This is a genomic window from Sporocytophaga myxococcoides (genome assembly GCF_000775915.1).
GTDB classification, from domain to species: domain Bacteria; phylum Bacteroidota; class Bacteroidia; order Cytophagales; family Cytophagaceae; genus Sporocytophaga; species Sporocytophaga myxococcoides_A.
On sequence record NZ_BBLT01000005.1, the window covers coordinates 1 to 461373 of the forward strand.

Genomic DNA, 461373 nt, shown 5'->3' on the forward strand with positions numbered 1-461373 from the left:
ATATAGGCCTGTTGAAATCGAACGTTTGAGGGGCCATGCTGGCGTCTCCCTCAGCAATAACAGCACATTATTTCAAATGAAGCTGCATTAATTGAAATGGAAAAATGTATTTACAAAATTGGGATTAGGATAGACCTGTTGAAATCAAATGTTTGAGATACCATGCTGGCGTCTCCCTCAGCAATAACAGTACATTATTTCAATTGAAGCTACATTAATCGAAAGGGGAAAACGTACTTACAAAATTGGGATTCTGATCGTTCTGTTGAAATCGAACGTTTGAGAGGCTGGCGTCTCCCTCAGCAATAACAGTACATTATTTCAATTGAACCTACATTAATAGAAAGTGAAAAACGTATTTACAAAATTGGAATTTGGATAGGCCTGGTGAAATCGAATGTTAGAGACGCCATGCATGGCGTCTCTACGGGTATTTCCTGTTCTTTCCTTCAGTTAAAATTGTTATATCCAATCCACTTTAAAAACCAGTATAAAACATAATCAACCTAGCTTTTATTTTTTCTGAAATTGAAATAGATTCTGCTAAATATTTTTAAGTCAGTCCGAATCTGTTTTGAAGAAGGAAATATTCCTTCTGGTATATTTGAGGGTAGAAAGTCGTATTTTTAAAGGGATAACTTAATTCCCTGATTTCATTAATGATAAGTGAAGTGCATTAAAATTTAAATTCTAATCATTATGCGAAAATTAATCCGTCCGACATATCCGAAAGAATTTAGTATTGGTCTTCTGTTACTAATATTTATTTTCTCCACCTTTTTGTCACATCAGATATTCGATGTGCCGTTTCTTGAATTAAGCAATAGTAATGTGTATCCGGGAATGATTCTGGTGGGCATTGCGGTGATTATTATGGTATTGATTATCTGGGAGGAGTTTTTGTTTCCGATAAAAATCAAGGAAGTAAATAGCAAGATCGTTTTCAGGAACAGAAGGAATAAGTTAAAAACACAGCTATTTATCTATTTATTTATTCCTGCTATTTTTGGGTTTATTTATTATAAGTATGAAATAAACCAAATTAGATTCTTTCTATGGGCTGCAGTATGTATTATAGCTCCTGTTGTAGAAAAAATTGCTTCCGGTATCAACAACTATAATGACTTCTTAAAGCTTACCAATGATTCAATTGAATTCAGAAACAACAAGAAGGCAGGATCTGTGAAACTGAAAGAGGTACTTCATTTATCATTGGTTAAAGATGAACAAGGAGTCATTAAAAAGATTCAATTGCTAATGTTAAACAATGAAGAGGTAATCATAGATCTGGATGAAATGGAGCTTGAAGTCTATTACGATTCTATCAGTAATTATATTACAAAGCATTATGAACATATGCTGAATAAAACGGATGTTAATAGTTAATCATAAGATTCGATAAAATATATTTAAACCAAACAAAGAAAGCATACTGCTGGGTATGCTTTCTTTGTTTATCTAATTTAAGTAATTTTATTGTTCCTTCTTTTTTAACCTATCAGGATAAAGTACAGCCTTAATCAGATTATTAATATATTTAAATTTACCATAAGCCACATATTTTATTAAAATGTTAAGATGAAAATTTATTGAGATTTTATTTTTATACGTTCATTAATGTATTGTATCTTACTTGTTTTTCTCAATTGTTGATTTGTAAAATCCCTCAGAAAAATTAGTGAATAATGTTTCACTATTGTTTTATTTTGCCTCCGCAACTTTAAATTCCGAGGTATTTATTTTTAGTCATAAAAGTTCTGGTTTAAGTTCTAACACCCATGTTCAGCTTTTCCTTATTTAAACAATTGTAAAATAGAATTTCCCAGGACTGATCATTTTTTTAGCATTTTAAATTGTTGTTAATCAATATTATGTAATTGTTGGAAAATACAGTGTAACAAAGGTTACAAAGTTTGGTCGGCAAGAAACCTAATTTTAGGCTATGACTTTCGTGTGGTAATTTTTTAAAAACTTAAAACAAAATGCTATGAAAAGAAAAAACTAGGGGATGGTTCCTGCTTTATTCTTTTTGGTTATATCTGTAAGCTCCTGTAGTGTCCAGCTCAGGGCGCTTATGGAAATTCCCGAAAGGTACCTAAAGCAACATTGCGAGCCTACAGGAAAGATCCTCTCTGGATTTCCATGATGAGAGATTCTTCGGCAAACTATTATGATGTTTTGCTGGCTTAGACCAATTCCGGAAAAAAATTTCTCTGCAGGGGTTTATGCAGTTACAGTTAAATATAAGGAGGGAAGTTCTGAATCTGTAATAGTTATTAAGAAATAAATCCTTTAGTAAAATTAATCATAGGCACTTCAAAAGTTAATGTTTGAAGTGCATTTACTTAGTACTAATCAATAGGTTCACTTAATATATATATGCCTATAAAGATATGGGCAATATTTGAATACTCATTTTTCATTCTTTTTATTCTAATAATCTCTTAAAAATTCAACAATGATCTTTTTAAAAAGAAATATCAATAAAGGGTTAGGTTTTGCTGTATTTTTTTTCATGATTAATTCAGGAATAAATGCTCAGAAAGTAACTATTACAGATCAGATCAGTCAGACACCACTTGAAGGCGTTTTTATAAGTGATCTTCAAAAGCAGTTTTATACAACCTCTAATTCTAAAGGTCAGGCAGATATTTCCCAGTTTGAACTTTCTGATAGTATCCGGTTTCAACTGGTAGGATATAAACCATATATTACCACTTTAAAGAAATTGGATGAGTCAGGCTTTAAGGTGTTTTTATCTGAAGAATCCGGCCTTATGGACGGAATTGTTGTTTCAGGTAGTAAGTTTGAAGAGAGGAGAAAAGATATTCCAAGGCAGATTCAGATTATAAACTCTGGTGAAATGCAGTTTGCAAGTCAGGAAACCACTGCAGATGTTCTCCAGAATACGGGAAACGTATTTGTACAAAGGAGCCAGATGGGAGGAGGAAGCCCTGTTATGAGAGGATTTGAAGCAAATAAGGTGTTAATGGTTGTGGATGGTATAAGAATGAATAACGCTGTATATAGAGGAGGTCATTTACAAAATGTAATCACACTTGATAACAGCGTTCTGGAAAGAACAGAGCTGTTGTTCGGACCTGGATCTGTCATTTACGGTAGTGATGCCTTAGGAGGCGTTATGAGTTTCTATACCAAAAGACCTGTTCTGTCAGGAGGCAAAGGCAAAACATTTGTCAGTGCTAATGCCTATTCCAGATATTCATCTGCTAATTCAGAGAAAACAGGACATCTAGATTTAAATATAGGGTTTAATAAAATTGCTTCATTTACAAGTTTTACATATTCTGATTTTGATGATTTAAGGCAAGGTGCAAACAGAAGAGCAGCATACAATGATTTTGGTAAAAGGAACTTTTATGTAGAAAGGATAGGAGGGAAGGATTCAGTTTTATATAATAGTAATTCAAATATTCAAAAGCAGTCAGGTTACAAGCAATATGATTTTTTACAAAAGATATTGTTCTCTCCTTCATCAAGAGTCAAACATACTTTAAATTTTCAATATTCCACTAGCTCGGATATTCCACGTTATGACAGGTTAGCTCAGTTTAGTGGCAAGCCTGCTTATGCAGAATGGTTTTACGGCCCACAAAAAAGATTACTGGCATCTTATCATCTTGATTTAAATGAGAAAACAGTTTTTTATGATAAAGCCAGAATCGTAAATGCTTATCAGGATATAGAAGAAAGCCGTTATGACAGGAGATTTAACAGAGAAGTTAGAAACAGCAGGATAGAAAAACTGAGCATCTATTCTTTAAATATAGATTTGGAAAAGGTTTTAAAGAAGAATGAATTGCGATATGGTTTGGATGTGAATTATAATAAAGTTGGATCTTCTGCATATGGTCAGAATGTAGTCACAGGTATAAGAACTCCACTTGATACAAGATACCCGAGTGGCGGTTCCTTTATGAGAACTATTGCAGGATATCTTACTCACAGCATTGAACTCAATAAAAAACTTATACTTTCTGAAGGTATCAGATACAGTAATGTAGAGTTGAAAGCTAACTTCGGAGAGAAAACTTTTTTCCCTTTCCCTTATTCAGATATCAAACAAACCAATGGAGCTTTAAATGGAAATATCGGACTTGTATTTCTTCCTGAGAAATCATGGAGATTCTCAGTGTTTGGTTCAACAGGATTCCGCTCTCCCAATGTAGATGATCTAAGTAAAGTATTTGAATCTGTTCCCGGTAATGTCATAGTCCCAAATCCACATTTGAAACCTGAGTATACTTACAACGGAGAATTAAGTATAGCAAAATCATTTTTCGATCGAATTCATCTTGAAGGTACAGCTTATTATACCTGGTATACCAATGCTATTACAACTAAATTTGGCAAGTATAACGGTCAGGATTCTATTCTGTATGATGGTAAATTAAGCAGGGTACAAACAAGCGCTAATGCAGGAAAAGCTTATATATATGGTGGAAATATAACATTACATGCAGAGGTTACTAAAAATATAGGGTTAGCCAATACATTTAATTATACCTATGGAAGAATTAAAACGGATTCATTAGATTATCCTCTTGATCATATTCCTCCAGTGTTTGGTAGGAGTTCGGTAAGTGTTAAAGTGAAAAGATTCAGAGGGGAGTTTTTTGTATTGTATAATGGATGGAAAAGATTAAAAAATTATAACTTAGCAGGAGAAGACAATATTGCTCAGGCCACTGCAGACGGAATGCCCTCATGGTATACTCTGAATCTCAGAACAGCCGTTGATGTAAGCAGGTACATTCAGTTACAGGTATCTGTGGAAAACTTACTTGACAGGAATTATAGAATATTTGCTTCCGGAATAAGTGCTCCGGGTAGAAATTTTTTAGTAACACTCAGGGTTAAAGTTTAATGTAAAAAACAAAGATAAAAGAGAATTCCCGTTGAGTCAGCTGAGGGATTTTAAAAGCTGATAAGTGCTTGTATTATAAACCTATCATATTGTCAAGTGAACAATCGACTAATGGTAAGGCCAAGTTATGACGCTTTTAGCGAGCGTAGGGACTTTGGAAAAGTTGATTATAACGTCTAAAAGAAAGGAGGCAATTATATCCTCCTTTTTTGTTTACAGTGGAAGTAATGAATTAATGCTTGAAGCTTTTAATTTTTAGCTTACAACATGATATCATTGAAATTTCTGATCTCTCTCTTAAAATTACTTAGGGAGGACATTATCTCATGTTGGGAAAACCCGTCATATTGTTCCAATGCTTCAAAATCAATATTAGTATCCATCATCACTTCTCTGATACTGATTTGATAGGTTTTGTAAGGGCCATAAATAAACTCCATATCAGATAGCTCATTTTCCTGGCTTATCTTATAAGCAGTGGCAGAAGGCGTACCGTCTTCTTTGAGGAATGCTATTACTTTCCAATAAGCCCCTGGTATTCTTGCATTCTTATAGGCGATATCGTTGTTGGTAAAAAAAGGACCAGTAAATACGGAAACTTTCATCTGATACACTCTGGCATTTTGAAGAATATAATTTTCCAGACCCAGCCATGTGTGTTGGTTAAATACGTCAATCTGTGGGCATGCATTGGTATAATGAAAAGTGTCCAGGTTTGCGGTCGCTGCGTCATCTCCCCATACAGGATCTTCTCTTCTGACCATATGTCCTCTGTCAAACCTGTTGTTTTGGTAAAGCTCGTTTCCAAATTGCTGATTTGTTTCAATTCTGCTATCAAGATACCATTTGTCAGAACGTCCGATTTTCTGCGATTGATTACCATCGATATTAACACCGGTGATCATTGACATTTTACGAGAGCGGGACATAATGATCGAGAAGTGAGTATATTTCAACTCTACATCATCAATATCTTTTAATTTTAACATGTCATTTGCCTTGATTCCTGTTGCTTTGGGAAGATCTATTGTCCAATCTTCAAGGAAGTCAGGATCATATCCTTTTCTCCCTATTAGTTTTTCTGGTTTTGTGTATAGTAACTCTTCAGTTTTAGCTTCAGTACCATTTATAATATCACCAAGTCTTTTCATTTCATTGAAAGAGACTTTGTGTGTAGTTTTTACTTTGAACATAGTTTTAGTTGGTAAGGTGAATTATTATTGGAATGTTAATCTGAATTTTCTTACACTTTATTAACAGGGTGTTGAATATCCTTTCGGTTACTCTGTTGTCGGAATAAAATACTACCTTCAATTATGATAAGTGTTACAAGGACAGTAACTTAAAGGGATGAAGAATGTGTTGCCTCATTTATTTTAGGACGTCATTTATGAAAAGAGAGTATTCCTGCGGAAATAATGCATATTGCTCTCTTTAGTTATAAAACTATTCTCGTCTGCCTGACTTTTCAAAATAATGGTGCAAAGGATCGTTGCCGAATACCTCTAGTTCTGTCGTACCTTCATAACGATTAGGTCCATATTCGTAAACTCTTGTTTTCTTTACAATGCCCTTCAGTTCAGATTGGTCTATGATTTTATCAAAGGATTCTCCTCCGTATATATTTAAAAGGATGCCTTTGCCAGCTTTGCCCTCTATTATAAATTCATCTTCCCCCCTTAGACCATACAGAGTTATTTTATTGGTAAGGTGATTGTCAAATACTCTATTATATAATAGTTTTTTTTCATCATTATCATATACCGAAACTGTTGTAGTGTTTTTTTGCCTTACTATTTTAAAGTTATCTTGTTTATCCGTTCCTGCGATAATGGGTTCTTTCTGAATCAATTTATAAAATTCGATTCCTGTTTTTGAAAGATGATCTCTCCTGTATTTGAGTTTATCAATCGTTGATGGACCTATTTGATTGAATACAGGTTGTGGCCAGTCTTTTAGAGCGTTTTCTATTACAGAGTCAGTAATATGTGTCTGTAGATCCCTGATAAGTAGATTCCATTCTTCTTCTGTAAGTTCGGGGAGTACTAGCCTGTCTAAATACCTGCTGTTTTTTCCCATGCCTTTTATACTTTGAATGTCATAGTCATATGATTGCAGTTTCGAATTGATTGCGACAGCCAGTTTTACAATTAAACCATCATTAAACTGAAAAAAAGCCATGTCTCTGTCTCTTGGAATGGGTTTAAAAGTCATTCCTGAACTATCTTCGAAGAGAGCCCATTTCCATTGATCTGAATGTCTGTCCCAGTCTCCGACCAGCAGATCAAAGAGGCGGCATCTTGCATAAGCTTTTGCATCAATTTTAACACTTTGTTGTTTGAATCTTTTTCTCAGCATATCTTCTGTGGAAATGATATCAGATGCAAATCCGAATTGCTCAGTATTGGCCCATTCTTTATCCGGAAATTCTTCAAGCGTGGCAAGTTTTCCCTTTAGACCATCCAGAAAAGCTTCTGTATCTTTTTCATCCGGAACATATACCAAAATTGGATTTGTATGAAAGATACCTGCGGCATTGGCAAGGCTGGGAATGGCAAGTGGCGCGTAAGGGTTCAAGGCAGATATCTGGTCCTGTACCAATCCTTTTATCGGATGAATCCTCATTAGCTTAGGTAAGATTTTGACGGGGTCTTTATCTATACCTCTCAGAACAAATCTTTTGCCCTCCGCACTTTTTAATCGGATACTAATAGTCTGCATATTTCCACCTGCTTTGGAAAATACAAGTCCCCCGTGAGTATTTTCAAGATCAATGATAGGAACTTCAACCGGCATAGCCCAGATCTTTCTGTAATGTTCTCCAAAGAAAAACTTATAGACATTACCTTTGGAATAGCCTATTCCAGGTGTTGTAATAACTGTCGTATCAAGAGACAAAGGAGCTTTTCCCGATAGCTTTCTGCCAGGATATACCGGATTTTTACTTTCATCGCATCCAACCAGGTACCCGGAGGTTGTTATCAAGGAAAAAATAATCAGTAAAAATATTGTGATTTTTCGCCTCTTCATCTTTGGTTTTATCTAAACAACCTCAAAACCCTTGTCTTTGTTGAAGTTTTAAAGGTGATGATAACAACCTTTGAAATGGCTATGTTATATTTTTGGGTAACTTGATAAATGATATGGGAGTGAAAATTAAATATATAATCTGCTTTTTGTTGGTTGGCTTGACAAGCTTAAGTATGGGAAATGACATAGAAACCAAAGCAGAATTGACAGTAAAAGAGAATACAGGAGGAAATAAAATACCGGAAATCAATTATGTAAGACTTGATGGGAAAAAATATACTAATAAAGATATTCCTCAAAACAAGAAAATAATGATTGTCTATTTTAATCCTTTGTGTGATTTATGCCAGGAGGAAACAACTGAGATTTTGAACAACATTAATTATTTTCAGAATGTTGAAATTTTAATGATAAGTCCCAATAGCCTTGAACAGGTGAAACAATTTCATAATCTGTACAAGCTTGCTCAGTTTCCTCAGATAACTGTACTTCATGATGCAAAGGATGATTTTTATCGTCAATTTGATGCTATCGGGTATCCATCTTTATATCTGTTTGATGAAAAATTAGAGATGATTACCAAATTTGAAGCACAGGTTGGATTTGAAGAGATAAAAAATGCTTTTGAGCAGAATGCTTCAGCAACGAAATAAGTTAAAAGTAGAAAGTTTAAAGTTTTAAACTGAAAATAAAAGTCTCTTTAATATTTAAAGAGACTTTTATTTTTTATACTTTGAGCTTTATACTTTTTACTTTCAACTTTAAAACGTTTCAAGAATTGTATATTCTTTATCTCTGAAAACAAATTTATCTCCTTTCTTTTTACCAGCCATAGCGTGGTAAAGCGGAGTCATAGTGGAAATGGCAATGAAACTGTTTTTTTCTGCTAGTTTGGTTTCTCCCAGGCTGACACTTATAAAATAGTTTTGAAGTTCTGTGTAAACAACAGATCCAAGCCCTATGCTTTCCTGTGGATTAAGGAAAATTCTTTTTAGCAGAGAAAGGCTGTTAATACCTTCCTGCAGCTGTCTGGCATACATATCTCTTGTGATTTGCATAGTCTCCCTGAAACCTTCAAATCTTTCTTCTCCGGAAGCCCCTTCTTCTTCATTGGCACTCTCCTGTGCATCATCCATAGCTTTTTTGGCTGTCTGCACGATGTTGCTTTGCATTTCAATGCACTTGTTAAGCAACTCTTTTTTAAGTTCTATTTTTTTATCAGAGTTCAAATCTATATCTGGAATTGCCCTATTGGAAGTATCAAAATTGTCTTCCAAATGAGGAATGTAGATGTCTGGTTTTCTTGGAATCAAAGGCTCTTTTTTAATTTCCGGCTTAGGAGCTGTTTTTGCAGGCTCCGCTGGAACAGGCGCTTTGACCTCAGTTTTTTTAGTAGTTGATTTAATTGCTGTCTCAACTTTTTTTGCAGGAACTGCAGTTTTGCTTACTACTTTTTTCTCTGCAGACTTTGTAACTTTAACTTCTTTATTAGTATTAGGTTTTGGCGCTTTGCTTTTTGAAACTGCGGTAGCTTTGTTTGCAGGTTTTGTAGTTTTTTTAACTTCCACTTTTTTGTCAGCTGTTTTTTTTGCTGCTGCCTTTGGTGGTACAGTCTTATTAACAACTGCTTTTTTTGCTGTTACGGTTTTTTTAGCCACTGCTTTTAAAACGGTTTTTTTAGCCGCCGTTTTTTTACCAACAGCTTTCACAACAGACTTTTTGGCTACAGCTTTATTCACAGAAGCTTTTTTCGCTACGTTTTTTTTCGCCACAGCTTTCTTTGAAACTACTTTTTTTACTGCTGACTTTTTAGCCGCCTTTTGAGTTGTTTCTTTAGATTTTTTAGCTGCAGGTTTACTGCTTTTTTTTGTTTCTTTTGATTTGGTTTTGGCCATACCTACCTAAAAATTTAAGTTTTACTATAAAAAAGCTGTCCTTTTTTTTCTGTTAATAGATTAAATGGTTCATTATCAATTATAAAAAAACCATCAAGATCATTATAATCTGTCAGGCTGCAAAGGTTCATGGCTGATGAAATACCCAAACTTGTTTCTATCATACAGCCAATCATGGTTTTTAAACCATGTTTTTTTGCATCTTTCAAAAGTCTAATGCCATTAAGATAACCGCCAGATTTCATCAACTTCATGTTTATTCCATGAAACTGTTCAGATAAATTGCTGAAATCGGCTTTGTCAGTTATAGATTCGTCCGCATAAATGTCTAAAGTACTATTTTGCTTAAGATATTTATACTCCTCCTCAAAGTTATACGGAAGAGGTTGTTCCACAAAGACAATATTATCTTTTTTTATTTTTTCAAGAAATTTTATAAGTTCTTCAACATTCTGCCAGCTCTCATTTGCATCAATCATGATTGATTGAGCAGAAAGCTTACGTACCTCTTTTAAAAGGTCGAATCCGTTTTCTGAGTTTATCTTCAACTTAAGATATTTAAATCTCTCTAATTGGTGATGTTTATAAAATGATTGAATTTCACCAATTTGCATTATCGGAAGCGTGTATGCTGTAAAAATGTTCTTGGGTTCGTCTAACCCGAGAAATGAATATACAGGTAAATTTTGTATTTTACTGAGAAAGTGGATGTAAGCTGATTCAATCCCAAATCTCAAAGAATTACAAATTTGTGTGAAATTTAATAAATTTTGTAAATCATCCAAACTTTTAATCGCGGATGCTCCATTTTTTAAGAAAAAATCAAATTGATCTTTAACCAGTTGGGGCGTTTCTCCATATCTTATATTAGGAGCGACTTCTCCTGATCCAGAATGAGGACCATCCGAAATATGTACAAAAAAATTATTCTTGGTAACTGATTCACTTCTGGAAATTTTCCAATTATATTTGAGAATCAGGTGTTTTTCTTCAATTGTCCAGGTAATCACTTGGCCTTCATTTAAAATAAATCAAACTTAATTCTTTTTTGTCATGAAATTTATTTAATCTGCATGGGAATGAATAAATTTATTCACAACTATTCTTAAACCTTACACCACATTTTTCTCTTTATATACATAATTAACTAATGAGGTGTTTCAGAATTTATAATTATTGCTTCGGTATTTTATAGAAAGTCAAAATAATGAAAATTGAAAAAAACAAAGTAGTAGCAGTAGCCTACGATCTTCAGGCAAAAGACCGGGAAGGTAAAGTGGAAGTTTCTGAAAAAGTAAACGCTCAGGAGCCAATGGTTTTCCTTTTCGGTAGCAGTGGATTACCTGAAAAGTTTGAAGAAGAGCTGGATGGTCTTTCAAGTGGATCAGAGTTTAAGTTCGTGATCTCTTCAGACGAAGCTTACGGAGATTTTGAAGAGGAGGCAGTTGTTAACCTTTCCAAAGAAATATTTAAAATCGATGGGGATTTTGATGAATCTAAATTCCAGGTCGGTACTTTTGTGCCTATGTCGGATGCAGATGGTAATTTTCTGAGAGGTAAAGTTTTAGCCGTAAATCAAAACGAGCTAACTATAGATTTTAATCATCCTCTTGCCGGATTGAATCTTGAATTTCAGGGAAAAGTTGTGGAAGTTAGAGATGCTACATCTGAAGAACTTGATCACGGACATGTGCATGGTCCGGGTGGGCATCATCATTAATTTATTCCAAATCATAAAAAAAGCTTTTAAATATAGAATTCTAATATCAGTTACTGCTCAGGTTTCGTTAATTTTTATACTTTTGCAGTACTTCTATGTTTAAAAGCTTTTACTTTTTTATAATACTTGGGAGTTTGTTCATTGCAAATTCCTCATTTGCTCAGGATCCTCAGTTTTCCCAGTATTATAATGCTCCTTTATATTTAAATCCTGCTTTTGCTGGCACTGCTGAAAATACCAGGGCTATTCTAAATTATAGAAATCAATGGCCGGGTACCGGAGCTTCTTTTATTACTTATGCAGCTTCTCTTGATCACAACATTGAATCTTACAGAAGTGGTGTGGGCCTGATGGTGAAAAGAGACAAGCAGGGGAATAATGGTGCGCTAGTTTCTACTGATATTAACCTATTTTATTCCTATGAAGTATGGCTCAGTAGCCGCTGGACTTTCAGGCCTGGAATTCAATTGGGATACACAAACAGGACAATTGACTATGCAAGCTATGTATTCGGTGATCAGCTGGATAACAGTGGTATGACAGGCGGAGCCTCAGCAGATGCCTTTACAGGGTCGAGGCTGAACTTTCTGGATGTCTCCGCAGGTGGCTTATTTTATGATGACCATTTCTGGCTTGGGCTTGCAGGATTTCATCTTAACAGACCCAATCAGTCTGTAACTGGATTACCGGATGTTAAGCTTCCTGTAAAATTTTCTATACATTCCGGATATAAGTTTTTTCTGAAAAAGTGGAATGGAACCAGATACATACCAGAGAGAAGTTTTACCCCAACTTTCAACTATAAATCCCAGGGGGCATTCGATCAGCTTGATCTTGGTGCATATCTGACTTATGATCCTGTAATGTTCGGTCTTTGGTACAGAGGAATTCCTGTTAAAAATTATGCTTCCGGATTACTCAATAACGAGTCTTTTATTCTAATGGCAGGAATTCATTTTAATGGAATAAGCTTCGCTTACAGCTTTGATCTTCCTGTTTCAAAACTTTCCCTGGGTAATAGCTATGGTGCTCATGAGATTTCTCTGATCTATGAATGGGAGATTCCTTATGATAAAAGGAAAATTAAGAAAAGAGGAAGGACAATTCCTTGCCCTAAATTCAGCAAAAGATATCAGAATTATTAGGAACTTATAGAGAATTTAATTGTCTTAAGTTATTAGTCTATTTGTAATCACTTTATTTATCAGAATAAATTAATGTCAGAAAAAGATTCCAGAGAAGAGCTAGAAGAGCTACTGGATATATTGAAGGTGGAGCAGGATGAGGATAGGAAACTATATGATTCAAAGATGCTGAATGCTTCCATCCCTGAGAGACGAGCACAAGGATTAACCTGGTACCCGATAGTAGTAAAGGAATCTTATTATGGTGTAGGTGACAGACTTATTCTTGAGATTGAAAGGCCCTCTTTTAAAGAAATTTCCCATCAGTTTCAATCAGGTCGGGTGGCCGCTGTATTTACCAATAATCAGGATGAAGAACCCGAAAGCAAACTTGCAGGAGTGGTTACTTCTGTCCGACCCGATAATATCAAACTTACTCTTTTTGTAGATGAGCTTCCTGACTGGTTTGATCGCGGAAAGCTAGGATTAGACTTATTGTTTGACGAAACCAGTTACAAAGAAATGGAAAGTACCCTGCAAAGGGTAATCAAAGCCAAGCATAACAGGCTTGCTCAACTGAGAGAGGTGTTATTAGGGAAGGAAAAGGCTGACTTCAGGGAGAGAAAAACACTTAGTCTTAATCCTTCATTAAATGATTCGCAAAAGAAGGCTATAGAAAATGTTTTTTTTGCAAAGGATGTTGCCATCATACACGGACCTCCGGGAACGGGGAAAACAACTACACTTGTAGAGGCCATCAAACAGGTGCTATCAGAAGAAGAACAGGTGCTTGTTTGTGCCCCCAGTAATACTGCTGTAGATTTACTTACTGAAAAGCTGGATGAAAAGGGTGTTAAGGTTGTCAGACTCGGACATCCTTCCAGAGTGAGTGAGTCTCTTTTGGCACATACGTTGGATGTGCAGATTTCCAATCATAAAGACTTTAAGCAAATAAAGGAATTGAAAAAACGTGCCATTGAGTTCAGAAATATGGCCTTGAAGTATAAACGGAATTTTGGAAAGGAAGAAAGAAATCAGAGAAGAATTATCCTGGACGAGTCAAGAAAACTGCAACAAGAAGCAGAGGCTATAGAGAATTATATTACTCAGGATATTTTAAGCAGGGCTCGTGTATTTACCTGCACACTTGTAGGTGCCGCTTCTTATTTGTTAAAAGACAGAGCATTTGAAACTGTATTCATTGACGAGGCCGCACAGGCACTGGAACCGGCTACCTGGATTCCTATTACCAAAGCTGACAGGGTAGTTTTTGCAGGTGACCATTGCCAGTTGCCTCCTACAGTCAAATCTATAGAAGCCGCAAAAAAAGGTCTTTCAGTAACTCTGTTTGAAAAGTGTATTCAGCGCCAAAAGGCTGATGTAATGTTGGATACTCAGTACAGAATGAATGAGAAAATAATGAAGTTCTCTTCTGTACAATTTTACTATGATAAACTAATAGCTCATCCTTCAGTAAAAGACAGACTTTTGAATGGTGATCCTGATTTTACAATTCCTGTGGAATTTGTAGATACTGCTGGTTGTGGTTTTGAGGAAAAATTAGAAACAGAAACTTCCAGTACTTTAAATCCGGAAGAAGCTCAGTTGTTATTAAAACATTTTGCTGCTCTGGTTGAAAAAATAGGTCAGCAGGTTATGATGGATGAAAAGCTGAAAATAGCTTTGATATCACCTTATAAAGCTCAGGTAAATTTCCTGAAGGAGTTAATCGCAGCTGCAGAATTGGAAGATAGTTTTAAAAAGCAGATTTCGATCAATACGGTAGATGGTTTTCAGGGTCAGGAAAGAGATATTGTGTATATAAGCCTGGTTAGATCAAACTCCAGAGGGGAAATAGGTTTCTTAAATGATATACGGAGGATGAATGTAGCTATGACAAGAGCAAAAAAGAAGCTGGTAGTGGTAGGGGAAAGTGGTACGCTTTCAGGACACTCTTTTTACAGGGGATTTCTTGACTATGCAGAGTCAATAGGAGCTTATAAAACCGCCTGGGAGTATATGTATTAAAATCAGAACTAAGTAATCTCCGACTTATGTTTTACTAAAAAAAGTCAGGGTATGAAAGGATTTGGAAGCAACGGAGATAAGGGACCTATTGATCTTGATCAAATCAAGACGGAATGGATAAAAAAACTTATTTCTTTTGGAACTTCTTTTACTAAAGGCGCACATGCAGATGCTTTAAAAGAAGTAGTGGATAAATTTTATGATCCGGAAGCCAAAAGGTTTAAGTTTGAGGTAATTAGTCGTGAAGCTAGTCTCGCAAAGAGAATGTTAAAAGCTGTTTTAAAAGGAGAATATAGAAATGTTTCCCCTTTTCTCCTCATACAGGTAGGATTGGTTTTCTCTTATTTCTATTTTGACATTGATTTTATTTCAGATAAAATTCCTTTGTTAGGCGCCGTAGATGATATTGCTGTCATACTTTGGTTGATGGATGGATTTAAAGATGAGCTTGATAAGTTTGAAGTCTGGGAAAGTGAGAGAAGTATAAGACTAGCTTAATGTTGAAAGCTTAAAGCTTAAAGTTAAAAGGGAAAGAGTTGATTGTTTTCAACTTTTTCCCTTTTGTTTTTATCAGAATAACGGATAATTCCAGTTAGAAAAAGAACAAGAGGAGTTTCTTTCAGTTTCAATTTAACCTTACACTTTAAGTATAAGCAAAAAGTTCATATTTTAGATTTTCGAAAGTAAAAACTAAAATAACTTTTAACTTTAAGCTTTCAGCTTTTAACTTTAAAAATTAATGGTTCTAAACTACATCTGGATAGCATTTTTTCTGATCTCATTTGTGATTGCGATAGTAAGGTTAGGCCTGTATTATTTTGGCTATCCTCAATACGGAGGTCTGGAAATTTTTCCGGAAATTATGAAAGCAGCTTTTGATATGGCTAAAAGTTCGGTTGTGGACATATCATTTGCATTAATAGGAGTTCTTACTCTTTGGATGGGGTTGATGAAAATTGCGGAAAAGTCTGGTATGATTAATATTCTCGCAAAATTGATTGGCCCATTTTTTCACAAGTTGTTTCCGGATCTTCCCAAAGATCATCCTTCAGTAGGTCTTATTATGATGAACTTCAGCGCCAACATGCTGGGTCTTGACAATGCCGCTACTCCAATAGGTTTAAAAGCTATGGAGTCTATGCAGGAACTGAACCCTAATAAAGATACAGCATTTAATCCTCAGATAATGTTTCTTGTACTCAATACTTCCGGACTTACGCTGATACCTGTTTCTATCATGGCCTTTCGTTATCAGGCAGGGGCAGCTGATCCTTCCGATGTATTTATACCGATACTGATTGCCACCTTTTGCAGTACTCTTGCAGGTCTGATTACAGTAGCCATTTATCAGAAAATCAATTTGTTTGATAAAGTTGTAATGGCATATTTAGGAGGATTGTTCGCAATAATTGCTGGCATAATCTGGTATTTTACCTCTTTGCCTCAGGACAGGATAGGACCTGTATCTTCCCTGGTCAGCAATTTCATTCTGTTTCTGATCATCGCTACATTTATATTTCATGGATTTAAAAGGAAGATCAATGTATTCGAAGCTTTCATTGAAGGTGCCAAAGAAGGCTTCGATGTTGTGGTCAGAATTATTCCGTATCTGGTAGGTATACTTGTTGGAATAGCTGTATTCAGAGCGAGTGGTGCTATGGGGTATCTGGAAAGTGGATTAACTTATATAGTAGGATTGACTGGTCTTGATACCAGTTGGGTGCCTGCATTGCCAACAGCTTTGATGAAACCACTAAGTGGAAGTGGTGCCAGAGCTATGATGCTTGACGCTATGGCAAATGGGAAAGCGGATTCTTTTGCTGGAAGATTAGCCTGTATCTTTCAGGGAGCTGCAGATACTACCTTCTTCATTGTTGCAGTTTATTTCGGATCGGTTGGAATAAAGAAAACCCGATATGCAATTCCTGCAGGATTGATTGCCGATCTCTTTGGGGTTATTGCAGCTATTGCTGTCGCCTATCTATTTTTCCCGGTTAAATAATGAAGTTGACCAAAGCTTTTTATACAAGGGAAGATGTAATTACAATCAGCAAGGAACTGCTTGGTAAGTACCTGGTAACCTTTATAGACGGAAGACTTACTTCAGGTATGATTGTGGAAACTGAAGCATATCTTGGCGCTGAAGATAAGGCTTCTCATGCATATGGCAACAGGAAAACCAAAAGAACAGAGCCGTTTTACAAAGAGGGAGGTATTGCATATGTTTATATGTGCTACGGAATTCATTATTTGTTCAATATTATTACAAATAAGACTGATATCCCTCATGCTGTGCTTATAAGGGCACTGGAGCCTTCGGAAGGTCTTGATGCAATGCTTGAACGTCGTAAAAAAACTAAATTGCAACCTGAGCTCACTGCTGGTCCGGGGGCATTGTCGGTAGCTTTAGGGATTTCTGCCAATCATAACGAAACTGATTTGTCTGGTAATGAAATCTGGGTAGAAGACAGAGGTGTGATTGTTAAAAACAATGAGATAATTGCCAGCCCGAGAGTGGGAGTGGCTTATGCTAAAGAATATGCTCTTAAACCCTGGCGCTTTAGGATAAAGGATAATCCTTATACAAGTAAAGCGCGGTAAATAAATATTATATGAATATGCTGAATAAAATAGTACTTCTCCTTTTTGCTTCTATAGCTTTAAATTCGGCTATGGCCCAAAAGGGGAGCAATTGTCCAGAAGATCTTATTCCCAGGAAAAGTGAAAACAAACAATATGGTTATGTTACTCTTTTTGGTGAATGGAGAATAACGCCTATCTATACTAAGGTTTCACCATTCCGGGATAATAAGGCTATTGTCATGAAAGGCCTTGTTTACGGAGTAATTGATTGTGATGGTAATGTATTGATTCCTCCGCAATATGAAATGATGTCCAATTTCAGAAACGGTAAAGCATGGGCTAAAAAAGGTAGTTTGTGGGGACTTGTAGATGAAAGAGGAAAAGTATTAATTGATTTCCAATATGCTGAAATTAATCCTATTGCAGATACAGAATTGAGCTGGGTGAAAAAGGATAACTTATGGGGATTGGTCAATGAAGAAAGAGGTAATACTATCTGCAAACCTCAGTTTAAGGTTGCTCAGATACTATCGGAAAATGCTTCATTGGTTCAGCAATCAGAGTTGTTTGGAGTTATTAACCATGTGAATTGCGGTTATCTTATTCCTGCACAAATTTCCAAAGTTAAAAAGATAGCACAACACACCATTCTTTATAAACAAAACAATCACTGGGGATTATTCAGTGAGTTAGGAAAAATTCTTCTTCAGGCTGAATATGATACCATTTATTCATTGGATGAGGACTTGCTTGTAGTGAAAAAAGGAGGAATGTATGGACTTACTTCAATTACAGGAAAAGAAGTATTACCGCTCAGCTATGAAAAGATAGGAGAATTGGGAGAAGGATATATCCCAGTGAAGGCTGGGGGGAAATGGGGCTATTCTAACAGATTGGGAAAGGTTTATATTGTTCCTGCTTTTGAAGAAGCATATCCTTTTAGGAACAGGAAGGCAGTAGTGAAGTCAGGTGGTTTATATGGAGTAATAGACTTTGCCGGCAAGTTTATTCAAAAACCACAATACGCAAAGGTTCAAAGAAATTTATCCTACGACTACTTTGCAATTGCCCAGAAAGATAAATTCTACTTGTATAATTCTCAATTAGTAAAGATGCTTGAGACTGGTTTTGATTCAATAAATGTCTCTGATACTGTTTCTTTTACCAGAGTCTATAAAGATGGCAAAGTCTCTTTTTTTAATATCCCATCTAAAACTCAATCATTCCCGGGTGAATTTGATGAAGCAAGCGAACTGTATCGTGGATTTTTTAAAGTAAAACAGAATGGTAAATGGGGTATTGTTGATACTAAAGGAAAGAGCATAGTTCCTGCAAAATTTGAAAGTGTTGAATTTGACTATTGTTCTGTCAGGCTTATTTTTAAAGTAACTCAGAATGGCTTAACTGGTGTTTATGACCATTCAGGAAAAGAAGTGCTCGCACCGGTTTACGATTTTGTAATTTATGCAGCTCCTGTATTCAAAGTGAAAAAGAACGAAAAATATGGATTATATAAAACAAGTGGTGAGGCAATAACAGAGCCTGTGTTTGACTACCTGAGTAATAAAAAAGAAAATCCTCTATTGGCTGAATGGCCCGCGATATTCGGACAAAAACAAAAGTTTGGTCTTATCAATGAAAAGGGCGAAGAATTACTACCTGCCAAAGCAATTAAAATATTACCACTTGGAGGAACATTGTTCGCGGTAAACTCAGGCAAAGCATTTGGTCTGTTCAATGCTTCATTGAAAAATGAACCTGAGTATAAGTATGACGAATTAATTTCTGCCACAAACAACATGGTAGTTGCCAGAAAGGGCAGCAAATGGGGAGTGTTGGATAATACAGGCAAAGTCCTTGTGAAGCCTGAATACGAGGAATTCAAAGAGGAAAACGGGCAATCTAAGTTTCTGAAAGATGGTAAGTGGTATTTGCTGGGAAGAGGGGGAGTATTGAAATAAATAAATAAATAATTAATTAAATGATTTATTGGCGTGATTTAGCAAGGTGTCTGAATTTAGTTAGTCTTATAAATAAATATATTTTTAAAGAAAATATGGTCTCATACCAATTTTCTTATAGAATTATTTTGCATATGAGCTGCATATAATTCTTGTTATTCTGTCTATCTTAGAAAGGTGTGTCATGCAATAAGTAATCTCCTTGATATGATTTTCAAAAAATAACTTTTAAACTTTATGAGTAAAGAAATTAGTATTTTAAAATTCATTTTAATCTTTATTTTTTTTATCTGTTTTAGGTTTAATGGTAGTTGTAATATAGTGGTTTTATTTCCCCAAAAAATTAATGCTGCACCTACCAATATTACACTAAGCTCAACAAGTGTTACAGAACTTAATTTTCCTGGTATTTTTATCGGAAAACTAACAGCAACAGACTCCGATCCAAATGATAAACATACTTTTGCCTTAGCAGCGGGAGGAACGGATAACAATAGCTTTACGATACGCAATGATTCTCTTTTTGGTCGTGAAGTTTTTACATATAAAAGAAAGTCATCTTATAGTATCATCATTGAGGCAAATGACGGGATTAATATCTATAAGAAAACTTTTTCTATTTCTGTAGCTGCCATTCCTGCAAGAGCCGGATATAGTGGCTATAATGATTCAACCAACCTGAGATTGAAGGTGATTAATTATGGAACCAGCAATCTAATTTATATGGGAGTGTATTACCCTGAAAAATATTATACCAATCCCGAGTTAAAATGGCCAGTTATAGTTCAGTTTGGAGGCCTTGGTGAAATGGCAGGAGAAACAGGAACCTCAGCAAAGATTTGGTCATTTGGTCCCATGAAGGATGTTTATAATAAAAAGGAATTTAATTATATAATTGTCTGTCCTATTGCAAAGAATAGCTGGGACCCGATTACAAGGAGCGAAACATTTAAATGGCTGAATGAAAATATTTATAATGATTCGCGAATAGATAGGAATAGAATATTTACTACAGGTATCTCCAATGGCGCTCCGGATGTCCTCATGAGGGTTGAAGTGGATGGCAAGATTCCGGTTGCCGGTATCATCGCATTGGCTCCAAGAGTAAATGCAAGTGTATGTCCAAGCTGGGGAGAACTTAATAAAACAGCTCTCTGGGCTATGACCCGGTATGATGATGCAAGAGGAAACGCCACATCTAATTATACTTCAGCTGTTACTCAGCCTGGCAGAGAGGCTGATACCAGAGTGACAATTTTTTCAGGTTCAAGTCATAATATCTGGAACTACATTTATAATGGTGGAACTCAACAAGGGCTGCAGCCAGATTTCCCCAATAATTCCCTTTATCCGGATCCTGTATCATTTCCTCCTTTAGGAAATATATACAATTATATGGATCAGATAAGACGGACAGACATAGCTCAACCTCCTGCAGAACCTATTAATTTCAAAGTGATGCTTGACGGTATCTATGTCAATCTGAGCTGGGATGATTTTGCCACCAATGAAAAAACTGTAAGAATTCGGAGAAAGAGAGAGGGGGGAGAATTTACTGATATTTATTCCGGAGCTCCGATTACTTCTTTTATTGACAAGAAAGCTATTCCTGGAAATAAATATTATTATCAGGTTAGATATGAAAGTAATTCTGAGGCCTCCAGCTGGACTCCTTTAAAAAGTATCTTTATTCCTGAAAACAATATTCCTCGTACTGCCAATAATATCCTTCTAACCGGAAACAAAGTTTTTGAAGAAAATACAACCGGGATTGTAGGGAAGCTTGAAGATAATGCTTTTCCTAAGGCTACTTATTCAGTTTTGAACAATCCGAATTTTATTATTCAGAATGATAGCATACTGGTTTTGGTGATCCCTTATGATTATGAAATTAATAAAGAAATAAAGGTCATTGTTCGTGCATCAAATTCTGTGGGATACTATGATGAAACATTTACCGTCACATTTACAGATGTTCCTGAGACATTCTATGATGATAAGATTGTACAGATACATTTGGTCCATACGGCAACTGGTTTAATGCAAACTTATTCAACCAATGGTAATTTGTTTAACCTGCTAAGGTTTGCAAATTCCAGCGCTACAAAGTTTACAAATTCCAAACCATTAATTTGTAAAGATGGTAAAACAATATCGACAGTAAACATAACTGTTTTTAAGTCCGCTACGGAAGGTTTTACCTATAGCTCAGGAACTACAGAAGGAAGAATTGCAGGAGATAATTCAGGTGTTGTGCCAGACGTTGTATTAAAGAACTTCCTAAGTTCAAGAATAACAGAGGCTGGAGTAATTCAGCTATCAGGCCTTAATGCATCTAAAAAATACACGGTTAAAACACTATCAAACGGAAAGTATACTGCCAATTGTACGTCTTGTCTGGTTGATGTTGCTGTTCAGAATAATCTCAAAAGACAGTTTTACTCTGCTGATAAAGCTTCATTCCTGATTTGGAATAGTGTGTCTCCTGATGCTTCCGGAATAATTAATATTAAAGTAAATGCTGGAGATTCTTTGTCTGTTGGTGTTCTCAATGCTATTACTGTTCAGGAAGAGACATATTTTATTTCTCTCAGCAATTATAGTATCGAAGGATACGCTGTTGGATTGCTGGGCACATTGTCATCCAATTTACTGAAAGCTGATTTTAGTCTGGCAGATAACAATCTAAATTTAATAATCATAGGGGATCAGCTGTTTGTTGTAAATCCATACGATCACAATATTACTAAGTCTGATGTGATAAGAGTTCAGGCGACTAATGGCAATGAAAGTATAGAGGCCTCATTTACTATTTCAATTACTGATCCATTGGTGTTAGGGAATGCAAATCAAGGTTCAAACCAAGACCTGCTATTATTTCCCAACCCGACAGCTTCTTATATAATGATTGAATCAGAAATGTTAAAGTCAGAGTCTCCGTATTTTAAACTAAGAAATGTTTTAGGACGCAACATTGACATATTACTTACAAAATACAATGAAGGCAAATTTTTATTAGATGTATCATCTTTGGATGCAGGAGTCTATTTGCTTGAGACAATAGTTCAGGGTAGACTTTATCATAATTCATTTGTGGTCACTAAGTAAGATTTTCTATTTAAAGGAAAGCTGGTATTGCTTCTGGATTGACTTCAAAAATAATAATGTGGAATGGAGGCTTTCAGTCAATAATTAACTTAGCTGGAGTGATTGCCCATCCGAGCCTGATTTTACTGGTTAGGTCATTATAGTAAAGAAGATTTTCTGCATATCCTTCATATATCTGAAGATATAAATATTGATTGGAAAAATTAAATAACCTGTAAAACAGACCTATTTGAATACTTCCTTTTAAATCCATTGATGCTCCTTTTCTGGCTGTGATATTAAGTTTTAACCTTTGTTGTCTTAAATCCCAGAAAAAATTCAGTTCTCCATAACCAATATAATCGAGAAGACTTGCATTGTCTTCGTATCCAAAGGGATACCATGCTCTTATTAAGAATCTTTTGTTTTTAAAGAACATCATATAACTTAAGGAAATGAAGTTCCAGCTCCTGGAATAAATACTGTCTTTGCCATTTGATTCATGCTCTGCAGTCAGGGATACCAGAGCATACTGAATGTTATTCTTAAAAAGAAACTTTCCTAAGCCGAATCCCGGGTTATAGTTTGAGTCTCTAAAGGGACTCGATTTCCTGTATACCTCCCAGAAGGTTTTTTGAGTATAGATAAGATAAAGATAGGTATTCAATGGAAGGACAGTTTTAGTAAGTCTTTGCTTAAAGCTTATTTGAAACTTGATATCAGAGTTGTATCTGGATGGTTTTTCATTATAGGGTACTCCGGTAATAAAATAATTTTCTCTGAAAATTGTGAAAGATGGTGCCTGATCTATAAGTTTAATGAGAGAATCCTGGGATAGCTGTTGTCCGGATAAGTTTCCAGGAGATAAAAAAAGCTCCCAGACCATTACCAACAATCCTATCAGAAGATGTTTCACACATTTTGAGTTAGATAATTTTAAACCTGACGACAGTTTTTTTGTTGCTTAAAAGAATTAATAATATTTACTGAATCGGATTATAGTGTTAGAAAAATTTCAACTATATAAAATATGAAGACATATTCAAATTCAACTATTTCAATAGGAGGAAACCTTAAGGTTAACAGAATGGGCTTCGGAGCCATGAGGATTACAGGAGAGGGAATATGGGGCCCTCCGGCTGATAAGGATGAAGCAATACGTGTCCTAAAGAAAACAGTTGAATTGGGTATTAATTTTATTGATACTGCAGACAGTTATGGACCAAACGTATCTGAAGAGTTAATTGCGGAAGCACTGTTTCCTTATCCAAAGGATTTAATTATTGCAACTAAAGGTGGTCTGACAAGAACAGGGCCTAATCAATGGCCTGTTAATTCACATCCCGATCACTTGAAGAAAGCGTTGGAAGGGAGTTTAAAGCGCTTAAAACTTGATAAAATCGATCTGTATCAACTTCACAGAATTGATCCAGCTGTACCTTTTGAGGATAGTTTGGCTTTTTTAAAGAAGGCACAGGAGGATGGTTTAATCAGACATATTGGTTTATCTGAAGTCAGTAAGCAGGATATTAAAAAAGCTCAGCAGTTTGTAAAGATTGTCTCCGTTCAGAACAAGTATAGCATTGACAATCGCAAATGGGAAGAAGAATTAAAATATTGTGAACAAAATGACATTGCGTTTATTCCCTGGTATCCACTAAACGCTGGCAATATCAATACCATAGAGTTATTAAATAAAATAGGTGCTAGCTATAATGCTAGCGCCCATCAGGTAGCTTTAGCATGGTTACTTCACCATTCTCCGAATATATTGCTGATACCGGGGACTTCAAAAGTAAAGCATCTGGAAGAAAATTATAAAGCGGTAAATTTAAAGATATCAGAAGAGGATATGAATTTCCTCAATAGATTGGCATAGAGAATTTTCATATTAAAAAAGGAGCGAGTGATAATTTGATATGCTCCTTATCTTTTACTTTTTTTCTGATTTTTTTTAAATTTTCGTTACCTGCCCAAGCTCGGTATGTATTTAATGAGTAGTAAAACACATTCATTTGATTTATAATGGAATGTGCAAAATGCCCTAGATTTAAATACTTCCCGATATTCTATGAAAAGGATTTTGCCAGGTAATTCTTTATTGTTTTTGACTTTGACTTTAGCTATAAATGTCATTGTTCAGTTTCCTGTATATGCACAATTCCCATTCATTCAAAGAAAAACCTGGGATGGACCGTATGATATAAAAATGATAGGGGCTCCAAACCTTGAAGCTGTATACCTTGATCCTGCTCAGGCAGCTCTAAGTAAGATAAAAGCTGACAGTCTTATAAAGCATTCTACAATGCTGATGAGTGGTAAAATGTTAAATATAAATAACGTATATAAAGAAGGAAATCCTTTCGTTAAGTTGTCAGGTCTTACCAGTCAGGCCGCTCATTGTCCTGATGTAAACAGTCCTTGCACCATTGGCATCACAACCCAAAATCCTAATAGTTCCTGCCCAGTTCGATATGGAAGTCCTGTTAAATTAGCCGATGTATTTGTCAGCATGACCTATGCGGATTACGACAATGATCTAACGACTTTTAGTTCATCCATGGCAGAACTGGAGATGTCTCCCTGTTCAGAGATTGAAGCAGCATACCTATACTGGACAGGAAGTTTGAAAGGATCTAATAATAATATTACACTATATACTCCCACTAAAAGTTATAATGGATCGGGTGATGTCTTCAACACAAATTCATCAACGTATCCAATAGTTAAATTTAAAATTCCCGGAGGTAATTATGTGAATGTTACTGCCCCTGCAGCAAATGTGAGAATTGATGCAAAAAGGTACTTATGTGTTGCAGATGTAACAAACCTTGTTCAGGGCGTTGGAAGCGGACAGTTTTGGGTGGGAAACATTCAGTCTTATCCAAATGAAAGTTCAGGAGGTTCATGCAGCGGATGGGTACTGACAGTTGTTTTCAGATCGCCTTTAAGTCCACCAAGATTAATATCACTTTGGGATGGTTTAGAAAGCGTTGATAAAGGAAATTCTCAAAAATTTGTTTTATCCGGTTTACAGGCTCCTGCAACAAATAATTTTAAATCTTATGTGGGATTTGCTGTTCTGGATGGCGAAAATCTTGCAGCTCAGATAGGAAAGGTGGCCCCGGAGGGTTTGGGCTTTCAGACAGATAATGGAGGTACTCCTTTTGATATCAACCCATATAAAACCGATCAGCCTTTGTATAAATTGTGGACCTCAAATGGATATCCTGCTAACAGTAATGGGGCTGACAACAAAGATGGGTGCAATACGCCGTTGTTTGACGCTAACTGGGCTTCTGTGTATGATGGCATATCAAGTTCTCATATCAGCAGCTACAGTGAAAAAAATGGTAAGAATGGAAATGAAATTATAAGATTACCCTCCAACCCCAATACTCTGGGTTTAGATGCTCATCATATAAAGCTTCCGGATGGAGCGGTTGCTCCTGGTGCAACTCAGGCAACTTTAACCGTGAATGCAGGGCCACAAGGTTCCACCAATCCTTTCCTTGCCTATATTGCAATAGAGCGATTGCAACCCAAGCTCATAATGACAAAATCAGCAGACAAAAATTCTACAGGTTTAAATTCTGATGTCACTTATTTGTTAAGAATTAAAAATGAAGGCAATGATAAATCTTTAGGTGGTGATATTATTTATGATACGCTTGATATAGCCACTGACTTTGTCGCAGGATCTCTCATGTCAAGTTCTTATGTGAATGGAATACCAACAAGCCCTGCAGGAATAACCTTGTTATCTTCAGCAGATAATAGATTAAGACTTTCGGTAACGCAAATTATTAATCCAGGTGATTCAATAGATATAAGCTTTAAAGTAAGAATTAAAGATTATGCATCAGGTATAGACCTATGGGATGTAAAATGTAAGAGGTCTATAACTAACACTGCTTATATTGATTATAAAACAATAAGTTCTGGTGTATTGCAAAGCAAAAGCAATGCAAATGATTGTGGAATAGGTTCAGAAACCAAGGTGCTTATATTTGATGCGCAGTTGGGTAACTCACAAATAAAGAAACTTGGTCCTTTTGATGCATCAGCATATATGACTGAAGAGGTGATCAAACATTTAAGGCTGGCCTTAATCAGTGATGGAGTAAATCCTGCTGATATAATGGATTATGATTTAAGGGATGAATTTTATAACAGATTAAAATCAGGAGAGGCTTTTGATCCCTCAGCCTCAGGAATAAAATTCTTTGCTGTTCGTGACTATGTTGATTCTGGTAATTGTCAGGAAATTTATGAGATCAGCTACTCTTTCAGTATACTGCCAGTTATCTTTTTGTCATTTCACGGGCAACATGAAAATGGCGGAAATACCTTATTCTGGTCTACTTTAAGTGAAATAAACAACGATCGTTTTATAATAGAAAGAAGCAGTAATGGCAAAGACTTTGAACCAGTCGGAGTAGTGAAAGGAATTGGCAATACTTCTTCTATCAATGAATATTATTTTTCAGATAGTGAAGTAAATGCTGAAGGTTATTATTACAGGATCAGGCAGGTTGATGTGAATGGTATGTTCATGTACAGTTCTGTTATTCAAATTAAGAGTAATGTCCTTCATTGGGAGATATATCCCAATCCTAATAATGGAAAGTTCTTTGTGAAATTTTTATCAGAATCTTTTGATCATTTGGAAATATCGGATGCAACAGGAAAGGTAATTATGGTCTTTGATTCTATAACACCTTCAGAGATTTCAATAGGAGGTGTTGAAAGTGGCATTTACTTCGTAAGATTTTATACCACCAATACCGTATATGTGAAGAAAATCCTAGTCTATTAATTTTTATATAATCTAAGTTTAATCAAGGAAGGGGCAGAAGATTAGTCCTAACATCAAGCCCTGCATTTTCCCACTTATTTTATACTAAAATAAAGTGGCACTCAGGTTTGCTTATCGTATTCTCCTTTTTTCCATTTATCACAGATCTGAATCACTACCCCTTTTAATCAAGAATATCTATTAAAATAAAAAGAGGCTAACCGATAAGTTAGCCTCTCTTTGGAAAGTGCTTAATTTTTAAATAATACTAATAAACTATAAGTTTCTTAGTTACTGTTTGACCATCCAGGTTTATTCTGACTAGGTAAAATCCTGGTGTTAAGTTCGAAATTTCGATTCTTTCAGGGATTTCATTTCCTGCAGCATTGTAAACGGATTTTCCCTGAATATCTGTAATCTCAAGGTTGTATTCTTCAGCTGGGGTTAAAATTTTAATTGTACAAGCCCCATTGTTTGGATTAGGATAAACAGCAACTTCAGGAGTGAAGTGATTTAAACTTACAACCTTGCTGAAGCTGTATGCTCCATTATAATCGACTTGTTTCAGACGATAATAATTAGTACCTGAAAGCGGTGCTTGATCAAAGAAAGAGTATGAAACAACATTATTTATGGTTCCATTACCTTCTACACGTCCGATCTGGCTAAATGTTTTCCCGTCATCACTTCTTTCAATAATGAAATAAGCATTATTTTTTTCCCATGAAGTGGTCCACATAAGCTTATTTCTGTCGCCATCACTTGCAGCTGCAAAACTTAAAAGCTCAATTGGAAGTGGACAGAGTTCATAGGCTTCGATTGCTGGAGAAACAGAATAATTTTTACATGGATCATTGATATTGGCATAGTTCCCCACTCCCTGGAAGTTGTTTTTATCATTAAAGATAAGTTGCGTAGCTGCAATTACTCTGAAATATACTTTGTCACCATCAGGTAAACCAGTGAAAGCCGCGTGAGCCAAGGCATTTGCAATTGTATGTGACTCTGGAGTACCAGGTGCCCCAAGGTTTTTCCATGAAGTTACATCATTAGGTGTTCTGGTCCATTGATATAAGAAATAAGGATTATTATTGTAATAGGCTTTAAGTAAAGCAGTAGTCTTAGTAAATAGGTCTAATTTATCTGTGCCGCAAATAGTTTTGGACTTTGATAAAGTTGCAAGATCGAAGAATAAATCAATAGCAGGAGGTGCACAAGCCATGATTTTTATATCATCAAGAACAAGATCATTACCATTTTCAGATACGTTCTGGTTGTTGATGATTTCCATTTTTAAAGAATTACCGGATAGGTTGATTTGAGCACCAATTCTTACCCATACACCTCCACCGTCAGCCTGACGAGTTGCAGTTGCAGAAGTTTCCACAACGTTTGCAGCGTTTCCTCCATCTGTTAATCTTACCTTTACATCAACAGGATTATATGCTCCTGCAGCGCTGTTCGTAAATACAGCAATCCAACATTCAAAGAAGAGCTGCTTTCCGAAGCAAAGGTTAGATATAGTTCTTTCATATAAAGTTTTTCCTCCTGTATTTATTGGGCAATTGAGAAATAAAGCAGCCCCTTCAACAGTTCCCGAATGGTCATAACTTAGGTCAGGAGGAGTGGTAGGGCCTGTAACTCTATTGGCCCATTCTAATTTTGCACCATCATAACCATTGTGTGCATTATAACCTGTTAAATAGCCTGCTACTGCGTATTCTCCATCTAACGGTGTACCGGTACCTTTAAAGGTAGCATTTAAAGGAGCAGGAGCAATCGGCCATCTAAATGGCGTTGTAGTAGTTTTCGTTACTTCAACAGGATTTAAGGGATCTGTATAGTCCCACACTTTGTAAGTTTTACCGGTTTTATCCGAAAGGTCTATTCTTCCGAAGTCATCATAGTAGATTGTTTGTCTTGAGGCGGCAACTCCATTCTCCTGACAACAAGTAATTGCATTTACTGTTATTTCATTAGAAGTGATAGGGGGGCCACCACCTGATGGAGTTAGAATTAATCTGAATTTATATTCTTTAACATTAGTTACTTCATACAATTGAGATTTATTTGTACCTCCCGGTATGTCAGTCCATCCTGATCCTGAATTAACTTGCCATTTATAGCTTGCATTATAATCGGTTTTGGCTTGAAGAGAAATCTGTTCTCCTGCACATACTTCATTTCCTTGAGAGGAGATAATTGTTGGCTGAATAAAGCCTTTAACTTCAATTTTGGAAATTCCTGTAGCCTGGCATGATCCATTTCTAGTTGCATTTAATCTAAATATCATATCCCCGCTATTCGTAGCTGTTCCAGTATATGTAACACTAGAGCAAGCACCCATCATAAGTTGTGGAGAGTCCGTTCCATTCAACTGGTTATTTTGATCAAGATTTATTCCCCCTTTAAACTCATCTCTGTCACTAGCACATGGTGCGTATGTCGAACTGGTAACACTACAATAGTTAACAGTTACTGACACTGCAGAGCTTGGAACCAGGCCTTTAACTGAATATTCTAGAACGTTGACATTACCACCTGCAGGTTTCGGAGAATACACAAACATGTAATCAGCAGGAGTGTTCTTTTTATATCTAATAGTGTCAAGCTTGAAGGGGCTATCTGTAATAGCATAGTAATAAGTAGCATTAAAAATATTTGTATTCACATTGGGGGCTAATGGCGGAGTGCTCGTTAAGCTTCCTGTCTGAATACCATATTGTACTATATCATCTAAACCAATATAAGTTCTTCCTGCATTTCCCGAGGAAGGATTAAAGTCTGTACCGGCAACCACAATTTGTCCGTAAGTATTATTTGTATAGATACTTAGTAAAAGCAGTATTAAAAACATTAAACATTTTCTAGAGCTTGACCAATGTCTTGTTGTATTTAAAAACCGTTCTTTTGTATTGATTTTTAGTATCATAATGTATTAAAGTTCTAATATCCTAAATAAACACATTCATTCATTACCCTCTATATGCCCAAAAGACAATTAAGGTAACTTTTTTTTCTGATATTTTTAGTGCTAAAGTAAAAATAATTGTTTGAATTGTATAATTCCAGCCTATTTTACATACGAATCTCATGTTTAAAATTTTAGATGTATACAATGATTTTATGGAAAAAATCAATTTTTAAATTACATAATAGTGAAAATGTTTGATAGTTAATTGATTCTCTTTATTTTCGCCGTTACAACCAGCGAAAATTATGAAAACCAGCTTTTTGCCATTTTTAATGTGCATACTGATGCCTTTTTATACAGTGGCATCTTTAAATCCCGGAGATATTGTCATTATTGAATACAATGCATCAAATCCTGACCAGTTCTCCTTTCTCTCTTTATCAGATGTGCCCGAAAATGAAGTAATTTATTTTACGGACTGTGGATGGTCCAAAGATGGATTGCTCCGGCGTAGTGAAGGTTTAATAAAATATGTAGTACCGCAAGGAGGTCTTTCCATAGGGACTGTTATTACCTACACAGCTGATCAGAAGAATAATAATGGATTTACAACAACTGGAATAGATGGCTTTTTTGGCCTTGCTCAAGGTGGAGATCAATTGTTGGTATTTCAAGGAAACTTTGATTCACCTGTTTTTCTTTTCGGTTTAAACAATCTGGACGGTATTTGGCAAGACGATGCCACGACAACCAATTCTTCTGCATTACCTCCGGGACTTGAAATTGGAAAGACAGCGGTTAATCTCAGTGGAGGAGCAAATGCTTCATTTGATTGCACAAAAATTGTTAAGGATAAAAACCAGATGCTGGAAAATATATCCAATCCATTAAATTGGAATTACTCTTCTTCTCAGATCTTACAAGCATCATTATGTAGTTTTTCGATTCTGCCTATAGTTTTGTTAAAGTTCGAAGCAAATGTTTTTGAAAACGAGGTAATTTTAAATTGTCAACTGGGTTCTTGTACCAATAATTCACGGGTTATAATTGAAAGGTCTGAAGACGGGACTGAATTTGAGATAATATTCAATGAAGTAATTCAAGGGGCGAGTCCTCTCGTCGAATTTTTAACAAATGATAAGAGATTTAATCATTCAAAATATTACAGATTGTATTTAAATCAGCAATTAATAAAAACGATCCTTGTTGAAGGAAAAATGGAGGCAGATAATTGGCCTCTCCAGCCCGAAGAAATTGGAATAATCAGTTTATTTTCGGCAGATGGTCGTAAAATAGCAGAAACAACTTGTTACGGAAATGAACTGAAAATAAAAGCAGATGGTTTTAATCAAAACCTCGAAACTGGCATTTATTTTTACACTGTAGTAAATAATAATGGAAAAAAAGTCGTCAGAAAGTTTTATAAATATTAGTTTTACGATTGATTAGTAAAATTTCATTGAAATAAATAAAGTTTCTTAATGAAGAAGCTGGATAAATTGATACTTACGGCTTTTTTAGGCCCCTTTTTTTTAACATTTGTAGTTGTAGTTTTTATATTACTGACTCAATATCTTCTTAAGTACCTGGAGGATTTTGTTGGTAAAGATCTTGGATTTAGTGTTTTTGCCGAATTGATTTTTTATTTCAGTTTGAATATGGTGCCGGTAGCGCTACCTTTAGCCGTATTACTGTCTTCCTTAATGACCTTCGGAAACCTTGGTGAACACTTTGAGCTTACCGCTATTAAAAGTGCGGGAATTTCTCTTACAAGGGCACTTTTGCCAATAGGATTTATTGTAATTCTTTTGTCAGTAATTGCATTCTTTTTTAATAATAATATAGTTCCTAAGGCAAATTTGAAAGCATATAGTCTCCTGTATGATATTCGACAAAAAAAACCTGCATTGGATTTTAAAGAAGGTGCTTTCTATAATGGATTGCCTGGATATAGCATAAAAGTAGGTAAAAAGTTTCCGGATGGCCGAACACTAAAAAACCTTATGATTTATGATCATAGTCAAGGAAAAGGTAATACGGATCTGATTGTTGCAGATTCGGGAAAAATGTACATGGCTTATAATGACAAGTATCTGATTCTTGAATTATTTAACGGAAAAAACTTTTCGGAAACACAGGATAATGAACGACCGCAGGGGTATACTTTTTTAAGGAATGAATTCAAGAAAAGTAAAATGGTTTTTAGTCTTGAATCCTTTGAGCTCAATAGAACAAAAGAGGAGTTATTCGCAACGAATAAATTAATGTTAAATGTGGCTGAATTACAAAAGACTTCAGATTCATTGCGTAATGAAAAAAAGAATATTGAAAAAAGTCTGGAGGGGAATGTTAAGCCTTATTATAGTTTTCATACCAGACAAGATAGTGTTGCAAGAAAAGTTTCAAAAGCACAGGCAATTAATGTAAATGATTCTTTAGTGAAGGCCAATAAGCAACAGATCCTAAATAGGGCTGTTAATCAGGCTAGAAGTATTAAAGCATTTACTTCAACCCACGTAGAAAGATTATATCACCTAACTAAAGATTCTAATATATTTGAAATTGAAAAGTATAGAAAGTATACACAATCACTTGCCTGCATTATCATGTTTCTTATTGGAGCGCCATTAGGAGCTATCATTAAAAAAGGCGGGTTCGGAATTCCGGTGCTTATTTCAATTATTTTTTTCATACTTTTTTATGTACTATCTATCATGGGAGAAAAGTGGGCAAAAGAAAGTCTGATAGAAGTACCGATAGGTATGTGGTGGGCCAATTGTATGCTCTTTCCTGTAGGTTTGTTCTTTTGGTACAAAGCAAGAAAAGATTCCAGATTACTTGAAACGGATATCTATACACCCTTAATTTCAGCGGTTAAAAAGATTTTTAAGAAGAAATAGGTTGAATTTAATATTCTGTTAATATTTGTATATTAAAATGTAGTTTAATATCTTTGCGGTTTATTAAATCGGAATATAAGTAGACAAATAAAAGGCATGTATTTAAGCACAGAAAAAAAACAGGAGATCTTTAAAAAAAACAGCAGAGAAAAATCTGCTAAGGATACTGGTTCATCTGAATCTCAAATTGCTCTTTTCACCCATAGAATCAATTATTTGACAGAGCATTTGAAAACTCATCCCAAAGACTTCTCTACAAGATTAGGACTTTTGAAACTTGTTGGTAAAAGAAGAAGAATCTTGGATTATCTTCAAAATGTAGATATTGATCGTTACAGAGCAATAATCGCTGAACACAATTTGAGAAAATAAAAAAATTGAGGGGATTCGGTCGAATTCCCTCTTTTTATTATTTGCTTCGCTATTTTTGATGTCCGCAAATCTGATTTTTAATTCACAAGAGTTTTATAAAATTAAAGATGTCGTTAAACATAATTAGGAAAAATATTCCTTTAGAAGACGGAAGAGTTATTTCCATAGAAACAGGGAAATTGGCCAAACAGGCGGATGGTTCTGTGGTAGTGAGATTGGGAAATACAATGCTTCTTGCTACTGTAGTTTCTGCCATAGAAGTAAAAGAAGGTGTAGATTTTATGCCTTTATCAGTTGATTATCAGGAGAAATTTGCTTCTGCAGGGAAAATTCCTGGAGGCTTTTTAAAGAGGGAAGGAAAATTAAGTGATATGGAAGTTTTGGTCTCCAGACTAGTGGATAGAGCTATGAGACCTTTGTTTCCAGATGATTATCATGCTGATACTCAGGTAAACATAAGCCTGATTTCTGCTGATAAAGATGCTCTGCCGGATTGTCTTGCAGCTCTTGCAGCTTCAGCAGCGATGGCAGTTTCAGATATTCCATTTAATGGACCGATATCTGAAGTTAGAGTTATAAGAAAAGACGGAAGATTTTTAATCAATCCCACTCCACTTCAAATGGTGGGAGCAGATTTAGATCTTATTGTGGGTGCTTCTTATGACAATATTGTGATGGTGGAAGGTGAAATGAACGAGGTACCGGAATCAGTGATGTTGGAAGCGTTAAAAGTTGCTCATGATACAATCAAAGTACATTGCACCATCCTTAAAGAGCTTGAAGCTGAGGCAGGTAAAACACAAAAGAGAGAATATTGTCATGAAGTAAATAGTGCAGAACTTAAAGAAAGAATGCATAAAGAGCTTTATGATAAAGTATATGCTGTTGCAAAACAGGGAAATGCCAATAAAGCTGTAAGAGGGGAATCTTTTAAGGCAATAAAGAAGGCATTTATAGAGTCTTTACCTGAAGATCATACTGAAGATTTAAAATTGATCAGTAAATATTACCATGAAATCGAGAAAGAAGCTGTAAGAAACATGGTTTTAGATGAGAGAGTAAGGTTAGATAACAGAAAGCTTGATGAAATAAGACCAATATGGTGTGAAGTAGATTATCTGCCTTCAGCCCATGGTTCTGCAATATTTACAAGAGGAGAGACTCAATCTCTTACTACTGCAACCTTGGGAACCAAACTGGACGAGCAAATGATCGACAGTGCAATGGTTGCGGGTACAAACAAGTTTATGCTTCATTATAATTTTCCTGGATTTTCTACAGGTGAAGTTAAACCAAACAGAGGACCAGGAAGAAGAGAAGTTGGGCACGGAAACCTGGCTCTTAGAGCTTTGAAAAAGGTATTACCTCCTGAATCTGAAAATCCATACACTATTCGTATCGTTTCTGATATTTTAGAATCTAATGGATCTTCCTCAATGGCAACAGTTTGTGCCGGAACTTTAGCCCTAATGGATGCAGGAGTTCAAATTAAGGCACCTGTATCTGGTATTGCGATGGGATTGATCTCTGACTACAAAACAAATAGATGGGCAGTTCTTTCTGATATTCTTGGTGATGAAGATCATCTTGGTGATATGGACTTTAAAATAACAGGAACTGAGCAGGGAATTACTGCATGTCAGATGGATATGAAAGTCGAAGGGTTGTCTTATGAAATACTTGAGAAAGCGCTTGAGCAAGCTAAAAACGGAAGACTTCACATTCTTAATGAAATTAAGAAAACTCTAGATGCACCGAAAGCTGATCTAAAACCTCATACTCCTCGATCTTTTGCGATAAGAATTCCTAAAGATATGATCGGTGCTGTAATCGGTCCTGGAGGAAAAGTAGTCCAGGAAATACAAAAAGTTACTGGAGCCACGTTGATTATTGAAGAAGTTGAGGATGGTGGTTTGGTAAATGTTTTTGCCAAGGATAAAGAAGTAATGGACAAGGCTGTGAAATGGGTAAAAGGAATTGTGGCTATTCCTGAAGTGGGAGAGGTTTACCAAGGTAAAGTTAAGTCTATAATGCCATTTGGAGCTTTTGTCGAGTTTATGCCTGGCAAAGACGGTTTACTTCACATTTCTGAAATTAAGTGGGAAAGATTGGAGAATATGGAGGGTGTTTTGGAAGTTGGAGAAGAAGTTAAGGTTAAACTAGTGGAAGTTGACAAAAAAACTGGTAAATTCAGATTATCACGCAAAGTATTGATACCGAAGCCGGAAAAAAAAGAATCGGAACAAAGCAAATAAACTTCATCTAATAAGAGCAGAATTTTATAACTAAAGCAAAAAAAAAATCGTTTCACTAATTAAATTTTGCACTTGATTTTCGCTTAATTTTGTCATCTATACAAGCATAAATACCCAATTTAATGAGACAGCTTAAGATAAGCAAACAGATTACCAACAGGGAAAGCCAGTCACTTGACAAATATCTTCAGGAGATTGGAAAGGTGGATCTACTTACCCCTGATGAAGAAGTGGAACTGGCGAAGAGAATCAGAGAAGGTGATCAGTTAGCTTTGGAAAAGCTTACAAAAGCAAACCTTAGATTCGTTGTTTCTGTTGCAAAACAATATCAAAATCAAGGACTTTCGCTGGGAGATTTGATTAATGAAGGGAATCTTGGCCTTATTAAAGCTGCTCAGAGATTTGACGAAACAAGAGGTTTTAAGTTTATTTCTTATGCCGTATGGTGGATTCGTCAATCAATCCTTCAGGCATTAGCCGAGCAGTCAAGAATTGTAAGACTACCCTTAAACAGAGTTGGTTCTTTAAATAAAATATCCAAAACCTTTTCTGATCTTGAGCAAAAATACGAGAGAGAGCCTTCCCCGGATGAACTTGCTGAAGTATTAGAGGTAAGTACTTCTGAAGTTGTTGATACTCTCAAAATTTCAGGTCGTCATGTTTCAATGGACGCCCCCTTTGTTCAGGGAGAAGAAAATAGCCTTCTGGATGTTTTGGAAAATGATAGTGAGGTTACCCCTGATTCAGAACTGATGAATGACTCCTTGAGAAAAGAAGTTCAAAGAGCACTTTCAACATTAACGCAACGTGAAGCAGATGTAATTACTCTTTATTTCGGTCTTAATGGAGAGCATTCCATGACATTGGAAGAGATCGGAGAGAAATTCAACCTTACAAGAGAGAGGGTTCGTCAGATTAAAGAAAAAGCGATCAGAAGATTAAGACATACTTCAAGGAGTAAAGCACTTAAACCTTATTTAGGTTAATCTAATTAAAAAAAGCCCATTTAGGGCTTTTTTTAATTTCTTTTAACTATCTTTTGTTTATTCACATCTATTACTTTTCTCACTTTTCCCTTTTCAATCAGTTGTATGTAGGTGAGCCGTCCTTTATCATCATACCTGTGTACTTCTTCTCCCTTTTTCGTTTTAGTGAATTTATATACAAGTTTCCCCCTTTCATTATACCTTTTTATTAATACTTTTTTATCAGGTTTTTCTTCCTTAATTGGCCATATTTTAGAGTAATTCCTTGATTTTTCATAGGATCTCCTTTTGCCATTTTCATAATATTCTTTGTATTTCATGCGGTTACCAATTATATCATTATTAGCAGTTGGCCTTCTGATAGTTGTTTCTCGCTTCACAATTTTTGTTTTACCATTATCATGTTTTTCTTTTGTGTTAACGACAGTTCTTTTTTTGCATGAGTATGAAATAAAAGATACAAAAAGTAACATTAATAGAATTGAAATATTTCTGCTCGATTTCATTTTATAAAATTTTGGCATTCAACACTTATCTAGACTTCATATCAGAACAACCTGGGAATTTATAAACTTGTTAAATTTTGTCGCAAAGGACTGAACAACAATGATAATAGATTGTAGTTGTTCTCTAATTTTATTGGATGAACGGAACTTTATGCCGGAACATATGGTTTTGGATTAATAGGGATTTTTCACGAAATTCACAGCCTTAAAAATTTCACGTTTGTTATGGCAGAAGAAAAAGTTGGGTGTCTTATCATTGGCTCCGGTCCTGCAGGATATACTGCGGCAATATATTCAGCAAGAGCTGGTTTAAAACCTGTATTATACCAAGGAGCTCAGCCCGGCGGGCAGTTAATGATTACAAATGAAGTGGAAAATTATCCTGGATATCCTGAAGGGGTACTTGGTCCGAAAATGATGGAAGATTTTCAGAAACAAGCAGCGAGATTTGGCACTGATATCAGATTTGGTATGGCTACTTCTGTAGATTTTACCGGTCCTGTACATAAAGTAATTATTGACGAATCACATTTGATTCATGCGGACGTTGTTATAGTTTCTACCGGTGCATCAGCAAAATGGCTTGGTTTAGAATCTGAAGCAAGACTAAACGGGAGAGGAGTTTCTGCTTGTGCTGTGTGTGATGGATTCTTTTTCAGAGGTAAAGATGTTGCGGTTGTAGGTGCTGGTGATACTGCTTGTGAAGAGGCTGTTTATCTTTCTAAGCTTTGCAGAAAGGTATATCTTCTTGTTAGAAGAGATACCATGCGAGCCTCACAAATCATGCAAAAAAGAGTATTAAACACTCCTAATATAGAAGTATTATGGAACTCTGAAACCGATGAAATATTAGGAGAAGAGGAAGTGGAAGGAATGAGAGTAAGGAATGTTCAAACTGGAGAATTAACAAATATTTCTGTTCAGGGATTTTTCGTTGCCATAGGTCATAAGCCTAATACAGACATATTCAAAGGTTGGTTAGATCTTGACAACAACGGATATATTAATACATTACCGGGAAGCAGTAAAACAAATATTGAAGGTGTCTTTGCTTGTGGTGATGCGCAGGATCATATATACAGACAAGCAGTAACAGCGGCCGGTTCTGGTTGCATGGCTGCACTTGATGCTGAACGATATCTTGCCGCTAAAGAAGCTGAAGAGGAAACAGTTAAATAATGCAGAATAAAAAGTGCTATTCACTTTTGATAATCCTATTCTTTTTTTCCCTGAAAGCTTTTTCTCAGGAAAAAAAGAATAAGGATTTCTTAAATGTTAAAACCCCATCCATTGAGTATTCAGTACCGGAAGCAGGCAAAATACTTTTTGATGAAGAATTTGTCGATACCTCAGATACTGAAAATGCCATCTACTTTGACCCTCAGAGAGAACCGGAGCTAGTCAGCGAAGACACCACTGATATTGATGAAGGTGAAACAAGTATTGTAGAAGTAGCCGAGCAATTAAAGATGGATTCTATTTGGGTCACTATTGCCGAATATTATTCTATTTGGGATTCAAGAACTGTAAACCCATACAAGCGCGATGGTTCCAAGTTTTCAGACACATTGAATATTCACCTGTATGATTCTCTTGGTGGCTTTAACTGGTCAATGCCTCTTACAGGTTGCCATAAAACATCTGAATTTGGTATGCGTCACACCAGATGGCACTATGGAACAGACTTAAAGCTTGAAATCGGAGATCCTGTTGTAGCATGTTTTGACGGTATTGTCAGAATAAATCAATATAATGCAGGCGGGTATGGGAATTATGTAATGATCAGACATTACAATGGTCTTGAAACACTTTATGGCCATCTTTCCAAATCTCATGTTTCTGTGGGGCAATTGGTAAAAGCCGGAGAATTAATAGGTGATGGGGGAAATACAGGTAGAAGTACTGGACCTCACTTACATTTTGAAGTACGATATGAGGGGAATGCAATTAATCCTGAAGAACTTTATGATTTTCCTATGAATACATTAAAATCGAAGGTATTTGAGCTTAATCCTTCTCATTTTGAGTATTTGAGAGAAGCCCGAAAAGTATTCTATCACAGAGTAAGATCAGGGGAATCATTGGGAACAATTAGTAAGAAATACAGAGTGCCTGTTAGTACAATCTGTAAACTGAATGGTATTTCAACCAGAACCACTCTTAAGGTCGGGAGAAAACTTAGAATTAGATAAAAAGATATAACTGCTTTTAATACCTATGAAATTAGATATGCTGGTGCTTTCTGCACATCCTGATGATGCGGAATTAGCCTGTTCAGGGACTATAATCAGCCATATTGAAATGGGAAAGAAAGTGGGGCTGGTAGATCTCACCCGTGGCCAGTTGGGTACAAGAGGTACACCTGAAATCAGGGAGATGGAAGCAGAAGCAGCTGCTAGTATTCTGGGGCTTGCAGCTAGGGAAAATCTTGGATTTGAAGATGGATTTTTTGTTGAAGATAAAGACCATATAATTGCTATTGTAAAAGCAATCAGAAAGTACCAGCCAGAGATTATAATCACCAATGCATTGCATGACAGGCATCCTGATCATGGAAGGGCTTCAGATCTTGTATCAAGAGCCAGTTTTCTTTCAGGGCTTATAAAAATTGAAACGGGACAGAAGGCTTGGAGGCCAAGGAATGTATATCATTATATACAAGATAGATATATAAAACCAGATCTGATAGTAGATGTAACTCCTTATTGGGATCAAAAAATAAAAACAATTAAAGCATTTCGTAGTCAGTTTTTCAATCCAGATAGCGAAGAACCTGGCACTTATATTTCTTCACCGGAATTTTTATTATTCATTGAAGCCAGAGCATTAGAATTAGGGCATTCTATAGGGGTTAAGTATGGAGAAGGATTTACATCTGAAAGAAACATAGGCATTAAAAACATGTTTGAATTGTTGTAAAACCTTCCTGATCAAGGAGCAAGTCGGCCTTTAATCCATCCGTTATTTTCTCTTTGATAAAATATTCTGTCATGAAGTCTTCCTGATCTTCCTTGCCAAAATTCAAAATATTCAGGTATGATCCTGTATCCACCCCAGTGCTCCGGTCTTTTTACTTCTTTGTTTTCATGGTCAGCCAGCGATTTTTCAAACATTGAATCCAAGTCACTTCTGGAAGAAATAATTTTACTTTGAGGAGAAACAATAGCGCCTATCTGCGAAGCTTTTGGCCTGGAATAAAAATATTTATCAGATTCTTCATGACTTACTTTTACAACCTTGCCTTCAACTCTTACCTGACGCTCTAACTCAGGCCAGAAAAACAATACAGCAGCAAAAGGATTCTCAGCTATTAACTTACCTTTTTTACTCTCATAGTTTGTGAAAAACACCAAACCTTCATCTAATCCTTTTAAGAGAACTATTCTTGAAGAAGGTCTGCAACGACTATCACACGTAGATAAGGTCATGGCAGTAGGTTCGTACAAATTACTTTTTACAGCCAGATCCAACCATTCTTGAAACTGGTCCAATGGATTTTCTTTTACATCAGACTCAGATAGTATTTTAAGTTTGTATTCATTTCTAATGTCTGATAAATTTTGCTCCTTGTTGTTCATGCGCAATAGGTTGTAAAAACAAATGCCGGTAAGGTATGTTTTTTAATTCAGAATTGAAGTTAGGTATTAAATATGAATTTATTAATAATATCTTTTAACTAAATATGAAAAACTTGCAATGTACCCTTAGTACTTGTATAATTGTTATAGTATGATATATTGATAGATATTTATTAAATAGCTGATATCAAACATTTTCAGATAAAAAGAATTTTGATTTACGAATGTTGAAGATAGGTAATGTAATAATATCGGAGCCATACCTGGGTGATGATAACTTTGAACGGACTGTGATTATTATGTGTGAGTATGGAGAATCGGGAGCTCTGGGGCTTGTGCTCAACAGACCTACGATTATTACGCTTAATTCTGTTTTGGAAAGTGTAAATTCGGAAGAGCTTTTGTATATTGGAGGACCTGTTGCACAAGATTCGCTACATTTCATTTTCAGAAATAATTATAATATTGAAGGGGCAGTAAAGTTAGGAGATAATTTATACTGGGGAGGAAATTTCGAACAAGTACTAGACTTGTTTAATAATAACCTGGCCAATGCTGAAGATTTCAGATTTTTTCTGGGGTATTCAGGTTGGGAAGGTGGGCAGCTGGAAAACGAATTTAAAGCAAATTCATGGATTGTAAGCCATGTTGAAACTGAGGATATATTTGATATAGAGCCTGCTAATCTTTGGCGGGAAATGTTGAAGAGTATGGGGGGGAAGTATAAAATGCTATCGAATTATCCTATTGATCCAAGATTGAATTAAAAATTTTTAAAAGGTAATACCATGAGCAAGGAAAAAGAACTTTTGGGAAATGACAAGATAAAGGAAGGCGGAAAGGGCGAGGAGGTGGCTACTCCTATAAAATCTATGATAGATGAAATGGATGTTCATGATGAAGAACATGCCCATGAACATATTAGTGATCTATCACAACTTTCAAAAGAAGATTTGCTAAAGTTGCTTGAAGGCATGAAGCTAGATGAAAATCTCAGCAAAGCATCTGCAATGCTAAAGCAGATTAAATATCATTATGATCATTTGCTGGAAGTTGAAAAGAATGAAGCATTGAATAAATTCCTTGCCAATGGGGGTGAAGAAACCGATTTTGATTATCGAAGAGATAATGTGAGTTTAAAGTTTGATAAACAATATGATCAGCTACGCCACAAGTTATCAGAACACTTTCTTAACCTGGAAAAGGATAAGGAAAAAAATCTGACGAAGAAAAACGAGTTGCTAGATAAGCTCAGAGCATTGATCTCTGCTGAGGAAACTCAGACAAGCATTACTTCACTGAAAGAGATTCAGGAAGAGTGGAGGAAAATTGGCTCAGTACCTGCTGCTCATACTCAGGAAATATGGGCTAATTATAATGCTTTGGTAGAGCGATTTTACAATAACAGAAGTATATATTTTGAACTGAAGGAGCTGGATAGAAAGAAAAATCTAGAAGCTAAAATCGAAATATGTGAAAAAGCAGAAGGCCTTGCTGAATCGAACCAGACAGTAAATGCTCTGATTAGAGAACTTAAAGTTCTGCATGAAGAATTCAGAAATATTGGACCTGTTCCGAAGGAGGATCAGGAAGTTCTTTGGAATAGATTTAAAGTAGCTTCCGATAAAATCTATGAGAAACGAGGTGAATATTATAAGGAATTAAGAGAACGTCAGGAACAAAATCTTGAAGTCAAAATAAAACTAGCTGATGCTATTGCCGGATTCGCTCAATTCCAGACAACTAGAATTGAAGAGTGGAAACAGAAGACAGCAGAGCTGCTGGAATTACAAGAGAAGTGGAAGCAGGCTGGAGGTGTTCCTCAGGATAAAGGAAAAGAAATATCAAAAAGATTCTGGAGTGCATGTAAATCCTTTTTCCATAACAAAGAGGTATTTTTCAAACACCTTGAGGTGGAAAAAGAAGAAAACCTTAAGAAGAAAATTGCTTTGTGTGAAAGAGCTGAAGTTTTAAAAGATCAGACTGATTTTAGCGGAACAGCAACAGAATTAAAAAATCTTCAAAAAGAATGGGAAGCAATCGGCCCTGTGCCAATAAAAGAAAAAGAGCCGATTTTTAAACGTTTTAAAACTGCTTGTGACCATTTCTTTAACAAGAAAAGGGAAATGCAGGCAGAACATGAAAAGGAGTTTAAAGATAATCTGGAAAAGAAAAATGCTCTTATTCAAAAATTGGAAAAACTTAATTCTGAAAAGGATTCCAATCCGGATGATTTAAAAGTTATACAGGATGAATGGAAAAAAATAGGTTTTGTGCCTAAAGCAGAAATGAAAGATATCAATGCAAGATATCAGAGAGCTGTTGATAATTTCCTTGGGCATCTTGAAGGAGATAAGTCTGAAGTAGACAAATTAAAGTTAAGCCTTCAGATTAATGCATTAAAAACAAATCCTGAAGGTGGAAAAAAACTTTATCAAAAAGAGAAAGAAATTCACCGCAAAATTTCAGTGCTAAAGCAAGAAATTGATCGTTTGAATACCAACCTGGAATTTTTTGCAAAATCTGCAGCAGCAGACAAGCTGAAAAAAGAATTTTATTCAAAAATAGAAATGGCTCAAAATGAAATAGATGAGCTAAAAGATCAATTGAAAATGATAAAAGATGCAGAAAATGAAAAATAATTTTTTTGAATTGTTTTGGATATTTCGAAAAGTCCTATACTTTTGCACTCGCTTTTAAGGCAAACGAAAAAGCAAAAACAAAATAAAGCCTCCATAGCTCAGCTGGTAGAGCAACTGACTTGTAATCAGTAGGTCGTTGGTTCGATTCCGACTGGGGGCTCTTTAAAGGCACCTACATAAACCTGTAGGTGCCTTTTTTGTTTAAAACATTAACAATATTAACCTGTTATATATTGTTTATGAAACTTAGATTATCTGGTAAAATTATAGCAAGTTTTTCTCTGATCATCATTTTTTCATTTATTAGTTTTGGAGTCAATCTTAAACTTTCTTCGGATGTAAACAGGAACACAGAGTACCTTACCAAGTCTGAGGCTATTATTCGCAACTCTGCTAAAATTCATAAGATTATCCTCGAAATGCAGTCTAATTTCAGAGGTTATTTGCTTACAGAGAATAAATCATTTTTAGACCCTTATTACTCGAGTATAAAAGACCTGGGAGGTATTGTGGATGAACAACGTAAGCTCATTTCCGATTCTCCTGCTCAGATAACCAGATTCAATGAGATACAAAAGTTGCACAACCAATGGCTGGTATATGCCAATGACCTAATCCAGGCTAAATTCAAACAAATTAATCCTAAAGTAATTTCAAGCGAATATGAAGTTCTTTTTGAAGAGAAATTAAGAAAAGAATTCGGGAAAAAAATGACCGATGAGATTTCTAAAAAGTTCAAAGAGTTTGATAAAACCGAATACAGGGTTAGAAAAGCCAGGAGGGAAAAACTGAATGAGTCTATTGCCATAGCTAAGCGTGTCACAATGTTATTGGCAATTATTACAATTTCAGTTGGGGTAATAAGTGCGTTTTATATCACTCATATTATCATAAATAGAATTAAGTCTATGGTTAGCCTTGCGGATAATATCTCTAAAGGCCAATTTGAGGCTATTAAGGATACTGAAAAAGATGAGTTGTCACAATTGTCGGATTCTTTAAATATTATGTCAGAGAAGTTAAAAAAGAGTTTTTCTGAATTGGATAATTATGCTTATGTAGTTTCTCATGATTTAAAGGTACCTCTGAGAGGTATATACAATCTGGTTCATTGGATGGAGGAAGACTATGGTAGTGAATTTTCCCCTGAGGTGCATAAGTATCTTGATAAGTTAAAAGGAAGGGTTGAGCGTATGGAAAGTCTCATAAATGGTTTGCTGGAATATTCAAAAATAGGAAGAACCAGTCAGCCTCTTGAAGAGGTAAATGTGAACGAACTGCTTGCAGATATTGTGGATTCTATTGTTCCTGGTGATTTTGAAGTAAGGGTATCCAATAAGATGCCTGTGATTTTTACTGAGAAACTGAGAATTCAACAAGTGTTTTCCAATCTGATAAGCAATGCAGTAAAGTATAAAGGTAACAAACCGGGGATTATTACGATTATTTCAAAGGAGATTCCTGATGGGGTTGAATTTACTGTGGAAGATAATGGAGTAGGTATCTCTCCAGAATATCATAATAAAATTTTTGGATTATTTCAGACTTTGCGTGAAAAGCATGAAGTTGAAAGCACAGGTATTGGATTATCCATTGTGAAAAAAATTATAGAAGATAAGAAAGGGAATATAAGAGTAGTTTCAAATGAAGGAGAAGGAGCTGCCTTTATATTTACCTGGCCTGCCATTAAAGTTGGCTTTCCAATATAAATAACCAGTAATTCTTATGAAAGAAATTTCAATTTTATTAATAGAAGATGATGAATTGGATGTCATTAGTTTTGAGCGTGCTTTAAAAAAAATAAATCTGCCGATTCTTTTGCATACAGCCTTTAATGGAATAGAAGCACTTGATCTCTTGAAAGGTAAAAATAGAATTCCTATTCCGGATATAATCGTTTTGGATCTTAATATGCCTAAAATGAATGGCGGTGAATTTCTGACAGAATTGAGGAAAGATAATACATTTAATAATGTTAAAATCTTTATTATGACAACTTCCAATGAAGATAGGGACAGAAGCAGAGGCGAAGAGTTCGGGGTGACAGGTTATATTATCAAACCTCTTAATTTTAATGAAAATACAAAACGTAATGTATCAATGGATAATTTTATGCATTTTCAGATTATGAAAATGGTGGGAGATCAATTGAATTGATTTTTGCTATTTTTATGAGTTTAACTCTGTATTTTTTCTTTATTGGCATTCCAGTCTATTGTCATTATTCTATAGTCTGAAGCATACTTCATTGTATGTCATAAAATAAGGAACAACGGGAGTTGGATAAATATTTCTTATTTTTTAAAAATCTTTCTTTTGTCGATTATCACCTTAATAATTTTAGGATTTGGACTTGTGTGCCTTATAGTATCCTCGATTGACGGAGATCTATATGATTTCTAGTCGAAATAATCGACATCGGGTTAGTAGTCAGTTTGTTATTTTTGTACCTTTAGGTATAATACCAATGAGTATAATATATAAGGTTCTATGATCATATCTCCCTTTGCATATGGTAATACTGTATCTTCTACAGCATTTACCAACCGTGAAAACGAAGTAAAGCGCTTAAAAGATAATCTTTTGAATGGCATAAATACCACCATAATTTCTCCCCGCAGGTGGGGGAAATCATCGCTTGTTGAAAAAGTAGTATCTGAAATCAGTAAAGAATATCCGAAAGAATATAAAACTGTAGTAATTGATCTCTTTACTCTTGGAAGCCAGGAGGAGTTCCTTGAAACTTATGCCAGGGAGGTTATAAAAGCATCCTCTGGCAAGTGGCAGGAATGGATTGGATATGGTAAGGAATTATTTAAAAAGCTTATACCCAGAATAAATCTGGGGCTTGACCCTGAAAATGATTTCAGTCTTAGTTTTGACTGGAAGGATCTCCGTAAACATAGCGAGGAGATTTTAAACCTTCCGGAAACCATCGGACAAAAAAAGGGCATTAAATGGATCATTTGCCTTGATGAGTTTCAGAATATCTCTGGTTATAATGATTATGAAAATTTTGAGAAAAAACTTCGGGCTGTATGGCAAAGACAGAAAAACGTAGCTTATTGTCTCTTCGGAAGCAAGAGACATATGATGGCTGATATTTTTAATAATCCATCAAAACCTTTTTACAGATTTGGTGATATTATGCTTTTACCAAAGATAGAGGAGAATCGTTGGGTTGACTTTATAACTTCTAAGTTTGCCGAAACCAATAAAATAATTAGTAAAGAAGATGCAAGACTTATAGCTGTGCTTATGAAAAATCATTCCTGGTATGTGCAACAACTGGCGCACTATACCTGGAATAGCGCATTGCCATTAGCAACAAGAGTTAATATTGAGAATGCTCTCCTGGAGCTTATTCAGGCCAACACTCCTTTTTACCAGAAAGAGGTTGAATCTGTAAGTGTGACTCAGCTGAATCTGTTAAAAGCAATAGTTAAAGGCGAAACCCAGCTTACATCGGCACAGGTGATGAACATTTATCAGCTGGGAACCCCAAGAAATGTCAGTAAAAATAAAGTTATACTTTTAAATGCTGATATTGTACATGAAATAAATAATACCTATGAATTCCTAGATCCGGCTTTTGAATTGTGGTTCAGAAAGCAATATTTCAATCAGCCATATTTTAAGAAGACTGAAAGTGTTGAGTAGTTACCTGTATGATTAAGTCAGGCATGAAGTGACTTAATCAAGTTTATTAAATAAGCAGGATTTGTGGGACAAAGACAGGTGTTGGACCTGACAATGGACAGAGTAACCTTACTTCACAAAACAAATCATTACCTTCGAAATAAGCTATCCCATTAATAATCTTTTTGACAATAACTTGTCCATGTTCCGGAGCAAGTGCAGTGCTGCCATCTATAATATTTTCTTCCAGTCTCAGATGCCCCTTGATTCTGCTATCAGGTTTAAAGGTATAGCACAAATATTCATAGTGTATTGGGTAAATCTGATCTTCAATTAAAACGCTGGATCTATCGGATTGAATTACTCCTATATGATTGGAATCTTGTCTATATTCGTCCATAGTTTAGTGAAAAAAGTTTAACTGAATTGAGTAGCCTAAAAACTGTATTTCATGCGTATTTCGGAACTATAGGAAGTTGTTGGTCATAATGTTTATAGTGGAAATGCCATTCCAGATATATCCGAAATTCTATAATTATGATATTGTAATTTGTAAAGGAAAGTTAATTAATTTATTTTAAAATATTTTACCTTGGGGGAATTTTTAAAATAAAAAAAACTATGTTTAAACAAGTAAGGTTGAGGGGTATTGCAAATTTGAAATTATTATCTTAGCTAGTGACAATGTAAATTAGCATAAGACCTGCAGTACCAATAAAGCAATAGCCAATACTGCAAAGAATAATAAACAGGCCAATTGAAAAACCAAATTCACTCTTTATTTTTTTTGCTTTGAGGATTAAAATATATCCTGATAATATTCCTAGTGTTCCGCAGGGAAACATTGTAATTAGAAATAATACCCAGAAGATCATTTCTGTTTGATTGAAGAAAATCTGGTCTAGTATGAAGATTAGTAATAAAAAAATAGGAATAGCTAAAATTACGCTTGTTAGCAGGAAAATTTTTAATAAACTAATGTTCTCCAATCGGAAAAGTGAATAGATGTTCAAAATCTTATTTATTTTAGTATCTTATTTTAAATGTATTGAAAAAAAGACATTCTTAAGTAGGATTCTGCCGAAACCTTTTGCTGCATGATCATTTTTTTATATTTGCATAGTCTAATCAGTTAATTATATAAACACTTTATGAATAAATCAGAAATAAATCCGATGCCGGATTTCTTTGACAGGTACATAGATCTGGTAGAAGAGCAGGATCTTGTAAAAGCAATGAGTTTATCCATTCAAAACCTTAACATGCTTGATCTTTCATTATATAAAGAAATAGGTGACCATGTGTATAAACCGGGAAAATGGACTATAAAACAAATAATTCAACACATAATTGATAATGAAAGAATACAGTCTTACAGGGCTTTAAGGTTTTCCAGGAAAGATGAGACGGTATTGCCAGGATATGACGAGACATTACTAGCAAGTAATGCAGACACAACAAACAGAACTATAAAAGATTTGATAGATGAATTAATTGTAGTGAGACAATCTTCTTTACTGCTTTTTAAATCATTTTCAAAAGATATGTCTCTTAGTAAAGGCATTTGTTTTAACAGAGAAATATCTGTCTTGGGACTGGGCTTTGTAATTATTGGTCATGAAACGCACCATTTCAATATAATAAAAGAAAGATATTATCCTCTGTTAAATAAGTAGGGTAATGTAAGGATTAAGCTGGACGGGGTTGCTCCTTAGCTGTATTGCTATTATAAAATATCTTGCCCCAATCTTTTGAATTCAATTTACCTGTTCCCGAACTATTAATTGAATCTATAATCTTCTTCTTAAATGCCCAACAAGTCTTTTGTCTTAATTTAAGTTTTTCGGATAACTCATGTGATGAAATATTCTTATTGGCTAATACAAGATACGACAGATAAAATGTTTGTGTAATAGGAAGTTTTGAATTGTGAAAGATGGTATATGTAGTTACAGATTCATCATAACCGCATTTGGTGCATCTTTTAGAGTATGGGGTTTTGCCTGCGGATGAATTTTTATTGCTACATTTTTTACAAATATATCCCTTGGTCCATTTAATTTCTGACAAATATTTAAAGCAGCTCTCTTCATCAGGATATATCTTTTGAAACTCTTCAAGTGTAACATCTTTGAGCATCAAACGAGCCTTGGTAATATCTTTGATGTTTTGGTTTAAGGCTTTGTTGTCAATTTCCAGAAGCTTATTCAGTTCCTCTATCTGTTTGCTTTTTTCTTCAAGGTTGGAAAGGGCAATAGCCAGTTCCCTGTTCTTTCTGTTGACTTCTTCTGTTCTTTCTCTAACTTTAAGCTCCAGTTCTTGATTTATTGAATCTTTAAGTTTTTCATTTTCCTGCAACTGCATAATGAGCATTTTGTCAATGCGCGTTTTCTCCTCCTTTTCAATTTTTAATCTTTGTCCTAGAGCTGAAGAGAACAACACTACTTCAAGAAGGAAACCAAAATTAAGACTATAGACCGTATAGATATTGGTTGCAACAAATCCGTTTATTCTTAATATAAAAATTGAAAACGATATCAGGAATAATGAGAAAGCAAGAATAAAATATTTAGCAGACTTATTTCCCTTTCTGGTGGCAGTAATTGCAGCTATGAATATCAGTATAAAAGGAAGGAGATAAAAGTACCTTATCCATGAAATCTGCAGAAAGAAATTGTTTATGCAAAACATAATACAGTAAATGATAAGGCTAATGTCAATCCCTTTTCTTAGCTTAGGTGCATATTGTTTAAGGGAAAGGAAGGTTTTTGAATAAAATACAAACGCTGTAATGAGCAATATCGGAGCATATTGTATCAACTCATTGAATCCTGGAAAATCAGGCCACACATATTGAAAACCAAGACCGTCTTCTGAAAAGGAATTTAAAGAATAGCATACTACGTAAGCTACATAATATAAATAGACATTTTCTCTTGTTGAAAAATAGATGAATATATTGTAGACGGACATGATGAGTAGGATACCATAGAAAATACCGAGGTAATAATATTCACTTAAGGCGTAATCCAGGAATTTCTGAGGAGTTCGGATGCATATGTCCGGTCGAGTGAAATAGTTATTTTTTATTGAAAAAAGGATTGTAGCCTTATCATCCTTATAAAACTTAATAGGAAATATAAAGTTTTTATGTTTCGAAATTCTTGATGAAAACTCGTCCAGATAGCCAGTTTTTGAAAAATGAGTGGTGTCATTTCCATAAATGACAAAAACATTTATGGCTTGTATATGAGGATCAAGTATTTCAAAGAACCATTCCTTTTGATCCTCTGATTTATTAGAAACTTCAATCCTGAACCAGTAGGTAGAGTTTTTGTCAAATTCACTTGATTGATAGTGGTTGTAGGTTTGAAAGTTTTTCTGCCTCAGTTGATTAACAAATAGTTGATTTGAAGCGTCTTTATAAAACTTAAAATAAGTGAAAATACTGTCCTCTCTTGTATCAGTTGTATTCTCATTCAAAATAAAAACACTGCTGGAAAAGCCTTGTCCAGTGAGAGAAAATAGCAAAAAGAAGGATAGTAGTTTGAAATACTTCATTAGACTCTCATAGCTCATTATCAACTTATGAAGATAGTAATTTTCCGACACTTTATTGAAATAATTTAAGGTAAATTTTATAACACGTTTTGCATTAATATTAGAAATTAATCGGGTTGCCATAAATTCTATAAACATTAAGGGGGGAAAATGTATTAGTATTCAATCGGGAATAAAAAGTTCTAACTTTTATTTGAAGCAATGCATCGATAGAGGTCAAAAGTCAGATCGATTATAAATAAAAAATAAAATTCCCTCAGTTTTTCTGATGTATATAGGTAAGGCAGGTACAATATTTACAGAAATTGTTTTTTTTCATCTGATTCTTCCCTTAAAGAGAAGTTTAAGAATCAGTAAGTTAAATTATTTTGTATGCATTGTCTCTTTTTCGCTTACTATAAACTTAACATCTGGTCAAACTACTATGGACCTTTCTCAATGTATAGACTATGCATTGGTACATCATACAGATGTTCTTTCAGCTCATATTGATGAAGAGATTGCTTTACAAAATATACGAAAGACAGCCGCTTCTGGCTACCCTCAGATAAATGTATATGGCACATTTGATGATAATATCAAAATACCTTTGGTTGCATTGCCTGCAATATTTTTTGACAGAAGTGCTCCAGCAGGTGCCATTGTGCCTGTTCGTTTCGGAGTACAGTACACAAGTGCTGCTTATGCTCAGTTAGATCAGATTATATATATGGGATCCTATTGGGTAGGGCTGAAAGCATCAAAGGTAAGCAGGGTTTATTATTGCCAGTCTTCTCAACAGGTTATTGAAAATACTATTTACAATGTAAGCAAATCATACTTTCAATATCTTGTTTCTGTTCAACGAGTGGAAGTTCAAAAATCTAATCTCGAGAAAAGCCAGAACCTTTTTCAAATTGTCGATCTTCAGTTTAAAAACGATGTGGCTACTAAAGCAGATAGGGATCGGGTATATGTTGATTATAGCAATCAGCTTACTGAATTAAAGACACTTCAAAGAGCTGTCAAGGCTTCTTTAAATCAATTAAAGTTTCAGATAGGAATGCCGGTAGGCGAACAAGTAGAAATTGCAACTGTAAATACAGATACTACTGCATTATTTCAGTTAGAAGAGTTGCCCGATAAGCCGAATTACTGGAAAAGAGCTGATTATAAACTGATGCAGACCAAAAGAGAATTGGGAGCTCTTCAAGTGAAACAATATACTTCTGAGTATCAACCACAACTCACGGCTTTTGGTAAATATCAGTATCAGTCATTTTCGGAAGAGTTCAATCTTTGGAAGAAGGAATGGTTTAATAGTCAGGTCGTAGGATTAAGGCTCACAGTGCCCGTTTTCAGTGGCTTCAAGAGAAGTTCTCAGGTACAGCAGTATAAGCTTGAGTTAAAAAAAATGGAAATCAGTCTATCAAGATTGGAGCAGCAGATCAATATAGAGTTGTCCAATGCTTTTGATGATTTTAATACCTCTGTGGATAATATAAGGCTTGCAGGAGAAAATATAAAGCTTGCACAGCTTGTTTATGATAGTGAAATATTGTCTTATAAGGAGGGTGTTGGAGCTTATTCTGATTTTCTTAATGCGACGAACTCTTTGAAAGTTGCTCAGGTAAATTACATAACATCTCTGTTTAACGCATACCTGGCCAGATTGGAGCTTGCAAAGTCTCAAGGTAAAATCAGTGAAGTTATTAAGTGGATTGGGAAATAGTTAATATCAAGAACGATGACAAAGAAGAGAAGCTACGTATTAATTATTGTATTAGCAATAATCTTTGTGGTGGTTGTGTTGAGGCTTTGCAGCAATAAGAGAGAAATTGATAAATCTAAACAGACAACAACGACTTCTCCAAAAGTAAGTGTAAATGTCTACAAAGTAATCAGGCAAAATATTTCTGAAGAGTTGCAATTGTTAGGGACTATTATCCCAAATAAAACTACTGTTGTTATAACAGAAGTTCAGGGTAAGATTATAGATCTTCCAATTGAGAAAGGTGATGTAAAAGAGAAAGGAGCTCTTTTAGCTAAAGTGGAAAGTAAAGAGCAGACAGCGGCAGTTAATAAATCAGAACTTGCGTTGGAAAAGGCGAAAAAGGATGTTGAAAGATATACAAAGCTATACAAAGGAAATGCTGTGACGAAGCAGCAGCTTGAAGAAGCCAAAATTGCACTTAAAACAGCAGATTTCAACCTTCAGCAGGATAAAAAGAAATTATCCAATGCTTCGATCAGAGCCCCTTTTAAGGGGATGATTACAGAAAGGTTTGTAGAGCCTGGATCTGCTGTGTTAGCCGGTAATCAGATTGCAAGAATTGTAGATGTGTCTTCCTTAAAGATTGACTTAGCCGTTGCAGAAAAAGATGCCTATAAGCTTAAGCTTAATGATAAAGTTAAAATTAGAACCAATATTTACCCCGATACTGTTTTTCAGGGAATCATTACTTTCATAAGTCCTACAGGAGATGATGCTCATAATTATAATGTTGAGATCAGGTTTCAGAATCCAAAGGATAACCCTCTGAAAGCCGGAACATTTGTTAATGTTGCTTTTGGTATTCTGACACAAGGAAACCCTTTAGTGATACCAAGAGAGTCTCTTGTCGGAAGTGTTGATGATCCTCAGGTTTATATTATTGAAAAAGATACTGCGAGGCTACGATCAATAGAAATAGGACAGTCCTTTCCTGAAAAAGTTGAAGTAACCAAAGGTTTGAAAGATGGAGATCAGATAGTAAAAACAGGATTAATAAATTTAAAAGACAAAACACCTGTTCAGATAATAGGTCAATAATATGTCGATTACAGAAATAGCTATAAAGAGGCCGACTTTGATCGTTGTAATATTTACAGTGCTTTCGATTGTAGGTATTATATGTTATCAAAGGCTGAATTATAACCTGTTCCCCAAGTTTGAAATGCCTGTTATTTCTGTGGTTACACTTTACCCGGGAGCTTCTCCAGGAGTAATGGAAACTTCTGTTACCAAACCTTTGGAGGATGCTGTGGCTACGCTTGAAAATCTGGATAAGATTGCTTCAATATCTCAGGAAGGAGTATCCTTTATTACCATTCAGCTTACCAATGATGCCAATGTAGATATTGCCCTTCAGGATGCACAGAGAAAGATAAACTCTGTGTTGTCGACACTTCCTGACGATGCAGAAACTCCTTCTTTAAATAAATTTTCCTTTGATGACCTTCCAATTTTACAGTTCAGTGCATCTTCAAAATTATCACCAATGGAGTTTTATCAGCTCATGGATGATCGTATTCGTCCAGAGCTGTCAAAGATTCCTGGTATGGGGCAAATAACACTTGTAGGTGGTAAAAAGAGGAAGATAATGGTTAATGTGAAAAGGCAAAGGTTGGAAGCTTATGGTATTTCTCTTTCTCAGATTGTAAACGTTATTAAGGCTGGTAATCAGGAAGTGCCTGCAGGTGAAGTAAAAGCAAAGAAGGATCAGTTTGATTTAAGAGTAGAGGGAGAGGTAAAGTCTCTGGATCAGTTGGCTAATCTCGTTGTATTATCAGGAAAAAACGGAGGACTTGTCAGATTATCCGATGTTGCAGAGGTTACAGATGCAACGGAAGAGGTTGAAACTTTAAGTCGTATCAATTACAAAAGTTCCATTGGAGTTTTAATTCAAAAGCAGACGGATGCCAATACAGTACAGGTTTCGGAAGAAGTAAAAAAAATGCTTCAGGGCCTTCAGGAAGAGTATAAAGATATAGATCTTAATTTTATTGTTTCATCAGATACATCCACGTTTACTCTTGCCGCCGCACATTCTGTACTTGAAGATCTTATGTTTGCAGTTATTCTGGTGGCCCTTGTAATGCTGGTGTTTCTTCACAGTATAAGAAATGCGGCAATAGTAATGGTGGCAATTCCACTGTCCATTGTTTCCACTTTTATTGCAATGTATATTTTTAATTTTTCACTTAACCTGATGACATTAATGGCTTTATCACTGGTTATAGGTATTCTTGTCGATGACTCTATTGTGGTGCTGGAAAATATCTATAGACATCTTGAAATGGGTAGTGATCAAAGAACTGCTGCACTTGAAGGTAGGAATGAAATTGGATTCACAGCATTATCTATTACACTTGTTGATGTTGTTGTATTCGGGCCGCTTTCACTCGTTGGAGGATTAATAGGGAACATTCTTAGAGAGTTTTCTATAGTAGTCATGGTGTCCACACTTATGAGCTTATTCGTTAGTTTTACGGTGACTCCTATGTTGGCATCGAGATTTTCCAGAGTACTTAAGTTTTCCAATGAGACTTTATTTGGAAGGTTTAATAACTGGTTTGAAAATAAATTTGAAGATTTAAAAGAAAATTATACAAAGCTTCTTAAGTGGTCTTTGCAACACAGGCTTATTGTGACTTCCATCATTGCATTGATGCTTATAGCCTCATTTTCTCTGATACCGCTGGGTTTGATCGGAAGCACTTTTATTGCAGAAGGTGACAGGGGAGAGTTTGTTGTTACTCTTGAGCTTGATCAGACCAGTACATTGTATAATACAAATCAGATTACAAGTCAGGTAGAAAAAATAATCCTGAAAAAGCCTGTTGTCGTAAAGGTGTTTTCTACTGTGGGCCAGTCTTCTACCTTGGGCTCTAATCAACCAGCCAATAATATTTCACAGCTTACTGTCATTATGACTGATAAAAAAGAAAGGACTATTACAGTGGATGAATTTGCGAATGAAATTAAAAATGAGATTTCTCAAATTCCCGGTATTAAAGTTACATCTACTCCCACTGGTCTTACCGGTGCTGCAGACGATCTCCCCATTCAGATTGTAGTAAGAGGTGTTGATCTTAAAAGTGTAATGTCATATGCAAACGAAATATTAACCACAATAAAGAAAATTCCGGGAATAAGTGATCCTGATTTGTCAGTGAACGAGGGTAACCCGGAACTGGAGGTGAGACTTGATAGAGATAAACTCGCTAAATTAGGGTTGACAGTTGCAGATGTGGGGGGAACGCTAATGACAGCATTTACTGGAAATACCGATATTAAATATCGGGAAGCTGATGAAGAATATGATATCAAGATAGTATTAGATCAGTTTGACCGAAGAAATGTTGATGATGTAAAACGACTTACTATTAGTAATTCAAGAGGAGAACTCATAACTATGACTCAGTTTGCGGTAATTCAGCAAAGCAGAGGGCCATCCAAACTCGAGAGGAACAATCGTATTCCATCTGTTACAGTAAAGTCAAATGTAGTTGGCCGACCTGTAGGTACAGTAGGCGATGAAATTCAGGAAAAGGTAAAAGGACTTAAAAAACCTGCAGGTATAAGCTTATCCTATGAGGGGCAGCTTGAGCAACAGGCAGAGGCTTTTACTAGTCTTTTATTAGCCTTTATGATTGGTATTGTATTCGTTTATCTGATCATGGTTGCACTTTATAATTCATATGTATATCCCTTTGTGGTTTTGTTTTCAATTCCACTTGCCATTATAGGGGCCTTGCTTGCATTGGCTCTTACTAAGGAAACCCTGAATATATTTTCAATTCTGGGTATGATTATGATGATGGGATTGGTAGCTAAAAATGCCATTCTCCTGGTTGATTTTACCAATAATATGAAAGAAAAGGGGGTCAATACCTTCGATGCGCTGATTGAAGCCGGAAGAGAAAGGATAAGGCCTATTTTCATGACAACTTTAACAATGATTCTCGGAATGATGCCTATTGCGCTTGCATCCGGGGCTGCATCAGAGGCTAAAAATGGCCTGGCATGGGTACTTATCGGAGGATTAACCAGTTCAATGTTTTTAACATTGATATTTGTGCCGATTGTCTATGAAACTATTGATAATATTATTTTAAAAATCAGGAAAAGATTCCATAAAGAAGCAGATGCTTAAAATTGATTCCCTGTATACCTAAGCATATATTTTCTGCTGTAACTCAGTGATTTCGAAATTAACAAACGTTTCTTTTTCAATATCTTTCATAAAATACATAAAATCATTCTGAAAGGTGCTGTAATTTTCCATCAGGTCAAATATACTTTCTTCTGAATTGACTCCGACTCTGGAGGCATGGGTGAGTTTTCTGATAATGGTATGAACACCTTCAATGGTTTTATAATTGTCTAACCATGACTTCGAAAGAATCTCCGGGAATTTTGAAATAGTACTGTTGGGTAGAACCGTGAGATTTTTAATTAATACATTATGAATTCTGGCAGCAAAAATATCATATGGCTCATTAGAAAAACTTTCCCAATTTTTTGCTAAAAAATGATCAAAGAATACTTCTATAATAGGGAAATTATTTTTTTTGTTCTTCAATCTTAATCTATTCATGCTGGTGTGCATGCGTGGATGTTCTATGGCTAACGTCTTAATTCTCTTATTCAGAAATATACCTTCGATAATATCATTGTTAAATTTCTTATAATTAGAAATCTTCGACAACTCAGATAGTAGAACACCTAATATCTTGTCTCTGGATTCTTCAGCTTTAAATGCATTAATTATAAAATTCATAGGGTCTTTGTTCCGATTACAATACTAATTTGGATATTTAATTTCATAAAAACAATGTTTTATGGATGTAAATAATTGATAATCAAAATATTACATTGTTGTTTGAGGCGCAACTTTACCAATTGTTTATTTTATTAAAAAGTTGAAAATTCGAAAGAATTTAGCGTTTTTTATATGATCTTGAAATAGAAGTTAGGCACAAACATCGCATTATTTATTTCTTAACTTTTTCAAAAAAAATCTACGAATAATAAATTATAAGTATAAAATTGGACAAAAATTGGCTATGGAAATTCCATTTTCTATATTGAACTTATTTAATTGTTTTTAGTATATAACTTTATGACTATCAGGCAGAAAATAACAAAATGGCTTTATCCTTTAATTATGAAATTATCTAAAAAGGATAAGGCTAAAGCAAAAGTGCTTAGTAATGAAGAGGATATAAGTGCGCCGGTTTCATTTTATTCACTAAAGGCTATCGACAACAAAGGGCAGGAGATTTTACTGAATCAATTTCAAGGAAAAAAGACTGTTGTGGTTAATGTAGCCTCAAATTGCGGTTATACCTCTCAATATGATGCTCTTGAAAGGGTTTATGAGAAAAATAAAAATAACCTGGTAATTCTTGGATTTCCTGCAAATGATTTTGGAGGTCAGGAGCCCGGATCTGATCAGGAAATAGATAGTTTTTGCAGAATCAATTTTGGGGTTTCTTTTCCTCTTTTTAAGAAAAGCTCTGTACTTGAGCAAGATAAAAATGAGGTTTTCTCCTGGCTGATGGATCCCTCCAAAAATGGGTGGAATAGTCAAGCTCCGGTTTGGAATTTTTGCAAATATGTGATTGATGAAAAGGGAAATTTATCTGGATTTTATGGTTCTGCTATAGATCCTGAAAGCGATCTATTTACTAAGGTCATTAAATAAAATGTTTTCTAATGGTACTTAGATTTAAAAGGAAATGCTGGCTGAAAATTAATTAAAATTTAGATAAATTCGTCTGAGATTTTTACCAATCATGAGACGAATATATTTTTCAATAGCTATAATTCTTAGCTTATTCATTTTTAGTCAGTGTAAAAAAGAAGTCGATGCATATCCGGATCGCCCTTTACCTGCTCCGGAAACAAAAATTTTGGCTCATAAAGGTGGTGGAGGGGGAGGACCGTTTCAGGAAAATACAATAGAAGCTGCTATTTATGGTTTTGAACAGACTGAAGGGATTGAAATTGATTTGCAGTTAAGTCGAAACAATACTATCTGGCTTTTTCATGATGAGTTTTTCTATGAATGCAATGGTAAAGACAAATCCAGAATTCCTGGTCAAACTGACAATGAAATCAGAACATTCATAGCTTGTCAGACTCAGCCATATAAGTTATCTACTCTTGAAGAAGTCTTTCAATATCATAGAAATCATCATCTTAATAAAAAGATTTCTCTTGATGTAAAATCCTGGTTACCTACAGCATATTCTAATACAACTTCCTATATGGTCCGGTTAGCAGATCAAATAAGCGATCTTGTGAAGGCCTATAGTATGCAAAATTATATTCTTGTAGAGTGTGAAAATGCTGTATTTTTGAATAGAATCAAGAAAAACAGGACTGGTGTAGAGACTTACCTGACCACTTTTGGTGATTTCTATGAGGGAATGCGCAAGGCATTAAAGGCCGGATATACAGGCTTGTCCTATAAGTACGGTGGACCAAATACTTTGACAGTTGAAAATATGGAATTACTTCGCAGAAAAGGTCTTAAAATCGAAATCTGGACGTTGGAAAGCAAAGATGAAATTCTGAAGATTGCGGAAGAATTAAAGCCTGATTATATTCAGACAGATAATGTGTTACTTCAATAAAAATAAATAAAATTAATGTCAGAATACAGACTCCTGAGTCTTGAAGAGCTGCAGGAAATGGAAAAAGAGTTTGTTAATTACCTGGTCGTAAATGGTATTGCTGCCGAAGACTGGGAACGAATGAAAAATGAAGAACCAACTAAAGCTGAAAGGCTTATAGAGCTTTTTAGCGATATGGTTTTTGAAACGATCATGAGAAATGTACAGTATCTTGAGTATAGAGAGAAAAAAGAAATCATCACATTTCAATGTCTGGAAGATAAATTGGTGTTGGTAGGAATGAAAGCAGATGGAGATTCGGACGCAGATTTTACTTCTCAGGAGTATATTAAAAAAGCCATGGTGAGTCCTCCGGATGGACTAAAAGTGTACACTTCAGAGAAAAAATATCAGAAAAAAAGAGAAATTGAAATTTTTGAAATGACACAAAGAGGTTGTATTATTAGTGAAGGTAATATGTTTAAAACGCTTTGTCTTGCTCTGGAATAAAATCATATAAACCATGTCTGCTTCAGAAAAAAAACTGAGAACCTGCAGGGAGGGGCATCAATATTATAAGACAAGTGATTGTCCTGTTTGCCCTGTATGTGAAGAAATGCGCAAGCCCGATAGTGGTTTTCTTTCTTTAGTTTCTGCTCCGGCAAGGCGTGCTTTGGAAGGAAAAGGAATTAATACACTTCAACTATTATCACAATATAGTGAGAAAGAAATTTTGAAGCTTCACGGAATTGGTCCTACAGCTATACCTAAACTTCGTGAGGCCATGAAATGTGAAGGCTTAAGTTTCAAAGATTAAATAGAACTTCAAATTAAATCCCGGGACTTTTAAGTTTATCTAATCCCGGGATTTTTTATTTACTGTTTGATTGCAATTATTCTTATTCTCACATAGTCTGCAAACCATTTCCCATCCCGGAATAATCTGCTCATTAAAGAGTTTTGGGTTAAGTCAAGAACACCTTCAATCTCTTGCTCAGAAAGGCCTTTAAAGAACTTTTCGCCAAACATTCTGAACCAGTCTTTTACACCATTTACATTATCTGTCAACTCAGTTGGTCTGTCAAAATGAACAGCATAAATAACTCTGAAACCTGAGTTCTCAAGAAGAGATGTAAATTCACCTATGGAGGGAAAATACCAGAATTTTATATTTGAATTTTCGGTGTGTTTTCTGGCAATAAATGAATTATTCAATGCATTTAATATCTGCTGTACATTTCCTTTTCCACCAAATTCAGCAACAAAACGTCCTCCATGTTTCAGTGCATTGTATACATTGCATACGACTTTTTGTGGATTCGCAATCCAGTGAAATACGGCATTTGAAAATACAGCATCATACTTCATATAATCATCCATTGCTTCTGCATCTTCAACACGGAACGGGATGTGAGGGTAGGTCATTATAGCAGTCCTGATCATATCTTCAGAATGATCACTTCCTTCTACAAGAGCTCCTGAAGCTGCTATAGCTGCTGCCAGCTGACCTGTTCCACACCCAAGGTCAAGGATATGTTCTCCCTTTTTCGGATTCAGAAGTGTTACAAGGTCTTCTCCAAATTCGGATACAAACTGATGTTTAGTATCATATAAGGAGCTATTCCATTTAATCTTATTTTCATTCATAATAAATCAATTAATTTAACATTGGTATGTTGCGCATAACATCCGGATGTGAAAACAAAGATAACGTTGGAGTCTACTCCATGGTCAAGGAAAATTTTTAGATTTGGGAAAAAAAGACAGAATGCTTATTGGTGAAATTTCAGTATTAACAGGCCTTTCCAGAGATACCATCAGATATTATGAAAGGATAGGATTGATAAAAATCAATAAAAGACAAAGGCGAGATAATAACTACAAAGAGTATTCTAATGAAATTATAGAGAGACTTGAAATCATAAAGCGGGCAAAGTATCTGGGCTTTTCCTTACAGGAAATTAAAGAATTAATAGATGCCTGGGCCAATAAAACGCTAACAAATGAAGAAAGAATAGAATTGTTTGAAAGCCGGATAGCTCTGCTTGATGAAAAAATATTGAGATTGAATGAGGTTAAATCTTTAATCCGAAAAAGAATAAAACAAATTAAAGAAGATGGAAAGTAAAGCTATTTAACTAGCATAAAATCGCGTACATCCTCAAATTTGGGTGGGATAACGACTTCTCCGTTTTTATTAATAAATCCATATTTTTTACCTTCCTTAAACCATGCCAGATTATTATGGAAGGCTCCTGCAGATTCAAATTTACATGGTATGATTTCTTTTCCTTTAAGGTCAATAAAGCCCATTCTGCCATTAATAAAAATAGCCGTAAGGCCTTCATTTATCTTGTTCACTACTTTATAGGTTGGTCTGACTACCCATTTGCCGGAGGGGTTAATTAAACCGTATAATATTTCGCCATTTACCCTTCCTGGAAACCATGCAACATCATTTTTGAATTTGAGCAGATTGGAATATGCTTCATTATAATTATCAATTTCAACAATGAGGGTGGTATCTTTAAGAGGTAATATGGTAAGCTCTTTCATATTGATAATCATCCAGGTGCCTCCATTGATTCTTCCGTTTTCATATACTCCCCCCTGATTGGCAAAAGCTTTTTCTTCACTGAAGTTTGTTATCCAACTGTATTGATAGGGTACGAGCGTATTTCCTGTTTTATCGATGACTCCATAAAGGAATTTACCATCCATCGTTTTTTTTCCTGTAATAGCAAAATTTTCCTGGAAATTGAATGCTGTGTCCCAACGGGGAGAGATCAAAAGTTTTTTTTCTCTGTTGATATAGCCTGCCTTTCCGCTTTTGAAAACAACCATAGCTTTTCCATTTTCAAAGTTACTGCAAAAGCGAAACTGAGCAGGTATCACTTTTTTTCCTACTGAATCCATAAATCCATAAAGTCCGTTTTCAAGAAATGCCAGTCGTCCTTCTGAAAAGTGCGAAAAGTTAAACTCGGGTAATTGGATTACCCAATTGTTATTCTTATCAATAAATCCATTTTTGATGTCGTCATTGGTATATTGAACAACTTCAGCAACATTGTCATGGAAATTATTGGCTTCACCATATTGAGGAGCTATAACCCAGTTTCCTGAGGGGTTAATAAACCCCCATAATCCACCTGATTTTGCTGGGGCAAGCAATAGGCCCTGCTGGTCGTCCTGGCCTTTTAAGGTTGATATCAGACAAAATACAAATAGCAATAAAAGTTTATATGCTTTAGTATTCACTTCCGGAAATGATGAGTTTATCAAATTAAATTACCTCGTAATCTTCAGAAAATAAAGGATTTTAACAAGTTTTTGTTTGGGTTATTCAAACCAGGATATGGAGAAATTGTTATTGTTCTGTAATTTATGATGTTCGGGTAAAGATAAAATTAACTAAAAAATCAATTAAATGCATGGCTCTAAGTTGTAGGTTTAGAATGAAGAGGCTTCTGATTATAATTCAGAGCTTTTATTCTTTATTTAAAACTTCTTCATTTAAAGCCGCTGGTAGATTTAAAGTCCACCAGTGGTTTACAGGATAATTTTTATTAATTATTACTTTTTCTCCGATCATTGGTGTGGTGACCTTCACTTCTGTCTTTTGTGCATATTTCAAAACCCTTTCTACTGGCTCATTCCAGGCGTGTAATGCTAGTGTGAATTTTCCCCAATGGACGGGAAACAAAACTTTGCTTTTCAAATCGATATTCGCCTGTACTGTTTGTTCCGGAAGCATGTGAATGTATGGCCACATTTCATTGTATTGTCCTGATTCCAAAATTGCGATATCAAAGGGACCATATTTATTACCTATTTCTTTGAAATGCTTGTCATATCCGGAATCTCCTCCAAGAAATAATCTGTGAGTTGGAGTAATAAGGGCGAAAGATGCCCATAATGTTTGATTTCTGTTTAGTATTCCTCTTCCTGAGAAATGCCTTGCAGGTGTAATGGCCAATTTTATCTTGTCTGTTATATTAGTCTCTTCCCACCAATCAAATTCAGATATCTTATTTTGTGGTACACCCCAGAACTCCAAATGTTCACCGACTCCCAACGGAGTAATTATTCTTCCTGTCTTTGAAATCAGTTTACTTACAGTTTCAAAATCCAGATGATCATAATGGTCGTGACTAATGAGAAGGATATCAATCAGAGGAAAGTCTTCCACAGAATAGACCGATGTGCCAGGGTAGTTTTTTGAACCTACATATTTTACTGGTGAGGTGCGTTCACTAAAAACCGGATCTACTAAAATATTTAATCCATCTATTTGAATAAAATAAGAGGAATGGCCAAACCAGACAATTGATGGTTCTTGAGATGGTTGAACTTTTAAATCTGTTTTAACAGAAGGTATGATAGCTGAAGGTTCAGTATTCTGCTTCTTTGAAAAATATTCCTTAATTAGCTTCCAATAGGAGCCTTCATCAGACATCATTGGGGTCTCTGAAAGATTTTGAAAACTGCCATTTTTATAGTTAGGTGATAGTTTAATCTTTTCGAGGCGTGCACCGGAGGGATTTTTACCAAAAGATTTTTGCTGAAATATGATTACTACGGCAAGTGTTAATAACAGGAAGATCGATAATAATAAAATCATTGCTTTTTTAAATATACTCATCAGAAAAACTATATGCGTGTAAATCTATTGACGGATGAAGGTCTATAATATTTTTGAAGAGTACATGAAAAATTAAAATTTAATTCAAGAAATTGATTTAAGTATGTCTGAAAGGGAGGAAGCATATAAAATAAGGGTCTTTTCCTAAAGATTAATGGAAAAGACCCGCCGTTTCAAGTTTTATAAAGTTATTTTTTCCGCTTAAGAAGGGGGGTATTCTTAAGGATCAGTTCATTTCGGATAAACTGGCCAGATGGAGTAAGGTCTGTTTCAGACCAGTGAGAAATTTCGGAAACCGGAAGTAATATAGATGCAGTTTCCTTTTTATTAGCGACAGACCAGTTGCACCAGCTTATCTTATATTTGTCAAGAAAAGCAAACCATTCATTAGTCTCTTCTGCTCCGAATTTACCATTTCCGGAATAGTCGCAAGTACCAAATTCTGTGACAAATAATGCGACACCCTTTTTCATTGCCTTTTCTGCTTCGTCCCTTAAATATTGTCCGTGAGAAACAGCATAAAAGTGTAGGGTATAAGCAATATTCTTATCCTGTATAGGATCTTCAGCAGCTTCACTTACCAACTGAGACCATTGTCTGGTTCCTACAACTATAATATTATCAGGATCATGTTCTCGTATGGCTTTTATAACCTGTTCTGCATAAGGTTTGATTGATGATTTCCAATAAGTATCCTGTAATGGCTCATTATAAATTTCATAAATGACATTAGGGTACTTCCCATATTTTCTTGCCATGGTTGAAAAGAACTTTTTTGCGAGTTCTGGATTTTTATGCGCATGGTGACTGTGATAATCGATGATAACATACATACCAAGCTTTATAGCTGCATCAACCATATCAATAATCTTAAATAACTCATTGGGGTTTTCTTTATAACCTCCGTCTTCATCTACTCCCATTGCCAGCCTCACAATTGTACATTTCCAATCATCACGTAGCCAGGTAAGTGTTTGTTCTGTATAATATTGTCCCATCCATTGACTCCAGAACATAGACATACCTCTTAGCTGAACTGTATCTCCAAATTGGCTTACTATGTAATTCCCATTGACTGAAAGCTGACCGTATTTTCTTACAATAGATTGCTGAGCAGAGGACTGGAACGAAAAGCCAAGCATGATTAATAAAATTACTGATAAAAGTTTTGCATGTGTTTTCATATGATTTGATATTGATTTAGTGCAAAACTATCTGGTAATTATTAAATTGGATTTGTAAAAAAAGATATACTTTTTGCTTTTTATTAATACGTGGATTATCAGGTGTTTTAAGATTAGTTTGCAGAAATTGTCAGTTTCTTTGTAAAAGTATTAAGTTGTTGTATTTGAGTTTATTGAAGCTTAGGGTAGGGCTGCAATCTGAGACTTTGCAAAAAATAAGATTTTTTTGTGGGTTTTTGTAATTTATTGGAATTTAGAGTGTTGTACCATTTATAGCTGGACTTTATTTTTCTTACGATAATCATTTGGAGAGAGTCCTAAAGATTCTTTAAATACTCTGTTGAAGTGTGAAATATTACCATAGCCAACTTTATAAGCAATATCAGAGACCGGCAAAGTTAAATCCATTAATAGTCTTTTTGCTTCATTCAGGCGTAGGTTATTGAGATATTGTTTAAAAGAAAGACTAAATGAATCTTTAATCAATGAAGATATTTTATTTTCAGAAAGGCCTGTTGCCAATTGTATTTTTTTTAGCGAAAGCTCAGAATCCTGATAGTTGCTAGAAATAAAATTTATTACTTTTTGCAGATCCTGACCGGACTGACTGGTTATTTGAACAGGAGTATATTGAATCTCAACTTTCTGAACCTGTTCTTTTGGTTTTTTTCTGATATAAACAATGAAGCTTATTGTAAGATAATAACAGATTAAAACAATTGCAGTAATTTGATAAAACAAAAAGGCATTTTTGGTAAACTTTAATTCACTTATGTTAATAGTGTCCGGAATATTTTTTCCCAGCAATTGACAATTTTGAATATTTATAATTTTTACCTTATCTAATTCCAGTGATTTAAAATCCTTTTCGGAAACGTTGTTTTCCGCATACCACCATGTTGGAGTAATAAATTTATCCAAAGGAATAGTATATCTGCTCTGATCTTTTTTCAGATCTATATCTTTTACAATATACCTGTAAGTAAGAGTCTTTTCCGGATTGGTAAAACCCGTTACATAAACTCCGAGAATTATCTGTGGTCTTTTGCCTGAAGTTGCCTCAATGTTCATTTCCAAATTATCATAGGAAGTGAGATCAAAGAATGAATTGTCTTTGGCAAATAAAGTTACTCCGGCATATGGAAACAGGTACCCCTCTCCAAGTTTATAACTATATGAAATGATAGTATCATTTACTTTAATATCGTATACCATTGATGCTTTCTCTGAAGATTTCAGAGAATCAGAGTAAGAATATATTAAAAAGTTCGCAGTGTCAGCTGTGTAGGGAATTATGGAAATGGTCTGGTGAGGTCTTCTCCAAACATAAAAAAGGGAAATTAGAATTACCGGCAGGATGATCCATATGATTAACCGATTGAAAAAACCTTGTACCATGTATTGAAATAATTCGACTTAAAATTAAATAAAGTATCGGTTTAAAAAAAGATATCAATTAAGGATATCATATTCTGTGCCTTTTGTTACATAAAACGGTTATTCATTACATTTGAAATCAAATAGGTAAAATTATTATTTCGGGTTAAACCTTAATTAAGGTATATCTGCATAATAAAATGAATCAACAATATAATAGCTCTGAAAGCTATTCGGATCTTGTAAGGAAACTTATTTCTTATTGGTAAAATCATATTACTTAGAGGTTTTCTCAGGTATCCTCTTATGCACACTTGAAGTGGGAGAAAATATTTTACAAGGTAAAGTCATCTTTTCATGGAAATATCAGGGAATTACTTATATCGGAATAGCTGGGAATATGAAGGGTGATCCTACTAGATTACTATTATATAGATTTTCAATGAAACTTTAATTTGTGGAGTTTTGCTTAATAGAAAAAAATGATTTAATTTAGTTTACACTAAAGAAATAACATGAATAATTTAATGCAATCCTATTATACTTATGCTTACTATTATCTGATAGTCAGAGCCGGGGATTGCTATATAATTAAATGAGCATAAAGAATCATTAATATACTCAAAAGCCCCCGACCTGTCGGGGGCTTTTTTGTTTTTATCCTGACCAAAATAATCTATATATTATGAATCCTATATTAAAAGAAAATGTAGAGATCATTTTTCCTGAAAACGGATTGGATGATAAATTAAAGCAAGCTGAAATACAAAACAGAAAGCTAGTTGTTAAACTCGGATTTGACCCTACTGCTCCGGACCTTCATTTAGGGCACGCGGTGGTATTAAAAAAGCTCAGACAGTTTCAGGATCTGGGACATCTTATTGTTATTATCATTGGTGATTTTACAGCGCGTATTGGTGATCCTACAGGGAAAAATAAATCCCGTCTACCATTAAATGAAGAGCAGATCAAAGAAAATGCACAGACTTACGTTATTCAGCTTTCAAAGATCCTGGATATAAATAAATGCTCCATAAGATACAATTCAGAATGGCTTGACAAAATGAATCTATCAAATTCTATTCAACTGTTATCCCAGGCTACAGTTGCTCAGATGTTGCATAGAAATGATTTTAGCAGCAGGTTTGAAAAAGGGATTCCTATTGCTTTACATGAACTTATATACCCTTTACTACAAGGTTATGATTCAGTTGAAATTATGGCAGATATAGAAATGGGTGGAACAGATCAGCTGTTTAACTGTTCAGTCGGACGTCAGCTTCAGGAAGGTGCTGGAAAAACCGAGCAAGCTGTTTTATGTATGCCTTTGCTGAAAGGAACTGATGGATCAGAGAAGATGAGCAAATCGCAGAATAATATTATCGGACTTACGGATCATCCGAATGATATGTTTGGAAAGATCATGTCTATTCCGGATGCTCTTATTTTGGAATATCTGAAGCTGGTTACTGATTTTACAGATGAAGAGAAAAATGATAATATACAACAATTGAATAATGGCTTGAATCCTATGGTCCTTAAAAAGAGAATAGGATTTAATGTAGTGAAGCAGTACCATGGATTGGAAGAGGCTCGTTCGGCTCTGGAATTTTTTGAAAATCAGTTTCAAAAAAAGAGTTTTGAAGAAAAGACGTTTTCCAAAATTTCTATTTCAACAATCGCTGTCCTGCATTCTAAACAAGAGATTCAATTGATTGATCTCTGTAAAATAATTAAACAGTCAGAGAGTAATTCAAATCTGAAAAGGCTTATTGAGGCAGGAAGTGTAACTATAAACGGTAGTAAGATTATGGATATGTATAGCATCGTTAGTTTGAATATTCTTCCTGTAAAGATTAAAATTGGTAAAAGGAATTATTTTCAGTTAATACAATAGTATTGATAATGGCATAATATTGCCAAAAGGCAGTTTTTCCAGTAGTGTTCATGTCTTTCGACTTGACATTTTATGAACTTGCCAGAAATATATAAATTCATACTCTGTTGAATGATGTTTCGGATCGAAAGGTCCGAAACCACAGCTTATTAAAGTAAAGAAATTAATGGACTCAAGAGAATTATATAACGCAGCAAATTATCTAGTCTCTTTGATTAAATGGGACAAGGAGTGGATTCATTTTGGTACAGATAGTCAAATTAAATTTAACTTAGTTCATGAAATGATTGAAAGTTATTTGACAGACAAAGATGTATTGCTAATTCACAGACGTACAACTTCCAGGAAGATTAAAAAGGAGGAAATGGGAGAGGTAATAAAAAATATTCTCGGTAAAGATGACTTTCAACTCTGGTCAATATCAATGGATAAAGTGGTTTTGTTCAATAAAATAGGGGTTCTTAACAAAGGACGTAGATAATTAACTCTTTCTTGCTTAGTTCTGACTGTAATAAAACTTATGATATTTATGTATATATTTTTTCGATATAAGATGGATTAAAGTTCATTTATCAATTTGAACATATTAGAAAAGGGAAAATATATGTATCTTGTGATACCTAATAGTTGTGTGACATATGACTAAAATAAAAAAAATGAATTCTAAAACTGCAATTAAAATTATGCTTTGGTTATTGGTTTTCGTAATGCTTTTTCATCTAAGCATAATAGTAAAATTGATTCCATATGAAATCACTTGGGGAGGAAGGTTGAAAAGTGATATTGAAATGTATGTTTTTGAAACTATATCTATCTTGATTAACCTCTTGCTATTTTCAATTCTGTTAATAAAGGGAAGATATGTAAAAGAATATTTGTCGATGAAAGTAGTTGACATCATTTTATGGATTTTTATAATACTATTTGGTCTGAACACTATTGGGAATATTTTAGCAGAAACAATTTTTGAGAAATTTTTCACACTGTTAACCCTTGCTTTTGCAATGCTACTTTGGATCATTCTGAATAAAGATAAAAATCGAGCACATAATTAAGTATAAAAGGTAATTAGAACGATTATGAACCGTTGGTTTGCATCAGATAAATGAAAAATGTATGCATTTAAGGAGGGATAAATACTTAGGGGACATTGTAACGACACAATTTTTTAAAATGAAAAAACTAATTATAATTTTAGGTTTAACGATTTTCAACTTGACATCGTGCATTGAAACCAAAGAAGAAGCTAAAGAAGAGCAAACCGTTATGACAGTTCAGCCAGCTGAGCAACCGACCACGCCCCAAAGTGATTTTAATGCAAACGAACAAATAGTTATTCAAAAGTCAGACTTATATTATTTTCGAGATTTAGAATCAAACATAGGACTAAAAGTTGGATTCATATCACTTTCCGACATATATCCATTAAGCGAACATGCAGACTCACTTGCTATTCCAAATTTTGAAGATGTAAATAAAAATAACCTTCAATATTTTAAATTAAGTTCAGAATACAGAAACAGATTTCTTTCTAAAACAAAAATTTCAAAAGACGACAGCGTATTTATTTATGACTATTCAAATGATGTGCTATTTTCTTTTCCAGTAAAGAAATTAAATGTAGTTGCTTATCTTAGTGTATATGTGGATAAAAGTGATTGTCCTTGTAGTCAGTACGATTACATGATTGGTTTTGAGATAAACAAGGATTCCCTGACAGGCTTTGATAAGTATCTCAACTATTCTTTAGCATATGTCGGAAAGGAAAATCCTTTTATCCTCGGACAGATGAGGCCAATTAGTTGGGAAAGAATAGATATTAAAGAGTTCCCAGTACAGAAAAGCAATATTGCGAATAATGTGTTTAGACAGCTCGACCTGAAAAAGGGTAATGCATACCTATACAATTCTGAACTATATCGCTATTATATTCAAGAGTATATGGAAATAAGTACTGGTTCTTATTTAGCTCATAGGCTTTTAATAGTACTAGACAGAAAAGGCGAAAATCTAATTATGGAGAGAGCGTTTAGTGAAAGTGAAGGAACAAGTATGGTACCATTAAATTTTGGAATAGAGCATTCAAATAATGATGATTTGAAAGAACAATGGACAGGGTATCTCTTTAAAGATAAACCTCAAGTTGTTTTTGGCTTTGAATCGCATTCTTTTGGATGTCCGAATATAATTTTCCTGGATTCAAAAGAACGTGATTTATATATAAATTGTGACAACAGACATTAATGTGACGTAAGGTTGATAGACCTGAAGCTTTTATTACGCTGTTTAGATTATGATATAGTTTCATAGAGACTAACTTTGATGGCTGATGTGGAAGGTCATTCCAATAAAATATAAACCATATATATTTCGATAAAGAATCTAATTTTAAAATTGATTGAAAACCATTTGATCCAAAAAGGAGGTAATGCTGGTATAGATTGTAATTCTATTATTATTCAAAACTATTATAATTATAAATGCTTGAGAATTTTATTCTTGCAAGTGATCTGATTACAGAATCGGAATTTAATAGGATAATTGATTTTATCCTTGAAAAAGGGGATAGAAAATTTTATTGCAACAGGTTTAATAATAATCCTCATTATCAATTTTCAGAATTTGATGTTTACCTGAACCCCTCAAACGACAGAAATATTGTTTGCGATACTACCATTTCGGATTTTAATGAAATCGTTTTTTATAATTCATCTGCACTGCACCGGTATTATTATTTGAGAATTCGAAGGGGCAGGAAAGAAGATAGCAAAACTATTTCGGGTACCAGCAATCAAGTTGAAGTGAATATAAAAGATGAAGTAATTCGGAATTATCTGAAAGAGGTTCTAAGAAGAATGCCTTGAGTATTGGCATCAAGTAAATTCGGTTGCACCTCGGTTTGTCAAGCAAAGATAATATCAGACTTTTATGTAGTCGTTTGTTTATAGTAAATTGAATTTTAAATCTAAATACCCGTGTCGACAGCAATAAATATCTTTATCACTTTAATTCTGATTCCCTGGCCCGCAGCGCTTATGATGTCTCCTATGATGATTGCAGCTGCAGATTTTCGGAATAGCAGATCATCATTGTTATCTGCAACGCTTATATTGAGCTATCCGGTTATTGTTTTTGCAGTACTTAAGTTCATAGATTTTCCTTTCTGGGGAATGGATGTAAAGGTATGGCTTTTTGGAGTCTCAGTTGTTTCCGGCATCATTGTCTTATTATATGGTATTCCAGGAATGCTTATTAATCTGGGTAGGGGCATAAAGAATGATGGATATTTTAAGAATGATTTTTATGTTTTTTATGATGGGAATAAAATATCTGTAACTGATCCTGCATCATTTTCTGTCATTACAGATGATAAGTTTTATGCCAAAGACATTAAACATGTTTTTTACATGGGGAAGATAGTGAAAGAGGCTGATCCCATGACTTTTGAACCCATTAAAGGAATTGGAGAGGATTTATTGGAAAAGCATGCAACAATATATTGGAAAGACAAAGCGAATGTGTATTACAATGCAAAGAAAATTGAAGGATGTGATGTAGGGACATTTCAGCAAATAAAGAGTATCTATGGAAAGGACAGAGACCACGTTTATTATGGCAATACAATTTTACCAAAAGCAAATCCTGAAAAGTTCAGGTTTTTAGAAGAAGGAATCGCAATCGATGAAGCTTCGATATTTATTTTTAATAAACGGGTTAATATTCCAGTTGATCTGCCGAGCTTTGAAGTTGTAAAGAATGGAGACTACTTATTCTGCAAAGATAAAAATTATGTGTATCTCCTTTTATATGAGAATCCGGAACCTCTTGTAAAGGTAGATGACGCAGATGTTGCTACGTTTACACTTCTTGAAAGATATTATGCCAAGGATAAAAATCAAGTGTATTTTTATGGATATAGCAAACTCAATTCAAGAGCCTTATATCACCTGACTGGAGCTGATCCTGATAGGTTCTCAGTTGAGTATGATGCTTCTACAAACTCAGAAGCCACTGATGGATTGAATTATTATATGTCGGGTAAACCTGTGAAAGTGTAGTGAATGAAAAAAGAATTTAGCTACTTGTTTTCAGGGAAGGAGTAACTTTAATAATAGCATCTTTAGGTTACCAAGTTATAAGTCAACACATAAAAGGTCCCTTAATAAGAGACCTTTTATGTTCTATCGTTTTTGCAAAATGCCATTGCTTTGCCTAAAGCTATTCCTGCACTTCTCAAACCTTAACCCTATGTACAGATGGAGTGATATTTTGATTCACTCTGAATAAATTTTCAGGATCGTATTTATTTTTTACTTCGACAAGTTTGTTATAATTATCACCATAAGTAGCTTTTACGCGGGCATCACCTTCATCCATCATAAAATTTACATAAGCAGCACCTGCAGAATATGGGTGTAATGCATCCCAGTATTCTTTTGTCCACTTCGTTATTTTTTCCTTGTTTGCAGGGTCGGGATCTACACCTACAATTACCATAGACCAGTTGGCATCTCTGAATGTCCATGCTGTATCTTTTTTACCCACATGAGAAGCAGCACCATTGACAGGATATAAATGCATAGTGGAATGCAAAGTAGGTAGTTTTGCAGCAAATTTTTTATGAATTTCAATTGCCTCATCCGGAATTTCTTTAATGAAATCTGCTCTCCAATACCATTGATACCCTGTAGGATATAGATCATCAAACATAGTTTGTAAGGCTGTATATGGCATAGGGCCTGTTAGGTCCAGAGCTGGTTTTTTAAAGTTTCTTACAGGTTTGAATATTTCTTCAGCTTTTCCCAATGGCCCTGTATAGTTCCATACTATTCCACACATTTTTTTCATGTGGAGACTTTCCGGAAACGGAGCGACAGGAGGAACTGTAATAAAATTGAAAAAGCCATTTAATTCATTCGGGGCTTTTAGGATAAATTCTCGGTACCATTTCAGTACTTCTTCAGCCTCACTCAGATCCCATAAAATTGGGCCTCCGAAGACGACATTAACAGGACTTAACTTAAATTTAAATGCTGTAACAACTCCAAAATTACCGCCACCGCCTCTGACAGCCCAGAACAGATCCTGGTTTTGTTTTTCATCTGCAGTGATAAAACTTCCATCTGCTTTTACAAGATCAATTGATAACAAATTATCAATAGTAAGTCCATAATGACGGGTAAGGTGACCAATACCTCCTCCCAGGGTAAGTCCACCTACACCTGTTGTAGAAATGATTCCTGAAGGACAGGCAAGTCCGAAAATTTGCGTAGCATGATCAACATCTCCCCATGTGCATCCTGCTCCTACGATTACCGTTTTGGCTTCCGGATCAACTTTTGTATATTTAATATGAGACAAATCGATAACCAACCCGCCATCGCATATTCCTAATCCTCCTGCATTATGCCCACCACTTCTGACTGAAAGAAGTATGTCGTTTTTCCTTGCAAAATTTACACAATGGATAATATCAGCAACATCTGCGCAGATTACTATCATTGCTGGCTTTTTACTGATCATTCCATTGTACACTTTACGTGCATTCTCATATTCAACATCATCCGGTAAAATCAGTTTACCTCTTAACCCGGATTGAAATTCTATTACCAAAGATTGATCTATTTTCATTTTATAGATATTTAAATTCAAATGAGATGAATAATGTAGATTGTAATTTGTTTAATAAGTAACTTATAGTCATTGCGTTACTTTCTGTGTGTAAAGAACATTGCTTAGGAGAATTTGTTCTCAAGATATATGACATTTTAACGCTATTTATCTGTCGTTATAATATTCGGGATTTACTTAAAACAATTTTGAAGGGAGATACTGGCAAATATTATCCTTAAAGAAATTCTGGTTAATTTTATATTTACTTAAGACGGGGAGTCCTATCGCAAGTAATAAAAGAAAAAATATGTTGTAAATTAACTAATGTTATGAGTGACAAACATTTTTTTATCTTTGTATAAAGTATGATCTGATAGAAGGTAATAATTCTTATATTAAGAATTATATAATATTTGGATTTATGATGAAAAAGAAGTGGCTAGGTTTAGTATTGAATATTTTAGTGCCTGGATTAGGTAATTTTTATAGTAGAAAGGTCAGTAAAGGGGCATTGCTGTATGTATTAGCTTTACTTGTATCTTTTACTGGACGGAATATAGCTTATAATTTCTTTCTATTTCTTTTTTCTTTGACTTTAGTCGTCAGCTATTATTTGTATTTAATTGTATCGGGTTATACAGATGTTCAAAGAGATAAAGTTTATGAGAAGATGAATTATGATAAATGGTACATTTATGTTTTCATAGTTATTTTACATGGAACTTTGATAAATTCTTTTATTCTGGAAAAACTTGATAGATTACCAATAAATCTAATGGTTATACCAACACCACAAATGGAACCAGCTTTGATGGTTGGTGATAAAGTGGCTGTAAGTAACACTAAGTTAATCGAAAGGAAAGATGTGACAGTTTTCTTGTATCCAGAAGATTTAAAGACGTATTACATTCAGAGATGTATAGGTTTACCTGGTGATAGTTTGGAGATAAAGAACAGTAACGTCTTTATCAATGGTGAAAAATTGGAAGATGTGCCAATAAAATTAAGATACTATGCTACTATGGATGGTTCTGAAATTAATTCAGAGCTTCTAAAAAAATGCGGAATTGGTATGAGCGAAAATTACAGGTTATCTTCAGACACCTATATATTCTTTTTGGATGAAATGCAAGCCGAAGTCTTTAGGGATTCAGAGTTTATCAAGAAGTTTCATCCAGCGTTCAGTGTTGAAGGAGAAGCTGAGAAAAGAATATATCCCAAATCTGAAAAATATAAATGGAATGTTGATTTTTATGGCCCAATATATATTCCGAAAAAAGGAGATAAGATATCTTTAACTGATAAAACCATTGATTTATACTTGAGATGTATTGAGCTTGAAAATGATTCAGTGAAAAGGACAGGTTCAGGACTATTGGTAAATGGGGGCCCGATTGTTTCATATGAGTTTAAAGAAAATTACTTTTTCATGATGGGAGACAACAGACACAACTCGTTAGATTCTAGATATTGGGGACTCTTACCAGAAAAGCTTGTGAAAGGAAAAGCTATGTACCTATACTGGAGCAAGGCATTAGATCGAATCGGTCAAAGGGTAAATTAAAAATGAAGATTGTTTTTTTAGAATAGCTTGGTCTCGAAGGATAGTAAGTGTTCGTGAACCCACAATTCAATAATTGGGGGGCAGTATCAAAATATCTTATTCTCTCACTGATCGCAAAAAAAAATACCTGAAGAATTTTCTTCAGGTATTTTTTTATTAGTAAAAGGAAGTTCTATTTGGTAAATACCTTCTTCAGTATATCAGTCACACGTGCAACAGGATCTGTTCTGATTGCTTTTTCCTCATCTGCCACTTTGATGAATAAACCAGTCAGTGCCTTGCCTGTAACATAGTCGCTTAAATTAGGATTTACAATAGTAAATCTTGGTCCAAACGGAACTTTGTTAAAGGTTTCAGCTGTTGTGTTGTATTTTTCAACAATTTGTCCATAGGTAGAGGCAGCTGAAACGTTTCCTACAAGAGGTTTACTTAAAGAATTATCTATTTTAGGAGCAAAAAGACCTTTTAAATTTGAATAAGTATTTGTTCTTAAGTAAGATGTTGCGGCCGAATCGCTGCCATTCAGGATACTTAATCCATCTGTAATGGACATGTTGGTAATCGCATTAACAAAGATAGGTTTTGCCTCAGAAGCAGCATCTTCTGCGGATCTGTTAATCTTTAATACTAATTGATCGATCAGAGGCTGAACAACAGCAGAAATACCCAGGGAATTCAGATTGTTTTGTATCATTTGAACTTCCGGAGGAAGTAATATTTTAACTGCTTCATCTTTATAATAACCGTCTGTTTTGTTAAGCATGGTTACAGAGGTGTCTGTTCCTACTCTTAAGGCCTCTTTTAAACCCTGAACGACTTCGTCCTGAGATAGAGAAGGATCGATACCCAGCTCTTCACAGGAAGTCATAAAAATGCTCCCTGCAATTAAAAAAAGTAAGCTTAATTTTTTTATCATAAAATGTTAAATATTGGTTTTCTTTCAGATCAGAAACACTTTTTAATCTGATATATTGCTATACGGACTTTTAATAAAGTTGATTAGTGCAAATATAAGTTATTTTATGAAATTCAAGTAATTTATGAATGGTGTGGTTTTAGGTTTAACGTATTGGTAATTAGCGGTTTGTTTGTTTCGGTATTAGTAGTTCAGGTTCGTTATTTTGATTGAATTCTATAGATTTAGTAAAAAATAATAATTTGTCATCATAGCTTTTTGCTATGATAAGGTAACGAGATAAATATTATTCTGATTTAAATAATTACCATTTCTTGAAGATATCAAAGAAGTTAACCATGGTTTCTATGTAAAAGAAATTTGAACCCAAGGTAGAATTATTATATGCAACCTCTTGTCGATTTTTAACGAAGGTTCCGTTAAAGTAATGTGAGTATCCTATTGCAGTCTTGATAAATTTTAAAACTTCAAACCTTATACGCCCATCCGGACCGTGGCCCAAGTACACGCCACTTTGCCCTGTTTTATCCCTGTTTGGAGCATCTGGGTTAGTGGGAACGTTGAATAAGTTATTGAATCTGTCTGTCCTGCTGGCAAGCCAATAGAAGCTGTAAGAGAAATCTACTTTTAGTTTTTTTCCTGGTTCAAACTCTACTCTTGCTTTGGGAGCTATAATATTTTCCATAACGATATAATCATCAGCAGACCATGGGCGGGCGAATCCATAGAAACGTTCAAACCTGTTGTTTACATCGTCATTTGGGTTTCTGTCTCCACTTGCATAGCCATAAAATAAACTGAATCGGGGTTTCCAGCCATATTGAAATTTATAACCGATTTCTGCAGTGATGGCATAAGCTCTTTGCTTTTTATTGTTGTCCGTTCCTAATTGCTGATTGTATGTTACATCGTAATTTATTTCCTTGGTCAGCCAGCCATAAACCCTTGTTCCAATGTTATAAATGCGACGATCCCGTATGGTATCCTGAGAGTTAGGTTTTTGTCTTAAATACAAAAGATAAGGTTCAATAGTAATGATCCTGGACCATTTTCTCCAGTGAAAAATTGCTGCTCCAAATTGAGTTTGATGATCTGCGGTATCAAGTTCTGTCATAAGTCTGACTAAAGGTTTTAATGCAAGCAAATCAATCTGCCAATCATTTTTATCCTGTCCTAAGGCAGCTCTGAAACCGGTAAAGGTATTGGTCGTATTCCGCCATTGGTTTGAACCAATCAATCGTCTATCCAGAAATTCAAAATTCTGTCTCCCGAATCGCACAAAGGCAGGTCTGTTGTTTCCATATGGATCTTTGCCTAAAGCTTTTTTAAAATGTAGTTCAGCATAAAGGGAAATGGGTTCTACCCGGTTAAAGTCTCTGTTGTCCCTGGGAAATTTGCTATGTACTCTGAATGCATCGCTCATTTCCACTGCAAATCGAAATGGATCTAATACCTCCTTTATGCCGACATAGGCTCTTGTTCTGAATAGTATGGGATAATCTGTTGTAAGAAATGGTCTTCTTATATCATATTGACGATATTCAAAACGTACTCTGTTATCCAGACCTACATCAAGCCAGCTTATTTTTTCAACTCCCGTTATTCCTGTTTTATTAAATTGCCTGGCGTATTCCGGAGGGGTTGGGTCTCTTTTGGTGCCATAAGAACCTGCTTCTACATAGTAAGATTTCTGTTCTTCAGTTTTCTTAGCTGTTGTATCCTTTTGTACTAATGTTGAGTCTTGTGCCTTTGAAACGAAAGTTGATAGCAGAATCAATATAAAAATAAATCCTTTGGGTGCTAATGCAATTAGTCTTATAACATTCTTAAAAGTTGACATAATTTTTTAAATCTCAAATCTTCCCTTCATAGATAATTTTCAAAATTATATAAATTCCATTGAATCAGAAGTTAAGTTTCATCAAATTTTTACTGATTCTAAAGAAACATGATTCAGAAGGCAAAACAAAACATGTTTGGTAATGTTTTGCAATGAGAATGAAACCTTTATTAATTTCAGAAAAATAAATCAAAACAGTTGAAAAGATACCAGTAGGTGGATTACTGGTTTCCTGAAATAACAAGAAATGTAGGTACTTAATGTCTGATTTCAAAATATCCTGTAGATACATATTCTGCAGGATTTTTTGAAATGAAAGGATAAGATTTTTATTCTTTGATAACTCGTATAGTAAAGTCATTTATTTTTAATACATACAAACCATTGATAAATCCGGAAAGATCAAGAGAAGTATCATTCCCTTTTTTCAATTCATGTCCGTAAGCATCAAAAAGTTGCCAGTCTTGTCGAGAATCCCATTTAATGAGTCCTGTTGTAGGATTTGGATAGACCTTAAGTCTATTGTCTGCTAGATCAGGTGCAACTCCTGCCACGACATCTTCCTGTATTCTAATGTTAAAGACAAGTGTAACTTGTGCAGATTCAGTAGCGCTTTTGGTATATTTTAAAGCCTGTTTGATGGTATATTGGTCTCCATCCTTTGATCTGGAAGGATATTGGCCTATGTTGATAGTAAGAGTATTTATATTTAATTCTGAATAAATGTATGCGTCATTTCCCCATGCTATTGTCTGGCCTGCATTGTTAAACCAGTGTCCTGGAGCATTGGCGGTTGAGGTGGTATTCACACTTCCATTCGGATTGATGGCGAAATAAGTGATGTTTATTCCTAAGTTTTTGGCTATATCTTCTACTGGACAGGCAAAGGCTTCACTGATGCTGCTTGAATTCAAAACAATCTGGATGGGTGTATAATCACTAGCCGGCTTCATAACAACATTATATGTAAGAGTAATGTCTTTGATAGGAGTATTAAAAATTCCCTGAAGATCGGTGTTATGAAATTTAACTTTATATGGCCATTGTTCATCATTGCTGTTATTGTCATCCCAGGCGTGTCTCCAGTGCTGTTGAGGGGCTCCTGATACAACCATCCATAATTTTTCGCACTTGTCGGGGCAATTAAACGACATGGTTGTTTCAGGATTAATATTGTTTTGAACATTTGCTGTCCCGGTATTACTGTATACTCTGGTTCCGTCTTCAAGTAATGCCACAAAACCAAATCTCCAACCACCTTTATCTACATTGAGTGCTCTGTAACCAGCCTCGCCTGCAAGTCCTTTAAAGTCAACAGTCACAATTGTTGCCGATGCAGGCGGATTTAATTTAATGCAATTATATCCGTAGTTTTCTATAGTAACGGAAGAGTCTGGTTGCCAGTAGTTATCAGGTTTGAGTGTCATTTTTACCTGTGCTCTTCTGTTTATGTAATTTGCTCCATATGATTTAATTGCTGGGATGTCCCAGGTGGTTAGTCTTGCAGCATGTTCATATATCTCATCATTAAATTGATGTTGGGTTAGTGAATTAAGGCGTTTGTATGTTTCCACAGGATCTTCGGGAGAACGGGATTCTCTCCATAAACGTCCCATAAAATTTTGACCTCTTTTGAAAGTCCAGTAATCCTGGATGAAATAATTTGCATAACGAGGTGTCTCATGTATAATGTGCAAATGATTGTACTTTAAATAATTATTAAAATCGCTTTCTGTAAACTGTTTCTGAGGATAAACTTTAAAAGCCATCCATTGTGCGCACTGCTCCCAGAATCCGTTTCCTCCAGAGGCATTAGGTCCGAATCCGTATCTGTAACCTCCTTGGGTATCGCATCCTGTGATATATTCAAAGCAATGCCCGATTTCATGCGCGAGTACATTGTCGATTCTTGCCGCATCAGGATTTACATGTAAAGTTCCAACCTGGTTGTCCTGACCGGAACCATATGCTGCCCATTCAGTAGTATATGTTAGAAAGATCATAAGCTTATACTTATCAGTAACTGATGATCCTTTAATGGCAAATTTAAGCGAGTCGAGGTAGAATGAATAGGTCTTTTCTGCTACACTTAAGAGCGTATTCAGGTTTACATTATATGGGCTTGCCGCATTGGTGGGGTCATTCCCAAATCCAGCCTCCCAGAATACTATTATGTTGTCAGTTTGTCTGCTTCTGCAATAACACCATTGGTTATTTGGGTTATTCAAATCCATATTCTCATTCGAAATAAAACGAGGAATGTAGACCTGTTTTTGTGCATATAGATCATTGGAAAGTAATGTCAGCAATAAGAGCAGTTTTATGTATTTCATAACATTAACAAACTTTGTTTTTTTTTGATAATAGTTTATTGATTATTGAAATAAGTAATACTATCAAAACGAGAGATGTTTTGATTTTGCGGCAGACTACAATGTATCACTTTTTTTTAAGTACTCAAAAAAGTGGTTTTAGGTAAATGTTTGATAATTAGTCTGGGAATTAAAAAATGCCAGTCCACATGAACTGGCATTAAGTATTCAATCTTGATGATATTATTATGGAATATGATAATATGATTTTACTTCCTGATAATTCTTTAAATCTATCTGACCAACCCTTTGATTGATTTTAACACCTCCTGGTATCAGTACATATCGGAAGTATACATGCTCTGGTTTGAATACATTAGTAAAGAAATAATTTTTGTCAGTAAGTTTAGACAGGTTTTGTGTGATGATGAAAGAAATGCTAAGAAGATTTTTTCTATAGGTATAATCCAGCTCATAGTATACTGCACCTGGATCCGGGACATTTTGATATCCTTCTTTGCCCCACGTAGGCAAGGGTTTTATGCCAGATACCGAAGTTTCACTTTCAGCCTTATTGCCGAAAAAGACTAAAACAGTACCACCGTTATTTATAAATTCATCAGTAATTTTGGAGACTGACAGATCCATACTTATAAATGAGAAATTAGGAGTGATGGAATTAGGATCAAATAGAAACCAATCGGAATACATGATATTAGATGTGCCGGGCTCTCCCTGTTCTCCTTTAGGACCTGTATTCCCAGGAGCTCCAGCAGGTCCCGGATCGCCTTTTTTACTACAAGATGTAATAGTTGTTAAAATGAATAAAAGCAAGGAAAGTAATCTTATATTTTTCATATTAAGTAAGGTTAAAAATTACAAAAATGGGATTATTAAAATATTAACTTCAAGATACGAAAATAAATCAAATCAACATTTGGGAATAAGTTAGCGAATGAATCAAGGTGCCCGTTTATCTTTTCTGTGGATAAATTTTGTGTTTGGGGTTTATTTATCACGTTTTCAGTGAGTTGTTTATTTATTTTATTTTAAGACTCAATTTATTCGATGAATAGTCATAAATTTAAATTCAATTCCAATATTATTCATCTATCTGCATATGATTAAAAGTTATAATAAATTACTTGAAGGAAATAGAAAATGGGCTGCTGAACAATTAGAAAAAGACGCAAACTATTTTGAAAAATTAAGTCAGGTTCAGACACCCGAATATTTATGGATAGGCTGTTCTGATAGCAGGGTTCCATGTGAGGTGATAACCGGAGCTACCCCAGGTGAAATATTTGTGCACAGAAACATTGCCAATATGGTTATTCACACAGATCTTAATCTGTTAAGTGTTCTTGAATATGCTGTTAAATTTCTAAAGGTAAAGCACATTATTTTATGTGGTCATTATGGCTGTGGTGGTATTAAGTCATCTATGGATAATATAGCATACGGATATGTTGACAACTGGCTCAGAAATATCAAGGAAATTTATGTTAAAAATATAGATGAGCTTGAAGCGTTACCTACAAAAGAAGAAAGGGTTAATCGTCTGGTTGAAATTAATGTTGTGGAGCAGGTAAAGAATTTATGCAAAACTAAAGTGGTGCAAATTGCATTAGAGCAAAAGACTCTTAAAGTACATGGCTGGGTTTATGGCATGAAAGAAGGGTTGATTCATGAGATGATTCATGCTGAAAAAACAATAGATACAGTTCATCCGATCTTTAAATATGAGATTGAATAAAATTTAACTGCATTTATGCAGTTAAATTTTATTAACTTAACAAAGATGTGATAAAAGCCTAAACGACCTTCGGCTCTGGTTTACCTTTATCTGTTTCTATAAGTTCCTTCAAACTGTCATGAATATAGCTGCTCCATGCTCCTGTACAGGCTTCGTGACATTCATAATCCGGAACCAAACCATCATGTGTAAAACGAACAAGTGTTTGTCCGTTTGATTCAGAAAGTTCGAAAATAATCTTTGTGTTCGTCCATTCCTTCTGATCTTTCACAAAATTCAGCTTACTATCTGTGACAAGCCAGACCACTTTAGTGTCTGGAATAACCTCAGTTATTTTCTGTTTTGAGTAATGCACATCGCCAAATCTGACTTCAAACTCATCATTTAATTGATGGAAATTGCCTTCGGTGTTTTCAGTCCACCAGCCTCTTACATTATTGACCGCTTCGAATGCTTTATGCAGAGGTTTGTTTACAAGGATTGCTGTTGTATAGCTTTGGTCTTTCATAATGATCTTGGTATAGATAATTTTACGGGAACTGGATTATGAATGAAGTTTCCACTTTTTTACTATTTCTCCATTGAAGCCTCCTTCTTTAGGATTAGGTTCTCCTTTTCCTGTCTCTATGAGCTTTCGAAGACTATTGTGAATATAATTGCCCCAGGCTTCCTTGCATATTTCGTAACATTCATAGTGAGGCCCTAAGCCAATATGAGTAAAGCGAAGTTCAGTCTGTGGGCCTTTTTTAGTGATCTCGAAACTGATTTTAGTATCTTTCCATTCGCTTTTATCTTTGGTAAAATTGAAATGGTTTTCTAATACAAGCCATACCACTTTCTGGTCGGGAATTAATTCAATCAGTTTCATTTTGCTGATATGTACATCCTTATAATGATACATAAATACATCATTGAGCTTGTATGTGCTTCCTTCAATTTCTTCTGACCACCAGCCGCGAATATTATTAATGGCATTGTATACCTCTGATGGGGACTGATTAATTAGTAGACTTGTTGTATAATCGCTAGTATTCATGTATCTCTGTCTTTTAATGTGAATTATATCAGACAAATCTAATACAAGAGTATTTGTTTGATGAAGGTCAAAATGGACTTCAAGCATGGTTAATTTGGACTATTTTCCATATATTGGATATAAGAAATATGAAAAATATAACGATAGTTGTTCCGGATTGCGGAGTAAATCTGAACAGTATTGGAGGGGCTTTCGAAATACTTCGGAGAGCAAATGACTTTTGGATAAAGACTGGCAACGAATCCAGGCTTGAAATTCATATTGCTGGCTTTATGAGAGAGTTGAAGGCTCATGAAAGTTATCTGGCTATTCATCCCATTGATATCAGGACTATCCAAAGGACAAATCTGGTAATTATTCCATCTTTGATAGACGATTTTTCAAAGGTTGTTAATACTAATAGAGCGCTTATTGATTGGATATACAAGCAATATCAGAATGGCGCTGAAGTTGCCAGTATTTGTTCCGGGGCTTTTTTGCTGGCTGCTACTGGGCTTCTGAATGGTAAAAGCTGTTCTATACATTGGAATAAAGCTGTTGAGTTCAAAAGGATGTTTCCTGAAATAAAAGTTGCGGAAGATAAAATCATTACTGATGAAAATGGGATCTATACCAATGGCGGTGCTTATTCTTTTTTAAATCTCATTCTTTATCTTGTGGAGAAGATCTTTGACAGATCAGTAGCGGTATATTGTTCAAAGGTATTTCAGATAGATATGGAGCGAACCGCTCAATCTCATTTTACTATTTTTAACATACAAAAAGGTCATGGAGATGAACTGATCGGCAAAGCTCAGACTTATATAGAAGAAAATATAGATGCAAAAATTTCGTTTGAAAATCTGGCCTCAGAGTTGGCGATAAGCAGAAGAAGCTTTGACAGAAGGTTTATCAAAGCAACAGGCAATACGCCAATGGAGTACCTTCAAAGGGTAAAAGTAGAAGCAGCTAAAAAAGAACTTGAAAAAGGCCGCAAGTCAATTTTTGAAATTATGACGGATGTCGGATATGCAGATGATAAAGCATTCAGAGAAGTCTTTAGGAAGATTACAGGCTTGTCTCCGGCAGAATACAGGAATAAATATAATAGGAGTGTAGCTTGAGCTATTTAAGTAAAATATTGTTTTTTTTCATTCTGTGAAAATAATGAATCGCAAAAAAATACTCAGACAAATATTAAATCTGGATCCTATCAGGGATCATCTGAAGATTGTCCATCTTAATTCTTTTTATGATTTTCCTTGGGATAACACCAGAGCACTGGAATTTGCATTATTCAGAACATTTGCTATACCAGCTATAGGCAATTTACTCTATCATACAGGAGAGTTTGAATACAGAACCCAGAAACGTTATGATGATACAGATCTTTTATTAAGTGAAATCATTGAACATGGGTATGACAGTGAAAGAGGCAAAGCTGCCCTGGCAAGAGTTAATGGAATGCATGGCAGGTTTAAAATTTCAAATGAAGACATGCGCTATGTACTTTCAACTTTTGTGATGGAACCATATAGATGGAATCAGAGATTCGGATACAGAAAAGCTACAAACCAAGAAAACATTGCAGGACATAAAATCTGGTATGAAATAGGAGTGAGGATGGGGATAAAGGATATACCTGAAACCTTTGGCGCAATGCTGGAAATGAATATCGCTTATGAAAGGGCTAACTTCGGATATACAGAAGGAGGAAGGAAGGTAGCTGATGCGACTGTTAATCTTATGCTTGGTTGGTTCTTTCCGAAGTTTATGTGGGGGATGTGCAGACCATTTATGTATGCTTTGATGGATGAACCATTATTAAATGCATTGAGGTTAAAGAAGCCATCACCGGTTATTGTTGGTTTAGTTAATGCAGGTATGAATTTAAGAAAATTTGTTCTTAAGTTTATGCCCGCAAGAAGGAAGCCTGTGTTAAGGACCCGCAGAACAGTAGATTCATATCCTAAAGGATATACAATTGATGAATTAGGAGTCCATTATAAAAATCAGACCAAGGCAGATAAGGTTATCAATCAATAAATATAGAAAAGGCTTTTGCTATCCTTATATTTCCACTTGTCCGGTCTTTTATCAAGTGGAATAACAGAATCATTGTATATCATTTCAAGGTTATCAACTCCTGATTTTCTTTGAAAATCTTTTTAGTTTCCCAGAGAAAACCTATTCTTTCCTTGCTTGAAACTATGATTACTTCTCCAGGATTTAAAACTAATGTGTATCATCTCTATAATCGAATATGGCTGGCTGGTATTCATGAATTTTTAATTTAACAGGATGGTCCGATTTATTGCAGACTAGATATTCCAATGAAAGCATTGTGTCGCAGGAATACATGAAGATAGGTAGTGCAGTTAATAATAAAGGTTTGTATAACTTAATTCTCTTTTTTTTATCGGCCTCAAAAGTAATTTGTGGCGTAATTCCTGCCTATTATAGAAACTAAAATTTGAATTGCGAAAAGTTAAATAACCCAAAAAAACTTAGAAATTATTTGCGCAATCGAATAGTTGCACATATATTTGCTACCGATTAGTTGCAAAAAGAAAGAATAGAAAATGAGAAGAGATGTTTTTCAGGCAATTGCTGATCCGACCAGAAGGGCAATTTTATGCCTGATTGCCGTCCAGGCTTTAACGCCAAATGCTGTTGCTGAACATTTTGACAGCAGCAGACAGGCTGTATCCAAGCATATTAAGATTCTTGTTGAATGTGAATTGTTAAAACAGGAACAACAAGGGCGAGAAATTTATTATCACATTAACCCTGATAAAATGCTGGAAATTGATAAATGGCTTCAGCAGTTCAGGGGATTGCTGGAGAAGCGTTTTAACCAGCTTGACAATGTATTAGCCAAACTTAAATCCGATAAAAAATGAAGAACACTTTATTAATGAATTTCAATGTTGATAAGGCCAATAATAAAATCAAAGTTGAAAGAGAGTTTGATGCTCCTCTAGCTATGGTCTGGTCCGCATGGACCGAAAGTGAACTACTTGATCAGTGGTGGGCTCCACATCCATACATAGCCGAAACCAAATCCATGGACTTCAGAGAAGGCGGCATGTGGCTTTATTGCATGATTGGACCTAAAGGGGAAAGGCATTGGTCCAGAGCTGATTATAAAACGATAAAACCTGAGAAGCAGTTTGTTCTTCTGGATGCATTTTGCGATGAGAATGGAGTCATAAATAAAGATTTTCCAAGATCTACATGGTCTAATATATTTAAGCAAACCGAGGAAACGACAACAGTAAACATAGAGATTAGTTATGATAAGCTGGAAGATCTGGAAGCTACAATAAAAATGGGCTTTCAAGAAGGCTTCACAGCAGGGCTTGAGAATCTTGATCATTATCTTAGTACACAATTCCGTCTTCGCAAAGAAAATAAAACAAGTAATAAAGCCAGAGTTACCACTTATCTGAATTTTCCAGGAAAGACAGAAGAAGCTTTTAACTTTTATCAAAAAGTATTTAATGGAAGATTGACAGGAGATGGTCTGCGAAGATTCGGAGATATTGAACTGCCTGCAGGGGCTCCACCTATGAGTGAAGCAGATAAGAAGCTTATCATTCATGCGGAGTTGACAATTTTGGGTGGACATGTTTTGATGGCTACAGATGCTCCTGAAAGCATGGGATTCAAGCTTGTGGAAGGAAATAACATGCACATCAATGTGGAGCCAGAATCAAGAGAGGAAACAGAGCGAATATTTAAGGAACTATCTGAAGGAGGGCAAGTGACCATGCCTTTGGCAGATATGTTCTGGGGAGCTTATTATGGTAGCTTCAAAGATAAATTCGGTATCAACTGGATGTTTAATTATCAAAAGACAGAATAAAAAAATCCCCTCCAGGAATGAATCTAGGAGGGGATTTTTTTATTTATATAGTTGAATGATTATTTCAATAAAGTATAATTTTTAAACTCACCTATATTCCAGCCTGTAGTTCTGTATATAAAATTAAGTATTCTTAATCTCGGACTTAGCTTGATGCCTTTGGTCGGATCAAAGGAGAATGTCCAGTTTACTCTGTTAATTCTTTCTTTCATAACCTCTGGATGTGTATCGTTAAAATGAGAAAGTGAATCTATCTGAGAATAGTCAAACTCTGTTTTATTATCAAACATTTTGCTTACGGTTTCATCTCCATGCCATAGCTTCTCGAAATTTCTTCTCTTCTCGAGCTGTGCGTCCGGAGGCTTTACCCAACCATAGTGATACATGATGGCATCACCCGCTTTTTTTACCTTTAATTTTTCTCCATTATCTTTTCTGAAGCTCACAGCATCTTTGTATGATCTGATGGACCTATCTGGTCTTATTATTCTGATATCATTTTTTGACCACTTCCTTGAATCAGCGATATAGCTGTATGACCCGTAAAAATTGATATATCCAAATATTAATCCTTCAACTTTTGTGTCGTCTTTATATCTCTCCATTGCTGCTTTAACTTCAGGAAGGTACTTTTCATGCAGTACCTCGTCACCCTGGATATAAAAAGCCCAGTCAGAGTCAGGAGAAACGGCATGAAATGCTTTTTCGGTTTCCACTGCAAGCACTTTTCCGCCCTCTCTTAAAGACTCGTCCCATACAGTTTCTACAATTTTTATTTTAGGAGAATTGATAGATTGGATAAGTTCTAAAGTAGCATCTTCTGATTTTCCAACTGCCACAACAAATTCATCACAGATTGGCAGTATAGAGGTTATTGCCTCTATAATAGGAAAATCATACTTAATAGCATTTCTTATGATTGTAAAACCTGAAACTTTCATTTTAATGTTAATAGTTTTGAATACTTGATGATATGATCTTTTTTTCGGAAGCTCTTAACTTTCAGGAAAATCAGATCAGACAAAGCCAGATGGATACTATTTTAAATTAATATTTATCATTGGATGTGTCAAAAATAAAGAAATTGTTTACTAAATTCTGTCTGAAGCAGTTAATTTATTTATGTACTGCTCTCTAATTCAAAAATTGTTTTAATGAACGGGAATTATATATGAAGTCTCCTGCAAGATATACAGACAATAAAGGAACTATTGAAGCTTTAATTCAAAATACGGGGGAGGAATTGATACTTGAAGTGGATGGTACAATTTTCATAAGCCGCTTTATGGATGATTTCACAATAGAAAATGAAAGCTTGCCGTCTGAACGATATACCCTTAATGACTTTAATGAACTTACTGACTGTCGGCTGGATTTCAAATTGCCATTAATTTTAATAACAGGAGAAAAGGAGATTTTGACGGAGTTAGAAATTCAGATAAATCTTGATAATCCTAATCTTAGTGATAAATATAATACCTATAAGACCTCCGCTGTTTTAAGTATATCATTAAATGATAAAGATCTCCAGACTACTGATATTCAGGATTTCGAGAGTGGATTGGTTAAGATAAAGGAAAAGCTTACTCCCGAATATAAGCTGAAATGTTGTTTTGGTTGTGCTTATGGTGATTACAGTGTGGCTGGCCAGCAATTTTTTGGTTCCATGTTATGCTTTAGAAATATTAAGCAGGAATATTTAAACGTACAGGACAAGGTTCAGTACATGGACGTTATGGAAAAAAATGATAGGTTTGTTCAGGAAACATATTTATGTCCAGATTTCATGATTAGAGAGAAGGGAACCGGATATAGAGGTTGATGAAATATAGCAATGGACTTAGATTGACAGGATATTTATTTTTTACTGTGCCCCTCTGTAAGTCTCTGTGTAAATTAAATTTCAGCAATGAAAGACGAAGCAATATATAATCGATATGTTTGAATTCTTTAAATCCCGCAAAAAGCCATTTAAAGACAAGAATCCTGAAGAATGAGAACCTTATTTGAATGATGTCCAAAAAAGGTTAAGCGAACAGTATCACAATATTCATTTCAAATTTATTCTACTACCTTCAATTTCAAAAAATGCTAATATGGTAGTTAAAATAACGCATTGGAAGAAAAAGATAGGCGATCACATTAGAGAAAATGAAAAGCTGGTATCTTGTGAAACCAATAAAGTTCAGATAGAGCTTAACGCAGACACAGATGGTATATTAGTTTTCAGAGCAGAAAAGAACAGAGAACTCATACAGGGAGATATCTTTGCAATAGTAGCTGACAAATATGTGGATCTGGAAGAATTTACTTTTTGATATTTAGCGATGAAATGAAAATACAAGTTGCAAGTGATTTGCATCAGGAGTTTGGGCGTAGCGAAATTGAATTTGATAAAGCCGATCTGCTAATTTTAGCAGGCGATGTAAGTCTGGGTATAAAAGGCATTCAGTGGATTCTTTCTGAGATAAAGATTCCCGTCATATATGTTTTAGGTAATCATGAATATTACAAAGGCAGTTACCCCAAAACGTTAAATAAAATTAAAGACGTTGCAAAGAATACTCATGTACATGTATTGGAAAATAATTCAATAGAATTGGATGGAATTACATTTCATGGAGCGACACTCTGGACAGATTTTGAATTGTTTGGGAATCCCCGCTATACGGGAGGTTTGGTTCAGAGCAAAATGAATGATTATAAGCTGATTCGCAGAGACCCATCATACTCAAAACTGAGGACTATAGATACTTACAAAATTCATAAAGCTTCCTTAAAATGGCTGGAAGAAAGCCTGGGAACCTCCTCATCAAAGAAAAATATAGTTATAAGCCATCATGCACCTTCAATAAAATCACTACCGGAAAGGTTAAAAGAAAATATTGTTTCCTCCGCGTATGCCTCTAATCTCGATGACCTGATTTTTAAATATCAACCTGAATACTGGATACATGGTAATATACATGCACCTTCCTTTTATAAAATTGGTGATACACAAATCATTTGTAATCCTCATGGGTATATCAATGATGCGTATAATGGATTCAATCCCGGTCTGTTCATTAAGGTTTGACTCAGAAGATTATTGAACTTAAATTGCTGGTTTATAGTGGTAGGTATAGCATTATAATTTTGATAAAAGACCTTACTTTAACAAACAATCTATATAGAAATATCTTAATGCAGGAATCAGTTGAAGCAATTACTCATTAGGCCTTGGGAAATCCTGTTCATCATAATAATCCATAACCTTGTTATAAAATTCTAAACATTGATAAGTACAGATTACTTTAAAAATGCTTAATCCCGATTAAATTTTGTACTTTTAATCGATTGTATAACCTAACATATTCTAAAGTATTTAATATGATTCATAAGGTAATTTACGCGTCATTTCTCTGCGCAACAGCTGTGAGCAGCTTTCCTGCTCTTTCTGAAACAGTTTTAAACCGTCCTGATATGTCATTAACATCTAATTTCACCCCTGTAGATACTGCGGTAAATAATAACCCTTTGCTAAAAAAATGGGAAGGACCTAATGGCGGACTTCCTCCTTTGGATAAGGTGAAAACTGAAAACTTTAAGCCTGCACTGGAAGCTGCCATGGCGGAAAATCTTTCTGAAATAGATCGTATTACTTCAAATCCCGAAAAACCTACTTTCGAGAATACCATTGCTGCAATGGAAAAAACCGGTCAGACACTCATCCGGGTGCAAACGATATACGGTATTTGGAGTTCAACAATGAGCGATGAAGCCTTCCAGTCAGTAGAGCAGGAGATGGAGCCGGTCATGGCTGCATTTTATGATAAAATAACTCAGAATGAGAAATTATTCAAAAGAATTGAAGCTGTCTATAATGCTCCTGAAAAGAAAAAACTTACACCTGAGCAACAAAGACTCACCTGGTTATACTATACAAACTTTGTCCGTGCAGGAGCTGCTTTATCCCCTGCAGCTAAGGCAGAAGTCTCCGAGATCAATCAAAAGCTTGCAGGTTTATTTACTAAGTTTAGCCAGAACCTTCTGGCAGATGAATCAGAGCAAGTAGTGGTTATTGAAAAGGAAGAAGATCTGGCTGGACTTCCCCAGTCACTTATAGATGCAGCAGCTAATGCGGCAGCCAAAAAGAAAAAAGGAAAATGGGTAATCACAAATACAAGATCTTCGGTAGATCCTTTTCTTACTTATTCATCTAACAGAGAGCTAAGGGAAAAGGTCTGGAAGATGTTCATAAACAGGGGAGACAATGGGGATAAAAATGACAATAATGCCATTATTACCGAAATCCTTCAGCTGAGAGCAAGAAGAGCGCATTTGCTTGGATTTAAAACACATGCACACTGGCGCCTGGAAAATACTATGGCTAAAACTCCTGAGCGCACTATTGAATTAATGGAAGCAGTATGGACTCCGGCAGTGGCCAGAGTTCACGAAGAGGTCAAAGATATGCAGGCTCTTGCAGACAAAGAAGGTGCTAATATTAAGATTGAACCATGGGATTACAGATACTATGCTGAAAAGGTAAGAAAAGCCCGCTATGACCTGGACCAGACGGAAGTTAAACAATATCTTCAGCTGGAAAAACTCCGTGAAGGTATGTTCTGGGTTGCCGGTGAGCTCTTTGACTTTGAATTTTCTCCAGTTTCAAATATTCCTGTAAACCATCCTGATGTACGTGTCTGGGAAGTTAAAAATAAGAAAACAGGGGCTCATGTCGGATACTGGTATTTCGATGCTTTTGCTCGTGAAGGCAAAAGGTCAGGAGCATGGATGAATGCATACAGAGATCAGCAGAAACTAATCGGGAATGTTACTACAATTGTTTCCAATAACTCCAATTTCGTTCAGGGAAAAGAAGGAGAACCTATTTTAATTTCATGGGATGATGCTGTTACTTTATTCCACGAGTTTGGACATGCTTTGCATGGCCTTTCTTCCAATGTTACTTACCCTTCGCTTTCCGGTACAAACGTAGTTCGTGATTATGTAGAGTTCCCATCGCAACTACTAGAACACTGGTTGTCTACTCCTGAGGTATTACAACGCTTTGCTCTTCATTATCAGACAGGAAAACCGATTCCATCCACTCTTGCAGAAAAAATAAAGAAGGCTTCAACTTTCAATCAAGGCTTCGCTACAACAGAGTACCTTGCCAGTGCTTTGATAGATATGAAGCTTCATCTGTCCGAGCTTCCGAAAATAAATCCTGACTCATTTGAAGCAGCTACTTTAAAGGACCTGGGAATGCCAAGGGAATTGGTAATGCGTCACCGTACACCTCAGTTTGCACATATTTTCAGTGGTGATAGCTATTCTGCAGGGTATTACAGTTATCTCTGGTCTGATGTACTTACAGCTGACGCATACCAGGCCTTTACAGAAGCTAAGGGGCCTTATGATAAAAATGTAGCTTCAAGGCTTAATAAATATGTGTTTTCTGTAGGTAATACAATTGATCCTGAGATTGGTTACCGTGGTTTCAGAGGCAGAGACCCAAAAATTGATGCATTGATGAAGAAAAGAGGTTTTCCTGTAAAAAACCCTGAAAAGAAAGCGAAATAAACCAATGAAAAGCTTCTGATTTTTGTTTTCAGAGAAAAGAAAGTAAAGCCGGGGGAATCCATGGATAGTTTAAGTTCGAAAAAATATAATAAAGATTTTGTAAACTCCTTTAATGGAGATCATAGTGGAGATCTTACTTCCAGACAGACTCCCGGAGTGCTATACAGTAAAGCGATTCCTACACCTGTTAAAAATCCTCAATTGATCGGTTGGTCAGATGACCTTGCCGATCAATTAGGTGTTGAAATTCTTTCTGAAGATGATGTGAGAATTTTAGGGGGAAATCTTATAACACCTACCATGTATCCTTATGCCGCCTGCTATGCCGGTCACCAGTTTGGCAACTGGGCAGGACAGCTTGGAGATGGTCGGGCAATCACATTAGGTGAATGGCAGACTTTAAATGGGGATAGCTGGGAGTTTCAGCTAAAAGGTGCAGGACCAACAGCTTATTCCAGAAGAGCTGATGGAAGAGCCGTTCTGAGATCATCAGTAAGAGAATTTCTGATGAGTGAAGCAATGTATTATCTTGGAGTACCTACTACAAGAGCACTGGGACTTGTTACAACCGGAGATATGGTGATGAGGGATATGTTTTATAACGGAAATCCTCAGTATGAGCCAGGGGCCATTGTAATGAGGGTTGCTCCGAGTTTTCTCCGTTTCGGAAATTTCGAAATGCTTGCTGCGAGAAAGGATGTTGCCAATTTAATCAAACTTGTGGATTGGACAATCGATCGCTATTACCCTCATATTAAAGGAGAAGACAGAGTTATCAGATGGCTTAAAGAGGTTGTTGAAAAAACTGCCCAACTAATAATTGAATGGCTGCGAGTGGGATTTGTTCATGGGGTTATGAATACAGATAACATGTCAGTTCTCGGCCTGACTATCGACTATGGTCCTTATTCTTTCCTTGATAATTATGATCCTGAATTTACCCCAAATACTACAGACCTTCCGGGTAGAAGATATGCCTTCGGAAACCAATCATCCGTAGCCTATTGGAATTTAGGTTGTCTTGCCAATGCGTTGGTTCCTCTCTTTGAAACTAAAGAAGCTTTAGTGGAAGCTGTTGAAAGTTATGAAAATATATTCTGGCAGAAATATTATGCCATGATGGGAAACAAACTGGGACTGGATAAGGTGTTGGATTCTGATCTTGATTTTATCAATCGTTTCGAACAAATGCTTTCTTCAGTTGAGCCCGATATGACTATTTTTTATCAGTTGCTTGCAGAGCTGAAGTCAGATAAAATAACAGATGAGGATATTGTTGAACACTTCCGGGAAGCTTTTTATAAGGAATTATCTTCGGATGCAAGAACGTCCTTTTTACAATCAATTGAAGCCTGGAGGGAGAGAGCAGCGGCCAACACTATATCCAGGGAGGAATCTTTAAAGAAAATGGCTGCAAATAATCCCCGTTATATTTTAAGGAATTATCTTCTTCATAAGGCGATAGAGGAATTGGAACGTGGAGAGAATGAATTATTCCTGAAACTTCAGCTTGCTATGAAAAATCCTTATTCAAGAGATTTTGACGAGTTTTTCATGAAACGCCCGGAATGGGCAATTCAAAAGGCAGGCTGCTCCATGTTATCCTGTAGCTCTTAAGGAACAGAATCAATAAGTAGGTGATTGTTTAAACAAAAACATTGTTTTTTTATTATCTGAAAGAATAAATCTTCTTCAGCATAATGAAAAAAGTGGTTACGATTATCGGAGCAGGTAAAGGCGTGAGCCTTGGTGTAGCAAGAAAGTTTGGAAAAGAAGGCTATACGGTCGCACTTATTGCCAGAACCGAAGATAAACTTAAAAAACTTGTACAGGAGCTACAAAATGAAGGGATTGATGCAGGCTATGCTGTTGCAGACGCCTCCTTACCGGAGGAAATAGAAGCTGCACTAAAGAAGATAAAAGAACTCATCGGAGCAACGCAGGTCCTCGTTTATAATGCCGCACGATTAAAAGCTTCCAGCATTCTCAATGAAACTTCTGAATCACTTACAGAGGATTTTAAAATTAATGTAGCAAACGTAATTACTGCAGTAAAATATGTTATTCCTGACATGGAACCAGGGTCAGGAAGTATTTTGCTTACAGGTGGTGGATTATCCATTCATCCCATACCCCAGTATGGCTCCTTGGCAATTGGTAAAGCCGGAATAAGAAATCTGGCTGTCTCTCTTAATCATGCTTTGCTAGCAAAAAGGATATATGTGGGAACCATTACAATCAGCGGTATCGTCCGGCCTGACGATGAAAAATATAATCCTGACAAAATAGGTGAGGAGTACTGGAAGCTTTTTACCGGAAAAAACGATATCGAAGTTATTTATTGAGAGAAAACTGTCAGTCTAACTTATAGCGGTCAAAGGAAAAAAACAAAATATTTTCGCTAACGGGAGATTCTTATATAGGATGAAAATAAAATACAAGTTATCCCTTATCATTTTTTTCGCCGCAGTTATACTGATTACCTTATTATATTTCATATACTCATTAAATGTAAGAAGAACATTTGTCAACCAGATAGAAAGTCAACTTGAGTCCATTGCGGAGGCCAAGTTCATCGATATAAATCAGTTTATCCAAAGACGCATATATCTTATTCGTTTCATATCAGGAATGGAACTCTTTAAAGATGCTTTTGAACTAAAAAAATTCGATAAAGATTTTTTTAGTTCTATTGATTTGCTGAATGAAAAATTCCCGACAGTAAATGAAATCAGTATAATGGACAGCACCGGCCATTTACTTTTTTCTACAAGGCCTGATACACTGCCGTCAATTTCAGTTATACAAAAGAAAGCTTTCCTGCTGGCTCAGAGAAATAAGATTTTTTTTAACATGTTTTCCTATGATGAAAATAATAGGCTGAGTTTTTATATATCTGCTCCTATATTTAATGAAGACAGCATCATGATGGGAGTAGTCCTTTCAAATATGAATGGTGATGATCTTATGGAAATAATGGATGATTCAACTGGATTGGGAAAAACAGGAGAAACCTTACTTGGTGAAAAACAGGATAGCGCAGTTGTTTATCTGGTGCCACTCCGACATGACAGGAGTACGACAATGAAATATAGCAACGATTTTGATGGTACAGCCATCAAAGAAGCCCTTCAGGGAAAATCAGGCATATTGTATGACATACATAATTATAAAGGGGAAAAAGTATTTGCTGCCGCAAGGTTTATAAAAGACATGGGGTGGGGGCTTGTGACACAGATAAGCAAAGAAGAAGCGTTAAAACCTGTAAAAGAACTTTCAGACATCCTCATTCTATTAAATTTATTTATAGTGATTTTTCTTACGGTACCTGCATATATCATTGGTCGCTATATCGGAAAACCTATAGAAAAGCTAACCAGGACGGCCCAATTGATCAATGATGGAGAACTTTCCGAAAGAGTTGAAATAAAATCTGATGATGAAATTGGTCTCTTAGGAGAAACATTCAATGAAATGACAGAAAAACTTGAGCGTAAGATACATGAACTTGAAAGATATGCCTATGTTATCTCTCATGATCTGAAGGCACCCTTGAGCTCTATTATGCCTCTGGCGGATTTTGTAAAAGAGGATTATAAGAATAAACCTCTGGATGACCAGGGTAATGAAATGCTTAAAATGATCAAAGAAAAATCTCTTGATATGAAAAACCTTATTGATGGTGTGCTTAAGTCTGCAAGACAAGAGTATAAAATGAAAGAGCCTGTTAAAGTTTATGATCTTGTCGATCATATTATTGATAATCTCCATCCACCGGAAAATATTAAAATAGAGATCACAAAAAATCTTCCCAATACTGTTCAATACCACCAGGTATCCCTTCTTCAGGTCTTTCTGAATCTGATCAGCAATGCTATTAAATATATGGATAAACCGGAAGGACTTATAATTATTGATTGCAAAAGACAGGATGAATATTACCAATTTTCCGTTTCTGATAATGGGAGAGGAATAGGATCGGAATATCAAAGTAAACTTTTTAATGAATTTACTATTGCCCATGATGACCCAGGCATCAGTAGCTCAGGACTGGGTTTATCTATAGTGAAAAAGATAGTAGAAGAAAATGGCGGAACAATAGGGCTAAAATCAGAAGTCGGAAAAGGATCAGTTTTTTATTTTACAGTAAAAGCATAATGACAATTGAAAACCAATTGCATAATTACACCTTTCAACTGGTAACATTTCGATAAAAATCAGGTTTTTAAATTGATGTTAGTTCTTAATCAAATCTTCCTACGGAACAAAAGTTAACCAAATGAATGATTCAGATTTCCTAAAGTTAATGCAACAATCACAGCCTGTTATAAAAACTATTTTTGTTGATATTGGAGGGGTATTGTTATCCAATAGTTGGGATGGCAAGTGTGTGAAAGATTCAATAAACTATTTTGGAATAGAGGGAGACGAAGTTTTATTCAGACATTCAGAAGTGGCATCTTTATACTATTGTGGAAAGTTCAGTCTGGATGAATATATTAAGTACGTCGTTTTTTTTACGGATAGAAATTTCGGATGTGATGAATATAAAGATTTTGTCTTTGGACAATCAAAGGCAAATGAGGATATGATCAAATATATAAAATTTTTAAGGGGACATTTCAGATTGAAAATAGTAGCCCTCAATAATGAAGGACGCGAACTCAATGAATTTAGAATTAAAAAATTCAAGCTTCATGAGTTAGTTGATTCATTTATTTCATCCTCTTACCTGAAGCTATGCAAGCCTGATCCAGAGTTTTACAGAATAGCGCTTGATATTTCAGGTTCCGATGCCAGCGAAGTATTGTACATTGAAGAACGGGAACTAATGACAGCAATTGCGGGAAAGCTTGGCATAAAATCTATTTTACATAGCAACTATAAAAATACAAGAAAGGAGGTAGAAAAGCTTGGGTTTTATCTTCCGGAAGAAACTTTATTCGGATAGTTTTTTTATTCTAAAATTTACTGTTTTAAAAGTAACAATTAAAGAATATCACAGTTGTTAAGGATTTATAATGGGGGTACTTTTTCTTATTAAATAATAAATGATCTAATGGTTTATACTCATTTCAGAGACTTTGCTTTCTATCTATATAAAAATTACCTGGATCATATAACTGTAGAATATTCCAAAAAAATAGTTTCTGATAAAGATCATTTCCTCAGACTTTATTATCATGACCTACCCGAGAATGACTTTTATTGCCTTCGCACAGCAATGGAACAGTATCTCAAATCCATTTACACCGGTGATAATATTCAAATAAATAAATTTTATGAATTCGAGGAAGCGCAGGTAGAAAAATTCTCATTAAGAGTAAATGTTTTAAAAAGTTCTATTATAGAATACTTAATATTTTATTCAACAGACATTAATAAAATTTCTGAAGTAATAAGAGAGATGAACCATTTCTATGCAGTGCAGGAAGGATTGATATTAAAAGATTTTTTTGCACTTCGTCAGCAGGAAATTGAAGCTGTTAAAAAAGCCCTGGATCAGAAAGCAACTACTCCAGCAGGTTTTGATGATAAAAGTCTGATCAGTACAAGTATGGAAAGGTCCTTCATAGAGCTGGAAGCAAAAGATAATAATCTAAAGATGGCTTATTCGGAACTTGATGACTTCATCAATAAAGTTTATATTGAATTAAAAGCTCCGGTTTCAAATATAGAAGGGTTGATTAAGGAGATGATGTTAGAGATTGCCAGTGACAGAGGGGAAGCAGAGGTGCTTATTCAGATGCTTACTGCATCATTGACCCAGATAAAAAAGACAATTGAATTTCTGATTCAAATTTCTGAAATTTATAATACAGATTTGATTGAACGAAAGCAGTCTATAAATTTTTCTGATGTTCTAGATGAAGTGTTGGATGATTTGTATCCGGAATTATCCGATATCAACCTTAATGTAGAAAGAGAATTTCAAATATCAACAGTACATTTTCCAAAAAAGCAATTGAAATCTGTAATGTTAAATCTTCTTTTAAATTCATTTAAATTCAGAACTCCGGGAAAAAATGTCAGGATTGTAATTAAAACACAAATAAAAAAAGGAAATCTTTTGCTAAGCTTTTGTGATAATGGGATAGGTATAAGCCCTAAAGATCATAAAAGGATTTTTCAGGTCTTCAAAAAAGCTCATAATATTGAAGAGGGGTTGGGAGGCGGACTATATCTTGTAAAAAGTATTATGGAGAAAAATAACGGAAAAATTGAAGTGCAAAGTGAACCGGGATGCGGCACGATTTTTAATTTATTTTTTAAAACATCTCCTCATTGATTTTAGACAAAGCTGATGAGCTTGATTTTGAGGGGTTAGTCGTAAGGTAACTGATTAATCTGTATAAAAAGTTGGTTAAGCAAGACTATTTTAGAAACTTTGCATTTAGTTTTGCTTTGAAATATGGAAAATCAGGATTTTGAATTCGAAAAACTCGAAAGGAAGCTTAGAAAAGCTGTTTGGAACGCGATAGAGGACTATAAAATGATTGAAGACGGGGATAAGATTATGGTATGTCTTTCTGGAGGAAAGGATAGTTATACCATGTTGGATATCCTTATGCATATTCAGCAAAATGGAAAATATTCCTTTGAAATAATAGCAGTTAACCTCGATCAGAAACAACCTGATTTTCCGGAACACATTCTCCCTGAATATCTCTCTCGTGTAGGTGTACCCTTCAAAATTATAGAGCGTGATACTTACACAATTGTTAAAGAAAAAACTCCTGAAGGAAAAACGCTTTGCACACTTTGTTCAAGATTAAGAAGAGGTACTTTATACACAGCAGCAAAAGAACTGGGAGCAACAAAGATTGCATTAGGGCACCACAGAGAAGATATTATTGAGACATTCTTCCTGAATCTTTTCTTTAGTGGAAAAATGGAAGCAATGCCAGCAAAATACAAAACTGATAACCAAGAGCATATTGTGATCAGACCATTGGCTTTCTGTAAGGAAAAAGAAATCGAAAAGTATTCTGTTGCAAAGGCTTATCCGATTATTCCATGTAATCTTTGTGGGTCGCAGCAAAATATGCAGAGGCAGGTAATTAAAAAAATGCTGGAGAATTGGGAAAAAGAATATACAGACAGAACAGAAGTTATTTTTAATGCCTTGAAAAATGTATCACCCTCACATTTGTTGGATAAGGATCTTTATGATTTTGAGGGTTTTATGTCTCTTGTGAAAGACAAAGGAGTTACAGAAAAATGTGATTAGAAAAAAAAAGTTAAATTCTACTAAACAATCTGGCTACGTTTGGGTTGATGTAGCATTATTAAAATCTAATATCAATGCTACAACTTTCAATGTTACAAGGGACTGTAAAGTTCTTCAATAATTCCAAAGGATATGGTTTTATTAAAAATGAAAAATCCGGAGAAGAAATTTTTGTTCACGCTAGTGGACTGATCGACCAGGTCAGAGAAAATGACAAGGTTCGGTTTGAGGTAAAACAGGGTAAGAAAGGGCCCAACGCTGTAAATGTTTCCTTAGTTTAACCTTAATAGCAAACTCATCCCTTACTTACTTTGAAGCCCACCCTCCCCGGATGGGCTTTTATTTTTATTTCACCCACTCATACTCATTCATACTCTCTCACTCAAATTCCCTCTCACACTCCCTCTCACACTCACACTCTCTCTACTGGCTTCCACGCTCTCCTTGTAATTTCTATTTTTGCCAAAGAGAAAACTTATCCTTTGTGTCGGAGAATTTTTTATTGGTTTTATAACCAGCATTGCCATAATACATTTTGACTTTATTACAGATATTGCTCCTTTTCAGAATCCCATATCTGCTATTAATCCCTGTTTTACTCTTTGATGCATATTCTTTTACAAACTTTTTATCGATTTTTTTTGGGTAGATGAGTAGAGCTATCATTTCGAAATATTTAAATCTCAGCGCCAGATAAACAGTTTCTTCGGGTAAAGGTTAGACCTCTATAGCCATAGTACATGAGTGATCAGCTAAATAAACAGGGAAAAGCAGTAAAGTTTTTTAAAGCTTTGGGAATAATGGTGTCAGGGCTTGTCATTTTCTGGTCATTGATTTATTTAATTGTTAATATTTTTATCACTCCAATAGTAAAGAAAAAAATTATAGACTCTGTACATCAATCCTCTGGAGGACTTTATTTGCTAGAGTTTGACATGTTTAATCTTATGCCGTTAGAAGGAAATGCACAAATTGGTAATGTACACATCTTTCAAGATACTATGATTCTGAGAAAAATCAGACTTGAAAATCCTCAGGGAAATCATTCGGCAGTAGAGGTAAGAGCAGAAAAGATAACTGTCAAAAATGTCAAGTGGTTGACTTATATACTGGACCGTGCATTAAAGGTAGACGGAATTGAAATACAGGATCCTAATTTCTCTTTTAAAGGAAATATCCCTGTAGATACAATTGAAGTAGCCCGTTACAGTTTTCTGGATGTAGTACCAGGCATTGTCGCAAGTTTTGCAGGGTCTCTAAATATCGATGAGCTTAAAATTAACAGAGGCGCTCTTGCCGTTGATTTAAAAGGAAAAGGCGGAACTACTAAGCAGAATGCTGACAGTATTTTTCTTGATATGCACGATATTCGCATAGATACCGGAGCTTCCAGAAATGCTCTTTTTACTACAAAAGTAAAATTTAATATAGGAAACTATAAACTTGTACAAAGTGACAGCTTATTTGAAATTTCAGTAAAGCAATTTCATGGCAGTTATGAAGATTCCTTATTAGGTATGTATGGTGTCGATGTTACTCCATTAAAAGAATCGAATAAAGAAAGATATAAAGCGAAGGTAAAATTTATAAAGGCATACAAAATAGATTTTCCACTCTTTTTTAAAGAGAATAAAATCGAAATCGGACAACTTTTTTTCCAGACCCCGGATATTGATTTTACATCTACTATTACTGGAAATAGCAGCTCTGTGAGTATCGGAGATATGCTGACAAAGTTTTTGCCATATATAAGCAACAGCTTAAGCATAAAATCATTCGGTTTAAAAGAAGGGAAGGTTAGCTTAAAGGTTTATACTTCAAAAGGCCTTGTTGAACAGGCTGCAGAAGATATACTAATGCTGGCAAAAGATATCGCAATAAGTACTGAAACAATTAAAACAAGCAATTATTGGGGAGAAGTAGATTTTGGAGTTAAGAACTTTTTGATAAGAGCGCTTCCTCAGCACGTTGAACTGAAAGTGAAAAATCTGAAAGCTTATACAGGTGATGGGAAAATTTACCTAAATGGCTGTTCTGTTTCACATATGAATAAAAAATCAGAGGAATCTATAACGTTTGATAACAATATCGAGAAGATTGAAGGAGTATCTGTGAACTTTCACAGGCTGATTGCGGGCACTGCGTTGGAAATGCAGTTGCTAAAGGTTTCAGGTATGAAGCTTAAAATTTACAATAATGAAAATATAAAAAATTCTCAGTCCAAGATGAGGAAAATGCCCAATGAACTACTTAAAGAATTAGGCTTATCCTTAAATATAAATGAGTTTGAATTGATAAACAGTGATATTATTTTTGAAATTTTTGATGAAAAAAATAAAAGACAGGGACAACTTACTTTCAATAAAATACAATTAAAAATAAAAAATCTTTCCAATCTGAATAGAGATCCTTCCGGCTCAGTATTTAACATTCAATCTACAATCATGAATCAGGGAGTGATGGATATCGTGATAAGATATCCGCTGTATAGAAAGTCTTTTGATTTCGCCCTTAAGGGAAAGTTGGCTACTATTGATGTTACAAAATTTAACAGTATTACGAAATTCTCAGATATCGAGCTGAGGTCAGGAACCGTTTCTGTTCCATCGATAAACATGGAAGTGCAAAGCGGCAATGCCAAAGGAACTTTTGCATTAGTTTACCAGGATCTGAAGGTTAAAATTATTAACAGCTCAGGAAGGAAAAAGAGGCTTAAGTCAAAAATAGCGAATATAGCTATCAAGAATAATGAAAATAAAATTGTCCACTTTTCATATAAAAGGCAAGAAACAGATGGATTTGTTACATTTGTATGGCGAGCAGTAAGTTCTGAGTTAGAAAAAGCCATAGTCAAAGATGTGTTTAAACCGTTTATCAGAAATGAAAAGTGAACACTTTTTGGTTAAATTGAATAAAAGTTAACTTCAATGTCCAGGCAATTAGATCAGAAGACAGAAAGTGTACCGATTCGGAAACGAGAATTAAAACTATATGAATTCGAGAACTCTACATATTTCAGATGAAAATATATAATAAAATACGTGTATTTCTAAGGCAGTATTTTATTCCGGTCGTTTCTTTTCTGATCATTTACTTTTTAGTTATATACTCTTATATCCAGGTTAAAGAAAAGACAAAACAGCAAAAAACAGAATATTTTGAATCAAGATCATATCTGGTTAAAACAGCGATAAATAATCGGATATTAGATTATATTCAGATTTTGAAAGGGGGCAAGGCCTTCATAGAATCATCAGATTCGATTACAAGGAAGGAATGGAAACGGTATATTTCAAGTCTTGATGTTGATCAGAACTATCCGGGAATTCAGGGGATAGGTTATACGATTTTCATAAAGCCTGAGGAATTGCAGAAACACATCAATGCAATACGGGCTAGCGGCTTTCCGGCATACACTATCACACCTTCTGGTGAAAGGGAAATATATACATCTATTATTTATCTGGAACCATTTACTGATAGAAATCTTAGAGCATTTGGGTATGATATGTACAGTGAACCTGTTCGGAGGAGAGCTATGGAAAGGGCTATGGAAACCGGTCAGGCTGCCCTTACAGGCAAACTGACACTTGTTCAGGAAACCGGAGACGGCAATCAGCCTGGTTTTTTAATTTATGTTCCTGTTTATAAATCGAACATTGCATCAGGTGATTCGCTTTCAACAGAACTAAGAAGAAAGGAGATCAGAGGATTTGTCTACAGCCCTTTCAGGTCGGGTGATTTATTTAATGCATTGCTTCCTGCAAGGTTCAAGGATCTTAACATTGAAATATATAATGGAGACGAACTCTCAAAAGATGCTTTACTTTTTTCTACCCGAAAAAACGTAAAAGAGGAAAAGAAAGGTGGGGAATTTAAGAAGTATGAAAATATCAGCGTTGGTGGAACAAACTGGATTATCTATATTTCATCAAAACCCTTTTTCGGAGGCAGAGAGTCTAATGATGCCTTGCTGATTCTTATCGGGGGATCTGTGATCAGCATTCTGATATTTTTTATCATGCTTATAAGATCAGAAGCTAAGAGGGTTAACAGACTCAAGCAAACGATCACTGACACCGTCACGGCTGCAATATTTGTTATAGATAGAAATGGCTTTGTTACTTTTATTAATCCTGCAGTAACCAGGATTACCGGATATATGCCTGAAGACTTCAGGGAAAAGACTTTTTATGATGTGATGCACCAAAGCCGTAAAGGACAATACAAAGATATTGACCCTGGTCGAAATATTTATCAGACAATTCTTCAGGGAAATCATGTGTACGATCAGGAGGATATTCTGATAAGGAAGGATGGAAGATTATTCCCTGCGCTGTGTTCTGCTAATCCTATCATTGAAAATGGAATTCCGCTCGGAACATTAGTAGAGGTTAAGGATATTACAGGTGAAAAAAAAGCTAAAGAAACTATCGCAAAAAACCTGGAAACAAAAAACTTTCTCCTGGAGGCCATGCCAGATAAGGTATGGACAGCGGATGGAAATGGCGTTTTTAATTTTTTCGGTCAAAACTGGGAAGAATATTCAGGTTATACTATTGATGAATTTCTGAAAAATGGAATAGATCTGATTATTTATTTTGAAGACAAAGTACAGGATGATAAAACCATTACGCAATTACTTCAGGAACATAAGTCTTTTCAAATAGAACACAGATTTAAAAGGTTTGATGGGGTGTATAGATGGCATCTTACAAGAGGGTTTCCTCAGACCAGTAAAAATGGTAGTGTGGAGATGTGGGTAGGCACGAGCACTGATATACATGAGCAAAAGTTACAGGTTGAAGAGTTAAAGAAAATAAATGTAGACCTGGATAACTTTATTTATACAGCATCTCATGATCTTAAAGCTCCTATATCCAATATGGAAGGATTGGTTGAAGCATTAAAAGTTGCAGGTGAAAATAAAGTTGAAAGAAATGAACTGATCGAATTAATTAATAAATCTTTATTGAGACTGGGAAGAACAATCAATGATCTTACTGAAATTGCAAAAATTCAGAAACAAAAGGATTGGACTAATGAAGTAGTTGAATTTTCTGAAGTTGTGGAAGAAGTAATACAGGATTTGCAAAGATATATTGATAATGCAGAAGCTAAAATCAATTTAGAATTTAATGTATCAGCTATAAAATTCAGCAAAAAGAATCTTAGAAGTATTTTTTATAATTTGATTTCAAATGCTATCAAATACAGAAAAAGCAATACTACCCCGATCGTGGATGTCAGGACTTTCCTTGAAAATGATAAGATAGTGATTTTTGCAAGAGATAATGGTTTAGGTATAAAACATGAAAATAAAAAAAGAGTATTTGAAATGTTCAGAAGATTGCATGCGCATGTGGAAGGTTCTGGAATGGGCTTGTATATAGTTAAAAGGATAGTTGAAAATGCAGGTGGGACTATTGATATAGAAAGTCAAGCAGGAGAGGGGACTACATTCAGAATATATCTTCCGGCAGAAGATCATTTAATCAGAGATTAAATAATAAAAGCCCGGATCTAGTCCGGGCTTCTAAGATTATTTTACAGCATCAAATGCTTGCTGAAAGTCAGATTTTATATCTTCAATATGTTCTATACCTGCACTAACTCTTAACTGTCCTGGTATTACACCTGCTGATTTTTGCTCTGCATCATTTAACTGCTGGTGTGTAGTGGAAGCCGGATGAATGATCAATGTTTTAGCATCTCCGACATTTGCGAGATGACTAACAAGTTTAAGTGAATTGACAAATTTATCAGCTGTATCTTTTCCTCCTTTAATCTCAAATGACAATACCCCTCCAAATCCATTCTTAAGGTACTTTTTAGCAAGTTGATTGTAAGGACTAGATTCCAGTCCCGGATAATTTACAGAGGTTACTTGTGGATTTTTTTCCAGCCATTTTGCCAGTTCCAAAGCATTGTCTACATGTCTTTGCACTCTCAGCGACAGCGTTTCTAATCCCTGAAGTAAAAGGAATGAGTTAAATGGACTTAATGCCGGTCCCCAGTCTCTGAGTCCTTCAACACGTGCACGAATAATAAATGCTATATTTCCGAATGGTCCGTTTGTTCCAAACACATCCCAGAACTTTAACCCGTGATAACCTTCGGAAGGCTCTGTAAACTGAGGAAATTTTCCATTGCCCCAGTTATAATTACCACCGTCTATAATAACCCCCCCAATGCTTGTTCCATGACCTCCGATCCATTTGGTTGCTGATTCTACCACAATATTGGCACCATGTTCAAGTGGTCTGAAGAGATAACCACCGGCACCAAATGTATTATCTACAATCAAAGGAATGTCATGTTTTTTAGCTAGTTTGGCAATATCTTCGAAATCAGGAATGTTAAACCCTGGATTACCAATGGTTTCAAGGTATATGGCCTTTGTATCCTTGTCTATAAGTTTTTCGAAAGCTTCAGCTTTATCTCCTTCGGCAAACCTTACATTAATGCCTAGTCTCTTAAATGAAACTTTAAACTGGTTGTAGGTGCCACCATAAAGGTATGATGTAGAGATAATATTATCACCAGCCTGAAGAATATTATTCAGTGCAATAAACTGAGCAGCCTGCCCGGAAGCAACAGCCAAAGCAGCAACTCCACCTTCCAGTGCAGCTATCCTTTTTTCAAAGACATCTGTTGTAGGGTTCATTATTCTGGTGTAAATATTCCCAAACTCTTTGAGAGCAAATAGATTAGCTCCGTGTTCTGAACTTTTAAACTGATAGGAGGTAGTCTGATAGATAGGTACTGCTCTTGATTGAGTTGTTGGATCAACCTCTTGTCCTGCATGCAGTTGAAGGGTTTCAAAATGTAGGTTGTTTTGCGACATTGTAAAACTTAAATTAAATTCTCTATAAAATTAGTAGACTAGTTATTGTCTTTTGACAAATATGGACTTTTATTTTTTTGAATACCACTATGCAATTATTTTCCTGAAAAATTGTTTTTCCAGGCAATAGCGACTGCACAAATTATTTTAATCTTTATAGAATTTGTACTTATTTCGCTGCTGCATTAATATAAATAATTAATTCATGGAAAAAGGGCCGATAGGGGTATTTGACTCAGGTTTTGGAGGGTTAACAGTTCTGAGGGAGTTTGAAAAAATACTTCCAGAATACGATTACCTTTACCTGGGAGACAATGCGAGGGCTCCTTATGGAACCAGGTCATTTGATACTGTTTACCAATATACGCTTGAATGCGTAAAGTATCTTTTTGATAAAGGCTGCCATCTGGTCATTTTAGCCTGCAATACTGCCTCTGCTAAAGCTTTGAGAAGTATTCAGAAGCAGGATTTAAATGCGATAGATTCAGAGAAAAGGGTTCTGGGTGTTATAAGACCAACTACTGAAATAATAGGCTCTGTTTCACAAACAAGACATGTTGGTATTCTGGGAACCAAGGGTACTATAGAATCAAATTCTTACCCTATTGAAATTCATAAGTTTTATCCTGAGATACAGGTTTTTCAAGAAGCTTGTCCAATGTGGGTTCCACTAGTGGAAAACAATGAATATGACGGTCCGGGAGCTGACTATTTTATTGAAAAGCATATCATTAACATATTATCAAAATCCTCAGAAATAGATACTCTGGTATTGGGCTGTACACATTATCCTTTGCTTGCAGAGAAAATCCAGAATTACCTCCCGTCTGAAGTAAAACTTGTGTCGCAGGGAGAAATTGTAGCTAAAAGTCTTAAAGATTATCTCTTCAAACATCCAGAAATGCAGGCAAAATGTTCTAAAGGTGGTACTTGTACTTTTTATACTACAGACTCTACATCCAGCTTCGATGCTGCCGCTTCAGTGTTTATGGATAAAAAAATAGAATCTTTGCATATTACTTTATAAAAATGAGTCTTTCCTTGAGGAAAGGGAACGAAAGGATTTCATTTCGGGTTTTCATCCTGAAATTCTTCTCAAATGAAAGACAAAAAAGCTTTTTTAAGTATGCTGGACTGGTTGAATAAACAATCGGTAATCTCGGAATACAAACCTCAGTATTACAAAATAATTAAAGGCGATACCAATACCAGTGTTACTGAAATCCTTGTTCACCTGAATCTTACAGATAAAGTAGAAGTGATTTCTTTCAGAGTATCCCCTTCAGGATTTTGTTATAAGGTAAACAGTGAAACGGTGTGCCTTAAGGAGAATCACTACGTAGATTTTTTGCTGGATCTTTATCTTCAGTTGAGGACAAAGACCCAGGTAAAGTTTCTTAATTAAAATACCAGAGCTTAAGCTTCGGCTTCTTCATTTTCTCTGAAAAGCTTCATATCCGCATAGAACGTACCGAATGGAATGAGGGACGCCAGAAATGCAATGAAAGCTTTTTTGATGGTCCAGTTATATTGAATGGTAGACTGAATTACCAATAAAACATAAAGAACGAAGAGTAATCCGTGTGCCATTCCAGTCATGCGAACAGGCTCCTGGATTCCTCCGATATATTTTATAGGCATGGCAATGAAAAGAAGTACCAGATAGGAGAGGCCTTCTACAAAGCCTACTATTCTTAGTCTGCCTAAGGTGCTTTTATATAGATCTTTCATGTTTTTTTAACGAAAGATAACCACAAATATTGATTTTGCAATCATATCTGAAAGCTGTTTTAGGGACATTTAAAGCCGGGTTTGATATCCAGGACTTTGGTAATGGTCAGATATTCTCTGGTTTGCCCTGATTCGGTAGGTTTCTTTTCTGTATAACCTTCAATTGTGAAGTATAGCTCTTCCTCCGGATTACTTTTCTGATGCATATACACCTGTTCTGCATATTTGTATAAAATGATAGGTTCCACAATCATCGGTGTTTTTGCCTTGCATTTGCGGAATGTTGCGGCATCTGCAAAATACCTGAAATAGCCGTTTATCCTAACCGAAGGTTTTTTTACTTTAAACAGTACATAAGAATATTGATCATGAGGCAGTGTTGTTTTTTTACCACAATCTACTATTTGTTCTGTAGTGATTTTTTGATAGTTATCAGCTTTTTTCTGGCCTTCAGGATAGGTCTGAATGAGTAAGGCATTATGTGAATCTTCATTTCCAATGGTGCTTTTCCAATAACCTTTGGTCAGATAAGTAGCGGTGTCTCGCTCTATGTAGTTTTGTTTTAACTCAAAATTTCCTTCTTGCTTTCCCGGATCGTGTGTGAGTATCAGTTCCTTTCTGATGCCCGGGCAATCAGCACAGGGGAGCACGCCAATATAAGTTTCCTGTACAGGTTCAAGAGGTATTTCCTTTGCCTCGAAAATGATGTCTTCTTCAGCCAATCCTTCAGAATTAGGTTTTTTTTCTACATGGCACGCCATTAAAAAACCGATCAGTAATAGCACGAAGTTTTCCTTCATAGTATAACTTTTTAGATTAACCTGAAAAAGAAGTCTTCGTTTTTAATTCTCCTTAATTTTTGAAACTTTTTTCTTATTATTTTAAACAATCATTTATACGTCAGTATTTTGAGTGTAAATGCTTTTCCGGAATCGCTGATGAAATCATGCTGAATTATCAGAGCACTTCCTTTCATGATGCGCTTTATGTAAGAAGGTCACAGGAGTATTTCTGTAAGATAAATCTGATCATATTAACCTGTTAACTGCTTAAAGCCTGGTAATAATGGTTCGCTGATAATTTTTATTGATGATTTTTCTGTCAACTTTATAAGTTTTTTTATCAAGATGTTCTTCCATGAAAGGTAACGATGGAGCATAATGATATGAGCCGCCCTGTTTCAGAGACTTTAAAATTTCCATGTACTTTTGAGCATATTCCAGAAATAATCCATCAGCTCTTAAATGGTTGTTAAGAAAATGACTGGAGAAAGAAAGATTGGAAATAATAGTTCCCCAGTTATCCGGTTTAAATTCAAATTCAAACCAGCTGATTTCAGAAAGCCAGGTTTCCTTTTTAATGAGAAGGCGGTCTATCCCGGTAACATTGAGCTCTTTTTCTTTTAGAAAAGCAGATAAATGAGCATGCTCTCCACATCCAATATCCAGAATCGGTTCTAGTAGTTTTCCCGGATTGATATTTAGAAGTTCCAACTGCAGTTCAGCTGAATACTCAGAACATACAACTCCGGCAACAGATTTTTTGTCGTTATGATTTATCTTTTCTATGTGTGGATTAGAGTATGACAACCAGGTTGTCAATCTTGTAAAATGCCTTGAGGAAATATCTGATAAGCTTATTTGTTGATCACTGAGCTCAGATATTAATTTATTATAGACTTTTCGCAGAATGGATTTATCCCGCTCGTTCACTGTAATGTATTGATTGGTATAGAAGAATTCACGAAGCACTTTGGATAGGGTATAATCAATAAGACCTTCCCGGACAGAGTTATCTGAAAGTATTTCTGCTAATTGATGTCTGTTAGAAAGCAGGTTATTGCCTTCCCAGAAATTAAATAAAGTATCTCTGTCAGAATAATACAGATTTTTGCCTTTGTTGGTCTGAATCTGTCTGTCAATAGAGTTAAGAAGGGATTGTATTTCCAGCATGCCAATTGGAATAATTCATTTTACAATACACTAAACTTAGCAAATGAAATCCATAAATGATAAAGATATTAACTTTTATAACAGGTCTGGAACTTATAAAAAAATAATTCGTTAGAATTGGAAAATTATAAAAAATAAATTAAGCTTGATTCGTTATTCATAATATTGTTTTATCTTAACTGTTACTAATATGTCAAAATCACAAGACGCCAAAAAAGAAACTAAGAAAAAGCCAACTAAGACGCTTAAAGAGAAGAGAGCTGAGAAGAAAGAGAAGAAAAAATAAGTAGCTTTAAAAGTTTAAGTGTTGAAGTCTTCCCTAAACCGGAAGACTTCTTCATTTATATGCTGTTTAAATTTAGCAATCATTAATTGTTTCGATAAAAAAGAAAATTTGTTTTAAAATTATTTGATGTCTGTTAAAATAAAATTGTACGAATTATGCGTGGCTTTTGTGGAGCAGCGGATAGCCTCATCTCAAAAAGCTATTGAACATGCTCAGCTTGCTGCCAATGAAGAAACCAAAAGCAGTGCCGGAGACAAATACGAGACTGGAAGAGCAATGATGCAGCTGGAAATTGAAAAGCAGTCAGTTCAGCTTGGTGAAGCAATGAAATTAAAGCAAGTACTGTCACAGATAAATCCGGAAAAAACTACAGATACTATACAGTCAGGAAGTCTTGTTTTTACTGATCAGGGAAATTTTTATATTTCTATCAGTGCGGGAAAACTTGATATTGACGGAATTACATATTTTGCAGTATCTCCGGTATCTCCAATAGGGACATTACTAATTGGGAAAAATTCAGGAGAGACTATTATCCTGAATGCAAAAACTTTTACTATCAGGATGATAGAATAATCACACAGATTATGTTGCTATTATCTAAAAATTGTATTAATTCCTGAAAATCAATCTTGTTAAGAGTGAAAAAGTCGCTTGTTACCTTAGGTGTGGGGAAATTTAATTTTGAATCTGTTTTTTAAAATTATATTTTTTGTAGAAATTATTGACTGATAGAATCTTTCACCCTAATAAAGCGTACACCAATTTGTTACGCGGGGAAAGATTCTCAAAACTTTTAACACCTTAAATATCTATGCCTTTAGCACCTTTTACAGGAGTATTGGGAAAGAAAAATGCTGCCCATTTGTTAAGACGAGCAACGTTTGGCGGTACCAAAGCAGATATTGATGCAATGTCTGGACTTACAGCATCTCAGGCAACACAACAATTGTTTGTTTCAACTGCTGATCCTTTACCTCCTTTAGATCCTGCCACAGGAAAAACCTGGGTAGATACATTGCCAGTCTCCGGAGACAGTGAGGAGGGTGATCTGCAAAGTTTTTTTATAAAATGGTGGCTGGGGATGCTCGCAGGTACAGGAATTGAACCTTCACAGAAACTTGCATTTGTGACCAGAGAAAAAATAGTTTTTCTGCTTCACACCCATTTTACCACCATTCAGGAAACTGTAAATAATAGCAGGGCGCTCTATTTTCAGAATGCATTGTTCAGAAAGTTTGCCTTCGACAATGAGCCGGATCCACTATGGAATTTTAAAATGCTTACCAAGAAAGTCTCCCTTGATAATGCCATGATGGTATTGTTGGATGGCAGACTCAATGTGAAAGGCAGGCCGAATGAAAACTATGCCAGAGAGTTTCTGGAATTGTATACAATAGGTAAAGGTCTTCCAGGTTATGTCCCGCCTTCAACTATTCCCGGTGATTATATTTATTTTACAGAACAGGATGTACAAGCTGCAGCCCGTGTGCTTTCAGGCTACGATACAGACTTTACTTTTCTTACCATAGATGAAGACACCGAATTGCCAAGGGTAAAAATAAAAGGTACAGGCACCGTGGCCAATCAGCATGATAATGATCCTAAGGTATTCAGCGAGCGTTTTGGAAATACTGTTATTACTCCGGATACTACCTTACTTTTTGGAGATAAGGCAACAGAAGCAAGTATGCTGGACGAGCTGGATCAACTTGTGGAAATGGTTTATGCACAACAGGAAACTGTGAGAAATATTTGCAGGAGGATATACAGGTTTTATGTATATCATGAAATCACACAAGCTATAGATAACAGTATTATTGCCGATATGGCAAATACTTTTGTTGCCAATAATTTTAAACTGCAACCGGTAATCATGGAACTACTGCAAAGTCAGCATTTCTATGATTCTGCAACAGCTTCAGTAGATGATAATAATTTCGGAGCTTTGATCAAATCTCCACTTGACCTGGTATTAAATACACTAAGCTTCTTTGAATACAATTTGCCGGATCCTCAGACGGAAGCCGAAAAGTTTTATGAGGTTACAGGTAAGATTCTGGAGTCTATGAAAGATCAGGGAATGTATTTCCTGAATCCTTATGATGTTGCGGGCTACGATGCTTATTTTCAATATCCTTTATACAACAGAAACTGGATCTCTGCCAATACACTTACACAGCGCTATAAGTTTATTTACGATAACATAAGTATTGATAAAATGGAAGAAATTAAAATAGATATTTTTCCATTTATTCAGCAAAGATTTGCCAGTGTAGCATTAAATCCTGATGACCTGATTAATGAACTGGCATCTTACCTTTTACCAATGTCACAGGCAGGAACAGAGATTACAGTAGAGCGTCTTAATTATTTTAAATCACAGTTCTTCGTAATAGGAAAAGGCTTGCCACAAGGACCTGAAGCATTCTGGGAATTCAGCTGGAACAATGCTGATACCATACCCGAAAGCAAAGATGATGCAAGAGGTATGTTGCAATACCTTTTAAATGCCATGTTACAGTCGCCAGAATATCAGTTATTTTAATCAGGAAAAAACAGTCTTATGAAAAGAAGAGACTTTATTAATAAACTACCAGCTCTTGGCGCGATTCCCTTTGCACTGGATGGTATATTTTTTAAATCTATGTCTATGGCATCTCCATTGCAAAGACTTGCAGCAGAATGCCCTAACGACAGGGTATTGATCATTCTTCAGATGCATGGAGGCAACGATGGTTTAAATATGCTTATTCCTGCAGGTGATTATGATAATTATCAGAATGTGCGTCCTAATATAGCGATACCTGAAAATGGAAATCGAAAATTTATATTGCTGGATAGCTCCCTGTCCACTGAGCGATCTGTCGGTTTGCATCCAGATATGGTAGGAGTGAAAGACCTGTATGATCAGGGAATGGTGAGTTTTGTGCAGGGAGTATCTTATGAACATCATAATGGTTCTCATTTCAGAAGCAGAGATATTATGTTTATGGGTGGTGGATCAAATGACTATATTAGTTCAGGATGGGTAGGGCGGTATTTAAAAGACCATTACGCTCCTAGTGTTTATCCGGATAATTTTCCTAATAACAATATGAAGGATCCTCTGGCATTGGAATTTGGTAGTGAAGTATCACTTATATTTCATCAGGGTGATAATATATCTACTGGTATAGCTATAGATAATCCTCAGCAGTTTTTTGATCTTGTGGATGAGCTCCCTGGCTTTGATGATGTGGAAGGGGTAGACCCGAGAGGATTCCCCCCAACCAGTCTGAATAATTCCCCTTATGGAAAGGAAATGAAATGGCTGCTGGATCTGGAGCAGAAGACAGATCAATATGATGACAGACTTCTGGCTGTGTATAATGAAGGTAAAAAGTTTGATCCGAATGTTACCTATCCTACGACTTATCCTCTGAGTGCACCGGGAGGCAGAATTAAGAACCCTCTTGCCGGGTACTTTAAAATTATTGCGAACCTTATTAGCGGTGGCTGCAAAACCAAAGTGTTCCTGGTAAAAATCGGAGGTTTTGATACCCATGCGCAACAGGTGGAGGCCAATGATCATACTACCGGTAACCATGCTGCTTTGATGTACCACATTTCTGCGACCATGAGAGCTTTTCAGGAAGATCTTAAGCTTCGTAGTATCGACCACCGTGTTTTGACAGTAACTACTTCTGAATTCGGAAGAAGGGTGTATTCAAACGGAAGTTATGGAACTGATCATGGATCCGGAGCCCCTGTCATGCTGTTTGGAAAAGGTGTTATACCAGGTGTTGTTGGTAATAATCCCGATCTTTCTAAAGATAATGTGGAAATGCAGGTGGATTACAGACAAATCTATTCCTCTATTCTGAAAGAATGGCTCTGTGTGGATCCTGCGAAAGTAGATGCGGAATTCGGAACCATATGGGGAGATTATCCTGGAAAAGGTACCGTGCTTCCAATTGTAAATCCCGATGTTACTGCTGTTAAAGACTTCCTGGATAAGAGAATCAGAACCAGCAGTTGTTATCCTAATCCTGCAAGTTTTGCCACCACTATTTCATTCAATATTACTATTGATACAAATGTTGAAATTAATATTCTGAATGCAAATGGCAGTGTAGTTAAAAATGTATTTAACGAAAGACGTGGATATGGTGAGCACAGAGAGATGGTGGATCTTCGTGATATCCCTTCGGGTGTTTACTATTATGAGATCAAGGCGGGTTCGGTAAAAGATGTTAAGAAACTTGTAATCCTAAAGTAACACCAGTACATGAATCGTATTTTACTGTATTATATTTTTGCTGTTTTTATTATGACTCTTTTTCCAGGTACTGATGCAAATGCTCAGGGAAACAAGAGAAGAACGCCGACTTCCAGAAGGAATGCTGAATTCCTTGAGAAGCAATGGTGGATAGGAGTAAGAGGAGGTCTTAGTTATTCTAAAGTAAAGCCTGGTGACCGGTATTCCGTATTCAGTTCTACCGAAGGGGAACCAAATAGTCTTGATAAAAAGTATAATGGTTTTAAGGGGGCAGGTGCACTGGCAGGACTTGAACTTACCTTTACCTATAAGACCGTTTCGCTGAGCTTTCAGCCAAATTATAGAAGACAGAGATTTAGCTACAGCAACAGATATGAATGGAAAGATACTTCTGGTGTGGTAACTTTTGATTTGAATTATAAACAGGACCATCAGCTGGATTATATTGAATTGCCGCTTTTAATCAAATATGACATACTTAAGAATGCCATTAAGCCTTATGTGCAGGCAGGTTTTTACTATGGTATATTGAGCACCGCAAATAAAAAAGTTGAAATCAACGGTACTGATAAGGCTTCCGGAGGAACTGAATTTAAACAGCCTGATATCATGGTTGGTGCAAAGGATTTGTTTATCCGATCTTCTATTGGATTTATGGCAGGTGCAGGAGTAAGCTATGATGTAGGAAATATTAAGGTCTTGCTGGATGTCAATTACCGCTTGGGAACAAATAATATTACAAACAGAAAGAATAGATATACCAATAACGCTCTTAGCGGAGCGGGCGATGCGCTGGATGATCTGAAGCTCAGAAATATCAGCATTAATCTGGGGTGTCTGCTTCCAATGAGGTATGTCAATGCAAATAATTTCAGATCAAGATAATAGTGCAGGAATGAACAGGATTACAGTATTATTGGGTGCTTTAATTATTCTTTTTATTACATCTTGTGATATTAAAAAGAATAAAGATGTAAAGCCCGAGACTTTTTTGAAGATCTATGATCATTCGGATATAACATCGGAATATATTCCCTACGATATTCAGCAGACTGCAGATGAAGGTTTTCTAATCCTCGGAGGAAGGAAGGTTGCTGAGTCTCCTTTTAAAGGCGTTTATGTAATGAAGACCGACAAAGACGGAAATTTTGTATCTGAGCAAAACGTTCCTTCTGATTATGTTAATCCTGTGAATCAATTGGTAAAAGTCGGAAATCAGGTTTTTTTCTTCTGCATGGACCGCCTGAGTCTTGAAGCAAAACTCATGAAAATAGATGAAGCCGGCTTGGCATCAGAGGTAGCAGGATTAGGTTTGTTATATCCGCTTTCTGCTTCTTTAAATGGAGATAATAATAGTCTTACATTGCTTAGTTATAACAGAGAAGATAAGAGGACTGTTGTTTCAAGAATAAGCACAAGCGGTGCTATACTCAATCAAAAATCATTTGACATAGGTTTTGGAGATTTTGATGCTGAACAATCCATCATTGAACATCTAAGTGGACAAGGCAAACACCTTCCTTTTTTCTGCGGACAGTTAAATAATAACACCTATTATTTCAATGCATTCTACAGATACACCCTTTCACTTGTTTTCTTTGATATGCTTTCAACTGATAGAACCCCACGAGTTGGTTTGGTGCAAGGTTATCAGGATGAAAGAGTGATCAGCAGCCTTGTCTTTAAAGGGAATGGATTTGCAATATCACGATTTGCCTATGGTGATAATTTCTTTATTCCGAATGTCACATTAAACTATGCCCCCAATGCAGTTTCTTCCAGTTCTGATATCCCCGGAAATAAAATGTTTGAACTAAAGCCAGATGCCAATGTCGTCCTGAAAAACTGTGCCTTAAACAATGGCAATACGCTTGTTTACGGCTCTGATACCAAATCCGGACAAATTGCTCTGTATTTTTATGATGTAAATAGTGGAATGCTTTTAGGTAATAAGTACCTCGGCTCAATGAATCCTTATACATTGGCAGGTTATACCGTTGCCAATGATAAAAGTCTTGTTGTTGCAGGCACTACCTGGATTGCAGGAAGGTTCCCCCGAATCTGTATTTTTAAAGTTTCCAAAGAAGAGCTGGATGAAGCAATGTAGTTTTTGGTCTCTTCTGTTTACTTGTGGCTCCAATCTACCCTGATCCATGGCTTGTCCGGTAATTACTTTTTATTTTGAAGTAAAAGTAAAATAATGAGGGCTGTTGGAGAGGCTAGTGAAGCGGGACACTCATTTTGAAAACGCGCGTCAGTCAAGAGATGCATCAATTCTCTCTTTACTTTTTATGAAAAAGATAAATAGAACATCCTAACAAAATAATAGCAGTTACTCGTTTCCAGTCAATTGGAATTTGTTTATCACCTATAAATCCAAAGTGGTCTATTAAAGTGCCGGTGATCAGCTGACCTGCGATCAGTGTAACGAGTGCAGCAGCAATACCTATTCTCGGAACAGCCGTAACCATGATAAGGATATAAACAGCTCCGAGCAGGCCACCTGTAAGCTGCCATCTTGGTGTTTCAAGAGCAGACATGATGTTACCCTTTCTCAAAAAGGCCAATAAAATGGAAAGGAAAATGGTGCCTACCAGAAATGATATAAATGCTGCCTCCAGAGCGCCAACCTTTTTCCCCAGTGTACCGTTCACCCCAGCCTGAATAGAGGTTGCAGCTCCGGCAATAAATACAAGTAAAAGTATAATCCAGTTCATTTGAATTCGAATGAGGGTGCAAAATTACAATATAAAAATGAGACATTTTTGGAGGATGATCTAAATTCAAAAAAATAGGGAATAAAATAAAAAGCCCCACCTAAGGGGCTTTCTTATATATTGATTACTTACAAGCTATTAAACATGAATAATTGCGTGATTATTCACGGTACTCAGATTCAAAAACGAGGGCACGAACTTCATCTTTTGTTTTGCCTGTTTTCTTTTGTAGTCGGCCGATAAGTTCATCTTCTTTACCTTCTTCGTAAAGAAGATCATTATCAGTTAAATCGGCAAACTCTTGCTTCAATTTGCCTTTCATTTCATTCCAACTACCTTTTAATTTCAGGTTATCCATAATATTAGAAATTAAATGATTGGTGATTTTTTCAAGGCTTCTGCCTATATTAAAAACATTCCTGATTTATAAAAAGGTCTGTTTTGTTAAAATAAAATTAAATACTTTTTTCGGGAAAAATTTAAAAAAGTTAAGTGTTTAGCAACGAGAATATTCCTGTAGATATCCTTTAAAAAGGGCCATTTTAAGCTAATTCAAGGCCGGATGTATTAATTGAAAATATATAATTTTTTTGCTAGGGAATTGCACATCTGAGGAAACCAGCTTTTATTATTTTTGAATATCAGCTTTCTGAGTAGTATTTTTATTTATCTCAAATAGTTCAATATGTACAAGTTTAAAGGTTTAAATTCGGTTGTTTGTTTAATAATCATTTTCATATCAATGTCTTGTAAGAAAGATAAAGATGAAGCGGTTGATTTGAACAATGGGGTAGTCTTCCTTAAAGTAGGAACGACTTATACTTACAGCTATTCAGGAGAAACCGTTACCTCCGCTGTTGAACAGGAGGCTGGTAAGGACACCTTTCTAATAAGGAACTACTCTCAGACTATAGATACAATATTTCCTGCAGTATATTATGCTCTAAAAGATGGAAATTTCTCCAGATCAATCAGATTAAGAGATCCGGCCTCTTATGTAGTGGTTTGTAAATTCAATCATCCGGAAGGAACTACCTGGAATGTGACGGATGAATATGGAAGAGCCTCTGTTTTAACAATTGACTCTGTCAATACAAAAGTGAACACTGGCAAAGGATGGATTACAGATGCAATAAAAGTCAGAAGTGTCACCGGAAATAATACAAGCTTCAGTTATTATTCCCCTACAGTCGGATTTATTGGTAACGGGTCTGTTGATACAGAGGCAGTAATTCAACTTACAGATTATTCTGTTTCAACTACATCACCTACAGGAGCTTCATATCCTATAACATTGGGCAATTTTCCATTTACTAAGATTGGAAATGAGTGGACCTTCGAGGAGACTACTGCTTCCGGAAAAGATAATGTGACGAAATCCATTGAAAATAAAATTGGCAAATCTAATATCTATAAGGTAAAGGTAACACGTGAGTTTCAGCCTGACCTTATTACATTTGAATATTGGTATGAAGACCATGGCAGATTAATGGTTTATGAGGATGGTGAAAATGCCTTACAGGCCGATGTTGTTTATATTGATGAATCATTATCAAAAGTTGGAGACGGGTGGGTTTCTAAAACCAAAGATGGAAGCATTCTTCTTTCAAGAATCAGTAATTTGAATGTAACACAGTTCACTGGTTGGGGGAATTTACCATCTGAAGAAATAGAGATTAAAAACAGAGAAGGCTTGTCAGCAAAAGATTACTGGAATAAAGATAAAGGAAACCTTCTTACTACAGGAGGTATTAACAGAGTGCTGGTAAATTCCAATGCCAGGATCTCAAAGTTTTAAGCATCGTTTACTTGCTTTATTTCGTCAAAATGTAAACAAAAGCCCCGACCTTCGGGGCTTTTTTATTGATCAGAATTATACTGTCTCGTTTTTTACTAACTACTGAGCCATTAAACAATTTTTTTCAGCCAATTCATTTGCTGCTTCAAATCCTTTGTTAATTGCGTTTCCACATTCCATACATGCAGTTGAAGTATTTCCCAAGGCAAAGTTGCATAAAGCTTTATAATAATATATTTCCCCTAATGAAGGTTTAAGAGTTGTAGCTTTGTCAAAGTCTTTAAGTGCGTTTTGATAATTTTTTAATGAATAGTAGCAATGTCCGCGTTCGGTATATGCATTAACTGATCTGTCTTTTTTTAGAAATGAATTATAATTTTCTAATGAAGCAGCATACTCTCTTTGTGCAAATTTTATTCTTCCTAAAAATATATCTGAGCTATCTATATATGGAGACATTGTTTTTGATTTTTCAAAATTTTCAACTGCTTCTGTTGTATTATGTAAAGCATAATGAGCTCTTCCTAATAAATAAAAATAGCTCGCATCCGGGTCATCTGTATGCTTTAGGGCTAAGTTTGTGTATTTAAGCATTTCATCATAAAAGCCTAAATCCTGGTTTATTTTTGCAAGAAGGAGAAAGGCATTTTCATTTGTGTTATCATAGTAAAGACTTAGATGACAATAGTCTGTCGCATTATAATAATCCTTAGTATTCATGGCCAATAAGGCTCTTTCATATGCAACTTTAGAATATTTGATATTGAAATAATAGTAAACAGAAATACCTACTATTACAAATCCTACTATTGATAGAATTGTCCAAAGGAAGATTTTGCCCGATTTTTTTTGATTTTTACTGTTAGTAGACATGTGATTATTTAAGAGTTATTAGTGCTTTGTCAAGCAATTTAAAATCATCTATACTATTTATATATTGTAGTTCGGATATAGGGATAAAAATGGATACATCTGCTTTTTGCTTTTTTGATTGAAATCTCAGAAGACTCTTACTTTTCAAAACAAAATTTGAGATACTATTAGTTGAATCTGCTGACGAGTCGGAAATAAACAAGAAATAATCAGTGTCATCAGATATGGAGACTTTTGAGACTAATTTTCCTGTTATAGGAAAAGCTTCAGGATGGAAAGACTCTTTGGCTGCAATTAAAACAAATTCTTTTCCCAGCAGTGAATTTTCATGCATCCTGGATGTGAATATATTGAAGTCGAATGAGGCTAAATAGCCTGGAAGGAGGTTTATATTAGTTAATCTAATAGAAAGGAATGCCATGAAAAAAATGTTTGTTACAAGACCATAATACAAAACATCATTTGCCTTGTCAGCCCCGTTGATAATCCCGTTTAAAATATATTCAATCAGAACTATCGAAAAAAGTCCTGCAATAAGGTATTGTTTTAATCTGAGGTTATTAACCTTGTATGAATCATTAATTTTTACAGAAAGATTGAGTGCATTATTAATGAAATATATCCATATAAACATAGAGGTTAACATAAAGATGAATGTATATAGATAAAGATTGTAAGCATACTTATTAAAGAGCCAGAAGTCATAAATGCCATGAGACAAGGCAGCCAGTAGAATTCCCAATGATAAGTTGAGAATAAAATTTTTGTTTCCTTTTATATTCGATAAAAAGATCAGATAAACAATAATAGATGTATCGAATACATGTGATATCACGACCATCAATCCTCTTGAATGAATAATGTTTAGTTGATCAGTTTTAAAGTAAAGCAGGTTTTCTACAGTTGCAAAACCTATTGCCGATGCCCCTGCATAAATGAATAAGTGGATTGGTTTTGTTTTCTGCGAAAGAAATGCATATATAAAAAGGAAAGGGATAATCTTTACAATTTCTTCAATTAAACCTATACCTAAAAAGCAGTAAAGAAAATCATTTACGATTCCACCTGTTAATGTAAATCCAAGCTTTAATCTATAAAAGTCATACAGAATAAAGCACAAAAAAGAGGTAACCATACTTATTAAACAGGTGAGTAAGGCTATCAGTATGTGATTTAGCTTTATCCTGATTATAAGGAATAGAAAAATCAACCAGACGATCCCAATTAAAACAGAGGCGATTAGTGAAGGAAGAGATATTGTGATGCTGAACCTTTTTAATAAGTAGTCAGAGTAATTCCCTGTCATGAAATTCAAATCATTAATAATTTTATCATCCCATTTTATAGAAAGTTTACTTTGGTAGATGAGTTTATTAAGATCTGAAAAATTGCGACTCTGGTAATATGCTTTAGAAAGGTTTTTAAAAACCACTTCATCTTTCTCTCCAAGATCAATTTCCTTTTTAAAAGAATTTGCAGCCTCATTACCATATCCGAGTTTTAAAAGTGCCAATCCTCTTTCGCTGTTGTAATATTTTAAAGACTTGTTGTGAACTTTATTGAAATATTCATTGGCAATTGCATATTGATTAAGCCTGGAATTAATAATCCCTAATCCCCAGTTGCCTATATCCGTAACTACTGAATCATAATATTGTATATAAGACTCATAGTAAGCTTTAATAGATTGATCTTCCCTGTATGTATATCCGATTGGGGTTTCAATAACATATGGTTTATTGAAATGCTGATTTATAAATTTATAATGCAGATCAATATCAAGGGTATCAATATTGGGGGCATGAGCTGTTAAAGGTGAATATGAAAGATCAACATTTTGCTCTTCCCAGACTTTGGGCTTTTTTAGGGTGAGGTTGATTATAGAAAAAAATAATATCCCAATACTCAGGAGGATAATGTAAAATCTTATCATTTAATATGTTGGATTGATTTAATGTTCTGAAAAGTAAGTAGATAGATAAAAGCTGTCCGGACAAAATGTTCCTATCTTTTTTACGAAAAAAATATAAAATCAGATATAGAACTGTGAAAAAAATGAAATAAGGTTACTGAATCTATAAATAGTTGAAATTGAAGCTGTCTCTTTTAGAAAAGAGAAGCTTTCAATTTATACAAACTTATATCTTTACCTGCAAAGTCAGATAATACCCTCTGCCATCAGAAGGCAGGATTCCCGGTCCTGGATAACCTGTAGCTCTGCGCGTAAAATACATCTGATTAGCAAGGTTATTTACGCTGCCTTCCAGTTTAAATATTTTATATTCATAAGACAAGCTGAAATCCATAATAGTATAGGCGGGAATAATTCCTATAACACCAGAGGCTCCGCCATCCTTCTCATTGGTGGCATCAGTAAACTGATCGGAGAGATGAGTGACCTGAAATGAAGCTTTGAGGTTTTTGTATCCGGCTCTCAAACCTGTCTTTAAGTTTACTTTTGGGACAAACTCAACTTGACTTCCCTTTACTCTTTTCAATTCACTTTTTAAATATCTTGAATGAATCACTGCAAGGTTTACAAAGGCTGATCCATTCCAGTTTTCTGTTTTGAGCTTGGTAAGTTTGAAGAAATCTCCTTCAAGATAACTTTCAACTCCTGTCATGAAAGCCTCTCCGATATTACCTCTTTTTCTGAGGGTATTGTCGTATTTATCAGATGCCGGCGCCTCTCCAATTCTGTTTGCATACTTAACATAAAACAAGCTCAAATCATATATAATAGCGTTTGTCTGCTCACTTCTTATTCCTAAATCAGCAGAGTACCCTCTTTCATCTTTCATATTAGGGTCAATAACAGACGAGGGATTAATAATCTGCATATCGTTGAATGTAATGGATCTGTAATTCTGGGATATATTGGCATAAATATTAATCCTGGAAGTGGGCCTGTAGCCAAAACCAATTCCTCCTAGAATAAACTGGCGGTTTTTAACTCTGTTTTCTATAACAGAAATAGTGTCTCTGACAACTCCTGCATTATTGGTTACCAATGTTATTGCTGTACCATCTGAAGTTGTATTGATGTACTCATACCTGATTCCAGGTGTGATGGAAAACTTGTCAGAGAGGTAAATGATGTTTTCTGCAAACAATGCTACATTGTTATTAGGAAAAAGATAATCTGATGAATTCAGAGATTTATATTGATAGTCTGGTATATAATTGAAATCGACATCCTTACCTGCACTGCCTAATCCCTGAGTGCTATGATTTAATCCATGGTAAAAACGTCCTCCAACCAGCAATACCATGTTTTTGGGACCAATCGTATATCTTTTTAAAAACCTTGCTTCGGCGCCCCAGTTGTTAAATTCTCCTTTAATAAGATCTCGCTTGCTATTGTCGTCAGGCGATTCAACCCTGATAGGTCGGAACCCTAAAGAATATCTTGAGGCAGAAAGACCGAACATACGGATGTTAAATTCACTTGAAACACTAAACTTATGTGTAAAGTGAATAGCAGCAAGGTTCCAGTTCACTTTGAACCAGTTTCTGGCTCTGTTGCTTTGTCTGGGATCTTTATTAAACATGGCGTCATTTAGTCCGCCGGCTTGTTGTGCAAGGTAATCCATTAATGTTATATCAAGCCCGATAGTGGATTTGGGAGAAAGCTTATAATTAAGATTAGTGTAAAAATTATAAGCATCAAAACCAGAATTTGGTCTCCATCCATCAGCTCTTTTATATTGGAAATAGGAATAGTAACTAACCTTTCCAACTGTCCCGCTAAGACTTGTAAAGGCATTATAGAAGCCATAAGAGCCGACACTTTGTCTTGCAACAAGCTGAATTTTTTTATCTTCTACAGGTTTTCTTAAAACAAAATTCACCAAACCTCCAAACTGAGTTCCATACTGAAGAGAGGCTGCACCACGAACGATCTGAATTTTTTCTATAGCCTCAACAGTTGGTGTATAATAGCTTTCAGGATAGCCTAGAGCGTCAGCGCTGATGTCATATCCATTTTGTCTGACATTAAAGTTGGAAGTTCTGTTTGGGTCCAGACCTCTGCCACCAATACTGAGCTGAAGACCGGCTCCGTCATTTTCATATATGTTCAATCCTGCAACACGTGAATATATTTGTCTGGCATTATTGGTGGCGAGGTTTACTGTCAGTTTATCCGGAACGATCACTTCTGATTTTTTACCTTCATAGATTCCCATATTTTCAACAGCTCTCAGGTGACCTTCGTCTACAGGGGTGTGCTTCACAATTACCTCATCTAATACACTATAGACAGACTTCATGCATACCCTTACATAAGTGTCTGCTTTATTAATAGAAACCTTTTGATAAGTTGTATGATATTCCAGAAAAGAAGTTACCAGTGTATATTGGCCGGCAGGCAAATCTTTGAATTCAAATCTTCCCAGAGAATCGGTCGATGCAAATATACTTTTTTCGTTCAGGTAAACATTACAGTTTTTAATAGCAGAACTATCAGGAAGGGAAAGCACAGTCCCTGACAAATTATATTGCGCAAAGAGGTTTGATGAAACTAGGCAAACCAAAAATAAACTTAATATTGTATACTTAATCATTGTATGATAATATCCAGGACTTGTGATTAAAGGACTCCACCTCAGATGCCAGGTCTATTTTCGGATCAACCAGCACTCTTCCGAGTCTTCCATTCAGTGTTACATATGAATCCACAAATACCTGTGGTTTTTCGAAACCATTTTTTGCATAATGGTCCCTAAGTATATGCGCATATTGCAAGATCATATCCGGTTGGGTGGCCATCATTTTTTCCTGAAGTTTTGTGAGAAATTCATTGTTGTTTACTATGATCCATTTTCCGGATATAGCATCTCTTACCTTAAACTCTGCATATCCAGCCTTTTCAATAAGCATTACTCTCCAGGAAAATCTGAAACCCTCTTCGGTCCAGAACAACTGGCCGGGATATAACAGATATCTGAAAGGCAATACAATTTGAACAAAGAAGAACAATGCGAACACACCAATAATTACCTTCTGATTTAATTGTTTGAATGAGTATTTATTGGTAGTAGAAATAAATTCCTGCGATCCCTTGAATAATTTGTTGAAACGAGAAAGCAGTTTAAAATGAAAGTCCTCTGAAAAGAATATCAGTGCAGTGACCATCATGATATAGGGAAACATCCCGATTGGGAATAGGAGAGATGTTAGTAAATGAAATACTATAACGGCAGCATATGCTGCCAGTCTTGTCTTTTTATTCCACAGAAGGAAAGGAATGGTAAGATCATAAAGGAAACCAAACCAGCTAAACAAATAGGGTGTCCATTTATAGTTAAATAAAAAGCCGATAAGCGGCATGTCATTTCTTGCAATCAGCCATATCTTTAAAGGCTGCGCATGTAAAAGCCAGTCGCTGTTGATTTTGGCTATTGCTGCAAAGAAATACAACATGCTTACAAATAGTTTAATGGTAACCAGCGTCCATGCTGGGACAAAACCTGAGTGAAGTTTCTTATTGAATTTAGCATCAATGGAAAAGAATACATGGACAGGCAAAAAAATCATCAGCAGGCATATCATACTGATGAAGTAATAATGATTCAGGTAAGTACTTTTATCTATCAGTTCAATATAGGTAAAGCTCAGAAAAAGGGTGATACTGGCCAACCTGTAGAATAATCCCAGTGCAAAAAACAATGCAGATAAACCGCAGACCGCAAATAAAAGATAGGTATAGTTTCCTAGTGGAACAACAAACTCAAAACCATAAAACGGAAAATAATATTTCGGACTGATATAGAGATCTTCAATCCAGCCTTTGTTCCAGAAACGGATAATTCCAAACAGCAGCATAAAACCCAGTCCGATCCTGAAAACAGCCAAAGGTGCGGCCGAAACTGTTCTTTCGAAATAGGTTTTCATAACTGTTTAAGATTTACTGCTAGTCTCCGTCGTTGTCTGTATAGGTGATGGTAATGCTCATAGCAGAAGTCATGTCTACTTTCAGCATTCGCGTAGCTGTCTGCAATTTACTATAGACAGCGATCATTGCCTGATTGTTTGTTCTTACTTCTGTTTCCAGATCAGGATTTAAACCATTCATAGCTGTTGCTATAGCTATAAATTGTCCGTTTAACGTATCCGTCAGAGGCTTACCTGATTTAAGGTCTTTTGCTTCGATCGCATTCAGGTAAGTCTTTATAGAATTACCTTCTTCACCGGTTTTTACACTTTTACCATTAAAGAAATCAACAGATGCCTGATGAGCGGTAATAGCAAGTGTACGGGATAAGTCTTTTTTATAAAAAGCTTCTACATCACTTGGATAGGCGGTTGGGTTGCTTGACATCGCCCCGGAAGGAATTCCGATTTTCCCTGATCTGATATATCTTTCATAGTTGAAGACAAAGCCATTAATCAATAGAGAAGTGGAAGAGTATATGTCCAGAGAAGTTTTAGAGACAAAGTGTTCTCTGTATCCGGCATTCCATTCATTGTAGGTCTGATTGAATTTAGAATTCATTTGATCCACTATCTTATTTACATAGGCCAGTTTTGCATTGGCATCAGCAGCGGTTGTATATTCAGTCAGGATGGCGTCATCACCTTCACCGATACCATTCAAAAGATAGTCCAATGCAGGGAAACCCTGAGCTGTGTAGTTTGCAGGTAAATTTAAATTTGCATTGCCGCTGGCAATATTTTCAGTGATCCCGTTATTGGTCCCATTAATAGTGGTTGTGGTGTTAATTGTTGTAGGATAGATATTGAAAAAGTTTCTCAATGTATGTCTTTCTGCAGGTCCGACATCAAACAGTTCCACTTTTTGCCATTCTGTATAAGCATCAACCCAGGCCTGTCGAAAGGCGATTAAATTAGCGGAAGTCGGATTGGTAGTAAAGTCCTTTGACTTTTCCGTCATTTCATCCAATTTAATTTTAAATCCGGCATAGGAAGGAAGAATAATATCATCCGCAATAAAAGTAAGCATGGTGCTTCTGTCAAATCCATCTACATTATTGTCTGTATTATCCTTATCTTTTGAGCATGAAAAAAATATTAGTACAGAAAGAATTAATATTTTGGCAGTCAGAAGGTTGGTGTTTTTCATGTCTTTTTAATGAAAAATAGAAGCGATCGATCTCGATAAACCGACCACTTCTATCTGAAATTTTATCTTTGTTTAAGCTCAGAACCTGCAAAGATAATGAGCTTTTTCTATTTTATTACTACAGGTTGAATTTAGCTTTAATTGCGTCAGACGCTGCATTAACTTTATCATTATATAGCCCCCAGAAACCTCCTTCAAGGAGATTATCAAGAATATCGTCTGAGAATTTGGCATCAGCCCCATTGATTTTGCAGAATCTTAAGGAGTAGATGAAACCAACTCCTTCACCAATTGCATGGGCATTAGCAGCAGTAGTGGTGGCACCTGGTTTCCATTTTCCCAGGTATCCTAAAGCAGCAGAAGCTATTGCTTTCTCAAACTCAGCTCTGATCAGGTCAGCCTGAGCTTTAAGAACTGCTTTGTCATTGTTTATAATAGCTGCACGGCCTTTCAGGAATGCTGCATGAAGTTTCTTGTATCCTTCTTTATTATATTCCCAAACATAAGATCCTAAAAATGACTCATTTGGGTCTTTGGTCGCATCAGTTGCGGTAGCTGCATAGATATCGTTCACAGTTAGCAGACCATAAGCCTCATCCCAGTTGTGCTCTAGCTGAGTGTATTTTTTTCCTGCTACCAGTTCGGTGTTGTTAGCATCTAATCCTTTGCTCAAAAGTACGTTTCCGATATAATCCAGTTGAAAGCCACCGATAAGTGATTTAGAGATCACCTGTATCCATTCGATTCCATACTCATCAACAAGGTAAGTCCCAAGTTTTCCTGCTTTTCCTTCTTCAGCTGTTTCAGCAGCGCTTTCACTAGCCTCTGCTATTGAATTAAAAGCCATGATAATATCCTCGTGAACGGATTCCTGATCTGCTTGAGAAAATGAACTTGCAGTTACACTTTTTAGTTGCAAATTGCTTGAATTTAAGTCAGTATAAGGAGCAACAAAAGAGTTGTTGGTATTCTCAAACATTCCGGCCAAAGCTGTAGCGGAAATAGCTTTAGTTTCACTTGCTGCGGATTTACCATAAGCATCAATAGCTTTCAGCATTCTAAGTCTTACTCTTCCTTCAGTACGGTCTACCGTGCTATCTCCATTGTTATCAAAGAATAAAGGTGAATTATATGAAGTAGTTGCAGTTAAAGCATTGTAATCAACCTTTGTAGTACGGAACCCAGGTTCTGCAGGGGTAGGATCATCTTTATCCTTTTTACAGGCAGTAATTGCAAGGCTTAATGCCAAAAATGCAAGTGGTAGTTTTGTTTTCATTTGATTTTATTAAAAAATTCTATGGTTATTTAGACTAATTTTAAATACAGGTGCAATTTTAAGGATATTTAGACTAATTACAAATACAATTCAGAAAAATTCTAAATAAAAGTTTTGAGAGTGAATGGATTTTAGAATTGGGGGGAAAAGTTTTAAAGGAGCTGAAAGATATCTTTTATCAGTGCAAATCTTTTATTTCAAATCCTTGTTCCCTAATTTGAATAGAATGCAGGGAATCTGCGTTATCCAGTTATATAATACAATCTAAACTTATTTTTTATGGACAAACAACAAATTTTGGAGACTTATAAAGTCTATCTTCTAGAAAATGGTAAAATTCCAACATCTGTATACTCTTTTTGTAAGTTATTAAATATATCAGAATCAGAGTTTTATGGGTATTATAATTCCCTTGAGGCAATCGAGCGTGATTTCTGGCTCCAGGTATTTGAGTCTTCTCTCACTCAATTAGAGCAGGATCCTATTTATCAAAACTATTCTGCCCGCGAAAAACTGCTGGCCTTCTATTTCGTGTGGATTCAGAAAATGAGAGAAAACAGAAGTTATGTGCTCCTGAAAAAAGACAATCTGAAGCTCTATGAAATTGCTAGCAATAATGTTCTTGACGATTTCAAAAATGCCTTTTATAAATACGTCGATACACTGATTAAACAAGGAGTGGAAACAAGGGAGGTAAAAGAACGCAAGTATATTTCCGATAAATATAAGCACGGCTTCTGGCTTCAGGCTTTATTTGTACTGAATTACTGGGTTGAAGATACCAGCAACAATTTTGAAAAGACTGATGCTGCTATTGAAAAAGCTGTAGATTTGAGTTTTAGGCTTATTGGAGAACATACAATGGACAGCCTTATCGACTTCGGGAAATTTTTACTGACCAAAAAGTAAGATGATGAAAGAGCAGGAAAACATTCCCACAGGAAAGGTTGAGAGAGCTACACGATTTGTCAGTGCGGGTATCAAGGTTGGTGGTAATTATGTAAAGCATTATACCAAAAAACTGCTGGATCCTTCTTTAACAAAGGAGGATTTGCATGAAGACAATGCAAAAGACATTTACAATACATTAAGCAACCTCAAAGGCAGCGCCCTTAAAGTCGCTCAAATGTTGAGTATGGATAGAGGAATGCTGCCAACTGCTTATGTAGACAGGTTTTCCCTTTCTCAATACAGCGCTCCTCCATTATCTGGTCCGCTGGTTGTAAATACATTTAATAAAACCCTTGGTAAAAGCCCGCAGCAATTGTATGACCACTTTGATATGCATGCCTGCAATGCTGCGTCGATCGGTCAGGTACATAAAGCTGTAAAAGACGGAAAGAAACTTGCGGTAAAAATTCAGTATCCCGGAGTGGCTGGTAGTGTGAGTTCGGATCTTAAGATTGTTAAACCATTTGCAATAAGACTGGTCGGAATGAAAGAGGTGGAAATGGATAAATATTTTGAAGAAATAGAATCCAAGCTTCTTGAAGAAACGGATTACAAATTAGAGGTACGTCGTTCTATTGAATTATCAGAATCCTGTAGTCATATAGAGAATCTTGTTTTCCCGAAATATTATCCTGAGCTGTCTTCAGAAAGAATCATTACCATGGACTGGCTTGAAGGCAAGCATTTGAAAGAGTTTATTGATACCAATCCTTCTCAGGAAATCCGAAATAAAATCGGACAAGCCCTTTGGGACTTTTATCATTTTCAGGTCCATCACCTCAGGAAAGTGCATGCAGATCCACATCCTGGTAATTTTCTCATGCGTGATGATGGGACTGTAGGCATATTTGACTTTGGTTGTGTAAAGGAAATTCCAGAGTTTTTTTATGAAAACTATTTCAGACTGACCAACAGGGACATTTATAAGGATGAATCGAAATGGAAACAGATTTATACTAATCTGGAATTGATTCATCCAAATGATACTGAGGAAGATATGCAGTTTTTTTCTGGTCTGTTCCACAAGATGGTAGACTTGCTTACTTTACCATTCACTCAGGAGCAGTTTGATTTTGGTGATGAAACATATTTTAAGGAAATATATGCTTATACAGATTATGTTTCAAATCTGAAAGAAGTCCGTAATTCAAAAGTAGCAAGAGGATCAAGGCATTCACTTTATATTAACAGAACCTACTTTGGGTTATATTCTATTCTAAGTGATTTAAAAGCAAATGTGAAAACAATGTTTGTACCAGAGGTCCAGCTGTAATTCTTTATGGTTGAAAATACTGATGAGTAATGTTTTTTAACATAAGCTAAAAAATATGATCCAATGTCTTTTGATCTTTGCAGAAAGGAATTTTAGCCTGTCATTATAAGTTTCTTGTGGAATAGGCTAAATTTTTAAAAATTGTAAAATCATGTATTGGATCATTTTAATTATTGCGGGTTTGTTTGAAGTTGGGTTCACAACCTGTCTCGTGTTATCAAAAAACTTTACTAATCTTGTTTGGGCAGCTGGTTTTTTCATTTGTATTGGGCTGAGTTTTTTTCTTTTGAATAAAGCTTCACAGGGTATTCCGATGGGAACTGCTTATGCTGTATGGACTGGAATAGGTGCAGCAGGCACTGTAATCGTAGGAATGATATTTTTCAAGGAACCAACGGATTTCTGGAGGTTGTTTTTCATAGCCACACTGATTTTATCCGTTGCTGGATTGAAGTTTGTAGCCAATTGATTGAACTCCCAGGGTAATATATCTCAGGCGGTATATATTCTCAGATAGCTCATCGTTAAAGTTTTCAGATATAATACCAAAGGATGATAATGTTTTGTAATTTTATCCTTTGGTATTATTAATATCGCACTGACCGAAATTTGATGAAATCTGCCTGGTTCCAACTTATTCTGACATTTTTCAATAAGAACTTAAAGTTTTTATTAGTACTTCTTCCCCTTGCAATTATTTTAATGACCTTTCCTTTTTACTATAAATCCCCTTTAAATCTGATTCAATATTGCTTAGAAAATCCCCAAGACAAAGAATTGTATTATGGAATATATGATGACAGGAATAGTGGAGGGAACTCTGTCTCAGAGGAGATAAAAAAAGCAGACAAAATTGTTTTCAGCTACACTTTGAAAAAAGGTGTGGAATATCCTTTTTCCGGAATAACTTTTTATCCGATAAATCCGAGTTTTATTGATCTTTCAGGTTTTGATGAAATAAAACTGAAGTTAAAGGCAAAAGAGGGGAAAAGGCTTAAACTTGCCATAGGTACAAGTATTCAAAACTATTCGAGGAATGTAGATTTCAATTCATACAAAAACAATCAGGTTATAATCAATTCTGATAAAGACTTCAATGAAATAACTACAGATTTAGCTGATTTAGAAACTCCTGAATGGTGGTTTACTATCAATCAAAAAACCGAGAATGAAATCGGTAAATCAGATTATTCTAAAGTGCATTATATAAATATTTCCAATTGTGTATCTATTCCTTTGGATAAGGAAGATCAGATAGAAATAGAGGCGTTGATTTTTTATAAAAGTCTCATCCCTTTTATTGTATATGCTGCAGTCGGTTGTCTGGTTTATTACATTTTTCTCTTCTTTATTATTAGAAAAAAAGAAAAGTCAGTTGTTCCGCTACAATTCACTTATAAGAAAACGGAGGTTTTGAATCATTTTGAAAAAGAGGAGGAAGCTGTTTTTCAATATATTACATCTAATTATTCTAAATCTGAGCTATCAATTTTGGATGTTGTGGACGCTACAGGAATCTATGAACAAAAGGTTTCTTCCATGATAAAAAAGAAAACTGAGATGAATTTCAAGCAGTTTCTCAATAGTCTTAGAATTACTGAAGCAAAGCGGCTGCTGAAAACCTCTGACCTTCAGATTTCAGAAATTGCCTATAAAGTCGGATATGGAAATGTCTCTCATTTCAACAGGGTTTTTAAGGAATCCGAAAAATGCTCACCAAACGATTTCAGAAAACAGGATCAAAAATCTACAATTAGTTGATTATCCTTCTTATTTAGCCTTTTTTAGCTTTTTGCAAAGCCTTTTAATTTTTTAGCAAACCATTTTCAGGGACGAAAGCCTACTTTTAGCGTTAAGGAAATTATAAAATTCTTATTGGAATTTGTCTTTTTCTAATTTCTGATAATCCATAAAAAAAGAAAACTTAATGATAAAAAGAAGGACATTTATTCAGGCCGGATCACTCATGGCGCTCCCTTTTCTTCTTCCTGAGAAATTGCTGACGGCAAAACCTCTTGAGTTAAATTCCACAACTTTTCAAAGCCAAAAGGATCAAACGTGGAACTTGCTGGGGAAAGTAACCTACGGACCCTTAAAGAAAGATATCCTTAAGGTTAAAAAGAACGGTTTTCAGGCTTATATAAAGGAACAGCTGAATGCGCCATCGGAGGACAGTCAGGAAATTTTACAACGTATCCATTCAACTCAACTGGACATTAAATATGACTATAATGGTTATAATGTGGATGAATGGAGGCCCATTACTTATCTTGATAAAGATCTTAAGTTTTGCAGAAAAGAATTTGAAAAGGTAAAAGAAAAAGGCTGGCACGAATGGATAAGGCCAGGAATGGAAGTCGTAAGTGCTAACTGGATCCGTGCAGTTTACAGTCCATGGCAGTTAAAGGAAATGATGGTTGAATTCTGGCACAACCATTTTAATGTAACAGTAAATGGTGATATGGCTATGGGAAGCTGTATGCCAACATATGACAGGGATGTTATCAGGAAACATGCATTTGGAAATTTTCGTCAGTTTCTGGAAGATGTGGCTAAAAGTCCGGCTATGCTTTATTATCTTAATAATAAATCCAGTCAGGCTAGTCCAGCAAATGAAAACTATGCAAGAGAACTTTTTGAGCTTCATACACTGGGCTCAGAACACTACCTGAACAGTCTCTACGACAGATGGAGAGATGTTCCTGGCGCTTTGGAGGGAAAGCCTGTGGGATATATAGACGAAGATGTATATGAAGCTTCAAGGGCCTTCACCGGATGGACAGTGGCTGACGGCAGTTTCATCTGGAGGGGCGGAGGTCGGGAGGAATTTCCGGATACCGGAGAGTTTTTTTATTATGATGCCTGGCATGATAATTATCAGAAAAGAATACTCGGTCATGAGATAAAGTCAAATATGCCAGCAATGTATGATGGCAGGAAAGTATTGGATCTGGTTGCTTTTCATCCGGGAACTGGAAAAAACATCTGCAGAAAGTTTTTGCTTCGATTTATGGGGGACGATTATCCTTCATCCTTGCTGAGTAAAGCTCAAGCCGTATGGTTGCAAAATATTAATTCCCCAGATCAGATAAAAATTACCTTGCAGGCTATCTTTGAATCTCCTGAATTCTTGAATTATAAAGGACAAAAGGTAAAGCGACCATATGAATTCATTGTTTCAGTCGCAAGAGCTACAGAAGCAGAATTTACCCCCACTATGATGCTGCAATGGCAGATCATGGGAATGGGCTACAAACCTTTCATGTGGCCCGCACCTACAGGGCATCCGGATAAAGATAGTAACTGGATGGGGCCCGGAGCTATGCTAACGCGATGGAGAACTATCAGTTCAATTTTATATTGGAAGGGTATGGGTGTATTTAAATTCAAATTTGCTGAACAAACTCCGGGAGGACTTTCATATCAGGCTATTGCAGATTACTGGTCTGAAAAACTTACAGGAATCAGGCTCCAGGAAAAGTACCGTTCCAGGATTGCTGTTTTGCTTGCAGATAATGCAGCACCTGATTCTATACCAACAATCAATGAAACACAAATGGAGCAAAAGCTAACCATGCTTGCTCAATTTTTATTGTCAACTCCGGAATTTCAAACTCGATAACCATGGATAGAAGATCGCTTATAAAAGGATGCGCCGAATACCTGATGACAACAGGATTAGGCTCGGATTATTTTTTGACTGAAGACGATTCAAGAGAAACTATAGTAATTGTATTTCTCCGAGGGGGCATGGATGGGTTGAATTTTCTAGCGCCCGTAGACGACAGTCATTACAGAGCTGCAAGGGGAGGCAAGATGGCCTTGCAGGAAGATGCTTTAAAGATAAACCAGAATCTTGTTCAGGCTGATTTCAGATTACACCCTGAAGCTTATGCATTAAAAGAATTGTATGAAAATAAATCCCTTGCTTTGATTCACGCTGCAGGGCTTACCAATGGAACAAGGAGTCACTTTGAAGCCCAGGATCTGATGGAGCTTGGAAGTAACAGTGATAAAAATCTTTCTCAGGGCTGGCTTACCAGATACCTTCAGTCATTTCACAAAGGTAATATAGTACCAGCATATGCTATTGGATCAATTCCTCCTGCATCTTTGCTTGGAAGCATGGAGCAAATGAATATTACTGAAATGAAAAATCTAAGTCTGGATTTTGGTCCGGATCTTATTAATATGCTCTCAGAAATGTATGGAGCTGGTAATTCTCTTGTACATCGATCAGGTAAGGGAGCGCTTCAGAACATTGCACATATTGCCAAATCATCAAAAGGATTAAGTTTTGATTCCTACACTCCTGATAAGTCGGCTGATTATTACAGCTCATGGCCAGGAGAGGAGCTGTCAAGTTCCTTTAAGACTGTAGCTCAGCTCATTAAAATGGAAGCTGGCCTTAAGATTGCAACCATAGATTACGATGGCTGGGATATGCACGATAATCAGGAATGGAAATTTCCGAGGTGGATACAGGCTTTGTCATGGAACCTTAATGCCTTCTACAATGACATTCATGCTTATCATAAAAAAGTGACAATTGTGCTGATGACTGAATTCGGGAGAAGGCTTAAGGCCAATAAAAGTGGAGGTACAGATCATGGGCATGGAAGCGTAATGATGGTGCTGGGAGGAAATGTCAATGGAGGAAATATGTACGGATCATGGCCAGGACTTGCAAATGAACAACTGGACAATGGTGTAGATCTTGCTGTAACAACTGATTATCGAACCGTATTGAGTGAGATAATGGTCAAGAGAAATCTGGTAAAAGATCCTCAGATGATATTTCCAAAATTTAATGAATATAAAGGAGGATTAGGGATAATCCGATAACGATTGTGTTTATTGAGTATAGTAGTAGGAGCTTGCCGAAAGGCAGGCTTTTTCTTTTTACCTTCTTATAAATATCCGGATAAGATTTTATGATTCAAAAAATGTTTTTTTAAATTCAAAATGCTAATATTTGAGTTGTGACTAAAAAAATTTAACAAGAATGCGGATTTTTTACAAAATATTCATTTCACATGTGGCTATAGGATTATTTTCAGTCCTCATACTCTCATTTTTGTTTTATAATATTCTTAAAAAGTCACTGATAGAAAGAACTCTTGATCAATTGTCTTCGGTCAATATTCTTAAAAAAAATCAAATGGAGAATTATTTTAACCGAACAGAAAAGAATCTGATTTTTTTATTCGGTCGGACAGATTTTCTTGAGAAAACCGATGCAATTGCCGATATAGAAAAACATAAAGTTTACCTCGATGATCATCAGAAAAACGAATTAAACAACATTGGTAGTCTTTATGATTTTGATAATATTATTATCGCAGATAGTCACCTGAACAGTATTTATGCCTTAAATGCAGATACTGCTTTTTTAAAACAATTTACCCGTACCAAAGCGGATAGTTTAAAAGAATTGAACAAGGACTTTGTGTACTATGATGCATCTATATATGACCATGTAGGTCATCCCGTTTTGCTATATATAATTCCATTGCATTCCCAAAAAGATCCTCTGCATCCGGGAGGGTTTATCGTTATAAAAGAACATTTCTCAAAGTTTCAAAGAATTTTATATGAAAGAACAGGAATGGGAACAACGGGGGAATCGTATCTGGTAGCATCAGATAAAAGAATGCGCTCTGTATCCAGGTTTTTCCCTGATAGTCTCCCTTTAAATATACATGTAAATTCAGAGGCTGTTCAGAATGTTTTTAAAGAAGAAGGCCGGCATATTTTACAGGATTACAGAAATATTAAGGTATTAAGTGCTTATAGAAAATTAAACTTTGACCTTCCCTGGGCAATCATTTCCGAAATTGATTATCAGGAAGCTGTCAAACCGATTAATCAGCTAAAAAATTATATCATAGCTATTACAGTAGTACTAATAATAGTAATATTGATTGTTACCTATTTTATCTCTAATGCGATTTCAAATCCGATTTTGTATCTCAAAGATATAATAATGAGTTTGTCCAAGGGAGTTATTCCCGGATTTTCCATAAAGAGCAAAGGAAATGATGAAATAGCCCAAATTACAGAGGCTACCAGACAGCTGGTAGAGGGTACAAAAAGGACTACTGAATTTGCCCATCAGACCGGAGCTGGTAATTTTGAAGCAACATTTACAACCCTAAGCGACAAGGACACACTGGGCCTTGCTCTATTGAGTATGAGGGATAAAATTAAAATGCTTCAGGAAAGAGAAGTAAGGCTGGTAAGGGAAAAAGCATCAGCATTATTGGAAGGTCAGGAAAATGAACGTAAACGTTTTGTAAGGGAGCTACACGATGGAATAGGTCAATTGCTGACAGTGGTCAAACTTCGTCTGGATGCAATGGAGGCAAAGGATAAAGAAAAGCAAGAAGAAAAACAGGAAGTACTGGATCTTGTTAATAATACAATTGGGGAAGTAAGAAGGATATCCTATAACGTGATGCCTAGTGTTCTCGTGGATTTTGGGCTGGAAGCGGGCCTGAGAGGTTTATGTGATAATGTAAAAAAATATTCCCGATTGAATATTGAATTTACTTACATAAAAGAAACAGACAAACCTTTGAATTTTGAAGTAAGTGTTCCTGTTTTCAGAATAGTTCAGGAGGGATTGAATAATATTATAAAACATGCGAAAGCTACAGATGTATTTTTGGATGTTATGGAGCAGGATGACTATTTATATCTGAAACTTAAAGACAATGGGATTGGCTTTGATAAAGCTGATGTAATAAAAAAGGGAGGATTTGGCTTAACTAGTATGAATGAAAGAGCTAAATTGCTGAATGGTGAGTTGCATATAGAATCAATCCAGGGGGAGGGAACAATTACAGAACTTGAAATCCCTATAAACAGAGATTAAATATGAGTAAGATAAAATTAATACTGGCAGACGATCATTCCCTGATCAGAGCAGGATTCAGGACATTACTTGGAAAGAATGAAGCCTTTGAAATTGTAGGAGAAGCAACGGATGGGCAAGATCTGGTAAAGATGGCTCATACCATTGAACATGATGTGATCCTCACAGATATCACTATGCCTGGCCAGGGAGGACTGGATGCAATGGAACAGCTAAAAAAGGAAAATCCCTATTTTAAATTCATTGTGCTGACCATGCATGAAGAAAGAGAATACGTACTGAGGGCAATCAAAATAGGCGCTCAGGGCTATTTACTTAAAAATATAGAAAATGCAGAGCTGGCAAAGGCTATCAAGACCGTTTATGATGGAGGGAAATATTTTAGCCCCTTTGTTGTGAATCTGCTTGCTGAAAACTATGGAAAGCCTGAAGCTCTAGAGACTTCTGAAGTTACACCCAGAGAAAAAGAAGTATTACAGTTCGTTGCAAAAGGTTTTAGCACCAAACAGATTGCTGACGAATTAGGGATCAGTATCAGAACCGTAGAGTCACATCGTATCAATATGTTGAAAAAGTTACGCGTAAGCAATTCAGCAGAATTGATCAAAAAAGCGATAAAACTTAATCTTATAGATTAATATCTTAAGGGTAAATCCTTGTTTATTTACTGTTGTTTATACCGTTTGTTTGTTAGTATTTTTCGTTATTTGCAAAGTCGGTATTATTTATTTTGGTAACAAAACGAACAACAATTATTAAGCAATGATAATTGCAGGCTTTATGGACTCGCAGCTCAGATATCTTTTGCGCAAAATGGAGTAAATAATGACCCTACTTATTCATCAACAATTATAAACAAGCTAATCAAGCAAGGTATGCGAAGGAGAATAAGCTTGGTGATCCTGTTTCAATTGAGACAAGTCGGGTAGCTGTAAAAGAAAACTAAAGCAAAGCTTAAATTCAGGTAAAGCTTCAAATAAAGAATCAGTAGCTACTTGAATGCCTCAGATTTAAAGTTCGAAATCATACAATCATCCATCCATATGGTTTGAAATCTTCTGATTAAAGGTTTTATAAAGTTCTAATAAATTTCTGATAAAGCCTTCCCAAAAACCGGAAGGCTTTTTGGGTGACTGAATAAAACAATCAAAAAGGTTATTAAAATTTTTTCCTTCATGGTATTTTTGTCAGCTATTAAGGTTATTCTACCTAGCTTATGCGAAATGTCATTATAAGTCCTTCGCAGAAAAATCATTTGCAATATGATCGGCAATCTACCTAATAAGAAAAATAATACTTTGAAAAAAAGTATTAAGTAGTTATTGCGTTATAAATCTTAGATAATGAGTATTTTATATGTTAAATAGGGGTAAATACTGATATCTATACTGTTGTAAATACTGTATATGGGTTAGTGTTTTTTGTGATTTATAAGTTCGGTGTAAATTGTTTTATTAGCAGAAATAAAAATAAATAACTGTTATGAAACACATGATAATTGCTGGCTTAATGGTACTTGCAGCTCAGGTATCTTTTGCACAAAATGGAGTAAATAGTGATCCTACTTATTCTATCAACAATTATAAACAAGCTAATAAAGCAAAGTATGCGAAGGAGAATAAGCTTGGAAATCCTGTTTCAATTGAGACAAGTGAGATAACAGTAAAAGAGAATTATAAGCAAAGTTTTAACTCAGGAAAAACTTCCAATAAAGCAACTGTTGCGACTTATATGCCTCAGATTAAAAGTTCGAGATCTTACAAGCATCCTTACGGTTTGTAATCTTTTGATATAAAGGATTTTCATAAAGTTTAAATAATTCCCAAAAAGGGCTCTCCGATTTTCGGAGGGCCTTTTTTTTTGAAGACTGAAAACTTAGTGTTCCTTGTTGTTCTAAAAAAGATGCGTTGGTTCACTTAAGAAATTATTAATTATACCTTTTTAAACTACTCTCGAATTCAATTTTCATAGTTTTTTTATTTTTTCATAAGTTTTGTATTTCCACAAATTAATCCGTTTTCAATTTGATACACTTTCTTAAAGTGGTAACAAATCGCTTGCGTCTGGTTACTTTTAACCTCTAGAGTATCAGAAAAAATCAAATTTTAATAGCTGTACACATGGTACAGAATAATGGATTGTGGACATCTGAAAGAATAATACTGGTTTAAAACAGGTCTAAAACTTTGTCTGGATGGCGGTATTGAAAGAAGTAACCTCTTAATATTGATAAATTAGCTATTGACCTTTAGCTCTTTAGCTTTTGTCCTAAACTGCAAGCATTGATTTGTAAAGGGATTAAGGAATAAATTGGTAATTTTGGTTTAGAAAAATTGATCACTTATACAGATTAAGATTATAAATTAAATAACAGAGAATTTTGACAGATTTGAAAAAAGCTCCGATTGAAAAAGTAGTAAGACCTATTCAGAAATTTATACAACAGGAGAAATCGGGCGGACTGGTTTTGGGTATAAGTGTAATTATAGCTTTGCTTTTAGCCAACTCTCCGTGGTACAATGATTACCATCACTTCTTTGAACATAACATAGGTTTTCTATTTGACGGAAAGACTTACCTGCAGTACAGCATCCATCATTGGATAAATGATGGACTAATGTCGATTTTCTTTTTTGTTATAGGGTTAGAACTTAAAAGAGAAATTGTAGCAGGGGAATTATCCAATCCCCGAAAAGCGATGCTTCCAATTGTTGCGGCTATTGGTGGCATGCTTATACCAGCTATGATTTATATTATTCTCAATCCAAAGAAAGAAGTACAAAGCGGTTGGGGTATTCCAATGGCTACAGATATAGCTTTTGCTCTGGGAGTATTGTATCTTTTAGGCAATCGTATTCCTTTATCACTGAAAATTTTCTTGACAGCCTTGGCTATAGTGGATGATCTGGGTGCTGTTTTGGTTATTGCATTATTTTATACGTCTGATATTTCAATTATGAATTTGGCGATAGGGTTAATATTCCTTTTAGCAATGTATATGGGTAATAAAATGGGCGTGAGAAGTGTTCTTTTTTATGCTTTATTAGGAATAGGTGGTGTCTGGACAGCATTTTTATTGTCAGGTGTGCATGCAACTATTGCGTCAGTTTTAGCGGCTTTTACAATTCCAGCTGATGTGAAAATCAAAGAAGATGTTTTTATTGCGAGGATAAAAAATCACCTTAACCAATTCGCAGAAGCAGACTCTAACGATAGCCCAACTTTGACCAATAAACAATTACATATTTTAGAACAGGTATCAATAGATACAGAACATGCAATACCTCCACTACAAAGGCTGGAACACGTTATGCATCCATTTGTTACATTTCTGATCATACCAATTTTTGCATTAGCCAATGCTGGCGTTCCATTTTTGGACATTGACATAAAACAGATACTTAGTAACAATATCGCTCTTGGGGTAGCATTAGGATTATTGATAGGTAAAGTAGTTGGAGTAGTAGGATTTACCTGGCTTTGTGTTAAAATAAGAATCGCATCTTTTCCCCAAGGCATGAATCTGCAAAACCTTTTTGGATTGGGACTACTGGCTTCTATAGGATTTACAATGTCCTTGTTTATTTCACAGCTGGCTTTTATAGATGAAGCTTTTAGGGTACAAGCTAAAATCGGAATTTTTGTTGCCTCTACCATAGGTGGTGTTTTGGGATATCTCGTTTTAAGCAGACAACACAAAGAAGAGAATAAAAATTAGTAATGGAGTAGGGAATCTTGTAATTATGCCTGACTATATTAAAAATCCTAAGAGTAAGTTAGATCGATTTAAACAGGAAGTATATATCATTATCTATGGGGTAAACACTCCTGCGGGAAAAGCCTTTGATATTGGTTTGTTGATAGCCATTTTGCTTAGTGTTTTTACTATTATGGCGGAAACCATTGAGGATATCGACCGTAATTTTCACAAAGAATTGATGGTGTTGGAATGGATTTTTACTGTCATTTTTACTGTGGAATATGCATTTAGAATTTTTGTCAGCAAGAAACCGTTAAAATACATTTTTAGTTTTTATGGTATTATAGACCTGTTGTCCATATTGCCAATGTTCCTCGCCGTTTTTATTAGTGGGAGTCATATCTTGAGTAGTCTGAGAATTTTAAGATTATTAAGGCTATTCCGGGTTTTCGGTTTGATGGAATTTATGGAGGAATCTTCAAAATTAAAAGTTGCTCTATTGGCAAGCCGTGCAAAAATTATGGTTTTTCTCTATACTGTTTTAATTATTGCTATTTTAATAGGAACACTAATGTATTATATCGAAGGGCCTGAAAACGGTTTTACGAGTATTCCAAGAAGTGTATTTTATACCATTGTTACGCTTACTACAGTTGGCTATGGAGATATGGTACCTACTACTGCTTTAGGACAGTTTTTGTCGATGATTTTGATGGTTATAGGTTACGGCATAATTGCAGTACCAACGGGAATTGTGGGAGTGGAAATAGCTAAGGCAGGCGATAATTCTATTGGCAGTAAAAAAACTAAAAACAAAGAAGATAATAGATTAAATGATATAGTATGTGCCCATTGCAACAAAGAAGGTCATAGAAATGATGCAGAATATTGTTATAGTTGTGGACATCATTTGCATGCTTAGAAAAATAATATAACCTGACATAACGAAATAGAACGAATATCTGTGCCTTGAATGATGGATTAATGATGCTGATATATTCTAAGGGCAGGAATTTTTTGGCGAAATTTGTACTATTAACTGTTTGTGCAATATTCAACCTATGTCTCATCTTACTTTAAAAATTCAAACTTATTTCCATCAAACAGTCCAAGGCCGCTGGGTTTAAGAAATGGAATAACGCGCCTAGTAATCTCCGTATAATTTAATTTATTACACAGAGGTATGAAGAGAAGACATAGAGATACACCGAGAAAAGTATTCCCGGCCTAATCAAATGATTCGCTTTTAACTTTCGGCTTTTAACTTACAACTTATTGAACAAATTCAAACTTATCTCCATCAAACAGCCCAAGGTCACTGAGTTTAAGAGATGGTATCACCAGCAAAGCCATAAAAGACAATGTCATGTATGGTGAAGAAAGTGTGCTTCCCATTGCTTTGGAGATTTTGTCAAGCTCTGTATATTTATCAGCTACCAAATAGCCATCATCTGCAGACATTAATCCACCAACCGGAAGAGGTAATGAATAAATTTTTCCTTCAAATACAGCAGATATACCACCCCGGTTATTGATCACTTCGTTTACAGCTTTGGTAATATCTTCATCATTTACGCCAACAGATACTATATTATGAGAATCATGTGCGATAGATGAAGCAAGTGCTCCTTGCTTTAAACCGAACCCTTTGATGAATGCCTTTGAAGGAATTGCTTCTTTATATCTGTTAACAACAGTGATTTTTAATATGTCTTTCTCTGGCAATGTTTGTACAAAACCGTTTTCGAGTGGTAGTTCAGTATCGATGGATCTGGTGATCAGTTGTCCATCCAGAGCTTCCATCACTCTGGTTTTTCCTGTTGAAGATGCTATCTTAAAATCTGAAACCTTCTTCAAAGGCGTATTAAATCTGTTAATAGGGGATACAGATATTGATTTTATATAGCTCTTTTTATTTTCGGCAACAAGCTCACCATTTATATATGTTTTGAGAATATTAAAGTCTTTAAGATTATCAATAATAATAAAATCTGCAGGATCTCCGGATTTAAGAAGGCCAACTTCCAGTCCATAATGTTTTACCGGGTTGATGCAGGCTGCTTTCAAGATTTTATATAGATCAATTCCTTTGTCTAGAGCTCTTTTCACCAGCTCATTGATATGCCTTACAACAAGATTGTCCGGATGCTTATCATCAGAACAAAACATAATAGAATCTTCGTAATCATTTAAAAGATCGATAAGAGCTTCAAAGTTTTTGGCAGCGCTTCCTTCTCTTATAAGTATTTTCATTCCTGATTTCAGCTTGTCTAAAGCTTCTTCAGCAGTGAAGCATTCATGATCTGTAGAAATACCTGCTGCAATATATCGCTTCGCCTGCTCTCCTTTAAGACCTGGAGCATGCCCATCTATCACTTTTCCCAGTTTTTTTGCAATATTGATCTTTTCGTATACAATCGGATCATCGAAAAGTACACCTGGCCAGTTCATCATTTCTGCCAGATATTTTATTTCAGGCTTTTTTAAAAGCGTTTCAATGTCTTTCGCAGTGATCTCATCTCCTGCAGTTTCAAAGGTAGTTGCAGGTACGCAGGAAGGGGCGCCAAAATTAAATTTAAATGGAACCTGTTTCCCATTATTCACCATAAATTCAACGCCTTCCATACCACAGACATTGGCAATTTCATGAGGGTCAGACACTGTAGCTACAGTACCATGCAAAACGGCAAGTCTGGCAAATTCAGAGGGTACAAGCATAGAGCTTTCTATATGAACATGAGAATCTACAAAACCTGGAAGGATATATACATTTTCACTTACTTCTGCTGATTCTTTGATTTTCTCTATTCGTCCGTCTGATATTGTTATATATCCTTTATAAATGCGTCTTCCTTCAATGTCAATGATGTTGCCGGGGATTGTCTTAGAGCTCATTTTTCGCCTGGTTTTGAAAAGATTTAATCCTAATAGGAACTGCAGTACAATATATTTAATCTAATTTGAAAAATATAATTTGGTATATGAACATAATTAATTTTTATAACATTTTCAGATCATTTATTTTAGAAAGAAAATTTTCATTTAATGGAAAATCAGACCAGAGCCAATATTAAACCGGGAATTTTAGTGGATATTATTTTAAAGAAGGATCAAAAGACAGGTATGTTAACCAGAGGCATAGTGAAAAATATATTAACAAGCGCGGCTAAACATCACAGAGGGATAAAGGTTCGTCTTGAAAATGGAAAAATAGGAAGGGTGCAGAAAATAGTGGCAACATAAAAGTTTTATCAACCTGATTTGTAATTGGGTGTGTTGGCTATATTGATAAACATGATAATTAATTAATAACTAATAACACTATATAATTTTGAAGACCATGCAAAAGGTTATTTTGATTTTACTAGTTTCCCTGAGTTTTCAGGTAGAATGTAATGGACAATCATTTAGAAGTGATTCTGCCAGAGGGTTTGTTGCTACTACACTTGTCAATGATCCCGGTAAAACCGGTTTAAAGTTACCTCAGGGGTTTAAAGGAACAATTGTCGCGGACAATCTTGGAAAGTCACGCCACATTGCCGTGACCAGACATGGAAATGTTTACGTAAAACTGGACAGGCCTTCTGACAAAGGGGCTGTGTTATATCTTGAAGATAAAAACAAAGATGGAAAAGCTGAGAAAATATCAGGCTTTGGTGATTATAAAGGTACAGGTATTGCAATTAAAGATAATTATCTGTACGCTTCTTCCAATAGTGAAGTATTTAGGTATAAACTTAATGATAAAGGAGAGGTAATCAACCAGAAAAGTCCTGAGAAAATTGTAAAAGGTCTGGTGGCCAGAAGGCAGCATGAGTCCAAATCCATAACACTTGATAACAATGGCAATATTTATGTTAACATAGGAGCTCCCTCAAATGCTTGTCAGGAGAAGGATAGAGTCAATGGTTCTAAGGGGATGACTCCTTGTCCTATACTGGATTCTGCGGGTGGTATCTGGCAATTCAAAACAGATAAAGCTGATCAGAGTTATGCTGAAGGTGTTCGTTATGCCACAGGTTTAAGAAATGTTGTAGGTCTTGACTGGAATAAAGAGAACAATCAATTGTTTGTTATGCAACATGGAAGAGATCAGTTGTTTCAATTATACCCTAATTTATATACTGAAAAGCAAAGTGCCGAATTGCCAGCAGAAGTATTGTATGCCATAAATAAAGGCGACAATGCAGGTTGGCCATATATTTACTATGATCAGTTTCAGGATAAAAAAATACTTGCACCAGAATATGGCGGAGATGGAAAGAAAACAAGTGGAGAAGATGCAATTGATCCTTCTATAGTATTTCCGGCACATTTAGCTCCTAATGGACTATTATTTTATACTGGAGATCAGTTTCCTGCCAAATATAAAAACGGAGCATTTATAGCGTTTCATGGTTCATGGAACAGAGCGCCTCTAAAACAAAAAGGTTATTTTGTAGCTTTTGCTCCATTTAAAGATGGCAAACCTGTTGGGACATGGGAGATATTTGCAGATAATTTTGCTGGTACAGAAGAGGTCAACTCTCCCGGAGATGCAAAGCACAGACCTTGCGGTGTGGCCGAGGGACCGGATGGTTCACTTTACATATCTGATGATGTGAAGGGAACGATTTTTAAAATCAGTTATAAATAAAATTTTACAGGAGTTTGTCTTTAATTGTTCTCTTTTAGAGACAACTCCTCTTTATATTCTGCTGATATTGAGGCGGGCAGGGCGACAGTAAAAGCTGTTCCTATTCCTATTTCGCTTTCGATAGATATTTTTCCTCCCATACTTTCAATCTGAGTTTTGATGATAAACAAGCCTAATCCTTTTCCTGGGATTTCAAGATGAAAGCGTTGATAAGGCTGAAAAATCTTTTCTCTGTATAGTGTAAGATCCAGGCCTATTCCATTGTCCCTGAACTCAATAAAATGGTAATCCCCCTCGGTATAGGATTTAATATTGACAGTAGGCATTAAATATTTCTTACAATATTTAATGCTGTTAAGAATAAGATTAAAGAATATATTCTTAAGATAAGATGGAATTGCAGGAGTGAAAGCTGTTTCAGAAAAGTCATAGTTGACTACAGCGCCGCTTGCTGTGATTTCATTTTCAAGAAGATCAATTACCTCAAGACATACTTTTTCAAATTTTACCTTTTCCATCATAGCATCTGTGTTTCTATGATGATCCAGCAATGACGCTAAGTCCTTGAGAATACCATCAACCTTTAGGGACGACTCTTTGACGTTATGAATCACTTTTGCGTTCAGAGGGTCTGATGGAGTACCTTCATTAAACAATTCACATAGTCCCAGTAATGTAGCAATAGGACCACGAAGGTTGTGCGCTGTGATATTAGCAAATTGCTCCAGTCTGAAGTTGCGGTCGTTAAGGTCCTTATTAAGTTTTATAAGCTGACTGGTTCTTTTTTCTACTATTTTTTCAAGCTGTTCTTGTTGTTCTTTCAGTTCCTTGTTTTTAAGCTCTATCAGAATGTTTTTTTCTCTCAGTTCAAGCGTTCTGGACATTACTTCAGTTTCAAGGAAGTGTTTTTGTTCTATGATAATGCTGTCTTTCTCCAGTTTAAATAATTTAAGTCTGCTCAATATAGCCAGGTTAAAAAAGATAATTTCAATGGCAGATCCGATTTGAATGGAATTGTCTGTGAAAACATTCAAGGGGATGGCTCCATTTAGAGTAATGACGTGAATAAGAATTCCAAGGAAGAAAGATATACTGCCCGTTAAAAAAAAGCTAATTGTGTGTTTTTCAATTCTCTTTAATTTTTTAAATAAATAAACTCCTGCAAAGAGCGGCAATAAAGCACCTATGCAGAATACCGAAAAAACAATTTCATTTACTAGTGTGGTATAGTAAAACGTATTAAGGGTAAATGAAACTATGTTGACTACATAAAATACTCTAAATGTAAAATACAGCCATTTAGAATATTTTTTTAACAGTAACAACTTTTCTATAAATACTAAATGGAAAGTAGTAAGCAAGTAGAAAATAAAACAATATTGATTCACTATTGGAGTCTCGGGCCAGAAATACTGAAAGGCATAGCCGAAATTAAGTAAAGTGAGAAACCCTGTTGCACCGATGGAAAGTGCGTAGTAAAGGAATAAACTCTCTTTAAGCCAAAAATAGGATGTAAGCGTGAGGGTTATTGTAAGAATGATTAGGCCAAGGTAAAGAAAGTGAAGAGATATATTTTGCTGAACATCGGTTATGAATTCTTTTTCAGAGAAGATCTCAACAGGGACTTTCATTGGGCCTTTGATTTGAATTTCAAGGCAAATAAGTTCTGTGTTTTTGGGAATAAAAAAGTTGGGAAAGTTTATGGGTAAATCTCTGTAATTGAATGGGGCAAGGTCTCCGGATTCTTTGAGTTCTATAAGTTTATTATCTTTAATGAAATGTGCTGTGATGTGATCTAAAAAAGAATTTTTTACAAGTAAAATTCCATTTTCAGGCAAGCCCTTAGCTGGAAAGATGATCCATATTTTATTTGCTTTAAGTCTGATATTTACTGCATCGTCCGCAATTTTAAATTTCTCAGGAGATTGTAAAAAAAGGCTTGAAACAGTTGAAAAAGTATACTTAAGAGAATCGTCAGTGATATAATTTAATTTTAAAGAAGAAGATTTTGCAATAGTAAAGGTAATACTGCTAAAGTAAATTATAATTAATGTAAAGATTATCCTGTTTTTCATTTCCTGGCTATTAAATATACAAACACTTTAGCACAGGCCCAATTAGAACTTATTAAACAAGAACAAATTTCGATAAAAGGCAGGAGAGATATAATGAGACTGCTAAAGATTTATGTTATGTAATATTTATTAAAAAAATAAATGCTCCGAAGCTATAACGAATTGTAATATCTCCGGAGCTTAATTTAATTCAACAATTCAATTAAGAATTGGTTTTTAATAACGGATGTCCCAGTACACTTGCTTGTTTGTTATACATATACTCTGCAAACTTTTCATCTTCAATATGATAACGGGCTCCAATGTATTTTACAATATTCCCATCTTCATCTTTTATAGGAACGATAGTAGCATTCACCCAATAAACAATCCCACCTTTGCCTCGGTTTTTTATGATTCCTTTGAATATATTTCCTGACTTAATTGTATCCCAGAAGAGTTTAAACAGTTCTTTTGGCATTTCAGGATCTCTAAGAATATTATGGGGCTTTCCGATCAATTCTTCCCTTGAATAGCCGGATACTTCAACGAATTTAGAGTTAATATCAAGTATGGTTCCATACTTATCTGCCTCAGAAAGAATAGTCGTTAATCCGAAAATCCTTTCTCTTACTTCAAGTTCTTTTGTCATGGATTTCAGGGAACTCACATTTCTTTCCATTTCTTCCTGTGTCGCCTGAAGTTCTTCCATATTCTGGCGCATTTCCTCTTCCTGAGCTCGCAGTTCTTCAGTCATAATCTGAGACTGTTCTAACAATGAACGGGTTTTGGTGCCTGTCTTCATATTATGCACAGTAGATCCGAAACTCTCAGCAATAGCCTCAATAAATTTGATTTGATGATTAGGAATTATCTTGAATGAAGCTAATTCTATTACACCGAATATTTTATCATTGAATTTAACAGGTACAATCACTAAGCTGGATGGAGATGCCCCGCCTACTCCTGAGGTTATATACATGTAATCATTAGGAATTTCTGTCATGAAGATAGTTTCACCTTCCTGCCAACATACACCGGCAAGTCCTTCACCTTCATTGATTTTCTTGTTGATGAATTTTTTTCTGTCATATGCATAGCATGCTTTCATCAGCATATAGCTTTCTTCATCATCTTCATCTTCCAGAATAAAAAGACCACCTTGATTGGCATCTATATATTTAACCATTTCCCTAAGGAAGTTGTCATAAAGAGTATCTGCATCATTGATATAAATTCTAAGCAAATTGGCAAACATAGCCAGGCCTTCATTATGCCAGGCTCTTTGTTGCTCATCATCATCAATATTCTTAAGTTGCCTGATGATAAGATTCACAGTTTTGCCAACCTCGTCCTTATCTGATGTTAATGGTAGTTCTGTTAATATTTTACGGGAACTAATAGCTTCAACCTGGTTCATGGTAGTTTTGAACCGAAATACAATCTTCTCAAGACCAGTTATCAGATCTTTAAGCATATTGTTATTGCTGAATTCATCAAATTTCACAGACAGGTTTCCTTCACTGATTTCTGTTGCTCTGATCTGTATTTCATGAATTGGATCGAAGGCTGGTTTTATGAATTTGTTGAGAACCCAATAAATTAACGCAATCAGACCTAATGAGAGAAAAAGGATTGCTAATAGTGTTGTTGATAGGAGATTATTGCTTTTGTTTTCAAATAAGGTTCTTAAAATATCAAGTTTATTGATAGATTGGTTAGTGGTGAAATACAAAAATCCAATCAATCCCTGGTTTTTTTCTAACCCTAAGACAGATTCTATTTCCACAATTTCATGGAAGGTGGTTTGGTAGGACCTTAAAGCTTCATTCAGATAGTTTTTAGTATCAGAATCAGGAAGAGATGTAATCTGATTTTCGAGATCGGAGACTGTTTGATCAAATGCTCCTATATAGCTTTTTTCCTTTTTTATAAAAAAGTCTTTTTCGTGTTTTCTAAGGGTAAGTACAAGCCCCTTATCTGTATCAGGGCTTTTTTCAAGAATATGTGCCGCCTGGTGCATTTTACCTTCAATACCATGATTTTTAAAACCACGTTCATTAAACAATTGGGAAACTTTTAAGAATACTGAATTGAGGGTATCATAATTAGCTTTAATCTTAAGCAATGTGTCACGGTCTTTACCTTTTAAGTTTTCTTCCAGTAAGGACAAATCTTTCTGAAACAACCTGGCATAATTCATTAAGGAAGAGATATCCATGTTTTCTCCTGTTATCGCAGATATTGTGTCGTACTGAACATTTAGAACATAATTCCTGAATGATGACTCGTATTGAGAAAGATTAAATAAAGCCTTTGATAAATCTGAAGCATTCTCTTTACTTTTTTTGATCGATATAATAGTATATACTAATATGCAAGCTAAAAAAATAGTAGCTGAAATGGTTGAAATTAAAAGCTTATTGTATTTTGATTTAAAACTGTTATCAGAGGACATTTATACGAATATTATGAAGTACTACTAAATAATTCATTTAATATTTTTCCATGTACGATGTCAATCTGTTATAGTTTTGTTGTGTCTGTAGTAAAATAAAAAGTGTGGTAAACTCAATGTTTCCCTCCAGGCATATTTACGATTAATAGAAGGGGGAGAAAATATTGTGGGTTTGTATATGAGTGTTTTATACTTTGTTTTACTTTGGTGTAAGTTCTTATAACTATGTAAGAAAACTTTAAAAATTAAAGAAGAATATCTAATAGTAGGGAGATTTACATAAAGGACTTGTAGCATAAGCTACAAATCCTCTATACTTTCTTAAGCCAGTTCAGTATATAGTCAGCATCTTCTTTCCAGGTAGATTGACCTAATACAAAATGATTCCTACCCTGAAATTCTTTATACTCTATCACTGAACCATTTTTTTTGTACTTGTCAAAATTCCTTTTGTTGAGATGAGCAGGAGTAATAGTGTCCAGGTCTCCTGATGTGATGAGTAATGGCACATGAGGTTTATCAAAGTCTACCTTTGCAGCGTTGGTTAGTCCTCCTCGTGCTACGATTTTGGATTCCGGGATAGTATACCTTTCATATGCAGCCTTTTGTTCTTTAAGTGGCATCTCATTTACAAATGCATATTGCCAATCCGGAAAGGACATTAGATAAGTTTTTTTTAATGAGGTAAATATTCCTAATGATTTCCATGCAGCTTTTAAAAATGAAAATTCATAAGGAAAAACACCCAATGGAGGAACAGGATGTATCGCAATGCCTGCTGCAGCAATGTCTCTGTTAACAATAATCTGAGTCATAAGACCTCCTAAAGAATGGCCAATTACAATTGGTTTCTCCGGAAGTTGTTTGATAATTTCTGAATAATGATCAACAACTTCACTTAAGGTGAGTTCTGCAAGATCAATATCATTCGGTTGCCGGTCTCTCAATTCTTTTGCAGTACCATCTTTAAAAGGCCATGGAGGGGCTATTGCCTTATAACCTTTGCTTTCAAAATATGGGATCCAGTCTTCCCAACAGGCATTGGTAACAAATGCACCGGTAACAAATACTATAGTTTTAGAGTGAATGCTCATGGTATCGAGGTTTGATTAAGTACCTCTGCATGCTGAAAATGTTTGTTTGAGTTAATAGAATTTTCTCCCGATTTCTTTATAGATTAAAGTTAATAGATGAATAGTTGAGAGTTAGTTTTGGCAGTTGTTAAATGTTTTGGTTAATGGCAATGAAAATTATTATGAATTAAATTCTTAAATGGTGATATTTATAAAGTTAAATTAAATGAGATTTTAAATCTAATGAATCAGTTGAATAGTAATACACCTCCAATTGCAGAGAAGATAGATTATCAGGTTGTTTCAGATGCAGGTATAAGAAATGATCCTTATTTCTGGATGCGATTAAGTGATGAGCAAAAAGACTCTGAAGTACAAGATGAGCAAACGAAAAAAGTATTTGATTATCTCAATGCTGAAAATGATTATTTCCAGAATGTCATGAAGCCTACTGAGAAATTGCAAAGAAAGCTTTATGCCGAGATGACAGGAAGGATCAAACAGGAGGATGAAAGTGTCCCTTTTCTCAAAAATGGTTATTGGTATTATGTCAGATATAGTGAGGGATCAGAGTATCCTGTTTATTGCAGAAAGAAGGGATCACTTGAAGCTCAGGAAGAAATACTACTGGATGTTAATGTTATGGCAAAGGGTCATGAATATTATAATGTAGTCGGCCTGTCTGTGAGTGAAGACAATACCAAACTGGCATATGGGCTTGATACTATAAGCAGAAGAATTTATACTATTTATTTTATGGATCTGGTTACCGGTGAATATGTCGGACATCCGATTCCGAATACCGAAGGGTATGTTGCCTGGGCGAATGATAATAAAACAATTTTTTATTCTAAGAAAGATGAAGAAACATTAAGGCCAGATCGTATATATCGTCATATCATAGGCGATAGTCCTGAAGCAGATAAGTTGATTTATCATGAAAAAGATGAGACGTTTTACACTGCTATAGAAAAATCCAAGTCTAAAAAGTTCCTGATTATTGGATCCACAAGCACTCTTGCATCTTATTACAAGATTTTGGATGCAGACAATCCTCTTGGTGAATTTACTGAATTTACTGCTAAAGAAAGTGAGCTGGAGTATCAGGTAGAGCATTTTCATGATAAATTCTATATCCTCACAAACCTGAATGCACCTAACTTCAGGCTTATGGAGACCACTGATAGAAAGACGTCAAAAGAGTTATGGAAAGAGATAATTCCTCACAGAAAAGATGTATTGCTTGAAGATATTGATGTGTTTGAAGATTTTTTCGTACTAAGCGAAAGATATAATGCAAGCACGAATATAAGTATCATAGAACATGGGACGGGTAAGCAAAAATATCTTCCTTTTGAGGAAACTGCCTATACTGTGTTTACGAAAGATAATTATGAAATAAATACAGAATGGCTAAGGTTTAGATATACTTCGTTAACAACTCCCAATACTGTCTATGATTTCAATATGCGGACAGGGGAACAGATTCTCAGAAAGCGGGAAACTGTAGTAGGTGGTTATAATCCTTCAGAATATAAAACAGAGAGAATTTGGGCTGTGGCCAATGATGGGACAAAAATTCCGATGTCAGTTGTATATAAGAAGGGGCTGACATTGAATGGGAATAACCCGGCATTGTTGTATGGCTATGGTTCATATGGAATAAGTATTGATCCTGAGTTTTCATCAAAAAGGTTAAGCCTTCTTGATCGCGGTTTTATATTCGCTATTGCTCATATCAGAGGCGGACAGGAGATGGGAAGGCATTGGTATGAAGATGGTAAAATGTTTAAGAAGATAAATACATTTACTGATTTCATCAATTGTGCAGAACATCTTATAAAGGAAGGATACACCAGTTCAGATAAACTGTTTGCACAAGGTGGCAGCGCGGGAGGTTTATTGATGGGTGCTATAATCAATCTAAGACCGGATCTGTTTAAGGGAATAATTGCTCAGGTACCTTTTGTAGATGTGGTCAGCACAATGCTGGATGAATCTATTCCTCTTACGACCGGAGAATTTGATGAATGGGGTAATCCCAAGAATGAGGAATCGTACAAATATATGTTATCTTATTCACCTTATGATAATATCCAGTCTAAAGAATATCCCAATATACTTATCACTACGGGTCTCCATGATTCACAGGTACAATATTGGGAACCGGCTAAATGGACTGCAAAACTTAGAGATTTAAAGACTGATAATAATGTGCTTTGCCTTAGAACGAATATGGAAACAGGACATGGAGGAACTACCGGAAGGTTTAAGGTGTATGAAGAAATAGCACAGGAGTTTGCATTTGTTCTAATGATTTCCGGAATAGAGAATTAGTAAGATTTAGAAATTGAATGGTATATGTAGAGACGTCATGCAAGGCGTCTCTCTTTCCACAAGAGCAAAATTTATTTAAGGGTTGAATAATTTTGTTCTCAATATTTCATCATTATCAATTGTAAAGCTTTGAGATAAGATAAATTGTTTAAAGACAGATGAATATGTTTATAACTATTTGATTTTTTTTTTGTATTAGTTGTGGTAAATTGTTTATTTTATCTTCTTTAAAATTATTGAATAATAGGTTGCTCGTTTCGAAAAGGATTTTGGTAAATCTTTTTCTATTTAATTGAAAGCAAATGAATTGCGATAGCATCTATTAAATTTACAACAATAAAAATTACCGCATTTCAGATCATAAATTAACCTTAGTCAGATCCTGTCTGCAGTAATTTTAAACATCTATGGAGTATGCTTCAGGTGCAAGAGGAATTTTTACTTGTACCAGGTTTTATGAAGTAATGAGTTTAAATTTATAAACTCTGATTCAGTTATAGTTTCTAATGTATTTATCGGATTAAATTCAGGTATTCAAATGAAATGAATGCTTTGAAATAGACATTATAAATATCCCCCTTCATTTTTCAAAAGGAGAAGGAAAGGTATAATGAATCCAAGTTTAAATTTCTATAAACCAGTTTTAAGCTAACCTAAAAATTATGATGAAACATAAACAAGTCATGTCTGGTAGACAAATTGTTAGGAGTTTTTATAGTGGTGTCAATGAAAAAATACTTCTGTTTGTTTTTTGTTCTGTTTTCTTTTGCAGAAGTATTCAAGCGCAGGATCCTACTGCACCTCCTGTTAAGATTGGGAGTGTGGATGAGTTTTATAATACAGTTCGCCTTTCGGAATCTCAGATAAAAACCCGCAAAATCAAAAAAAGTATTATTCCTGTTACCAAAGATTCAGTTTCTGCTTTGATTAATCTCAAAAAAACAATTGATGGTGAAGAATTTATTTATGGGGAAGTTCAGGATAAAGAGGCATCATCAGTTACTTTTTCTATTGCTGATGGGAAATTGAGTGGTTATGTAGTAATTCCTTCCGATAAAAAAGCATTCAGGTATTTCTCTCAGAAAGATGAAGTATTTGTAGAGGAAGAAGATATTAATAAAGTAATCTGTATTGATTTTAACAAATCTTCGAATGCCGAAAAGCGAGCTTTACCTGTTCAGGCACCGCCCTCAGGCTCGGCAGTATATAACCTGCAAAGTTTGGCTGGTGCGACTGCCGTTGCTTACCTGGACTTTGATGGACAAGTTGTAACAGGTACAAGATGGAATGGGGGAAATACCATTAATGCCTTACCTGGGAATTTTTCTGAAACTGAAGTTACCAATATCTGGAAGATGATCAGCGAAGACTTCAGAGCTTTTAATATAAACATTACAACCAATGAAGCTGTGTTTAACGCTGCTCCCAGAGGTAGGAGGATCAGATGTATATTTACTCCTACTAACACTGCATCTCCTGGCGCTGGGGGGGTTGCTTATGTCAATTCTTTCAGATGGACTGACGATACGCCTTGTTGGGTATTTAATAGCGGTACTAAAGGGGCAGGTGAAGCTGGTTCTCATGAAATAGGACATACATTAGGTCTGTCTCATGATGGCAGAACATCTCCAAAAGAAGATTATTATTCCGGTCATGGAATTTGGGCACCAATCATGGGCGTGGGTTATTCTAAAGGTTTAGTTCAGTGGAGTCGTGGTGAATATGCAAATGCCAATCAGACTCAGGATGATATTTCAATCATCTCAGGAACAGGAAATGGATTTGGTTTCAGAACGGATGAAGCTGGAAATACAAATGCTACCGCTAAAGCATTGATATTATCCCAAAATGGTGTGGTGTCTGAAAACCAAAACTATGGGATTATTACTCAAAGAACGGATGTGGACATCTATTCATTTACTACATCAGGTGGAACTGTTGCATTAACCATTAATCCGTCTCCGGCTTTTCCTAACCTTGATATAGTTGCTACACTTAAAAATGAAGCAGGAACAACATTGGCCACTTCAAATCCCACTGCCTCTGCAACAGGCAGTCAGACAGCTCCAACTTCTATAAACGGTTTATATGCTTCATTTAACATAAACCTCACTGCAGGAACTTATTATTTGAATATTGACGGAACAGGTCAAGGAGATCCTTTAACTACTGGTTATTCGGATTATTCCTCTATAGGGGAATATTTTATTTCAGGTACTATTCCTGTTGCACAGACCAATCAAAATCCTGTTGTTAAAATTACCGCTCCATTAAACAATACCGTATTTACAGCTCCGGCGACAATCAATGTCACAGCTACAGCATCTGATGCAGATGGTACGATAAGTGGGGTTACCTTTTCCGGAGCCGGAGCATCAGTGACTGATAATATCAGTCCATATTCTACTAGGTGGAACAATGTAGCAGTGGGTACTTACAAAATTGTTGCAAATGTCAGAGATAACAATGGAGGAGTTGGAACAGATACAGTAACAATAACAGTTGTTCCGGCAGTTAATCAAAATCCTGTTGTTAAAATTACCGCTCCATTAAACAATACCGTATTTACAGCTCCTGCAACAATCAATGTCACTGCTACAGCATCTGATGCAGATGGAACAATTATCGGAGTTTCCTTTTCTGGGGCAGGAGTATCGGTGACAGATGTTACCAGTCCATATAGCATCAGCTGGACTGATGTTGCAGCAGGTACTTATAAAATCATTGCGAATGTCAGAGATGATAATGGAGGAATAGGAACAGATACTGTTATAGTAACAGTTGTACCACTTGTTAATCAAAATCCCGTTGTTGCAATTACAAGTCCGATCAATAATGCTTCTTTTAATGCTCCGGCAAACATTACCATTGCGGCAAATGCCTCAGATGCAGATGGTACGATTGCAGGAGTAGCATTTTATAATGGATCTTTGCTGTTAGGATCTGATAATACAGCGCCCTATACTTATACAATCACGGGAGCAGCAGCAGGTACCTATAGTCTGACAGCAGTTGCGACAGATAATAACGGAGGAAAAACAACCTCATCTGTAATTACTGTTAAAGTAGAAAATGCATTAACGACAGGAATAAATGGTCCTTCTTGTCTCGTGGCAGGGCAAAGATATCTTTTTGTTTTGTCTCCTGAAGCTTCAGCTACCAATATCAGCTGGTGGACTAATGCTCAGGCAACAATAGAAGTAGATCCTTTAGATAAGAGCAAAGTATATATAACATATGCAGCTAATATATCATCTGTCAACATTAGCGCAGGGGTGAATTATGCTGTGAACCCGTGGTATAAACAATATGATAAAATCCTGAAAGTCGGAGGGTGTCCTTCTGCTGCGATGGAAGCATTTGCACCTGAAGAAATTCAAGAGGATTCTAAGGAGGAGATCTTGTTATCTTTAAAACTTTATGATTTACAAGGCAAAGAGATTGCATACAATGGCGAGTTAACACTTGATGTAAATAAACTCAGTGAATATTTGGACGAAGGAGCATATATTGTCCATGGTGTTACCGACCATAAAGTGATAAAGAAAAAAATTGTAGTAATGAAATAAATAGTATTCATATTGCTTAAAAAAAAAGACTGTCAGAATTTTCTGGCAGTCTTTTTCATACTAATCTTTTTAAAAAAGATTAAAAATTATTTTATGAACTTAATTACAGCAGGTCTGCCTTTATCAATAATCTGAATTAAGTACATTCCATCAGAATAGTTGTTCATATCTATCCATTGATTCTGGATTTCATTGGTTCCTGAAATTATTTTCTTACCATTTACATTGAAGATGTCAAATTTCTCAATGTAATCAGATTGGCTTAATAATCTTATTCCGGAACCGTCTCTGGCCAGTTTGAAATTTAAAATGTTTTGAGATAATGATTCCGAATTAGAAGTAACAGCTGGCATGTCTGTATATAAATATTTTTTTTCTATTCCAGTTTTGCTTATCAATGAAGATGCCCACTGTAATTTAATATTAGCATTGCCTCCGTTTTCATAATATCTAAACTCAAAAGGATAAAAAGTTCTTCCCTTAAGATGAATAGTTTTCTCTTTGTTTTCAATGATTCCGTCATGCCATTGATTAATGATCGTATCATTGTCTATTAGCAACATAAATCCATCATCACCATTTACGGTGAATGTATAATTGTCTTCTAAAGGAGGTCTTAAATAACCTTTCCATGTGATAGTATAAAGATCATTTCCAAGAAGACTTTCATTAGGTGAACCAGCAGCCCAGTTAAAGTCGATTTCGGTGTCTGTTTGAGTGTATTTTGGAGAAATACCAGATAACGATGCTACATCTCCCAAGTAGGAAGCAGTAAGTCCATTACCTGTAGTAATATTGGTGTTTGTAAAGAGATTATTTTGAGGTACGATCTGTTTGGTAATAGAAGGTCCTGACCATAGTAATTCAATAGCCGCAACCCAATCTGTTTCTTCAAAGGTGACTTTTATTTTTTTCTTACCAGCAGTGTTGAATGTGATATTACCTGACTTTTCAATAAAATATTCAACCCCTGTGTAATCCCCAGAAGTTTTATTTATAATTTCCTGATTATCTATATAAAGCTTACAATAATCGTTGTAGAAGGAATTCAGGTAAAAAGTATAGGTGCCGGCAGCAGGTATATCAATATATCCATCCCAGATGGCTTTAAAATTATTGTCATCTATTGTTCCCATATCAGGAGAATCATATTGCCAGTTGAAGTTGATTTCAGGATCAACTCGTTTAAGTCTGACACCATCTGCATTTATGTTTACAGAAGCTACATCCGAATAAGTTCCAGTCAGACCATCTCCGGTATAAGCCACTTCATCGCAATCGTAAGATGCATATAAGTTCACATCAGTATTTGGAGTGGCAAATGTTATAAGTTTGGAAGATTCACCATGGGCCCATCCGGTAAAGATACATGTCCTGTTATTAGTTGAAATGACTAAAGGAGCTTCCAGGCTTCTTATAATTCCTTTTACAGAATAAATTGTTTCTCCTGCTAAATGATAGGTTCCATCATAATTAATCTTTGCTTCAGGAACATTTGAGTTTACGGTAATGCCTACCAGTTGAGGATGAACGTCTGTAAACGTTGTAGAAGAAAAGCCTTTTGAGTCGGTAGCTTTTAAATATACTCGAAAGAATACATTAGGAGAGGTTTCTCCATTGTTGGGAACAGTAAAGCTGATTGGCAGGCTTGTTCCGGTTGTAGGAGCAAGAGCGGGATGAGTATGGGTATCATGATGAAGATCAACCCAAAATGATAGTGAAGCTCCGGAAAGTACTCCATCTTCAGCATCTGTAGCAGTGCCTGAAATTTTTAATACATCGTTTGCTTTGTATTTGAAGTTAGCTAATGGAGAAGATATCATCGGAACAGGGCGTGTGTTCTGAATTACTGTTAACGTGGCCTCTGTCGAAGTGATGCTTGAAACGCTGTTTGATACCACACATTCAAATATTGCATTATTATCTGCTATTGTAACAGATTTAACAAGTAGCGTATCATTTGTAGCTCCTTCCAGAAGCACTCCGTTTTTATACCATTGATAGGTAAGTGGTTGAAGGTTGCTATAAGCAGTAATGGTAAAAAAAGTATTTTCTCCGACTACAAGAGCGCTGCTTTGAGGATTCTGGTTGATAAATACTTCATTTGAATTGGTGTATTTTATCTTCCATAATTTTCCATCATAACTTACTGTGTTAGCGCCTGCAGAACCACCATCAGCACCATTTCTTTCAACATAGTACATATCTCCGTTATCAGCGAAAAGATACCAGAGCGGGCGGTTAGCGCCTGTTGCGAAGTCTGTCCTTATTTTGGTAACAGGATCCCATGCGTAAATTTTCTCTGTACAGTAATCGCCAAAGAAGATCTGACCAGTATATTCTGCCGGGAAAGTCTTATTTAAAGGATTGTAAAAGGAACATCCGATAATAGCGCAAGCGCCTCCTTGGTGAGTGTAAAAATATTCTGGTCCCTGATAATTTGCTATAGAAGTGCTTCCGGAGTTACCTTCTCTATCAGGCCATCCATAAAATTTCCCTGGAAGTATCTTGTTGATTTCTTCTGCAGTACTGCCTCCTACATCTGTAGTATACAATTGACCAGTGGCATCAAATTCAAATGCAAAAGGATTTCTTAATCCATAAGCATATATAGATTTATTTATACCGGTGACTGTTGGATCGTTAAAGAAAGGATTGTCTGTTGGTATGGATCCGTCATCGTTAATCCTTAGTATTTTACCTAATGTGTTTGTTAGCAATTTAGAGTTTGTTGCAACACCGCCTTCTCCGGTTCCAATGTAAAGCTTTCCATCTGATCCGAATTTAAGACATCCCCCGTTATGGATACCTCCTACAAGAGTGTCAAGTTCTATCAGAAGTACTTCACTTCCCGGAAGAGTTGACCGACCATTATTTGTGGCAGTAAAACGCACAACTCTGTTTTTGTTTCTGTTTTTAGGACAATAGTAAGCATAATAGTATCCGTTGTTGAAAAAGTCAGGGTGCAAAGCAATACTGATAAGACCTCTTTCATTAAAGTCGTTTACTTCTACATCCAACAGAGGGCTTGGCAATAATACATCATTCTGCACGACTCTTACTTTACCATTTTTTTCCGTTATATAAATAGTGTTATTAAGTCCTTTGGTAATCGAAACCGGATTAAGTCCTGTGGCAATTTCCTGTTCAATAAATCCGGGAGGTAAATCGGAGGAAAATACACTTTTCATGATAACTAACTGAATGAAAAGTGATAAAACTACTGTAATTCTCATAGGTATTTTAAACTTTATTCTATTGCTTTTAGCAAGAATGCGAAATTAGGAGATAATGCCTTTAAAAATAAATAAGACCGAATTTTTTTGTTAAAAAGAAATAAAACGTATAACTGTTAATTGAATTAATTCAAAGTAATATTGTAAAAATTATAATGATGGGTTGTTAGAAAAATACAATTAAAATTTTGAATTTAGACTCTCGTTCAGTGTTTTTTTTGAATCAGGAAAAGTAATTAGAAATTCAAGGCTAAGATCAATTGATGTGCTTATTAAAGGAAGAGATGTACTTTTGCCTTATTTGTATTAAACTGTTAACATCCAATGCTTTTATAAATACCCCGTGAAATTTATCGGGTAAACCAGACCAACCTGGAGAAATTTAAATTCGGGAATAAGCTCTTGATCTTTATTTTAACTTAATTTTGCATAAAAAAGAATGATATATGTGTAATCAGGTAGTTGTGAATTTATTAGCAGCATATGGAGTATTCCTTATTTTTTGTGGAATTGTTTCGGTTGTTTTTATTGGATTCAAAGCTAAAACTGCTCTTATTTCAGGAGGTACTTCAGGATTAATCTCTATTATGATTTCAGTATTGATGTTCAATCAGGTTACAGCAGCAAAATATGCTGGAATATTGGTTGTTGCTGCGCTGTTTGTAGTTTTCTCATGGAGAAGTACGAAGACTTTATTTACACTGATGGAAATGATTTCAACTTCTCATGAAGATCGGAAAGGTAAAGCAATTGCCTTTCTTATAATCAGCCTCATGGCAGTGGTAAGCATTTTTACTGTAATGATTCAGATCATATTTTGGTGCTGATTGAGGTACTGCTAGTATTTTGTATAGTATTTTTATTCATTGACTTACACTGGGGAAGTTTAAGAATTGCATAAGCATGATGGAGCTTTTTCAGAAATGACAGCAATCGCATTGTATCGTCCGCTTAAAACCAGAATAGGAGAGAAAGCTGCCATGGTTGCAGCTTTTGTTTTTTCAGGTCTTTTGCATGAATTGGCAATCAGTGTTCCGGTAAAAACTGGATATGGACTACCATTATTGTATTTTTTTATTCAGGGTATCCTTATCATGATTGAAAGGAAGTTGGAGTATAATGGGATATTGAAGAATAAGCTGGTAGCCAAATGTTGGGTATTTGCAGGTTTGATATTGCCATTTCCTGTTTTATTTCATAAATGGTTTCTTAAAGGCATTATATGGCCTTTAATATCCTGGTAAAATTTAAAGTTGAGAATAGTTTTAGTTAAATAGAAAATGTCCTTATGCTGAAATCAAAATTTTTATTTATTGCTTTAATCATCCTGTTTACCTTTTGTAGTGAAAATAAAGTAGATCAGTTTAAAACAAAAGAAGATACTCCTAAAGCGCTAAAAAAATCAGGTGAATTGGATGTTAGCAGTTTTTAAATCAAGAGGGAAAACAAATCTTGTCAGTGAGTTATATCAAGAATTACTGGAAAAGGATCCGGAGTTAAGAAAACTTGAAGAGAATAAGGATGAGTTCAATAAAGGACATCAGAATTATTTAAATGCTTTTGAGGGATATGATGGAAAATCCAGGGAATATTATAGAGATGTTAATTCATTTGTCAAAGCAATTAAAGATAGCATTCTAAGTAATAAAATTGAGCTATTACTCCTTCATATGAAGAAAAATATAAGCATTTCATATCCAAACATAGAAGTTTGCAGAATGAACTCTCAAAGCATTCATCGACAATTGAAGATCGTCTTGTTGTATTAAAAATACTTCTGACTCTTGAACAGATAGAAATATACCAGAAAGACAATCTTCCTGATACTAAAGAAGCCTCAATATTGATTAAAAAGGGAAAAATGGTTTCTTCAAAGGCTGATAGTCTCACTCCTAAATACTAAAAGCAATGGTATTTCACATAATAGCCACTATTTGTATTTTATCAGTTATTTCTTTCTTCTGTTCTTTTGTTACTTCCTTATACATTCTTAATTCCAAGAATGTAAATGCGTGTTCAAAGGGTATGAACCTTCTCCTGGCCTGGGTGCTGCCATTTTATTGGTCTTACAGATTTTTTAAGGATCTACTGGCAAAAAGAAAATATAAACGAGGAGATATTCCATTTAGCGAGATTATTAATATTTTTGGGTTATGGGATTGATATATCTCAAGTATTTCCCATCAGTTGAAATCATTAGTTTTTCTTTTAGTTATGTTGACTAGAAGATATTGGTATTTACCAAACTGAAAAGGCTATCCGGTTATCCGAAAAGCATTTTTTAAATCAATATTAAGTCGGTTTTTAGTATATTTTGAAAATGGATCCAGTAAGAATAAAGGAGGTTTGTTATGTGTTTCTGAAGCTTGGTATTATAGGGTTTGGAGGGCCGGCTGCACATATTGCCATGATGGAAGAAGAAATAGTCAACAAAAGGAAATGGATAAGCAGAGAACATTTTCTTGATCTTATAGGAGCTACCAATCTGATTCCCGGTCCGAATTCAACTGAAATGAGCATGCATTGCGGTCATGAGCGAGCAGGATTTCCGGGATTGTTCTTCGGGGGGATTTGTTTTATTTTTCCTGCCGCACTTATCATGGGAATATTAGCATGGCTTTATGCAAGTTATGGAAGTATACCAGAGGTTAAACCTTTTTTGTATGGTATTAAACCGGCTATTATTGCAATTATCATTAACGCAATTTATAAACTTGGAAAAACTGCTTTAAAAAATTGGCAACTTGGTCTCATTGGCACAGGCGTAGTGATAGCCTCTCTTGCTGGTATTAACGAGATATATGCATTGTTATGTGCAGGACTTATTGCAATTATCTGGTTCTCCGGAAAGGATTGGTTAAGACCTAGTAGTCTGTCATCTTTTAGTCCATTTATATTTTCTTTAATTCCTTTTTCAAAATCCATTACCTTGGGTGAATTATTCTGGATATTTATAAAAATTGGAGCTACCTTGTTTGGAAGTGGTTATGTATTGGTAGCTTATCTGCAGGCAGAATTTGTAGATAAGACAGGATGGCTTACTCAGGGACAATTACTGGATGCAGTGGCTCTTGGACAGTTTACGCCAGGACCTTTGTTCACTACTGCTACATTTATCGGATATCAGATGGCTAGTTTACCTGGAGCTGTAATTGCTACAATCGGAATTTTTCTTCCTTCCTTTTTATTTGTCCTTGTGTTGAATCCTTTTGTTCCTAAATTGAGAAAATCCAGGGTAATGAGTTATTTTCTGGATGGCGTAAATATTGGAGCTATTGGGGTGATGCTGGCTGTCACCTTCGAACTTTGCAGTAGTGTTTTAACTGATCTTAGCGCCTGGTTCATAGCTATTGCATCTCTTATTACAGTATTTGGATTCAGGAAACTCAATTCCACCTGGATCATTGCAGGAGGTGCTATTGCGGGTTATCTTTTTCATGTAATGAATTTGTAAGAGGTTTCTGAAAATTTTTAAGATGTAGATTTTTTATATCCCGAATTAATTTATCCCACCAATATTACAATTAAGCTTTGATTATTGCTATGGAATAGGCATAAATGCTTGAAGAATAATTGATTATTTTAAATTTTGTGTTAAAAAATTTGAAGATATCGATGAGTAATTTTAGATTTGTCGATACAGGTTTTCAATAAGTTAATAAAATATTATTCTTAAGCATAATCAGGATAAATATTATGATAACAGCTAAGATTGAAGATAAGTCTCTTGTGGTGGATATATTGACCTCTTCATTTGATCAGAATAAAAGTGTCAATTATGTTGTAAAGCAGGATGGGAAGAGAAAAGAAAGAATTCGAAAGCTGATGGAATATTGTTTTGATAGTTGTTATCAGAATGGGAGAGTATACCTTTCAGGAGATCGCAATGCATGTGCCCTCATATTATTCCCCGAACAAGAGAAGGTTTCATTTAAGTCTGTTATGAATGATCTAAGACTGGCATTCTCTTGCATAGGTCCGGAAAGGCTTCCAAAAGTTCTGGCCAGAGAATCGAAAGTTAAAAGTAATTATCCCAAGCAGTCTATCTACTATTTAAGGTTTATTGGTGTACATCCGGATTTTCAGAGAAATGGAATCGGTAGTTCATTGATTACTGAAATTATAAATGAAGCTAGGGGGATGAGGAAACCAATCTATTTGGAGACTTCAATGATGGAAAATATAAAGTTTTATAAAAAACTGGGATTTGAGCTGTTTAATGAATTACACTTACCTCACCAATTATATTTATTCAGGATAAATAATTAATATCTAATCTAACAGGAATGCTGGTATTTGGAACGCAAATTCATATAATAACTTTTTTAATTTCTTTATTTGAACTGGTTTTCTTTTTCTATCAGATAATATATTTTCTGTCAAGACCATCGGATAAAAGCAGGCTATATTATCTGATCCTTCTTTTTCTTTTAATTCAATATAATATAGTCGGAGCATTGTTTCCGGATAATAAGATAGATATTCCGATTTCAATGCAGAATATTATTGCATATATAGTTGCATTGTTAATGTCATTATATTTTATTTTTTATATATATAAAGTACTGGAATTAGCCAAAATGAGGTTTTACGCTTTTCAGGGATCGCTAATCTTTATTGTTTTACCATTTATTTTTTTGTTTCTGCTTCCATATATATATACAGGAGATTTGGAAATGTCAAGGAAACTGGTAGTAGTAATCCCATTTATATATGTTATTGTTATGTTATTTTCTTTAACAACATCATTTAAAGAAAAATATCAGTCATGTACAGATGAGAGTTGTAAGGAAGAGATGATAGGAGTGCTTTTAGGATTTAGTTTTTGGTTAACGCTTCCGGTTATTGCATTTTTTGAAAATGATATTAATTATTTGTTAATACCAATATTGAAATTTCATAACGGAAGTCAGGTAGTTGAAGTAATATGCACTAATCTGGGGCTTTTTGTTATGACTGTCCTTTTTATCCGGAAATCTATTAAGCAATCAAGAGCAGAATACTACATGTTGTTGGATTCGCAAAAGATGCTTCAGGAATTAAATTACAACCTAACACTAAAGGTAATAGAAAGAACAAAAGAACTTGAAATTGCCAATGAAAAAAGAACAAATACATTTATTAATCTGGCCCATGAATCCAAAACTCCTATTACACTTATAAGAAATTATCTTGAAGAGTATATTAATAAACATGGGGCAACAGAAGAACTAATAATTATCAGAAGAAGTGTTGAAAAATTAACCAGAGATATAAATAATTTCTTTGATATAGAAAAAATCAAGCGGGGAGATGAAATTTATTTTAATGATCAGATTTGCAATTTTAGTGAAATACTAAAGAATAATATAGAGCTTTATAGAGCATATGCCAATAAAAAAGGCATATTACTTACTTCTTATGTTGACGATAACCTGAGAGTGAAAGCTGATCCGGAAGGGATATACAGAGTCATTAATAATATTGTTGAAAATGCAATAAAGTTTACTTCTTTGAATGGAGTAATACAAGTATCTCTCAAACAGAAAGATGAAAGCTTGTTATTTGTTGTAAGAGACAATGGAATAGGTATTCATTCGGAATTACATGAAAAAATATTTGAACCATATTTTAAAATTAATTCAAGTCATAAAAATATTCAGGGAATAGGAATCGGTCTTTCAATAGTAAAGAAAATTATCGAAAGTATTGGTGGTGAAATTAGAGTAGAAAGCGACCCAGGCCTGACTGCTGGGACTAGTATGATCATAGAAATTCCAATCTATCAACATGATTATCCAAGTGAACCATTAAGGCTAGAATCAAGAGATGTTTATTTTAATGTTGATGAATTAAAATTACCACCTGCCAAGTTTAATGCAGAGAAACGAAGTGTTTTAATTGTTGAAGATAATATTGCGTTACTTAATTATCTCTCCATGAAACTTGGTGAGAAGTTTAATGTAATAGTTGCGACAAGCGGAAATGAAGCATTTGAAAGGCTTCTGAATATCACTTACATTGATATGATTATCTCAGATGTTATGATGAATGATGGAGATGGCTTCGATTTATATAGATCTGTACAGAGAAAGAATAATTTAAATCATATACCTTTTATTTTTCTAACGGCGAGAGATTCCTATAAGTCAAAGATGGAGGGACTTTATTTAGGGGCTGTTGATTATGTTCAGAAGCCTTTTTTAGTGGAGGAACTGATAGCAAAGATTGATGCAATTTTGTTGAATCTTGAAAAGCAAAGAATTGCATTGATAAATAGTGCATATAAAAACCTTCAGAATGGAAGTTGGATGGATGAAATAAGGGTAGATAATCTAAATAAATTTGAAATTAATTGTAAGAGGTATAACCTTACAACAAGAGAAATAGAAATAATAAACCTGATTGCTAAAGGAGCTACTTATAAAAGTATAGGAGAACTTTTATATATATCTGATAAAACTGTTGCGAAACATGTTAGAAATATTTTTGAAAAGGTTGATGTAAAGAAGCAAGTAGAGTTATTAAGTAAACTGGATGTGCCTGCTTAAATAAGGGGTGAAAATGAAATCTGCATTAAGTATTATTTTTTTTATATTGTTTATATCAGCAGAAGTGGAAGGCCAACCATTTATTGATTTAATTAACCTGAAATATCAAAACTTTCTGCCTGTTAAATACTATGGGGATGATCACAAGCTTAATGTTAAAGAAAGTTATCTCAGTTTGAATATTCCTATTCCATTAAAGAATAAAGATGTTATACTTACTGGTGGAATCTTCGATCACTTTAGTTTTAATTCTCCATATGGGCAAAAAGATCTATATGCATTCAATTTTCAATTAGGTTACTTAAAGAACTGGAAAAATACAAAGTGGAAAACACTTTTTGTTGTTTTGCCCAAAATCAGTTCTGATCAATTGAAGATAAGTAATGGGGCATTTCAACAAGGTGGTCTATTGCTTTTTACTTATGTTAAAAAGGCTAATCTTCAGTATAAATTTGGAGCATATTATAATAAAGAATTTTTCGGAAATTTTTTTATTCCTTTACTGGGCTTGGAGTGGAAGCCTTTGCCTAGGTTAAATATCTTTGGAATATTGCCTGGTTACATGATTATAGAACATAAAGCAAACTCAAGGTTTTACTCAGGGATTTCCTATCAATGCCTTACTGCCAGCTACAGGCTTCACGATGGGGAGAATTACGCCTTTGTTAGAAATGGTGATAAATTCTGGGGGCAAATGCAATTAAAGCTTTTTCTTAACTTTTATATTAAAAAATATATTGTTGCTTTTGGTGAGTTCGGCCATTCCCTTTGCCGGAAATATGAGGTATATAACAAAACTGAGCAGAGAATAGTACATCCGGTTTTACATAAGACCCATGATGGCTTCATTTTTAATCTAGGGCTTGCTTTTCGGATACGTCAGGATGTTTCTTCGTTACCTAAAACAAAATAACTTTGGTAACCTATTGAAATTTAGTGACACGGTTAGTTTTTTTAAGGAGAATACTCCAAAGTGAGTATATGAAATACTGTATTTAGAGTATTGATTTTATATTACATAGTAACCATTTTTATTAATTAAACTTGGTAACTATGAAGATTCCTAAATGTATAATGGTAATTGATAATAATGTTACCGATAATTGGATTGCGGAGCGAATTTTCAAGACTTATAATATTGCATCTGAATATAGGTTTACTAATAACGAAAATGCAATTGATAGTTTGAATGATTACTGTCTGATTAATGGTAAATTTCCAGACCTTCTTATGGTCGATATTCTATATAACAGGGAGAAAGGTTTTGGATTAATAGACAGAATCAGGAATCATTCTGGCTATCGGGAAAATGAGACAAGAATAGCTCTATTGACTTCTGTTGTTGATTATACGTTGAATTATGAAAAAATAGGTAAACAGAATATTGAACACGTATTTATAAAGCCTTTGGATATCCAGCAATTGAAGAATTTATTTATTTAGATATTCGTTCTGTTTTTGTGGGAATTTTTAGGCTTGTAAAATCTTTAAATGCAATCAATAATTGCCACTTCGAAATTATTATGAGGTGGCAATTTTGTTTAAGAAATATTACCTCCGTTTTGCAATACTTTCTACTTGAAAATTGTTGGTGCTTGATCCAGTTTTCCTTTAATGTAAAATTTACAAATCCTATATCTTTACATACTTTCCCAAGTGTAAGTATTTTTTCCTTTGGTTTTACATTCCTGTTTGTTAGATAAGGTTCAAATGTTTTACAATCTTCATCAGTAAGAAAAGAAACCTGTTGAAGCCATTGCTTAAATTTTTTGAAATCGCTAGTGTCTCTTGTTTGAAGTCTTTTGATAATGATGTTACATAGAATTTTGGAAATACGAATCTGATTAGAAAGAAGTTCCTTTTTATTTATTTTGGAATACTCTGGCAGAGGGTTTTGATATCAGGTCTTGCCTGTTTCTTTTTATATTATTAGATTCGATAGCCGATACCTATAGAAAAAATGATCTATGTTGTTGAATAAGTATATATTACTGATTTGTGTCATTACAATAAGTTCTTTTACAGCTGAGGGGCAAACAAAACCATATCCTCAGTCTCTCATCTATCCCAATTGTATAAAACCATCGAATGTGTCTCAGGAAGAGATGGATGAGTCTGTTAAAGGTTATTATGATTATTGGAAAAAAAAATATCTCAGAAATGATCTCACTTCTTTACCTGGTGGCTATTATGTAAAAGGGGAGATTACCGGAAGTCCGGATGGCTTTACTCCGCTTGGTTCATCTGAAGGACAAGGTTATGGGATGATTATTGTTACGCTTATGGCCGGATATGATCCCGATGCACAGACCATATTCAATGGTTTATTAAAAACAGTAAAAGCATATAAAAGCTCTGGCAATCGCCATTTGATGGGATGGGTTGTCGCTGATGATAAAATGGCTCAGGGGCATTTTGGCTCTGCTACAGATGGGGATCTGGATATAGCATATTCATTGTTGCTCGCTCATAAACAATGGGGAACTTCAGCAGGCAATAATTACCTCTCAGAAGCTAAAAGGATAATTATCAAAGGGATCAGGACAAGTTATATAACAAATGATTACCGTTTAAATCTTGGTGATTGGAAGAATGAAACCTCTACAGATACACGTCCCTCTGACTGGATGTTAGGTCATTTCAAAGCATTTAAAAAATCTACCAGAGATATGGTTTGGGATAGTGTGTCAACTGCTACTTATGAAATGATCGCAGCAATACAGAATAATTATTCGGCTACGACGAGCCTTATGCCAGATTTTGCAACAGGAAAACCTGTTAAGCCTGCAGGTCCCGATTTTCTTGAAGGTCCAAATGATGGAAATTACTATTATAACGCTTGTCGCACTCCATTGAGATTTGTAATGGATTATGCCCATTATGGCGATATAAGAGCGAAAAATGCTGTCTCCGGAATTGTTAAATGGGCTAAATCAAATTGTCATAACAGTCCTTCCAATATTAAAGCTGGATATACTTTAAATGGAAATGACCTGCCGGGTAACAATTATAAAACTTCTGTATTCATTGCACCTATTGTAGCGGCAGCAACCTGTGATAGAGAAAACCAGGCATTTTTAAATGAAGGCTGGAGCGTTATTAAAGAAATGAAGGAAAGTTATTTTGAAGATTCATATAATTTATTAAGTCTTTTATTTATTTCAGGTAATTGGTGGGCTCCTTAGAAATCATTTGCATTGATTGGATATATTAAATTATACCAAAGCAGATGTATTAAAAAATGATTGAATTTTAAAATATTTAAATAGCCTCTTTATGCAGGGCTATTTAAATATTTTTATTACAATATCAAGTTACATTTAATTGATTTTCATATTAGACATTTTAGTTCCCTTTAGCCAGTGGAGAGGGAGTAAACAAGACTAAATTTATTTTAGTTTAACAAAGTTCATCATCTGAGCAAACTATTTTTGTTATATCTTTTTCCGGGACTCTCCAGTGAAAACCTTCCGGTCCTTCAACAACTACAACAGGGAGTGCATTTTGAGTTTGATACATATCATTTAAAGTTCCCCGAGATGAATCGATAACATCTCTTCCAACAACTTTACCAAATAAGTGATTTCCATATTCTATCGCAGCAGCAGAATCAGGATCTAATTCTAATGTGCAAGTTCTTCCTTCCTGAATTTCTGTTTTCATATCCGTTCCTTTTCTTATAAAAACATTCAAATCAACTCATAAATTCAGCTAGTTCTGGTTGACTTTATCAGATCATAAATGAGAAGTTTCAAGAAACATAATATCATTTGAACAATTTTATTCATTGAGTCTTATGAATTATAAATATTCATACGCATGATAAGGTATAGTTTTTTTACAGGAATGATAATCCTAATCTTTCCCATCATTGCAGGGTGTTATAAACTTCGAGGTCATTATGGGGGTGCAAAGAGTTTCGATCCGGTATCAAGAAATATATCGGTGAATGATATTGCATTACCTCCGGGTTATAAGATTGAATCCCTTGTTTCAGGCCTGACTTTTCCTACCGGAATTACTTTTGATAATGATGGAAATGTTTATGTGATTGAAGCCGGTTACTCCTATGGAGAATTATGGACAGTACCAAGATTGCTTCAGGTGGAATCAAACGGACAGTTAAAAGAGATAGCAAGGGGTGAAAAAAATGGTCCATGGACAGGTATTGACTACCATGATGGGAATTTTTTTATAGCAGAGGGCGGACAGCTGGAAGGTGGAAAGATTCTGAAGATTTCTAAAGAAGGTAAAATTTCCGTTCTGGCTGATAACCTTCCTAGTTTTGGAGATCATCATACTAATAGTCCTGTAGTGGGAGATGACGGATATGTTTATTTTGGACAGGGGGTGGCGACCAATTCAGGCATAGTAGGAGAGGATAATTTTAGATATGGCTGGCTTAAAAGGCATCCTGAGTTCCATGATATCCCCTGCAAAGATATTACACTTAACGGACAGAATTTTGAAACCAAAAATTTTCTGACTGATCAAAAGGAAAAAGTCAGAACAGGTGCTTATTCTCCTTATGGTACAAGTACTGTAGCCAATCAGGTCATTAAAGGAAAGGTTCCATGTTCAGGCGCAGTTATGAGAGTACCGGTGAATGGTGGTACTCTTGAAGTTGTGGCTTGGGGATTAAGAAACCCTTTTGGACTTACATTTTCAGAAAGCGGAAAATTATTCGTTACAGAAAACTCATATGATACCAGAGGCAGCAGACCTGGCTTCGGAACTGGAGATGTATTGTGGTCAATTGAACCTGGCACATGGTATGGATGGCCTGATTTTGCTGAAGGAAGACCAATGCAATCCAAAGATTTCGAAACGAATAAAAATGACCCACAGTTTCTGCTTGCTGTTCATCCAGGAACTCCTCCAAAACCAGTGGCAATTTTTGGAGTACATTCATCTGCAAATGGTTTGGATTTTTCACGAAGTAATAGTTTCGGACATAAAGGTGAAGTTTTTGTAGCTCAATTTGGAGATATGGCTCCTGAAGTAGGCCGGATCTACGGACCCGTAGGTTTTAAGGTTGTCAGGGTAAATATTGAAACAGGTGTAATTAATGACTTTGTAGTAAACAAAGGAAGAGTCAATGCTCCCGCATCTCAATCCGGATCGGGTGGAATTGAAAGACCAATCGATGTCAAATTTGATCCTGCTGGAACGAGCCTCTATATTGTTGATTTTGGTGTAATGCCAATTACCAAGGAAGGACCCTCTCCAAAGAAAGAAACAGGTGTGATATGGAAAGTTGAGAAAAACGAAATTTCAAAAGTTACAAATAAATGAAGAAATACAGCATTGATTTATTATTGATATTCAGTCTGTCCCTGTCACTATTATGTTTGCTGACTTCCTGTGGATCTGCAAGAAGAAGTGAACCTATTATGGCCAAATCAATGGTTAAAAATGAAGAGATAAAAAAAGGCGAAATTGTTTTTATGAACAATTGCCAGAAATGTCATCCAGGAGGGGAAGCAGGAGTGGGGCCATCTTTAAATAACCTAGCGATACCAGGAGTGACTAAACGATTTCGTGTAAGGAGTAAAGCATTTTTATTTGGTCTTGGAAGAATGCCTTCATTTAAGAAAAATGAAATATCAAAAGAAGAAATGGATTATCTCATTGTTTATATGAAGGCATTGAGGAATCATGATGAAAGCAAAAATTGAAGCTTTATGAAAATAGATCATATTACTTAATTGAGAAAAAGAGTGAGAAAATTTTCCATCTTTTTCTCAATCTATAGAAGAGTTTCGCTTTCCTTCTTTAAAATTTATAATTGATACCAGCTAAAAGATTTGCAGAGTTGTTCTAAGGTAATGCAAAAAAAAATGTTTAATATTCATTGTTGATTTAATCAAATTGTTCAACATTATTTTTTAAAAGTACTTTTTTCAGTTATCACAATCAACAGTATCGCCCTCTTTGAATGGACTTCTCTGTGTCCATTCTGTTTGTTTAATGTAATGAAAAACAGGTTTTAATGCCCTGTTAAACAAAGGACCTGAATGTCGAACATAACAGCACATTTCAGCAGGCTCAGCTCCAATATTGCTCTTCATTTCCATAGCAGTCCTTCCCAGGATCAGCATGCTTTTTTTCTTTTCAATCGTGCCTTTTACATAATCATACAGAATGTTCGGGTAAATGCAGTATTGGTTATTTAAATCATAATTGTTTCCGATTACATGTGCTTCACATTTATCTCCCCAATAAATAAAGGTATTAAAGGCTACCATTTCTTCATTTAGGTAATAGGCAACCAGTTCAAACTCTTCTTTTAAATTCAGTTTTAATTGATATAAATAAGAAACGTCAAAATGATTGATACGTACTTTTGCTTTATCTGCAACATTAGAATAAAGCATCTGAATTTTATCAAAATTGGATTGTATCTCTTCTGCAGTTAAGCTTTTTCGCTTCAGTTCCGCTCCCTTCTTGATGGTGGTTAAGGCCTTTTTTCTGTATTTCTTATTCATAGCATTAAGATAATCATCAAAAGATTTCCACTCAGGTCTTATTTTTAAGATCATATTGGGGTCTACCTTAAACTGTCGGTATTTAAAGACACTAAGGTAACCAGAAGTGGTAAATTCGTCCTCATAGAAGTCTTTGATCAATTGAAGGTTGATTTTGCCTCTTAGTTTCTCAGAGCGCCTGATCTGATAACAAGCATCTGCTAATGCATGAAAGGCTTCTTTGTATGTAATGTCAGAAGAATAAATAAAACCATGATCTCCACTTATATGGGTGTGTCCACATACCAACATGCGTAGCTTGGCTTTATCCTTTATTGAGTTGGTTAGTTTTTCAAGCGTATGCTTTTTATTGTCAGAGCACCGGTAATCTTCACCGGTAATTACTACTATATGAAAAATGGCTGCTGCAACAGGTTTTTTATCCTTATAAATTAAAACATACCTGCTTTGTTCTTTCTCTTTTGAAGAATTTTCAATCGATTTGAGGTAAGGGTGACGCATTAATCCTTTATGCTGAGGTACGATTTTATTCCATTCATCTACAGGTACATAATCAATAGAATCAAAAATGGAAATAGCCAATTGTGAAGGAGTTCTTCTTGTTTTGAAGTGGTCTTTCTCCTTTTTTATACATTTAACAAAATCTTTAAGCTTTTTCAATCTGGTGGTTATTAAAGTGTTGTTATAAAAATAAAAGTTTGTCTTACATATTTTGACAAACAATCATCAATGTTTTGTTTTAAAACAGATTCTTTGTATGATTATTAAAAGACAGACTTTTAATTCTTTAGTCGTTTTACTGATTTTTTTATTTTACAGTTTTCAAATATTTATAAGTAAATATCTTTCTGATAATTTTTATTTGTTGATTACCAGAGTTTTTTAGCTAGTAACTTTAAGCCAGCTGCGCTTTTTTACAAATTTACTAAGTTATTTTACTGGTTAGAAGATTATCATTTTAAAATAATTCTATATTTAAATGATATTTATTGCAGGCAATGAGGTTATACTCAGAGTCTTGTTCTCTTTGGGTGTTGAATGGAAAATTAAATGTATCAAAAATGACAACTGAAGAGATTATACTTGAAATTATATCAGAGGATACGTACAAAATAAGGAGAAACAGCTTGTAAAATAAAAAGATTGGGACAAGAACCTGACAGAATTTAACCTTTAATTCCTTTTCTTACAGACGAAGGGGTTGGATATGGGAGGGGCCTTTGATTGATAGTGCAAAATCATAAATTGGTAGTATATGTTTTGCTGAGATTGGTAATGAAATTATTGGGTATAATTATTATATTTAGAATATACTTAATGCAATCGGAGGTATTGATTTAGCATTTCGGATGTATATTGTTTTTAGACCAGATATGAACTCATTTAAAGCCATAACCTTTGTTCTTTTCTTTATAGCTAATGTATTTATTTTTATACTTTCATCCTGCATAGATGGTCAGGATAAGGATGACTATGAGGTGTTAGCAGAAAAGCCTTGTCCTCCTTCATTAAATATTGACTCTCTCAAAATTGTTCTTAGAAAACAGATAAGAGAAGAGCAAAATCGATTTGTATTTAACTCTTCATACCCGGATGAAGGGGGCAATAAATCAAATTATATTTTTGCAGAGAAAACATATATATATTCTGAACCAGACAGCAATAGCACCATATTAACTGAACTACCTTTTTGTTCAGAAGTCCAGCGTATAGAAGGAATCAAAAATTTAGAATCTCAGGGAGAGTGGTGGACTACCGTTATGCATCCGGATGATGTTAATAAATTAGGATATGTTCGCTACCAAGATTTTGCAGATTTCATGTATATTCAATATGATAAAGGTTATGGTTTTCTTGTGGGGCAATCTGATACACTAATAGATCAATACAATCAAAGAACAGTAGAATTAAGACGGTTTTCAATCAATAATCATAAGATACTTGAGCGTTATAAAACAAGTTATCGGGAGAGTGGATTTCGTTTTTTTAAAGTATATAATACCACTCTTAATGCAGGTAAGCAAAGAGATAATTACAATGAACTTTTCGTATACGAAACTTATCGACTGTCATGCCCTGGAGGAGGAATGAAAGAATTTATTCTTGATGATGGAAACAAATTGATAAAGGTTGCAGCAGTAAAATCTGAAGGGGAAGGAGGCTATTATAACCAGGAGGTTGCCTATATACCATTGAAGTTCCACAATGGAAAAGTTCTGCTTGTGGCAGATGCTGATGTTCAAAATATTTTTAGTTCAGCTAAAGCAGAATTGAATGTTTTTCCTTATGTGTCAGAGTACAATATTCCAGTAGAGGATATGGTGGTCATTCAATATGAAAGCAATGGCTATGATGACCCGAATCTTGATTTTGATATTGATGAATCTGAAAATGCTAAGGTAACAACAATATGCACGTTATATAAATGGGATGGTAATAAGCTGATAAAAGTTAAAGAGTTGCAATAGCCTGAAATGCTATAATTGTGGGATCGTCAGGTTTCTTGTTTAATAGCTCAATAGCTTTTAGTGGGACGTGTAGTTTTATTATTTTAAATCCGTTTGTTCCTTATCATAAAGAGCCTTCCTGTATTCAATTCCCCAAATGGCGATCTCGTCAATGATACGTTCCAAAGTTTTACCGTATTCAGTGACTTCGTATTCTACAGTGATTGGTTTTGTGTTTAGGGTAGTTCTGCTTACTAATTTATTCATTTCCATGTCCTGCAGCTCTTTAGATAGCATTTTTGCAGCTATACCATCGACTTCCCGTAATAAATCCATAAAGCGCATTTTACCTCCCTGCATCAACGTTCCAAGAATGTGAAACTTCCATTTGCCTGATAATATATCCATAGTGTCTTTAATAGCGTTTATCCGTGTTTTGCAGATATTTGTATTGTTAACCATTTGTTGCTTCTTCATCACTTTGATATTTAGACAATGTGAACTAATTCATATGAAGTTATTAAAAATACAAATAGTTCCCTATTGTATACTAGTTTCCAATTGGAAACTGATAACACTCTAAAGCTTTACGTACACTATATTTGCGATCAATAAAGGATTTTAAGAGTCAAATTCATTGATACAATAGCATTCATGTATACTAAGATGAATACAACGATAGGAACAGGGGTATATTGCCTATTGAGATGGAATAAGATTTCAGCATTTATAAAGCTATTTCATTTTCTGTCATTTATTGCCTGTAAATACTTATATAGTAAAAAAAGTTTAACAATGTTAAAATGTTTCAATCTATATCTAATAATTCTTGCAACAGCAATTATTACAAGCTGTCAGGGACAAAAAAACAATAAGGTTATGACTGATAAGACAAAGGAAAATCCTTTATTATGCGATCCGGCAGAAGGAATTTGTGGAATTCCTGATAGTGCAAACAATGCAAAAATCAAAATGCAAAAAAATGCCATGCCGGTTAAAGTAGTATATTTCACTGATCCTATATGTTCTTCTTGCTGGGGAATAGAGCCTCAATTACGCAAATTAAAGCTGGAGTATGGTAATAATTTGGAAATTGAATACCGAATGGGAGGGCTGTTGCCTGATTGGAGCTATAACAGTGGTGGGATCAGCAAACCTTCTGATGTTGCTCATCACTGGGATGAAGTGAGCGTTCATTACGATATGCCTATTGATGGAGATGTCTGGCTGGAAGATCCTTTATCTTCTTCTTATCCACCGTCTATTGCCTTTAAGGCAGCACAACTGCAGAATGCAGACATTGCCGTTTTGTTTTTAAGGGAAATCCGCGAAATGGTTTTTTTACAGAAAAAGAACATTGCAAAATGGGAGCATCTTGAAGCAGCTGCTAAAAAAGTAGGATTAAATGCTACACAACTGAAAATTGATTATGATGGAAAAGGAAAAACGCTTTTTGAGGAAGATCTGAAACTCGCCAGACAGTTTAGTGTAAGAGGGTTTCCTACTATGTTTTTTATTGATAAGGATGGTAATAAAGAAACCGTGTATGGTTCAAAGCCTTATGCATTTTATGAAACAGCTGTTCTTAAGTTAAGTCCTTCTATGGCAAAAAGTGAATACAGTAAAAACTGGGAAACGTTGTTTCTTAAATATAATTCCCTTACAGCTAAAGAATTTTCAGAATTATCTGGTATGCCAAGAAGTGAAAGTGAAGCGCATTTAAATGAACTTTCAGGCAAAAATAGCCTGGAAAAACTGACTACTAAAAATGGGGCAATATGGAAATTGAAAAGTGTCGGAAATAAAGGAGAATAAAAGTTTCTGTGGTTGAATTACTTAAGTAGCTTATTCAAATAGCTGGCAACTCATAATTTTGTCTCTAGTAGATGTCAGTTAGACTTCTACTAGAGCTTAAAATCATAAAATTAATTAATAGATTTGAAAAAAGAAGGTGCCTGTCCATAGATGGGCGTTTTACCATCCCACTTTTCAATAAACTGCTGTTGTATCAATAATTGATTTAATGATTGCTTTCTTAATTCATTAGCTTTGGCCTCAGCTTCTGCCAGTACCATAAGTTTTCTTGCCTGTGCCTGTGCAACTTTCAGTTCGTTTTCTACTCTCATTGCTTGTTGTATCGCGGCATTCTTGGCATTAATGGCTTGAGTGATAGATTCAGGATAAAGAATGCCTGATGTCATTTGCTCCAATTGGAAACCTTCTTTATCCAGGAGTATTTGCATGTGCTTTTGAACCGCGTTTTCAAACATCTCTCTATTGCTGATAATGCTGTCTGTCGAATATTTGTTGAATTCAATTCTGAATGCATCACGGATATAGTTGAATAGAGTAGTTTTAGTAATTACCTCTATGTCTTTTCTGTATTTCTTAAAGATATCCGGAGAATGGTTATCTTTTACTTTAAAACTAAGCGTAGGATCTACATCAAAGATAGAACCGTCTTTAGCATTAACGGTAAATTTGGGGTAGTCAACTGTCTGAACATAGGTCGGAAATTCATAAACATTTTCAGTAAGAGGGTTATACCAAACTCTTCCCGTAACAATTGTTACATCCTGAACTCCTTTTTCGGAGCCATACAAGCGAACTAGAATACCTTCATGCCCGGCATCAATCCGCTCCGTGAAAATATAAAAAATCAAAATTGAAGCAATTAATACTATAAATGAAATCAGAACTGAAAATAAAGGAATACTGCGCATGTTATTTATATGATAATAAATTAAATAATGAATACGAATATAATCAATTTAAACTAGGATATAGGTGATATCTGTTGCAATGTAAGATTAAGCTAGTATTCGATCATGACTTGGTATTAATGGCTTGATGCTCATATACACAGGTAGCTTGAATTCTTTTAAAAGACGACAGTCTTTAATGATTCCTTTTTCAAAAAAAAGAAAACCAGATAAGTTTTCAATTGAACTTCTTATCTGGCTTCAATAGGTAATCTGAAGATGTTGTTTTTCAAGGATGAGATATCAGATTTGATACAAAAGAACCTCCTGTGCATTATTATTAAGCATAATAAGATCACTGGTATCTCCCAGAACTTCATCGATAAGGCCATACGATTTTGCTTCAAGGGCATTGAGGTACTTATCCCTTAAAAAGAAACTTTCTATTTCCTGCCAGGTATGGCCGGTGTTATTTCCAATGATATGGAATAACTGAGCCTGAATTCGTTCCTGTTCCCGGGTAGTGATCCTGACATCTTCCGTATAACCTTTTCCACCGCCGCTTGTAGGATGCATATGAATTGTAGCGTGTGGCAATGCACACCTTTTGCCTTTACTTCCTGAAGTAAGTAATGCCGTTGCCATACTTCCTGAAAATCCTACACTAACTGTGGATACCGGTGCAGAAATCATTTTCATTGCATCATGAATGGCTAAACCTGCATATACACTTCCGCCAGGACTATTGATATACATGTTGATCTGTTCTTGCTGGCTAAGACTATTCAGATATAACAACTGGGCAACAATAAGATTGGCAACTTGATCATCGATAGCTGTGCCCAGAAATATAATACGTTCCTTCAGCAAAAGGCTGTATATGTCATATGCTCTTTCTCCATGGCCAGTACTGTCAATAACCATAGGGATAACGTTAGCTTTGATTGTCATAACGGAAGATTAAGAATTGGTAAATAAGTTAAGAATCCTTTGGCGGAAGGTTTTATGTTCAGAAGCAGTAAATAACTTGTCATGCACTGTCTCAATTTCCGTTTTTAGTTGTTTACGGCTATATTTCCTTATAAGATCATACACCTGTTTCTGTTCATTTACTTTTTCTTGCAGCTCAGGCTGCAATAGTATTCTGGCTTCGAATACCAGTCTGAATTCGGGTGTAGAATATTTTAAAAGATATTCTTCAATTTCCCTGATCTCATTCAATGAAGTCCTCATACGCCAAAGATTTTTCTTTTACTGTTTCCCTTATTTTTTCAATACACTTGAACTTCTGCACAGTAGCAGATCTTGTTCCTGAATAACCAAATTGTTGCGCTATATCAGAAACAGAAGCCTTATCATAGTAAAATGCTCTCAGTATTTCCATGCACTTTTGCCCAGCAGTTTCCAGAAGGTACATGATTTTATGAGTAGAAAGGTGGGTTTCTATTATATCTGTTTCTGATAAAGCATTTTCAATTGTATCATTGACTTCATTGCTTCCAAGCCTTTTGCACCAGAGGTTTTTTGCTATTCCCAGAATATAAGCCTTTTCATTCCTGACATGTGAAAAGGAGTTTGAAACAAGTTTTTCATAATAAATGATCAATGCATCCTGGAATATGTCTTTAGCCTCTTCATAATTCCCGCCTTTTCTGCTGATATACCTTGCAACTGCCGGAAAGGCCTTTTTATAAAGTTCCATAAAAAGCACCTGCCTTTCCTGAAAGTCCTTTAAAATTGATATTTCTGACATAGTTTTTGATTTTTATTATATAAGTGCAATGTACGATGCAACTATCACCCAAAACCGAAATTTTTTTTTCAATAAATAAATGTACTCTGGTAATAAAACGTATCGGAGTATTTTTTTGTACTTCTGATTTATCACCTAAAGTTAATAAACAGCTCATTAACGATATATACAAGTGATATTTGATATTCTTTTAAGTTAAAAGTCATTGAGTGGGTGAAAGTTCTTTTTTAAATGTTTAAAATCGAAGAGGGTGATTTTAGAAGAATTTAAATCGATATGTGCGAGGATTAGAATCTGGTGATGTTTAGAGTTAACACACGAAATAAAGTAAGAGCGGGAAACATTGGATGTATATCCAATCCATCATCCGGAAATTTTCAATTTTCAGTAGAGAGTAATGAATCCAGTGCTGCAAAAACTGAAACATTCCGATTGGGTAGAAAACATTCAGGATGTTAATTCCTCACCAGGACATGTGGTTGAATTTTCATGAGCAGTAAGAACCTTTCTCAGAATGTTTATCTTTGTAAAGATACCACGGGAAATTGCAACTGATAAATAAGCTTATTATGAATAAGTAGCTATTGTTAATTAACAAATGTAGTATGAAGAAGGAGTCTGCTTCAAAACAAGCCCCTTCTTTATTTTAATGTATATAAATTGTGAAAATGTTCCGCTGCAAAATCAGGTAGACATTATACAATCAATATTCTCAAAGCCCTCATTTCCTTTTGAGGTCTTTAAACGTATAAACTATTAAGCAGCCAGTTGCTTTTCTTCTGATCTTCTTTTAATGACAGCAATAAATATGCCTGCAGTGATAAACATTATAATGCTATAAACGGCTGCTGGGATAGCCATTGTAGAGTTGTTAAGCATTATGGGGCTGCTTGCAATTGCTATAGCAAGGGTTCCGTTTTGGATGCTGGTTTCTATGCTTATTGTAATGCGTTGCTGAGAAGATAGATTTAATAACTGTGGGATAAGATATCCTAAAGTCATACCAGATATATTAAGCATGAATGCAGCAGGGCCTGCAATTGAGAAAAATCCTATAACTTGATTACGTTCTTTTAATATTGCGGCTAGGATAATTAATACAAGAAAGATCGAAGACAAAATTTTTACCGGTTTCTGTGTCTTATCTGCAAAGGCTTCGTTTTTTGCTCTAATTATCATTCCTATAGAAGCAGGAATGATTGTTACCGTAAAGATTTTAATTATTGAGGAAGCTACATCCAATTGAATAGATTGTCCTTCTCCCAGGTATATTTCAATTGCAATATTTACCATTAGAGGTATGGTAAATATTTTAACGATACTGGATATTGCAGTCAGGGAAATACATAGTGCAGTGTCTCCATTTCCAATATGGGTAAGTAAATTAGACGTCGGGCCTCCAGGGCACATAGCTAGAATAATTAGCCCTATTGCAAGTTCAGGAGATTCTTTAAGCATGAAGGCTGCTATCCCGAAACCTAGCAACGGTAATAAAATTAATTGGGTGAATGACCCGACGACCATCGCTTTAGGGTTTGCTAATATTCTTTTAAAGTCGGCAGGAGTAAGAGATAAACCTAATCCTAGCATGATAATGGCTAAAGCCAATGGCAAAAATACAGTTGATACAATGTTTGATTCCATATAAAAGTTGTTTTGACAATCAGAAAGGTAAAAAAATATTTTTATATTCCATTAAAAAGTGGGATTTGGGCAAAGGGTTAATTATTGATTTACAGTAAGTTTAATGTGAATTTTCCCTATGAGATTTTTTGATGTATAATGTTATAACTTCTTAAATTATCTCAATGGCATTTCTTCAGATATTTTGTGGCCTAATCAGTTAATGATTTCAATTTTATATAAAAAAACATTCTTTGATAAAGAAGTCTGATATATTAAAGCAATTTTTTAGTGAGCATTAGTTCTCATAGGGAAGCAACTGAATGAATTCCCAATTCAACAAACATTACCGTGAACAATGGAATTATAGTATTACTTCAAAATGACAGGAGAACAGAACCTTTCACATGTAATGGGGATATATAAGAACCTAAAACACTTAAACATATGATTATTTCAAACATAGAAAATAAATTAAGGGACATCGAAAAAGATGAAGAATTAGGTGTTGAACTGGCTCTACTGACGGGCGATGAAAAGATGTCTTTGTTTGCTATTGAGCTCCGTAAGGGAGAATTTATTCATGCTCATTATCACAAGGAAAATATAGAAACCTATTTTATTCTGAACGGAGAAGGAGTGGTATTCTTGGGTACAAAGAACGGGGATGGTGTAATATGGGAAAGTGAAGATCAAGTAAATAAGGGTGATTCCTTTACCATATACCCACACCAGGTGCATAAGTTTAAGAATCTTTCGGATGAAAAGTTGAGAATCATTGCCACCGCACCATTAAGTCATAGTGAAGAAGATCGCTATTTTGTCAATGATAAGGACTGATCATATTTGAAAATATCATCCCAGATTAATAATTAGGATATGGGCAAAATTGAATAAACTTCCGCTTTGTGTGGAATCTATTGATGCCATCACTCTATGCGATGGAATCAATCGTTATGTTCCAGGACGTACAAAAGAACAGAACGCTTTTAATCAATATGCTAAAGGTTTTATTCACTAGATCTTATGACGAGTAGATTTGGTAAGGATATTTTAAAGATTGATTGACAAGATATTATTCCTCCCTATTTACCATGTGGAAGGCCATCTTAGGAAAACTGGAGAATAATTCTTTTTTTAATTGCTCGTCTATTGGAAGCTGGTACACTGCTTTATTCATGCACTGAAGCCAGGCAATAGCTTTGTTTTCTGTAATCTCGTGAGGCATATGCCTTGCTCTCATTTTAGGATGACCATAGAGTTCAGAATATGCAGCCGGCCCACCCAGGAACTGGGTAAGAAAGAGTAGTTGCTTGTTTTTGATTACCTCTTTTGGTGTTTTGCTGAAAAGTGGTGCAAGTCGTTCATCGGTAAATACCAGATCATAGAAATAGTCTACCAAAAGCTTCAGATTTTCAGCACCCAGTCTATCATATAAATTAGGAAGCTCTTCCATGTACTATAGTTATTGAGTTCTCAAAGGTACAACATTTTGAGAAGTTTCACCAGGCATTCTAGGACAGAGGGAGATGAGTTTTATAGAAAGATTGAATGAATAGGTTTTGAGTTTATTGGCTTGATAGAGTGATGGTTAATAAACTTACTATCATTTATATCCTGATGGGATAGAGTACAAACGCTTGGCGCATATAATCTTAGCCAGAGAACTATTGCTTTTTTTTTATTTAAAAAAATGGTACAATTGTTAAATCCTTAGAGGAGGTAAATTCTATTAAGGAGTAAGGTAAAGCTCTGGTGAACCATTGGACTAGGATTATTGGAGTAGGCTTTATTTTCTGATCATATTGAGCTTGCGAAACATCAGAGTGTTCAAAATGTATGAGTTTAAGCTACCTGACTTTTTTGCATTCTTAGATGTGTTAAAGAAGTTGGTTCCTCTTGATTCTATTTTAGAATACTGAAGCAATCGCTATTCCCGGAAATCCTCATTAAGAAAACGAGGACTATTGTAGCAAAACTGAATAAAAGCAAAAATAATATGATTAATACAGAGAAAACATTAACGGAAGTAATAGATGTACTAAGAAGCAGAGGTTATATTGAAGATTTCAATTTGTTTGAAGTTGGTCTTTCCTATAAAAAAGGTGATGAAAAAGTAAATCTGAATGACATTGTGATCGATAAGACTTATCGATTTACCGGACAGAACGACCTGGAAGATGAAGCTGTCTTATATGCCATGAGAAACACTAAAGATGGAGTGAAAGGTATATTTGTAAATGGCTATGGGACATATAGCGATAAGGAAGCCGATGAGATCATTAGTCAGATCGTCAACCGTGAGGAGGATGATAATGATGATTGGATGAATTGATAAATCGCAGTTCTCTTTGAAGAAGTACGTCTTTTGCTGAATGCTAATTCAGGTTGATTTAAAGAAGTTGCTTGCTCTTAATTCTATAATAGAATAGCGATTCAATTGCTATTCTTGGAAATCCTGGTTAAGGAAACGAGGACTATTGGTTAAAAAGCAGTTATTATTCTTTCACTTCGCCTTCAAGAAAAAACCATATACCCTTTTCCTTAACAAAATAAGAATGTTCATGATGAACAACCGATAGGTTCTCTTCATTAGAATAATATGCTTTAAAAGTAACTGTACCTTTGTCATCGGCTGAAGAGCCCTTCTCTGTTGTGATAACTTCCAGCTTTATCCATTTGCTTGATGTAGCCCATTTTTTTATGCTTGCTGCTGAATAATATTTTCTTTTAGAGGGATGTGTCGTCTTGAGTATATACCTTACATCTGCTTCAACATAGGCCGAATACCTGGACCGCATTAATTGCTCTGCAGTTTCCGGTGATTTGTCTCCCAGAAGGAAAGGTTCGCAACAAGATTCAAAAGATAAGCCGGAGCAGCAGTAACAAGGTGTCATGATTTTATAAATTTTACTTTTAAATAATTGGATGACTATAATATTACTCTTTATACTATCGGAAATTAGCTATACATATCGGAATTCTTTTAAATCCTCGTTAAGAAAACGAGGACTATTGATACCTGTAAAAGTGATCCCTATTCGGATATAGGGATCATTTTTACTTTTCTTATAATTAAAAGGTTTAATTTTTTATTAGTTTCAGATGTGTTGTTTTTTGAGAGGAAGTAAGTTGTATATAGTAAAGTCCGTTGTTGAGTGAAGAAATATCAATGCGCTGAGATATGTTATCTGTTTTTAAAACCTCGGTTCCTTTTGAATCAAACAAAGCCAGCGATATGTTATCAGACATTTGTGTAAGCTTTATATCAATGAAGTTCGTAGCAGGGTTAGGATAGATTTGTAAATCTGGAAATTCTGAATCTGCAATATTGTCCACAACATTTACCTTCAAGGTAAAGTCTTTTTCTGCTTCACAGTTTTTATCTTTAACTTTTAACCTGAATTGTGATTCAAAAGGTCCCTCTGGTGTACCTGAAAGGATACCGTCTTCAGAAAGTTGGAGACCTGAAGGTAAACTTCCTGAAACAACAGTCCAATTTGGATTGTCACAGATACCATTAGCTTTCAAAGTATAGGAGTAGGGTTGGCTTATATTCGCATTCGGAAGACTTGCTGATTCAACTGATGCATTGCAGGAAGGTGCCAGATAAATAGTAAAGTCAATATCAGTGGCGATAGCTCTGACTCCCGACAGTCCGGCAGGAACTTCGATTATTCTGGGCAATCCCCATGCAACGACCTTACCATCCTCAGTTAAAGCTACTATATGAAGAGTATTTGCTATAATTTCCTTCACGCCGGATAATCCTTTTGGAGTGCCAAAACAGTTTGACCAACTAACGACTGTTCCGTCCTGGTTTACTGCTAACATGCACTGATCTCCAGCAGCAACAGCTTTTATGTTTTTAAGTCCGGGAGGAGTCATGGTTTGGCCATTACTATTATCACCCCATACTTCTACTGTACCGTCTTTTAAAAGAGCAATTCCATTTAGGGTACCTAAAGAAATTGCCTTTACTCCGGATAAGTTTTCCGGGAAATCCAGCTGACCAGAGTATGGTCCTTTTTCCGAATGCCCCCATCCAACGACAGTTCCGTCTTCTTTTAAAGCCAGATTGGCAGAGCCCCTTGAAGATATTGCTTTTACTCCTTGCAATCCTTCAGGAATAGTGGATTGACCTGCACGGTTGTCTCCCCATGCTACCAGGGTTCCATCTTCTTTTAAAGCTACACAGTGCCTTTCACCTGCAGCTACAGCTATAACACCTGTTAGCCCTTCGGGGATATCCGATTGCCCATATGAGTTGTTTCCCCAACCTATGACAGTGCCGTCTTCTCTGACAGCTACTATATGAGAGCCGCCGGCAGCAATTGCTTTGAAATTAGATGTTTCAGGAGCATCATTGAGTATAATGGATCGATCTCCAAAATGTCCTAAGTTTAAAGGAATGTCACAATCTTGTCCGAAAACCTGGATGGATATCAGGCACAGTAATGAAGTTTTTAAAATGTCACGAAAAATGTTCATGGATTCTTAAATGTCTTTAGTAATAGGATATGCAAATAGGATTATGAATATAATTGAAAAACCTGAATATAGCTATCATTAATACTATAGCTTAGAACGTCGTTACAGCTATTGAGTTGACTGTCACAAGCATTTATGCTGATGGAAGAATTAAATACCTGATTTTGTGATTCTAAAACTGAAGATCATTTTATTTCTCTTGGGGCCTCACAGGTTAAAACCTTTCAGAATGAGTTAAACTTAAAAGATGCTATTTTTTTAAAGTTAGCTTTTGGAGATTAGTGTGTCTGAACTGGGATTTATGGAATTGCAAGATAGACAGGATTATCTCGGATGTTTATTCAGCAATGACTGGAAGACCGCATTGTATGCTATACAACTCAAGGAGCCTTGGTGAGTAGATATCATGCAAAGAAGATATATAGCTGGAATAAGAAAGTTTATACAATTAGCGAAAGACTACTGATTGTTCGAAAACAAATAAGTCCTGGTTGAAATCTCAATAATTCACGCGGGTAATTTGGTCAAGTAGAATTAAAATTGCTCCTTTTTATGAAAGAGTACCGATGAAATCGTTGTAGTAGTTTTGATATCTAAAATAATAGTAAAGCTATTATTGTGGGTTTTTTTTGTATTTTATTTACAAAAGTGACAGGAAATACCTGAAACCCAGTAAAAGGGAAACCTTTCTTTAAAAAGGATTTATTTTGCCTTTCAATTGAATATTCTCATCTCTGTCCAATTTTCGTACTTTGAATGGACAGTAAGTTAAAAATTATACTGGTTTTTTAAATAATACTTTTATTGATGATAGTATTACTATTTTTTTTAAAATTTTTAATTATACTTGCGTCAGTAATTTGGGGAATATAATATGAGCACCAGGATAAGAATCAAATTAAATGAAAAACTTTATTTAAGGGATCCCGAGGAAACAGAGCTCGGGAGATATATTATAAATAAAAGTATCAATATGATAGACCAGTTGGGCTTTGAGCAATTTACTTTCAAAAAATTGGCTATAGAGATTGAATCTACTGAAGCTTCGGTATACCGGTATTTCGAAAACAAACATAAGCTGTTGGCATATATTATTTCATGGTATTGGGTGTGGCTCGATTACAAGATTGCTTTTAAGACCAATAATATCAAAAGTCCTAAAGAACGATTGAAAATAATCATAAAAGTTCTTTCAGAGGCTCAGTTAGATGATCCGACAACAGATTTTGACGAAGCAGCTTTACATCGGATAGTTGTTTCTGAATCATCCAAAGCTTATCTGACAAAAGAAGTTGATTCTGCTAATAAGGATGGATTATACAGAGAGTATAAAAAATTATGCAAAAAAATAGCTGAGATAGTACTGGAGATTAATCCTACTTATAAGTTTGCTCATTCTTTGACCAGCACAGTGATGGAGGCATCACATTATCATGTTTTTTTTGCGCATCATTTGCCTTCCCTTACAGATATTAAAATTAAAGGAAACGACTACAGGGAATTGGAAGAGTACCTTGAGCATTTGGTTTTTTCAGCTATTGAAAGTCAATAATTATATGAATATTTCGGTAATCAGTGAAACGCATCAGCTTTTTTTGAAAATGAATGAAATTTCATTCAATATCAAAGAGGTGGAAAAACAACTTGGTACCCTATATTCCGAAGGTGAGATTGATCATAATAGTTATCTTGATTACCTATTCGAAACAGGTTCTTTTGTTAATCTTGCATATTTCCGCAACTGGATGAGCGAGGAAGAGGTAAGTCATTTGATAAAAACTTCAGATGTTCCTTTTCTTGTATTTAAAAAAGACGAAAAAAATAAGATTGTTCCTGCTATTCTTTACCGAAGCAACAATAGGTGCTTTATACATAACATTACTGAAAGTGGGCAACGGGAGTATGAGTTTAAGTCAGAATACCTTTCAGATTTCCTGAAAGGCCAGCAGCTTTTTAATCTGAAGGAAAATGATAACAAGATATTTGTTCTCACCTGTTTCCCTAACCAACCAATATATTCAAATGATGACAACTTCAAGCCAGGCAGCTATTATGAAAAGATTAAAACCTTTCAAAGATTACTTTTAATTTTAAAATCTGAGAAAAGGGAGATATTCTATATCTACATTTATGCCATTATTGCCGGAATAATTGGATTGTCATTGCCTCTGGGAGTGCAGAGCATTATCGGTTTTGTAAGCAGTGGACAGGTTTCAACATCAGTAATTGTATTGATATCTTTTATAATTATTGGTATAATGATCACTGGAGGTTTGCAGGTAATGCAGCTTTCATTGGTAGAGTATATACAGCAAAGGTTGTTTACAAAAACGGCATTCGAATTTGCATACAGGATTCCAAAAATCAAAATTGAATCCGTATTGAAGTATTACCCGCCTGAACTGATGAATCGTTTTTTTGACATCATTACTCTTCAGAAAGGCCTTGCCAAATTACTCCTGGAGTTTTCTGCTGCCCTTCTGCAGGTTTTATTAGGTTTGATGTTATTATCACTTTATCATTCAACTTTTATTTTCTTTGGTATTTTTCTTGTTACTATTCTGTTTTTAATAATAAGATTAACAGGCCCCAAAGGACTTAAAACAAGCCTCAAAGAGTCTAAATACAAATACATGGTTGCCAATTGGCTCGAAGAAGTTGCTAAGTCTTTAAGCACCTTTAAACAGGCAGGTTATTCCAACTTACCTTTGGAAAAAACAGACTACATTGTCAGTAATTATTTGCACGCCAGAAATAGTCATTTTAATGTTCTTATTACCCAGTACCTAAGTTTTGTTGCTTTTAAAACCCTCATTACTGGTGGCTTGTTAATTCTGGGATGTATTTTGTTAGTTGAGAAACAAATAAATATAGGTCAGTTCGTTGCATCAGAAATTATTATCATTTTAATAATGAATGCGGTAGAAAAAATAATTATGCAATTAGATACCGCATATGATGTACTTACAAGTATTGAAAAAATTGGCCATGTAATTGATCTTCCTATAGAAATTCCTAAAGGTATTAATTTAGAGCTTCCTGCTAATGCACCCGGATTGTCAATTGGTATTAAAAAATTAAAATATAAGTATCCTGCCGAACCCGAATATATATTAAAAAATATTGATCTTGAAATTAAACCTTCCGAACGCATTTGCATCTCCGGTTACAGCAGTTCAGGTAAAACTACTTTTATTAATATCATTTTAGGTTTTTTGACTTCTTATGAAGGGATAGTTACTTTAAATAATATCTCCTTGCGTAATATTAATAAAAACAGTCTTTTAAGTTTAACAGGAAACAATGCCTCTCAGGAAGATCTGTTTGATGGTACAATCCTCGAAAATATAACACTGGGCAAAAATAATATCAGACTTGAAGATGTTCAATGGGCAACTGATTGTGTTGACTTAACGGAGTTTATCCAAAGTCAGTCAGAAGGCTTTCATACCAGACTGATTAATGGAAGGCTGGGAATATCTGAAAGTGTTGCCAGAAAAATAATCATTGCGAGAAGTATTGTTTTCAAACCAAAACTTCTAATCCTGGAAGATGTATTGCTTGGGCTTGAAAAAGAAACTAAGCTGAAAATGCTTAATGTACTTTTGAGTAATCAATACAATTGGACTGTAATCATAATTTCTAATGATGAAAATATCATGAAAATGTGTGATCGTACAATTATCCTTAAAGGGGGGACAATCGTGAGTGAAGGAAGTTACGAAGAAATTAAGCAGAATATTCATTTTAAGGATCTCATATAATGTCATTATCTGATCATTTTATAGAAGAGCATAAGCATGAGTTTAAAAAACTCTATTCTATAGAACTTGCTAAAACACCCAATCTGGCTCATAAACTGGCCTGGTGGAGTGGAGGTATCTTTCTTCTTGTAATAATCGCTACGTTTTTGCCGTGGACACAGAATATTCATTCCTATGGAAAACTTACTTCATTAAATCCCGGAGATCGTCCACAAACCATTAATTCTACTATTGCAGGTCGTATCGAAAAATGGTACGTAGTTGAAGGACAAAGAGTGACCAAAGGTGATACCATCATCCGTTTATCTGAAATTAAAGAAAAATACTTCGATCCAAACCAACTGGAGCGAATGAATGAGCAGATAAAATCGAAACAGGAAGCATTAAATGCAACCAGAGAAAAGACTCTGTCTCTGAACAAACAGATAGAAGCTTTAAAGTCTGGTCTTGAATACAGTCTCAACAAGGCCAGAAACAAGTTAAATCAGACTCGACTCAAAGTTCAGAGTGATAGTATGGACCTGGTTGCAATTCGAATTGAAAATCAGATTGCAAAAGATCAACTGGAAAGACAACTGAAACTTTACGAGCAGGGCTTGAAATCACTTACAGAATATGAACAACGAAAACTTAAATTTCAGGAGTCTTCTGCTAAACTATTGTCTACAGAAAATAAGTTTAATGCCAGTAAAAATGAACTTGCCAATGCTTTGATAGAATTAAGTTCTCTGAAGGCTGAATACCTTGATAAAATTTCTAAAGCTGAATCTGAGCTCAATTCTACCAGGTCATATAATTTCAGCGCCGAAGCAGACATCTCTAAGATGAATAATGAGTATGATAACCTTAAAATCAGAGCAAGTTATTATTACATCACTGCTCCTCAGGATGGATTTATTGTGAAAGCATTAAAAGAAGGAATTGGTGAAACAATTAAAGAAGGGGAACCTGTCACAACCATTATGCCGCTCAATCATAATCTTGCTGTGGAATTATATGTAAAGCCTATGGATATTCCTTTATTAGAAATAGGAAGTAAAGTCAGATTGCAATTTGACGGTTGGCCGGCACTTGTATTTTCAGGTTGGCCAGATGTGGGCTTTGGTACTTTCGGTGGAAAGGTGGCTGTGATAGATAATATTGATAGTGAAGGGAAATACAGGATACTTGTAGTGCAGGATGAAACCGACAATGACTGGCCAAGTCAATTGAGAATTGGCACTGGTGCTTATGGTTGGGCGATGTTGAAAGATGTACCAATATATTATGAAATCTGGAGGCAGTTGAATGGTTTCCCACCTGATTATACTGGTGAGTTACCGAAAAAAAATAAATCCAAAATGAAAGAAATAGAAAAAGAAGAATAGTTACAAACTGGTAATGAAGAAGGTAGTTGTTTTTGTTTTGCTCCATATTGCAGTTTCTTTGAAGGCGCAAGATAACCTCAGAGTACTGTCGCTACAGGACTTTTTTGAAATAGTCATAAATAATCATCCCCTGGCTAAACAAGCAAAACTATTAGATGACAGGGCAAAACAAGAACTAAGAATTGCAAAAGGCTTACTCGATCCAACATTAAACTCTAAATTTTACAATAAGCAATTTCAGTCTAGTGATTACTATACCCTTTTTGATGGATTTTTGCGAATACCAACCTGGTATGGCATAGATTTCAAAGCCGGTTATGAACGCAATAATGGACCCTATTTAAACCCTGAGAATAGAACTCCTGATGCTGGGCTTAGTTATTTGGGTGTTTCTGTGCCTCTCGGACAGGGACTTTTAATAGATGAACGCCGTTCACAAATTAGACAAGCCCACCAACTCTCCACTATTGCTGAGGCTGAAAGGATAAAAATTATAAATAAACTTCTGCTGCAGACTGCCAAAGACTATTGGGACTGGATGTATAATTTCAAAAAGCTGAAATTATATGAAGAGGGTTTGCAACTCGCATCTTTGCGCTATAACGCAGTAACTGAAAGAGTAAGATTAGGAGACCTGTCTGCTATTGATACTGTGGAAGCTCTTATACAGGTGCAAAACTTCCAGATCCTTTATGCTCAATCTAAACTGGAGTTTTCCAACTCTTCTTTGATTCTCTCTAATCATTTATGGGGTGGCGACAATGTTCCACTTGAAGTTACTGATAAGTTAATACCTTCTGAAGCTGGTTCTGAAATTACACCTCTTCCTCAAGATTCGGTCAATAATTTAATAACTGCTGCACTTACAAATCATCCTGAGATAAGAAAATTGAATTCTAAGCTAATACAACTATCTGTTGAAAAACGCTTTATCGCTGATAAATTCAAGCCTAAGTTGAATCTTGAATATAATTTCCTCCAGAGTAGTTTTTTAAGGGAGGATGTTTTTTATGCTTCTGACTTTACAAATAATTATAAAATCGGAGCAAGCTTTAGTTATCCTTTATTTCTCCGCAATGAAAGAGGTAAACTACAATCAACAAGATTAAAAATTAAAGAAACTGATTACGAACTTCAGCAAACAAACCGTGAAATAGAAAATAGTATCAAGCAGTCTGCCAATGATTGGATTGCTTTGTCGCGACAGATAGAATTGCAGGAAAGTCTGGTAAGAAATGCAGATGCTTTGAAAACAGGAGAGATTATAAGATTTGAAAATGGTGAGAGTTCTATTTTTTTGGTTAATTCACGTGAGAGTTCTCTTATTTCAAACAAAGTTAAACTGTATGATTTAATAGCTAAATATGCCAAATCTAAAACTACTTTATTATGGGCAGCAGGAAATGTAACTTTTTAGTCGTCCCTGGCTTACCTTTCTGTTTCTCCTGCCCGATCTTTCAATATCTGTCCCTCGGTCTGTAGCACTAGTATCTGCCATCAGTTGCATAGTTATCCTTCTCAGGCTCATGATGACAAAAGAAAATGTGTCTTTTGCTTAAATGTTGTTAGATTAAGTATATGCTTTTGAGGATTGCTCTTGGTTCTTTGTGTGAATAAAATGGAATTTCTATTCTCCATAATCCTCAAAACTTAAATATGTAACAATTTGTTCTTTGTCTTTCAGATCAATTAGTTTGCATGAATTCCAATCCATTAAAAGAAGATTCCATTTGCGACCTAATACATTCAGCGTATCAGTTACTTTGTCTTTACCTGTGGGAATTGTTCCGGCAATCCAGATGGACGATACTATGTCCGATTCAAATTGGAAGAAAAGTCCATTCCAGTTTTCTCCGTAACCCAATGTATTTTTACTAACCATTTCTCCCGGACTGATTCCTGTTGTCACTAATGTCTTCCTGGGTAGTGATAGATTTAATAAGACTTCTTCCAATTCAGTAACAGGTATCCCTCTGTCTTTTAGTTTTAATTCATTTTCTTCTCTGACCATAATATCAGAATAGCCGATTCCATCAAAATTTTTCTCTGCAAATTCCTCGATATTTTCAGCCTGCTTTATTAAAGCATTAAAGTTTTCAAATGGTACAATTTCAACTTGTCTGTAGTCATCCTCGTGATAAAAGATAGAACCGTAATTCGCAGGAGAATATTTGGTTGAATCTTTTTTTCTGAATGCTAACCATACAAGCATTATTAGGATAAGTATAAAGGGGATTACTGCAAGTTGCATATGGTTAATACTAATCGTTATTTGAAAGGTTCTCGATTCTATCGATCTTGTTTGTCATGAGTTTAAAGATACTGAATTTTCAATTGGATTATTAATCAAATCCCCAGCTTGTGCGAGTATAGCGATCCAATCGCTATACTCGAAAATCCTCGTTAATGAAACGAGGACTATTGGAAAATATAAAATTATTTATGCTCTGTGCTTTAATTTTTGTAATTTTTAAGATTATTTGAATAAAAACAGGTTTATTAAAATTTGCTTCTTAGGTCTAAGCAATTCTCTTTGATGCGTGACGTCTTATTGAAGAGTTAGCCTGATATTTTAAAAATTAAATTTTACAATCATATATTAAATCTAATGCGAATAGTTTCATTTTTAGTTACCATATTCATATCAAATACACTACAAGCTCAAATAAATAACTGGTCTAAAGGTGCTATAAAAACTGAAGAAAGTTTCGTTAATTCCATAAATGTTGATGCAAATAAGGAAGTATACTTTGGTGGAAGCTTCAAAGACACAGTGCAGAGTGATGATTTTTATTTTGAGACGCTTCCTGGAAAATATAAAATTCTTTGCGGCAAATATAAGAATGACGGTACATTGCTCTGGGTTTCAGCAGACGGAGAATGCGATTTTATAAGTGTGTATTCGACTGATTACGATCAGTCGGGTAATTTATATGTAGGAGGTATGTGTGGAGGAGATATTACGTTTAATGGTATAACTTATCCTCAAATGGATGCTGGTTTCTTTGTCAAATATGATAATCAGGGCAATCCTCAATGGATAAGATTTATTAAAGGTGACTCTGAATATAACTATAATATTCTCACTTCTTTAAAAGTTGATTCTGAAAACAACATTTATACTTATGGACTTTATTCGGGAATCATTGACTTTGGAGATACTACTGTTGCTTGTTTACAAGGGATAGGGGCAAGTGCCTTGCTAGCAAAATTTGATCCTTCCGGACTTTTTTTATGGGCGAGATCTTACCTTCCTACCGGAGGTGATCTTTTAGTAACTAAAGCTGAAGCAATAGAAATTGATGGTGACGATAATGTTTATGTTTCAGGAGGTTTACTTGGAACATTGACAATAGATTCAACAACCATTACTTCTTTTGAAAAGGAAGATATTTTTATCAATAAAGTAGATAAAAACGGAAACTCAAAATGGCTTATAAAGGAAGGGGTTGATGGCATAGATGAATATGGAAAATTGAGTGCCATCCATGATGATGCATTGTATTATATTATGGTATTTCAAGGAGACTCTACTGTCGTTAATGGGCAAATTCACAGAGGCGTTAATAGTGTGTATAGTTTGGTTACAGGACATGTTTTGATAAAATACGATACCTCCGGTGTTGTTCAATGGTCAAAACTGGTTGCTACTCCGATCCAAAATTTAGGTCATATCCAAACATTTAAAATTGACCTGGACAAGAGAGGAAATATCATTGCTGGTGGTTGTTATAGCGGAGGTGTTGATTTTATTGACACGACTATTTCAAATAATGGAAATTTTGATCCATACATTCTTAGACTAGATCCTTCTGGAAATTTAATTGATGCGTGGAGTGAAGGCTATAAAACGACAGAGTATGTAACGGATATGGAGGTTGATGACTGCGGTAATTATTACCTTGGCGGAATGTTTATAGATTCAACAGGACTAGGTGGAATTCCACTTAAGACAAAATCTGAGAAGGCGGCTCATTTTATTTCAAGGATATCAACGAATAAAGATTGTGATCTTATCCTGGGAATGGGTAAACAAAGTTCGGACATGTCTGATATCATGATATTTCCCAATCCTGCTTATAACAATGAGAGTGCTCAAATATCAATTGGAGAAGCGATGTCTGGCGCAATTAACATCAGACTAAAAGATGTGATGGGCAATAAAGTGCATGAACAAACTGCTTTTTTCAATAATGATTTGTCACTGAAGGTTGCCACAGATAATCTTGTATCAGGAACTTATTTTGTGGAAATATCAGATGAGAAAAGAAGCCAGGTGAAGAAGCTGGTGGTTGTTAAGTAAGACAATACTAATATTTGCAGTACTATTGATTTGTAGGTTTGGTTTGAATTTTAATAAATCATAATTGTTATGAGTTTTTTTTCGATTTTTGGAGGTAATGATGATATCAAGGATGATTCGTTGCCATGGTATAATCTGCCTTCTATTTTTGAATATATAAAAGGTAATCTGGATAGTGATGGAAATCTATCAAAGGAAGGAAATAAACTCCCGGATGAAGAGAAAAGGTACGAGAATGAAAAGGTGCGATGGATTGCAGGTGGTTTGGATGGAACACTAAGTTATCACGCTCAAAGTGGTAACTCTGCCAAGGACACCAAAAAGGTTGTAGAATTAGTAAAGGCAATTTCTCAAAAGAATAGTCTGTCTAAAAAAGTAGAACTGTATAATCTTCTGCTGAAAGACAATTTGATGGAATTTATTGATCCATCTTTAGAGAAAATAGCTGCATTAAATCTTTCTATCAAACCATACTTAACTGAGTATGCGCGATGGCTCGCATTTAAGGGCGCGGACAGAGGTCCTGTTAAATTCGGAATAGCATTACTTGGATTTATCGGGGATAAAAGTGCCATTGACAAACTAATTACTATTGGGAAGCATGAAGAGTTCACACTGTTCTCGGTAGTTGCTTTAACCAACATATATGAAGACCCTGAGATGGAATTGTGGGAGTTAGCAAGACATGTTGAAGGCTGGGGGAAAATACACATTGTCCAAAGATTGGGGAAAACGCAAAACTCCAAAATCAAGAAATGGTTGATCCGGGAGGGTTATAAAAACAGTATTATGTATGAATACCTTGCCTATACTTGTGCTGTCGGTGGAGACTTAAGAGAGGAGTTGCGGGCCGAGGTGGTAGATGATGAACTCTTGAACGCTGCAGGTGAAATCATAGAAGCCCTTATTAATGGAGGCCCGGCAGAAGATTTGGATTTATATGAAGACGGTGCAGAGGTTGTCATGCTGTATGTACAACATATGGAGAAAAAAACTAATCAGACATTGGCTGATTTTTTGGTGCTCCAATCAATAAAGAGATATATGGAAGATGAAAATGCAGATTGGAAGGAAAGAGAAACGTTAGGTTGGATAGAAGATCTGAAAGTAAATTTGCTTATTGATATTCACAAAATGATCAATGATATCAAGTGGGAGCAAATGATCAAGACGAAATTGGATACAAGAGATCCTCGGGAAATGTGGCAGGTAGATCAGGTTGCGGAGTTCTTAGGAATTGATATGTGGGATATACATTGGAACCGATTAACTGAAAGCCCAACCCAATCAGAGCATTGGTATAAGATCATGCAAAGTGCCAATAATGATAACATAGATAAGATTATTACATTAGCTTTAGAGCAATTGCCTCTTGATGAAATTGCGACCGGGCCTGCTGATGAGCTTGGATTAGGAAGAGAGTTTGAACTACACAGCTGTCTTGATTACCTGCTTCAGAGACTGGGAGCATTCCCCAATAAGGGTTTTCCCCTGATTAAAGCAGCATTGAGAAGTCCGGTAACAAGAAACAGGAACTTTGCCATTAAAGCTTTGTCTTCATGGGGAGCGAGCAATTGGCCAGAAGGAACTGAAGCGTTATTGGAGTCAGCAGAGAAGGTGGAACCTAATGAAAGTACTAAGACAGATTTAAGAAATCTTTTAAATGGAAAAGATATTGATTGAAAATGCGATCTATGGCTTGAAGGTTTAACACGTTTTTCAGATTCTGTCTGGTACGTCACAGGCTGGAGAGTAGGGCCATTTGAACTGAGATACCACAAATATGCCCTTAATATCTCATGCTATATTTTATTTCGAAGTTTGAAACTTGTTCTATTTGATTTTTATATTTGTTACAATCTTTTCCTCGGTCTGTGGCGCACAGACCGAAACCTTTCCAAAGGTACCTAGCTTGAATGACTTTCAAGTTTAAAATTATGTTTAACCATTATTCAAGATTCCGTCCGGTGTGCCACCGGCCAGGGAGAGGAACGGAGATACCCCAAATAAGCCCTAATATCTAGGACTTGATTTTATTGCGAAGTTGACAACTTATTCTATTTGATTTTTATATTTGTTACAATCAACCATTTTTAGCTATGACACAAATTACTATCGCAACCTTTAATTGCGAGAATCTTTTCAGACGATTTAAATTTGAAAAAGGCATTAATTCTGCAACAACCAAAACAGAGGGCTTTATTATTGATCCAAAGAAATTTGATATTATCATTGATGCTGAAAGGGCTGCAACTGCTGCAGCTATAAAGGAAACCAAGGCTGATATCATCGCTCTTCAGGAGGTTGAAAATATGGATGCTTTGAAGCAATTTAATAATCAGTTTCTAAGTAAGTCTGGTTATAAGTATAAAGCTATTATTGATGGAAATGATCCCAGATTTATTGATGTCGCGATTTTAAGCAAGGTACCTTTTGATGCAATCAGGACGCATCAGTTTCTAAGAACTGCCAATAACAAGAGTTATATTTTTTCCCGGGACTGTCTTGAAGTTGAATTCAATATTGAAGGCAAACCTTTGACACTTTTTGTAAATCATCTTAAATCAATGATGGATGGACGGGAGGTTACGTCCGAAAGAAGAAAAATTCAGGCGGAAGCAGTAGTTGATATTTTAAAGAAAAAATATGGAAGCAACCCTGGAAATCATAACTGGATTGTCCTTGGTGATATGAACGACTATAGGCCGTCTTCAGCTCTTGATATCTTCTTTGATAATAAATGGATCGTTGATGTCTTAGAAAGACTTCCGGAAGATGAACGATGGACACATTTCTATGATAAGAAAAAAGAATACCGACAGATTGACTACATTTTATTGTCCAAAAAACTTGCCACTGGTAATAAAGAATCAATTCCCCGAATCATCAGAAAAGGTTGATTGTAAATCTTCATTCAAGTTTCCGTCCGGTGCGCCACCAGCCGGGGAGTAGAATTAAATCGACCTGTGGTCTGGAAGTCCATGGAATTGAGATATTCAAGATCCTGTTAAGTCTAAAATCTTGATTCAGGCAACCTCCCAATCCTGAAGGGATTGAATATTTGTAGATAGCTCAGCATTGCCTTGGTGCCGACACCATAGTCAACTTAACATTGTTCTGTAAACCATAATAAGCGGTTTGGTCATCCTGAGCCCTGCGAAGGATCTGTTAGCCACAAAATAATTTGCCATTTAAATCACAATAATTCCAGATAGCTTAAATTTTATACACTTTGAAAGTTCAGATGTTTCGCAGGCTCAACATGACAAAGTAAAGATTCACATTGTTTAATAGAATTAGAAGGTTTATGTATTCCTGAACTTTTAAAAAGTGTCAGGTCGGAAAGATCTGACACAACTTTGAGATTTATAGCGATGCAATCGCTATTTTCGGAAATCCTCGTTAATCTTTTTTTTACTAACTAAATGAGAAGTAAATCAAACGAGGACTATTGGTCATCTCCACAACTTCTTTATAGCCCCTCCTGAAACTTCTGTGGAATCACTCAAGACCTTTGTGCTTACAATTATAAATAGAAAGCTTCAAAACAATTCTTCCGTGGGGCCCCACGGAAGTCCCGTGGGCTCATACGGGCCTTTAGATATTCCCACGAAAGCGCTGTGGGGTTCCACGGAACCTCTGTGGGATACTCCCGAGGTTCCGTGGGAGCTTCCGCACCTTCTGTGGGGGCATTCGGAGGCTAAAAACCTCCCACGGGAGTTCTGTACGGCCCCACGGAACGTCCGTGGGGACTTCCGAAATTTCCGTGGGGCACCACGGGGAAGTCGTGGGGTAGCTTTTTGAAATAATACTTGCTTGGAATGTTTCAAGGTGTTAATATTGAATCGATTATATATTTTTCATTTTCAAACTTTTACCAACTATCACAACCAACAACAGTGGATATCTGCCAAGGGCGGATAAAGACAAAGCTATTTGGCTTAAAAATTTCTCGGTTAAACTTTCTAACCATGCAGGAATTGTAGGATTATCTCCGGATGAGGTGATCTCTGTTTCTAATGATGCCAGTGCATATCTGTATACCATAGAACTGGTGGAAAATGTTAAAAAGGATTCGGCACAGAAAGTGGCTTTTAAAAACATTCTGGCAGAAGGTGAGGAATCGGTACCGCTTACTTATCCATCTCTCACGCTCAATGTCACCCAGCCAACGGTAGCTTTAAAAGCGGGGATCTTTAAGAGAATTCCGAAATTGGTGCAAAGGATCAAAAATCACCCCAACTACAATGATTCCATTGGTAAGGATTTAGGTATTATCGGGGCTGAGTCGACTTTTGACAGGAATACGCTTAAACCTCAGATTAGCGGCGCTCTGGATGCACATCGTCCGCTTATCAAGTGGAAAAAGGGTGTTGCTGACTCCATTGACATCTATGTGGATCGCAACGATGGCAAAGGTTTTGTGTTCCTCGCCAATGATTCTACTCCGGACTATATAGACACGTTTCCGCTTCCTTCCGGGGAAAAGGATACAGCTATCTGGTCTTACAAAGGAATCTTCAGGCTGCACGACGAGCAGGTAGGCGAGTTCTCCAACATTGTTAACATCACTGTTACAAGACAAGTAGCGGTGTAAAAAGAATTGCTGTTTGTTATCAATTTAACCCTTCAGGTCTTTATGATTTGGAGGGTTATTTTTTAGTGAGGGAGGATGATTTCTTTTGTCACTGGAGTTTTCAAGAGGTATCCTCGAATTGAAAATGAAGACTATTGCGAGATTAAAAAGGTACTTTACAGTATCAATCTCTTAACTTATCAATAATAAATTGATAATAATCAGATTTAAATAAACCTTTAAATATGCTTTTGTATGTATTGTTGGCCTTCAAAAATTTTAATAAGTAATCTTTAAATTCATCATAGTGAATGATGACATCTATCCCATACATGGCGTTCGATATATCTGTAGCATCAAAGATGTAATCTGAAATCCTATTCTCTTTACTGTAGCACGTTCCAACCCAAATGTATTTAGGATAACTTTTTATTAAATAAGATATTTTTAATGAATTATCCAACTCACTATTTTTTATCTCTGTTTTAAAATCTTCACTGTACATTACTCTTAAGTCCCACACAAAACCTGGTGCGAGAATATTTTCAAAAGCTGTTGTATATATAGTCGCAATGGTTCTGATGATAGGCTCAATATCATCGTAAGATATTCTTATTTTCGAAAATACGGGTATGATTATGCTTTCAACATAAGTAGGTGGTTTTATTCCACTTTCGTGAAATTTGGTCCATGAGGTATCCAAATCAAATATTCCTGAAAACTCAGCTCTTGCAAAAGGTCCCCATTGATCATCATGGTAATAAACCTTTTCAATAAGTTTATAAACAGATGATGTTTTTTCATCTTTATTTAAATTTGATAATGCCTTTTTCTTAAATCCGGAAACTGTTACTGCATGTAAACCATATCTCACATTATCTAACCGATTCTTCGGTTCTTTATCGTCTTTAAAGCCTGATGGAACTTGAATTACTAAAATGATCGGAGTTCCTATTGAAGAGTAGGCATTTAAAATCTTTTGCAAATACTGATTGTCTATTTTTTCACTTCCTTTTATTGGCAATCTTATTTCAACCTCCAGACCACAGTTTTCGATAGCTTTGCACATTTGACTTATTTCAAGTCCTTCTTTGTTTGGAAGCAGCCTCCCTTTATTAGGAACAGTTTCACCTGCATCTTTAGTGATTTCACCGGGTGTCTTTAAAACTATAGTATAGTCTTCAGAGGCCTTATGTAACATGCTCCATATTGCAGTTGTTGCGCATGCACTCAATGCAGTGTCTTGTTCCTGAAATGCTAATGAATCAATCGTTAACTTTATACCGAAAAGATGAATCGGGTATAATCGTGTTCCCCAAAAGTTCCGCTCTCCGGTTGTTTTACCTTTAGGATAGTTTTTAAATATTGTTGTTCCTATTACAGTTACGGATATCGGCTTGACAACTAAAAATCCGGCATAGTTATTCCAGAATTCATGAGCTTGTTTTGTATCTGAAAGAAAAACTTTTCTAAGTCTACTTGACTAAATGTATTTGTGAAAAAATGAATTCTCTTGCAATATTTTTTATAATCTTTAAAGCAAGTAGCGTAATAAGCAGCAAAATCTTTTAAGTAGTCTTTACTGATATATTTATCTTCAATTACAATGGTTTTTATCTTAAGACCTTGAGTTCCTAAATATTCTTTTAAATATAAATATTGTCGCTTATTTTGAATGACATCGACTGGGGTACTGTCATTGGAAAGTTCCTGAGCAAGGATATCCTCGGAGTATGAAAGGACTTTCACTCTATTAAAGTTTTACAACAGACTTTAATTTAGAAGGATCAATTGCTTTTCTTAGTATGGATTCCTGTTGTTTTTGGAATATATTTTCAATGCTGGCTTTCATTTCAGGAGAGGTAAAGTCAACTTTTTTAACTTCCCAATCAGCTCCTTTTATGATAATTTTGTTAATTTTTTTTGCCATAGTTTTGAAAAAGATCTTCAAACCTATTTATTAGATTTTAAAAACCAATAAATTTTGCTAAATTTTTTGGTTAGTGTTAAATTTTTTAATCGGTGAGTATAGTAAAAATAATAAACTCATCATACATATTTCATTACCTGTGTTTTATCAGCCATTAGAAATTATTGAATCTCAATCCTCATCTGGCCCTTCACTAATCTTATCACTTTGTAAGTACTGATTACAAATTATTTTTACGATTATTTAAACGATTTTTTTTTCTAACTTAGAGATTTAGGAAAAAACAATATTAACTCATTGATTGCCAGTTTAGATTTTTTGCCGGAATACAAACAGGAGGAGCTGAAGCTTATCACAGATCTGGTTGTGGAAAAGATGAAGCCTGCTAAACTGCTGCTTTTCGGAAGTTATGCGCGGAATACCTGGGCTGAGGAGGAAAAAGTAGAAGAGGGTAACCGGTTGATTTTCAAAAGTGATTACGACATTCTGGTCATTACTTCTGAAGAACTGGGCAATGTCTCCAGCACCAGATGGCGCAAGACCAAACAAAAGCTGAAGAAGCTGGAATTGTCCACAACTGTTACAGCCATCCACCACAGCGCTGACTTCATCAATAAAGAACTCAAAGCCGGTAGTTATTTCTTCACCGATGTGATCCGTGAGGGGATTGTATTATACGATTCCGGAGAGGTGACTCTAGCAACTCCTGGAAAGGTAAATCCGGATGCGGTGCTTAAAAGGGCTAAAGAGGAGTATGAATACTGGTTTAAAAATGCAGAACAATTTCAAAAAGGCTATAGAATGTATTTTGAAGATGGAGATTATAAGTTTGCTGCATTTCATCTTCACCAAGCCACTGAAAGCTTTTACTCAGCTGTTGCCTTAGTCTTCACACATTACAAAGGCAAGAACCATGACCTTGATGAATTAGGTAAGACTGCTGCGGTAATCAATAGAGAATTCCGAACTGTATTCCCAAAAGAAACCCAAGAACAGATTGATCGTTACGAGCTGTTGAAGAAGGCTTATATTGATGCAAGATATAAGAAGGGGTATACGATTACGAAAGAGGATTTGGAGTATTTGAGTGAGAGGATAGAGGTGTTGAGGGAGTTGGTGAAGAGGGTTTGTGAGGAGAGGCTGGGGTGAAGGATTATCTTAGCTTCTTATTGAAATTTAAATAATCCCCTTCTGACTAAGCTCAGCAGGGGATTTTAGTTTGAGAATATAAAGATTAAGCTAAATCTTCAATCGGAGCAGTAGGAGCATCTCTTTTTACTGCTTCAATTCCGTTTTCTCTTGCTTGTATGGTAGTGTACATTTCACTAACACCAATGACTTCTCCATTTGCAGCTTTTAATACAAAATAATAATAGTTGTTAGTAGATATTTTTCTTTCGTACTTACTGTCATAAGGAGCATTTGCTTTGACGGAGGCAATCCCATTTAAACACGATTGCTTTGTGGTGTAGCCTTCTCCGGAAAGAATGTTTTCTCCATTTCTGGCCTTTAAACGATAGTAATATTGTGTACTTCGGTTCACCTGAAATTTAGGGTTGTTCATTTTATTGAATTTTTTATTATCTAATAAAAGTATTGGCTTGCAACGCAATCCATTTGCGTTGAATAGATTTTTTATTATTTTTTTGAAATATTTTTTGTCTATCTTGAGAGAATAACATCATCAGTATTGGGATTATAATTAAATGATATGGGCTGATGAAACTGTTACTAGGTTTGAGGCTCATAGTAGGAAAGTTTTTTAAATGTGCTACAGGTGAAGTGTTCTTCACTAAAAATGAATTAATTGTAAACCATCGTTTTAATTTTATCGGCTTTACAATGCTGAGGCATTAGTTCAAGAAAATCTTTTAGGAATTCTTTGGCCTTCTTCAACTTTAGATGATAGTTCCTTTAAAGCTTTTATTGGGAAGCTTAATAATTCTTTTCCAAAGCCTTTTCGATGACTGTATGCTTGATTGATTATTTTACCTGGTCCATTGAAAATTTCGGATATTGTTCCGTCTTCTTCAAATTTTAATCCTAGATAATAGTCGCAGCAGTTTTTAAAGGTAAGGCTGTTTTTAAATGTAGCTTTTATCTGTACTTTCTGTCCGGTTGAAGTAACTCCATCGTAATGTTTCTCTAATTTTTCGTATAGTTTAAGATCATACAAAACCTCAGCAGCTATTTCACCAAGGTCCCCGACTAATCTTCCATCCATCGTGAACTCTTTATGTGGATATCGTGCTTTTAGCTCTTTTATGATTGCTTGTATTTCAGAAATTTTGTTTTTGACGAATTGAAGATTATTTTCCATATTTTTTTGTTGGTAGAATTCCCCTGCAAGACAAACGGAAATTTCCAGATTTTATAAGAGTTTTATAAGGTGCAGATTTTTAGGTTCTTTAATGTCGAATTTTTATTTTATCCCAGCTTTTCGATTGCTTCCTATGTTTCAAAATATTACGAGCTTCCAATTGAGGAGAAACCTTTCTGTTCCCATTCAATGTAGACATGGCTTGAGCAGATTTGCAAATTTCTATTTCGTCCTATTGCGGTCATCAAAATTTTATTGTATTCTTATTGGTTATAAAAACTAAATTTTATTAATGACCCCTCAAATGAATTCCGCTCACAGCGATCTGGTTGGTTTTATCTGGAACATAGCCAATAAATTGCGTGGGCCATATCGTCCTCCTCAATACAGAAGGGTAATGTTGCCAATGACGGTTTTACGTCGGATGGACTCTGTGCTTGAAAATAATAAAGATCAGGTAATTCAACAATATCAGAAACTGAAAGCGCAGAATCTTTCTGAAGAAGCCATTCATAAGATTATAGCTACCAAAGCTTCTGGTGATCGCAATCACCCTTTATACAACATTAGTCCTTTTACCTTCAAAAAAATGTTGGGGGATCCTGATGGTATTGCCAAAAACCTTGTAGCTTATATCAATAGTTTTTCTCCAAAGGCATTGGAGATCTTTGAAAAATTTGATTTTGAAAAAGAGATTGAAAAACTGGACAGTGCCAACCGCTTGTTTACCATTGTAAAAGAATTTGCAGATATTGACTTGCACCCAGATAGGGTATCGAATCTGAACATGGGTTATGTGTTCGAAGAGCTGGTAAGAAAATTTAACGAACAGGCCAATGAAGAGGCGGGAGACCACTTTACACCCCGTGAAGTAATTGGCTTAATGGCTAATCTTTTATATACAGATGAAGAGGAAGTTTACAAACCTGGCATTGTGCGCACTATCTATGATCCTACATGTGGAACAGGTGGGATGCTTTCAGTTTCAGAAGAATACATTAAGGAACAGAATCCCCAAGCCAATCTGGTACTGTTTGGACAGGAATACAATCCTGAATCGTGGGCAGTATGTTGCTCAGACCTTTTGATAAAAGATGAGTCTGTGGATAACATTGTATTTGGCGATACGCTTGGGGATGGAAAAACTGGTGACGGACACCCTCAGGAGAAATTTCACTACATGATGTCTAACCCGCCTTTTGGAGTAGAATGGAAACCGCAGCAGGACTTTGTGGTTAAAGAATACAATACCTCAGGTTTTAAGGGCAGGTTCGGACCCGGACTGCCAAGGATCAACGATGGAGCCTTGCTGTTTCTTCTGCATATGATTTCCAAGATGCACGATGCTCCGGAAGATGGTGGAGATGGATCTAAGATTGGTATTGTTTTCAATGGATCGCCTTTGTTCACAGGGGACGCAGGCTCCGGGGAAAGTAACATCAGAAGGTGGATCATTGAAAATGACTGGTTGGATGCTGTAGTGGCATTGCCCGACCAGTTGTTTTACAATACCGGCATTTTTACCTATATCTGGATTGTAAGCAATAAAAAACAGGCCAACAGAAAAGGAAAGGTTCAGTTGATCGATGCTACTAAGCATTTTCAGAAAATGCGCAAGAGCCTGGGGAATAAACGTAATGAATTGTCCGATGCGCACATCGCTGAAATAACCAGGCTATATGGTGAGTTTAAACACGACAATACATCTAAAGTATTGATAGATGGAGAAAGCAAGGAAAAGATCTGTTCCAAAATTTTTAACAACAGGGAGTTTGGATATTTGAAAATTACGGTAGAGAGACCTCTAAGACTTAATTTCACCATTTCTGATGAACGCATAGAACGACTAAAAGATGAAACTGCTTTTGCAGCCTTGACAGAAAGCAAGAAAAAAGACAAATCTGAAAAAGAGGCGGAAATCAAAGAAGGTCTTGCTTTACAGGAATCGATATTAGAAGCCTTATCAAAATTTAAAACAGATAAACAATACAAGGATCGGGAGAAATTCCTGAAGGTGCTGGACAACGCTTTGAAAAACCTCAAACTTGCACCTGCTTTGAAAAACCTCAAACTTGCACCTGCTTTGAAAAAAGCAATACTATCTGCCTTATCTGAAAGGGATGCGGAGGCAGAAATCTGCAGAGACAGCAAAGGCAACCCTGAGCCGGACGCTGATTTACGTGATACCGAACTTGTGCCTCTTCCAGGCAAAATTTCTTTGCCTTTGCCACTGGACTATGATGCTAAGGCAGACAATAAAGAGTTGCTCAAGCTGGTAAAAAAACATATTGATGAGTACCTGAAAAAAGAAGTACTCCCGCATGTGCCGGATGCCTGGGTGGATTATTCTAAAACTAAAGTGGGATATGAAATACCACTGAACCGTCATTTTTATGTGTACGAGCCTCCCCGTGGTCTGGACGAGATTGAATCAGAAATTGAAAAGGTAGAAGCGGAGATTCTGGAAATGTTGAAGGATTTGAAATTGTAATGAAATGAAAAAACAAGCGTCGGGTTCTAAATTAAGTGAAAGAAAAAAGCAGGAAAATTGGGAGGAAACTCGTTTGCAATTTCTGTCAACAATAAAAAATAGCAACGTTGATAAGAAAGCAGAAGAAAACGAGGATCACGTATTGCTGTGTAATTACGTAGATGTTTATTATAATGATTTTATTACCTCGGAAATTTCTTTCATGCCTGCGAGTGCCACTAAAGAAGAAATTTCAAAATTTCAAATTTTAAAAGGGGATGTAATTATTACCAAAGATTCAGAATCAGCAGATGATATTGGGATACCAGCTTTGGTTGATGAAGTATTAGATAATGTTATATGTGGTTATCATTTAAGTTTGATTCGACCATCTAAGGATATATGTCCATTATATCTGTTATATTTTTTTCAGTCAACCTATGCACAATCATATTTTGAAATTTACGCAAATGGAGTTACTAGATTTGGACTTCCTTTGTATGCAATAAAGAAGATTCCAATTCTACATCCTAAATACGAATCACAAGTTTTGATTGCAGAATATTTACAATCAAAAACTGCTCAAATAGACGCTCTCATTTCCAAAAAAGAAGAACTCTTAAAACTTCTTGCAGAAAAAAGAACAGCTCTTATTACCAAAGCTGTAACCAAAGGTTTAAATCCTGATGTGAAAATGCAAGACTCAGGAGTGGAATGGTTGGGGGAGATTCCGGAGCATTGGGAGGTGAAGAAGATTAAATTTGTTGCGAATTGTAATGTTGACAAGTTGCCCGATAATACAGATCCCGACTTTGAGATCAGGTATGTAGATATTTCAAGTGTTAATTTTGACCATGGAATAACTAATAAGGAAGATTATGTATTTGAAAAAGCCCCATCTAGAGCAAGAAGAAGAGTTACCAATGGGGATACAATTGTGAGTACAGTTAGAACTTATTTAAAAGCTATTGCTTATGTTGAAAGTCCTGAACCTAATTTGATTGTTTCAACCGGTTTTGCTGTGTTAAGTCCTAAATCTAATTTTATTTCCTCTAAATTTTTTAGCTATTTATTGAAGTCACAACCATTTATTCAATATGTAATGGCAAATTCAAATGGCGTAAGTTATCCAGCTATTAATCCTTCATCTATCATGGATTTTTATATGGTAATCCCTCCATTTAAAGAACAGAATGATATTGAACAGAAAGTTGAAGGTATATTATCGTCATCAGTATTAATTGAGTCAAAGATAATTAAGGCCATTGAGCAACTCAAAGAATACCGCACCGCACTTATCACTCACGCTGTTACAGGCAAGCTAGATCTTTCAAAGTATCAAAGTGAGGAGGAGGCCTCATGAGCAAACACAAGGAAATACGATTTGAAGAATATATAGAGCAATATCTGCTTACGCAAGCAGGCTATTGTAAAGGAAATCCAAAAGATTTTGATGCGGTAAAAGGAATTTTTGAAAAAGACTTTCTTGAGTTTATAGCTATAAGTCAGCCTTCCCGCTGGAAGACCTTACAGGAGTTTCATGGCAAATCAGCCGGAGAGGCGCTTGTAAAAGACCTGTTAAAAGAACTTGCAGCCAAAGGAGTGCTACATGTTTTGCGACATGGTTTCAAATGCTTTGGCAAGCTTTTTCGACTGGCATATTTTGCTCCCAATACCAATTTGAATCCCACAGCCTGGGAAGACTATCAGAAAAATATACTTACTGTAAATCGGCAGGTACATTTCAGCGAAAAAAATCGTGAACTGTCATTGGACATGGTGCTGGCTGTTAATGGTATTCCTGTTGTGACCCTGGAGCTGAAAAATGCCATGACCAACCAACGGGTAGAGAATGCTATAAGACAATACAAAGAAGACCGAGATCCGGAAGAAGCCATCTTCCGCTTCAAAGAAAGAAGCCTGGTGCATTTTGCCTTAGATACCGAAATGGTATTTATGACTACCCGGTTAAATAAGGAAAAGACCTTTTTTCTGCCCTTTAACAAGGGGTACAACATGGGCGGAGGAAACCCGCCTTCCGAAGATGGTAATTATCCGGTTGCCTACCTTTGGGAAGAAATACTTACCAGAGACAGCCTTTTGGACATAATAGGAAGGTTTATACATCTTCAGGTAGAAGAAAAACAGGAGCTGACCGAAAAAGGTCTGAAAACGGTCAAAAAGGAAACGATGATATTTCCCAGGTATCATCAGATCAGTGCAGTAAGGCAACTGGTCGGTCATTCGAGGGAACATGGAGCAGGCAGAAATTATCTGATACAACATTCTGCAGGCTCCGGCAAGTCCAACTCTATCGCATGGCTGGCCCATCGTTTGTCCAGTTTACACAATGAGCAGGATGAAAAAATATTTGACACGGTCGTCGTTATTACCGACCGCAGAATACTGGATCAGCAGTTGCAGGACACCATCTATCAGTTTGAGCACAAACAAGGAGTTGTACAAAAGATAGACGAAAATACTCAGCAGCTGGTCAAAGCCTTGTCAACGGGAGTCCCGGTTATTATTTCCACCATACAGAAATTTCCATTTATTTTCCAGGCTATAGAAACCCTGGAGAAAAAAGGAGAAAAGATAGAACTAAGCACCAAAGGGAAAACATTTGCAGTCATAGTGGATGAAGCCCATAGTTCCCAATCCGGAGAAGCTGCTATGGAACTTCGAAAAGTACTGAACAAAGACGGTATTGAATCAGCCATTGCAGAGCAGATACTTGACATGGAAGATGAGCCCTTGTCAGATGAGGCAAAAGAAGCGATGGCAAGAGAAATGCTTAAAAGGCCAAGACAGAAAAATATCAGTTTCTTTGCCTTTACAGCTACGCCAAAATATAAAACCCTTATTTTCTTTGATGAACCAGGAAAAGAAGGAAAGTTTCCCTTCCATCATTACAGCATGAAACAAGCCATAGAAGAAGGCTTTATCATGGATGTACTGAAACATTATACAACCTATACAACTTACTTTAAACTGGTAAAATCGGCAGAAGATGATCCGAAGCTTCCGAAGAATAAAGCAGCTAAGGCACTTGCCAGATTCCTTGTAACGCATCCTTATAACCTGCGACAAAAGGTAGAGGTGATGGTTGAGCATTTCAGATTAAACACCCGGCATCGTATAGGAGGCATGGCCAAAGCTATGGTAGTAACAGGCTCAAGATTGCAGGCCGTAAGATATAAACAAACTTTTGATTCCTATATCAAAGAAAAAGGTTATACAGATATTAAATCACTCGTAGCCTTTTCAGGTTCGGTTAAAGATCCTGATCTCAATGATGTAGAATACACAGAGCCAGGTTTAAATTTGGGAATAAAAGAAACAGAATTACCTCAGAAATTTTCAACAGGAGAGTATCAGGTATTAATTGTTGCAGAAAAATATCAGACAGGCTTTGATCAGCCTCTGTTACATACCATGTACGTGGATAAGAAGCTGTCAGGGATACAGGCTGTACAAACACTCTCAAGATTAAACAGAACAGCCCCGGGCAAATCAGAAACCTTTGTACTCGACTTCCAGAATGAACCGGCGGAGATATACAATGCATTTAAACCCTATTATACTGAGACTACAATTGAAGAGGTAACAGATCCGCATCAGTTGTATCGCCTGCAACACTCCATTGAAGATTGGAGAAGTTATACAGAGGAAGAAATAAATGCTTTTTGTGAGGTCTGGTTTAGAAAGCGACTGGAGTCAACACCAGGAGAGCATAAAGCAATGGATACAATCGTAAACAAGGCTGTAGAGCGCTTTAAACAATTGAAAGAAGAAGAACAAGAACAGTTGAAAGGCCAATTGTCAGCATTCAGGAATTTGTATGCATATTTAAGTCAGGTGATACCCTTCCAGGATTCCGATCTTGAAAAATTATATACGTACTTAAGATTTTTAATTTTAAAATTACCTAAAAGAGAGTCAGATGTTACGATAAAGATAGATGATGATGTAACACTAAAATATTACAGATTGCAAAAAATAAGTGAAGGGTCTATTGATTTGAAAGTAGGAGAACCCGAACCCTTATATGGTCCTACAGAAGTAGGAACTGCGGGGCTTAAAGATGAAAAAGTAGTTTTATCAGAATTAATTGAAAAGCTTAATGAACGCTTTGGAACAGATTTCAAAGATGCAGATCGATTATATTTTGAACAGGTAAAACAGGCTGCAGTGGAAAATGAAAAAATCAAAGAAGCTGCACAGGCAAATACCATGGATAATTTTCGTCATATCTGGGAGAAAATGATCACTACCATTCTTATCGATAGGATGCAGGGAAATGAGAAAATTTTCCAGAAGCTGATGGATGATAAAATTTTTCGGGGTATGGCATCAGAACATTTGATGAAAGAGGTGTATAATTGGCTGAGAAGATAGAGCAAACCTTAATGTTAAATTCAATAATTTACTTACCTTTAAAATTATTATTATACAGGTATGAGCAGGATTAGAGTAAAAAATTTCGGTCCTATTAAAGAAGGGTATCAGGAAAACGATGGCTGGATGGATATCAAAAAGGTAACAACTTTTATTGGTAACCAGGGATCGGGAAAAAGTACTGTCGCAAAATTGATTTCTACTTTTATGTGGATTGAGAAAGCTTTATATAGGGGAGATTTTACGAATGATCCGTCTAACTATTCAGATATATTTTCTTTCAAACGTTTAGGGTATCACCGGTTACAAAATTATTTTCAATACACTCAAGGTAGTGAGTCAATACTGGAATTTGAAGGAGTTTCATTTAATATTAGGTATGAATCTGGAGATTTAAGTATCGAAAAAATTGACAAAAAGCATTATGAATTGCCGCAAATAATGTATGTTCCTGCCGAAAGAAATTTTATTTCATATGTAGAATCACCAAAAGAATTAAAACTTTCATCAGAATCATTGACTGAGTTCTTGACAGAATTTAACAGAGCAAAAGATGCGTTAAACGGTTTTACGAGACTGCCAATTAATGATGTAGGAATTGAATATGATGATTTTTCTGATCGTATTGAACTAAAAGGGAGGGGTTTTTCAGTAGATCTTACTGAAGCTTCCAGTGGCTTTCAATCTCTGGTACCATTATACATTGTATCGCAATTTTTGGCAAACAGAGTCAGAAAGAAAGGGAATAATAGTAAGGAGCCTATGAGTAGCGAGGAATTAGAAAGATTTAAGAAGGGCATAGAAGAAATTTATACCAATGAGGATTTTTCGGAAGAGCAAAAACGAGCTGCTATTTCCGTACTAACTTCCAGGTTTAATAAAACAGCTTTCATAAACATAGTTGAAGAACCAGAGCAAAATCTTTTTCCTGCATCTCAATGGCAAATGCTACAGAGCTTATTGAAATTTAACAACATGAGTCCTGGAAATAAACTGATAATGACGACTCACAGTCCATATATCATTAATTTTTTAAGCATTGCCATACAAGGTTTTGAACTCAAAAGAAAAATTGAACAATCAGGAAAATCAGACAAACTTTTGTCGAGGTTAAAAAACGTTATTTCACTTGATGCTCTTATTCCATCAGAAGATTCTGTAGTTTACCAATTAGACGAACATAAAGGGACTATTCAGAAACTTTCTTCACCGGAAGGTATACCATCAGATAGAAATTATTTGAATGATATGCTAAGAGAAGGAAATATTTTGTTTGATACATTACTCGAAATAGAAGAAGAAATCTGATATGAATTTTTTTGATAAAACTTGTCAGGAACCTCCCATCAATCATGTAAAATTCGGAATCTGTGATGATGAGGGTGGAGGAAAAGCATACACGGACCTAACTGATGAAGCTAAATGGATTGCTACAATTGTTAATGAAAATGAGCTTTCTCTTACATTCACTGCAATTGATAAATGTGTAATAAAAGATGGGGAAGAAACTGGAAGGGGGAGATGTGATGGGATGTTAACCTCTTCAAATCATCTTTACTTAATGGAACTTAAATGTGTAAAGAAAGGTGGGGAGTGGAAACAAGGAGCAATAGAGCAATTGGTATCTACAATCCAATTTTTGTATGAGTATCACGAGGAAGAGGTAGTAAAGTTCAGACACAAAAAGGCATTTGCTTGTAATAAACGAGTTCCCAGATTTCAGGAAATTGATAATGAATACAACAAGTGGTTTTGGAGGACATATGGTTTTAGGATAGATGTCCAGGCTGAGATAATTGTGGTTTAAAGCTTTTTTTTAGAAGAGGGATAGTTCTCTAATTCATTGTATATATGTAGTTATTTCTTTGTTGAAGTTATCAGCCTTTGTCTCATATTAAATAGAATTTTTACTAGCGGTTTCTATTTTAGATTATGCATATTTTTTATTTAAATCAGGTTATTACTGAAATTACTAATGTTAATAAAATAATTAAACAAAGGAATTATGCTTCTATTAATAGTTTATTAGAAGAGCTGCCAGAGAAGCAAGATATCATAAAGGAGAGGTATGTTAATGCTTTTACTTTTTTAGAGAAGGCTATTGGTATCAAGGAGGAAGTAGAAGTTTTGAATCATAAACATAGCTTGAAACTTAATCCTTTTAAGTATTTTGGTATAAATGAAACTAAACATAGTTTCTTGTTAAGCATGTTGCTCAACCCCAAGGGTGACCATGGACAAGGGACACGTTTCTTAGAAATTTTCCTCAAACAACTTGGAATTGAAAAGCCAGAATCAGGAAGCTGGACCGTTACTGCAGAGGTTGGAAGGATTGATATTTTAATTAAACGTTCAGAGCCAGCCAGTGTAATCGTAATCGAGAATAAAAGTAATTATGCTATAGATCAACCAAATCAATTATACAGGTACTGGTATCAGGAGATACATCAGGTAAATCCTGGGATAGATTACAATAGCAATGATTATTTAAAGAATTTTCGAGTTGTCTACTTAAGCCCGGCATCTTGGAAGCTTCCGGATGAATGTTCATGCCTAAGACCAGATAATCCTGATCTTTTCCATTTACCTGAAAGAATACCTTGCCATATTGACTATTGGCATTTCAATGATCATATAAATGAATGGTTAAATGAGTGTATTAAAACTGTTTCTGATCAGAATGTCAGATTACGAGAATATTTAAAGCAATATCTAGAAACTATAAAAGCGCTATAATATGCAACAAGAATTTCTTAACATGGCTACCACTGTTTTTGATAATGTAGATAAGTGGAATGCATTTATTGATTTATATAATAATAAAGATGCAATTAGAGTCACTTGGGTTAACAAGTTAAAGCAATCATTGATAGAGCATTTCAGAATCAAAGACATTGCAATAGGATGGGAATTTAATGTATATGGCGACATGAACTGCTGTAAGTGGTACCTTACTGATTTTGGCCCTGATTCACTCTGTCTGAGATTCTGGGTAAATTATGGAGGAAATCCAGGGTTAATGCTTTGGGTTCATAAAGATAAATTTGATTCTGCTAAAATTACTGAATCGTTGAGGAATGAAAAGTACATTCCCTTGCTTGCAGCCTTAAAAGCGGATCGTGTTGAAATCAATGATTGGGATAAAGCAATCTCTGAAAAACAGTTTTATTTTGATTCTCCATTTGATGGTAATTTCGATTATGATCATTTTGCATGGTATGCAGGCAATGAGACAGAGAAGGTTGTTAATCAAATTGCAGATAAAGTTAACAAGATTAGAAAAAGTCAGGAATTGACAAATCTGTTAATTGAATTAAATCAAAGTAGCAGAAAGTTATAGGCCATAATACTAACCTCATATTACATCCATTACTCTTTGAACACCTCAACATGAAAACGCTCTTAATAACTCCGGAAGGTTTAGAAAAATTAATAGCCGAGTTGGATCATTTATGGCGCGTAGAACGGCCAGACACCACGCAGAAGGTAGCTTGGGCTGCAAGTCTTGGAGATCGTTCTGAAAATGCAGATTATCATTACAATAAGAAGCGATTGCGGGAAATTGATAGGCGCGTGCTTTATTTACGGAAACGTATTACTGATTTGAAAGTCGTGAATTATACACCTTTCCAGGAAGGCAAAGTAATGTTTGGTGCGTGGGTAGAGATTCAAAATGACAGAGGCGAACAAAAACGCTTCCGGATAGTGGGGTATGATGAGATCTTTGATACCACCAAAGACTACATCTCCATAGACTCACCAATGGCAGTCGCTCTGATGAAAAAAGAAGTAGGTGATGAAGTAGTAGTAAAAACAGGTGCGGGGGAATTTATCTGGCGTATTACCAGAATAGAGTATCAGAAGTAATTTCTGTAATCGATCAATGAAATTTTTATGTAATGAAGTATAAATACATTTTAACCTTATGATTCCGGAATTACTAAGGTCTTTTATAAAAATCCTGATTTGAATTCAAATAGGTCGGTAATAAGTTTATGATTTTTTGTCTGGTATAACTGGGTTTTCGGTATTTTTTATCCTCATAATTTTCATAGGAATTACCCTTGTTGTAATGTTTCTTTTACACCTACTGTTGAAAATAATACTCCTAAGGTTGAGAGTTCAAAACAGTTCAAATAAGGTTTTATTTTATATAGCTTTATTTGTATTAGCACTCCTACTTTCATATAGTATTTTAGCAGTTCATTATGCCATAAGAGGAGAAGGGATATTCTAATTTTTTTGATGCAGATGAATTAATTCTGGTTTAATACTTCTTTGTATCAATGGGTTATTGCTTTTTTAATTTAAAAATTATAATCTTGCAACAGTTCAACCAGAAGTATAACCAGCTAGGCATTTCTGAGTGTGCGTTTAAAGCAAAAATGTCTGAACCACTGATTTTTTGTGATTGAATGATTATTATGATTAATTCAACTTGGAAATTCAAATTATCTCATATCGCAGGCTCTGGAAATGATGTAAACTAAAGTAATCAGTTAAATCATTAGCAAAGGGGATTTGATATTAAATAATGATTATTATGTCAGGCAATCATGTCAATTAAAAAAATCAATTTTAAATCAGTGGTCAAAGAATCATGTCAATCAAATAATCATTTTTAAAATCAGTGGTAAACGAAGAATATAAGTATTCCCGTGAGACATCGAAAGTGATAGGATGTGCCATGGAGGTCCATTCATCATTAGGTAATGGATTTCAGGAAGTAATTTATCAAAAAGCGCTAAAGATAGAGATGGAGGAACGGGGAATTACATTTTCCAGAGAACACGTAATGCCCATTTATTACAAGAACAAACATATAGGTACACGAAGAGTAGATTTTTTAGTGGAAGGAATAATATCAGTAGAATTAAAAGCAGTGAGCAGACTGGAACCGGTACATTTAGCTCAAGCCCTTAATTATCTGGAAGCATATAATCTTGAAGTAGGGCTATTAACTTTGGCGCAAAGAGTTTAGAATTTAAGCGTATCATTAATAATAAAAGGAAATACCACTGATTTTTTGTGATTGAAATGATTTTTATAATTAATTCATATTGGAAATCATATTATTCTCAAAAATTGCAGTCTCTGGAAATGATGTAAATCAAAGTAATTTTTTTAAATCATTGGGGGACGTAATTGGGGGGATTAAATAATGATTAGAATGATGATTATTTTGTTCAGGCAATCATATATATCAAAACAATTCTTTTTAAATCAGAGGTCAAATAATTATTTCAATCAAAACAATCATTGTTAATTAGTGGTAAAGAAATCATATAAATCAAAATAATCACTTTTATAATCAGTGGTTCAGACATTTAGTGTATTATACATAAAAAGGAAAATACCGCTAATTTTTAAATCAGTGGTAAAGTAATCATGTCAATCAATTCAATTACTTTTAAATCAGTGGTTGATAATGCAAAAAAGGATTTTTCGTTAAATGTATTCATGAATTTGAAATTTAATTGCTATAATACTTAAAAGTTTTTTTTCAATAATTTATTCATTACAAGATTCTCTATGAAAAACAGGGTTTTAGTAAATCTTTTACTATTAAATGTATTTTTTTCTTTTTCAGTTCTTGCACAGTCGCAATCCTCTGTAAATGCATTTCCTAAGAAAAATATCAATTGGTACAATGCAGATCTTAAAGAAGATAAAATAGCAGGGGCAAGTGTCAATAAAGCATATAACCTTTTACTGAAAGATAAAAAGACCCGTAAGACGGTTATCGTTGCTATTATAGACAGCGGAGTGGATATAGATCATGAAGATCTGAAGGGCAGGATATGGGTCAATGAAAAGGAAATACCAGGTAATGGTATAGACGATGATGGAAACGGATATGTGGATGATATACATGGCTGGGGATTTCTCGGAAATGATAAAGGCAAAAACATTGAGACAGAAACGTATGAATTTGTAAGAATGCTCAGAAAATATGATCCTGTTTTTAAAAATATACAATCAGAAGCTGATGTTCCAGCTGATCAGGTGAATGACTATAGTTTATATCTTAAAGTCAAAGCGAAGCATGAAGCTGAAGTAGAAGAACAAACTAAGTTGAATGAAACCCTTAAGAAGTTTGAAAAGATACTTACGGATGTTGAAAAAGTTGTTCTTAAACATCTTGGAACCAGCACATATACTGTAGATGATTTAAAGGAAATTACCAATGCCAACCGGAGCGTTTTATATGCGCGCGACTGGTTGCTTGATAGGTATAAACAAGGGTTTAGCCGTGAAGAGTTGGAGAGCATGAAAAAGAGGACTGAAACACAACTGAAAGAAAATCTGAATTTAAGTTATAATCCGAGAGAGATCATTGGTGATGATATTGAAAACATAAATGATAGTATTTATGGTAATAACGATGTGAAAGGCCCAAGAGCGGACCATGGCACCCCGGTATCAGGAGTGATTGGGGCAATACGTGGCAATGGAACGGGTATTGATGGAATTGCTGAAGATGTCAGATTTATGGTCTTAAGGGCTGTGCCCAATGGAGATGAATATGATAAGGACATTGCCCTGGCTATTCGCTATGCAGTAAACAATGGCGCAAATGTGATCAATATGAGTTTCGGTAAAGAGTTTTCACCGCAAAAAAAGTTTGTGGACGATGCTATCCGATATGCGGAAGAGCGTAATGTCCTTCTGGTGCATGCAGCAGGTAATAGCGCTTATGATATTGATGAAATCATTCATTATCCAAGCAGGGTTTGCAATGATGGGAATTCCGTCGGTAATTGGCTGGAGGTCGGAGCGAACAGTATAAAGGCCAATAAGAAGCTATGTGCCAGTTTCTCCAATTATGGAAAAAAGAATGTTGCCTTATTTGCTCCAGGAGAGGAGATTGTTTCTCTGACAGAAGGAAACTTGTATGCTATGGTTAGTGGAACCAGTTTTGCTGGTCCGGTAGTATCAGGAGTTGCAGCCTTAGTATGGTCTTACTATCCGGAACTCACCGCTGTTGAATTGAGAAATATCTTATTGAACACATGTACAAATTTAAATAAAAAGAAAGTCCTGATTCCGGGCGGAAAGCCAGATGCTGCTAAAGTTCCGTTTTCTAATCTTTCATCTACAGGAGGAATTGTGAATGCCTATCAGGCCCTTTTGATGGCAGAAAAAATAGTAAGTGAAAAGAAATCGGCAAATGCTGAATATTGAAGGTAAAGGATTAAATAATTTATGAATTAAGAATCCTCTTTGTGTCTGTCCCCCAAGTTATAGCCATAACCGTTAACTTAACCAAATATAGATTCTTTAAATTGGCTATGGTAGGACAGGCAAGATTTCTAGCAATATTACAAAGCTATGAAAGTTTGGAGAAAAGTCCTGACCTCGAAGAGGTCAAATGTATATAGATAAGATTAGACCAATAACATATGACCCTGTAGGGGGCGTACCAAGGCAATGTTCCAACCATCTATAAATATTCAATCCCTTCAGGATTGTGAGATTGTCTGAATCAGGAAATACAGGATTTTTAGAAGTAACAGGATTTAGTAATTGCACTATGTTTTTAAATTGACATGCCACGGAAAAGAAAAAAGCCCCCGATTTTCGGGAGCTTTTCTATGTTTCTTTAAAATGCAAATTCAAAACTTTTTACCTCACCAACTCCATATCTCTGATCCCTGCGTATAAAGGTTTAATCACCCATTGGCCAGACCTGTCTATCATTCTCCAATAAATGATCTTGCTTTTTTCTCAAAGGGCATTGGATCTGTCAGTATCACCGGCTATTGAATGGGTACAAAATAAAACCAAAAAAGATGAAAGTAAAATAAAAGTTTTCATGTTGTATGTAAATTTTAATATGCAAAAATATGAATTTTGGAGCATAGAAAGATGAAGAGAATGGGTGAAAATTTGTAGAACATAGGTGTTTGGTTTTCAGTTGGATAGTAAAGAGGAAAGCTTAAAGTTTAAAGTTGAAAGTTTAAAGTAGAATGTTTCAAGTTTAGAATATTAATCCTTAATATATTTGCCTTATATTTTGCCAAATAGTTTAAGCCACATTTTTTTAGAAAAGTCATATATTTCGCAAGCTCGATATGGTAAAGGCCAAGCACAGTGTTATGAGTATAATCTTACCATCCTGGGCCCCTCGAAGGATCTGATAGTTATAAATAAAATCTACAACTATAATCAGGAGTCTGCCAGAAAGGTATAGTTTATTCTTTTTAAAAACTCAGATATTTCGCTCGTCAATATGATAAAGCTTTTGAACGTTCAGACGTTTCTTGGGTTTGGTATGAACAAAAAGTTAAAGTTTCTGGTATCTTTGCGGTCCACTTTCCTAAACTATCCCTATGATCAATGCGACAGAGCAAGAAGAAAGAGAATACCTTGAAGAGATTAAGGAAAAACTTACGCTGGCAGTTAGGCATATAGATGACACTGTAAAGCAATATTCAGAGGAGATGAGGCAGAAAAAGCAATACATCCATGAGCAAAAGTCGGGCATGGATGAAGCTGAAATGGTTGCTGCCGATCAATCTATTAACCGTATGGCTTTTACAGGAGGAGCAGCAGTTGAAAGAAAACGTAAGCTGATCAAGCTGAGTCAGTCTCCTTACTTTGGACGAATAGATTTTATTGGGAATGATCATATAAGAGTGCCTGTATATATTGGCATCTATTCTTTTGCAGACATGGAAAAGCGTGTGAACCTGATCTATGACTGGCGTGCACCGATATCCTCCATGTTCTATGATTTTGAGCTGGGGGATGCATTTTACACCACACCTTCAGGAACAGTTCAGGGGGAGATTGTATTAAAACGGCAATACAAGATCAGAGACGGACGTATGGAGTTTATGATCGAAAACGAGATCAATATTCATGATGATGTTCTTCAGAAAGAGTTAGCAAGATCTTCTGATGACAAGATGAAGAACATTGTGGCAACTATTCAACGTGATCAGAATGCAGTCATCAGGAATGACACTTCGCGCATAATGGTTATCCAGGGAGTAGCCGGATCGGGTAAGACCTCTATTGCCTTGCATAGAATTGCTTTCCTTTTGTATCGCTTCAGAGATAGCATCGCAGCAAAAGATATCCTGATCATTTCTCCTAATAAAGTTTTTGCCGATTACATCTCTAACGTCCTGCCAGAGCTTGGGGAAGAGCACATTCCGGAGATGGTCATGGAAGAGCTGGCTTCAGACTTACTTGAAAAGAAATACAAGTTTCAAAGCTTCTTCGAGCAGGTGTCCAGTTTATTGGATGCTCATGATCCTTATTTTATTGAAAGGATCAAATTTAAGTCATCGTTTGAATTTCTTAGCAAGCTGAATCAGTACCTTCTCCATGTAGAGAATAACTATTTCAAATCTACAGATCTTAAGATAGGTCAAACGGTAGTTCCGGCTCATTTCATCCTTCAGAAGTTTAAGAACTATCATCGGATGCCTATGTTAAAAAGGTTTGATTTAGTAGTAAAAGACATACAGACATTTGTCAGAGAGGCCAAAGGGCAGAAGCTTACAGGAAGAGATAAGGCAAGGATCTGGGAATCTATACCCCGCATGTTCAGGTTTAACAATGTGTTTGATCTCTACAAAGACTTTTATCAATGGATCGACAGACCAGACCTGTTCAAAACAGATCAGCAAACGGGGTTAGAGTATGCGGATGTTTTTCCTTTGATCTATTTCCGTTTACGTCTTGAGGGGATAAGTACATTTGATAGAGTAAAGCACTTGCTGATTGATGAGATGCAGGATTATACTCCGGTCCAGTATGCAGTGTTGTCCAGACTGTTTCCCTGCAAAATGACTATACTGGGAGATATCAGTCAGACAGTAAATCCATACAGTGCTTCCTCAGCAGAAACTATTGAAAGAGTATTCCCATCTGCAGATATTGTAAAGCTGAACAGAAGTTACAGGTCTACCTGGGAGATTACTGCTTTTGCTCAGCGCATAGTACCTAATCCTGATATCATACCGATGGAAAGGCATGGCCAGGAACCGATAGTGTCACGCTTTAGCAGCAAAGAGGAGGAGTTACATGCCATCAAAGAAATGATTACTCATTTCAGAAGTTCAGGAAATCAATCTCTTGGCATTATTTTCAAGACCCAGAAACAGGCAGAAAAGGCTTATCAGGACCTAAAAGCAGAAGGAGTTTATTTACTTACTGATGAATCTACTTCATTTAAAGAAGGTGTCAGTATTAGTTCTGCTCATTTGGCTAAAGGGCTTGAATTTGATGAGGTGATTGTACCTTATGCTACAGAAGATAATTATAAAACGGATGTAGATAAAAGTATGTTGTATATAGCATGCACACGTACGATGCATCAGCTCACAATTACTTATACAGGAGAAGTTACAGAGTTTTTATTGCAATAGGGAAGAGAGGGGCGATAGTTGAGGATGTAGGTTTACTCATCTAAACGCCTTTATTTCAATAGTGAGGAATGTCAGATTATAGAATTGAAGTGGTGAAATTATAGATTATAAAGGATTTAGAGGAAACAGATATTAGTGAACGGATAATTTTTAAAAAACTATGTTTAATAGATAGAACGTAATTGCATTTGAGAATAGGAGAAAGATTTACTCTGGTTGTAAGTTGTGTACAATATGATTTGTCAATACAAAATAATTTAGGTAATTTGTATAAAAATTATATTTGAATATGTTTAAGATTTAAATCATAAATCAATGAAAGCTAGATTTTTAGGAGTTGTATTTTTATCTATTATCAGTTTTACTTTTTCCTTTGCCCAGAAATCAAAGAATTTTGATTATGGTACCCTTAAGGATGATAGTATTTATACAAATTCTTATTTTAATTTGAAAATGGACATTCCTTCCAGCTGGCATGTTCAATCAAAGGAAGAAGTAAAGCAAATCATGAAGAGTGGAGAAAATTTAGTCACTGGAGATGATGAAAAACTAAAAGCCTTAGTGAAAGCTGCTGAAATAACAACCGCTAATTTTCTAACTGTTTTAAAATATGAACGTGGAGCCCCCGTGGATTTTAATCCGAGCTTTATCCTGATGGCTGAAAATATTTCATCTTCTCCTGGAATTAAAAGTGGAGCCGATTATTTGTTCCATACAAGGAAGTTTATGAAACAAACACAACTTAATTATAAGTTAACTGATGAGGACTTTAAGAGTGAAGTTTTCGGAGGAAAAACATTTCATAAAATGCATGCAGAAATTGACTATTCGGGAGTATTGATTCAGCAGGATTATTACGCAACGATTATAAACGGATTCTGTTTGAGTTTCATTTCATCTTATATTGATGAAGAACAAAATGCTGAACTATTGAAGATCATAGGTTCTATGCAATTTAAAAAGTAGCTGTTTGGGGGCCTTACATTTTTATCAGGTACATATTCATTGGAACTTATTTATCAAATATTGGTATCAATTTTTTAAGTGTTTCTTGATTGTCAGATTTTAATGTTAATGCTTTAACCAAGTGTCTGGATTCATTTGAAAGTGATGTTTAACTAAGATATTATTCAAGTTTCATTATATAATTCAGTTGTTTGCATAGGAAAGTAAAAATACAAAATTAGATAATCCAATATTGTTCAATTTGATTTTTATAAATGTACTTTTTCTATAGACCAATTCTTTTTTTATTATTCATAACTGTTTCTTATCAGAAGTTGTCAGCACAGGTAAATGCCAATAGTATTTCAATTAAGGGGCATATTAAAGAATCATCTGGCAATGAACCTATTGTAGGAGTGGTGGTGAGCATACCTGCTATCAACTTAAGCACAGCTACAGATACATCAGGATTTTATTCGCTTAGTTTTGAAAGCAAAGACACTCTTGAAGTCTTGTTTTTGATGCAGGGATATACTACTCAGAAGAAAAAGGTTTGGAATTCACAGGTGATTGATGTCAGGCTTATTTCAGACCAACATTTTTTGAAAGAGATTACCATTCTTGGGGAAGATACAGCTTATTTGAGCAGTAATGTACAAATGAGTAAAATTACCCTGTCGATGAAACAGGTTAATAGTGTTCCTTCATTGCTTGGAGAAAGAGATGTGATCAAAGTTTTGCAACTAATGCCTGGAGTACAAAAGGGTAGAGAAGGGAATACTGCCATGTATGTACGCGGTGGAGGTCCTGATCAGAACCTTATTATGCTGGATGGCATGCCTTTTTATAGTGCTTCGCATTTATATGGATTCTTTTCTCTGTTTAATTCAGATGTATTGCAAGATATAGAATTCACCAAAGGTGCATTTCCTGCAAAGTATGGAGGTAAGCTATCATCAGTGCTGGATATGACAATGAAGGAGGGGAATAAAAAGGAATATCATGGTGAGGTTGGTGTAGGAATTCTTTCATCCAAATTAATGCTTGAAGGTCCTATAAAGAAAGATAAGTGTTCCTTTATTATAGGGGCAAGAAGAAGTTATATGGATTTATTAATAAGTCCTTTCCTTCCTGACACTTCTAAGGTTTCGTATTATTTCTATGATATTAATGCCAAAGTGAATTGGGATATTAATCGCAGAAATAAAATCAGCTTCAGCTTTTATAATGGTAAAGATAATTTTAAAAGCAATTTTAAGAATTATAATTTTAGTAATAATACTCGCCTGAATTGGAATAATATACTTGGTAATCTTGTCTGGGATAATATTATATCTGACAAGCTATCATCAAGGTTGTCAATGGGTGCCAGTAAATTTTATATAAAGACAAAACAATATTTGTTCGAGGATAGTACAGGTTATGACTATCACTATAATAGCTCTATTAAGGATATAACGCTTAAGTATGAGTTCGCCTATAAACCATCTGAAAAGCATTCCATAAATGCCGGGATTCAGATGATCTTTCATCATTTTGCTCCAGGAGCATTCATTAAAGAATCAAGAGGAATGATCACTGACAAATCGGACATTCCAGTCAAATCGCAAGAGATGTCTATATATGTTGAAGAGACAGGCAGGCTTTCATCATTCTTTTCATATAATCTGGGAGGGAGGCTTACCAGATATAGTGTCAGAAATAAAGTATATATCAAGCCCGAACCAAGAGTATCTATGGCCTTTCATTTGAGTAAGAAATTTGCGATCAAAACATCTTATGCAGAAATGAACCAGTATGCTCTGATGCTTTCGCAAAATATATTAGGACCGCCACTGGATTTATGGGTACCGGCAACAAACAATATCACTCTTCAGAATTCTAAACAGGTAGCCCTGGGCATTGCAAAGGATTTTAAGCATAGTTTAACTTTAACAATAGAAGGTTATTATAAAAAGAGCTTTAATCTGGTTGATTATAAGGAAGGCGCTAGTTTTCTTGTTAAAAATTTTAATTCAAGTAGGTATTATACATGGGAAGAGCAGGTCACACAAGGGAAAGGTTGGACCTATGGAAGTGAGTTTATGCTTCATAAAAGGGCAGGCAAGTTTTCTGGTTGGCTGGCTTACACATTGTCATGGAACTGGATGCAATTCAAGGAACTTAATCTTGGGAGAAAATATCCTGCCAAATATGATCATCGGCATGATGCTTCTGTAGTAGTTATTTATAAGCCTAAAGATAAGTTTTCAATATCCATAACCTGGGTTTATTCATCGGGTAATGCATATACAATTCCTACCAGTATTACTCGTACAATAAATCCTTACCCAACAAATGGTGCATGGACAGAATATTATTATACGATTTATGCTCCTAAAAACAGCTATAGAATGCCGGCATACCACAGACTTGACCTTGGTGCACAATTTCACAAATCACTTAAAAGGAATATTTCAAGAGTATGGGATATTAGTATTTACAATGCATATAACCGGGAAAACCCATACTATTATTTTCTTGCCAAAGATGGATCAACTGATGCAGGTATTATAAAATATTCTCATTACAAATTGAATAAAATCGTTTTGTTTCCTATTATTCCTTCTGTTTCATATAGATTGATTTTCTGATGGTGCGTTCTTTTTTAATGTCATGTTTAATTCTTTTAACTATACCTACACTTGTGTCGTGTATAGAAGAAGCTGATGAAGTAAAAGTTCCTATTTCACTAAAAGACATGAAAATTGTAGTCAAGGGTTATGTAGGCCGGATTGATGCGAAAATATATGTAGGTCAGACATTGCCTTTTTTTAAAAAGAACAAATATCCTTTTAGTGAGCAATATATTAAGGACGCTATTGTGACAATTTCCGATGGAAATGATACTGTTTTGTTGTCTTATAACACCCATAATTATTCTGAAGAAAATGCATTTTATACTTCTTTAGATTTGTTACCCTTTGATTTTATTCCCGGACAGAAATTATTTCTTAATATCAACCTTCCTGATGGCAGGCATGTTGATGCCGTAACTACTGTTCCTGATGAAATTGATGTATCAATATCTAAAATCGATTCTATGTATGTGGATAATATGTGGCTCAATGGTTATCGCGTTATTAATAATTCATTAAATCCGGATTATGAGCAGAGATTTGGTGTTGGCTATATGTATTATAGTAAATTATTAAATTCTTCTAAAGATACTATTAGGGATAATAGAGGAAGTGGTACTGAAAGTATGAAAGATATGCTTGACGAAATGACTTATGATATTCCTTTCTATTATAAAAAAGATTTATATAGGGATGGAGGGGAGTATATTTCTTACAGAAGATATGAGTTTTTCAATTTTTTTTCTTTTACTAAGAATTTGAAAGATTATAACCTGGGTAAAAGATTTTCGGATAGACCACTTATTAAAGATCCTATATTTTCAAAAGACAGTCTGGACTTTTATGAGGAGCCTCTGTTTACTGAGCCTTTCTATTATAATTATTATTCAAACATCAACGGCGGCTTAGGCTTTTTTGAAGCATATCAGGAAAAGATAGTTTATGTGAGATAAGAATTTTTCCTGGCGTTTTGATGCTTTATCTGAATTTTATTATCAATCAGTTTCATTTTGGTCGTTCAACAGAGAGGCCTTATAATAGCTGTAGAAGAGATTAAAAGAGGGGGTGATCGTTAGTCTATAAAGGTATGTTTATCAAAAAGCGGAATACCCAAACCCTTAAGGATTAGGTATTCCGCTTTTTTATCAGCTTTCTACAGGTTCCCCACCATTTGGATGAATAACCTGTCCTGTGATGTAAGAGGCATCTTTGGATGCAAGAAATACATAAGAAGGACCTACTTCAGAAGGTTGTCCTGGTCTGCCCAATGGTACTTGCTTTCCGAAGCTACTTACTTTTTCCGGAGGGAAAGTAGCTGGAATCAATGGCGTCCATATCGGACCTGGTGCTACTGCATTTACTCTTATTCCTCTTTTTGCAAGACTGCTTGCTAACGATCTTGTAAATGTTACAATAGATCCCTTGGTGGACGAATAATCTATCAATGACTCTTTTCCTCTATAAGCAGTAACTGAACTTGTATTGATGATACAGTCCCCTTCTTTCATCTGCTTCAATGCTGCCTGCGTCAGATAGAACATAGAGAAGATATTGGTGCGGAAGGTTCTTTCAAGTTGCTCTGCTGTTATTTCCTCGATCGATCCTTTGACATGCTGTTCACCTGCATTATTGATAAGGATATTCAAGCCTCCCAATTGCTTACGGGTTTCCTCAATTGCTTTATTGCAAAAGTTCTGATCACCAATGTCGCCTGAAATAAGAATGCATTTGCCTCCTTCCTGTTCAACCATTTTTTTGGTTTGCTCTGCATCTTTATGTTCATTGAGATATACAATTGAAATGTTTGCTCCTTCTTTAGCAAAATGTATTGCCACGGATCTTCCAATACCGCTATCGCCACCAGTGATCAAAGCAATTTTACCTTTAAGCTTTTCACTGCCTTTATAGTCGCTCCTGATAAACTCAGGTTTAAGCTGCATCTCTGCTTCAGCCCCCGGCTGTTCATTCAGATGTTCTGCCGGTAATGATGATGGTTTATATTCCATTGCTTCAGTTTTTAGCTACTTTTCAAGTATAAGACCACAATGTTATAAATGTTTGAAAGAATAAACATCAGATTGCTCCTCTATGACAAGAACTGAATGGAAGATTGAGGATTATAAGCTGACTTTCTTTCAGAAAGGTGTAATCGCCTGTTGTACTCGAAAGCTGCGACAGTTCCGAAAATTAAATGTGCAATTACTAAATTTATAAGATAACTCTTTCTGTCAATTTGTGGAGGATTGCGATGTAAATTCATATAAAGATACCAGGCTGCGATGCCTAGTAATCCATTTGCTAACCCTAAGGATAAGCCTCCTGTAAGGTTTGGCTTTGTAATTCTGTTCTTCCATAGGATGTGGTATAAATATAGAAAGAGTATGCCTATGGAATAATGTATAAAGGTGCCTGTTGCTTTTATCTGAGCCAATGATATTACCCCTTTTTCATTATGCGTTTTATTGGTAAGGAGTCTTCCAAGTATTCTTATTACCCTCATTTGTTTCCTGGAAATTTCAGAAACAATTTTCATATATAAGGTCATGTAATTGGTTGCATCCACAGCTGTCCGGACCAGATATTTATTTTCCCTATATACTTTAAATAGTTTTATTGCCAACTTTGATTTTTTATACAAATTTCTGAACATATCCCTAGCATTTAATAATATCAAGATCATTAGAAAAGGAAATTATATCTCGTACATTATAAAGGAACCTTTCTTTATCTGTATTCATTTTCATCCCTCTCTTCTCAATAAGTAATCATTAATTATATCAGACTTCATAACATAAATAAAAAAGCTATGGTTTTCTATTCTCAGTGTGTAAAACAAAGCATCAATGGATGGAAATAATAAATACTTAATGTTGTTATTGTGGATTCAAGGAGGTTATTTTTTTATAACCGGTGTTTGGCCTTTGGTTCATATCTATTCATTTATGGTGGTAAGCGGCCCTAAAAATGATATCTGGCTGGTGAGGACTGTGGGTTTATTAATTACCTCTATTTCCCTTGGATTGCTTACTTCAGCAATTATGAAGAAAATAGAAGTTTCTTTAATGATTATTGCTTTCGGATCTGCTCTCAGCCTTTTATTCGTAGACTTATTTTATGTGTTTAAAAATGTTATTGCTGAAACTTATCTCGGAGATGCATTGGTTGAATTTTTGTTTATTATCAGCTGGTTGATCATATTCTGGAGATCAAGGAAATAGATAAATTTTTAGGTGTTTACACCTGTTATAAAAAGTTCCTTTTGATTAATGAACTTTATATCTATCGATATAAAATAGAGATTTAAATTGTTCTGACTTCACTTCCAATTGAATTGAAACGGCGATATAACTTTTATTATATTAGGATTATTCGAATACATATTTGCCCGAACTTTTATTGATAGGTTTAATAATAGTAAAAAGTTTTTTCCAAAAAGGTTGTTTGGAAGTATTATAGCTTGGATTCAAAGGTACAAAGGAATCTTTAATATAAGCAATCAGATCAGGCTTTTGAAATGCAAAATCAGCGTCTGCTACTGCAACATGGGGAACAAAAATTTTCCCATTCGTCAATACTACATGTACTCCTATATTATCTTCTGTATGAGATTTATAATTTCCTAATTCAGTATATCTTATTTGTATTCTTGAAATTAGATGAATGATTTCTTTCTGTCTATTCGTAGTTTGATTTCTTAACATATATAATTGAAAATTTAAATCAGGATTTTGTATAATGGTTTTCATTGGAGTTGCAATGGAATATCCAATTGTAATAATACATCCAACTAGACTGTTTAAAACCCTTAATTACTGTTTTGACTTTTACTTAGTTATGATTGATTATATCACCAGAGTGGGGTAGAATTATGGGAAATTATTAATGGATAATTATTTGGTATCATATAAAGCTGTACTTGAAAGTTTAATTTTTAGTTAAAAATTCAATTTTTAAAAGTTAAGGTTCTATTAGATACGGTTATTAACAATATTGAGTTTTGCCTATTCATCGATAAGTATAATATTTTGGTACAAAATTAACTGAAAGTTTATTGACTGAAATGATATAACATTCCGAAACTCAGAGCTTTCTTCTTAATTTTGAGAAAAGCTCTGAGCACAAAAATATTTTAAATATATTTTCCATGTTCCGGGATGGCAATACTATCAAACTCTTGTACCAGTTTTTCCAGGCCATTGGTCAATTCATTGCCTTCCATTGTAGTGCCATGTCCTGTTATTACAACTTGAGGATGAAGGGCTTCAAGTTTTTTGACAGAGTCCCATGCAGCTTTCCAGTCTATTGTTAAATATCTCGGGGGGCCATTTACTTCCGCCTTTTGTGTAATCACTTTATATAGAGAATCCTGTCTTACAGTAACAAAAGCATCTCCGGCAATCAGAAATTTGTCTTTCTGACGATAGAAGGAAACATGTCCGGGGGAATGACCTGGAGTATGTATCCATTGCCATCCTGCCATTCCTGGCACTGAATGGTCGGTAGGCAGCGGCTTGAGTACACCTTTAATATTGATTGGTTCAATTGGATACATAAACGAAACCTTAGCCAGTAAACCACCATCTACAGTCGGATCAGGAGCAGGATAACTTTTCTCTCCTGTCAGATATGGAAATTCAAGGGGATGGGCATAAACCGGAACATTCCATTCCTTGATGAGTTCTACCACACCTCCGACATGATCGAAATGTCCATGAGTTAAAAGAATTGCAGATGGTTTACGGTTTTCACCAAACCTTTCTTTGACTGCTGATAAGACAACTGAAGATGAATTAGGCATTCCTGTATCAATCAGCACCCTGTCCTTTTCTTTCGATGACCCGTACAGAATAAAATTCACAATTTGATCCGTATAGTAATAAATATCTTCACTGACAGCCCGGCCTTTTCCGCTTGATACGGATGTTACAGGGATGGACTTGTTATCCTTGCTCTGATGCATTTGTTCATTTTTCATAATTTGTAGAGGGTATCAATGGTTAACATCAGATTGTACTAAAGGTTTTTTAAAAAAAGTCTCTTATCTTTTCTTTTAATTATTCGTTTTTTGAGGTTGTGCACGCTTTAAATAAGGTCCAATTCCTTACTAGTTCAAGTCTTGTAAATTCAGATTAAAGCATTATGAATTTCATCAATGGTTAATTGTTTTTCCTCTTTCTCTCTTCTTTTTCTTTTTTAATCCGTTGACGCACTCCATCATCTATACCTCTTCCTGATTCCATGGGAGTATAAAGAGTTCCTGTGGTATCTTTAGCAGGAGGTGCAAAACGAATTTGATATTTATGAGAATAATTTGCAGATAACTTTTCTGTAAAATGAGGAGCTAAGTGATGAAAGAAGTAAGAAGTCTTTGCCTTAGGGCCTAGAGGAATCTCTTTTCTTGGATGAAAATAAGACCAGATCATAACATCTACAACCAGATTAGGATTGTCCATAGCTTTCATACGTGGTGTACCTCCGCTATAATTTGCGGCATGTCCCCACCATGGAGTATCTGCAGCCCATGGTTCAATAGTGGTGACTTTTATATTCTTATATCCTGCAAGGCGCAATTCCTGATTAATAACCTCTCCCAAACTTCTTACGCCGGCCTTTGAAGCTGAATAAGACCCCTGGTAGGCTAGTGGTACTTCACTGTCTATTGATCCTGTATTGATAAGGATACCATGTCTCTGAACTCTGAAGAGCTTCATAACTTCCGTAGATTACTCCTTTCAGATTTACATCGATGACTCTCATTTGATCCTTTATGGGGATATCCCAGAAAGTTCCTATTGCCCCAACTCCTGCATTGTTTATCCATGCATCTATATATCCATATCTTTTTAATGTAGTATCAGCCAATCTTTGTATATCTTCATATTTGCTTACATCAGTGGTTACAACAAGGACAGAGCCTCCTGCAAGTTTTATTTTAGCTGCAATCTCTTCAAGCAGATCTGCTCTTCGAGCAGCAAGCACTACATTTGCCTTATATTCTCCGAGTTTAAGAGCTACTCCTTGTCCAAAACCACTGCTGGTACCCGTTATGACAAATGTTTTTCCCTGAAGTTTCTTTTTTTCAGCATTAGATATTTTATGGGAACAACACATGGTAAAAAAAATAATAACTAGAAGAAATGCGGTTAGGGCCCGGGTTTTTAGCTTTGTTGGGAAAGTCATATTAATCGTCAAGGTGAAGTGATTAAATTGGACAACATAACCTAGAGAATGGATAAAAGTTAAAGCCTGTTTATTTCAAGTTCAGATTTGAACTTTTGGATGGGGGGAATTTAAAATTTTAATTATAAAGTTTTAAAAAGAAGAATAGTAGCCATATAAAACGGCTACTATTTTAATTCAATTAGGTAATCTTATATTAGTTAAGATTGTTCTATCTGTGAAATTACTCATGCCCGTGAGTCTTTACGAGTTTATTATATACTCCGAAGAGCAAGAACGGTGCAGCCCATTGCCCCACAAACAAAGCATCTTTTTCCCTTCTGTTTAGTTTTAGTGTTAACGATGCTGCCATAGAGCCTATAGCTGCCCATAAATACACATCTGAAGGTAACTTAGCCGTTTGCGTTTCAATAAACTTGGCTATTTTTCCCTCTCTGAAATCTTCACTATTGATTTTAGTTTTGATATCATTTATAAATGTTCCAACGCTTTCCATCATTTCATAAGTTTTTCTTTTATGAAAACAGAGGCTGAGAAACCATTGTTCCTTGAACTCATTTGGTGTGTTTAGATGAGGTGAAATTGTCTGATTTTCAGTTAAGTTAAAGGAGGTTTAATGTTTTAAACCAATTTATAATTTTAAACGGAGGTCATAATAGGATAAGGAAAGTATAGCTGAGATAGTTATAGGAAATGGAGTTACATTGAATCCCTGCAGCTTTTAATTATATTTACATTTGTAAGAGATAGATGAGTTTAAATAATTTTCATTCTTCTGACTTAGGGACTTCTGCGTTTAAAAAAAAATTACATGATCATAAAGAAATTACTTGCTCCGCTAGTAAACAATAAGATTTTAAAAGAAGCCGAGCATTGCTATATAGCTTCTGCTGCTATCTCAGAGCCAGCTTTTGATCTTCTGATGAGCAATTTAGCCCCTCGCTGCAATGTAGATATTGTTACAGGACTTGATCTGCCCACTCATCCTAATGTGCTTTGGAAAATCCTGAAACAATATCCTGGTCGTGTTACCCTTAGAATTTTTAGCAGAAATTATTTTCATTCCAATCTATATATTTTTGATTTGCCTTTCAGGAAAAGGATAGCTTTTGTTGGCTCCGGAAGCCTTACTATAGGAGGGCTTAAAGATCATGAAGAGCTTTCTTATAAAGTAGATGTAGAAAGAAATGTTGAAGACTTAAAAGCCTGGTTCAGATCTTATTTTGACTTTGGACAAGATCTTTCTGAGAAAATTATTAAGGAATATGAAATGCTGTATCCTTCAATAGTGGCAAGGGATAATGCCACGAAGGAAGACATAAAACAATTGACAGATGTCATAACCGGCCGCTTTAGCCTTACTGGTATTAATTTTTCCAAACAATTCTTTAAAGCAGAAGATTATGCAACACTTGATAACAGTAAAGCTGCTTTAAATACGCAGTTGGTACACCATGAAAGAGTCATGCTGAAGAATAAATTGCTGGAGCTGCATGAACAGTTAAGACCTTATCTGCATAAACTTAAGCTTTATGAAAATGATGATGCTGAACAAATCGTAAGCAGCCTTAATCCTGTGTTTCATTATGAAAATAAAGTAAAGACTATGTGGCTTGTTTATGGAAGAAGTAAAAAAGAGCTTGAAGAATATAAAGCCACGCTTACTGACCTCTTAAACATTCAGTTAATGCTGAAGTCGCAGGAATTCGGGATTTACTTATCGTTAGGAAAACCCAATAGTGAGACTCAAGATCGTGAGTATTTCAGGAAGGAAATGAATAGTGAAGAGTATAGGAAAAAATTCTATGATCTGTTAAAGGGGTTGAGTAAAGATTACTGGATTGAAGTAGCAGGAGAGAAGAAGCCGGTAGACTCATTTGCGGATGAACAAGCATTATGGAATTATACCAATGCGGATCATATACAGTATCATTTTATCATAGGCAGGACCTATGTTCCCAATGATCAGGATATAGCTGCTGATCAGATTGTATCGACCATTCAAAAGGAGATTGATAAATTAATTCATCTGTACAGATTAATGAAAGTGTAGAGACGCCATGCTTGGCGTCTCTTTTTATACCCGGACAGAATCAGGTGTTTAGGGTATATTTGTTTTTAATGTTCTTTATTTTCAATGGTATCTGATATGCTTGTTGATAAATATGGATACTTTTTTTTAACAAACAGTGTAAGATTTCGTAAAATTGTAAAGGAAAGTTATCTATTTTGAAATAATGTTCTTTTTAATATAATATTTTGATAAGCAATGCGTATCGTATTTAAGTTACTTTTATCTTTATTTCTATTATTTTTTATTATCTCTAATGTCAAATCTCAGTGTTTATCGGGAACATATGTTATTGATAAAAATGCTGATAAATACAAATCAATAGGTGAAGCTTTAGATAGTTTAACCGCCAGAGGTATTTGTGGTAATGTTACATTCAGGATTGCGCCTGGAATATATCGGGAACAAGTTATTTTTCCTAAGATCAATGGTGCTGGAATAGATAAGAGGATAACCTTTACCTCTTTGACAGGATTGGTATATGATGTTATACTTGAGTACCCTTCTTCCTCTTCGGATGTAAACAATTACGTTTTAGCCTTTAATGAAGGTAGTTTTTACACGCTGAATAAATTAACGATCAATAGAACAGGCAGTCAGCTATATTCACAAGTTATCCTACTTGGTAACAACAGTAGCAATAACAAGTTCTCTAATAACCAGATAAGTAATGAGCTCGTCAATTCGAATGAAAGGTCATCTTTGGTTTATTCAGATGTCTCCCTGGATACAGCTAATACATTTTCCGGAAATACATTTACAAAAGGATCTTATGGGATATTTTTATATGGAGAAACAGGCTTTGAATCCTCTAATGTTATAGAAAAGAATACATTTGAGGGTCAGGGAACAGCGGGAATTTATATGAGTTACCAGGATTCTCCTGAGATAAAGGGAAATATCTGGAAGAATTCAAGTCAGTCAACCGGTTATAGCTGCATATCGCTTTCGAATTGCAAAGGCAAAATAAATATTACAGGAAATGAAATTAAAAATTTGGGGTATAATGAAATTCGTGGGAGTGGATTTAAATTATTTAACTGTATAGGTTCAGATAATGCATTAATAGCAAATAATATCATTGTAGTATATGGCAATTCTGGATCTGGAGCTCTTTATCTAAGAAACAGTTCTGGTATAAAAGTTATTAACAACACTCTTTCTTCTGGTAACATCACGATTTACCTTGAAAATGCCAATCAGATTAAATTACTTAACAACATCATAAAAAGTGATGGATACTGTCTGATCTTAGAATCAAATTCTTCTTTATCACAATCAGATTATAATGCATTCTATTCCTCCGGTGGGATTTCCAGAGGAGGGACATTTAATCATACTACCCTGGATAGTTGGAGAAAGGGGACCAATCATGATGCACATTCAAAATCTGTTTATCCTTCGTTTTACAGTAAAACTAATTTAAGAATTTTTAATGACGTAGATCTTTATAATGCTGGATTATATGACCCACAGATTAATATAGATATTGATGGCGATCTAAGATCCAATCCTCCTGATATAGGGGCAGATGAATTTGAATTGTACCCTAACAGCGCCTCAATCTATAAAGTAATATCTCCCATACTTTCAGTTTGCCAAGGGCCGAATACTTTAAAGTTAGTAATCAGAAATCAAGGTTCATCTGATCTGACTAAACTAACAATTGATTGCATCAAAAATAAACAAGTATTTAACTCTTATAACTGGTCAGGCAATCTTAAGACTGGTGAAAAAGATACTGTGAAAATCGAAGCTGTCAATTTTAAAAAGGATTCTGTATATGAAATACAATTTAAAATAAAGCAACCCAATGAAGTCTCAGATCCTTATGTGTTGGACGATTCAACCATTGCGACTAATATCTATACTAAAATGGAAGGTATATACAGGATTGGAGGTCTTAAGCCTGATTATGCCAATTTTACAGCAGCAATAAACGATTTGACTTTAAGGGGAGTATGCGGACCGGTAATATTTAAAGTCAGAAATCAATTATATAAGGAGAAATTAAAGATCACAAAAATTGCAGGAGTCTCAAAAATCAACACGATTGTATTCGAGCCAGAAAGTAGTACTCCCGATGTTTCAATAGTTTATGAAATGCCAAGCTCTTCTTATGATCCTATTGGTTATGTGGTTGCAATGGAAAATGTTTCCTTTGTCACATTTAAGAATGTAAAATTTACTTCTCTCACTTTTGTTACAAATGCTAGTGCTCCTATAGTAAATTTATACCAGTGTAAGAATATAAAGTTTATCAATAATCATTTTGAAGGGAAATTCTCAACGATATTTTCAGATGGAAAATACTGTGATTCTATATTTATCGAAAATAATATTTTTGACAAAGGAACCAAGGTGATTGGTTTCAGAGATTATGGTAAGCTTTTGGTGATTAAAGGAAATACATTTAGAGATATGACAGAAAGAGCTATTGAAATTATTACTGCAAGTTCTGTAAAAATTATTAATAATACCTTTATATCCAATACAACAAGTGATGCTGTTTATCTTTCCCGATTAACGGACACAGGCTTTGTTCAGAGTAATATCTTTCAATTACCTAAATCATATACTGGTTTAACGATGTACTATTGCAGTGGCATAGGTTATATCACCAATAATTATATCAATTTAACTACAGGGATTGGGATAGAGTTAAGTAATTCTCCTGGCAAGAAAATTTATCATAACACAATAAAGGTAAATTCTGATGGGCCTAATCATTACGCATTGAGAGTGTACTCTAGTTCTTTCGGTGAGATTAAGAATAATATCTTGATCAATAACGGTAAAGGACGAGCTTTTTCCTTCTTCGGTTCAGGTTTTGAATCCGATTATAATGCTTTTTATAGTGGAGGGGTAAATCTGGTGAATGATTACACAAGTCTTACTTCTTATATCAGTAAAGAAAGAAGAGACTCCAACTCTGTCTATTATATACAGGATTTTATTTCATCCGATGATTTTCACTTATCCAAAAGCTCTTCTTTGATTGATAAAGGAGTATTTATTAAGGAGGTTATTAAGGACCTCGATGGAGAACCAAGGCTGAACTCTCCTGATATAGGAGCTGATGAAGCTAATTCCGTTCATAAAGATGTTGCTATCATTTCTTTAAACAAGGGAAAACAAAACTGTAATGATCATCCCAGGGTGGTGGCAGAATTAAAGAATATGAGTAGTGATACTTTGTATAGCTATACTATCCAGTGGGAGGTTGATGATGAATTGCAAAAACCATTTGCCGGAAAAGAAAATATTGCTCCTGGTGAGTCAAAACAAGTTGTGTTAGGGGAATTCTTATTTAAATATTATAAGCCATATAAATTAAAAGCATGGGTTAATAGTAGTTCGGATTCAGAACCGTTGAACGATACAATTACAATTCCTTCCTTTGCATCAGCGATGGGCGGTGTATATACTGTTGGTGGTGATAATCCTGATTTTAAAAGTATCCATGATGCGGTAGAAGCATTAGCTGCGATGGGAGTATGTAGCCCTGTTAAAATTCTGCTAAGAGATGGAATTTATGATGAACTTCTTTATTCAAAGGAATACAATAAATATACGATTTCCATCCCAGAAATTCCGGGAGCCTCAGCACTTAATACGATTTTAATAGAATCTGAAAGTCAAGATACCAGCAAGGTAAAAATTATATGTACCTCCAGGGCTGGCACAATTCTTTGTAATGGAGTTGATTATATTACTTTTAGCCACTTATCTATCATCAATGATTATGATCCGAATCTACCATATACTATAAATATTCAATCTGGATCTGATCATGTTAGTTTCAGAAACAACAGAATCAGTAATGGGATAGCTGCTATGTCAGGAATGATTAAAGCTCTTCTTGTGGAGGGTAATTATATTACCTCAAAAGGCATTGATTTAGTAGCCAATGAAAATGTATATATTCGTGGGTGTGTTATCAGGGATAATTTTTTTAAGGGAATTGATAATTATGGAGTCCATGCAATATATAATGAGAATTTATTGATTGAGAATAACATCTTTGAAACGGGTAACCTATTCTCTCCCACTTATTATTTTAGACATGGAGTGATGTTAGATAGATGCAAAGGAGATATACAAATTAAGAACAACCAATTCAGATTCATTAAAGATTTAAATGGAACGCCTTCATACGGGCTATATATCATAGGCTGTAACGGAACACAATCAAAACCGATTTTAGTAGCAAATAATTTCCTTTTGTTAAATCCCCCCAATAAACATTTAACTGATTTTTATATAGGAATTTATAGTGTTCAGTCATCCTATATAAGTTATATTCATAATACAGTCTTCAATAATAAGCTGGAGTCATACGCTACCAATACCCAAACCTCCTGCGTATTTGCATACGGAAAGGAAGTAAAATTTCTAAACAATATTTTTGTTAACTATAACCCGGGATATTGTTATGAGTGGATTGGAAAAGAAGATGTTGAATCTGATTATAATTTGTTCTACAATAAAGACTATGAAATAGTAAAAGAATACTCAGATTTTAACAAATGGCAGTCAAAGGGAATGGATCAACACTCAATTGTTGGAGAGCCAAAATTTGCTTTTCAATCGGTATCTTCTTCAAACCAAACAGATTTGCATTTAGATCCTTCTGTCAGTAACCCCTATCGTTCTGCATTATATATCCCGGAACTTGATAAAGATATTGATGGCGATTCAAGAAATCTTTTAAGACCGCTCTTTGGTGCAGATGAGTATATTCCTGTAATTACTAATGGTAATACCAATCTTGCATCAGCAAGGATAACTGAAGTCGTTACAGATAAAAATCTGTGTACTGGTTTGAAAAGGCTGGTAGCAAAGCTATTGAATACTTCCAATGATACAATCAATCATGCTATCATACAATTAGTAATTAACGATACTTTAACTGCGGAGAAAACCTGGAACGGTCTTGTGCTTCCGAATGATTATATGGGAGTGGAGTTAGGAACATTTAATTTCCCTAATGGGGGAGCATATGAAGTAGATGCAAGTCTGAAAGAGGTGAACCATAACCTGTATACCGATACTCAGAAATATAAGCATACATTTGATATTGTTATTAACTCTGTTCCAGCCTTTACCTACTTTTCAGAGGGTAAAGGTGGTAAAATAAATTTCCTTAATAATTCTACCGGAGCCAATGTATATGAATGGGATTTTGGAGATGGTAAAACATCTTCAGAAGCAGCTCCACAACATACCTATGATGTTAAAGGTATTTATGTTGTGAAATTAACAGCCACAGGCTCCTGTACCAGTAATACATTCACTGATACAGTTTATGTTGATAAAAATCCTGATCTGAATCCTGTTTCTATCTCCTATACATCGAACTGTCTTGTAGGAAGAAATCTTGGTGTAGTAGTTCAAAATTTAAGTCCGGAAACTATTGGTTTCTTTATTATCAATTGGTCAATTGACGGAATACTTCAAGCTCCAATTTCTAATAATTCAAGTATAATAGGTCCTTTGGGTGCCACTATTATTCCATTGAATACTGATAACATTACCAAATCAAGCCATGTATTTAAAATCTGGACTAGTTCTCCTAATTTTCAGTTAGATGGAAACATTACAAATGATACATTGGAACGGATTGTTTATACTCAGTTTTCTCCTCAGGCAGATTTTACTTATAGTCATATAGGAAATAATGCCATAAGCTTTAATAACACTTCAACAGGAAGTACTTATTATTCCTGGGATTTTGGAGATAATACCTCAAGTTCGACCGCCAATCCTATCCATACCTTTTCCGGTCAACAAGTTACTTATATTGTAAAATTAATAGCAAGTAATTCCTGTGGCACATCTATGGTATCCAAAGAGATTTCAATTGTCCCTAATGATATAATTGATGAAATTCATTCCAAGGGCGTATTATATCCGATTCCATCCAATGGAGTCGTTTACTATAACAATGAGGAAGCTATCAATACTAAGGTTGAAATATCTATTACTACTTCATATGGTGAGAGGGTTCAGACCGAGAGTCTTGTGTTAACGGGAAAACCTTTAATGTTTGATTTAAGTAATCAACCTTCTGGGATATATTTCCTTCATGTTAGAATGAAAGAAAAAAATATGACGTATAAAATAGTAAAGTATTAAATTGATAGAACTCCTGGTGATTGTAGGAATTTAAAATAAAGCGGTACTTATATATATAAATATTAATCTTTAAATATTGAATTATACTCTGTATCATGGAAACGTAACGTTTGACGTCTTTATGATACAGAGTATGCAATAGCTTCTTTAGATTTTTATAGTATCCTGATGAGCTATAGATCCATTAAGAAAGATCAAACCAGCTGTTTCAAATAAGATATGAACTTTGGTTTTATTGGTCCGTATTTATCCTGAAGTCTTTGATGTATACTTTACTTACTCTCATTTTTTGCCTATATTTAAATGAAGCTCAAAATAATCTATTCGGCATTTTATGATGAAGCATTATAAATTCTCTACCAGAGAGTTCGGTGTATCTGATACAGGAATTCATTTATTAAGAAGTAATTTTAATTACAGCACAATAAATTTTAAAGATATCACCTCTCTGGAGATTGGCAGGGGCAGGTTAATCAGAAACTGGCTCTTTGTTTTTATTTTTGGATTAAGTCTGATCGCTTTCAGCATATATTATGCCATTGGGCTGATAGGTGTGTTTAACGACCAGTCAATTAAAAGGATTTATATTGAGGAGTTAATGGTTCCTTTCTTACCGGCTCTGTTAGGTGGATTTTGTATACACTCTGCCAGCAGAAAGGGGGTGGTTATGAAGATACAGCATAATGGAAAGAAGAGCTCATTTCCTCTTGAGGATATTATTAAGAATAATCAGTATGAAGATCTAGTTGACTATTTAGTTAATACGGTAAAGGTTTATTCAAAGATGAAGCTTATTAGTGACCATAAGAAGCTGGTTCATATTGACTAATCTATGTATCTTTATCAATTTTTATTTATTTATTTATTCATTCATTCATTCATTCATTCATTCATTGTTTAGGAAGCCCCTATGGCATGCATGTCTGCCAAATGAATCATCAACCGAAATGATTCAAATTTGCACTTATCAAATAGAATCATCGTTGCTTTATGAAGGGCTGTAATGTGTGTGGGATAGCAATGATAAGCATTCTTATGACAAAAAGGTATAGTTTCCCTTGTTGCTAAGGAATAATAGAGACAATATTGTTATATGAAACATAAAGCATCAAGTGATAAACTGGCAAGTATGGCATCCAGAGTACTCCAGGATGAAAACTCCAGCAAGAAGGCTAAATCATTAGCCGGAAGTGTACTTGCTCAACATGAACCTCATGAGGAGGATAAAGAAGAGAAGAAGAACGTTAATTAACGTAGAAGCCTATTAAGAATAATAGGCTTTTATTTTTTTAATCTGAAAAAAAAAGAGATTTTTTAATGGGTTAATGTCTTGATAATCAATTTGTGTGAAAAGTTTTTTAACAAATAGGCTCTTTTCTGGTATTTAACTGAATTAAAAGCGAAAAGGGGCTATGACTATAACTAAAATTCAACCTCCAATTTTTCCCAAAGGTGGAAAAGGTCCGGCAGAAAACTTTACAGGTAATGCCTGGGTAAAATTGTTAGTCCCCAATGATGAAATGTTACACTGCCAGGTTAGCAATGTCGTATTTGAGCCAGGGGCAAGGAATAACTGGCATGCACACCCTGGAGGTCAGATTCTGATTGTAACAGATGGGATCGGTTATTTTCAGGAGAGAGGTCAGCCCTTAAGGATTATCAAACAAGGTGAAGTGGTTCATATTCCTCCTGACGTCGAGCACTGGCACGGAGCTTCGCCTGATAATGAATGCACACATATTGCAATTAATACCAATACTCAGAATGGAATTGTACTTTGGTTGGAACGTGTAACGGAAAAAGAATATAGTCAGCCTGCAAATGGGAACTAGATAGTATCTGGTGTAAAGAGATAGATCAGGTATTCTCAGGCTTTCCAATGACTTAATATGTCTTTCATATAATTAAAAATAATAATAACTGAAGAAGGTTTAAATAGCCATAATAAAGGATTTAATAATGACTAAAGTACTAATTTTAGGGGCAGGTGGAAGGATAGCAAAACATGCAATCCATCAATTAATGGAAGAAACCGATGTTGAGCTGACTTTATTTCTGAGAAATGCAAAAAGGCTTGGTAATATAGATTCTAAACGAGTTTCTGTGATTGACGGAGATGTCCTTGATCATCTCAAATTAAAAGAAGCTATGTCCGGAAAGGATATTGTATATGCAAACCTTGCAGGAGAAGTAGATAAAATGGCCAAGGTTATTGTAGAAATTATGAAGGAAGCAGGTGTGAAACGACTTATCTTCATTACTACTCTTGGTATTTATGATGAAGTTCCAGGAGCTTTTGGTAAATGGAATAAAAGTATGATTGGCCAGTATCTTGGCCCATATGGAAAAGCAGCAGAAATAATTGAACATTCGGGATTAGACTATACGATCATAAGGCCAGCCTGGTTAACGGATTATGATGAAATAGATTATGAAACTACCCAGAAGGGGGAGCCCTTTCAAGGGACGGAGGTGTCCCGCAAAAGTGTAGCAGAGTTGATTGTAAAATTGATTCAACATCCTGAATCCGGTATCAAAAGGAGCCTTGGGGTGAACAAACCAGATACTGATGCTGACAAACCTGCTTTTATTAAAACTACTTGATGTAAACACAGACTTGCTGTTTAAAGGAACATGAACTGATAAAATGAAAACCTGGAAAATGTACGTGTTCCTATTAATCTTTACAATAATAATGCTGGCTATTATCCGATGCAGTAAAGGGCCGCTTAATGAGCGAAAGACAGAGGAGAGTTCAGAGTACTAAAGGTCAAATCAGCTGCAACAATTTAAATAAGGCAAACAAACCATTCTTGAAATGTCTTGCCCAGTCATCAATCAAACTATTACAATTTCCATTCCTAAAGCTTATTAATACCTTTTGTACCTTTTTTAAGGAATCTGTATACTAATATCCCTGAAATAGCATTAAAACTGTTTTCTATACTTCCGTTAAATTTTTTATCAGGAAGATTTTCAAAGCTTGTATAGCCAAAATTATATCTCATTCCCACACCAATATTTTTGAAAATAAAGTATTCAAAATATGGTATAAACTCTATGACATTGCAGTTGTAATTTTTAGACCACCATGCTGAATACTTTATCAAGCCTCTTAAAAAAAGATTTTTTGTGAGATAAACAGAGCCATTTAAACCAATAGCTGGAAGAGGAACAAAAATACTTTTCTTTTGACTTAAATCTGCTATTGTCGTGCTTTTAATATTTAAATGGTAGAATATTCCAGCCACTCCAGCAAGAGCAGCTATTCTCCCTCTTCCATTATCAAAGAAAAATTTGGAATAGCATAAACTCGCATAAGTTAATCGCAGGGTGGTTTTGACTTCACTTCCTGCAGGAAAAGCTGCATTGCCATATTTTATATCTTTGCTTATAACCTCTGTTTCTCTTCGATTGGCACTATACATATCAAAAGCCAGATTATAAAAGTTCCCATAGTTAAAAATGATATTCACTCTTGGAGATATTGTGGTTTTGGGAAAATCCAAGTCATTTCGTAAACTTATCTTAGTGCCCTGAGCTTGTTCAGAATTTAGCCTGACATTCCCGAAATTGGTTGTATGTGCGACACCAAGATGAAGAGTCAGGAAGGGGTGAGGATAAATTTTTGTGCTATCAGAAGCGCTTCTTAATTTATTTGATTTTTTTTCCTTGCCCCATTTTGACCAGTAACTTTCTTTTTCTTCACTGATATCTACTTCGGCTTTTAAAGGAAACTGAATCCACAAAGCAAACAGTGTACAAAATAGAATACTCAGCTTAATTTTCATAGCTAATTAAAAGGGAAACAAAACTGGAATAATAAGATAACTCTTGTAGATGAAAACTGTTGTGATTTTTTATATAGAGATAATTGGCTTTAAAATTCCAACAAAAGAAAGGAGAATAGTCATCTGTAAGGGAGGTTTTAACTATGTTACTCAATTTTTGCTTTGAAAGCGCTAGAAGATAATTTTAATAGTAGGAGCTTTAATTTGGAGATACATTGTAATACCATCTTCTTATTTCTTTATACTTTCGGTCGTAATTCTAAGGATAGTTTTGTGAGATAACCCTTTGAGTATTCAGTATAGAAAAGAATTGAAGGAGCCTGTAAAAATAAACCGGACTTCAGAATTCTGATCTGAAACTGAAGTCCAATTTGTACATTATGATAATCTTTCTTTTTGTTCTTTGGTCAGAAATTTCTGAAGAATCTCCAACAAGTCCAGCTCATAGAGATCATCAGGATGTTCAATATCTGTAAGATAGGGTGTAAGCCATTCATAATTTGTAAGTAAAAGGGTAGAGGTGCTTACATCCGGCCATCCATTCTGTGGCTCTGATTTTTTTAATTGAAGTATTTTTTTCTGCCATTCTTTTACTTCTTCTGTAAAGGGAAGTAAAAAGTCTCCTTCTTTTTTGAGCGCATCGGAGATTGCTTTAATCCTGAATTTATCATCAGGAGGAGGAAGAGGTTTGGACTTAAGTACGATACTGCCAATTCTTAAGTCTTTGGAAGCTTTTAATGTACCATCTTCTGTATCCCAAGAAATGACTTCCTGTTCTTTAACCAACGGAGCCAGATCCTTAGGGTTCAAAGGAGAGGCAAGGAATATCTTTCCCATGCCTTCTCTTGCATCCAGGTTGGCTATGGCAAGCCATGATTCGTGTGCCAGTTCGTCTTTATGACTTGCGGATGCATATTTGCCATTGGCAAGCTGAAACTGTGCGTTATTGCCAGGTCTGGCAAAAGCTATACGTTCCGGATGACAATGTGCTAACAAGACACCTGTTTCATAAGGATCCTGCTGACCGTTATCTTCTTTTATTTCAAAAAGCTTTCTGTACGATGCTGCAACCTTTTCTATTCTTCCCAACTGTTTTCCCTGACCTTTATCTTTACGATATCTTCTAAGTGCTTCAATTCTCAGGTTGATGTCAATTCCTGCTTCTCTTTTCAACGGATCACGTTCTTCCAGTATAGCAGCAAGGTCAGTAGCAAGCGGAAGTCTGTTTTCTTCTTCTGCCATCAAAAGCATGTGCGCAATTCTCGGGTGGCATGGAAGTGAATGAATTTTCCTTCCATGGTCTGTAATGCGTCCATTTTCCAGAGCGTTCAGCTGATGCAAAGTTTCCACAGCCTGAGCAAGAGTGGCTTTTGGTGGAGGAGTAAGCCAGGTAAGCTGATGAGGATCTACTATTCCCCATTGAGCCATATCCAGCACTAATGAAGATAAATCAGCTTCCATTATTTCAGGGATTCTGTGTTCGGTCATATTTTCCTGAATGTTTTCCGACCACATTCGGTAGCAGATACCAGGGCTAAGTCTTCCTGCCCGGCCTGCACGTTGATCTGCAGAATCTTTGGAAATTCTTTGGGTGGCAAGTCTTGATAATCCTGATTGGGGATCGAACTTTGATGTTTTTCCAAAGCCAGAATCCACTACTATCTTGACGCCTTCTATTGTTAAGCTTGTTTCTGCAATTGAAGTGGCAAGAACAACTTTACGCTTTCCAGTTTTATCAGGCATAATAGCGCTATATTGCTTGCCCGGCGGCAACATGCCATACAAAGGATGAATGACAAAGCCCTTTAGCTCTTTTCTCAGGATTCCTTCACATTGTTTGATATCAGCTTCTCCCGGAAGAAATACCAGGGTATCTCCATCTTTTTCTTTCACAGCATTCATGACTACTTTTGCTGTCATCTCCGGAAGCAGATACTGATCAGCTTCTCCGGTATATTTGATTTCTACAGGATATTGTTTACCCTTACTTTGTGCAACAGGGGCTTTAAGGATTTGAGTAAGCTGAGGCATATCCAGGGTTGCAGACATTACCATGATGCGAAGATCCGGACGCAGTCTTTGCTGTGCTTCTCTGCAAAGAGCCATTGCAACGTCTGCATGAATGCTCCGTTCATGGAACTCATCAAAGATTACAAGACCTATTCCTTCCAGGCTATTATCACTGTGAATGAAGCGAGTTAGAATTCCCTCGGTCAGAACTTCAATTCTGGTTTTATTGCTGACTTTGTTTTCAAACCTTATCCTGTAACCTATGCTTTGTCCGACCTCTTCGCCTAGCAGAGAAGACATACGTTCCGCTATTGTCTTGGCAGCCAGTCTTCTCGGCTCAAGCATCAATACTTTTTTACCTTCCAGCCAGGGTTCATTAAAAATTGCCAATGGTAATAAGGTACTTTTTCCCGCACCTGGAGGTGCGTTCACAATTAGTGTATTTGATTTGTGAAGGTGGTCCTGGACAGTAGGAATTATTTCCCTTACAGGAAGGTCTATTGATAATGGATTAAATGACAATTGATTATTGTTTTTTGAAAAAGTAAAGTTAAGCAAGGATTAGAGAAAGTCTGTTAAGTAGAAAAAAAATCTTATGATTTATTTCTCAACGTTAATCCATTCTGTTTATATGTTGATAGGAGATAATCTCTAAATCTTATCATGGAACATAAACATACTGACTAGTATCGAAAGGAGGAGTAATCAATTCGCTTTGACAATTAGAAAGTTAAGCTTATTTTTGCAATTGGTAAAAACTTTTATTTTAATTTCCTTAGATGAAAACACAACTATTACTTTCTATACTGATTTCAGCTTCTCTAACTTTTGTATCTTCATTGGCAAAAGCAGAAGTATTCAAATTGGCTGTAAATCATAATCTGAAAACAAATGAAATTCTGATCACCAAACAGCCGGAAGATGTTGCCGTATGTGTTGGTACCGGTGCACTTTTTTCTATTCAGGCTGAAGGGGAAAATTTGTCCTATCAGTGGCAGGTCTATACAGGCTTTGCTTATGTTGATATAAATGGAGCTGAATCAGATTCATATCTGTCTCCTCCGGTTGAAACCGAAATGAACGGTAGCCTTTACAGATGTGTCATTACAGACGGAGGTGAAACTAAAATTTATTCTGAATCAGCTAACCTTACTGTAAATGAGAACCCTACTATCATTTCAGATCCTGAGTCTGTTTCCGTTTGGGAAAACGGAACTGCAGTTTTTCAGGTCACTGCATCTGGAGGAGGAATAAGTTATGTATGGCTTACAGACAAAGGTTCAGGGCCAGAACCTATTGATGGAGCTAACTCATCTAAGTTAATATTGAATAATGTTACTGCTGAGCTGAATGGGTTGAGTTATGTTTGTGAATTAGTATCAAGTTGCGGTTCTAGCATTTCTTCAGCTCCGGCAAGTCTTACTGTTTATCAACCGTCGATGTGCATGGCAACTTTTGATATGACCTCTGGAAAAAATCTGATTGTATTTGAGAAATCTGAAGAATACCCTGCTATAGACAGCATCAGAGTATTCAGAGATGGTAAACAGATCGAGCTTCTTGGAGCTGATGAATTCAGTATGTTTACAGATAACAGTTCAAATCCTGAATCGGTTTCTTACTCATATAGTATTGCAGTGAGAGGAATAGATGGTCATATTACATCATTATCACAAGCACACAAAACTGTTTTGTTATCTCAGGATAAGCAGGAAAGTTTAATTACTATTAACTGGAATGCCTATGAAGGGGCAGGTATTGCTGAATATGCAATATACAGAGGCGAGTCCAGAGACGCTCTTGAGTTGATTACAGCAGTTTCCGAAGGTATTTATTCATTTACAGATATCAATCCTCCTGTTGCGGAAAAATTATTTTATCAGATAGAAATGCACTGGGTAAGCTGTGATGGTCTGTCTTTAAGTTCTAATCTGCTGGAAGTTGAAAATGTGATCACCTCCTTGCAAAAGCTGGCGGGAGGCAAAATAAATGTTTATCCAAATCCTGCGAATGAATTTATATCTGTAGAAGGTCTGCAGTCTGGTGATGCTGTAAGAATTATGGATTTGTCAGGCAGGCTTGTAAAGGCGTTTGAGGGATCTCAGAATACACTTTCTTTATCCGGAGTAGAAGCTGGTATGTATGTCCTTGAAGTAAGCAATCAGTCAGGAAGAAAGTCTGCTCCAATTATTGTAGAGTAAAATATTGAATGGATATAACTAAAAGAGGCCGGAACTTTGCAGCTCCGGCCTCTGACTATTTTAGGGTTACTTTTTTTTCTTTGGATCTGTAGCTTCTTGTTTCTTCGCTTCATTAGGCTTACAAACTGCGCAGGGCTCGTAGCCATTTTTTTGGGCCTCGGCAAGTTCCTGTCCTTTTTTACCTTCACTTACAACGGAGCAGTTCTTCTTGTGATATTTTTTCCCTTTCTCTGTAACATACACAGTCTGTGCCTTTGCAAACTGACTTATTATTGTAAACAGAATAATAAAGGCCGAAGTTAGTAAAAAACGATTTCTCATATTGTTGTAATTTTTCGAAACATACGACTGTTTATAAAAAGTGTTGTTGTCTGTGGAAAAATATTTGAGTTGATGCACGATATTTTTTGCCAGACCTTCTAAAAAATAATAACAAAGACCTCCACAGGTTTGTATGATCCTTAGTTTATATATGCGTGAATTGCTGAAAAAACATTAAGATTAACAGCAACTCAAGACACATATAAAACACCAAAACTATTTGTTTAAGAAAGTATAAGCAGTTAGAGACGCCACAAACTGGAATGTCTATCATTGAATATGATATCGTCGGAATCTTTAAAGAGATAATAAATCTTATCTTTTGAGGTGTAAATTAATATGGCCTGCCCTTTGGAAAGAGAGACGCCTGCATGGCGTCTCTGCAGTATTAAAAATATGATAAGGCTTTTTCAAATCTATAAGAAATAAATCTTAAGCTTCAATCCCGGAAGTTTCCTTTATCCTTTGTCTGAGCTTCTTTGTAGCGATCATCATATTTTTTAAGGCCAGCTCTGTTTCTGCCCATTTTCTAGTCTTTAACCCACAATCAGGATTAACCCAAAGGTTTCTTGCAGGAATTACAGCTAAAGCTTTTTCAAGTAAGTTCTCGATCTCTGAAACGCTTGGCACTCTTGGCGAGTGAATATCATATACTCCCGGCCCGATTTCATTTGGATAATTGAAGTCAGCAAAAGCATCCAGCAACTCCATCTGAGACCTTGACGTTTCAATCGTGATAACATCAGCATCCATATTTGCAATATGAGAGATAATATCATTAAATTCAGAATAACACATATGAGTATGGATCTGAGTTTCATCTTTTACTCCGGACGCACTTATTCTGAACGCTTTCACTGCCCAGTTCAGGTAATAGTCCCAGTCTGCTTTGTGTAGTGGCAGCCCCTCTCTGATTGCTGGTTCATCTATCTGGATGATTTTTATACCTGCTTTTTCAAGATCAGTTACTTCATCCCTTATGGCCAGTGCTATCTGCATTGTGGTTTCAGACCTGGACTGGTCATCACGGACAAAAGACCATTGTAAGATAGTAACAGGACCCGTGAGCATTCCTTTCATATAGTGATTGGTTCTTGATTGGGCATACTGAGACCACTTTACAGTCATAGGTTTGCTTCTCTCAATATCTCCATAAATGATGGGAGGTTTAACACATCTTGATCCATAACTTTGTACCCAGCCGTTTTGAGAGAATACATAACCATCCAGCTGTTCGCCGAAATACTCTACCATATCATTACGCTCAAATTCACCATGCACCAAAACATCTATTCCTATTTCTTCCTGCCACAGAATGGAACGATCAATTTCTGATTTCACTTTTTGCTCATATTCATCCTGAGATAATGTTCCATTTTTCAACTTTGCTCTGAGTTGACGAATTTCATCTGTCTGAGGAAAAGAACCGATTGTTGTAGTAGGAAATAGGGGAAGATTTAATGCTTCTTCCTGTTTCTTTTGTCTTATTTTAAATGCACTGGCCCTTCTGCTGTGGACATCGCTGATATTTCTTACTCTTTCTTTTACTTGTGGTTTATGTATCAGAGGCGAGTTCTTCCTGCTTTCAATAATATCCTTGTTTGGTTTAAGTGCAATTGCAAGTTTCTGAGGATCTTTAATGGAGGCTAATTTTTTTAAATTGGCAACTTCTTCAATCTTCTGTTTTGCAAAAGCCATCCATTGTTTAATTTCAGCAGTAAGAACCGATTCATCTTTTTCATTGTCTAAATCACAAGGAGAATGAAGCAAAGAGCATGATGGAGCTATCATCACTCTGTCTTCACCCAATACATCAATTGCTTTTTGAATAAAAGATAAAGACTTTTCGAAATCATTGATCCAGATATTTCTGCCATCAATAACTCCAAGAGAAAGAATGGTGTTCGATAGTATGAAGGAGGTCTGCAGTATGTCATTAAGCTGAGAAGGACATCTTACCAGATCAATATGCAAGGCGTCTATTGGAAGCACCACGGCCAGTCCCAGATTATCTCCAGTGCAGTCAAAGTAAGTTGCAACCATAATTTTCAGATAAGGGAATTTCTTCCTTAACTGATCGTAAACTAGATGGTAAGCTTTCTTTTCTTCATCACTCAGGTCCAATGTCAGGAATGGCTCATCCAGCTGAATCCATTGAGCGCCCATTTTCTCAAGCTTTTCAATGATTTCTATATAAACAGGCAGAAGGTTTTTGATAAGTTCTATTCTGTGAAATCCGTCTTCTTTCTCTTTTCCCAATAGCAAATAGGATACAGGACCGATGATCACTGGTTTGGTCTCTATTCCCAACACTTTAGCTTCCTGGTATTCATTGGTAATCTTGTTTGAAAACAAACTGAACTTTTGATTTTTATGAAACTCAGGTACTATATAATGATAGTTGGTATCAAACCATTTGGTCATCTCCATTGCTATGATATCTTTTCCATCTTTCTGATAGCCTCTTGCCATTGCAAAATACAAATCAGTTTCAGTGTTATTTCTATCTTCAGCTATTTCATGATAGCGCTCCGGGATGGCATTTACAGTGAAAGACATATCTAATACCTGATCGTAAAAGGAAAAGTCATTAGAAGGGATAAGGTCAATATGCGCATTTTTTTGAAGTGTCCAATTGGCTTCTCTGATTTTCTTTCCTGTAGTTAAAAGATGCTGAAGGCTTTCTTTGCCTGACCAATATAGCTCTGAAGCTTTTTTTAATTCTCTAAAAGCCCCAATTCTCGGGTATCCTAAATTTTGTGTTAGCATAGTTGTTTGTAGATTTTAATTCTATGCAAATCTATGTTTATAGATTATAGTTCTATAATTTTGCGATAAAATTGAAATAAATATCTTTTATTATTTATTTTGTGGAATAAAAATCTGTTTTTGATGCTCAAAACGTTCTTAAAAAGAAAATTTATCTATGACAGAATTAGATGATTTGGATATCAGATTGTTGAAGTTACTTCAGAAAGATGCAACACTTACTACAAAGGAACTGGCCAATAAACTTAACCTCACACCAACACCTATTCATGAACGTGTGAAACGTCTGGAGCGTGATGGATATATTAAGAAATATGTCGCTTTGTTGGACAATCAGAAAATGAATAAAGGATTGGTTGTCTTTTGCAATGTCACTTTAAAGCAGCACGAAAAAGGCATAGGGAAGAAGTTTGTGAATGATATCGTGTCATTAAAAGAAGTGACAGAGTGTTATAACGTCTCAGGACAATATGATTTTATGTTAAAGGTAATGGTAAAGGATATGCCCGAATATCAAAATTTCATCATGAATAAGCTGGCTTCTATCGAGAATATAGGAAGTACCCATAGTGTATTCGTGATGGGAGAGATAAAGGATTCGACGGAATTGCCGATATAGTGGTGCAATCTAATCTTGATTATTGTTAAAGCGGGAGAGGTATCATTTTTTCTTGGTAATTCTGTGTAACTATCAATCTTTTAAATCCTGGTTTAGATTTTTTTAATAAAAAATCTGTAAAAAATTTGCGTAAGCATTTACTTACATATACTTTTGTTTAAGAAAATTTATAATAATGACTGTAGCAGCCAGGAGAGATGTTTTTCAGGCAATTTCTGATCCTACCAGAAGGCAGATCATTAGTCTGCTTTCACAGCAGCCTATGAACCTTAATACTATTGCAGAGAACTTTGATATAAGTCGACCAGCAATATCTCAACAAATCAAAATTCTGGAAGAATGTGGGTTGGTAATTATTACGCAACAAGGGCGTGAGCGGTATTGCGAAGCCAGGCTTGATAAACTGAGCGAAGTTTCAAATTGGGTTGATCAATATAAAGTGTTCTGGACAAACCAGTTTAAATCATTAGATAATTTCCTTCAAGACTTACAAACAAAAAAGAAAAAAAGTGGAAGAAAGAAATAAAGCCGCATCAGATCATGAAGTATATCTGACTTATACTTTTAGCACACCGCGTGAAATGGTCTTTAAAGCCTGGACCGATCCAAAGCAACTGGTTAAATGGTATGCACCCCACAACTGCACTATTGTTTATAAAAAACTGGACATAAGAAAAAGAGGGGAATACCTCTCTTGTATTAATAATCCTCAGTATGGAGACTGCTGGTGTAAGGGTGTCTATAAAGAAGTTATTTTCCCTGAGCGTATTGAATTTACCATGGTAGTGTCAGATAAAGATGGAAATACTGTTGATCCTGTAAAAGCTGGAATGGATCCTGACTGGCCGATGGAGACACTGGTTTCCATTACCTTTTCTGAAGAAAATGGTAAAACGACTATTAAACTTCGGCAAACAGTTTCTCAAAAACTGGCTACAAAAACCGGAGCTTATCCGAGCTGGATACAAATGCTGGAGAGATTGGCTGAGGAGATTAAATAATAAACTTATGAAAAGAAAACATCAGGTTATATATTTTATAGGGACAGTTTTAATTTTAATAAGTTGCAATGTCAAGAAAAAAGATATGAAACAGAATGCTTCTTCAAAGGCTATCAAAGAAGATGGCATTATTCCCAAGACGGGTTATTCTGATGTAAATGGTTTAAAGATGTATTATGAAATTTATGGGGAAGGTAAACCACTTGTATTAATTCATGGAGGCGGTTCAACTATCCAAACCTCTTTTGGCCGAATAATTCCGGCACTTTCAAAGCAAAGACAATTAATCGGAGTTGAATTGCAGGCGCATGGAAGGACAAGCGACAGAAATGCTGATCTGACATTTGAACAGGATGCAGATGATGTTGCTATGCTTCTGAAAAATTTAGATATACCTAAGGCAGATTTCATGGGATTCAGTAATGGTGGGATGACAACTTTACAAATAGCGATGCGACATCCGCAACTAGTAGACAAAATAATTGTCGGATCAGCATTATATAAAAGAAGCGGAGCACCTCCTGAATTCTGGGAGTTCATGAAGAAAGCTACAATTGATTATATGCCTCAGCAATATAAAGATGCCTATATAAAAGTATCGGCCAACCCTCAGGGCTTACGGAATATGCATGATAAATGTGCTAAAAGAATGGCAGAATTTAAAGATTGGCAAGAAAAGCAACTTAAATCCATTACGGCAAAGACCTTACTGATTATAGGTGACGCAGATGTGATGACACCGGAACATGCTGTTGAGATGTATAAGCTTATTCCTAATTCTCAACTAGCAATTATACCCGGTGGACATGGGCATTATATTGGAGAAATTACATCCATGTCTAATCAGGAGAGTCGACAACCTTTTGCAATTCCACTGATTGAGGAGTTTTTAGATAAAAAGTAATAAGTTTGGGTAATAGACAACTTTCTTGTGTCTGTTGATTAGATGTGTTTGTTTTATTGATCTTTACCTGGTAATGCTTTAAAACCTTAATTTCAGTGTAAAAGTATGGGGATTTATAAGTTAAATAAATTATCATTACCTTTGAGGTTGTTTAATAAAAAAATATGATTGAATTTGAATTAGAGGGTTATGAATTTATAGAGTTAAATAAACTCTTAAAAATAACAGGCTTGACAGGCACAGGCGGAGAAGCAAATACTTTTATTGTAGATGGAGAAGTGTCGGTAAACGGTGCAGTTGAAACTCAGAAAAGGAAGAAACTAAGGGAGGGGGATGTTGTTCAATTCCAGGGACAGGAAGTGAAAATAACAAAGGCTTATTAGTTTTGACTAAATGAAAAGGGCAGAGGATTAAATCTTCTGCCCTTTTTTATGTAATATTTTATCTCTAGGGATCGGCTTTATTGAAGTTTTTATGAATGCTCAAAGTCATTCTTTACCCAGGATAAATAACCTTCTCCATGCTGACTTGAGTCCAGACCCGCTTTTTCGTCATCTTCGGTTACTCTCAGTGGAGAGATCCAGTTGGTAAACATAAGCAGAAGATAAGATCCTCCGAATGCAAATACAGACACACCAATTAACGCAGCAAGATGATGAAGGAATAATTTTGTTTCTCCAAAGAACAAACCATTATCACCATCAGGTATAATTGGGTTTACCGCACTGGTAGCAAATACACCTGTTAAAATCATTCCAACCATTCCGCCTACACCATGGCATGGAAATACATCCAGGGTGTCGTCAACTGTCGTTTTGCTGGTTCTCCAGTCTACCAATTTATTGGAGATAAGACTGGCGATAACACCTATAAATATAGAGTGTGGTACTGTGACAAACCCTGCGGCAGGAGTAATGGCAACAAGACCGACAACTGCTCCGATACACATGCCTAATGCACTTGGCTTTTTACCTTTTACAGTGTCAAAGAAAATCCATGCAAGGGCACCAGCAGCAGAGGCTCCTGTTGTAGTCATCGCAGCAGAGACAGCCAGTTGATTTGCACCAAGTGCAGATCCTGCGTTGAATCCAAACCATCCAAACCATAGCAAGCCTGTTCCAAGCATCACCAATGGAATGTTGGCAGGATTATGTTCTGCTTCTTTTCTTTGATGCAAATAAAGAGCAGATGCCAGGGCAGCCCAGCCTGCAGACATATGCACAACTGTTCCTCCAGCAAAATCCAGAACGCCAAGGCTGAATAATATTCCTTCAGGATGCCATGTCCAGTGGGCAAGAGGTGCATAAATGAAAATGAAAAACAGACAAATAAACAGGATATAAGAGGTGAAGCGGATACGTTCCGCAAAAGCTCCTGTAATTAATGCAGGCGTAATAATTGCAAATTTTAGCTGGTAAAGGGCAAATAACAGAAGCGGAACTGTAGGTGCATTTATCCAGGGTTTCCCTTCTGTCACACCATTAAAAAAGAAATACGTAAAAGGGTTGCCAATCCATCCGTCATAGCTTTCTCCGAAAGCAAGGCTGAAGCCCATAACAATCCAGAGAACAGAAATGACAGCCATGCAAATGAAGCTTTGTAGCATGGTAGATACTACATTATTAGGGTTCACCATGCCCCCGTAAAAAAAAGCTAATCCCGGAGTCATCAACAGAACCAGCGCGGCAGCTGTGAGCATCCATGCTGTGTCTCCGGCACTTAACTGGTCTTTGTACTTCGTCCAATAGTCAATTGTGTTTACACTTGGAACACCTGTTATTAATAAAGTAATTAAGGCAATGCCAATTAAAACGATAAAGGGAATAATTGATAATTTTCGGGTCATTTGGTTAATTTTTTGTGTTACCTGGTTAGGTTTCGTAAAAAACGGATCAAATGTAGGGAAAAATACGGTGTAATTATAGGGGAATAACCGGTAATTTCTTACAAGTTGGTCACAATTTTAGGTTAAAGTTTTTTAGGTAACTTTTGTTTAAAAATAAAAGGCATCATTTATAGTGCTTCTTTTTTAAAAAAAGTTTACCTTTGCAGTGCAAATCCCCTAATTTTTTGAAAGGAGGAAATTATGTTGCAAACCTATTCTACATATTACCCATACAACTGAAAGCTTAGTTATAAGCTCAGGATCTTCATTATTTTATTCATTAAAAATCAAAAGCAGCAAGTTGTTAGGTATCATTTTGGACCTGTTTACAATTTGTTAAAGAATGATTTACTGAAATATAATATCGTTTTTTACCGGTATTAATTTTCTGTTTTTGTCCTGATTTCCTTACCTGCTAAGTTATTTCCAGATATTTTCCTCCGGGAAAGGTGGTATTTTTTGTGCCTTCTGAATTTAAAATTTCAGTATTGTTAAATGTTTAGTTGTTTTAAATCCAAAGTTTTATGATGGTGTTTAATGTTTTTTCTGAAATGGTCTCAGAGACTTCAGAATATCAAGCCCTTTGTATTGATAAGGGGCAAATAAATTTTTATCTCACATTATATATATAGTCAAAACCCATATGGGAAGACAAACTATTAAAACGAAAGACCTTACAAAAATAGGTTATCATAACGATGTATCCCGCAGCGTGGCAATCGCGCTGGTAATGCGTCATTTTAAACATATTGCCAAAGAAGAAATATTGGAAATGCTGTCCTTTGTAAAGGATAGCCCGGATGAATACATAAACGATGAGAAGCTGGGTCCATTAGCAAGCACATTTGTTACAAAGGTAAAGGCAAAGTCATTTAAATCTTATGAGTTGCTTGAGGAGCCTTCGCTATATAAGATTTTTGGCGGGAAAGATATAGATGGGAATGCCAAGAGGCAGATGGATCTTGCCATGCGCTTGCCCATAACAATTCAAGGCGCTCTGATGCCCGATGCTCATACTGGATATGGGTTACCGGTAGGAGGTGTATTGGCAGCAGATAATGCAGTTATTCCATATGCAGTGGGAGTTGATATAGGTTGCAGGATGGCACTGTCTGTTTTTGATCTTTCTGAAAAATACCTCCAAATGAATGCTTACCATTTAAAGAAAGCATTGGGCGAATTTACTCATTTTGGTATGGATGGAGGCCTTGCTTTTGCTCAGGAACATGAAATTCTTGATCGAAATGAATTCCAAAATACAGATTTACTTAAAAAGCTTCATGGTAAGGCTGTGAAGCAGCTAGGCTCTTCTGGAGGTGGAAATCACTTTGTTGAGTTTGGTCTGTTAGAGCTGTGTCCTGATAATATACTTGATCTCCCTGAAGGAAAATACCTTGCGATTCTTTCTCATTCAGGCTCTCGTGGCTTGGGAGCTGAGATTGCAAAGCATTATATGAAAATTGCAATGGATACTTGTAAACTGCCAAAAGAAGCTCAGCATTTGGCCTGGTTGTCCCTCGAAAGTGCTGTAGGGCAGGAATATTGGGAGAGTATGAATCTGGCAGGAGACTATGCAAGTGCATGTCATGACCGTATTCATTACAACCTGGCTAAAGCAATCGGAGAAAAACCGATAGCAAGGGTTGAAAACCATCACAACTTTGCCTGGGAAGAATGGCAGAATGATCAAAAAGTAATAGTTCACAGAAAAGGCGCTACTCCTGCAAGCAAAGGTGCATTGGGTATTATTCCTGGTAATATGATTTCGCCTGGTTTTCTTGTTGTTGGTAAAGGTAACAGCGATTCCCTGAATTCAGCATCACATGGTGCAGGTAGAAGGCTATCAAGGGGCGGGGCCCGGGAAACCTTTACCATGTCATCATTGAAGAAGCAGCTATCTTCAGCAGGAGTAACACTACTCGGAGGTACAGTGGAAGAAACACCCCAGGCATATAAAGACATTGAAAAAGTAATGGCTGCTCAGCATTCACTTGTAGATGTTCACGGAAAGTTTTTTCCGAAAATTGTAAGAATGAATAAGGAATAAGATGAATGAATATTTAGTGCAAATATCCTCCGGTCGTGGTCCGGAGGAATGCTGGAAGGTGGTGGCAAAGGTGCTGGAAATCTTCCTTAAAGAAGCTAAAAAAGAAAATCTTTCTGCAAATATCGTGGATAAAGAGGTTGGACCATTGAACGGCACCCTATTGTCAGTTTCTGTCTTGATAAAAGGTATTAGGGGAAAAGAGTTTTTAATAAACTGGGAAGGTTCAATTTTGTGGATATCTCCGAGTCCTTACAGAAAATTTCATAAAAGGAAAAATTGGTTTGTCGGAATAAAGGCTTATGATGTAGCTGATATTTTTGTCTGGAATGACAGAGAGGTGGTCTTTGAAAGCCTCAGAGCTTCTGGTCCTGGAGGCCAGCACGTCAATAAAACGGAGTCGGCTATTCGGGCAAAACATTTACCATCGGGAATTTCAGTAGTAGCTTCAGAAAGAAGGTCTCAATATCAAAATAAATCGGAAGCTCTTGAAGGGTTGAAAGTCAAAGTTTTAGGCTGGAATGCTGATGAAGCATCAAAAAAGGTACAAAGTCAATGGAATCAGCACAATTGCCTGGAGCGGGGAAATCCTGTCAGGACATTCAATGAAAGGTTGTAATAGTCAAATGGAAATCTTAAAATTAGCTTTATAGAGTCGTTTTAAGCATTTGCCCAGGTAAAAATCTGCTTAAACAAAAAAAAGATTTATACTTAAAAAACATTGTAGATGTTTCACGGTTTATGTAAATTGTCAATCTTTTTATAAAAAATCACATTTTAGTACAATTAATAAAAGCTTTATAATTCATGAGCCCAGAACCTAGAATGAATGGTCCCAGACCGATCATGAGACCAGTCAAGAAGAAACCTGCTGATCCGAATGACAAAAAAAATCAGGCAGCTAGTTCTGATGTTAAAAAGGAGACAAAGATTGAGTCAAAAAAAACTGACGAAATAAAGTTTGATTCAGCTCCGGTTGTACAATCAGAATCAACTCCTTTTGAGAAAGTTGAGGCAAGTCAAGAACCAAAAGTTGAAGCTAAACCGGAAGTAAAGGCTATAGTTAAACCAGAACCAAAGGAGACTAAGCCGGAAGTAAAATCAAAACCTGAGAAAGCTAAAAAAGAATCCAAGCCAAAATCAAATGGAGGAGGCACAGATTTTGTAAAAGTTGCCAGTTTGATTACCAATGTATTGTTAATTGGTGCACTTGCATTTTTCATCTACAGCAAAATGGACCAGGCAAAAGTTGCTGAAGCCGAGCTGCAAAGCACAACAGAAACTTTTAAAGCTGATATTAATGGTAAGTTAGCTGAGATAACAAGACTTCAGGACAGCCTTAAGATCGTCATTGCAGAAAAGCAAAAACTTGGTCTGGAGTTGAGTGAGGAAAGAGCTAAACTTGCAGAACTTGATGATTTAAAATCACAGCTTCAGAACAAGCAGCTTTCAATTAATCAGTTGAACAAAAAGCTGTCAAACTTCAAAAAAGACTATATAATGGCAAGTGCAAGCCTTCAGTCATTATCAGCTGAAAATAAGCATCTTCAGTATGAGAAAGAAACTCTTTACAAACAGCTTCAGGAGAAAGATGACTCTATTAAAGCTCTTGTAAATGAAAAGGTGGAGTTGGCTGAGAAAGTATCTGTAGCTTCTGCATTGAAAGTTGAGTCAGTTCATATTACAGCATTAGGCCACGGAGGTAAAGAACTTAAACAAGCTCCCGCTTATAAAGCTATGGTAGTTCAGCAGGTAAAAATGTCTATTTCTCTTGCTCAGAATGATCTTGCTCAGGGGAAAAAAGAAATCTATATGCGCTTTATTGAGCCAGGTGGAGCAACTCTATTTGAAGGTGATAAAACTTTCCTTGTTAATGGTAAAAAAACCTTCTATACTGATAAGCAGACTTTGGATCTTGAGAATTCTCGCTCAACTGGTTTCCTTTATATGAAAGGAAGCAGATATAAGCCAGGTAAATACACAATAGAGTTTTACTGTGATGGTAGAAAAATCGGTGTAGGAGCATTAACGTTGTCTAAATAAGTATTAAAAGGAAAATATAGAAAGCATGTCTGATCATTCAGGCATGCTTTTTTTATAATGATTATTAATAAGAGCATATAAGAGGTGAAAGATTATAAAAAATACTTTATTATCCCGGCTGAACCGGAGGAAGTGTTTGCTGCATTAACAAACCCTGCGACCATCCAGCTTTGGTCAGGAGAGCCAGCAGAGATGTCCACTGTTCCTGGGTCTGACTTTTCTCTTTGGGATGGAAGTATTTCCGGAAGAAATATAGAATTTACAGAAGGTAAAAAAATTGTGCAGGAATGGTTTTTTGGAGATCAGGAAACTGAATCTATCGTAACAATAATTCTACACCAGGATAAAAAAGGAACCTCTGTAGAACTGAGACATACCAATATACCTGACGAAGATTACAACGATATTGTAGAAGGTTGGAATGAAGTATATTTCGGAGCTTTGCAGGATTTTTATCAGGGCGAATAATTTTACCTGATAAAGTAATAATAACTTTCAGGTGTGATCATATAAATATTAGAAGAAATAAAAAAGCCTCTTTCCGGAGGCTGTTTAATTTTCTTCGAAGAGGCAGCTTAAAATTCGATTTCCAGGATAGATTTGGTTGGGATGTTGATCCCTCCTTTGAGTGTTATATATTCTTCATTGGCTTCCCAAATGGTGGTTTCAACACAAAGCACATTTCCTTCAAGTGTTTTGAAAAACATCTTTACCTTTCCTTTGTATCCATTTCCAAGAAGCTCTGCCTTTTTAAGGTAAATGTTTCTAAGCCTTCTCTTTGCCGGATCACTTAGAACATCATCTTTAGTAAAGTGAATTTCGCCAAGTTTTTCCTTTGCTATCTCTAATGCTGAGCTCATAACTTTATAAAATTTTAATGTTTATACGGCTTAATGTTCGTAATGTTATGACGATAATAACAGATATGAGTAAAAATTGTATTCTAAGGGTTTTATTTTTATCCACATAATCATCTTGCTTTTTCATTAAAAAAAATTACATTATTTAATTTAGCAACTTGAACTAGTCATTTAAAAAACGGAAGTCTGTGATAAAATTTTTGTATGAACTACAAGCAACAATTTAGCCAAATTTTAAATACTGAATTCAGTAACTGTGAAAAGTCAATACAATTGGCTATAGATGCGGTAATGGGCTCTACAGGGGTAAAGGATCGATTATCAATACATAAAGAAGTAGATACATATTCCCTTGAAGAGGTTCAGATTTATCCTTTTACACCTTCTATAATACAAAATTCTTTTTTTGTAACTGCTTATTCTTTCTTTGAATATTCATTCAGAAAGTTTTGCGAAATAATAGTGACAGACCATTCTGCTTTTAAAAGGAAGCTGTCTGATATGGATAAGGTTTATCAATATCATTCACTTGTTTTAAATATTATACCCATAAGTCAGCCGGTCATTTCAGAAGATTGGAAAAGACTTGTAATGTACAGGGAAATAAGAAATATAATTGTTCATCATAATTCTATTGTTCCTGGAAATACTACATCAAAAACAAAACTTGCTTTGGCCCTGGACACCCATATTGATCCTGATAATTTAACTCTTATTAAAATAAGTAATAACATGATAAAGGAGGTGCTGGATGTGGGACTCAGGTTCTTGTTGAATCTGATCGAGTTATATTTTGAGAGCTACCCGGAAGGGATCTTTTCAGATAATTTTAATTCTTAATTCATGTAAATTGCTATTCATGTTATTAAGTACAGGATGTGTTCAGAATTTTTTTATAATTATGCAAAGCAGAAGGACGCATTAATTTCTTTTCTTTAAAATATTTACTTCATTTAATCGTCTTCTCTTTAATAAGAGAGCAACCAGAATTAGCAAATGGCAAGACCAAATTATAGCAGCAACGGATCTATCAAAGAAGAATTATCGAAGGTTAAGTTAAGTAAAGAAAGTATCAAAGAAAATTTATGGGTCTTTAAATACATTATACCTTACAGATTTAAATTTATTCTGGGCCTGGTGCTCATAGCACTTTCCGGAGTTACTACAATGGCTTTTCCATATTTATTAAAAGAGCTTATAGATAATGCACATCAGATAAGTCTTGGAAAAGATGCCATCGCTCCCGGACTGGTTGCGCTGACTATGCTCGGAGTGCTTTCGATTCAGATGGTGTTTTCATTTTCAAGAGTATATCTTTTTTCTTTTGTGGGAGAGCATGCCGTGGCTGACCTTCGAAAAGATATTTATAAGCAGATGATCATGATGCCTATGGAGTTCTTTGCTCAAAGAAGAGTGGGAGAATTATCAAACAGACTATCAGCAGATATTTCCCAAATACAGGATACTGTTTCTTCTGTCCTTGCTGAATTGTTGAGAGGGCTGGTAGTATTGCTTATTGGTATTGGATTAATTTTCTATCTATCATGGAAGCTCACTCTGGTGATGCTTTCTGTAGTACCTGTGATCGTCGTTGTTGCGGTAGTCTTCAGCAGAAGGATAAGAAAGGAATCCAAAGATGCACAGGACCAGCTTGCAGATTCTGGAGTAATTGTCCAGGAAACATTGCAGGGAATAGCCAATGTAAAAGCATTTTCAAATGAAGCTTATGAATTAAAACGTTATAGCATCAGTGTAGAAAAGGTAGTAAAGCTTGCTATCAAAAGTGCGCAGCTTAGGGGAATATTTATATCAATCATGATCTTTAGCATCTTTGCTGCAATTGTCATGGTAGTTTGGTACGGAACCAGTATCCTTCAGTTTGGAGAACTTACAGCTTTTGTCGTATATACTGCTTTTATAGGAGGATCTATGGCTGGTTTTGCGGAGCTGTATTCACAATTACAGAAGACATTGGGAGCCACACAAAGAGTAAAAGAACTGTTTGGTGAAGTCACTGAAAATGTAAACATCAAGGATGAGCCTGTACAGGAAGCTTTCAGAATTGAAGGAACTGTGGAGCTAAAGCATGTGGCATTTAGCTATCCATCACGCCCTGAAATACAGATATTAAAAGATGTTAGCTTTAAAGCAGGCTTGGGTCAGCAGATAGCCATTGTAGGTCCCAGCGGGGCAGGCAAAAGTACTTTGGTCTCTTTGCTTTTAGGATTTTACAATCCTGCAGAAGGAGCTTTATTATTTGATGGGAAGGATGCGGGAAGTTATCCTTTATCTCAATTGAGAAAGCAAATGGCTTTTGTGCCTCAGGATGTATTACTTTTCGGAGGAACAATTTTTGAAAACATAGCTTATGGAAAACCGGATGCCACCGGGGAAGAAGTGGAAGAGGCAGCCCGCAAGGCTTACGCACATGGTTTTATAAGTAGCTTCCCTGAAGGCTATAATACGGTAGTAGGGGAAAGAGGTGTCAAACTTTCCGGTGGACAAAGGCAGCGGGTGGCTATTGCCAGAGCAATATTAAAAGATCCTGCAATTCTGATTCTTGATGAAGCTACAAGTTCACTTGACAGTGAATCTGAACTGCTTGTACAAAAAGCTTTAGACAGCTTGATGAAAGGACGTACCTCTATTGTGATCGCACACAGACTTTCAACCATTCGAAATGCAGATAAAATTGTCGTGCTGGAAAAGGGATTAGTAAAGGAATGTGGGACTCATGATGAGCTGATCCATCTTGATAATGGTTTGTACAGAAACCTTAATAAACTGCAGTTTGAGCTTTCTTAAAGTATTCAAAGCCGGGTAATCAGACAGTCTCAATACATTTTTTTCAGATTATTCAGGATGTCCTGAAGTCCATTGATTTTAATTTCGAAGACAGTAGCCAACATCATTCCAAGGCTGTTGTCTGGAAATCCTTCTTTTTGAAACCATTCAAGGTATGAGACAGGAAGGTCACACAGCAAGGTACCCTTGTATTTGCCAAAAGGCATTTTTGTTTTTACTATTTTGATTAGAATTTCCGGATCTGGCTGCACTGTATATTATTTAGCTAACCAAAGGTATGGAACTTTAAAGAACAAAAGTATTGAAAGACAGTTTTTCTGAGAATTTCAAAATTCTCATGGCAAAACTTAAGATAATTGGACTTATTGTTATTGTGGTAATATTAGGAGTAGGAGGGTATTTTTTATTCGGCAATTATAGTGATGGATACAGGGCAGGAACAATGATAAAATTCAGTAAGAGAGGAGTTCTATTTAAAACATATGAGGGTGAACTCAATCTTGGGATGGTTCTAAATGAACAGCAACCATCAGTAAGCGTTTCAAATATCTGGAAATTTTCAGTAAAAGGTTCTGAAGATGAATTGAAGAGTAAATTACAAAACGCATTGCTTAATGGAAAACGAGTAAAAGTACATTATAATGAAAAGTTTTTCCAGTTTGACTGGAGAGGTGATACTAAATACATTGTTGATGAAGTAGAGATTTTAGACTGATATTTTAATTTGTATTTAAAATTGCAGCTGGTTCGTTATCTGATCCATAAGTTACCTCTACAAAACTTAATTCCTGGTTTCCAGCTTTTTGATTGAGTTCTTTTATGGCTAAAACAATTTTACAGCGAATATTATCCGCTTCTTCAGAAGTTTCATATCCTTCTTTACTTCCATCGGGAAAAATGACCATGGTATAAAATTCACCAATGATACTGGGAGTAATTTCTCCTATCAGAGTAGGGCCGGTTTTGGCTTGCATATCCTTAATAAAAAATTCTTTTGCCTTTAATCTTAATTCATTAATAAGCTTTCGATGCCTTGTAGTTATGATGATTGCATGATGCTTATATTGTTTCATTTTAGGACTATATTTATAATATTTTTAATTATTCTTCTATTTTTAATATTGTTTTAGTTCAAAAAAGAACTTTGGGTTTACTTATATAATTCTAAGCCATTCTGAGATAAAAGTAGGTTAAAAATTAAATTTCTGTTAAAATATGTAGTCAAATTCATGCTAAAATTTCAGAAAAAGTAAACAGGGGTAAAGAAATGAGGAAGTTTGTAATATTTAAAATTGCGAATCTTTTTTATGAATATAAAAAAAATTATATAAATTGAAAACGAATAGATTTTGATTATTCTAACTTCATGAAAAAAATTCAGGCAATAATCAGGGCATCGAAATTTGAGGAAGTTCGGAGTGCATTGCACAAAATTGGGATAGAAGTTTTTACCTATTACGATGTTAAAGATGCTGTTTTTCATCGTGAAAGTAAAGGTGCTTATCGGGGTACTTCTATTGTTGATAATGCTTCTGTTTCAAGGAGGTCTATAGAAATCATAGTGCCTTCAGAAGATTGTGAAGAGGTGGTAAATAGCATTAAAATGGCAGCAAGCACAGGCCAGGTTGGAGATGGGAAAATTGTAATTTTCGATGTCGCGGAGTTAGTTAAAATCTAAATTATTACAATATGCAGGATATCATTTATGACACTATTCATGGCACTGCAACTGATTCTTATCAGTCTGAACTGATCAGAGCAGAACTTCTTCAGGCGATTCAGTCTATAAAGGATTCAGTTGCTGCTGCAAAAAGTGCAGAACTTGCTCAAACCCATGAAATTCAGAAAAGTAGTTTCGTAATTAATAATCTTTGGATGATGGTGGCAACGATCCTGGTATTTATTATGCACCTTGGTTTTGCTACTCTTGAATCAGGTTTGTCAAGAGCAAAAAATGCAACCAATATCTTATTTAAGAATGTGATTATTCCCTGTATTGGTTTGCTTTCATTTGCTTTAGTGGGGTATGGTCTGATGTATCCTGGCTTTCAAAAGGGAGTTTCTTATGATTTTATAGGTTTTAAAGGATTTGGATTATTCCTTCCGGATGGTGGTGAAGGAATAGATTATAGCTCTGGTTACACATTTTGGACAGAGTTTTTATTTCAGGGGATGTTTGCTGCTACATGTGCTACCATTGTTTCCGGAGCTGTTGCAGAAAGAATCAAGCTAATCAGTTTTATAATTTTTTCAGCATTGTTTGTAAGCTTTGCCTATCCGATTATTGGTAGTTGGAAATGGGGAAATGGATGGCTTAATACAATAGGCTTTCATGATTTTGCAGGTTCCACTCTCGTTCACTCAGTCGGTGGCTGGGCAGGACTGGCGGCTGTATTGCTGCTAGGGCCCAGGTTTGGCAAATATGAAGGTAATAATATTTACCCAATTCCTGGTCATAATATGACTTCAGCAGTGATTGGTACCTTTATGCTCTGGCTCGGATGGTTTGGTTTTAACGGAGGATCTGTGCTATCAGCTGATCCAGGGGAGGTGTCTAGGGTGCTGGTAATGACCTGCCTGTCAGCATGTGCAGGAGGTATTGTGTCCAGCATTACTATTTTTTCAATAAGCAGATCTTTTGACTTGAGTATGACATTGAATGGTATCCTTGCAGGGCTTGTAAGTATTACTGCCGGTGCAGATCAAATGGGTGTTCTGGACAGTATCATAATTGGAACAGTAGCAGGAATGATTGTGGTGTTTTCAGTTATGGTTTTCGACAGACTTAGAATAGATGATCCTGTAGGAGCATTGTCGGTGCATCTTTCCTGTGGTTTATGGGGTACACTTGCTGTCGGATTGTTTGGAAATAAAGCCGGAATAGACCAGCTTATTGCCCAGCTCACAGGCATGTCTGCTGCAGGTTTTGCATCTTTTGTGTTTTCGTTTATTGTATTTCTGATTCTGAAATACACCATAGGTATCAGGATAAGTATAGAAGAAGAAGTTGAAGGCCTTGACCAGCTTGAGCATGGAATGGAAGCATATCCCAATTTTCTCCCAAAATAAATTCATATGTCAACAAATGAAAACTCAACCAAAAGTGATCTGAAAAAGCTGTTTTTTATAGCTTTTTTATCAATCTCTATTGCCCTGGCTTATTTTATATATAGTGGAGTAGAGAAAAATTCAATTATTATGTCCCAGAGAAACCGCATCTTACAGGACAGTCTCCTAATTGTTAAAAAATCAAGTGAAATTGAAAAGTTAAAAGCTGATTTGTTAGCATTGCAACTGGAGAATGAAGTAATGAAAGATTCGGTAAAGCAAGAGTCTAATAGATTTGCTTTGGTTTTGGGTGAATTAAAATCAAAAGAAACGGAACTGGAATACATTTTTGACGAAATTCAAAAGCAGAAGGCAACCCGTAAGTTAAAGGAAAAAGAGTATGCCCGTAACGAAGCGAATGTAAAATACCTCATTAAAGAGCTGGTTAAATTCGAAGAAGCTATATCTAAAAAAGCAGAGGAAGCAGAAGAGGGTGTTGAATTTGAAGCTAATGCTGCCAGTGGTTTGGATTCTGAAAATACGGACGAAGTCTCTGACGCTTTTTCCAAAACAGCTCCTGTTAAAACAACATTAAAAGTAAGAGAAATCAACATTGTCGCTATTGTTAATGGCAAGGAAATAAAAGCAGATGCTATTTCTTTGAAACCTAAGGATAAGCTTAAATTCAGAATAGTGTTGGCAGCTTTTCCTGAATCATCCAAAGGACGTGTGGAAGTAACTGTGCGTTTAGTTGAACCTGGAGGAAAAACATTGTACAATCCTTTTGAAGGCGGAGGTATGTTAAAAGTCGGGGAAAAGGAAATTCCTTATACTGTTAACAAAGATTTTGAATATTCTGGAAGTAAAAATATTAACTTTGTTTTTGAGAAAGGAAGCGAGTATAAGCCAGGTAAACACCTTATGCAGGTTTATCTGGATGGCAAACTGTCAGGAGCTACAAGTTTTCAGGTAATTTAAAGGTGGCTATATAAAAATGTTGCCGGAATAAGAGCTAGCCTTTATTCCGGCATTTTTATTTGCTATAGACCTCATCCTTTAATTCATCTAAAAAAGTAAGTAAATCTAATACTTTCATTTCGGTTGTCATTTAAAGACTTATTTTTACTATCTACTTTTCGTCTTCCGCTTTCAGGAATAGTTCTTTACTAGATCCGCTCTTTTTTTTAGCCACTTCAGCATCAATTTCCGATCTATAGAAAAAACTTTTTTTGAGCTTGCCAATCAGTTTATCCTTTTCATCAAATATTTCAACTTTAGATAAGAAAATTGAACCAACTCTCTTCACTATTAAACCAGTTTCTCCTGAGGTGGTTTTATTACAAAATTAAAGGGCGTGTTTGTTTTATTTTAAAAAGCCAAGGTTTTCTTCGGTTCAAGTGAGGATTAATTCCTTTGTTTACGGATCAAAGATGTCGCAGTTATTAGGAGCTTTAACATACCTTCTTTTTTCTTTATGAAAAACAATTTTATTTAGAATAGGGCGAATATCAAGTGATTGTTTTTGTATATAAAAATATTGGGAAGTTGCTAAAAAAGAGAATTAATGGTAAAAAAAAAGAGACCAGGTTAAAGGTCTCTGTTTTCTTAGTTCGCAACTACATTTTTTGCCTCAGAAAGTGGCACCAACTTTCTTGCTTTAATGACTTTCCCGGGCGTAGATTCAAAATACCAGCTAACAGATCTGCCAGTACTTTCTGCTCTACATTGAGGGATCAGGTCTAGTGCGTTGTTGTTAGATAATTTTTTTAGAAAATCTTTGAATTTACCAGTGCTGTTTTTATCCCAGTTGCTTATTCCTTTTTTGTAGATAAACTCATACATATCATTTGTACTAAGTGAACCACAATTTTTGTTTTTGTCAAAATGGTCTTGAATGATTTGGGATAATTTGATAGCCTGAATGGTATCTTCTTTAGAAATCGCCATGATTTATATATTATTTCAATTGTTTTGCCTGAGCTAACTAAACTTTAATTTTCCTGAGCTAAAAATGTTTATTTTTTTAACAATTCTTTAACATTAAAGACTTCAAACTTAGCAAAAATGTAATTGTAAAGGTAAAAGAGGTAAGAAAAGATGTTAATTAGAAGGATATTTTTGGGAATGTGTTTTATTATCAGCTTTTTGTGTTGTTTTAGTTTATGATTTTTTTGACAGTTGTAAAGGATTATTGTCTCATTGATTTTGTGACTAAAAGTTTTAATGGAAATTTAATTAGGTATAAGCTTGTCAGGATCTTTGAGTTTCAGAATGTTTACTCCAAGTTAATATACCAACCGTTGATTTTCAAATATGAATGGTTATATACTTTCAACTTTAAATACTAATTTTAAACTGTTTTAAATAAATTGTTAAGAGGTGAAGTACTCAATCGTTTTTTGTATTCTATTAGCATTTTCTAATATCATTTTAGGACAGAACCAGCCACCAGCTGAAAAATCTGCTATACCTGCTCCTTCCAAGGGTAAAGGTAAGATTGAAGGCGTTATTAAAGATTCAGCAAATAGTGCATCTGTTCCTTTTGCAACTGTTGCAATAATAAGCCAGGAATCCGGGAATCCTGTAAATGGTACAATGGCAGACGAAAATGGTAAATTTGATATTACTAAAATTGACGCAGGTGTCTATGATATCGAAATTTCATTTATCGGTTATGATACGAAAGTAATAAAAGGAATCTCTGTTTCTGAAGGCAAAGAAAATATTGACCTTGGTGAAATTAAACTAAGCCAGACCGTTCAGCAATTAAAAGAAGTTACTGTTGTTGGTGAAAAGCCTGTTTTTGAGGAAAAGGTAGACCGGACAGTATATAATGCAGAAAATGATGCAGGCAATAAAGGTGGTGATGCAACAGATGTGTTAAGAAAGGTGCCAATGCTTTCTGTTGATCTTGATGGGAATGTTTCCCTTAGAGGTAGTGAAAACGTAAAAGTCCTCATAAATAATAAACCATCGACAATTACTGCTACAAGCGTTGCAGATGCATTAAGACAGATCCCAGCAGATATGATTAAGTCCGTCGAGGTGATTACTTCTCCATCAGCAAAATATGATGCAGAAGGATCTGCAGGTATCATTAACATTATTACCAAAAAAAATAATCTGCAAGGTGCTATGGTGAGTATTGATGGTAGTGTTGGATTAAGGGCGTCTAGTTTGGGTTTGAACGGCAGCTATAGAAAAGGGAAGATGGGATTTTCTCTGGGAGGTAATGGCAGATGGAGTTATAATACTCCTGGAAGTTTTAGAAATACTCAGACAACAATTAGTGAAACCGGTGAGATGAACGAAAATGTTCAGTATGCAAACACCAGAAATTTCCATGGCTATGGCAATTATCAGTTTGGATGGGACTATGACATTGATAAGAACAACTTGTTGTCAGCCTCTGCAAAAATTGGATTCAGAAATGGCAAGAACTTTCAGGATGATCTTACTACAGAAACTTATCAGGGGGGGGCATTGGAGAACATAGGAATAAGAAATGTCTTCTCCAAAAACAACAATACTAATCTTGATTTTAACCTAAATTATACTCGCCTTTTTAAGAAACCTATGAGGGAGTTGAGTTTTATGGCTTTGTACAGCAGGAGTAAAAGCGTTAACGACTTTACAAATTCTATTATGGACAATTTCGGTCTTGCAACTGTAAGCAGGTTAAAGAACTTAAATGATAGTTATAATCAGGAAGCTACATTCCAGGCTGATTACCAGACGCCTATTGATTCTACTGTGATGCTTGAGGTTGGTGTTAAAAATATTTACAGAAACGTTACGAGTGATTATAAGTATTTCTCTGCTCCGGGCAGTGAGGGGCCCTTTTCTGAGCTGACTAATAATGATTTGAGTAACAGACTTAATTACAATCAGAATGTAGCTTCTGCATACAGTGCGGCAACGGTGACATTAAAGAAAGTGTACAGTGCAAAGGTTGGTCTGAGATATGAATACACCACCATTGATGCAAGACTTCAAAACGGGGGAGAATCTATTGATATTCCATCATACGGTGTACTTGTTCCAAGCATCAACCTATCAAGAAAGCTGAAAAGCGGAAACATTGTCAAAGCTTCATATAACAGAAGAATCCAGAGGCCTTCATTAAGATATCTGAATCCCAACCTTCAGGCAGCGAATCCTCTTAATGTATCTTTTGGAAATCCGAATCTTGACCCGGAATACACTAATAATTTTGAATTGGCTTACAATGCTTATATAAAAAGAAGCTCTTTGACGATTTCTACTTTTGCAAAAAACTCTAATAATGCCATTCAAAGCGTAAGAAATGTAAAGGGAGATACCATCGTAACTACTTACCAGAATATAGGAAGCGAAAACAGTTATGGCTTCAGTATTTTTGCCAATGTTAAGTTATCGGATAAGTTCAGCTTAAACGGAGGAACCGATGTGTATTATGCCGTATTAAGAAATAATGTACCTGACCCTATATACAATGCAAGCAATGAGGGGTGGGTTGCTAATTATAGATTAATGGCAGCTTATAAATTACCTAAAAGCTGGGAAGCACAGTTGTTTGGTTTTTATAGAGGAAGAAAAGTTCAATTACAAGGATATCAGGGGGGATTTGGTATATATAGTCTTACTTTCAGAAAACAACTTAAAGATGGTAAAGGAAGTGTTGGATTGGGAGCAGAAAACTTCTTTAACACTTCATTCAGAATAAGAAGTGAACTTGTGTCTCCTGTTATCAATCAGAAGAGTACCAATGTCCTTCATAATATGAACTTTAAGGTAACCTTCTCTTACAAAATAGGGAAGATGACTATGGAGGATGCAAAACCTAAGAAGAGAAGGAAGCTTATCAATAATGATGATCTGAAAGAGGGAGGCGGAGGTGATGGAACTAATATGTCTGATGTGTCTTCCGGAAGTCAGAGTGGTAGTGAGCAACGTCAGGCACCGGTAAGGGGGAAAGGAAGCGGAAAAGACAATAGGAATAAATAATTAAAGATAACTTTAGGTAAGGTTAGAATTAAATTAACATAAAAAAAAAGAGCAAGCATCAAACTTGCTCTTTTTTATTGCCTCTTGTAAAGCGTTAAAGCCCAGAAGCCTGCAATTTAGCTCTCTCTCTATTAACCCACTCAATAATTTCCTGAGTCTGACTTTCATTTAGTCTTGCCTCTGAATGCATGATTAGATAACTGGATAGCGGCATTTCATGTTTTTCAACTTCTTCAGCAGTCTCCTCTAGTTTATGATCAATCTTCTTTTTGGTATATTTTGAAAAGTCTGAAAAGTTCAAATGCTTTTTACCATCCTTTACATGGTCAGCAAGGAACCATCCAAAAGGCATGATCTCTGAATACAAAGGGTAATTTGTATGATTTGAATGGCAATCGTAGCAAGAAGTCTTCAGGATTTTTAATGTACTTTCCGGAACATCAATATGGTGTGTTACGTCATTTGGAGTATCAGCTAAACCTTGATTTTTTTCTGGTCTAACAAACTGAATTGCAATAAGCAGGAGCAATGCTCCATAAATAATTTTTTTCTTCATTTAAGGTGAAATAAATACGAATATTATTAAAAGTCGATTAGATTGGTTGAACCTTCTCTTTCTCCGTGTCTTACTCTGTCTTTTGACTTTACTTTACTCTTTTGCTCTTCAATATACCTAAGGTATTCCTGATAGCTAAAAGGGGAAAGTACTTGTTTGACACTTATATCTCTGTTTTGCTCTATTGCTTTAGCAAACTTTTCGTTGTCTTTACTTCGATTAAGATGTTTTTCAGAATAGTATTTATTAAAAATAAGAATGAGAGAATCTTTTTTCTGAGGAGTAAGTAGCATCCGGTCGTTAAGTTCTTGTACAGTCTTTTCTGCCATTTTTTGGGAATCCAATTTGTTTTGTGAAAATGACTGAATTGAAAAAAACAACATAAGGAGGGGTGTTGATATGCGTAATATTCTCATGTGTTAGTATATAAATGGTTATTTAAAGGTAGATATTTTTTTTGTGGTAATTCTGAAAATGAGTGGTAAAATTAAAGTTTGGGTGTTGAAAAATGCAATTATGTATTTTACATTAGACTCCTGGAATCCTTGTGATACAAGGGAAACCAAATTAGTTTGTGCTATTGTTGAATATCAGTATGTTAAAGATATTAAAATGTATATAAGTGTTTTAGATCAGTCGCATATCCCTAAGGGAGGGACAGCAGAGCAAGCATTGGCAGCTACTGTAGAACTAGCAAAGCTTACTGATAATCTGGGATATCACCGTTTCTGGGTTTCAGAACATCATAATATGTATTCTGTTGCGGGTTCATCTCCAGAAGTATTATTGGGGTACCTGGCATCTCAGACAAAAAAAATCAGGATAGGTTCTGGTGGTGTTATGTTGCCTCATTACAGCGCTTTAAAAGTCGCTGAAAATTTCAGAATACTGGAGGCTCTGGCTCCAGGTCGAATAGATCTTGGTGTAGGTCGCGCTCCGGGAGGAGATAGACTCACAGCTTCATTGCTTAATCCACATAATCATTTCAGTGAACAGGATTTTATAGAGCAGCTTCAAGATCTTCAAGGTTATCTCAGTGATTCCCTTAAGTCTGAATCTGATAAGGGAAAGGTGTTGGCAACCCCTGTTGTTAAAGGTATCCCGGAACAATGGGTATTAAGTTCCAGTGGACAAAGTGGTTTGTTTGCTGCACATTTGGGAATGGCATTTGCTTTTGCCCATTTTATTAATCCTAACGGAGGAGCAAGGGCTGTGGAAGTTTACAGGAATTACTTTAAACCTTCTGAACAGCTCAGAATACCCAGGGTATTGGTTGCTCTTTTTATGTTTTGCTCCGACTCAAAGGAAAGGAATGAACAAGTGAAAGCTGTGTTAAATTACAGATTTTTGCAGCTTGAAACTAAAGGCCGGTTTGATCCTGTTACCTTCGAAGAAATTAAAGATGTAAAATACAGCCCGGCTGAAGAACAAAGGATTACCTTTAATAGTCATCGCTTTGCAATAGGAACTCCGGAAGAGCTCAGGAAGCAGCTGACTATACTTGCCGATGAATACGATGTCAATGAAATTATGGCAGTAAATGCAGCATTTGATTTTGAGGACAGATTGAAATCTTATGAGTTATTTTCCAGCGTCTTTCGGTAAGATTGTTAAGAATGAGGTTAAAACTATTTACCTCTTTTGCTGATATTAAAAAATCGAAATCATCCCTGCAAAATGTTGAAATTTTGCAAGGATAATTAAGGGCATTTTATTACCATTTCTTATATGGTAGAAACTTCCCGTTCATTGTCACAACAACCCGGTCCCCTTTGGGGTCTTCTACCTTATCGACGTTCATTGTAAAATCAATGGCACTCATAATTCCGTCTCCCATTTTATCCTGAATTACTTCTTTAAGTGTAGGTCCATAAACAAAACAAATTTCAAAGAATCTGTATATAAGAGGATCTGTAGATATTTCCTGACCTGGTCCTTTGGTTGGGAAAACTTGTAAGGTATTTACTACTTCAGAACTTAGGTCCAGAAAAGTGCCCAGTTTTTCTGCTTCTGATTTAGAAAGTGTATTTTGTCCAAGACATGCAGAGGTTGTAAAAACTTCAGAAAGACCAATGCAGTTTGATATTTCTTTCCATGTGGTTTTCTTTTTTGTTTTTGCTGTAATAATGGCTTCGGTCATTTCGATTTTGCTGATCATAATTAATTTAATAAAGGTTATGGTATAATTTTAAAGTCTGCGTCAAAAGCCAAGCCAAGCCAAGGAGTTTTAACTGATGCATTCTGAAAGTTGTACTATCCTGAATTGCTCAGGAGTCATGGTAGTCAGCTTTCTGAATAATCTTATGAAATATGAGTTATCCGTATAATTAAGACTATATGCAATTGAACTGATTGAATTGTCTGAATAAACCAAAAGCCGCTTGGCTTCAAGGATCAATCGTTCCTGTAATAAATCACCCGGAGTTTTATTAAGGGCTTTTTTACATAGCGTATTCAGCTGTTTAATGGAGATATTCATAATGCTTGCATATTCGGAAATTTGCTTATGCTCCTTATAATGCGCATCAATTAATGTCTCCAGCTTATGCAACTGATTCATCTGGTATTGCATAAGACCGGATGCTTGCTGATTTCCGGTATATTTTCTTTCCAGTTCGATCAGCAGCATCTTAAGATTAAGCCTGATAACATCATGGAATAATTTTCTTTTGTTCAGATACTCATCATCAATCTTTTTAAATATGTTTGAAACCTGTTCAATATCCTCTTCTTTAATCTCCATGCAGGGGGAATTGATATGAGTATAGAAGAATGGCAGTGTTAAAAGTTTATTGTAATTGAAGTCCAACTGAAAGTATTCTTTGGTAAAGAATAAAATGTATCCATTAATGTCAGAAGATAAATTCCAATGATGTACTTGTCCGGGAGATAACAGGAATAAGCTGCCGGCTTTCACGTGGTAATTTTTAAAATCAATGCTATGCATTCCAGATCCACTTGTTATGAAAAGTAAAATAAAGAAATCATGTCCATGAGGCCTGTCCAGAAACAAATTGTCTTTTAGGTGCTTGTCCAAGTTTCTGATGTAGAAACTATTACCACAATGGTGGCAATGATTGTAATCTTCAAAATTACTGATCGTTAATACTGGCAGATCTTTCATATGATTTCTTTGATTAAAGGTAAAAGATAATTTAAGGGAATTACAGGACAAAAAATCCCTTGTGCAGGATAAAAATAACTTTTTTAATTTTTGGTCAAAATTTTAGGGGTATTTATGGTGTTTTTATGTAAAATAAAGATGTTTTGGTGTTGAATATGATGATGTTTTTTGTGTTTAATAGTTTTTTTGGGGTGTTGTTGTCTTTTTTAAGGAAGGTTGATGTTAGGTTTTAGAACTTGGATTCCCATATATATGGCGGCAAAAATCCCAGCAAAAAGTAAGAGTGTAGCAATAATCAATGTGAAGGAAACGGGAAACTTATCTTCATCCGGAAGGAGGCCCTTATTCATCATATCTTCTCTTTCAATACGGATCTGTTTCATAAACCTTACCTGATAAGCGATTCCAATGACTAGCATTAAGATGCCAAGTATAACAAGGATGAATCCTAATATTCTAGGCATCAGTGATCTCCAATGTTTATGGAATTCCTCCTTTAGGTGCCAGAAAATCTGGAAAATTGTGAATCCGAAACTTATCAGAGACAGGGAAGTTCGGATAACAGCCATTAATGTTCTGTCTGCGCTCAGACGAGTTCTCTGAAAAGCTAATCCTGTACGCTGAGATGCAAAAAGAAATGAAGCATGTACAGGATTTTTAGTAAGAAGTTTGTTAAAGGAAAGTTGGGGTTTATCGTCGTCTTGCATAATATCCCTATAGTTTCATTGACTTCATTAGTTTGGATATAAACTGTTTCTTTGTTGGAATGTTTTTATCCCATAAAGAGTATATCAAAGGGAAAGGGCCAATAATGTAGAGTTATATTAGTTGAAATGAACTTAATGTTTATTAACCCAGATTTATTTAAATTTCACAATGGTAGAAATTTTTAGCAGGAAATACTTAAAAAAAATAAGAAAGAAATATGCCTTCCCAGAGTCTAAATTTCATAAAATGAAACTTTGGGAAGGCAAGCTTATAGGAAAGATTCCTCGATATATTATTATCCTTTTATTGAAATATTAATTTCTCCAAACTCTTTAAATAAATGATAGATGATGTTACTTTTTGCTTCCTCCGCCTTGTAAACATCTTTACACCAAAAATGTATCTTTAATTCGCATACTTCTTTTTTAAGAGCTATAAATTCGATTTCGGGTATTGAGTTAGCTTTTACATAGGACGAAGAGGATATGGATGTTTTTATGGTATTAGAGATTTTTTCAATATCCTGATTTCCATTTACAGTCATTGAAATAGCAAGCCTTTGCTGTGTATTGCTTAAAGTCCAGTTAGTAATGTGTTGAGATAAAATATCACCGTTAGGAATAATCACTTCGGCACCGTCGCCTGTTAATAGCGTACTTGAACGAATCCCGATCTCTCTGACTTTTCCTGTTTTGTCTCCGATTTCTATAGAGTCACCAACCTGAAGAGGTCTGTCAAAAATAAGAATAATACCAGATACAAAGTTTGTAACGATATTCTGCAAGCCAAGTCCGATACCTACACCAAGAGCTCCTAATACAATGGTGATTTTATCAACAGGGAGTCCTGATGCTGTTACAGCAAGCAAATAACCTGCGCAAAGAACCACAAGTCTTGCTATGAGCATTCTTGAGCGTTGATTCTTGTTTTGAATATCTTCATTACCTGTATCTCCGAAGAAATATCCAACGTATTTCTGAAGCAGGTGAGCTACCCAGATAATGAGGAAAAATAATACTACCCCTCCAAGTGTGAAGCTGGCGCTACCAATAGCTCGTTGTTTGGTCATAAGAATAGCAACGGCATCTTTGGTAGTATTATATATATTCAGGTTTGTTGTAAATACGATAATCCATAACAGAATAACAGTAAACATTACAAGTCCCTGAAAGTCTTTTATGACCGCATGAAAATCAAAATTAGTTTTAAAGCCTTGTCTGATTCTGCTTGTTTCGATTTGGAGTAGTATTGCTTCTATGAATATCTTGCTGAATATAGCAAGACCTATAGCTTGTGTAAAGGAGAATATGGCAGTGTTTCCAAGGATTTGAGACAGTGAGAATCGTCCAAACACGTTGAACAGGATTGCAAGGATGTTCATTACATTATGCAGGATAATGACAAATTTCAGGAATCCACGCAACTGCAAATGATTCTTTAAGCCTCTCAGGAATAATGATCCGAATATAACAGAAAGTACATTGAGTAAAATAAGGCCGAATCTCTGAATAAGGCCTGGAAGTAGTATATATTGGGTAAATGAAAAACAAATGTAAAGGACTATCATTGCAAGCCAATAAATAAAGAGGTTTCTTGGCCATTTCTTAAAGCAGATGAATGTAAGAGTCAGAATTAACAAAAACTGCATCGATTCTATATAAACCGAAGGTGCATCCAGATCAAAAAAAGGAGCTAATGTAAATATGAGAACAAAGGATGACGCAATAAAATGAGGATAAAGGTATTCAATCTCCAGATATTGGACCTTATCCAATGAGTCTGATATTTTTAACCTGTATATATTTCTGTAAAGCCATATTCCAAAAATAAGGCCGATAACAAGCAGAAATAGTCTGTTGTTAAGACTGTCTTTAAAATAATAATTAAGTGCTTTTCTTTCACCAATACGAGCTTTCTCATATGATTGCCGCAATTGATTTAATGATTGATGCGGCAATGGCTCCCAAAGGTAATAAGTTTCCTTGCTGAATACCCTGGAGAATGAGGTAAGCAGAAGGTTGTTAACTTTTTCAAGCAAGGTAGATGTAATTACAGCATTGGCTGAATTATGCGTCTGGAGTAAATTAATGAGTGTAATACTTTCTTTTAATCTGGAAGTTCCGGCGCGCCATGCCTCCCGCATTTCTTTTAGCTGTGGAGCAAAAAGTTTTCTGTTAACAGAATCACGCATCAGGCTTCTGATGACTGTATCTTTCATCATTACCTTCAACTCATTTTTTAAACTATTAAGAGTAGCTTCTGCACTATCGAGTAGGTGGCTCTGTTTTTCTATATCGTTATGAATGTCATTTAATAAACTCCGGAACATCTGAAGATTTCTGAGCCCCAGAGCCTGGCTGTTGTTTAGGATATTATCTTTTAAAACGAGTAATGCAGAGTCACTGTCAGCAAGTTTTCGCTGGATATTACGAATGCCAGGACCCAGATCACTTTTGTTTTTAATCAAAGAGAGAATAGCATAATTTTTCTCTATGCGAATCTGATAGTCACTGCTTGTAAGTTTTGTAGAATCTGAGAAAATTGCAGCCAGGTCAGAGTTTTTTCGGAATCCTCGTTCTCTTTTTTTTGTGAGGGAATCTTGTTGAGTTATTAAAGTGTCCGAATGGGTTTTAAGGCTATTCTGACTAAAGGACTGAATAATTAATATAAAACAGAAACTGAAAATCAGAGAGAAGGAAATAATTCTTTGCATCATCATAGTAGTTGTAAAGTAAAAATAAACAAGTAAGCAGGGATTTCAAAAGGTATCAGAGCTTGTTCACCAAAGAAAAAACATTTACTGGAATGAAGTTTTTTATATTCAGGTTTTTATGGATTCGTTTAGTTTATAAATTTTTGAACAAATGATTATTAATTATTAAAAGAAGTGAATTGTCATTGTAGATGAATGATATAGGTTATTGATGAACAATTTGATAGTGAATTTATTTGTATTTGAAAAACTTTGTTCTGAATATTAGCTATTGGAAAATTATCTGATTTAAAGACAGATTTTCTATTAGACAAAAAAGGTTTGAATAATTAATATTCTTTTTATAGATTCATTTTTATAGATCAAAACATTATGCCATACGTCAATATAAAAATTACCGATGAGAATGTGACATCGCAGCAGAAAGCTGAATTAATCGAGGGTGTTACGGAGCTACTTAAGATAGTTCTTAATAAAAATCCAGAAACAACAGTTGTAGTCATTGATGAAGTATCGACTGATAACTGGGGCATAGGTGGCCAGCAGGTTACAGAGAGGCGTAAGAAAGGGAAGTAAAACTTTAGAATAAAAAATAAGATAAATATGAAAGGTTCCGAATGTCAAATGCTCATCAGAAAATCCGCTGAAAAGGTTTTTGAAGCCTTTATAGATCCTGAAATTACAAAGAATTTCTGGTTCACTTATGGAAGTGACAAGCTGGAGGTTGGTAAGAAAGTAGTCTGGAAATGGGAAATGTATGACGTTTCTACAACTGTAATTGCTAAGGAGATAATACCTGGCAAGAAGATCATTATCGAATGGGATGAGCCTGCTACAACTGTAGATTTTGATTTTAAAACCCTGAGCGATGGTTCTACTTATGTTACGATTAAGCACTTTGGGTTTAATCAAACAGGGGATGAGTTGCTTGAAGCAATTAAAGATTCAACAGGAGGTTTTACAACAGTATTGGATGGCCTAAAGGCCTTTCTTGAGCATAATATCAATCTTAATCTTATAGCTGATAAATTTCCAGCTGAAGTTATGAAGCACGGAAAATAAATCTTAAATATGGAAGCTCATAAGTTCAAAACTGTTGATGAATATATAAGCTCATTTCCTCCGGAAGTAAGACCAATTCTTGAGAAGCTTAGGCAAACAATTATTAAGGCTGCTCCAAAGGCTGAAGAAGTGATCAGTTATAATATGCCAGCTTTTAAGTTAAATGGAGCTCTTGTTTATTATGCTGCTTATAAAAAGCATGTCGGTTTTTATCCTACAAACTCCGGCATTACAGAGTTTGCTGATGAATTAGCTGATTATAAAACTTCAAAAGGTGCTATACAATTCCCTTTAGATAAGCCTTTGCCAACTGGTTTGATAACAAAGATTGTCAAATTCAGGATAGTGGAGAATAATGCAAAAGCACTGGTTAAGAAGCAAAAGTAGTTTTATATGATAATGAATAAGGCTCTTTGCTTTTTTATTGTTTTAATTGCTTGTATAGCCTGTTCAAACCGAATAGAAGAAAGAAAATCAGAATATGATTTGCTGATTGGAAAATGGAGGGCTGAGAAGATTGTATTTACGGGACTTAGTTCTTGGTTCGAAACTTCTTTTTCTGAAGGTGAATCAATCGATAAAAGGTTTTTGAATAAACAATTTACGATTGCTTTGATGCCTGATTCAACTTTTATTTTAGATAATAGGCAGGAGGATAATTTTAGTGGTAAATATAGAGTAAATAGGGACATGATATTTTTAAAAGATCAGGATATTCCATATCTGTATTTTAAAATTGATAGTTTAATAAATCATAACCTCTGTCTGCAACTGAATTATGCAATGTTTTACACTGTAGAAAATGATTCTATTTTTATCGTACGAGGTCCTCATGCGAAAATAGTTATGAAAAAGGAATAGGTCTTAGTTCTTATTTTTTGTTATAAATTTTCCTTTTCTCTTACTACCAGCTTATAAAAATATTTTAATTTTTAGTTTATGCATTTGAATTTTAGGTTGTCATAATTTTCTTCAAAATTCCTTCAGAATTATAATGGTCTATTCCGGTAATTATCCTAAAAAGTAATTCTTCATACTGAGCATTTTTATGGAAACTTTAGTTGTGTATTTGACTTATTTTGCCAGAAAGTTAAAAAAATAAAATGCTTGAACTTCTTCAAATACGGATAATGTTAAGGTGAATTCAATTCTGGATGCTGCTATAAATGCTTTGGTTATTATGAATTTGCAAAGACAACCATAGTAGAAATTGTTTCGGATGTAGGATTGTCCAAGGCTTCCATTTACTATTATTTTGCAGATAAAGACGCATTATTTAGTGCGGTTGTAAAAAGAGAGCTGGATGGATTTTTTCGCGATATCAAAAAGTAAATTATTGATAATTAAGGCACAGTAAAAAATAAGCTTGTTCAATATACGAATAAAAGGCATGAATATTTTTTGAATGTGTTTGTGAATCTTGGAAAAATTAAAATGAGCCTGGTGACAGTAAAACTTCTCTTAGGGGGATCTCCTGAATAATTTTTTCAAATCAGGAGTAGCATTGGTTTCTAAAATTTTGAAAGAAGGGGTAAACAATAATGAGTTTAGGGATATTGATGTCTCTGAATACGCTGATTTGTTTATTTCGACGATGAATGGATTAAGAAGCATTACAATCAAAAACAAAGATTCTTATCAGCTTGAAAAAAGTGATCTGGATTTAATTGAAAAGCGCATCAAAAATCTGAGAGGAATTTTTATTACAGGAATACTTAAAAGCAAATAAAGACTTTAGAAAGCAATGCTACCACTAAAAAAACGAGTAATCGCTGCTGCATTAATTATAACAGGGCTTAATTCAGAGGTATCTCTCGCTCAGAATACAAAATTTCTTACTCTAAATGAGGCTGTAGAATTATGTCTGCAGAATAATAAGCAACTTAAATTAAATAAAGTGAAAGTTGAAGCTGCTACTGCTTCAACTGTGGAAGCCAGGGAAAGACGACTACCTGATCTGACCGGATCTGCAAACTATATTCGACTGACAAAGCCAACAATCGGTGGTCCTTTAGGCAATACGGTATCGCCGGATATTAATGAGGCAGCTTATGCTATAGTAAGTGGCTCAATACCTTTATTTACAGGGTTCAGAACAAAAAATGGGATCGAGTCTTCCAGATATCTTGAAGAAGCGACAAAACTTGATGCTGAAAATGATAAGGATGCTATCATTCAAAATACTGTAGCGGCTTATAGTAACTTATTCAAAGCTCAGTCAACAGTTTTAATTGTAAGAGAAAATCTTAAACAGGCGGAATTGAGAACTGCTGATTTTACAAACCTTGAAAAAAATGGTGTTATAGCTCGGAACGACTTGCTCAGGGTTCAGCTTCAGCAGTCTAATGTTCAGCTTGCCTTAATGGATGCTGAAAGCAATCAGAGGCTGGCAAACCTTAATATGAATATTATGCTTGGACTTGATGAAAATACTTTGCTTCAACTTGATAGTACATCTTTTGTCGAAATTAATGATGCAAGAACGTTTTCTGAGTTTGAGCAGGTAGCGCTTACGAACAGACATGATCTCGCAGCACTTAAGTACAGAGAGCAGTCAGCTTCAGCGGGAATCAGAATGGCAAAGGCAGACTATTATCCTTCCTTAAAAATAACAGGCGGATATTTTGCAGCTAATATTCCACATTTGTTTTCTATTTCAAATGCATGGAATGCAGGACTTGGGTTAAGTTATAATGTTGCTTCGGTATGGAAGACGGGAGCAAAGGTAAAGTCAGCTAAAGTCCGTCTGGCAGAAGTTAAAGCCAGTCAGGATCTGATGAATGACAGAGTAAAAATGGAAGTAGCCCAGGCTTTCGAAGGATATGTTTTGAGTAAAAAGAAGATAGAAGTATATGCTCAGGCCCTTGAACAGGCAACTGAAAATAACAGAATAACAAAAAGTAAATATCGCAATAACTTGGTCACAACAACAGATCTGCTGGATGCTTTTGTGCAACAATTGCTGGCTAATCTGGACTATGCAAATTCTAAAGCAGATGCGGTAGTTGCGTATCGCAGACTATTACAAACATCAGGTGTTGCTAATAACGAACCTAAAAATAATTATTAACATAGTTCCAAATTTCATTATGGAAACTATTGAAATTGTCGAAAATAAATCTTCTAAAAAAATGAATAATGAGAGTACCACTAATGAGCAGGTAGCTGTTAAAAATAAAAATAAAACTTTTGCTATTATCCTTGTAGTCCTTGTTGCACTTGGGGGATATTATGGTGTCAGCAAGTATATTCATGGAGAGCAGAAAAGGACTTTGTCCGATATTCAGATCTGATCAAAGTTCATTCTATCAGTCAGGTCCAATATGAGCAGGCTCTTGCTGAAAATCAAACAGCAGGTCATCATCTGAAAGTATTGGAAGATAAGAAAAGAGCAACTGAAAGCTAGTCTAAAGCAGTTGCATCTCAAACCAATGCTACCATACAACAGATTAAAGTGGCTTTTTCTATAATCAAACAATGAGAAGCAGATCTTGATATTGCATTGCTGAACCTTTCTTATACTGTAATTGCTTCTCAAGCGGATGGACAGGTTTCTGCCATCAATCTTGTACCAGGGCAACTTGTACAGGCAGGACAGCAGCTGTGTAATATTGTTGTTAGTGATAAAGTATGGGTTACCGCTAACTTTAAAGATACGATTGTTCGGATCAACCTTACACAGTAATTGTCGCAACGGGCATGCTCCTCTTTTTTATCTATATTTTCTGGGCATATATGATATTGTCTCCATACACCTCTGGTGATGATTTCTTCTGAGTGCTGGTAACAAGAGGAGTTGGACTGGCATTATTATTTATGCCAATAACCAATCTTTCGCTTTCAGGACTGAAAGGGCCGGAGATAGGACAGGGAGCTGCGTTTGCAGGATTGATGAGGCAGTTAGGCGGTTCATTCGGGATAGCAATTATTAATACTTTTATTGTAAGGAAAAGTGTTCAGCACCGTTCTGACGTTGTATCTCATTTAAGTGTTGATGGTATAAATGCAATGGATAGGGTTCATGAAATGCAGCAAGGCTTTGCAGCAAAAGGCTTTTCAGCGGAACAAGTACTGGCAAAAGGTTGTAAACTGTTGGACTTAGGAATAACCAAACAAGCGATGGTTTTATCTTATATGGATGCATTCCTTTATCTTGGAATTCTGTTTTTAATATATGTTCCCTTTGTATTGATTTTGTTAAGAAAAAATAAAGGCGCAAATGTGGACTTGTCCAGCACATTGATTTTTTGTTTGTTTGTGGTGTGTTAAATTGGAGCCAGTTCAGAGATGAGCAGGCCCTATTTTAGTATTAGAGTTGAGTGTATCATTATAGAGCTAGCGGGCATGAAAGTTTGATATACTATTTAACAAGCTCTGAATAAATTAACAATAAAGTTTAAGGATAAAGAATTCTATAAAAATCAAATATGACTAAAATTATTGGCAGGCGGCTTCTATCAAAACTTGAAATGCAGACTTAGTAGGTGTTTTTGATCATATGCTTTTTCTTAGCCTCGATTAGTGAGGGTCAATTGTAGTTAAATACATTAAATTGTCTTTTTCTTTGAAATTGGTAATGAATTGTATGTTTAAAGTACAATTATAAAATTCTACCTATGTTATTTGTCATTTAGTCCAAAGGTTCAGATATCTATTTTTTATTTATTAATTGAAAAGAAAGTGTGATGTTAATGTTTGATTTTAATTATTCACATTTTTATTAATTGATTAAATTTTAATACATATTGAAATAGTTAGTGTAATATTTGTTTTTATAAAAGCATTGCTAAAATAAATAAATGTTTAATATATTTGTACATCTTTTATTGTCGTTAAATTTTTTGAAATTTATTTTTTGGTTATAAATATTACATGGTCGTATTGACTTTCAATTTCGACGAATTCAAAAATGTTATTATTTTCATGCATTATTTTTTAGTGAAGTTATGAGTTCATTCAATAAAGTAGATTTTAATAAAAATATTTTTTGGAGTGTTTTTATTAGCCTTTTTTTAATTAGTGTAATAAGTTTATCTTTTTCACTTTATCTTTTTATTAGGACACCTAAAATAGCATATGTCTATAATAGCAGGATACTTTCTGAATATAAAGGTGTAAAAGAAAGTAGTAAGGCTTATGAACAAAAGGTCAAGGCATGGCAGGCCAATATAGATACTTTGGGGGCAGGGCTTGCTCACGAAATTAAAATTTTTAAGCAGGAATCATCCAGGTTGCCTTCAAATGAAAGAAGAAATAGAGAGGATGCTCTCAGAAAGCGGGAACAGGAGTTGTTGAATTATAAGGCCGCGTTGGAAGAAAAAGCGGATGAGGAAAAGGAGCTTATGGGGGCCTCTGTATTAAATCAGATCAATAGCTATATTCTTGAGTATGGAAAGAGGAGTGGCTATGATTATATTTTTGGAGTTGCAGAGAATGGTAATCTGCTTTATGGTCGCGAGGGAGATGATATTACCGACGAGGTTTTGAAGGTGTTAAATGCCAAATATTCCGGAAAGTAATGAGGAAGTATTTTTTTGCTATAATCAGCTTGGTCAGTGGATTGAGCTATTATTCCTGTTCGCATCCCAAAACTATTGCTGAGTATAAAGCCTGGTTTAATGATCAGGAAAACGGATTTATAAAAACAAAAGAAATTAATAATCTGATTTTTTCAGTTCAATACCGTCCTGTGGATTTATTTTTATCCGGTGAGCTAGATCCGGGTAAAACATATACAGACAAAGAATTGGACTCGTTACGTGAAGGCTATAGAGGAAGTAAATATTTTGTTTTGGAGATAGCCATACAAGATAAAGAGGTAAGAGATAAGAATGGTCTACTTGAAAAAGAATTATTTTTAAATGCTTTTAGTGGCAAAGCAAATACAATTGCTTCAAATGTAAAGCTGGCGATAGATGGGGACACTATTTCACCTTCAATTTTTCATGAAGAAAATGGCTATGAACTTGGCTCCAGAAAAAGAGTACTGTTTGCTTTTCCATCTCAAAAGTCGAAGGATGTTTTTAACATGAATTTTATTTATAACGATGAGATTTTTAATTCATCAATTTTAAACTTCGGTTTTGAGATTGACGAGGATAAAGTACCTGAACTTCCAATAACACTTAAATAAAGTAAAATGAAAATTATAAGACGTTATAAAAGACCTCTTGGGGTCCTTTTTACGCTGCTATTTTTAAATCAGCTATTTTTTCCAATGGTTAGTTATGCTATTACAGGTAATAACAATATGCCGGAGTACAGGTCATTTGAGCCAGTAGCTACAACAAATATGGTAAGTACTTTTGACGGAGGTTTTACTTATAATATTCCTGTCTTAGAGGTTCCGAATGGATATCCGATTACGCTATCATATCATAGCAACGACGTCAACAATGAAGCTCAGGCAAGCTGGGTTGGCCTTGGATGGACATTAAATCCGGGGGCTATAAACCGTGTAAAAAGAGGTTTTCCTGATGAATTCAATAACAATCAGGTAACCTATCATTCTAAAATGCCTAAAAACTGGACAGTTACAGCTGGAAGTGGGGCAGGTTTTGAAATTACAGGTAAAAATATTTTTGCTACATTAGGTATAAGCCTGGGTATGTCTGCAAGATATAATAATTACAATGGTTTTGGTACAGCAATTACAGGTGGAGTTAATGGGCTTGGCGGTCTTGCCAGTCTTAACTTTAATTATTCTCAGGGAAGGTTTGGTTTTAGCCCTGAAATCAACCCAGGAGCATTATTGTCCAGATATCTCAACAGGAAGTTGAACGGTGTAAAGGATAAACCTACTACTGAATCTACTCCGCAAGATGCAAAAGCGGAAGCAGAAAAACCAGAAGAGGTGAAATACGACCCAATAAAGGAAGCAAGTAATAATATAAAAGCGTCTTTAGCTAAAATTGAGAAAAATCGTAATTCACCTCACATAGGATTTGGCGCTGGAAATTCTGGAGGTGGAAGTGGTCATGGATTTATGTATTCACCCCCTGTGAGTTTTCCAACAACTGTTACGCCTTATCAAGGTCTAGCTGTCAGGCTAAAAGCAGAACTTGGCCTTAATATGTTACCGGCTCATGTTGATCCTAATTTTGATGTGCATGGAAGCTATGTGGAGCAGAAGAATGTTGATTTTACAACTAACCAGGTTTATGGATATCTTCATTCTGAGGATGCATTGGCTAATAATACATCCATGATGGATTATTCAACAGAGAATGAAAAAATGTTCGAGAAAAGGGATAAATTTCTCTCTATACCTTTACCTAATAATGATATATACAGTGTAACCGGCGAAGCTTTAGGTGGTACGTTCAGACCATTCAGAGCAGAATTTGGGCATTATAGAAAAAACTTTGTAAAGAGTGAAACATTTTCTATTAATACAGGAGGCGATTTTAGTTTGCCTGTTATCCCTTCTCCTCCATACAACCTTGAATATACAGCAGGTGCTAATCTTGGTATGGACTACCAATCATTATCAGTGGGAGACTGGAGTGCCAATGGGGGTAAAACTTTCAATGGCGTGAATGATTTTGCTGAATCTGATGAGAATTTCTTTTTCAGGTTTTCGAGTGATATGGGAGGAAGTGTAGATTTTACAAAATATAAAGAAAAGCCAACTGATATTGGGTTCAAATATAATGATGATAAATATAGTCCTAAACTGATTAGGCAAGGTCTTGAGGCCTACCTGGATTATGGAGATTACAAGGGCCAGGTAAAACTTGATGAAAGAATCGGAAGAAGCTCTTATATCTCCCAACATACTTTCAGAGACTTTAACGCTTTAGGAAAGAATAATATCAGGTATAAAGTTTATGAAAGGAATCTGAAAATTCTGAAAGCTAGTCCCACAAATACTTATAATACAAGTAGCCTGGTGGATTATCATGCAAATACAAGCAGGTATAATCAGGATGGGATAGCTGAGTTTGCCACTTATAATGCGGATGGTGTCAGATATGTTTATGGCTTACCATTACATACAAGAAATGAGAAGAGTATGAATTACAGTCTTCTCCCTTCTGAAATTGATGTAGATGATTTGAATGAAAATGGATTAATTGCTCAAGTGACGAGTTCCAATGTTCATGCCAATGCAAAAAGAAGACTTGGCTATGAATCATCAGCAACTTATGCTACTCAATATCTGCTTACTCAGATTACCAGTCCTGACTATGTGGACAGAAACTATGACGGCCCTACGACAGATGATTTTGGCTCCTATTCAAAATTCAATTATGTAAGAGTTGCCGGAGGAAACGAAAATACGGATATCTGGTACCCATATCGTACACCACATTCCGGAGTAAGCTATGATTATGGATCTTTATCTGAAAAGAATGACAATATGGGGGGGTATGAGTATGGAGAAAAAGAGCTTTATTATTTGAGATCCATTTGCTCTAAAACGCACGTCGCTGTTTTTACACTGGAAGACAGAAAGGATGCAATAAGCCCGAAACTAGCAGGTAATCTTTCAGATCCTTACAATGATATATTGAAAGGTTCAAGCACTTCAGCATCAACTATCAAACAGAAGTGTTTATCAAGAATTGACCTGTATGCAATTAGTGATTGTAATGAGATAAAAGATAATTCAGGAAAATCTACCGGAATCTGGGAGCCTAAATCAGGAGCTGTCTCCATTAAGACAGTACGTTTTCATTATAGTTATCAGTTGTGTCAAGGTCTTAAAAATACTGAAAATTCAGGAGGTAAACTTACCTTGGAAAAGCTCTGGTTTGAATATGAAGGCAAATTGACAAGTAAAATCAGTCCTTATGTTTTTAAATACCAATATCCTAAAAGCAATGAGGTAAATTATACCGGTAAGTATTCCACCTTTTATGATAATTATGGAGGTAATTCCAGCCTTATAGAAAATCCTAATTACAATGTTTTAAACTCTGATCGTTGGGGGAATTACAGAAATTATTCGGATATGGATTCCAGATATGGAACACTAGCAAGATTTTTTCCATTTGTAGACCAGAAACCATCCACAAGTTTTGACCCTGCAGCCTGGTGTCTCAAGAGAATTATACTACCTAGTGGAGGCGAGATACACGTACAATATGAGCAGAATGACTATCAATATGTCCAGGATAAAAGGGCAATGATTATGATACCCCTTGATGCTGCTACACCTAACACAAGCGAGGGGGATAATGGGAAAAAGTATTATCTGGACCTTGCCAAAGTGGGAATAAATCTTGGCGCTTTTGGCTCAGATGACAAAAAGGCTCTTGTACATGAACTCTTTGCTCCGGTAAAGTCAGAGCGGTTATTTTTCAATATATTATATAAGCTTATAGGAAGGGGAGTGCCTGATATCAATACAACCAATTCTGAATATATAGAAGGATATGCCAGAATCATGGGATATGGAATTGATAATGGGAAAGCTTTTTTCACATTTAAAGAGAAAGGAATCAATCCAACCGGAACAGATGCCTTTTACGAACAGGTCGATTATGGTAATACCAATAGCAAGAGAGAGCTGCCTCAGAAAGTCTGCAAAGACTTTTATAAATCACAGCGCAGGGGTAAAGTAGACGGAGGGAAGTCTGCAATGGAAGACGAGTCCAGTATCGCGGATAAGATTTATGGATTCATTGATTTAATGCAGCAAATTGCGGAGCAATCTGTCGAAACGGATATCTGCGCTCAGATGGATCCGGAAATGTCCTTTGTTCGTTTACAGAGTCCTTATAAAAAACTGGGAGGTGGTGTAAGGGTTAAAAGGCTGTTGATGTATGATTATGACTCTAATGTAAGCACAGAACCTTCTGTATATGGAAATGAATATATATATACCACTAAAGATGAAAGCGGAAAAGTAATAAGTTCTGGTGTTGCCACCAACGAACCTGCAGCGGGAAGAAGAGAGAGTCCGCTTGTAAATCCTTTGCCTAAAGATGAACAGACAAAGATGGAAGCATTACTTTATGGAAGGGATATGTATTCTCAGGAAGGTCCTCTCGGAGAAGGCTTGCTTCCGTCAGCATCTATAGGCTATTCTAAAGTAACTATTAAAAACATTCATCAGGGACTCACTTCTACCGGATATGAAGTCCATGAATTTTATACCTGCAAAGATTTTCCGTTTAAAGCGGATTATACTACTCTGGAGCAATTGAATAAAACAAAGCTGGGCATCAGTGCCTCCGGATCTTCCGGAGGCAATAGTGTGGGCGGTGGTTATAGCAGGCATAATCCTTATATGTCTCAAGGATATCTTTTTCTTATTAATGAGATGCATGGGCAGGTGAAAAGAGTTGCTAAATATGGTAAATATGAAACAGATCAGGCAGCTCCCGTAGCAGAAGAAATTTATGAATACTATCTTCCGGGAGAACAGGTAAAAATGATGGATGAAAGTATGGCAATAGAATCCGGATATTTAGGAAAAGAATCTGAAATTTTAGGGGAAGGAAGAACTGTTGCGGATATTATGCTTGGTGGTGATATCGGAGTAGACGTTTCTTTCGGTGTATATATTCTTCCTTATCCGCCTGTTACTACTCCATTACCAATTTCCACTGCGTTTTCATTCAATGCATATGTAAACGAACAGATTCTACATACACATGTGGTTTCTAAGATTATCAGATATCCTGCCATTGTTAAAAGAGTAACTAATATAGCGGATGGAGTGAGGCATGTTACGGAAAATATGGTACTGGATAAATTTACAGGTGTTCCTGTGGTGACGAAGTCTTATGATGATTTTAATTATGCCTATCTTGATCAGGATATAAAGGCATCCTGGAATTATAAAAACATGAGACCGGTTTCAACGAATGAGCGCCTGAAACTGACGGGAATATTTGTCAAAGGAACAGATAAAGATCCGGCAACCGGAAGTGATATAGATTACTTATCGATGAATCTTGGTGCAGCTGCAGGTTGTGCTTCTATTGATAATTTTGTTCGCGGAGACTTTTTGGAAATAACCAAATCGAATACAATAGCATTATATCATGTCAGCGACCTGGATTATGAAAATAACAGATTGGTAATAGCTAAATCTGCATTAAATACAGGTACTTTAAATAATAATGATCCTGTTAATATTGATGTAATTAAAAGCGGTTACACAAATCAGCTAAGCAGTAAGTCAGGTCATATAAGATTTCATGATATGACAAACCCGTTTACCATGAATCCTCCGGCTAAGGATGCAGATATCGATAGTCTTCTGACGAAACTAAATAATGCGTTGACTTCAGGTAGTTCTCCAGCAACCATCACTAAAAGCACTCTTCCTTCAACGTTAATGTTAAAAGATCCGGTAACAGGTGGATGCATTAAAGCAAATGAATTACCAGATGATCTTTATATAACAAAAGAAGCTGGAAGTGTAAAAGTAGAAATTGGTAAAGCACATCAAGATGGAACTAAGACTGTTGTAAAAATTCCCAATTCAAATAAAAATCCTCATCAATTAGTTAAAGACTTGAATGATTTTTTAAATCTTATTTGGGGATATAAGATTGCTAATTCATATCCATACCAAGCACAAAGAAATAATTTATTAGGTGGTAACTATTACCGTTTTTATGAAAGACCAAAGGCTCCACTACCGTTTCAGGGTATTTATGATTTATACAATGACAAGGTCTATAGTAATATTAATGGAAGTTCCTCATCTATTACCTTCAATAATTTATTTTATCTGGGAGACTTTGCAGGGGCTTTCGCGGGTTCGACGGCTCAAGACTTTGCTAATTCAATATTACGGATTACATGCAAAACAGGTAATGTATCAATATATTCTCATTTGATACCAACTCCGGATGTTGAACTTAATACTACCGGAACTCCTAAACCTTACGATCATATTTATGGATTATTTGGACTTAGGACTGCTGCGGATGTTTATCACGGATTACAGGTTGAACAGTTGTATCGGGCATATAAATATGACTACCGCAATACACTTTATAGACTTTTAACTACTCCACATACAGAAATAATTGGATACTTTTCTCAGGATGACGAGGGGTACTTATGTTATAATAAATTAATACAAAACAAAGAAGTAGAAACTAAGAAGTTTTGCCTGCGTTTCTATACTGAGGAGCAAGTACCAATTATTATACCTGCCAAATGTTCTTCCCCGCTGGTGAGGTCGAGTGGTGCCGTTGGCACTTTCAGTTACAACGAAAAATTAGGCTATATCCAGTATTCTGATGGGGTTGGATGCCCTCAAAATGTTAACTGTCTTAAAGTATGTCCTAAATTACCTAAACCACAAGAAACAACTAATGTAGTAGAAGCGTCTGTTTCTACCTACTCAGATGACTGGTCTTACAATGCATCAGATTATCCAAAACCAAGTTCAACTTTGACTTTAAATTCTTATGAAGCTGCTTTGAAAGGAAAATGGAGGGTACAAGATGCGCATGTTTATAGAAAAAACAAGGATGGGTATTATGAGTATGCCAATTTTAATAAGGGGCGATTTGATCTTGTAATGTTTAACTGGGCTAATAGTAGTGTAAACGACCCCAATAAGTGGGTGAAGACTTCAACTATTACATCTTATTCTCCAAATGGTTCACCATTGGAGGATAAAAATATTCTCAATATATACAGTGCTTCCAAATTTGGCTATAACAATACTTTACCGGTTCTTGTAGCGCAAAATGCTAAAAAAGGAAATGTTGCCTTCGAAAGTTTTGAAAACTTATACGGTTCTTATTTTGAGAATGGCCTGACCTATACTTCATCAGCAGGAACGACCAGCGCCACCGTAAGCCATACAGGTTCGAAATCCATATCGCTCAAGCCAAATGCAAGCTTTAAAATCGCTGATATTGAAAAGGAGGGTCAGGTTTCCAGTGAAGGTGTATTAGTGAGGGCCTGGATCAAGCCAAACAAAAGCAAACCTCTTCTTGATGGGAAAGTAACGGTTGTTTACGGAAGCAATAACTCTGTAACCATGAGCAAAGTTTCGGGAAGCGGGGAGTGGGAGCTTTATGAAGGTTTAATTTCGGCCAGCCAGATCATCAGCTCGAATCTGGGGCTTACAGGCAATCGATTCCCTGTGTATATCAGAATCTCCGACCCGAAAAATGAATATGTCCAGGGAGACATTTATCTGGATGATATAAGGGTTCAGCCTATGCAGTCCGAGATGGTTTGTTATGTTTATGATAAAGCGCAACGACTGCTTGCCACCTTTGATGACCAGCACTTTGCTTTGGTATTTGAGTATAATGCAGAAGGAGTCCTCGTGAGAAAACTCAAAGAAACAATCAGAGGTTTAAAGACCATTTCAGAAACGCAGTATAACGAAAAAGGAGTGCTCAGATAATATGAAAACATTCAGGATAATCATTTCTGTCGCTGCAATGCTTGTATTTATGGTAAGTACAGCTTTTATAACAAATTGCGACAACGATCTGGAGCATATAATTTCTTTCTTTAAGAAAACCTATAGTAAGGATAAAATCTATGTTAAATATACAAGCTACAATATTCAGGATAATGAGCAGGGGGAAAAGCTTGAAAATGAAGTATGGGTTTACAAAGGCAAAATAAAGATATCCAATGCATATATGACTTTATATCAGGATGCACAGACTCAGGTTACTATTTTAAAGTCTTCAAAGTTGCTCTTTATAAAAAATCTGAAGGAAGCTAATGGAAACCTTGCGGGCGATATAAGTAAACTTTCTCCTGGTGAATACATTGACAGTCTGAAGAGGTTTGCAAAATCCATCCAATGCAAGTCGGTGAATGGCTTAGGCATTATTACCATTGTTTATCCTGAGACGGCAAACAGGAAACCAATGCCTTTGGAGCAAATGAATATCTATTTTGACCCGAAAGATCATTCTGTAAAGAAGACAGAGATGATGGCCAGAAATTCAAATAGCACCGAAGTATATGAATATAAAGTGGTGAGCAACGATCTGGATCCTAAGGTGATGGAAGGAACGGTCTTAAGCAAAGTATACCTGAACGGAGCTTTAAGAAAGGAATTTGAAGGTTATACCATTAGAGATTTCAGGTTAGTTAAATAATTGAAAGTTTTTTGTTAGAAGTTTATTGTTGAAAGATATGATTAGGAATTTTTTAATAAGTCTGAGCTTATTTTTACTGACAGCTTATTACACCCAGGCACAAACTGTATTTCCGCTAACAGTTCAGAGTCAATCCTTCGGGGTTGCGCGTATATTTTCAATTAATACATATAAAGATGCCGATCAGGTGCTTAGTGTCGACAAAAGACATCTGAAGATCAAATCTGATCTCGGTGATCTTTATCAATTGGGTAGCGTGGATTATGCCAAAGCCTGGGATGCAAAATTAAGTTTTACCATTACTGCTCAGGATGCTTCAAATAATACCCTGAAGACGTATTCTATTGAATTGATTACAGATGAAAAAGCGCCAGAGAAAACCTATTTTCTTGATTATACCGCTCTGGAAGGAAAGGTTACAAAATTTTTAATGAGTACAGTAACTTTTACAGGTTCTCTGGTCAGTCTGGCTTCTCCAACTAATATTAAGCCGAGAATTGTCATCGATCAGGACGATCAGGTATCTTATAATACTCAATCTAAATATTCTTACGCTGAAATCATTCCGTCAAATTTAAATGCAGCTAAAATTGTAAACACAACAAGTTCTGAAGTCATTGGTGCAACTTTCAGCTGGACACTTCAGTCACCTAAACAATATTTTAAAGAGTTTGATCTTGAAATATTAAAGGTGGAGCCTGATCAAACAGGTGCCATTACATTGGATTGGAACAAAGCCTCTTCAATTGAAATAGTTTCAGATGCTATTTCTAAAACAACTAATGGTTCAGGGTTGACAGTCTTTAATTATCCAATGGTGCTGGCAGAAGGAACAGGTTATTATTTTTGGAGAGTCAGACCTATTGGAAATTATTATCCTGGTGGCAGGGCTGATTTCAGGAATTACGGAACATGGACGAATGCGCCTTCTGTCTCTGGCCTTTATTCTATTTCAGGAACGACCTATTCAGCTTCCAAGCAAAACAATCTTAATACTGCAAATTCTATCAATGGCTATTATTTCTACTATACTCAGTTCAATGACCTCATCAACTGGTCTTACTCTAAGGTCTTGACAGAAGGAGGACGCCAGTCAGAAAGTATGGTATTTGCCAATGGTTTGCGTCAGGTAAAGCAGCAGCAAACAAAATTGTTTTCTACCAATCAGGTAATCGGGGTTCAGAATGTTTATGATTATTCCGGACGTCCAGCTTTAAAATCTTTGCCGGCTCCTGTTAATAATTCTTTTCTTGGGTATAAAAATAATTTCTTTTATAATTCCAGCAATAAAGATTATTCAGCTGCCGATTTTGACGATGACGTAAAAATATACAGTCCATCTGCTCTTTCAACGGGAGTGGGTACTCCTAACTCCTATTATTCCGACGTAAATACCACCGGATTTATGGGAGGATATGTCCCGAGTGCAGGAGGTTATCCGTTTTTAAGGGATTTGTTCTACAGAGATGCAACTGGAAGAATTTATAAACAAAGTGCACCAGGACCGGAAATGCGCTTAAAAGATGGAGTTGATAGCCGAAATATCAAAACCTACTACAGTGCAGTAGCGCCTGAAGAATTAATCCGTGTATTTGGGAATGAAGCTCCGATTGATACTACTGTTTATAAAGTTATAACATCTGATCCAAATAAGGTTAACTCTGTTCAGTATATTGGACAGAATGGAAAGGTGTTGGCTACCTGTTTAAGTAATTCATCTGCTACACCTAATCTTGATGACATCGGTAATGAAAGCAGTGTAACAGTTACACATACTCTTGATAAAAGTAAGAGCTATTCAGATAATGTCTCCAGGCAGGCAACAAGTATTGCGATTGATGTCCCTACTCAGGAGATTATTTTGGATTATGAAATTGATGTAAAAAAGTTTGGACTGGGGTGTGATGATATCTGCTGGGAATGTGATTATAAAGTAGAAATTGAAATTAAAAATACCCAATACCCTCAGGACCCTGCTAAGAATGTGCTGATATCATTCAATCAGTTTCCTGACCAGATAGCTAATTCATGTTCCAGCTCTAGGTCGATTATACTGACAAATATTCCTGCTAATGAAATTAATTTGACCTGTGCCGGACAAACGACGGTACATGGAAACTTTTCAAATTTTAAAACAACAAAGAAAATTACTTTGCCAGAGGGTTCTTACACTGTTGAAAAAAGAGTCTATGCTAATAATGTTAATTCTGCAGTTGCTAATACCAATAAAGAGACTTTCCTGGATCAAAGAATATCTGACCTGAAGAAAAAAAGAGAGGATTGGACTGCTTCCTCAAATTGTTGTGGGCCTATCTCAGTAGATCTAAGCAAATGGAGTTGCGATGAAGATTTTTACACAGACTATTGTAATCCGGATAATGTAAACAAAATAGCCGACCTCATCGCTGAATATGTTAATAAGGAACAGGCAATTACACTGAGCAGTTTTGTAGCGACATTGGAAACTCCGGATCTTTTGGAGAATGGAACAACTTATCCATTGTTTACTAATATTTCCAATACAAGGGATTTAACAGTAGCTTATAGTGGGAAGCGATCCGCAAAACTTACTGGAGGTATGGCAGGACCTACGATTACAGGGATACCTGTAAAGCATGGTGATATATATACAGCCAGTGTATTTGCATATTATACAGGAGCTTTACCGACTGCCAACCTTATCATTGAATTATTTGACGGTGCAACTAAAGTAAAAACATTTACAAATGATGGCAACACCACTGGTATTCCTGTTACCACAAGTTCTCTGAATACCTGGAGTCAGATTAAGCTTAATAGCCCTATTGTAATAGATCTGAGCAGTTTTGCAAATCCTTCTACTGCAACATTAAAAGTGAGACTATTTAATGCTTCAGGTAGTAATACTGTCTGGTTTGACAATCTTAGTATTGTCGGACCCGAAGGTAAAGTGACAGGAGGTAGTACGTATAAATCGAGACTTCAATATGCTGGCGCTAATCTGTTGAGCAATCAGTATTTTACTTCCGGAGCACCTGACCTTACAAAAATCAGGGCATTTGTGAGCGATATGTTGACAAAAGGTTTGACATGTAAAGATATCATGGATTGTTTTTCAAAGACAGGAAGCATTTTTATGTCAAACCTAGCCGCAATGAATAATGGGCAAGGGCCATTATATACTATAGGAGCTGATGGTTTTGCACTGACTAATCCGGTCCAGGGATATACTTTTGATTACGATTATTTGAAAGAAGCTTTTACATGTCTGAATTATACTATTCCGCTTAATGGCTTAAAGAGATCTTTTTATCAGAATATAGGCGGAAAACCTGCAAGTTTTTCCACACTTACTCCTGTTTATGTAGATATAGATAAGTTTACATCCGGTGGTGCAAAATTTCAAACTACTACTTTTGCAGAAAATTATGTACCTTCTGGTGCACCATCTAATATAGTTGGTACAGCAAACTGGGGAATGGTATGGGAAGGGCAGCTTCTTGTTCCGGGAAACGGATCCTACACATTTACGGCTAATGCTGATGATGCCATGAGGGTATATATTGATGGGAAAAATTTATCAACTCTTGACTATTGGGAAAATGCGCCCTCCGGGGCAGCATCAAGATCTCAGACTATAACATTAAGTCAGGGATTTCACAACCTGAAAATAGAGTACTGCAACATGACTTATACCGGCTCAATTAAACTGACATGGCAGGGACCGGGAGTAACCTCGCAGGTTCTTGGGTTGACCTCTGTATATCAGCCAGGGTCTGCAGATCCATGCGCCAATTATACCAATATCAATGTATATAACAAGTGCAGTGGGGCAGCAGTTTCCACCAGCTCTATTTTAAATATTGAAATTCCATGTTCTTCTTATACCTATACTTTACCAGATGAAAGAGGCCTGGTAGAAAAGAATCAAATAGCATTAAATAGCTATTTCATAAAAGATCCGAATTCTTCAGGTTATCTGCCAATGTACAATTATACAGTGGCTCAGGCATCTGCAGCCACTTGCCGCAGTATGTTATCAATAACTGATCAGGGCAATGCGCAAAATCTGTCATCGTCAGATATTCAGAACAGAATTAACCAGATCCAGACAAAACTTATTGGCGAATGCAATAATATCTGCGATAAGAAGAGAGGGATGTTTGAGACTGCAATTGATTCCTATATAATCGATTTAAATGCCCAATATGGAAAATATTCTGTAGATGAGGAGGAATGGCAGACCTATGAGTACTTGTTTCCTTTAACACCTAAAAGTTGTGTTATTGATTACATGGTGGCTCAATGTAAATCTCAGTGCAATCCGGAGTCTTATTTTGTAGATCAATCACTGATAGCTCTTGCAAAAACAGAGGCAAGTGATCCTAATTATGCTGCCAATATGCAGAAGTTTAACGACTATGTTAAAAATCTGAGCAACAAGGCTTATTATGATAAATTGGATCAGGATAAGGTTGCTCTTGAGCAAGCCATGCAACAAAGCGCAAAATTTGCTCCATATAAATCAGATGCTGCAAATGGTTACATTCAGGCTGGTGATGTAAAGGAAGTGCAAAAGGATATTTCTCAGTTTATTTCACAAGCTCTTAACAGAGGGGTAAATTATAGGGAGGTAACGGGAAGTTATTATAACAGAACTTTTGGATCATACAATGTTAGTCCTAACTGGGGAGTGAATTCTTATCCTTCTACGAAGTATTATGTAAATCAGCAGGTGAGAGATTTTGCCATGCACATCCCTGATGGTGTTGATGGAAATAATCAACCTCAATTTAAGGACAAGGCATTTACGGCAGTTGTACATACAGTATGGACTCAGTCCTGTCCTTCAGGTGCCTGTGCTACAGATGGCTCTGAAAATACTCAGGATAAATGGAATGATCAGTTAATGGAAATTAATATTACATTCTTATGTCCGAAAAGTGGACAATCGTATGATGCATCAATTGCCGGTTTTGCTCTTCGGTTTGATAATTCTATTACTGGTCCTGTATTTAATGCTTCTTCAATAGTAGATATAGAAAAAGATCTCTTAAAAGCATATTTTGACGATGCTGGACTCCTGCATATAAACCTTGGACCGGATTTAAAAAATGCAATTAAAAACGGAGGACTCAATGCTTCCAGTAATGTTATTCATTTTTATAATTGTACTTTAAATGATTATTCAGGAGCTTTGTTCTTCGAATATGCGGTTGGAGCGGCCGGATCTTCTTTAACAGAAAAAGATTATCTGTGGCTGCAGTTAAAGAATCCGGCAACTAACCAACAGATATATTTATTTGATGAACCTTTATACTGGAAGCCTGAATATTTAGGATATCCCGGAGGTTACCATAACCTTCATAATGCAATTGTTAATCAAATTAACAAAGCAGCAGGGCATCATTATCAGGCAGAGTATCTGGCAGCATATAACAGAATTATCCTTAAAGCACCTGTAGGTTTAATAAAAGGAGATCAGGTAGGGGCTATAATTGAGGTTGGCGGTACTATGCCATCAACGGCTTTTCATGATAATTACGGTAATTTATCCACACCGGGGATGCAAAGACCTGGAGATATGTATAATCTGATCGCTCAAAGCTATATTCTTCCATTTTCTTCTTACGTTAAAAATACCTGCGATTTAAAATCTGTTACTCAGAAATCTAATTGTCCGTATGGATATATTCCTGTAGGTAAAAACTATCCTGGCATTTCATCTTCAAACTTTACTTTTGCCGGTTCCGCAGAATTACATCAGAACAAAATAAAACTAACCGGTGATTATCTGCCATATGATAATCACGCTGGTGCGGCCTGGAGTACGACAAAGAAAAATTTAAACCAGCCGTTTGATATGGAGTTTGAAGTTTTTTTGGGTTGCAAGGATGAAAAGGGGGCTGATGGTATTGCTTTTGTTCTTCAGAATATGGGTCCAAATGCATTGGGAGGAAGTTTTCACGGAATAGGATACGGTGAAAAAAAATCCGTTAACGAGTATAATCACAATACAGGAAATTATCAGACTTTTCCATATGAAGCTCCGATAACTCCTTCTCTTGCCATAGAGTTTGATACTTATGATAATAATGCTAATTATTCTCACAGTGACGTACTTGTATCAAGTGATAGAGCTTATGATCATATTTCAATAGTAGTTAATGGAAATATGCTTGGACCTATAGCTACAGGACCTATACAGGCGAGCTCCACTTCAGACAATATAGAGGATTGTTTGCCTCACAGAGTGAGAATAACATGGTCTGGACCTTCCGGTAATCCTGCAAATGTGCTGAAGGTATATTTTGACGGGGTATTGAGAGCTACCTATGCGAATAATCTTGTTGCAAGTTTATTTTCAGGAAATAGTAATGTCTATTGGGGATGGACTGGAAGTACAGGAGGGCAATCCAACACTCAATGGGTAAGACCTGCTCCATCAGAAGGTGGCTGTCTTGCTTGTATGAAATGGGTGAAGCCGGATGAGGTTATTACTGCTGATGAAACTAACATAATCATTAATGACTGTAATTCTTTAAAAGAGGAATATGTCAGAAATACAGTTGGCGACCAGCTTGATAAATGTCTGCAAGCAAAAATTTCTTTGTTAAAGGAAAACTACAAAAAAGCTTGTCTTACGGATCTCAGAGATAAGCTTACGCTGACCTATCCTTTGTCTTACCATCATTATACTCTATACTATTATGACAGGGCCGGAGATCTCTTTAAAACAGTTCCTCCTCAGGGTGTAGATTTAATGTCTGCTACGGAAATTTCTAATGTGAAAGATTATAGAAAGACGGGAATGCTTCCATATACCAAGTTGCTTCCTTACCACAGATTGATTACAACCTATACTACCAATAGCTTAAAGCAAATCATCAGTCAATCTTCCCCGGATGCAGGAGATAGTAATCCTGATCCTGATAATAACCCTTATTCACCGGATGACGATAATATTACAAAATTCTGGTACAATGCAGCAGGGCAATTGATTTTAAGTCAGGATCCACAACAAAAAGTTAATAGCAAATATTCTTATTCTAAATATGACAAGCTGGGAAGGGTTATTGAAACAGGAGAAATTACGGGCTTTGTCCCAACCTTTTTAGCTGGATATGATGAGCAGATTATAAATCAGATCTGGACAAATGCAGGTAATTTCCCAAATGGTATTAGCGGGGTTACCAAACAGGAAGTAGTTAGCAATACCTATACTGTTCCTGCCAACGGTATTACCTATAACGGGATGCCTCAGAAAAATTTGAGAAATCGGATAAGTGTGGTTGCCAAAGATAAGGTTAAAACGTACTTCAGTTATGACCCTCATGGTAATGTGGAATGGATGATCCAGGAACTACCGGAAATAGGACGAAAGACCATTAGATATGAATATGATCTGATAAGCAATAAGGTACTCAAAGTCTATTATCAGGAAGGAAAACCTGAGCAATTTATTCATCGCTATGAATATGACGAGGATAACAGAATAACCAAGGTATACACCTCTAAAGATGATCAGCTTTGGGAAAAAGAGGCAAATTACAAGTATTACCTGCATGGCCCTCTTGCAAGAACTGAAATCGGAGATGATAATATTCAGGGAACAGATTATGTTTACACAATTGAAGGATATCTTAAAAGTATAAACCAACCAGAGCTTTTAACTATTTCCAAAGATCCAGGTGGTGATGGTAGTGCTAATACATTTCTTCGTGATGAGTTTGCAATGGAATTAGGCTATTATGATGGAGATTATAACAGGACCGGAAAAAATATTGGTAAAGGAAATTCTTTAGACCCTTATGCTTCAGTTATGACTAAAGCAAATAACAGTTTGTACAATGGCAATATATCTTACATTATTTCATCTACAAGAAAAGGATTTAATACTTCTGGACAATTGTCGAGGTATTCAGCACTTAATATTTATAGATATGATAAGCTTAACAGACTGAAAAAATCAGATTTGTGTGATTATACTGGATACAACGGATCCTGGTCGTCTCCAAGCTACAATTCATATAAAGAAACATTCAATTATGATTACAATGGAAATATTACGAGCTTAATAAGACGTAATATGTCGGGGGGAATAATTGATAACCTCCAATACTCTTATAATCAAGGAGCTGGTGGTTTATTGCAAAATAGATTATATCACGTACATGATGGAGCTACTTTTACTAGTGAAGGTGATATTCAAGGAACTACACCATTTGATTATAATTCAACACCTTCTACAATCAATAACCTTAATAACTACGCATACGATTTAAGAGGAAACCTTATTAAAGACGTCAATGAAGGCATCACCAATATTACCTGGAACCCATATGGAAAGGTTAATTCTGTAGTTAAATCAGGTTTAACACTCCAGTTTGTCTATGATGCCATGGGTAATAGGGTTATTAAGAAAGAACTGACAGGTACTCAGGTTAAAAGGGCTACGTATTATGTAAGGGATGCATCCGGTAATATTATGGGTGTTTATGGAAAGAACTACGATGAAAACACAGCAAAGACTAACTATTCATTAGATGAAATACCCATTTATGGATCCTCAAGAATAGGTCAGTATAATCCGGAACTTCAAGTGGATAATTACTCAGGATACAAGGATGAGACCTCAGTTATCAACAATTCTCTCTCTGGAAGTGAGGGCGCAGAATGGCTTATGACTACCAGCAATGGTATGAGGACACTGGATTTTACCTCATCAGGGAAAGTGCTCAGTACCAATTTTGAAACATCTGCTGATTACCGTAATCCTGCTATTGTCCTGGACGGAAATAATAAATTATTATTGGGAGCCTATTGCATTAACGGAGGTACAAGCTGGATTCTGATAGACAAAAATAAAAACAGAATACCGATCCCCGCGGGCGTCAATCTTCCTCCTTTAATAAATAATAATGGAACCCCGTTTTTCGTGAGGAATCCTACTGATCCTGACAAGTACTATTTTATATTCCCTCCAGGTCCATCAGGTACTACCTTGAGAGAATGGAATTATATTGAAGTGGATGCTAAGGATGGTAAAATTTTAAGCAGTGCTGCGCAAAGCCTTCCGGGAAATCATAAATTCGGCTTCGGTATGAGTGTTCTGACAGACGCGAATAACAATACCAGAATTTATGCCTATAAACAGAAAGACGCTTCAAAGGATGTTCAGATTTATAGCTTTGACATCACTTCTGATGGTATAGGGACACCAGTGCTAAGATCAGAGGTTAAAAGGATGGATGATTATAACATAAGCGCACTTTGTGAAATGGTTACGTCTTCTGATAATAAGAAGCTTGCTCTTTCATTATATGTGAACACTACTTTAGCTTTGAGTCAGGATATTGTCACTTGGGATTTAGATCCTGTTAGTGGAGAATTATTCAACCAGAAAATTTATGATGTGCCTTCCAATACCACTCCTGCTGGAACTCCTGGTAATGTGCTTCATGTGGAGTATTCTCAGAGCTCAAATTATCTGTATTTCACCACGAATAATTCTTCAGCATCAGCAAATGTAGGACGTATAAGTGTAAATGACAGCAATAACAGCAGTTTAGTAGATGATTTTGACAACAGCAGAATTGCAACGTTAGCAGGTAGTGCAGGAAAACTTTCTGTAGTTTCTAATCCAAGGCAAACAACCGAAAATCCTAGTGCAAATTGTGCAAGTTATACACGTACAGATCAGCTTTATGATTGGGTGAAGTATAATCTTCCGCAAAAGGTGAATATGTATAACAAGACAATTCGTCTTCAGGTTTATGATCCAAATCCGCCGACCAATATTCTGATCAATGCCCAGAATATTGCAACGCTGAATGCTAATCAATGGCCTAATGGAATATATGGGGAATATTCTGCTGTTACAAAAACAGCTAATGCGGGAAAATGGCAGACCTTAACATTTACAGTGAATACCTTAAATGGGACCCTTTCTAATAATGTAGACCAATTGATTATCCACTTTGATCCGAATTCCAGTGCAATGAATGGAAAGAACCTGTTATTTGATAAGGTGGAGATCATCAATAACTCAGCTGTTGATAATGCAGGAGTCCCGTTCTACACAGCCTCTCCGGGAACTGGAGCAATTGATATTGCAAGAACTGTTGAAGGTAAGATAATCATTGGTAATGGCTCGGCTTCCTTGTCTGAGATTACCTCTCCGGAAGCCATGACAAATGCTTTGGTTGCTCAGGGGATTCAGACGGGTGTAGCAACTGTTTCCGGTTCAGTGTACAGATCTGAGTTTGCAAAACTCGTGCGTGCTTCTGATTTTGTAATGGATATCTGCAATACACCTGTTGCCAAAACTGAACTGAACCACTGGATTGTTTCAACAGAAAGTCCTTCAAATGGAACCAGCGGTGCAACCGGATTGACATTCTCAGGTTCTTCGAATCCGACAGTAAATCCTAATACAGATGACAAGGCTTTAAATTTAAGTCACAATGTGGCTGTTGCAGAAGATCAGGCTGGAAATGAAAAGCTAAGGTTTTATGTAGGAGAGACTAAAGAATATAACTGTCCGATAACGGTGCCACCAAATGTTATACCAGGGCTGATTGGTGAATACACCAATTATCAGTACGGATTTTTTGGAGAGGCTTTTTCCAAAACTGTATTGACCAGGTTAGAACCAAACATTAACTTCAATTGGGGAGCTGAATCACCTGATGGTCCGAATGGCAAGGTAAATAAAAACGATTTTACAGCTTGGTATATTGGTTACATAACTATTCCAGCAACGACAGAATATACATTTTATCTTAATGCAAATAAAGTAGCTGAATTATATATTGATGGAAATCTTCAACTGAGTAATAATACAATTCATCCATGGTATTATGATTATTATGGATGGACCTTCCCACAGGAAATAAGCAAAAAGATAACATTAACTGCAGGTGACCATGCAATTAAGGTTTTTTATAAAGAATCAGATGCAGTGTCATCCAATAAAAACGCTTCAATTCAGTTATTATGGCAATCGTCAACCATTTCTAAACAGGTTGTACCGGCATCTCAATTTAAAACAAACAACTCTACTGTTGAGACTACATTGATGTACAGTAAGACTGGTTTGATAGGTGAATATTTCAATAATACTATCGGGGTCGGAAAAGCAGTTGCAACAAGAATTGACAATCAGGTTAATTTTACATGGCAGAATAATCCTGCTGCATTGGGAGTCTATTCGGACAACTTCAGTGTACGTTGGAGAGGGTTTATTGAGATTCCGCAAACAGGAGCCTACAAGTTTATACTTAATACTGATAATACCACAGATCCTATACTGAAGATAGATGGGGTGGTAATTGCAACTAATGCTACATCAAGCATAAGCCTGCCAAACGGTGCTACGGAATATATTTACGACAAACAAACAACAGGCAACCTTTCGTCTGGTAGTCACACTATTGAAGTCTTTTACAAAGACGGAAACGAAGACGCAACTTGTAAACTAAGTTGGGAGTATGGTGGAAACCCAAGAATCATAGTGCCCTATACTGCCTTTAGACCATCAACAGTAACATGTAATACAAAAGCAATCGAACATGGTCTGAAAGCTGAATACTATAATAATTACCTGTTGCCGTCAAATGATCAGACGTTTATTCAGAGTCGTACTCCAGACTTAACCAGAATTGATAAAGAGGTAAACTTTGATCTCGTATATGGTTCTCCTAATCCTGGGAAATACATGCCGGGAATTTTCACCCTGGAGACTCCTCTGGCACCAGGTGTGATCAACTGGAAACTCTACATGACAAGATGGACGGGGCAAATCTATATTCCTAAAGATGCTCTGTATACATTCTACCTGGAAGCTAACGCTTCCAAGTTATATATTGATGGGGTAGAACTGACACAAATGTCTTATTGGGGATATGGAGACCCGCTTGAAAGGTCTCAGTCTAAAGCGCTTTCTCAGGGATACCACGATATTGAAATCAGATATGTAGATGGGGATGCTACTTCTAAGGTCATATTAAAGTGGAGCAGTCCGGATATCTCAAAGAGAGTTATCAGTTCTGATTACTTATACGCTTCTCCAAGACGGGTAAACCATCTCTCTGCCAACGGAGGAGCTGTTGAATTGGATGCTGCGAATGAAATTAAAGCATCCAATTCAACCAAGTCCATTTTTGCGAAAGCTCCTAACGATGTGGATCGTTACTACCTGGTTACAGGAAAAGATGGTAATCTGTATTACAATACCATTTCTTTCTCCAATGGCACACCAGCCATCACTTCTGCAGAGAAGAATATCCCTATTAAGATTGCCAATAAGGGGGGCAATCTGATGTATGATAAAGACAGAAACAAATATGCACTGGCGGTATATAACGATGTCTATGGAGAAAAGAGAAACAAACTCTTTGTAGCTATTCTGAACAGTCAGAGAATTGGTTTATATGCCTGCGATATTCTGGAGACTGGTTTAGGAGAAGCGGTGCTTGTAAAAGAGTTTAAGGACAACTATTGTGATGGGGCATGTGCTGAAATCACTTCAGCAAACAACAAGATAGATCTGGGTGAAATGCATATTTCTCCACTTGGTGATAAACTGGCCCTGAATATCATGGCAGGTGAGGAAGTGGCTTACAGCAATAATGTGGCAAGCAGAATGGAATTCTTCAATCTTGCCAATGCTGCAAACGGGTTGAGTGTTACTTATGACCGTTCCTATATTCTGAACAAGGAAAACAGGTATGTTTCCGGTACCAATGTGCGTACATCAAAAGGTGAAATTCTGTATGCAACCAAAACCATGAGTTTTGACTTTTCAAAAGATGGTAACTATATTTATTATATTGAGCAGGCTTGTGATGCCGGTCAGATAGAGAACTGTCACTATTCAACGGGCTGTCCTAATAGCAACTGTCGCAAGAGTATTCTTAAAAGATTCAACTGTTCGACTTATGCGAACTGGGAAACTGTAAATCCTTCTTTTTACTATGACAAGAGGTATGAAACCGAACTGAGAAGGGCGGTAAATGGTAAATTCTATATGAACAACCTTTATGCCAGCGCTCCGACTCAGTCATCTCTGGTAACATTTACCCATAATACCACGCTTGCCACAGTAACTGCGAGTCTGGGTACTCAGTCGCTGTCTTCCGGTGCAAGTGCCTATGGATTGCCATTGCAGCCTTATAAAGTTTATAAGTCGTGCGCCTCAATCAACAACAACTTTGTTCTGGCAAGGGAAATTGGAAAGAGAAGTTACGAGCTGACAGACCATTTAGGAAACGTAAGGGCCGTATTGTCAGACATGCGTATCTGGAAAGACCTTACTTCAGAGGGTGGTAATGGAGACAATCTCTGCACCAATAATGAAATGCATACGGATGTAAAAGCCTTTACAGATTACTACGCATTTGGTATGCCTATGCCGGGAAGGAACTATACAAGGAGTGGTGGTAAGTATAGGTATGGGTTTAATGGGAAGGAAAAGGATACAGAGTGGAATTCAGGTCAAATCTATGATTATGGGTTCAGGATTTATGATCCTAGGATCGCGAAGTTTTTGAGCGTGGATCCTTTGGCGCCTGAATATCCATGGTATACGCCTTATCAGTTTGCTGGAAATACGCCAATTCAGGCTATAGATTTAGATGGGTTGGAAGAATACCACTATATAAGAACAAAAGACAAAGATGGCAAAACTGTATTAACATTTTCACACGAAAAGGATCTTGTTGATATTGAGTGGAGTTTTCTAAATAATGGAATTCCTGGCCTTTGGTATAAGACAATAAAAAGTCAACGAAAAGTATATGTTGTCCATCAAACAGACGAGTTTTTTTATGAAGGTTGTGAGTGTATGAAACAGTACGATGAGGCGGTAGAATATAGTTCTCGAGACGCAGCAAACAAAGCTACAGATGAAGATTTTGATATAACACGTGCAGATGTAATGTGGCGCGCCATGAATCAAGCTTGGATTGCTAAAAATGAAAGGATGGGATTCGGATCAGGAAGATCACCAGCATATAGACGATGGGCTCAGCCAAGGCAGAAGTATAACTATGGAAAATTTAATAGTAATTATATGAATCATGAAGCCCAGATTAGACTAGATCTTAAAATTCCTAGCCATTGGGAATCAAAGGCCGAGAATTTTGGTGAAGGAATCAAATTTTATGATCCAGCAAACCCTAAATATACCCATATAAGAGTTTCACCAGGCCTCTACAGCTCGCCTTTTGAATCAAGTAGAGTTCCAAATGTAAAATGGTCTAGAGACGGAAGTCTTCTTGATGTTAATGGAGAACGAATTATTAAATCTGATGGACATGAACAAAATAAGACACCTCAAGGACATATTCCATATACGCAATTCCAGTATAAATAATTAAGATATGAATAGAGATAAAAATGTATTACTGAATGTATTAAATGTATTAAAAAGGATATCTGATGAAAATTTTATATCTAATTATTGGGGAAGAGCACGAGAAGGTAATAGCATAGTAATTAGTTGTGCAGAGGCTTTTGAAATACTTGATGATTTTTTTTTCTTTGAAATACTAAAGGAAAATTATGGAAATTGGAAAGAAATTGTAAACAACTTATCTTTCCAGGTTGTGAATGAACTTATAGTCCTTGCAAAACAGATAATTTCGTATGAAAATTATGAGCAAACTGCTGAGTTTTTATTAAAAGATTCAGAATGGAGGGAAATAATGAATACATCAAAAAGAGTTGCTCATATGTTGGAAAAAGAATTAAATGTAGAAAACGATTCAAGTTATCTTATATAAGAATTTAATCAGTTAACCCCTTCTATGGCTAAGTCTGCTCTACGTTCCTGGGTATATCCCCCTTCTGGGTCAAGTCTATTGGTGGGTTTTCTGGCTGAAGTCTTTTGACTTCAGCCTACAAATGAAAGCAAGTCTATTGACTTGCGGTTTTTAAAGCAGACCGTTTAGCTAGCGTGCTGTGCTGTGTGCCGAGAATGAAAAGCGCTATTAAATAAAAGCTTTTCAAAGCTATATAAAAGATGAAGGTAGGCCCTTCGTTGTCGGTTTACAGCGCAGCATGTCCCGATATGTCGGGAAACAGCCAATAAACAACCTGCGGTGCTTCACAGTCAATGGTGAGGTATCGAGCGATCAGGGAAAAGGACCGCCAGCAGGCGGAGCATGTGAGAGTAATAGAGATGAATATAAGTGAACCATTAAAGAATAATAGATATTGAAATAGGCAGTTTGTTAGGCAGCAAAGCCTTCGAGCGCGTCAACAGATAATATGAATTATAATGCAAATGAAAAAAGTAATATTTCTTATTTGTAGTTATGTCCTACTGCCATTGCTAGGCTTTGGCCAGGTGAAAATCATGGTTGGCTCGGAGCACCCAACTGCAAAAGGGGAATTGCAAAATTTTCTAAAGAAAAACGGAGAGCTTTTATTGGTCTATAAGAAGAGGGGAGCAATCATTCTTCAGAAATTTGACTCCAAACTTAATCTTGCCTCTCAGGATATGTATGAAGGATTTGTGGTGCCATTTGAGGTTCAATTATTATGCGAGTTGAATGGTAGATCTTTATTGTTCTATTCCTATTGCTTTGATGAGTTCAAGAAAGACCTGGTACTTGCTTATCGGGAGGTTGATTTTTATAAGGGCAAATTTAAAGGGGAAGAACACCCTGCTAGCGCGCGTTTGTAACGCGTGCAATTTGTGGTAAAGAGGAAATTGGGAAGACTAAGGTTAGATCTCATTAAAGCGTTTTTGCATTTGTATACATGTATTAAATGATAGGAAGATGTTGGAGAAAAGGATAGTTTGTTTTAGATATTGTTGAAATGAATACGAGTGAATAAAAATAGATTTTATTCAGGATTAAAAAGTTCTTTGAAAGATTGAGAGTAAAGATTAAGAAATCAGAAAGACTGTCCTAATAGCAACTGTCGCAATAGCATTCTTAAAAGATTCAACTGCTCGACTTATGCGAACTGGGAAACTGTAAATCCTTCTTTCTACTATGACAAGAGGTTTGAAACAGAGCTGAGAAGGGCGGTAAATGGTAAATTCTATATGAATAACCTTTATGCCAGCGCTCCGACTCAGTCATCTCTGGTAACATTTACCCATAATACCACGCTTGCCACAGTAACTGCGAGTCTGGGTAGTCAGTCGCTGTCTTCCGGTGCAAGTGCTTATGGATTGCCATTGCAGCCTTATAAAGTTTATAAGTCGTGCGCCTCGATCAATAACAACTTTGTTCTGGCAAGGGAAATTGGAAAGAGAAGTTACGAGCTGACAGATCACCTAGGAAACGTAAGGGCCGTATTGTCAGACATGCGTATCTGGAAAGACCTTACTTCAGAGGGTGGTAATGGCGACAATCTCTGCACCAATAATGAAATGCATACGGATGTAAAAGCGTTTACAGATTACTACGCATTTGGTATGCCGATGCCTGGAAGGAACTATACAAGGAGTGGCGGTAAGTATAGGTATGGGTTTAATGGGAAAGAGAAGGATGATGAAATTAAAGGTAGTGGAAATAGTTATGACTTTGGGGCAAGGATTTATGATCCGAGGATAGCTAAATTTTTAAGTACAGATAAGTTTACTGGTAAATTCCCAGCTTTAAGCCCCTATATTTTTGCAGGGAACAATCCTATTTGGGCGATTGATAAAAACGGTGATTCTGCTGTTGTTTTTGGAACAAATGGTAAGTTTTTAAAAATTATTGATAATGGAAAGCCTGGATATGTAGGAGTTTATATGAACCCAAAGTCTGGAGGAGGAAAGGATTTTGTAATATTTAACTTTAATGACCCTGAAGAGGATGTAAAAGCTATTCGTCAAGGAATAATTCTTAATGTTAAATTGGTTGATAAAACTTATATTGATTTGAAAGTAACGAAAAGTCTTCCTAAGGATTTAAATACAATGTCTTATTTAGATAAGTTTTTTTATTTTAAAGATCAGGGTGCTCTTTTACTTGATATTGGTCTTGAATTATGCAGAAGTGAAGATGGCTACAAAAATATATATATAGTAAATAATAAAGGTTATAATGTTGCTGACTTTGGAAATTTCTTGATTGGAAGGGCTGCAGGTAAGGCTAATATTGGCTTATTTATGATGAAAGCAGGGGGATATGTGAATCACCTTTTATACTCAAGGGATCAAGTGAATTCATGCTATGATAACCTCAATACAAACGAAGGCTATTATGATCCTGGTATTTTGGATTCAGATGGAGATCAACAAGCAATAGAGGATGGTTATAATTATCCCAACCCCTCTTCTGAAAAACCGGATCGATCTATCCTTCTTGAAAGACAGGGCTGGTAAATATTCGTTAATATGAAAAAAGCGTTAATTTGGTTATTGGTATTCGCACTTTTGGAAAGTTGCGATAGTAAAAAAAAATACTCAGAAGATATTTTTTTATTAAAAAGAATTGTCGGAGTTCATAAAGATATTAGTATTGGGAATAGGGGGGGGGACAAAATTCTAGAAATGAAAAATGGACCAACCTTTTATTGGACTAAATTACAATTTGACTCAATCACATTTTCGTATAGAATCGAAGATGATCTTGACTCAACGGATTGTCTACTTGTGAAAAGGATTTTAGGATTGCCTATTTATTTTAAAACATCTTCGGTGAAGGATTCATTAGAAAAACGAATTAATTTTATAATTAAAAATACAGGTAAAGCTGGGATTATTGCCTCAAACTGTTTGTCTGAAACTCATTGTTTTTCCTGCAGGTTTTGGTATAAAATTGATAAGGGGATAGCTTTAATTAATGATTCTAAATGCATAGAAAACTTTAAGGTTTTATATCGAGAAGAAAACTGGGTTGTGGTAGAAGCAAAATAGTCAGCTGTTCCCCGTGCAAATCCCACAATCTTTCTCTTTTGGTTAAGTCTATTGGTGGTTTTCTAACTAAAGTCTTTTGACTTCAGTCAGCTAGCGCGGTGTGCCGAGAATGAAAAGCGCTATTAAATAAAAGCTTTTCAAAGCTATATAAAAGACTAGATGGAAGGGATATAATCCATTTAAATAAAGATGGAAGTATAAATAAAGTTGAAAACGATGGCTCTGCAGAAATTAAAATTGTGGAATCGAGTGGTTTGAAATTTAATTTATCTAGTTATTATATTGATAAAGGGCTTATTTATTGGAATAACATCAGCTAGCACGCGGTGTGCCGAGAATGAAAAGCGGCATTAAATAAATGCTTTTCAAAGCTATATAAAAGATGAAGGTAGGCCATTCGTTGGCGGTTTACAGTGCAGTATATCTTAATATGTCGGGAAACGGCCTATAAACAACTCTGCGATGCATAACAGTCATGGTGAGGTGATCGATCAGGGGAAAGGTCCTCCAGCAGGTGGAGCCTGTAAGAGTAAAAGAGATGAACGTAAGTGAACCATCGAAGAATAATAGATATTGAAATAGGCAGTTTGATAGGCAGCAAAGCCTTTGAGCGCGTCAACAAATAATATGAATTATAATGCTAATGAAAAAAGTAATATTTCTTATTTGTAGTTATGTCCTACTGCCATTGCTAGGCTTTGGCCAGGTGAACATTCAGGTTGGTTTAGAACATCCTACACAAAAGGGCGAGTTCCAATATTCCTTTGAGAAAAACGGAGAGCTTCTCTTGGTCTATAAAACGAAAAAGGCAATCATCCTTCAGAAATTTGATTCCAAACTTAATCTTGCCTCTCAGGATATGCATGAAGGATTTGTGGGGCCATTTGAGGTTCAATTATTATGCGAGTTGAATGGTAGATCTTTATTGTTCTATTCCTATTGCTTTGATGAGTTCAAGAAAGACCTGGTACTTGCTTATCGGGAGGTTGATTTTTATAAGGGCAAATTTAAAGGGGAAGAACATCAACTATTCAAGGGTAATTACGTCAGGGCAGAGCTCTTAAGTGAAGGAATATTGCGAATAGGAGGCGATCTCTATGATCAAAACCTGACCCCCATCCCATTACAAAAATCTGCTTCAATAGATAACAGTAAAGGGATATATAAAAGCTCACATTTTAGTAAAACTGGAAATTTTTATGAAGTATACAGGTTTTATAGGGAAGGAGTATCAGAATCAGATGATAATGGTGAATTGATCGAGTTGCAAAAGCAAAATCTGCGTTCGGGTAAGATAACAAAGACCCGATTACTTTTGGATAAAAAAGATGCCCATATAAAAGTGCGAGAGGCCGAAGACGGTTCGGTTTTTATAGGTGGCTTTTATTATGATTCGCCAAAGCATGAATTAACAAGTGTTGTCAGTGGTGTTTTTGGTATCAAGGTAAATGAGAATGGAGTTGTACTTCATAAGTCCTTTTTTCCTATTCCTTTAGAAATCTTAAATCAGAATGAGAAAAAGAATGCAAAAAAGGATAATGAGACTTTACCGGGTATCAAATTCCTGGATCTGGAGCATATATCAATAGATGAGGAAGGGGCGATGACCATTGTCGGAGAGCATCAATATAACACAACTATAGTGATGTCGAGTGGGGCTAGAGGTTCTATTATACATCAAGATGAAATAATTATTGCTAGAATTGATTCCAGTGGTAATCTGTCCTGGATAAAAAAAATACCGAAGATGCAGGATGGATATGGACTACAAGCAGGAGGATTTAAAATTCTGAATGGAAAAGATTCCAAGTATATTCTTTATTTTGATAATGAAAAAAATCTGGAATTGGCTTCGGATCAGGTTCCAGAAAGGCATTATATAGATGAAAATAAAGGTGCTCTTTTTGCATATAAAATTAACAACAGAAGTGGAGAGTCTAAGAAGTTTCAGGTATTTCACTATAAAGATGTTGGAGGGTTAAAGGTCGAAAGGTTTAACATATCAAGAGTTCTGATGTCAGAAGTTGGTACATTTTACATGAAAGCCTATGAAAGTGGTAAGGTAGATCACCTTATCAAAGTTGATTTGGAGTGAAAGTTTGAATCAGGATTATCAGGATTTTAGGATTGACAGGATTAGTGTTCGGATTAAGTCAATGTAATCTATGTTGCTATAATGTATCTGTTGCTAGACCTGAGACAGCCAATAGCCGTCAACTTAGTGAATCATTCCTTTGTCATGTTGAGCTAGCGAAACATCTGAGCTTTTAAAAGAAGATGAAACTTGAGCTATTGGGCAATTGATAACTGAAAGTCCAAATTATTTCGTGACATCAGATCCTTCGCAGGGCTCAGGATGACAAATTAGAAGATCGCTATTAAACAATAAGTGGTTAATTAGTTTGGCAGCGAGAAGTTAAAATCATATAAACAATCAGAAACGATTGAAAAGTAAAAGATTAAAATAATAAACCATTAAGGTTATGAGAGTAAAATTTTTAGTATTAGGTTTTCTACTTTTATTTTGTGTAAGAAAAGGATACAGCCAGTGTAATGTCACAGTAGATAAGACAGACGTATCCTGTAATGGTGGTAATAACGGAAGTGCTTCTGTTAATGTGGCAGGCGGTGCTTCTAATAATTGTGTCACTCCACCGACAACTACTTATACCTGTGCCTCCGGTTGTACTTCTACCATAACAACCAACACAAGCGATGTTACGGTTGGTTCAGGTCAGCAGGTATGTATAACCATGACAGGTTTTAATAAGGGGATTACCATGAATGGCGGAACGCTGATCATTTGTGGAACAGCCACACCGTCATCAGTAACCTTTAACGGAGGTACAATGATCGTTAACGGAACTGCCACTTTTAATTCTGTATCCGTTAACAGTAGTACAGCCGTTCTTACTAATTACGGAACCATCAATGCTACCAACAGTTTTAGCATTGCCGGTACTTTTAATAACCATGGCGTTTGCAATATCACCTCTGGTAATCTTAATGACCAGAGTCCTTCCGGGATAATCAACAATACCAATACGATTACTATATCAAGTGGAGACCTTAATAATAACGGCACTTTTGTCAACTCAGGAACTTTAATAATAAGCGGGGCATGGTATCATAATCCCAGCAGCAGTATGATCAATAACTGCAATATCACTGCAGGTTCAATCCAGTCTGGAGGTTTTATCAATAACAATGGAAAAATAACTATAACAAATGCGTTTGCCCTTAATTCCAATACAGTTACCACACAGCCGGGTAGTCAGGTCATTTGTGGTTCCTTTCAATTTAACAGCGGGAGCATAGTTGCAGCAGGAAGCAATTGCTCTTCGTTCAAAGTAAATGGAAATGCCATTATTAATACAGGGACTTCTGTTACTGGGCCTGTTTCCATTTGTGTAACAGGAGCCACTCAGAACAATTCAGGTCAGACAATTTCTCAGTTAAACTGCTCATGTAATATAGGAAGCTCGACCTGTACTTATAGCTGGTCAAACGGAGCCACAACCAGATCGGTCAGTAACCTGACAGCCGGAACATATACAGTAAATACTACCTGTTCAGGATGTTCAACAGTTGTAAATACAGTAACAATTGGTCAGCCATCCGCTGCACTTGCTGCTACTGCCTCTCAGACAAATGTAGATTGTAATGGTAATTCCGGTAGTATCACCCTGACTGTTTCCGGGGGGACTAGTCCATATACATTTAGCTGGAAAAATGCTTCCAACCAGGTAGTTTCAACTCAACAAAATCCAACAGGACTGGTTGCAGGAAGTTACACTGTAACTATAACAGACAATAAAAATTGCACCAAGCAGTATACTTATACCATTACTCAGGCCGGTTCAGGGCTTACACTTAGTATTCCCACCCCTGCGAGCGTTTGTAAAGGGGGGATTTACGGAGAGATTACACTCAATGTAACTGGTGGTACAGCACCATTTAAATACACCTGGAAAAATGCCCTCAATGTTGTGGTGGACTCCGTACAGAATCCTAAAAACCTTCCTGCAGGAACCTATACTGTATCTGTGAAAGATGCCGGTACCTGTACTTACTTAGCTACTACTACCATTCCACAAGTTTCTTTATCAATCGGAGTTAGTACTACCAATTTAAATTGTTACAATGGAAGTAATGGAGCGATTGGATTAACAGTAACGGGTGGTACAACCCCATATAATTATATCTGGAATAATGGAGCTGAGACAGCCAGTTTATCCAATTTAACAGCAGGTAACTATTCAGTTATAGTTTATGACTCCAAAATGTGTACAGATACTGTAAATGTTACTATTTCATCTCCGGCTCAATTAGTTACAAATACAGTTTCAAGCAACATTCACTCAAGATCAGATTCTGGGAAGGTGTTTTTAACTGTTTTGGGTGGAACACCGGGTTATTCCTATGTATGGAAAGATACGGCAAATGTGCAGATTGCAACAACACAAAATCTGATTGGCGTAAAGCAGGGTATTTATACGGTAACAATCACAGATTCAAAGGGATGTGTTGTAAGGACAAGTGGAACGGTAGAAAGCAGCATTGATGGCCTGCCTACAGCTCAGATATTCTCAGTAGTTAATATTAACGGTCAGTCAGTACAATATGATTTGGACGAAGCATATGTAGGAGCCGGACTGTTCCGAGATGTTGCCGGAGACTCTGTCAATTATATTGAAAGACAGGGGAGCAGATGGTTTGTATATGGGGATTCACTTGTCTCTGATAATTATCTTACCATTGAGTTACTGAAAAAGTTTAGCGCAGCACCTGATAGCCTTGCTATAGAAGCAATGTTTCATAAAGGGTCCTATAGTTTTGGAAACAGTTATAGTCAGGTGGACGGGGTAGAGATAAGTTATTTCGATGGAATAACACTTTGGACGACACAGGGAAACCAGGATGGAAGTTATTTTGAAATAGAGGGTCTTGTTACAGATACTGAATATTTTAATACTGGCGGAGTAAAGAAATCGACAGGTAAATTTTCCTGCACACTTTATGATTCTGCGGGTAATAGTATGAGTATTTCAGATGCAACATTCAGCGGCTTTATGTGCAGACACTAAATTTTTAATTTGTAAACTATAAAATTCAGGTTAACATTTCAGAAACAAAATTTCTTAAAAAGCTTTAGTTATCCTTCTTATCGGGTGCGGTAAGAAGGGTAATTTATTTCCTCAAATCCTTCCTGAAATGTTATGGAGGTAAAAAGCACTTTATAAAGCTCTCACAGTGAATCGGCCAATTCAGTCAAATGCAGAGTTAATAATTAATGAGCGCCTTTTAAAGGGCCATGAATTGTAGTAAAATCCTTATAGTTAGGTAAATAAAAAAGGAATTTATTATGGTCTTATGGTTATTTATATTTGAAAAAGTCTAAATTTTGTCACAGGATATTGTAATATTTTGCTTCATCAATTTAGATCGTAAATAAATTTTTCTGTTATAAGTTTGAAGATACATCTAAGGAAATTGGATTTTCTTTAAGTATAGATTAATAAAAAATAATCTAAAGAACAATTTTTTTATCAAGTATATATTTTTCGCCTTTGCTTGTAATTTTCTTGCCTTCGTTAAATTCTAAGGATAAAATTAAGTAAATTAGATTCCAATTTTTCAGAAATCAGTTTTTATGAAGAAACGTCTTTTAAATTCAAAAGTAGCTGCTTTTACTCTTACAGAAGTACTTGTTGTGCTCGTTATTGTTGGTATTCTTGTTTTGCTGGCATTGCCCAATCTATTACCGCTTATCACCAAAGCCAAAAGCACAGAAGCGAAAATTCAGCTGGAACATGTGTATACATTGCAAAAAACATATTTTTATGAAAAGTCCAAGTATTCCAATGACCTTACTGCTATTGGTTTTATTCAGGAAAAGCTTGTTGATGAATCAGAAAACGGTCAGGCAAATTATAGGATAGAAATAACAGATGCTTCTCCTACTACATTTGTTGCTAAGGCTAAATCTGTAGTTGATTTTGATGGGGATGGAGTATTTAATGAGTGGGAAATCGATCAGGATAAAAATCTGAGAGAAACTGTGCAGGATTAATGTATGCAACAGGTTCTGTTTGTAATAATAATGGTTGTTGTACTGTCTTTTATATTTTTTCAGGATCTGAAAGATAGGGCGGTAAGCTGGTACTTTTTTCCACTGTTGTTTTTATTGGCAGGTTTGATTAGGTTTCAGAAGAGCGATCTGATGAGTTTTCTTTTGGATTGCGGATTAAATATGCTCTTCGTTATAGTTCAGTTGGCAATGGTATGGGGATATTTTTCAGTTAAAAACGGAAAATTTATAAATATAACGAAGAATTATTTGGGGATAGGAGATATTTTGTTTCTGTGCTCCATCACGCCATTATTCAGTCCTGTTGTTTTTGTAATGTTCTATGTGGTAAGTCTTCTGGTAATTGTAACCGGTGCTATCGTTATTCGCTTAATAACGATAACAAAGAACGATTCAATTCCGCTTGCTGGACTCCAGTCTGCCTTGCTGTTGCCGATCATTGTCGTTGATATTTTCTATACATCCATCAATGAACTTATTCTCACAATCCTGTCCTAAAAATGAATAATGAAGAATTGATAGCGACAATAAAGGCTGAGTTATTGCAAATCCTTTCTCCGGATCAGGCATGGCAATATAGAATTGTTCCTAAACATGAAGATGCTCAAAAGGTAAGCTTTCTTATTGATGAAAGTACTTTTGATCCGATGATCGCAGAAGAGCTTGAGGTTTTACTAGGTAAAAATGTTCTGCTTGAAAAAATGGCAACAGAGGTAATTCAGAAGGCCCTTAGCAGGTATTATCTAAGAAATAGCCAGGATAGCCGGAAGAAAAGTCAGGCGTATACTGGTACCTCTGAAGACTTTCTGTCAAATTTAATTGCTGAAGCTAAAAGTTTAAAAAGCAGCGATATCCATATCGAGATCTATGACGAGCGTTGCCGCGTCAGGATAAGGATAGATGGAATGCTTGTGGAAAGGTATATTCTTGAAAAGAATGATTATCCTTCTATGATTAATAAGATCAAGATTATGTCTAACCTTGATATTGCTGAGAAACGACTACCGCAGGATGGCCGGATCTTCTTTAATCACAGAGGAAATAAGTTTGATATTCGTGTTTCAGTCCTGCCAACATTGCATGGGGAAAAAGTTGTATTAAGGCTTTTAAGTAATGATGCAACGAATATTGATATTACCAGACTAGGATTTTCGGAATATGATTTAAAAAGTTATCTCGAAGGAGCCAAACGCCCTCATGGGATGTTGCTTATAAGTGGTCCTACAGGTAGCGGAAAGACTACGACATTATATGCCACTTTGAAATTGCTGAACAAGGAAACACGAAATATTCTGACAATAGAAGACCCCATTGAATACACGCTAGAAGGTATAAACCAGGTTCAGTTGAAAGAAAGTATCGGCTTAAATTTTGGCAGTGCTTTGAGGACCTTTCTAAGACAAGATCCTGACGTAATTATGGTCGGGGAGATCAGGGATCCTGATACAGCCTCCATGGCAATAAGGGCATCATTAACAGGACACCTTGTTTTATCTACCATACATACCAATTCGGCTTGGGGCACTATCTCACGTTTGATTGACATGGGGATTCCTTCTTTTCTTGTAGCCAATACATTAAATACAACTGTGGCACAAAGACTCGTGAGGACGCTTTGTACACATTGCAAAGACGAAGTTGCTTTTGATTCCGTACTCTATCCCAGGCAGTTTAAAGCTTATAGAACAGTGACAAGACATTTTGTGCCTAAGGGGTGTGATCATTGCTTTTACACTGGCTATAAAGGTCGTAAAGCTGTATATGAGGTGATACCTATAGACTATGAACTTGCAGAGAGAATTAAGGGAGGCGTTTTTGATGTTTCAGCAGAACTTAAAGAAAGAAATATAAAAACATTGTCAGAAAATGCTTTCGAACTTTTTGAAGAAGGTTTAACATCATTAGAAGAGATTTATCCACTATTAGTTAATTTTTAAAGTGAAAACAAAGGTATTTTATTTTTATTTGATTTTGTTCCTTTGGGCTGGAAGTGCCTGGGCTCAGCAAGACAGGTATGCAGAACTTGAACAACGATTAAGAGATCTTGCTGATCTAAGTCCTGGTCTTAAGGAAACTGTTGATTTTTCTGTTTCCGGAGCTTCTATTCAGGAGTTTCTGAGAGGAATAGCAGAGTCACACAACCTCAATATAAGTGTAGATCCGACACTGAATATTCGTGTGTACAACAACTTTAATAATGAAAAGGTATACAACATTCTCCTTTTTCTGGCCAAAGAACATGAACTGGATGTCCAGTTTGTTGGTTCGATTATGTCATTTAAAAAATATAATCCCCCTCCTGTAGTGCAGGCTGCAGCTCCTCCAAGAGAAATAATTGTCAAGTATAACAGCTATACCAATCTTCTAAGTCTTGACCTTAAAAATGACACTTTAGATAAAGTTGCAAAAAAGATAACACAAACAACCAAAAAAAATGTGATCCTTTCATCTGGTTTAACAGGCAAATTGGTGAGTGCCTATATTGAAGATATGCCTTTTGAAAATGCTATTCAAAAAATGGCTTACGCGAATAGTCTGAAGATATTCAAGACTGATGATGAGTTTTATGTTATAAAGACAATTGAAGAAGGTGAAGATCTCTTGTCCTCAAGTGATCCTAAAAACAAGAAAAAAAATACTTATCAAAAACCTCAAAGTCAGAATAAAGCCAATACACAGCAGGGAAATGCTTCAGCATCCAGTTTATTTGTGGATGTAAATGAAGATTCGCTCGGGCGAAAAACGATTTCCCTTGAGGCTGTAAATGCCCCTATTGCGGATGTTGTTAAGGCTGTTACAGAAGAAATGGGGATCAGTTACTTTTTGTTTTCAGACATTAAAGGTAATGCCACAACCAGCGTCAATAATGTAAGGTTTGATGATTTCCTAAGCAGGCTGCTTCAGGGTACGGATTATACATATAAGATTGACAATAAAATTTATATGATAGGTGATCGAAAGCTTGAAGGTTTGCGAGCCAATAAAGTCATTCAATTTCAATATCGTTCGCTTGATGCAGTTCAGGAGATTATTCCTGCAGAGTTAAAAAAGGGAGTAGAAATAAAAGAATTTAAAGAATTAAACAGCATTCTGCTATCAGGAAGTTTACCTCAGATATTCGAAATAGAAGCCTTCGTAAGGCAACTGGATAAAGTGGTACCGATGGTGATGATTGAAGTAATCCTTATGGATGTGAGAAAAGGGAGGAAGGTCGAAACTGGCATTTCAGCAGGTATTTCGGATACCGTGAAGACTGGAGGCTCAATATTTCCAGGTCTTAAGTTTAATTTCGGGTCCAAATCCATTAATGAATTTTTAGGATGGTTGGGTACTAACAATGTTTTTAATATTGGAAAAGTTACGCCACAGTTTTATATAGGATTAACGGCACTTGAAAGCAATGATAATGTCAATGTCCGATCTACTCCAAAGTTATCAACACTTAATGGACATGATGCAAATCTGAGTATAGGTACAACCAGGTATTATGCTTTGAAAACTCAGAATGTTGTAGGTAGCCTAACGCCCACGAATATTACAACAGAAACCTATAATGCTGTTCAGGCAAATCTATCAATCAATATAAAACCAATAGTTTCCGGGGATGATCAGGTGACTTTAAATATTGATGTAAGTATCACAGACTTTATAGGAGAAGCGCCTTCAGGTCCTCCTCCGTCATCAACAAGTCAATTTAAGTCAATTGTAAGAGTCCGAAATGAAGAAATGGTTGTCCTTGGAGGGTTAGAAAGAAGTGAGACCTCGGAAAGAGGATCTGGAGTGCCGATTTTATCTAGAATTCCGATTATCAAATGGCTTTTTAGCAGTAGATCCAGATCTAAAAGTAAAATGATTTCTGTTGTTTTTATTAAGCCTACAATTATATATTAATCATGCTTAAACAGCTGGGACAAATATTTTCAAGACAAAAGAAAGTTGCAGGCATTGAGGTTATTTCTTCAAGTGAGGGGAAATATATGTTCAACTGTGTGTTACTTTCAGTAAAGAATAATATTGCTCAGATCGAATTAAAAGAAAAAGAAGTAGATGATTTTGAAAAACTGAAATTGTTTATACCTCAGGATATTCCTTTGTTCTTAACATTAACCGGACGAGGAATTTTGCATAAAAACGTTAAAGACGAATATTCGGATGATACTCAGATCTTCAATCAGATATTTCCAAATGCAAAGTTAACGGATTACTATATACAAAAGACAGCAGCGGCAGCCAACCATCTATATATATCCTTAACAAGGAAACAATTGGTAGATTCTTTATTACAGAAATTTAAAGAACAGAATTATTTTGTTACAAGTATGAGTCTGGGCCCATTTCCTGTGGCGGACTTGTTTCAGTTGTTATCAATTGAAGTTCCTTCTTTGTCATTCGGACATCATGAATTGGTTTTTAATAAAAATCAAATTAATGTCTATAGAACTAAAGAGGAATCGAATAATGCTTTGATAAAGGCAGGGGATGAAATGGTTTCGGGAGATTTGTTAATTGCTTATGCATCGGCATTTCTTGGAATTATAGATTCAGATAGAGTACGTGTTAGTATAGAACAGGTAGATGTTCAAAAAGAAGAATTTCAGCAAAAGCGTAAGTTTAAACTGTTATCAATTTCTTTATTGACTTTTTTTCTTTCAATACTTTTAATCAATACTCTTTTGCTTACTAATTATAAGCAGGAAAATGAAAAGCTAGCAATAAAACTAAGTAAGCTTAATGATCTTTCTTCAAATCTTGAAGTTGATGAAAAGGAGCTTCAGCAAAAGGAGTTATTTCTAACTGAAGCAGGCTGGCTTGTTTCGTCAAAGTTTTCTTTTTATTCGGATCAGATTGCTGTATTGTTACCTCCTTCAATAACGTTGACCAAGTTGGCGATGAATCCTTATAATCAAAAAGAAAGTAGGATTCAGCGTAAAGAGGTTTTTGAAAATGGAGCTATACGTATTGATGGTTATTGTGTAAGGCCAACTGAACTGAATTCCTGGGTCAAAATATTGAAAGATCAACATTGGGTGAAGGAAGTAAATGTGGAAGATTATTCATTTGATCATAAAACCAGATCAGGGAATTTTATACTGCAAATTCTGATTAATGATGAACTGGAATAACTTATCATATAAAGTTAAAAACAAATATTTGATTGCAGGTGGAGCCTTTTTCCTGGTCATTGCCTATTTACTTGCTTTTAATAAAACTGTAGAGCTTTATTTATTTAGTAAAGACCAGAAAGCAAAATTGATACATGCAAAAGAAGCCCCTGAGAAAAGAAGGCTAATGGAAATTAAATCCAATGCACTAAAGGAAAAGTTATCTTCCTATTTTGCAGATTCACTTAAAGACCAGGGGCATCTTTTAGAAGTAGTTTCAATTTTTTGTTCAAAGAATAATTTGCTATTACAAGAACTGCCAAATGAAGAATTCTATGAAGATAAAGAATTTATCATAGGAACTACAAAAATCAAAGTAGAAGGACATTTTACAGATCTGCTGAAATTACTTTATTTACTGGAGCAAAAGGAAGCTGTGGGAAGGGTATCATCTAGCAGTTTTGATATGATATACGATAATAAAAGAAAAAAGAAAGTACTTGTACTTACGATGTATATTCAGACACTTAAAATAAAACTGAAAAATAACAAAAAAGATGATGCGAAAATTTAATTTTTTGAATTTACTTTTTTGGAGCCTGATTGCTCTGACTTCTTGCACAGAAATTTTTGAGAAGGACATTGAAAAGGAAGAGATCACCATTTATACTCCTAATGGAAAAGATTCTATAAATTATTCTCAAACCTTCTGGTGGAGTCAGGTTGACTTTGCAACAGATTATCAATTAACTGTTGTTTCTCCAAGTTTTACTGCTCCTGAAAAGATGTTACTTGATACAATCGTTAAGAATAACAGATTTGCATATTACCTGGGGCCTGGTAAGTTTGAATGGCAGGTTAGAGCTATGAACGGAGGCTACAAGACAAAATACTTTGGGAGTAAGTTTAAGATTGATACAACAGAGATCTCTTTGCAAACTGTAAATCTGAAACTACCAGTAAATTCTAAAGTACTGGCAGAAGGTTTGATTGAATTTGAATGGTCAAGGTTGTTAGGTGCAAAGGGATACCAGTTCCAACTAGACTCAAGCCAATCATACAGATTACCAATTGTCAATGACTTCAGAACATCTACAACCTATAGCTATAATCTGGCTGTTCCAGACACTTATTTTTGGAGAGTCAGGGCATACAATGAAAAGAAAGATACTACAGACTGGACAGAGTTTAAGTTCACTCTTGATAACAGTATACCATTAAAGGTAGCTTTATTAAGTCCGTTGCAAAGTGCTTCAAATCAGGGGCAGTCAGGCACTTTAAAATGGAATGATTTGGGATCAGGTTATAGATATACAGTTTATATACAAGTTGGATCTGGTCAAGGAATTGAATATCCGAATCAATCATCTGCTTCTTATAATTATTCTTCAATTAGTAAAGGACAAGAGGTTAAATGGAAAGTAAAAGCAGTAAGTGCTGCAGGTATAGAAGGCCCATACAGTGATTTGTGGTCATTTACAATTCAACCATGAAAAACAAAAAAATGACCTATATTCTGCTCGCCGGAGTTGTTGTTGTCTGGGGCCTTATTTTTGTAAGGATCTATAGCTCCTTGTTTTCTGATTCAAAGGAAATTACCTCATCCAAGCCTGTAATCAAGGGAAATCAGAATATTTTCAAAAAAGATACATTTGTTCTGGTTGCCAAATACAGAGATCCTTTTCTAGGTGGAATGCATAATCCGTCAAGTTATGTCGCATTAAAGGATCCGGGTAAAAAAAATAACATCAAACCTGTTGTTGTGAAAACTAAAGAGCCAGAGGTGCAGATAGATTGGACTGTTATAAGTTATATTGGATTAATAAAAAATACTGGAAGTAACAAACATGTCTCTTTGATGAACATAAATGGCAATGAATATCTCATGGAAGAAGGAGTTGAGAAAGAGGGGGTCAAATTAATGAGGAATTGTAAAGATTCTGTAAAGGTAGTTTTTTGTGGTAAAGAGAAGTTTATTAAAAGAAATTAATTTTTTATGAAAAGATTATATTTTCTTATTTTATTAAGTATTCCATTATCTGTTATGGGACAAAGAAAGATTGATTTACATATCCCAAACAGGGTTATTGTAAACTTTCTTGATCATGTTGTATATGCTGAAATAGTTGAAGGGAAACCTCTAATCAAAGTGACTGATGAATATTTTTATTATTGGTATAACGCTAATGATATAAAAAAAACCAGAGGTGGTTTCGAAGGAAAATTATTACATGGCCTATATAGCGATTTTTATATGAATAAAAATCTTAGAGAAAAGGGGATGTTCAGATTTGGGCGAAAAGAAGGATTGTGGAAGAGCTGGCATATCAATGGTGAACTTAAGGAAGTTTATCATTGGAAAAAAGGAAAGCTTCATGGTGAATTTTTTGTATTTGACGAATCGGGGAAATTATTGCAAAAGGGCTCTTACAAAGACAATTTGTTTAATGGTAAAAGATATACATATGAGTCTTCGGGAAATGTGAAGGTAGAAAAGTACGTAAAAGGTGAGCTCAAAGTAAAAAAGGAGAAGCAGAGTAAAGGATTTAAGTTAAGACTATGGAGAAAATATAAAAAGAAACAAACTACAATACCTCAATCTTCCGAAGATTCGCTTATGCAAAAGTCTCCTTTACCAAGTACTGAGATACCGAAGGGACATGATCTGAAAAATTCAAAGAAAGAGAAGAAAAAATCCAAAAATCAAAAAGCAGAAACTAAGCCCCAAAAAAAGAAAAAAGAACCAAAGGTTAGGATTCGAAAAATGAAGAAAATAGTTCCAGCTGAAACTGAAGAAAAACAAACGTGATATGCTCCGTGCTAATGCGCTTTTTATAGTTCTGGTGATATCGCTGCTAATAGCTCTTATTAGCGGTTCTCTTATTTTAGTATCCTATCATTATACCTCAGGATATCATACAAATCTTTTATATAAGCGTTTGATAAGAAATACTCAATCAGGAATTAATTACCTGTTGGCCGATAATGGAGATATAGGCTTAAACGAGGAACGACTGCTTGATCTTTATGGTAAGGGAGAAGACTCTATTGCACTTAAAAGGATGAATTGGGGAATTTTTGATCTGGCTGCTGTGAGGGCTTTTTCAAATAAAAGGGAGATTTATAAAGTTGTAGAATTTGGCTATAAGCCTGATGGAGAAAGCAAATGTGCCATTTATTTAAGCAACTATTATCATCCATTGTATATAGGTGGTAAATCTATAGTTAAAGGAACATCTTATTTGCCAGATAGAGGAGCAAGAAGACCTTCTGAATCACAGTTTGTTTTTACAGGTACTCAACTTATCCAAGGAGAAGTAAAGAAAAGTGGCAATAAATTGCCGGATTTAAATAAAGAGATCAAAGATAGGGTTTTATCATTTTTGGATGGAAATTTTTCAGAGGATGAATTTGAGAAAAATCAAACAATTGAAACTGATACCTTGAAGCGTTCATTTATTGAGAAAACAATTTTATTAAGTCAAAAAGGAACGTTGTCAATAAAAAATGTATCTGGTAATGTGATAATAAAAAGCGATACGCTATTTAGAATTCCTAAAGATTGTTTTTTAAAAGATATCGTGATTATAGCAAGGGCTATTGAAATAGAAAGTGGCTTTAATGGATCACTTCAGATTTTTGGAGCCGATTCAATCATCTTAAATGAAAATGTTACGCTCAATTATCCTTCTGTCGTTGGTGTTTTTCAGAGAGACTTTAAGACTGCAAAGCCATTTATAAAAATTAAAAATAGGTGCCGTATAAATGGAATAGTGTTTTCTTCTCAATCGGGCTTAGATTTACAAAAGATGCCAGCACATAATAGTGAACAGACACTAATTATTCTTGAAAAAGAAGCTTATTTGCATGGTCAGTTGTATGCAGACGGGTTTGCAAATATTCAAGGAGTTGTCCATGGTGCAGTTTTATGTAATAAATTTTACCATAAGGGCTCTAATTCAGAAAATTATTTGATAGACGCGACAATTGATGCAACAAAGCTTTCTACCAACTTTATTGGTTCAAGTTTACTTACTTCCGAAAAGAAAAAACGCCTTATTAAATGGATGGAATAAGCTCGTTGAAGGTAAAAGCTTCAACACTTATTGAGGTTGTTGTTGCTATGGTAATTATGTTCATTACTTTTGGTATAGGAATGATGATTTATCATAATATTTTAAAATCGGGGATTAATCTTCAAAATTTAAAAGCTGATCTTCTTTCGTCTCAGATAGTTGAAGAAACAATAAAGGCAAGGTCTTATTTTGATGAAGAAATGGAGTTACAGGACCTTCTGGTGAAGAAAAGAATTAGCCCATATCAGAATAATTCTAGTTTATTGTTGATTGAAATACAAGTATTCTCAAAAGACGAAAAATTATTAGCTGAAACAAGTCAACTTATTTTGGCAGATGAGTAAACTCAAGGCATATACCATTATGGAAATGATTGTGACCATGCTTATAGCAGGTATTACCATAAGTATGTCCTATTCTTCCTACAAAATAATAAGTGGTCAGTTTGGGAAATATAAAGCAAATAGTCAACGAAATTACGACCTCATCTTGTTTGATAAACTGCTTTTGATGGATTTCGTAAATTCAGATCGGGTTATAAGGCAATCCAATGGAATGAGATGTGAATACGGTGATAAAATAACAGATTACATTTTTGAAAATATATATGTTATAAGAAAAAGTGAAATAATTGATACTTTTAAAGTTGTAATCTCTAATCCAAAGTATTATTTTCTAAGTGAGGAAAATTTTGTTCCTGATATATTAATTGACAAAGTGGAGTTCGATGGAATTATTGGGAATGACATACTTCCATTTATATATAAAAAGGAATATGGAGCTGATGTTCTTATTGAAAAGGAAAAAGAAGGGGAGCTAACTCAATGAATGGAATTGATTTAACCAAAATAAAAAAGACTAAAAGCAAAGATGCTGGAATTCCTCCCGTTCAAGGTATTCTGGATTTTCTCAATAAAGACTTGTCTTTCTTTGGGGCTAAGTTGAATGATAAGAAAAAGGAAGCTTTTTATCATGAGCTTGGAATTCTTTTGTCTGCAGGTGTTGATATCAAAACAACACTTGAGCTTATTAGTGTGGAGCAAGCTAAAGAGAAAGACAGGATTTTGTTCGAGAAAATTAAAGACTCTGTAATAGCTGGAAACACGCTTTCAGGAGCAATAAAAGATACGGGAATGTTTTCAGCTTATGAATTTTTTAGTTTGCAAATAGGAGAAGAAAGTGGCAAACTCCCGGTAGTATTAAAAGAACTTGGGGCTTACTATAATAAGAAGATGAAGCAAAGGCGCCAGATTGTAGGCGCTTTGACATATCCTTCTATAGTGCTCTTTACATCATTGGCTGCTGTATTTTTTATGATGAATTTTATAGTGCCTATGTTTGCAGATGTGTTCAAACGCTTTGGTGGTGATCTTCCTGCTATAACTAAAATGATCGTTGATGCATCCGGATTCTTTAGAAAGTATTTTTATCTTTTTTTTCTTTTCATCTTCTCCATAATTGTTTTTGTCTATTCTCAGCGCCAGGAAATATGGTTCAGGAAGTATGGCAGTAAGATATTATTGAGAATGCCTCTGGCCGGCGAAATCGTGAGAAAAGTGTATCTGGCCAGATTTTGTAATTCCATGACATTGCTGATAGGAGCAAAGATTCCTATTCTGAGGTCTATAAATCTTGTAAAACAGATGATTGGTTTTTATCCTTTGGAAGAATCATTAACTCAAATTGAAAAAGATATTCTTCATGGTATGTCTCTTAATAAAAGTATGTCTGCATTTTCTATCTATCCGAAAAGAATGACTTCATTGATAAAGGTCGGAGAAGAGGTGAATCAGCTTGATAATTTTTTCGAAAAGATAGCTTTTCAATACAATGAAGAGGTGGAACATCAGACTTCAATGATCAGTAGTATGATTGAACCTTTTATGATTATATTCCTGGGATTGATAGTTGGGTTTATTCTGATTGCTATGTATCTGCCGTTGTTTCAGTTAAGCACAAGTTTTTAATTAATGGCATTGTCTTCTTTTAAAAAACTTAACCTAAAACCTCTTCTTACTTAGGAGATCATCGATCATTCATTAAGTTTTATATGAGATCATATTTACTAATTACTTATTTCCTTTTTTCAACAATTATACTTTTGGGGCAATCAGATTCAGCAAAGATTAGTCTTTGGGCAACGTATTATTATGTACCAACTTTAGATCATAATGAAAGGGGGATTGATCTTCTAAACAAAAAAGAAGAGAAGACAGGATTTAAATTAGATTCATGTGATTGGTGCAATGCTGTTATTGAGGGTACCGTTTTTATTCAGAAGGAAAACAGAACATATGTATTAAACTATGCTGGCCGGTCAAAGGAAATACAATATGATTGCAGGCAATGTATCATATACAAGAACTATGAGAATTATTTGAATTCAGGAAAAGTACTGTGGGAATTAAGCAGTGGTTTCGGCAAGGGGTGTAAGAACTATAATTTAGTCCCGTTTACAACAATTGCAGTTGATACTGTCATAATCCCTATTGGTACTGTAATTTATATTCCAAAGGCTAAGGGCGCAAAGTATGCAGATTCTAAAGGGAAGTTAGTTGAACACAACGGATATTTTTTTGCAGGAGATGTTGGAAGTAAAATCGTTGGAAATCATATTGATGTCTTTCTGGGCTCTTCAAAAGAAAATCCTTTTGATTTTGTTAAGTCCAATCATGCAGGTAGCTTTGAAGCGTATTTTGTAAAAGATAAAAAAATAATTGATAAATATACAAGCCTGCATAAATAAACAGATAGAATGAATAGGGGAATTGTGTATTAATAATTTGAAAGCATTCCTGCTTCCCCATATTCAATCCCTCCCCACTATACAGGGATGGAGTGCGTTTTCAACACTTATGCCAACTGCACTCTACTCTCCAACATATATGTTTATTCCTTATTAATATTTTTTTTTCAAAAAAATAACCAGCTACAAAAACTGGATATTCTTAAATCATTTTCTCAATCTCTCACATTACAAATGCGAAGGCGCTTTATTCAATATGAAACTATAACAATCTAAATTTTCCCTCTATCACTGATTGCACCCTTTACAAAAGAGCGCTAGCTATTTTGACTACGGTTTTTGATAAGGTGATTTTTATAGACTTATGGGTTTTGTTTATTTATAACTAAAATCATTAAATCGAATTAGCCATTACTTATGCCATTCGCAAAATGAAATTATATCAACTTTTGTATGTAATTTTTTTGGTGATTTTTTTAAAAAAAAATGGGATCTTATTTCTTGTGTAAATTATTTTTTTTAATATAACAACTTATAAGCCAGTTTTAATCATTTGCTATGGACTCTAGAAAACCTATAGGTAAGGCTTCTGCTATGTCTGAAAATACATTGACAGATAGCTCTGGAATTTTAAATAGTTTTCGCGAAGGTAAAGCTAAAACGAAATCCAATGCCATTGAAATTCCATCAATATCCTTACCCAAAGGTGGCGGAGCTATAAAAGGAATAGATGAAAAATTCACGGTAAATGCTGTGAACGGAACTGCTTCTTTTTCTATCCCATTACCTTTTTCTCAAGCCAGAGGAGTTACACCATCTTTATCAGTTTCTTATAACTCTGGTTCAGACAATGGTATTTTTGGTTTAGGGTGGAATTTAAATTTAAGTTCTATCAAGCGTAAAACAGATAAGCTGCTTCCCCAGTATTTAGATTCAATTAACGGAAGTGCGGATAGTGATATTTTTCAATTTTCAGAAGCTGAAGATCTGGTTCCTGAGTTTAGTAAGGCTGATGATGGAACATTTTTAAAAGATGAAAAGGACGATTACATCATTTATGAGAAAAATTCTGAAGATGACCTATATGTCATACGATTCTTCAGACCCAGAATAGAAGGCCTCTTTGCCCGTATTGAACGATGGACTAAAAAAGATGGTAGTGATATAAAATGGAGGGTTATTACCAGTGACAACATAACAACATTGTTTGGCTGGTCAATAAATTCAAGGATAGCAGATCCTCAGGATGATAAGAAAATTTTTGAGTGGCTCCCAGAATTTACATTTGATGATAAAGGAAATTGTTGCAATTATATCTACAAATCTGAGGATCTGGAAGGAATTGATCTTAATTTAATTCATAATAAAAACAGGATCAAAAATAACTCAATCACCTATACCAATCTTTACATCGAAAAGGTCTTATATGGCAATATTACCCCATATAAAAACTTTGGAGATGCTTTTCCTTCCAATGAAGATTTTTTATTTAAAACAGTATTCGATTATGGCACTACCATTAACAATGAAAATCCTGAAACCTTTCATCCCTGGGACTTCCGCAATGATGCTTTCTCTGAATATAAATCAGGATTTGAAATTCGCACTACAAGGCTCTGTAAAAGGGTATTGTTATTTCATCATTTTAAAGGAGAAAATGAATATGATGGACTTGTTCGTTCGTTGAATTTTGAATATGATACTTCTACTGAACAGGACTTTACTTTTCTGAAATCGATCACTTCTATTGGTTATATCAAAAAAGCAGATGGAAGCTATTCCTCAAAAAAACTTCCTCCATTCGAATTTGAATACCAGAAACATGTCTGGAACAATGAAATAAAATCTATTCCGCCAGAAGCTCTGATGCATGCACCTTCCGGAATTGAAGAATCGCCATATCAATTCGTGGATTTGTTTAATGAAGGCCTTTCAGGAATACTTTCAGAACAGGAAACAGGTTGGTATTATAAGCACAATCTCGGAGATGGTAATTTCGAACCGGCTAAACTGGTTTCTCCAAAGCCTTCTTTTGCCGGGCTGGGCTCTCATCTTCAGTTAGCTGATCTGGATGCCGATGGAGGAAAGCAACTTGTAAGCTATATTAATGAACCTAAAGGTTATTTTGAGCTGAATGATGACAATGAATGGCAACTCTATCAAAACTTTAAAACATTACCAAATATAAATTTCAATGATCCTTTTACCCGGATGATTGACCTGAATGGTGACGGAAAGCCAGAACTGGTTATCAGTGAAGATAATGTATTTACCTGGTACGAATCAGAGGGTAGAAATGGATTTAAGGATGCCAGGAAAACCACTAAACCGTCTGATGAAGAGATTGGTCCCCACCTGATCTTTGCTGATCTGAAACAGATTATTTTCCTCGCAGATATGTCCGGGGACGGGCTTACTGATATCATTAGAATTCGTAACGGAGAGATCTGTTATTGGCCTAATCTGGGTTATGGGAAATTCGGAGCAAAGGTCGCCATGGATAATGCTCCTGTATTTGATCATGAAGATATTTTTAACCCTTCGTTCATTAAGCTTGCGGATATTGATGGTTCCGGAATTCCTGATATTATTTACCTAGGTAAAAATAAATTTTCCTGTTATAAAAACTTAAGTGGTAACAGTTTTTCCATTAAACCCTTTGAAATACCTTTTTTCCCTGAAATTCATAGCCTATCAAACTTTAATGTAACAGATTTCCTTGGAACTGGTGTGGCCTGTATTATATGGTCCAGCCCTCTTGCAAAAGATGCAACAACGCCATTAAAATATATAGATCTGATGAACAGTAAGAAACCTCATGTTATGGTTTCTTATAAGAACAATATGGGGAAGGAAGTTTCCCTTGAGTATTCACCCTCTACGAAATTTTATATTGAAGATAAACTTGCAGGAAAACCGTGGGTTACCAAACTACATTTTCCTGTTCATTGTGTTTCGAAAGCAACTTCAGAAGATAAAATTACAGGACATAAGTTCAGCTCAAACTATAAATATCATCATGGTTATTACGATCATTTTGAAAGAGAATTCAGAGGGTTTGGAATGGTGGAACAGACAGATGCAGAGACTTTTGAACATTGGGTGAAATCAGGTGCGACCAATATCACAGTGGCGGATTTACATCAGGAACCGGTGATAACGAAACAATGGTTTCATACCGGATCCTTTCTCCGCAAGGATAAAATACTTTCTCACTTCGAGCATGAGTATTGGTATGAGGAAATGGGGAGACAAGGATTTACTGCTGTAAATCATGAGAAGAAACTGGATGATGCATTTATAATTCCTTCAAAAGGAATTCCTCAATCTGTAATTGATAATCTAAGTTCTGAGGAATATCAAGAAGCCCTTCGTGCATGCAAGGGCATGCCCCTGCGTTCGGAGGTATTTGCCCATGATGCGATTAAATTCGGAAATACACCGAATGCAAGAAAGAAAGAATTAACTCCTTTTTCTGTTGATACTCATAATTGTGTGATTGAGCTTCTGCAACCAAAGGGAAAAAACAGATATGCTGTTTTCATTGTAAAAGAAAGTGAAGCAATTAATTATAGCTATGAAAGAAATACGGAAGATCCACGCATTGGGCATACTCTTAATATTAAGCTGGATGAATATGCGAATGTTCTTGAATCGGTATCAGTAGTATATCCGAGAAGAATTGAAAACATTTCTCTTCCTATAGAAATTCAGGATGCTCAGAATAAACTTGCTATCACCTTTACAAAAAATGAATTTACAAACGATGCTTTTGATAACAACGCCAATAGAATGCGCTTGCTCGCTGAGGTTAAAACTTATGAACTGAAAGGGGTAATCAAAACAGGTGACTATTATTCATTAAAGGATTTTCAAAATATTCTGGATGATGTTAATTCATCTCAGGCGCTATATCACGAACTCGACAAGCCATTAGATACTAACAAAGCACAGAGAAGGCTTATAGAGCATGTAAAAACACTTTTTTACAGAAATGATCTGACAGGACCTTTGTCTCTGAAAACTTTGGAAACGAAGGCTATTGGTTTTGAAAGTTACCAGCTGGCTTATACTCCCCAGCTGTTGAACGATATTTTTGGAGCTAAAGTAAATGATGCATTAATAGAACTTGAAGGGAAGTTTAGGCACAGTATTGATGAATTGGGTAATCCAGATTCTGATTGGTGGGTTCGTTCCGGGACCACGCAGTTTATAGAAGGAACAGAAACTTTAACCGATGCTCAGAATCGTTTCTATGTTCCTCTTTCTTATACTGATCCATTTGGCTCCAAAACCAAAGTCAAGTATTATAGAAGTTACTTCTTGTTTCTGGAAGAAACGGAAGATGTCCTTGGAAATAAAACCAAAGTATCTGAATTCAATTTCCGAACGCTTTCGCTGAATAGAATGATGGATATCAATGGAAATCTATCAGAAGTTCTAACAGACGAACTTGGATTAGTAAAAGCAATGGCAATAATGGGCAAGGGAAGCCAGGCTGATGATTTATCGAACTTAAAAGAAGAGACAGATGTAACTGAAAACGCAGCGGTATTTAGCTTCTTTAATCTTCCGGAAACACCACATGGTGTTACTGATTCAATAACTCTGATCAATATCGGAAGACAATTGCTTCAAAATGCCACTGCACGTTTTGTTTATGATTTTGATGCTTATAAAAATACAGGTAAACCAGTAGTCGTAGCATCCATTCTCCGTGAAACACATTTCAGAAATGAGGACGGTGATCTAAATCCAGAGACAAGGCTTCAGATAAGTTTTGAATATTCTTCGGGGGCCGGTCAGGTGACAATGAAAAAGGTGCAAGCTGAGCCTGGTCTTGCAAAAAGAGTTCGTGTTCAATTGAATAATTCTGTTCTTGTAGAGGAGGTAGATACCGGCACCTTATTGAGGTGGATTGGCAATGGTAAAACCATTGTTAATAATAAAGGTAACGTTGTAAAGCAATACGAACCTTATTTCTCTGTCAGTAATAATTACGAAGACTATAAAGAACTGGTTCAAACGGGAGTTAGTTCTTTAATGTTTTATGATGCTATTGGACGACTTATCCGGACAGACATGCCAGACGGTACTTTCTTTTCTGTAACCTTTGATAGCTGGAAACAGGTAATGTTTGATGCCAATGATAATGTGCTGGAGAGTGATTGGTACAAAAGGAGGACAAACAATACTCGAGCGGATTTTATCACAGATATAAAGGAGCAGGAGGCTGCAGCAAAAACCTCTTTACATGCTGATACTCCAGGTCAAATGCATTTAGATACTTTATCAAGACCGGTTCTCTCTATTGCCCATAATAAAAATACGATCACGAATACAGATGAATATTACAATACTTTTGCTGAGCTTGATGTAGAAGGGAATCTCCGTTCAGTCAAAGATGCCCGTGGAAATGTAGTCATGGCTTACAAATATGACATGCTTGGGAATCTGGTGTATCAATCTGGAATGGATAACGGTCAACGGTGGTTGCTAACCAATGTTATTGGAAATCCATTACGTACTTGGGATGAAAGATTCCATGAGTTTCAGTATTTCTATGATGAAGCTCATCGGCCGACCCATAGCAAAGTACTCGGTGGTGACGGTACACCACTGAATCATATCTTCGATAGAATTATTTATGGAGAAAGTTTGCTAACGAGTATAAGAACAGATTCCAATAGATTCAATGAAGGGGCTTTACAAAAGGATAATGTACTTGGACAAGTAATTAAGCATTATGATACAGGAGGATTAATCGATACTCCTTTATTTGATTTTAAAGGACAACCTAAGTCTACCAGCAGAAGAATTTTTATAAAATATAAGGAAACCGCTAATTGGATTGATGCTAATCTGAGTATTGATCTAGAAAGTGATACTTATACTTTCATTACCCAAACAGATGCATTAGGAAGGATTGTTCATCAAACAACTCCAGATGGGAGTGTAATTACTCCACTTTATAACGAAGCCGGTTTGTTGGATAGCGAAGCCGTTTTGCACCCGGGAGCGATTTTGGCAAAATCTTATATAAAGACTATTAATTATAATGAAAAGGGACAAAGAGAACGGATCATTTATGGTAATGATGTAATTACTCATTTCACTTATGACAAAGACACTTTACGACTAAAAAGGCTGGTAAGCAGGAGGCAAAACAATGGCCTCCTTCAGGATCTTCAGTATACCTTCGATGCTACCGGGAATATAACCCATATACATGATAACGCTATTCCCACTGTATTTTTTGACAACATGCAGATTAATGCGGTTAGTGAATATACCTATGATGCTTTTTATCGTCTGGTGGAAGCAAGTGGCAGAGAGAACAATGCAGCATTGAATTTCAGTATCTGTGATAATTGGAATGATAAGCCATTTCTGCATAATATGAATCTTGGTAATCCCATGGCAGTGCGACATTACACTCAACGTTATCAATATGATGCTGTCGGAAATATTGTGGAAATGAAACATCTTGCTACAGGAGGTAACTGGACAAGAGGCTATGAATATGAAACCTCCAACAACAGGCTTAAGCGTACCTTCATTGGTGACAATGGCAATCCGATTGACTACACTAATTACGCTCATCATGCCAAACATGGTTATTTAGAGAAATTACCACATCTGGAAAAGATAGGATGGAACTTTAAAGAAGAGGTAGTGCTGACCTCCCGTCAGCATTGTACAGGGGACAATATTCCTGTCATTACATATTACCAATATGATGGAAGCGGGCAACGTATCCGTAAGATAACCGAAAACCAGGCTAATTCTGGAGTATCAACTAGCAAGAAAGAGGAACGCATTTACATTGGTGGCTATGAGATCTACAAGAAACATAGTGGAGCTCAAGCAGGGCTTGAAAGAGTGTCTTTGAGCCTAATGGATGGGGATCATCGTTTCGTAATGATAGAAACACGAAATGATGTAGATGATGGTACAGAAAAGCAATTGGTACGATATCAGTTGCACAATCACCTTGGTTCTTCATCATTGGAATTGGATAATTCGGCTCAGGTAATTTCCTATGAAGAATATCATCCTTACGGAACTACAGCTTATCAGGCCAATAATGCAACTATAAAATCTACTGCGAAAAGATACCGCTATACAGGTATGGAGCGGGATGAAGAGACTGGGCTGGAATATCATAGTGCAAGGTATTATTTGCCGTGGTTGGGGAGGTGGCTGAGTTGTGATCCGATAGGGGTAAAGGGGGGGATAAATTTGTTCACTTATTGCAATAACAACCCAATAATTAGAACCGACGCTAAAGGAACGGAGTGGGAGCTAACCTGGAAATTTTGGCAATGGGAACCCATAAATTTTACCAAGGAAGAAATAGTCCCAACCGCAAAAGTCTTTTCAGGCAATGTTGTCGGAACTGTCCACGCCATCTTTGGCTATGATACTGATAGAGAACTCGATCCCGATCAGGCCGCGGGTTATGAATGGGCACAGGACACTTTTCGTTGGCAAAGATTCAAACCAGTGCAGAAACTTCGTGATAAAATTATAAATAGTCCAACCGCATCCAAAATTGTGGCCAATGTTCTCGGATTCATGAGCGCCTTCGTGCCTTTTGCTCCTAGCGGTGATGATCTTCCGGAATCGATGCAGTATGATTACAAAAGGATGAGCTTTGCAGCTAGTAGCACTGCTATGTTAATGGGGCTCGCTAAACCTTCAAAGGGCCAAAACTTTAGTCCTCCTCCGTCCCCAGCCCTTGTAACAGACACAGGAGCATTGGTCACGACAGTTTCTTCTTCCAGTGTAACCACGGGGATGGGGCCCTTTGCAATGGCGATGGCAGCAAGCAAAGATGCCTCCAGTAAAGGTTCTGCCCAATCCCCCCAAAAAACTTCAAAAAAAGTAACTCACAAAGGAGTAGCAACCGACATTCTAAAAGCAAATAAAGAAAACAGATCAAATCAAACAATTCTTACTGCAAAGATCAAGCTTAAAAACGGACAGGAAATAAAAGTTGCAATACCCAATACTCCATTCAATGGAGAGACTCCCTGGAGAGCAGGTCAAAGGGAAGCTGCCCTAAAAGCAGGCTATACTCCACTTGAAACAACTAAAAACAGTGTGCCAGGGATGCATGCAGAAGAGAATTTAGGCGCCTACATTAAGGAGCAGGGAGGAGGATTAGTTTTAGAGTGGGCTATTGCCAGGGGCGATAATGGAACAAGCTTCATTTGCAAATCTGCAACTTGTAGAGTCATGACCGCTGAATGGGGACCACAAGAGTTTAAGTAATTGAACCAGCCATAGCTCTTTGGTTTTCTTTGTTTTGCATTCGTGCTGTATAGCTTTAACCTTGTGTTAGATATGTAAAGATAAAATGCTTATTGAGTTAAGTACATTCACACGAGAGGTTGCGAAATGTTTTTGGAATGATCAGTTTTTGTAGCTGGTTATTTTTTGATAGTTAAAAAATTAATGTCCAATTGATGACTGTCTGGTATCGCATATATTAACAATTGAAGCGAAAAAAATAAAAATATTATATAAAAAATTTATCATGGCTACTATTCTCAAAAACAATACCGTTGTTGGTACCATCACCGATGCCAACAACTATCCTCTTCCAAATCTAAAGATAGAAATCTATGACGTTGACATGAGAAGTTGGCAATTACTATCAGCTACTTCAACCAATAAGGAAGGTAAATTCGAAATGACATGGAGCCATGAGCAGTTGAGTGGTCGGGGGAAAAAAACTGCAGATATAGCAATTAAAGTTCTAACCTCTGAAAAAGGCATTGAGCTCTATAAATCAGATATGGATGATGTCAGGTTCAATGCTGGGGAGCGGGAGGAAATAAATATCATATTAAGACAGCCGGTTCCGAAAGAAACAGTGGAGTTTGACTGGCTGGTCAAAGAAGTACTATTCCTTGCAGGGAATGTTGCCATTGAAGATATACAGGAAAATAAGGAACACAGGGATATTACTTTTCTTTCGAAGGAATTGGAGCAGGCTTCAGAAAAGCTTGAACATCTTGTAGTAGCTCATCGTTTGCAAAAGTTGACTAGCATAAACGCTGATTTCTTTTATGGAATATTCAGAAAAGGAACTTTGCTGCAGAATGATTTTGGAGGGGCTTTTAAAGCTCGACATTCCATTAGCTTAGGTGATGATGATAAAATATTGCTATTTGATATAGCACTCACTGATACTAATATAATAGAGACGGATCTTAAAGCTGCAGTTCAGGAAAACCTTACAGGAGTGTCTGTTTTGCGGAATTTGAGTCATGATATAGAGGTGCTGCAAAAGTTTAAAAGAGATGCAGAGGCTTATTATGAAAAGGAGCATTCGAAAAGGGTTATAGAGCTTGTTACAAAATTGCTTGACCCTGTCAAAGTAAAGGAGGTAGAACAACTTCTGTTTGACAATAAAAACGATTTGAATACTTTCTTCGATAAAGTATCAGATCCTGATTTCTTTGAAAGGAAGGGAGCAACTAAAGAGAGCAATCTGGATGATTCTTTAAATAAGTTTTTCAATTTTAGCAAGGAAGCTGTAGCTGGTATTGTAAAAGAAGTCAGAATTGAAAAGGTATCGGATGTAAAGAAACTTGCCCGCTTTAATAAAGCTAAGTGGGTAGAGGAAATTAAAAAGGCTAGTAGGGGATCACATGATGAAAAAGCTATCAACACTTATGCTTCAGCGGTTGTAAGAAGATTTGAAAAAGCGTTTCCTACAGTTGCTTTTGCAGCGCAATTGGAACGATCTGAAAAAGTTGTATTAAAGAATCAAAAAGAAATTGTCAATTTTTTTAATAAGCATGAAAACTTCGAATTTCTGAGGGATCATGTTGATCTCTACCTCAAAGAAAAAGGGGATGAGTTTGATTCTGAAGCAGTGGCAGATGAGTTGAAATCTATCCAACGTATTTTTAAGCTGGTTCCTCATTATGGGAAAATAATGGCATTGAGGGATGAAAAGATTCATTCCGCATTTAATATTGTCTCTATTGGAAAAAGCCGTTTCCAGAAAGAAATTGCCCCCAAAGCCGGATTATCAGAGATAGAAGCAAACGAAGTATTTCGTAAAGCTGAGACAAAAAACACTGCTGCAATGCTTACCTTAGGAGATTTGAATGACAGCATAAGTGCAATGGATATTGCTTCACTGGAGAATGCTTCTTTGGTAAAAAAGATTGAAACTGTTAGTAAGGAGTTTCCTAATTTAAAATCCCTTTTTAAACTTACTGACACTTGTGAATGTGAGCATTGTCGTTCGGTGCATAGCCCTGCTGCATATCTGGTAGAAATTTTGCAATTCCTGGACAAGAGGACAGTAGTCAGTGGCAATGCAAAATCTATCTTGTTTAAAAGACGACCTGATCTTGGAGAAATTGACTTAGGTTGTGAGAATGCAAATACCCCTGTTAAATATATTGATCTGGTGAATGAAATTCTGGAAGACGCAATTGCTCCTGATCAGGGTATTAATTTTACAGGTGATTTGGTTGACGGATCTAATCCATCAAAAGGGAAAATATCAAACAGTCTGTTAGCTGCATTAGAGGCTACTGGTTTGCCTGTTACAGATAAGGCATTGATTCATGAAACAGAAAGTAGTATAGTTTCTCCTTTAGCTTTACCACATTATTTGCGTGATAAAAAGTTGGTATGCAAAATATTAAATACAGGTGCTAATAATTATACCATTTATCGTTTAAGGCAAACAATGTCTTCTGCTGAAGAATTAGACGCTGTACCAGAATATGTAAATACGCAGGCTTACGATGCCTTAATGAATAGTAATTTTGCTTTCAAACTTCCATTTGATCTTCCTCATACAGAAGCCAAAGCTTATTTTGAACGTTTTGGAATCAAGCGTGCTGACCTGATGCAGACTTTTCAAAGGACTGCTATTCCAAGTAATGAAACCATTGCTTCTGAATATATTGGCCTTGCCGATAGCGATAGGCAACTTATTGCCAATACCCCGATTCTTAATGATAATGCTGCACAACAAAACTTTTGGAATGTTCCTTCTGGCAATGTTATAGATTACTTAAAACAAGTGGATCTTTTTCTGGATAGGACTGGCCTTCATTATAAAGAGCTGGAATTACTACTTAAATTAAGGTTTATCAATAAAAACGGAAATCTTTTTATTTTTAATAATGACCTTACTTGTGACACAGCTACCAAAGAAATAAAGAATCTGGATCTTGCCGTGCTGGATCGCATACATCGTTTTATCCGCCTTCAACGAAAGTTAGGGTGGAGATTTGAAACTTTAGATGAAGTTATAAGTCAGGCTAAACTTGGTAATGCGAACCTTAATGATCATTGCCTTTTAGTAATTTCAAACATTAAAAAGATCAGCATCAAAACCGGTTTAAAGGTTGAAGAACTGATCTGTTGTTTTGGTGAAATTCCTCACACTTTATTGCCTTATCAAACCAATACACTATATGATTCAATATTTCAGAATAAGTCCCAAAACAGATCTGTTGAACCGGGGCTTACTGCAGAAAAGATAATTGAAAATGAAACTGCCGTTGTCAAAAAACAACTGACTGATTTCAGAAAAGCCATCAGCACATGCATAAGCATAAAAGAAGCTGACTTCGATAAACTGGTAGCAGCTCTTCCCAATGGAGAATTAAGTTTTATAAACTTAAGCGGAATGTATGCAATAGGAAAGTTGATGAAAAAGCTTAAAATTAAAACAGACGACTTTTTCACATTAAAAGAACTTACCGGTATTGATGTTTTTAACTCAGCAGAAGACACTCTTAAGTTTTGTGAAGCATTGGAGGATGCTAAGAAAGGTTCTATAAACGTAGTTGATGTAAAATATATACTTCAACATAAAGCCGATAATTTAATTGACCGTGAGATTAAACCTGAGAAGATTAAGGCAATGCTTTCCGGCATTCAACTTGCCAGCCAAAAATCCTTCAACGTAAATCGTTCTCCTTATAATGATGCATTAACAGTTGAAGTTCAAAAAGAAACATTTAAAACATATCTTTCCAAATTACCTGTATTGAATGAACAAGATGTGGCCATCCTGTTAAACTTTCTTGACAGCAACTGGAAATATTCCTGGGTTGATGAACTTTTTGTGGTACACAATGGCAGCTCTTCTGCTGATGCCATTACATTTGTTGATGACAAAAAAATAGACACCCTCTTTGATGTTACAGCAATCAAGACTGCAATAACTAATTTAAACAATGCAGGTCCGAATGCGGAGACAGAGCAGAAAGCTTTTATTAAAGCCTGGCTTGAAGGAATTGCAGCATATCTCTTTGAGCAAGACAGAGCTTCTATAATCAATACTGCACTATCAAACACATTTAAGACCAGTATTGATTCGGTTGATATAGTGTTATCCAATGCCATTTTGAAAAAAACAGCACCAGGAACAGATCTGCTCATAGATGTTTTACAAAGTAATACTTTGATTGATATAGCAGATATTGATTCCGGACACCCACTTCCTGTTTTGCCAAATATCAATAAAGCAGCATTTTCTAGGCAATATGCAGCGCTTCGTTTATTGCATAAGCTGCTCCCTTTGATTAGTGCTCTGAAATTAAATAATATCCAGTTAGAGTGGTTCCTTAAAAATGCCCATAAACTGGGGTGGTTTGAACTGGATAATATTCCGTTTGAGCCAACTCAGCCAAATGTTCCTTATCAGCAATATACTGAATTTATAGAACTGCTGTCGCTGACAAAAGATCTTTCTCCAGTTTTAAATCCATTAGATGCTGAAAATCCAATTTCATTTTTCAGCGTTATTGAGCTTACACTCAATAACTCTTCTAGTCAGGATGAATTGATGCAATCTCTTGGTTTACTTACGGGTAATGAGAAATCGGATTTGATTGCTGTTGATCAATATTTCTTTGCGGCCTTTAGTCCTGATAATTATAAAAGCATCACCAATTTGAAGCGTTTGCTGCAATGCGCAGAAAGCATGAGAACATTGAGTGCTAATATAGGTCAGATTACTGGTTTTATTAAACCTGTGCTAAATGCGGCAGATGCAGCAGACCTTCGTGCCAACCTTAAAACCCGATATAATGAAGATACCTGGTTAAGCACTCTTAAAGAGATAATGGACAAAATCCGGCCTCAAAAAAGAGATGCTTTGGTTGCATATTTACTCGCGACAAATCCAGATGTTAAAGATGAAAATGATTTATATGAATATTTTCTGGTAGATGTTGAAATGGGCGCTTGTATGCCTTCATCCCGGATTGTTTTGGCTCATAATAGTATTCAGTTGTTTGTACAACGCTGCCTGATGGGACTGGAGCCTGAAGCTATTGCAAATACAGGGGAAGATCCGGATTGGAATCAATGGAAATGGATGAAGAATTACCGTGTTTGGGAAGCTAATAGAAAAATATTCCTGTATCCGGAAAACTGGTATGATGTAACGCTCGCTGATGATAAATCTTTCTTGCTCACTGATTTAATCAATGAACTCCAGCAAAATGAACTCACTAATGATACTGCAGAGGAGTCAGTTAAAAATTATCTGGAGAAACTGGATCATATTGCATTCCTTGAGGTGAAAGCAACATGGTATGATGTTCCATCCCGAACTATGCACGTATTTGCACGCACCAAAGGCGGTGATCCTGATATATATTATTATAGAAGATTCGAAAGTGAACGCAACTGGACAGCCTGGGAGAAAGTTGATTTAGATATTACTGGAGAACAGCTTCTTGCCTTTATACGTAATAATCGTTTACATCTTGCATGGCTTATTTTCAGTGAAGAATCGGATCCGAACCAGGGAGCAAAATTACCTAATCAAAATAATCATGGTGAACAACCTACTGATAAGCCAAGAAAAAAGCTTAAAATCCAGCTGGCAATAAGCGAATTCAGTAATAAGAAGTGGCAGCCGAAAAAAGTATCAAAGGACTGCATTTACACACCAGGATTTGGTGAAGGTTTTACCTATGATTTAATAAATAAAGAAAAGTTTAATCTGATCTATATAGAATTCCTCAGTCAGATTTATGTATTTAGCAGTCGCTTGAATAAACCGGATTTTGAAGATAAAATTTTTAATGGAATATTTGATATAACAGGATGCAAGGGATATCCTGAAAAAGTTAAAGACGGTAATTATGAATTGACTGATTTTCTACCCGATTTCAGTCAGGCCAGACTACTTTCTCAACGATATACAGAGGATGTAAATGCAAGTCCCGATGATCTTAAAGTCAAAAATGGAATAAGTCCTTTTCAATTCTTTAAGTTATTTGATAAGACACCGGGACAATTCAGAATCACATATCCACATCAATTGACCATTATTGATCTGATCAGTGCAGTTTATCAATTCATTATTATTCTCTTATTAAGGAAATCAAATACAGATATTAAACTTCCGGGATTAAAAATTCCATTCGGCACTTTGCTTCCTTATTTTATGGAAGATAGCTGGCATGCATATGTAATTATCCCAGGCTTCTATAAAGAACAGTATGCGGGAGGGGAGTTTTATTCTGTTATTGGTTTGACAGACGATGAGAAGCGAACGGCATCTGACGTATTTCAACTTATAGATAGAATTATAAATTGGGTAAAAAAAATCAGGCTTGAATTTCAGGATGAGCCACCAGCAAATACACAAGAGGCTATAGACCGGATTATTGCTGACCCTGACTTTCAAGAGATCATTCAGGAAATGTCGCATTACAAAGCCCTTCAACCACTCCTTCAAAAGTTAATTGGTATTACAGACAATACAGAATTTGATGAATATTTGAAGAAGGCATTGGAGCAAAATGGTCTTGTATATGGTGAGCAGTTTAAAAATATGTACCACCCGATGGTATGTGCATTGAAAACTATTTTGTATAAAGATGGTATATCGAGTTTAATGAGTCGAGAGACCCAGCTGAAAATTAATACAACTTTTGATTTCAAGGCTTATTATAATCCTGAAGAACTTCATATTGCAAAACTTAGCTATAAGCAAGCTGATGGATCATTAATCTACAACTACCCGATTGAAGATGTTGATTTTACCAGTGATGGAAGTTATAGCTTATACAATTGGGATTTATTTTATCGTATACCTCTACATATCGCAACTAGTCTGACAAAGAACCAACGTTTTGAAGAGGCACTTTCCTGGTTTCATTACATGTTCAATCCAACAGGAGCATTATCAGGTGCCGGAGTTCAGAAATATTGGGTAACCAAGCCATTTTATCTGAATCAGGAATCCGATTACATAGCTCAGAGGATTGATTCATTAATGAATGCGACTGCAGACAAAAATAATCCTGACATTAAAGAAATGGAGTTTGCAATAGAGCAATGGAGGAAGAAGCCATTCAGGCCTGATGTCATAGCGAGGTTCAGGCCAGTAGCTTATCAGAAAGCTTTATTGATGAAATACATCGATAACCTCACAGAATGGGGAGATTATTTATTCAGACAGGATACAATGGAGTCTATAGCTCAGGCAACCCAAATGTATATACTTGCTGATAAGTTACTAGGACCAAAGCCAAGAATAGTTCCTCCGCTAGTAAAGCAACCTTATGAAACATACAACCAGATGGAAGCCAAATTGGATAATTTTGGTAATGCACTGATTGCACTTGAAAATATTCTGCCGGATTTATCCGCACTGCCAGAAGGAGGAGCGGAGCTGCCTCCTTTGCCGGTCACTTTATCCATGCTTTACTTCTGCATTCCTCAAAACGAAAAGATGTTTGAATATTGGGACAGAGTTGCTGACCGTTTGTTCAAGATAAGACATTGTCAAAACATTGATGGAATAGAAAGAAGTTTAGCTTTATTTGCTCCACCAATAGATCCGGGAATGTTGGTAAAAGCAGCCGCTTCTGGTTTGGATGTTTCTTCCATATTATCAGGTTTCAATGCACCCACACCTTTTTATCGGTTTAATGTTTTATCAGCTAAAGCAACAGAGCTTGTTCAGGAGGTTCGGGGGCTTGGTAATTCCCTGCTTCAAGCATTGGAGAAAAAGGATGCGGAGGCATTATCACTATTAAGGAATGAGTTGGAATTAAAAGTGTTGAATGCAGTCAGAGATATTAAAAAGCTGCAGATTGATGAGGCAAATGAACAAATAGAAGTCTTGAAGCGGACTCAGAAGGTTACAGAAGAAAGGTATAAATTCTATAAAGACATTAAGTTTATGACTGCTCTTGAAACCACGTCATTGTCTTTGAATGCATTTTCAATCATTGCCTATGGGATTAGTTCTGTAATGGAAAAGGCCGCAGGTGGTATGGCATTAGCTCCAACAGTAACAGCTGGTGGTGCGGGATTAGGAGGATCCCCAGTTTCATTAACAACCATTTTGGATGGAGATAAAATTTCAAATTCTATAAAATCATTTGCGAAAGCAATTCTATTAGACTCCCAGCTTATTGACAAAGTCGCTGGTGGAATTTCTACTGTTGCAAATTATCAAAGGCGCTATGATGACTGGAAATTGCAAGAGCTTTTAGCTGAAAAAGAACTTGCCAGTATAGAAAAGCAAATAGCTGCTGCTGAAATCAGGAAAGAAATTTCTGAATCGGATTTGAAAAATCATGACTTACAAATTGAGAATGCAAAGAAAACGGATGAATTCATGCGTTCGAAATATACTAACAAAGAGCTGTATGACTGGATGATAGGGCAGATAAGTTCTGTTTATTACAAATCCTACCAACTGGCTCATGACTTCGCCAAAAAGGCCGAAAGAAGTTATAGGTTTGAATTGGGAAATGATGATAGCTTTATTTCTTTCGGATATTGGGATAGTATGAAAAAAGGATTACAATCAGCAGATGCATTGTTACATGATATAAAGAGAATGGAGGCTGGATATCTTGATAAAAACAAAAGAGAGTATGAAATCATTAAGCACATTTCTCTTTCTCAGCTTGACCCTCTTGCTTTAATCAGGTTGCGTGCTACAGGAGTTTGTGATTTCGAAGTACCTGAAGTGCTTTATGACATGGATTATGCCGGGCATTATTTCAGAAGGATAAAATCCGTAAGCATTAGTTTGCCTTGTATAGCTGGTCCGTATACTTCAGTGAGTGCTAAATTATCTTTGATTAATAATCGTTACAGGAAAAATATCAATTCAGATAATGCTGCTTCCACTGGATATCTTGAGGATCTCAATAACGACGAAAGATTTATGTACAACATTGGGGCTATTCAGTCTGTGGCAACCAGCAATGCACAGAATGATAGTGGTTTGTTTGAGTTGAATTTCAGGGATGAACGATATCTCCCATTTGAAGGCTGTGGTGCTATAAGTTCCTGGAGATTAGAATTGCCCAATCCTAACGTATCAAAACAATTTAACTATGATACTATCTCTGATGTGATTTTACATATGAAATATACTGCCAGGGAAGGGGGAAGTACTTTAAAAGGTCTCGCAGAAGGTTCTTTGATAGAAAGAATAGAGCAGATTAAACAGCAATTGAACACTGAACAAGGTTTCCATATTGCATTAAATATGAAACATGATATGCCAAATGAGTGGCATATGCTCAGGAAAAATAAATCAGCAAGTTTAAGTATTTCAAAAGACCGCTTACCATATTTTATAAACGGAATCAACAATGCGGATATTGACCATATTACTTTTGTTGCAAAATCACCTTCAGCTATAACGATTAAAGTCAATGGAACTCCCGTCTCTGTTAATGATGCTGAATGGGGGTTATTTATCGCTGATTATAGTGGACTTACTTTGGATAATGCATTTACATTATCTATTGATTCACAATCAGAGTTGGATAAATTGAGTGAATTGTTAATGGTTGTAAAAATTAAGCTTTCATAAATTGTTGAGCAAAATCCTTGGAACCCTTTAAATTAAAAGAAGGCTGTCTTTCAGTGAAAAACAGCCTCTTCTTTATTCTATCAGGTATGTATTACCAAAAAAGTTTAATCGCTAAATTAACATCATAAAATTTAACTCATGAAATAATAACTGCTATTTCAGATTATAATCTGCATCAATCTTCACAGCTATTACTTCGGCTATTTTATGAAATACTATTTCTGGAACTTTAATTTTATGGTCTTCAAGTTTTACATTAAAGTCTGCTTTTAAATGAAGCTGTAATGATTCACTTACTGTAATTTTAGCATTTATCGTCCGATTCTGCTCTACTCCATGTATAGTCAGTTTGCCTGTTACTGTCACATTATAGTTACCTGGTTTCATCAAGTCCACATTTTCATTTATCACACCTGAAAATGTTGCTTTCGGATACTTGTCACTTTCCATGTACTTCTCATTGAAATGCTCTTGCATAAGAGAATTCTTAAACTTGAAGCTGTTAATCATAACAAGTGCTGCAGCTTCTCTGTTTGTCGGATTAATGGCAGAAGACATGGCAGAGGAATGAGCATCGATGTTTTCTATCGGGGTTTCCGAATAAAAACTGATTTTTCCGGTGGAAGTTTTGTAAATCTTATTTTGAGCCTGTGTTTCTATCCTTATCAGTATTAAACAAGATACCAGAATGATATGTATTATCTGTTTTACCATTTTTTCTCTCCTTTTATTTTATCTTTTTGATCTTTTGCACTTCTGCTCACCGCAAAAACTCTGGAAACATTGAACCCCAGCCTGATTTGCCCTTTATCCCATCTGCTTGTAGTATAGGGTATGAATTGTACCTCATTAATTGCAAAAGAATTTGTGACAAATACCTGGAAGACGTGTCCTCCCGTTTCAAGGTCCATTCCTATGCTTGCACTGTTGTGGTATAAATCAGATTGATCAGGGGTATAATTGTTGATCCTGAAAATATATTCACCGGTCAGGGAGATACTTCTCGTGATCTTATATCTACCCGAAATACCTAATGCTAGTATGTCATTTTTATCGTTAAGGTTCATTACCAAATTGTAATGAATAAGTGTTGGAGATATTTGTAAAGTGAGTTTTTCATTGAATTTCCTTGCGATCATAAGTTGATACATATAAGCAATCCTTGAACTGAATTTTTCATATTTATCTACTCCCAAAACCGTTTTATTAGGATCTTTGCCTAAGGATAAATTCATTGTTACCAATCCTGTCAGGCTGACAGGCATACTATTGTCCATTGTTTGTCTAAGTATCCTGTATTTAAGGAAGCCATCTGCCAGTTTACCATAAGAAGATCTTCCTATCCCTATAGTAAATCTATCAGAGACTGAATAGTCAAATCCTAGTCGGATGGTTGCTGGTCCATCCAATCCCCACAGGTTGGAGGCACCTGTACTGAAATCGGAGAACCTGTGTGATATTCTGAAGTCCAGAGATCCCTTTCCCAAAGTCTCAATAGTATGAAGGTTAATTAATCTTGTTCCTTTGAAAGATGCAAAGACCAATTGCTTGCTTTGTGGCTGTTCGTTTTCAAGACTATTCAATAAGTCTTCCTGGGCCAAAAGTTTAACTGAGATATTTAATATTAATATTACAAATACAAATTTTTTCATAATCATGTTAATAATTAATCATTGCGGCTCATTTGCATCAACCCATTGTTGAATTTTTTCGATTTGACATTGAGGTATTGAAGTACCAGGGGGCATTGGCTGATATCCGCTTTTATGAAGAATAGCTCCCATCAATGCTCCTTTCTGAGCTTGTTCACGAACTGATTCATAGGTGTCAAGCACTACACCTCCGGAAGCAATATTCTTACTATGACAAGTAATACAATTGCTTGATAGAATATATTTAACAGACAAGTTGTATGTACTTGCTATTGAACTGTCGCAAGGATTGTTGTTTTTAGTCTGAGGATACAACTCTTCATAATTGTTATAAGCACACCCATTCACTATTAATGAGATTAGAAAGATAAATAAGATATGACCAGTATGTTTCATAATAACTAAGTTGACATTTAAATCTTGCAGGATTTTAAAATAAATAATTTAAGCTCTTACTCTGACAATGGTTTAAAAAGTAAGGAGTTTATTCTGATTGAATACTGTTCTGTGAACAAGGTCTATTTTTTATTTTATGATTCTGCAAAAGATAAAACTTTAATACAAGTATAAGCACGAAGATTTTATTCAAAATTCGCTCTTACAGAATTATTTTAGTTTTATAATATTAATTGGATTAACTATTAAAGTTTCGTTGATATAATTGATATATTAAAATCATAAGACCTCACTATAACCCTTCTCCTGAGGGACCTAGCCATCAACTTAAACTGAATCTTAGATTTTGTCATTCCGAGGAATGAGGAATCTGAATATTTTTAAGCCTCAGAGCCTTCGCAGGGCTTAGGATGACAAAGTAAAGTGATTTTTTGTTTTCAAAATTCACTTTATAAAACTCCTTAAGTTGATAGTTAGGTCCTTCAGGTGAAAGGTTAGGTATGTGGTTTATTGACTTAGGTACGGAAATAGATAACTAATCCTGAAATTTAATTATTCTGAGCACCTGCATCAATCCATGCTTTTATTTTAGCTATATCACAGTCTGATAGTTTTGCCTTACCCTTGGGCATTGCAGGTACTCCCTCTGCATGAGTGATTACCTTATAGAGCAATCCGCTATTAGCTACTCCCTGCAGTGTAGCAATATCACCGAGATTCATAGGAGCTCCACCATGGCAAACGATACAGTTATTGGAAATGATTGACTTTACAGTATTGCTGTAAGTAACATTACTTGTGTTACAGACGCTATCAGGAGATGGGCTGTCTTCCTCCTTATCTTTGCATGAGTAAAGAGAAATTGAAAGTAAGAATAATAATGTAAGTTTTTTCATGAGTTTGTTAGTTTGGATGAATGCTATTATTTGGTACTAAAAGTTAATATTGAGTGGTCAGAGCCAGCTTTAACCCTCACAAAACCCTTTCTAATATTAATATCATTGTTATGCGGAAATATTAATCAGTATGATAAAAGCTTGTTTTGCTATTTACATGTTTAAACAATTAATGTTTAAATTAAACTCTTAATTATTTAATAATCAATTTTTAGTGAACTTTTTTTTTATACCTATTTAAAGCTGACCAAAATATCTGTAGGTTTAATAGGGGAAAGTTACATGGGAAATAAGCTCTGTTATCTTCCTAATCTTTGATTATTCTGATATTTTGAGGGTAATTTCAAAAATGGAATAATTATAGTTTGCCCTGTACTTTTTTATATAAATTGGATATGTATTTATATGTAAATGCGTGTAATATTTATAGTAAATTCTTTAGTTGCGAAGTTGAGAGGAAAAATGATTATTATTATTCTGATATTTAAATGAATGAAATGAGGTTTAGAAAATATCCATTGTGAGAAATAAAAAATTAAACTTAGATATTGAATTCTATATTATTAATTTTCATTATTAGACATGAATAATATTAAAAATTCAATTCGTACACTTTTTAATCTTTCAGAAGAAGAGGTAACTATTTTTTTATCTGAATTTAATAAAGAGAAAATAAAGAAAAATGAAGTCTTTATCGCTGAAGGAGGTGTTTGCCATAAGATAGGTCTGATTGAGAGTGGCCTTATGATGTGTGTCTATAATAAAAATGGTAATGAAATTATTGAAGAATTCGCTTTTGAAAATAGTTTTATAACTAATTACTATAGCTATCTTACTTTTAAACCATCCCAGAAAGAAATCAGATGTATTGAAGATACAACAGTCTACGTGATTACAAGACCAGGTCTTGATAAGCTGGGTACTCTTTATCCATTTATTAGAGACATGGCTAGGAAAATGAATGAAATGCTATTTTTAAGGAACCATGACAGAGTCAAATCTCTTTTACTCGATACTCCTGCAGAAAGATATCTTCAACTCATCTCTCAGAAAAAAGATCTTGCGCAAAGACTCCCTCAGTATTTAATCGCATCCTATCTTGGTGTAGCTCCTGAGACTGTCAGTAGAATAAGAAATAAAATGAGTACAGGGCATTATTGATCCAGATCAAGAAATTTACAGACGGAAGCATTTAGATTTGGATTGTCATTAGTTATGACTTAATCAAAATCAGAATGAAACAGGTTGAAATTTTGCTGAAACAAACTGAAGATACTTATGGGTGGGTCAACAGACTTATTGCCTCTATACCAAATGATCAATGGGACATAACTCCGGAAGTAATTCAAATGAATGTGACATGGCAAGTCGGACACCTTATGATGAGCTTTTATTTCCATTCTGTGATGGTGATTGTAGGACATCAGATGGATATTGTAGGGCAAATACCTTTGAAAAATTATGATGAAGTTTTCACTACAGGTAATCCTGAACGAATAATTGGTAAATATGAGCCAGAGCAATTGATGAAAGATCTAATGCTTGTTGAGCTAAAATCATTGGAGGTTATTAAGTCTTTATCCGATCATGATCTGAGAAAGTCATTGCATCCGACACCAGTTCCACATCCAATTGCATCCAGTAAATTGGAAGCTTTAGACTGGAATATAAAACATGCTATGTGGCATTGCGGGCAACTAGGTTTACTGAAAAGAATCGTTCATGAGCGATTTGATTTTGGGTTAAGAAGGAATGGGTAGAAAGTCTTCTCCAATTATGGTAAGAGTTAATTAATTTTTAGATATAAAAAAACATACATTTATGAACTGAATTTTAATTTTCTGTCAATAATGACTTTAATAAATGACTTAGAGGGCTGGATTCTCGATAAAAGATTTTCTGATGAGAAGAGAAGTGTTGAAGTTTTGGTCCATCCCAAGTATATAGATATTAATTCCATTTATAATTTATTTCCAAAAGAGAGAAAAGCAAAGGTTGCAGAGGACAGTAAGTAAAAAAGTGAAAAGATTATAAAATGTTATTCTTACAGCTAAAAGCAGGGATTAAGATTATTTTATGAAGTTTAATATTAGCGGCTATTCGACCGCATTATTTGCAACCTGGTATTTCGTAGAAGAACTGGGTCTATTGTTTGATTCGGGAGACGGAGTGGCAGCTTCTCTGTTGCAGAAGGCAAGAAAAGTAGAACATGTATTTATTTCTCATGCAGATAGAGATCATCTGGGAGGACTTCTGCAATTCAATCAGCTGAATGCACGCGAAGGTTATCCTATACTGCATTATCCTGCTCATTGCGGCTCTTTTCCGGCTATAGAAGAGTTTAGTAAGAAGTTTGATCCGCATGTAAAAGGCACCATCTGGAAGCCAGTTATTGAAGATCAAGAAATTCAGATTGCAGATCATTTGATTGTTAAAGTGATCAGAAATGAACATGTAAAGGCCGATAAGGGAATATATAAAAGTTTCAGCTATAAAGTGTATCAGACTAAAACAAAATTAAAGCCTGAATATGCCTCACTTCCTCAGGATAGGATCAAACAGCTTATAGCAAAATCAGGCAGAGAAGCACTTAGCGAAATTGTAAGAACAAATATACTTACCTATTCAGGAGATACTCCGGTGGATGATTATTCAAAATGGGACAATTCGAAAATCCTGATTCATGAGGCGACTTTTCTTGGGGGAATAGATGAGGAAAGAATAAATAAGCACGGAAACAAACATAGTAATTTGGATGAGGTTATAAAGATGGTTTCAGAGATCAATATTGAAACATTAATTCTTGGCCATTTCTCTTCAAGGTATTCAAATGAACAGATTGACGGGCAAATTAAAAAGCTGTGTAAAGAGTATTTAATAAAGATTCCTGTCTACAGAGTGCTTCCTGGACAAGTACATAAAGACATACTTAGCGGGAGTCCAATCAATCAATGAATCTATATTACGTATCAGCAATCTGGCAGGAGTGTCTAAATTTGTCGTAATTACCCCTTATAATTGTCGTTTACTAAATATTCGAATATATAGTTTTGAACTAATTTTGTGTCAATAACAAATCTAAACCAAAAGACTATGAGCAAAGAAACAACAAAACCGATATCTGTCACCGTAGAGGCTTTGGTAAAAGCACCTGTAGAGAAAGTCTGGAAAACCTGGAATACACCAGAAGATATTACTAAATGGTGTCAGGCATCTGATGACTGGCATGCTCCTTATGCGGAAAATGATTTGCGTAAAGGCGGTAAGTTTAAAACGACAATGGCTGCGAAAGATGGTAGTTTTAGTTTTGACTTTGGTGGTGAATATACCAATGTCGAAATAAATAAAGTCATTGAATATATAATGGAAGATGGCAGAAAAACAAAGATTGTGTTCACTGCGCAGGGAAATGAGACTAAAGTAGTGGAAACATTTGATGCAGAATCTGAAAATCCTGTAGAATTTCAGCAACAAGGCTGGCAGGCGATTCTTAATAATTTTAAGAAATATACTGAAAGTATTTCTTAATATAAGTTAAGTAACTTAGAGTTTCTTCAATTTATCAGTCTCATTTAAACAAATGAGACTTTGATGTTTTTAGGCAAATCCAAACTTATAATCGAAAATTTTGATTCAAGCCTTGTTCTGTTTCTTGTAAGGACATTTCAAAATTTAACATGTATAATGCCTTCGTTTGGGGTTGTTTGCGACACTTTTTTTTGTATTTTTATGATACTAATTTAATTGGTTAGTATCCCGATTTTGAATTTCTCAGAATTAAAATCAGGAAGAAATTGTTTTCCGATTTTCCAGGTATAAATCCAAATGAAGCACATATCGATTCTGGTTCCCAGAGGAGCAGCTGCCCTCGGCTGCATAGAAGGAGCATATAAAGCATTCACCATGGCCAATGAATTTCTCGTCAATAAAGGGAAACAGCCATTGTTTAAAGTACAGTTAGTGGGGATCGACAAAGAGCCTCAGGTTTACGATTCTTTTTTCAGAGTTCATCCCGATCTGACTATTGAAGATTCTTTCAAAACCGATCTGATAATCATCCCGGCTGTGAATGGAGACTGGAAACAAGTCATTGAAATCAATAGAGATTTTTACCCATGGATCAATAAGCAATACCATAATGGGGGAGAGGTAGCAAGTCTATGCGTCGGCACTTTCCTGCTGGCATCTACCGGCCTGCTGGAAGGCAAGAAATGCGCTACACACTGGCTTGCAGAGCATGCATTCCGGCAGATGTTTCCTGAAGCTATATTAGTATCAGAAAAAATCATTACGGATGAAAAGGGCATTTACTGCAGCGGAGGAGCAAATTCATTCTGGAATCTGCTAATATACATCCTCGAAAAATATACAGACAGAGAGCTTTCAATACTTGCTGCCAAATATTTCGAAATAGAAATAGACCGTTACAGTCAGTCTTCCTTTGTCATGTTCAGAGGGCAGAAAGAACATGAAGACGAACCGGTAAGAAAGGCACAGGAGTTTATAGAATCCAACTTTCAGGAGAAAATCTCTGTGGATCAATTGTCAGATCTGTTCGCAGTGGGAAGAAGGAGTTTTGAAAGAAGGTTTAAGAAGGCGACCAGTAATACCATCACAGAGTATATTCAAAGAGTAAAGATAGAGGCTGCAAAGAAGAATCTGGAAACAACAAGAAAGAACATCAGCGAGATCATGTTCGAAGTAGGTTATACAGATTCCAAGGCCTTCAGAGATGTGTTCAGAAAAATAACCGGTATGACTCCAATTGATTATCGGAATAAATATAATAAGCAGATGGTGACGTACTAGGCATTATTTCTGAAGCCTACTATTTATTGGTCTAGTTGAGGTTGTGGGTTCAAATCCCACCACCTATAATTTATCTGTTATTAATTTATGGAAGTTATTAAACGGGAAAAATTCACAAACTAATCCAGATCAAGAGTAGATCAGCAAGTAATTATTGTGATCGAAAGGGATTAAAAATGATGATTGATTTAGAAAAATTAAAGGGAATAAAACTTTCGGATTATATAGAAGAAGAGTATATAGAAAAGTCTTATGAATTTGAATATGCAACTATAATGGGCCTTTGTCAACATATAGGCCATTATATTATATGTTTTCAATCGCAACTTAATCCAAAGGAGAATGAAGTAATATCTTTTGAAAATGTATTAGATGATGCTATTTTAAAAAGAATTACTAATCAAATTTTAAAGGATATAGGCTTAAAGCTTCAACTAGGTCAGACATTTGCATCGATCTTAGATTATTTTGGTACTGAGTATTCAAAAGATGATTATTGGGAGGATATTATAAGGTACCATTATTTTATTCAGGATAGCCAAGAGGTTTTTTTAAGTCTTGGAATTCACGAAAAAAAAGGTTTATGTATGGTCGAAATTGTTACTAATCCTAATATAATTAACGGGATAAAGTATGAAGGATGGAGATGTTAAATGTGGAGCTAATCACATAACTATCGTAGTTAGTGTATAGTATAGAGGGCAGAATTTTAATACGCAGAATTAAATGAGACGTGATATACAAATGGGAACGCATTCAATTAGTTTTGTTGCCATATTATTAGCATTGATTATTATCAGTTGTTCTGGATATAAAAAAACTATCATTGAATTAAATGAAACATCAAAAGTTATCATACTTGAAAAATACGGAGTTAAAAATGCTAGCGTGATTTTTTACGGCAGGCCTAAAAGAAATACTTTGATTAATTAAGGACACCATAGGGGAGAAGAAATTCATCTTTGAAGAATATCGAAAAGGGAAGCTAATGGGTAAAAAGTATGTTTATAATAGGGAAGGTCAGCTTTTTGTACTATGCTGAATATAAAAATGGAGCAAGACATGGATATCAGTATATCTCTTAATGGGATTCCATATTCTATATCCAAATACACGAATGGAAAAGAAGAATATACCGGTATTCAACTAAATATTCCTTGGTAATATTTTTAAAACCCAAGTTGAAAAAACTTTTAGTGCGTCATATAAATCCTCTCAAGTTTCCTCCTCTTAAATGCTTCTATCTTTGCCCAGTCCGATGTATTTAAGATATGATCTTTCGTACACCATGCTCTTCTTGCTATGGCCACTCCCAGTTTCATAAAGCTGTAATTCCCTGTATTATGGCTGTCTGTTCCTATTACCAGTGTTACACCTTTCTCAATAGCTCTTTTAGCCCAGCGATCATTGATGTCCATGCGATGGCTGTGTCCGTTTATTTCTATGGCCGTTCCTGTCTCTGCGGCCACATCAAGGATTCTTTCCATGTCAACAGGATATCCCTCTCTTGATCCAAGTACTCTTCCTGTCGGATGGCCTATGGCACATACGTATGGATTGCGACATGCCTTAATGATTCTTTCCGTATTATCCTGGTTGAAATGTGAATGTATGGAAGCAACCACCCAATCAAGCGTCTGCAAAAGGGAATCGGATAAATCAAGAGTACCGTCTGGCAATATATCTACTTCAGTTCCTGATTTGATAAGGTCCCTGCCAAGTTTTTTATTTACTTTTTTAATCTCTTTTAATTGCTTCATAAATTGATCTTCGTTCATTCCTCCTGCTATTATTTCAGATTTGGAATGATCTGTAAGAACGATGTAGTCATATTTTTGGTGAGAAGAAATATAGTCAGCAATTTCTTCAATAGAGCTGTGGCCATCTGACCATTTGGAGTGCGTATGCATATCTCCTTTGATATCATCAATGGTGATGAGCTTTGGAATTAATCCCTCAGCTGCAAGTTCAATTTCCCCTGTATCCTCGCGCATTTCAGGGGGGATACATTCAAGACCCAGAGCATGATAGATACCCTCTTCATTTTCTCCTGCAATCTTTTTGTTTTCATCTACAGTAAATAGTCCGTATTCGTTGATCTTAAAACCTTTTTCAATGGCAAGTTTTCGCAGGTGTATGTTATGAGCCTTTGAGCCTGTGAAATACTGAAGGGCAGCGCCCCATTGGTCTTCAGTTACGATCCTGATGTCTACCTGTCGTTTAAAGGATTTGAAATATACACTGGCTTTGGTATCGCCTTCTGCATAAAGGTTTTCAACTTCATCCAGAGAAACAAAATGCCTTATAATAGCTTTTCGATCTCTGGCTTTTGCTGCAATCAAAAGGTCAATGTCGCCTACGGTTTCCCTTTGTCTGCGAAGACTTCCTGCTATATCAATTATTTGAATCTGAGGAATGGTTTTAAGCATGTGTACAATGCTGGTGCTGATTTCCTGCGCATCCCAAAGGGGGAGTCGTTCATCTGTTTCCGTTTTTTTAAGTAAAGCGGATAAAATGTTATTTACTTTCTTTTTCTGAAAACCTTTAAGCTGTAAGATTCTGCCATCCTGGAGGGCTTCTATAATCTGCTCTTTGGTACTTAGGTTAAGGTCGTAATAAAATCTTTTTAAAGTCTCCGGTCCTAATCCCTGAACTTTCATCAGGGTGAGAAAGTCTTTGGGAACTTCTTTTTGAAGGTCGTTGAATAAGCTTATCTGATTCGTTTGGAGGAACTCAAAGATTTTTTCTTCAATACTTTTACCAATTCCATAGGTCTTGATAAATTTTCCATCCTGAATATGCTCTCTGATATCTTCCGGAAGGTCATTGATTATTCTGGCTGCATTGTGATAAGCGATAGACCTGAATCTTTCTTTTGGTCCTTTAAATTCATATATGCTGCCTATGGCTTCAAAGATTTCAGCAAGCTTTTTATTAACTCTGTACATAACCCTTCCTCCGGCTTTTATTAGCCATTCCCTAAAAGGGAAACATGAATGAAGCAGGGTTTGGTTTCTGAGAAAAATTACTTGTTTTCCAGAATTAACATCGGGTTAGTAGAGACGCCATGCTTGGCGTCTCAAATTTTGATAATGAACTACGATAAAAATATTACAGAAATCAGAGCTTAGGGATTAAAGAATTCTGGTAAATTAATGATGCTTCAGGTGGAAAGGGAGACGCCAAGCATGGTCTCTACGTCCCACTAAAAAGGCCGGGGACTGACCGGCCTTTCTCTGAATTTAATTTATGTGTGCACCTAATTTTTCAGTAATAACTCTTTTAGGAACCGCTCCGATAATTTTATCTACTACATTTCCATCTTTAAAAATTAATAGGGTAGGAAGGCTACGAACTCCATATTTCGATGTAGTTTGAGGATTCACATCGACATCAATTTTGGTAATCTTTGCCTTTCCTTCATACTCATTAGCTAAATCTTCTATTATGGGCCCCATCATTTTGCATGGTCCACACCATTCTGCACTAAAATCTACAAGCACTGGGGTGGAAGTTTTGATCACTTCTGTTTCGAAATTTCCATCTGTCAATTCGAGGTATTTAGTTCCGTTTTCCATCTGATTAACTGTTTAAATTGAATGTTTTATATATTTAAATATATCAATATGATAAATCAAAAAAAGTCAGAATTTGTTTATATCGTTTAAAAAAGCATTGAACTCCTCAATGTTTTCTCTGTTGATACATAATTTCACAAAGCGGCCTTCTTTGTCTGAATTGATCAAACCGGAATCCACTAAAATTTTGATGTGGTGAGAGACAGAAGGCTGAGCCAGATTTATGACTTCAGTAAATTCGGTGCAGTTCACACATCCTTTTTCTGCAATCGTCTGAAGGATAACCAGTCTGTTTTTGTCACCCAAGGCTTTGGCCATTTTTTCAATCTGTTTTATGCGCTCGTCCGGTTTAATTGCCATTCTGACTAATTGTTATATAAATATATTTAAATGTTTCGATATATGCAAAGTTTCTGTCTAATACTTAGACTTCTTATTCCCTGATTTAGTTTTTTTATACCATTCATAGTTTTTCCTGACCATCACAATTAGTTCATAATCAGAGGCTGTCTCAATAAATTCTCTTCCGAAATTACATTTTCCTATAAAATCATCCACATCCTCTTCTTTAATTCCGGTAATATCCATGATAAATAACCTGTTAAGGCGATATTCTTTGAGCTGCTCATAGTATTTACCTTTTTCCAGTTCTGCTACCTTTTGATATTGTTGGTACTTTTTGTTATACCGTTCATATAAAAAGGTGATTGGATTCATAATAGATGCAGGTTCCTGATTATTAGGGTATCTGTATTTCTGTTTTGTTTCGGTTTTCCCTATTACTTCTACACTTTTAAGTTGTTCTATGTCGGGGATAAGTCTAATGGCATTCATTTGCTTTGAAGCCATTTCTTTTCCCAATGGGAATTGTTTTGTACGATAACCTAGAATGTAAATAATGATGGTATCATTAAGAGAGGCATTAAAATAGAAGTATCCGCTTTTGTCCGAAATTTCAACCTTATTGGTGCTTTTGTTAATGATAAGAGCATCTGAAATCCCTTTTGAATCAACACTGTCTACCAGGCGACCATTAATGAGATAGTCTCCCTGGGATTGACCAAAGGTTTCACGAAGTCCTGAAAAGAAAAGGATAAAAATGAATAAACGAACAAATTTCAAAGCCTGAGATTGTTTTTATCTCTTTATAACAGTTAAACCTATTAAAAATTTTTAAGAAGTTAAAATGTTTTTTACACATAAAAAAGACTGCACCTTGGGGATGCAGTCTTTTTATTATCACTCAGTTTATTTCGGTTATCTCACCACGGTAACCGCACCTTTTACTTTGTATGGGCCTTTATATCTTTCATTCAGACCTTCATACGTGACAATGTAGTTATAAACTCCAATCGGCATCACTTCTCCTCTGTAGGTACCATCCCATATTTCTTTAGGATCATTTGACATAAAGATTACTTCTCCCCAGCGGTTAAAAATTGTAATCTGGAAATTGGTATAATACTTACCAAAAATATCCAGAGTAGATTTTCCTTCTGTATTTGGGTCAAGTCCGGTTGGAACATATAATCTCGGAGGACAAATATCTTTGATAGTTGTAGAATCTTCGTTTTCACACTGATACTGGTTAATTACACGTACTTTATAGAATCCAGAATCTGTAGCAAACAGTATTCTTGTTGTATCATTATTAACCTCTACATCTCCAGACCATTTATAAATTAATCCCGGTCCTGCATCCAGTTTAATCACTTCTCTCTTTTCCATACACAAATCAAGTTCTTTCGGTAACCTTGGGTTGGGTACTTCATTCAACTTGATTTTGGTTGTCAGTAAAGTATCACACTCTCCAATGGTAACTTTTACCGCATAAGCCCCTTCAGAATTAATGAGTAGCGAATCATTGCTATTATTCATTGATACACCGTTTTTCATCCATTCATAGGTTACAGGGAGAGAATCGATATTACTGATGTTAGTCGGTCTGGCAACAAACATTACTGTTTTATTAGCACAGAAAGCAGAGTCTTTTATGCTGAATATCGGTGAAGGTACTCCGATAACTCTAATATCATGACTTGCTCTACATCCATCATTGGTGATAACACTTACCTGATAGAAACTGGTATCTAGTGGTACTATTATACCAAGATTACCAGCAGAGGTAGTTGCATTTACACCCGGCCCTGACCATTGATAATTGGAAGAAGGCAGTGTAGAAGAGATGCTCAGCACTGTGCTACGGTTTTCACATGCAATTTTATCAGAACCCATTAACACAGGTAATGGATTAATTTTAATCTTTTTAGAAACAGAGCAATTTCCAAATGCATAGGTAACTGTATATTCTCCAGGCCTTGGTACACTCAGGATTGGCAATGTCTGATTTGGCATTAATTTTCCATCCTGTGACCAGATATACTGACCGGTAACGAGGGGTATATCTCTTAATTTCGCAGCAACATACAGTGGCTGGTCAAAACATGTATCACCTGGCATTCCGATAGTAGGAGGGTTGAATACTCTCACAGTAACGGTATCAAACTGGTCACAAGGTCTGCTGTCAAACACTCTCAATACCAACGTTGTGTCTCTGTCGAGGTTTGGAAGCATTATATTTGGACCTGAACCCATTAGTATTCCTTTCAGGTTGTACCATTCATAAGATACATCACCTGTTAAATTTGCAGTTATAGTTGGAGTACTTGATATACAAACATCAAGATCTTTTCCTGCATCTGCTATTGGTTTTGGCTCAATAACCAGGGTTGTCATAGCCACTGTTTCATTACATACTCCATTACCTGTTGTTGTCAGGTTAAGATGTATGGTGCCTTTCTGTTTATCCTGCATAGAAGGATAGTAAGTTGCCCCTGGGTCTTTAGGATCCGGAGAAAATGTTCCGGTTCCATCTGATGTCCAGAAAACACCTGTAGCATTCTGGAATTTTCCGTTTAACTTGGCCCCATTTGCAATATCACAAACAATAGCAGGCCCCGGGTCAGAAACTGGCATTGGTATAAATGTGATTTCCAGGGTGTCTCCATCAGCCTTACACAATGGAACATCTGTATTTCTGACAGAAAGTTTCACTGATCCTGATATGCGATCCTCAAGAGATGGAATATACTTGGTGTTCAGGCTATTTCTTCCAGGTATGAAAATACCTGATCCTGAACTTACCCATTCTGTATTTACTGCATTGATTACTTTACCTGTCAGTAAAATTTCAGGAGCATCAAAGCAGAAGTTTTGAGATGGCCCTGCAATCACTTCAGGTTTAGGTACGAACTGAACGGTTAATTGATCCTGAACAGGTTTACAACCCGGCTTGCCCTGTACTTCCAGTATCAGATTAATGGCCTCTGCATCAAAATCTGTCGGATCGGTTTTGTAAATTGTCGAAAGAACATTTCCGTTTCCAAAAATACCTATTCCGGAACTTGTCCAGTTCACTGAAGTATAATTGCTGGCAGAACCTGCAACTTTAATTTCTTCTGTTTTTTCACAGACTCTTTGGTCAGGCCCTGCATATACTGTAGGTCTAGGGTTAATAGTTACATGCTTAAGTTTGGTTACACCCCCGCATTGAGATACTCCGTTGACCTTTAATCTTAGAGTTACTCCTCCTGCTTTGATATCACTTAAGCCTGGAATGTAGGTTGCTATTAGAGAAGAGGCAGAAGGACTGAATTTACCTGATCCATCTGTAGTCCAGATAACCCCGGAAGAGTTTGTAACTGAACCGTTAAGATTTACAACTGCTGCATCTTCGCAAACTGTTGTATCGTTACCTGCATTTCCATCTGGTAATGGGATAAACGTAATGTTAAGCGGATCAGTAGATGGTGCGCACTTTCCATTGTCTTTGGTAGCCAGTGATAGGATGATTCCGGTTTTGGTCCTGTCTGCTACTCCTGGTATATAAGAAGCATTAAGTGTGAATTGATCAGGAGAAAACGTACCATCTCCATTGGTTGTCCACTCTCCTGAAAGTGCTCTTGTTAATGATCCATTTAGTTTAATTCCCGGAATATCTACACAGACATTCTGGTCAAGTCCGGCATTGGCTTCTGGCAGGTATTGAATGGTTACAGATTTATAATCTGTAATTTCCGGACATACTGTATTACCTGTAGTTTTAAGAGCTAGTATAAAGGTGCCAGCTAGTTTTTCTTCGTTCGAAGGAGAATAGGTATTTATTAATGTAGTTGTCGGAGCACTGAATGAACCGGTACCCATTGCAGTCCAGATTCCTGAACCTGTTACTGATTTTACAATACCGTTCAGTGCTATTCCGGCTACAGCATTCACACAAATAGTATCATCAGGTCCTGCATCGGCTTCCGGCATTTTAACAAAATCTATCTTTTTATCCTTGGTTACCTGTCCACAAGTTCCATTAACTGTTGTTTTCAAAGTTAAAGTAACAGTGGATGATTTGTCATTTTCTGAAGGAATATATGATGCAATCAGACTTTGTGCTCCCGGAGAAAATGTTCCTGTTCCGGATGTTGACCAAACGGCTCCTCCCGCAACGGTAATTGTTGCTTTAAGCGGAATAGCCTGAGAATTGGAGCAAACGATGGTGTCAAGTCCTGGATTAGCTGTAGGAGCTGGAGTTAATGATAGCAACACATCTTTCGTTACCGGAGGGCAATTGCCTAAGCCATTTACCTTCATAGTAACCTTAACAGAACCGTGATTATTTCTTTCTGTCACTGATGGTGTATAATCAGGGGTAAGGGTGGTGGCATTATTTAATCCTCCTGTTCCTGTTGTAGACCATTGAATAGAAGAGTAGTTTTTAGCTGTTCCTGATAATTGGAATGCAGGAACATCCGCACAAAGTGACTGATCAAATCCTGGATCTGCTATTACTTCAGGATCAAATGTAAGATTCAATGTATCACCGATTGGGTTACAAACCCCGTTTCCGTCTGAGCTTAGTATCAGGGTTACAACTCCTGCAAGTTTATCATCTGCAGCAATATTGTAAGTGGTAGAGGCCGCATTTGCGTTTTGGAATGTACCTTTACCTGTACTTGTCCATATTACATTACCATTAGTAACATTTCCTGCTAATGCTATTGTGGTCATTGTATTACAGATACTTGTAATTGAACCTGCGTTAACAATCGGACCTGGTATAATAGTAAATGTAACTTGATCAGAGGTAGCAGGACACATTCCTGATGCAGGACTGGATATTGTCAGGGTAACTGTTTTGGCTGCAATTTCAGAGGCAGTAGGCATATAAGTGCCATTTGTCACTTTGGCATCTGGAAGAAAAACCCCTCCTCCTGGTGATGTCCAGGTAGCATTGTTACCTGAACCTTCCAGCTTTATAGGTAAATCTGTTTCGCAAACAGTGCGATCTGGACCTGCATCTACTTTTGGATTCGTATCAAATCTAAGAGTTAAAGTATCTGAATAGAAGTTACAAGAACCATTACCTGCGGAATTTAATATAAGGTATGTTGTTGTAAGTTTATCCGATGCAGATGGAAGATATTCTGCAACAGGATTATCCGGACCAGGAGAGAAGGTGCCGCTACCTGTTGATATCCAATATCCGCCCGATGCAACTTTGACTTTTCCATTAAGGTGTATTGAAGTGACATCAGAACATGCAACGATATCTGGTCCTGCATCAACAGAAGGAATCGGGCTGATCGTCAGAACCATCTGATCTGAGACAGCAGCGCAATTTCCATTTCCGGTACTTGTAGCAGTGATGATTACCTTTTTGTTAATGCTGTCATTGTAACCGATGAGATACATTGGGTTATTAGTAATATGATCAGGTGAAAAATTACCATCACCAGAGGTATTCCATTTCACGCCGGTAGCATAAGTTACCGTAGCAGATAACTGAACTGCCCCTATATCTGCACAGACATTTATGTCCGGTCCTGCATTTACAACCGGCGTTTTTTCAAATGCAATCTCCATTACGTCGGATAGTGGATTACAAACTCCTGTACCGGTTGCTGTCAGCGTTAATTGAACTTTTCCAGAAGTTCTTTCTGCTGCAGAAGGAATATAAGTAGCATTTAATATTGATGCATTTGGTGAGAATGTGCCAGCTCCGGAGCTTTTCCATATTCCACCAGTGGCATTGAGAACTGATCCTGCAAGCGGTATTCCTGCTACATCTTCACAAACAACCTGATCGCCTCCGGCATTTACAACTGAAAGTGGTTTTACTATAATATTAAGAGTATCTCTTACAGGCTGACAAAGGCCATTGCCGGTCGTTGTCAAAACAAGGCGGATTATTGATCCAGGTGTTTTGTCGGCATTTCCGATCAGATAAGAGGTATTAAGCTGATTTGCTGTAGGATTAAATCCCCCATCTCCTGAAGTACTCCAGTTTCCGCCTGTTGCAATGGTAACAACCCCGGTTAGGCTGACAGAGGTTGCATCTTCACATATCTCCAAATCTGGTCCTGCTTTAACAGTTGGAGCTGGAGTAAAGGAAACATCTGAAAAATCAGTAACAGCATTACATGTTCCATTCCCGGTTGAAAGAATTTTAAATGTTACTTTACCTGCATCTTTATCTGTTTTAGATGGAATGTAAACCGGATTCAAGGCATTGGCATTAGGGCTGAATGTTCCCGTACCCGTTGTACTCCATTGCTGTCCTGCCGCTACAGTTACATTTCCTGTAAGTTGGATTCCTGTCACATCGGAACAGACTTTTTGATCAGGACCGGCATTTACAGTAACCAGAGGAGTTATGTTAATCAACATGTCATCTGTTAGTGTAGCACAAGGAGCGTTACCTACACCTTTTAAAGTGATTTTTATTTGTTTAGCAGCAATGTCTTCAGCTGAAGGTTTATATTTAGCATTTAAATCTGAGCTATTTGGCAGGAAGGTACCAGTACCTTGTGAAATCCAAAGTGCAGAAGAATAGTTAGTGATTGTTCCTGACAAACTAACCTCCGAAACGTCTGCACAAACTGTCTGATCTGGCCCTGCGTTTACTTTTGGAAGTGGTAGAATGGTTACTTTTATTGAACTTACGGCTTCCGGACAAGCTCCGTTTCCTAAACTTTTTAAGGTTAATGTGACATTACCTTTAGAAATATCTCCTCCACCTAAATTATAAGTAGTATTGACATTATTGCGATTTGCAAAAGTTCCATCTCCTGAGGTAGACCAAACCCCTCCAGAAGCAGCTTCTATAGTCCCATTTAATGTTATTGAGGAACTACTTTCACAAATAGTAAAGTCGTTTCCGGCATTTGCTCTTGGCATAGGGGTAAATTTAACAGTCATTGCATCTTTCCCTGGAACACAGGCTCCGTTTCCTGTAGATGTGAGTGTGAATGTCAATATGCCTTTTTTTAGATCCGCTGTACTTGGCTTATAGATAGCATTGATTCCATTAGAGCTAAAAGTACCTGTTCCAGTGCTTGTCCAGGACCCACCAGTAGCCACATTAATTTTACCTGAAAGTGTTACAGAAGTTACATTTTCGCAAAGTTCCTGATCAGGACCAGCATCAACTGTTGGAATAGGAGTAATGGTCAATGTCATCTTATCCTCAGCTGGGTTACATACACCATTACCTGTTGTACTAATGGTCAGGGTGATTTTCTTTATAACAGTGTCCTGTGAGGAGACATAATAACTAGCGTCTTTTTGTGATGCATCAGGAGCAAAAGTTCCAGAGCCAGAGCTTTTCCAGATAATTCCTCCTGCATTTGCAAAACTACCGGCTAGTTTGATGAAACTCGTATTCGCGCATACTGTCTGATCCGGCCCTGCATCTACCTTAGGAGCATCCTGCAATATAAAGGTTACCTGATCAGATTGTGGAGGACAAATGCCATCACTTACAGAAGTCAGAGTTAATACGATTTTTTTACTATTAACTTCTGTAGCAGAAGGAATATAGGTTGCATTTAAACTTGATGCATTTGGAGCATATGATCCCGAACCTCCAGACCAGGTACCTCCGGAAGCATTTACCACAACACCGTGTAATGGGATTCCGCTGACATTCGCACACAGCGTTTGTTCTGGACCGGCGTCTACTACTACAGCATCTTTAAAGGTAACAGTCAAACGATCTGAAACGAGAGAACAAGTATCATTGCCTATACTGGTAAGAGTCAGGATAACACTTCCGGCTGATGTATCCGCAGAGGAAGGAACATAGGTTGCTGTTAAGCTACTTCTGTCCGGAAGAAATGAACCAGTTCCATTTGTAGACCAAAGAGCACCTTTAGCGTTTCCGACTTTTCCGTTTAATGATACATTAGGAGTATTTCCGCAAACTATCTGATCTGGCCCAGCTTCAATTTCAGGTCCTTTAGGAATTCTGAAAGTTATTTCGTCAGAAACAGGAGGACATGATCCTACAGCATCTGTGGTAATTTTAAGTTTTACAACTCCGCTTGATAATTCAGAAGGCGAGGGGGTATAGATGGCGTTGAGTGTTTTAGCATCTGGGGTAAATGTACCAGACCCGCCTGTCCACGTTGATCTTGAACCTATAGCATTAAGTCTTATAGGTAGGTCGTTAGTACAAATAAACTGATCCGGGCCAGCATCTATAACCGGAACAGTTGTAAATGTAACAACCATGTCATCAGAGACCGGAGGACATACTCCCGTGCCTGTTGTGGTTAGAGTAAATGTGACACTACCTCTGGATTTATCATTTGCAGTGATATTATATGTAGCGTTTATAATTGAATTGTTCGGTAGAAAAGAACCGTTACCATTAGAGGACCAGGTTGTTCCTGTAGCATTTTTAAATGTTCCGTAATTGAATACAATAGCTGTTTCGGTACCGCAAACAAACTGATCTGGTCCGGCATTTACCTCCGGAGCTGGCAGTAGTTTAAAGGTAACATTATCGGATACAGGGTTACAATTGCCATTGTCTGTTGTTACAATGGTTAAAGTAACAGAGCCTGCAATAACTTCAGCTACTGAAGGTGAATAAACAGCATTAATTGCTGTAGCATTAGGCGTAAACTTCCCATTGCCACCTGACCAGACAATTCCTCCTGCAACTGTCTTGCTCCCGTTAAGCTGAATTCCTGGAGTATTCGAGCATAAATCCTGTCCGGGACCAGCATCTACCTCAGGAGATGGAGTGAAAGTTATATTAAGATATGCAAATGATGAATTACATAAACCATTGTCAGTGGAGCTTAATGTAAGTTTCAGAGAACCAGAATTAATTTCGTCTGCTGTTGGGGTATAAATTGCTTTTATTGTATTGGCATTCGGAGAAAATACTCCTTTTCCCCCTGACCACATTCCACCCTTGGCTGGTAAGGTAACTTTTCCATCCAGATCAATGGTTGGATTATTTTTACAGACATTAACAGAATTACTTGTCGTTACTACCGGAGCTTTAATAATAGTGATCTCCAGACTATCGGTCTCGCTTTTACAATTTCCATTGTTTGAAGAGGTAAGGTAAAGTTTGGCAAAACCTGAAGCTATTTCTGCAGCAGAAGGAGTGTAGGTAGTTACTAGAGAAGTGTTATTCGGCGAAAAGGTTCCACTTCCTCCGCTCCATACTCCGGCTCCAAAACTTACTGTTCCGTTTAGGGTTACTTGAGCATTGTTTTCACAGACACTCTGTGCCGGTCCAGCCTTAACAATTGGGCCAGGTGTAAAGGTAATTTCTACATCATCACTTACAGGAAGACATGAAGGTTTCTGAGCTGTTAAGGTTAATTTCAATTTCCCCGATGCAATTTCAGATGGAGTAGGAGTGTATACCGCATTAAGGCTGTCTTTACTTGGTGTGAATATCCCATTTCCTCCTGACCATGTCACTGAAGTACCCAGAGTTGCAGTCCCTTTTAAGGTGATGTTTGCATTGTTTGCACATAACGTTTGGGCTGGTCCTGCATCCACAGTTGGGGCCGGATCTATTAATATCAGGATTTTTTCTGTAGAAGAACTACAGTTAAAATCATTTCCAACACTTGTTATATTAATAATCGCAAGGTTATCCGCAAGATCTTTGGAAGAAGGTATATAGGTTACATTCAAGTGACTTGCAGAAGGAGTAAAGGTTCCGTAATTTACAGAACTCCAGAGGATCCCGGAAGCTCCTGAAATTTTAGCGCTTAAAACTACATTCGGATTGTTTTCGCAGGCGACCAGGTTTTGATTGACAACAATTTTGGGTGATGGTCTGAATTTAACTATTAAAGAATCTTTCACCGGACTGCACAATCCATTGCCAGTTGAAGAAAGGTATAGTTTTATGGAAGCTTTTGCTGTATCAGCAGAAGAAGGTTCGTATGTCGCATTTAATGAGGTTGCTGAAGGCTTGAAAGTTCCGTTCCCTTCAGAAGACCATAATATACCGGTTGCTCCTTCTACAAAACCATTTAGCTGAATAATGTCTTTTTTACATAACTCTTTGTCTGGACCAGCTTCCACTCTGGGTGGTCTGGTCAGGTTGATAATCATTTGGTCAGATACAGTTCCACATGGATTATGTTCTGGTGTTAGATTTAAAACAATGTTCGCAGCACCCAACTCTCCTTTTCCAGGAATATAAGTTGCATTTAAAGTATTGGCATCCGGAAGAAATGTTCCTGTTCCTCCCGTCCATTTTCCGGCGGTACCTCCTTTGATGCTTCCATTTAAAAGAATGACTGCATTGTTTGAGCATACTGTAGTATCTTTTCCTGCATCAGCTATAGATGGCGGTGCCACTATAATTTTTGTCTTGCTGCTTACAGGAGCGCATAATCCATTACTTGTTGCTGTTAAAGTAAGTTCAATAGATCCACTTTCCAACTCTTCCTTTGTTGGTGAATAAACAGGGTTTACTCTGTTTCTGTTAGGAATAAAATTTCCATTTCCTCCTGACCAAGTCACCTTAGATGCATTCGTCACCACTCCGGAAAGTTGTACAGTGGTAGTATTAGAACAGATATTAGAGGTCGGTCCTGCATTGACTGTAGGAAGAGGAGTAAAGAATATTCTCATTGTATCTGTTACGGAGGGGCAACCTGATGTAGGATTTGAAGTTAGAAATAACTTCACCATTCCAGCAGTTTTTTCAGCAGCAGTAGGAGTATAGCCAGCATTCAGATCATTAATATTGGAGAATGTTCCATTTCCTCCTGACCATTTTCCACCAGTAGCTCCTGTAATTTTACCGCTCAGGATAAATGTTGTTATATCCGCACAAACAGTAGTATCATTGGGAGCAAGAGGAGCATTTCTGCTTTCTGCATCTACTGTAACATTTTGAACGGTGTAGTTAAGTTTTTTCTCAATCACATTGGCATACCACCAGGTATTAATAGATTCTGGGCAAGTAGGTACGCAGTCGTTGTATCCTCTGTTCCTCCATTTATGACAGCCGCCTGTACATCCTGTCAGGTTTACTGTTCCGTCTAGGTTTGACCCTGCTATAATTTTGGAATCATCCCAGTACAATTTAGGAACCGTGTTTCCTCCCTTTTTAGGAGCATATAATTCAACTATGTAACCGTTTAAATGGTTTTCTACATCATACAATGGCAAATGTGTTAATCCATTAAAGTAATTAACATTTATATCAAAGGTTTTATTTGCAGGTACTACATTGCCTAAACCATCTTTTGTATTCCATGGAATACAGTTATATCCGGCTTTTACAGTTGTGTTGAATAGTATGTCTGATGTACCTTTTTGATATCCTGCCTGGCCATTGAATTCAAAGAGAATTTCAACAGTTCCTGTTTTGTCAGTATAGATTTCTATACATCTGTTGTTCGGGTCACAGCCAGTAATTTTAGGATCTTGTGTGAGGCTTCCGAATCTTCCCACAGGAAAGCAGTTAGTATCTGGCTCTGTAAGGAAAAGTTTATATTCAGGATAGGTATAGTTTCCGATTTTGGATTGTCTGTCAAATTCAGCATTACCCGTTTTGGTGGTACCGGTAGAATTAGCAGAGATAGAAAATCCGAAAGGCTGAATACCATTAAAATTCAATGAAGTAATAATACTGTCTTTTGCATAGACATACATGGTGGTTACAAATCTATTGGCATCGGCATTTGTTGTAAAATCCCATGCTTTGGACCAAAGTCTTCCGGTTTGGATTTTATTTGTAGAGGGATTAGCTACTGTAATGTCAAAATAGGTGAAAATCCTTTTTTCCGGTGTAGGAGTGGTGGATGATTTGGGGTTAAATTCAATGTGATAAGTACCCGGTCCCGGAGGAGTAAATTCCAAAGCATTGTAACCGCCCCCACCTACAATTTGACTAGGGCCATTATAAGCTTTGTCATATGAATCAATATATCCGGCTCCGGATTTGGGGAGTCGGTATGTGTTGGTTGTTCCTGCAACAGGGGTAAGCCCTGGAATGGGCACAGCGTTGTTGGATTCATCCATAAGACGGAAGAAAACATCATCATTGGTTTGCTTGAAACCCATGTATATCTTTTCGCCCGGATTACACACCTGAATATTCAATCTGTAGTCTTCCGGAGCATTAAAAGTTGCAAATGGTCTCGATAATGTGTTCAGGTCAAATATCTGAACATAACCATTTGAAGATGATGTGGGCATCAATTGTCTGGTTCCTTCAGAGTATGTTTTAAAACATATTGAAAGGCACATCGACAAAATAAAAATTTTAGTCTTGGTATAAGTTAACCCCATAACTTAAATATTTAAACTAGCGTTAGAAATCAAAATGATTTTAAGAAATTGATTTATTTTTATATTAATTTTAAATATTTGTTAAATGAACGTATTCAAAATTAATTAGTTATCATTGTAATATTTTAATGTTGACCTGTTTATCAAAGAGATAAAATTAACTCTAAATATTAGAATTTCAATATCTGGTTCATTGATTTGTGCTGAATGTTTAAAAATTTGTTAAATTCGTCGAATATTCTTAAAAACTTGTATTGAAGTGATAATCAGGTTAAAAATTGTATTTTTTATCTTATTTGCGATTTCATGGAATGGAGCTGCAGGTCAGGATATTCAGTTCTCTCAATTTTATGGTGCTCCACTGTATGTAAACCCTGCTTTTGCCGGAAGTACGCATAAAACAAGGCTCGTTCTTCATCAAAGAATACAATGGCCAAAGCTTGATGGAAAATATATAACCTCATTATTTTCTGCGGATACTTATTTTTCCAAATACAGAAGTGGTCTTGGACTTCAGGTTTATAAGGACTGGCAGGGAAGCAATACCATAAATTCCACTGATGTGTCTCTCTCTTATTCATATGAAATTTTCTTAACGTCTAAAATTGTTGTAAGACCGGGATTGCAGTTAGGTTATATTTCCAGAACCCTAGATTATTCTGATCTTGCCTTTAGTTATCAATATGATAATAATGGTAATATTGCTCCTGGCTTTGATAACGGGAAGATTAAAAAACAATTCATGGATCTTTCTACCGGAGCAGTTATATATACTGAAAATCTGTGGGTAGGTTTTGCTGCAAACCATATCAATACTCCCAATCAATCATTTGTAAATGGAAATGCACCTCTTCCTGCAAAATATTCCTTTACTGCAGGCTATCAGATAAACTTTAGTAGAAGACCTGATAAATCAACATTGCAGGAAGAAAAGCAGATAAGTCTGATTCCTACTGTTCATTATAAGTTTCAGGGGAAATCGGATCAGACCGATCTTGGTGTTTATGGGGTTTATGATCAATTGATTGCTGGTTTCTGGTACAGAGGTATTCCGGGTTTAAAGCGTTATAAAAAGGGAGTTCAGAATAATGAGTCCATTGTCGGATTGGTAGGGTGGAAGTATAATAACCTTGCGATTACCTATAGTTACGATTTTATCGTTTCAAGGCTTGCTCCTGCAAGAAGTGGTGGAGCTCATGAAATTAATCTGACTTATATCTTTAATAAAAGGAAAAAAATCAAACCTATGAGGAGAATGCCTTGTCCTCATTTCTATAAAAGTTTTTAATAAATATAAAATTTGAACTGACCGGAAGGTTTGTGTTTCCTCTTTACTTTGCTGGTGTTGGCATTTAGCTCTGCAAGTTGTTCGTTTTGTTTCTGACGACTTTTCTCAGCCATTCTTTGATTGGCCTTTCTGTTCTTTCTGTTTTTTTCAATTACTTCCTGAGCGGTTCTCTGGTGATAACCTTTGAGTTGTTCCTTTTCAGCATCATTCATATTATACATCTTTCCTGTCAGGCAGGAGCTTAGAGTAATACAAATTAATACAGCTATGAATTTATTAGGGAATATATGATTTAGAACAGTCACTATAGGGAATAGTTTTGGTTAATTATTTTATTGACAATTATTTGTTACCAAAATTTCAACGTTCAAACATACCATGTCTTACAGGTAATTTTATTTTCGGGAGAATGAGTTCTTCAAAAATAATCTATTTTTTGAAATTGCCATCTATTTTTATCTCTACATATAAAAAACGTCACTTTTTCATATGCCAGCCGTACAAACGTGATATTTTGAATTACTGTAAAGATTAAAAAGTAACCAGAATGTCCGGAAAAACCCGGAATTTGTACGTTTAGACACTAAATTTTAAATAATATCCTATATGACCTTTTTTTTGAGAGGGGCCCTCATTATGATTGCAATGACTTCCGCAATAGCTGCATATTCACAGAATAATTCAAAAGCTGCCAGAAAATATACTGACAAAGCCTTAGAGTATTTCAAAGCAGAAGATTATGAAACGGCCCTCACGTATTTTTTAAAATCAGATAGCCTTGATGGAAATGATCAAGATGTTTCTTATTTAATCAGCCTTTCTTTTTTCAGATCTGATCAAAAGCTAAAAGCATTACCTTTTTTATTGAAAGCTAAAGCAGGAGGAATCAAAGAGCCTGAGTTAGAGCTTTATCTTGGAGAAGCTTATCATCTGTCACATAAGTTTGATAAAGCAATAGAACACCTTACTTTATATAGATCTACACTGCGCTCTTCTGAAAAGGAAACAGTTAAAGAAGTAAATGATTTGATACAAAATTGCAAAAATGGAATAGAATTGGTGAAAACTCCAGTGGAGGTTAAAATCAAAAATCTTGGGAATGTCATTAACAGTGCATTTCCGGACTATATGCCTGCTTTGTCTGCAGATGAGTCTTTGCTGATTTTTACATCAAGGAGGGATAATAGTACCGGAGGGCTTAAAATTAATAACTTGTATTTTGAGGATATATATATATCTACTAAAAAAGATGATAAATGGTCAACTCCCGAAAAGCTAGGCAATGGCATTAATACTCCATCTCACGATGCATGTGTTGGAATTTCACCAGACGGACAGCAGATTTTTATTTATAAAGATGGAGGAGAGTATTTCGGGGATTTATTTGTAAGTACCTTATCCGGTAAGACCTGGTCTATACCTAAAAGCCTTGGGCCTAATATCAATACTCGTTCCTGGGAACCTTGTGCTACCATTACCGCAGATCAGAACGTCCTGTTCTTTGTCAGTAATAAAAAAGGGGGAATTGGTGGAACTGATATATATATGAGCAAACGCCAGCCAAATGGAGAATTTGGTCCTGCTACTATTCTGAGTACAGAAATTAACACTTCGAAAGATGAGTTTTCTCCGTTTATTCACCCCGATGGGAAGACTCTTTATTTCAGTTCCAAAGGACATAACAGTATGGGGGGATATGATATTTTCTCCTGCACTATAAATACCGAAACAGGGCAGGTCATCTCTAAACCTGTAAACCTTGGTTATCCCATTAATACTGCTGATGATGAGGTTTATTTTTCATGGTCTGCTGATAACAGGAGAGCTTATTTTTCTTCGGAAAGGTCAGGAGGGGTAGGTGAAAAAGATTTATATGTGCTTGAAAGACCTAAAGCGGAAGCCTCCCTTGTAATGTTAAAAGGAACAATTAAAGGATGTGATAATAAGAAACCTGTTACAGCAAGTATTATAGTGACAGATATTGCAACAGGAAAGGAAATTGGAAAATATTCATCCAACAGCAGTACTGGTAAATATATAGTTATTCTGCCTGCTGGAAAAAACTATGGTATTACAGTTGAAGCTCCTGGCTATGTGTTTTATTCAAAGAACATAGATATCCCATCCCTTGATCATTATAAAGAAATTGATGATGAAATATGTATGGAGGGATTGAAGAAAGGTACTGTATTTGTACTTCGAAATGTCTTTTTTGATGTCAATAAAGCTACTCTGAGACAAGAGTCAGAGTCTGAATTGGAAAGGGTTCACGAGATACTGACATCTAACCCTTCTATTAAAATGCTTATATCTGGTCATACCGACAGTGATGGTAATGATGAATATAACCTTAAGTTGTCTGAAAACCGAGCTCATGCTGTTAAAGATTATTTGATTAACAAAGGTGTTTCTGCAGAAAGACTGTCCTATAAAGGTTATGGAGAAACAAAGCCGGTTGCACCTAATGATTCTCCTGATAATAAACAGCTGAACAGAAGAACAGAAATTGAGATTGTAGAATAACAAATCTGTTACCTTCATTTAATAAGTTGATGAGCATAAAAGGAGAGGAAACAGTAGGTTAATCCTTCAATTAAATTTTCTGGTTACCAGGAGATCAAAACCGGCAGGATAATTATTAACTGGGGGCTCTTTAATTTACAATTTAATCAGCTTCCAATTTAATTATTGATTTGTATTAAGAGAATGTTTCAGCTTATAAAAATAAAAAGCACAGAATGTTTTTCTGTGCTTTTTATTTTTAAAAACTCTTATATAATTTAATTATAAGAGAGATAGTTAAGGTTCTTAAAATTCTTAATTATTTCAGGAAATTTTTCTCCATAATTAAATTCAACCCATTTCTCAAGTTGAAGAGTTTCCTGTGGACTTAAGAGGTTAATTGATTTATTAAGTTCTTTTTCAAAAAGGCTTTTGTCGAAACTGACTTTTTCTAATATGTGAATACTGTATTCTAACATGGCTATTAATTTTTTATAACTGATTTAAAGCTGAAAACGGAAACAGAAAAAATAGGTTTGATATAACTTATTAATTTTTAATTAATACCACAAAAAAAGATAGTCTTACAGGACTATCTTTTGTTTATCAATCCAAGAACGAGGTCCATTCCTTCCTCTATTTTCCCTATCTCACCGCTTCAACCCCGTTGTTATATACTTAACATATTAAAATTTCATATTGTTTGAAACCCTCGAAAGAAATAAAAAAAAGGCTAGTAAAATCTTTTATTTTAATATTTTATGTGCTCTAGATTTAAAAGCCGGACTAGAAAAAGGTAACTGGTCTTGTAAGATGATTTTTAATTCTTTCATCAAATCTTCTTCTTTAGCAGATAAATTATAAGCAACTGTCATCGCAAAAGCTTTTATCGCCACTGGAACTTTAGGAGTAATTAAATAGTCAAAACAAATATCCAGTAATTCACCCTGAAGAGAAACTGGTATTTCCATAAATTGAAAAATGCGCAAACTATTCCGTTTTACCGAATCATGCGCATTTTTCTTTAGATTTTTGACCATCCTTTTTATATATGGTTTTATCAGATAAGGATGTTCTTCTGCAATGGTGCTTACAGCCCAAGATGCTCTTTGAACTAATCTTGTTTCTGCGGTAAAGAAAATCGTCATTAGTTCATCAAAACATTCCTGGTCATTGCTTATGTACTTGCAAATTTTATTGATTTGAGCTTTGGAATGTTCTTTTAATAATTCTTTTCTGATATCCATAATATAGAATAAAACAAAGCTTAAAACTTTGTTTCTGCAATTTATGGTAATGAAATCAGAGTATTATTAATTCTCCCGGACTATTTTATGACATAGTTTAACAGATAATCAATTTCCTTTTTTCTGTCAATAAAATCCCTTACATCAAAGCAGGATCCGCTCTCAAAAAGTTTTATGTTGTTATTTTTCATGTAGTTAAGTGCATGTTCAATAATAGATTCACGCACATTAATTTCTTTAAGGTTCGTAATGATCCTTGATATGTAATTACACGTGAATTCCCATAGGTCATCATTCACCACATTGTATTCAAGGAAATATTCTTTATCATCTATAAAAGTATAGAATTTCCTCTCTATGCTATCATGCAGGATATTCATAAGCTTCGGGGTTTTATTTTATAACAGTTGCAGATTTAAAATCGTGCGGTATAACGCAAAGGTTTATTCTTTTAATGGAAGATTTATACATAAGGCTGTGATTCTAAGGGATAAAAAAAGGTCCCGAAAATAGGACCTTTAAAAGGTGTTACTGTTTTAATATCTTTTTAGGTCTTCCGCTAAGCCAGATAACCATTACTGCAATAATTATAAGACCTCCGGCAAACATAGTCTGAGTGGTAAGTTTTTCATTGCCGACAAAAACACCTAAAATCACCGCTATAACAGGATTAACGTATGCATAAGTTGATACTTGTGAAGGATGTGCCACTTTAAGTAAATAGGCATAGGCAGTAAAGCCTATTAATGATCCAAATATGATAAGATAAACAAACGCCCATAAAGATTTAGAGCTTACGGAATGAAGATCGATATTAGTAAACTCTCCGCTGAAATATGAAATAATCAGCAATATTATTCCTCCGGAAAGCATCTGTAACCCTGTTGCTACTAAAGGAGAAGATGGAAATTTTGCTTTAGTACCGTATATAGAACCGAATGCCCATGCAAGTGTAGAAATTAATATTGCTAAAATACTTAATGAATCAGCTTTAATAAGATCCTTACCTGCTCCTGTACCGGTCATAAATACCATACCGCCGAGTCCGGTCAGGATGCCGACCCAAGTTAGCAGGTTAGGTTTATTTTCTGTTTTAAACATCCATAATAAAAGGACTATCCACACAGGTTCTATGGTAATCAAAAGCGCGGCTACAGAAGATGGTATTCTTAGTTCAGCCCATACCAGGCCTCCATTCCCTAATACCAATAATAGAAATCCTGCAATAGTGGATGTTTTTATTTCTTTAATATCAGGAACAGGCGCTCCCTTTAATCTTCCTGTCAGATATAATATTAATCCTGCAGCAAGAAATCGGGTACCTGCCATGAAAAAAGGAGGAAAACTTTCAATTGCATAGCGTATGCCCAGGTATGTAGATCCCCATATTATATAAACGGCGGCAAAAGCTCCTATAAGAAGCCAGTCTGTTGTTTTTCTCTCTTCTTTTAACATATTGTTATTTTTTAGAAGGCTTAATAACTACCAAATTTTCAGTTTAATTAGTTCCAGTTTGGTTTTGTGTATATACAAAAAAAAATCCCGGACAAAGCCCGGGATTTTCAATATCTGTATGGAATAAAACCTGTTTCTTTTAGCCAATACATATCCCGGACCGGTCTCTGCAAGGGACCGCAATAATTGCCGTGATATGGGATTTAAGCGTTAGCACTAGTTTTTATGTTATATAACAAACATATGAAGATTTCACTGATAAGACAAAGAAGAGATTTATTTTTTTTCAATTGTCTTATTTGACATATGTCAATTATAATTTTTAAAAAGATTTTTTAATTAGCAGAAGAAAATTATTGTTCAGATAATTAAGTAATTAATGATGTTGTACAAATAAGTTTGATCAGAAATTTTCAGGAAAATGAAAAAAATAAAATTTCTTTAAAATATTTTCTGAACTTATCCGTCACCACCCTTAAATGGAATCTTTACCAATATATATGACCCAGATTCAGAAGGATAAAATAGAGCAGACTGTCCGCGAGGAGAGAAGTAAGCTGTTTAATTTTATCAGGAAGAGGGTGAAAGCGAAAGAGGATGCTGAGGATATTCTGCAGGATGTCTTTTTTCAACTTACTCAGGCTTCAGGAAGTATAGATACCATTGACCAGATTACCTCCTGGCTATTCAGGGTGGCAAGAAACAAAATTACTGACCTTTACAGAAAGAAGAAACCGGAAACCTTCACAGACTATAATGATACTGTGAAAGATAATGAAGGTTTATTTCTTGAAGACATTTTACCAGACCTGGGAAACTCTCCGGACGATGAATATTTCAAAAACCTGTTGTGGGAAGCAGTGCAAGAGGCTCTAGACGAGCTGCCTGCAGAGCAGAAAGAAGTCTTTATGATGCATGAGTTTGAAGACCAGAGTTTTAAGGATATGTCAGAGCTCACAGGAGAGCCGGTTAATACATTGATCAGTAGAAAAAGATATGCAGTGCTTCACTTAAGAAAGCGTTTGCAGGAATTTTATAAAGAAATTAAAAAATAAGGAGTTATGGGTTTTTGTTTTAAAAAAGCGATCAAGTTTGTCATTCTTGGATTCCTGGCTGTAGCGCTGTTCGGATTCATTACAATGCAACTTTGGAACTGGCTGATACCTGAATTATTCCACGGCCCTTCCATCAATATATATCAGGCATTAGGTTTATTTGTTCTTTCTAAAATTCTCTTTTCGGGATTTGGAAGGAGAGGTTGCGGTGGACCTCGGCATAATCTCTTCTGGAGAAAAAGATTTGAGCGTAAAATGGCAAAACTAAGTCCGGAAGAAAGGGAGAAATACATGCAAAAGTTTTCCCACTGCTGGGGCGGAAATCCTTTTGAAAATCATTGTCAGGGAGAAAATGAAAAAGGAAACAATGTATGAGAATAAGCAACTTTTTGATCGAATACAACCTGACAAAGACTGTTGATGGACACGATGAGTTTTCAGATGACAAGACAAAAGAAAAACGGATGGTTGTTTCTGTAACAAATAATCTCAGTGAAATTTTTACGGATTTGTTGGACACTCATAGAAACGATAGTATTACAGGAATAGAAATAGTGTCAGTTGTCAATCTTATCGACAATCCCGGAATAAAAGGAATGAGCAATTATATTAACATTCCGGGCAATTAATGATTATAAATCAATGACCATTGGGATGTGCTGATTGATTATTTTATGTTGAATAGGTATCGGCAGATGGGATAATGGTCATTGATATTTTATTAAACTTTAGTAAGGTTAATGCTCTGTTTTCAATAGCCTCGCTCTTTATGGTGAGGCTATTTGAAAGTCAGATTCGTTTAAATCCTAAGGAAATTTTTAAAATCGATATAGATTTTATGGGGTATTCTAAGACTTATGAGATAATCTGGGCAGATATTGATGCAAACAGGCATTTAAGACACTCAGCCTACAATGATTATGCGGCTCAGGTGAGGGTAAGTTTCTTTAAAGACTTTGGTTTTTCGGTTGAAAAGCTTGCCAAACTGATGATTGGTCCAATACTTTTTAGTGAATATACTAAATTTCTAAGAGAAGTTGGTATGAACGACTCTATTACAGTTGATATAAAAGTAGCCTCTATGCGTAAAGATGCTTCAAGATGGAAGATCGTTCATCAGATATTCAGATCAGATGGAGTATTATCAGCTGTCATCACTGTAGAAGGAGCCTGGATGGATCTGAAAACCAGGAAGCTGACGGTACCTCCGCCGGAAATCCTTGATATGATTGAGCATATGCCAAGAACAGATGATTTTGAATTTGCTCCGGATAAAAGTTGATTGATTTACGGTGATCTTGAAATATTAAAGTGCTTCAGAATCATCAGGAAAAAGAAACAAACAATTTCTTTTATTACTAAAGAAAGGATCTGTGAAAATAAAGGGTTAAATTTAGATTTGCCTCTACTGATTTTTGCGGCATATTTAATTAATATTCAAATCCTTAAATAAAATCATGGAACCAATAAATTCACTGGGTCACGTAGCAGAATTTCATAAGACCTTTAAACATCCAATTGAGCCTGAACCAGTGATACCAAGTGAAAAAAGATGCAAGTTAAGAGTCGCTTTACTCGCCGAAGAGTTGAAAGAACTGGAAGAGGCAATTGAAAATAAAGATATTGTTGGTATAGCAGATGCTTTATGTGACTTGCAGTATGTATTGTCCGGAGCAGTGCTGGAATTTGGTCTGGGAAAGAAGTTTCCCGAGTTGTTTAATGAAGTACAGCGTTCTAATATGAGCAAGGTGTGTCACACTGTTGAGGAAGCAGAAAAAACTATTGCTCATTATAAAAACCTGGATAATACTGAAGCTTATTATACGGAGAGTGCGGGGAAATATCTTGTATACCGCAAATCTGATAATAAAACATTGAAATCAGTATTTTATTCTCCTGCAAATCTGGAAAAAATCGTAACGGATAAGTAATAGTTTTGAATTGCATATATCCCATAGTTGCAGGTGATTCTTTAATATAATTCATAGTTGATTGCTTAAATGATTTCAGCTATGAATTCCTCCCATATTTTGAAAAATTAAAGCTTGTTGAGATTTTGAAAAAGAAACAACTTCTTAAGTAAGCTTTAAAAATATTTTGGTTCATAAAGTTCTGAACTAAATGAATTTTTAAAAGTGATTTTATGAAAATCTATTTGAAAAATGCAGGTATTGTTATCCTGCTTTTGTTTGTAATGTCTTCCTGTAATGGGGTATTTGAGTACAGTCCATATGTTACTCAGGTTAAAGGGGGCATTAAGCATATTATCTCTAAAAATTCAGAGTGGCTTTATAAAATTCTTTCTGATACGGAGGATGATATCATATTTGCAGTGATCTCAGATACACATTATGACTATAAAGAGCTTGAGAAATTTATAGATCATGTAAACAACAGAAAAGATATAGCTTTTGTGGTAGTGGGTGGAGATATTGCTGATAAAGGGTTACTGAAAGAATATGAGTTTTTTGCGGAAATAATGAAAGAGCTTAATAAGCCCTATTTTACAGTTATCGGCAACCATGATTACCTGGCAGGAGGAAGGGAGGTATATCGACAAATGTTTGGGGCTTTTAATTATTCAATAGAAGCCGGTGGTAAAAAGATTGTTTTTTTTGATGATATATTTTGGGAAAGCAATAAAAGACCGGATTTTTTATGGCTGGAAAATGAACTTAAATCTGCTGGATCCAGCGACCTCGTTGTTATTACTCATATTCCTCCTTTTGGTGACCAGTTTTCCAAAGAGGACGAATTGATTTATGTAAACTTAATGAAAAAATATAAGGTGCAGATGTCTGTTCACGGACACGTTCACACATCTTATCAAGGTCATTTTTATAGTGATGAGACAAATTATGTAGTAGTGCCAAGTATGTTGAAGAAGGCCTTCTTTGAGATCACTCTCTCCGACAATATACAAGTCAAAGAATCAAAGTTGCCATGATTGGATTTTTTAAGAAAGCATTTTTATTGGTATTTATATTTGCAAACAGCAGATCTGCGTTTGCTGCTGATTCTACCTTGGTAAGAAAATACAGATTATTTCCGAGAGTATATACATTGCAATATGCAGGTAATTTGGGCTTTCTTTCCGGTGGGCTTGGGTATAGTCTTATAAAAGATAAAGTCCGGGTAGGACTATTTTACGGATATGTGCCTAAGATATTTTCAACCAAAGCAATTCATACCATAGCATTGAAAGGAACATTAAATTTGTTTAAATCAAGAGCTGGTCAGGACAAGTTATACATTGGAACTACATTTAATATGGAGACAGGTAACAACTCTTTCCTTAAGCTTCCGGATAAATATCCCAAAGGGTATTATCAAACCAATGCATTTCACTTTACAATCTTTACCGGAGTGAAATCTTATTTTGCTGTTCAGGACAGGAAGCTTAAAGGAGTCGAGCCTTATATCGAATGTGGTACAGTTGATACTTATTTATATTATTGTTTAACCGAAAAGCTAAGCTTATTAAAAATTTTAAGTTTATCAGCAGGGCTTAATTTAAAGTTTAAGTAGAATCCTGATTGCTATTACAAATTTAACTCAGCTGCTTTTTTTCTGAGCATTGTAACAATGCTGTTCATTTCTTCAGGATTGAGTTTTTTGCGGTTAGCACTGTCAATATGTACTTCACTTTTTTCCAGTTCCTGATACCAGTCGCCTGGGTTTGGTAAATCTCCGACTTTTCTAGGTACTACATGCATATGTACATGAGGCACAGATTGTCCTGCAGCTTCTTTTTCCTGTATAGCCCAGTCAAAGGCATCTGTGTTAAGGGCTTTGGTTAGTAAAAAAGCAACTTTTCTACCTAAGACCATAAATTCGGCTACTTCAGCATCAGTGAAATCAAACAGACTTTCAACATGTTTTTTGGGAATTATAAGAGAGTGTCCGGGAAGGACAGGCGCGATATTGTATATTGCAACGAAGTTTTCTGAACTAAGAAAACCATCCTGAACTCTTTTATCACAAAAAGGGCAAGCCATAAATTATTTATTGATTTTTGATCGCAATTTAATATTAAACTAAAATTAATCATTAACCATTGTAAATTCTGTTATTTACTAAATCACTGTGTTAAATTTATAATAAGTTGATTATCATTGATGTTCTTTTTGAATGGATAGTCCCTAGTAAAATTAACTTGTTTTAAATCTGTAATTTATCAGGAAATTGAATCTAATTACTCTTTTTTTTTCGTTATAAAGGTAGCATGAAATTTATCACCATTAAATCATTTGATAATCCTGTAGAAGCCAATATTGTTAAGGCAAAATTGGAAGATTCCGGTATTCCCTGCTTTTTAAAAGACGAAAATATTGTGGCAATCAATCCTTTATATGCTAATGCAACAGGGGGGATCAAATTACAGATCAATGAAAAGTTTAAGTTTCTTGCTCTTGAAATTCTGGGTCTTACAGAGCAATACTACGAACAAAGTCTGGTCTGTCCCGCATGTGGCTCTGATAAAGTACATTTTGTAAGTTCCAGTAAAAGTTTGAAAAACCTTTTCTCTTTTATCCTTTCTCTAGTAACGGTCACTTATCCTATATTCCTCAAAAAGGTATATAAGTGTGATGCCTGTGGCAAGGAATTCCCTATTGAAGATTAATAATCAAAGATTTAGTCGTATGGGTTATTTAAGTGTATTCGACATGCTTAAGATTGGCATTGGTCCTTCGAGTTCTCATACATTCGGGCCATGGACTGCAGCCAGGAAATGGATCCATGAATTGATATTCTCAGGCATTCCTTTTAATGAAATCAAGGTGGAGTTATATGGCTCCCTGGCTCTTACTGGTAAAGGACATTGTACAGACAAAGCCATTTTATTCGGATTAATGGATCTTGATCCGGAAGAGGTTGATGTTGATCTCCTGGAAGCTTATTTTAACAATGTTCGTGAGCATAAGATGATTTTTCCTGATTCTCTCAGAATTAGGTTTGATTTGTCTAGCGATATTCATTTTTTCAAGACTACTGTTTTGCCATTTCATTCCAATGGAATGAAGTTTAATGCATTTTTAAATGAAGCACTTGTCGCAGAAGATATTTTCTATTCAATAGGTGGAGGTTTTATAGTGAAGGAAGGAGAAAATGAGACAACGATAGCAGATAATAAAGAACTCCCATATCCATGTCTTAATCCTAAAGACCTTTTAACTTCAGCTCTTAAGCATCAAATGTCCATATCTGATCTTGTGCTTGAAAATGAAAAGATGCTCAGGCCTGAAATTGAAATAAAGGTCAAATTGATGAAGTTATGGAAAGTAATGAAAGAGGCGGCTTATGTAGGATGTCATCAGGAAGGCGTTTTGTCTGGAGGTCTGGAAGTGAAAAGACGTGCTGCAGCGTTAAACAAACAACTACTTAGAGTTCACGAATACAGCAATGCAGATGAATGGATTGAAGCAATGAAAGTCGGGCGTGATTTTAAAAAAGTAATTACCAGGATCAGTTGTCTTGCCCTTGCTATAAATGAAGTCAATGCGTCCATGGGACGTATCGTAACAGCCCCCACTAATGGTTCGGCAGGAGTAGTGCCAGCTGTTCTGTTTTATTATATATGCTTCTCGGGTCAGGAAGTAAAGAATGATGATATATGTCGTTTTCTTCTTACAGCAGGAGAAATAGGAAAATATTTTAAAACAGGGGCTACCATAAGTGCTGCGGCAGGCGGATGTCAGGCTGAAATAGGTGTATCCTCTTCAATGGCAGCAGCAGCATTAACAGAGCGTCTGGGTGGTTCTCCTGCTCAGGTTCTGATGGCAGCAGAAATTGCAGCAGAGCATCACTTGGGGCTAACCTGTGATCCCGTTGGTGGGCTGGTTCAGATCCCCTGTATAGAAAGGAATTCTATGGGAGCTATTAAAGCCATTACAGCCAGTATGATGGCCCTTGCTGGAAATCCTGATCACGCAAAGGTTAGTTTGGAGAATGTCATAAGTACGATGAAGCAAACTGCTGAAAATATGAATGAAAAATTTAAAGAGACTTCGCTTGGAGGACTGGCTGTTAATGTTTCGGTTAATATTCCGGAATGCTGAAAAAGTTAAAAGTAGAAAGTAAAAAGTTTAAAGTTAATGGTTTACAGTAAGCAAAATGATTCATAACATACTTTGGATTTTCTGTATTCAATCTTAGACTTTTATATTATTAAATTACTTAACCATTTTAGTCTGACGAACTTAAAATAAAGAATAATAACATAAGCCCAGAAATCAACTTTTTCAACTTTTAACTTTAAGCTTTTAACTTTCAACTTTTCACAAGAAATCATTAAATTCGTTACTGGCTTATTTTTAAATGCGGGGCCAATGATGTTCAAATGATTGATTTTACAGAAGTTAAGTTACATAATATTGTTGTCCATAATATCGGAAATAGTCTTCAGGAAGAAGGAATGAAATTATCAAAAGGCCCTTTGGTTTTTAAAGAATCTATAGTAAAGGACCTCCTCATGAAGTATTTCTTATCACCCTTTAAAGGCGAGCTTTTCTATAATTTTTTCCATGATACAGAACTAGCGCTTAACGAAATTTATAACTACGCCTCTAAAATATTTGATGATCCTGATTGCTTTTATCTTCAGACCATAAATATTTCAAAACATCTTTATGATAAATCAAATCATCATAACATAAAAGGAGGTGAATTCTATCTTGTATATTTTGCAGACTGTATAGTGAATGGAGATGTTATAGATGCAATAGGTTTATTCAAATCTGAAAATAAGGATACCTACCTTCGCATATTTCAGGATACTGATAATTTCGAGATAGAACATGAACAGGGTGTCAATATCAACAAACTTGATAAAGGCTGTCTGATCTTTAACACCAATAAAGAACAGGGATATAAAATCTGCGTGGTAGACAATACCAATAAAGGTCAGGAAGCTCAATACTGGAAAAATGATTTTCTGAAGATCAAACAACATGAAGATAATTACTTTCATACCCAGAATTTAATGAAGCTTACCAAAGAGTTTTGTAATGAAGTATTAGACAAAGAATATGAGGTAAGCAAAGCTGATCAGATTGAGCTGATGAACAGATCAGTTCAGTATTTTGCCAAAAAGGAGGTATTCAATCTTAATGAGTTTCAGGAAGAGGTGATGGGAAATGAAGAGTCTATGGTATCTGCCTTTAATACCTACAAAGAACAGTTCCAGGAGAAAAATCAGGTCAATACCTATGATGAGTTCAGTATCTCTAACGGAGCATTTAAAAGCAACAAGAAGATATTTAAAAGCATCTTAAAGCTGGACAAGAACTTCCATGTCTACATCCATGGCAACAAAGAATTCATTGAAAGAGGATATGACGAAGGGCGCCAGATGCACTACTATCAGTTATTCTTCAAGAATGAAACTTCCTAGGAAGTAACCTAGTAACAACATTTGGTTATTTTTCCTTCTTTTTAATTTCAAACGTTTCGAACAAAGCAGAGAAACCTTTATCTGTAGGGCTACAAGCATATAATCCTATATTGATTTTAGGAGCTTCCTTGTGCAAATGAGCGATTCTTATCTGCTGAAAATCTTTCTTACCATACTTTGCATAAATCTCAAAGTCTTGACCTTTTCTGATAATTTTATATTCAACCCTTCTGATATCTGCAGGAATTTCCTGGGTAGACCAGTCTGAATAGCCAAGGTTCGTCACTACTGCACCAAGGTGTGAAAACTCGCTGGTTTCATATTCAGTTGATGTCTTCACCCAATTATCTTCATCAAGACGTGCACAGAGACCAGCCTGATCATATCTGTGTTTGGGAGAAAAAGATACAGTTGTTGTCATTTCAAAATCGCCTTCAACTTCTTTATATAAAAAATGAGCATTATCGTTTCTGAATCCATAATGTGTTCTTTGCCAGAAATCAGAACCTGAATCAGGTTCAATCAATAATCCTTCTGAAGTTATCTTCCAGGATTTAGGCTCTTGAAACCATTTGAAATTTTTAATGCTATCTGAATTGATCATGTTTAATGTTGAAATGTTTTTGGTTTCCTCTGGTGTCTGGTTCTTTTGTTCTTTGCATGATATTAGGAGCATTAAACATAAAAAGAAACAGAATAAGCTGGTTTTTGTATAGGAATTGATCATAGACCAAAGATATTTTTTTTTGTTAAATAATGGAATACAATCATTTTAAGAATATCAATGAAACACATTTTTGTCTTGAGTATCAAATTGATTAATATTGAGTAATTAAAACTTTTTTAGAATGAGAATACTTTTATCAGTCACATTACTGTTTGTCCTTACATTTTCAGGCTTGTACAGTTGAAAAAATTGATGTTAATTATGCAGGGAAGGTCGCAGGTACTTATGCATTGGGGAGTTACGATAACTAGTTGGGTACATATGGTTTAAATGTAAATGATAAAGTCATCATCACGAGAATCAATGACAATCATGTTAAAATACATGTGGACTTTTATAACTCCACTGATTATATAATTGCAGATGATGTATTGTTAACTTCAAACGGAGCAAGCTATAATTTATCGCAGACCTATCGTTTTTCAGTTCTTAATGGAAAGATAGATCCTAAGTATTTAACTTTCAGAATAGATTATAATAACGGAAATTTTGATTTAATTACAGCATTAAAGTAGAATACAAATGGCTTGCAAAATGCGGAATGCAAATCTTTTTATATTGGATTCCAATTTTAAATTATGGCTTAGTAACCACTTTTCCTGTTTTAAAAAAGTTTATCCATTTTTGTCTTTTATCTTTGGGAAAGGCAGCTTCTTTTACCGCTATAAAGTTTGCATATAATGCCTGATTGCCCAGCACTACATACCACAGCTGGGATTCAGGATTATTGTCAGTAATAAATTCCGGTGTTTCAATAGTAAAAATAATCCAAGAATTTTGGGCTGTAGAATCGCTTTGTTCTAGCAGAGTCAATTTAGCTTTGGGTGCTTCTGCTTTTGCCTGATCGTAAAAGATGCTCATCGCTTTTTCTACTGACAATACTCTTGCACTTTTGATCGAACTCATATAACCCATCTCTGTCCACTTATCCAAAGATTCATTGGCATGAATGAGTTCAGTTATTTTTACCTGATCATCTTCCTGACTGTTGCCTGTGATCCAGTTTTCGTTTTCAGGCCAGTTTAATATGAAGGATTCCTTAGGCCTGGGAGTTGTAGTACAATATTTATCAAGGTAAATGCTGGCTTTCAGCTCTCCATGTTTATCAGCCTTAGTAAAATCTTCACAAGCCCCTCTTTTATTGCCAGTCTGAGCACGCAACTGTCCACGAAGGATCAATGCATTCGGGAATTTATCATTAAGCTCGATTACTTTATCTAAAGGTGTCAGAGCTTCCCTGTATCGTTCCAAAGTAGCAAATACCGTTGCTCTGCCATAATGAGGATCGGGATATTTCGGATCTATTTCAATAGCTTTGTTGAAGTCTTCCATAGCTGCTTCCAGATTATTTAAAGCCAGTTCACAAGCTCCACGATTGAAATAAGCTGTTTTTAATTTTTTATCAGCTTTGATTGCCAATGTATAATCATTGATAGCCCCTGCATAATCTTCCTTATGGTGTTTTTCAAATCCTCTTTGAACGTATTCTTCAGCCGTTTGAGCGAAGAGGGTAACGTAAAAGAATGTTAATAATACTGATAATGTTTTTTTCATTCGTAAGCTGTACAAGGCAGTTTAAATCTAAGGGATATAATTATTTTTTCACAGAAAAATTTCATGAATTACCCTAAGTAATTGGAGAAACTTAAACTGTATACTTTCAGCTATAGTTCTGATAAATGAATTAATTCCTACTCTTCCGGGTAGAATCATAAGCCTCAAATTTTAGTTCCAGTTTTAAAATTAAGATCTGAATTTTGAAATATTCATAGAAAGAAAGAATTTTAACTTAATCAAATTCATCATTGTTCTTTCTAAAAGAACTGCCGGAATTATGAAAATATTATTAACAGGAGCCAATGGATATATCGGAAAACGCCTTTTGCCTGTATTACTGGAACAGGGGCATGAAGTGATCTGCTGTGTGCGTGATCGAAGAAGGCTTGACACATATGATAAATACAAGGGTAAAGTGTCTGTATTTGAAGTGGATTTTTTAAAACCTGTTGATATTGATAAGGCTCCTCTTGATTTTGATGTAGCCTTTTACCTTATTCATTCTCTTGCCGGGTCTATCGGGAAATTTGAAGACAAAGAACGTTCCTCTGCTCAGAATTTTGTAAGCTATCTCAACGCCAGCTCTGCCCGACAGATTATTTTTCTTACCGGAATCGTAAATGAAAAGGTACTTTCTCCTCATTTAAAATCAAGAAAGATGGTGGAAGGCGTACTCGGAAAATCTTCTGTGCCCTTAACCGTTCTGCGTGCCGGGATTATTGTCGGTTCAGGAAGTGCTTCTTTTGAAATTATCAGGGACCTGGTGGAAAAGCTTCCGGTAATGATTACTCCCAAGTGGGTACATAGTAAGATCCAACCAATAGGAGTCGGAGATGTGATAAAATTTCTGACAGGAGTTATGCTGAATGAACACTGTCTTAATAAAGCATTTGATATCAGCGGACCGGAAGTATTGACCTATAAACAGCTGATGTTACAATATGCGGAAGTAAGACATTTAAAAAGATACATGATAGATGTTCCTTTTATGACTCCTCGGTTGTCTTCTTATTGGCTTTATTTCATTACATCTACTTCCTATAATCTGGCTGTCAATCTTGTGGAAAGCATGAAAATAGATGTAGTGGCAAAGGATAATGAGCTTGAAAAAATATTGAATATTAAGCCAGTAACTTACAAAGAATCTGTTCAGAAAGCCTTTAAAAAGATTGAGGAAAATATGGTTGTCTCAAGCTGGAAGGATTCATTTATCAGCAGTGCTGCTCAATATTCGATGATGGATCTGATTCAGGTACCTGTATTCGGATGTTCAAGGGATAAACAGGAAACAGAACTGAAAACGGATATTGAAGATGCTAAAGATAAACTCTGGTCCATAGGAGGAGGGAATGGATGGTATGCTTCCGACAGGCTCTGGAAAATCAGAGGATTCATGGATAAACTTGTTGGAGGGGTTGGGTTAAGAAGGGGAAGAAGGGATCCTAATCATCTTCACAATGGAGATGCTCTTGACTTTTGGAGAGTAATTCTTTCTGATAAAAAGGCAGGACGATTACTTTTATTTGCAGAAATGAAACTGCCCGGAGAAGCTTGGCTTGAGTGGAGGTTCGTCCATCATGATAATAAGAATTTCCTTGAGCAGACCGCCACCTTCAGACCAAAAGGTCTGCCAGGAAGATTATATTGGTATCTTATGCTGCCTTTTCATCATTTAATTTTTAATAAAATGGCCAGATCCATTGCTGCAGGACATTTAGAAAAATGAAATTTAATACGGAAAATGCTACTCTTTAGTTATCAGAAGTTTTACTTTTTTATTGTTGAAAACTTTATAATTTATCATTGTTACGGAATATTTTTTCAAACCGGATAAACCTGTTATATTCCGATCTCGTTTTTACCGTTAACTACTAAAACAGATATTATCATGGCAAGTAAACCCTGGTTAAATCAATACCCCAAGGAGGTCAATCCGGAAATTAATCCTGATGCGTATATTTCCCTATTACATTTTTTTGAAGATTGTATTAAGAAATACGGAGATCTTGTCGGGTTTGTAAACATGGGTAAAACCATGACATTTAAGCAACTTGATGAATATTCAACTCAGTTTGCTGCCTACCTTCAGAACCATGCAAAGCTCAAACAGGGTGATAGAATTGCAATACAGATGCCGAATTTACTGCAGAATCCTGTGGTAATCTTCGGGGCGGTCAAAGCTGGTCTTATAATAGTGAATACAAATCCGCTGTATACGGAGCGTGAAATGGAACATCAGTTCAAGGATTCAGGAGCCAAAGCAATTGTAATCCTTGCAAATTTTGCCGATAAGCTGGAGGCGATCAGGAAAAATACGGATATAAAACACATAGTAATTACGGAAATAGGAGATATGCAGGGGGCTTTGAAAGGGGCTATCGTGAATTTTGTGGTGAAGTATGTGAAAAAAATGGTTCCTTCTTATAATATTCCTGAAGCAGTTAAATTTAATGATGCTTTAAAGATGGGTAAAGCATCATCCTGGACAAGGCCAGAACTTAAAGGCTCTGATATATGCTTTTTACAATACACAGGGGGAACAACAGGAGTATCTAAAGGAGCTATGCTTACCCATAGAAATATTGTAGCAAACATGCTTCAAAGTTATGAGTGGTTCAAACCTGTATTGAAAGAAAGAGAAGAAATTGTGATTACTCCTCTTCCGTTGTACCATATATTTGCTTTAACTGCAAACCTTTTGGTGATGATGAAGTATGGAGCCAAAAATATCCTGATCACTAATCCGAAAGATATGAAGGCCTTCATCAAGGAACTTAAAATGTATCCGTTTTCATTGATGACAGGAGTAAATACTTTGTTTAACGGTCTGTTAAATCAGGAAGCTTTTAAGACAATTGATTTCTCTCACCTCAAAATGACAGTGGGTGGTGGTATGGCAGTTCAAAAGCCGGTTGCTCAGAAATGGGAAGAGGTAACTAAGACAAAACTTGCTGAAGGATATGGCTTGACTGAAACTTCTCCTGTAGCCTGCGTAAATCCGGTGGATGGAAGAATGAGACTAGGTTCCATTGGATTACCAATTCCGAGTACAGAACTGAAGGTAATGAACGATGATGGTCAGGAAGTTGGTATAGATGAGCCTGGAGAACTTTGGATCAAAGGTCCGCAGGTAATGGCTGGTTACTGGCAAAGACCGGAAGAAACAGCCAATGTTATGGTGGGAGAATGGTTTAAGTCTGGTGACATGGCTGCGATAGATAAAGATGGATTTTTCAGAATTGTGGACAGAAAGAAAGAAATGGTGCTTGTGAGCGGCTTCAATGTATATCCGAATGAAGTAGAAGAAGTTTTATGTATGCACCCGAAAATATTGGAAGCTGGGGTAAAAGGTATTCCGGATGATAAAACCAATGAAGCAGTAAAAGCATTTATTGTCAAGAAAGATCCGTCACTTACCGAAGAAGAAGTAAAAGAACATTGCAGAAAATATCTGACATCTTATAAAGTGCCTAAGCATATAGTATTCAGAAACGAACTGCCGAAGAGCAATGTAGGTAAGATATTGAGAAGATTAATGGAATAAGACGAATTAGCTAAGTTTAGAAAGGACCGTTTGATTATTTAAACGGTCTTTTTTTGTTTATAAATTTCTGATTACTAGTCTTTTGTAAGTAAAGGGGAAACTCCTAAAAGGGAATGGTGTGATGTTTGCTTAACTTTTTTTCTGAGTTTTAAATTATGGTAGTTTTTATTACAAATTTTTACAACTGATGAAAAAACTAAAATTTTCGAAAGATAACGGAACTGAGTTTTATAAAGAATTAATTCAAAGCCTGGATAAGTATTTTGATGAAAATAAGATAAATAAGACTGGAAATAAAACCATGATGGTGAAAATGATCTTTTATTTCAGTCTTGATATTCTGTTCTATGTACTTATGATCACAAGCGATAGTCTCCCTCAGTTCTATATTTATTATATGTTAATGGGACTAGCAATACTATTGACTGCATTTAATATCTCTCATGATGCGGCTCATGGAGTTGCTGTTAAAAGCAAGTTCTGGAATAAATTCCTTTTTCAGTTAAGCTTTAACCTTCAGGGAAATAATGCTTATGTATGGGGGGAAAATCACAATGAGTCTCATCATTTATATACCAATGTAGAAGGAAGTGATATTGATGTTCTAAATAATCCTCTGGTAAGAACTTCTGAAAGTCAGCCATTGAGATGGTTTCACAGATATCAGCATCTTTATTCTCCGATCTTGTATTTGTTTTATTCACTCAATTGGTTCTTATTCAGAGAATGTCTGATGATATTTAACATATCCAGCAGAACTATTAGTATCGAAATTCCGAGGCGGGAAATTGCAAAACTTGTAGTATTTAAATTAATGTACGTAGGCTATATGATTTTACTTCCGATTTATATCCTTCATTTTGACTGGAGTCACGTTTTCCTTGCTTTCCTTCTGAATCATTTTATTATCTCATTAATATTTGTCGGAGTTCTTGGAGTGTCTCATTTGTCTGATTATGTAGAGCATCCCAAACCCGACAGTGATGACAAGCTTCCGATCAGCTGGCCTACTTTACAGATGTATACTTCAGTGGATTATAATTCAGATAGCGTATTTTTTAACTGGACATTGGGAGGGTTTAATGCTCATGCTTTGCATCATCTATTGCCCAATATTTGTCATATTCATTACCTGGACATATTACCCATATTCCGATCACTGTGTAAGAAACATAACATTACTTATATGGAGATGTCATATATTGAGTCTTTGAAATCGCATTTCAGATTTTTAAAAGGGATGGGAAGAAATGTTTATTTAAATAAAGTAAGTTTTGAGAAATAAACATAAACAGGTTCCTGAAGACACAGCTTTGCTCAAGGTTATTCATCGCAGAGTTGAAGAAGGGATTCATTTTGATTCAAAAGAATTTCTTATTGCAAATACGTTTAAGTTTATCTTTTATAGTTTAATGCTGTCGCTGACATACGCATGTATATATAATTCAGATAGCAGTTTAGCATTTTGTGGCAGTTTTATTTTATATGGCTTTCTGACCTTATTGCTGGCATTTAACTTTGCACACGATTTTTCACATGGAACAATATTTAAAAATAAAAGCTATAATGATATCTGCTTTATTCTGATATATGCACTTAATGGTGCACATGCGGAATCCTGGAAGAAAAGGCATGTAGATTCTCATCACTATGCTCCTAATGTAGAAAAGTATGATACTGACCTGGAAATATCAAGTCTGATAAGGGTAATACCAGCGAGTAAGTATATGTGGTATCATCGTTATCAGCATCTTTATGCTCCTTTAGCATATACTTCCTATTCTTTGTTTTGGATTGGTATTAAGGATTTTAATATCTTTTTTTCTGGTAAGAACAGAAAGAAACCACATTCATTAAAATACATAGCTTCTTTCTGGATTCAGAAGTCGTTTTACATATTCTATATTCTGATACTACCTTTAATATATTCATCACAGCCTTGGTTTATCATTTTGTTAGGGTTTGTAATGATGCACATTGTCATATCATTGTTTCTCCTCTTTACATTTTTTATGACTCATCATGTAGAAGGAGTAGAATATCCTAAAGTGGATCATGAAGGGTTTATAGAGACTTCCTGGTTGATGAATCAGGTTAAATGTTCTAATGATATGCACCCACATAGTAACTTAGCAAATTTTATATTCGGAGGTTTTAATAATCATATTGCACATCATCTTTTTCCTCATATTCATCATTTTTATTATCCAAGACTCAATAAAATTTTATATGAAGTGTTGCTTGAAAACGGAGTAAGACCTAATCAAACTACTTATTGGGGAGGTATATTGGCACATTTAAGGCATCTGAAAAATATGTCACAAGATAAGCGCCCAATAAGTTATTGGTAACTTTACAGACTGATTCATTGACTTCTGGCATGTTTTACCCATTTTCTCAGAAATCCTTCATCTGAGCTTATCTTACCTACAACTCTATAGTTTGATTTAATAAGTACATTTGATTCTAGTAATGGTTCCTTTACAACCTGAAAGGGATACATGCCGCTGCTATGGATAAAATAATTTCCTTCATCCGAAAGTAGAATAAATCCTGTATGTTTATCCAATCCGGTTACATATATCCCATTGCCAAACTGTTTCAGTTTGGTCTCGAAAGTATTAATATCAATACCGGATAAGTGATGAACATTTTTCTTTGATACAAGACTTCTGATCATCTCTTCTGATGGGCATTGAGCCATTCTGCTTCTTTTGATTGGGACTCCCATATCCCTTAATACTGTGGTTACAAAGTATCCGCAGGCTATGCTTCCATCATTAGGTGTTTCAGTTGTTCCGTTGAAGTCCCATTTGGTTCCATACCAATAAGGAAATACCTTTTTATTAATCAGGTTCAAAAAGTTCTTTTCCAGTTCAGCTTTATCAGCTCTTTTCTTATAAAGTTTTTTCTTAGTTGCATTAATTGAATCAAGTTCAAGTGGATACAATCTATTGTCCAGGAATGGCTGATTATTAAATAAGAATCTGAATTTATTCCAGATCAGCAATGCGATACAGAAAAGAAGGGTAAATAAAAGTACACGGCCCAATAGAGTAAGCTTGATTTTTTTTCTCTTTTTTTCTTTTCTGTAATCCGATACTTTCATCCTTTAAATCCTTAAATCAAGAGGCAATTTAGCCAGTTTTCAGGGAAATAGGAAGTGCCTTATGAAATGGCTAACGCTGCTTTAAATTGGTAATTCTAAGATTTTAATTTGTTATTTATCTGTTATTAAAAAACAGAAGGCCCTATAAATAAGGCCTTCCGTGACATTTTAAAAGTATTTATTTAATTAAAGCTTAATGACTGGCTTGTAGACCCGTTCATTTTGATGCGTGATTGTCAGATAGTAAAGTCCTCTTTTGATTTGATTAAGATTTATTTCTAAAGTTGGTGTTACCTGGTTAACTATTTGACCATAAATTTTTTCTCCAAGAGAATTATAAAGACTTACCTCAATTTCACCTTCAAATGCCTTTAATGATGTAAGGGTGATTTTATCACTTGAAGGGTTTGGGTAGAGGGTAAAATGTTCAGGAGCCAGCTTTTTAAAGGTTCCTAAGATTGATAAATCAATGGAGGATGTATTATAAGCACAGCCATCAGTTCCTGTAACCTTACAGGAATAGTTTCCTGATTCCATTACCTCATAGGTCCTTGAGGTGGCATCATTTATTAATTGGTTATCTTTATACCATTGATAAGAGGTTCCCTCTGGGGCAGTAAGTATATTTCCTTCTTTTAAAACTGAATAATTCAGATATTCACCCAGTTCAATATATGGAGATGGGTTGGATGTGCTAATATGCTTATCGCCGGCAATAGCCATAATTCTCACTCTGTAATGAGGGCCAGCTTTGATATTGTCAGGGAATTTTACATGAATTGTTCCTCCCTTTGTATCATTCAAAGTTCCGATATCTGTAGGGTTATCAAAAAGACCATTCGATGAGGATATTTGTGCTGTGAGAACCGTTCCCTCTGGAAATGTTCCATTGGTTGTGTAGCTATAACTCGTTGATTGACCCGCACAAACCTTCCTCGACGTGAGGGGAGTTAAAGTAATACTCGGACCGATTACAGTAAAATGAATATTTTCATAATAGTCAGGCATAATAACATTGCCATGCATATCGAATAATATGAGATTGATTCTCCAGCCATCAGCACCTTCTATATAATTTGGCTGAATAATACGGATCATAGTATGGTCTGAATTTGCCCCAGAGGGAAAATTATACAAAAGAAATTTCTCGTAGTTGATAGTAGTAGCAAGTTTTAAGCCCTGATTCCATGTTTTGCCATAGTCTGTGGAATATTCAATATAGACATCTGAATTTGGATTAGCAGTTTGAAGCCAGCTGAAACTTATTTGGGTAAATCCGCCAGGTGTAAAATCCAGAGGCTTGGAGGTTGCTGATCTTTCCCCTGTTCCTGTAAATATAAGTTTCCCGGGTTCATTGCCTGACACTTTGGACCATTTGTATGGGTCATAAGTAGTCGAGTCTCTTATCAGAATGGTTTTGGGTCTTGCAGGAAGACCAGAAGCCGCAACTACTTTAATACCATATCTTCCTGGAACAACGTCTAAAGGAACTTTTGCATGTATCGGACTACCGGTAGTTGTTGTTCCTATGTTGATTTCATCATCGTCTTTATGGGCTAAGGCGGTATAAATTGTGCCAGCAGGAAATCCTGTCATTTGAAAATGGATATCAAACTCCTCTCCCGGATACATATCTTTATTCGGGTCAATAGTCAGGTTTTCACTAAATGTTGTATCGGTTGGTAACTTTACTTGTTGTCCGTAAACATTATTTAAAGAAAACATTAGAATCGAAATAATAGAAAGGTAAACGACCTTTCCTTGAAGTAATTTGTGTTTCATAAGTTTGTTAGAAAATTATAGACGCTTGTATACAAAAAATACTTAAAAAAGTAAAAATGTTTTCAGAGAGGTGCTATAATTGAAAACTGATTTCTTAATGTATTCATTAAGGGATATTTTAATCCCAAATTTAATACTATGGTACTGTGTTAAAGATTAAAGAAAAAAACTAAATTCCTTTTTTAATTATCATCCTTAATTCCTTTGATTAATCCTATTCCAGATGAAAAGAATATCAGTCCTAAAATTGAACAAACGATAAGTGTTCTCCATTCAGGATTTTTATTATTGATAAAAATAAAGGCAGCATACAAGAGGGTCACAGCTCCTAATAAAGTTAATATAGCTCCAAAGATTTTCTTTAAATTCATAAGAATATACATATAGATTTTTAGAAGATTTAAAGATGGATTTTATGGTGATTATTTCCGGTATTCCTTTAACAACAATTAATAGTGAAATAGAAAAATCTAAAAAAACATTCTTGGAAATCTTAATTGGATTTCCAGATATGCTTAAACTCATTGAGTATTATAAAAACTCTGAATTGAGATAAAAGTTTTTTTTCTGATAATATTAAGATTACTCCTCCTCTTTAAAGTAGATTTTAAAAGTTGATCCTTTTCCTTCCTGGCTTTCCAATTCAATTTTTCCGCCGTTATTTTCTACAATTCTTTTGACTATATTAAGACCTACTCCGGTGCCTTCAATATGTGTATGTATCCTTTCATACATAGAAAATACTTTCCCATGATCTTTTGTAGAAATGCCCAAACCATTGTCCTTAACTTCCAAAAGAATAAGATCCTCCCTCACTTTTGATGTTCTGATTATAATCTCTGGTATACGTTCCGGAGAGGCATATTTTATCGCGTTAGAAAGAAGATTATACAAAATGCTTCTTAAATTTTTTCTCGAGAAGTTGATGAATGATGCTTCAGTAAAATAGTCATAAATTTTTGCATGAGAATTCTCAATATCATCCATTAAATCAAATTTGACCTGATCCAGAACTTCTTTGAAATCGACTCTGGATTTTAATTCTTCAGCAATTCCGCTTTGTGTTTTGCCTATAGATGCTAAATCATATAAGGTATTCTTAAACTTTTGAATAGATATATTGAGCATTTCCAATATACCTGATTCTTCTAACTTTTTTTTACATTCAGAATCTAACTCTTCCTTGACTGATGCTAACAGGCCGTCTATGTTATTTATTGGAGCTTTTAAATCGTGAGAAGCAGTGTAAATAAAATTTTCCAGATCATTATTTATATTAACCAATTTCTGATTGGAATGAGTGAGTTGCTCTTCTAAAAGCTTCTTTTCATTTATATCAAATATAACCTTGATAATAAAAATATTTCCTTCCTTATCCTGCGTATAGATACTTTCTCCATGAATCCATATATAAGCTCCTTTTTTGTGAAGGAGGTAATTGTCATCGATGAAAGAGCCTTTTTGTTTTACTGTCTTTAATTCAACTTCCGGGAGATTTTTTAAACGATCTTCTGGAACAAATAAAAGGCCATAATAATTTCCGATTAAATCTTCCTTGGCATAACCTAATACTTTTTGGACACTAATGCTACTGTCCAGCATTATACCATTTACATTCATCACTATTACCCCTGCAGCCTGAGAGTTTTCCATCACTTCTGTAAAGAATGTAGAAGTATCAATCTGTTTGATTTCTTTATCCTGAAAAGTATTATGGCTCATCTCTTTGTCAGTTTATACTTAGATAACCCATGGAACCATTGCAAAGGTTCTAATTTTACCGACAGGATTCATCAGTTGAAGGTTTGTTCAAAGTGGATTAAATTTATTAAGGGAAGTTTTAAAAAGCGGAAATTGAGCTAATAATCACCTTAAACTTAAATCTTGATCGGATCATATGGGAAGGGCATATGATTCAATGAAATTTGTCGGTAATTATTTTTCAGGATGAAAGGTTTCAATTGGATTTTTTTTCATTGAAAATCAGAGAGATGTTTTAAGGAGTTAAATTAAATTAATTAAATGTAAGAATTCCCTTAAATCTCCTTCGAAGGTCCGGGATAAAAGTGTATTTTTATAGTTGGGCTAAAATTAAAAAAATGTTTTTTGTCCTCAAGTGAAACATAATCAGGTATTTTAAGTGAAGCAACCTTTAAGCATTAAAGACCTCATCAATCTCCTTTACCAAAATCGGGAGGTTATAGAAATGCTTTTTGGAAATAAAGAATCCATAAACAAATCTGAAATCCTTGCCAGGGAAGATATGAGTGATGAAAAGCTGGAAAAGCTTGCCATCTACGAAATAATCCACGAAAATAATAATATCATCAGTCTGGATGACCGGATTATCACTTTTATAGAGGAAGTGCTTGAAATAGGCGAGGTTACGACCAGCTTTATCAATGATAATATTCAGTCTCTCAATGAAAATCTGAAATATTACAGGATCGATAGTAATCCAAGATTTCTCCGGAACATAAAAAGGTCGCTTAAGAAGATCAATTCTACAACTTCGAGGGAAGTCATAAAACTTCATAAGAATATTGATGAAGCTTATAAGAATCAGGGTAATTACCTGATCAAACTTCAGGAGCTTGATAAATACAAGAGAAAACGGGATGATATCATCAATCTTATTAAAGAAACAGAGCAAATCATTTCTGATGCTCAGGGTTTTTTTAATATGATTGTGGATGCCGAGTTGAGCTCTATTATTCTTGATTTAAGATACACGTTAGTCAGGAATCGTGATTATCTGAATGAAATCCAGGCGCAGATCATTGACTATATCAATAAGATTCAGTATCAAGCGGAAATTTACAGAAAGATACAGCGGCTTAAAGAATTAAAAGACTACGAAGAACTAAAGTATAAAACCAACTTTGTCGATGTCGTAGCTTCAACCAATGCCTTAATGTTCCGTAAACGCGTTCCCTTGAAAACAAGATTGTCTATTGATTTCCTTTATTCTGATCAGGGAGCTGCACTTACTCAAAAGGTAGCATCAAAACTTCATTTATTAAGACATACCGACAGAAAGCCTGCAGGCAGAATGTCTGATGGGTTTTATGAAACATACAAAGAAGAGTCTGCAAGTCTTAATATCGCAGGACTTGTAGAAAAATTTCAATCTGGAAATGTTGATTTATTTCAATTTGTACAATCTTATAATTTCCCTGAAAAAATCGGTGAGCTAAGTCTCGAAAAAAGAATTTCCCTATATGTCGGTATTTCTATAGACTATGATCCTCAATTAAATATCACAGATGAGTTTAACTTTATAGAACTGATCAATGATAAAGGCCAAAAGCAGAAAGTCGGGTATGCGTTGATTAAGCCGAAACCAGAAAGCGAAAAGCTTACAGTAGTTAAAAGTGAAAAGTTAAAAGTTGAAAGTGAAAAGGATGTAGCGGAAAGCTTAAAGCTGAAAGCAGAAGGCGAAAAGCTTAAAGCTAAAATTGAAGAATCCACTGCTCAACAGGTCGAGGCTAAAGGTGACGAGGTTAGAGTGGTGGGCTTACAGTCTGAAGCTAAAGGAAGAAAGTCGAAAGAAGAAAGTGTAAAGCTTAAAGTTGAAAGTAAAAAGTTAAAAGCGGAAGGCGTAAAGCTTAAAGCGGAAAGTAAAAAGAAGAAACCTGATAGCTTAAGTCATAAAGTTGAGAATGAATTGCCTAACACTATTACTCTCAATGATGAGAAGAAAAAAGTAACTAAGTCGAAAACAAACAAAGCAAAACAAAAAAAAAGTAAGTGATCATTTTACTGTGTAAGTAAAAGATTTAAATAGAGAGAATCATTTAATGTTTGCAATTAAAGTGATAACAGCAAAGCAAGTTGAACTAAGATCAAGCAATAAGCATACTTTAATCTTTGAACTTTCAACTTATAACTTAATACTTTCTCATGGTTCCTAAACAAACAGCAGAAATATTTCAGATCCTTAGCAAAGGTAACTTCATCAGTTCTAACGGAAGTCAGGCAAGGTTGTATGATTGTATCAGTCATGAAGATAACTTCAGGATACTGAAAGAGTATTTTGCCCATATTGGCTATCACCTGGAAAGTGGGCATAACTATTATTATTTTAGTCAGCAGGATGAGACGAACACCAATATGGAGAAAAAACTGGAGCAGTTTGCTCACTTTATCGATGTAATGGATTTTTTCTCTTGTCTGGATGTGAAGCCTGTTACAGGTACGCGTTACAGGGTGACTCAGATTGCTGAGGAATGCTTTGCTAATGAACGTTTGAGACAAAAGATATTTGCTTTGTCAAGAAAAGACAAGCTGATAGATAAAGTCATAGAGGTTGCCGGTTCCCTTGCTAATGGCGGTTTTTTTGAACAGGAAGATGAAGATACTTATAAAGTAATGGATGCCATTCATTATCTTGAAACTATTATTTCCCTTATAACTATTGATGACGATGGAGAGCAAAAGAATTCTTAACAGAATCATTTTTATCAATATTGCAAATACCGATTATTCCAGTGCAGAGATAGCAGGTAATACATGTTTTGTTGGAACCAACAACATGGGAAAGACTACACTGCAAAGGGCTATATTGTTTTTCTACAGCGCGAATACCAGAGGGCTTGGTATTTCCGGTTCTCAGAAGTCATTTGAAGATTATTATTTCCAATACCCTAATTCATATATCATATATGAAATTCTGACAGAAGAAGGAATGTTCCATGTGATGGTATACAGACATAATAAACTGTTGTTTCGTTTTGTGGAAAGTCCTTTTAATAAGGATCTGTATATTGTGAACAATGAAGCCGTTCTTCCTAAAGAAGTACTGACAAGGTTTAATGAGCATAAGTTATACTATAGCGATCAGATTGAAACATTTGAAAGGTATAGAAATATAATCTATGGTGCAGATCCGGACAAACGTTATAAGAAGTTTGCACTGCTTAAAGGAAATAGCAACTATCACAATATACCTCTTGCTATTACTTCGATCTTCCTGAGTTCCGAAGCTTCTATAAAAGCAGAGTTTGTGAAAGAATGTATCGCAAACTCTATCAGTACCAAACATACCAATATAGAACTGAAGACTGTAGAACGTCAGTTGCGTCAGTTTACTGAGAAGTATCAGGACATCGAGACTTTCTTCAGAAAAGAGAATGCTCAAAGAGGAGAGTTGATTAAAGATAATTTCTCACAGATAAAAAATCTTAAAACCAAACAACGAGCGTTAGCTGCAGAACTTGGTGGAGCAATAAAATATGCAACGGAACAGAAAGAATTATTAGGACTTCAAGTAGCAAATTTCAGACAAAAGGCAGAGGCACTAACAAAAGATTTTAAATGGAAAGAAAACGCCTTTCAGGAGAAAAAGGGAGAAATTAATCAGGAAATAGGAGCTATTAAATCAAGGCTGAAAGAAGCAGATAAAAAGCAAAAAGAATATCAGGGAAAAGGAATAGAAGAGCTAATGAAGAAAGCAGAGGAAAAACCTCAGCTTTTGGCCAGTCTGCAAGCCAGAGAAACGGAATATGCAACACTAACTGCAGGGTTCAAAGATGTTGAGCAGCAATTCAAGACTTTGTTCGATGGACTTGAAAATGAAAAAAAGGAATTTCTGAATATGATTACCAGTCAGGGCTTATCTCTTGAAAGAAAATTTCAGGAAGTAAAAAGCAAGCTGACAGAGGAGTTCAGAAAGAGTGAAAATAATCTAAGAGAAAAGAATGCTTCTGCAATTGATCAATACAAAGCGCGTCTGCACAAAAGAGAGCTGGATAAGCAGAAAGCAGAGTTTTCAGAAAAGGAAATAAAAAAGAAGAAGTACTTTGAAAGAGAAATTGCACTTATAAAAGAGAACCTTGATGAAATAGGGAAGAGGAGACTTGACAGAGAGGCCCAATCAAAAATTAAGAACAGAGAAATAGAGGCTCTGAGAAAAGAAGCCGAACATATAAAAGAAAAGAACAGGATCACCGCAGATCAATTTACTTCGAAGAATAAAGATGAAATAGCCATAATAGATGAAAAGATCAAAACTATTGAGGATAAGCTTTCAATTCATCAGAATGCTTTCTTTGGCTTCCTCCAGGAGAATTATCCTGAATGGCCTAAAACAATAGGAAAGGTTTGTAATGAAGAACTTCTCTTTAATAAGGATCTGAATCCTAAGTTGATTCAAAAGGAACTGGATACTCTATATGGAATCCAGCTCGATCTTTCTAATGTTAAAATTCATTCCAAGTCTCTTGAGGAATATGAACAGGAGAAATCTTCCTTGCTGGAAGAAAAATCTAAACTGAATCAGAATTTTCTTGATTTCAGAGAAACACAGGCAAGAGAAGAGCAATCCAAGCTTGCATCCATTGGTAAGAAAAGTGCACAATTCAAAAATGAACTTTCTCAACTGGATTATGATGCCGAGCAGGACGAACAAAAGGAGAAGCAATTCACACTTGACCTGAATGACTGGGAAAGAAAAGCTGAAGCCCAGAGAGAACAGGATCTCACAGAGGTATACACACTTCAGGAAGAGATCAAAAAGGAATTGGCTGAAATCAATGCATCAATGAAAGGTCTTTCCGAATCACTCAAAGATGAATTGAAATTATTAAAGAATAAAGAAGCGGATCGGATCGCTGAGGCGAAAAAGGCATATGAGGATGAAGCTACCATACTAGAAGAATCAAAAGATGCAAAACTTGAAGAGTTTAATGAAAGAAGAGAGAAGCTGCAGGAAGATAAATCCAAGAGCTTAAAGAATAAGGGTATAGATGATTCTAAGATCAAAGCGCTGGAGAATGAAATAAAAAACATTAAACAGGGTCTGGATGAGATTGAAAAAAACTCTGAGTTTGTAAATGATTATAAGAAGGACAAGCGCGAACTGTTTGATAAAATAGAGTCTTTCAACAAAGAAAAAGAAATCCTTGATGAGAAACTGAAGCAATGTGAAAGGGATTTTAATGCTGAAAAACAAGCGTATGAAAAGGATAAAGTTCAGCTTGAAAAGGAGAGTTCAAAATTCCTTGAAGAGCTTAAGAAGTATACAGACGGGCTTGATTATTTTGAAAAGCATTTTAAAGAAAAAGCTTTGTATGAACGTCTGCGTCATTTGATAGAACCTGCCACTGCCATGCCTTCTGACCTTGGTATTACAGCTCTTTGTTCTCAGCTGTTTTCAAATGATGGAGAATATCATGGTCAGTTTGAGAAGTTCAGAAATAAGATTACAGAATTTACAGGACGCTTCCGTCCGGAAAACCACTTGAATTTCCGTATCAATCCGAACGCCAATGAATTTGAATACGAAAGATTTGCTGATTACTTGCAGGAGTTTTATAATGAAAATAAGATCCAGACATCCATAGCAGAAGTAGCCAAAAACCATGGCATGCTAATAGATGCCATTGCTACCAAAGTAAAAGCGCTGACAGACCACAAAGGACGTATCAACCGGATGATCAGTAAGATGGAAGCAGACTTTGGAAGAGCATCATTTGAAAGTTCTAAACTGATCGAATACATAAAGCTGAAGTCTGAAGACAGTGAAAACAAGGTATTGAAGAAGCTTCAGAAGATTGCAGAGTTTAGAGAGCAGAACCCTTTCCTATATGGAGAATCGAATTTGTTTAATCAGGAGAACAAAGCAAAGTCAGAGATAGATAAAAAGTCAGTTGAGCTTTTGAACGACCTTCAGAAAACCATTAGTGAAGAAAATTATGACGAGATTAAAGTGCAGGATTTATTTGAGCTGCGCTTTAGAATCAAAGAAGGGAAGAACGATACCGGCTGGATTGAGAAAATAGACAGAGTAGGTTCTACAGGTACTGATATGCTTGTAAAAGCTGTAATATATATTACGTTGTTAAATGTATTCATTAAAGAATCCACAGAGAAGACAACGCAGAATTTTAAAGTTCATTGTATTATAGATGAGGTAGGACAGATCTCAGCTCCTTATCTGAAAGAACTGATAAGCTTTGCAGAAGAAAGGAATATTTATCTGATCAACGGTCTTCCGAATGAAAGCAAATTGGAAACACATTACAACTATACTTATAAATTCAGAAAAGATCAGCATGGGAATGTAAAGGTAGTTCCGTTGTTGACGATGAGTATTGAGCCTTGAGTAATTTTTTAATTAATTAAATAATAATTGTATGGAAGAGCAAGAAAGTCTTATAACCTCGGAACCTACAGAGAAAGTATATCCAGACAAGCCTGTTGAGGAAAGTGCTGCTAAATCTTTGCTGCCTTCAATTGCAAGTGCACTTTTGTTTATTGCTGCTTCCTATTTCGTGTTTGACTGGAGCCTAACGAACATATTAATATTGGCAGGCGTGGTACTCTTTCATGAGTTGGGCCATTTTGCCGCTATGAAGATCTACAGTTACAAGGATGTATCAATGTTTTTTGTACCACTTGTTGGAGCTTTTGTATCAGGTACCAAAGAGCAGATCTCGCAAAAGCAATCAATCATTATAATTCTTGCAGGACCTTTACCTGGTGCATTGCTTGGTGCTATATTGTATTACTTCGGGTTGGCATATCATAATGACTTCTTGTTGAACATTGCTGGTTTTATGGTTTTAATTAACCTGTTTAATCTGCTGCCAATAATGCCTTTTGATGGCGGACGATTTATTAAATCTCTGTTCTTTGAGAGAAGCGAGCTTATAAGCAGCATATTCAGTTATATATCCATTGGGGCTCTTTTTTACTATTCCATCACTTCTAGATCTTATTTTTTGATGCTTGTTCCAGGCTTCCTGATCCTGCAGTTATTTGCGCAGTCACAATTAAAAAAGACAAAGGAAGCAGTAGTGGATAAAGGAATTAATATTAATAAAAGTTATGATGAACTTAGTAATGAAGAGTACTGGCTTGTGCGTGATGAAATAGGGAAACATGTTAAGGCTTTTAGTAAATATATTACTCCCGGAAAATATGAGGTTTCGGAAAATGAACAGAAGATAATAGAACAGGTTAAGGCAGTCATTCAGAAAGAACCTATACAGGATCTTAAGGTAGGAGGTAAAATTCTTTTTACAGTCATCTGGATTTTATCTTTTATTATTCCTTTTGTAATTATTGGGGTAAGTATGATTTTGACAAGGAGTTTGTAATTTGTTTTATCATTGAAAAAATAATTTTTAACATTTAAATTTTTAATATGAAAAGAAAAATTGTATTAATAGTTTTTATTACGATCTCCTGTGTTAGGGCTTTGCAAGCACAAGATGTAAATATTCCTGATTCAAATTTTTTGAAAGCAATATTATATTCTACAGACACCAATAAAGATCAGAAAATTCAGGTGGCGGAAGCGGAGGCAGTAACCCGTCTAGAATTAAGGAATGCAAATATCAATGATTTGACCGGCATAGAAGCTTTTATAAATCTGGATACTCTTCTAGTTGCTACCAATAATTTAACTGTTTTGGATGTGTCAAAAAATAAGAAATTGAAATTTCTCAATTGTGGAGTTAATAAACTATCCGGTATTGACATATCAAATAATCTTGAACTAAGTACTCTGGTGTGTAATGATAACTTTTTAACAAGTTTAGATTTGAGTACAGCGGATTCATTAATTGAATTATGGTGTTTTAATAATTATCTTAATGAAATCGACTTGTCCAAAAATACTAAATTAATGATGTTAACTGTGGTCTCAAACTCAATTAAAAATATTGACCTTTCAAATAATCCGTCTCTAATAGCATTTGATTGTTCTTCAAATAGATTAAGCCACCTTGATCTTTCGAATAATTTGTCATTAAAAGGATTAGGTTGTTCTTCAAATGTATTAACCCATCTTGATCTTTCCAGAAATATAGACCTTGAGTATGTGAAATGTGATGATAATCAATTTGAATATCTGGATTTCTCGCATAATCGGAATATTGATTCTTTATATTGCAGGAATATGCCGAGCTTAAGATCAATATGTGTACCGGATATAGAATTTGCGAACGCGTACTACCATAAAGACATCACAGCAGACTGGATTGATGATTGTGTTCTGGGCATTAATAATGATCAGAAAAAAACGACCATTAATATTTTTCCTAATCCTTCAAAAGACATAGTTTATCTGGAACACAATTCTAGTTGGGAAATATTCGATGTATATGATAAAATTGTTTTATCTGGTTCGGGTTTTCAACTTGATTTAACAAATCAACCTCCTGGTGTCTATATAATTCGGATAACAAATGAAAATGGACAAACTTATTCTCAAAGATTGATTAAAGAGTAGTTTATTATAAGTCTATGGGCCTTGGTAGTGTACAACTCCTTGTGGATATAGAAAATCACTTTAAAATTCAGATCCTCGACAGTAATGCCGCAAAGATTAATACAGTGCTGGATATGGTCAATATGGTTGCTATATACCTGAATATAGAAACTAATGATTTGTCTTTAAAGAAGGAAATGCTCCAGATTATAAATCAAGCTTTAAAGCTGGAAGGCCTGATAAATGATGAGATCTCTGACTCAGATCTTATCTTTAAAACTCTAAATCCTCTATATGATGAATTGTGGGACTCCATTGCTCAAAAGACAGACTTAGTTCTTCCTAAGCCTTATTTGTCAGACAAAAATCACAGAAAATTGTTTTCTTCTCTGGTATGGACTCCAAAATATGAATGGAAAAAGGTCACTGCGGGACATTTTATTGATGCTGTCTGTGCCCGTAATCATAAAAAATTAATAGACCGAAAAAATATATCAGATATTTATGAAATTTTTGTTTCAATAATAGCAATTACTGTAGAAAGTATCGGTGTTGATTACTACGAAGTAGAACCAGAGAAATCTTTTACCAATGATTTTGGTATTGACTAAAAATTTAAAAAAAAATATTAGAGCAAATGCCTATCTCATCCTTATTAAAATATATCTCCAAAACCGTTTCATTATCAGAAGAGGATATTAAGGTGCTCATGAGGGTATTTAATTACGATATCTTTAAAAAAGGAAGTCTGCTGGAAGCTGAAAATTCCGTTGCACAAAATCTTTATTTTATAAAATCAGGTTTTGCCAGGATTTATCATTTTGAAGATGGCAATGAGATTACAACATCCATTGGTACACCCAATAGCCTTATCACAAGCTTTGAAAGCTTTCTGAAAGGAACACCTTCGTCATCTAATCTTAAATGCATCACAGATTGTGAAATGCTTTATATCTCCAGAGTAGATTATGATAGGATCTTTGTTGAAATCCCTTCATGGGAAAAATTTTGCAGATTCAATTACGAGAAAATTATAGCAAACAATTTTCAGCGTAGCAATGATCTGATCTCTCTTCCAGCAGAAAAGAGATACCATAAATTAGTCCAGTCTCACCCGGAAATAATTCAAAACGTTCCTATTCAATATATTGCCTCTTATATCGGAATTAAACCAGAATCATTAAGCAGGATTCGCAAGAAAATTTCCTAACATTTATCAAGTAAAAGAACTAAGGTTGTTAATGAACTTTGTATTGTAATAAATATAAATGCAATGCAAAGGATCATTCAATTATCAGTGCTCCCTTATGGGATGATGAATTGCTTTCTCATCAAAGGGAACAGAAAACATGTATTGGTAGACACCGGAATTCCCGGCAGCGAATCAAAAATTCTTAAGCAAATAGATGATCAAGGCTTAAGGAGGGAGGATATTGGCCTTATTATTATTACTCATGGTCATATCGATCATTTCGGGAGTGTGAGGGCATTACGAAAGATTCTGAATGTACCTGTTATGGTCCATGAGTCGGACGCACAGGCTTTGATTACTGGGAAAAGTATGGCCGAAACACTTAAGCCAAATAAGAAAATCTGGAATATCTTAAAGAGAAGATTACTGACAGCACAAGCACCTGGATGTTCACCCGATATAATTCTAGAAGGCAATAGTGATTTTGATCTGAGTACTTATGGAATTAATGGAAAGGTTATACATACACCCGGCCATACACCCGGCTCTCTATCTGTAGTTGTTGATGAAAGGCACGCTATTATAACGGATTTGGCTTCTTCAGGAATTCTGCTTGGTGGCTTGGCTTTTCATTCAAGAATGAAGAAACCTCCGTTTCATGATAATTTACTTGAAGTAAAAGCAAGTATTGATAAATTGTTGGCTTTGAGTCTGGAGGTGTTTTATCTGGGGCATGGTTACCCTGTTACAAGAAATGCATTAATTCATTATCGGGATAAGGTCTTAAAGGTTTAAAGCTGAAATTTAAAGTTAAGGAAATACATTCTGATTGACATTTACCTAAATCCTTCTCAAATGGAGAAGGATTTAGGTTGAGGTTTTCTTAGGCTAACTTTTTATCAACATCTTTATAATGTTCTTTTATCATATATAAAGTCTGAAGACAATTTTCCTCCTGTATTCCGAGCGTCTCAAATAGGTGCTTAAGCACACAAGCCATTATAGGCCATTTTTCCTGATCCTGGAGCCGTGTCTTTGTATTAGAAGTGTATTTGAACCAGTCAGGCAAAATGTATTTTTCTTCTTTAAGAATATGTTTAAATGTTAAAATATCTCTTCTGAAATCCGCAAGCCAGTAAAAGTCGGTATCTTCTATATCATCAGCAAAAGTTACGATCAGAGAGGCAATGGTTTCTTTTTGTTCAATGAAACTCCTCCGCATAAGCTCTGCAATTTCTTTGATCTCTTTTTGCTTTAGTTTCCTTAACTCTTTGTCTTTTCTTGAAAAGTAATCAGCAGTAGGCATGCGTACTTTAAAATGCCATTCTGAAAAATCTGCTTTTTCATGACGGCTATCGCTCAGTATGGTTATAATAGAATCGGATAATACAAGTCCGGTAGCAAAGACGAGGTCGTCGTCAAAGGTTCCTCTGCTTTCCAGCATTTTAGGAGTATACTTGCATAAAAAGTCAAGAAGTTTTTCATTGATAAAATCGCTTTCAGTGAATGATATCCTCAGGTTTATATCAAACTCGTGAAGGCTGTTGTTGGGATAGCTCGGAAAGAAGGTTTGAGGATAATAGAAAGTCGTATCAAGATCTTTACTTGGATTTTCCCGAAGGAATGTACTGATTTTGGAAATGTATTGCTCTCTGATATATAGAATGTCAAGAGGTTTGTTAAATCTGAAATATATTTTAAAATGATCGCCTCTTCGATAACTGGTTTCATGAAAGAAATTAAAACCATCTTCTTCAGGAGCCTCTTCATACAAAGGAAGCAGACATTCGAAGAGAAATCGGTTAACCTCCATTCTGTTATAATATACTTGTAAATAAAAGCTTGTAATTAAAGACATAATCAAAATATCTGTTAGTTAACTTTTTATTTGTTATAAAATTTCTTTTTTGGAATAGAAATCAAAATGACAATGACATAATTCTTTATTGCATAAAACAGGATCATCAGGAAGGGTAAGATTGGGATTCCCTATGTTGCCTATTTTGCCTCCGACCATACACCATCCTCTGAATATGTCTCCTTTTGCATCAATAGCTATCTGAGTCACACCACTCAGGCAATTCCAGCCCCACCAAGTATTTTCCTTTGAGGAGACCAGGAGTGGAGGAGATACCTTTTGTTTTTTCCCGTCAGGATATACTTTTGAGAGATCAGATCTCTTACTGATAACCTTTGTTTTATTGACAATAGGTTCTTTTGATGTAGTAGAATTGAATTGATCAATTACATCAAGTTCATTTTGAGTATAGCCAGGTAAAAGTTCTCCTTCCAGGTCTTCTATCAACGGCATCAGGTTAACAGTATAGATACCAAGCTTACGGATATCTTCCCCCAATTCCAGACAGAAGTCCAGTTTGCCCGGAGGTGCCATAATATTACAATTCAGATCAACCTTGTCTTTCAGGAAATCCGCAAGCTCCAGGTACTTCGCCCTGTCTGCAAACTCTGTATGATAACTGAATGCTATGACATCAAAATGCTGAACATTCTTTCTCCACCAGTCCATTGTTCTTGAACCATTTGTAATCATTGAGATCACGCCACCTTTAGATTTTATATAGGAGCATAAAGCGCCATAGTCTTTGTATAGCGTAACTTCTCCTCCTGTAAATTCTATTACAATCTTTTGTCCTGCTTTTTTCTCAAAAAGTGTATCAATGAAGTTCTTCAGAATTTCAAGATCTGTCCAGGGAATAGAACCATCATTCAGGTAAGAAGGGCAATAACTGCAGGAGTAACTACATGTATTACCAAGAAACCAGTTGGCCACAAAGATATTTTCAGTCTCCAGACCAGTGTCTAAAACAGAATATCCGTGTTGCACCGGTTCTGTCTTTTTCTGAATTTGATTTTGATGAGTAATCAGAAAAGCTTCTGAGAGATTATAATCAGTCAGGCGAATGATTTCCCTGTCATTTTCCTGATAAAGATTATCAGTGATTTTTGTCCATGATATCCATTTTCCATTCTCTAACTGAAGATCGATGCTGTTATGTCTTAATGTATACCTACCTTCAACGGTAGGTTCTTTTATTATGGAGTTTTCAACATATCCTCCATCAGATCCTGGCAAAATCTCGACAACACCACTTAAACAGGTGTTATTGCTAAACAAAATGTAAAAGTTACTTTCGTTGAGATTGTTGTATCGGATGAATAAGTCTTTAAAAATTTTCATAACATAGTTGCTTTGGTCATTGATAGGTCGGATTATAATACTTGCTGAACTGTAAACCGGATGATGATATTTTCATTATTCCTTACCAATTGACCTTCAAGAAAGTGGATTTATTTTTTAGAGTATGTATCAAATGTTACAAAAGCAAACTCTTTAACTTTTATATAATTAAAAATGAAAGTGTAATAAGGTTGAAAGGAGTTTTTACCTTATAGCATTAGTCTGGAGTATTTAATTACAGATGTAATCATTTTACGATCCGGAAATCTATTAGGCTCAAATAGGGACGATGTCAGCAGAGGAATTAATCTTTTATTGGGAAAGCGAAAAAGTTAAATTAGAAACAGACCTGCACTATTTTAATTTTAGAAAGGTGCGATTGGATGGTATGTTATTCATTTCCAAACAAGAAGATGCTGTCTGAACTTTTGTGGTAACTATTTTTTGATTAAAACGATTCAGTATTAATATTATGTGTCGGATTCAAATTGGGTTGTTCAAGTTTCATATAAATAGTATATTTAAAAACATGTATAAGTCAGAAGTTTATAATGACTTAGGCCTTACTTATAAAAGTTGGCGAAAGGTTAGAATAGTGATTTTTTAATAACATGTCTGAAATAGAGATCATAGCAACAATATTTGGAGTAATTTGTGTATGGCTTACTATAAAACAACATATTGCCTGTTGGCCTATAGGGCTCGTTCAGGTAGTGCTTTATATTTCTGTTTTTTATCAGGCAAAACTTTATGCAGATATGGTTTTGCATGTCATCTATGTACTGCTTAGTATTTATGGATGGTACCATTGGAGTGAAAGTAATATTAATAAAGAAAGTTCTGGAATTACTCTTTGTGGAAAGTTTACATATATCTATGGAGCTTTGTGTCTGGCATTGACTCTTATATTAGGATTCACTTTTACATTGTATACAGACGCATCACTTACTTATCCGGATTCTTTCATCATGTCTTCAAGCCTGATTGCTCAATGGCTTATGTCCAGGAAAAAACTTGAATCCTGGATCCTCTGGATTCATACTGATATAGTGGCTATTTATGTTTACTGGTATAAAGAACTTTATTGGACTACAGGTTTGTATCTGTTATTCCTTTTTATGGCTATTTCAGGGCTTGCAGAATGGCGTAAGGATTATTATCAGGCTAAATCTATTCTGGTTAAATGAAAACTACAGGACTGACTCTTGGTAAATTTGCTCCTTTTCATAAGGGGCATCAATACATGATTGAAACTGCCATCCGTGAGATGGATGATGTAATCATAGTGATATATGATGCACCTGAAGTAACAGGCATACCTTTAAATATCAGAGCATCCTGGATACGGACATTATACCCGAATGTTGAAGTGATAGAAGGTGTAGATGGACCTTCGGTAACGGGAGATTCATCAGAGATTAAAAAGATTCAGGAAGATTATATTTCAGGATTGCTGAAGGGAAGGAAGATAACACATTTTTATTCAAGTGAATTTTATGGTGATCACATGAGTCAATCTTTAGGAGCTTTAAACAGAGAAGTGGATAGGGCTAGGACTGTAGTGCCGATATCAGGAACTTTAGTGAGAGAAAATGTTTTTCTTCATAAAAATTATTTATCACCTGTTGTTTATAAGGATTTTGTAGTAAATGTAGTATTCCTGGGAGCTCCGTTTACAGGAAAAACTACGTTAGCTAAAAAATTATCAGAGGAATATAAAACAGTCTGGATGCCTGAATATGGCAGAGAGTATTGGGAGCAAAACCAATCAGACAGAAGACTTACTTTGGATCAGTTGACAGAAATCGCAGAAGGACATTTGCTTCAGGAAGATCAGCAATTGTATAAAGCAAATCAGTATCTGTTTACAGATACCAGTGCGATTACAACCTATATGTTTTCGTTATATTATCATAATGAAGTAAGTGATAAATTGAAATTGATTTGTATCTTGAGATATTTGAAGAACATGATGACGTTCTTTTGCCTTATGGAGAAAGAGGTGAACTCGTTATTACAGGGGGAAATAATCCTTTTCTCCCATTAATAAGGTATCGCACCGGAGACTTTTGTTCATTGAAAATTGAAAATGGAATTCCTTATCTTATTGATTTGGAAGCACGAAACCCTGTAGGTTTTTATGCTAAAGAAGGTAGCAGAGTTAATAATATTGAAATATCCAGAGCTATGGCCGAACTGCCTCTCACAGGATTTACACTGCATCAGTCAAAAGACTATAAACTTACTTTTAATGGATGGAGTAATGAAGAGCTGAAAGATAAGGTTACTGAAGAAATTAAGGCAATATTTGGTGAAAAGATTGAAGTAGTCGTATCCATTATTAAACCAGAGTTACATGATGGGCGTAAGACTGTAACATACAGAAGTGATTGGGAGGTTTAATTATTTATTACAAATTTTTTAAGCAACAACAATGACATATAATTTAGAATGGCTTATTGAAAATTATAAGAAAGGAAAAAGGTCTAAGTTTTTATTTTTTTGGGGACATCAGAAAAGCAAAAACGGAGATTTAACACCAACTTGTTTCAGTCAATGGTGGAGTGTTTCATTCAAAGTTGATGGTGTTATATATAAGACAGCAGAACATTGGATGATGGGACAAAAGGCACTATTGTTCAGAGATACGGAGGCATATGAAAAGATACTTATTGCCGGATCACCAAAGGAAGCTAAAGCGATTGGTCGACAAGTACTGAATTATCAGGAAGATATCTGGGCAGATAAACGTTTTGGAATTGTAGTAGCTGGAAACTTACACAAATTTTCGCAGCATGCCGATCTTAAAGATTATTTACTTTCTACGAAAGATAAAATTATAGTAGAAGCAAGTCCGGTCGACAAAATATGGGGCATTGGCCTGAGTGCAGATAGCGACAAAGCTGATAATCCATTAAGGTGGAATGGACTAAATCTACTGGGCTTTGCACTAATGGAAGTAAGAGATAAATTAAGATCAAAATAAATATTTGATTACAGCAGATAATTAAACATTTGTCATGAATGTAAGTATTTTGTATTACTATATAATAGTACAAACAGATTGCTTGTCTTTTTTAGTTTGGGGCCATGATAAAATACAAAACCTATGGAATTTATTGCTGAACCTTTGCAATTTATCGGTTTTAGCCTCAGGACCTTTGGCCATTCTGTAATACTGATTTTTATTGCATTGTTATTGGGAATACCCGTAGGTTGGCAGAGAGGGAAAGGAGTTGATAGTATAGGTCTTCGTACGTTCCCTATTGTATCAATGGCAAGTTGTGGGTTTGTAATTCTGGCAAAAGGTGTAAGTATAAGCAATGGAGACCCATCGATAATTGGAAGCACAATGCAGGGGATGCTAAGTGGCATTGGCTTTATCGGAGGGGGAATGATATTAAAAGAAAAGGGGGACATCCAAGGCATTGTTACTGCAGCCAGTATCTGGAATACAGCTGCTATTGGCATGTGTATAGGATTTGGCAGAGTGGAGATCTCTCTTATGCTATGTATTGTGAATTTTCTCACCTTAGTACTACTGACACCGCTTTCTAATAAAGGTTATCTGGATCCTAAAGGAGGATTGTTTAAAGAAACTAACCCCAAAGGCAAGTTGAGCGATAAGGAAGATGAGGCTATATGAAGATAATAGAATAGAATTGATTATTTATTGTAAAAGACGTTTAAATTTTATAGTACTCTTGCTTTTGTTCGCTCTATTTTTGAGTGATAAGTCTATTTCACCTCCTGATAGATATTCCAATTTATTTAATATTAAGATTAGTGTTTTAATACCCCTTGTCAAAAAGGACCGGCCATGAGGAAATTTCTTAACGCAATTTCCTCACAGCCTTGATTCTTTAGGTTACTCATTAAGGAGAAAAGTGGCAAAACAAGATTAAAAAGATTAATATGAAATCGATGCATAATTGATTTTATAACAGGAGTTAAGTCACTAATCCTATTTAATATATAATAGAACATTTTACCTATGAATAGGAATTATTATAGTGTCTCCGGGTTTTAACAGTATTTTTTCATCCTTAAACCCAATAGTAATTGGTTGTAGAGCTCCATCACTCGCTTCAATTTTACATTCATTTGGGCGGAAAAAAATCTTTAACCAAAGGCCTCTATAATATAGTGTTAAGTCCATTGAATCTATTTCTTTTGGAAAAGAGGGATTAAGCCATAAAACATCATTACGTGTTACCAGTCCGGTATAACAACGCTGAATGATATCTACCGTGCTCGCCATAGAACCTAGATGTATGCCTTCTGCAGTTGTTCCACCTTGTACATCTTTAAAATCACTCATCAATGCTTCATGGAAAAAATACCAGGAATGTTCACGCTTAGAACGTGCTTCAACCCATGAACGAACTATTCGGCTAAGTGTTGAACCGTCTGATGTACGGGGTATATAATAGTTTATATTATTCGGAATATGATTGGGTGTAAAGTCATATCCTAATTTTCCAAATGATTCAACTAATTCTTCTGAAGAAAACAGATAAAATAACATTAATACATCAGCTTGTTTGGAGGCCTTATAATTATTCACAGAATCATTTTCTGCGTTTAGTATTCTGTCTAATCGCTGGATATTTTTATATTTTTTCCGGTATCCGTTCCAATCAAATTCTTTTAATTTCTCATATCCCTCAAATTGGGCTATTATTCCATTTTCCATAAATGGAATGAATAATTTATGACTGATTTCATCCCATTTTGAAATGGTCTTTTCATTCAAATCTAATTTTTGAAGTAATTCGGCTCTGCGTGCATTTCCAATCAGCTTGAGGATTTTTATTGCTTTGGTAAAAAGCCAGGATGCCATATAGTTGGTATATGCGTTATTATTAATTCCAGGCTCTTCTGAATCTGGATATGAAGTATGAAACTCATCTGGTCCTACTACTTTTAATATTTCATATCGCTCCTTGTGACTATTCCAGGTACATATACTTGAAAAGAATTTTGATATTTCCAATAACATTTCTGCACCATAAACTTTCATAAACGGAATATTACCTGTTACTTCATAATATTGCCATATGTTATAAGCTATTGCAAGGTTAACATGTCTTTGCAAGTAAGTATTGTCTGGTCCCCATTTGCCAGAATTTGGATTAAGATGAAGGACTTGACTTTCTTCTCTTCCATTACTTCCACTTTGCCAGGGATACATTGCTCCTTGTAATCCTTCTTTTATAGCAAGTCTTTTTGCAGCATCTAAACGATGGAAGCGATATTTAAGAAGTGATTGGGTTAGATCAGGTAATAGGAAGTTCAATAATGGGAATATAAATAGTTCATCCCAGAATATGTGACCTCTATAAGCCTCTCCGTGCAAACCACGTGCAGGTACACCTACGTCTTTACCAATAGTATGTGGAGAACAAGTTTGAAGCAGATGAAATATATGTAAGTGAAGTAGTAAGATTGTATTTCCAGGATCTGAAAAATAAAAATCAAAACGATCCCACAAAACATTCCAGGAATATTGATGTTTTTTTTTTAGATCATTAAAGGTTTCGCTTTTACTAATAGAATTTTTAGCTTCCACAAGAGGCTCACTTATTGCCATGTCTTTGGAAGAATAAATAGCTACTGTTTTTTCTATTATAGTTTCTTTTGCCTGAGTAACGTTTAAATAGATATTCTGACTTATTTTTCCTTTTATTTTATCGATTTCGTATTGAAAATTAACTTTTTCATTATCCTGGAAAACTTGACAAGAGGAAGCCTGGGCCATGTAAATGCGGGACTGATTCGTTTGAACTAACAGATAAATATTGTCCTTCTCAAATTGACCAAGATCAATAATATTAAGATGTTCGTTATTTAATTTCTGATAACGTTTAACCCCTTCATTTTTTATATTTCCATCTAGAGATGTGCGGATAACTATATTACCAGACCAATTGATTGCTTTAAACTCCCATCGGATTGCTGCCATATGTTGATCGTTCATGCTTACGAATCTGGTACTGATGATAGATGTTTCACGATCTTTGTTGTCTGAAAATCTCATCTCTCTTATTAAGAGTCCATGTTTTATGTCTAATTTTTGTTTATAAAAAAGTACTTTTTTTTGGGATAAATCGAACCAGTTATCATCATCTTCCACTTTAAAAGTAAGGCATAACCAATTGGGCCAATTGACGAGATCTTCATTTTCAATGACCTTGCCGGAAACTTCTGATTTTAGTCTGTTATAGCCACCAGCAAGATATGTCCCAGGGTAATGAATCCCATCAGCGAATGATTCTTCTGCCGCTCCCCGTGTAGCAATTTGTCCATTTCCGAGTGTACATAATGCTTCACGAAGCCCTTCATTGGCTCCATCCATACCGAAATATTCTAAGATCCAGTTGTTCATTATATAGTCTATTCTATAGCAATTGAAATCGGTTTCCGTTATAATTTAACTCACTGAGATTATTAACAATTGTATCTGCTTTTGCCTCTTTCAGTAGATTGAAGTTATTATCATTTTTAATTCCAATAGTGAATCCAAAGTTTCCTTTTACAGCTGCTTTTATGCCTGAAGCAGCATCCTCTGCAACAGCAGTATCATCAGGCTTTACTTGCAAAAGTTTACAGGCATAAAGGAATGTATCAGGGTAAGGTTTACCTCTTAGTTTTTTTTCTTCTCTGATAACTCCGTCCACTATAACATCAAATAAATTAACTATTCCTGAAGCTTCAAGTATTTGTTTACAATTTTTACTTGAAGAAACGACCGCAAGTTTTAATCCTGATTTTCTCCATGCTTTTAAAGCTTCAATGGAGGAAGAGAATGTTTCTACTCCTTCTGTTTTCAAGAGTTTGTGAAATATTAAATTCTTTTGTTTTCCCAAACCATTAACAGTTATTGAAGTATTCGGATCATCTGAGGTGCCTTCCGGAATGGAAATATTTCGGGATTTCAGAAAGCTTTTAATCCCATCCAGGCGAGGTATGCCATCTACATATTTTGGATAATCGGTTGCTGTATTGAATTCCTGAAATTCTTCATTATGCTGTTCTGCTTGTTTTTTAAGAAACTCATCAAAAAGAATTTTCCAGGTTTTAGCATGAAGTTTTGCTGTACGGGTTAATACACCATCAAGGTCACATAATAAAGTGGTAATGTGCATCTGCATCTGCATTGTCATAGATGTAATAAGAATAAATTTGCATACCAGACACTCAGGTATATTAATCTGCTTGGGGTTTATTCCTAATCTATAGGTAATTCAAAATAACTTTTAATAAATACTTATGTTTGAAGATTATTTTTATAAAGTATAGGATCATTACATGAACTTAAATAGGTTCAATAGCTTAAAAGTTCAGTATAATTAAGATAGGGAATGTTCATCTGTCTTCTTATTTTATAAGTTTAATCTATCGAGAGCTTTATTTAAAAGTCTAAAAACATTTGATGATTTTGTGAATTAGCATTCAATGAAAGGAGAATTACCTCGCTATTCAGGTCTGACTGAATCTCAGATAAAAGATAGTAGATCAAGATTCGGAGCTAATAAAATCAAAAGGGAAAATCACGGCACTTTTAAACTATTAAAAGAAGTCGTGACAGAGCCTATGTTTTTATTGCTCATTGCAGCTTGTATTGTTTATTTTTTAGTAAGGCAATATTCAGAAGGATTCTTAATGCTTATCGCTATGGTTCTTGTCGCTTCCATTTCTTTTTTTCAGGAAAGAAGGAGTAAGGCGGCCTTGGATGCTGTAAAGGAAATGAGTCAACCTAAGACAAGAGTTGTAAGAAATGGTAAGGAATTTAAAATTTTTTCTGAGGAACTGGTTGTGGGAGACATTCTTCTTATCGAAGAAGGGGAGCAAATTCCAATAGATGGTGTGATTCTAGAAGCTCATGATTTTACAGTTGATGAGTCGATTTTAACAGGAGAATCCTTTGCCATAGAGAAAAAAAATCAACCTGGTAATAACAAAGTTTATTTTGGTTCTACAGTGAAAACAGGCAACGCTATTTTGAAGGTAGAAGAAGTTGGCAATAGTACTATGTTGGGCAAGTTGGGGAAATCAATTGAGGGCATGGAGGTGAAAAGGAGCAGGTTTCAGGAAGAGCTGAGGGTGTTTGTCCGTAGAATGGCATTTGCAGGGGTAGTTGCTTTTTTGCTGGTGTTGGGAATCAATTACTACAAGTCCGGTGAAATATTAAATTCACTTTTATTTGCGCTGGCTCTGGCCATGTCTATTTTGCCGGAAGAAATACCTGTTGCCTTTTCAACTTTTATGGCTTTAGGTTCTTGGAGACTTTTAAAAGAAAATGTTCTGGCAAAAGATCCTTTGATTGTTGAGACTCTTGGCTCCGCAACTACAATATGTATCGATAAGACAGGTACAATAACTGAAAACAAAATGTCTGTAGCGAAGGTATATACTTATCCTGAAGACTTAGTCAATAATATTATCAGTTTGAGTCCTTCTGGTAAAAGAGTTCTTGCTTATGCAATGTGGTCAAGTGAACCGGCACCCTATGACCCCATGGAAATCGCAATTCATGAAGCTTATGGACATTCAGTAACAGCAGATCAGCGGCAACAATACAAAATGATTCATGAATATCCCTTATCTGGTTCACCACCTGTAATGACTCATCTATATGAAAATAAAGAAGGAAATAGAATTGTAGCTTGTAAAGGAGGAGTGGAATCAGTTATTCGATACTCAAAATTGTCTGATAGAGATGCAAGTAAAATAATTTCGGTAGCAAAAGAGTTTGCAGGAGATGGATTCCGTGTATTAGGCGTGGCTGAAGCTCATTTTAATGGTGATAATTTTCCGAATGATCAAAAAGATTTTGTGTGGACTATACTTGGACTTATAGCTTTATATGATCCTCCGAAGAGGAATATTAAAGGTGTTCTAAAAAGATTTTATGATGCTGGAATCAAAGTTAAAATTATATCGGGTGACTATCCCGAGACTATTCAGACAATAGCACGGGAGATTGAGTTTAAAGGGGGTAATGAACTTATAACTGGTGCAGAAATTGAAAGTATTCCTCAGGGTGAGTTATCTAAAGTAATTCAGAATAAAAGAATTTTTGCCAGAATGTTTCCTGATGCGAAACTAAAGGTTGTACAAACGTTGAAAGAAGAAGGCGAAATTGTTGTAATGATTGGAGATGGAGTGAATGATGGTCCGGCTTTGAGAAAGGCTGATATAGGCGTGGCAATGGGGTCCAAGGGGACAGAAATTGCAAAAAGGGCTTCATCTATCATTATTTTAGACAATGATCTGGAACACTTGTTTTTAGCAATAGTGTCCGGAAGGAAAATATATGAGAACCTTAAAAAAGCAATCAGATATATTTTATCCATCCATATTGCCATTATTACAACTGTGACCGGACCTTTATTGCTGGGTTGGGATATTGTTAATATTTTTTCTCCTATTCATATTATATTTTTTGAGCTTATCATGGGACCAACCTGCTCTATTATTTATGAACGTGAACCAATAGAAATTCAAGCCTCTGTAGCAAAGCCTCGTTCTACAGCTAAAGGTTTTCTGAGCTTAAGTGAGTTGTCGATAAGTATTCTTCAAGGGTTGGTAATTTCTGCAGGAGTTCTAATTCTGTATTATAATACAATGAAAGAAGGTTTATCAGAACGTGAGATAAGGACTTTGGTTTTTACTAATATAGTGGTCGCTAATATTTTTCTTACATTGGAAAACCGTTCTTTTAAAGAAAGTATAATTAAAACATTGAGTTATAAAAATCCTTTGATTTTTTTTATTATTAGTCTTACTGTGTTTCTTCTAATATGCATTCTTTATTTTTCTTTTACAAGAGAGCTGTTTCTTTTAGATCCTATTTCTATGAGGCAGATTATTGCCTGCGTAATTGTGGCATTTTTTAGTGTATTCTGGCTTGAAGGCTATAAGTATTTTAAGAGGAAGTTTGAGTAATTAGAAATTGTTATCTGATTTTTTTAGATCGAAAATTACTTGGTCATAAAAAAGAAGTGATGAATGAATTTTCCTGATTCCGTCGAAGCAATAAACAATATTTTACATAGTAAGTTGTGCCTAAGTCCTAATACAAATAATTGAAATTGAACTACAAGCTAACGAAAGGGAAAGTTTTCAGTATTCAGGGGAGTGTTGTAGATATTTGGTTTGATAATTCCTTACCTGCGATTCAGAATTTATTAATTGCTGAAAGTAACATGAAAATACCGCTTGAGGTGGTATTTCAATTGAACTCAAATATTGTCAGGTGTATTGCACTTCATTCAACGCAGGGGTTATCCAGAGGTGTTCCAGTTGAAGATACTGGTAGTCCAATAGATATACCTATAGGAAATCAATTGCTAGGACATATATTCAATGTATTTGGTAATACGATTGATTCTGGAGAAAAAGTGAATATTGAAAGAAGGAAAAGTATTTATCAGCTTCCCCCTCCTTTGGATAAAAGAGTAACAAAAACAGAAATATTTCAAACTGGCATAAAAGTTATAGATGTTTTAGCACCTCTGGAAAAAGGAGGTAAGGCTGGATTGTTTGGAGGAGCAGGGGTTGGTAAAACTGTTTTACTTACAGAAATGATCCATAATATGATTGGTTATTATAGTGGTGTCAGCATTTTCTGTGGTATAGGTGAGCGATGTCGGGAAGGTGAGGAGTTGTACAGACAAATGAAAGCTGCAGGAGTTATGAAAGATATGATTATGGTTTTTAGTCAAATGAATGAGCCTCCCGGATGCAGATTTAAAGTAGGCCATACCGCATTAACAATGGCAGAGTATTTCAGAGATGAAGAACGTAAGGATGTATTACTCCTTATTGATAATATTTTCAGGTTTATCCAGGCCGGAATGGAAGTTTCGGGTTTGATGGGGTTAATGCCATCCAGGTTGGGATATCAGGCAAGTCTTGCAACAGAACTAGCACAATTAGAAGAGCGGATTACCAATACTTCTAGTGGAGCAATAACATCTATTCAGGCTGTTTATGTTCCCGCAGATGACCTCACAGATCCATCTGCAGTGCATACGTTTTCTCATTTGGCTGCATCAATTGTATTATCCAGAAAGAAATCCAGTGAAGGGTTATATCCAGCTGTTGATCCTTTGAAATCTAATTCAAAGATGATTAATACTTCTGTTGTAGGAGAAAAACACTATATAATTGCTCATGAAGTTAAAAGTACACTTTCAAGGTATGAGAATCTAAAGGGTATTATTGCAATGTTGGGATTAGATCAATTGTCATTGGAGGATCGACATTTGGTAAGAAGAGCAAGGCAACTTGAAAGATTCTTAACTCAACCCTTCGTAGCAACTGAAAATTTCAGTGGAATAAAAGGAAAGATGGTAGACCTTGAAGATTCCCTTAATGGATGTGAGAGAATACTGAATGATGAATTTAAATCTTATTCAGAAGATACTTTTTATATGATTGGAAAAATTGATGAGGTGATTAAATGACTCATAATATGGATGAAGGATATTCCCACATGCATCTTAAAATATTACTTCCGTTTAAGATTTATGCAGAGATAAAGGATGTAAGAAGTTTAGTTGTAGAAACTACTGATGGTCAGTATGGCTACTTGCCACATAGACTGGACTGTGTTGCTATAGTGGTACCTGGAATATTATTTTATAAAAGTGATTCACAAGGATCGGTTTATCTGGCAACTGATGAGGGCGTTTTGAGAAAGACTGGTAAAAACGTATATCTGTCAGTAAGAGATGTCATTGGAGGTGTAGAATTAGGAGAGCTGTATAAAAAAATTGAAAGTGAATTTCTTACTTTAGATGAGCAGGAAAAGGAATATAAGAGAACAATTGCTCTGCTTGAAAGTAATTTCATTAAAAAATATGCAGAGTCAACTATCAAGGAATAAATGAATAGAGATGACAAGTTTTCATCATTCAGGTCAAAGGAGTTAAGAAAACTCAAACAAATAAAAAAACGAAATAAAGGAGTTTGGTTTGGACTTGGTTTTATAGGGGTAATTGGTTGGTTAATTGTAATTCCCACGTTCATCGGGATTTTTTTAGGGCTTTGGCTGGATAAGAAGTTCCATCAGGAATTTTCCTGGACACTCTCTTTATTGATTGCAGGGGTTGTTGGAGGATGTGTGCTTGCCTGGAATTGGATAGAAAAAGAAAATAAAGAAATAAAAAAAGAACAAAAGGATATTGATGAATAACCTGACATTCATAATCTGCTTTTTAGGTGGGTTATTTCTGGGAGCAATATTTTATGGTGGCCTTTGGCTAACTGTAAAATATTGCATTTCTCTAAAGAATCCAGGTATTGCATTTCTTGGTAGTTTTATCCTTAGAATTTCATTTTCATTAATAGGATTTTATTACCTGTTTGATAAAGACTGGTTAAATCTTTTAGTAAGTTTTGCTGGATTCATGTTAGCAAGAATCACTATCACAAAAATGGTCAAGAGCTTTGATTTTAAAGAATTTAATCATGAGAATAAGCCCTGATGACCTTGTGTTTTGGCAATATGGATTTGTAAAAATTGATTTAACCATTGTTACTACCTGGGGAGTATTGATACTTCTTACCGCAATATCTTTAATTTCATTCTTCAGTTTTAAGAAAATAAAGGGCTCAAAGGGACAAGTTATGGTTGAACTTCTTATTGACGTAATTAATGAACAGATTAAAGAAATAGGACTGGAAGAACCAGAAAGATATTTAGGATTTATAGGAACATTATTTCTTTTTATCGTCACTTCGAATATATTGATTATAATACCCTGGTATGAACCTCCGACAGGTTCTGTATCCACAACGATCGCCCTTGCTGTTTGTGTTTTTTTTGCAGTTCCTGTATTCGGAATAGCGAAGCAAGGGATTCTGAGATATCTTAAATCCTATATTGAACCTACTTTCATTATGTTGCCATTTAATATTATAAGTGAATTAACCAGGACAATTGCTCTAGCAATAAGATTGTTTGGGAATATTATGAGTGGAACTTTGATTGTTACCATTTTAGTTGGCCTGACACCACTTATATTCCCTGTTGTTATGACAATTTTGGGATTGCTTACAGGTATGGTTCAAGCTTATATATTTACTGTTTTGGCAACTGTTTATATAGCTGCAGCTTCCAGGATTAAATAAAAATAAACTAATGTTAATAGGTATGGATCAGACAACTATTATTTCATTGATTTCTATAATTATGGCTGGTTTTACAACCAGTATAGGATGTATTGCTCCTTCTATAGGTGAAGGAAGAGCAATCGTTTCTGCGATGACTTCAATAGCTCAGCAACCGGATGCTGCACCAACGATTACAAGAACGCTTTTTGTGGGGCTGGCAATGATCGAGTCAATGGCAATTTATTCATTTGTAGTTTCAATGATTCTGATCTTTGCAAATCCATTCTGGAATTACATCATTTCTAATGGTGGAAAATAAACATGAAAATTAATTGGTTTACCATAATAGCACAGATAATAAATTTTATCATACTTGCATGGTTGCTTAAAAAGTTATTGTATAAGCCTGTATTAAATGCAATTTCAAACAGGGAAAAGGAAAGAGAAGGTTTAATTAAATTAACTGAACTCAAGATGGCTGAAGCAAATCAGATACAGAATGATCTTCAGAAGAAAAGTGAAGATTTTGAAAATCATAAAGAAGAGCTTTTAAAAAAGATTATACAAGAGGTTGAAGAGGAAAAAAAAAGACGCTTTATGGAAGTATATAAGATGTCAGATCAATTAAAAAATAATTTAACCAAAGCTATTAAAGAAGAGAAAGAGCAGTATTTAGATGAATTGGTAAAAAAGTTGGAAACGGAGGTTTTTTCTTTATCTAAAAAGGTTCTTAAAGATCTATCTTCACTTCATCTTCAGGAGGTAGTTACCCAGATTTTTATTGAACGATTAAGAAATATTGATGGGGAGAAAATTGAAAAATTAACAACTAATAACGGTATTGCAGATCAGATAGCAATTGTCAAAAGTGCCTATGAAATAAATTCATCTTTAAAAGAACAAATAGGGACAATTGTAAAAAAGATTGCTGATATAAATGAGATTCATTATGAAATTGAGCCTGACCTAATATGTGGAGTTGAACTTATAATCAATGGTTATCGGGTAGCATGGAGTATTAAAGATTATTTAAATAGTGTGAATGCATTGTTAGATGCGAAATAATTCTGGATTTGAAAAAGAGAATTCTGAATGTATAACCTTAAAAGCTCTGCAAGTAAAATGTTTCATAATCTATCCCATAAAGTAGCTGATTTTTCAACTGATTTAATTATAGAGGATATCGGTATTATTACAAATATCTCGAAAGGTATAGTCATGGTATCTGGTCTTTCGGGAGTAGCAGTGGATGAGCTTATCCAGTTTTCAGAAAATCTTTTTGGAATTACCTTTCAACTTTTACATAATGAAGTTGGTGTTATCGTATTGGGAAATAGTGATAAGCTTCAGGTTGGAAATGAAGTGAAAAGAACAGGACGTATAACTGATGTGCCTGTTAGTGAGAAGTTAATAGGTCGTGTGATTGATCCACTGGGCAGACCTTTGGATGGTAAGCCTGCTGTGGATGATTATAAAAATTTTCCCATTGAACGTGATGCACCTTCCATTGTGGATAGAATTCCTGTTGATGTTCCTTTGCAAACTGGTATAAAAGTCATTGATGCGCTAATTCCTATTGGCAGGGGACAAAGGGAGCTGATTTTGGGAGACAGACAAACAGGTAAGACAGCAATTGCTGTAGATACAATTATTAATCAGAAGAATGAAAATGTTTTATGTGTTTATTGTACAATAGGTCAGAGGGCTTCTTCAATAGCTAAGGTAATAAGTCGTCTGGAAGAAAATGGTGCTTTAGATTATACCATATTGGTAGTAACAAAGGGCGACGACTCACCCGGGCTAAAGTACATCGCTCCATATGCTGCAACAAGTATAGCAGAGTATTTTATGAGAAAAGGAAAGGATGTTCTTATAGTTTACGATGACCTGACCCAACATGCCCTCGCATATAGAGAAATTTCTCTATTAATGAGAAGACCCCCTGGCAGAGAGGCTTATCCCGGTGATATTTTTTATATTCATTCAAGGTTGCTTGAACGTTCCACTCATCTGAAACAAGAGCTTGGAGGAGGTTCATTAACAGCACTACCAATCATCGAAACAGAAGCGGAAAATATTTCCGATTACATTCCGACAAATCTTATTTCTATTACAGACGGACAAATCTATTTATCACCTAAATTATTTGAATTGGGAATTTTACCTGCAGTTGATATAGGAAAATCGGTTTCACGTGTAGGGAAGGCAGCCCAGAAGTTTATTTATCAATCAGTAGTAGGTGATCTCAAGCTGGCCTATTCACAATTTGAAGAGCTGGAAAATTTTTCAAGATTCGGAGCAAAGCTTGATGAAAGAACAAAGCAAATAATTGAACATGGACAGCGCATTAGAATGTGCTTAAAACAGGAGGAATCCAAACCTGTTTCATTGCAGGAACAAATATTGATTTTAATTGCTTTGACTGAAGGGTTGTTTGATTCAATTCCTTTAAATAAAATGAAGATGGCTGAAAATATAATTAAGCAAAGGTCTAAAGACTTGGGTGAGTTGGAGACAGTTTTATTGAGTGAAAAGTTATCAGAACGTAATAGAGATAAACTAGTACGTTTATTGAAAGATAATCTGCAGCATTTATTGATGTCTAAATAGACTGTTAAATGGAATCAATTGAGGGGTTTAAAGAAAAGGTAGATGGACTTTATGAGTTGCATTCAGTGGTAAAAACCATGAAATTAATTGCAGGCTCAAGTCTTGGTCAATATGAACAAGCGGTAATAGCTTTGCAGGATTATAATGATACAGTTGAGGTCAGTTTATCGACGTTCTTTAGAGGAGTCGATCTTAAAGAAAGCGAGAAAGGTAAAGGAAAAATTTGTTTAATTGTATTTGGGACTGATCAAGGGTTAGTTGGAGAATTTAATTCTGTGATGAAAGAATTTCTAATCATGGATATTAAAAATGATAGCTATAAAGTGAATATTTTTTGTATAGGTGAAAAGTTAAGGTCTGATCTTGAAGAGGCAGGTTTTGTTCTCAAAAAAACATATGAAGTACCAAATTCAGTAAAAGCAATTAACCCTTTGGTTGGTCAAATACTATTAGATGTTTTATCTGAAATGAATGTAGATGGCGACTCATTAAAAATTTATAACCACAGACCTTTAAACATGTCATTATATCAGCCTTCTGTAAAACATGTACTTCCTTTAGAACTCAAATGGAAGGAAAAGATGAAAAGAAATAAATGGCCTTCAAATAAAATTCCACAGATCATAGGAAGAAAAGAGGAGGTACTTTTTTCACTTATCAATGAATATCTTTTTGTTTCCTTATTTCAGTCTTGTGCAGAATCATTATCCAGTGAAAATTCAAGTCGTTTCGCTTCTATGCAAAGAGCGGAAAAAAATATTGAGCAACTTTTGGATGATTATAAGTCCGGGTATAACAGGTTAAGGCAAAATAAGATAGATGAAGAACTGTTTGATCTCATCTCAGGTTTTGATAGTCTTAAGAAGTAGATTATAATTTATAAAATACTTATTTTTTTCTTCTAATTAATAAGATTTTTTAAGGTAGGAGTCCTCTGAAAAATGTCATCTCTTATTTGATCAAAAAAAATCATAAAGTCTTTAAGGAAGTAGTCGTAGAGCCTTTTTATAAAACAGTTTATCTACCTGTTTGTTATGTTCGAACTACTGTCCATTTTGATTTATGACAACAGATGCAAGTGGATTACTGGATGGATTAATTCAAAGGATGCGTGACGCAATTATTGTAACAAATAAAGATGGCGTTATTAAAATTGCAAATAATAAAGTTGTTAATGTGTTTGGAACACTCCTGAAGAGATTTTGGGGAAAGAGATAGAAATTCTTGTTCCTGTTTCTTCGCGTTAAAAACATAAAGATCATGTAAGGGAATATTTTACCAATTCTCTTGATAAAAAAATGGCAACTCACCGTAAAGTTTTGGGATTACGTAAAGACGGTTGGGAATTTGAAATAGACATTATTTTAGCTGCTTTAAGTTTTGATAATAAGGTTTATGTTATTTCATCATCAATGGATATTTCTGAGAAAATGCAATTCTGTGACTTTATGAAATAATGAAATTGGAGGGATAGTTTAAATAAATATACTCAAAAACAAATGGATACAGATAGAAGAAGCTTTATTGAGAAAAGTCTGATGGTGACTGCTGCAGTCAATATCGGTGGATTAGGTTTTATGTCAGCTTGTTCTAAAAAGGAAAATTCAAAAGGTGAAATTGAAGAAGAGGGAGAAAAAGAAGTATCTCCTCCTGAAGACCTAATGCAAGAACATGGAGTGTTAAAACGTATATTACTGATATATGATACTTGTCGACTGAATATTATAAATAAAAAATCATTTCCAGATGAGATAATAACCAATTCTGCTAATATCATCAGGGCATTTATTGAAGACTATCATGAAAAACAGGAAGAGAACTACATTTTTCCGCGCTTTCAAAAAGCAAATCAATTAACAGATCTTGTTCAGGTCTTATTACTGCAACATCAGGCAGGACGAAGTGTAACGGATAAAATCTTAATGCTTAGTAAGAATAGAAAACGAACTGAAGCTGAAAATGAAAATTTAGCTGAATTATTATTTATGTTCAATAGAATGTATAGTCCACATGAAGCCAGGGAAGATACAGTTCTGTTTCCTGCATTCAGAAAGATTGTATCTAAGAATGAATATGATTCTTTAGGAGAAGAATTTGAAAAAAATGAACAGAAGCTGTTCGGAAAAGGAGGATTTGAAATGATTGTGGACAAAGTAGCAGATTTGGAAAAATCATCGGACATCTTTGATTTGTCTCAATTTACTCCCAAGTTATAATTTCTTTATCAAAACATTCATTGGATATTCTTAGTTAAGGGCATTGAATATTTATTGTCACTTATCATTTTTTTATGATTGACAGCCTGATTAGTTTTTCCATAAGGAATAAGATAATTATTGGCTTTTTTACGATTGCTCTTATTTTTTGGGGTTTGTATTCTCTCTCGAAATTACCTATTGATGCTGTACCAGACATTACCAATAATCAGGTACAAGTGATTACCTCTACACCTACACTGGCAGCTCAGGAGGTAGAGAAATTTATTACGTTTCCAATTGAACTGTCCATGGCCAACATACCTAAGCTAGTGCAAATAAGATCTATTTCAAGGTTTGGCTTGTCTGTGGTTACGGTTGTTTTTGAAGACGGGGCTGATGTGTATTGGGCCAGGCAGCAAATCAGTGAAAGGCTTAAAACAGCTCAGGGGCAAATACCACCTGGAATAGGTGTGCCAGAGTTGGCTCCCATAACTACCGGACTGGGTGAAATATACCAATATGTACTTCGTGTTGAGCCAGGATATGAAAAAAAGTATTCTGCAATGGACTTAAGAACAATACAAGACTGGACAGTTAAAAGACAGCTTTTAGGGACTTCAGGGATTGCAGATGTGAGTTCGTTTGGTGGTTATCTCAAACAATATGAAGTCTCCATTAATCCTGAAAAACTGAGAAGTATGAATGTTACATTCTCGGAAATCTTTAATGCGTTATCAAGGAATAATCAAAACACAGGAGGAGCTTATATTAATAAAGATCCCAATAGTTATTTTATCAGGGGAATAGGCCTTGTAACCAGTTTAGAGGATATTCAGAAAATTTCAATAAAGGAAGTGAACGGAATACCTTTGCTCATCAGGGATGTTGCAAATGTTGATTATGGCTCAGCCATTCGGTATGGAGCAATGACCAAAAATAATGAAGGTGAAGTTGTAGGTGGAATTGTACTTATGCTGAAAGGTTCAAACTCTGCTAAAGTAATAGAGAATGTAAAAGAAAGGATAAAGAATATAGAAAAAAATCTTCCTAAGGGTATATCCATTGAGCCTTTTATTGACCGCAGTAAATTAGTCAATAAAGCTATTCATACTGTAAGTAAAAACTTAATAGAAGGGGGCTTAATCGTCATTTTTGTTTTGGTATTGTTTCTTGGAAATATACGTGCAGGATTAGTTGTAGCTTCGGTAATTCCTCTTTCCATGTTGTTTGCTTTTTCCATGATGAATATTTTTGGAGTTTCAGGAAATCTGATGAGCCTTGGAGCCATTGATTTTGGACTTATTGTAGATGGAGCAGTAATTATCGTTGAAGCAATTGTCCATAACATTACCTTGAATAAAGAGCTTTTATCGTATAATAAATTGTCAAGGAGCCAAATGGATGTTCAGGTATTTCTAGCATCCACAAAAATCAGGAAGTCAGCGGCATTTGGAGAAATAATTATACTAATGGTATACATTCCGATTTTATCTCTGGAGGGGATAGAAGGAAAGATGTTTCGCCCAATGGCAGAAACGGTAAGCTTTGCAATCCTTGGTGCGCTGATTCTTTCTCTTACTTATGTACCAATGGCTTCAGCACTATTGTTAAGTAGGAAAACCGCCCATAAAAGGAATATATCGGACAGATTCATGGATGCCATTAACAAATTCTATGAACCAATCATTGAATATACAGTGAAGCATAAAGGACTGGTTATTGTTATCGCTGTTTCTTTTTTAGTAGTGGCTATACTCTTATTTACGAGACTGGGTGGTCAGTTTGTGCCTACACTTGAAGAAGGGGATTTTGCTGTTGAAACCAGAATTTTGCCTGGCAGTTCATTAAATCAGACCATTAAAACTTCCTTGCAAGCATCTGAAATATTACTGAAACAGTTTCCTGAAGTTAACGGGGTTGTTGGGAAAATTGGTACTTCAGAAATTCCTATAGATCCGATGTCTCTTGAAAGTAATGATCTCATCATTATGTTAAAAGAAAAGGATGAGTGGAAAAATGCCACTACGCAGGATGAGCTTGCTGAGAAAATGAGTAAGGCCCTTTCTGCTATTCCAGGTTTAAATACAAGTTTTCAGCAGCCCATACAAATGCGCTTTAATGAATTGATTACAGGTACAAGGCAGGATATAGCTATTAAAATTTTTGGAGATGATCTTGATGTACTGGCAGAGAAAGCCAATACGCTTGCTTCTATTGCTAAAGGTGTTCAAGGTGCTGCTGATATTTATGTTGAAAGAGTGATCGGATTACCGCAGATAATTGTGACGTATAAGAGAAATAAAATTGCCCAGTACGGAATATCTGTAGAGGAATTAAACAGAATAGTGAGAATGGCATTTGCAGGAGAAGCAGCTGGAATTGTTTATGAAGGAGATAAGAGATTTGATCTGGTAGTAAGATTAAAAGAAAAATTCAGGCAAGATATAAATAACATTAAAGAATTATATATCCCAATTCCGACTGGAGCTCAGATACCAATAACAGAGGTAGCTACTATTGAATTTAAATCTGGTCCTATGCAGATTTCGAGAGAACAAACCAAAAGGAGAATTACGGTAGGAGTAAATGTAAGGAACCGGGATGTCGAGTCTTTAGTGAATGAAATTAAGCAAAAGGCGGATCTGAAATTAAAACTGGCACCTGGTTATTCCATAACCTATGGAGGTCAATTTGAGAACTTACAAGAGGCTAAGAAGCGTTTATATGTTGTTGTTCCAATTGCCCTTGGCCTGATTCTGATGCTTCTTTATTTCACTTTTAATTCTTTTAAAGAGACATTATTAATTTTTACTGCTATTCCTTTTTCTGCGATTGGTGGAATTATTGCTCTAACTATTAGAGGAATGCCTTTCAGTATATCTGCAGGCATTGGATTTATTGCTCTGTCTGGTGTCGCAGTGCTCAACGGAATTGTACTTATCAGTAATTTTAATATATTGAAAAAGGAGGGAGTTGAAGATGTAGAAGAACGAGTTTTAAAGGGCACTAAATTAAGATTACGTCCTGTACTGATGACTGCTACAGTGGCATCCCTTGGTTTTTTTCCGATGGCTATTTCTACTTCTGCCGGAGCTGAAGTTCAAAAACCACTTGCAACGGTAGTAATAGGCGGACTTATATCAGCTACCTTGTTGACTCTTTTGGTATTGCCTGTGCTATATATTTATTTTATGAAAGAGAAGAAAAAAGATGATTCCGGAAGCTCTTCAAATTCTTATATATCTATATTCTTTCTACTGATTTTAGGAAGTTTTTTTTACGGGGAGTCATCTTCAGCTCAGAACATTCCCCAGCCGCTCTCAATTGAACAGGCTATAGATTTTGCTTTACGCAATAATGCAAGTGTTCAGTCAATGGATTATGAATTACAGTCTCTAAATGCAATCAAAAGGACTTCATTCGATCTGTCCAGAACCAATATGACTTTTCAATATGGGCAATACAACAGTATTTTCCTGGATAATAGTTTTAATTTTGTTCAGGATTTTAGCCTCCCTCAGGTTTATATCAATCAAGCTAAAGTTAACCAGGCAAATCTGGAAATAGGAGAGAAAAGGATGGCCATTACTCAAAATGACCTTATAAAAAATGTAAAAAGTAGTTATTATCAACTCCTGTATCTTCAGTCAAAAAGAAAGTTTCTTTTTTATGAAGATAGCCTTTTCGCAAAGTTTGCAGAAGCCACCAGTTTGAAGTTTAAAACAGGTGAATCCAATTACCTCGAACAGGTGACTGCTCAGACCCAATTAATGGAAGTGAGAAATTTACTTTCAGTTCTGGAGGCCGATATTATTATAGCTGAAAAGCAATTACAGGTATTGCTTAATACAAGAGAGAAAATAGTAGTTTCTGATATTCCACTTAGTAAGCTTGATTTTCCTTTAATAAGTGATTCAATAAACATTACTGGAAACCCCTATCTTGGCTATGCTCAAAAACAAATTATTGAAGGGAGACGAAGAGTTAGTCTGGAGAGATCAAGATTGTTACCCTATTTTGCAATTGGCTATCTTAATCAATCATTAAAAGGACCGGGATCTAATAAAGAAGGTAAGGAAGTTTATTATCCCATAAGTCATAGGTTTCAAACAGTACAGGTAAGTCTTATTTTTCCGCTATGGTATCGTCCTTATAGGGCCAGGATACAGGCATCGCAATTATATGAAAAAGCACTTGAAAGTAATTTCTCATTTGTCCATAAAAATATTGAAGGGGAGATGTCTATTCAGTTACAACAGATCACTAAATTTCAGAAAAGCCTTCTTTATTATGAGAGAAATGCTTTACCTAATTCAGATTTGATCATAAATAATGGAAACATAGCTTATAGATCTGGAGAGATTAGCTACCTGGAGTATCTTCAAAGTTTAACCAGGGCATTGATAGTTAAGGCGTCTTATCTTGATTATATAAATTACTATAACCAATCCATTATTATTGCTCAATATCTAATTGGAGAAAAATAACTTATGAAAGCCTGCCCTATTTTCATTTACTTTATATTACTACCCTTTCTTATAAATAGCTGTAATTCGGCTGATACTAAGAAAATGGATAAAAATGAAGATTCAGCAGTGAATGATTCCATTGACCAGTCAAAGATTGTTGAATTAAGCCAGTTGCAATATCAAACGATTAAAGTCACACTTGGCAATATGGTAAAAAAAGATCTTAAAAGTGTGGTTAAGGCAAATGGATACCTAAAACTTCCTCCCCAAAGATTTGCATCTGTTTCTACCTTTATGGGAGGTGTAGTGAAAAATATTTATGTAATAGAAGGAAAGTATGTAAAAAAAGATCAAGTGCTTGCAACTATTGAGCATCCTGATTTCACCAGAATTCAGGAAGAATACCTGAAAACCAAAGACAATTTAAAATTCATTCAAAAGGATTATGAGCGGCAAAAAATACTTTATAATAATAATATAGCTTCAGGTAAAGTGTTTCAGCAGACTGAGGCAAATTACGAATCACAATTAAGCAAACTAGCTTCATTAACAGATCAACTAAAAAAACTTTCTATTTCTTTGGATGATCTTGAAAAAAAGAAGATTGTATCACAGATCCCAATTAAGGCTCCATTCAGCGGTTATATAAACAAGGTCAATATTACAATCGGAAGTTTTGCAGAACCTGTAAAAACAATTTTTGAATTGGTAGATAATAGTCATATTCATGCAGAACTGATGGTATATGAGCAAGATTGGTATAAGGTAAAGACTGGTCAGAAGATAGCGTTTTATTTACCTAATGAAAAAGATTTAGAAATTATGGGAGAAATATTTGCAGTTGGGAAATCATTTGATCCGATAACCAGAGCTTTAGGAGTTCATGCTGAGATTGTAAATAACGAAAAGATCGGACTAGTGCCGGGAGTTTATGTAAATGGACTTATTGATGTAGGAAGAACGAGGGTTAATGCATTGCCAGTTCAATCCGTTGTTGAGTCAGGGGATAAAAAATATGTCTTTGTTTTTAAAAAGAAACAAATGCGAAATAATGAAATTATTTATATATATGAAATGAAAGAAGTTGAAACTGGTGTAACAGAATTAGAATTTATAGAGGTCACTCCTTTAGAGGATATCAGTAATTCTGATAATATTGTAATAAATGGTGCATATTATTTATTATCACAATTAAAAAATACAGGAGAAGAATGACGCCATAAATTCTACTTCCTTAATTCCCTATTTAAAATTGGAGAGGACTTCATTAATAATTTAATCTGGAGTACAGGAGTTGTCATGATTTAATAATTGATTTTGACCTTCGTTAAGAATCATTATTAAGAAATTTTAAAAAATCATTCTTTAAATCTTTAAATGATAATATGAATTGCTCTAATTCATGTTCAATTTCTGAGTATTCATCAGACGCCTCATAACTGATTCTTCTGGTATGCACTTGTCCTGAATAGACAGCTTCATTTTCGTTGGCTTTAATCCTAAGTAATAAATGTTCAATTTCTTTTCTTTTAAGATGAATTTTCTCATATAGTGAATTTAAATCATCTTCTTTATTCTTATCAATCTTGTTTATTTTAATTTCATCTAACTTGTTTTGATAAATGGTTAGTTCATCGAGATTTAGATTTAACTGGCTTGTCCATTCCCCATTTTGAGCATGGACAATCTCTATTCTTTGCTTATAAAATGTAGGTCTATCCATATGAAATTTAACAGAGTAGATAGGGGAATCGTTCTAAATTTTTCAAAATGGAATCGAAGAATTTTATATAATAAATTTCTCGAAATATGATCTTCAGGAGGAGCAGACGAAAAATAGAAGAGTGCCATTGTTTTTCATACCTTAATTAATTTTGATCAGATCCTTGAATATAAATTATAGTAGGATAAATGAAAAAAATCTAATAATTATAAAGTTGTAATTTTTAATTTTAAAAGGGTGTAGGTTTGGTTTAGCCTTTTATAACACTTAAATGAAGTTGATTTAAAAATATTGATTTTGAAATTGATACTATCAGAATCTTTGAGGAAATGACAAAATAGGAACTGTAGTATGTAAACATAAGTTTTTTGTGATTTTCTTGCTGAATAACCTATCCCATAAACTTCTTTCTTTACCCAACGTGACAACTAGATCTGGTTGACTATTGCATATGTAGTTTTCAATTGAGCTCAGTATATTTTCTGACCGTTCAGTTACAAATTCAATTCGGGGATATGATGTAATCTTTTTTATACTTTCTTTTAATTTTAACAACTTTCTCTTTGTTTGGCTCAGCTCATGCTCTGATGCAAAATAGAACACAATTTCACTTTCATGTATTCTTGATAATTTAAGGCACTGTTCAATAGCCTTAAGCTCCGGCTCTTCCATCTCTGTCAAACAAAGTATTTTAGATATTCCTTTATTATGGCTTATTAAAGGAATTGCAAAAACCGGACAGTTAGCTGTAATAAGAATATCACTGATATAACTGCCAAATACGGTAGGCTCTGAGCCAGATTTACCTTTTGCTCCCATTACAATATAATCAACAGCCTCTGCTTCAATTATGTCATTTATTTTATTAAGAACATTCTCCTCTTTAGCTAATATAGTTTTAACAGAAATATTGGGGTTATGTCGTTTGGCATAATCAAATTCTTTTCTGAGTTTTTCATCTTCAGCTTCAAGGGAACTATTTTTTGTGGAGTTTAATGAATGAAATATAATTATATCAAGTGTATAATAATCAGAGAAGTCAAGGGCAAACTTCATAGCGTTTCTTGCATACTCTGAAAAGTCAGTGGCAATTAAAATCTTTAATTTGTCCATACAATCGATTGATATAATAATTTTCTATATAGGAAGTAATTATTGTTTGTAATAAATGTTTAAATGTCCTTTTAACTTTGTCCATTCATGTGATAACGGTGCGGTTTTTTAATTTGATAACGAGTTAAAAAATATTATCGTTCTGTAATTGGGATGGGGTGTAAAAGAAGGCTTTACAAGGACTAGTCTTACTTCGGTTTCTTTTTCCTGGAAGCTGAAATCAGATAAAAATGCCCGTTTCCCAATCTGGTAGTGATAAATTTATTGATGTTATCAGAATACATTACACATTTCCCCCTCTTTCCTTTCGGCTTCACCCTTCATTTGGTCCGTTCCAAGGTAATATTCTCTCATTTATCCATTCAAAATCAGCGTGGATTCCTGAAAATCCCTTACAATTGCTGAGATTGAACAGTTGGATGCGATCAAAAAATCTTCCTGTTTGTCTCCCTGCATTGCATTCCACTTCATCCTCCATTTTGTCCGTTTCGCCACAATATCCATTCCGCTGTTCTTCATCATAGCTTAGATTTGTACAAAAAAAGGATTAATAGGGCACATTGTTTTACCAGCTAAAACTACAGTTACCATAAATCAGCAATTCATATTGCAATAAGCTAACGAACTAATATCACCACAAAAAATTTCAAAAAATCCACTAAGATGACAAAGAAAATTTCCATAGCGGTACTGCTCTTGCTAACAACCAGTTTTGCCTGGGCGCAGACCGAGCTATCGCTGAAAGATGCGGTGAATTATGCCTTGGAGTATAAATCAGAAGCTGTCAAATCGAAGCTGGATATTCAGAACAGCTCCTATTTGATTGATGAGGCCAGAGCTAACGCCTTGCCTCAGATTAATGCCAATGGCGGACTCACATATAACCCTATATTGCAACAGACAGCCCTTAGTATGGGAGGAGAGACTATGGTAATAAAAATGGGTCGACCCTGGCAGTCAACCGCTGCTTTACAGCTCAATCAGCAACTGTTTAATATGTCTGTTTTTCAGGGACTAAAAGCGGCCAAATCTACCCGGGAGTTTTATCAGATCAATGCAGAACTTACAGATGAACAAATTGTAGAGAAAGTTGCAAATAGCTATTATGAGGTTTTTAAAACCCGGTCTCAGATCAAAACCATTGATCAAACGATTCAAAACACCACACGTGTAAGAGATGTAATCGAAAGTCTGACGAAAAGCGGATTAGCAAAAAAAATAGATCTTGATCGTATTAACGTATCCTTAAATAACCTGAAAAGTGGCAGATTGCAACTTCAAAATGCGGTAAAGCTACAGGAAAACTCTTTGAAGTTTCTGATTGGTATGGATATTAGTACGGATATAAACCTGTCCGAAAATGATTTCAACGCACCTAAAATGCTTTATTCAAAAGAAGATTTGACTGTTAATAAAAGGACAGAGATCAAACTTCTGGAAAAACAAGGTGATCTGCTTCGGTTAAATAAAAAAGTTACTCAAGCGAGAAGTTATCCTACTCTCAGCTTATCAGCGAATTATGGCTATTTCGGTCTGGGATCAAACTTTCCTTATTTCGCAGGAAACGATCCTAATGTGTATTGGTCTAAATTTTCATCTGTTGGTCTTAATTTGAGCATTCCGATATTCAACGGTTTCTCAAATCGCTCCAAAGTACAACAGGCCGAGATAGAAATTAAAAAGTTCGAAGCGGATCTGAAGGATACTAAACTGGCATTAAGTCTGGCCATAGAAAATGCCTTCACACAGATCAATAACGCTCAGATTGCACTCGACAATCAAGAGTCCAATCTGTCTCTGGCCAAACAGGTGCTGGAGAATATTGAAAACAATTACAAAAACGGGCTTGCATCGCTCACCGACCTTTTAGATGCTGAAACTTCCTATTCCGACGCTCAAAACAACTACACCAATGCCATAATGGATTATAAGCTGGCGGAAATACAACTTATAAAAGCGAGAGGGGAATTAAAATCATATTACACTACAGAATAAACAGAACACTATAATGAAAAGAATTATCATTTCAGGTCTTATCATACTGGCAGCTATTGGAGGAATTGCCTATGTGCTTCGCAGCAATAAAGCAAAAAACGAAGCACAGACTGCTATTGTAGCTCAGAAAAACGCTTCTGTAGCCGTACGCGCAGAGGTAGCTGATTACAAACAGATGAATATGCAGTATGCCGCCAATGGTACTTTTTCCGCAAAACAGGAAGTTATGATTTCTTCAGAAGTCTCTGGAAAAATAACTAATGTATTGGTAAGGGAAGGTGCATTTGTTAGAGCAGGTCAGGTATTAGCTGTCATAAGGGGAGATAAACTGAATGTAACCCTGTCAAACGCGCAGGCCGTGTATGAAAACGCTAAGAATGAAGTTGAGCGTTTTGAAAGCGCTTACGCTACTGGTGGTGTAACCAAACAGCAGCTGGATCAGATAAAGCTTCAATTAGAAAATGCCAGAAATAATCTGCAAAACGCTCGTCTTACCGCTTCTGACGTTAATGTAAAAGCGTCTTTTGCCGGTGTTGTAAACAAGCGCTCTATCGAAGCTGGCTCTTATGTTTCTCCGGGACAACAGATGTTTGAGATTGTCAATGTTTCCTCTCTGAAGCAGAAAGTTTATGTAGATGAAAAGAATATTTCTTCTATCAAGCTAGGTCAGCAGGTGAAGGTAGAAACACCGGTTTTGCCAGGAAAGACATGGACCGGAGTCGTTTCCTTTATTGCTCCAAAGGCAGATGGAAGTCTTAACTTTCCTGTAGAAATAGAAATCAAAAACAATCCCAACAATGAGCTTAAAGCCGGAATGTACGGAACCACACGCTTTGGAAGTGACCAGACTGGCGATGTGCTGGTAGTTCCAAGGAACGCTTTTGTGGGCAATATCAGCTCTAATCAAGTCTTCGTAATACAAGACGGAAAAGCGATCCTGACTCAGGTTGTTTCAGGCAGAAATTTTGGAGACTACATTGAGATTCTTTCTGGTGTCAGCAAAGGCCAGAAGGTAGTGGTATCAGGGCAAATCAACCTGCTTGACCAGACCCTTGTTGAAGTAATCAACTAATTCACGGACATATGAAATTAGCAGAAGTATCCATCAAACGTCCCAGTATCATAATAGTATTGTTTACTATTCTTACGCTGGGCGGTATCTTTTCATATTCACAACTGGGTTATGAATTAGTACCAAAATTTGAAACGAACGTAATCACCATTCAGACGATTTACCCTGGTGCGGCACCTTCTGAAGTGGAAAACTCGGTCACTAAAAAGATTGAAGATGCAGTGTCATCACTGGAGAACGTTAAAAAGATCGAATCTAAATCGTTTGAAAGTGTATCTGTGGTGATGATCACGCTCAACAGTAATGCGGACGTCAACTTCCTGCTTACAGATGCTCAGCGTAAGATCAATGCAGTGGTCAAAGATTTGCCGGACGATGCAGAAACGCCGTCTCTAAATAAGTTTTCGCTGGATGATATTCCCATTATCAAGCTTTCAGCAACTTCCAAACTTTCCGAGAAAGAATTGTATGATCTGTTGGATCAGAAAATTCAACCTGTATTTGCCCGTGTAGATGGAGTTGCTAAAGTAGATATGATTGGTGGAGAAGCTCGTGAGATTCAAGTAAGTGTTAATCCTGAAAAACTACAGGGGTATGGATTGTCAATCGGACAGATTGAACAGATCATAGCCATGTCCAACATGGATTTTCCTACCGGAAACGTAAAAACGCGTGACAACCAAACTACCATCAGGCTATCAGGAAAATTCAAGTCGCTCGATGAATTGCGCGAGCTTCCTGTTATGACGCCGGCAGGTATTTTAATACGCTTAAGAGATGTGGCGGATGTGCAGGACGGTATAGAAGACCCTGAAAAGATTTCCCGAATCAATCAGAAGAACACGATCTTATTACAGGTTTATAAGCAATCAGATGCCAATGCCGTAGCTGTTTCAGAGAAAGTAAAACGTGCCATTCAAACCATCGAGAAGGATTACAAAGCTCAGGGCCTTGGTATTGAGATAGCAAGTGATAATTCTGATTATACTCTTAAGGCAGCCAACAATGTGATCTTTGATCTTGTGCTGGCTATTGTACTGGTTGGTGCAATTATGCTGCTTTTCCTTCATAGTATACGAAATGCAGCATTCACCATGGTTGCTATTCCATTGTCATTGATTGCAACATTCATAGGTTTGATGCTTATGGGATATACCCTCAACCTGATGTCTCTGCTTGCATTATCTCTGGTGGTGGGTATTCTTGTGGATGATGCTATCGTTGTTATTGAAAACATCCACCGCCATATGGAGATGGGTAAGAATAAGGTAAGGGCTGCATATGACGGAGCAAGGGAAATTGGCTTTACTGTTACCGCAATTACCCTGGTAATTGTTGTTGTTTTCCTTCCAATATCCTTGTCGACAGGACTCGTTGCCAACATTTTGCGTCAATTTACTGTGACTGTGATGATCGCTACGTTGCTGTCCCTTCTCGTTTCATTTACGGTAGTTCCATGGTTGTATTCCCGCTTTGGAAAACTTGAGCATATCAACGGTAGTTCGCTTTTTGGCAGATTTTTAAATGCCTTTGAAAGTAGTCTGGACAGGTTGACTTCCGGAATCGGTTCCATCCTGAAATGGTCATTGAGGAGCAGAATAAACAAGTTAGTTACTTTGGCAATCTCAGTTGTAATGTTTTTCGCCTCTCTGATGCTTGTAGGAAAAGGATATATCGGATCTGACTTCTTCCCTGGCAACGATAAAGGTGAGTTTTATCTGCAAATCGAAATGAACAAAGACGCTTCGATTGAGCAGACCAACTTTATGACTCAGAAGGCAGAAGCCTATTTGTCTCAAAAGCAGGAAGTAGATAGGATGATTACCACAGTGGGACAAGCCTCCGACGGAATGATGTCTACCTCCGGAACCAAATACAAATCTGAGATTCATATTTTCGTAAATAAGGAACACACTAAACTAGAACCTACCAAAGTGTTTTCTGCTAAACTTAAAAGGGAGATGGAAGGAGTACTTGTTGGAGCAAAAGTTAAAACCGTAAATATAGGTATTATGGGAGCTGAGAATGCACCATTGAAGCTGACTATTATTGGTTCAACCCAGGAAGATGCGATGGAATTTGCTAATCAGGCAGCGAATCTGTTACGCAACATTCCAGGATCTTCTCAAGTCAAGCTGACTTCGGAAGATGGTAACCCTGAAATCAATGTAAAGGTAGACAGAGACAAAATGAATTCGCTGGGATTAAATGTGGCTTCAGTGGGTATGGCAATGCGTACTGCATTCTCTGGAAACACCGATACCAAATTCAGAGCAGGAGACAAAGAATATGACATCAATATCAGATATGATGAAATGGGCAGGGCCTCTATCAATGATGTTAAAGATTTAAAATTCATTAATTCTCATGGACAGGTTATTAAGTTAGAGCAATTCGCAGATGTAAGTTTTGGCTCCGGACCAACACTTCTTGAAAGAAGAGATAAGTCGCCATCTGTGTCTGTAGAAGCACAGGTAGTAGGAAAACCTGCTGGTACTATAGCTCAGGAATGGGAGGCAGAGTTCACTAAACTGAACTTTAAGCCGGGAGTTTCATACAAATGGGGTGGTAATATGGAAAACCAGTCAGAAGGTTTCGGATCCCTGGGAATTGCCCTGCTAGCGTCTATTCTGTTGGTTTACCTGGTAATGGTGGCGCTGTATGACAACTTTGTTACACCTTTTGTGGTTCTGTTCTCTATTCCGTTGTCATTCATCGGAGCGCTGTTGTTCCTTGCATTGTTCAATCAAACACTGAACATCTTTACTATCCTGGGGATAATTATGCTGATCGGTCTGGTAGCGAAAAACGCTATCATGCTAGTTGACTTTGCCAACCATCGCAAGGCTGAAGGGTTCTCCACTTATGAGGCCCTTGTATCAGCAAATCATGCGCGATTCAGACCAATTCTTATGACTACTATTGCCATGGTAATAGGTATGGTGCCTATCGCTATTGCACAAGGTGATGGTGCGGATATGAACAGAGGTTTGGCAATTGTGATCATAGGAGGACTGTTATCTTCATTATTCCTAACCTTGGTAATAGTTCCTGTCGTATACTCAATATTCGATAGTTTGGGAAAACGGTTCGGCAAAGGTGAAAAACCGAATTATGCGGCCCTTATGAACGAAGAAGAAAATGAACTTATTCCTGAACTCGCTGAAGAGCATCATTAGAATAAAATAGTTCATTAAAAAATTAAGATATTCTGTCTGGAATTGAAATACTCCTGCAGGCAGAATATCTTCTTTTTTAACTTCAGGCAGATCAGTAAAATTGAAATTTTAATGCCTGTTTAATTGTTCCTGAATTCGGGGAAATCTCGTTTTTAAGTAAAAATAGTTTGTTGAAAGTATAAACCTTATGCAATATACAATTCCTTTAAAGGTACTAGTGAGAGAAAGCGGAAGGCTGTTTCTTTTTTTTCTGGTAGGAACAGTGCTGATTACTTCTTTGCAGGAATTAAGCTTAAAGGGTTTGCTCATTAAATTCATAACTCTGAGTACACTTTTTATTTCCTATTTCGCTATCAATATTGTTCTGTTTTCCTTCTTTGACAAAAGACGGAAATATCCTGGTGAAAGGATATCTCGAAAAACCTTTGCAATCGGTTACCCTCTTACCCTGATAGTTTTTACCTTGCAGCATACACTGCTGCTATATCTGCACAATACCGGAATCTTTGTACAAAAAAGTTTACCAGGAACAGGTGTCGAACCACTCAACGGCTGGCAGCTTGCCATCTTTATCAGTTATGCCAACTTTGTAATGTATACCTTCATTTTCCTGATACATAATTTCGTTATCGATCAGTATGAAAAAAACCGGATACAAATGGAGTTGCTTCAACTGAAAGCTTCCAATATGGAGACGACCAATCAGCTACTTCAACAGCAGATAAAACCGCATTTTCTTTTCAATGCATTGAACATTCTGAAATCACTCATCCGAAAAGATCCTAAAAGCGCTGAAACTTACCTGTTAAAACTTTCAGATTTTCTCAGGGTAACTATTACCAAAAACAAAAGCGGTACAGCTACCATACGGGAGGAACTGAAGATCTGTAACGATTATATGGAAATGCAGAAGATACGATTCGGGGACGCCTTAATCTATCATGTCAATCTTAATGAAAAAGACGAGTTCTATAATAAGAAACTTCCATTTTTCTCCATTCAGCCTTTGCTGGAGAATGCTATAAAACACAATGAACTTACCCCTGAGAATCCTTTATGCATTACCATAGAAACGGAGGGGAACAGCATTATTGTACAAAACAATCTTCAACTTAAGACCAAAGTAGAAGTTTCAACTGGCAATGGCCATAGCATACTAAAAGAAAGATACAAATTGTTGACAGGAGATGATGTTCAAATTGACCAGAATGACAAAGCATATTCGGTAAGTCTTAAAATTCTTGATGAGTAATGGATATTATTATAATCGAAGACGAACCGATAACTGCGGAAGATCTCAGGGAAATAATCATTCAGGTAAATCCGCAGTCCAATGTAGTGAAGATATTGAGCTCTGTAAAGGAGGCTATCTCTTATCTTAAAGCGAACCCTACAGTTGATCTTATTTTCAGTGACATACAATTGGGGGATGGGCTTAGTTTTGAAATTTATCAGCAGGTAGATGTCAAAGCTCCTATCGTGTTCTGCACAGCCTATGATGAATATGCCCTGACAGCGTTCAGGACCAATGGTATTCATTATATTCTTAAGCCTTTTAATGAAGTAATGATACAGGAAGCCCTTACCAAGTTCCACTCACTCAAATCCACATTTAGTCTGGATAGTCAGGCATTGTTGCAGCTTATGCAGACATTGACCAGGGCTCCTCAGGAAAAAAGCACTTCTATTCTGGTGTATCAGCGTGAAAAAGTCATTCCTGTTAAAATCAAAGATATTGCCCTGTTTTATATCAAGAATGAAGTATGTCATTTGCATACGTTTGATCAGAAAAATTATCTAGTAAACAAATCATTGGATGAGATACAACAAATCGTGGGCAATGACTTTTACAGGGCCAACAGACAATTTATCATTAACCGGGATGCGATAAAAGAGGCGTCTTCTTATTTAGCCCGTAAGGTAAATATCATTCTTAATATTCCTTTCAACGAATCCATTATGGTGAGTAAGGAAAAAATGAGTGATTTTTATGTCTGGCTAACGGGAGAGTAGAAAGAAAGACGAATTTTCTTTTTCCAAAATATTATAGAGTCTTTAGCAATACTTTTTATTCCTAAAAGGCTATTTTCAACGTGCAAAACCTAGGCTGGGAGGAGATTTTTGTTTTGCTTATTTGATAAAGATAACAATATATCTGTTATAATTATTTGTCGTGTCTGTATTTCAGAAAGTTGATTTCCGTTTAAAACTTTGGAATTGAATATGTGAAAAATAATAGTCAATAGTGAGTATAGAGCGGTCAAGCTAAAGATACACGAGCTGACGGATCATGTATTCAATCAATCCTTAGAAGTTGATATGTACATATAGGAAGACTTAATTTCTGTATATGCACATGTTTGTGTAAAATGAAAGTTCGCAAGCTCTGGTCACCCTCATAAGTGAGTTCTTTGTCAAAGTCTCCGATTACTATTGGTGTAAAAATGAAGTAAATTACATGCAGTAAGCTAAACTTTATTAACAAGTAATTTTAAAGCAACAGTGGTGGTTTGATAATAAATGAAATCATCAAAAGAGAAGGCCCATGAAATAAAAGCTGACAACATTTTATAAGTTAAATCAATGTAATCCTAAATGAACCATCTTGTATAATGATAAGTTGGGGATTTCATTAATTAGTTTTTCGTATCTTCAAAATAAAACATATATATTGGTTTATTTATGGGGTATAAACAAAGGCGTATCAAAATTCTATCTGATTATTTGTATAATGCTTTCAAGAAGGAACTGAGTTTTACTATATAGTATTCTCTTTGAATTTTTAATATCTTACCAGGGAAACAACTTTGATACATAGCTTATGTGTAAAGTAAAGTTTGCAATGCAATTAATGTTTTTATTTGAAAAAAGTACTTTTTATTACACTTTGAAGTTTGTGGATAACATTTTTGCTTTTATTTGTATTGTGTGATAAAATTCAAATATTACACCTTTAATTATGTTATAAAATGGATGAATGTATTTTTTTTTGCTTTTTTTATGCTGTATATTACATTATTATTACATTAGATGGTTTACTGGAATGGAATTAATTGTTAGGTTTGTAACAGATTTCAAGTGCCAGAACTTTTTGTTTTATGTTATTATTTGTAAAGTCATATTGTATAAAAAGATACAATATTTTTTATCTTTTTAGTTGTTTTTTACTTGCTACACCTTGCCTAGCACAAGATATAACAGTAACAACATCAAATTATTCGGTTCCTGCTTCTACGACACTTACAATCAATAGTGTTTATATGCAAGGAGGCACTCTTACTGTTCCTTCAACCAGTAAGCTTATTGTAAATCTTGATATTACTTATGGGCCTAGTGGAGGAACAATCCTGGTCCAGGATGGTGGCCAATTGACAGTAAACAATATCAATATGAACCAATATTCAGGAACCTTAAATATTGGTAATAATTGTGTTGTAATTTTAAATAATACCCTTAATGCTGCTGCAAATAGCACGATCAGTATAGGTACTAATACTTCTGTGACAGCGACTGGTGATCTTAATTTTAATTTTGTCAGCTTCAGTGCCAATACAGGAGCCAATTTAATATTTACCAATGCAACAATAGATGGATCTTCTGTTGTTAATATGCAGCAGGCAACACTTGAGGTTAGAAGTAATTTTACATTTAACAGCGGAACAACCAACCTTCTCGGAGGCTCATCCTTAAAGGTAAATGGAAATTTAAATATCAAATCTGCAGGCAAGTTTTACTCAAAGAATGCAAGCAAGATATATTTAAAAGGAAACTGGCAGAATGATCATCCTGCGGGTTCAGACTTTAATGTTACTGGTAGTGAGACCATTCTTAATCTTAATGGTACTACACAGCAAGTAAATGGACAGACAGGACAGAATTTTTATAATGTAGAATGTGTAGGGAATTACATTAAAACATTTCTGAATAATGTAACGATTACCAATCTTCTAGATTTAGGGGCTTCTACTCTTTACATGGATGGTGGCATTATTACTATAAATAATCCCTCTCCATCTTCAATTAACAGGACCACAGGTTTTGTTGCAAATTTTGAATGGAATGGAACCTTTGTAAGAAATACGAATTCAACATCTGATTATCTTTTTCCTGTAGGTGCAAAGAATAATTCTGGTATATGGATTTATAGACCAGTCATACTTCAACCTAAACAAGCAACCGCAGGTGTTTATAGTGTAAAAGCTGTTTATAATACGGTAACTGTTCATTCGGTTTATGATCTGGGAACTTCTTTGATTCCCCGTCCTTCAACTCCTCCTCCATATCCTTTAAATGAAAAGTTTTATCACAAAATAGAACGGACAAGTGGTCCGGCAGTTGATATTACGATCTTTTATGATCAAAGCCAGGATGGTACTTTTAATACAATTGGCCAATACAAAACTACTACAAATAAATGGGAAGCTGTTGCGAATGTCCAGGCAGGTCCTGTGGCAAGTCCACTAATCAGCTTAAAGGCTTTAAGTGTCAATGACTTTAGTTCTCCGGAATTTTTAGTTGCAAATGGATATGTTCAGGTTCCATTATATTCTTATGCTGTCTTAAAATCCAAGCCAGACGGAGGATATTATCTTACAGAGGATAAACAGTTGAAATTTAGGTTTGAAGAAGAGTACTCTGTTCCTACTGGCACATCTTTGACTTATAGAGTTTATGACAAAAGCAGGAACCTGAAAACTCTGCAAAACCAAAATGTCAGTTATGGAGATAACAGATACAGTGTAGACGTTACCTCGCTTACCTCAGGTGATTTTTACTGGCTTGAAGTTGAGAATTCCAAAAGCGAAAAATGGTATTTAAGATTTAAAGTAAATGAATAATAGTTTTAAAATTTTCTCTGCCCTCTTTATACTTCTCTTTCTTATCGGGGGAGTTGGGATTTATCTTTTAATTCCTAAAATTGGCTATATCAATAGCAGCAAGGTTTTTAGTGAATTTAAACTGAAAAAGGAATTAGAAACAGATTTAAAGAAATTAGAGCTTGCCAAACAGAGAGATCTTGATAGTTTAAAAGCTGAGTTAGAGATATCTTATAATGAATTGAATAACTCAGCAAAAAAGTCAGAGAAAAATATTAATGAATTTAAAGTTGCTCAGCAACAGTATTACATAAGAGAAAAGCAATACAATGAAAATTATCAAAGAGCTGCAGACGAGTATACTCAACAAGTTTGGAAGCAGCTCAATACTTTCATAAAGGAATTTGGTAAAAAGAAGGGGTACGATTTTGTTCTTGGGGCTAATGGGGCTGGAGAAATTATGTATGCTGATGAGAATGACGATTTAACAGAAGAAGTATTGGAATATTGTAATAAACGCTATGATGGCGACATTAAGTAAAATTTATTTTTCTACATTTTTTGCGATTTTAATTTTTAGTTGTAAAAGTTCTAATCAAGAAAAAACACTTAGTCCTGAATCAATGAATGCAGGCTTAATTCCATCTTTAATAGCCTCCATAAAAGGTACCAATAAGACTTTAAAGGTAAGCGAGTATATAAAATGGATAGAGGACAAAGATAATGGCCTTATTGATTCAAGAGATTTTGATGACTTGAATTATTATGTTCAGTATAAGCCTATAGACTATGTAACTTTAAAGACTTTGGGACCAAATGGGCTTAATAAAAACATTTTTGCTGAAACTAAAAAGGAATATGAAGGAATGCAGTATTTCACATTAACCTTATCAAACAGATTGAGTCAAGGGGATCTTTTAAAGTATGACGTTACGGGAGGGAAGGAGTATCAGCATAGAGTAAATTACTTTGCCTTTGATGGTCAGAACGATATAAAACTTATTCAGGGAACTGATACATTATATTGTAAGCTTTATCATTTTGAAAGAACTTATAATATCGGGCCATTTGTAAACCTTCTTATAGGCTTTGATTTGCCTTCAAAGAAAAATCAATCTTCTGATAAAATACTAACATTTCATGACCGGGCATTTGGTAATGGAATTATTAAACTTAAAATAAAATCAGAGAATGTGGAGCAGATTCCAGATCTAATTTTTTAGGCTTTATGATTAAGATAAATAATAGGAAAAGAAAATTATTGAAAGTGACAGCCTGTTTCCTGGCTATCAATATTCTTTCACAAACCTTGTTTCCGACTGCAGTCTTTGCTTTAACAGGTGGACCAAGCCAGCCAGAGGTGCAAAGCTTTTCTCCTGTAGGAACTTCGGAAATGGTTAACCTTTCATCAGGTGACTTTACTTATAACATACCATTGCTTGATGTTGGTGGATATCCCATTAATATCACCTATAACGGAGGAGTATCAATGGATCAGGAGGCAAGTTGGGTTGGTTTGGGATGGAACATAAATCCTGGGGTTATCAACAGGAATATGAGAGGATTGCCTGATGATTTTAAAGGTGACGATGTTGAAAAAGAATTTAATATCCTTGATCAACGAAATTTTGGAACAAGCGCAGTCGGCTCTGCTCAGCTTCTCGGACTTGATTTTATTAGACTTGGTTTTGGTTTGGGAGTTTCTTACAGTAATTATACAGGAATAGGCTTTGAGATCACAGCCAGACCATCCCTGACTTCTGGAGATAAAAGCAAAGGAAGTATGAGCATAGGACTTGGTATTACAGCAAGTTCGCAAAGTGGTGTAGATCTTTCTCCTTCTTTGAGTTTTCAAAAACAGGTTAAGGAAAAGGAAAGTTCGGTAATTGGAGTTGGGGCTTCTTTGGGATTAAATTTTAACTCAAGAGAGGGCTTGAAGAGTTTGTCACTAGGCCTTTCTCGTGTGGAAACAAATACCATGAATATTCTTGGTAGGGATGGTAAATCATACAAAGTAGAGTTAGGGGTGGCTGAAAGCCAAAATGGAGGCGGTTCCATCAGTTTCTCCACACCAACTTATGTTCCTCGCTATGACATGCACATGTTTAATGTTTCGACCACCTTTTCTGCAACTTTAGGTGGGGAATTTTACAGTCTACACCCGAGTTTAAACATGGTAGGGTATTATAGCGGTCAGCATTTACTTGAGAAACAAAGAAAGGTTAATGCTTATGGATATCTTTATTCTCAATTTGCAGGAGCAGAGAGCTTACATGATTTTAACAGAGAAAAAGATGCAGCTTACAAACCCGGTATTACTCCTAATCTTCCTTTAACCAATTATACTTATGATGTATATGGAGTCTCCGGACAAGGTATAGGTGGAAACTATCGCTTGTATAGAAATGATGTCGGAATTGTCACTGATCCGTTTTCGTTTAATATCGGAACTGGCGGAAGTGTCGGAGTTGAAATTGGATTAGGTAATGCAGCTCATGCCGGTGTTGATTTTTCAGCTTCCTTATCGGGATCTTGGTCTGGAGCATGGACAAAACAAAACAGTGCAAGAGGATTATTAAAATTCAAAGGTTCAGACGTGGCAGATCCTTCTTATGAAACTGCATTTTTTAAACAAGCAGGAGAAAAAACCTCTGAATCCGATCCTGACTTTTTTAATAATATGGGCGGTTTTGATGCTGTAATGATAGGTTTAAGAGATGTTGGAGCTGATCATTATGCAACTTCAAAATTTGTAAAGAAGGACTATTCTGAATCAGAGATTAACTCCTCAAACATAAAAAGAAAGAAAAGACAGACAAGAAATCAGAATATATCTTATCTCACGGCATCTGAAGCAGTGGATTATGCACTGGTAAAAGAAATTGAGAATTACCCATTTAATGTTCATACTATTAACAGCTCTTATGGATATGATATTCCTGCAGGAAATAAGACATCAAGATTAATCGAAAGCAATGGACATCATATTAGCGAAATGCAGGCAGTCAGGCCAGATGGAGCAAGATATGTTTACGGCATTCCTGCATACAATTTTACACAGAAGGAAGTGAGCTTTTCTGTTGAAGATAAAAAAGTTAATTGTCAGACTGGTCTTGTAACCTATACGCATGGGACAGATAATACAAAACAAAATTCAAGTGGTCTTGAACATTTTTATGAAAAAACGACTACACCTGCCTATGCTCATTCATATCTTTTGACAGCAATTCTATCACCTGATTATAGCGATCTTACAGGAAATGGACCAAGTAATGACGATCTTGGGTCATATACAAAAATTAACTATTCCAAAGTAGTTCCTGATTATAAATGGAGAGTTCCGTTTGAGGAAAATTATGCCAGTTATAATGAAGGTATGAAGAGTATTCCGATTACTTCTGATAAAACGGATGATAAAGCCAGTTATATCTATGGTGAAAAGGAGCTATGGTATGTGCATTCAATTGAAACCAGAACTCATGTTGCTGATTTTATTCTTGAGGACAGGCTTGACGGAAATGGTGTACAGGGTGAGCAAGGCGGATTGATTCCTGATGACAATCTTAGAAAAGCCAAGTCAATGAAAAGACTGAAGGAGATAAGATTGTATTCAAAACCAGACAAGAAGAAAAATGGTGCTAATGCTACGCCAATTAAAGTTGTGCATTTTGAATATGATTATTCACTCTGTACTGATATTGGGAATAACGAATCTAGTAAAAAAGGAAAAACTGCTGCCAACCGTGGAGGGAAGCTGACTCTAAAGAAGATTTATTTTACTTATGGCAACTCCAATAAAGGAAAGATGAGTCCATATCAGTTTATTTATAGCTCTTCTAATCCTAATTATAACCTTAAAGGTTATGACAGATGGGGAAATTATAAATTCAATCCTTCCCTTGAAAATTGTACAGATCCTAAATCGGTTTTAAGTACTGCAGATTTCCCATATGTTGAGCAGGGTTATGAATCAGCTGCTGAAAATGTTTCTGCATGGTCATTAAGTCAAATAAAGCTACCTTCCGGAGGTATTATAAAAGTAGAACTAGAGTCTGATGATTATGCATATGTGCAGGACAAGGCTGCTATGCAGATGTTCAAAGTTACCGGAACAGATAGAAATAATCCGGGGATTGGTTCAAATCCTGTGAACGATAATCCATTAATGACTGATCATCCATCCGATGTGAGCAACTCCGTAGTTTATTTTAAGCTGCACAAGGATATTCCTTCGGGAACTTCTCAGGGTGATGCAGATAAAATAATCAGAGAGGACTATATAAGAGGGATAGATCAGATTTATTTTAAATTTTTCATTAACCTCAATAAAAAGAACGGGGAAGAAGCTTTTGAATATGTACCGGGTTATGCAAAAATAGATAACAATCAATATGGAGCAGTACCTGCATCACAAGGGGCTAATTATACACATGGATGGGTAAGGCTGAAAGAATCGGGTGTGAGAACGCACGGTGGAGGTGATGGAGTGAATCCTATCAGCAAGGCAGCATGGCAGTTTGCCAGGCTCTATACTCCTCGAATTGCCTATGGACAGGGAGAACAGAAGGAATTACCAGATCTTAAAGATATGCTCAATGCTATGATGGGAGCCTTAAATGCAATGACAGAGTTGTTTAAAGGTTTTAATCGTAAGATGAGGAATGATGATCATGGAAAAATATTTATTAAGGAAAAATCCTTCATCAGATTACACAATCCTGATGGCAAAAAATATGGAGGAGGAGCAAGGGTAAAAAGTATACGTTTAAGTGACGAATGGAAAATAATGGCTGGCGCAGCTGCAGGACAGACAAGTGAATATGGACAGGAATACAAGTATACCATGACTGAAGACAGGAACGGTCAGAAGAGAACCATCAGTAGCGGTGTAGCTGGATATGAGCCTGTACTTGGCGGTGATGAAAATCCTTTCAGACAGCCAATATTTACTCAGGAAGAAAAATTCTTGATTCCAAGTACTGACTATTATACAGAAAAACCAATGGGGGAAAGTTTCTTCCCTTCTCCTAATGTTGTATACAGGCGTGTGGAAGTAAAAAATATTAAAGATAAATCAACAAGAATAGGTAGTGGCTCTGTAGTACATGAGTTTTACACAGCCTTTGATTATCCGACGATCACAAAAGAAACACCGATGGTACCGAAGCGATCCAAACCTAATGCAGTTTTCAGATTGCTTAAGATACAGAACAATGATAAAATGACAACCTCTCAGGGATACGTGGTTGAGCTTAATGATATGCATGGTCAACAGAAAGCTCAATGGGTCTACCAGGAAGGTAATTCAACTCCTATATCTGGAGTAGAATATTTCTACAAAGAGAAGGTTATTACGGAGACTGTTGTGCTTGGAGGTAAATCGACAACAATCACTAAAAAAATGCTGGATAATGAAGTTGATGTTATCAGCAAAGGTGCAGGGAATCTGGTACAGAAAAAGCAGCTTGGGGTAGAGTTTGATATAGTTGCTGATATGAGGGAATCGAACAGCACTACTGCCAGCGGAGGTGTCAGCGGAAATCTGGATGCATTCCTTGCTGCAATATTGCCGTTTGCGCTTCCTATGGCGCTTCCGGCATTGAGTAAAGAGCAGACTCGATACAGGTCAGCAGTAGTTACAAAAATTATTAACAGAAGCGGGTTGATTGACAGAGTTGTGGCACATGATCTTGGTGCTTCAGTAACCACTGAGAATCGCCTTTATGATAATGAGACTGGTGAAGTGCTGCTTACTAAAACAACAAATCAGTTTAATGATCCTGTTTACAACTTTACATACCCTGCTCATTGGGCTTATGACAGAATGGGACCGGCATATAAAAACTCAGGCATTGTGCTGAGTGGAACAATAGATCTCAATGCTCTTCCTTCCGGAACAGCATCCTACTTTGTTCCTGGGGATGTCCTAGCACTTAGAAGTGCTTCTGGAAATAAAACCGGCTGGGTAAGTAGTGTAAGTTCAAATTCCATTCAGGTTTGGGATAAAAGCGGGTCGCAATTATCCAATGGTCCATATACTTCTATAAAGATATTAAAATCAGGGAGAAAGAACCAGCAGGCTACGCCAATTGGTAATGTGACAACTCTGACAAATCCGGTTACAGACATGAACGGAGATGGAAAGTTTGAGCTGAACTTTAGTCAGGTGGTTAGTGCAAGCGCCATAGAGTTCTGGGAAAGCTGGAAAGTATTCTGTAATTGCGGAATTAATGTAGAAGGAACATATAATCCATATGTATCTGGAAAACAAGGAAACTGGAGAGCCAAAAAATCTTATCTCTACCTGACTGAGAGAACGCAGAATACATTGAATAATAATACAAGTATAAGATCTGATGGTCTTTTCAAAAGTTTCACACCATTCTGGATACCACCAGCTGTAGCTGGCAACTGGACTATGGATCCCACGAACTGGACATATACTTCAGAGGTTACCCTCTTCAGTCCGTATGGTTTTGAACTTGAAAATAAAGATGCTCTGGACAGGTACTCTTCAGCCTTGTATGGTTACAATAACCAGCTGCCTATCGGAGTTGCCAATAACTCAAGATTCCAGGAAACTGCCTATGATGGTTTTGAAGATTTTGATTTCAGTGACTGTGTCAATGATCACTGGAGTTTCAAAGCCTACAGAGATCAGAATTCCAATGGAATGCAGACAGAACTTGAGTCGCATTCAGGCAGGAGAAGTATTATGGTCAATGAAAACAAACAGGTAAAGGTTAAGAAATCTGTAGTTCAACATTAAGAATTATGAAAGCCCGAATATTATTTTTCTTTTTAACAGTATTGATTTTTTTCAGATTCTCTGAGACTTTTGGACAGAATGCAATACTAACTGGTATGGAACAAAGTCTTCTTTTGAATCTGGAAAGTGATCCTAAGATTCAGATAAAAGTCACAAGTACTACTATTAACAATGTAGATAAAGTCTATTATGGTATTGGGACGAAAGAAAACTCAATTGACATAATAAGTCTTACCTCTGACATTACTGTATATGAAGGAAAAGTTTTTCTGAAGTCCGCTTCCGGAAGCTTTGAAGAGATTACAGGAAGAGATCTTTATCTGCCAATACCATTTAATGATATTGATCTTATCGGCAAATTTTTAACAGTATATCTGGTGAACAAAGATGGTTCATTTTCAAATAAATTAAGTATACCGGCAAAATAATAATACAATGAAGTTAAAATTTTTATTCGCTGTTTTTTTTCAGATTGTATTGATCGGATCTCTGTTTGCTCAGGCAAATAAGCTGGTAATTACAACAACAGTTTCCGGAAATGTAGGTGTATGTGCATCAGTTAAGACTTGTTCGCTTAAGATCGAAAACAATACTGCTACAGCAGCTTCTAACCTGACTATAAAAGCAACTTTGCCTGAAGGCATAAATTACCGAGGCAACCTTGCAGGAGGTGCTACATTTGTATCAGCTTCTCCATTAAATAAACCTCAGTTCAGTCTGGCAACATTAGCAGCCAATACAACAATAACTTTAACATTTGATATCAATGCTGATTGTGGAATTATCGCATATTTGAGAGCATCTAATCCAAATATTAATAGTCCCGTTCCTGTGACTAATTACACAAGAATTGATTATAAAGTAGGAGGAACTGATTATTTTGATCAGGAGACATCTAATTCCTACAATGTCATATATCCTGATATTGATATCATGATCGATAATCTTAATAAAACAATGACGGGAGATATGAGAGATGTTCTTACCAGGAAGATTATCATCAGAAACACAGGTTTTGGAGAAGTGGATACTGTGAACCTGAAAGCGACCTATCCCTCTCAATTATTGTTTCAGGAGCTGAGAAGTAATGGGGTACTTATTACACCTGCAGCCCAGGGAAATATCCGCAATTTTTTAATTAAAGATTTCTCAGGTGCCAATTCAGCATTGGGCAATGGGAGTGTGGGAGATGGAGATGCACTGCTTGAAAAGGACGAGGTACTTGTACTTACTGAAAAAATAAGGTTAGAGTCTTGCGCCTCTTCTACACAAACAGATTATGAAGTTACATGGGGTTGTTACAATGCAGTAGGTAATTTAGGTGATAGTGAGGCCAAAAATAGTGCCTATGTTTATATACCAGATGGAGAACCAAGTATTGACGTAGCACTTTTAAATTCACCCAAAACAGATTTTTGCGCATCAAGTCCGGTAGATGTATTTTACTCATATACTAATGTGGGTACAGGAAGTACAAGGGTATCAGCTGACAGAGCTACTGATGCAAGAATATATCTGGGGTATCAGACTGGTGTTTCCCAGATTTCAAACTTCAGGATAATGAAGAATGGCTCATATATAAGCATACCAGCAGGTTTGATTTCCGCAGATCTGGGAGGGTATTATTATATAACTTTTGATGATAACGCTGCTGTTTTGGGCATAGATGTAGACGGGACCGGAGGACTGGATGATCTTGACAATGATGGATACTACGATGATCTTGCAAAAGGAGAGGTGATAAAGATTGGTTTTGGGGTAAAGTTATCATGTCCCTCAAGTTTTGCCACGTGTCCCTCTAATTACGACTATTATTATTTTAGTACAAACTTACAATACAGTGATGGTTGCTTTAATTATGACTACAAAGCGTCCGGCACTTCTTTTTTAAGGAACTATAGTACTTTAAATTCTCAAAGTATATCCGGTCCTACCGATTTGATAGTTGGTCAGACGGGTGTTTACACTTTTAGCATTGATAGAAATTACTATGATTATGGACTGTTGAGTTGTACTTCTAATCCTTCAGATTTTTCAACAGAAATAGATATACCTGCTGCTTATACGCCTACGTCTGTGAAATGGAATGGAACAACACTTACAAGTGGTACTCATTATACTTTAAGCGGACAAAAGCTTACTATTAATTACGGTGGCTGGTCAGGGGCTTATACAATCAGTTTTACACTGAATTGTTCATCAGGAACTACCTATCAGCTAAATGATTCCTTTACCTGGAGCATGTACTATAAATGTGGTACTTGTTCATGCAGGCAAACGATTGCTTGTGGTACCTATAATGTTATTAACCACTGCCCAAACTGTGACGGATTTCATACCTACAACTTTTCCATGAAAAGGACAAGTCTTGGTTATGTTGAACCAGGAGCTATGGCTTATAGGACATTAGGGAATTGGAAGACTTTTGGAAAAGTCAGTATAAACGATCCGAATATCAGATTAGACAGAGCTCTTGAATATGATACTATTCTTGCAGTGGCCAAAGGAAATCTGACTGTTAAAAACTATGATAAGTGTTTTGTTGAAATGACTTATACATCACCAGTTTATGGGATAGATGTTTTTAAATTTCTAAATGCAAATGCCGTCATCAACGGAGCAACTTGTGCATCAATTGTCGCAGCTCCTACAGTTACAATTTCCGGTGCAAATGTTACTTACTTATTTCAGATACCACTTACATGCAAGAATTCTTATGCTTCCGGTGATATGGTTGATTTACATGTTAATCTGAGTGTGAAGCCTAATGTACTTGCATTGAATGCAGAATCTAAAATTATGGATTTTCGTGCCCGGCATTATGGGCAGACAGGAACTAATGCGAAAGAAAGCTGTGAAAGTTTCGGGTCCTTTATAAGTCTTTTCAGATACGGGGTTAATAATGCAAATTTTGGAGGACCATTAGATTGCGATGTGGTTCAGATAAATATTGCAATGTTGGCGGGTCCTAATGGAGACCTGTTTCCCGGGGAATTCCGCCCTTTATTTATAGTGGATTCTGCATGGGTAAATATTCCAAACGGATTTGTATTGAATAGCAATAATGACCCCGGCAACCTGGTTCAAATATGGGATAATTTTTCCAGAGGTATTCCTGGTATAGCGCTGGGGCCGCCTGATGGTATGGTAGGAAGTACAGTTTATTGGAGAGGAAAACCGTTCTGGCCAGTAGGTGAAAACTATAGGAGTGGAAACTGGTCTACTTTTATACGTGTGATATTAAAACCTCTTTGTGGGGTAGGGAGTCCGTCAGTTTCAGGAAGCTATAGATACAGTATGTATGAATATACAAGCAATAAGAACGTAATTGTAAAAGGTACGAGAACTACCGGACAAGTATTTGATGATGGATCAAAGGCCAATCTGAGTATCGCGCCTGATGCAATGCAGGAAGGTTACAGTACTACAATCAAATGGCCAGTTCAACTTTGCAATAATGCAGTTCCGGGAAAGAAGAGAAATGCAGATTATACATGGATAGCGGCAGAGCCAAGAGTACCTGGAATAGTTTTCCTTTATGCGAAGGATACGCAGACAGGTATGATTTATCCAGCAAACACTTATGGTGGAGCAAATAGTAATAAAGTGCTATTCAAGGTGGGAACGGTTGCCTTAAACCAGTGTAGGTCAATTGAATTAGTTGCCAGATATACGGGATGTATTGATGATGTGGTTGACACAATTGATCTCAAGGCCAGCTGGGGATGTTCTGTTTATCCTAATGATCCTGCCCAGAAGGATTGTGGTAATCCACTCATTACATCTCAATTGTATATAAGGTATAAGACTGCCGGCCTTCAAGTGATAGGCACTCAGGTAAGTCCTGTACTTACCGAAATCTGCAGTAATATCAGCTATCAGTTTGACTTTCTTAGCACAAAATATGCAGATATGTCTGATTTAAAGTTATGGATGGAGCTTCCTCAGGGGGTGAGTTTAGTAGACGCGAATACGAATATAGAGTATCCTATGGGACAACCTCCTTTAGGCGAGGTCAACAAGCTGGAAAATGGTTCTTTGGGCTATAATATTTCAGAATATATTCTGAGTAATTTTAATAATTCGTGCAATAAAGATGGAGCATTGCCCGGAAACAGACCAGGTTGTCCTAATAATCAGCTAATATTAAAATTGAATTTGAAAACAGATTGCAGTCTTGATGCGGGATTTCCTAAACCAATAAGGTTCTATGCGCAAGGGAAGACTAACTGTAATGATGTTATCGACATCCCACCTTTTGAATATAGGTTAAAAATACAGGGATTTGATCCTTTGGACCTAATGTTAGTGGATGTCAATGCAACCTCTTTTGATGCGAATAATTTTTCAGATGTAACTGTATTATACAAGAATACAGGAACTGTTACACTTGGTACGAACCTGCCTGCTGTGCTCAGGTATCTTAAGGTTATATTGCCTCCCGGTATAACTCTTGATCATATGGTGACAGGAAGTACTTATGTCTTGAACCATACATTGTCAGATGGTAGTAAAGCATATTACTGGCCGATATCTGCTCTGGCGCCAAATGCATCGGCTACAATTAGTTTTACGGTTAAAAATGTTGGCTTTGCAACTTCGTGCGAAGTAACAAGAGTACCTATCTATGCCTCAACTGTCATGTTGAATACCATAACATGTTCAGGACAACCCCAGTGTACAGATATCGAAGCAACAACAGCGTCAGATGTTTATATCCTTCCTATACCTATTAATGTCATTAACTGTGACTGCATTACGTCTTTTGCTCCATTTGAAGGAGATAAGTATACATTGAGTGCTTGGGTTAAGCAGGGTAATTCGGAGGGACTGACCAAATATGAAGATGGAGGCATTATACTTTATTTTGAGGGCTCAATGGTAACTATGGGCCCGATCTATCCTTCAGGAGAAATCATAGATGGGTGGCAGAAAATTGAATATGATTTTACTATTCCGGTAAATTCTACAAACATTGAAGTGCAACTGGCAAATAAAAGCAGATCCGCGAAAGCATATTTTGATGATATTAGAATCCATCCGTTCAATTCTAATATGAAGTCTTATGTCTATGATCCTGTAAGCCTCAGATTGTGGGCTGAAATGGATGAGAACAATTATGCTACTTTCTATGAATATGATGAAGAGGGGGCTTTGATCAGGGTTAAAAAGGAAACTGAACGGGGAGTAAAAACAATACAGGAATCAAGAAACAACACAGTTAAAAGACCTTAATATACTTAGTTATGAAAAGATGCGTATCGGTTATTCTATTGATGCTGATGATTTATACTACTCAGGCTCAGACCTGGGGGTGGAACAGGCATATTATAAGTCCATATTCTTTTTTTGCCGATGATATCAAGGTAAGCCATGATAAAAATATTTATCTGAGCGGATCTATGGGAGGGGATATTCAAATAGGTTTTTATCCTGACTACATACGTGATCATTCTTATCCCAATCATGATGTGGATGCCTATGTATTAAAAATGGATACATTGGGAAACGTAATCTGGAAGAATAAATTTGGAGGAGTATATAGTAACATCATTGGTATGGATACTGATGCAGATAATAATGTTTTAGTTTTGACAGATTTATTAATTCCCATTGCTTATAAAGAATCTGACACAATATGGTATTCTGCTGATAATTATGATCTGAAAAAAAGGCTTTCGGCATCTATCATTGTCAAATACAATACAGAAGGGGACTATGTATGGTCAAAGTTGCTTGAAGCGGATGCGTACTATAGTTCGCGAACCAGAGCATTGAAGTGCGATAAAGATGGTAATATTTATGTTGGTGGTTGCTTTGGAAAAGCTATGTATTTGGAAGATACTACTGTTTTTGACGAATTTAATGACTATTCTGAAAATATCGGCTATAATAATGGATTTATAATTAAGTATGATAAGGCAGGGAACAGAAAGTTTTTTAAGCGTCTTCAGAATGGACCCAGAAGTTCTGTTCTGACATATAAAATACATACTGACTTTGACGGAAACTGGTATTGGGTAGGGTCAGTACGTGGAGGAGTAAAGTTTGATGATAATCACGAATATCAAGGTGATTTTAGAAATTATGTTGTAAAATTTAATCCTGAAGGAAAGGTTATTTGGGTTTATGTTATACCGGGTGATGGCATTCCGACATTCCCACGAGCAATTGAGACTGATCATCAGAATAATGTTTATATAGGTGGATCGTTTAAAGGCAGTTTGGATATTGATGGAATGATAAGAACGAGCAAGCCAAGTTTGTTGGACACAGATTGTTTTATTTTGAAGCTTAATAAAGCTGGTCAATTTACCTGGTTTAAACAATTTGGTTCTGGCCTAGAGCCTGCCCCAGGAAAAGGGGCTGATCCGGAGCAGGTCTCCGATTTGTATATTAATTCGAAAGGCTTTATTTATGTTACAGGTGGTCTGGGTAGGGGGGCTAAGATGGATGATATAGATGTAATTATTAAAGATGCTGACAGAACAAATATTTTTTTAGCTAAAATGGATACTTCAGGAACTACACAATGGGTAAAGAACTACGGAAATTACTATAACAATCAGAATGGATATGTAGACGGTTGGGGAGATAAAGTAGTTTCTGCTGCTTTTATCGATATGGAGGGAGGTATTGTAGAATATGAAGACGGAATCATTATTATTCCTGATATAGATGAAGCTCGCTATTCCAGCGGCTATTACAGACTGCTGAATGATTGCAACGCTACAGTCAAATTCGACAATGGTACACTCAGTGCCAGCGCAGGTGAATCCTATA

359 protein-coding genes, 1 tRNA gene and 2 pseudogenes (1 of these 362 only partly in view) are annotated in these 461373 nt (G+C 35.6%); 253 read left to right on the forward strand and 109 right to left on the reverse strand.

Going from position 1 to position 461373, the window contains the following annotated elements; all coding sequences use genetic code 11:
- Window positions 1-699 precede the first annotated feature (699 nt).
- Window positions 700-1386, forward strand: coding sequence for a hypothetical protein (locus MYP_RS12650; RefSeq protein ID WP_045464021.1), 687 nt, complete (start codon window positions 700-702; stop codon window positions 1384-1386).
- A 1072-nt stretch (window positions 1387-2458) separates the two neighbouring features.
- The gene (locus tag MYP_RS12655; RefSeq protein ID WP_052430165.1) at window positions 2459-4888 is read left to right on the forward strand and encodes a TonB-dependent receptor; all 2430 of its coding nucleotides are present in this window, start codon (window positions 2459-2461) and stop codon (window positions 4886-4888) included.
- Between the two features lie 260 nt (window positions 4889-5148).
- Here MYP_RS12655 and MYP_RS12660 read toward each other — a convergent pair whose 3' ends face one another.
- On the reverse strand, window positions 5149-6081 hold the full coding sequence (locus MYP_RS12660) for a DNA/RNA non-specific endonuclease (protein WP_052430166.1): 933 nt from the start codon (window positions 6079-6081) through the stop codon (window positions 5149-5151).
- A 253-nt stretch (window positions 6082-6334) separates the two neighbouring features.
- The gene (locus MYP_RS12665) at window positions 6335-7918 is read right to left on the reverse strand and encodes a hypothetical protein (RefSeq protein ID WP_052430167.1); all 1584 of its coding nucleotides are present in this window, start codon (window positions 7916-7918) and stop codon (window positions 6335-6337) included.
- A gap of 173 nt (window positions 7919-8091) precedes the next feature.
- Here MYP_RS12665 and MYP_RS12670 point away from each other — a divergent pair, with 173 nt between their 5' ends.
- Window positions 8092-8571 (forward strand): peroxiredoxin family protein, encoded by a 480-nt coding sequence (locus MYP_RS12670; RefSeq protein ID WP_197060073.1) that lies wholly within the window; start codon window positions 8092-8094, stop codon window positions 8569-8571.
- A 108-nt stretch (window positions 8572-8679) separates the two neighbouring features.
- Here MYP_RS12670 and MYP_RS26575 read toward each other — a convergent pair whose 3' ends face one another.
- Together MYP_RS26575 and MYP_RS12680 are read right to left on the reverse strand one after the other, a co-directional pair.
- Window positions 8680-9813 carry a hypothetical protein gene (locus MYP_RS26575; protein WP_045464026.1) on the reverse strand — a complete coding sequence of 378 codons (1134 nt, stop codon included), beginning with the start codon at window positions 9811-9813 and terminating at the stop codon, window positions 8680-8682.
- A gap of 14 nt (window positions 9814-9827) precedes the next feature.
- A complete protein-coding gene (locus MYP_RS12680; RefSeq protein WP_156140561.1) occupies window positions 9828-10598 on the reverse strand; it encodes an enolase C-terminal domain-like protein in 771 nt (256 codons plus the stop codon).
- Window positions 10599-11020: 422 nt separating this feature from the next.
- On the opposite strand from MYP_RS12680, the gene MYP_RS12685 reads away from it, so the two are divergent.
- The 8 genes from MYP_RS12685 (at window position 11021) to MYP_RS12720 (ending at window position 22337) form a co-directional block, all read left to right on the forward strand.
- Window positions 11021-11533 (forward strand): FKBP-type peptidyl-prolyl cis-trans isomerase, encoded by a 513-nt coding sequence (locus MYP_RS12685; RefSeq protein ID WP_045464032.1) that lies wholly within the window; start codon window positions 11021-11023, stop codon window positions 11531-11533.
- A gap of 95 nt (window positions 11534-11628) precedes the next feature.
- Window positions 11629-12678, forward strand: a complete 1050-nt coding sequence (locus MYP_RS12690; protein WP_045464036.1) for a PorP/SprF family type IX secretion system membrane protein — start codon at window positions 11629-11631, stop codon at window positions 12676-12678.
- A 72-nt stretch (window positions 12679-12750) separates the two neighbouring features.
- Window positions 12751-14685 carry an AAA domain-containing protein gene (locus MYP_RS12695; protein WP_045464038.1) on the forward strand — a complete coding sequence of 645 codons (1935 nt, stop codon included), beginning with the start codon at window positions 12751-12753 and terminating at the stop codon, window positions 14683-14685.
- A gap of 51 nt (window positions 14686-14736) precedes the next feature.
- The gene (locus tag MYP_RS25055) at window positions 14737-15183 is read left to right on the forward strand and encodes a YkvA family protein (RefSeq protein WP_052430168.1); all 447 of its coding nucleotides are present in this window, start codon (window positions 14737-14739) and stop codon (window positions 15181-15183) included.
- A 241-nt stretch (window positions 15184-15424) separates the two neighbouring features.
- Window positions 15425-16687 carry a nucleoside recognition domain-containing protein gene (locus MYP_RS12705; protein ID WP_045464041.1) on the forward strand — a complete coding sequence of 421 codons (1263 nt, stop codon included), beginning with the start codon at window positions 15425-15427 and terminating at the stop codon, window positions 16685-16687.
- Window positions 16687-17286, forward strand: a complete 600-nt coding sequence (locus MYP_RS12710) for a DNA-3-methyladenine glycosylase (protein WP_045464045.1) — start codon at window positions 16687-16689, stop codon at window positions 17284-17286. The genes MYP_RS12705 and MYP_RS12710 overlap by 1 nt, the downstream gene beginning before the upstream one ends.
- 17 nt (window positions 17287-17303) lie before the next feature.
- On the forward strand, window positions 17304-19229 hold the full coding sequence (locus MYP_RS12715) for a WG repeat-containing protein (RefSeq protein WP_197060074.1): 1926 nt from the start codon (window positions 17304-17306) through the stop codon (window positions 19227-19229).
- A gap of 237 nt (window positions 19230-19466) precedes the next feature.
- The gene (locus tag MYP_RS12720; protein ID WP_045464050.1) at window positions 19467-22337 is read left to right on the forward strand and encodes a T9SS type A sorting domain-containing protein; all 2871 of its coding nucleotides are present in this window, start codon (window positions 19467-19469) and stop codon (window positions 22335-22337) included.
- Window positions 22338-22410: 73 nt separating this feature from the next.
- Here MYP_RS12720 and MYP_RS12725 read toward each other — a convergent pair whose 3' ends face one another.
- The gene (locus MYP_RS12725; RefSeq protein ID WP_156140563.1) at window positions 22411-23232 is read right to left on the reverse strand and encodes a phospholipase A; all 822 of its coding nucleotides are present in this window, start codon (window positions 23230-23232) and stop codon (window positions 22411-22413) included.
- Between the two features lie 114 nt (window positions 23233-23346).
- Between MYP_RS12725 and MYP_RS12730 the strand changes: the two genes are divergently transcribed.
- Window positions 23347-24195 (forward strand): aldo/keto reductase, encoded by an 849-nt coding sequence (locus MYP_RS12730; protein WP_045464056.1) that lies wholly within the window; start codon window positions 23347-23349, stop codon window positions 24193-24195.
- A 192-nt stretch (window positions 24196-24387) separates the two neighbouring features.
- Window positions 24388-27135 carry a T9SS type A sorting domain-containing protein gene (locus MYP_RS25060; RefSeq protein WP_052430169.1) on the forward strand — a complete coding sequence of 916 codons (2748 nt, stop codon included), beginning with the start codon at window positions 24388-24390 and terminating at the stop codon, window positions 27133-27135.
- Between the two features lie 247 nt (window positions 27136-27382).
- Here MYP_RS25060 and MYP_RS25065 read toward each other — a convergent pair whose 3' ends face one another.
- Window positions 27383-29971: a T9SS type A sorting domain-containing protein gene (locus MYP_RS25065; RefSeq protein WP_052430170.1), complete on the reverse strand. Its 2589-nt coding sequence runs from the start codon at window positions 29969-29971 to the stop codon at window positions 27383-27385.
- A 362-nt stretch (window positions 29972-30333) separates the two neighbouring features.
- Here MYP_RS25065 and MYP_RS12745 point away from each other — a divergent pair, with 362 nt between their 5' ends.
- From MYP_RS12745 to MYP_RS12765, 5 genes are all read left to right on the forward strand, one after another.
- Window positions 30334-31461: a hypothetical protein gene (locus tag MYP_RS12745; protein WP_156140565.1), complete on the forward strand. Its 1128-nt coding sequence runs from the start codon at window positions 30334-30336 to the stop codon at window positions 31459-31461.
- A gap of 48 nt (window positions 31462-31509) precedes the next feature.
- A complete protein-coding gene (locus tag MYP_RS12750; protein WP_045464062.1) occupies window positions 31510-32928 on the forward strand; it encodes an LptF/LptG family permease in 1419 nt (472 codons plus the stop codon).
- 96 nt (window positions 32929-33024) lie between these two features.
- Window positions 33025-33300 (forward strand): 30S ribosomal protein S15, encoded by a 276-nt coding sequence (gene rpsO, locus MYP_RS12755; RefSeq protein ID WP_045464064.1) that lies wholly within the window; start codon window positions 33025-33027, stop codon window positions 33298-33300.
- Window positions 33301-33407: 107 nt separating this feature from the next.
- Window positions 33408-35555, forward strand: coding sequence for a polyribonucleotide nucleotidyltransferase (pnp, locus tag MYP_RS12760; protein WP_045464066.1), 2148 nt, complete (start codon window positions 33408-33410; stop codon window positions 35553-35555).
- Between the two features lie 122 nt (window positions 35556-35677).
- Window positions 35678-36541 carry a sigma-70 family RNA polymerase sigma factor gene (locus MYP_RS12765; RefSeq protein WP_028978569.1) on the forward strand — a complete coding sequence of 288 codons (864 nt, stop codon included), beginning with the start codon at window positions 35678-35680 and terminating at the stop codon, window positions 36539-36541.
- A 32-nt stretch (window positions 36542-36573) separates the two neighbouring features.
- On the opposite strand, the gene MYP_RS12770 is transcribed toward MYP_RS12765, so the two are convergent.
- Window positions 36574-37047, reverse strand: a complete 474-nt coding sequence (locus MYP_RS12770) for a hypothetical protein (RefSeq protein ID WP_045464068.1) — start codon at window positions 37045-37047, stop codon at window positions 36574-36576.
- Window positions 37048-37272: 225 nt separating this feature from the next.
- On the opposite strand from MYP_RS12770, the gene trxB reads away from it, so the two are divergent.
- From trxB to bshB1, 3 genes are read left to right on the forward strand one after another with little or no spacing between them, the layout of a single operon-like run.
- Entirely contained in the window at window positions 37273-38226 is a 954-nt protein-coding gene (trxB, locus tag MYP_RS12775; protein ID WP_045464071.1) for a thioredoxin-disulfide reductase, read from the forward strand.
- Window positions 38226-39239: a peptidoglycan DD-metalloendopeptidase family protein gene (locus tag MYP_RS12780; RefSeq protein WP_045464074.1), complete on the forward strand. Its 1014-nt coding sequence runs from the start codon at window positions 38226-38228 to the stop codon at window positions 39237-39239. The genes trxB and MYP_RS12780 overlap by 1 nt, the downstream gene beginning before the upstream one ends.
- A gap of 25 nt (window positions 39240-39264) precedes the next feature.
- A complete protein-coding gene (bshB1, locus tag MYP_RS12785) occupies window positions 39265-39966 on the forward strand; it encodes a bacillithiol biosynthesis deacetylase BshB1 (protein ID WP_045464077.1) in 702 nt (233 codons plus the stop codon).
- An 11-nt stretch (window positions 39967-39977) separates the two neighbouring features.
- On the opposite strand, the gene pdxH is transcribed toward bshB1, so the two are convergent.
- Window positions 39978-40625, reverse strand: coding sequence for a pyridoxamine 5'-phosphate oxidase (gene pdxH, locus MYP_RS12790; RefSeq protein WP_045464086.1), 648 nt, complete (start codon window positions 40623-40625; stop codon window positions 39978-39980).
- Window positions 40626-40849: 224 nt separating this feature from the next.
- Here pdxH and MYP_RS12795 point away from each other — a divergent pair, with 224 nt between their 5' ends.
- The 6 genes from MYP_RS12795 (at window position 40850) to MYP_RS12820 (ending at window position 46927) form a co-directional block, all read left to right on the forward strand.
- Window positions 40850-41392 carry a YqgE/AlgH family protein gene (locus MYP_RS12795; protein ID WP_045464089.1) on the forward strand — a complete coding sequence of 181 codons (543 nt, stop codon included), beginning with the start codon at window positions 40850-40852 and terminating at the stop codon, window positions 41390-41392.
- Window positions 41393-41413: 21 nt separating this feature from the next.
- A complete protein-coding gene (locus tag MYP_RS12800) occupies window positions 41414-43267 on the forward strand; it encodes a DUF349 domain-containing protein (RefSeq protein WP_045464092.1) in 1854 nt (617 codons plus the stop codon).
- Between the two features lie 87 nt (window positions 43268-43354).
- Window positions 43355-43427 (forward strand) — tRNA-Thr (locus tag MYP_RS12805).
- A 79-nt stretch (window positions 43428-43506) separates the two neighbouring features.
- Window positions 43507-44976: a sensor histidine kinase gene (locus MYP_RS12810; protein WP_052430171.1), complete on the forward strand. Its 1470-nt coding sequence runs from the start codon at window positions 43507-43509 to the stop codon at window positions 44974-44976.
- 16 nt (window positions 44977-44992) lie between these two features.
- Complete coding sequence (locus tag MYP_RS12815) at window positions 44993-45424, forward strand: response regulator (RefSeq protein ID WP_045464095.1); 432 nt, start codon at window positions 44993-44995, stop codon at window positions 45422-45424.
- A 333-nt stretch (window positions 45425-45757) separates the two neighbouring features.
- A complete protein-coding gene (locus tag MYP_RS12820) occupies window positions 45758-46927 on the forward strand; it encodes an AAA family ATPase (protein ID WP_052430172.1) in 1170 nt (389 codons plus the stop codon).
- A 46-nt stretch (window positions 46928-46973) separates the two neighbouring features.
- Here the strand turns inward: MYP_RS12820 and MYP_RS12825 are convergent, their stop codons facing one another.
- Window positions 46974-47306, reverse strand: coding sequence for a hypothetical protein (locus MYP_RS12825; RefSeq protein ID WP_045464097.1), 333 nt, complete (start codon window positions 47304-47306; stop codon window positions 46974-46976).
- A 751-nt stretch (window positions 47307-48057) separates the two neighbouring features.
- Between MYP_RS12825 and MYP_RS12835 the strand changes: the two genes are divergently transcribed.
- Complete coding sequence (locus MYP_RS12835; RefSeq protein ID WP_045464103.1) at window positions 48058-48582, forward strand: DinB family protein; 525 nt, start codon at window positions 48058-48060, stop codon at window positions 48580-48582.
- A 13-nt stretch (window positions 48583-48595) separates the two neighbouring features.
- On the opposite strand, the gene MYP_RS12840 is transcribed toward MYP_RS12835, so the two are convergent.
- Window positions 48596-50590, reverse strand: coding sequence for a 7TMR-DISM family protein (locus MYP_RS12840; protein ID WP_197060075.1), 1995 nt, complete (start codon window positions 50588-50590; stop codon window positions 48596-48598).
- 301 nt (window positions 50591-50891) lie between these two features.
- Between MYP_RS12840 and MYP_RS12845 the strand changes: the two genes are divergently transcribed.
- The 3 genes from MYP_RS12845 to MYP_RS12855 are packed head-to-tail and all read left to right on the forward strand — an operon-like array spanning window position 50892 to window position 56364.
- Window positions 50892-52178, forward strand: a complete 1287-nt coding sequence (locus MYP_RS12845; RefSeq protein ID WP_197060076.1) for a TolC family protein — start codon at window positions 50892-50894, stop codon at window positions 52176-52178.
- Between the two features lie 15 nt (window positions 52179-52193).
- Window positions 52194-53258 (forward strand): efflux RND transporter periplasmic adaptor subunit, encoded by a 1065-nt coding sequence (locus MYP_RS12850; protein ID WP_045464109.1) that lies wholly within the window; start codon window positions 52194-52196, stop codon window positions 53256-53258.
- A 1-nt stretch (window position 53259) separates the two neighbouring features.
- On the forward strand, window positions 53260-56364 hold the full coding sequence (locus MYP_RS12855; protein ID WP_045464112.1) for an efflux RND transporter permease subunit: 3105 nt from the start codon (window positions 53260-53262) through the stop codon (window positions 56362-56364).
- A gap of 18 nt (window positions 56365-56382) precedes the next feature.
- On the opposite strand, the gene MYP_RS12860 is transcribed toward MYP_RS12855, so the two are convergent.
- Window positions 56383-56991 (reverse strand): acyl carrier protein phosphodiesterase, encoded by a 609-nt coding sequence (locus MYP_RS12860; protein ID WP_045464115.1) that lies wholly within the window; start codon window positions 56989-56991, stop codon window positions 56383-56385.
- A gap of 387 nt (window positions 56992-57378) precedes the next feature.
- On the opposite strand from MYP_RS12860, the gene MYP_RS12865 reads away from it, so the two are divergent.
- The 4 genes from MYP_RS12865 to MYP_RS12880 all read left to right on the forward strand — a co-directional run bounded on the left by MYP_RS12865 (window position 57379) and on the right by MYP_RS12880 (window position 59648).
- Window positions 57379-57918 carry a glutathione peroxidase gene (locus tag MYP_RS12865; protein ID WP_045464634.1) on the forward strand — a complete coding sequence of 180 codons (540 nt, stop codon included), beginning with the start codon at window positions 57379-57381 and terminating at the stop codon, window positions 57916-57918.
- 91 nt (window positions 57919-58009) lie between these two features.
- Window positions 58010-58852 (forward strand): glycerophosphodiester phosphodiesterase, encoded by an 843-nt coding sequence (locus MYP_RS12870; RefSeq protein ID WP_045464118.1) that lies wholly within the window; start codon window positions 58010-58012, stop codon window positions 58850-58852.
- Between the two features lie 15 nt (window positions 58853-58867).
- On the forward strand, window positions 58868-59341 hold the full coding sequence (locus tag MYP_RS12875; RefSeq protein ID WP_045464120.1) for a DUF6495 family protein: 474 nt from the start codon (window positions 58868-58870) through the stop codon (window positions 59339-59341).
- Between the two features lie 13 nt (window positions 59342-59354).
- A complete protein-coding gene (locus MYP_RS12880) occupies window positions 59355-59648 on the forward strand; it encodes an RNA polymerase alpha subunit C-terminal domain-containing protein (protein ID WP_045464122.1) in 294 nt (97 codons plus the stop codon).
- A 59-nt stretch (window positions 59649-59707) separates the two neighbouring features.
- On the opposite strand, the gene MYP_RS12885 is transcribed toward MYP_RS12880, so the two are convergent.
- Entirely contained in the window at window positions 59708-60478 is a 771-nt protein-coding gene (locus MYP_RS12885; protein WP_045464124.1) for a class I SAM-dependent methyltransferase, read from the reverse strand.
- A gap of 103 nt (window positions 60479-60581) precedes the next feature.
- Here MYP_RS12885 and MYP_RS12890 point away from each other — a divergent pair, with 103 nt between their 5' ends.
- Window positions 60582-60959 (forward strand): MerR family transcriptional regulator, encoded by a 378-nt coding sequence (locus MYP_RS12890; protein ID WP_052430176.1) that lies wholly within the window; start codon window positions 60582-60584, stop codon window positions 60957-60959.
- Between the two features lie 2 nt (window positions 60960-60961).
- Here the strand turns inward: MYP_RS12890 and MYP_RS12895 are convergent, their stop codons facing one another.
- The 4 genes from MYP_RS12895 to MYP_RS12910 form a co-directional block, all read right to left on the reverse strand.
- Window positions 60962-62089: a WG repeat-containing protein gene (locus tag MYP_RS12895; protein ID WP_197060077.1), complete on the reverse strand. Its 1128-nt coding sequence runs from the start codon at window positions 62087-62089 to the stop codon at window positions 60962-60964.
- Between the two features lie 229 nt (window positions 62090-62318).
- On the reverse strand, window positions 62319-63473 hold the full coding sequence (locus MYP_RS12900; RefSeq protein WP_045464130.1) for an MBL fold metallo-hydrolase: 1155 nt from the start codon (window positions 63471-63473) through the stop codon (window positions 62319-62321).
- A gap of 188 nt (window positions 63474-63661) precedes the next feature.
- Window positions 63662-64657: a glycoside hydrolase family 5 protein gene (locus MYP_RS12905; RefSeq protein ID WP_045464133.1), complete on the reverse strand. Its 996-nt coding sequence runs from the start codon at window positions 64655-64657 to the stop codon at window positions 63662-63664.
- Between the two features lie 270 nt (window positions 64658-64927).
- Entirely contained in the window at window positions 64928-65872 is a 945-nt protein-coding gene (locus tag MYP_RS12910; protein WP_197060078.1) for a helix-turn-helix domain-containing protein, read from the reverse strand.
- 847 nt (window positions 65873-66719) lie between these two features.
- Here MYP_RS12910 and tyrS point away from each other — a divergent pair.
- From tyrS to MYP_RS12940, 6 genes are all read left to right on the forward strand, one after another.
- Window positions 66720-67931: a tyrosine--tRNA ligase gene (gene tyrS / locus MYP_RS12915; protein WP_045464140.1), complete on the forward strand. Its 1212-nt coding sequence runs from the start codon at window positions 66720-66722 to the stop codon at window positions 67929-67931.
- Window positions 67932-68097: 166 nt separating this feature from the next.
- Window positions 68098-68412, forward strand: coding sequence for a hypothetical protein (locus MYP_RS12920; protein WP_045464143.1), 315 nt, complete (start codon window positions 68098-68100; stop codon window positions 68410-68412).
- A gap of 175 nt (window positions 68413-68587) precedes the next feature.
- Window positions 68588-68986: a hypothetical protein gene (locus MYP_RS12925; RefSeq protein WP_045464637.1), complete on the forward strand. Its 399-nt coding sequence runs from the start codon at window positions 68588-68590 to the stop codon at window positions 68984-68986.
- 118 nt (window positions 68987-69104) lie between these two features.
- Window positions 69105-70175 (forward strand): hypothetical protein, encoded by a 1071-nt coding sequence (locus MYP_RS12930; RefSeq protein WP_045464146.1) that lies wholly within the window; start codon window positions 69105-69107, stop codon window positions 70173-70175.
- A gap of 236 nt (window positions 70176-70411) precedes the next feature.
- Window positions 70412-70795, forward strand: coding sequence for a hypothetical protein (locus MYP_RS12935; protein WP_045464149.1), 384 nt, complete (start codon window positions 70412-70414; stop codon window positions 70793-70795).
- Between the two features lie 111 nt (window positions 70796-70906).
- The gene (locus MYP_RS12940; protein WP_156140567.1) at window positions 70907-71989 is read left to right on the forward strand and encodes a DKNYY domain-containing protein; all 1083 of its coding nucleotides are present in this window, start codon (window positions 70907-70909) and stop codon (window positions 71987-71989) included.
- 175 nt (window positions 71990-72164) lie between these two features.
- Here the strand turns inward: MYP_RS12940 and MYP_RS12945 are convergent, their stop codons facing one another.
- Window positions 72165-73562, reverse strand: coding sequence for an FAD-binding oxidoreductase (locus tag MYP_RS12945; RefSeq protein WP_045464155.1), 1398 nt, complete (start codon window positions 73560-73562; stop codon window positions 72165-72167).
- A 403-nt stretch (window positions 73563-73965) separates the two neighbouring features.
- Here MYP_RS12945 and lepB point away from each other — a divergent pair, with 403 nt between their 5' ends.
- Window positions 73966-75108 carry a signal peptidase I gene (lepB, locus tag MYP_RS12950; protein ID WP_081990512.1) on the forward strand — a complete coding sequence of 381 codons (1143 nt, stop codon included), beginning with the start codon at window positions 73966-73968 and terminating at the stop codon, window positions 75106-75108.
- 172 nt (window positions 75109-75280) lie between these two features.
- Here lepB and MYP_RS12955 read toward each other — a convergent pair whose 3' ends face one another.
- The 4 genes from MYP_RS12955 to MYP_RS12975 all read right to left on the reverse strand — a co-directional run bounded on the left by MYP_RS12955 (window position 75281) and on the right by MYP_RS12975 (window position 81034).
- A complete protein-coding gene (locus MYP_RS12955) occupies window positions 75281-76024 on the reverse strand; it encodes a DUF4197 domain-containing protein (RefSeq protein ID WP_052430177.1) in 744 nt (247 codons plus the stop codon).
- 304 nt (window positions 76025-76328) lie between these two features.
- The gene (locus MYP_RS12960) at window positions 76329-77864 is read right to left on the reverse strand and encodes an alginate export family protein (RefSeq protein ID WP_052430178.1); all 1536 of its coding nucleotides are present in this window, start codon (window positions 77862-77864) and stop codon (window positions 76329-76331) included.
- 329 nt (window positions 77865-78193) lie between these two features.
- Window positions 78194-80197, reverse strand: coding sequence for a DUF6055 domain-containing protein (locus tag MYP_RS25070; RefSeq protein WP_081990513.1), 2004 nt, complete (start codon window positions 80195-80197; stop codon window positions 78194-78196).
- A gap of 225 nt (window positions 80198-80422) precedes the next feature.
- Window positions 80423-81034 carry a collagen-like triple helix repeat-containing protein gene (locus MYP_RS12975; protein ID WP_045464164.1) on the reverse strand — a complete coding sequence of 204 codons (612 nt, stop codon included), beginning with the start codon at window positions 81032-81034 and terminating at the stop codon, window positions 80423-80425.
- A 262-nt stretch (window positions 81035-81296) separates the two neighbouring features.
- On the opposite strand from MYP_RS12975, the gene MYP_RS12980 reads away from it, so the two are divergent.
- A complete protein-coding gene (locus MYP_RS12980) occupies window positions 81297-81932 on the forward strand; it encodes a carbonic anhydrase (protein WP_045464167.1) in 636 nt (211 codons plus the stop codon).
- 58 nt (window positions 81933-81990) lie between these two features.
- On the opposite strand, the gene MYP_RS12985 is transcribed toward MYP_RS12980, so the two are convergent.
- Window positions 81991-82440: an SRPBCC family protein gene (locus MYP_RS12985; protein WP_045464170.1), complete on the reverse strand. Its 450-nt coding sequence runs from the start codon at window positions 82438-82440 to the stop codon at window positions 81991-81993.
- A gap of 36 nt (window positions 82441-82476) precedes the next feature.
- The gene (locus MYP_RS12990) at window positions 82477-82968 is read right to left on the reverse strand and encodes an SRPBCC family protein (RefSeq protein ID WP_045464645.1); all 492 of its coding nucleotides are present in this window, start codon (window positions 82966-82968) and stop codon (window positions 82477-82479) included.
- 128 nt (window positions 82969-83096) lie between these two features.
- Here MYP_RS12990 and MYP_RS12995 point away from each other — a divergent pair, with 128 nt between their 5' ends.
- The 4 genes from MYP_RS12995 (at window position 83097) to MYP_RS13010 (ending at window position 86815) form a co-directional block, all read left to right on the forward strand.
- The gene (locus MYP_RS12995) at window positions 83097-84071 is read left to right on the forward strand and encodes a GlxA family transcriptional regulator (protein ID WP_045464647.1); all 975 of its coding nucleotides are present in this window, start codon (window positions 83097-83099) and stop codon (window positions 84069-84071) included.
- Window positions 84072-84114: 43 nt separating this feature from the next.
- Window positions 84115-84993 carry an oxygenase MpaB family protein gene (locus MYP_RS13000; protein ID WP_045464172.1) on the forward strand — a complete coding sequence of 293 codons (879 nt, stop codon included), beginning with the start codon at window positions 84115-84117 and terminating at the stop codon, window positions 84991-84993.
- 536 nt (window positions 84994-85529) lie between these two features.
- On the forward strand, window positions 85530-85850 hold the full coding sequence (locus tag MYP_RS13005; RefSeq protein WP_045464174.1) for an ArsR/SmtB family transcription factor: 321 nt from the start codon (window positions 85530-85532) through the stop codon (window positions 85848-85850).
- Window positions 85847-86815, forward strand: coding sequence for an SRPBCC domain-containing protein (locus MYP_RS13010; protein ID WP_045464176.1), 969 nt, complete (start codon window positions 85847-85849; stop codon window positions 86813-86815). The genes MYP_RS13005 and MYP_RS13010 overlap by 4 nt, the downstream gene beginning before the upstream one ends.
- Window positions 86816-86874: 59 nt before the next feature.
- Here the strand turns inward: MYP_RS13010 and MYP_RS13015 are convergent, their stop codons facing one another.
- Window positions 86875-87756, reverse strand: a complete 882-nt coding sequence (locus tag MYP_RS13015) for a glycosyl transferase (RefSeq protein ID WP_045464178.1) — start codon at window positions 87754-87756, stop codon at window positions 86875-86877.
- Between the two features lie 230 nt (window positions 87757-87986).
- Between MYP_RS13015 and MYP_RS13020 the strand changes: the two genes are divergently transcribed.
- The 11 genes from MYP_RS13020 to MYP_RS13070 all read left to right on the forward strand — a co-directional run bounded on the left by MYP_RS13020 (window position 87987) and on the right by MYP_RS13070 (window position 99895).
- Window positions 87987-88637, forward strand: a complete 651-nt coding sequence (locus MYP_RS13020) for a DUF6304 family protein (RefSeq protein ID WP_045464180.1) — start codon at window positions 87987-87989, stop codon at window positions 88635-88637.
- 184 nt (window positions 88638-88821) lie between these two features.
- Complete coding sequence (locus tag MYP_RS13025) at window positions 88822-89133, forward strand: biotin/lipoyl-containing protein (protein WP_045464181.1); 312 nt, start codon at window positions 88822-88824, stop codon at window positions 89131-89133.
- A gap of 14 nt (window positions 89134-89147) precedes the next feature.
- Complete coding sequence (locus tag MYP_RS13030; protein WP_045464182.1) at window positions 89148-89891, forward strand: metallophosphoesterase; 744 nt, start codon at window positions 89148-89150, stop codon at window positions 89889-89891.
- A gap of 293 nt (window positions 89892-90184) precedes the next feature.
- Window positions 90185-92383 (forward strand): M3 family metallopeptidase, encoded by a 2199-nt coding sequence (locus tag MYP_RS13035; protein WP_045464183.1) that lies wholly within the window; start codon window positions 90185-90187, stop codon window positions 92381-92383.
- Between the two features lie 60 nt (window positions 92384-92443).
- Window positions 92444-94000 carry a protein adenylyltransferase SelO gene (locus tag MYP_RS13040; protein ID WP_045464184.1) on the forward strand — a complete coding sequence of 519 codons (1557 nt, stop codon included), beginning with the start codon at window positions 92444-92446 and terminating at the stop codon, window positions 93998-94000.
- Between the two features lie 83 nt (window positions 94001-94083).
- Window positions 94084-94728 carry an SDR family NAD(P)-dependent oxidoreductase gene (locus MYP_RS13045; protein WP_045464185.1) on the forward strand — a complete coding sequence of 215 codons (645 nt, stop codon included), beginning with the start codon at window positions 94084-94086 and terminating at the stop codon, window positions 94726-94728.
- Window positions 94729-94807: 79 nt separating this feature from the next.
- Window positions 94808-96541, forward strand: coding sequence for a sensor histidine kinase (locus MYP_RS25075; protein ID WP_052430180.1), 1734 nt, complete (start codon window positions 94808-94810; stop codon window positions 96539-96541).
- A 121-nt stretch (window positions 96542-96662) separates the two neighbouring features.
- Complete coding sequence (locus MYP_RS13055) at window positions 96663-97334, forward strand: HAD family hydrolase (RefSeq protein WP_052430181.1); 672 nt, start codon at window positions 96663-96665, stop codon at window positions 97332-97334.
- 108 nt (window positions 97335-97442) lie between these two features.
- The gene (locus MYP_RS13060; protein ID WP_045464187.1) at window positions 97443-98672 is read left to right on the forward strand and encodes a sensor histidine kinase; all 1230 of its coding nucleotides are present in this window, start codon (window positions 97443-97445) and stop codon (window positions 98670-98672) included.
- A gap of 123 nt (window positions 98673-98795) precedes the next feature.
- Window positions 98796-99614, forward strand: coding sequence for a tRNA 2-thiocytidine(32) synthetase TtcA (gene ttcA, locus MYP_RS13065; protein ID WP_045464189.1), 819 nt, complete (start codon window positions 98796-98798; stop codon window positions 99612-99614).
- Window positions 99615-99703: 89 nt separating this feature from the next.
- Window positions 99704-99895 (forward strand): cold-shock protein, encoded by a 192-nt coding sequence (locus MYP_RS13070; protein ID WP_028980382.1) that lies wholly within the window; start codon window positions 99704-99706, stop codon window positions 99893-99895.
- A gap of 172 nt (window positions 99896-100067) precedes the next feature.
- Here MYP_RS13070 and MYP_RS13075 read toward each other — a convergent pair whose 3' ends face one another.
- On the reverse strand, window positions 100068-100280 hold the full coding sequence (locus MYP_RS13075; protein ID WP_045464192.1) for a hypothetical protein: 213 nt from the start codon (window positions 100278-100280) through the stop codon (window positions 100068-100070).
- A 74-nt stretch (window positions 100281-100354) separates the two neighbouring features.
- Here MYP_RS13075 and MYP_RS13080 point away from each other — a divergent pair, with 74 nt between their 5' ends.
- Together MYP_RS13080 and MYP_RS25080 are read left to right on the forward strand one after the other, a co-directional pair.
- Window positions 100355-102505: a DUF748 domain-containing protein gene (locus MYP_RS13080; RefSeq protein WP_045464194.1), complete on the forward strand. Its 2151-nt coding sequence runs from the start codon at window positions 100355-100357 to the stop codon at window positions 102503-102505.
- 128 nt (window positions 102506-102633) lie between these two features.
- Window positions 102634-105120 carry a CHASE domain-containing protein gene (locus MYP_RS25080; RefSeq protein ID WP_052430182.1) on the forward strand — a complete coding sequence of 829 codons (2487 nt, stop codon included), beginning with the start codon at window positions 102634-102636 and terminating at the stop codon, window positions 105118-105120.
- Window positions 105121-105156: 36 nt separating this feature from the next.
- On the opposite strand, the gene MYP_RS13090 is transcribed toward MYP_RS25080, so the two are convergent.
- Entirely contained in the window at window positions 105157-106461 is a 1305-nt protein-coding gene (locus MYP_RS13090; protein ID WP_045464196.1) for an O-acetylhomoserine aminocarboxypropyltransferase/cysteine synthase family protein, read from the reverse strand.
- Between the two features lie 205 nt (window positions 106462-106666).
- Here MYP_RS13090 and murI point away from each other — a divergent pair, with 205 nt between their 5' ends.
- Window positions 106667-107488, forward strand: coding sequence for a glutamate racemase (gene murI, locus MYP_RS13095; RefSeq protein ID WP_045464198.1), 822 nt, complete (start codon window positions 106667-106669; stop codon window positions 107486-107488).
- 72 nt (window positions 107489-107560) lie between these two features.
- Window positions 107561-107866: a hypothetical protein gene (locus tag MYP_RS13100; RefSeq protein ID WP_045464200.1), complete on the forward strand. Its 306-nt coding sequence runs from the start codon at window positions 107561-107563 to the stop codon at window positions 107864-107866.
- Window positions 107867-107877: 11 nt separating this feature from the next.
- Here the strand turns inward: MYP_RS13100 and MYP_RS13105 are convergent, their stop codons facing one another.
- Window positions 107878-108192 (reverse strand): DUF3817 domain-containing protein, encoded by a 315-nt coding sequence (locus tag MYP_RS13105; protein ID WP_045464202.1) that lies wholly within the window; start codon window positions 108190-108192, stop codon window positions 107878-107880.
- A 59-nt stretch (window positions 108193-108251) separates the two neighbouring features.
- A complete protein-coding gene (locus MYP_RS13110) occupies window positions 108252-108992 on the reverse strand; it encodes a copper resistance protein NlpE N-terminal domain-containing protein (RefSeq protein WP_045464204.1) in 741 nt (246 codons plus the stop codon).
- Window positions 108993-109051: 59 nt separating this feature from the next.
- Here MYP_RS13110 and eutB point away from each other — a divergent pair, with 59 nt between their 5' ends.
- Complete coding sequence (eutB, locus tag MYP_RS26930; RefSeq protein WP_197060079.1) at window positions 109052-109237, forward strand: ethanolamine ammonia-lyase subunit EutB; 186 nt, start codon at window positions 109052-109054, stop codon at window positions 109235-109237.
- 4 nt (window positions 109238-109241) lie between these two features.
- On the opposite strand, the gene MYP_RS25085 is transcribed toward eutB, so the two are convergent.
- Window positions 109242-110144 carry a class I SAM-dependent methyltransferase gene (locus tag MYP_RS25085; protein WP_052430183.1) on the reverse strand — a complete coding sequence of 301 codons (903 nt, stop codon included), beginning with the start codon at window positions 110142-110144 and terminating at the stop codon, window positions 109242-109244.
- A 412-nt stretch (window positions 110145-110556) separates the two neighbouring features.
- Between MYP_RS25085 and MYP_RS13120 the strand changes: the two genes are divergently transcribed.
- From MYP_RS13120 to MYP_RS13140, 5 genes are all read left to right on the forward strand, one after another.
- Window positions 110557-111006, forward strand: coding sequence for a hypothetical protein (locus tag MYP_RS13120; protein ID WP_045464206.1), 450 nt, complete (start codon window positions 110557-110559; stop codon window positions 111004-111006).
- 238 nt (window positions 111007-111244) lie between these two features.
- Window positions 111245-112978 carry a DUF1800 domain-containing protein gene (locus MYP_RS13125; RefSeq protein WP_045464208.1) on the forward strand — a complete coding sequence of 578 codons (1734 nt, stop codon included), beginning with the start codon at window positions 111245-111247 and terminating at the stop codon, window positions 112976-112978.
- 18 nt (window positions 112979-112996) lie between these two features.
- Entirely contained in the window at window positions 112997-114691 is a 1695-nt protein-coding gene (locus MYP_RS13130) for a DUF1501 domain-containing protein (RefSeq protein ID WP_045464210.1), read from the forward strand.
- Window positions 114692-114700: 9 nt separating this feature from the next.
- Window positions 114701-115576, forward strand: a complete 876-nt coding sequence (locus tag MYP_RS13135; RefSeq protein ID WP_045464212.1) for an outer membrane beta-barrel protein — start codon at window positions 114701-114703, stop codon at window positions 115574-115576.
- Complete coding sequence (locus MYP_RS13140; protein WP_052430185.1) at window positions 115551-116798, forward strand: hypothetical protein; 1248 nt, start codon at window positions 115551-115553, stop codon at window positions 116796-116798. The genes MYP_RS13135 and MYP_RS13140 overlap by 26 nt, the downstream gene beginning before the upstream one ends.
- 175 nt (window positions 116799-116973) lie before the next feature.
- On the opposite strand, the gene MYP_RS13145 is transcribed toward MYP_RS13140, so the two are convergent.
- Together MYP_RS13145 and MYP_RS13150 are read right to left on the reverse strand one after the other, a co-directional pair.
- Window positions 116974-117408, reverse strand: a complete 435-nt coding sequence (locus MYP_RS13145) for a DMT family transporter (RefSeq protein ID WP_045464214.1) — start codon at window positions 117406-117408, stop codon at window positions 116974-116976.
- A 160-nt stretch (window positions 117409-117568) separates the two neighbouring features.
- Window positions 117569-117766, reverse strand: a complete 198-nt coding sequence (locus tag MYP_RS13150; RefSeq protein ID WP_045464216.1) for a CsbD family protein — start codon at window positions 117764-117766, stop codon at window positions 117569-117571.
- A 384-nt stretch (window positions 117767-118150) separates the two neighbouring features.
- Between MYP_RS13150 and MYP_RS13155 the strand changes: the two genes are divergently transcribed.
- Complete coding sequence (locus tag MYP_RS13155) at window positions 118151-119206, forward strand: hypothetical protein (RefSeq protein ID WP_045464218.1); 1056 nt, start codon at window positions 118151-118153, stop codon at window positions 119204-119206.
- A 99-nt stretch (window positions 119207-119305) separates the two neighbouring features.
- Here the strand turns inward: MYP_RS13155 and MYP_RS13160 are convergent, their stop codons facing one another.
- From MYP_RS13160 to MYP_RS13185, 6 genes are all read right to left on the reverse strand, one after another.
- A complete protein-coding gene (locus tag MYP_RS13160) occupies window positions 119306-120079 on the reverse strand; it encodes a tetratricopeptide repeat protein (protein ID WP_045464219.1) in 774 nt (257 codons plus the stop codon).
- A 4-nt stretch (window positions 120080-120083) separates the two neighbouring features.
- On the reverse strand, window positions 120084-122012 hold the full coding sequence (locus MYP_RS13165; protein WP_045464220.1) for a PrsW family glutamic-type intramembrane protease: 1929 nt from the start codon (window positions 122010-122012) through the stop codon (window positions 120084-120086).
- 205 nt (window positions 122013-122217) lie between these two features.
- Complete coding sequence (locus MYP_RS13170) at window positions 122218-124644, reverse strand: TonB-dependent receptor (protein ID WP_045464221.1); 2427 nt, start codon at window positions 124642-124644, stop codon at window positions 122218-122220.
- Window positions 124637-125974 (reverse strand): HTTM domain-containing protein, encoded by a 1338-nt coding sequence (locus MYP_RS13175; protein ID WP_045464223.1) that lies wholly within the window; start codon window positions 125972-125974, stop codon window positions 124637-124639. Before MYP_RS13175 ends, MYP_RS13170 begins: the two co-directional genes overlap by 8 nt.
- A 19-nt stretch (window positions 125975-125993) precedes the next feature.
- The gene (locus tag MYP_RS13180; RefSeq protein WP_052430186.1) at window positions 125994-127163 is read right to left on the reverse strand and encodes an imelysin family protein; all 1170 of its coding nucleotides are present in this window, start codon (window positions 127161-127163) and stop codon (window positions 125994-125996) included.
- 118 nt (window positions 127164-127281) lie between these two features.
- On the reverse strand, window positions 127282-128439 hold the full coding sequence (locus MYP_RS13185; RefSeq protein WP_045464225.1) for a DUF4856 domain-containing protein: 1158 nt from the start codon (window positions 128437-128439) through the stop codon (window positions 127282-127284).
- Between the two features lie 279 nt (window positions 128440-128718).
- On the opposite strand from MYP_RS13185, the gene MYP_RS13190 reads away from it, so the two are divergent.
- The 11 genes from MYP_RS13190 (at window position 128719) to MYP_RS13240 (ending at window position 142162) form a co-directional block, all read left to right on the forward strand.
- A complete protein-coding gene (locus tag MYP_RS13190) occupies window positions 128719-129348 on the forward strand; it encodes a TetR/AcrR family transcriptional regulator (RefSeq protein ID WP_045464227.1) in 630 nt (209 codons plus the stop codon).
- 4 nt (window positions 129349-129352) lie between these two features.
- The gene (locus MYP_RS13195; protein ID WP_045464662.1) at window positions 129353-130663 is read left to right on the forward strand and encodes an ABC1 kinase family protein; all 1311 of its coding nucleotides are present in this window, start codon (window positions 129353-129355) and stop codon (window positions 130661-130663) included.
- Window positions 130664-130814: 151 nt separating this feature from the next.
- A complete protein-coding gene (locus MYP_RS13200) occupies window positions 130815-131132 on the forward strand; it encodes a DMT family transporter (protein ID WP_045464229.1) in 318 nt (105 codons plus the stop codon).
- 233 nt (window positions 131133-131365) lie between these two features.
- The gene (locus MYP_RS13205) at window positions 131366-132424 is read left to right on the forward strand and encodes a helix-turn-helix domain-containing protein (RefSeq protein WP_197060080.1); all 1059 of its coding nucleotides are present in this window, start codon (window positions 131366-131368) and stop codon (window positions 132422-132424) included.
- A 166-nt stretch (window positions 132425-132590) separates the two neighbouring features.
- A complete protein-coding gene (locus MYP_RS13210) occupies window positions 132591-134285 on the forward strand; it encodes a DUF1800 domain-containing protein (protein WP_045464233.1) in 1695 nt (564 codons plus the stop codon).
- 2 nt (window positions 134286-134287) lie between these two features.
- Window positions 134288-135508 carry a DUF1501 domain-containing protein gene (locus tag MYP_RS13215; protein WP_052430187.1) on the forward strand — a complete coding sequence of 407 codons (1221 nt, stop codon included), beginning with the start codon at window positions 134288-134290 and terminating at the stop codon, window positions 135506-135508.
- Window positions 135509-135668: 160 nt separating this feature from the next.
- Window positions 135669-137540, forward strand: a complete 1872-nt coding sequence (locus MYP_RS25090) for a sensor histidine kinase (RefSeq protein ID WP_052430188.1) — start codon at window positions 135669-135671, stop codon at window positions 137538-137540.
- 2 nt (window positions 137541-137542) lie between these two features.
- Complete coding sequence (locus MYP_RS13225) at window positions 137543-138178, forward strand: response regulator (protein WP_045464237.1); 636 nt, start codon at window positions 137543-137545, stop codon at window positions 138176-138178.
- 844 nt (window positions 138179-139022) lie between these two features.
- Complete coding sequence (locus MYP_RS13230) at window positions 139023-139322, forward strand: hypothetical protein (RefSeq protein WP_045464239.1); 300 nt, start codon at window positions 139023-139025, stop codon at window positions 139320-139322.
- Window positions 139323-139920: 598 nt separating this feature from the next.
- Window positions 139921-141258 carry a Na+/H+ antiporter NhaA gene (nhaA, locus tag MYP_RS13235; protein ID WP_045464241.1) on the forward strand — a complete coding sequence of 446 codons (1338 nt, stop codon included), beginning with the start codon at window positions 139921-139923 and terminating at the stop codon, window positions 141256-141258.
- Between the two features lie 25 nt (window positions 141259-141283).
- Window positions 141284-142162, forward strand: coding sequence for an ion transporter (locus MYP_RS13240; RefSeq protein WP_045464243.1), 879 nt, complete (start codon window positions 141284-141286; stop codon window positions 142160-142162).
- Between the two features lie 350 nt (window positions 142163-142512).
- On the opposite strand, the gene ade is transcribed toward MYP_RS13240, so the two are convergent.
- A complete protein-coding gene (ade, locus tag MYP_RS13245) occupies window positions 142513-144135 on the reverse strand; it encodes an adenine deaminase (RefSeq protein ID WP_045464245.1) in 1623 nt (540 codons plus the stop codon).
- Window positions 144136-144285: 150 nt separating this feature from the next.
- On the opposite strand from ade, the gene MYP_RS13250 reads away from it, so the two are divergent.
- Complete coding sequence (locus MYP_RS13250) at window positions 144286-144483, forward strand: YwbE family protein (protein WP_045464247.1); 198 nt, start codon at window positions 144286-144288, stop codon at window positions 144481-144483.
- Between the two features lie 97 nt (window positions 144484-144580).
- Window positions 144581-145876: a PQQ-dependent sugar dehydrogenase gene (locus tag MYP_RS13255; protein WP_045464249.1), complete on the forward strand. Its 1296-nt coding sequence runs from the start codon at window positions 144581-144583 to the stop codon at window positions 145874-145876.
- 20 nt (window positions 145877-145896) lie between these two features.
- Here the strand turns inward: MYP_RS13255 and MYP_RS25095 are convergent, their stop codons facing one another.
- The 3 genes from MYP_RS25095 to MYP_RS13270 form a co-directional block, all read right to left on the reverse strand.
- Window positions 145897-147951 (reverse strand): sensor histidine kinase, encoded by a 2055-nt coding sequence (locus tag MYP_RS25095; protein ID WP_052430189.1) that lies wholly within the window; start codon window positions 147949-147951, stop codon window positions 145897-145899.
- A gap of 202 nt (window positions 147952-148153) precedes the next feature.
- Window positions 148154-150388, reverse strand: coding sequence for a PAS domain-containing protein (locus tag MYP_RS13265; RefSeq protein ID WP_045464251.1), 2235 nt, complete (start codon window positions 150386-150388; stop codon window positions 148154-148156).
- A 311-nt stretch (window positions 150389-150699) separates the two neighbouring features.
- A complete protein-coding gene (locus MYP_RS13270) occupies window positions 150700-151482 on the reverse strand; it encodes an alpha/beta hydrolase (protein WP_045464253.1) in 783 nt (260 codons plus the stop codon).
- A 222-nt stretch (window positions 151483-151704) separates the two neighbouring features.
- On the opposite strand from MYP_RS13270, the gene MYP_RS13275 reads away from it, so the two are divergent.
- Together MYP_RS13275 and MYP_RS25100 are read left to right on the forward strand one after the other, a co-directional pair.
- Entirely contained in the window at window positions 151705-153798 is a 2094-nt protein-coding gene (locus tag MYP_RS13275; RefSeq protein ID WP_052430190.1) for a S9 family peptidase, read from the forward strand.
- Between the two features lie 662 nt (window positions 153799-154460).
- A complete protein-coding gene (locus MYP_RS25100; RefSeq protein WP_156140574.1) occupies window positions 154461-157367 on the forward strand; it encodes an Ig-like domain-containing protein in 2907 nt (968 codons plus the stop codon).
- Window positions 157368-157453: 86 nt separating this feature from the next.
- Here MYP_RS25100 and MYP_RS25105 read toward each other — a convergent pair whose 3' ends face one another.
- Complete coding sequence (locus tag MYP_RS25105; protein ID WP_081990514.1) at window positions 157454-160603, reverse strand: PQQ-dependent sugar dehydrogenase; 3150 nt, start codon at window positions 160601-160603, stop codon at window positions 157454-157456.
- A 446-nt stretch (window positions 160604-161049) separates the two neighbouring features.
- Here MYP_RS25105 and MYP_RS13290 point away from each other — a divergent pair, with 446 nt between their 5' ends.
- The 9 genes from MYP_RS13290 to MYP_RS13330 all read left to right on the forward strand — a co-directional run bounded on the left by MYP_RS13290 (window position 161050) and on the right by MYP_RS13330 (window position 170318).
- A complete protein-coding gene (locus tag MYP_RS13290) occupies window positions 161050-161430 on the forward strand; it encodes a hypothetical protein (RefSeq protein ID WP_231570041.1) in 381 nt (126 codons plus the stop codon).
- 96 nt (window positions 161431-161526) lie between these two features.
- Window positions 161527-161847 (forward strand): hypothetical protein, encoded by a 321-nt coding sequence (locus MYP_RS13295; protein WP_156140576.1) that lies wholly within the window; start codon window positions 161527-161529, stop codon window positions 161845-161847.
- 171 nt (window positions 161848-162018) lie between these two features.
- Window positions 162019-162372, forward strand: a complete 354-nt coding sequence (locus MYP_RS13300) for a hypothetical protein (RefSeq protein WP_045464257.1) — start codon at window positions 162019-162021, stop codon at window positions 162370-162372.
- Window positions 162373-162923: 551 nt separating this feature from the next.
- A complete protein-coding gene (chrA, locus tag MYP_RS13305) occupies window positions 162924-164057 on the forward strand; it encodes a chromate efflux transporter (protein WP_045464259.1) in 1134 nt (377 codons plus the stop codon).
- A gap of 242 nt (window positions 164058-164299) precedes the next feature.
- Entirely contained in the window at window positions 164300-164872 is a 573-nt protein-coding gene (locus MYP_RS13310; protein WP_045464261.1) for a GNAT family N-acetyltransferase, read from the forward strand.
- 17 nt (window positions 164873-164889) lie between these two features.
- Window positions 164890-167133 (forward strand): ATP-binding response regulator, encoded by a 2244-nt coding sequence (locus MYP_RS13315; protein ID WP_045464263.1) that lies wholly within the window; start codon window positions 164890-164892, stop codon window positions 167131-167133.
- Window positions 167134-167146: 13 nt separating this feature from the next.
- The gene (locus tag MYP_RS13320) at window positions 167147-168046 is read left to right on the forward strand and encodes a hypothetical protein (protein WP_045464265.1); all 900 of its coding nucleotides are present in this window, start codon (window positions 167147-167149) and stop codon (window positions 168044-168046) included.
- Between the two features lie 140 nt (window positions 168047-168186).
- On the forward strand, window positions 168187-168576 hold the full coding sequence (locus MYP_RS13325; protein WP_045464267.1) for a response regulator: 390 nt from the start codon (window positions 168187-168189) through the stop codon (window positions 168574-168576).
- Window positions 168577-169100: 524 nt separating this feature from the next.
- A complete protein-coding gene (locus MYP_RS13330; RefSeq protein ID WP_052430194.1) occupies window positions 169101-170318 on the forward strand; it encodes a glycosyl hydrolase family 8 in 1218 nt (405 codons plus the stop codon).
- Window positions 170319-170532: 214 nt separating this feature from the next.
- On the opposite strand, the gene MYP_RS13335 is transcribed toward MYP_RS13330, so the two are convergent.
- Window positions 170533-170796 (reverse strand): hypothetical protein, encoded by a 264-nt coding sequence (locus MYP_RS13335; protein ID WP_156140578.1) that lies wholly within the window; start codon window positions 170794-170796, stop codon window positions 170533-170535.
- 183 nt (window positions 170797-170979) lie between these two features.
- On the opposite strand from MYP_RS13335, the gene MYP_RS13340 reads away from it, so the two are divergent.
- Window positions 170980-172428, forward strand: coding sequence for a PQQ-dependent sugar dehydrogenase (locus tag MYP_RS13340; protein ID WP_231570042.1), 1449 nt, complete (start codon window positions 170980-170982; stop codon window positions 172426-172428).
- On the forward strand, window positions 172425-172811 hold the full coding sequence (locus tag MYP_RS13345) for a c-type cytochrome (protein WP_045464271.1): 387 nt from the start codon (window positions 172425-172427) through the stop codon (window positions 172809-172811). The genes MYP_RS13340 and MYP_RS13345 overlap by 4 nt, the downstream gene beginning before the upstream one ends.
- A 225-nt stretch (window positions 172812-173036) precedes the next feature.
- Here MYP_RS13345 and MYP_RS13350 read toward each other — a convergent pair whose 3' ends face one another.
- On the reverse strand, window positions 173037-174281 hold the full coding sequence (locus tag MYP_RS13350; RefSeq protein ID WP_045464274.1) for a peptidogalycan biosysnthesis protein: 1245 nt from the start codon (window positions 174279-174281) through the stop codon (window positions 173037-173039).
- 713 nt (window positions 174282-174994) lie between these two features.
- Here MYP_RS13350 and MYP_RS13355 point away from each other — a divergent pair.
- Window positions 174995-176089, forward strand: a complete 1095-nt coding sequence (locus MYP_RS13355; RefSeq protein WP_045464276.1) for a hypothetical protein — start codon at window positions 174995-174997, stop codon at window positions 176087-176089.
- 78 nt (window positions 176090-176167) lie between these two features.
- Here MYP_RS13355 and MYP_RS13360 read toward each other — a convergent pair whose 3' ends face one another.
- Window positions 176168-176545, reverse strand: a complete 378-nt coding sequence (locus MYP_RS13360) for a winged helix-turn-helix transcriptional regulator (protein ID WP_045464278.1) — start codon at window positions 176543-176545, stop codon at window positions 176168-176170.
- Between the two features lie 402 nt (window positions 176546-176947).
- Between MYP_RS13360 and MYP_RS13365 the strand changes: the two genes are divergently transcribed.
- Window positions 176948-177883, forward strand: coding sequence for a ClpXP adapter SpxH family protein (locus MYP_RS13365; RefSeq protein WP_045464679.1), 936 nt, complete (start codon window positions 176948-176950; stop codon window positions 177881-177883).
- Between the two features lie 110 nt (window positions 177884-177993).
- Here MYP_RS13365 and MYP_RS13370 read toward each other — a convergent pair whose 3' ends face one another.
- The 4 genes from MYP_RS13370 to MYP_RS13385 form a co-directional block, all read right to left on the reverse strand.
- On the reverse strand, window positions 177994-178791 hold the full coding sequence (locus tag MYP_RS13370; protein WP_045464280.1) for an SPFH domain-containing protein: 798 nt from the start codon (window positions 178789-178791) through the stop codon (window positions 177994-177996).
- 282 nt (window positions 178792-179073) lie between these two features.
- Complete coding sequence (locus MYP_RS13375) at window positions 179074-179721, reverse strand: ClpP family protease (RefSeq protein ID WP_045464282.1); 648 nt, start codon at window positions 179719-179721, stop codon at window positions 179074-179076.
- Between the two features lie 9 nt (window positions 179722-179730).
- Window positions 179731-180003 (reverse strand): hypothetical protein, encoded by a 273-nt coding sequence (locus tag MYP_RS13380; protein ID WP_045464283.1) that lies wholly within the window; start codon window positions 180001-180003, stop codon window positions 179731-179733.
- Window positions 179984-180523, reverse strand: a complete 540-nt coding sequence (locus MYP_RS13385) for an RNA polymerase sigma factor (protein ID WP_045464285.1) — start codon at window positions 180521-180523, stop codon at window positions 179984-179986. Before MYP_RS13385 ends, MYP_RS13380 begins: the two co-directional genes overlap by 20 nt.
- A 300-nt stretch (window positions 180524-180823) precedes the next feature.
- On the opposite strand from MYP_RS13385, the gene MYP_RS26390 reads away from it, so the two are divergent.
- Window positions 180824-180982 (forward strand): hypothetical protein, encoded by a 159-nt coding sequence (locus MYP_RS26390; protein ID WP_197060081.1) that lies wholly within the window; start codon window positions 180824-180826, stop codon window positions 180980-180982.
- 297 nt (window positions 180983-181279) lie between these two features.
- Here MYP_RS26390 and MYP_RS13390 read toward each other — a convergent pair whose 3' ends face one another.
- Window positions 181280-182167, reverse strand: a complete 888-nt coding sequence (locus MYP_RS13390) for a bile acid:sodium symporter family protein (protein ID WP_081990515.1) — start codon at window positions 182165-182167, stop codon at window positions 181280-181282.
- 426 nt (window positions 182168-182593) lie between these two features.
- Between MYP_RS13390 and MYP_RS13395 the strand changes: the two genes are divergently transcribed.
- Complete coding sequence (locus MYP_RS13395) at window positions 182594-182986, forward strand: cupin domain-containing protein (RefSeq protein WP_045464287.1); 393 nt, start codon at window positions 182594-182596, stop codon at window positions 182984-182986.
- 49 nt (window positions 182987-183035) lie between these two features.
- Window positions 183036-183167, forward strand: coding sequence for a hypothetical protein (locus MYP_RS26745; RefSeq protein ID WP_262506769.1), 132 nt, complete (start codon window positions 183036-183038; stop codon window positions 183165-183167).
- A gap of 54 nt (window positions 183168-183221) precedes the next feature.
- Here the strand turns inward: MYP_RS26745 and MYP_RS13400 are convergent, their stop codons facing one another.
- A complete protein-coding gene (locus MYP_RS13400) occupies window positions 183222-183602 on the reverse strand; it encodes a globin domain-containing protein (RefSeq protein WP_045464289.1) in 381 nt (126 codons plus the stop codon).
- Window positions 183603-184145: 543 nt separating this feature from the next.
- On the opposite strand from MYP_RS13400, the gene MYP_RS13405 reads away from it, so the two are divergent.
- Window positions 184146-184481 carry a hypothetical protein gene (locus MYP_RS13405; protein WP_045464291.1) on the forward strand — a complete coding sequence of 112 codons (336 nt, stop codon included), beginning with the start codon at window positions 184146-184148 and terminating at the stop codon, window positions 184479-184481.
- A 163-nt stretch (window positions 184482-184644) separates the two neighbouring features.
- Here the strand turns inward: MYP_RS13405 and MYP_RS13410 are convergent, their stop codons facing one another.
- Entirely contained in the window at window positions 184645-185043 is a 399-nt protein-coding gene (locus tag MYP_RS13410) for a YchJ family protein (RefSeq protein WP_045464293.1), read from the reverse strand.
- Between the two features lie 187 nt (window positions 185044-185230).
- Window positions 185231-186637 (reverse strand): T9SS type A sorting domain-containing protein, encoded by a 1407-nt coding sequence (locus MYP_RS25110; protein WP_052430196.1) that lies wholly within the window; start codon window positions 186635-186637, stop codon window positions 185231-185233.
- Between the two features lie 874 nt (window positions 186638-187511).
- Between MYP_RS25110 and MYP_RS13420 the strand changes: the two genes are divergently transcribed.
- From MYP_RS13420 to MYP_RS13435, 4 genes are read left to right on the forward strand one after another with little or no spacing between them, the layout of a single operon-like run.
- On the forward strand, window positions 187512-188189 hold the full coding sequence (locus tag MYP_RS13420) for a TetR/AcrR family transcriptional regulator (RefSeq protein ID WP_045464295.1): 678 nt from the start codon (window positions 187512-187514) through the stop codon (window positions 188187-188189).
- A 4-nt stretch (window positions 188190-188193) separates the two neighbouring features.
- Window positions 188194-190401 carry a peptidase domain-containing ABC transporter gene (locus MYP_RS13425; protein WP_231570043.1) on the forward strand — a complete coding sequence of 736 codons (2208 nt, stop codon included), beginning with the start codon at window positions 188194-188196 and terminating at the stop codon, window positions 190399-190401.
- The gene (locus tag MYP_RS13430) at window positions 190401-191768 is read left to right on the forward strand and encodes an HlyD family secretion protein (protein WP_045464297.1); all 1368 of its coding nucleotides are present in this window, start codon (window positions 190401-190403) and stop codon (window positions 191766-191768) included. The genes MYP_RS13425 and MYP_RS13430 overlap by 1 nt, the downstream gene beginning before the upstream one ends.
- A 13-nt stretch (window positions 191769-191781) precedes the next feature.
- The gene (locus MYP_RS13435; protein ID WP_045464299.1) at window positions 191782-193185 is read left to right on the forward strand and encodes a TolC family protein; all 1404 of its coding nucleotides are present in this window, start codon (window positions 191782-191784) and stop codon (window positions 193183-193185) included.
- Between the two features lie 210 nt (window positions 193186-193395).
- Here MYP_RS13435 and MYP_RS13440 read toward each other — a convergent pair whose 3' ends face one another.
- Window positions 193396-194019, reverse strand: coding sequence for a hypothetical protein (locus MYP_RS13440; protein WP_156140582.1), 624 nt, complete (start codon window positions 194017-194019; stop codon window positions 193396-193398).
- A 357-nt stretch (window positions 194020-194376) separates the two neighbouring features.
- Between MYP_RS13440 and MYP_RS13445 the strand changes: the two genes are divergently transcribed.
- The 4 genes from MYP_RS13445 to MYP_RS13470 all read left to right on the forward strand — a co-directional run bounded on the left by MYP_RS13445 (window position 194377) and on the right by MYP_RS13470 (window position 200668).
- Window positions 194377-196071 carry a T9SS type A sorting domain-containing protein gene (locus MYP_RS13445; RefSeq protein WP_045464303.1) on the forward strand — a complete coding sequence of 565 codons (1695 nt, stop codon included), beginning with the start codon at window positions 194377-194379 and terminating at the stop codon, window positions 196069-196071.
- A gap of 69 nt (window positions 196072-196140) precedes the next feature.
- On the forward strand, window positions 196141-197754 hold the full coding sequence (locus MYP_RS13450) for a hypothetical protein (protein WP_045464305.1): 1614 nt from the start codon (window positions 196141-196143) through the stop codon (window positions 197752-197754).
- A 416-nt stretch (window positions 197755-198170) separates the two neighbouring features.
- Window positions 198171-198971 (forward strand): endonuclease/exonuclease/phosphatase family protein, encoded by an 801-nt coding sequence (locus MYP_RS13455; protein WP_045464683.1) that lies wholly within the window; start codon window positions 198171-198173, stop codon window positions 198969-198971.
- A gap of 1103 nt (window positions 198972-200074) precedes the next feature.
- Window positions 200075-200668, forward strand: coding sequence for a hypothetical protein (locus tag MYP_RS13470; RefSeq protein ID WP_045464310.1), 594 nt, complete (start codon window positions 200075-200077; stop codon window positions 200666-200668).
- 163 nt (window positions 200669-200831) lie between these two features.
- Here the strand turns inward: MYP_RS13470 and MYP_RS13475 are convergent, their stop codons facing one another.
- The 3 genes from MYP_RS13475 to MYP_RS26095 all read right to left on the reverse strand — a co-directional run bounded on the left by MYP_RS13475 (window position 200832) and on the right by MYP_RS26095 (window position 202577).
- Window positions 200832-201881 carry a hypothetical protein gene (locus tag MYP_RS13475; RefSeq protein ID WP_156140584.1) on the reverse strand — a complete coding sequence of 350 codons (1050 nt, stop codon included), beginning with the start codon at window positions 201879-201881 and terminating at the stop codon, window positions 200832-200834.
- A 170-nt stretch (window positions 201882-202051) separates the two neighbouring features.
- Window positions 202052-202396 (reverse strand): hypothetical protein, encoded by a 345-nt coding sequence (locus tag MYP_RS13480; RefSeq protein WP_045464313.1) that lies wholly within the window; start codon window positions 202394-202396, stop codon window positions 202052-202054.
- Window positions 202397-202400: 4 nt separating this feature from the next.
- Window positions 202401-202577, reverse strand: coding sequence for a hypothetical protein (locus MYP_RS26095; protein WP_156140586.1), 177 nt, complete (start codon window positions 202575-202577; stop codon window positions 202401-202403).
- Between the two features lie 297 nt (window positions 202578-202874).
- Between MYP_RS26095 and MYP_RS13485 the strand changes: the two genes are divergently transcribed.
- Window positions 202875-203726, forward strand: a complete 852-nt coding sequence (locus MYP_RS13485) for a HEPN domain-containing protein (protein WP_045464315.1) — start codon at window positions 202875-202877, stop codon at window positions 203724-203726.
- Window positions 203727-203811: 85 nt separating this feature from the next.
- Here MYP_RS13485 and MYP_RS13490 read toward each other — a convergent pair whose 3' ends face one another.
- Window positions 203812-204141 carry a YegP family protein gene (locus MYP_RS13490; RefSeq protein WP_045464317.1) on the reverse strand — a complete coding sequence of 110 codons (330 nt, stop codon included), beginning with the start codon at window positions 204139-204141 and terminating at the stop codon, window positions 203812-203814.
- 294 nt (window positions 204142-204435) lie between these two features.
- Window positions 204436-204897, reverse strand: coding sequence for a DUF6998 domain-containing protein (locus tag MYP_RS13495; protein ID WP_045464319.1), 462 nt, complete (start codon window positions 204895-204897; stop codon window positions 204436-204438).
- 304 nt (window positions 204898-205201) lie between these two features.
- Between MYP_RS13495 and MYP_RS13500 the strand changes: the two genes are divergently transcribed.
- From MYP_RS13500 to MYP_RS13565, 14 genes are all read left to right on the forward strand, one after another.
- The gene (locus MYP_RS13500; RefSeq protein WP_045464684.1) at window positions 205202-207388 is read left to right on the forward strand and encodes a type I restriction-modification system subunit M; all 2187 of its coding nucleotides are present in this window, start codon (window positions 205202-205204) and stop codon (window positions 207386-207388) included.
- Between the two features lie 4 nt (window positions 207389-207392).
- Window positions 207393-208730 carry a restriction endonuclease subunit S gene (locus MYP_RS25115; protein ID WP_052430197.1) on the forward strand — a complete coding sequence of 446 codons (1338 nt, stop codon included), beginning with the start codon at window positions 207393-207395 and terminating at the stop codon, window positions 208728-208730.
- Complete coding sequence (locus MYP_RS13510; protein ID WP_045464321.1) at window positions 208727-211765, forward strand: type I restriction endonuclease subunit R; 3039 nt, start codon at window positions 208727-208729, stop codon at window positions 211763-211765. Before MYP_RS25115 ends, MYP_RS13510 begins: the two co-directional genes overlap by 4 nt.
- 60 nt (window positions 211766-211825) lie before the next feature.
- On the forward strand, window positions 211826-213073 hold the full coding sequence (locus MYP_RS13515; protein ID WP_045464324.1) for an AAA family ATPase: 1248 nt from the start codon (window positions 211826-211828) through the stop codon (window positions 213071-213073).
- Between the two features lies 1 nt (window position 213074).
- Window positions 213075-213572, forward strand: a complete 498-nt coding sequence (locus MYP_RS13520) for a hypothetical protein (RefSeq protein ID WP_052430198.1) — start codon at window positions 213075-213077, stop codon at window positions 213570-213572.
- A gap of 125 nt (window positions 213573-213697) precedes the next feature.
- On the forward strand, window positions 213698-214501 hold the full coding sequence (locus tag MYP_RS13525; protein ID WP_045464325.1) for a PDDEXK-like family protein: 804 nt from the start codon (window positions 213698-213700) through the stop codon (window positions 214499-214501).
- 1 nt (window position 214502) lies between these two features.
- Window positions 214503-215105 (forward strand): hypothetical protein, encoded by a 603-nt coding sequence (locus MYP_RS13530; RefSeq protein ID WP_045464327.1) that lies wholly within the window; start codon window positions 214503-214505, stop codon window positions 215103-215105.
- 50 nt (window positions 215106-215155) lie between these two features.
- On the forward strand, window positions 215156-215632 hold the full coding sequence (greB, locus tag MYP_RS13535; RefSeq protein ID WP_045464329.1) for a transcription elongation factor GreB: 477 nt from the start codon (window positions 215156-215158) through the stop codon (window positions 215630-215632).
- A 763-nt stretch (window positions 215633-216395) separates the two neighbouring features.
- Window positions 216396-216746, forward strand: a complete 351-nt coding sequence (locus tag MYP_RS13540; protein WP_370568878.1) for a GxxExxY protein — start codon at window positions 216396-216398, stop codon at window positions 216744-216746.
- 551 nt (window positions 216747-217297) lie between these two features.
- On the forward strand, window positions 217298-218950 hold the full coding sequence (locus MYP_RS13545) for a S8 family peptidase (RefSeq protein WP_045464331.1): 1653 nt from the start codon (window positions 217298-217300) through the stop codon (window positions 218948-218950).
- Between the two features lie 1148 nt (window positions 218951-220098).
- Window positions 220099-222147, forward strand: coding sequence for a HelD family protein (locus MYP_RS13550; protein ID WP_045464333.1), 2049 nt, complete (start codon window positions 220099-220101; stop codon window positions 222145-222147).
- 315 nt (window positions 222148-222462) lie between these two features.
- The gene (locus tag MYP_RS13555; RefSeq protein WP_045464335.1) at window positions 222463-223113 is read left to right on the forward strand and encodes a hypothetical protein; all 651 of its coding nucleotides are present in this window, start codon (window positions 222463-222465) and stop codon (window positions 223111-223113) included.
- A gap of 254 nt (window positions 223114-223367) precedes the next feature.
- Window positions 223368-225725, forward strand: coding sequence for a TonB-dependent receptor (locus tag MYP_RS13560; RefSeq protein ID WP_052430199.1), 2358 nt, complete (start codon window positions 223368-223370; stop codon window positions 225723-225725).
- Window positions 225726-225778: 53 nt separating this feature from the next.
- The gene (locus MYP_RS13565; RefSeq protein WP_197060082.1) at window positions 225779-226663 is read left to right on the forward strand and encodes a DUF4249 family protein; all 885 of its coding nucleotides are present in this window, start codon (window positions 225779-225781) and stop codon (window positions 226661-226663) included.
- A gap of 192 nt (window positions 226664-226855) precedes the next feature.
- On the opposite strand, the gene MYP_RS13570 is transcribed toward MYP_RS13565, so the two are convergent.
- Both MYP_RS13570 and MYP_RS13575 read right to left on the reverse strand, forming a co-directional pair.
- Complete coding sequence (locus tag MYP_RS13570) at window positions 226856-227716, reverse strand: SDR family oxidoreductase (protein WP_045464339.1); 861 nt, start codon at window positions 227714-227716, stop codon at window positions 226856-226858.
- Window positions 227717-227796: 80 nt separating this feature from the next.
- Window positions 227797-228360 (reverse strand): hypothetical protein, encoded by a 564-nt coding sequence (locus MYP_RS13575; RefSeq protein WP_052430200.1) that lies wholly within the window; start codon window positions 228358-228360, stop codon window positions 227797-227799.
- A 193-nt stretch (window positions 228361-228553) separates the two neighbouring features.
- Between MYP_RS13575 and MYP_RS13580 the strand changes: the two genes are divergently transcribed.
- On the forward strand, window positions 228554-228928 hold the full coding sequence (locus MYP_RS13580) for a hypothetical protein (RefSeq protein WP_045464341.1): 375 nt from the start codon (window positions 228554-228556) through the stop codon (window positions 228926-228928).
- A gap of 147 nt (window positions 228929-229075) precedes the next feature.
- On the opposite strand, the gene MYP_RS13585 is transcribed toward MYP_RS13580, so the two are convergent.
- From MYP_RS13585 to MYP_RS13600, 4 genes and pseudogenes are all read right to left on the reverse strand, one after another.
- A complete protein-coding gene (locus tag MYP_RS13585) occupies window positions 229076-229411 on the reverse strand; it encodes a hypothetical protein (RefSeq protein ID WP_156140588.1) in 336 nt (111 codons plus the stop codon).
- Between the two features lie 428 nt (window positions 229412-229839).
- Window positions 229840-230685, reverse strand: a complete 846-nt coding sequence (locus MYP_RS13590) for an MBL fold metallo-hydrolase (RefSeq protein ID WP_231570044.1) — start codon at window positions 230683-230685, stop codon at window positions 229840-229842.
- A 181-nt stretch (window positions 230686-230866) separates the two neighbouring features.
- Window positions 230867-231890: pseudogene (locus MYP_RS26935) on the reverse strand (SDR family NAD(P)-dependent oxidoreductase).
- A 223-nt stretch (window positions 231891-232113) separates the two neighbouring features.
- Entirely contained in the window at window positions 232114-232389 is a 276-nt protein-coding gene (locus MYP_RS13600) for a hypothetical protein (RefSeq protein WP_231570047.1), read from the reverse strand.
- A gap of 312 nt (window positions 232390-232701) precedes the next feature.
- Here MYP_RS13600 and MYP_RS13605 point away from each other — a divergent pair, with 312 nt between their 5' ends.
- The 6 genes from MYP_RS13605 to MYP_RS13625 all read left to right on the forward strand — a co-directional run bounded on the left by MYP_RS13605 (window position 232702) and on the right by MYP_RS13625 (window position 242703).
- Window positions 232702-233943, forward strand: a complete 1242-nt coding sequence (locus MYP_RS13605; RefSeq protein ID WP_045464345.1) for a restriction endonuclease PLD domain-containing protein — start codon at window positions 232702-232704, stop codon at window positions 233941-233943.
- A 216-nt stretch (window positions 233944-234159) separates the two neighbouring features.
- On the forward strand, window positions 234160-240099 hold the full coding sequence (locus tag MYP_RS13610) for a right-handed parallel beta-helix repeat-containing protein (RefSeq protein WP_045464347.1): 5940 nt from the start codon (window positions 234160-234162) through the stop codon (window positions 240097-240099).
- Between the two features lie 334 nt (window positions 240100-240433).
- Window positions 240434-240928 (forward strand): hypothetical protein, encoded by a 495-nt coding sequence (locus MYP_RS13615; RefSeq protein WP_156140590.1) that lies wholly within the window; start codon window positions 240434-240436, stop codon window positions 240926-240928.
- Window positions 240929-241192: 264 nt separating this feature from the next.
- Complete coding sequence (locus MYP_RS26395) at window positions 241193-241351, forward strand: hypothetical protein (protein ID WP_197060083.1); 159 nt, start codon at window positions 241193-241195, stop codon at window positions 241349-241351.
- Between the two features lie 160 nt (window positions 241352-241511).
- Window positions 241512-241931 (forward strand): (R)-mandelonitrile lyase, encoded by a 420-nt coding sequence (locus MYP_RS13620; RefSeq protein ID WP_045464351.1) that lies wholly within the window; start codon window positions 241512-241514, stop codon window positions 241929-241931.
- A gap of 127 nt (window positions 241932-242058) precedes the next feature.
- Window positions 242059-242703 (forward strand): SDR family oxidoreductase, encoded by a 645-nt coding sequence (locus MYP_RS13625; protein ID WP_045464353.1) that lies wholly within the window; start codon window positions 242059-242061, stop codon window positions 242701-242703.
- A gap of 257 nt (window positions 242704-242960) precedes the next feature.
- Here MYP_RS13625 and MYP_RS13630 read toward each other — a convergent pair whose 3' ends face one another.
- Window positions 242961-243890, reverse strand: coding sequence for a hypothetical protein (locus MYP_RS13630; RefSeq protein WP_045464355.1), 930 nt, complete (start codon window positions 243888-243890; stop codon window positions 242961-242963).
- Window positions 243891-244268: 378 nt separating this feature from the next.
- Window positions 244269-246422: an ATP-dependent helicase HrpB gene (gene hrpB, locus MYP_RS13635; RefSeq protein ID WP_045464697.1), complete on the reverse strand. Its 2154-nt coding sequence runs from the start codon at window positions 246420-246422 to the stop codon at window positions 244269-244271.
- A 257-nt stretch (window positions 246423-246679) separates the two neighbouring features.
- Here hrpB and MYP_RS13640 point away from each other — a divergent pair, with 257 nt between their 5' ends.
- Window positions 246680-248101 carry a T9SS type A sorting domain-containing protein gene (locus MYP_RS13640; RefSeq protein WP_045464357.1) on the forward strand — a complete coding sequence of 474 codons (1422 nt, stop codon included), beginning with the start codon at window positions 246680-246682 and terminating at the stop codon, window positions 248099-248101.
- Between the two features lie 66 nt (window positions 248102-248167).
- Here the strand turns inward: MYP_RS13640 and MYP_RS13645 are convergent, their stop codons facing one another.
- Together MYP_RS13645 and metE are read right to left on the reverse strand one after the other, a co-directional pair.
- Window positions 248168-248422 (reverse strand): hypothetical protein, encoded by a 255-nt coding sequence (locus MYP_RS13645; protein ID WP_045464359.1) that lies wholly within the window; start codon window positions 248420-248422, stop codon window positions 248168-248170.
- A 432-nt stretch (window positions 248423-248854) separates the two neighbouring features.
- Window positions 248855-251191, reverse strand: coding sequence for a 5-methyltetrahydropteroyltriglutamate--homocysteine S-methyltransferase (gene metE, locus MYP_RS13650; RefSeq protein WP_045464361.1), 2337 nt, complete (start codon window positions 251189-251191; stop codon window positions 248855-248857).
- A gap of 157 nt (window positions 251192-251348) precedes the next feature.
- Between metE and MYP_RS13655 the strand changes: the two genes are divergently transcribed.
- From MYP_RS13655 to MYP_RS13675, 5 genes are all read left to right on the forward strand, one after another.
- Window positions 251349-251810 (forward strand): Lrp/AsnC family transcriptional regulator, encoded by a 462-nt coding sequence (locus MYP_RS13655; protein WP_045464363.1) that lies wholly within the window; start codon window positions 251349-251351, stop codon window positions 251808-251810.
- 175 nt (window positions 251811-251985) lie between these two features.
- A complete protein-coding gene (locus MYP_RS13660) occupies window positions 251986-252336 on the forward strand; it encodes an ArsR/SmtB family transcription factor (RefSeq protein ID WP_045464365.1) in 351 nt (116 codons plus the stop codon).
- Window positions 252320-252811, forward strand: a complete 492-nt coding sequence (locus MYP_RS13665) for an SRPBCC family protein (protein ID WP_045464367.1) — start codon at window positions 252320-252322, stop codon at window positions 252809-252811. The genes MYP_RS13660 and MYP_RS13665 overlap by 17 nt, the downstream gene beginning before the upstream one ends.
- A 7-nt stretch (window positions 252812-252818) precedes the next feature.
- Window positions 252819-253715 (forward strand): alpha/beta fold hydrolase, encoded by an 897-nt coding sequence (locus tag MYP_RS13670; RefSeq protein WP_231570048.1) that lies wholly within the window; start codon window positions 252819-252821, stop codon window positions 253713-253715.
- Between the two features lie 164 nt (window positions 253716-253879).
- A complete protein-coding gene (locus MYP_RS13675; RefSeq protein WP_045464369.1) occupies window positions 253880-254098 on the forward strand; it encodes an RNA-binding S4 domain-containing protein in 219 nt (72 codons plus the stop codon).
- 89 nt (window positions 254099-254187) lie between these two features.
- Here the strand turns inward: MYP_RS13675 and MYP_RS13680 are convergent, their stop codons facing one another.
- Window positions 254188-255561: an ammonium transporter gene (locus MYP_RS13680; RefSeq protein ID WP_045464371.1), complete on the reverse strand. Its 1374-nt coding sequence runs from the start codon at window positions 255559-255561 to the stop codon at window positions 254188-254190.
- Between the two features lie 682 nt (window positions 255562-256243).
- Between MYP_RS13680 and MYP_RS13685 the strand changes: the two genes are divergently transcribed.
- From MYP_RS13685 to MYP_RS13700, 4 genes are all read left to right on the forward strand, one after another.
- Entirely contained in the window at window positions 256244-257647 is a 1404-nt protein-coding gene (locus MYP_RS13685; RefSeq protein WP_045464373.1) for an RtcB family protein, read from the forward strand.
- 1 nt (window position 257648) lies between these two features.
- Window positions 257649-258263 (forward strand): peptide chain release factor H, encoded by a 615-nt coding sequence (gene prfH, locus MYP_RS13690; protein ID WP_045464375.1) that lies wholly within the window; start codon window positions 257649-257651, stop codon window positions 258261-258263.
- 188 nt (window positions 258264-258451) lie between these two features.
- Window positions 258452-259687 carry a hypothetical protein gene (locus tag MYP_RS13695; protein WP_045464377.1) on the forward strand — a complete coding sequence of 412 codons (1236 nt, stop codon included), beginning with the start codon at window positions 258452-258454 and terminating at the stop codon, window positions 259685-259687.
- 84 nt (window positions 259688-259771) lie between these two features.
- On the forward strand, window positions 259772-260155 hold the full coding sequence (locus tag MYP_RS13700; protein WP_045464379.1) for an SRPBCC domain-containing protein: 384 nt from the start codon (window positions 259772-259774) through the stop codon (window positions 260153-260155).
- A 107-nt stretch (window positions 260156-260262) separates the two neighbouring features.
- Here the strand turns inward: MYP_RS13700 and MYP_RS13705 are convergent, their stop codons facing one another.
- On the reverse strand, window positions 260263-260547 hold the full coding sequence (locus tag MYP_RS13705) for a hypothetical protein (protein ID WP_045464381.1): 285 nt from the start codon (window positions 260545-260547) through the stop codon (window positions 260263-260265).
- Window positions 260548-260751: 204 nt separating this feature from the next.
- Between MYP_RS13705 and MYP_RS13710 the strand changes: the two genes are divergently transcribed.
- Both MYP_RS13710 and MYP_RS13715 read left to right on the forward strand, forming a co-directional pair.
- Window positions 260752-261387: a hypothetical protein gene (locus MYP_RS13710; RefSeq protein ID WP_045464383.1), complete on the forward strand. Its 636-nt coding sequence runs from the start codon at window positions 260752-260754 to the stop codon at window positions 261385-261387.
- Window positions 261388-261543: 156 nt separating this feature from the next.
- Window positions 261544-263352: an ABC transporter ATP-binding protein gene (locus MYP_RS13715; RefSeq protein ID WP_045464385.1), complete on the forward strand. Its 1809-nt coding sequence runs from the start codon at window positions 261544-261546 to the stop codon at window positions 263350-263352.
- A 29-nt stretch (window positions 263353-263381) separates the two neighbouring features.
- Here the strand turns inward: MYP_RS13715 and MYP_RS13720 are convergent, their stop codons facing one another.
- Window positions 263382-263603 carry a DUF3820 family protein gene (locus MYP_RS13720; protein WP_028980258.1) on the reverse strand — a complete coding sequence of 74 codons (222 nt, stop codon included), beginning with the start codon at window positions 263601-263603 and terminating at the stop codon, window positions 263382-263384.
- Between the two features lie 86 nt (window positions 263604-263689).
- Here MYP_RS13720 and MYP_RS13725 point away from each other — a divergent pair, with 86 nt between their 5' ends.
- Complete coding sequence (locus tag MYP_RS13725) at window positions 263690-264067, forward strand: hypothetical protein (protein WP_045464701.1); 378 nt, start codon at window positions 263690-263692, stop codon at window positions 264065-264067.
- 4 nt (window positions 264068-264071) lie between these two features.
- Here the strand turns inward: MYP_RS13725 and MYP_RS13730 are convergent, their stop codons facing one another.
- A complete protein-coding gene (locus MYP_RS13730) occupies window positions 264072-264425 on the reverse strand; it encodes a hypothetical protein (protein WP_052430201.1) in 354 nt (117 codons plus the stop codon).
- A 293-nt stretch (window positions 264426-264718) separates the two neighbouring features.
- Here MYP_RS13730 and MYP_RS13735 point away from each other — a divergent pair, with 293 nt between their 5' ends.
- The 3 genes from MYP_RS13735 (at window position 264719) to MYP_RS13745 (ending at window position 267378) form a co-directional block, all read left to right on the forward strand.
- The gene (locus MYP_RS13735) at window positions 264719-265030 is read left to right on the forward strand and encodes a P-II family nitrogen regulator (RefSeq protein WP_045464388.1); all 312 of its coding nucleotides are present in this window, start codon (window positions 264719-264721) and stop codon (window positions 265028-265030) included.
- Window positions 265031-265191: 161 nt separating this feature from the next.
- Window positions 265192-266421, forward strand: coding sequence for an ammonium transporter (locus MYP_RS13740; RefSeq protein ID WP_045464704.1), 1230 nt, complete (start codon window positions 265192-265194; stop codon window positions 266419-266421).
- 6 nt (window positions 266422-266427) lie between these two features.
- Complete coding sequence (locus MYP_RS13745) at window positions 266428-267378, forward strand: hypothetical protein (protein WP_045464390.1); 951 nt, start codon at window positions 266428-266430, stop codon at window positions 267376-267378.
- 151 nt (window positions 267379-267529) lie between these two features.
- On the opposite strand, the gene MYP_RS26100 is transcribed toward MYP_RS13745, so the two are convergent.
- Window positions 267530-267706, reverse strand: coding sequence for a hypothetical protein (locus tag MYP_RS26100; RefSeq protein WP_156140591.1), 177 nt, complete (start codon window positions 267704-267706; stop codon window positions 267530-267532).
- Window positions 267707-268005: 299 nt separating this feature from the next.
- Window positions 268006-268347, reverse strand: coding sequence for a hypothetical protein (locus MYP_RS13750; protein ID WP_028980252.1), 342 nt, complete (start codon window positions 268345-268347; stop codon window positions 268006-268008).
- 432 nt (window positions 268348-268779) lie between these two features.
- On the opposite strand from MYP_RS13750, the gene MYP_RS13755 reads away from it, so the two are divergent.
- A complete protein-coding gene (locus tag MYP_RS13755; RefSeq protein WP_081990518.1) occupies window positions 268780-271386 on the forward strand; it encodes a TonB-dependent receptor domain-containing protein in 2607 nt (868 codons plus the stop codon).
- Window positions 271387-271480: 94 nt separating this feature from the next.
- Here MYP_RS13755 and MYP_RS13760 read toward each other — a convergent pair whose 3' ends face one another.
- Together MYP_RS13760 and MYP_RS13765 are read right to left on the reverse strand one after the other, a co-directional pair.
- Window positions 271481-271942 carry a heme-binding domain-containing protein gene (locus tag MYP_RS13760; RefSeq protein WP_045464393.1) on the reverse strand — a complete coding sequence of 154 codons (462 nt, stop codon included), beginning with the start codon at window positions 271940-271942 and terminating at the stop codon, window positions 271481-271483.
- Window positions 271943-271968: 26 nt separating this feature from the next.
- A complete protein-coding gene (locus MYP_RS13765; RefSeq protein ID WP_156140593.1) occupies window positions 271969-272358 on the reverse strand; it encodes a hypothetical protein in 390 nt (129 codons plus the stop codon).
- 58 nt (window positions 272359-272416) lie between these two features.
- On the opposite strand from MYP_RS13765, the gene MYP_RS13770 reads away from it, so the two are divergent.
- Window positions 272417-273547 (forward strand): LLM class flavin-dependent oxidoreductase, encoded by a 1131-nt coding sequence (locus MYP_RS13770; protein ID WP_231570049.1) that lies wholly within the window; start codon window positions 272417-272419, stop codon window positions 273545-273547.
- Between the two features lie 109 nt (window positions 273548-273656).
- On the opposite strand, the gene cynS is transcribed toward MYP_RS13770, so the two are convergent.
- The 4 genes from cynS to MYP_RS13790 form a co-directional block, all read right to left on the reverse strand.
- The gene (gene cynS, locus MYP_RS13775) at window positions 273657-274100 is read right to left on the reverse strand and encodes a cyanase (protein ID WP_045464398.1); all 444 of its coding nucleotides are present in this window, start codon (window positions 274098-274100) and stop codon (window positions 273657-273659) included.
- 69 nt (window positions 274101-274169) lie between these two features.
- Window positions 274170-275066 carry a helix-turn-helix domain-containing protein gene (locus MYP_RS13780; RefSeq protein ID WP_045464400.1) on the reverse strand — a complete coding sequence of 299 codons (897 nt, stop codon included), beginning with the start codon at window positions 275064-275066 and terminating at the stop codon, window positions 274170-274172.
- Between the two features lie 206 nt (window positions 275067-275272).
- Window positions 275273-275773, reverse strand: a complete 501-nt coding sequence (locus MYP_RS13785; RefSeq protein WP_081990519.1) for a YidH family protein — start codon at window positions 275771-275773, stop codon at window positions 275273-275275.
- A 296-nt stretch (window positions 275774-276069) separates the two neighbouring features.
- Entirely contained in the window at window positions 276070-278493 is a 2424-nt protein-coding gene (locus tag MYP_RS13790) for a mechanosensitive ion channel family protein (protein ID WP_045464402.1), read from the reverse strand.
- A 366-nt stretch (window positions 278494-278859) separates the two neighbouring features.
- Here MYP_RS13790 and MYP_RS13795 point away from each other — a divergent pair, with 366 nt between their 5' ends.
- The 37 genes and pseudogenes from MYP_RS13795 to MYP_RS13965 all read left to right on the forward strand — a co-directional run bounded on the left by MYP_RS13795 (window position 278860) and on the right by MYP_RS13965 (window position 347308).
- Window positions 278860-279063, forward strand: a complete 204-nt coding sequence (locus MYP_RS13795; RefSeq protein ID WP_045464404.1) for a 2-hydroxymuconate tautomerase family protein — start codon at window positions 278860-278862, stop codon at window positions 279061-279063.
- 27 nt (window positions 279064-279090) lie between these two features.
- Entirely contained in the window at window positions 279091-279549 is a 459-nt protein-coding gene (locus MYP_RS13800) for an SRPBCC family protein (protein WP_045464406.1), read from the forward strand.
- A 9-nt stretch (window positions 279550-279558) separates the two neighbouring features.
- Window positions 279559-279936, forward strand: a complete 378-nt coding sequence (locus MYP_RS13805; RefSeq protein ID WP_045464408.1) for an iron chaperone — start codon at window positions 279559-279561, stop codon at window positions 279934-279936.
- A 12-nt stretch (window positions 279937-279948) separates the two neighbouring features.
- Complete coding sequence (locus MYP_RS13810; protein ID WP_045464410.1) at window positions 279949-280410, forward strand: hypothetical protein; 462 nt, start codon at window positions 279949-279951, stop codon at window positions 280408-280410.
- Window positions 280411-280728: 318 nt separating this feature from the next.
- Window positions 280729-280881 (forward strand): annotated as a pseudogene (locus MYP_RS26940) (TetR/AcrR family transcriptional regulator); the annotation flags it as partial.
- Window positions 280882-281053: 172 nt separating this feature from the next.
- Window positions 281054-281278, forward strand: coding sequence for a hypothetical protein (locus MYP_RS13815; RefSeq protein WP_045464412.1), 225 nt, complete (start codon window positions 281054-281056; stop codon window positions 281276-281278).
- A gap of 15 nt (window positions 281279-281293) precedes the next feature.
- Window positions 281294-282619 carry a TolC family protein gene (locus MYP_RS13820; protein ID WP_045464414.1) on the forward strand — a complete coding sequence of 442 codons (1326 nt, stop codon included), beginning with the start codon at window positions 281294-281296 and terminating at the stop codon, window positions 282617-282619.
- Window positions 282620-282638: 19 nt separating this feature from the next.
- On the forward strand, window positions 282639-282842 hold the full coding sequence (locus MYP_RS25120) for a hypothetical protein (protein ID WP_052430202.1): 204 nt from the start codon (window positions 282639-282641) through the stop codon (window positions 282840-282842).
- Window positions 282843-283051: 209 nt separating this feature from the next.
- Window positions 283052-283234 (forward strand): HlyD family efflux transporter periplasmic adaptor subunit, encoded by a 183-nt coding sequence (locus MYP_RS25125; RefSeq protein ID WP_052430203.1) that lies wholly within the window; start codon window positions 283052-283054, stop codon window positions 283232-283234.
- A 131-nt stretch (window positions 283235-283365) separates the two neighbouring features.
- Window positions 283366-283818 carry a hypothetical protein gene (locus MYP_RS13830; RefSeq protein WP_156140595.1) on the forward strand — a complete coding sequence of 151 codons (453 nt, stop codon included), beginning with the start codon at window positions 283366-283368 and terminating at the stop codon, window positions 283816-283818.
- Between the two features lie 677 nt (window positions 283819-284495).
- On the forward strand, window positions 284496-285068 hold the full coding sequence (locus tag MYP_RS13835; RefSeq protein ID WP_045464417.1) for an OmpH family outer membrane protein: 573 nt from the start codon (window positions 284496-284498) through the stop codon (window positions 285066-285068).
- Window positions 285068-285682, forward strand: coding sequence for a hypothetical protein (locus MYP_RS13840; RefSeq protein ID WP_045464419.1), 615 nt, complete (start codon window positions 285068-285070; stop codon window positions 285680-285682). The genes MYP_RS13835 and MYP_RS13840 overlap by 1 nt, the downstream gene beginning before the upstream one ends.
- A gap of 6 nt (window positions 285683-285688) precedes the next feature.
- Window positions 285689-292885 carry a hypothetical protein gene (locus tag MYP_RS13845; RefSeq protein ID WP_156140597.1) on the forward strand — a complete coding sequence of 2399 codons (7197 nt, stop codon included), beginning with the start codon at window positions 285689-285691 and terminating at the stop codon, window positions 292883-292885.
- A gap of 1 nt (window position 292886) precedes the next feature.
- Entirely contained in the window at window positions 292887-293597 is a 711-nt protein-coding gene (locus tag MYP_RS13850) for a hypothetical protein (protein ID WP_045464423.1), read from the forward strand.
- Window positions 293598-293634: 37 nt separating this feature from the next.
- Window positions 293635-307953, forward strand: a complete 14319-nt coding sequence (locus MYP_RS13855; RefSeq protein WP_045464425.1) for a PA14 domain-containing protein — start codon at window positions 293635-293637, stop codon at window positions 307951-307953.
- Window positions 307954-307960: 7 nt separating this feature from the next.
- Complete coding sequence (locus MYP_RS13860; RefSeq protein WP_045464427.1) at window positions 307961-308362, forward strand: hypothetical protein; 402 nt, start codon at window positions 307961-307963, stop codon at window positions 308360-308362.
- Between the two features lie 503 nt (window positions 308363-308865).
- Entirely contained in the window at window positions 308866-309267 is a 402-nt protein-coding gene (locus MYP_RS13865; protein WP_156140599.1) for a hypothetical protein, read from the forward strand.
- Between the two features lie 369 nt (window positions 309268-309636).
- Window positions 309637-310908, forward strand: a complete 1272-nt coding sequence (locus tag MYP_RS13870) for an RHS repeat domain-containing protein (protein ID WP_045464431.1) — start codon at window positions 309637-309639, stop codon at window positions 310906-310908.
- A 12-nt stretch (window positions 310909-310920) separates the two neighbouring features.
- Window positions 310921-311442, forward strand: a complete 522-nt coding sequence (locus MYP_RS13875) for a hypothetical protein (RefSeq protein WP_045464433.1) — start codon at window positions 310921-310923, stop codon at window positions 311440-311442.
- Between the two features lie 643 nt (window positions 311443-312085).
- Window positions 312086-313537 carry a hypothetical protein gene (locus MYP_RS13880; RefSeq protein ID WP_045464436.1) on the forward strand — a complete coding sequence of 484 codons (1452 nt, stop codon included), beginning with the start codon at window positions 312086-312088 and terminating at the stop codon, window positions 313535-313537.
- A 388-nt stretch (window positions 313538-313925) separates the two neighbouring features.
- The gene (locus MYP_RS13885) at window positions 313926-316529 is read left to right on the forward strand and encodes a beta strand repeat-containing protein (protein ID WP_045464438.1); all 2604 of its coding nucleotides are present in this window, start codon (window positions 313926-313928) and stop codon (window positions 316527-316529) included.
- A 566-nt stretch (window positions 316530-317095) separates the two neighbouring features.
- Complete coding sequence (locus tag MYP_RS13890; RefSeq protein ID WP_045464440.1) at window positions 317096-317515, forward strand: prepilin-type N-terminal cleavage/methylation domain-containing protein; 420 nt, start codon at window positions 317096-317098, stop codon at window positions 317513-317515.
- A 3-nt stretch (window positions 317516-317518) separates the two neighbouring features.
- Entirely contained in the window at window positions 317519-318031 is a 513-nt protein-coding gene (locus MYP_RS13895) for a hypothetical protein (protein WP_045464442.1), read from the forward strand.
- A 2-nt stretch (window positions 318032-318033) separates the two neighbouring features.
- Entirely contained in the window at window positions 318034-319470 is a 1437-nt protein-coding gene (locus tag MYP_RS13900) for a GspE/PulE family protein (protein ID WP_045464444.1), read from the forward strand.
- A gap of 1 nt (window position 319471) precedes the next feature.
- Window positions 319472-321424, forward strand: a complete 1953-nt coding sequence (locus tag MYP_RS13905) for a secretin and TonB N-terminal domain-containing protein (RefSeq protein ID WP_081990522.1) — start codon at window positions 319472-319474, stop codon at window positions 321422-321424.
- A gap of 2 nt (window positions 321425-321426) precedes the next feature.
- Window positions 321427-322656 (forward strand): hypothetical protein, encoded by a 1230-nt coding sequence (locus MYP_RS13910; protein WP_045464446.1) that lies wholly within the window; start codon window positions 321427-321429, stop codon window positions 322654-322656.
- A complete protein-coding gene (locus MYP_RS13915; RefSeq protein WP_045464448.1) occupies window positions 322643-323209 on the forward strand; it encodes a hypothetical protein in 567 nt (188 codons plus the stop codon). The genes MYP_RS13910 and MYP_RS13915 overlap by 14 nt, the downstream gene beginning before the upstream one ends.
- A gap of 4 nt (window positions 323210-323213) precedes the next feature.
- Window positions 323214-324128 (forward strand): hypothetical protein, encoded by a 915-nt coding sequence (locus MYP_RS13920; RefSeq protein ID WP_156140603.1) that lies wholly within the window; start codon window positions 323214-323216, stop codon window positions 324126-324128.
- Window positions 324125-324625 carry a hypothetical protein gene (locus tag MYP_RS13925; RefSeq protein ID WP_045464450.1) on the forward strand — a complete coding sequence of 167 codons (501 nt, stop codon included), beginning with the start codon at window positions 324125-324127 and terminating at the stop codon, window positions 324623-324625. The genes MYP_RS13920 and MYP_RS13925 overlap by 4 nt, the downstream gene beginning before the upstream one ends.
- Window positions 324626-324631: 6 nt before the next feature.
- Window positions 324632-325444 carry a toxin-antitoxin system YwqK family antitoxin gene (locus MYP_RS13930; RefSeq protein WP_156140605.1) on the forward strand — a complete coding sequence of 271 codons (813 nt, stop codon included), beginning with the start codon at window positions 324632-324634 and terminating at the stop codon, window positions 325442-325444.
- 1 nt (window position 325445) lies between these two features.
- Complete coding sequence (locus MYP_RS13935) at window positions 325446-326711, forward strand: hypothetical protein (RefSeq protein WP_045464452.1); 1266 nt, start codon at window positions 325446-325448, stop codon at window positions 326709-326711.
- The gene (locus MYP_RS13940) at window positions 326699-327055 is read left to right on the forward strand and encodes a type IV pilus modification PilV family protein (protein ID WP_045464453.1); all 357 of its coding nucleotides are present in this window, start codon (window positions 326699-326701) and stop codon (window positions 327053-327055) included. Before MYP_RS13935 ends, MYP_RS13940 begins: the two co-directional genes overlap by 13 nt.
- Window positions 327048-327539: a hypothetical protein gene (locus MYP_RS13945; protein ID WP_045464455.1), complete on the forward strand. Its 492-nt coding sequence runs from the start codon at window positions 327048-327050 to the stop codon at window positions 327537-327539. Before MYP_RS13940 ends, MYP_RS13945 begins: the two co-directional genes overlap by 8 nt.
- On the forward strand, window positions 327536-328678 hold the full coding sequence (locus tag MYP_RS13950; RefSeq protein WP_052430205.1) for a type II secretion system F family protein: 1143 nt from the start codon (window positions 327536-327538) through the stop codon (window positions 328676-328678). Before MYP_RS13945 ends, MYP_RS13950 begins: the two co-directional genes overlap by 4 nt.
- An 83-nt stretch (window positions 328679-328761) precedes the next feature.
- Entirely contained in the window at window positions 328762-329457 is a 696-nt protein-coding gene (locus MYP_RS13955; protein ID WP_052430206.1) for a 3D domain-containing protein, read from the forward strand.
- A 558-nt stretch (window positions 329458-330015) separates the two neighbouring features.
- Entirely contained in the window at window positions 330016-337734 is a 7719-nt protein-coding gene (locus tag MYP_RS13960; RefSeq protein ID WP_052430207.1) for a SpvB/TcaC N-terminal domain-containing protein, read from the forward strand.
- Between the two features lie 265 nt (window positions 337735-337999).
- Window positions 338000-347308, forward strand: coding sequence for a neuraminidase-like domain-containing protein (locus tag MYP_RS13965; RefSeq protein WP_045464457.1), 9309 nt, complete (start codon window positions 338000-338002; stop codon window positions 347306-347308).
- 153 nt (window positions 347309-347461) lie between these two features.
- On the opposite strand, the gene MYP_RS13970 is transcribed toward MYP_RS13965, so the two are convergent.
- The 4 genes from MYP_RS13970 to MYP_RS13985 form a co-directional block, all read right to left on the reverse strand.
- Window positions 347462-348022, reverse strand: a complete 561-nt coding sequence (locus tag MYP_RS13970) for a YceI family protein (protein WP_045464459.1) — start codon at window positions 348020-348022, stop codon at window positions 347462-347464.
- A complete protein-coding gene (locus tag MYP_RS13975) occupies window positions 348016-348960 on the reverse strand; it encodes a DUF5777 family beta-barrel protein (protein ID WP_045464717.1) in 945 nt (314 codons plus the stop codon). Before MYP_RS13975 ends, MYP_RS13970 begins: the two co-directional genes overlap by 7 nt.
- Before the next feature lie 18 nt (window positions 348961-348978).
- A complete protein-coding gene (locus tag MYP_RS25130; protein ID WP_052430209.1) occupies window positions 348979-349356 on the reverse strand; it encodes a c-type cytochrome domain-containing protein in 378 nt (125 codons plus the stop codon).
- 548 nt (window positions 349357-349904) lie between these two features.
- On the reverse strand, window positions 349905-350252 hold the full coding sequence (locus MYP_RS13985; protein WP_045464461.1) for a c-type cytochrome: 348 nt from the start codon (window positions 350250-350252) through the stop codon (window positions 349905-349907).
- A 582-nt stretch (window positions 350253-350834) separates the two neighbouring features.
- On the opposite strand from MYP_RS13985, the gene MYP_RS13990 reads away from it, so the two are divergent.
- From MYP_RS13990 to MYP_RS26760, 9 genes are all read left to right on the forward strand, one after another.
- Window positions 350835-351413 (forward strand): Crp/Fnr family transcriptional regulator, encoded by a 579-nt coding sequence (locus tag MYP_RS13990; RefSeq protein WP_045464463.1) that lies wholly within the window; start codon window positions 350835-350837, stop codon window positions 351411-351413.
- A 74-nt stretch (window positions 351414-351487) separates the two neighbouring features.
- Window positions 351488-352012, forward strand: coding sequence for a DinB family protein (locus MYP_RS13995; RefSeq protein ID WP_045464465.1), 525 nt, complete (start codon window positions 351488-351490; stop codon window positions 352010-352012).
- Window positions 352013-352102: 90 nt separating this feature from the next.
- Complete coding sequence (locus tag MYP_RS26105; protein WP_156140607.1) at window positions 352103-352267, forward strand: hypothetical protein; 165 nt, start codon at window positions 352103-352105, stop codon at window positions 352265-352267.
- Window positions 352268-352328: 61 nt separating this feature from the next.
- Window positions 352329-353207 (forward strand): MBL fold metallo-hydrolase, encoded by an 879-nt coding sequence (locus tag MYP_RS14000; protein WP_045464466.1) that lies wholly within the window; start codon window positions 352329-352331, stop codon window positions 353205-353207.
- 138 nt (window positions 353208-353345) lie between these two features.
- Window positions 353346-353780 (forward strand): SRPBCC family protein, encoded by a 435-nt coding sequence (locus MYP_RS14005; RefSeq protein ID WP_045464468.1) that lies wholly within the window; start codon window positions 353346-353348, stop codon window positions 353778-353780.
- Between the two features lie 297 nt (window positions 353781-354077).
- A complete protein-coding gene (locus MYP_RS14010) occupies window positions 354078-355061 on the forward strand; it encodes a GlxA family transcriptional regulator (RefSeq protein ID WP_045464470.1) in 984 nt (327 codons plus the stop codon).
- A 176-nt stretch (window positions 355062-355237) separates the two neighbouring features.
- Complete coding sequence (locus MYP_RS14015) at window positions 355238-355714, forward strand: hypothetical protein (RefSeq protein WP_045464472.1); 477 nt, start codon at window positions 355238-355240, stop codon at window positions 355712-355714.
- Window positions 355715-355787: 73 nt separating this feature from the next.
- Window positions 355788-355994, forward strand: coding sequence for a hypothetical protein (locus MYP_RS14020; RefSeq protein WP_156140608.1), 207 nt, complete (start codon window positions 355788-355790; stop codon window positions 355992-355994).
- Between the two features lie 102 nt (window positions 355995-356096).
- Window positions 356097-356225, forward strand: a complete 129-nt coding sequence (locus MYP_RS26760) for a hypothetical protein (protein ID WP_262506773.1) — start codon at window positions 356097-356099, stop codon at window positions 356223-356225.
- Window positions 356226-356254: 29 nt separating this feature from the next.
- Here MYP_RS26760 and polX read toward each other — a convergent pair whose 3' ends face one another.
- From polX to MYP_RS14045, 5 genes are all read right to left on the reverse strand, one after another.
- Window positions 356255-358009: a DNA polymerase/3'-5' exonuclease PolX gene (polX, locus tag MYP_RS14025; protein WP_045464476.1), complete on the reverse strand. Its 1755-nt coding sequence runs from the start codon at window positions 358007-358009 to the stop codon at window positions 356255-356257.
- Window positions 358010-358303: 294 nt separating this feature from the next.
- Entirely contained in the window at window positions 358304-358639 is a 336-nt protein-coding gene (gene trxA / locus MYP_RS14030; protein ID WP_045464478.1) for a thioredoxin, read from the reverse strand.
- A gap of 66 nt (window positions 358640-358705) precedes the next feature.
- Window positions 358706-358999, reverse strand: coding sequence for an ArsR/SmtB family transcription factor (locus MYP_RS14035; protein WP_045464480.1), 294 nt, complete (start codon window positions 358997-358999; stop codon window positions 358706-358708).
- 57 nt (window positions 359000-359056) lie between these two features.
- Window positions 359057-359761, reverse strand: coding sequence for a hypothetical protein (locus MYP_RS14040; RefSeq protein WP_045464482.1), 705 nt, complete (start codon window positions 359759-359761; stop codon window positions 359057-359059).
- A gap of 135 nt (window positions 359762-359896) precedes the next feature.
- On the reverse strand, window positions 359897-371254 hold the full coding sequence (locus tag MYP_RS14045) for a gliding motility-associated C-terminal domain-containing protein (protein WP_156140610.1): 11358 nt from the start codon (window positions 371252-371254) through the stop codon (window positions 359897-359899).
- 259 nt (window positions 371255-371513) lie between these two features.
- Between MYP_RS14045 and MYP_RS14050 the strand changes: the two genes are divergently transcribed.
- Entirely contained in the window at window positions 371514-372542 is a 1029-nt protein-coding gene (locus MYP_RS14050; protein WP_052430210.1) for a PorP/SprF family type IX secretion system membrane protein, read from the forward strand.
- On the opposite strand, the gene MYP_RS14055 is transcribed toward MYP_RS14050, so the two are convergent.
- Window positions 372539-372847: a hypothetical protein gene (locus MYP_RS14055; RefSeq protein WP_156140614.1), complete on the reverse strand. Its 309-nt coding sequence runs from the start codon at window positions 372845-372847 to the stop codon at window positions 372539-372541. The two genes, MYP_RS14050 and MYP_RS14055, sit on opposite strands and share 4 nt — an antisense overlap.
- 301 nt (window positions 372848-373148) lie before the next feature.
- Here MYP_RS14055 and MYP_RS14060 point away from each other — a divergent pair, with 301 nt between their 5' ends.
- Window positions 373149-375065, forward strand: a complete 1917-nt coding sequence (locus MYP_RS14060) for an OmpA family protein (RefSeq protein WP_045464486.1) — start codon at window positions 373149-373151, stop codon at window positions 375063-375065.
- Window positions 375066-375322: 257 nt separating this feature from the next.
- Here the strand turns inward: MYP_RS14060 and MYP_RS14065 are convergent, their stop codons facing one another.
- The 4 genes from MYP_RS14065 to MYP_RS14080 form a co-directional block, all read right to left on the reverse strand.
- Window positions 375323-375523, reverse strand: coding sequence for a hypothetical protein (locus MYP_RS14065; protein WP_045464488.1), 201 nt, complete (start codon window positions 375521-375523; stop codon window positions 375323-375325).
- Between the two features lie 267 nt (window positions 375524-375790).
- A complete protein-coding gene (locus MYP_RS14070) occupies window positions 375791-376291 on the reverse strand; it encodes a hypothetical protein (RefSeq protein ID WP_045464490.1) in 501 nt (166 codons plus the stop codon).
- 80 nt (window positions 376292-376371) lie between these two features.
- Complete coding sequence (locus MYP_RS14075; protein WP_045464493.1) at window positions 376372-376671, reverse strand: hypothetical protein; 300 nt, start codon at window positions 376669-376671, stop codon at window positions 376372-376374.
- 148 nt (window positions 376672-376819) lie between these two features.
- On the reverse strand, window positions 376820-377746 hold the full coding sequence (locus MYP_RS14080) for an EamA family transporter (protein WP_045464495.1): 927 nt from the start codon (window positions 377744-377746) through the stop codon (window positions 376820-376822).
- A 500-nt stretch (window positions 377747-378246) separates the two neighbouring features.
- Between MYP_RS14080 and MYP_RS14085 the strand changes: the two genes are divergently transcribed.
- From MYP_RS14085 to MYP_RS14115, 7 genes are all read left to right on the forward strand, one after another.
- Window positions 378247-378801 (forward strand): RNA polymerase sigma factor, encoded by a 555-nt coding sequence (locus tag MYP_RS14085; RefSeq protein ID WP_045464723.1) that lies wholly within the window; start codon window positions 378247-378249, stop codon window positions 378799-378801.
- Between the two features lie 6 nt (window positions 378802-378807).
- Window positions 378808-379176 carry a hypothetical protein gene (locus tag MYP_RS14090; protein ID WP_045464497.1) on the forward strand — a complete coding sequence of 123 codons (369 nt, stop codon included), beginning with the start codon at window positions 378808-378810 and terminating at the stop codon, window positions 379174-379176.
- Window positions 379173-379430 carry a hypothetical protein gene (locus tag MYP_RS14095; protein ID WP_045464499.1) on the forward strand — a complete coding sequence of 86 codons (258 nt, stop codon included), beginning with the start codon at window positions 379173-379175 and terminating at the stop codon, window positions 379428-379430. The genes MYP_RS14090 and MYP_RS14095 overlap by 4 nt, the downstream gene beginning before the upstream one ends.
- A gap of 74 nt (window positions 379431-379504) precedes the next feature.
- A complete protein-coding gene (locus MYP_RS14100) occupies window positions 379505-380083 on the forward strand; it encodes an acyl-CoA thioesterase (protein ID WP_052430212.1) in 579 nt (192 codons plus the stop codon).
- A gap of 175 nt (window positions 380084-380258) precedes the next feature.
- On the forward strand, window positions 380259-380732 hold the full coding sequence (locus tag MYP_RS14105; RefSeq protein WP_045464501.1) for a nucleoside triphosphate pyrophosphohydrolase family protein: 474 nt from the start codon (window positions 380259-380261) through the stop codon (window positions 380730-380732).
- A gap of 212 nt (window positions 380733-380944) precedes the next feature.
- On the forward strand, window positions 380945-381748 hold the full coding sequence (locus tag MYP_RS14110; RefSeq protein ID WP_045464503.1) for a metallophosphoesterase family protein: 804 nt from the start codon (window positions 380945-380947) through the stop codon (window positions 381746-381748).
- Entirely contained in the window at window positions 381745-382329 is a 585-nt protein-coding gene (locus MYP_RS14115) for a hypothetical protein (protein WP_045464505.1), read from the forward strand. The genes MYP_RS14110 and MYP_RS14115 overlap by 4 nt, the downstream gene beginning before the upstream one ends.
- 14 nt (window positions 382330-382343) lie before the next feature.
- On the opposite strand, the gene MYP_RS14120 is transcribed toward MYP_RS14115, so the two are convergent.
- Window positions 382344-382799: an HIT family protein gene (locus MYP_RS14120; RefSeq protein WP_052430213.1), complete on the reverse strand. Its 456-nt coding sequence runs from the start codon at window positions 382797-382799 to the stop codon at window positions 382344-382346.
- A 227-nt stretch (window positions 382800-383026) separates the two neighbouring features.
- Between MYP_RS14120 and MYP_RS14125 the strand changes: the two genes are divergently transcribed.
- The 3 genes from MYP_RS14125 to MYP_RS14135 all read left to right on the forward strand — a co-directional run bounded on the left by MYP_RS14125 (window position 383027) and on the right by MYP_RS14135 (window position 386194).
- The gene (locus MYP_RS14125; RefSeq protein WP_045464507.1) at window positions 383027-383425 is read left to right on the forward strand and encodes a putative signal transducing protein; all 399 of its coding nucleotides are present in this window, start codon (window positions 383027-383029) and stop codon (window positions 383423-383425) included.
- A gap of 19 nt (window positions 383426-383444) precedes the next feature.
- The gene (locus MYP_RS14130) at window positions 383445-384860 is read left to right on the forward strand and encodes an L-serine ammonia-lyase (RefSeq protein ID WP_045464509.1); all 1416 of its coding nucleotides are present in this window, start codon (window positions 383445-383447) and stop codon (window positions 384858-384860) included.
- 281 nt (window positions 384861-385141) lie between these two features.
- Complete coding sequence (locus MYP_RS14135; protein ID WP_045464510.1) at window positions 385142-386194, forward strand: nucleoid-associated protein; 1053 nt, start codon at window positions 385142-385144, stop codon at window positions 386192-386194.
- Between the two features lie 25 nt (window positions 386195-386219).
- On the opposite strand, the gene MYP_RS14140 is transcribed toward MYP_RS14135, so the two are convergent.
- Window positions 386220-386870, reverse strand: a complete 651-nt coding sequence (locus tag MYP_RS14140) for a DUF1349 domain-containing protein (RefSeq protein ID WP_052430214.1) — start codon at window positions 386868-386870, stop codon at window positions 386220-386222.
- Window positions 386871-387172: 302 nt separating this feature from the next.
- On the opposite strand from MYP_RS14140, the gene MYP_RS14145 reads away from it, so the two are divergent.
- Window positions 387173-387436 (forward strand): hypothetical protein, encoded by a 264-nt coding sequence (locus MYP_RS14145; protein ID WP_045464512.1) that lies wholly within the window; start codon window positions 387173-387175, stop codon window positions 387434-387436.
- A gap of 61 nt (window positions 387437-387497) precedes the next feature.
- On the opposite strand, the gene MYP_RS14150 is transcribed toward MYP_RS14145, so the two are convergent.
- Window positions 387498-388475, reverse strand: a complete 978-nt coding sequence (locus MYP_RS14150) for a tetratricopeptide repeat protein (protein WP_045464514.1) — start codon at window positions 388473-388475, stop codon at window positions 387498-387500.
- A 280-nt stretch (window positions 388476-388755) separates the two neighbouring features.
- On the opposite strand from MYP_RS14150, the gene MYP_RS14155 reads away from it, so the two are divergent.
- The 4 genes from MYP_RS14155 to MYP_RS14170 all read left to right on the forward strand — a co-directional run bounded on the left by MYP_RS14155 (window position 388756) and on the right by MYP_RS14170 (window position 394373).
- Entirely contained in the window at window positions 388756-390204 is a 1449-nt protein-coding gene (locus tag MYP_RS14155; RefSeq protein ID WP_045464516.1) for an SDR family oxidoreductase, read from the forward strand.
- Between the two features lie 162 nt (window positions 390205-390366).
- Window positions 390367-392022 (forward strand): AMP-binding protein, encoded by a 1656-nt coding sequence (locus tag MYP_RS14160; RefSeq protein ID WP_045464517.1) that lies wholly within the window; start codon window positions 390367-390369, stop codon window positions 392020-392022.
- Between the two features lie 187 nt (window positions 392023-392209).
- Complete coding sequence (locus tag MYP_RS14165) at window positions 392210-393307, forward strand: fatty acid desaturase family protein (RefSeq protein ID WP_045464518.1); 1098 nt, start codon at window positions 392210-392212, stop codon at window positions 393305-393307.
- The gene (locus tag MYP_RS14170) at window positions 393297-394373 is read left to right on the forward strand and encodes a fatty acid desaturase family protein (RefSeq protein ID WP_045464519.1); all 1077 of its coding nucleotides are present in this window, start codon (window positions 393297-393299) and stop codon (window positions 394371-394373) included. Before MYP_RS14165 ends, MYP_RS14170 begins: the two co-directional genes overlap by 11 nt.
- A 14-nt stretch (window positions 394374-394387) precedes the next feature.
- Here MYP_RS14170 and MYP_RS25135 read toward each other — a convergent pair whose 3' ends face one another.
- From MYP_RS25135 to MYP_RS14190, 4 genes are all read right to left on the reverse strand, one after another.
- Window positions 394388-395131 (reverse strand): hypothetical protein, encoded by a 744-nt coding sequence (locus tag MYP_RS25135; protein WP_052430215.1) that lies wholly within the window; start codon window positions 395129-395131, stop codon window positions 394388-394390.
- A gap of 186 nt (window positions 395132-395317) precedes the next feature.
- Window positions 395318-396913, reverse strand: a complete 1596-nt coding sequence (locus tag MYP_RS14180) for a T9SS type A sorting domain-containing protein (RefSeq protein WP_045464521.1) — start codon at window positions 396911-396913, stop codon at window positions 395318-395320.
- 182 nt (window positions 396914-397095) lie between these two features.
- Window positions 397096-397284, reverse strand: a complete 189-nt coding sequence (locus tag MYP_RS14185; protein ID WP_045464733.1) for a hypothetical protein — start codon at window positions 397282-397284, stop codon at window positions 397096-397098.
- Window positions 397285-397495: 211 nt separating this feature from the next.
- Window positions 397496-398635 carry a sensor histidine kinase gene (locus tag MYP_RS14190; RefSeq protein WP_052430216.1) on the reverse strand — a complete coding sequence of 380 codons (1140 nt, stop codon included), beginning with the start codon at window positions 398633-398635 and terminating at the stop codon, window positions 397496-397498.
- Window positions 398636-399053: 418 nt separating this feature from the next.
- On the opposite strand from MYP_RS14190, the gene MYP_RS14195 reads away from it, so the two are divergent.
- From MYP_RS14195 to MYP_RS14230, 8 genes are all read left to right on the forward strand, one after another.
- Window positions 399054-400667 (forward strand): hypothetical protein, encoded by a 1614-nt coding sequence (locus MYP_RS14195; protein WP_045464523.1) that lies wholly within the window; start codon window positions 399054-399056, stop codon window positions 400665-400667.
- A gap of 149 nt (window positions 400668-400816) precedes the next feature.
- A complete protein-coding gene (locus tag MYP_RS14200) occupies window positions 400817-401362 on the forward strand; it encodes a condensin complex protein MksE (RefSeq protein WP_045464525.1) in 546 nt (181 codons plus the stop codon).
- Complete coding sequence (locus MYP_RS14205; protein WP_045464527.1) at window positions 401340-405017, forward strand: ATP-binding protein; 3678 nt, start codon at window positions 401340-401342, stop codon at window positions 405015-405017. The genes MYP_RS14200 and MYP_RS14205 overlap by 23 nt, the downstream gene beginning before the upstream one ends.
- A gap of 31 nt (window positions 405018-405048) precedes the next feature.
- Window positions 405049-406014, forward strand: coding sequence for a site-2 protease family protein (locus MYP_RS14210; protein WP_045464530.1), 966 nt, complete (start codon window positions 405049-405051; stop codon window positions 406012-406014).
- 47 nt (window positions 406015-406061) lie between these two features.
- The gene (locus MYP_RS25140; protein WP_052430217.1) at window positions 406062-407150 is read left to right on the forward strand and encodes a T9SS type A sorting domain-containing protein; all 1089 of its coding nucleotides are present in this window, start codon (window positions 406062-406064) and stop codon (window positions 407148-407150) included.
- Between the two features lie 14 nt (window positions 407151-407164).
- A complete protein-coding gene (locus MYP_RS14220) occupies window positions 407165-407740 on the forward strand; it encodes a hypothetical protein (protein WP_045464532.1) in 576 nt (191 codons plus the stop codon).
- A gap of 26 nt (window positions 407741-407766) precedes the next feature.
- A complete protein-coding gene (locus MYP_RS14225) occupies window positions 407767-408339 on the forward strand; it encodes a Crp/Fnr family transcriptional regulator (protein WP_045464534.1) in 573 nt (190 codons plus the stop codon).
- A 63-nt stretch (window positions 408340-408402) separates the two neighbouring features.
- Window positions 408403-409116 (forward strand): MBL fold metallo-hydrolase, encoded by a 714-nt coding sequence (locus MYP_RS14230; RefSeq protein ID WP_045464536.1) that lies wholly within the window; start codon window positions 408403-408405, stop codon window positions 409114-409116.
- Window positions 409117-409204: 88 nt separating this feature from the next.
- Here the strand turns inward: MYP_RS14230 and MYP_RS14235 are convergent, their stop codons facing one another.
- On the reverse strand, window positions 409205-410179 hold the full coding sequence (locus MYP_RS14235; protein WP_156140616.1) for a hypothetical protein: 975 nt from the start codon (window positions 410177-410179) through the stop codon (window positions 409205-409207).
- A gap of 33 nt (window positions 410180-410212) precedes the next feature.
- Entirely contained in the window at window positions 410213-411520 is a 1308-nt protein-coding gene (locus MYP_RS14240) for a radical SAM protein (RefSeq protein WP_045464540.1), read from the reverse strand.
- 611 nt (window positions 411521-412131) lie between these two features.
- Here MYP_RS14240 and pnuC point away from each other — a divergent pair.
- The 5 genes from pnuC to MYP_RS14265 all read left to right on the forward strand — a co-directional run bounded on the left by pnuC (window position 412132) and on the right by MYP_RS14265 (window position 415166).
- Window positions 412132-412707, forward strand: coding sequence for a nicotinamide riboside transporter PnuC (pnuC, locus tag MYP_RS14245; RefSeq protein WP_045464542.1), 576 nt, complete (start codon window positions 412132-412134; stop codon window positions 412705-412707).
- The gene (locus tag MYP_RS14250) at window positions 412704-413567 is read left to right on the forward strand and encodes an AAA family ATPase (protein WP_052430218.1); all 864 of its coding nucleotides are present in this window, start codon (window positions 412704-412706) and stop codon (window positions 413565-413567) included. The genes pnuC and MYP_RS14250 overlap by 4 nt, the downstream gene beginning before the upstream one ends.
- A 29-nt stretch (window positions 413568-413596) precedes the next feature.
- Window positions 413597-413923, forward strand: a complete 327-nt coding sequence (locus MYP_RS14255; protein ID WP_045464544.1) for a hypothetical protein — start codon at window positions 413597-413599, stop codon at window positions 413921-413923.
- A gap of 31 nt (window positions 413924-413954) precedes the next feature.
- Window positions 413955-414506 (forward strand): NADAR family protein, encoded by a 552-nt coding sequence (locus MYP_RS14260; RefSeq protein WP_045464546.1) that lies wholly within the window; start codon window positions 413955-413957, stop codon window positions 414504-414506.
- Between the two features lie 123 nt (window positions 414507-414629).
- Window positions 414630-415166, forward strand: coding sequence for an MgtC/SapB family protein (locus MYP_RS14265; RefSeq protein ID WP_052430219.1), 537 nt, complete (start codon window positions 414630-414632; stop codon window positions 415164-415166).
- A gap of 342 nt (window positions 415167-415508) precedes the next feature.
- On the opposite strand, the gene MYP_RS14270 is transcribed toward MYP_RS14265, so the two are convergent.
- Window positions 415509-417908, reverse strand: a complete 2400-nt coding sequence (locus MYP_RS14270; protein WP_045464548.1) for a glycoside hydrolase family 65 protein — start codon at window positions 417906-417908, stop codon at window positions 415509-415511.
- Window positions 417909-417921: 13 nt separating this feature from the next.
- The gene (locus MYP_RS14275) at window positions 417922-418686 is read right to left on the reverse strand and encodes an HAD family hydrolase (protein ID WP_052430220.1); all 765 of its coding nucleotides are present in this window, start codon (window positions 418684-418686) and stop codon (window positions 417922-417924) included.
- Between the two features lie 292 nt (window positions 418687-418978).
- Between MYP_RS14275 and MYP_RS14280 the strand changes: the two genes are divergently transcribed.
- The 15 genes from MYP_RS14280 (at window position 418979) to MYP_RS14340 (ending at window position 435137) form a co-directional block, all read left to right on the forward strand.
- Window positions 418979-421471, forward strand: a complete 2493-nt coding sequence (locus MYP_RS14280) for a cation-translocating P-type ATPase (protein ID WP_045464550.1) — start codon at window positions 418979-418981, stop codon at window positions 421469-421471.
- Between the two features lie 146 nt (window positions 421472-421617).
- Entirely contained in the window at window positions 421618-422994 is a 1377-nt protein-coding gene (atpD, locus tag MYP_RS14285) for a F0F1 ATP synthase subunit beta (protein WP_045464748.1), read from the forward strand.
- Window positions 422991-423416: a F0F1 ATP synthase subunit epsilon gene (locus MYP_RS14290; RefSeq protein WP_197060084.1), complete on the forward strand. Its 426-nt coding sequence runs from the start codon at window positions 422991-422993 to the stop codon at window positions 423414-423416. Before atpD ends, MYP_RS14290 begins: the two co-directional genes overlap by 4 nt.
- The gene (locus tag MYP_RS14295) at window positions 423417-423725 is read left to right on the forward strand and encodes an AtpZ/AtpI family protein (protein ID WP_045464552.1); all 309 of its coding nucleotides are present in this window, start codon (window positions 423417-423419) and stop codon (window positions 423723-423725) included.
- Window positions 423718-424017: an ATP synthase subunit I gene (locus tag MYP_RS14300; RefSeq protein ID WP_045464554.1), complete on the forward strand. Its 300-nt coding sequence runs from the start codon at window positions 423718-423720 to the stop codon at window positions 424015-424017. The genes MYP_RS14295 and MYP_RS14300 overlap by 8 nt, the downstream gene beginning before the upstream one ends.
- A complete protein-coding gene (locus tag MYP_RS14305; protein WP_045464556.1) occupies window positions 424001-424663 on the forward strand; it encodes a F0F1 ATP synthase subunit A in 663 nt (220 codons plus the stop codon). Before MYP_RS14300 ends, MYP_RS14305 begins: the two co-directional genes overlap by 17 nt.
- 22 nt (window positions 424664-424685) lie before the next feature.
- Entirely contained in the window at window positions 424686-424964 is a 279-nt protein-coding gene (locus MYP_RS14310) for a F0F1 ATP synthase subunit C (protein ID WP_045464753.1), read from the forward strand.
- A 2-nt stretch (window positions 424965-424966) separates the two neighbouring features.
- On the forward strand, window positions 424967-425710 hold the full coding sequence (locus MYP_RS14315; protein ID WP_045464558.1) for a F0F1 ATP synthase subunit B family protein: 744 nt from the start codon (window positions 424967-424969) through the stop codon (window positions 425708-425710).
- Window positions 425711-425737: 27 nt separating this feature from the next.
- A complete protein-coding gene (locus tag MYP_RS14320; protein ID WP_052430221.1) occupies window positions 425738-427255 on the forward strand; it encodes an alternate F1F0 ATPase, F1 subunit alpha in 1518 nt (505 codons plus the stop codon).
- Window positions 427256-427263: 8 nt separating this feature from the next.
- Complete coding sequence (locus MYP_RS14325) at window positions 427264-428124, forward strand: F0F1 ATP synthase subunit gamma (RefSeq protein WP_045464560.1); 861 nt, start codon at window positions 427264-427266, stop codon at window positions 428122-428124.
- A gap of 193 nt (window positions 428125-428317) precedes the next feature.
- The gene (locus MYP_RS26110) at window positions 428318-428473 is read left to right on the forward strand and encodes a hypothetical protein (protein WP_156140620.1); all 156 of its coding nucleotides are present in this window, start codon (window positions 428318-428320) and stop codon (window positions 428471-428473) included.
- 80 nt (window positions 428474-428553) lie between these two features.
- Window positions 428554-428712: a hypothetical protein gene (locus MYP_RS26115; protein WP_156140622.1), complete on the forward strand. Its 159-nt coding sequence runs from the start codon at window positions 428554-428556 to the stop codon at window positions 428710-428712.
- 42 nt (window positions 428713-428754) lie between these two features.
- Window positions 428755-429471: a hemerythrin domain-containing protein gene (locus MYP_RS14330; RefSeq protein WP_052430222.1), complete on the forward strand. Its 717-nt coding sequence runs from the start codon at window positions 428755-428757 to the stop codon at window positions 429469-429471.
- A gap of 74 nt (window positions 429472-429545) precedes the next feature.
- A complete protein-coding gene (locus MYP_RS14335; RefSeq protein ID WP_045464562.1) occupies window positions 429546-433940 on the forward strand; it encodes a CusA/CzcA family heavy metal efflux RND transporter in 4395 nt (1464 codons plus the stop codon).
- 84 nt (window positions 433941-434024) lie between these two features.
- Window positions 434025-435137, forward strand: coding sequence for an efflux RND transporter periplasmic adaptor subunit (locus MYP_RS14340; RefSeq protein ID WP_052430223.1), 1113 nt, complete (start codon window positions 434025-434027; stop codon window positions 435135-435137).
- A 112-nt stretch (window positions 435138-435249) separates the two neighbouring features.
- Here MYP_RS14340 and MYP_RS14345 read toward each other — a convergent pair whose 3' ends face one another.
- The 3 genes from MYP_RS14345 to MYP_RS26120 form a co-directional block, all read right to left on the reverse strand.
- A complete protein-coding gene (locus MYP_RS14345; protein WP_045464566.1) occupies window positions 435250-435645 on the reverse strand; it encodes a hypothetical protein in 396 nt (131 codons plus the stop codon).
- Between the two features lie 312 nt (window positions 435646-435957).
- Window positions 435958-436758: a universal stress protein gene (locus MYP_RS14350; protein ID WP_045464568.1), complete on the reverse strand. Its 801-nt coding sequence runs from the start codon at window positions 436756-436758 to the stop codon at window positions 435958-435960.
- A gap of 354 nt (window positions 436759-437112) precedes the next feature.
- Window positions 437113-437280 (reverse strand): hypothetical protein, encoded by a 168-nt coding sequence (locus tag MYP_RS26120; protein WP_156140624.1) that lies wholly within the window; start codon window positions 437278-437280, stop codon window positions 437113-437115.
- 141 nt (window positions 437281-437421) lie between these two features.
- On the opposite strand from MYP_RS26120, the gene MYP_RS14355 reads away from it, so the two are divergent.
- The 12 genes from MYP_RS14355 to MYP_RS14410 all read left to right on the forward strand — a co-directional run.
- Complete coding sequence (locus tag MYP_RS14355; RefSeq protein ID WP_045464570.1) at window positions 437422-438753, forward strand: TolC family protein; 1332 nt, start codon at window positions 437422-437424, stop codon at window positions 438751-438753.
- A gap of 13 nt (window positions 438754-438766) precedes the next feature.
- On the forward strand, window positions 438767-439825 hold the full coding sequence (locus MYP_RS14360) for an efflux RND transporter periplasmic adaptor subunit (RefSeq protein ID WP_045464572.1): 1059 nt from the start codon (window positions 438767-438769) through the stop codon (window positions 439823-439825).
- An 11-nt stretch (window positions 439826-439836) separates the two neighbouring features.
- A complete protein-coding gene (locus MYP_RS14365) occupies window positions 439837-443004 on the forward strand; it encodes an efflux RND transporter permease subunit (RefSeq protein ID WP_045464574.1) in 3168 nt (1055 codons plus the stop codon).
- A gap of 187 nt (window positions 443005-443191) precedes the next feature.
- The gene (locus MYP_RS14370; protein ID WP_045464576.1) at window positions 443192-444256 is read left to right on the forward strand and encodes a sensor histidine kinase; all 1065 of its coding nucleotides are present in this window, start codon (window positions 443192-443194) and stop codon (window positions 444254-444256) included.
- Window positions 444256-445017, forward strand: a complete 762-nt coding sequence (locus MYP_RS14375) for a LytR/AlgR family response regulator transcription factor (protein ID WP_045464578.1) — start codon at window positions 444256-444258, stop codon at window positions 445015-445017. Before MYP_RS14370 ends, MYP_RS14375 begins: the two co-directional genes overlap by 1 nt.
- A gap of 1085 nt (window positions 445018-446102) precedes the next feature.
- On the forward strand, window positions 446103-447842 hold the full coding sequence (locus MYP_RS14380) for a hypothetical protein (RefSeq protein WP_045464580.1): 1740 nt from the start codon (window positions 446103-446105) through the stop codon (window positions 447840-447842).
- Window positions 447835-448362 (forward strand): OmpH family outer membrane protein, encoded by a 528-nt coding sequence (locus tag MYP_RS14385; RefSeq protein WP_045464582.1) that lies wholly within the window; start codon window positions 447835-447837, stop codon window positions 448360-448362. Before MYP_RS14380 ends, MYP_RS14385 begins: the two co-directional genes overlap by 8 nt.
- Window positions 448363-448444: 82 nt before the next feature.
- Window positions 448445-449044, forward strand: coding sequence for a hypothetical protein (locus MYP_RS14390; RefSeq protein ID WP_156140626.1), 600 nt, complete (start codon window positions 448445-448447; stop codon window positions 449042-449044).
- 5 nt (window positions 449045-449049) lie between these two features.
- Window positions 449050-454590: a hypothetical protein gene (locus MYP_RS14395; RefSeq protein WP_045464586.1), complete on the forward strand. Its 5541-nt coding sequence runs from the start codon at window positions 449050-449052 to the stop codon at window positions 454588-454590.
- A gap of 5 nt (window positions 454591-454595) precedes the next feature.
- Complete coding sequence (locus MYP_RS14400) at window positions 454596-455018, forward strand: hypothetical protein (protein ID WP_156140630.1); 423 nt, start codon at window positions 454596-454598, stop codon at window positions 455016-455018.
- Window positions 455019-455025: 7 nt separating this feature from the next.
- Window positions 455026-459825 (forward strand): hypothetical protein, encoded by a 4800-nt coding sequence (locus MYP_RS14405; protein WP_045464590.1) that lies wholly within the window; start codon window positions 455026-455028, stop codon window positions 459823-459825.
- 11 nt (window positions 459826-459836) lie between these two features.
- A protein-coding gene (locus tag MYP_RS14410; RefSeq protein WP_081990525.1) for a T9SS type A sorting domain-containing protein crosses the window boundary here: on the forward strand, window positions 459837-461373 show its 5' portion. 416 nt of this gene lie beyond the right edge of the window; the window shows 1537 of its 1953 coding nt (coding positions 1-1537); it begins with the start codon at window positions 459837-459839; its stop codon lies beyond the right edge, outside the window.

Coding starts and splice junctions, on each gene's coding strand:
- MYP_RS13780 (WP_045464400.1), bottom strand. CDS start 275,066: ATGAAAGATCTGCCAGTATTAACGATCAGTAATTTTGAAGATTACAAT.
- MYP_RS14220 (WP_045464532.1), top strand. CDS start 407,165: ATGGGCCTTGGTAGTGTACAACTCCTTGTGGATATAGAAAATCACTTT.
- MYP_RS13435 (WP_045464299.1), top strand. CDS start 191,782: ATGAAGAAGGTAGTTGTTTTTGTTTTGCTCCATATTGCAGTTTCTTTG.
- MYP_RS13355 (WP_045464276.1), top strand. CDS start 174,995: ATGAACTCATTTAAAGCCATAACCTTTGTTCTTTTCTTTATAGCTAAT.
- MYP_RS14275 (WP_052430220.1), bottom strand. CDS start 418,686: ATGACAATGCAGATGCAGATGCACATTACCACTTTATTATGTGACCTT.
- MYP_RS14075 (WP_045464493.1), bottom strand. CDS start 376,671: ATGAATATCCTGCATGATAGCATAGAGAGGAAATTCTATACTTTTATA.
- MYP_RS13175 (WP_045464223.1), bottom strand. CDS start 125,974: ATGAAAACCTATTTCGAAAGAACAGTTTCGGCCGCACCTTTGGCTGTT.
- MYP_RS13205 (WP_197060080.1), top strand. CDS start 131,366: ATGACCTTTCCTTTTTACTATAAATCCCCTTTAAATCTGATTCAATAT.
- MYP_RS14200 (WP_045464525.1), top strand. CDS start 400,817: ATGGTTCCTAAACAAACAGCAGAAATATTTCAGATCCTTAGCAAAGGT.
- MYP_RS13620 (WP_045464351.1), top strand. CDS start 241,512: ATGACTATAACTAAAATTCAACCTCCAATTTTTCCCAAAGGTGGAAAA.
- MYP_RS12835 (WP_045464103.1), top strand. CDS start 48,058: ATGAATAAATCAGAAATAAATCCGATGCCGGATTTCTTTGACAGGTAC.
- MYP_RS14290 (WP_197060084.1), top strand. CDS start 422,991: ATGACTCATAATATGGATGAAGGATATTCCCACATGCATCTTAAAATA.
- trxB (WP_045464071.1), top strand. CDS start 37,273: ATGGCAGAAGAAAAAGTTGGGTGTCTTATCATTGGCTCCGGTCCTGCA.
- MYP_RS13990 (WP_045464463.1), top strand. CDS start 350,835: ATGAATAATATTAAAAATTCAATTCGTACACTTTTTAATCTTTCAGAA.
- MYP_RS14120 (WP_052430213.1), bottom strand. CDS start 382,799: ATGGCTTGCCCTTTTTGTGATAAAAGAGTTCAGGATGGTTTTCTTAGT.
- MYP_RS14095 (WP_045464499.1), top strand. CDS start 379,173: ATGAGAATAAGCAACTTTTTGATCGAATACAACCTGACAAAGACTGTT.
- ade (WP_045464245.1), bottom strand. CDS start 144,135: ATGAGCTCTAAGACAATCCCCGGCAACATCATTGACATTGAAGGAAGA.
- MYP_RS12720 (WP_045464050.1), top strand. CDS start 19,467: ATGAGTAAAGAAATTAGTATTTTAAAATTCATTTTAATCTTTATTTTT.
- MYP_RS13000 (WP_045464172.1), top strand. CDS start 84,115: ATGAATCGCAAAAAAATACTCAGACAAATATTAAATCTGGATCCTATC.
- MYP_RS13590 (WP_231570044.1), bottom strand. CDS start 230,685: ATGAAAAATGAACAAATGCATCAGAGCAAGGATAACAAGTCCATCCCT.
- MYP_RS13710 (WP_045464383.1), top strand. CDS start 260,752: ATGAACTACAAGCAACAATTTAGCCAAATTTTAAATACTGAATTCAGT.
- MYP_RS13655 (WP_045464363.1), top strand. CDS start 251,349: ATGACAGAATTAGATGATTTGGATATCAGATTGTTGAAGTTACTTCAG.
- MYP_RS14160 (WP_045464517.1), top strand. CDS start 390,367: ATGGCAAGTAAACCCTGGTTAAATCAATACCCCAAGGAGGTCAATCCG.
- MYP_RS13790 (WP_045464402.1), bottom strand. CDS start 278,493: ATGATGATGCAAAGAATTATTTCCTTCTCTCTGATTTTCAGTTTCTGT.
- MYP_RS26105 (WP_156140607.1), top strand. CDS start 352,103: ATGACTTTAATAAATGACTTAGAGGGCTGGATTCTCGATAAAAGATTT.
- prfH (WP_045464375.1), top strand. CDS start 257,649: ATGAATGAATATTTAGTGCAAATATCCTCCGGTCGTGGTCCGGAGGAA.
- MYP_RS13760 (WP_045464393.1), bottom strand. CDS start 271,942: ATGAAGAAAAAAATTATTTATGGAGCATTGCTCCTGCTTATTGCAATT.
- MYP_RS13195 (WP_045464662.1), top strand. CDS start 129,353: ATGAAAGAGCAGGAAAACATTCCCACAGGAAAGGTTGAGAGAGCTACA.
- MYP_RS13915 (WP_045464448.1), top strand. CDS start 322,643: ATGAACTGGAATAACTTATCATATAAAGTTAAAAACAAATATTTGATT.
- MYP_RS14380 (WP_045464580.1), top strand. CDS start 446,103: ATGTTATTATTTGTAAAGTCATATTGTATAAAAAGATACAATATTTTT.
- MYP_RS12920 (WP_045464143.1), top strand. CDS start 68,098: ATGGACTCAAGAGAATTATATAACGCAGCAAATTATCTAGTCTCTTTG.
- MYP_RS13405 (WP_045464291.1), top strand. CDS start 184,146: ATGATTAATACAGAGAAAACATTAACGGAAGTAATAGATGTACTAAGA.
- MYP_RS13190 (WP_045464227.1), top strand. CDS start 128,719: ATGGACAAACAACAAATTTTGGAGACTTATAAAGTCTATCTTCTAGAA.
- MYP_RS26760 (WP_262506773.1), top strand. CDS start 356,097: ATGCTGAATATAAAAATGGAGCAAGACATGGATATCAGTATATCTCTT.
- MYP_RS12885 (WP_045464124.1), bottom strand. CDS start 60,478: ATGAATGAAAATAAGATTAAATGGAATAGCTCCTTATATGATACTAAA.
- MYP_RS25130 (WP_052430209.1), bottom strand. CDS start 349,356: ATGAAACATACTGGTCATATCTTATTTATCTTTCTAATCTCATTAATA.
- MYP_RS13250 (WP_045464247.1), top strand. CDS start 144,286: ATGGAAAATCAGACCAGAGCCAATATTAAACCGGGAATTTTAGTGGAT.
- MYP_RS13215 (WP_052430187.1), top strand. CDS start 134,288: ATGGATAGAAGATCGCTTATAAAAGGATGCGCCGAATACCTGATGACA.
- MYP_RS14345 (WP_045464566.1), bottom strand. CDS start 435,645: ATGGATAGACCTACATTTTATAAGCAAAGAATAGAGATTGTCCATGCT.
- metE (WP_045464361.1), bottom strand. CDS start 251,191: ATGCTAACACAAAATTTAGGATACCCGAGAATTGGGGCTTTTAGAGAA.
- MYP_RS13375 (WP_045464282.1), bottom strand. CDS start 179,721: ATGACAATCAAAGCTAACGTTATCCCTATGGTTATTGACAGTACTGGC.
- MYP_RS13345 (WP_045464271.1), top strand. CDS start 172,425: ATGAAGAAATACAGCATTGATTTATTATTGATATTCAGTCTGTCCCTG.
- MYP_RS12930 (WP_045464146.1), top strand. CDS start 69,105: ATGAAAAAACTAATTATAATTTTAGGTTTAACGATTTTCAACTTGACA.
- lepB (WP_081990512.1), top strand. CDS start 73,966: ATGATGAAAAAGAAGTGGCTAGGTTTAGTATTGAATATTTTAGTGCCT.
- MYP_RS14020 (WP_156140608.1), top strand. CDS start 355,788: ATGAGACGTGATATACAAATGGGAACGCATTCAATTAGTTTTGTTGCC.
- MYP_RS13180 (WP_052430186.1), bottom strand. CDS start 127,163: ATGAAAAACACCAACCTTCTGACTGCCAAAATATTAATTCTTTCTGTA.
- MYP_RS13585 (WP_156140588.1), bottom strand. CDS start 229,411: ATGTTAAGAAATCAAACTACGAATAGACAGAAAGAAATCATTCATCTA.
- MYP_RS13640 (WP_045464357.1), top strand. CDS start 246,680: ATGAAAACACAACTATTACTTTCTATACTGATTTCAGCTTCTCTAACT.
- MYP_RS14135 (WP_045464510.1), top strand. CDS start 385,142: ATGATTGATTTTACAGAAGTTAAGTTACATAATATTGTTGTCCATAAT.
- MYP_RS25120 (WP_052430202.1), top strand. CDS start 282,639: ATGGAAACTATTGAAATTGTCGAAAATAAATCTTCTAAAAAAATGAAT.
- MYP_RS12715 (WP_197060074.1), top strand. CDS start 17,304: ATGCTGAATAAAATAGTACTTCTCCTTTTTGCTTCTATAGCTTTAAAT.
- MYP_RS12865 (WP_045464634.1), top strand. CDS start 57,379: ATGAAATTATCTAAAAAGGATAAGGCTAAAGCAAAAGTGCTTAGTAAT.
- MYP_RS13580 (WP_045464341.1), top strand. CDS start 228,554: ATGGATGGAAATAATAAATACTTAATGTTGTTATTGTGGATTCAAGGA.
- MYP_RS13055 (WP_052430181.1), top strand. CDS start 96,663: ATGAATGATTCAGATTTCCTAAAGTTAATGCAACAATCACAGCCTGTT.
- MYP_RS13010 (WP_045464176.1), top strand. CDS start 85,847: ATGAAGAACACTTTATTAATGAATTTCAATGTTGATAAGGCCAATAAT.
- MYP_RS13160 (WP_045464219.1), bottom strand. CDS start 120,079: ATGTCTACTAACAGTAAAAATCAAAAAAAATCGGGCAAAATCTTCCTT.
- MYP_RS13255 (WP_045464249.1), top strand. CDS start 144,581: ATGCAAAAGGTTATTTTGATTTTACTAGTTTCCCTGAGTTTTCAGGTA.
- MYP_RS14370 (WP_045464576.1), top strand. CDS start 443,192: ATGCAATATACAATTCCTTTAAAGGTACTAGTGAGAGAAAGCGGAAGG.
- MYP_RS14035 (WP_045464480.1), bottom strand. CDS start 358,999: ATGGCAATTAAACCGGACGAGCGCATAAAACAGATTGAAAAAATGGCC.
- MYP_RS14315 (WP_045464558.1), top strand. CDS start 424,967: ATGAAAATTAATTGGTTTACCATAATAGCACAGATAATAAATTTTATC.
- MYP_RS13575 (WP_052430200.1), bottom strand. CDS start 228,360: ATGTTCAGAAATTTGTATAAAAAATCAAAGTTGGCAATAAAACTATTT.
- MYP_RS14105 (WP_045464501.1), top strand. CDS start 380,259: ATGGAACCAATAAATTCACTGGGTCACGTAGCAGAATTTCATAAGACC.
- MYP_RS14155 (WP_045464516.1), top strand. CDS start 388,756: ATGAAAATATTATTAACAGGAGCCAATGGATATATCGGAAAACGCCTT.
- MYP_RS12925 (WP_045464637.1), top strand. CDS start 68,588: ATGAATTCTAAAACTGCAATTAAAATTATGCTTTGGTTATTGGTTTTC.
- MYP_RS13570 (WP_045464339.1), bottom strand. CDS start 227,716: ATGGAATATAAACCATCATCATTACCGGCAGAACATCTGAATGAACAG.
- MYP_RS13395 (WP_045464287.1), top strand. CDS start 182,594: ATGATTATTTCAAACATAGAAAATAAATTAAGGGACATCGAAAAAGAT.
- MYP_RS13445 (WP_045464303.1), top strand. CDS start 194,377: ATGCGAATAGTTTCATTTTTAGTTACCATATTCATATCAAATACACTA.
- MYP_RS14295 (WP_045464552.1), top strand. CDS start 423,417: ATGAATAGAGATGACAAGTTTTCATCATTCAGGTCAAAGGAGTTAAGA.
- MYP_RS13550 (WP_045464333.1), top strand. CDS start 220,099: ATGATCAATGCGACAGAGCAAGAAGAAAGAGAATACCTTGAAGAGATT.
- MYP_RS12665 (WP_052430167.1), bottom strand. CDS start 7,918: ATGAAGAGGCGAAAAATCACAATATTTTTACTGATTATTTTTTCCTTG.
- bshB1 (WP_045464077.1), top strand. CDS start 39,265: ATGAAATTAGATATGCTGGTGCTTTCTGCACATCCTGATGATGCGGAA.
- MYP_RS13425 (WP_231570043.1), top strand. CDS start 188,194: ATGAATATTTCGGTAATCAGTGAAACGCATCAGCTTTTTTTGAAAATG.
- MYP_RS13440 (WP_156140582.1), bottom strand. CDS start 194,019: ATGCAACTTGCAGTAATCCCCTTTATACTTATCCTAATAATGCTTGTA.
- MYP_RS13105 (WP_045464202.1), bottom strand. CDS start 108,192: ATGAAAGATCTATATAAAAGCACCTTAGGCAGACTAAGAATAGTAGGC.
- MYP_RS12990 (WP_045464645.1), bottom strand. CDS start 82,968: ATGAATACTAGCGATTATACAACAAGTCTACTAATTAATCAGTCCCCA.
- MYP_RS13390 (WP_081990515.1), bottom strand. CDS start 182,167: ATGGAATCAAACATTGTATCAACTGTATTTTTGCCATTGGCTTTAGCC.
- MYP_RS25080 (WP_052430182.1), top strand. CDS start 102,634: ATGAAAATATATAATAAAATACGTGTATTTCTAAGGCAGTATTTTATT.
- MYP_RS12810 (WP_052430171.1), top strand. CDS start 43,507: ATGAAACTTAGATTATCTGGTAAAATTATAGCAAGTTTTTCTCTGATC.
- MYP_RS13560 (WP_052430199.1), top strand. CDS start 223,368: ATGTACTTTTTCTATAGACCAATTCTTTTTTTATTATTCATAACTGTT.
- MYP_RS12710 (WP_045464045.1), top strand. CDS start 16,687: ATGAAGTTGACCAAAGCTTTTTATACAAGGGAAGATGTAATTACAATC.
- MYP_RS13290 (WP_231570041.1), top strand. CDS start 161,050: ATGTGTAATCAGGTAGTTGTGAATTTATTAGCAGCATATGGAGTATTC.
- MYP_RS13530 (WP_045464327.1), top strand. CDS start 214,503: ATGCAACAAGAATTTCTTAACATGGCTACCACTGTTTTTGATAATGTA.
- MYP_RS13400 (WP_045464289.1), bottom strand. CDS start 183,602: ATGGAAGAGCTTCCTAATTTATATGATAGACTGGGTGCTGAAAATCTG.
- MYP_RS13135 (WP_045464212.1), top strand. CDS start 114,701: ATGAATCGTATTTTACTGTATTATATTTTTGCTGTTTTTATTATGACT.
- MYP_RS13310 (WP_045464261.1), top strand. CDS start 164,300: ATGATAACAGCTAAGATTGAAGATAAGTCTCTTGTGGTGGATATATTG.
- MYP_RS14355 (WP_045464570.1), top strand. CDS start 437,422: ATGACAAAGAAAATTTCCATAGCGGTACTGCTCTTGCTAACAACCAGT.
- MYP_RS14090 (WP_045464497.1), top strand. CDS start 378,808: ATGGGTTTTTGTTTTAAAAAAGCGATCAAGTTTGTCATTCTTGGATTC.
- MYP_RS13030 (WP_045464182.1), top strand. CDS start 89,148: ATGAAAATACAAGTTGCAAGTGATTTGCATCAGGAGTTTGGGCGTAGC.
- MYP_RS13080 (WP_045464194.1), top strand. CDS start 100,355: ATGAGTGATCAGCTAAATAAACAGGGAAAAGCAGTAAAGTTTTTTAAA.
- MYP_RS13615 (WP_156140590.1), top strand. CDS start 240,434: ATGATGAAGCATTATAAATTCTCTACCAGAGAGTTCGGTGTATCTGAT.
- MYP_RS14210 (WP_045464530.1), top strand. CDS start 405,049: ATGGAAGAGCAAGAAAGTCTTATAACCTCGGAACCTACAGAGAAAGTA.
- MYP_RS25140 (WP_052430217.1), top strand. CDS start 406,062: ATGAAAAGAAAAATTGTATTAATAGTTTTTATTACGATCTCCTGTGTT.
- MYP_RS13500 (WP_045464684.1), top strand. CDS start 205,202: ATGAATTCCGCTCACAGCGATCTGGTTGGTTTTATCTGGAACATAGCC.
- MYP_RS13225 (WP_045464237.1), top strand. CDS start 137,543: ATGAGTAAGATAAAATTAATACTGGCAGACGATCATTCCCTGATCAGA.
- MYP_RS12820 (WP_052430172.1), top strand. CDS start 45,758: ATGATCATATCTCCCTTTGCATATGGTAATACTGTATCTTCTACAGCA.
- MYP_RS14205 (WP_045464527.1), top strand. CDS start 401,340: ATGGAGAGCAAAAGAATTCTTAACAGAATCATTTTTATCAATATTGCA.
- MYP_RS14360 (WP_045464572.1), top strand. CDS start 438,767: ATGAAAAGAATTATCATTTCAGGTCTTATCATACTGGCAGCTATTGGA.
- MYP_RS14100 (WP_052430212.1), top strand. CDS start 379,505: ATGGTCATTGATATTTTATTAAACTTTAGTAAGGTTAATGCTCTGTTT.
- MYP_RS13850 (WP_045464423.1), top strand. CDS start 292,887: ATGAAAACATTCAGGATAATCATTTCTGTCGCTGCAATGCTTGTATTT.
- MYP_RS14125 (WP_045464507.1), top strand. CDS start 383,027: ATGAAATTTATCACCATTAAATCATTTGATAATCCTGTAGAAGCCAAT.
- MYP_RS13145 (WP_045464214.1), bottom strand. CDS start 117,408: ATGAACTGGATTATACTTTTACTTGTATTTATTGCCGGAGCTGCAACC.
- MYP_RS14085 (WP_045464723.1), top strand. CDS start 378,247: ATGACCCAGATTCAGAAGGATAAAATAGAGCAGACTGTCCGCGAGGAG.
- MYP_RS12980 (WP_045464167.1), top strand. CDS start 81,297: ATGATTAAAAGTTATAATAAATTACTTGAAGGAAATAGAAAATGGGCT.
- MYP_RS13680 (WP_045464371.1), bottom strand. CDS start 255,561: ATGACCCGAAAATTATCAATTATTCCCTTTATCGTTTTAATTGGCATT.
- MYP_RS14110 (WP_045464503.1), top strand. CDS start 380,945: ATGAAAATCTATTTGAAAAATGCAGGTATTGTTATCCTGCTTTTGTTT.
- MYP_RS13410 (WP_045464293.1), bottom strand. CDS start 185,043: ATGACACCTTGTTACTGCTGCTCCGGCTTATCTTTTGAATCTTGTTGC.
- MYP_RS26390 (WP_197060081.1), top strand. CDS start 180,824: ATGTTTAGAGTTAACACACGAAATAAAGTAAGAGCGGGAAACATTGGA.
- MYP_RS14015 (WP_045464472.1), top strand. CDS start 355,238: ATGATGATTGATTTAGAAAAATTAAAGGGAATAAAACTTTCGGATTAT.
- MYP_RS12650 (WP_045464021.1), top strand. CDS start 700: ATGCGAAAATTAATCCGTCCGACATATCCGAAAGAATTTAGTATTGGT.
- MYP_RS25075 (WP_052430180.1), top strand. CDS start 94,808: ATGAAAATAAAATACAAGTTATCCCTTATCATTTTTTTCGCCGCAGTT.
- MYP_RS13120 (WP_045464206.1), top strand. CDS start 110,557: ATGTCTGTTAAAATAAAATTGTACGAATTATGCGTGGCTTTTGTGGAG.
- MYP_RS26110 (WP_156140620.1), top strand. CDS start 428,318: ATGACAACAGATGCAAGTGGATTACTGGATGGATTAATTCAAAGGATG.
- MYP_RS12840 (WP_197060075.1), bottom strand. CDS start 50,590: ATGGCAACCCGATTAATTTCTAATATTAATGCAAAACGTGTTATAAAA.
- greB (WP_045464329.1), top strand. CDS start 215,156: ATGAAAACGCTCTTAATAACTCCGGAAGGTTTAGAAAAATTAATAGCC.
- MYP_RS12935 (WP_045464149.1), top strand. CDS start 70,412: ATGCTTGAGAATTTTATTCTTGCAAGTGATCTGATTACAGAATCGGAA.
- tyrS (WP_045464140.1), top strand. CDS start 66,720: ATGAATCCTATATTAAAAGAAAATGTAGAGATCATTTTTCCTGAAAAC.
- MYP_RS13340 (WP_231570042.1), top strand. CDS start 170,980: ATGATAATCCTAATCTTTCCCATCATTGCAGGGTGTTATAAACTTCGA.
- MYP_RS14260 (WP_045464546.1), top strand. CDS start 413,955: ATGACATATAATTTAGAATGGCTTATTGAAAATTATAAGAAAGGAAAA.
- MYP_RS14190 (WP_052430216.1), bottom strand. CDS start 398,635: ATGAGCCATAATACTTTTCAGGATAAAGAAATCAAACAGATTGATACT.
- MYP_RS13610 (WP_045464347.1), top strand. CDS start 234,160: ATGCGTATCGTATTTAAGTTACTTTTATCTTTATTTCTATTATTTTTT.
- MYP_RS13015 (WP_045464178.1), bottom strand. CDS start 87,756: ATGAAAGTTTCAGGTTTTACAATCATAAGAAATGCTATTAAGTATGAT.
- MYP_RS14300 (WP_045464554.1), top strand. CDS start 423,718: ATGAATAACCTGACATTCATAATCTGCTTTTTAGGTGGGTTATTTCTG.
- MYP_RS14185 (WP_045464733.1), bottom strand. CDS start 397,284: ATGAATTTAAAGAAAATCTTTGGAGCTATATTAACTTTATTAGGAGCT.
- MYP_RS12690 (WP_045464036.1), top strand. CDS start 11,629: ATGTTTAAAAGCTTTTACTTTTTTATAATACTTGGGAGTTTGTTCATT.
- MYP_RS13295 (WP_156140576.1), top strand. CDS start 161,527: ATGACAGCAATCGCATTGTATCGTCCGCTTAAAACCAGAATAGGAGAG.
- MYP_RS13625 (WP_045464353.1), top strand. CDS start 242,059: ATGACTAAAGTACTAATTTTAGGGGCAGGTGGAAGGATAGCAAAACAT.
- MYP_RS14130 (WP_045464509.1), top strand. CDS start 383,445: ATGGGTTATTTAAGTGTATTCGACATGCTTAAGATTGGCATTGGTCCT.
- MYP_RS13865 (WP_156140599.1), top strand. CDS start 308,866: ATGAAAAAAGTAATATTTCTTATTTGTAGTTATGTCCTACTGCCATTG.
- MYP_RS25110 (WP_052430196.1), bottom strand. CDS start 186,637: ATGAACATTTTTCGTGACATTTTAAAAACTTCATTACTGTGCCTGATA.
- MYP_RS13495 (WP_045464319.1), bottom strand. CDS start 204,897: ATGGAAAATAATCTTCAATTCGTCAAAAACAAAATTTCTGAAATACAA.
- MYP_RS14065 (WP_045464488.1), bottom strand. CDS start 375,523: ATGTTAGAATACAGTATTCACATATTAGAAAAAGTCAGTTTCGACAAA.
- MYP_RS12850 (WP_045464109.1), top strand. CDS start 52,194: ATGACAAAGAAGAGAAGCTACGTATTAATTATTGTATTAGCAATAATC.
- MYP_RS13315 (WP_045464263.1), top strand. CDS start 164,890: ATGCTGGTATTTGGAACGCAAATTCATATAATAACTTTTTTAATTTCT.
- MYP_RS13265 (WP_045464251.1), bottom strand. CDS start 150,388: ATGTCCTCTGATAACAGTTTTAAATCAAAATACAATAAGCTTTTAATT.
- MYP_RS13155 (WP_045464218.1), top strand. CDS start 118,151: ATGTCTTGTAAGAAAGATAAAGATGAAGCGGTTGATTTGAACAATGGG.
- MYP_RS26120 (WP_156140624.1), bottom strand. CDS start 437,280: ATGATGAAGAACAGCGGAATGGATATTGTGGCGAAACGGACAAAATGG.
- MYP_RS14150 (WP_045464514.1), bottom strand. CDS start 388,475: ATGAAAAAAACATTATCAGTATTATTAACATTCTTTTACGTTACCCTC.
- MYP_RS13845 (WP_156140597.1), top strand. CDS start 285,689: ATGAAAATTATAAGACGTTATAAAAGACCTCTTGGGGTCCTTTTTACG.
- MYP_RS13950 (WP_052430205.1), top strand. CDS start 327,536: ATGAATGGAATTGATTTAACCAAAATAAAAAAGACTAAAAGCAAAGAT.
- MYP_RS13885 (WP_045464438.1), top strand. CDS start 313,926: ATGAGAGTAAAATTTTTAGTATTAGGTTTTCTACTTTTATTTTGTGTA.
- MYP_RS14350 (WP_045464568.1), bottom strand. CDS start 436,758: ATGGACAAATTAAAGATTTTAATTGCCACTGACTTTTCAGAGTATGCA.
- MYP_RS14305 (WP_045464556.1), top strand. CDS start 424,001: ATGAGAATAAGCCCTGATGACCTTGTGTTTTGGCAATATGGATTTGTA.
- MYP_RS13600 (WP_231570047.1), bottom strand. CDS start 232,389: ATGATGGAAAGCGTTGGAACATTTATAAATGATATCAAAACTAAAATC.
- MYP_RS12880 (WP_045464122.1), top strand. CDS start 59,355: ATGTCTGCTTCAGAAAAAAAACTGAGAACCTGCAGGGAGGGGCATCAA.
- MYP_RS14365 (WP_045464574.1), top strand. CDS start 439,837: ATGAAATTAGCAGAAGTATCCATCAAACGTCCCAGTATCATAATAGTA.
- MYP_RS13370 (WP_045464280.1), bottom strand. CDS start 178,791: ATGCGCAGTATTCCTTTATTTTCAGTTCTGATTTCATTTATAGTATTA.
- MYP_RS14385 (WP_045464582.1), top strand. CDS start 447,835: ATGAATAATAGTTTTAAAATTTTCTCTGCCCTCTTTATACTTCTCTTT.
- MYP_RS13515 (WP_045464324.1), top strand. CDS start 211,826: ATGAGCAGGATTAGAGTAAAAAATTTCGGTCCTATTAAAGAAGGGTAT.
- MYP_RS12795 (WP_045464089.1), top strand. CDS start 40,850: ATGTTGAAGATAGGTAATGTAATAATATCGGAGCCATACCTGGGTGAT.
- MYP_RS13675 (WP_045464369.1), top strand. CDS start 253,880: ATGATTGAATTTGAATTAGAGGGTTATGAATTTATAGAGTTAAATAAA.
- MYP_RS13965 (WP_045464457.1), top strand. CDS start 338,000: ATGGCTACTATTCTCAAAAACAATACCGTTGTTGGTACCATCACCGAT.
- MYP_RS14010 (WP_045464470.1), top strand. CDS start 354,078: ATGAAGCACATATCGATTCTGGTTCCCAGAGGAGCAGCTGCCCTCGGC.
- MYP_RS13130 (WP_045464210.1), top strand. CDS start 112,997: ATGAAAAGAAGAGACTTTATTAATAAACTACCAGCTCTTGGCGCGATT.
- MYP_RS25135 (WP_052430215.1), bottom strand. CDS start 395,131: ATGAAAGTATCGGATTACAGAAAAGAAAAAAAGAGAAAAAAAATCAAG.
- MYP_RS13270 (WP_045464253.1), bottom strand. CDS start 151,482: ATGAGCATTCACTCTAAAACTATAGTATTTGTTACCGGTGCATTTGTT.
- MYP_RS14325 (WP_045464560.1), top strand. CDS start 427,264: ATGGAATCAATTGAGGGGTTTAAAGAAAAGGTAGATGGACTTTATGAG.
- MYP_RS14400 (WP_156140630.1), top strand. CDS start 454,596: ATGAAAGCCCGAATATTATTTTTCTTTTTAACAGTATTGATTTTTTTC.
- MYP_RS13090 (WP_045464196.1), bottom strand. CDS start 106,461: ATGTCGCAAAACAACCTACATTTTGAAACCCTTCAACTGCATGCAGGA.
- MYP_RS13100 (WP_045464200.1), top strand. CDS start 107,561: ATGAAAGACAAAAAAGCTTTTTTAAGTATGCTGGACTGGTTGAATAAA.
- MYP_RS12780 (WP_045464074.1), top strand. CDS start 38,226: ATGCAGAATAAAAAGTGCTATTCACTTTTGATAATCCTATTCTTTTTT.
- MYP_RS12815 (WP_045464095.1), top strand. CDS start 44,993: ATGAAAGAAATTTCAATTTTATTAATAGAAGATGATGAATTGGATGTC.
- MYP_RS13510 (WP_045464321.1), top strand. CDS start 208,727: ATGAGCAAACACAAGGAAATACGATTTGAAGAATATATAGAGCAATAT.
- MYP_RS13020 (WP_045464180.1), top strand. CDS start 87,987: ATGAAGTCTCCTGCAAGATATACAGACAATAAAGGAACTATTGAAGCT.
- MYP_RS12955 (WP_052430177.1), bottom strand. CDS start 76,024: ATGATAAAAAAATTAAGCTTACTTTTTTTAATTGCAGGGAGCATTTTT.
- MYP_RS13200 (WP_045464229.1), top strand. CDS start 130,815: ATGTATTGGATCATTTTAATTATTGCGGGTTTGTTTGAAGTTGGGTTC.
- MYP_RS13870 (WP_045464431.1), top strand. CDS start 309,637: ATGAATAACCTTTATGCCAGCGCTCCGACTCAGTCATCTCTGGTAACA.
- MYP_RS12960 (WP_052430178.1), bottom strand. CDS start 77,864: ATGTCAACTTTTAAGAATGTTATAAGACTAATTGCATTAGCACCCAAA.
- MYP_RS13525 (WP_045464325.1), top strand. CDS start 213,698: ATGCATATTTTTTATTTAAATCAGGTTATTACTGAAATTACTAATGTT.
- MYP_RS13930 (WP_156140605.1), top strand. CDS start 324,632: ATGAAAAGATTATATTTTCTTATTTTATTAAGTATTCCATTATCTGTT.
- MYP_RS14375 (WP_045464578.1), top strand. CDS start 444,256: ATGGATATTATTATAATCGAAGACGAACCGATAACTGCGGAAGATCTC.
- MYP_RS13300 (WP_045464257.1), top strand. CDS start 162,019: ATGTTAGCAGTTTTTAAATCAAGAGGGAAAACAAATCTTGTCAGTGAG.
- MYP_RS13075 (WP_045464192.1), bottom strand. CDS start 100,280: ATGATAGCTCTACTCATCTACCCAAAAAAAATCGATAAAAAGTTTGTA.
- MYP_RS13040 (WP_045464184.1), top strand. CDS start 92,444: ATGGATAGTTTAAGTTCGAAAAAATATAATAAAGATTTTGTAAACTCC.
- MYP_RS13210 (WP_045464233.1), top strand. CDS start 132,591: ATGATAAAAAGAAGGACATTTATTCAGGCCGGATCACTCATGGCGCTC.
- MYP_RS13955 (WP_052430206.1), top strand. CDS start 328,762: ATGAGATCATATTTACTAATTACTTATTTCCTTTTTTCAACAATTATA.
- MYP_RS13605 (WP_045464345.1), top strand. CDS start 232,702: ATGATCATAAAGAAATTACTTGCTCCGCTAGTAAACAATAAGATTTTA.
- MYP_RS13745 (WP_045464390.1), top strand. CDS start 266,428: ATGTCAACAAATGAAAACTCAACCAAAAGTGATCTGAAAAAGCTGTTT.
- MYP_RS26095 (WP_156140586.1), bottom strand. CDS start 202,577: ATGGCAAAAAAAATTAACAAAATTATCATAAAAGGAGCTGATTGGGAA.
- MYP_RS13750 (WP_028980252.1), bottom strand. CDS start 268,347: ATGGCGATTTCTAAAGAAGATACCATTCAGGCTATCAAATTATCCCAA.
- MYP_RS26115 (WP_156140622.1), top strand. CDS start 428,554: ATGGCAACTCACCGTAAAGTTTTGGGATTACGTAAAGACGGTTGGGAA.
- MYP_RS14000 (WP_045464466.1), top strand. CDS start 352,329: ATGAAGTTTAATATTAGCGGCTATTCGACCGCATTATTTGCAACCTGG.
- MYP_RS13170 (WP_045464221.1), bottom strand. CDS start 124,644: ATGATTAAGTATACAATATTAAGTTTATTTTTGGTTTGCCTAGTTTCA.
- cynS (WP_045464398.1), bottom strand. CDS start 274,100: ATGATCAGCAAAATCGAAATGACCGAAGCCATTATTACAGCAAAAACA.
- pnp (WP_045464066.1), top strand. CDS start 33,408: ATGTCGTTAAACATAATTAGGAAAAATATTCCTTTAGAAGACGGAAGA.
- MYP_RS14240 (WP_045464540.1), bottom strand. CDS start 411,520: ATGAAAATTTTTAAAGACTTATTCATCCGATACAACAATCTCAACGAA.
- MYP_RS14250 (WP_052430218.1), top strand. CDS start 412,704: ATGAAAACTACAGGACTGACTCTTGGTAAATTTGCTCCTTTTCATAAG.
- MYP_RS14340 (WP_052430223.1), top strand. CDS start 434,025: ATGGATAAAAATGAAGATTCAGCAGTGAATGATTCCATTGACCAGTCA.
- MYP_RS14280 (WP_045464550.1), top strand. CDS start 418,979: ATGAAAGGAGAATTACCTCGCTATTCAGGTCTGACTGAATCTCAGATA.
- MYP_RS12750 (WP_045464062.1), top strand. CDS start 31,510: ATGAAGAAGCTGGATAAATTGATACTTACGGCTTTTTTAGGCCCCTTT.
- MYP_RS13335 (WP_156140578.1), bottom strand. CDS start 170,796: ATGAAAACAGAAATTCAGGAAGGAAGAACTTGCACATTAGAATTAGAT.
- MYP_RS13430 (WP_045464297.1), top strand. CDS start 190,401: ATGTCATTATCTGATCATTTTATAGAAGAGCATAAGCATGAGTTTAAA.
- MYP_RS12730 (WP_045464056.1), top strand. CDS start 23,347: ATGAAGACATATTCAAATTCAACTATTTCAATAGGAGGAAACCTTAAG.
- rpsO (WP_045464064.1), top strand. CDS start 33,025: ATGTATTTAAGCACAGAAAAAAAACAGGAGATCTTTAAAAAAAACAGC.
- MYP_RS13320 (WP_045464265.1), top strand. CDS start 167,147: ATGAAATCTGCATTAAGTATTATTTTTTTTATATTGTTTATATCAGCA.
- MYP_RS14005 (WP_045464468.1), top strand. CDS start 353,346: ATGAGCAAAGAAACAACAAAACCGATATCTGTCACCGTAGAGGCTTTG.
- MYP_RS14165 (WP_045464518.1), top strand. CDS start 392,210: ATGAAAAAACTAAAATTTTCGAAAGATAACGGAACTGAGTTTTATAAA.
- MYP_RS25055 (WP_052430168.1), top strand. CDS start 14,737: ATGAAAGGATTTGGAAGCAACGGAGATAAGGGACCTATTGATCTTGAT.
- MYP_RS13945 (WP_045464455.1), top strand. CDS start 327,048: ATGAGTAAACTCAAGGCATATACCATTATGGAAATGATTGTGACCATG.
- MYP_RS12870 (WP_045464118.1), top strand. CDS start 58,010: ATGAGACGAATATATTTTTCAATAGCTATAATTCTTAGCTTATTCATT.
- MYP_RS12910 (WP_197060078.1), bottom strand. CDS start 65,872: ATGGTATACGATATTAAAGTAAATGATACTATCATTTCATATAGTTAT.
- MYP_RS25105 (WP_081990514.1), bottom strand. CDS start 160,603: ATGAGAATTACAGTAGTTTTATCACTTTTCATTCAGTTAGTTATCATG.
- MYP_RS13240 (WP_045464243.1), top strand. CDS start 141,284: ATGCCTGACTATATTAAAAATCCTAAGAGTAAGTTAGATCGATTTAAA.
- MYP_RS25070 (WP_081990513.1), bottom strand. CDS start 80,197: ATGAAATACATAAAACTGCTCTTATTGCTGACATTACTTTCCAATGAT.
- MYP_RS12875 (WP_045464120.1), top strand. CDS start 58,868: ATGTCAGAATACAGACTCCTGAGTCTTGAAGAGCTGCAGGAAATGGAA.
- ttcA (WP_045464189.1), top strand. CDS start 98,796: ATGGAAAATCAGGATTTTGAATTCGAAAAACTCGAAAGGAAGCTTAGA.
- MYP_RS13450 (WP_045464305.1), top strand. CDS start 196,141: ATGAGTTTTTTTTCGATTTTTGGAGGTAATGATGATATCAAGGATGAT.
- MYP_RS13275 (WP_052430190.1), top strand. CDS start 151,705: ATGAATCAGTTGAATAGTAATACACCTCCAATTGCAGAGAAGATAGAT.
- MYP_RS14270 (WP_045464548.1), bottom strand. CDS start 417,908: ATGAACAACTGGATCTTAGAATATTTCGGTATGGATGGAGCCAATGAA.
- MYP_RS13555 (WP_045464335.1), top strand. CDS start 222,463: ATGAAAGCTAGATTTTTAGGAGTTGTATTTTTATCTATTATCAGTTTT.
- MYP_RS25090 (WP_052430188.1), top strand. CDS start 135,669: ATGCGGATTTTTTACAAAATATTCATTTCACATGTGGCTATAGGATTA.
- MYP_RS13630 (WP_045464355.1), bottom strand. CDS start 243,890: ATGAAAATTAAGCTGAGTATTCTATTTTGTACACTGTTTGCTTTGTGG.
- MYP_RS13715 (WP_045464385.1), top strand. CDS start 261,544: ATGGCAAGACCAAATTATAGCAGCAACGGATCTATCAAAGAAGAATTA.
- MYP_RS13975 (WP_045464717.1), bottom strand. CDS start 348,960: ATGAAAAAATTTGTATTTGTAATATTAATATTAAATATCTCAGTTAAA.
- MYP_RS13795 (WP_045464404.1), top strand. CDS start 278,860: ATGCCATACGTCAATATAAAAATTACCGATGAGAATGTGACATCGCAG.
- MYP_RS13925 (WP_045464450.1), top strand. CDS start 324,125: ATGAAAAACAAAAAAATGACCTATATTCTGCTCGCCGGAGTTGTTGTT.
- MYP_RS14080 (WP_045464495.1), bottom strand. CDS start 377,746: ATGTTAAAAGAAGAGAGAAAAACAACAGACTGGCTTCTTATAGGAGCT.
- MYP_RS25065 (WP_052430170.1), bottom strand. CDS start 29,971: ATGTTTTTAATACTGCTTTTACTAAGTATCTATACAAATAATACTTAC.
- MYP_RS14330 (WP_052430222.1), top strand. CDS start 428,755: ATGGATACAGATAGAAGAAGCTTTATTGAGAAAAGTCTGATGGTGACT.
- MYP_RS13810 (WP_045464410.1), top strand. CDS start 279,949: ATGAATAAGGCTCTTTGCTTTTTTATTGTTTTAATTGCTTGTATAGCC.
- MYP_RS13420 (WP_045464295.1), top strand. CDS start 187,512: ATGAGCACCAGGATAAGAATCAAATTAAATGAAAAACTTTATTTAAGG.
- MYP_RS13520 (WP_052430198.1), top strand. CDS start 213,075: ATGAATTTTTTTGATAAAACTTGTCAGGAACCTCCCATCAATCATGTA.
- MYP_RS13820 (WP_045464414.1), top strand. CDS start 281,294: ATGCTACCACTAAAAAAACGAGTAATCGCTGCTGCATTAATTATAACA.
- MYP_RS13140 (WP_052430185.1), top strand. CDS start 115,551: ATGCAAATAATTTCAGATCAAGATAATAGTGCAGGAATGAACAGGATT.
- MYP_RS13910 (WP_045464446.1), top strand. CDS start 321,427: ATGCTTAAACAGCTGGGACAAATATTTTCAAGACAAAAGAAAGTTGCA.
- MYP_RS13830 (WP_156140595.1), top strand. CDS start 283,366: ATGCCAATAACCAATCTTTCGCTTTCAGGACTGAAAGGGCCGGAGATA.
- MYP_RS12770 (WP_045464068.1), bottom strand. CDS start 37,047: ATGAAATCGAGCAGAAATATTTCAATTCTATTAATGTTACTTTTTGTA.
- MYP_RS13735 (WP_045464388.1), top strand. CDS start 264,719: ATGAAAAAAATTCAGGCAATAATCAGGGCATCGAAATTTGAGGAAGTT.
- MYP_RS14310 (WP_045464753.1), top strand. CDS start 424,686: ATGGATCAGACAACTATTATTTCATTGATTTCTATAATTATGGCTGGT.
- MYP_RS12900 (WP_045464130.1), bottom strand. CDS start 63,473: ATGAGTATATTTAAAAAAGCAATGATTTTATTATTATCGATCTTCCTG.
- MYP_RS13765 (WP_156140593.1), bottom strand. CDS start 272,358: ATGAGAATATTACGCATATCAACACCCCTCCTTATGTTGTTTTTTTCA.
- MYP_RS13895 (WP_045464442.1), top strand. CDS start 317,519: ATGCAACAGGTTCTGTTTGTAATAATAATGGTTGTTGTACTGTCTTTT.
- MYP_RS12855 (WP_045464112.1), top strand. CDS start 53,260: ATGTCGATTACAGAAATAGCTATAAAGAGGCCGACTTTGATCGTTGTA.
- MYP_RS13730 (WP_052430201.1), bottom strand. CDS start 264,425: ATGAAACAATATAAGCATCATGCAATCATCATAACTACAAGGCATCGA.
- pdxH (WP_045464086.1), bottom strand. CDS start 40,625: ATGAACAACAAGGAGCAAAATTTATCAGACATTAGAAATGAATACAAA.
- MYP_RS13330 (WP_052430194.1), top strand. CDS start 169,101: ATGTTGTTGAATAAGTATATATTACTGATTTGTGTCATTACAATAAGT.
- MYP_RS13005 (WP_045464174.1), top strand. CDS start 85,530: ATGAGAAGAGATGTTTTTCAGGCAATTGCTGATCCGACCAGAAGGGCA.
- MYP_RS12975 (WP_045464164.1), bottom strand. CDS start 81,034: ATGAAAAATATAAGATTACTTTCCTTGCTTTTATTCATTTTAACAACT.
- MYP_RS12685 (WP_045464032.1), top strand. CDS start 11,021: ATGAAAATTGAAAAAAACAAAGTAGTAGCAGTAGCCTACGATCTTCAG.
- MYP_RS13725 (WP_045464701.1), top strand. CDS start 263,690: ATGGCAAAACTTAAGATAATTGGACTTATTGTTATTGTGGTAATATTA.
- MYP_RS14045 (WP_156140610.1), bottom strand. CDS start 371,254: ATGGGGTTAACTTATACCAAGACTAAAATTTTTATTTTGTCGATGTGC.
- MYP_RS13770 (WP_231570049.1), top strand. CDS start 272,417: ATGAGTGGTAAAATTAAAGTTTGGGTGTTGAAAAATGCAATTATGTAT.
- MYP_RS13045 (WP_045464185.1), top strand. CDS start 94,084: ATGAAAAAAGTGGTTACGATTATCGGAGCAGGTAAAGGCGTGAGCCTT.
- MYP_RS14180 (WP_045464521.1), bottom strand. CDS start 396,913: ATGAAACACAAATTACTTCAAGGAAAGGTCGTTTACCTTTCTATTATT.
- MYP_RS12655 (WP_052430165.1), top strand. CDS start 2,459: ATGATCTTTTTAAAAAGAAATATCAATAAAGGGTTAGGTTTTGCTGTA.
- MYP_RS14320 (WP_052430221.1), top strand. CDS start 425,738: ATGTATAACCTTAAAAGCTCTGCAAGTAAAATGTTTCATAATCTATCC.
- MYP_RS12825 (WP_045464097.1), bottom strand. CDS start 47,306: ATGGACGAATATAGACAAGATTCCAATCATATAGGAGTAATTCAATCC.
- MYP_RS14235 (WP_156140616.1), bottom strand. CDS start 410,179: ATGTCTTTAATTACAAGCTTTTATTTACAAGTATATTATAACAGAATG.
- MYP_RS12995 (WP_045464647.1), top strand. CDS start 83,097: ATGAAAAATATAACGATAGTTGTTCCGGATTGCGGAGTAAATCTGAAC.
- MYP_RS13185 (WP_045464225.1), bottom strand. CDS start 128,439: ATGAAAACAAAACTACCACTTGCATTTTTGGCATTAAGCCTTGCAATT.
- MYP_RS13035 (WP_045464183.1), top strand. CDS start 90,185: ATGATTCATAAGGTAATTTACGCGTCATTTCTCTGCGCAACAGCTGTG.
- MYP_RS12860 (WP_045464115.1), bottom strand. CDS start 56,991: ATGAATTTTATAATTAATGCATTTAAAGCTGAAGAATCCAGAGACAAG.
- MYP_RS13545 (WP_045464331.1), top strand. CDS start 217,298: ATGAAAAACAGGGTTTTAGTAAATCTTTTACTATTAAATGTATTTTTT.
- MYP_RS13380 (WP_045464283.1), bottom strand. CDS start 180,003: ATGAGGACTTCATTGAATGAGATCAGGGAAATTGAAGAATATCTTTTA.
- MYP_RS13785 (WP_081990519.1), bottom strand. CDS start 275,773: ATGCAAGACGACGATAAACCCCAACTTTCCTTTAACAAACTTCTTACT.
- MYP_RS12765 (WP_028978569.1), top strand. CDS start 35,678: ATGAGACAGCTTAAGATAAGCAAACAGATTACCAACAGGGAAAGCCAG.
- MYP_RS13325 (WP_045464267.1), top strand. CDS start 168,187: ATGAAGATTCCTAAATGTATAATGGTAATTGATAATAATGTTACCGAT.
- MYP_RS13125 (WP_045464208.1), top strand. CDS start 111,245: ATGCCTTTAGCACCTTTTACAGGAGTATTGGGAAAGAAAAATGCTGCC.
- MYP_RS13805 (WP_045464408.1), top strand. CDS start 279,559: ATGGAAGCTCATAAGTTCAAAACTGTTGATGAATATATAAGCTCATTT.
- MYP_RS13385 (WP_045464285.1), bottom strand. CDS start 180,523: ATGTCAGAAATATCAATTTTAAAGGACTTTCAGGAAAGGCAGGTGCTT.
- MYP_RS13645 (WP_045464359.1), bottom strand. CDS start 248,422: ATGAGAAATCGTTTTTTACTAACTTCGGCCTTTATTATTCTGTTTACA.
- MYP_RS12745 (WP_156140565.1), top strand. CDS start 30,334: ATGAAAACCAGCTTTTTGCCATTTTTAATGTGCATACTGATGCCTTTT.
- pnuC (WP_045464542.1), top strand. CDS start 412,132: ATGTCTGAAATAGAGATCATAGCAACAATATTTGGAGTAATTTGTGTA.
- MYP_RS12905 (WP_045464133.1), bottom strand. CDS start 64,657: ATGAAAACACATGCAAAACTTTTATCAGTAATTTTATTAATCATGCTT.
- chrA (WP_045464259.1), top strand. CDS start 162,924: ATGGATCCAGTAAGAATAAAGGAGGTTTGTTATGTGTTTCTGAAGCTT.
- MYP_RS13860 (WP_045464427.1), top strand. CDS start 307,961: ATGAATAGAGATAAAAATGTATTACTGAATGTATTAAATGTATTAAAA.
- MYP_RS13455 (WP_045464683.1), top strand. CDS start 198,171: ATGACACAAATTACTATCGCAACCTTTAATTGCGAGAATCTTTTCAGA.
- MYP_RS25115 (WP_052430197.1), top strand. CDS start 207,393: ATGAAAAAACAAGCGTCGGGTTCTAAATTAAGTGAAAGAAAAAAGCAG.
- MYP_RS13490 (WP_045464317.1), bottom strand. CDS start 204,141: ATGAACAACCCTAAATTTCAGGTGAACCGAAGTACACAATATTACTAT.
- MYP_RS25100 (WP_156140574.1), top strand. CDS start 154,461: ATGATGAAACATAAACAAGTCATGTCTGGTAGACAAATTGTTAGGAGT.
- MYP_RS13800 (WP_045464406.1), top strand. CDS start 279,091: ATGAAAGGTTCCGAATGTCAAATGCTCATCAGAAAATCCGCTGAAAAG.
- MYP_RS12945 (WP_045464155.1), bottom strand. CDS start 73,562: ATGAAAATAGATCAATCTTTGGTAATAGAATTTCAATCCGGGTTAAGA.
- MYP_RS25085 (WP_052430183.1), bottom strand. CDS start 110,144: ATGCTGGAAATACAATCCCTTCTTAACTCTATTGACAGACAGATTCAG.
- MYP_RS13855 (WP_045464425.1), top strand. CDS start 293,635: ATGATTAGGAATTTTTTAATAAGTCTGAGCTTATTTTTACTGACAGCT.
- MYP_RS14265 (WP_052430219.1), top strand. CDS start 414,630: ATGGAATTTATTGCTGAACCTTTGCAATTTATCGGTTTTAGCCTCAGG.
- MYP_RS13935 (WP_045464452.1), top strand. CDS start 325,446: ATGCTCCGTGCTAATGCGCTTTTTATAGTTCTGGTGATATCGCTGCTA.
- MYP_RS13365 (WP_045464679.1), top strand. CDS start 176,948: ATGACTGATAAGACAAAGGAAAATCCTTTATTATGCGATCCGGCAGAA.
- MYP_RS13165 (WP_045464220.1), bottom strand. CDS start 122,012: ATGATAAGATTTTACATTATCCTCCTGAGTATTGGGATATTATTTTTT.
- MYP_RS13995 (WP_045464465.1), top strand. CDS start 351,488: ATGAAACAGGTTGAAATTTTGCTGAAACAAACTGAAGATACTTATGGG.
- MYP_RS13835 (WP_045464417.1), top strand. CDS start 284,496: ATGAGTTCATTCAATAAAGTAGATTTTAATAAAAATATTTTTTGGAGT.
- MYP_RS13960 (WP_052430207.1), top strand. CDS start 330,016: ATGGACTCTAGAAAACCTATAGGTAAGGCTTCTGCTATGTCTGAAAAT.
- MYP_RS13970 (WP_045464459.1), bottom strand. CDS start 348,022: ATGGTAAAACAGATAATACATATCATTCTGGTATCTTGTTTAATACTG.
- MYP_RS13880 (WP_045464436.1), top strand. CDS start 312,086: ATGAAAAAAGTAATATTTCTTATTTGTAGTTATGTCCTACTGCCATTG.
- MYP_RS13840 (WP_045464419.1), top strand. CDS start 285,068: ATGAGGAAGTATTTTTTTGCTATAATCAGCTTGGTCAGTGGATTGAGC.
- MYP_RS14405 (WP_045464590.1), top strand. CDS start 455,026: ATGAAGTTAAAATTTTTATTCGCTGTTTTTTTTCAGATTGTATTGATC.
- MYP_RS13695 (WP_045464377.1), top strand. CDS start 258,452: ATGAGCCCAGAACCTAGAATGAATGGTCCCAGACCGATCATGAGACCA.
- polX (WP_045464476.1), bottom strand. CDS start 358,009: ATGTACAGAGTTAATAAAAAGCTTGCTGAAATCTTTGAAGCCATAGGC.
- MYP_RS14225 (WP_045464534.1), top strand. CDS start 407,767: ATGCCTATCTCATCCTTATTAAAATATATCTCCAAAACCGTTTCATTA.
- MYP_RS25095 (WP_052430189.1), bottom strand. CDS start 147,951: ATGAAAAACAGGATAATCTTTACATTAATTATAATTTACTTTAGCAGT.
- MYP_RS14230 (WP_045464536.1), top strand. CDS start 408,403: ATGCAAAGGATCATTCAATTATCAGTGCTCCCTTATGGGATGATGAAT.
- MYP_RS12705 (WP_045464041.1), top strand. CDS start 15,425: ATGGTTCTAAACTACATCTGGATAGCATTTTTTCTGATCTCATTTGTG.
- MYP_RS13685 (WP_045464373.1), top strand. CDS start 256,244: ATGGGAAGACAAACTATTAAAACGAAAGACCTTACAAAAATAGGTTAT.
- MYP_RS12670 (WP_197060073.1), top strand. CDS start 8,092: ATGGGAAATGACATAGAAACCAAAGCAGAATTGACAGTAAAAGAGAAT.
- trxA (WP_045464478.1), bottom strand. CDS start 358,639: ATGGAAAACGGAACTAAATACCTCGAATTGACAGATGGAAATTTCGAA.
- MYP_RS13150 (WP_045464216.1), bottom strand. CDS start 117,766: ATGGATAACCTGAAATTAAAAGGTAGTTGGAATGAAATGAAAGGCAAA.
- MYP_RS13660 (WP_045464365.1), top strand. CDS start 251,986: ATGACTGTAGCAGCCAGGAGAGATGTTTTTCAGGCAATTTCTGATCCT.
- MYP_RS14335 (WP_045464562.1), top strand. CDS start 429,546: ATGATTGACAGCCTGATTAGTTTTTCCATAAGGAATAAGATAATTATT.
- MYP_RS13900 (WP_045464444.1), top strand. CDS start 318,034: ATGAATAATGAAGAATTGATAGCGACAATAAAGGCTGAGTTATTGCAA.
- MYP_RS14140 (WP_052430214.1), bottom strand. CDS start 386,870: ATGCTCCTAATATCATGCAAAGAACAAAAGAACCAGACACCAGAGGAA.
- MYP_RS13070 (WP_028980382.1), top strand. CDS start 99,704: ATGTTACAAGGGACTGTAAAGTTCTTCAATAATTCCAAAGGATATGGT.
- MYP_RS13360 (WP_045464278.1), bottom strand. CDS start 176,545: ATGAAGAAGCAACAAATGGTTAACAATACAAATATCTGCAAAACACGG.
- murI (WP_045464198.1), top strand. CDS start 106,667: ATGGAAAAAGGGCCGATAGGGGTATTTGACTCAGGTTTTGGAGGGTTA.
- MYP_RS12800 (WP_045464092.1), top strand. CDS start 41,414: ATGAGCAAGGAAAAAGAACTTTTGGGAAATGACAAGATAAAGGAAGGC.
- MYP_RS13230 (WP_045464239.1), top strand. CDS start 139,023: ATGAAACACATGATAATTGCTGGCTTAATGGTACTTGCAGCTCAGGTA.
- MYP_RS13670 (WP_231570048.1), top strand. CDS start 252,819: ATGAAAAGAAAACATCAGGTTATATATTTTATAGGGACAGTTTTAATT.
- MYP_RS12985 (WP_045464170.1), bottom strand. CDS start 82,440: ATGAAAGACCAAAGCTATACAACAGCAATCCTTGTAAACAAACCTCTG.
- MYP_RS13890 (WP_045464440.1), top strand. CDS start 317,096: ATGAAGAAACGTCTTTTAAATTCAAAAGTAGCTGCTTTTACTCTTACA.
- MYP_RS13985 (WP_045464461.1), bottom strand. CDS start 350,252: ATGAAAAAACTTACATTATTATTCTTACTTTCAATTTCTCTTTACTCA.
- MYP_RS14395 (WP_045464586.1), top strand. CDS start 449,050: ATGATTAAGATAAATAATAGGAAAAGAAAATTATTGAAAGTGACAGCC.
- MYP_RS13940 (WP_045464453.1), top strand. CDS start 326,699: ATGGATGGAATAAGCTCGTTGAAGGTAAAAGCTTCAACACTTATTGAG.
- MYP_RS13705 (WP_045464381.1), bottom strand. CDS start 260,547: ATGAGCTCAGCATTAGAGATAGCAAAGGAAAAACTTGGCGAAATTCAC.
- MYP_RS26395 (WP_197060083.1), top strand. CDS start 241,193: ATGAAACATAAAGCATCAAGTGATAAACTGGCAAGTATGGCATCCAGA.
- MYP_RS13110 (WP_045464204.1), bottom strand. CDS start 108,992: ATGAAGGAAAACTTCGTGCTATTACTGATCGGTTTTTTAATGGCGTGC.
- MYP_RS12660 (WP_052430166.1), bottom strand. CDS start 6,081: ATGTTCAAAGTAAAAACTACACACAAAGTCTCTTTCAATGAAATGAAA.
- MYP_RS13060 (WP_045464187.1), top strand. CDS start 97,443: ATGGTTTATACTCATTTCAGAGACTTTGCTTTCTATCTATATAAAAAT.
- MYP_RS14070 (WP_045464490.1), bottom strand. CDS start 376,291: ATGGATATCAGAAAAGAATTATTAAAAGAACATTCCAAAGCTCAAATC.
- MYP_RS12845 (WP_197060076.1), top strand. CDS start 50,892: ATGGACCTTTCTCAATGTATAGACTATGCATTGGTACATCATACAGAT.
- MYP_RS26575 (WP_045464026.1), bottom strand. CDS start 9,813: ATGGCCAAAACCAAATCAAAAGAAACAAAAAAAAGCAGTAAACCTGCA.
- MYP_RS13875 (WP_045464433.1), top strand. CDS start 310,921: ATGAAAAAAGCGTTAATTTGGTTATTGGTATTCGCACTTTTGGAAAGT.
- MYP_RS12695 (WP_045464038.1), top strand. CDS start 12,751: ATGTCAGAAAAAGATTCCAGAGAAGAGCTAGAAGAGCTACTGGATATA.
- MYP_RS14390 (WP_156140626.1), top strand. CDS start 448,445: ATGAATGCAGGCTTAATTCCATCTTTAATAGCCTCCATAAAAGGTACC.
- MYP_RS25060 (WP_052430169.1), top strand. CDS start 24,388: ATGAAAAGGATTTTGCCAGGTAATTCTTTATTGTTTTTGACTTTGACT.
- MYP_RS14060 (WP_045464486.1), top strand. CDS start 373,149: ATGACCTTTTTTTTGAGAGGGGCCCTCATTATGATTGCAATGACTTCC.
- MYP_RS14115 (WP_045464505.1), top strand. CDS start 381,745: ATGATTGGATTTTTTAAGAAAGCATTTTTATTGGTATTTATATTTGCA.